General features: G+C 66.5%; 406 protein-coding genes, 2 tRNA genes, 1 pseudogene and 1 riboswitch (1 of these 410 running past the window's edge). Of the genes and pseudogenes, 227 read left to right on the top strand and 182 right to left on the bottom strand.

The genetic code is table 11. The features are described 5' to 3' along the window. Window positions 1–661 carry the 3' portion of a LysR family transcriptional regulator gene (locus tag ACSQ3M_RS09040; protein WP_436149729.1) on the top strand. It extends 278 nt beyond the left edge of the window, so the window shows 661 of its 939 coding nt (coding positions 279–939); its start codon lies beyond the left edge, outside the window; its stop codon occupies window positions 659–661. A 12-nt stretch (window positions 662–673) separates the two neighbouring features. Here the strand turns inward: ACSQ3M_RS09040 and ACSQ3M_RS09035 are convergent, their stop codons facing one another. From ACSQ3M_RS09035 to ACSQ3M_RS09025, 3 genes are all read right to left on the bottom strand, one after another. Further along, window positions 674–1,978: a diguanylate cyclase gene (locus tag ACSQ3M_RS09035; protein ID WP_436149728.1), complete on the bottom strand. Its 1,305-nt coding sequence runs from the start codon at window positions 1,976–1,978 to the stop codon at window positions 674–676. A 178-nt stretch (window positions 1,979–2,156) separates the two neighbouring features. Then, window positions 2,157–3,902: an ABC transporter permease gene (locus ACSQ3M_RS09030; RefSeq protein WP_436149727.1), complete on the bottom strand. Its 1,746-nt coding sequence runs from the start codon at window positions 3,900–3,902 to the stop codon at window positions 2,157–2,159. A 28-nt stretch (window positions 3,903–3,930) separates the two neighbouring features. After that, on the bottom strand, window positions 3,931–4,917 hold the full coding sequence (locus tag ACSQ3M_RS09025; protein WP_436149726.1) for an ABC transporter substrate-binding protein: 987 nt from the start codon (window positions 4,915–4,917) through the stop codon (window positions 3,931–3,933). Window positions 4,918–5,222: 305 nt separating this feature from the next. Between ACSQ3M_RS09025 and ACSQ3M_RS09020 the strand changes: the two genes are divergently transcribed. The 4 genes from ACSQ3M_RS09020 to tal all read left to right on the top strand — a co-directional run bounded on the left by ACSQ3M_RS09020 (window position 5,223) and on the right by tal (window position 9,538). Further along, window positions 5,223–6,605, top strand: a complete 1,383-nt coding sequence (locus ACSQ3M_RS09020; RefSeq protein ID WP_436149725.1) for an ABC transporter substrate-binding protein — start codon at window positions 5,223–5,225, stop codon at window positions 6,603–6,605. A gap of 116 nt (window positions 6,606–6,721) precedes the next feature. Continuing rightward, complete coding sequence (locus tag ACSQ3M_RS09015; RefSeq protein WP_436150291.1) at window positions 6,722–7,594, top strand: carbohydrate ABC transporter permease; 873 nt, start codon at window positions 6,722–6,724, stop codon at window positions 7,592–7,594. Continuing rightward, the gene (locus ACSQ3M_RS09010) at window positions 7,594–8,430 is read left to right on the top strand and encodes a carbohydrate ABC transporter permease (protein ID WP_436149724.1); all 837 of its coding nucleotides are present in this window, start codon (window positions 7,594–7,596) and stop codon (window positions 8,428–8,430) included. The genes ACSQ3M_RS09015 and ACSQ3M_RS09010 overlap by 1 nt, the downstream gene beginning before the upstream one ends. Window positions 8,431–8,557: 127 nt before the next feature. After that, entirely contained in the window at window positions 8,558–9,538 is a 981-nt protein-coding gene (tal, locus tag ACSQ3M_RS09005; protein WP_436149723.1) for a transaldolase, read from the top strand. A 46-nt stretch (window positions 9,539–9,584) separates the two neighbouring features. Here the strand turns inward: tal and ACSQ3M_RS09000 are convergent, their stop codons facing one another. Next, a complete protein-coding gene (locus ACSQ3M_RS09000) occupies window positions 9,585–10,088 on the bottom strand; it encodes a hypothetical protein (protein ID WP_436149722.1) in 504 nt (167 codons plus the stop codon). Between the two features lie 266 nt (window positions 10,089–10,354). On the opposite strand from ACSQ3M_RS09000, the gene ACSQ3M_RS08995 reads away from it, so the two are divergent. Continuing rightward, the gene (locus ACSQ3M_RS08995) at window positions 10,355–10,921 is read left to right on the top strand and encodes a YceI family protein (protein ID WP_436149721.1); all 567 of its coding nucleotides are present in this window, start codon (window positions 10,355–10,357) and stop codon (window positions 10,919–10,921) included. Window positions 10,922–10,938: 17 nt separating this feature from the next. Beyond that, the gene (locus ACSQ3M_RS08990; protein ID WP_436149720.1) at window positions 10,939–11,496 is read left to right on the top strand and encodes a cytochrome b; all 558 of its coding nucleotides are present in this window, start codon (window positions 10,939–10,941) and stop codon (window positions 11,494–11,496) included. Here the strand turns inward: ACSQ3M_RS08990 and ACSQ3M_RS08985 are convergent. The 5 genes from ACSQ3M_RS08985 to amaB form a co-directional block, all read right to left on the bottom strand. Further along, window positions 11,481–13,157: a thiamine pyrophosphate-binding protein gene (locus ACSQ3M_RS08985; RefSeq protein WP_436149719.1), complete on the bottom strand. Its 1,677-nt coding sequence runs from the start codon at window positions 13,155–13,157 to the stop codon at window positions 11,481–11,483. The genes ACSQ3M_RS08990 and ACSQ3M_RS08985 overlap by 16 nt on opposite strands. Next, on the bottom strand, window positions 13,150–14,334 hold the full coding sequence (locus tag ACSQ3M_RS08980) for a CaiB/BaiF CoA transferase family protein (RefSeq protein ID WP_436149718.1): 1,185 nt from the start codon (window positions 14,332–14,334) through the stop codon (window positions 13,150–13,152). The genes ACSQ3M_RS08985 and ACSQ3M_RS08980 overlap by 8 nt, the downstream gene beginning before the upstream one ends. After that, window positions 14,331–14,834, bottom strand: a complete 504-nt coding sequence (locus ACSQ3M_RS08975; protein WP_436149717.1) for a hypothetical protein — start codon at window positions 14,832–14,834, stop codon at window positions 14,331–14,333. Before ACSQ3M_RS08975 ends, ACSQ3M_RS08980 begins: the two co-directional genes overlap by 4 nt. Before the next feature lie 28 nt (window positions 14,835–14,862). After that, complete coding sequence (locus ACSQ3M_RS08970) at window positions 14,863–16,080, bottom strand: acyl-CoA dehydrogenase (protein ID WP_436149716.1); 1,218 nt, start codon at window positions 16,078–16,080, stop codon at window positions 14,863–14,865. A gap of 127 nt (window positions 16,081–16,207) precedes the next feature. Further along, window positions 16,208–17,728: an L-piperidine-6-carboxylate dehydrogenase gene (gene amaB / locus ACSQ3M_RS08965; protein WP_436149715.1), complete on the bottom strand. Its 1,521-nt coding sequence runs from the start codon at window positions 17,726–17,728 to the stop codon at window positions 16,208–16,210. 181 nt (window positions 17,729–17,909) lie between these two features. Between amaB and ACSQ3M_RS08960 the strand changes: the two genes are divergently transcribed. The 3 genes from ACSQ3M_RS08960 (at window position 17,910) to ACSQ3M_RS08950 (ending at window position 20,637) form a co-directional block, all read left to right on the top strand. After that, complete coding sequence (locus ACSQ3M_RS08960) at window positions 17,910–18,824, top strand: LysR family transcriptional regulator (RefSeq protein WP_436149714.1); 915 nt, start codon at window positions 17,910–17,912, stop codon at window positions 18,822–18,824. A 72-nt stretch (window positions 18,825–18,896) separates the two neighbouring features. Continuing rightward, the gene (locus ACSQ3M_RS08955; RefSeq protein ID WP_436149713.1) at window positions 18,897–20,117 is read left to right on the top strand and encodes an NAD(P)/FAD-dependent oxidoreductase; all 1,221 of its coding nucleotides are present in this window, start codon (window positions 18,897–18,899) and stop codon (window positions 20,115–20,117) included. Window positions 20,118–20,130: 13 nt separating this feature from the next. Continuing rightward, entirely contained in the window at window positions 20,131–20,637 is a 507-nt protein-coding gene (locus ACSQ3M_RS08950) for a DinB family protein (protein ID WP_436149712.1), read from the top strand. 126 nt (window positions 20,638–20,763) lie between these two features. Here ACSQ3M_RS08950 and ACSQ3M_RS08945 read toward each other — a convergent pair whose 3' ends face one another. Next, the gene (locus tag ACSQ3M_RS08945) at window positions 20,764–21,276 is read right to left on the bottom strand and encodes a GNAT family acetyltransferase (protein WP_436149711.1); all 513 of its coding nucleotides are present in this window, start codon (window positions 21,274–21,276) and stop codon (window positions 20,764–20,766) included. 306 nt (window positions 21,277–21,582) lie between these two features. On the opposite strand from ACSQ3M_RS08945, the gene ACSQ3M_RS08940 reads away from it, so the two are divergent. Together ACSQ3M_RS08940 and ACSQ3M_RS08935 are read left to right on the top strand one after the other, a co-directional pair. Beyond that, a complete protein-coding gene (locus tag ACSQ3M_RS08940; protein ID WP_126116210.1) occupies window positions 21,583–22,215 on the top strand; it encodes a LysE family translocator in 633 nt (210 codons plus the stop codon). A 107-nt stretch (window positions 22,216–22,322) separates the two neighbouring features. Continuing rightward, window positions 22,323–23,513, top strand: a complete 1,191-nt coding sequence (locus ACSQ3M_RS08935) for a pyridoxal-phosphate-dependent aminotransferase family protein (protein ID WP_436149710.1) — start codon at window positions 22,323–22,325, stop codon at window positions 23,511–23,513. Window positions 23,514–23,549: 36 nt separating this feature from the next. Here ACSQ3M_RS08935 and ACSQ3M_RS08930 read toward each other — a convergent pair whose 3' ends face one another. Then, window positions 23,550–25,016, bottom strand: coding sequence for a methyl-accepting chemotaxis protein (locus ACSQ3M_RS08930; RefSeq protein WP_436149709.1), 1,467 nt, complete (start codon window positions 25,014–25,016; stop codon window positions 23,550–23,552). Between the two features lie 210 nt (window positions 25,017–25,226). On the opposite strand from ACSQ3M_RS08930, the gene ACSQ3M_RS08925 reads away from it, so the two are divergent. Next, a complete protein-coding gene (locus tag ACSQ3M_RS08925) occupies window positions 25,227–26,435 on the top strand; it encodes a M20 family metallopeptidase (protein WP_436149708.1) in 1,209 nt (402 codons plus the stop codon). A 261-nt stretch (window positions 26,436–26,696) separates the two neighbouring features. Here ACSQ3M_RS08925 and clpB read toward each other — a convergent pair whose 3' ends face one another. Then, window positions 26,697–29,318, bottom strand: coding sequence for an ATP-dependent chaperone ClpB (clpB, locus tag ACSQ3M_RS08920; RefSeq protein ID WP_436149707.1), 2,622 nt, complete (start codon window positions 29,316–29,318; stop codon window positions 26,697–26,699). A gap of 181 nt (window positions 29,319–29,499) precedes the next feature. Here clpB and ACSQ3M_RS08915 point away from each other — a divergent pair, with 181 nt between their 5' ends. Further along, window positions 29,500–29,808: a DUF2293 domain-containing protein gene (locus ACSQ3M_RS08915; RefSeq protein ID WP_436150290.1), complete on the top strand. Its 309-nt coding sequence runs from the start codon at window positions 29,500–29,502 to the stop codon at window positions 29,806–29,808. A gap of 228 nt (window positions 29,809–30,036) precedes the next feature. Further along, window positions 30,037–30,825, top strand: a complete 789-nt coding sequence (locus ACSQ3M_RS08910) for an MOSC domain-containing protein (RefSeq protein ID WP_436149706.1) — start codon at window positions 30,037–30,039, stop codon at window positions 30,823–30,825. Window positions 30,826–30,882: 57 nt separating this feature from the next. Here the strand turns inward: ACSQ3M_RS08910 and ACSQ3M_RS08905 are convergent, their stop codons facing one another. From ACSQ3M_RS08905 to ACSQ3M_RS08880, 6 genes are all read right to left on the bottom strand, one after another. After that, a complete protein-coding gene (locus tag ACSQ3M_RS08905) occupies window positions 30,883–31,959 on the bottom strand; it encodes a DUF4167 domain-containing protein (RefSeq protein ID WP_436149705.1) in 1,077 nt (358 codons plus the stop codon). A 391-nt stretch (window positions 31,960–32,350) separates the two neighbouring features. After that, complete coding sequence (prmC, locus tag ACSQ3M_RS08900) at window positions 32,351–33,169, bottom strand: peptide chain release factor N(5)-glutamine methyltransferase (RefSeq protein WP_436149704.1); 819 nt, start codon at window positions 33,167–33,169, stop codon at window positions 32,351–32,353. Between the two features lie 94 nt (window positions 33,170–33,263). Beyond that, complete coding sequence (locus ACSQ3M_RS08895; RefSeq protein ID WP_436149703.1) at window positions 33,264–33,509, bottom strand: hypothetical protein; 246 nt, start codon at window positions 33,507–33,509, stop codon at window positions 33,264–33,266. A 61-nt stretch (window positions 33,510–33,570) separates the two neighbouring features. Beyond that, window positions 33,571–34,656, bottom strand: a complete 1,086-nt coding sequence (prfA, locus tag ACSQ3M_RS08890; RefSeq protein WP_436149702.1) for a peptide chain release factor 1 — start codon at window positions 34,654–34,656, stop codon at window positions 33,571–33,573. A gap of 54 nt (window positions 34,657–34,710) precedes the next feature. After that, window positions 34,711–36,978: a phosphoenolpyruvate--protein phosphotransferase gene (gene ptsP, locus ACSQ3M_RS08885; protein ID WP_436149701.1), complete on the bottom strand. Its 2,268-nt coding sequence runs from the start codon at window positions 36,976–36,978 to the stop codon at window positions 34,711–34,713. A 119-nt stretch (window positions 36,979–37,097) separates the two neighbouring features. Then, window positions 37,098–38,654: an alpha,alpha-trehalose-phosphate synthase (UDP-forming) gene (locus tag ACSQ3M_RS08880; protein ID WP_436150289.1), complete on the bottom strand. Its 1,557-nt coding sequence runs from the start codon at window positions 38,652–38,654 to the stop codon at window positions 37,098–37,100. Between ACSQ3M_RS08880 and otsB the strand changes: the two genes are divergently transcribed. Both otsB and ACSQ3M_RS08870 read left to right on the top strand, forming a co-directional pair. Beyond that, complete coding sequence (gene otsB / locus ACSQ3M_RS08875; protein ID WP_436149700.1) at window positions 38,629–39,669, top strand: trehalose-phosphatase; 1,041 nt, start codon at window positions 38,629–38,631, stop codon at window positions 39,667–39,669. The genes ACSQ3M_RS08880 and otsB overlap by 26 nt on opposite strands. Before the next feature lie 14 nt (window positions 39,670–39,683). Further along, window positions 39,684–41,522 (top strand): glycoside hydrolase family 15 protein, encoded by a 1,839-nt coding sequence (locus ACSQ3M_RS08870; RefSeq protein WP_436149699.1) that lies wholly within the window; start codon window positions 39,684–39,686, stop codon window positions 41,520–41,522. A 219-nt stretch (window positions 41,523–41,741) separates the two neighbouring features. Here ACSQ3M_RS08870 and metW read toward each other — a convergent pair whose 3' ends face one another. Beyond that, window positions 41,742–42,365, bottom strand: a complete 624-nt coding sequence (gene metW / locus ACSQ3M_RS08865) for a methionine biosynthesis protein MetW (protein WP_284168368.1) — start codon at window positions 42,363–42,365, stop codon at window positions 41,742–41,744. 2 nt (window positions 42,366–42,367) lie between these two features. Further along, window positions 42,368–43,546 carry a homoserine O-acetyltransferase MetX gene (metX, locus tag ACSQ3M_RS08860; RefSeq protein ID WP_436149698.1) on the bottom strand — a complete coding sequence of 393 codons (1,179 nt, stop codon included), beginning with the start codon at window positions 43,544–43,546 and terminating at the stop codon, window positions 42,368–42,370. A 155-nt stretch (window positions 43,547–43,701) separates the two neighbouring features. Between metX and ACSQ3M_RS08855 the strand changes: the two genes are divergently transcribed. The 19 genes and pseudogenes from ACSQ3M_RS08855 (at window position 43,702) to ACSQ3M_RS08765 (ending at window position 66,865) form a co-directional block, all read left to right on the top strand. After that, window positions 43,702–44,535: a chorismate mutase gene (locus ACSQ3M_RS08855; protein WP_436149697.1), complete on the top strand. Its 834-nt coding sequence runs from the start codon at window positions 43,702–43,704 to the stop codon at window positions 44,533–44,535. A 31-nt stretch (window positions 44,536–44,566) separates the two neighbouring features. Next, entirely contained in the window at window positions 44,567–45,676 is a 1,110-nt protein-coding gene (locus tag ACSQ3M_RS08850) for a pyridoxal phosphate-dependent aminotransferase (RefSeq protein WP_436149696.1), read from the top strand. After that, window positions 45,673–46,617: a prephenate/arogenate dehydrogenase family protein gene (locus ACSQ3M_RS08845; RefSeq protein ID WP_436149695.1), complete on the top strand. Its 945-nt coding sequence runs from the start codon at window positions 45,673–45,675 to the stop codon at window positions 46,615–46,617. Before ACSQ3M_RS08850 ends, ACSQ3M_RS08845 begins: the two co-directional genes overlap by 4 nt. A gap of 115 nt (window positions 46,618–46,732) precedes the next feature. Next, window positions 46,733–46,808, top strand: a tRNA-Thr gene (locus tag ACSQ3M_RS08840). Between the two features lie 165 nt (window positions 46,809–46,973). Then, window positions 46,974–47,423 (top strand): tyrosine-type recombinase/integrase, encoded by a 450-nt coding sequence (locus ACSQ3M_RS08835; protein ID WP_436149694.1) that lies wholly within the window; start codon window positions 46,974–46,976, stop codon window positions 47,421–47,423. Next, window positions 47,413–48,207 (top strand): tyrosine-type recombinase/integrase, encoded by a 795-nt coding sequence (locus tag ACSQ3M_RS08830; RefSeq protein WP_436149693.1) that lies wholly within the window; start codon window positions 47,413–47,415, stop codon window positions 48,205–48,207. Before ACSQ3M_RS08835 ends, ACSQ3M_RS08830 begins: the two co-directional genes overlap by 11 nt. A gap of 467 nt (window positions 48,208–48,674) precedes the next feature. Beyond that, window positions 48,675–50,342 carry a DNA cytosine methyltransferase gene (locus ACSQ3M_RS08825; protein WP_436149692.1) on the top strand — a complete coding sequence of 556 codons (1,668 nt, stop codon included), beginning with the start codon at window positions 48,675–48,677 and terminating at the stop codon, window positions 50,340–50,342. Next, complete coding sequence (locus ACSQ3M_RS08820) at window positions 50,335–50,778, top strand: very short patch repair endonuclease (protein ID WP_436149691.1); 444 nt, start codon at window positions 50,335–50,337, stop codon at window positions 50,776–50,778. The genes ACSQ3M_RS08825 and ACSQ3M_RS08820 overlap by 8 nt, the downstream gene beginning before the upstream one ends. A gap of 74 nt (window positions 50,779–50,852) precedes the next feature. Beyond that, window positions 50,853–52,814, top strand: coding sequence for a sigma-70 family RNA polymerase sigma factor (locus ACSQ3M_RS08815; protein WP_436149690.1), 1,962 nt, complete (start codon window positions 50,853–50,855; stop codon window positions 52,812–52,814). Window positions 52,815–52,851: 37 nt separating this feature from the next. Continuing rightward, a complete protein-coding gene (locus ACSQ3M_RS08810; protein WP_436149689.1) occupies window positions 52,852–54,306 on the top strand; it encodes an ATP-binding protein in 1,455 nt (484 codons plus the stop codon). Further along, on the top strand, window positions 54,307–57,138 hold the full coding sequence (locus tag ACSQ3M_RS08805; protein WP_436149688.1) for a Z1 domain-containing protein: 2,832 nt from the start codon (window positions 54,307–54,309) through the stop codon (window positions 57,136–57,138). After that, window positions 57,122–58,132 carry a PD-(D/E)XK motif protein gene (locus ACSQ3M_RS08800; protein ID WP_436149687.1) on the top strand — a complete coding sequence of 337 codons (1,011 nt, stop codon included), beginning with the start codon at window positions 57,122–57,124 and terminating at the stop codon, window positions 58,130–58,132. The genes ACSQ3M_RS08805 and ACSQ3M_RS08800 overlap by 17 nt, the downstream gene beginning before the upstream one ends. Continuing rightward, entirely contained in the window at window positions 58,129–59,901 is a 1,773-nt protein-coding gene (locus ACSQ3M_RS08795) for an AIPR family protein (RefSeq protein ID WP_436149686.1), read from the top strand. Before ACSQ3M_RS08800 ends, ACSQ3M_RS08795 begins: the two co-directional genes overlap by 4 nt. 254 nt (window positions 59,902–60,155) lie before the next feature. Further along, window positions 60,156–60,322, top strand: a pseudogene (locus tag ACSQ3M_RS08790) (transposase); the annotation flags it as partial. Window positions 60,323–60,540: 218 nt separating this feature from the next. Continuing rightward, a complete protein-coding gene (locus ACSQ3M_RS08785) occupies window positions 60,541–61,236 on the top strand; it encodes a hypothetical protein (protein ID WP_436149685.1) in 696 nt (231 codons plus the stop codon). 52 nt (window positions 61,237–61,288) lie between these two features. Further along, the gene (locus ACSQ3M_RS08780) at window positions 61,289–62,395 is read left to right on the top strand and encodes a tyrosine-type recombinase/integrase (protein ID WP_436149684.1); all 1,107 of its coding nucleotides are present in this window, start codon (window positions 61,289–61,291) and stop codon (window positions 62,393–62,395) included. Window positions 62,396–62,883: 488 nt separating this feature from the next. Next, window positions 62,884–64,233, top strand: coding sequence for a DNA adenine methylase (locus tag ACSQ3M_RS08775; protein ID WP_436149683.1), 1,350 nt, complete (start codon window positions 62,884–62,886; stop codon window positions 64,231–64,233). Beyond that, on the top strand, window positions 64,230–65,462 hold the full coding sequence (locus ACSQ3M_RS08770; RefSeq protein ID WP_436150288.1) for a DNA adenine methylase: 1,233 nt from the start codon (window positions 64,230–64,232) through the stop codon (window positions 65,460–65,462). Before ACSQ3M_RS08775 ends, ACSQ3M_RS08770 begins: the two co-directional genes overlap by 4 nt. 29 nt (window positions 65,463–65,491) lie before the next feature. After that, the gene (locus ACSQ3M_RS08765) at window positions 65,492–66,865 is read left to right on the top strand and encodes a DUF3883 domain-containing protein (protein WP_436149682.1); all 1,374 of its coding nucleotides are present in this window, start codon (window positions 65,492–65,494) and stop codon (window positions 66,863–66,865) included. 321 nt (window positions 66,866–67,186) lie between these two features. Here ACSQ3M_RS08765 and ACSQ3M_RS08760 read toward each other — a convergent pair whose 3' ends face one another. From ACSQ3M_RS08760 to bcsN, 6 genes are all read right to left on the bottom strand, one after another. Beyond that, complete coding sequence (locus ACSQ3M_RS08760) at window positions 67,187–67,528, bottom strand: hypothetical protein (RefSeq protein ID WP_436149681.1); 342 nt, start codon at window positions 67,526–67,528, stop codon at window positions 67,187–67,189. A gap of 70 nt (window positions 67,529–67,598) precedes the next feature. Continuing rightward, a complete protein-coding gene (locus tag ACSQ3M_RS08755; protein WP_436149680.1) occupies window positions 67,599–69,779 on the bottom strand; it encodes a hypothetical protein in 2,181 nt (726 codons plus the stop codon). After that, window positions 69,770–70,789 (bottom strand): glycosyl hydrolase family 8, encoded by a 1,020-nt coding sequence (locus ACSQ3M_RS08750; protein WP_436149679.1) that lies wholly within the window; start codon window positions 70,787–70,789, stop codon window positions 69,770–69,772. Before ACSQ3M_RS08750 ends, ACSQ3M_RS08755 begins: the two co-directional genes overlap by 10 nt. After that, window positions 70,786–73,230 carry a cellulose biosynthesis cyclic di-GMP-binding regulatory protein BcsB gene (locus ACSQ3M_RS08745; RefSeq protein WP_436149678.1) on the bottom strand — a complete coding sequence of 815 codons (2,445 nt, stop codon included), beginning with the start codon at window positions 73,228–73,230 and terminating at the stop codon, window positions 70,786–70,788. The genes ACSQ3M_RS08750 and ACSQ3M_RS08745 overlap by 4 nt, the downstream gene beginning before the upstream one ends. Beyond that, the gene (bcsA, locus tag ACSQ3M_RS08740; protein ID WP_436149677.1) at window positions 73,227–75,410 is read right to left on the bottom strand and encodes a UDP-forming cellulose synthase catalytic subunit; all 2,184 of its coding nucleotides are present in this window, start codon (window positions 75,408–75,410) and stop codon (window positions 73,227–73,229) included. The genes ACSQ3M_RS08745 and bcsA overlap by 4 nt, the downstream gene beginning before the upstream one ends. Window positions 75,411–75,434: 24 nt before the next feature. Then, window positions 75,435–76,325: a cellulose biosynthesis protein BcsN gene (gene bcsN, locus ACSQ3M_RS08735; RefSeq protein ID WP_436149676.1), complete on the bottom strand. Its 891-nt coding sequence runs from the start codon at window positions 76,323–76,325 to the stop codon at window positions 75,435–75,437. A 1,010-nt stretch (window positions 76,326–77,335) separates the two neighbouring features. On the opposite strand from bcsN, the gene ACSQ3M_RS08730 reads away from it, so the two are divergent. Further along, window positions 77,336–82,171 carry an autotransporter domain-containing protein gene (locus tag ACSQ3M_RS08730; RefSeq protein ID WP_436149675.1) on the top strand — a complete coding sequence of 1,612 codons (4,836 nt, stop codon included), beginning with the start codon at window positions 77,336–77,338 and terminating at the stop codon, window positions 82,169–82,171. A gap of 13 nt (window positions 82,172–82,184) precedes the next feature. Here ACSQ3M_RS08730 and ACSQ3M_RS08725 read toward each other — a convergent pair whose 3' ends face one another. From ACSQ3M_RS08725 to ACSQ3M_RS08715, 3 genes are read right to left on the bottom strand one after another with little or no spacing between them, the layout of a single operon-like run. Continuing rightward, entirely contained in the window at window positions 82,185–83,042 is an 858-nt protein-coding gene (locus tag ACSQ3M_RS08725; RefSeq protein WP_436149674.1) for a PCC domain-containing protein, read from the bottom strand. Beyond that, window positions 83,039–84,679, bottom strand: a complete 1,641-nt coding sequence (locus ACSQ3M_RS08720; RefSeq protein ID WP_436149673.1) for an acyl-CoA synthetase — start codon at window positions 84,677–84,679, stop codon at window positions 83,039–83,041. Before ACSQ3M_RS08720 ends, ACSQ3M_RS08725 begins: the two co-directional genes overlap by 4 nt. Next, entirely contained in the window at window positions 84,676–85,527 is an 852-nt protein-coding gene (locus ACSQ3M_RS08715; protein WP_436149672.1) for an IclR family transcriptional regulator, read from the bottom strand. The genes ACSQ3M_RS08720 and ACSQ3M_RS08715 overlap by 4 nt, the downstream gene beginning before the upstream one ends. Window positions 85,528–85,717: 190 nt before the next feature. Here ACSQ3M_RS08715 and ACSQ3M_RS08710 point away from each other — a divergent pair, with 190 nt between their 5' ends. After that, entirely contained in the window at window positions 85,718–87,616 is a 1,899-nt protein-coding gene (locus ACSQ3M_RS08710) for a TRAP transporter large permease subunit (RefSeq protein WP_436149671.1), read from the top strand. A gap of 145 nt (window positions 87,617–87,761) precedes the next feature. Then, window positions 87,762–88,775: a TRAP transporter substrate-binding protein gene (locus tag ACSQ3M_RS08705; RefSeq protein ID WP_436149670.1), complete on the top strand. Its 1,014-nt coding sequence runs from the start codon at window positions 87,762–87,764 to the stop codon at window positions 88,773–88,775. A 55-nt stretch (window positions 88,776–88,830) separates the two neighbouring features. Here ACSQ3M_RS08705 and ACSQ3M_RS08700 read toward each other — a convergent pair whose 3' ends face one another. After that, window positions 88,831–90,006 carry a hypothetical protein gene (locus ACSQ3M_RS08700; RefSeq protein WP_436149669.1) on the bottom strand — a complete coding sequence of 392 codons (1,176 nt, stop codon included), beginning with the start codon at window positions 90,004–90,006 and terminating at the stop codon, window positions 88,831–88,833. A 256-nt stretch (window positions 90,007–90,262) separates the two neighbouring features. Here ACSQ3M_RS08700 and ACSQ3M_RS08695 point away from each other — a divergent pair, with 256 nt between their 5' ends. The 6 genes from ACSQ3M_RS08695 to ACSQ3M_RS08670 all read left to right on the top strand — a co-directional run bounded on the left by ACSQ3M_RS08695 (window position 90,263) and on the right by ACSQ3M_RS08670 (window position 96,611). Then, window positions 90,263–90,526 (top strand): hypothetical protein, encoded by a 264-nt coding sequence (locus ACSQ3M_RS08695; protein WP_110488287.1) that lies wholly within the window; start codon window positions 90,263–90,265, stop codon window positions 90,524–90,526. 140 nt (window positions 90,527–90,666) lie between these two features. Next, a complete protein-coding gene (locus ACSQ3M_RS08690) occupies window positions 90,667–91,854 on the top strand; it encodes an acyl-CoA dehydrogenase family protein (RefSeq protein ID WP_436149668.1) in 1,188 nt (395 codons plus the stop codon). A gap of 235 nt (window positions 91,855–92,089) precedes the next feature. Continuing rightward, a complete protein-coding gene (locus ACSQ3M_RS08685; protein ID WP_436149667.1) occupies window positions 92,090–92,707 on the top strand; it encodes a TetR/AcrR family transcriptional regulator in 618 nt (205 codons plus the stop codon). A 72-nt stretch (window positions 92,708–92,779) separates the two neighbouring features. Next, window positions 92,780–95,098: a putative bifunctional diguanylate cyclase/phosphodiesterase gene (locus tag ACSQ3M_RS08680; RefSeq protein WP_436149666.1), complete on the top strand. Its 2,319-nt coding sequence runs from the start codon at window positions 92,780–92,782 to the stop codon at window positions 95,096–95,098. A gap of 71 nt (window positions 95,099–95,169) precedes the next feature. After that, window positions 95,170–96,213 (top strand): histone deacetylase family protein, encoded by a 1,044-nt coding sequence (locus tag ACSQ3M_RS08675; RefSeq protein WP_436149665.1) that lies wholly within the window; start codon window positions 95,170–95,172, stop codon window positions 96,211–96,213. Window positions 96,214–96,218: 5 nt separating this feature from the next. Then, entirely contained in the window at window positions 96,219–96,611 is a 393-nt protein-coding gene (locus ACSQ3M_RS08670) for a VOC family protein (protein ID WP_436149664.1), read from the top strand. A 59-nt stretch (window positions 96,612–96,670) separates the two neighbouring features. Here the strand turns inward: ACSQ3M_RS08670 and msrA are convergent, their stop codons facing one another. Then, window positions 96,671–97,177, bottom strand: coding sequence for a peptide-methionine (S)-S-oxide reductase MsrA (msrA, locus tag ACSQ3M_RS08665; RefSeq protein ID WP_436149663.1), 507 nt, complete (start codon window positions 97,175–97,177; stop codon window positions 96,671–96,673). Window positions 97,178–97,644: 467 nt separating this feature from the next. After that, the gene (locus ACSQ3M_RS08660; protein WP_436150287.1) at window positions 97,645–99,201 is read right to left on the bottom strand and encodes an acetolactate synthase large subunit; all 1,557 of its coding nucleotides are present in this window, start codon (window positions 99,199–99,201) and stop codon (window positions 97,645–97,647) included. A 303-nt stretch (window positions 99,202–99,504) separates the two neighbouring features. Here ACSQ3M_RS08660 and ACSQ3M_RS08655 point away from each other — a divergent pair, with 303 nt between their 5' ends. The 10 genes from ACSQ3M_RS08655 to ACSQ3M_RS08610 all read left to right on the top strand — a co-directional run bounded on the left by ACSQ3M_RS08655 (window position 99,505) and on the right by ACSQ3M_RS08610 (window position 109,681). Continuing rightward, window positions 99,505–100,467: an ABC transporter substrate-binding protein gene (locus tag ACSQ3M_RS08655; protein ID WP_436149662.1), complete on the top strand. Its 963-nt coding sequence runs from the start codon at window positions 99,505–99,507 to the stop codon at window positions 100,465–100,467. Next, window positions 100,464–100,976: a mismatch-specific DNA-glycosylase gene (locus ACSQ3M_RS08650; RefSeq protein ID WP_436149661.1), complete on the top strand. Its 513-nt coding sequence runs from the start codon at window positions 100,464–100,466 to the stop codon at window positions 100,974–100,976. Before ACSQ3M_RS08655 ends, ACSQ3M_RS08650 begins: the two co-directional genes overlap by 4 nt. Window positions 100,977–100,978: 2 nt before the next feature. After that, entirely contained in the window at window positions 100,979–101,752 is a 774-nt protein-coding gene (locus ACSQ3M_RS08645; RefSeq protein WP_436149660.1) for an ABC transporter permease, read from the top strand. Next, window positions 101,749–102,534 carry an ABC transporter ATP-binding protein gene (locus ACSQ3M_RS08640; RefSeq protein ID WP_436149659.1) on the top strand — a complete coding sequence of 262 codons (786 nt, stop codon included), beginning with the start codon at window positions 101,749–101,751 and terminating at the stop codon, window positions 102,532–102,534. The genes ACSQ3M_RS08645 and ACSQ3M_RS08640 overlap by 4 nt, the downstream gene beginning before the upstream one ends. 127 nt (window positions 102,535–102,661) lie before the next feature. After that, a complete protein-coding gene (locus tag ACSQ3M_RS08635; protein ID WP_436149658.1) occupies window positions 102,662–103,414 on the top strand; it encodes a FadR/GntR family transcriptional regulator in 753 nt (250 codons plus the stop codon). 41 nt (window positions 103,415–103,455) lie between these two features. Continuing rightward, window positions 103,456–104,427, top strand: a complete 972-nt coding sequence (locus ACSQ3M_RS08630; protein WP_436149657.1) for a sialic acid TRAP transporter substrate-binding protein SiaP — start codon at window positions 103,456–103,458, stop codon at window positions 104,425–104,427. A 192-nt stretch (window positions 104,428–104,619) separates the two neighbouring features. Next, window positions 104,620–105,198, top strand: coding sequence for a TRAP transporter small permease (locus ACSQ3M_RS08625; protein WP_436149656.1), 579 nt, complete (start codon window positions 104,620–104,622; stop codon window positions 105,196–105,198). Between the two features lie 3 nt (window positions 105,199–105,201). After that, window positions 105,202–106,608, top strand: coding sequence for a TRAP transporter large permease (locus ACSQ3M_RS08620; protein ID WP_436149655.1), 1,407 nt, complete (start codon window positions 105,202–105,204; stop codon window positions 106,606–106,608). Window positions 106,609–106,939: 331 nt separating this feature from the next. Beyond that, on the top strand, window positions 106,940–108,106 hold the full coding sequence (locus ACSQ3M_RS08615) for a class I SAM-dependent methyltransferase (protein WP_436149654.1): 1,167 nt from the start codon (window positions 106,940–106,942) through the stop codon (window positions 108,104–108,106). A 111-nt stretch (window positions 108,107–108,217) separates the two neighbouring features. Then, window positions 108,218–109,681, top strand: coding sequence for a lyase family protein (locus tag ACSQ3M_RS08610; protein WP_436149653.1), 1,464 nt, complete (start codon window positions 108,218–108,220; stop codon window positions 109,679–109,681). 7 nt (window positions 109,682–109,688) lie between these two features. On the opposite strand, the gene ACSQ3M_RS08605 is transcribed toward ACSQ3M_RS08610, so the two are convergent. After that, complete coding sequence (locus tag ACSQ3M_RS08605; RefSeq protein WP_436149652.1) at window positions 109,689–110,864, bottom strand: citrate synthase family protein; 1,176 nt, start codon at window positions 110,862–110,864, stop codon at window positions 109,689–109,691. A 60-nt stretch (window positions 110,865–110,924) separates the two neighbouring features. Between ACSQ3M_RS08605 and ACSQ3M_RS08600 the strand changes: the two genes are divergently transcribed. Beyond that, a complete protein-coding gene (locus ACSQ3M_RS08600; protein ID WP_436149651.1) occupies window positions 110,925–112,001 on the top strand; it encodes a citrate synthase/methylcitrate synthase in 1,077 nt (358 codons plus the stop codon). Between the two features lie 165 nt (window positions 112,002–112,166). Here ACSQ3M_RS08600 and ACSQ3M_RS08595 read toward each other — a convergent pair whose 3' ends face one another. The 5 genes from ACSQ3M_RS08595 to hutI form a co-directional block, all read right to left on the bottom strand. Continuing rightward, window positions 112,167–112,727 (bottom strand): HutD/Ves family protein, encoded by a 561-nt coding sequence (locus ACSQ3M_RS08595; RefSeq protein WP_436149650.1) that lies wholly within the window; start codon window positions 112,725–112,727, stop codon window positions 112,167–112,169. An 11-nt stretch (window positions 112,728–112,738) separates the two neighbouring features. Further along, window positions 112,739–114,406: a urocanate hydratase gene (gene hutU, locus ACSQ3M_RS08590; protein WP_436149649.1), complete on the bottom strand. Its 1,668-nt coding sequence runs from the start codon at window positions 114,404–114,406 to the stop codon at window positions 112,739–112,741. Next, window positions 114,403–115,209, bottom strand: a complete 807-nt coding sequence (gene hutG / locus ACSQ3M_RS08585) for an N-formylglutamate deformylase (RefSeq protein WP_436149648.1) — start codon at window positions 115,207–115,209, stop codon at window positions 114,403–114,405. Before hutG ends, hutU begins: the two co-directional genes overlap by 4 nt. A gap of 244 nt (window positions 115,210–115,453) precedes the next feature. After that, the gene (gene hutH, locus ACSQ3M_RS08580; protein WP_436149647.1) at window positions 115,454–116,980 is read right to left on the bottom strand and encodes a histidine ammonia-lyase; all 1,527 of its coding nucleotides are present in this window, start codon (window positions 116,978–116,980) and stop codon (window positions 115,454–115,456) included. Then, entirely contained in the window at window positions 116,977–118,143 is a 1,167-nt protein-coding gene (gene hutI, locus ACSQ3M_RS08575) for an imidazolonepropionase (protein WP_436149646.1), read from the bottom strand. The genes hutH and hutI overlap by 4 nt, the downstream gene beginning before the upstream one ends. Window positions 118,144–118,301: 158 nt before the next feature. Between hutI and ACSQ3M_RS08570 the strand changes: the two genes are divergently transcribed. Next, window positions 118,302–119,669 carry a formimidoylglutamate deiminase gene (locus ACSQ3M_RS08570; RefSeq protein WP_436149645.1) on the top strand — a complete coding sequence of 456 codons (1,368 nt, stop codon included), beginning with the start codon at window positions 118,302–118,304 and terminating at the stop codon, window positions 119,667–119,669. Window positions 119,670–119,682: 13 nt separating this feature from the next. Then, the gene (gene hutC, locus ACSQ3M_RS08565) at window positions 119,683–120,432 is read left to right on the top strand and encodes a histidine utilization repressor (RefSeq protein WP_436149644.1); all 750 of its coding nucleotides are present in this window, start codon (window positions 119,683–119,685) and stop codon (window positions 120,430–120,432) included. Window positions 120,433–120,475: 43 nt separating this feature from the next. Here the strand turns inward: hutC and ACSQ3M_RS08560 are convergent, their stop codons facing one another. Continuing rightward, a complete protein-coding gene (locus ACSQ3M_RS08560; RefSeq protein ID WP_436149643.1) occupies window positions 120,476–120,739 on the bottom strand; it encodes a glycine zipper domain-containing protein in 264 nt (87 codons plus the stop codon). 309 nt (window positions 120,740–121,048) lie between these two features. Between ACSQ3M_RS08560 and ACSQ3M_RS08555 the strand changes: the two genes are divergently transcribed. The 5 genes from ACSQ3M_RS08555 to ACSQ3M_RS08535 all read left to right on the top strand — a co-directional run bounded on the left by ACSQ3M_RS08555 (window position 121,049) and on the right by ACSQ3M_RS08535 (window position 124,472). Further along, entirely contained in the window at window positions 121,049–121,432 is a 384-nt protein-coding gene (locus ACSQ3M_RS08555) for a PRC-barrel domain-containing protein (protein ID WP_436149642.1), read from the top strand. A gap of 229 nt (window positions 121,433–121,661) precedes the next feature. Next, a complete protein-coding gene (locus tag ACSQ3M_RS08550; protein ID WP_436149641.1) occupies window positions 121,662–122,558 on the top strand; it encodes a transglutaminase-like domain-containing protein in 897 nt (298 codons plus the stop codon). Between the two features lies 1 nt (window position 122,559). Next, on the top strand, window positions 122,560–123,543 hold the full coding sequence (locus tag ACSQ3M_RS08545; RefSeq protein WP_436149640.1) for a diacylglycerol/lipid kinase family protein: 984 nt from the start codon (window positions 122,560–122,562) through the stop codon (window positions 123,541–123,543). A gap of 8 nt (window positions 123,544–123,551) precedes the next feature. Next, the gene (locus ACSQ3M_RS08540; RefSeq protein ID WP_436149639.1) at window positions 123,552–124,247 is read left to right on the top strand and encodes a phosphatase PAP2 family protein; all 696 of its coding nucleotides are present in this window, start codon (window positions 123,552–123,554) and stop codon (window positions 124,245–124,247) included. 72 nt (window positions 124,248–124,319) lie between these two features. Continuing rightward, window positions 124,320–124,472: a hypothetical protein gene (locus ACSQ3M_RS08535; RefSeq protein ID WP_436149638.1), complete on the top strand. Its 153-nt coding sequence runs from the start codon at window positions 124,320–124,322 to the stop codon at window positions 124,470–124,472. A gap of 9 nt (window positions 124,473–124,481) precedes the next feature. Here the strand turns inward: ACSQ3M_RS08535 and ACSQ3M_RS08530 are convergent, their stop codons facing one another. Then, on the bottom strand, window positions 124,482–125,696 hold the full coding sequence (locus tag ACSQ3M_RS08530; RefSeq protein WP_436149637.1) for a polyhydroxyalkanoate depolymerase: 1,215 nt from the start codon (window positions 125,694–125,696) through the stop codon (window positions 124,482–124,484). A 141-nt stretch (window positions 125,697–125,837) separates the two neighbouring features. On the opposite strand from ACSQ3M_RS08530, the gene ACSQ3M_RS08525 reads away from it, so the two are divergent. Beyond that, a complete protein-coding gene (locus tag ACSQ3M_RS08525) occupies window positions 125,838–126,494 on the top strand; it encodes a glutathione S-transferase family protein (protein WP_436149636.1) in 657 nt (218 codons plus the stop codon). A gap of 12 nt (window positions 126,495–126,506) precedes the next feature. Here ACSQ3M_RS08525 and ACSQ3M_RS08520 read toward each other — a convergent pair whose 3' ends face one another. Further along, window positions 126,507–127,871, bottom strand: a complete 1,365-nt coding sequence (locus tag ACSQ3M_RS08520; protein ID WP_436149635.1) for a diguanylate cyclase domain-containing protein — start codon at window positions 127,869–127,871, stop codon at window positions 126,507–126,509. A 301-nt stretch (window positions 127,872–128,172) separates the two neighbouring features. Between ACSQ3M_RS08520 and ACSQ3M_RS08515 the strand changes: the two genes are divergently transcribed. Together ACSQ3M_RS08515 and ACSQ3M_RS08510 are read left to right on the top strand one after the other, a co-directional pair. Beyond that, the gene (locus ACSQ3M_RS08515) at window positions 128,173–129,618 is read left to right on the top strand and encodes an aldehyde dehydrogenase family protein (RefSeq protein WP_436149634.1); all 1,446 of its coding nucleotides are present in this window, start codon (window positions 128,173–128,175) and stop codon (window positions 129,616–129,618) included. A gap of 241 nt (window positions 129,619–129,859) precedes the next feature. Next, entirely contained in the window at window positions 129,860–132,265 is a 2,406-nt protein-coding gene (locus ACSQ3M_RS08510) for a glucosaminidase domain-containing protein (RefSeq protein WP_436149633.1), read from the top strand. 9 nt (window positions 132,266–132,274) lie between these two features. On the opposite strand, the gene ACSQ3M_RS08505 is transcribed toward ACSQ3M_RS08510, so the two are convergent. The 4 genes from ACSQ3M_RS08505 to ACSQ3M_RS08490 are packed head-to-tail and all read right to left on the bottom strand — an operon-like array spanning window position 132,275 to window position 139,803. Then, complete coding sequence (locus ACSQ3M_RS08505; protein WP_436149632.1) at window positions 132,275–132,982, bottom strand: HAD family hydrolase; 708 nt, start codon at window positions 132,980–132,982, stop codon at window positions 132,275–132,277. A gap of 14 nt (window positions 132,983–132,996) precedes the next feature. Then, window positions 132,997–133,875 (bottom strand): transglutaminase family protein, encoded by an 879-nt coding sequence (locus tag ACSQ3M_RS08500; protein WP_436149631.1) that lies wholly within the window; start codon window positions 133,873–133,875, stop codon window positions 132,997–132,999. Window positions 133,876–133,885: 10 nt separating this feature from the next. Then, the gene (locus ACSQ3M_RS08495; RefSeq protein WP_436149630.1) at window positions 133,886–136,411 is read right to left on the bottom strand and encodes a circularly permuted type 2 ATP-grasp protein; all 2,526 of its coding nucleotides are present in this window, start codon (window positions 136,409–136,411) and stop codon (window positions 133,886–133,888) included. 8 nt (window positions 136,412–136,419) lie between these two features. Beyond that, on the bottom strand, window positions 136,420–139,803 hold the full coding sequence (locus ACSQ3M_RS08490; RefSeq protein WP_436149629.1) for a DUF2126 domain-containing protein: 3,384 nt from the start codon (window positions 139,801–139,803) through the stop codon (window positions 136,420–136,422). Between the two features lie 279 nt (window positions 139,804–140,082). On the opposite strand from ACSQ3M_RS08490, the gene ACSQ3M_RS08485 reads away from it, so the two are divergent. The 8 genes from ACSQ3M_RS08485 (at window position 140,083) to eda (ending at window position 148,694) form a co-directional block, all read left to right on the top strand. Continuing rightward, window positions 140,083–141,651 (top strand): ABC transporter substrate-binding protein, encoded by a 1,569-nt coding sequence (locus ACSQ3M_RS08485; protein ID WP_436149628.1) that lies wholly within the window; start codon window positions 140,083–140,085, stop codon window positions 141,649–141,651. 116 nt (window positions 141,652–141,767) lie between these two features. Then, complete coding sequence (locus ACSQ3M_RS08480; protein ID WP_436149627.1) at window positions 141,768–142,838, top strand: ABC transporter permease; 1,071 nt, start codon at window positions 141,768–141,770, stop codon at window positions 142,836–142,838. Between the two features lie 11 nt (window positions 142,839–142,849). Then, window positions 142,850–143,761, top strand: a complete 912-nt coding sequence (gene nikC, locus ACSQ3M_RS08475; RefSeq protein ID WP_436149626.1) for a nickel transporter permease — start codon at window positions 142,850–142,852, stop codon at window positions 143,759–143,761. 8 nt (window positions 143,762–143,769) lie between these two features. Beyond that, window positions 143,770–144,618: an ABC transporter ATP-binding protein gene (locus tag ACSQ3M_RS08470; RefSeq protein ID WP_436149625.1), complete on the top strand. Its 849-nt coding sequence runs from the start codon at window positions 143,770–143,772 to the stop codon at window positions 144,616–144,618. A gap of 178 nt (window positions 144,619–144,796) precedes the next feature. Continuing rightward, window positions 144,797–145,552 carry an ABC transporter ATP-binding protein gene (locus ACSQ3M_RS08465; protein WP_436149624.1) on the top strand — a complete coding sequence of 252 codons (756 nt, stop codon included), beginning with the start codon at window positions 144,797–144,799 and terminating at the stop codon, window positions 145,550–145,552. A gap of 274 nt (window positions 145,553–145,826) precedes the next feature. Beyond that, window positions 145,827–147,335, top strand: coding sequence for a glucose-6-phosphate dehydrogenase (gene zwf, locus ACSQ3M_RS08460; RefSeq protein WP_436149623.1), 1,509 nt, complete (start codon window positions 145,827–145,829; stop codon window positions 147,333–147,335). Then, complete coding sequence (gene pgl / locus ACSQ3M_RS08455) at window positions 147,332–148,021, top strand: 6-phosphogluconolactonase (protein WP_436149622.1); 690 nt, start codon at window positions 147,332–147,334, stop codon at window positions 148,019–148,021. The genes zwf and pgl overlap by 4 nt, the downstream gene beginning before the upstream one ends. A gap of 28 nt (window positions 148,022–148,049) precedes the next feature. Beyond that, window positions 148,050–148,694, top strand: a complete 645-nt coding sequence (eda, locus tag ACSQ3M_RS08450) for a bifunctional 4-hydroxy-2-oxoglutarate aldolase/2-dehydro-3-deoxy-phosphogluconate aldolase (RefSeq protein ID WP_436149621.1) — start codon at window positions 148,050–148,052, stop codon at window positions 148,692–148,694. Window positions 148,695–148,877: 183 nt separating this feature from the next. Here the strand turns inward: eda and ACSQ3M_RS08445 are convergent, their stop codons facing one another. Continuing rightward, window positions 148,878–149,441, bottom strand: a complete 564-nt coding sequence (locus ACSQ3M_RS08445; protein ID WP_436149620.1) for a DUF2239 family protein — start codon at window positions 149,439–149,441, stop codon at window positions 148,878–148,880. A gap of 98 nt (window positions 149,442–149,539) precedes the next feature. On the opposite strand from ACSQ3M_RS08445, the gene ACSQ3M_RS08440 reads away from it, so the two are divergent. Continuing rightward, window positions 149,540–149,875, top strand: a complete 336-nt coding sequence (locus tag ACSQ3M_RS08440) for a GIY-YIG nuclease family protein (protein ID WP_436149619.1) — start codon at window positions 149,540–149,542, stop codon at window positions 149,873–149,875. A gap of 54 nt (window positions 149,876–149,929) precedes the next feature. Here ACSQ3M_RS08440 and ACSQ3M_RS08435 read toward each other — a convergent pair whose 3' ends face one another. Beyond that, on the bottom strand, window positions 149,930–151,045 hold the full coding sequence (locus tag ACSQ3M_RS08435; RefSeq protein WP_436149618.1) for an NAD(P)/FAD-dependent oxidoreductase: 1,116 nt from the start codon (window positions 151,043–151,045) through the stop codon (window positions 149,930–149,932). Beyond that, window positions 151,042–152,217, bottom strand: coding sequence for a M20 aminoacylase family protein (locus tag ACSQ3M_RS08430; RefSeq protein WP_436149617.1), 1,176 nt, complete (start codon window positions 152,215–152,217; stop codon window positions 151,042–151,044). Before ACSQ3M_RS08430 ends, ACSQ3M_RS08435 begins: the two co-directional genes overlap by 4 nt. Before the next feature lie 230 nt (window positions 152,218–152,447). Here ACSQ3M_RS08430 and ACSQ3M_RS08425 point away from each other — a divergent pair, with 230 nt between their 5' ends. After that, the gene (locus ACSQ3M_RS08425; RefSeq protein WP_436149616.1) at window positions 152,448–153,398 is read left to right on the top strand and encodes a phosphoribosylaminoimidazolesuccinocarboxamide synthase; all 951 of its coding nucleotides are present in this window, start codon (window positions 152,448–152,450) and stop codon (window positions 153,396–153,398) included. A gap of 68 nt (window positions 153,399–153,466) precedes the next feature. Here ACSQ3M_RS08425 and groL read toward each other — a convergent pair whose 3' ends face one another. Then, window positions 153,467–155,095: a chaperonin GroEL gene (gene groL / locus ACSQ3M_RS08420; RefSeq protein ID WP_436149615.1), complete on the bottom strand. Its 1,629-nt coding sequence runs from the start codon at window positions 155,093–155,095 to the stop codon at window positions 153,467–153,469. Window positions 155,096–155,443: 348 nt separating this feature from the next. Here groL and ACSQ3M_RS08415 point away from each other — a divergent pair, with 348 nt between their 5' ends. Then, window positions 155,444–155,713: an usg protein gene (locus tag ACSQ3M_RS08415; protein WP_436149614.1), complete on the top strand. Its 270-nt coding sequence runs from the start codon at window positions 155,444–155,446 to the stop codon at window positions 155,711–155,713. Window positions 155,714–155,785: 72 nt separating this feature from the next. On the opposite strand, the gene ACSQ3M_RS08410 is transcribed toward ACSQ3M_RS08415, so the two are convergent. The 3 genes from ACSQ3M_RS08410 to ACSQ3M_RS08400 form a co-directional block, all read right to left on the bottom strand. Further along, window positions 155,786–156,754, bottom strand: coding sequence for a Bug family tripartite tricarboxylate transporter substrate binding protein (locus ACSQ3M_RS08410; protein ID WP_436149613.1), 969 nt, complete (start codon window positions 156,752–156,754; stop codon window positions 155,786–155,788). A gap of 66 nt (window positions 156,755–156,820) precedes the next feature. Further along, window positions 156,821–157,129 carry an AtuA-related protein gene (locus ACSQ3M_RS08405; RefSeq protein WP_436149612.1) on the bottom strand — a complete coding sequence of 103 codons (309 nt, stop codon included), beginning with the start codon at window positions 157,127–157,129 and terminating at the stop codon, window positions 156,821–156,823. Window position 157,130: 1 nt separating this feature from the next. Beyond that, window positions 157,131–158,474 (bottom strand): acyclic terpene utilization AtuA family protein, encoded by a 1,344-nt coding sequence (locus tag ACSQ3M_RS08400; RefSeq protein WP_436149611.1) that lies wholly within the window; start codon window positions 158,472–158,474, stop codon window positions 157,131–157,133. 83 nt (window positions 158,475–158,557) lie between these two features. On the opposite strand from ACSQ3M_RS08400, the gene ACSQ3M_RS08395 reads away from it, so the two are divergent. Beyond that, on the top strand, window positions 158,558–159,454 hold the full coding sequence (locus ACSQ3M_RS08395; RefSeq protein WP_436149610.1) for a LysR family transcriptional regulator: 897 nt from the start codon (window positions 158,558–158,560) through the stop codon (window positions 159,452–159,454). A gap of 88 nt (window positions 159,455–159,542) precedes the next feature. Next, a complete protein-coding gene (locus ACSQ3M_RS08390) occupies window positions 159,543–160,133 on the top strand; it encodes a hypothetical protein (RefSeq protein WP_436149609.1) in 591 nt (196 codons plus the stop codon). 54 nt (window positions 160,134–160,187) lie between these two features. On the opposite strand, the gene ACSQ3M_RS08385 is transcribed toward ACSQ3M_RS08390, so the two are convergent. Continuing rightward, entirely contained in the window at window positions 160,188–161,156 is a 969-nt protein-coding gene (locus ACSQ3M_RS08385; protein WP_436149608.1) for a threonine ammonia-lyase, read from the bottom strand. A 152-nt stretch (window positions 161,157–161,308) separates the two neighbouring features. Between ACSQ3M_RS08385 and argE the strand changes: the two genes are divergently transcribed. From argE to ACSQ3M_RS08355, 6 genes are all read left to right on the top strand, one after another. Further along, window positions 161,309–162,457 (top strand): acetylornithine deacetylase, encoded by a 1,149-nt coding sequence (gene argE / locus ACSQ3M_RS08380; protein WP_436149607.1) that lies wholly within the window; start codon window positions 161,309–161,311, stop codon window positions 162,455–162,457. A gap of 237 nt (window positions 162,458–162,694) precedes the next feature. Further along, window positions 162,695–164,284: an ABC transporter substrate-binding protein gene (locus tag ACSQ3M_RS08375; RefSeq protein ID WP_436149606.1), complete on the top strand. Its 1,590-nt coding sequence runs from the start codon at window positions 162,695–162,697 to the stop codon at window positions 164,282–164,284. 104 nt (window positions 164,285–164,388) lie between these two features. Then, the gene (locus ACSQ3M_RS08370; protein WP_126113596.1) at window positions 164,389–165,369 is read left to right on the top strand and encodes an ABC transporter permease; all 981 of its coding nucleotides are present in this window, start codon (window positions 164,389–164,391) and stop codon (window positions 165,367–165,369) included. An 8-nt stretch (window positions 165,370–165,377) separates the two neighbouring features. Then, on the top strand, window positions 165,378–166,325 hold the full coding sequence (locus tag ACSQ3M_RS08365) for an ABC transporter permease (protein ID WP_436149605.1): 948 nt from the start codon (window positions 165,378–165,380) through the stop codon (window positions 166,323–166,325). 4 nt (window positions 166,326–166,329) lie between these two features. After that, window positions 166,330–167,331, top strand: a complete 1,002-nt coding sequence (locus ACSQ3M_RS08360; RefSeq protein ID WP_436149604.1) for an ABC transporter ATP-binding protein — start codon at window positions 166,330–166,332, stop codon at window positions 167,329–167,331. After that, window positions 167,328–168,320: an ABC transporter ATP-binding protein gene (locus ACSQ3M_RS08355; RefSeq protein ID WP_436149603.1), complete on the top strand. Its 993-nt coding sequence runs from the start codon at window positions 167,328–167,330 to the stop codon at window positions 168,318–168,320. The genes ACSQ3M_RS08360 and ACSQ3M_RS08355 overlap by 4 nt, the downstream gene beginning before the upstream one ends. A gap of 9 nt (window positions 168,321–168,329) precedes the next feature. Here the strand turns inward: ACSQ3M_RS08355 and ACSQ3M_RS08350 are convergent, their stop codons facing one another. Both ACSQ3M_RS08350 and ACSQ3M_RS08345 read right to left on the bottom strand, forming a co-directional pair. Then, window positions 168,330–168,554: a hypothetical protein gene (locus ACSQ3M_RS08350; RefSeq protein ID WP_436149602.1), complete on the bottom strand. Its 225-nt coding sequence runs from the start codon at window positions 168,552–168,554 to the stop codon at window positions 168,330–168,332. A gap of 68 nt (window positions 168,555–168,622) precedes the next feature. After that, on the bottom strand, window positions 168,623–169,882 hold the full coding sequence (locus tag ACSQ3M_RS08345) for a peptide ABC transporter permease (protein WP_436149601.1): 1,260 nt from the start codon (window positions 169,880–169,882) through the stop codon (window positions 168,623–168,625). 175 nt (window positions 169,883–170,057) lie between these two features. On the opposite strand from ACSQ3M_RS08345, the gene ACSQ3M_RS08340 reads away from it, so the two are divergent. From ACSQ3M_RS08340 to ACSQ3M_RS08325, 4 genes are all read left to right on the top strand, one after another. Then, window positions 170,058–170,576, top strand: coding sequence for a DUF2478 domain-containing protein (locus ACSQ3M_RS08340; RefSeq protein WP_436149600.1), 519 nt, complete (start codon window positions 170,058–170,060; stop codon window positions 170,574–170,576). 21 nt (window positions 170,577–170,597) lie between these two features. Beyond that, entirely contained in the window at window positions 170,598–171,488 is an 891-nt protein-coding gene (locus ACSQ3M_RS08335; protein WP_436149599.1) for a formate dehydrogenase accessory sulfurtransferase FdhD, read from the top strand. Continuing rightward, a complete protein-coding gene (gene mobA, locus ACSQ3M_RS08330; protein WP_436149598.1) occupies window positions 171,481–172,113 on the top strand; it encodes a molybdenum cofactor guanylyltransferase MobA in 633 nt (210 codons plus the stop codon). Before ACSQ3M_RS08335 ends, mobA begins: the two co-directional genes overlap by 8 nt. A gap of 70 nt (window positions 172,114–172,183) precedes the next feature. Further along, window positions 172,184–172,306 carry a hypothetical protein gene (locus ACSQ3M_RS08325; protein WP_436149597.1) on the top strand — a complete coding sequence of 41 codons (123 nt, stop codon included), beginning with the start codon at window positions 172,184–172,186 and terminating at the stop codon, window positions 172,304–172,306. A gap of 10 nt (window positions 172,307–172,316) precedes the next feature. Here the strand turns inward: ACSQ3M_RS08325 and ACSQ3M_RS08320 are convergent, their stop codons facing one another. After that, window positions 172,317–172,718, bottom strand: coding sequence for an SRPBCC family protein (locus ACSQ3M_RS08320; protein ID WP_436149596.1), 402 nt, complete (start codon window positions 172,716–172,718; stop codon window positions 172,317–172,319). Window positions 172,719–172,878: 160 nt separating this feature from the next. Here ACSQ3M_RS08320 and ACSQ3M_RS08315 point away from each other — a divergent pair, with 160 nt between their 5' ends. Continuing rightward, window positions 172,879–173,367 carry a VOC family protein gene (locus ACSQ3M_RS08315; RefSeq protein ID WP_436149595.1) on the top strand — a complete coding sequence of 163 codons (489 nt, stop codon included), beginning with the start codon at window positions 172,879–172,881 and terminating at the stop codon, window positions 173,365–173,367. Between the two features lie 61 nt (window positions 173,368–173,428). Here ACSQ3M_RS08315 and ACSQ3M_RS08310 read toward each other — a convergent pair whose 3' ends face one another. Together ACSQ3M_RS08310 and ACSQ3M_RS08305 are read right to left on the bottom strand one after the other, a co-directional pair. Continuing rightward, window positions 173,429–174,562: an Mrp/NBP35 family ATP-binding protein gene (locus tag ACSQ3M_RS08310; protein ID WP_436149594.1), complete on the bottom strand. Its 1,134-nt coding sequence runs from the start codon at window positions 174,560–174,562 to the stop codon at window positions 173,429–173,431. A 27-nt stretch (window positions 174,563–174,589) separates the two neighbouring features. Then, complete coding sequence (locus tag ACSQ3M_RS08305) at window positions 174,590–174,820, bottom strand: sulfurtransferase TusA family protein (protein ID WP_436149593.1); 231 nt, start codon at window positions 174,818–174,820, stop codon at window positions 174,590–174,592. A 254-nt stretch (window positions 174,821–175,074) separates the two neighbouring features. Here ACSQ3M_RS08305 and ACSQ3M_RS08300 point away from each other — a divergent pair, with 254 nt between their 5' ends. Further along, the gene (locus tag ACSQ3M_RS08300) at window positions 175,075–176,304 is read left to right on the top strand and encodes a c-type cytochrome (RefSeq protein ID WP_436149592.1); all 1,230 of its coding nucleotides are present in this window, start codon (window positions 175,075–175,077) and stop codon (window positions 176,302–176,304) included. 110 nt (window positions 176,305–176,414) lie between these two features. Here ACSQ3M_RS08300 and ACSQ3M_RS08295 read toward each other — a convergent pair whose 3' ends face one another. After that, complete coding sequence (locus tag ACSQ3M_RS08295) at window positions 176,415–178,454, bottom strand: 4Fe-4S binding protein (RefSeq protein WP_436149591.1); 2,040 nt, start codon at window positions 178,452–178,454, stop codon at window positions 176,415–176,417. 126 nt (window positions 178,455–178,580) lie between these two features. Between ACSQ3M_RS08295 and ACSQ3M_RS08290 the strand changes: the two genes are divergently transcribed. From ACSQ3M_RS08290 to ACSQ3M_RS08235, 12 genes are all read left to right on the top strand, one after another. After that, window positions 178,581–179,324 (top strand): biotin/lipoate--protein ligase family protein, encoded by a 744-nt coding sequence (locus ACSQ3M_RS08290; protein ID WP_436149590.1) that lies wholly within the window; start codon window positions 178,581–178,583, stop codon window positions 179,322–179,324. Continuing rightward, complete coding sequence (locus tag ACSQ3M_RS08285; protein WP_436149589.1) at window positions 179,321–179,872, top strand: DUF6505 family protein; 552 nt, start codon at window positions 179,321–179,323, stop codon at window positions 179,870–179,872. The genes ACSQ3M_RS08290 and ACSQ3M_RS08285 overlap by 4 nt, the downstream gene beginning before the upstream one ends. Further along, window positions 179,869–180,879, top strand: coding sequence for a DUF6352 family protein (locus tag ACSQ3M_RS08280; RefSeq protein ID WP_436149588.1), 1,011 nt, complete (start codon window positions 179,869–179,871; stop codon window positions 180,877–180,879). Before ACSQ3M_RS08285 ends, ACSQ3M_RS08280 begins: the two co-directional genes overlap by 4 nt. A gap of 10 nt (window positions 180,880–180,889) precedes the next feature. After that, complete coding sequence (locus tag ACSQ3M_RS08275) at window positions 180,890–181,396, top strand: DUF3305 domain-containing protein (protein ID WP_436149587.1); 507 nt, start codon at window positions 180,890–180,892, stop codon at window positions 181,394–181,396. Beyond that, window positions 181,396–182,112, top strand: a complete 717-nt coding sequence (locus tag ACSQ3M_RS08270; RefSeq protein WP_436149586.1) for a DUF3306 domain-containing protein — start codon at window positions 181,396–181,398, stop codon at window positions 182,110–182,112. The genes ACSQ3M_RS08275 and ACSQ3M_RS08270 overlap by 1 nt, the downstream gene beginning before the upstream one ends. Window positions 182,113–182,218: 106 nt before the next feature. After that, a complete protein-coding gene (locus ACSQ3M_RS08265; protein WP_436149585.1) occupies window positions 182,219–183,010 on the top strand; it encodes a Cro/CI family transcriptional regulator in 792 nt (263 codons plus the stop codon). Next, window positions 183,007–183,228: a formate dehydrogenase gene (locus tag ACSQ3M_RS08260; RefSeq protein ID WP_436149584.1), complete on the top strand. Its 222-nt coding sequence runs from the start codon at window positions 183,007–183,009 to the stop codon at window positions 183,226–183,228. Before ACSQ3M_RS08265 ends, ACSQ3M_RS08260 begins: the two co-directional genes overlap by 4 nt. 13 nt (window positions 183,229–183,241) lie before the next feature. Continuing rightward, window positions 183,242–186,220: a formate dehydrogenase subunit alpha gene (locus ACSQ3M_RS08255; RefSeq protein ID WP_436149583.1), complete on the top strand. Its 2,979-nt coding sequence runs from the start codon at window positions 183,242–183,244 to the stop codon at window positions 186,218–186,220. Window positions 186,221–186,234: 14 nt separating this feature from the next. Then, window positions 186,235–186,831 carry a formate dehydrogenase FDH3 subunit beta gene (fdh3B, locus tag ACSQ3M_RS08250; protein WP_126113572.1) on the top strand — a complete coding sequence of 199 codons (597 nt, stop codon included), beginning with the start codon at window positions 186,235–186,237 and terminating at the stop codon, window positions 186,829–186,831. 88 nt (window positions 186,832–186,919) lie between these two features. After that, on the top strand, window positions 186,920–187,924 hold the full coding sequence (locus ACSQ3M_RS08245) for a formate dehydrogenase subunit gamma (protein WP_436149582.1): 1,005 nt from the start codon (window positions 186,920–186,922) through the stop codon (window positions 187,922–187,924). 93 nt (window positions 187,925–188,017) lie between these two features. After that, entirely contained in the window at window positions 188,018–188,548 is a 531-nt protein-coding gene (mobB, locus tag ACSQ3M_RS08240; RefSeq protein ID WP_436149581.1) for a molybdopterin-guanine dinucleotide biosynthesis protein B, read from the top strand. Between the two features lie 2 nt (window positions 188,549–188,550). Then, a complete protein-coding gene (locus ACSQ3M_RS08235) occupies window positions 188,551–189,804 on the top strand; it encodes a molybdopterin molybdotransferase MoeA (RefSeq protein WP_436149580.1) in 1,254 nt (417 codons plus the stop codon). Between the two features lie 3 nt (window positions 189,805–189,807). On the opposite strand, the gene ACSQ3M_RS08230 is transcribed toward ACSQ3M_RS08235, so the two are convergent. The 3 genes from ACSQ3M_RS08230 to ACSQ3M_RS08220 form a co-directional block, all read right to left on the bottom strand. After that, window positions 189,808–190,578 (bottom strand): TIGR02186 family protein, encoded by a 771-nt coding sequence (locus ACSQ3M_RS08230; RefSeq protein WP_436149579.1) that lies wholly within the window; start codon window positions 190,576–190,578, stop codon window positions 189,808–189,810. Further along, complete coding sequence (locus ACSQ3M_RS08225) at window positions 190,575–191,507, bottom strand: sulfite exporter TauE/SafE family protein (RefSeq protein ID WP_436149578.1); 933 nt, start codon at window positions 191,505–191,507, stop codon at window positions 190,575–190,577. The genes ACSQ3M_RS08230 and ACSQ3M_RS08225 overlap by 4 nt, the downstream gene beginning before the upstream one ends. A 245-nt stretch (window positions 191,508–191,752) precedes the next feature. Further along, complete coding sequence (locus ACSQ3M_RS08220; protein WP_436149577.1) at window positions 191,753–195,151, bottom strand: hypothetical protein; 3,399 nt, start codon at window positions 195,149–195,151, stop codon at window positions 191,753–191,755. A gap of 367 nt (window positions 195,152–195,518) precedes the next feature. Between ACSQ3M_RS08220 and ACSQ3M_RS08215 the strand changes: the two genes are divergently transcribed. From ACSQ3M_RS08215 to ACSQ3M_RS08200, 4 genes are all read left to right on the top strand, one after another. Then, window positions 195,519–195,980, top strand: a complete 462-nt coding sequence (locus ACSQ3M_RS08215; protein ID WP_436149576.1) for a MerR family transcriptional regulator — start codon at window positions 195,519–195,521, stop codon at window positions 195,978–195,980. A gap of 260 nt (window positions 195,981–196,240) precedes the next feature. Next, window positions 196,241–198,037 (top strand): acyl-CoA dehydrogenase C-terminal domain-containing protein, encoded by a 1,797-nt coding sequence (locus tag ACSQ3M_RS08210; protein ID WP_436149575.1) that lies wholly within the window; start codon window positions 196,241–196,243, stop codon window positions 198,035–198,037. Window positions 198,038–198,167: 130 nt separating this feature from the next. Then, the gene (locus tag ACSQ3M_RS08205; protein WP_436149574.1) at window positions 198,168–199,376 is read left to right on the top strand and encodes an acetyl-CoA C-acetyltransferase; all 1,209 of its coding nucleotides are present in this window, start codon (window positions 198,168–198,170) and stop codon (window positions 199,374–199,376) included. A gap of 170 nt (window positions 199,377–199,546) precedes the next feature. Continuing rightward, window positions 199,547–201,751, top strand: a complete 2,205-nt coding sequence (locus ACSQ3M_RS08200; protein ID WP_436149573.1) for an FAD-dependent oxidoreductase — start codon at window positions 199,547–199,549, stop codon at window positions 201,749–201,751. Here the strand turns inward: ACSQ3M_RS08200 and ACSQ3M_RS08195 are convergent, their stop codons facing one another. Next, window positions 201,752–202,654, bottom strand: a complete 903-nt coding sequence (locus ACSQ3M_RS08195; RefSeq protein ID WP_436149572.1) for a LysR family transcriptional regulator — start codon at window positions 202,652–202,654, stop codon at window positions 201,752–201,754. A 129-nt stretch (window positions 202,655–202,783) separates the two neighbouring features. On the opposite strand from ACSQ3M_RS08195, the gene ACSQ3M_RS08190 reads away from it, so the two are divergent. Together ACSQ3M_RS08190 and ACSQ3M_RS08185 are read left to right on the top strand one after the other, a co-directional pair. After that, window positions 202,784–203,557 carry an SDR family oxidoreductase gene (locus ACSQ3M_RS08190; RefSeq protein WP_436149571.1) on the top strand — a complete coding sequence of 258 codons (774 nt, stop codon included), beginning with the start codon at window positions 202,784–202,786 and terminating at the stop codon, window positions 203,555–203,557. 154 nt (window positions 203,558–203,711) lie between these two features. Continuing rightward, window positions 203,712–204,206 (top strand): peptide deformylase, encoded by a 495-nt coding sequence (locus ACSQ3M_RS08185; RefSeq protein WP_436149570.1) that lies wholly within the window; start codon window positions 203,712–203,714, stop codon window positions 204,204–204,206. A 9-nt stretch (window positions 204,207–204,215) separates the two neighbouring features. On the opposite strand, the gene ACSQ3M_RS08180 is transcribed toward ACSQ3M_RS08185, so the two are convergent. Then, a complete protein-coding gene (locus ACSQ3M_RS08180; RefSeq protein ID WP_436149569.1) occupies window positions 204,216–205,319 on the bottom strand; it encodes a serine hydrolase domain-containing protein in 1,104 nt (367 codons plus the stop codon). 14 nt (window positions 205,320–205,333) lie between these two features. Beyond that, the gene (locus tag ACSQ3M_RS08175) at window positions 205,334–206,674 is read right to left on the bottom strand and encodes an aspartate aminotransferase family protein (protein ID WP_436149568.1); all 1,341 of its coding nucleotides are present in this window, start codon (window positions 206,672–206,674) and stop codon (window positions 205,334–205,336) included. Window positions 206,675–206,856: 182 nt separating this feature from the next. Between ACSQ3M_RS08175 and ACSQ3M_RS08170 the strand changes: the two genes are divergently transcribed. From ACSQ3M_RS08170 to ACSQ3M_RS08160, 3 genes are all read left to right on the top strand, one after another. Beyond that, on the top strand, window positions 206,857–208,638 hold the full coding sequence (locus ACSQ3M_RS08170) for a hypothetical protein (RefSeq protein ID WP_436149567.1): 1,782 nt from the start codon (window positions 206,857–206,859) through the stop codon (window positions 208,636–208,638). A gap of 145 nt (window positions 208,639–208,783) precedes the next feature. After that, window positions 208,784–210,238: an EAL domain-containing protein gene (locus tag ACSQ3M_RS08165; RefSeq protein ID WP_436149566.1), complete on the top strand. Its 1,455-nt coding sequence runs from the start codon at window positions 208,784–208,786 to the stop codon at window positions 210,236–210,238. Between the two features lie 84 nt (window positions 210,239–210,322). Then, window positions 210,323–211,180 carry a TIGR01459 family HAD-type hydrolase gene (locus ACSQ3M_RS08160; RefSeq protein ID WP_436149565.1) on the top strand — a complete coding sequence of 286 codons (858 nt, stop codon included), beginning with the start codon at window positions 210,323–210,325 and terminating at the stop codon, window positions 211,178–211,180. Window positions 211,181–211,241: 61 nt separating this feature from the next. On the opposite strand, the gene ACSQ3M_RS08155 is transcribed toward ACSQ3M_RS08160, so the two are convergent. Beyond that, window positions 211,242–211,625, bottom strand: coding sequence for a response regulator (locus tag ACSQ3M_RS08155; RefSeq protein ID WP_126113555.1), 384 nt, complete (start codon window positions 211,623–211,625; stop codon window positions 211,242–211,244). 278 nt (window positions 211,626–211,903) lie between these two features. Here ACSQ3M_RS08155 and ACSQ3M_RS08150 point away from each other — a divergent pair, with 278 nt between their 5' ends. The 8 genes from ACSQ3M_RS08150 (at window position 211,904) to mutL (ending at window position 222,529) form a co-directional block, all read left to right on the top strand. Next, complete coding sequence (locus ACSQ3M_RS08150) at window positions 211,904–212,350, top strand: MaoC family dehydratase (RefSeq protein ID WP_436149564.1); 447 nt, start codon at window positions 211,904–211,906, stop codon at window positions 212,348–212,350. Window positions 212,351–212,429: 79 nt separating this feature from the next. Then, entirely contained in the window at window positions 212,430–213,413 is a 984-nt protein-coding gene (locus ACSQ3M_RS08145) for a bifunctional riboflavin kinase/FAD synthetase (RefSeq protein WP_436149563.1), read from the top strand. 191 nt (window positions 213,414–213,604) lie between these two features. Next, a complete protein-coding gene (ileS, locus tag ACSQ3M_RS08140; protein ID WP_436149562.1) occupies window positions 213,605–216,598 on the top strand; it encodes an isoleucine--tRNA ligase in 2,994 nt (997 codons plus the stop codon). 8 nt (window positions 216,599–216,606) lie between these two features. Continuing rightward, window positions 216,607–217,095, top strand: a complete 489-nt coding sequence (gene lspA, locus ACSQ3M_RS08135) for a signal peptidase II (RefSeq protein WP_436150286.1) — start codon at window positions 216,607–216,609, stop codon at window positions 217,093–217,095. 149 nt (window positions 217,096–217,244) lie between these two features. Beyond that, a complete protein-coding gene (locus ACSQ3M_RS08130) occupies window positions 217,245–217,901 on the top strand; it encodes a hypothetical protein (protein ID WP_436149561.1) in 657 nt (218 codons plus the stop codon). Between the two features lie 141 nt (window positions 217,902–218,042). After that, complete coding sequence (locus ACSQ3M_RS08125) at window positions 218,043–219,353, top strand: M16 family metallopeptidase (RefSeq protein ID WP_436149560.1); 1,311 nt, start codon at window positions 218,043–218,045, stop codon at window positions 219,351–219,353. 52 nt (window positions 219,354–219,405) lie between these two features. Beyond that, window positions 219,406–220,698, top strand: a complete 1,293-nt coding sequence (locus ACSQ3M_RS08120) for a M16 family metallopeptidase (protein ID WP_436149559.1) — start codon at window positions 219,406–219,408, stop codon at window positions 220,696–220,698. 19 nt (window positions 220,699–220,717) lie between these two features. Next, window positions 220,718–222,529 carry a DNA mismatch repair endonuclease MutL gene (gene mutL, locus ACSQ3M_RS08115; RefSeq protein ID WP_436149558.1) on the top strand — a complete coding sequence of 604 codons (1,812 nt, stop codon included), beginning with the start codon at window positions 220,718–220,720 and terminating at the stop codon, window positions 222,527–222,529. Between the two features lie 12 nt (window positions 222,530–222,541). On the opposite strand, the gene ACSQ3M_RS08110 is transcribed toward mutL, so the two are convergent. Beyond that, window positions 222,542–223,216 (bottom strand): DUF2306 domain-containing protein, encoded by a 675-nt coding sequence (locus tag ACSQ3M_RS08110; RefSeq protein WP_436149557.1) that lies wholly within the window; start codon window positions 223,214–223,216, stop codon window positions 222,542–222,544. Between ACSQ3M_RS08110 and ACSQ3M_RS08105 the strand changes: the two genes are divergently transcribed. Next, window positions 223,209–223,664: a hypothetical protein gene (locus tag ACSQ3M_RS08105; RefSeq protein WP_436149556.1), complete on the top strand. Its 456-nt coding sequence runs from the start codon at window positions 223,209–223,211 to the stop codon at window positions 223,662–223,664. The genes ACSQ3M_RS08110 and ACSQ3M_RS08105 overlap by 8 nt on opposite strands. Before the next feature lie 31 nt (window positions 223,665–223,695). Here ACSQ3M_RS08105 and rsmD read toward each other — a convergent pair whose 3' ends face one another. Both rsmD and ACSQ3M_RS08095 read right to left on the bottom strand, forming a co-directional pair. Next, window positions 223,696–224,256, bottom strand: coding sequence for a 16S rRNA (guanine(966)-N(2))-methyltransferase RsmD (gene rsmD / locus ACSQ3M_RS08100; RefSeq protein WP_436149555.1), 561 nt, complete (start codon window positions 224,254–224,256; stop codon window positions 223,696–223,698). A 10-nt stretch (window positions 224,257–224,266) separates the two neighbouring features. After that, a complete protein-coding gene (locus ACSQ3M_RS08095; protein ID WP_436149554.1) occupies window positions 224,267–226,654 on the bottom strand; it encodes a pseudouridine synthase in 2,388 nt (795 codons plus the stop codon). Window positions 226,655–226,827: 173 nt separating this feature from the next. On the opposite strand from ACSQ3M_RS08095, the gene ACSQ3M_RS08090 reads away from it, so the two are divergent. From ACSQ3M_RS08090 to ACSQ3M_RS08080, 3 genes are all read left to right on the top strand, one after another. After that, window positions 226,828–227,256, top strand: coding sequence for a nucleoside deaminase (locus ACSQ3M_RS08090; RefSeq protein WP_436150285.1), 429 nt, complete (start codon window positions 226,828–226,830; stop codon window positions 227,254–227,256). Further along, window positions 227,256–227,759 carry a GNAT family N-acetyltransferase gene (locus ACSQ3M_RS08085; RefSeq protein ID WP_436149553.1) on the top strand — a complete coding sequence of 168 codons (504 nt, stop codon included), beginning with the start codon at window positions 227,256–227,258 and terminating at the stop codon, window positions 227,757–227,759. Before ACSQ3M_RS08090 ends, ACSQ3M_RS08085 begins: the two co-directional genes overlap by 1 nt. 537 nt (window positions 227,760–228,296) lie before the next feature. Next, window positions 228,297–228,581, top strand: coding sequence for a DUF882 domain-containing protein (locus ACSQ3M_RS08080; protein ID WP_164547524.1), 285 nt, complete (start codon window positions 228,297–228,299; stop codon window positions 228,579–228,581). Window position 228,582: 1 nt separating this feature from the next. On the opposite strand, the gene ACSQ3M_RS08075 is transcribed toward ACSQ3M_RS08080, so the two are convergent. Continuing rightward, complete coding sequence (locus ACSQ3M_RS08075; RefSeq protein ID WP_436149552.1) at window positions 228,583–229,323, bottom strand: sulfite exporter TauE/SafE family protein; 741 nt, start codon at window positions 229,321–229,323, stop codon at window positions 228,583–228,585. A 156-nt stretch (window positions 229,324–229,479) separates the two neighbouring features. Between ACSQ3M_RS08075 and ACSQ3M_RS08070 the strand changes: the two genes are divergently transcribed. Beyond that, a complete protein-coding gene (locus ACSQ3M_RS08070; protein ID WP_436149551.1) occupies window positions 229,480–230,226 on the top strand; it encodes an ArsR/SmtB family transcription factor in 747 nt (248 codons plus the stop codon). Here ACSQ3M_RS08070 and ACSQ3M_RS08065 read toward each other — a convergent pair. From ACSQ3M_RS08065 to purD, 5 genes are read right to left on the bottom strand one after another with little or no spacing between them, the layout of a single operon-like run. After that, entirely contained in the window at window positions 230,186–231,061 is an 876-nt protein-coding gene (locus tag ACSQ3M_RS08065) for a patatin-like phospholipase family protein (RefSeq protein WP_436149550.1), read from the bottom strand. The genes ACSQ3M_RS08070 and ACSQ3M_RS08065 overlap by 41 nt on opposite strands. Window positions 231,062–231,088: 27 nt before the next feature. Next, window positions 231,089–232,003, bottom strand: a complete 915-nt coding sequence (locus tag ACSQ3M_RS08060) for an alpha/beta fold hydrolase (RefSeq protein WP_436149549.1) — start codon at window positions 232,001–232,003, stop codon at window positions 231,089–231,091. Continuing rightward, window positions 232,000–232,422, bottom strand: a complete 423-nt coding sequence (locus tag ACSQ3M_RS08055) for a type II toxin-antitoxin system VapC family toxin (RefSeq protein ID WP_436149548.1) — start codon at window positions 232,420–232,422, stop codon at window positions 232,000–232,002. Before ACSQ3M_RS08055 ends, ACSQ3M_RS08060 begins: the two co-directional genes overlap by 4 nt. Then, complete coding sequence (locus ACSQ3M_RS08050; RefSeq protein ID WP_436149547.1) at window positions 232,419–232,673, bottom strand: type II toxin-antitoxin system VapB family antitoxin; 255 nt, start codon at window positions 232,671–232,673, stop codon at window positions 232,419–232,421. The genes ACSQ3M_RS08055 and ACSQ3M_RS08050 overlap by 4 nt, the downstream gene beginning before the upstream one ends. A 58-nt stretch (window positions 232,674–232,731) precedes the next feature. After that, on the bottom strand, window positions 232,732–234,012 hold the full coding sequence (gene purD, locus ACSQ3M_RS08045) for a phosphoribosylamine--glycine ligase (protein ID WP_436149546.1): 1,281 nt from the start codon (window positions 234,010–234,012) through the stop codon (window positions 232,732–232,734). A 92-nt stretch (window positions 234,013–234,104) separates the two neighbouring features. Here purD and xseA point away from each other — a divergent pair, with 92 nt between their 5' ends. Together xseA and ACSQ3M_RS08035 are read left to right on the top strand one after the other, a co-directional pair. Beyond that, window positions 234,105–235,625: an exodeoxyribonuclease VII large subunit gene (gene xseA, locus ACSQ3M_RS08040; protein ID WP_436149545.1), complete on the top strand. Its 1,521-nt coding sequence runs from the start codon at window positions 234,105–234,107 to the stop codon at window positions 235,623–235,625. Window positions 235,626–235,781: 156 nt separating this feature from the next. Continuing rightward, entirely contained in the window at window positions 235,782–236,510 is a 729-nt protein-coding gene (locus tag ACSQ3M_RS08035; RefSeq protein ID WP_436149544.1) for an SGNH/GDSL hydrolase family protein, read from the top strand. A 31-nt stretch (window positions 236,511–236,541) separates the two neighbouring features. Here the strand turns inward: ACSQ3M_RS08035 and ACSQ3M_RS08030 are convergent, their stop codons facing one another. Next, window positions 236,542–237,387, bottom strand: coding sequence for a dienelactone hydrolase family protein (locus tag ACSQ3M_RS08030; RefSeq protein ID WP_436149543.1), 846 nt, complete (start codon window positions 237,385–237,387; stop codon window positions 236,542–236,544). A gap of 119 nt (window positions 237,388–237,506) precedes the next feature. Between ACSQ3M_RS08030 and ACSQ3M_RS08025 the strand changes: the two genes are divergently transcribed. Beyond that, window positions 237,507–237,728, top strand: a complete 222-nt coding sequence (locus tag ACSQ3M_RS08025) for a DUF2093 domain-containing protein (protein WP_110488173.1) — start codon at window positions 237,507–237,509, stop codon at window positions 237,726–237,728. Here ACSQ3M_RS08025 and lpxK read toward each other — a convergent pair. The 5 genes from lpxK to ACSQ3M_RS08000 form a co-directional block, all read right to left on the bottom strand. After that, a complete protein-coding gene (lpxK, locus tag ACSQ3M_RS08020; RefSeq protein WP_436149542.1) occupies window positions 237,714–238,730 on the bottom strand; it encodes a tetraacyldisaccharide 4'-kinase in 1,017 nt (338 codons plus the stop codon). The two genes, ACSQ3M_RS08025 and lpxK, sit on opposite strands and share 15 nt — an antisense overlap. Further along, complete coding sequence (locus ACSQ3M_RS08015; protein WP_436149541.1) at window positions 238,730–240,031, bottom strand: 3-deoxy-D-manno-octulosonic acid transferase; 1,302 nt, start codon at window positions 240,029–240,031, stop codon at window positions 238,730–238,732. The genes lpxK and ACSQ3M_RS08015 overlap by 1 nt, the downstream gene beginning before the upstream one ends. Next, complete coding sequence (locus ACSQ3M_RS08010) at window positions 240,028–240,777, bottom strand: lysophospholipid acyltransferase family protein (RefSeq protein ID WP_436149540.1); 750 nt, start codon at window positions 240,775–240,777, stop codon at window positions 240,028–240,030. Before ACSQ3M_RS08010 ends, ACSQ3M_RS08015 begins: the two co-directional genes overlap by 4 nt. A 28-nt stretch (window positions 240,778–240,805) precedes the next feature. Further along, a complete protein-coding gene (locus ACSQ3M_RS08005; protein ID WP_436149539.1) occupies window positions 240,806–241,048 on the bottom strand; it encodes a DUF4170 domain-containing protein in 243 nt (80 codons plus the stop codon). 203 nt (window positions 241,049–241,251) lie between these two features. Then, entirely contained in the window at window positions 241,252–242,079 is an 828-nt protein-coding gene (locus ACSQ3M_RS08000; protein WP_436149538.1) for a 3'(2'),5'-bisphosphate nucleotidase CysQ, read from the bottom strand. 246 nt (window positions 242,080–242,325) lie between these two features. On the opposite strand from ACSQ3M_RS08000, the gene ACSQ3M_RS07995 reads away from it, so the two are divergent. Next, window positions 242,326–242,853, top strand: a complete 528-nt coding sequence (locus tag ACSQ3M_RS07995; protein ID WP_436149537.1) for a DUF6101 family protein — start codon at window positions 242,326–242,328, stop codon at window positions 242,851–242,853. Here ACSQ3M_RS07995 and ubiA read toward each other — a convergent pair. Together ubiA and ACSQ3M_RS07985 are read right to left on the bottom strand one after the other, a co-directional pair. After that, window positions 242,850–243,800 carry a 4-hydroxybenzoate octaprenyltransferase gene (gene ubiA / locus ACSQ3M_RS07990; protein WP_436149536.1) on the bottom strand — a complete coding sequence of 317 codons (951 nt, stop codon included), beginning with the start codon at window positions 243,798–243,800 and terminating at the stop codon, window positions 242,850–242,852. The genes ACSQ3M_RS07995 and ubiA overlap by 4 nt on opposite strands. Window positions 243,801–243,809: 9 nt before the next feature. After that, window positions 243,810–244,280: a hypothetical protein gene (locus ACSQ3M_RS07985; protein WP_436149535.1), complete on the bottom strand. Its 471-nt coding sequence runs from the start codon at window positions 244,278–244,280 to the stop codon at window positions 243,810–243,812. Between the two features lie 176 nt (window positions 244,281–244,456). Between ACSQ3M_RS07985 and ACSQ3M_RS07980 the strand changes: the two genes are divergently transcribed. From ACSQ3M_RS07980 to ACSQ3M_RS07950, 7 genes are all read left to right on the top strand, one after another. After that, a complete protein-coding gene (locus ACSQ3M_RS07980; RefSeq protein ID WP_436149534.1) occupies window positions 244,457–245,197 on the top strand; it encodes a 16S rRNA (uracil(1498)-N(3))-methyltransferase in 741 nt (246 codons plus the stop codon). Between the two features lie 165 nt (window positions 245,198–245,362). After that, window positions 245,363–246,538, top strand: coding sequence for a carboxylate-amine ligase (locus ACSQ3M_RS07975; RefSeq protein WP_436149533.1), 1,176 nt, complete (start codon window positions 245,363–245,365; stop codon window positions 246,536–246,538). A gap of 223 nt (window positions 246,539–246,761) precedes the next feature. After that, window positions 246,762–248,147, top strand: a complete 1,386-nt coding sequence (locus ACSQ3M_RS07970; RefSeq protein ID WP_436149532.1) for a glutamate--cysteine ligase — start codon at window positions 246,762–246,764, stop codon at window positions 248,145–248,147. A 192-nt stretch (window positions 248,148–248,339) separates the two neighbouring features. Then, on the top strand, window positions 248,340–248,513 hold the full coding sequence (locus ACSQ3M_RS07965) for a Flp family type IVb pilin (protein ID WP_436149531.1): 174 nt from the start codon (window positions 248,340–248,342) through the stop codon (window positions 248,511–248,513). 268 nt (window positions 248,514–248,781) lie between these two features. Further along, complete coding sequence (locus tag ACSQ3M_RS07960; protein WP_436149530.1) at window positions 248,782–249,888, top strand: TadE/TadG family type IV pilus assembly protein; 1,107 nt, start codon at window positions 248,782–248,784, stop codon at window positions 249,886–249,888. A gap of 11 nt (window positions 249,889–249,899) precedes the next feature. Next, window positions 249,900–250,385 carry a TadE/TadG family type IV pilus assembly protein gene (locus ACSQ3M_RS07955; RefSeq protein ID WP_436149529.1) on the top strand — a complete coding sequence of 162 codons (486 nt, stop codon included), beginning with the start codon at window positions 249,900–249,902 and terminating at the stop codon, window positions 250,383–250,385. Beyond that, complete coding sequence (locus ACSQ3M_RS07950) at window positions 250,385–250,921, top strand: TadE/TadG family type IV pilus assembly protein (protein WP_436149528.1); 537 nt, start codon at window positions 250,385–250,387, stop codon at window positions 250,919–250,921. Before ACSQ3M_RS07955 ends, ACSQ3M_RS07950 begins: the two co-directional genes overlap by 1 nt. A gap of 27 nt (window positions 250,922–250,948) precedes the next feature. Here ACSQ3M_RS07950 and ACSQ3M_RS07945 read toward each other — a convergent pair whose 3' ends face one another. Beyond that, window positions 250,949–251,830, bottom strand: coding sequence for a LysR substrate-binding domain-containing protein (locus ACSQ3M_RS07945; RefSeq protein WP_436149527.1), 882 nt, complete (start codon window positions 251,828–251,830; stop codon window positions 250,949–250,951). Between the two features lie 168 nt (window positions 251,831–251,998). On the opposite strand from ACSQ3M_RS07945, the gene ACSQ3M_RS07940 reads away from it, so the two are divergent. Together ACSQ3M_RS07940 and ACSQ3M_RS07935 are read left to right on the top strand one after the other, a co-directional pair. Next, complete coding sequence (locus ACSQ3M_RS07940) at window positions 251,999–252,364, top strand: DUF1127 domain-containing protein (protein WP_284168511.1); 366 nt, start codon at window positions 251,999–252,001, stop codon at window positions 252,362–252,364. A gap of 188 nt (window positions 252,365–252,552) precedes the next feature. Next, window positions 252,553–254,439, top strand: a complete 1,887-nt coding sequence (locus ACSQ3M_RS07935; RefSeq protein WP_436149526.1) for a methyl-accepting chemotaxis protein — start codon at window positions 252,553–252,555, stop codon at window positions 254,437–254,439. A 60-nt stretch (window positions 254,440–254,499) separates the two neighbouring features. Here ACSQ3M_RS07935 and ACSQ3M_RS07930 read toward each other — a convergent pair whose 3' ends face one another. The 3 genes from ACSQ3M_RS07930 to ACSQ3M_RS07920 form a co-directional block, all read right to left on the bottom strand. Further along, window positions 254,500–255,408: a DUF937 domain-containing protein gene (locus ACSQ3M_RS07930; protein WP_436149525.1), complete on the bottom strand. Its 909-nt coding sequence runs from the start codon at window positions 255,406–255,408 to the stop codon at window positions 254,500–254,502. A 63-nt stretch (window positions 255,409–255,471) separates the two neighbouring features. Next, window positions 255,472–256,845: an MATE family efflux transporter gene (locus tag ACSQ3M_RS07925; RefSeq protein ID WP_436149524.1), complete on the bottom strand. Its 1,374-nt coding sequence runs from the start codon at window positions 256,843–256,845 to the stop codon at window positions 255,472–255,474. Beyond that, window positions 256,842–258,707: a monovalent cation:proton antiporter-2 (CPA2) family protein gene (locus ACSQ3M_RS07920; protein WP_436149523.1), complete on the bottom strand. Its 1,866-nt coding sequence runs from the start codon at window positions 258,705–258,707 to the stop codon at window positions 256,842–256,844. Before ACSQ3M_RS07920 ends, ACSQ3M_RS07925 begins: the two co-directional genes overlap by 4 nt. Window positions 258,708–258,898: 191 nt before the next feature. On the opposite strand from ACSQ3M_RS07920, the gene ispH reads away from it, so the two are divergent. The 5 genes from ispH to ACSQ3M_RS07895 all read left to right on the top strand — a co-directional run bounded on the left by ispH (window position 258,899) and on the right by ACSQ3M_RS07895 (window position 263,479). Beyond that, complete coding sequence (gene ispH, locus ACSQ3M_RS07915) at window positions 258,899–259,870, top strand: 4-hydroxy-3-methylbut-2-enyl diphosphate reductase (RefSeq protein ID WP_436149522.1); 972 nt, start codon at window positions 258,899–258,901, stop codon at window positions 259,868–259,870. A gap of 7 nt (window positions 259,871–259,877) precedes the next feature. Next, a complete protein-coding gene (locus tag ACSQ3M_RS07910) occupies window positions 259,878–260,843 on the top strand; it encodes a homoserine kinase (RefSeq protein ID WP_436149521.1) in 966 nt (321 codons plus the stop codon). Between the two features lie 76 nt (window positions 260,844–260,919). After that, window positions 260,920–261,366: a ribonuclease HI gene (rnhA, locus tag ACSQ3M_RS07905; RefSeq protein ID WP_436149520.1), complete on the top strand. Its 447-nt coding sequence runs from the start codon at window positions 260,920–260,922 to the stop codon at window positions 261,364–261,366. Window positions 261,367–261,723: 357 nt separating this feature from the next. Beyond that, complete coding sequence (gene motA / locus ACSQ3M_RS07900; RefSeq protein ID WP_436149519.1) at window positions 261,724–262,581, top strand: flagellar motor stator protein MotA; 858 nt, start codon at window positions 261,724–261,726, stop codon at window positions 262,579–262,581. A gap of 28 nt (window positions 262,582–262,609) precedes the next feature. Further along, window positions 262,610–263,479: a flagellar motor protein MotB gene (locus ACSQ3M_RS07895; protein ID WP_436149518.1), complete on the top strand. Its 870-nt coding sequence runs from the start codon at window positions 262,610–262,612 to the stop codon at window positions 263,477–263,479. 300 nt (window positions 263,480–263,779) lie between these two features. Here the strand turns inward: ACSQ3M_RS07895 and ACSQ3M_RS07890 are convergent, their stop codons facing one another. Beyond that, window positions 263,780–264,802: an LLM class flavin-dependent oxidoreductase gene (locus ACSQ3M_RS07890; RefSeq protein ID WP_436149517.1), complete on the bottom strand. Its 1,023-nt coding sequence runs from the start codon at window positions 264,800–264,802 to the stop codon at window positions 263,780–263,782. A gap of 187 nt (window positions 264,803–264,989) precedes the next feature. After that, window positions 264,990–265,439 carry an N-acetyltransferase family protein gene (locus ACSQ3M_RS07885; RefSeq protein ID WP_436149516.1) on the bottom strand — a complete coding sequence of 150 codons (450 nt, stop codon included), beginning with the start codon at window positions 265,437–265,439 and terminating at the stop codon, window positions 264,990–264,992. A gap of 706 nt (window positions 265,440–266,145) precedes the next feature. Between ACSQ3M_RS07885 and ACSQ3M_RS07880 the strand changes: the two genes are divergently transcribed. Next, window positions 266,146–266,541: a GFA family protein gene (locus ACSQ3M_RS07880; RefSeq protein WP_436149515.1), complete on the top strand. Its 396-nt coding sequence runs from the start codon at window positions 266,146–266,148 to the stop codon at window positions 266,539–266,541. Window positions 266,542–266,671: 130 nt separating this feature from the next. Here ACSQ3M_RS07880 and ACSQ3M_RS07875 read toward each other — a convergent pair whose 3' ends face one another. Beyond that, window positions 266,672–267,157, bottom strand: a complete 486-nt coding sequence (locus ACSQ3M_RS07875) for a peroxiredoxin (protein ID WP_129158677.1) — start codon at window positions 267,155–267,157, stop codon at window positions 266,672–266,674. A 43-nt stretch (window positions 267,158–267,200) separates the two neighbouring features. Then, window positions 267,201–268,040, bottom strand: coding sequence for a protein-disulfide reductase DsbD domain-containing protein (locus ACSQ3M_RS07870; protein ID WP_436149514.1), 840 nt, complete (start codon window positions 268,038–268,040; stop codon window positions 267,201–267,203). A gap of 215 nt (window positions 268,041–268,255) precedes the next feature. Between ACSQ3M_RS07870 and ACSQ3M_RS07865 the strand changes: the two genes are divergently transcribed. After that, the gene (locus ACSQ3M_RS07865; RefSeq protein WP_436149513.1) at window positions 268,256–268,867 is read left to right on the top strand and encodes a YqgE/AlgH family protein; all 612 of its coding nucleotides are present in this window, start codon (window positions 268,256–268,258) and stop codon (window positions 268,865–268,867) included. 120 nt (window positions 268,868–268,987) lie between these two features. Here the strand turns inward: ACSQ3M_RS07865 and ACSQ3M_RS07860 are convergent, their stop codons facing one another. The 12 genes from ACSQ3M_RS07860 to coxB form a co-directional block, all read right to left on the bottom strand. Beyond that, window positions 268,988–271,840, bottom strand: coding sequence for an EAL domain-containing protein (locus ACSQ3M_RS07860; protein WP_436149512.1), 2,853 nt, complete (start codon window positions 271,838–271,840; stop codon window positions 268,988–268,990). Window positions 271,841–271,977: 137 nt separating this feature from the next. Then, window positions 271,978–272,589, bottom strand: coding sequence for a GNAT family N-acetyltransferase (locus ACSQ3M_RS07855; protein ID WP_436149511.1), 612 nt, complete (start codon window positions 272,587–272,589; stop codon window positions 271,978–271,980). Window positions 272,590–272,594: 5 nt separating this feature from the next. Continuing rightward, window positions 272,595–273,947, bottom strand: a complete 1,353-nt coding sequence (locus ACSQ3M_RS07850; RefSeq protein WP_436149510.1) for a M16 family metallopeptidase — start codon at window positions 273,945–273,947, stop codon at window positions 272,595–272,597. Continuing rightward, a complete protein-coding gene (thrC, locus tag ACSQ3M_RS07845) occupies window positions 273,944–275,359 on the bottom strand; it encodes a threonine synthase (protein ID WP_436149509.1) in 1,416 nt (471 codons plus the stop codon). The genes ACSQ3M_RS07850 and thrC overlap by 4 nt, the downstream gene beginning before the upstream one ends. A 69-nt stretch (window positions 275,360–275,428) precedes the next feature. Continuing rightward, complete coding sequence (locus ACSQ3M_RS07840; protein ID WP_436149508.1) at window positions 275,429–276,193, bottom strand: SURF1 family protein; 765 nt, start codon at window positions 276,191–276,193, stop codon at window positions 275,429–275,431. After that, window positions 276,190–276,564 carry a DUF983 domain-containing protein gene (locus ACSQ3M_RS07835; protein WP_436149507.1) on the bottom strand — a complete coding sequence of 125 codons (375 nt, stop codon included), beginning with the start codon at window positions 276,562–276,564 and terminating at the stop codon, window positions 276,190–276,192. The genes ACSQ3M_RS07840 and ACSQ3M_RS07835 overlap by 4 nt, the downstream gene beginning before the upstream one ends. A 77-nt stretch (window positions 276,565–276,641) precedes the next feature. Then, on the bottom strand, window positions 276,642–277,499 hold the full coding sequence (locus tag ACSQ3M_RS07830) for a cytochrome c oxidase subunit 3 (protein ID WP_436149506.1): 858 nt from the start codon (window positions 277,497–277,499) through the stop codon (window positions 276,642–276,644). Between the two features lie 49 nt (window positions 277,500–277,548). Then, on the bottom strand, window positions 277,549–278,127 hold the full coding sequence (locus ACSQ3M_RS07825) for a cytochrome c oxidase assembly protein (protein WP_436149505.1): 579 nt from the start codon (window positions 278,125–278,127) through the stop codon (window positions 277,549–277,551). 4 nt (window positions 278,128–278,131) lie between these two features. Next, complete coding sequence (locus ACSQ3M_RS07820; RefSeq protein ID WP_436149504.1) at window positions 278,132–278,308, bottom strand: hypothetical protein; 177 nt, start codon at window positions 278,306–278,308, stop codon at window positions 278,132–278,134. Next, the gene (locus tag ACSQ3M_RS07815) at window positions 278,305–279,261 is read right to left on the bottom strand and encodes a heme o synthase (protein WP_436149503.1); all 957 of its coding nucleotides are present in this window, start codon (window positions 279,259–279,261) and stop codon (window positions 278,305–278,307) included. Before ACSQ3M_RS07815 ends, ACSQ3M_RS07820 begins: the two co-directional genes overlap by 4 nt. 132 nt (window positions 279,262–279,393) lie before the next feature. After that, window positions 279,394–281,028 carry a cytochrome c oxidase subunit I gene (gene ctaD, locus ACSQ3M_RS07810; RefSeq protein WP_436149502.1) on the bottom strand — a complete coding sequence of 545 codons (1,635 nt, stop codon included), beginning with the start codon at window positions 281,026–281,028 and terminating at the stop codon, window positions 279,394–279,396. A gap of 57 nt (window positions 281,029–281,085) precedes the next feature. Further along, complete coding sequence (gene coxB / locus ACSQ3M_RS07805) at window positions 281,086–281,967, bottom strand: cytochrome c oxidase subunit II (protein ID WP_436149501.1); 882 nt, start codon at window positions 281,965–281,967, stop codon at window positions 281,086–281,088. Between the two features lie 365 nt (window positions 281,968–282,332). On the opposite strand from coxB, the gene ACSQ3M_RS07800 reads away from it, so the two are divergent. The 7 genes from ACSQ3M_RS07800 (at window position 282,333) to gcvPB (ending at window position 288,752) form a co-directional block, all read left to right on the top strand. Next, window positions 282,333–282,842 carry an invasion associated locus B family protein gene (locus tag ACSQ3M_RS07800; protein ID WP_436149500.1) on the top strand — a complete coding sequence of 170 codons (510 nt, stop codon included), beginning with the start codon at window positions 282,333–282,335 and terminating at the stop codon, window positions 282,840–282,842. Then, a complete protein-coding gene (locus tag ACSQ3M_RS07795) occupies window positions 282,839–283,456 on the top strand; it encodes a hypothetical protein (RefSeq protein ID WP_436149499.1) in 618 nt (205 codons plus the stop codon). The genes ACSQ3M_RS07800 and ACSQ3M_RS07795 overlap by 4 nt, the downstream gene beginning before the upstream one ends. A 75-nt stretch (window positions 283,457–283,531) precedes the next feature. Continuing rightward, window positions 283,532–283,631, top strand: a riboswitch (glycine riboswitch). Between the two features lie 161 nt (window positions 283,632–283,792). Beyond that, window positions 283,793–284,941, top strand: a complete 1,149-nt coding sequence (gcvT, locus tag ACSQ3M_RS07790; protein ID WP_436149498.1) for a glycine cleavage system aminomethyltransferase GcvT — start codon at window positions 283,793–283,795, stop codon at window positions 284,939–284,941. Between the two features lie 29 nt (window positions 284,942–284,970). Further along, complete coding sequence (gene gcvH, locus ACSQ3M_RS07785) at window positions 284,971–285,345, top strand: glycine cleavage system protein GcvH (protein WP_436149497.1); 375 nt, start codon at window positions 284,971–284,973, stop codon at window positions 285,343–285,345. A 113-nt stretch (window positions 285,346–285,458) separates the two neighbouring features. Then, the gene (gene gcvPA, locus ACSQ3M_RS07780) at window positions 285,459–286,799 is read left to right on the top strand and encodes an aminomethyl-transferring glycine dehydrogenase subunit GcvPA (RefSeq protein ID WP_436149496.1); all 1,341 of its coding nucleotides are present in this window, start codon (window positions 285,459–285,461) and stop codon (window positions 286,797–286,799) included. After that, complete coding sequence (locus tag ACSQ3M_RS07775) at window positions 286,799–287,176, top strand: hypothetical protein (protein ID WP_436149495.1); 378 nt, start codon at window positions 286,799–286,801, stop codon at window positions 287,174–287,176. Before gcvPA ends, ACSQ3M_RS07775 begins: the two co-directional genes overlap by 1 nt. 1 nt (window position 287,177) lies before the next feature. Continuing rightward, window positions 287,178–288,752: an aminomethyl-transferring glycine dehydrogenase subunit GcvPB gene (gcvPB, locus tag ACSQ3M_RS07770; RefSeq protein ID WP_436149494.1), complete on the top strand. Its 1,575-nt coding sequence runs from the start codon at window positions 287,178–287,180 to the stop codon at window positions 288,750–288,752. A 4-nt stretch (window positions 288,753–288,756) separates the two neighbouring features. Here the strand turns inward: gcvPB and ACSQ3M_RS07765 are convergent, their stop codons facing one another. After that, window positions 288,757–289,185: a type II toxin-antitoxin system VapC family toxin gene (locus ACSQ3M_RS07765; RefSeq protein WP_436149493.1), complete on the bottom strand. Its 429-nt coding sequence runs from the start codon at window positions 289,183–289,185 to the stop codon at window positions 288,757–288,759. Then, window positions 289,182–289,445, bottom strand: coding sequence for a type II toxin-antitoxin system Phd/YefM family antitoxin (locus tag ACSQ3M_RS07760; protein WP_436149492.1), 264 nt, complete (start codon window positions 289,443–289,445; stop codon window positions 289,182–289,184). Before ACSQ3M_RS07760 ends, ACSQ3M_RS07765 begins: the two co-directional genes overlap by 4 nt. A gap of 167 nt (window positions 289,446–289,612) precedes the next feature. Here ACSQ3M_RS07760 and ACSQ3M_RS07755 point away from each other — a divergent pair, with 167 nt between their 5' ends. Continuing rightward, the gene (locus ACSQ3M_RS07755) at window positions 289,613–290,923 is read left to right on the top strand and encodes a L,D-transpeptidase family protein (RefSeq protein WP_436149491.1); all 1,311 of its coding nucleotides are present in this window, start codon (window positions 289,613–289,615) and stop codon (window positions 290,921–290,923) included. A 97-nt stretch (window positions 290,924–291,020) separates the two neighbouring features. Here ACSQ3M_RS07755 and ACSQ3M_RS07750 read toward each other — a convergent pair whose 3' ends face one another. The 8 genes from ACSQ3M_RS07750 to ACSQ3M_RS07715 all read right to left on the bottom strand — a co-directional run bounded on the left by ACSQ3M_RS07750 (window position 291,021) and on the right by ACSQ3M_RS07715 (window position 298,651). Beyond that, a complete protein-coding gene (locus tag ACSQ3M_RS07750; protein ID WP_436097929.1) occupies window positions 291,021–291,503 on the bottom strand; it encodes a F0F1 ATP synthase subunit B family protein in 483 nt (160 codons plus the stop codon). A gap of 8 nt (window positions 291,504–291,511) precedes the next feature. Then, on the bottom strand, window positions 291,512–292,066 hold the full coding sequence (locus tag ACSQ3M_RS07745; RefSeq protein ID WP_436149490.1) for a F0F1 ATP synthase subunit B: 555 nt from the start codon (window positions 292,064–292,066) through the stop codon (window positions 291,512–291,514). Between the two features lie 124 nt (window positions 292,067–292,190). Next, a complete protein-coding gene (locus ACSQ3M_RS07740) occupies window positions 292,191–292,418 on the bottom strand; it encodes a F0F1 ATP synthase subunit C (RefSeq protein WP_057187825.1) in 228 nt (75 codons plus the stop codon). 61 nt (window positions 292,419–292,479) lie between these two features. Further along, on the bottom strand, window positions 292,480–293,226 hold the full coding sequence (locus ACSQ3M_RS07735) for a F0F1 ATP synthase subunit A (protein ID WP_436149489.1): 747 nt from the start codon (window positions 293,224–293,226) through the stop codon (window positions 292,480–292,482). A 48-nt stretch (window positions 293,227–293,274) separates the two neighbouring features. Next, window positions 293,275–293,649 carry an AtpZ/AtpI family protein gene (locus ACSQ3M_RS07730; protein WP_436149488.1) on the bottom strand — a complete coding sequence of 125 codons (375 nt, stop codon included), beginning with the start codon at window positions 293,647–293,649 and terminating at the stop codon, window positions 293,275–293,277. 317 nt (window positions 293,650–293,966) lie between these two features. Further along, on the bottom strand, window positions 293,967–297,422 hold the full coding sequence (locus ACSQ3M_RS07725) for a chromosome segregation SMC family protein (RefSeq protein WP_436149487.1): 3,456 nt from the start codon (window positions 297,420–297,422) through the stop codon (window positions 293,967–293,969). Window positions 297,423–297,449: 27 nt separating this feature from the next. After that, the gene (locus ACSQ3M_RS07720) at window positions 297,450–298,070 is read right to left on the bottom strand and encodes a DsbA family protein (RefSeq protein ID WP_436149486.1); all 621 of its coding nucleotides are present in this window, start codon (window positions 298,068–298,070) and stop codon (window positions 297,450–297,452) included. An 83-nt stretch (window positions 298,071–298,153) separates the two neighbouring features. Then, on the bottom strand, window positions 298,154–298,651 hold the full coding sequence (locus ACSQ3M_RS07715) for a DUF721 domain-containing protein (protein WP_436149485.1): 498 nt from the start codon (window positions 298,649–298,651) through the stop codon (window positions 298,154–298,156). Between the two features lie 98 nt (window positions 298,652–298,749). Here ACSQ3M_RS07715 and mutY point away from each other — a divergent pair, with 98 nt between their 5' ends. Both mutY and ACSQ3M_RS07705 read left to right on the top strand, forming a co-directional pair. Next, window positions 298,750–299,820 carry an A/G-specific adenine glycosylase gene (gene mutY / locus ACSQ3M_RS07710; RefSeq protein WP_436149484.1) on the top strand — a complete coding sequence of 357 codons (1,071 nt, stop codon included), beginning with the start codon at window positions 298,750–298,752 and terminating at the stop codon, window positions 299,818–299,820. 133 nt (window positions 299,821–299,953) lie between these two features. Beyond that, complete coding sequence (locus tag ACSQ3M_RS07705) at window positions 299,954–300,184, top strand: GDCCVxC domain-containing (seleno)protein (protein ID WP_436150284.1); 231 nt, start codon at window positions 299,954–299,956, stop codon at window positions 300,182–300,184. A 17-nt stretch (window positions 300,185–300,201) separates the two neighbouring features. Here ACSQ3M_RS07705 and ACSQ3M_RS07700 read toward each other — a convergent pair whose 3' ends face one another. The 4 genes from ACSQ3M_RS07700 to ACSQ3M_RS07685 all read right to left on the bottom strand — a co-directional run bounded on the left by ACSQ3M_RS07700 (window position 300,202) and on the right by ACSQ3M_RS07685 (window position 304,436). Next, window positions 300,202–301,404 (bottom strand): site-specific DNA-methyltransferase, encoded by a 1,203-nt coding sequence (locus tag ACSQ3M_RS07700; protein ID WP_436150283.1) that lies wholly within the window; start codon window positions 301,402–301,404, stop codon window positions 300,202–300,204. Between the two features lie 219 nt (window positions 301,405–301,623). Next, a complete protein-coding gene (locus ACSQ3M_RS07695; RefSeq protein WP_436149483.1) occupies window positions 301,624–302,415 on the bottom strand; it encodes a PhzF family phenazine biosynthesis protein in 792 nt (263 codons plus the stop codon). A 16-nt stretch (window positions 302,416–302,431) separates the two neighbouring features. Further along, entirely contained in the window at window positions 302,432–303,052 is a 621-nt protein-coding gene (locus ACSQ3M_RS07690; RefSeq protein WP_436149482.1) for a ribonuclease HII, read from the bottom strand. Between the two features lie 196 nt (window positions 303,053–303,248). Next, complete coding sequence (locus tag ACSQ3M_RS07685) at window positions 303,249–304,436, bottom strand: PA0069 family radical SAM protein (protein WP_436149481.1); 1,188 nt, start codon at window positions 304,434–304,436, stop codon at window positions 303,249–303,251. A gap of 116 nt (window positions 304,437–304,552) precedes the next feature. Between ACSQ3M_RS07685 and ACSQ3M_RS07680 the strand changes: the two genes are divergently transcribed. Next, window positions 304,553–305,053, top strand: coding sequence for a hypothetical protein (locus ACSQ3M_RS07680; protein WP_436149480.1), 501 nt, complete (start codon window positions 304,553–304,555; stop codon window positions 305,051–305,053). A gap of 4 nt (window positions 305,054–305,057) precedes the next feature. Here ACSQ3M_RS07680 and ypfJ read toward each other — a convergent pair whose 3' ends face one another. The 5 genes from ypfJ to ACSQ3M_RS07655 form a co-directional block, all read right to left on the bottom strand. Next, window positions 305,058–305,948: a KPN_02809 family neutral zinc metallopeptidase gene (gene ypfJ, locus ACSQ3M_RS07675; protein WP_436149479.1), complete on the bottom strand. Its 891-nt coding sequence runs from the start codon at window positions 305,946–305,948 to the stop codon at window positions 305,058–305,060. 120 nt (window positions 305,949–306,068) lie between these two features. Continuing rightward, a complete protein-coding gene (locus ACSQ3M_RS07670; RefSeq protein WP_436149478.1) occupies window positions 306,069–307,328 on the bottom strand; it encodes a M20/M25/M40 family metallo-hydrolase in 1,260 nt (419 codons plus the stop codon). 60 nt (window positions 307,329–307,388) lie between these two features. Beyond that, window positions 307,389–308,393 (bottom strand): cytochrome d ubiquinol oxidase subunit II, encoded by a 1,005-nt coding sequence (gene cydB, locus ACSQ3M_RS07665; protein WP_436149477.1) that lies wholly within the window; start codon window positions 308,391–308,393, stop codon window positions 307,389–307,391. Between the two features lie 11 nt (window positions 308,394–308,404). Next, window positions 308,405–309,835, bottom strand: coding sequence for a cytochrome ubiquinol oxidase subunit I (locus ACSQ3M_RS07660; RefSeq protein ID WP_436149476.1), 1,431 nt, complete (start codon window positions 309,833–309,835; stop codon window positions 308,405–308,407). A 140-nt stretch (window positions 309,836–309,975) separates the two neighbouring features. Next, entirely contained in the window at window positions 309,976–310,779 is an 804-nt protein-coding gene (locus ACSQ3M_RS07655; protein WP_436149475.1) for a uracil-DNA glycosylase, read from the bottom strand. 173 nt (window positions 310,780–310,952) lie between these two features. Here ACSQ3M_RS07655 and ACSQ3M_RS07650 point away from each other — a divergent pair, with 173 nt between their 5' ends. The 4 genes from ACSQ3M_RS07650 (at window position 310,953) to ACSQ3M_RS07635 (ending at window position 316,408) form a co-directional block, all read left to right on the top strand. After that, on the top strand, window positions 310,953–312,632 hold the full coding sequence (locus ACSQ3M_RS07650; protein ID WP_436149474.1) for an electron transfer flavoprotein-ubiquinone oxidoreductase: 1,680 nt from the start codon (window positions 310,953–310,955) through the stop codon (window positions 312,630–312,632). A gap of 530 nt (window positions 312,633–313,162) precedes the next feature. Next, window positions 313,163–314,854, top strand: a complete 1,692-nt coding sequence (locus tag ACSQ3M_RS07645) for a tetratricopeptide repeat protein (protein ID WP_436149473.1) — start codon at window positions 313,163–313,165, stop codon at window positions 314,852–314,854. 3 nt (window positions 314,855–314,857) lie between these two features. Beyond that, window positions 314,858–315,742 (top strand): 4-(cytidine 5'-diphospho)-2-C-methyl-D-erythritol kinase, encoded by an 885-nt coding sequence (locus tag ACSQ3M_RS07640; RefSeq protein WP_436149472.1) that lies wholly within the window; start codon window positions 314,858–314,860, stop codon window positions 315,740–315,742. A gap of 30 nt (window positions 315,743–315,772) precedes the next feature. Further along, window positions 315,773–316,408: a LysE family translocator gene (locus ACSQ3M_RS07635; RefSeq protein ID WP_436149471.1), complete on the top strand. Its 636-nt coding sequence runs from the start codon at window positions 315,773–315,775 to the stop codon at window positions 316,406–316,408. Window positions 316,409–316,414: 6 nt separating this feature from the next. On the opposite strand, the gene ACSQ3M_RS07630 is transcribed toward ACSQ3M_RS07635, so the two are convergent. Further along, window positions 316,415–317,431 (bottom strand): polyprenyl synthetase family protein, encoded by a 1,017-nt coding sequence (locus tag ACSQ3M_RS07630; protein WP_436149470.1) that lies wholly within the window; start codon window positions 317,429–317,431, stop codon window positions 316,415–316,417. Between the two features lie 181 nt (window positions 317,432–317,612). Between ACSQ3M_RS07630 and ACSQ3M_RS07625 the strand changes: the two genes are divergently transcribed. Beyond that, window positions 317,613–317,840, top strand: a complete 228-nt coding sequence (locus ACSQ3M_RS07625; RefSeq protein WP_110488439.1) for a putative signal transducing protein — start codon at window positions 317,613–317,615, stop codon at window positions 317,838–317,840. After that, window positions 317,830–318,597: a tRNA1(Val) (adenine(37)-N6)-methyltransferase gene (locus ACSQ3M_RS07620; protein ID WP_436149469.1), complete on the top strand. Its 768-nt coding sequence runs from the start codon at window positions 317,830–317,832 to the stop codon at window positions 318,595–318,597. Before ACSQ3M_RS07625 ends, ACSQ3M_RS07620 begins: the two co-directional genes overlap by 11 nt. A gap of 6 nt (window positions 318,598–318,603) precedes the next feature. Here the strand turns inward: ACSQ3M_RS07620 and ACSQ3M_RS07615 are convergent, their stop codons facing one another. Both ACSQ3M_RS07615 and ACSQ3M_RS07610 read right to left on the bottom strand, forming a co-directional pair. Then, window positions 318,604–318,918, bottom strand: a complete 315-nt coding sequence (locus ACSQ3M_RS07615; protein WP_436149468.1) for a hypothetical protein — start codon at window positions 318,916–318,918, stop codon at window positions 318,604–318,606. Window positions 318,919–319,054: 136 nt separating this feature from the next. Further along, a complete protein-coding gene (locus ACSQ3M_RS07610; protein ID WP_436149467.1) occupies window positions 319,055–319,336 on the bottom strand; it encodes a hypothetical protein in 282 nt (93 codons plus the stop codon). A gap of 231 nt (window positions 319,337–319,567) precedes the next feature. Between ACSQ3M_RS07610 and ACSQ3M_RS07605 the strand changes: the two genes are divergently transcribed. The 6 genes from ACSQ3M_RS07605 (at window position 319,568) to upp (ending at window position 326,911) form a co-directional block, all read left to right on the top strand. Then, window positions 319,568–320,485 (top strand): glycine--tRNA ligase subunit alpha, encoded by a 918-nt coding sequence (locus ACSQ3M_RS07605; RefSeq protein WP_436150282.1) that lies wholly within the window; start codon window positions 319,568–319,570, stop codon window positions 320,483–320,485. Then, window positions 320,485–322,809 carry a glycine--tRNA ligase subunit beta gene (gene glyS, locus ACSQ3M_RS07600; protein WP_436149466.1) on the top strand — a complete coding sequence of 775 codons (2,325 nt, stop codon included), beginning with the start codon at window positions 320,485–320,487 and terminating at the stop codon, window positions 322,807–322,809. The genes ACSQ3M_RS07605 and glyS overlap by 1 nt, the downstream gene beginning before the upstream one ends. Before the next feature lie 372 nt (window positions 322,810–323,181). Continuing rightward, a complete protein-coding gene (locus tag ACSQ3M_RS07595; protein WP_436149465.1) occupies window positions 323,182–323,343 on the top strand; it encodes a Thivi_2564 family membrane protein in 162 nt (53 codons plus the stop codon). 280 nt (window positions 323,344–323,623) lie between these two features. After that, window positions 323,624–324,886: a GTP cyclohydrolase II gene (locus ACSQ3M_RS07590; RefSeq protein WP_436149464.1), complete on the top strand. Its 1,263-nt coding sequence runs from the start codon at window positions 323,624–323,626 to the stop codon at window positions 324,884–324,886. Window positions 324,887–324,893: 7 nt separating this feature from the next. Next, on the top strand, window positions 324,894–326,111 hold the full coding sequence (locus ACSQ3M_RS07585) for a DUF1688 family protein (RefSeq protein ID WP_436149463.1): 1,218 nt from the start codon (window positions 324,894–324,896) through the stop codon (window positions 326,109–326,111). Window positions 326,112–326,269: 158 nt separating this feature from the next. Then, a complete protein-coding gene (gene upp / locus ACSQ3M_RS07580; protein WP_436149462.1) occupies window positions 326,270–326,911 on the top strand; it encodes a uracil phosphoribosyltransferase in 642 nt (213 codons plus the stop codon). A 97-nt stretch (window positions 326,912–327,008) separates the two neighbouring features. Here the strand turns inward: upp and ACSQ3M_RS07575 are convergent, their stop codons facing one another. The 9 genes from ACSQ3M_RS07575 to ACSQ3M_RS07535 all read right to left on the bottom strand — a co-directional run bounded on the left by ACSQ3M_RS07575 (window position 327,009) and on the right by ACSQ3M_RS07535 (window position 335,375). After that, complete coding sequence (locus ACSQ3M_RS07575) at window positions 327,009–327,455, bottom strand: DUF1236 domain-containing protein (RefSeq protein WP_436149461.1); 447 nt, start codon at window positions 327,453–327,455, stop codon at window positions 327,009–327,011. Between the two features lie 102 nt (window positions 327,456–327,557). Next, window positions 327,558–328,103, bottom strand: coding sequence for an ureidoglycolate lyase (locus tag ACSQ3M_RS07570; RefSeq protein ID WP_436149460.1), 546 nt, complete (start codon window positions 328,101–328,103; stop codon window positions 327,558–327,560). Between the two features lie 80 nt (window positions 328,104–328,183). Continuing rightward, complete coding sequence (locus ACSQ3M_RS07565; protein WP_436149459.1) at window positions 328,184–329,155, bottom strand: tripartite tricarboxylate transporter substrate-binding protein; 972 nt, start codon at window positions 329,153–329,155, stop codon at window positions 328,184–328,186. A 61-nt stretch (window positions 329,156–329,216) separates the two neighbouring features. Next, window positions 329,217–330,719 carry a tripartite tricarboxylate transporter permease gene (locus ACSQ3M_RS07560; RefSeq protein WP_436149458.1) on the bottom strand — a complete coding sequence of 501 codons (1,503 nt, stop codon included), beginning with the start codon at window positions 330,717–330,719 and terminating at the stop codon, window positions 329,217–329,219. A gap of 3 nt (window positions 330,720–330,722) precedes the next feature. Continuing rightward, window positions 330,723–331,241 carry a tripartite tricarboxylate transporter TctB family protein gene (locus ACSQ3M_RS07555; protein ID WP_436149457.1) on the bottom strand — a complete coding sequence of 173 codons (519 nt, stop codon included), beginning with the start codon at window positions 331,239–331,241 and terminating at the stop codon, window positions 330,723–330,725. Further along, window positions 331,241–332,230: a LysR family transcriptional regulator gene (locus ACSQ3M_RS07550; RefSeq protein ID WP_436149456.1), complete on the bottom strand. Its 990-nt coding sequence runs from the start codon at window positions 332,228–332,230 to the stop codon at window positions 331,241–331,243. Before ACSQ3M_RS07550 ends, ACSQ3M_RS07555 begins: the two co-directional genes overlap by 1 nt. A 230-nt stretch (window positions 332,231–332,460) precedes the next feature. Then, a complete protein-coding gene (locus ACSQ3M_RS07545) occupies window positions 332,461–333,402 on the bottom strand; it encodes a DMT family transporter (protein WP_436149455.1) in 942 nt (313 codons plus the stop codon). Between the two features lie 84 nt (window positions 333,403–333,486). Beyond that, the gene (locus ACSQ3M_RS07540) at window positions 333,487–334,149 is read right to left on the bottom strand and encodes a glutathione S-transferase family protein (RefSeq protein ID WP_436149454.1); all 663 of its coding nucleotides are present in this window, start codon (window positions 334,147–334,149) and stop codon (window positions 333,487–333,489) included. Between the two features lie 68 nt (window positions 334,150–334,217). Continuing rightward, window positions 334,218–335,375: an acyl-CoA dehydrogenase family protein gene (locus tag ACSQ3M_RS07535; protein WP_436149453.1), complete on the bottom strand. Its 1,158-nt coding sequence runs from the start codon at window positions 335,373–335,375 to the stop codon at window positions 334,218–334,220. A gap of 343 nt (window positions 335,376–335,718) precedes the next feature. Here ACSQ3M_RS07535 and mgtE point away from each other — a divergent pair, with 343 nt between their 5' ends. Then, window positions 335,719–337,101, top strand: a complete 1,383-nt coding sequence (mgtE, locus tag ACSQ3M_RS07530; protein ID WP_436149452.1) for a magnesium transporter — start codon at window positions 335,719–335,721, stop codon at window positions 337,099–337,101. A 27-nt stretch (window positions 337,102–337,128) separates the two neighbouring features. Here mgtE and ACSQ3M_RS07525 read toward each other — a convergent pair whose 3' ends face one another. Beyond that, entirely contained in the window at window positions 337,129–338,841 is a 1,713-nt protein-coding gene (locus tag ACSQ3M_RS07525; RefSeq protein ID WP_436149451.1) for a GGDEF domain-containing protein, read from the bottom strand. Between the two features lie 204 nt (window positions 338,842–339,045). Then, window positions 339,046–342,033 (bottom strand): ATP-binding protein, encoded by a 2,988-nt coding sequence (locus ACSQ3M_RS07520; protein ID WP_436149450.1) that lies wholly within the window; start codon window positions 342,031–342,033, stop codon window positions 339,046–339,048. Window positions 342,034–342,288: 255 nt separating this feature from the next. On the opposite strand from ACSQ3M_RS07520, the gene ACSQ3M_RS07515 reads away from it, so the two are divergent. From ACSQ3M_RS07515 to ACSQ3M_RS07490, 6 genes are all read left to right on the top strand, one after another. Next, entirely contained in the window at window positions 342,289–342,684 is a 396-nt protein-coding gene (locus ACSQ3M_RS07515; protein ID WP_436149449.1) for a phasin, read from the top strand. 156 nt (window positions 342,685–342,840) lie between these two features. Beyond that, window positions 342,841–343,845, top strand: coding sequence for a hypothetical protein (locus tag ACSQ3M_RS07510; protein ID WP_436149448.1), 1,005 nt, complete (start codon window positions 342,841–342,843; stop codon window positions 343,843–343,845). 128 nt (window positions 343,846–343,973) lie between these two features. Then, a tRNA-His gene (locus ACSQ3M_RS07505) sits at window positions 343,974–344,050 on the top strand. A 109-nt stretch (window positions 344,051–344,159) separates the two neighbouring features. Beyond that, window positions 344,160–344,564: a RidA family protein gene (locus ACSQ3M_RS07500; protein ID WP_436149447.1), complete on the top strand. Its 405-nt coding sequence runs from the start codon at window positions 344,160–344,162 to the stop codon at window positions 344,562–344,564. Window positions 344,565–344,701: 137 nt separating this feature from the next. Next, complete coding sequence (locus ACSQ3M_RS07495; protein ID WP_436149446.1) at window positions 344,702–345,130, top strand: Hsp20 family protein; 429 nt, start codon at window positions 344,702–344,704, stop codon at window positions 345,128–345,130. A gap of 114 nt (window positions 345,131–345,244) precedes the next feature. After that, window positions 345,245–345,499, top strand: coding sequence for a DUF1150 family protein (locus tag ACSQ3M_RS07490; RefSeq protein WP_436149445.1), 255 nt, complete (start codon window positions 345,245–345,247; stop codon window positions 345,497–345,499). Between the two features lie 10 nt (window positions 345,500–345,509). Here the strand turns inward: ACSQ3M_RS07490 and ACSQ3M_RS07485 are convergent, their stop codons facing one another. Continuing rightward, window positions 345,510–346,292 carry an alpha/beta hydrolase gene (locus ACSQ3M_RS07485; protein ID WP_436149444.1) on the bottom strand — a complete coding sequence of 261 codons (783 nt, stop codon included), beginning with the start codon at window positions 346,290–346,292 and terminating at the stop codon, window positions 345,510–345,512. Between the two features lie 127 nt (window positions 346,293–346,419). Here ACSQ3M_RS07485 and ACSQ3M_RS07480 point away from each other — a divergent pair, with 127 nt between their 5' ends. Together ACSQ3M_RS07480 and infC are read left to right on the top strand one after the other, a co-directional pair. Further along, window positions 346,420–347,643 (top strand): glycosyltransferase family 4 protein, encoded by a 1,224-nt coding sequence (locus ACSQ3M_RS07480; RefSeq protein WP_436149443.1) that lies wholly within the window; start codon window positions 346,420–346,422, stop codon window positions 347,641–347,643. A gap of 86 nt (window positions 347,644–347,729) precedes the next feature. Beyond that, window positions 347,730–348,272 carry a translation initiation factor IF-3 gene (infC, locus tag ACSQ3M_RS07475; protein ID WP_436150281.1) on the top strand — a complete coding sequence of 181 codons (543 nt, stop codon included), beginning with the start codon at window positions 347,730–347,732 and terminating at the stop codon, window positions 348,270–348,272. A 205-nt stretch (window positions 348,273–348,477) separates the two neighbouring features. On the opposite strand, the gene ACSQ3M_RS07470 is transcribed toward infC, so the two are convergent. The 6 genes from ACSQ3M_RS07470 to ACSQ3M_RS07445 form a co-directional block, all read right to left on the bottom strand. Beyond that, a complete protein-coding gene (locus ACSQ3M_RS07470) occupies window positions 348,478–348,771 on the bottom strand; it encodes a GYD domain-containing protein (protein ID WP_436096271.1) in 294 nt (97 codons plus the stop codon). Between the two features lie 146 nt (window positions 348,772–348,917). Then, entirely contained in the window at window positions 348,918–349,550 is a 633-nt protein-coding gene (locus ACSQ3M_RS07465) for an arylsulfatase (RefSeq protein ID WP_436149442.1), read from the bottom strand. Next, on the bottom strand, window positions 349,550–350,587 hold the full coding sequence (locus ACSQ3M_RS07460; protein ID WP_436149441.1) for an amino acid ABC transporter substrate-binding protein: 1,038 nt from the start codon (window positions 350,585–350,587) through the stop codon (window positions 349,550–349,552). Before ACSQ3M_RS07460 ends, ACSQ3M_RS07465 begins: the two co-directional genes overlap by 1 nt. 57 nt (window positions 350,588–350,644) lie before the next feature. Beyond that, window positions 350,645–351,982 (bottom strand): aspartate aminotransferase family protein, encoded by a 1,338-nt coding sequence (locus tag ACSQ3M_RS07455; protein WP_436149440.1) that lies wholly within the window; start codon window positions 351,980–351,982, stop codon window positions 350,645–350,647. Then, window positions 351,979–352,872 (bottom strand): MurR/RpiR family transcriptional regulator, encoded by an 894-nt coding sequence (locus ACSQ3M_RS07450; protein WP_436149439.1) that lies wholly within the window; start codon window positions 352,870–352,872, stop codon window positions 351,979–351,981. Before ACSQ3M_RS07450 ends, ACSQ3M_RS07455 begins: the two co-directional genes overlap by 4 nt. A gap of 109 nt (window positions 352,873–352,981) precedes the next feature. Beyond that, the gene (locus ACSQ3M_RS07445; protein ID WP_436149438.1) at window positions 352,982–353,575 is read right to left on the bottom strand and encodes a TetR/AcrR family transcriptional regulator; all 594 of its coding nucleotides are present in this window, start codon (window positions 353,573–353,575) and stop codon (window positions 352,982–352,984) included. 113 nt (window positions 353,576–353,688) lie between these two features. On the opposite strand from ACSQ3M_RS07445, the gene ACSQ3M_RS07440 reads away from it, so the two are divergent. After that, entirely contained in the window at window positions 353,689–354,894 is a 1,206-nt protein-coding gene (locus tag ACSQ3M_RS07440) for an MFS transporter (RefSeq protein WP_436149437.1), read from the top strand. Window positions 354,895–354,961: 67 nt separating this feature from the next. On the opposite strand, the gene ACSQ3M_RS07435 is transcribed toward ACSQ3M_RS07440, so the two are convergent. The 3 genes from ACSQ3M_RS07435 to ACSQ3M_RS07425 are packed head-to-tail and all read right to left on the bottom strand — an operon-like array spanning window position 354,962 to window position 356,047. Continuing rightward, a complete protein-coding gene (locus ACSQ3M_RS07435; RefSeq protein WP_436149436.1) occupies window positions 354,962–355,387 on the bottom strand; it encodes a hypothetical protein in 426 nt (141 codons plus the stop codon). Next, window positions 355,380–355,619 carry a GDCCVxC domain-containing (seleno)protein gene (locus ACSQ3M_RS07430; RefSeq protein ID WP_436149435.1) on the bottom strand — a complete coding sequence of 80 codons (240 nt, stop codon included), beginning with the start codon at window positions 355,617–355,619 and terminating at the stop codon, window positions 355,380–355,382. Before ACSQ3M_RS07430 ends, ACSQ3M_RS07435 begins: the two co-directional genes overlap by 8 nt. Further along, window positions 355,616–356,047: a mercuric transporter MerT family protein gene (locus ACSQ3M_RS07425; RefSeq protein ID WP_436149434.1), complete on the bottom strand. Its 432-nt coding sequence runs from the start codon at window positions 356,045–356,047 to the stop codon at window positions 355,616–355,618. Before ACSQ3M_RS07425 ends, ACSQ3M_RS07430 begins: the two co-directional genes overlap by 4 nt. 77 nt (window positions 356,048–356,124) lie before the next feature. On the opposite strand from ACSQ3M_RS07425, the gene ACSQ3M_RS07420 reads away from it, so the two are divergent. The 3 genes from ACSQ3M_RS07420 to rplT all read left to right on the top strand — a co-directional run bounded on the left by ACSQ3M_RS07420 (window position 356,125) and on the right by rplT (window position 357,377). Next, complete coding sequence (locus ACSQ3M_RS07420; RefSeq protein ID WP_436149433.1) at window positions 356,125–356,523, top strand: MerR family transcriptional regulator; 399 nt, start codon at window positions 356,125–356,127, stop codon at window positions 356,521–356,523. A gap of 250 nt (window positions 356,524–356,773) precedes the next feature. After that, window positions 356,774–356,974, top strand: coding sequence for a 50S ribosomal protein L35 (gene rpmI, locus ACSQ3M_RS07415; protein WP_110488066.1), 201 nt, complete (start codon window positions 356,774–356,776; stop codon window positions 356,972–356,974). Window positions 356,975–357,002: 28 nt separating this feature from the next. After that, complete coding sequence (gene rplT / locus ACSQ3M_RS07410; RefSeq protein ID WP_129158601.1) at window positions 357,003–357,377, top strand: 50S ribosomal protein L20; 375 nt, start codon at window positions 357,003–357,005, stop codon at window positions 357,375–357,377. Window positions 357,378–357,552: 175 nt separating this feature from the next. Here the strand turns inward: rplT and ACSQ3M_RS07405 are convergent, their stop codons facing one another. Genes ACSQ3M_RS07405 through ACSQ3M_RS07390 form a run of 4 tightly spaced genes read right to left on the bottom strand, consistent with a single transcriptional unit; the run spans window position 357,553 to window position 360,100 of the window. After that, a complete protein-coding gene (locus ACSQ3M_RS07405; protein WP_436149432.1) occupies window positions 357,553–358,314 on the bottom strand; it encodes a TIGR00730 family Rossman fold protein in 762 nt (253 codons plus the stop codon). Between the two features lie 58 nt (window positions 358,315–358,372). Next, a complete protein-coding gene (locus ACSQ3M_RS07400) occupies window positions 358,373–358,993 on the bottom strand; it encodes an SCO family protein (protein ID WP_436149431.1) in 621 nt (206 codons plus the stop codon). Next, window positions 358,990–359,505 carry a hypothetical protein gene (locus ACSQ3M_RS07395; RefSeq protein WP_436149430.1) on the bottom strand — a complete coding sequence of 172 codons (516 nt, stop codon included), beginning with the start codon at window positions 359,503–359,505 and terminating at the stop codon, window positions 358,990–358,992. Before ACSQ3M_RS07395 ends, ACSQ3M_RS07400 begins: the two co-directional genes overlap by 4 nt. Window positions 359,506–359,509: 4 nt before the next feature. After that, window positions 359,510–360,100, bottom strand: a complete 591-nt coding sequence (locus ACSQ3M_RS07390) for a hypothetical protein (RefSeq protein WP_436149429.1) — start codon at window positions 360,098–360,100, stop codon at window positions 359,510–359,512. Between ACSQ3M_RS07390 and pheS the strand changes: the two genes are divergently transcribed. The 6 genes from pheS to ACSQ3M_RS07360 all read left to right on the top strand — a co-directional run bounded on the left by pheS (window position 360,090) and on the right by ACSQ3M_RS07360 (window position 367,858). Next, the gene (gene pheS, locus ACSQ3M_RS07385) at window positions 360,090–361,172 is read left to right on the top strand and encodes a phenylalanine--tRNA ligase subunit alpha (RefSeq protein ID WP_436149428.1); all 1,083 of its coding nucleotides are present in this window, start codon (window positions 360,090–360,092) and stop codon (window positions 361,170–361,172) included. The two genes, ACSQ3M_RS07390 and pheS, sit on opposite strands and share 11 nt — an antisense overlap. Before the next feature lie 21 nt (window positions 361,173–361,193). Then, the gene (locus ACSQ3M_RS07380) at window positions 361,194–362,378 is read left to right on the top strand and encodes a glycosyltransferase (RefSeq protein WP_436149427.1); all 1,185 of its coding nucleotides are present in this window, start codon (window positions 361,194–361,196) and stop codon (window positions 362,376–362,378) included. Continuing rightward, the gene (gene pheT / locus ACSQ3M_RS07375; protein WP_436149426.1) at window positions 362,375–364,798 is read left to right on the top strand and encodes a phenylalanine--tRNA ligase subunit beta; all 2,424 of its coding nucleotides are present in this window, start codon (window positions 362,375–362,377) and stop codon (window positions 364,796–364,798) included. Before ACSQ3M_RS07380 ends, pheT begins: the two co-directional genes overlap by 4 nt. A gap of 223 nt (window positions 364,799–365,021) precedes the next feature. Then, window positions 365,022–365,924 carry an alpha/beta fold hydrolase gene (locus ACSQ3M_RS07370; RefSeq protein ID WP_436149425.1) on the top strand — a complete coding sequence of 301 codons (903 nt, stop codon included), beginning with the start codon at window positions 365,022–365,024 and terminating at the stop codon, window positions 365,922–365,924. Next, window positions 365,921–367,000, top strand: a complete 1,080-nt coding sequence (locus tag ACSQ3M_RS07365) for a tartrate dehydrogenase (RefSeq protein ID WP_436149424.1) — start codon at window positions 365,921–365,923, stop codon at window positions 366,998–367,000. Before ACSQ3M_RS07370 ends, ACSQ3M_RS07365 begins: the two co-directional genes overlap by 4 nt. Window positions 367,001–367,117: 117 nt before the next feature. Beyond that, window positions 367,118–367,858: a TerC family protein gene (locus ACSQ3M_RS07360; protein ID WP_436150280.1), complete on the top strand. Its 741-nt coding sequence runs from the start codon at window positions 367,118–367,120 to the stop codon at window positions 367,856–367,858. Window positions 367,859–367,978: 120 nt separating this feature from the next. Here the strand turns inward: ACSQ3M_RS07360 and ACSQ3M_RS07355 are convergent, their stop codons facing one another. Next, on the bottom strand, window positions 367,979–368,587 hold the full coding sequence (locus ACSQ3M_RS07355; protein WP_436149423.1) for a 4'-phosphopantetheinyl transferase family protein: 609 nt from the start codon (window positions 368,585–368,587) through the stop codon (window positions 367,979–367,981). A 126-nt stretch (window positions 368,588–368,713) separates the two neighbouring features. On the opposite strand from ACSQ3M_RS07355, the gene ACSQ3M_RS07350 reads away from it, so the two are divergent. The 4 genes from ACSQ3M_RS07350 to ACSQ3M_RS07335 all read left to right on the top strand — a co-directional run bounded on the left by ACSQ3M_RS07350 (window position 368,714) and on the right by ACSQ3M_RS07335 (window position 371,746). Beyond that, window positions 368,714–369,442, top strand: a complete 729-nt coding sequence (locus ACSQ3M_RS07350; RefSeq protein ID WP_436149422.1) for an AzlC family ABC transporter permease — start codon at window positions 368,714–368,716, stop codon at window positions 369,440–369,442. Beyond that, a complete protein-coding gene (locus ACSQ3M_RS07345) occupies window positions 369,429–369,746 on the top strand; it encodes an AzlD family protein (RefSeq protein ID WP_436149421.1) in 318 nt (105 codons plus the stop codon). Before ACSQ3M_RS07350 ends, ACSQ3M_RS07345 begins: the two co-directional genes overlap by 14 nt. Window positions 369,747–369,890: 144 nt before the next feature. Then, window positions 369,891–370,757 carry a branched-chain amino acid aminotransferase gene (locus ACSQ3M_RS07340; protein WP_436149420.1) on the top strand — a complete coding sequence of 289 codons (867 nt, stop codon included), beginning with the start codon at window positions 369,891–369,893 and terminating at the stop codon, window positions 370,755–370,757. Window positions 370,758–370,765: 8 nt separating this feature from the next. Continuing rightward, entirely contained in the window at window positions 370,766–371,746 is a 981-nt protein-coding gene (locus tag ACSQ3M_RS07335) for an NAD(P)H-dependent flavin oxidoreductase (protein ID WP_436149419.1), read from the top strand. 1 nt (window position 371,747) lies between these two features. On the opposite strand, the gene murJ is transcribed toward ACSQ3M_RS07335, so the two are convergent. Then, window positions 371,748–373,274: a murein biosynthesis integral membrane protein MurJ gene (gene murJ, locus ACSQ3M_RS07330; RefSeq protein ID WP_436149418.1), complete on the bottom strand. Its 1,527-nt coding sequence runs from the start codon at window positions 373,272–373,274 to the stop codon at window positions 371,748–371,750. A gap of 97 nt (window positions 373,275–373,371) precedes the next feature. After that, a complete protein-coding gene (locus ACSQ3M_RS07325; protein ID WP_436150279.1) occupies window positions 373,372–374,397 on the bottom strand; it encodes a glycosyltransferase family 2 protein in 1,026 nt (341 codons plus the stop codon). A 106-nt stretch (window positions 374,398–374,503) separates the two neighbouring features. Between ACSQ3M_RS07325 and ACSQ3M_RS07320 the strand changes: the two genes are divergently transcribed. Next, on the top strand, window positions 374,504–375,334 hold the full coding sequence (locus tag ACSQ3M_RS07320) for a ChbG/HpnK family deacetylase (protein WP_436149417.1): 831 nt from the start codon (window positions 374,504–374,506) through the stop codon (window positions 375,332–375,334). 179 nt (window positions 375,335–375,513) lie between these two features. Next, window positions 375,514–377,169, top strand: coding sequence for a methyl-accepting chemotaxis protein (locus tag ACSQ3M_RS07315; protein ID WP_436149416.1), 1,656 nt, complete (start codon window positions 375,514–375,516; stop codon window positions 377,167–377,169). A gap of 71 nt (window positions 377,170–377,240) precedes the next feature. Here the strand turns inward: ACSQ3M_RS07315 and ACSQ3M_RS07310 are convergent, their stop codons facing one another. Further along, window positions 377,241–377,840 carry a superoxide dismutase gene (locus tag ACSQ3M_RS07310; protein WP_091831660.1) on the bottom strand — a complete coding sequence of 200 codons (600 nt, stop codon included), beginning with the start codon at window positions 377,838–377,840 and terminating at the stop codon, window positions 377,241–377,243. Window positions 377,841–378,123: 283 nt separating this feature from the next. On the opposite strand from ACSQ3M_RS07310, the gene ACSQ3M_RS07305 reads away from it, so the two are divergent. Next, entirely contained in the window at window positions 378,124–379,575 is a 1,452-nt protein-coding gene (locus ACSQ3M_RS07305; protein WP_436149415.1) for a hypothetical protein, read from the top strand. Here ACSQ3M_RS07305 and ACSQ3M_RS07300 read toward each other — a convergent pair. Beyond that, entirely contained in the window at window positions 379,562–381,703 is a 2,142-nt protein-coding gene (locus ACSQ3M_RS07300) for a S9 family peptidase (protein ID WP_436149414.1), read from the bottom strand. The genes ACSQ3M_RS07305 and ACSQ3M_RS07300 overlap by 14 nt on opposite strands. A 396-nt stretch (window positions 381,704–382,099) precedes the next feature. On the opposite strand from ACSQ3M_RS07300, the gene ACSQ3M_RS07295 reads away from it, so the two are divergent. From ACSQ3M_RS07295 to ACSQ3M_RS07285, 3 genes are all read left to right on the top strand, one after another. After that, complete coding sequence (locus ACSQ3M_RS07295; RefSeq protein WP_129158578.1) at window positions 382,100–382,516, top strand: MucR family transcriptional regulator; 417 nt, start codon at window positions 382,100–382,102, stop codon at window positions 382,514–382,516. A 270-nt stretch (window positions 382,517–382,786) separates the two neighbouring features. Beyond that, entirely contained in the window at window positions 382,787–383,155 is a 369-nt protein-coding gene (locus ACSQ3M_RS07290; protein WP_436149413.1) for a helix-turn-helix domain-containing protein, read from the top strand. Beyond that, window positions 383,152–383,961 carry a DUF6456 domain-containing protein gene (locus ACSQ3M_RS07285; RefSeq protein WP_436149412.1) on the top strand — a complete coding sequence of 270 codons (810 nt, stop codon included), beginning with the start codon at window positions 383,152–383,154 and terminating at the stop codon, window positions 383,959–383,961. The genes ACSQ3M_RS07290 and ACSQ3M_RS07285 overlap by 4 nt, the downstream gene beginning before the upstream one ends. On the opposite strand, the gene ACSQ3M_RS07280 is transcribed toward ACSQ3M_RS07285, so the two are convergent. Both ACSQ3M_RS07280 and ACSQ3M_RS07275 read right to left on the bottom strand, forming a co-directional pair. After that, window positions 383,958–384,383, bottom strand: coding sequence for a SufE family protein (locus ACSQ3M_RS07280; RefSeq protein ID WP_436149411.1), 426 nt, complete (start codon window positions 384,381–384,383; stop codon window positions 383,958–383,960). The genes ACSQ3M_RS07285 and ACSQ3M_RS07280 overlap by 4 nt on opposite strands. Window positions 384,384–384,575: 192 nt before the next feature. Further along, the gene (locus ACSQ3M_RS07275) at window positions 384,576–384,872 is read right to left on the bottom strand and encodes a hypothetical protein (RefSeq protein WP_436149410.1); all 297 of its coding nucleotides are present in this window, start codon (window positions 384,870–384,872) and stop codon (window positions 384,576–384,578) included. Window positions 384,873–385,221: 349 nt separating this feature from the next. On the opposite strand from ACSQ3M_RS07275, the gene ACSQ3M_RS07270 reads away from it, so the two are divergent. From ACSQ3M_RS07270 to ACSQ3M_RS07260, 3 genes are read left to right on the top strand one after another with little or no spacing between them, the layout of a single operon-like run. Further along, on the top strand, window positions 385,222–387,027 hold the full coding sequence (locus ACSQ3M_RS07270) for a sensor histidine kinase (protein WP_436149409.1): 1,806 nt from the start codon (window positions 385,222–385,224) through the stop codon (window positions 387,025–387,027). 16 nt (window positions 387,028–387,043) lie between these two features. Then, window positions 387,044–387,592 (top strand): hypothetical protein, encoded by a 549-nt coding sequence (locus ACSQ3M_RS07265; protein WP_436149408.1) that lies wholly within the window; start codon window positions 387,044–387,046, stop codon window positions 387,590–387,592. Between the two features lie 34 nt (window positions 387,593–387,626). Next, complete coding sequence (locus tag ACSQ3M_RS07260) at window positions 387,627–387,962, top strand: DUF1491 family protein (RefSeq protein WP_436149407.1); 336 nt, start codon at window positions 387,627–387,629, stop codon at window positions 387,960–387,962. A gap of 2 nt (window positions 387,963–387,964) precedes the next feature. On the opposite strand, the gene ACSQ3M_RS07255 is transcribed toward ACSQ3M_RS07260, so the two are convergent. Next, a complete protein-coding gene (locus ACSQ3M_RS07255; RefSeq protein ID WP_436149406.1) occupies window positions 387,965–389,089 on the bottom strand; it encodes a DUF2336 domain-containing protein in 1,125 nt (374 codons plus the stop codon). A 457-nt stretch (window positions 389,090–389,546) separates the two neighbouring features. On the opposite strand from ACSQ3M_RS07255, the gene ACSQ3M_RS07250 reads away from it, so the two are divergent. Next, window positions 389,547–390,344: a hypothetical protein gene (locus ACSQ3M_RS07250; protein WP_436149405.1), complete on the top strand. Its 798-nt coding sequence runs from the start codon at window positions 389,547–389,549 to the stop codon at window positions 390,342–390,344. A gap of 106 nt (window positions 390,345–390,450) precedes the next feature. Next, entirely contained in the window at window positions 390,451–391,506 is a 1,056-nt protein-coding gene (corA, locus tag ACSQ3M_RS07245; RefSeq protein ID WP_436149404.1) for a magnesium/cobalt transporter CorA, read from the top strand. 6 nt (window positions 391,507–391,512) lie between these two features. On the opposite strand, the gene ACSQ3M_RS07240 is transcribed toward corA, so the two are convergent. The 7 genes from ACSQ3M_RS07240 to ACSQ3M_RS07210 form a co-directional block, all read right to left on the bottom strand. Beyond that, window positions 391,513–392,163, bottom strand: coding sequence for a DUF1254 domain-containing protein (locus tag ACSQ3M_RS07240; protein ID WP_436149403.1), 651 nt, complete (start codon window positions 392,161–392,163; stop codon window positions 391,513–391,515). Next, a complete protein-coding gene (locus tag ACSQ3M_RS07235) occupies window positions 392,160–392,735 on the bottom strand; it encodes a DUF1214 domain-containing protein (RefSeq protein WP_436149402.1) in 576 nt (191 codons plus the stop codon). The genes ACSQ3M_RS07240 and ACSQ3M_RS07235 overlap by 4 nt, the downstream gene beginning before the upstream one ends. A gap of 32 nt (window positions 392,736–392,767) precedes the next feature. After that, a complete protein-coding gene (locus ACSQ3M_RS07230) occupies window positions 392,768–394,975 on the bottom strand; it encodes a transglycosylase domain-containing protein (protein ID WP_436150278.1) in 2,208 nt (735 codons plus the stop codon). Between the two features lie 162 nt (window positions 394,976–395,137). Next, window positions 395,138–395,920, bottom strand: coding sequence for a class I SAM-dependent methyltransferase (locus ACSQ3M_RS07225; protein ID WP_436149401.1), 783 nt, complete (start codon window positions 395,918–395,920; stop codon window positions 395,138–395,140). 42 nt (window positions 395,921–395,962) lie between these two features. Further along, window positions 395,963–396,748, bottom strand: coding sequence for an ABC transporter ATP-binding protein (locus ACSQ3M_RS07220; RefSeq protein ID WP_436150277.1), 786 nt, complete (start codon window positions 396,746–396,748; stop codon window positions 395,963–395,965). Beyond that, window positions 396,745–397,848 (bottom strand): FecCD family ABC transporter permease, encoded by a 1,104-nt coding sequence (locus ACSQ3M_RS07215; protein ID WP_436149400.1) that lies wholly within the window; start codon window positions 397,846–397,848, stop codon window positions 396,745–396,747. The genes ACSQ3M_RS07220 and ACSQ3M_RS07215 overlap by 4 nt, the downstream gene beginning before the upstream one ends. Next, window positions 397,845–398,987, bottom strand: coding sequence for an ABC transporter substrate-binding protein (locus ACSQ3M_RS07210; protein WP_436149399.1), 1,143 nt, complete (start codon window positions 398,985–398,987; stop codon window positions 397,845–397,847). The genes ACSQ3M_RS07215 and ACSQ3M_RS07210 overlap by 4 nt, the downstream gene beginning before the upstream one ends. Window positions 398,988–399,171: 184 nt before the next feature. On the opposite strand from ACSQ3M_RS07210, the gene ACSQ3M_RS07205 reads away from it, so the two are divergent. Beyond that, window positions 399,172–399,669, top strand: a complete 498-nt coding sequence (locus ACSQ3M_RS07205; RefSeq protein ID WP_436149398.1) for a YcgN family cysteine cluster protein — start codon at window positions 399,172–399,174, stop codon at window positions 399,667–399,669. A 27-nt stretch (window positions 399,670–399,696) separates the two neighbouring features. Here ACSQ3M_RS07205 and ACSQ3M_RS07200 read toward each other — a convergent pair whose 3' ends face one another. Then, window positions 399,697–400,842 carry an alpha-hydroxy acid oxidase gene (locus ACSQ3M_RS07200; RefSeq protein WP_436149397.1) on the bottom strand — a complete coding sequence of 382 codons (1,146 nt, stop codon included), beginning with the start codon at window positions 400,840–400,842 and terminating at the stop codon, window positions 399,697–399,699. Between the two features lie 315 nt (window positions 400,843–401,157). Between ACSQ3M_RS07200 and ppdK the strand changes: the two genes are divergently transcribed. The 8 genes from ppdK (at window position 401,158) to ACSQ3M_RS07160 (ending at window position 409,172) form a co-directional block, all read left to right on the top strand. Further along, window positions 401,158–403,842, top strand: a complete 2,685-nt coding sequence (ppdK, locus tag ACSQ3M_RS07195; RefSeq protein WP_436149396.1) for a pyruvate, phosphate dikinase — start codon at window positions 401,158–401,160, stop codon at window positions 403,840–403,842. Between the two features lie 166 nt (window positions 403,843–404,008). Further along, window positions 404,009–404,776, top strand: a complete 768-nt coding sequence (locus ACSQ3M_RS07190; RefSeq protein ID WP_436149395.1) for an alpha/beta fold hydrolase — start codon at window positions 404,009–404,011, stop codon at window positions 404,774–404,776. 4 nt (window positions 404,777–404,780) lie between these two features. Next, window positions 404,781–405,485, top strand: a complete 705-nt coding sequence (locus ACSQ3M_RS07185; RefSeq protein ID WP_436149394.1) for an HAD family hydrolase — start codon at window positions 404,781–404,783, stop codon at window positions 405,483–405,485. Further along, on the top strand, window positions 405,469–406,410 hold the full coding sequence (locus ACSQ3M_RS07180) for an endonuclease/exonuclease/phosphatase family protein (protein WP_436149393.1): 942 nt from the start codon (window positions 405,469–405,471) through the stop codon (window positions 406,408–406,410). Before ACSQ3M_RS07185 ends, ACSQ3M_RS07180 begins: the two co-directional genes overlap by 17 nt. A gap of 222 nt (window positions 406,411–406,632) precedes the next feature. After that, window positions 406,633–406,842 (top strand): cold-shock protein, encoded by a 210-nt coding sequence (locus ACSQ3M_RS07175; protein WP_110488019.1) that lies wholly within the window; start codon window positions 406,633–406,635, stop codon window positions 406,840–406,842. 235 nt (window positions 406,843–407,077) lie between these two features. Further along, window positions 407,078–408,556: a DEAD/DEAH box helicase gene (locus ACSQ3M_RS07170; protein ID WP_436149392.1), complete on the top strand. Its 1,479-nt coding sequence runs from the start codon at window positions 407,078–407,080 to the stop codon at window positions 408,554–408,556. 72 nt (window positions 408,557–408,628) lie between these two features. Further along, complete coding sequence (infA, locus tag ACSQ3M_RS07165; RefSeq protein WP_057187732.1) at window positions 408,629–408,898, top strand: translation initiation factor IF-1; 270 nt, start codon at window positions 408,629–408,631, stop codon at window positions 408,896–408,898. A gap of 4 nt (window positions 408,899–408,902) precedes the next feature. Beyond that, the gene (locus ACSQ3M_RS07160; protein WP_436149391.1) at window positions 408,903–409,172 is read left to right on the top strand and encodes a hypothetical protein; all 270 of its coding nucleotides are present in this window, start codon (window positions 408,903–408,905) and stop codon (window positions 409,170–409,172) included. Window positions 409,173–409,306: 134 nt separating this feature from the next. On the opposite strand, the gene ACSQ3M_RS07155 is transcribed toward ACSQ3M_RS07160, so the two are convergent. The 3 genes from ACSQ3M_RS07155 to pstS all read right to left on the bottom strand — a co-directional run bounded on the left by ACSQ3M_RS07155 (window position 409,307) and on the right by pstS (window position 411,688). Further along, a complete protein-coding gene (locus ACSQ3M_RS07155) occupies window positions 409,307–409,927 on the bottom strand; it encodes a hypothetical protein (protein ID WP_436149390.1) in 621 nt (206 codons plus the stop codon). Between the two features lie 223 nt (window positions 409,928–410,150). After that, entirely contained in the window at window positions 410,151–410,471 is a 321-nt protein-coding gene (locus ACSQ3M_RS07150; RefSeq protein ID WP_436149389.1) for a hypothetical protein, read from the bottom strand. 173 nt (window positions 410,472–410,644) lie between these two features. Continuing rightward, a complete protein-coding gene (gene pstS / locus ACSQ3M_RS07145) occupies window positions 410,645–411,688 on the bottom strand; it encodes a phosphate ABC transporter substrate-binding protein PstS (RefSeq protein WP_436149388.1) in 1,044 nt (347 codons plus the stop codon). A gap of 339 nt (window positions 411,689–412,027) precedes the next feature. Here pstS and ACSQ3M_RS07140 point away from each other — a divergent pair, with 339 nt between their 5' ends. Further along, complete coding sequence (locus ACSQ3M_RS07140) at window positions 412,028–413,059, top strand: MipA/OmpV family protein (protein ID WP_436149387.1); 1,032 nt, start codon at window positions 412,028–412,030, stop codon at window positions 413,057–413,059. Between the two features lie 109 nt (window positions 413,060–413,168). Here ACSQ3M_RS07140 and ACSQ3M_RS07135 read toward each other — a convergent pair whose 3' ends face one another. Continuing rightward, window positions 413,169–414,101, bottom strand: coding sequence for a LysR family transcriptional regulator (locus ACSQ3M_RS07135; protein WP_436149386.1), 933 nt, complete (start codon window positions 414,099–414,101; stop codon window positions 413,169–413,171). Window positions 414,102–414,231: 130 nt separating this feature from the next. Between ACSQ3M_RS07135 and ACSQ3M_RS07130 the strand changes: the two genes are divergently transcribed. Together ACSQ3M_RS07130 and ACSQ3M_RS07125 are read left to right on the top strand one after the other, a co-directional pair. After that, the gene (locus ACSQ3M_RS07130; protein ID WP_436149385.1) at window positions 414,232–415,200 is read left to right on the top strand and encodes an MBL fold metallo-hydrolase; all 969 of its coding nucleotides are present in this window, start codon (window positions 414,232–414,234) and stop codon (window positions 415,198–415,200) included. A 218-nt stretch (window positions 415,201–415,418) separates the two neighbouring features. Further along, window positions 415,419–415,700, top strand: coding sequence for a hypothetical protein (locus tag ACSQ3M_RS07125; RefSeq protein ID WP_436149384.1), 282 nt, complete (start codon window positions 415,419–415,421; stop codon window positions 415,698–415,700). A gap of 268 nt (window positions 415,701–415,968) precedes the next feature. On the opposite strand, the gene ACSQ3M_RS07120 is transcribed toward ACSQ3M_RS07125, so the two are convergent. Then, window positions 415,969–416,244 carry a hypothetical protein gene (locus ACSQ3M_RS07120; RefSeq protein WP_436149383.1) on the bottom strand — a complete coding sequence of 92 codons (276 nt, stop codon included), beginning with the start codon at window positions 416,242–416,244 and terminating at the stop codon, window positions 415,969–415,971. Between the two features lie 213 nt (window positions 416,245–416,457). Between ACSQ3M_RS07120 and ACSQ3M_RS07115 the strand changes: the two genes are divergently transcribed. From ACSQ3M_RS07115 to ACSQ3M_RS07105, 3 genes are read left to right on the top strand one after another with little or no spacing between them, the layout of a single operon-like run. Next, window positions 416,458–416,772: an ArsR/SmtB family transcription factor gene (locus ACSQ3M_RS07115; RefSeq protein ID WP_436149382.1), complete on the top strand. Its 315-nt coding sequence runs from the start codon at window positions 416,458–416,460 to the stop codon at window positions 416,770–416,772. 57 nt (window positions 416,773–416,829) lie between these two features. Continuing rightward, the gene (locus ACSQ3M_RS07110; RefSeq protein WP_436149381.1) at window positions 416,830–418,239 is read left to right on the top strand and encodes an FAD-dependent oxidoreductase; all 1,410 of its coding nucleotides are present in this window, start codon (window positions 416,830–416,832) and stop codon (window positions 418,237–418,239) included. Next, entirely contained in the window at window positions 418,236–419,459 is a 1,224-nt protein-coding gene (locus tag ACSQ3M_RS07105; RefSeq protein ID WP_436149380.1) for an MFS transporter, read from the top strand. The genes ACSQ3M_RS07110 and ACSQ3M_RS07105 overlap by 4 nt, the downstream gene beginning before the upstream one ends. A gap of 245 nt (window positions 419,460–419,704) precedes the next feature. Here the strand turns inward: ACSQ3M_RS07105 and ACSQ3M_RS07100 are convergent, their stop codons facing one another. Both ACSQ3M_RS07100 and ACSQ3M_RS07095 read right to left on the bottom strand, forming a co-directional pair. Beyond that, the gene (locus ACSQ3M_RS07100; protein WP_436149379.1) at window positions 419,705–419,899 is read right to left on the bottom strand and encodes a hypothetical protein; all 195 of its coding nucleotides are present in this window, start codon (window positions 419,897–419,899) and stop codon (window positions 419,705–419,707) included. A gap of 157 nt (window positions 419,900–420,056) precedes the next feature. Beyond that, window positions 420,057–421,325 (bottom strand): cell wall hydrolase, encoded by a 1,269-nt coding sequence (locus tag ACSQ3M_RS07095; RefSeq protein ID WP_436149378.1) that lies wholly within the window; start codon window positions 421,323–421,325, stop codon window positions 420,057–420,059. A 232-nt stretch (window positions 421,326–421,557) separates the two neighbouring features. On the opposite strand from ACSQ3M_RS07095, the gene ACSQ3M_RS07090 reads away from it, so the two are divergent. Next, the gene (locus ACSQ3M_RS07090) at window positions 421,558–423,231 is read left to right on the top strand and encodes an acyl-CoA dehydrogenase family protein (RefSeq protein ID WP_436149377.1); all 1,674 of its coding nucleotides are present in this window, start codon (window positions 421,558–421,560) and stop codon (window positions 423,229–423,231) included. Window positions 423,232–423,245: 14 nt separating this feature from the next. Here the strand turns inward: ACSQ3M_RS07090 and ACSQ3M_RS07085 are convergent, their stop codons facing one another. From ACSQ3M_RS07085 to ACSQ3M_RS07070, 4 genes are all read right to left on the bottom strand, one after another. Beyond that, window positions 423,246–423,764: a winged helix DNA-binding protein gene (locus ACSQ3M_RS07085; protein ID WP_436149376.1), complete on the bottom strand. Its 519-nt coding sequence runs from the start codon at window positions 423,762–423,764 to the stop codon at window positions 423,246–423,248. Window positions 423,765–423,966: 202 nt separating this feature from the next. Beyond that, the gene (locus tag ACSQ3M_RS07080) at window positions 423,967–424,962 is read right to left on the bottom strand and encodes a TRAP transporter substrate-binding protein (protein WP_436149375.1); all 996 of its coding nucleotides are present in this window, start codon (window positions 424,960–424,962) and stop codon (window positions 423,967–423,969) included. Between the two features lie 32 nt (window positions 424,963–424,994). After that, entirely contained in the window at window positions 424,995–426,302 is a 1,308-nt protein-coding gene (locus tag ACSQ3M_RS07075) for a TRAP transporter large permease (protein ID WP_436149374.1), read from the bottom strand. Between the two features lie 4 nt (window positions 426,303–426,306). Further along, window positions 426,307–426,855, bottom strand: coding sequence for a TRAP transporter small permease (locus ACSQ3M_RS07070; protein ID WP_436149373.1), 549 nt, complete (start codon window positions 426,853–426,855; stop codon window positions 426,307–426,309). Between the two features lie 231 nt (window positions 426,856–427,086). Here ACSQ3M_RS07070 and ACSQ3M_RS07065 point away from each other — a divergent pair, with 231 nt between their 5' ends. Together ACSQ3M_RS07065 and ACSQ3M_RS07060 are read left to right on the top strand one after the other, a co-directional pair. Continuing rightward, window positions 427,087–430,686: a hydantoinase B/oxoprolinase family protein gene (locus ACSQ3M_RS07065; RefSeq protein WP_436149372.1), complete on the top strand. Its 3,600-nt coding sequence runs from the start codon at window positions 427,087–427,089 to the stop codon at window positions 430,684–430,686. A gap of 35 nt (window positions 430,687–430,721) precedes the next feature. Next, complete coding sequence (locus tag ACSQ3M_RS07060; RefSeq protein ID WP_436149371.1) at window positions 430,722–431,417, top strand: SDR family oxidoreductase; 696 nt, start codon at window positions 430,722–430,724, stop codon at window positions 431,415–431,417. Window positions 431,418–431,434: 17 nt separating this feature from the next. Here the strand turns inward: ACSQ3M_RS07060 and ACSQ3M_RS07055 are convergent, their stop codons facing one another. Next, window positions 431,435–432,052, bottom strand: coding sequence for a LysE family translocator (locus ACSQ3M_RS07055; protein ID WP_436149370.1), 618 nt, complete (start codon window positions 432,050–432,052; stop codon window positions 431,435–431,437). Between the two features lie 92 nt (window positions 432,053–432,144). Here ACSQ3M_RS07055 and ACSQ3M_RS07050 point away from each other — a divergent pair, with 92 nt between their 5' ends. The 3 genes from ACSQ3M_RS07050 (at window position 432,145) to ACSQ3M_RS07040 (ending at window position 435,706) form a co-directional block, all read left to right on the top strand. Beyond that, the gene (locus tag ACSQ3M_RS07050; protein ID WP_436149369.1) at window positions 432,145–432,729 is read left to right on the top strand and encodes a GNAT family N-acetyltransferase; all 585 of its coding nucleotides are present in this window, start codon (window positions 432,145–432,147) and stop codon (window positions 432,727–432,729) included. Window positions 432,730–432,885: 156 nt separating this feature from the next. Next, the gene (locus tag ACSQ3M_RS07045) at window positions 432,886–434,547 is read left to right on the top strand and encodes a methyl-accepting chemotaxis protein (RefSeq protein ID WP_436149368.1); all 1,662 of its coding nucleotides are present in this window, start codon (window positions 432,886–432,888) and stop codon (window positions 434,545–434,547) included. A 67-nt stretch (window positions 434,548–434,614) separates the two neighbouring features. Beyond that, window positions 434,615–435,706 carry an ATP-dependent DNA helicase gene (locus ACSQ3M_RS07040; protein ID WP_436149367.1) on the top strand — a complete coding sequence of 364 codons (1,092 nt, stop codon included), beginning with the start codon at window positions 434,615–434,617 and terminating at the stop codon, window positions 435,704–435,706. Between the two features lie 35 nt (window positions 435,707–435,741). Here ACSQ3M_RS07040 and ACSQ3M_RS07035 read toward each other — a convergent pair whose 3' ends face one another. Beyond that, window positions 435,742–436,932 (bottom strand): acyl-CoA dehydrogenase family protein, encoded by a 1,191-nt coding sequence (locus tag ACSQ3M_RS07035; RefSeq protein ID WP_436149366.1) that lies wholly within the window; start codon window positions 436,930–436,932, stop codon window positions 435,742–435,744. A gap of 93 nt (window positions 436,933–437,025) precedes the next feature. Further along, entirely contained in the window at window positions 437,026–437,508 is a 483-nt protein-coding gene (locus ACSQ3M_RS07030; RefSeq protein WP_436149365.1) for a hypothetical protein, read from the bottom strand. A gap of 170 nt (window positions 437,509–437,678) precedes the next feature. Here ACSQ3M_RS07030 and ACSQ3M_RS07025 point away from each other — a divergent pair, with 170 nt between their 5' ends. Further along, complete coding sequence (locus tag ACSQ3M_RS07025; RefSeq protein WP_436149364.1) at window positions 437,679–438,863, top strand: MalY/PatB family protein; 1,185 nt, start codon at window positions 437,679–437,681, stop codon at window positions 438,861–438,863. Between the two features lie 42 nt (window positions 438,864–438,905). Here ACSQ3M_RS07025 and ACSQ3M_RS07020 read toward each other — a convergent pair whose 3' ends face one another. Next, a complete protein-coding gene (locus tag ACSQ3M_RS07020; RefSeq protein WP_436149363.1) occupies window positions 438,906–439,658 on the bottom strand; it encodes an anti-sigma factor in 753 nt (250 codons plus the stop codon). Beyond that, on the bottom strand, window positions 439,655–440,218 hold the full coding sequence (locus ACSQ3M_RS07015) for a sigma-70 family RNA polymerase sigma factor (RefSeq protein ID WP_436149362.1): 564 nt from the start codon (window positions 440,216–440,218) through the stop codon (window positions 439,655–439,657). Before ACSQ3M_RS07015 ends, ACSQ3M_RS07020 begins: the two co-directional genes overlap by 4 nt. A gap of 202 nt (window positions 440,219–440,420) precedes the next feature. On the opposite strand from ACSQ3M_RS07015, the gene ACSQ3M_RS07010 reads away from it, so the two are divergent. The 3 genes from ACSQ3M_RS07010 (at window position 440,421) to ACSQ3M_RS07000 (ending at window position 444,053) form a co-directional block, all read left to right on the top strand. Then, on the top strand, window positions 440,421–441,212 hold the full coding sequence (locus tag ACSQ3M_RS07010; protein ID WP_436149361.1) for a DUF4394 domain-containing protein: 792 nt from the start codon (window positions 440,421–440,423) through the stop codon (window positions 441,210–441,212). A gap of 145 nt (window positions 441,213–441,357) precedes the next feature. Beyond that, on the top strand, window positions 441,358–442,806 hold the full coding sequence (locus ACSQ3M_RS07005; RefSeq protein WP_436149360.1) for a DUF1800 domain-containing protein: 1,449 nt from the start codon (window positions 441,358–441,360) through the stop codon (window positions 442,804–442,806). Window positions 442,807–442,808: 2 nt separating this feature from the next. Beyond that, the gene (locus ACSQ3M_RS07000; RefSeq protein WP_436149359.1) at window positions 442,809–444,053 is read left to right on the top strand and encodes a DUF1501 domain-containing protein; all 1,245 of its coding nucleotides are present in this window, start codon (window positions 442,809–442,811) and stop codon (window positions 444,051–444,053) included. The last annotated feature ends 244 nt before the right edge of the window (window positions 444,054–444,297 follow it).

Below are 444,297 nucleotides of genomic sequence, written 5' to 3'. Positions count from 1 at the left end.
CGGCACGGTCCGGATCGGCGCGCCCGACGGTTTCGGCTCGACCTTCCTGGCACCGCGCTTCGCCGGCTTGGGCAAGGCCTATCCGGGACTCGAGCTCCAGCTCATCGCCATGCCGCGCCTGCTCTCGCTGTCGAAGCGCGAGGCCGATGTCGCGATCACGCTGGCTCCACCGAAGGAGGGCAAGGTCGTCGCCCGCAAGCTCTGCGATTACCGTCTCGGGCTCTACGCCTCGCAGGATTATCTCGACGCGATGCCGCAGGTCACGGCGGCGGAGGATCTCTTCGGCCACCGTATCGTCGGCTATATCGACGATCTGATCTTCACGCCCGAGCTCGACTATCTCGACGAGGTCGCTAAGGGCCTGCGAGCGCAGATCCAGAGTTCGAGCGTGCTGGCGCAGATGAATGCGGTCGCGGCCGGCGCGGGCATTGGCGTGATCCACCACTTCATGGCGGTCGACGAGCCCCGGCTCGTTCCCGTCTTGCCGGAGAGCGTCTCGATCACGCGCTCCTTCTGGCTGCTCGTCCACGCCGATCTCAAGGACGTCGCCCGGGTTCGGGCGGTCGTCGATTTCATCGTGCGCGAGTCGAAGGCCAATCGCGCGCTGCTGATGGGTGAGCTGGCGGCTGCAGGCGGCCCGCGTCTGGCTGCAGCTGGCTGAGACTGGCCTGTTCTAGGCTGCGACGCGGACGCAGTTGCGCCCCTCGCGCTTGGCTACGTAGAGCGCGCGGTCGGCGGCGACCAGGTGCTGGTCCAGGCTGCCTTGCCCGTCGATCTCGGCGACGCCGATCGAGACTGTCAGCGTGACCTGCTGATCGTCGACGAGCAGCGTCTCGTGCGAGATGTCGAGGCGGATGTGATCGCTGAGGCGCAGTGCCTCTTTGGCGTTCAGCCCCGGGAACAGGATGGCGAATTCCTCGCCGCCGATCCGGGCGAGCAGATGGCCGTTGCCCTCGACCGATTGGGCGAGATAGCGCGCCACCTTCGCCAGGGCCTGGTCGCCGAAATCATGGCCGTGGCTATCATTCAGGCGCTTGAAGTCGTCGATGTCGAGGATGGCCATGGCGCTGGCGCGGCCTTTTGCCCGCGCCTCCTCGACCAGCCTGTCGGCGTTGGCGAAGAAATGGCGGCGATTGAACAGGCCGGTCAGGGAGTCGCGCGAGGCGAGACTCTGCAATTGCTCGATCTGCTCCAGCGTCTCGACATTGCTCGCGATCCGGCACTGCAGCTCCTCCGGAATGAAGGGCATCGAGATGAAGTCGTTGGCGCCCGCCTTGAGGAAGCCCACGGATACCATGCGATCGCTGGAGGACGAGACGCCGATCACCCGCAGCCGATCGGAGGCGAATTGGCGCCGGATGCGCCGCGTCAGTTCGTAGCCGTCCATGTCCGGCATGTAGTAATCGCTCACGACCAGCCGGATGTCGGGATTGTCCTGGATCAGTGACAGCGCTTCCTCGCCGGACTCCACCTCGACCACCTGGTATTGCTGCACCTTCAGCATATGGCTGAGCAGCTTGCGGGTTGCCGCGGTGTCGTCGACCACAAGGATGCGGGTCTGCCGGTTGCTGAGCGCGCGCCTGGCGGTAGTGACCACGGTCTCAAGCGTGAAAGCGCTGTCCTTCGGGACATAATCGATGACGTCGCGCTCCATGATCCGGTTGCGCGTCTCGATGTCGAAGCTGGCGGTATGGACGATCGTCGGGATACGGCGCTGGACGGTGAAGTCGATGGCCTCGCCGCGCGGGGCGTCGGGCAGGTTCAGATCGACCACCGCCAAGGTGAAGGATGCGCGATCCTCGGTGACGACCTCGTGCAGCTCGTTGAGCGACTGGCAGACGACGATGGGCAGGCGAAGCTCGGCTTCGAGGCGCCGCGACAGCGCCAGCGCATAGGTGCGCGAGTCCTCGACGAGGAGGATCTTGAGCTCTTCGGAAATGGGTTCGCTTTGGCGGCGGCCGGTTGCGCGATAGGCCATTGAGCTCACAGGTCCCCGGTCGGCGCCGCGAGGGTGCGCGGCAGGTTTCGAGCTCTGCTTCGCGATAGAACGGCGAACTCCATGCGGCAGACCTTCCTGCCGTAACGTTAAATTGGGCTTAACTATGTCCGGCCGACTCGCCGCGATAAGATACTCTTATCCGCGCCGAGGCGGTCGCTCAGATCCGCCAGGGCAGGATGTTGTCCGGCAGCTTGCGGCCAAGCGCATCGAGCCCGAGCATCACGGCGAGGATCACCACGCAGGCGCTGATCGCCACCGCCGCAGCTTCGCCGGCGAGGCCGGCTTCCTTCAGGCTGAACAGCACGACGCCGAGCGTCTCGGTTCCGGAGGACCAGAGCAGGGCCGAGACCGTGAGCTCGTTGAAGGCGACGAGGAAGACCATCAGGCCGCTTACCGCTGCAGCCGGCGCCAGGATCGGCGCGACGATGAAGCGCAGCATCTGCCAGAGCGTGACGCCATCGAGCTTGGCGGCTTCCTCGTGATGCGCCTCGATCTGCGCCATTGCCGCCACCGGCGCCTTCAGGGCCAGCGGCAGGAAGCGGGCGATATAGGCGAACAGGATGATGAACGGCGTCGCGTAGATGCTCACCCCGATGAGCGGCAATGGCTTCAGGAACATCAGGATGCAGGCGATGGCGAGGACGACGCCAGGCAGGGCATAGGGTAGCTCGATCACCACCTCGACCACCCGCCGGAGCTTGCCCATGCGCCGCTCCAGCCCATAGGCGAAGGCGATTGAAAGCAGCGCCAGTATCACCGCGGCCGAGCCGGCGAAGAGGAGGGAGTTGCGGAAGGCGCGTACCGTCACGTCCTGCCGTAGCAGGACCTCGGCGAACTTGTCGAAGGTCAGATTCTGCCAGGTGAGTGCGACGCCGAGTGCCGGCGTCAGCGCCTCGCCAATCAGCGCCAGCAGCGGCAGGCCGAGCTTGAGCGCGATCAGGAGCCAGAGCCCGGCGAAGACGATAGGTCGGGCATGGCCGAGATGCCAGAAGGGCTGCAGTGGCCGCTCGATCTCGACCTTGCCGCCGGCGCGCCGCGTCGCGAGCAGACCGGCGGTGATACCCAGGCCGGCGACGAGCGCGACCAGGAGTGAGAGCGCTGCGGCATCAGGCAGGCCCGCCGGGCCGAAGCTCGACAGCCGGCGATAGATCAGCGTCGGCAAAGTGAGATAGTTCACCGGCAGGCCGAGCAGGGCCGGGATGCCGAAATTGCCGATGCCGGCGACGAAGGCGAGCAGGGCGGCGGCGATGATCTGCGGCCGCAGCACCGGCAGCAGGATGCGGCCGACGATGGTCGCAGGCGCCGCGCCTTCCATCTGCGCTGCCTCGACCAGCGCATGCGGCACGCTGCGCAGACCGGTCCAGAGCGTGATCGCCACCAGCGGCGCATGATGCAGCGCCATCACCAGGATGATGCCGCCGCGCCCGAGCAGCGGGTTGGGCGTGCCCGGAGCCGGCGAAAGCCCGAGAATGCCGAGCAGGATCGAGTTCGGCGCGAACAGGCTGAGGAAGGCGAGCGCGGCCACCTGCGGCGCGATCATCATCGAGAAAACGAGGGCGAAGGCGAGGGGCCGCTTGCCGCGGACATCGGTGACCGCGAGCAGGATCGCCGCCGTCCCGCCGATCAAGAGCGCGCCGAGCGCCGAGAGCCCGGCCGTCTCAAAGGTGTGCAGGGTCGCGTTGACCGCGGCGCGGCTGCTGATCTCCGCCAGCGCGCCCTCGGGCGCGAACTGCCAGCCGGGCGCGAAGGCGGCAGCGAGCAGCCGCAGGAAGGGCAGGGCGCCGAACAGTGCCGCGCAGAGCAGCACTAGTGCCGGCAGGCCGAGGCCTGACGGCAAAGCAAGTCTCGGCAGCGCCGGGCGGATGCCGGTCTGCCGGAACTCTGCGGGGGCGGCGAGCGTCATCGCGTCGATGCCGAAACCGGTTTGCCGATCAGCCCTCGAAGATCGCGCTGAAGCGCTTGCGCGCCGCCGGCTCCTCGGCGAGCGCCTTGGCCGCGTCGAACGGCATCAGCTTGATCGCGCCGCGCGCCGGATAGCCGGCCGGCAGGGCAACGTCAGGATGGGCCGAGACATAGCCCTGCTTGAGCGCGAGTTCCTGGCCATCCTTCGAGATCAGGAAGTCGACCAGGGCCTTGGCCGCCTCCGGGTTCTTGCTGCTGTTCAGGATCGCGACCGGCTCGCTCACTGCCGAGACGCCCTCCTTCGGGAAGACGAACTCGACCGGAGCGCCCTTGGCCTTCTCGCGGATCGGCATGAAGTCGACGATCATGCCGTAGAGCTTCTCGCCGGTTGCGACCTGGCGCAGGATGTCGCCATTGGCACCCGCGGCGAGCGTGCCGTTCTTCTTCAATTCCTCGTAGAAGCTCCAGCCGCCCGGCAGGTTGCCGGTCAGCGTGATCGTGTGGATCATCGCAGCGCCGGAGTTCAGCGGGCTCGGCATGGCGAGCTGGTTCTTCACCTCGGGCTTGGCGAGGTCGAGCCAGCTCTCCGGCTTCAGCGCCGCCTTGGTGTTGTAGACGATGCCGGTCGTGATCAGCTTGGTCGCGAACCACATCTTCGCCGGGTCGTGCACGCCGGCCGGGAAGGCCGAGATGTCGGCCTTGTCGTGGGCAAGCAGGCGGCCTTCCTTCTTCAGGCCTTCCATGGTCACGGCGTCGGCGATCAAAAGCACGTCGGCCTGCGGCGCGCCGGCCTCGATCTCGGCCCGGAGTTTGGCCATGACGCGCGGCGTGCCGTCGCGCACGAAGCTGACCTCGACCTTGGGGTACTTGGCCTTGAAGGCGTCGATCGTCTGCTGGGCGTCGGTGTTGGGCTGGCTGGTGTAGAGCACGAGCTTGCCTTCGACCGCGCCGGCGGCGTCGATCGCCGGCAGGGCCAGGCCGAGCGCCAGGGCGGCGGTGGTTGCGAGGGCGCGCATGTGAAACTCCGGTCAGTTTGCCGCGACGCCGATGAGGCCGCGCGAAGGTCTGGATATGGATCGTGCGGCGGGGGGTAAGCCGTATCGATGACACATCCGTGACACTGCCCTCTTTGACGCGGCCGGGCTGCGCCGTCAAAGCCGATTCGCAAGGCTCTGGCGGGGGAGGATGGGGAAGCCTCTTGTCGAGCTTCGCATGAAAATCGTGCAACCCAGCCGCTTGTTTATTGCGGGGCTCTTCGACTAGTGTTTAGGAAGAGGCGGTCAAAAAAACTCAATCTAAACGTTTTAAATGGGAGGTTTTCATGAAAATCGTGCGCTCGTTGGCTGCTGGTGCAGCCTTGGCCGCAATCGCGGCCGGCTGGTCGGAAGCAGCTGTCGCCCAGGAGACGGTGACGGTCTGGTTCACCAAGGGCTTCTACAAGGGCGAGGACGATGCGCTGCTTGCCGTCGTCGACAAATTCCAGAAGGCGACCGGCGTCAAGGTCGACCTCTCCCTCTACTCCACCGAGGATTGCGTCACCAAGTCGGTCGGCGCGGTCCAGGCCGGCACGCCGCCGGACGTCGGCTTCTGCACCACCTATGATTTCCGCACCACCGGGCAATGGGCCTTCGAGGGCAAGCTCGAGGATGTGACCGACGTGCTGGAGCCGCTCAAGGGCGACATCCTGCCCGACTCGCTCGTCACCACCCTGCTGATGAACGACAAGACCAAGAAGAAATCCTACTACGCCTTCCCGATCCAGCAGCAGATGATGCACATCACCTACTGGAAGGACATGCTCGAGGAGGCCGGCTTCAAGGAAAGCGACATCCCGAAGAGCTGGAACGGCTACTGGGATTTCTGGTGTGACAAGGTCCAGGGCGGGCTGCGGGCCAAGGGCAAGCGCATCTATGCCGTCGGCCATCCGATGGGCGTCGCGGCTTCCGACACCTTCTACAGCTTCCTGACCTTCGCCAATGCGCATGACGCCAAGGTCGTCGACGAGAACGGCAAGATCGTCCTCGACGACCCCAAGAACAAGGCGGCGATGGTCGCGGCGGTGAAGGATTACGCCAACATCTCCTCGCGCGGCTGCACGCCGCCCTCTTCGGTCAACTGGCTCGACCCGGACAACAACGTCGCCTTCCACAACAAGACGATCGCGATGACGCACAACGCGACGATCTCGATCGCCTCCAAGCATCTCGACGACAGCAATAACCCGGCCCTGACCCAGGAGCAGCGCGATCAGGCCAAGAAGAACTATTTCGACAACATCCGCACCACCCAGTTCCCCGACAAGCCCGACGGTAAGCCGCTTCCGAACCTGGCTGCGGTGAAGACCGCGGTCGTCTTCGCCGACGGCAAGAACAAGAAGCGCGGCAAGGAGTTCATGGCCTTCATGATGAAGGACGAGAATCTGCGCCCCTTCGTCGAGGGCTCGCTCGGGCGCTGGCTGCCGACGACCAAGTCCGGGCTCGCCAGCCCGTTCTGGACCGACGGCAAGGATCCGCACCGCGCGCTGGTCTACAAGCAGTTCAGCTCGGGCACGATCCCCTTCCAGTTCGTCTACAACTACAAGTTCACCGCCGTGAACGCCGAGAACGTCTGGGCCAAGGCGATCAACCGCGTCCTGGTCGACAAGGTCGCGCCGGAGCAGGCGGTCGACGAGATGATCGCCCGCATCAAGCAGATCGCCGGCTGACGCCGGCCATCGCTGCCTGAACGATACAGCATCCCGCGGCGGCAAGCGTCGCGGGATGCTGACCCGTCTCGACCGGCGGGCGTGGAGAGGAGACAGGAAACATGACCGCCGCAACGATGCCAGCCCCGACGACGCTGCCGAGCGACGCGACCTCCGGGCAGGCGCGCGACCGCGCCCTCTGGGGCACGATCATGCTCGCGCCCTATATCCTCGTCTTCGCCGTGATGGTGGTCTATCCGGTCGCCTACGGCCTTTGGCTCGGCCTCAACTGGCAGTCCTACAAGGCCCTCTTCGCCGACCCGATCTTCTTCCGGACGGTGATCAACACCGTCGTCTTCCTGTTCATCGCGGTGAACCTGAAATTCCTGATCGCGCTGTTCCTTTCGGGCTTCTTCGTCCAGCAGCGCGCCTGGGTGCGCATCGTCCTCGTGCTGTTCATCCTGCCTTGGGCGGTGCCCTCGATTCCGACCATCCTGTCCTTCCGGGTCATGCTCAACCCGGAGAACGGCATGATCAACCAGCAGCTCTTCCAGTGGTTCGGCATCGTCGAAGGGCCGGGCTGGCTGACCGACCCGACGCTCGCCTTCGCCTCCTCGATCCTCGTCCATATCTGGAAGTCTCTGCCGTTCTGGACGCTGATCCTGGTCACCGGCCGGCTCGCCATCGCGCAGGACCTCTATGAAGCCGCGAGCGTCGACGGCGCCAACCGATGGCAGCAGTTCCGCTTCATCACCTGGCCCTCACTGGCGACGCTCTATGTCACCTCGACCCTGCTCTCGATGATCTGGACGCTCGGCGACTTCAACAGCGTCTATCTGCTCACCGGCGGCGGTCCCGGTGATCTCAACCATGTGCTGGCGACGCTCGGTATCCGCTATATGCGCAACAACAATCTCGATCTCGGCATCGCGTCGATCATCGTCGCCATGCCGCTGATCCTGCCCATGGTCTGGTTCATGGTGAAGCGTCTGTCGAAGGGAGCCGAGTGATGAAAAAGGTCCTAGACGAGAGCAAGCTGATCCTCATCGCCATCCCGGTCCTGCTCTGGACCCTGCTGCCGATCTACCATCTCTTCGTGCTGTCGATCTCCAACCAGGAATCGATGCTGGCCGGCAAGCTCTGGCCGGACAAGCCGACGCTGCAGAATTTCCAGATCGTCTTCAACCAGCAGCACTACTACCTCAACAATTTCTGGCTGCAGCTGTTCAACAGCTTCCTGATCGCGATCTCGACCGGGCTGATCACACTGTTCATCGCGACCTGCGCCGCCTTCGCCATCTCGCGGCTGAAGGCGCCGGGCGGGCGCACCATCATGAACTTCGCGCTCGCGACCTATCTGATCCCGGCCGCCTTCCTCGCCATCCCCATGTACAAGGCGATGGGCACTTTCGGCCTGCTCAACACCCGCGCCGCGCTGATCCTCGCCATGGTCGCGCTCGCCTCGCCCTATGCCATCTGGGTGCTGAAGCAGGCCTCCGACAAGCTGCCCAAGGAGCTCGACGAAGCCGCGATCATGGACGGGGCGACCTCGCTGCAGCTCTTCCGGCTGGTCTATCTGCCGCTGATGCGGCCTTCCATGGTGGTGATCGGCATCTATGCGCTGCTGCTCGCCTGGAACGAGTATCTCTACGCCTTCCTGCTGCTCTCCAGCGAGCAGGCGCTGCCGCTCGCGGTCGGCCTTGGCCTCTTCCTCTCGGCCGACGATGCGCCCTGGAACCTGCTGATGGCGGCGGGGCTGGTCTACGCCATCCCGCCGGCGGTGATCTATTACGGCTTCCGCAAGAACATGGTTTCGGGCCTGACCGCGGGCGCAGTGAAGAGCTGACAGGGGCCTGACGAGGCGATCCAGCCGGAGCTGATGCAGGGCTGGATTGCGTCGCTTTCGCTCGCAATGACCGGCGGCAGACCGCATATTGGTGGTGGACGCCGCAACAACCCTTACGGATGACGTGATGACCGCCTCTAAGCTCGACCAGCTCCGCGCTATGACCACCGTCGTCGCCGACACCGGCGACATCGAGGCCGTGCGCCGGCTGAAGCCGGTCGACTGCACCACGAATCCGACGCTGATCCTGAAGGCCGTGGAGACGCCGGCCTATGCCGGCTTCGTCGAGGAGGCGATTGCCTGGGGCAAGCGCCAGGGTGGCTCAGGCGCGGTCGAGGCGGTTTGCGACCGGCTCGCCGTCACCTTCGGCGCCGAGCTGACCAGGATCGTCCCCGGCCGCGTCTCGACCGAGGTCGATGCTGACCTGTCGTTCGACACCCAGGCCAGTATCGACAAGGCGCGTGCCATTATCGCCGCGTATAAAGAGCGCGGCGTCGGGCGCGAGCGCATCCTGATCAAACTCGCCTCGACCTGGGAGGGCGTCCAGGCAGCCCGCGTGCTGCAGGGCGAAGGCATCGACTGCAATCTGACCCTGCTCTTCGCGCTGCCGCAGGCCGTTGCCGCGGCGGATGCCGGGGCCTTCCTGATCTCGCCCTTCGTCGGCCGCATCCTCGACTGGCACGTCAAGGCCGGCGGCGGCCCCTATACGGCTGAGACCGATCCGGGCGTCGTCTCGGTGAAGAGCATCTACGCCTACTACAAGGCGTTCGGGATCAAGACCGTGGTCATGGGAGCCTCCTTCCGCAACACCGGTGAGATCGAGGCGCTCGCCGGCTGCGACCGTTTGACGATCGGCCCTGGTCTGCTCGACGAGCTGGCGGCAGCCACCGGCAATTTGCCGCGCAGGCTCTCGCCGGCATCCTCGCCGCAGTCGGGGTCCGATTTCACCAAGCGGATCGTTCTCGACGAGAAGGCCTTCCGCTTCGCCATGAACGAGGACCCGATGGCGACCGAGAAGCTCGCCGAGGGCATTCGCGGCTTCGTCAAGGATCTGCGCAGCCTGCGCAAGCTCGTCGCCGCCAAGCTCGACGAGGCTAAGGCGGCGTGAGCCTCCCGACCGGCGCCGTCTTCGATCTCTCGGGCGGCCGCGCGACCTATTGAGCTTGTGCGGTTGCGTTGCTTTCCGTCTTCGCGTTCAGAACAGGGACGACCGGAGCGGTGGTGGACGGCGTGAAATAAGCCCGCCCGCGCGCTGCTGCGGCTTCAAGCGTTTGCTGCTGGACCTTCGGTAGCCGCTTGGTGTCTTCCAGCGCGGTGAACGCGCTGCTCGCGTGCTCCGAAGATTTCTGCCCGTCGAAGACGACGATGCCGTTGCGGGTGACGACGATGTCACCCTTCCGCAGCGTCGGATCGCGCAGATACCAGTAGGCGTCGCTGGCAGGATCGAGCTTGACTGCGGGCTCGGCTGCCTTGGTGCTGGCCGGGCGCGGCTTGCTGGGCTTTGGCTTGATGGCCGGCCCGTCCGGGCCGCCGATCGCGGCTGGCGGCGTCGGGTTGCCGAAGATCGCCCGCGTCAGATCGTCGAGGAAGCCCGCAGCCTGCGCTTGCGGAGCCATGGCGAGGCCGAGAGTGCTCGCCATGCCGATCGCCAGGATCATCCGTCGCGTCATTGCCGAACCTCCCGTTCGTCTGCTTGCTGCTCTGCCGGCGCTTGTGGGGTTCAGCGCAGCAATCGAGATGCAAGGTGTCCGCATCGTCTAAACGACGATCGGACGTGAAAGTTCGATCGGCTCGTTGCACACCCATTGCCCGGGCCTTGTTCCGGCGGCCGCGGCCGGACGTACACGATTGCGCGCGTGCTCTGGCGGGCACTGTGGCATGGGCTTAGACGTGGGCTCTCGTCCAACCAGGCCGGGGGGCTGTCATGGCGATCCGTTCATTCCTCGCGCTGCTCCTGTCCGCGGCTCTCGCGCCGGCGGCTTCCGCAGAACCGCCAGGCTCGCTTCGGCAGGGTTCCGGCGAGGTCTCCTTCGTCGCGAAGCGCTTCGGCGTGCCGACGAGCTCGGGCATCTTCGACCATGTCGATGGCGTCATTACCCTCGATTTCGACCATCCCGAGCGCAGCCGCATCAGGGTGACGATCGAAACGGCTTCACTCCACACCGGTGCCGCCCTGGTCGATGGCTTCGTCAAGGGCGAGAGCATGCTCGATGTCGGCCACCACCCGACGGCGACCTTCGTGTCCGAGCAGATCGCCCGCGTCGATGAGCGCAGCCTGGTGATCCGCGGCCGGCTGACGATCCGGGGCACCACGCAGCCGGTTAGTGTCAGCGCGATGGTCGAGCGCGATCCGGCGGCGGTCCGGCCTGGCGAACCATTGCCCTTCCGCGCGACCACGGGGTTCTCACGGACTGCCTTCGGCATTGGCCGCGACGTCAATGTCGTGGACGACCAGGTCGATCTCGCGATCCGGGGCGAGATCCTGCGCTGAACGACATGACTTTCGCGATGCGCTCCAGACGCTGGCATCCCCTGATCATCGTGCTGCACTGGCTGGCGCTGGTGCTGATCGCCGGGCAGTTCTGGCTGGCGCGGCTGATGCGCGACGAGACGCGCGATCTCATCGGCCGTTTCACGCTCTACCAATGGCACAAGTCCCTTGGGTTGAGCATCGCAGCGCTCACGCTGCTGCGCCTTGCGCTACGGCTCGCGCTGCCATCACCGCAAGCCGTCGCCATGCCCGGCTGGCAGAGGCTCGCTGCGGGGGCCGTCCAGGCCGGACTCTATCTCTGCCTGTTGGCGCTGCCGCTGACCGGCTTGCTGATGGTCTCGGCCGCGCCGATCCAGATTCCGACATTGCTATTCGGCTGGATCGCCGTGCCCCATCCGATCGGCCCGAGCAAGGGGGTCTACGAGGCGATGCTGGCCCTCCACGAAGCGCTGTTCGCTACGCTGGCCGTGCTCGCAGCCGTCCATGCCGGCGCAGCCCTGCTGCACCAGTTCGTGATGAAAGACGGGCTGCTGCGCCGGATGTGGTTTGGCCTCGGCCTTCAGCCCTTGCCCTGAGACGCCAGCGCCTCGGCACGGATCGTAGAGAGCGATTTCGCCGGGGTGATCGCCTCGGGATCGAGCAGGCAGTGGATGATCGCCGGTTTGCCGCTGCTCAGCGCTCGCTCGAAGGCCGGCGCGAACTCCTCGGTCGTCTCGACCCGCTCGCCATGGCCGCCAAAGGCCTTGGCATAGGCGGCGAAGTCGGGGTTCTTCAGCATCGTCGCCGAGACGCGGCCAGGATAGTGCTTCTCCTGGTGCATGCGGATCGTGCCGTACATGCCGTTGTCGACGACGATGACGATGACCGGCAGCTCATATTGCACCGCCGTCGCGAAATCCTGGCCGTTCATCAGGAAGCAGCCATCGCCGGCGAAGGCGATCACTGTTCGCTCGGGGAACAACCGCTTGGCGCCGATCGCGGCCGGCACGCCATAGCCCATCGAGCCCGAGGTCGGCGCGAGCTGCGTCGCGAACTTGGTGAAGCGGTGGAAACGATGCACCCAGGTCGCGTAGTTGCCGGCGCCGTTGCACATGATCGCATCGGCCGGGATGTTGCGGCGCAGCCAGGTCACCATCTCGCCGGGATGGAACTTGCCCGGCACCGGCGCCGGCTGCTCGCTCCAGCCGAGATAGCTCTCATGCGCCTCGGCCGCTGCGCCGGCCCACGGAATCACCTGCGGCGGGTGCACCGTCTCGAGCGCGGCGCAGAAGGCTGTCGGCGAGGCGTTGATCGCCAGCTCCGGCCGGTAGACGCGGCCGAGCTCTTCGGCATCGGGATGGACATGCACCAGCGGCCGGCCGGGATTGGGAATGCCGAACAGCGTGTAGGACTGGCTCGGCATTTCCGAAAGGCGCCCGCCGACCAGCAGCACGAGGTCGCTGTCCTGGATGCGCTTCAGCAGTTTCGGGTTCGGCCCGATGCCGAGATCGCCGGCGAAGTTCGGGTGATCCGCCGGGAAGATCATCTGCCGGCGGAACGAGACCGCGACCGGCAAGTCGAAGCGCTCGGCGAAGCGCTGGAAGCGCGCGATCGCCTGCGGATCCCAGCGCGAGCCGCCGAGGATCGCGATCGGCGCCTTCGCCGCCCAGAGCCGCTTCTGCAGGTCGATCGTCTGCAGCAGGGAGGGATGCGTCTCGGTGACCTGATAGGGCAGTGCGTCCGGCACGTCGGCGAGGTCGGTCAGCACGTCCTCGGGCAGTGCGATCACCACCGGGCCGGGCCGGCCGGCGGTCGCGACATGGAAGGCGCGGCTAATGATCTCCGGGATGCGGGCGGCATCGTCGATCTCGGTCGCCCATTTCGTCATCGTGCCGAAGACGGCGCGGTAGTCGAGCTCCTGGAAGGCCTCGCGCTCGCGCATGCCGCGCTCGATCTGGCCGACGAACAGGATCATCGGCGTCGAGTCCTGGTCGGCGATGTGGATGCCCGGCGAGGCGTTGGTGGCGCCGGGGCCGCGCGTCACGAAGCAGATGCCGGGCTTGCCGGTCAGCTTGCCGGCGGCCTCCGCCATCATCGCCGCGCCACCCTCGGCCCGGCAGATGGTGACCTTCATGTCGGCGTCGTGCAGCGCGTCGAGCACGGCAAGATAGCTCTCGCCCGGCACGCAGAAGGCGTCGGTCGCGCCATGGATCAGGAGTTGGTCGACGAGGATCTGTCCGCCGGTGCGCTCAGCCATTATGCGGCCCTCCCCAGGCCGGGTCGTTCAGGATCTCGTCGGCGTGCTCGCCGAGGCGTGGGCTCGGCCGGCTCGCGACCTGTCTGATACCGTCGAGCACGATCGGCGAGGCGATGGTCGGGATCGTGCCGGCCTTGGCCGCCGGGCTCGGCAGATCGACGCGCACGCCGCGCGCCTTGACCTGCGGGTCGGCGAAGACCTCCTCGATCGTGTTGATCGGGCCGGCCGGTACGCCGACCGCTTCCAGCTTCGCCAGCAGGTCGAGCTTGAGAAAGCGGCTGGTCAGCGCATTGAGGCGCGCGGTCAGGGCGGCGCGGTTGGCGACGCGCGAGCGGTTGTCGAGATAATCGGGCTCGCTGGCAAAGCCGGCATCGCCGACGACCTCGCAGAGCTTGCGCCATTGCCCGTCATTGCCGGTGGCGATGATGATGTGCCCGTCCGCTACCGGGAAGACGTCATAGGGCACGATGTTCGGATGGGCGTTGCCGAGGCGCTGCGGCGCCTTGCCAGAGGTCAGGTAGTTCATCGCCTGGTTGCCGAGCACGGCGACCTGGGCATCGAGCAGCGCCATGTCGAGGCTGGCACCTTGGCCGGTCTGATCGCGCTGGCGCAGTGCTGCGAGGATGCCGGTCGTGGCGTAGAGGCCGGTATAGATATCGGCGACGGCATAGCCTGCCTTCATCGGCGCGCCATCGGGCTCGCCGGTGACCGACATCGGCCCACCCATGCCCTGGACGAGGAAGTCATAGCCGGCGCGCGGCGCGTAGGGGCCGTCCTGGCCGAAGCCGGTGACCGAACAATAGATCAGGCGCGGATAGGCCTTGCGCATCGACGCAGCGTCGAGCCCGTATTTGACGAGGCCGCCGACCTTGAAGTTCTCGATCACCACATCGGCATGAGCGGCGAGGCGATGCACCAGCGCCTGGCCTTCCGCCGTGCGGAAATCGGCCATGATCGAGCGCTTGCCGCGATTGGCGGAATGGAAATAGGCGGCCGAGAGATTCTCGTCGCCGACGCCCTCGACGAAGGGCGGCCCCCATTTGCGGGTGTCGTCACCCTCCGGCGCCTCGACCTTGACGACATCGGCGCCGAGATCGGCGAGAAGCTGCCCGATCCACGGGCCTGCGAGGATGCGCGCCAGTTCGAGGACGCGCAGGCCGGCGAGGGGAGGGGTCATGGGGATGTCGAGCCGAGCAGAAGGAAGTCTTTGAACATCTCAGGTCCTGAAGTGACAAAACCGGGCCCATCGAAGCGAACGGAACTGTGCATGCCCGTTTTATGGGGGCGCAAATCGTCGAGACGTTCGCACCCTTGCGAGGTTACCCACTCGCTCAAGAGCACCGATTTGCCGTTCTCCTGCGCAGGCTTGCCGAAGATGCGCACGTCGCAGTGAACCTCGTCGTCCGCTGGGCACACGGATTGATCGCGACGGCAAACAAAATCGAAGGACTGATAAACGGGCCGAGAAAATCGTGGAGTTGCTGCCTGAGCGCTCTGCCAGTCCAACGCCGTTGGCTTGCCGATCATCAATGGTTGCTCGTCGAACGTGTTGAACGGATCGACGACGAATGGCACTGGTGTCCGCTTGGGAAGATCCGCAGCGAAGGCCCCAATTGCCATGCCGGCGACGATGCAGGCAGCCAGGCTCGAAACGTGTCCGGGCCTGGCATCTTTCATCGATCGATCCGCTCCAACTTCCGTAGGATCAGAAGAACGCCTGCAGCCCGGTGACCGCCCGGCCCAAGATCAGCGCGTGGACGTCGTGCGTGCCCTCATAGGTGTTGACCGTCTCGAGGTTCGCGGCATGGCGCATGACATGGTACTCGATCGAGATGCCGTTGCCGCCGTGCATGTCGCGGGCCTGGCGGGCGATGTCGAGCGCCTTGCCGCAATTGTTGCGCTTGACGAGGCTGATCATCTCCGGCGCCATCTGACCAGCGTCGAGCAGGCGGCCGACGCGCAGCGAACCCTGCAGGCCGAGCGTGATCTCGGTCACCATGTCGGCGAGCTTCTTCTGGTAGAGCTGCGTCTGGGCGAGCGGCTTGTTGAACTGCTTGCGGTCGAGCCCGTACTGGCGGGCGCGGTGGAAGCAATCCTCGGCGGCGCCCATCGCGCCCCAGGAGATGCCGTAGCGGGCGCGGTTGAGGCAACCGAACGGGCCCTTCAGGCCGGAGACGTTCGGCAGCAGGTTCTCTTCCGGCACGATCACGCCGTCCATCACCACTTCGCCGGTGATCGAAGCGCGCAACGAGAGCTTGCCGCCGATCTTTGGGGCGGACAGGCCCTTCATGCCCTTTTCGAGGATGAAGCCGCGGATCTGATTGTCATGCGCGGCCGACTTCGCCCAGATGACGAAGACGTCGGCGATCGGCGAGTTCGAGATCCACATCTTCGATCCCGTCAGCTTGTAGCCGTCGGCGACCCTCTCGGCCCGGGTCTTCATGCCGCCCGGGTCGGAGCCGGCATCAGGCTCGGTCAGGCCGAAGCAGCCGACCCATTCGCCCGAAGCGAGCTTGGGCAGGTACTTCTTGCGCTGGTTCTCGTCGCCATAGGCGTAGATCGGGTACATCACCAGCGAGGACTGCACCGACATCATCGAGCGATAGCCGGAGTCGACCCGCTCGACCTCGCGGGCGACCAGCCCGTAGGAGACGTAGTTGGCGCCGGCGCAGCCGTACTCTTCGGGGACGGTGAGGCCGAGCAGGCCGAGCTCGCCCATCTCGTTGAAGATGCCGCGCTCGGTCTTCTCCTCGAGATAGGCGTCGGCCACGCGCGGCATCAGCTTCTCCTGCGCATAGTCGCGCGCGGTGTCGCGGATCAGGCGCTCGTCCTCGTTGAGCTGGTCGTCGAGCAGGAAGGGGTCCTGCCAGTTGAACTCGGCCAGCTTGTGGCTCTGGGCGGTCTTGCGCGCGGCTTCGGCCATGGTCTCAACTCCCCGTTTGGTCTGATCGTCATGGTCGGGCCTGACCCGACCATCTCGGAAACCAGCTGGCTGGTCACGAGATTCTCGGGTCTGCGCTTCGCTTCGCCCGAGAATGACGGCTTATCGATCAAGCATCCACGTCGAAGCTGACGCCCTGCGCCAGCGGCAGCGTGGTGCCGTAATTCAGCGTATTCGTGGCGCGGCGCATATAGGCCTTCCAGGCGTCCGAGCCGGCCTCGCGGCCACCACCGGTCTCCTTCTCACCACCGAAGGCCCCGCCGATCTCGGCGCCGGATGGGCCGATATTGACGTTGGCGATGCCGCAATCCGAGCCCTCGCCTGACACGAAGGTTTCGGCCTCGCGCATGTCGAGGGTGAAGATCGAGGAGGACAGGCCGGCGCCGACCGCGTTCTGCAGCGAGATCGCCTCGGCCAGCGTGTTGTACTTCATGACGTAAAGGATCGGCGCGAAGGTCTCGCGCTCGACCGGGCCGCATTGCCTGGGCATCTCGACCAGGGCCGGACGGACATAGAAGCCGCCGGAGCCGACATCGACTCGTCCGCCGCCATGGACCTTGCCGCCCTCGGCCTTGGCCTCGGACAGCGCCTTCTGCATGCCGTGATAGGCGGCCTCGTCGACCAGCGGGCCGACCAGAACGCCGGCTTCGCGCGGATCGCCGATCTTCACCGAGCCGTAGACCTTGGCGAGCTTCGGCACGAGCTTGTCGTAGACGCTCTCATGCACGATCAGCCGGCGCAGCGTGGTGCAGCGCTGGCCGGCCGTGCCCATTGCCGCAAAGGCGATGCCGCGCAAGGCGAGGTCGAGATCGGCGGAGGGCGCGACGATCGCGGCATTGTTGCCGCCGAGCTCGAGGATGGCGCGGGCGAAGCGGGCGGCGAGCTTCTGGCCGACTTCCTTGCCCATCCGGGTCGAGCCGGTGGCGGAGAGGATGGGAACGCGATGATCCTGCACCAGGATGTCACCGATCTCGCGGCCACCGATCAGGATTTCCGACAGGCCGATCGGCGCCTCGGGGCCGAAGCGCTTCATCGTCTTCAGGGTGATCGCCTGCACGGCGAGCGCGGTCAGCGGGGTCTTCTCCGACGGCTTCCAGACGACGCTGTCGCCGCAGACGAAGGCAAGCGCCGCGTTCCACGACCAGACTGCGACCGGGAAATTGAAGGCCGAGATCACGCCGCAGACGCCGAGCGGGTGCCATGTCTCCATCATACGATGGTTCGGGCGCTCGGTGGCGATGGTGAGACCGTAGAGCTGGCGCGACAGGCCAACGGCGAAGTCGCAGATGTCGATCATCTCCTGGACCTCGCCGAGGCCCTCGGACGTGACCTTGCCGGCTTCCAGCGTCACCAGCAGGCCAAGATCGGCCTTGTGCGTGCGCAATTCCTCGCCGAGCAGGCGAACGAACTCGCCGCGCCGCGGCGCCGGAACCTTGCGCCAGTTCAGGAAGGCGGCCTGCGCCCGGCCGATCGCGGCCTCGGCTTCCGCCGGCGAGGTCTCGCGCAGCGTCGCGACAGTCTCGCCGGTGATCGGGGAGGAGGCCGAGAGACCGGCGCTGGCATAGGCGCTGTCGGAGACGCCGAGGCGCTTCAGCAGGGCAAGAGCGTCTTTCGGAAGGGAGGTCGTCATCGTTCGCTTATGCTCCTGCCGCCATCGGGCCATCGCGCAGCATCAGCAACGCAAATGAACCCGGATGCCGGTCCATCCAGGGATGGCGGCTTGCCGGAAGCCTGCCAGTTCGGCTGCACAATGCCCTCTTCCGGTTGCTCTCCGCAATCGATATGTTCTCACGACTTGATGAGATGAGATCATGAACTTGGAGATCGTTCCCGGACGCCTGTCGGTGCCCTCGCTCTCGGCGCTCGCCGCCTTCGAGGCGGCGGCGCGCCATGGCAGCTTCACCCGCGCTGCCGAGGAACTCAACCTGACGCAAGGCGCGGTCAGCCGCCAGATCGCACTGCTCGAGCAGAATCTCGGCCTGAAGCTGTTCGAGCGGGTGAAGAAGCGCGTCAGCCTGACGCCGGCCGGCGGCGCCTATGCCGTCGAGGTCCGCGACGGGCTCTCGCGATTGGCCGCGGCGACGCTCTCCGCCATGGCCTTCCGCGGCGGCGCCGGCCTGCTCCATCTCGCCATCCTGCCGACTTTCGGCACGCGCTGGCTGATCCCGCGCCTGCCGCGCTTCACCGAGGCGCATCCCGGTGTCACCATCAATTTCTCGACCAAGCTCGTGCCCTTCGACTTCGCCCATGACGAGGCCGATGCCGCCATCCATTTCGGCCATCCGGTCTGGCCGGGCGCGCGCCTGCATCGTTTGATGGGCGAGGAGGTCGTGCCGGTCGCAGCGCCCGCGCTGATCGCCCGTGCTGGCATCCGCGAGGCGGCTGATCTGCTGCGCCAGCCCTTGCTGCAGCAGTCGACCCGACCGCGCGCCTGGGCCAACTGGCTGGAGCAGCAGGGCCTGCCGCCGGAACGGGCACTGATGGGGCCGCGCTTCGAGCAGTTCGCCATGGTGGCGCAGGCGGCGGTGGCGGGGCTCGGCGTTGCGATCGTGCCGCGCTTCCTGATCGAGGAGGAATTGCGCTCCGGCGCGCTGGTCATTCCGGTGGATCGGCCGGTGCGCGGTCCCGAGGGCTATTACCTCGTCTATCCCGAGGCCAAGGCGAGCCTGCCGGCGGTGATCGCCTTCCGCGACTGGCTGCTCGGCGAATGCGGAGAGACGAGCTAGCCTCTCGACAAGCGCGAGCTGAGCCGTCATTCATGCGCTGAGATCACGAACCATCGCTTGCGCAGGTCACTCATGTCTTCCGCTACAGGCTCGGCCGACATCGTCATCGTGGGGGGCGCGGCGATCGGCTCTTCCGTCGCCTATCACCTCGCCAGTGATCCCGGCTTCAAGGGCAAGGTCATCGTCGTCGAGAAGGATCCGACCTATCGGCTCTCGGCCTCGGCACTCTCGGCCGCCTCGATCCGCCAGCAGTTCTCCAGCGCGGTCAACATCCGCGTCTCGCTCTTCGGTATCGCGTTTTTGCGCAGCATCGGCCAGCACCTCACAGTCGATGGCGAGGTGCCCTCGATCGATCTGCATGAGGGTGGCTATCTCTATGTCGCCAGTGACGAGGGGCGTAAGGTTCTCGAGCAGAATCAAAGCCTTCAGCAGCAGGAGGGCGCCGATGTCGCGCTTTATGCTGCAGAAATGTTGCGCAGCAAATTCAGCTGGCTAAATACGTCGGATCTCATTTGCGGCACCTATGGCGTCAGCGGCGAAGGCTGGTTCGACGGCTGGGCTTTGCTGCAGGCCTTCCGCAAGAAAGCGCGCTCGCTCGGCGTCGAATATCGCCAGGGCGAGGTTGTCGGCTATGTCGTCGAGGGCGGCCGCGTCACCGGTGTCGAATTGGCCGATGGCAGCCGCATCGCCTGCGCCGCCGCGGTCAACGCCTCCGGCACGCATGGCGCGAGGCTCGCCGCCACCGCCGGCGTCGACATCCCGGTCAAGTCGATGAAGCGCTATGTCTACAGCTTTACCTGCAAGGGCGAGGTCGACAATTGCCCGCTGCTGATCGACACCTCTGGCGCCTATGTCCGCCCCGAGGGCAAGCGCGGCAATGACGGCCAGATGTTCATCTGCGGCTCCTCGCCGCCGGCCGAGCTCGACCGCGAATGGATCGAGACCGACGCCGATGTCGAGGACGTCGACTGGTCCTTCTTCGAGGAGTATGTCTGGGCGCCGCTCGCTCACCGCGTTCCCGCCTTCGAGGCGATCAAGCCCGGCCGCGCCTGGGCCGGCCCCTATGACATGAACGGCCTAGATGGCAACGCTATCCTGGGGCCGGCTGTCGGCATGCCGAACCTCTATCTCGCCAACGGCTTTTCCGGCCATGGCCTGCAGCAATCCCCGGCGGTCGGCCGTGGGCTTGCCGAGCATATCCTGAATGGCCGTTATCTGACGCTCGACCTTGCCGATCTTGGCCATGAGCGGGTCGTCGCTGGTCGTCCCCTGCGCGAGGCCAACATCATCTGAGGAGCACGGCCCGGTGATCGATCCAGCCTATGTCGCCGTCATGGCGCGCTACAACGCCTGGCAGAACGAGAATCTCTATGGCGCGGCCGCCAGCTTGAGCGATGAGGCGCGGCGGCAGGATCGCGGCGCCTTCTTCGGCTCGATCCACGGCACCTTCTGCCATCTGCTCTGGGCTGACCGGATGTGGCTCTCGCGCTTCGCCGGCACGCCGAAGCCGCTTGGACCGGGCAGCGAATCCCCCCGGATGATCGAGGCCTGGGAGGAGCTCGTCACCGAGCGGCGGGCGACCGATGCACTGATCGGCGACTGGGCTGCCGGGCTCACGCCGGCCTGGCTCGCCGGCGATCTGACCTGGGTCTCCGGCATCTCCCGCCGCGAGCTGACCAAACCCAAGGCCCTGCTCGTCATGCACTTCTTCAACCACCAAACCCACCACCGAGGGCAGGTCCACGCCATGCTGACCGCTGCCGGCGTCAAGCCCGGCGACACCGACCTGATGCTGGTGGAGGTCGGGGGATAAGAAGGGGCGTCGTCATTCTCGGGCGCAGCGAAGCGCAGACCCGAGAATCTCGTGACGCGTAGGCGCCGATTGGAGCCTTTTCCTGCCTGAGATGCTCGGGGCAAGCCCGAGCATGACGGATTTCACTCATCCCGCGGCCTTCGCTCTGCGGCGCCTGGGTTTTTCGTCTTCGTCCTCGCTATCCTCGACATCGTCGGGGATTACCGCTGTCGCATGCTGGCTCAGCTTCTGGAACAGGCCGAGGCCAACGAGTGCCGCTACCGCGACCAGCATCAGCAGGGCCGGGAACAGGATATCGGCCGGCTTGTCGCGCGCCGCCTTGGTGATCAGCACCAGCGATTCCAGGCTGAGCGCGACGATGATGATGGTCATGAACTTGGTCAGCGAGCCGCGCGCCTCGGCCGGGCGGCGTAGCTCCCGATCGGAGATGACCTCCTCCTCGAACAGGAACTTGCCGACATCGGCGACGGCGACGGCGATGATCACCAGGCCGATGCCGTCGAGCATGGTGTCGAGTGCGCCTTCCCCGGTCCAGAAGCCGGTGAAGGTGCGCGCGACCGCGACCGCCATCAGCAGGACCGCGGCGAGCAGCAGGACGCCGGCGATGGCGGAATAGAGCAGGCGACTGAACAAGGTCATGGTGCAACTCCCCCCGGAGACCGTGCGCCATGAAACCCGGCAGGCGGCGACTCGTTCCCGCCAGCTCCTGTCAGGACCCGCCGGGCTTGGGATGGCGGCGATGCGGCGGCTGCATGAGCTGTGTCTTGCGGTCGTTTCGCCGGCAATGCCATGGTCCTGCACCTTGAGCCGGAAGATTTCAGATGGAATCGCTTTGCGCTTCCATCTGAAATCTGAATCCGTCTCTCATCAAAAAGTTAGAGCAGGATTCTTGCGAAAAACCGGTTCCCACTTTTTCGCATCCTGCTCTAGCCGCCGGAGCGCGCCATGATCGACACGACCAACCTGATCGCTTTCATCCTGCTCGCGTTCGGCATGGTGCTGACGCCCGGGCCGAACATGATCTATCTGATCTCGCGTTCGATCTCGCAGGGGCCGGCCTCCGGACTGATCTCGCTCGGCGGCATCGCGCTCGGCTTCGTCTTCTATGTTGTCTGCGCCGCCTTCGGCATCACCGCGCTGCTTTTTGCGGTGCCTTTCGCCTATGACGCGCTGCGGCTCGCCGGCGCCGCCTATCTGCTCTGGCTCGCCTGGCAGGCGGTTCGGCCGGGCGCCAGCTCGCCCTTCCATGTCCGCGAGCTCAAGCATGACGGGCCGCGCAAGCTCTTCGCGATGGGCTTTCTCACCAGCCTGCTCAACCCGAAGATCGCGATGTTCTATCTGGCGCTGCTGCCGCAGTTCATCGACCCCGCTGCCGGCAGTGTGCTGGCGCAGTCGATCATCCTCGGCTTCATCCAGATCATCGTTTCCGTCAGCGTCAACACGCTGATCACCTTCGCCGCGGGTGGCATCGCCATCTTCCTGCGCACGCGTCCGTTCTGGGCGCTGGTGCAGCGCTGGCTGATGGCCACGATGCTCGCGGGTTTTGCCGTGCGTATGGCGGCCGAAGCACGCCGTTGACCGAGCGCCAGCAACGATTTCTGCACGGTTAGCAAGGTTTGTGCATCGCGCCACCGGGCCGCTGGTGGCTCACGCGCTCGCCGCAGCGCATAAGGCAGGAGCTTTCCATGAGTGTCGCCAATGGCCGGGCTCTGCTCGCAATGCCGGGCCCGACCAATGTTCCCGATCGTGTGCTGCAGGCGATGATGCGGCCCGCCGAGGAGCTCTCCTCGACGACGATCGTCAACCTGACCGAAACCCTGCTGGGCGATCTCAAGGCGATCTTCCGCACGACCGGCGAGACCTTCATCTATGCCGCCAACGGCCATGGCGGCTGGGAGGCGGCGCTCACCAATGTCCTGTCGCGCGGCGACAAGATCCTAGTGCTCGCGAGCGGCCGCTTCGCCATCGGCTGGGGCGAGACCGCAAGGTTCATGGGCGCCGAGGTCGAGGTGCTCGCCGGCTCCTGGCGCGCGGCGGTCGATCCGGCTGCCGTCGAGGAGCGCCTGCGCCGGGACACGGGCCATGAGATCAAGGCGGTCCTGACTGTCCAGATCGACACCGCCTCGGGCGTGCTCAACGATATCCCGGCGATCCGCAGCGCGATCGATGCGGCCGGCCATCCGGCGCTCTACATGGTCGATGGTGTCGCCTCGATCGGCTGCATGCCGTTCGAGATGGATGCCTGGGGCGTCGATGTCGCGATGTCGGCCTCGCAGAAGGGCCTGATGACGCCCCCGGGCCTCGCCTTCGTCGCCGCGAACGGGAAGGCCCTGCACGCGCATCAGCGCGCGACGATGCGCACGCCCTATTGGGACTGGACCGCGCGCCTGAACCCGCTGCTCTATATGAAGCACTGCGGCACGCCGCCCGAGCATCTGATGTTCGCTCTGCGCGCCGCCCTCGACATGATCTTCGCTGAAGGCCTCGAGGCCGTCTGGCTGCGCCACGCGCTGCTGGCTTCAGCGACCCATGCCGCCATGTCGAAATGGGCCGAGGGCCAGGTGCTGAGCTACAATGTCGTCGAGCCGTTGCAGCGTGCGCCCTCGGTCACCACGATCCTCGTCGATGGCGATCCGGCTGCGATCACCGATTATGCACAGCAGGTCTGCGGTGTGACGCTCGGCATCGCCATTGGGGATCTTTCCGGCAAGGCTTTCCGCATCGCCCATATGGGCCATGTCAACGCGCCGATGGTGCTGGGCAGCCTGAGCGCGGTCGAGATGGCTCTGCAGGCGAAGGGCATCCCGCATGGCAGCGGTGGTGTTGCGGCTGCGATCGCCTATCTCGGCACCCATGCGCGCGAGGTGGCTGCCTAGGCATAGCGCGCCTAGGCGGATTGCCGGGATACCGCCTCAGGCGGCCGAGACGCGCTCCAGGAACTGATGCACTGCTGTCTCGAGTTCCTCGGCCTGGCCTTCGAGCGCCGTGGTCGAGGCGAGCACTGCGGTCGCGACCTCATGGGTCTGGTTGGCCGAGCCGCGGATGTTGTTGGTGGTCTGCGCCAGATATTCGGTGCCGGTTGCGACCTCGGTGATGCTGCGGCTGATGACATGCGTCATCTGGCCCTGTTCTTCCAGCGCGGCCGCGATCGAGAGCGTCCGCTCGTCCATGTCGGCCATGCCGGCGGTCAGCCTGGCGATGGTCTCGACCACGGCAGCCGTAGCCTGCTTGATCTCGCCGATCTGCCCGGCAATGTCCTGCGTCGCGATCGCGGTCTGGTGCGACAGGCTCTTCACTTCGGCGGCGACGACGGCGAAGCCCTTGCCAGCATCTCCGGCGCGGGCGGCCTCGATCGTCGCGTTGAGCGCCAGGAGATTGGTCTGCTCGGCGATGCCACGGATCAGGGTGACGATGCCGTCGATACGCTGGACTGCCCTGTCGAGCAGGCTGACCGAACCGGCTGTGGTCCGGGCGTTGCCGTTCATGTCGGCGACCAGCGCCTGGGTGGTGGCGAGCTGACGGTCGATCGCCGTGATTGCGGTCGAGAGCTGCTCGGTCGCGGTGGCGACGTCAGAGACGTTGCGCGAGGATTCCTCCGAGGTCGAGGCCACGGCGGTGACCTCGCCATTGGCGATGTTGGCGATCTCGTTCAGGGAAGCGGCGCGCTCCTTCAGGCCACGGATATTGTCCAGCACGGTGTCGAGCGTGGCGAGGAACTGGGTATTGAAGCCGGCGACGATATTCTGCGTCGCCTTGCGGCGGGCCGCCTCGCGCTCCATGTCGCGCAGTTGCGCCTGATGCAGTTCCTCGGCCTGGGCCGTGGCGTCGTCGCGCGCCTGCGCTGCCATGTCGCCTGCCGCGGCGAGCGTCCTGGCCTGTTGCCGCGTGATCCAGAGCAGTAAGCCCAATTGGACGACGATGCAGGCGACGAACAGTGCCTCGTCGCGCAGGGAGAGATTGGCACCGGACAGGAACATCCGGAGCAGCGGAGCATGACCGAGTGCCAGGATCGTGGTGGCGACGAGCGGTTGCCAGGCGCACCAGCCGGCAGAGAGCGTCAGCATGATCAGCAGTACCGCGTCGCTTGCCTCATGCCAGCCCGGGCCCTTGAGCGCGAAGGTGAAGGCGAGGGCGCTGCCGGCGGCGCCCACGGACAGGATGATCTGCGTCGCCACGCCGGTCGGATCGCGCCGCCATGCCAGGGTCGCGAGCGCTGCCAGCCCGACCGTGAGCAGCAAAGGCGGTAGCGGCTCGACGCTGCCGGCTGCGAGCGCGGCCAGCATCGTCGCCGGCGCGAAAAGCCAGAGCAGCAGGATCAAGGCTCCGCCGACGCGCAGCCGCAGCTGCGTCAGGTAGATTTCGGCCGAATCTGTGTGCATGCGGGCGGTAGCCTGTGAGCGCGCGATCCGGGGATGGCTGCTGGCAAGCCTATCCCCCTTGGATAGTCTGCTTTCTTACGCTGAATTTTCGCTTAACCGGCATGCGCGCTGCGGCCGCGTCGGAGGTCTGCCGGGCTTGCGCACTCGTCCTATCGGCGCCGGAAGGGCTTGGCTAAGCTCGCGGCAGTCCTACCAGCCGGAAGTCCGATCATGACCGATACGACACAGGAAGAAGCCCGCATCCTCGCCTGGCTCGGCGAGCGCAAGCAGGGGATGATCGATCTGCTGCGCGAGATGGTCGACACCGATTCAGGCTCCTATGACAAGGCGGGTGTCGACCGGGCCGGACAGGTGCTGGCCCGCTTCCATGAAGCGAACGGGCTCTCCGTTGAGATCGTGCCGGATGCCCGCTATGGCGACGCGGTCAAGGCGCACCTGCCCAACCCGACCGCCAACGACCAGCGGCCGGTCCTGCTGCTCGGCCATCGCGACACTGTCTTCCCCGAGGGCGAGCCGACGCGTCGCCCTTTCACTATCCGCGACGGGCGCGCCTATGGGCCGGGGGTCGCCGACATGAAGGCGGGGCTCGTCATCGAGGCCTTCGTCGCCGCCGCCTTCGCCGCCAATGGCGGCCTGAAGGCGCCGCTGATGATGCTGACCACCAGCGACGAGGAGATTGCCTCGCCGTCCTCGCGCCCGGTGATCGAGGCCGCAGCGCGCGAGTCGCGCTGCGTCTTCAACGCCGAGCCGAGCCGGCTGCCGACGGGCACGGACTACAGCCGCGACCACAAGCAGTCGATCACATCAGGCCGCAAGGGCGGCGTCTTCATGCGCGCCGAGTTTCTAGGCAAGGCGGCCCATTCCGGCGCGAATTACGAGAAGGGCGTCTCGGCGATCGTCGATCTCGGCCACAAGATCCCGAGTTTGCAGGGGCTGACCGATCTTCAGGCCGGCGTCACCGTCAATGTCGGGCTGATCGGCGGCGGCCAGACCGTCAACACGGTGGCTCCATCGGCCTGGTGCGAGATCGACCTGCGCTACAAGACGCCGACGCAGCGCGAAGAACTGGTCGAGGCGATCCGCGCCATCGTCGAGACGCCGGTGGTCGAAGGCACCTCGGCCAAGCTGATCATCAAGGGCGAGTTCTACCCGCTGGAGCAGACGCCGGATTCGCTGCTGCTCTACGACACCTATCGCGAAGCAGCGGCGGGCTTGGGCATCGCAGTGACGGCGGAATACACCGGCGGCTGCGCCGATTCCGGCTTCACCGCGGCGCAGGGCTGCCCGACCCTGTGCAGCGTCGGCCCGATCGGCGGCATGGCCCATACGCCGGACGAGTTCCTCGAGGTCGAGAGCATCGTCCCGGCGGCGCAGACACTGGCCCTGGCCGTGATGCGCACGGCGGCACGGATGGAATGAGGCTGGAACACGACAGTCGCTGAAGCGGAGACCCGAAAGCCACTGGATCAACAAGAGAAGGCGCGGGGAACCCCTCTCCCGTGTGGGAGAGGGGCAGGGGTGAGGGACTGACGGTCCAGGATGGGGCAAGCGATATCCGCTCTTTCGGTCCGAACGCTGGCAGCGCCTTTAAGTTCAAGGGCGGTCCCTCACCCCTACCCCTCTCCCACACGGGAGAGGGGTTCCCGCGCCCTCGTCTTTGCCGTTTGAGCAGTCAGACGTTCAGTTCAGCGCAACCCCGGCCGGCCGACCCTCGCTCGCGGCGGGAAACTCGCCAAGCATCAGCCCGGCCGGGCCCACGGTCAGCGGCACGCTCTCGCCGTCGCGGATCGTGCCGGCGAGCAGCAATTCGGCCAGCGGGTCCTGCACCGACTTCTGGATCACGCGCTTCAGCGGGCGCGCGCCATAGGCCGGGTCGTAGCCCTTCTCCGCCAGCCAGTCGCGCGCCTCTTCCGAGAGATCGAGCGCGATCTTGCGGTCGACCAGCAGCTTGGCGAGCCGCGCCATCTGGATGTCGACGATCGCGCCCATATCCGACCGCTGCAGGCGATGGAACAGGATGATGTCGTCGATCCGGTTCAGGAACTCCGGCCGGAAAGCATGGCGCACCACGCCCATCACCTCGTCCCGCACGGCGTCGCTGTCCTGCCCTTCGGGCTGGTTCACCAGGTACTCCGAACCGAGATTCGAGGTCATGATGATCAGCACGTTGCGGAAGTCGACCGTGCGGCCCTGGCCGTCGGTCAGGCGCCCGTCGTCGAGCACCTGCAGGAGGACGTTGAACACGTCCGGATGCGCCTTCTCGACCTCGTCGAACAGCACGACCTGATAGGGCCGGCGCCGGACTGCTTCCGTCAGCGCGCCGCCTTCCTCGTAGCCGACATAGCCGGGAGGGGCGCCGATCAGCCGGCTGACCGAGTGCTTCTCCATGTATTCCGACATGTCGAGCCGGACCATCGCCGTGTCGTCGTCGAACAGGAACGACGCCAGCGCCTTGGTCAGCTCGGTCTTGCCGACGCCGGTGGGGCCGAGAAACATGAACGAGCCGATCGGCCGGTTCGGGTCCTGCAACCCAGCGCGGGCGCGCCTGACCGCCTTGGATACCGCCTCGACCGCTTCGGCCTGGCCGACGACGCGGTTGGCGAGGCTCTGCTCCATATGCAGGAGCTTTGCCTTCTCGCCCTCCAGCATCCTGTCGACCGGCACGCCCGTCCAGCGGCTGACGACCTGCGCGACATGGTCCGGCGTCACCGCCTCCTCGACCATGCCGGGCGCATCGCCCCTGGCCTCGATCTCGGAGAGCTGCTTCTCGAGCTGCGGGATCTCGCCATAGGCGAGCTCGCCGGCGCGCTGGTACTCGCCCTTGCGTTGCGCCTGGGCGAGCTCGTTGCGGGCGTTGTCGAGCTTGGTCTTGATCTCCGCCGCCTGGCCGAGCTTGTCCTTCTCGGCCTTCCAGGTCGCGGTGATCACGGCCGAGCGCGCCTCGAGCTCGGCAAGCTCGGATTCGAGTCGCTTCAGCCGCTCCTTCGAACCGGCATCGCTTTCCTTCTTCAGCGCCTCCTGCTCGATCTTCAGCCTGACGATCTCGCGGTCGATCGAGTCGAGTTCCTCGGGCTTGGAGTCGACCTGCATGCGCAGGCGTGCCGACGCCTCGTCGATCAGGTCGATTGCCTTGTCGGGCAGGAAGCGATCGGTGATGTAGCGGTTCGACAGTGTCGTCGCCGAAACCAGCGCCGAATCGGAGATGCGGACGCGGTGATGCTGCTCGTACTTCTCCTTGAGGCCGCGCAGGATCGAGATCGTGTCCTCGACCGAGGGCTCGTCGATGAAGACGGGCTGGAAGCGCCGCGCCAGCGCCGCGTCCTTCTCGACATACTTGCGGTACTCGTCGAGCGTGGTCGCGCCGATGCAATGCAGCTCACCGCGGGCAAGCGCAGGCTTCAGCAGGTTCGAGGCATCCATCGCGCCGTCGGTCTTGCCGGCGCCGACGAGCGTGTGCATCTCATCGATGAACAGCACGACGCCGCCCGCCGCGGCCGAGACCTCGGAGAGCACGGCCTTCAGCCGCTCCTCGAATTCGCCGCGATATTTCGCGCCGGCGATCAGCGAGCCCATGTCGAGGGCGAGCAATTCCTTGTCCTTCAGGCTCTCGGGCACATCGCCATTGACGATGCGCAGCGCCAGGCCCTCGGCGATGGCGGTCTTGCCGACACCGGGCTCGCCGATCAGCACGGGATTGTTCTTGGTGCGCCGGCTCAGCACCTGGATGGTGCGGCGGATTTCCTCGTCGCGGCCGATGACCGGATCGAGCTTGCCGTCGCGGGCCGCAGCGGTGAGATCGCGTGCGTACTTCTTCAGCGCGTCATAGCCCTGCTCAGCCGATGCGGAGTCGGCGGTGCGTCCCTTGCGGATCGCCTCGATCGCGGCGTTGAGACCCTGCGGCGTGACGCCGGCCTTGGCCAGGATCTTGCCGGCCTCGTTGTCCTTCTCGATCGCCAGCGCGAGCAGGAGCCGCTCGACCGTGACGAACGAGTCGCCGGCCTTGTCGGCAGCCTTCTCGGCCGTGTCGAAGACGCGCGCCAGCGCAGGGGTCAGGTGCAGGCTGTTGGCGCCCGCGCCGCTCACCTTGGGGAGCTTGGCGAGGCCTGCGTCGACCAGCTGCTTGGCCTGCCGCGACTGTCCGCCGGCCCGGTCAATCAGGCCGGAAGCCATGCCTTCGCTATCGTCGAGCAGTGCCTTCAGCAGATGCTCGGGCGTGAACTGCTGATGGCCCTCGCGCATCGCGATCGTCTGCGCCGCCTGCAGGAAACCCTTCGCCCGGTCGGTATATTTCTCGATGTTCATTCAGTTGCCTCCGCCCGCCGGTCACGCCCCGAAGCGACGGAGCCGGCTGCCTTTCATGGGGATAGGGCCCCCTGATGGGCAGCCCTTCGCCTCAGAAGATAGTGTTGCTTTCGCGCAACGGAAGGGGGCGAGTACAGCTTTGGCGTTGACCTTTGTCGAAAGCCGCGCCCAGCCTGCGGACATGATCGGCACCAAGCGGCAACAGGCGATTCGCAAGGCGCTGCGGGCGCTCGTGCCCGGCATTCCGCTGCTCGACGCCGAAGCGGTGCTGGCGCTCGCCGGCCGGGCCCAGATGAAGTCGCTGCCGCCCCCGACCGCGCTCTGGCTCGCGCTCGGCAGCCATGTTCGGCACAGCCATACCGACTACGACAGCCTGCTCGCCGAAGGCTATGAGCGCGATGCCGCCCGCTTCTTCGTCGTCGACGCCATCGACGACGTGCTGTCGAGCTGGGGCTGCCAGCGCTCGATAGCCGAGGAGGACGTGGAGTAGGGCGCAGAGCAGCCGCATTGATCGGATCGATGCAATCCTTTCATCAACTGTGATGGCTGCGGTGGTGGCGTCGTGATGCCCGGCATGGCAGGTTCCGCCGCCTAGAGCATTTTTCAAGCGAAGTGGGCACCGGTTCGCGTGAAGAAAATGCGACAAATCAAAGCGCTAGAGCATTTCCGCGATTCAGAGAAACGCGGAAATGCTCTCGCAATCGGAAGGGCAGAGCCTATGCGTGTCGCTTCGTTGTATCGCTATCCGGTCAAAGGTCTGTCACCGGAGCGGCTGAGTCGGGCCGAGTTGCCGACCGATGGCTATTTCCCCGGCGACCGGCTCTTCGCCATCGAGAATGGCCCCTCCGGTTTCGATCCGGCCGAGCCGGTGCATCAACCGAAGATCAAATACCTGATGCTGATGCGCAATGAATCGCTGGCATGCCTGCACACCCGTTATGACGATGGCAGCGGCGATCTCGTCATCGGCCATGACGGCGCCGAGACGCGGATCGCGACCGGCGCGGCGGCGGGCCAGGAAAGGCTCGGCAGCTTCTTCAAGACCTTCATGCCGGAGGAATTGCGCGGTGAGCCGCGCCTGCTCGCGGCGCCGGATGGCTATCGTTTCACCGATTCGCGCTCGGGCTTCGTCTCGATCATCAACCTAGCCAGCATCGCCGATCTCGAGGGCCGGCTCGGCGTACCGGTCGATCCGCTGCGCTTCCGCGGCAATATCATGGTCGAGGATCTGCCGGCCTGGGCCGAGCTCGATCTGGTGGGGCGCGAACTCACCGCGCCGTCAGGTCTGCGATTATCGGTGATCAAGCGCATCGAGCGCTGCGCTGCGACCAATGTCGACCCGGTGACAGGGGCTCGCGATCTACAGATCCCGAAGGCGCTGATGAAGGGCTACGGCCACGTCGATTGCGGCATCTACTGCCGGATCATCGCCGGTGGCGCACTGGCCGAGGGCGAGCGCCTGACCTTGGTCGAGGCCAGCGAGCCGGCAGTGCTCGGCGTCGCCTGAAACGAAAAAGGGCCCTTTCGGGCCCTCTTTACACAATCCTGATTTCCCTGGGCGGGATCATTCGGCCGGGGGCTCACCACCATCGCCGCCGAGCGCATCCATCACCTCGCGCGGCGAACGCCGCCGGGGCGCCCGGCGCTTGGGCTTCTCGCCGGCTTCGGACGCACCCTCCGCCGTTTCCACCGGAGCGGCTGCTGCCGGTGACGCGACGACCGGAGCCTCGGGCTCCTCTGCAATCGCGATCGGCACGCGGGTCGGCGTGGTCAGGAAGGCCGGAAGCGCTGCCGCGACGTCCTGCTCCTCGTTGGCGTTGCTGGCGCGGGCCTCCTCACGGTCACGGCGCGAAGGGCGCTCGCTACGCGGCGGACGGTCCTGGCGCTCCGGCCGCTCGACGCGGCGCTCACCCTGGCTCGGGACCGGCGCGATGTCCGGCTGCTCGGCACCGGGCTGAGCCTCGGGGCGCGGAGCGTAGGAACTGTTCTGGCCCTCGGGACGGTCGAAGCGACGCTCGCCCCGGTCCTGCCGCTCGCCGCGATCCGGGCGGTCGTTCCGGTCGAAGCGGCGCTGACCGTTACGGTCGAAATTGCGCTCAGGGCGGTTGTTATTATTAGGCCGGTCGAAGCGCTGGCCGTTGTTCTGGCCGTTTTCACCGTCCTCGCCCTCTTGGCGCTGGCCACCGTTGCCCTGGCCGCCCTGACCCTCCTGGCGCTGGCCGCCCTGGCCGTTCACGCCGTTGCCGTTACCGTTGTACTGGCGCTCGCCCTGCTGCTGGCCGCCCTGGAAGATGACCTCTTCGTCGCCTTCTTCCTCGCCGTCATCAGCATCTTCGACGAAGGCGCGGTTCGGCTGGAAGCTGTGGCCAAACTGCTGGGTCATCTGCTCCTGGGCAGCGAGCAGGATGCGATAATAGTGCTCGGCGTGCTGGAAATAATTTTCCGCCGCGACCGGGTCGCTGGAGGACTGCGCATCGCGAGCGAGCTGGAGATACTTCTCCGCCACGTTCTGTGCCGTGCCCCTGACCTTGACGTCCGGGCCGTTCGACTCGTAGCTGCGCTGCAGCGGGTTGGGAGACTTACGGTTTCCGCTATTATTATTGCTGTTGTTGCTATTGCTGTTGTTGCTACGGCCGCGCATGCGCCGGTTCTGACCTGGTCTCATTCGCGTCTGTCTCGCGTTCCGTTCATTCAAAACAACCTGAGGTCGTCATGCGCGTCGTGACGCGCGGCGGGTTGCGACGCCGTGCGTAAGAAATCCGACCTGAAAGGGCTCTGCGCCGATATGGGTCTTCACGCGCTCTTTCCAATGGAGCCTTACCGGCTCCCCCTCCGAACGGCTGTCTCGCGCATTCGGAGTCTCGGTCTCGCTATGTCAGTAACGTCGATTCTGGCAGTGATCCGAGGGCTTGGTCTGCTCTACAGGGTCCAGCCAACGGTCATATGCTGTCGACACTGTCTTCAAGACCATGCGTGCATAACTGGTTTTGCCGCTGCTTCCAAGCAAATTCGCGCAACTTGCTGTGCACGGTTCAAGGGCTATGCCCGAAGACGAGGGCGCGAATATGGCCGCCGAGATCGCGGTGGGAGTGAAGATGACGCAAGCCGGCCTGCTCCATCAGCGCGATGACCGCGGCCTCCTGTCCGGCGCCGATCTCCAGGATGGCGTGGCCACCGGGATTCAGATGGTCCGGCAATGCGGCGGCGAGTGCACGATAGGCAACAAGCCCGTCCGCGCCGCCGTCGAGGGCAAGGTGCGGATCGTGCTCGCGCACGGTCCTGTCGAGCTCGGCGACCTCGTCGCTCGCAATGTAGGGCGGGTTCGACAGGATGAGGTCGAAGCGTTCCTCTACCCCGTCGGTCCAGTCGCCCAGCTGGAAGGCCACGCGCCCGGCGACGCCATTGCGGGCGGCATTACCCGTAGCGGTCGCGACCGCATCGGCCGAAAGGTCGATGCCGAGCCCGGTCGCCTGCGGAAACTCTCGTAGCGTTGCGATCAGCAGGCAGCCGGTCCCTGTTCCAAGATCGAGCACGCGCAGTGGTTCGAGCCGGCGTGCGCCGAGATGGACGAGGGCAGCCTCGATCAGGGTTTCGCTGTCAGGTCGTGGCTCCAGCGTGCCCTGTGAAAGCGTGAAGTTCAGCCCCCAGAATTCGCGTGCCCCGAGGACGCGCCACAGCGGCTCGCCGGCGAGGCGCCGCGTGAGTGCACCCTTCAGCCGTGCGGCGGCGGCCTCGTCGAGCCGTTCTCCACTGCCAGCAAGATCCTCGATCAGGATGCGGGCCTCAAAGGTGAAATCGGCGATGCCGGCACGCTTTAGGGCTCGCGCAATGGCCTTGCGGACAGCAGACACAGCTTCGCCCGTTACCGGAGATGCAACGGGCGCGATGTCGTGTAGTGCTCTGTCCGTGCCGGTCAAACGCGTCCTTGGCCCGGCGCCTGGCCGGTCATCTGCCCTGCATGCCTTCCTGGACGCAGGCGTTGATCTTGATCCGCAGAGCGGACTTGCTTTCCCTAGCGCCACGATACTGGCGCTGGCAATCGCGCCGTGCCTGCGATTCGGTCTTCGCACCTTGAAGCGTCGCCGGCTGGCCGCTGAGGACCTTCTTCGCGGTCCGTTCCTGTGCGCCAGCAGACGCCGGCGCAAAGGCGACGGCAGCGGCAAGGGCGATCGCGCTGAACAGAACTTTCATCTCTCTATCCTCCCCATGGGAACGGTCAGTGCGTCCAGAACGCGCGAGAGAGATGAAGGTTTCACACGCTCCCTTGCTCGGCGAGCAGCTCGGCCTGGCGCTGGGCCGTCAGCGCGTCGATGACCTCGTCGAGCACGAGCCCCTGCATCATCTCGTCGAGCTTGTAGAGGGTCAGGTTGATGCGGTGATCGGTGATTCGCCCCTGCGGGAAGTTGTAGGTGCGGATGCGTTCGGAGCGGTCGCCGGAGCCGACCTGCGAGCGCCGGTCGGCCGAGCGTTCGGCATCGGCGCGGCTGCGCTCCATGTCGTATAACTTGGCCCGCATCAGCTCATAGGCGCGTGCCTTGTTCTTGTGCTGCGAGCGCTCGTCCTGGACCAGGACGGCGATGCCGGTCGGGATATGGGTGAGGCGCACGGCCGACTCGGTCTTGTTGACGTGCTGGCCACCGGCGCCCTGGGCCCGCATCGTGTCGATGCGCAGGTCCTTCTCGTCGAGCGTGACGTCGACCTCGCCGGCGAGCGGCAGCATGGCGACGGTGGCTGCGGAGGTGTGGATACGCCCACTCGTCTCGGTATCCGGGACGCGCTGCACCCGGTGCACACCGGATTCATATTTCAGCCGGGCGTAGACGCCTTTGCCGGAGATTTCGGCGATGACCTCCTTGAAGCCGCCGACTGTGCCCTCGCTCTCGGTCAGGACATCGACGCTCCAGCTCTTGCTGGCAGCGTAGCGCTGATACATCCGCAACAGGTCGCCGGCGAAGAGCGAGGCTTCGTCGCCGCCGGTGCCGGCGCGGATTTCTAGGATGACGCCGCGCTCGTCGGCAGCGTCTTTCGGTAACAGCGCGATCAGGATCTCGCGGGCGCGCGCCTCGATCTCGGCTCTGGAGGCATCGCGTTCCTCATAGGCGAGGTCGCGCATCTCGCTGTCGGTCTCGGGATCGTCGATCAGCGCGAGCGCCTCTTCGAGCCCACCTTGCGCCTTGCGCCAGGCTGCGATCGCCGCGACGACCGGGTCGAGCTCGGCGAGTTCCTTCGACAGTTCGACGACGCGTACCGCCTCGGTCGCATGGTTGATGGCGTCGCTCGCCGCGGCATGGCGGGCGACGATCGAGTCGAGGCGGTCTTGCGGCAGGGGAAGCGACATGATGCGGGAACAATCTGAACGGAACTGGGGCGGGTGCAGGCGAGAGGTGTCTCGCTAGACCGGCACTTTCATCTCGGTGGCGAGGGCTGAGAGCAAGGGGCGCAGGCTGGCGGCGCCGTCGGAGGAGCCGAGCCAGGCGTCGAGGCGCTGGCGGGCCTTGCCGGCATCGAGCGCGCGCAGCATCGCCTTCACCGGGCCGACCGAGGCTGCGGACATCGAGAACGAGCGATAGCCGAGCGCGATCAGCGCCAGCGTCTCGATCGGCTTGCCGCCCATCTCGCCGCAGACGGTGACAGGGCAATCCGCCTTCCCGGCCTCATCGACGATACTGCGCAGCGCCCGCAAGCCCGCCGCGCTGAGCGGATCAAAGCGTTCGGAGACGCGCTTGTTCTCGCGGTCGGCCGCGAACAGAAACTGCATCAGGTCATTGGTGCCGATCGAAAGGAAATCCGCCTCGCGCGCGATCTCCGGCAGCTCGAACAGCAGCGACGGCACCTCGACCATGACGCCGAGCTTGAGGCTCGTCGGGCCGTGGCGGCCATCGCGCTCCAGCATGGCGACTTCGCGCCGCACCAGGAGGCGCGCCCGCAGAAACTCGTTCACGGTGGCGATCATCGGCAGCATGATCTTCATGTCGCAGCCGGCGCCGGCGCGCAGCAGCGCCCGGACCTGGCCGCGCAGCAGCCGTGGCCGGTCGAGCCCGATGCGGATGGCGCGCCAGCCCAGCGCCGGGTTCTCTTCCTCGAGCCGCTCCATATAGGGCAGCACCTTGTCGCCGCCGATGTCGAGCGTCCGGAAAGTGATCGGGCGGCCGTTCGCCACCTTGAGCACGGCGCCGTAGAGCGCCTGCTGCTCGGCCGTGGTCGGCATGTGCTGCGCCACCATGAACTGCAGCTCGGTGCGGAAGAGACCGACGCCCGAGGCGTTGGTCTCATCGAGATTGGCCATGTCGACCAGAAGGCCGGCATTGATCTGCAGCTGGATCTCAACGCCGTCCTTCGTCACGGCGGCCTGCGTCTTGAGCTTGCGGTACTGCTCCTGCTTGCGGGCGCGCAGGCGCGCCTTGTCCTTGTAGGCGTTCTCGACATCCGGCTGCGGCCGGATCTGCACCTCGCCGGCCTGGCCATCGACGATGACGGCGTCGCCGGCCTGGATCAGCGCCGTCGCATTGGCGATCTCGCCGACGGCCGGAATGCCGAGCGCCCGCGCCACGATGGCGATATGGCTGGTCGGGCCGCCTTCCTCGAGCACGACGCCGCGCAGGTGCCTGCGATCATAGTCGAGCAGTGCCGCCGGCCCCATCGAGCGCGCGATCAGGATCGCGTTCTCGGGCAGGTCCTCGCGGGTGACGCCGTTGGACTTGCCGACCAGCGTGCGCAGCAGCCGATTGGCGAGATCGTCGAGGTCGTGCAGGCGCTCGCGCAGATAAGGATCGGTCTGGCGCAGCATTTTGGCGCGGGTGTCCGACTGCACGCGCTCGACCGCGGCCTCTGCGGTGAGGCCGGTCATCACCACCTCGCGCATGCGCCGGAGCCAGCCCTGGTCGTGCGCGAACATGCGGAAGGTCTCGAGCACGTCGCGGTGCTCGCCGGTGTGGGCGACGTCGCCGCGCTCGATCAGTTCGTCGATGGCGAGCCGCATCGTCGCGATCGCGGCTTCCAGCCGCTGCACCTCGCGGCCCGGATCCTCGGCGATCAGGTTGGTGATCGCGACGCGCGGTTCGTGCAGCACGGCATGGCCGAGGCCGACGCCGTCGGCGAGCGTGGTGCCGATGCTGTGGATCGGCCGGTCGAGGCCGATCGTCGCGCCGGGCTTCGACAGCGCCTTCAGGCCACCGGCGGCGATCATCTCGGCCATGATCATGGCCGTGGTCTGCAGCGACTCGACTTCGTCCTCGCTGTAGAGGCGCGAGGCGCGGTTCTGCACCACGAGCACGCCCATCACCGCGCCGCCGCGCAGGATCGGTACGCCGAGGAAGGACCGATAAATCTCTTCGCCCGTCTCCGGCCGGTAGGAGAAGGCCGGGTGCGCCTGCGCGTCCGAGAGCGCGAGCGGTTCGGCATCGCTGGCGATCAGGCCGACCAGGCCCTCGCCGGCGCGCATGGTGGTGAGGTGGACCGCCTCGCGATTGAGGCCTTCGGTGGCATACAGTTCGAGCGAGGAGTCTTCGCGCAGGACATAGACCGAGCAGACCTCGGCCACGAGGTTGCCGGCGATCACGACGACGAGGCGGTCGAGCCGCTCCTGCGGACTGACCGGCGCCGCCATCACCTCGCGGAGACGGCGCAGCAGCACGCCCGATCCCCCGAGTGCGCCTCGCATCAAGAAAGCCCTCCGCCCGCCTCCTCGGCCATGTCAGCCGAATACCCCCAGCAGACCTGACACCGCAACGGCTGAGTCGCAAGCGCTAGCCGGGTATCGCCGCCCCTGGCGTCGAGCTTCTAGCCAGCCGAGGGAGCGTTCGGCAAGGCCTTTGCGGGCACCGGATCGAACTTGCTGTGCGCGGAACGCGAAGCATGGGGGAGTGTATTGTCACGTGTGGGTTTTGCGTTGCCACTCGATTTGCGTGTGCTGCGCAGCGGTTTCGGCTGGCCCGGCGGCACAATGTCGCCGCTGGGAATGTCGAGGCCGGAGAGCGCGGCGAGGTAGCGCGATGTCCACCACTCGATGTCGGTCGAGGAGATCGTCGCATAGAGGCGCTCGAAGCGGCGCAGCCGCTCGGATTTCGGCATGGCGAGAGCGGTCCTGATCGCTTCGGCCACCTCGTGCGTGTCGAACGGGTTGACGATCAGCGCCTCGCCGAGCTGCTGTGCCGCGCCGGCAAAGCGCGACAGGATCAGCACGCCGGGATCCTCGGGATTCTGCGCGGCGACATATTCCTTGGCGACGAGGTTCATGCCGTCGCGCATCGGCGTCACCAGCCCGACCTGCGCCCGCCGGTAGAGGCCGGCGAGGGCGCTGCGCGAATAGGCCTTCTTCACCACGCGGATCGGCGTCCAGTCGAATTCGCCGAGCGCCGCGTTGAGCCGGCCCGCGACCTCGTCCGACATGCGGTCGAGCTCGGCATATTCAGGCACGTCGCTGCGCGAGGGCGGCGCGATCTGCAGCAGGCCGACGGCGCCGCGGTGCTCCGGGTGATTGCGCAGGAAGGTGCCGAAGGCTTCGAGCCGCTGGACGATGCCCTTGGAATAGTCGAGCCGGTCGACGCCGATCACCAGCTTGCGGCTGCCGAGTGGGCCTGTCGTTGCCCGGATCGGCTGCGTCGCCGCTCGCATCGACGCGACGGCGAGCTTGCGGAAGGCCTCGACGTCGATGCCGATCGGGAAGGCCTGCACCACGGCCTCGCGCTGGCCGGCCCTGACGCGGTTGCCCTCGCGCTGCGCGCCGCAGAGCGCCACCATCCCGCTGATCAGGTTGGCCACGTCGTTCGGTGTCTGCATGCCGATCAGGTCATAGGCCGCCATCGTGCTGATCAGCGTCGAGGAGAAGGGCAGGGCGCCGAACACCTCGGCCGGTGGCCAGGGAATATGATGGAAATACCCGATCCGGTTGGTGACGCCGCGCCGACGTAGCTCGGCCGCTAACGGAATCAGGTGGTAATCGTGGATCCAGATGATGTCGTCAGGCTTGAGCAGCGGGATCAGCAGCCGTGCGAAACGGCGGTTGACGCCGAGATAGCCGGCATAATCGGTACGGGTGAACTCGGTCAGGCCGAGCCGGTAATGCATCAGCGGCCAGAGGGCCCGGTTGGCGAAGCCGAGATAATAGCTTTGGCGCTCGGCTTCGGTCAGGTCGGTCACGGCATAGGTGACCTTGCCGTGTCGTATCGGCTCCACGCTGCTCGCCGGCTCCGCCTTGGTCGCTCCGCTCCAGCCGAACCAGAGGCCCCCGTGCTCTTCGAGTGCGGAACGCAGGGCGACCGCCAAGCCCCCTGCCGCCACCTTTTCGCCTCGCTCGGGCATGGTGACGCGGTTGGACACGACGACAAGACGCATGATGCCTCACTTTTTGCTGACGCTTGCCATAGAGGCGCGGGAACAGAACGCGCGGGCAGGCGTAATGTTTCGTGTGCACACCCGGCCTCCCGGCCGGATTCGCGTCGCCGCCGTGACCGGATCATGGCGGGCAGGCGCCAAACTGAACCGCGAATGTGGCGATGAGGGGACCATCTCGCTCGTCGTCCTTTTGCCCGCTTCGTCCGCTAGTCAGGCCGCCATGTCCCAGATGCTGAGTCCCGAGATCGCCGAGCCCCCCGCGAAAGCCGCTGCCCAGACCGGACAGATCGCGCTCTTCCTGGATTTCGACGGAACCCTGGTCGAGATCGCGCCCTCGCCGGAGGATGTCCGGATCGACCGGCGCCTGCCGGGCGCGCTGGATGCGTTGCGCCAGCGGCTCGGCGGCGCGCTGGCGCTGGTCTCCGGGCGTCCCGTGGCGCTGCTCGACGAGATGATGGCGCCCCATCGCTTCGACGCCGCCGGACTGCACGGCGCCCAGGTTCGCATCGGCGGTGGGGATGCGCCGCTCGCTGCGCCCTCCGAGGTACTGCACACTGCGCTCCGCGCCATGGTCCGCTTCGCCAACGCCCATGTCGGCGTCATCATCGAGGACAAGCGCCAGTCGGTCGCGCTGCACTGGCGGCTTGCGCCCGCACTTGCCGACGAGGCGCTGGCGCTGATGGAAGGCATCGCCGCCGAGATCGGTCCGTCCATGCGCCTCCAGCACGGCAAGGCGGTTGCCGAGCTGGTTCCGGCGGGGGCGAGCAAGGGCGGCGCCATCACCTGGTTGATGCAGCAGGAAGCCTATATCGGCCGCACGCCGGTCTTTATTGGCGACGACATCACCGATGAGGACGGCTTTGCCACGGTGAATGCGGTGGAAGGACTCTCCATCCGGATCGGCGGGGGTGAGACCTGTGCCCGCCATCGTCTGGCTTCGCCAACGGCGCTGCACCATGTTCTTCTGGCGGCCGCAGACGGCGGCGACCTGACACTCGAAACCTTTCTCCAGAACTGACTTCAGGAACAGGCATGACTGTGACGACCACCGCTTCGCCGCGTGTCGCCTCGCTCGATCTCGGCGTCATCGGCAATTGCTCGATCGCGGCGCTGATCGACCGGCGCGCCCGCATCGTCTGGGGCTGCTTTCCGCGCTTCGACCGCGACCCCGTCTTCTGCTCCTTGATCGACAATCAGATCGAAGACGGCGATGCGATGCCCAAGAAGGGCGTCTTCGCCATCGAGATGGTCGGCATGACCCGCTGCGAGCAGAGCTATCTCGACAACACCGCGATCCTCTCCTCGGTGCTCTCCGACGACCAGGGCAATGCGCTCGAGATCCTCGACTTCGCGCCGCGCTTCGTCCGCTTTGAGCGTTTCTTCCGGCCGCCGCAGCTGGTGCGCCGCGTCCGCCGCATCTCCGGTCGCCCGCGCATCCGCGTCGTGGTCAAGCCCTGCCTCGGCCTCGGTGAGGAGCCGGACGAGATCACCCGCGGCTCCAACCATGTCCGCTTCGTCGGCGCCGATCAGACGATCCGGCTGACCACCGACGCACCGATCTCCTATGTGCTGGAGAGCATCCCCTTCGCGGTCGAGAAGCCGTTTTCCTTTTTCATCGGCTCTGACGAGGCGCTGCGCGCCGAGATCGAGACGACTTCGCGCGAATTCCTCGACAAGACCACCGACTACTGGCGCGACTGGGTCCGCTCGCTCTCGATCCCGTTCGAATGGCAGCGCGAGGTCATCCGCGCCGCGATCACGCTGAAGCTCTGTTCCTTCGAGGAGAGCGGCGCCATCGTCGCGGCGCTGACCACCTCGATTCCGGAGGCGCCGGGCACGCAGCGCAACTGGGACTACCGCTTCTGCTGGCTGCGCGACGCTTATTTCGTCGTCCATGCGCTGAACCGTCTCGGCACGACGCGGACGATGGAGGACTATCTCGGCTTCATCACCAACATCGTCGACACCTATTCGGAGAGCGGCGCCGAGCATCTGCCGCCGCTCTATCCGATCACGCGCGGCGGCGAAATGCGCGAGTTCGAGGTGCCGAACCTCGCCGGCTATCGCGGCCATCAACCGGTGCGCGTCGGCAATGGCGCGGCGACGCAAGTCCAGAACGACGGCTATGGCGCGGTCGTGCTCGCCGCGACCCAGTCCTTCTTCGACCGCCGCCTCATCCAGCCGGGCAAGGAGGCACTCTTCGCCCAGCTCGAGCGCATGGGCGAGCGCGCCATTGCGGTCTTCGACAAGCCCGATGCCGGCCCCTGGGAGTTGCGCGAGAAGCAGGTCGTGCACTCCTTCTCAAGCGTGATGTGCTGGGCGGCCTGCGATCGGCTCGCCCGCATCGCCGGCACGCTCGGCCGCGCCGACCGCAAGGAGTTCTGGCGCGGCGAGGCCAAGCGCCTGAAGGGCATCATCTCCGACCGGATCTGGAACGAGGAGAAAGGCCATTTCGTCTCGACCTTCGACGGGGCCGATCTCGACGCGACCCTGCTGCTCATTGCCGAGCTCGGCTTCGTCAAGCCTGAGGATCCGCGCTACATCGCGACGGTGGAGGCGATCGGCCGCGATCTCGGCCGCGGCGATTTCATCCTGCGCTACGGCACCGAAGACGATTTCGGCTTCATGCACACCGGCTTCCTGATCTGCGCCTTCTGGTATGTCGATGCGCTGCACGCGATCGGCCGCAAGGACGAGGCCAAGGAGCTGTTCGGCCGCATCCTGACGCGGCGCAACAGCTTCGGCCTGCTCTCGGAGGATGCCGATTTCGAGACCGGTGAGCTCTGGGGCAACTTCCCGCAGACCTATTCGATGGTCGGGCTGATCAACTCGGCGATGCGGCTCAGCCGGAACTGGGAAGAGGCGTTCTGAGGGGCGCCGTCATTCCGGGGCGGGCACGTACTTTTAGCGAGGCGCGGGGAACCCCTCTCCCGGATGGGAGAGGGGCAGGGGTGAGGGACTGCCGCGAATAATTAAGGCGATGCGGCGCCGCTGCGTCTTCTGCGGATGAGGCAGGCCCTCATCCGGCGCTCCGCGCCACCTTCTCCCATCCGAGAGAAGGTTGGGTCGCGGTTCCGGTAGTGAGCTCTCTCAACCCCGCTTCAGCAAAAACACCGCCTGTGCGCCAAAGAGGTTCCAGAACCACCAGGGCGCGCTGACGCCGACCCTGCCGCCGGCGACGTCGAGTGCGACCGCGCGCTCCTTTTCCGCGCCCACCGTATCGCAGAGCGCAACGAAGTCGCGGATCGTGCAGAAATGGATGTTGGGCGTATCCCACCAGGCATAGGGCAGGGAGTCGGTCACCGGCATGCGGCCGAGGAAGAAGACCTGGGTGCGCATCCGCCAATGCCCGAAATTCGGGAAGGAGACGATGGCGCGCCGGCCGATGCGCAGCATGTGCTCAAGGACGAGCCGCGGATTGCGCGTCGCCTGGATGGTCTGCGAGAGGATGACGTAGTCGAAGCTGTCGTCCGGATAATCGGCGAGATCGGTGTCGGCATCGCCCTGGATCACCGAGAGCCCTCGGGCGACGCAGCCGGCGACGCCCTCACGCGACAATTCGATGCCGCGCCCGTCGACGCCACGCGTTTCGGCGAGCAGCGACAGTAATTCGCCGTCGCCGCAGCCGACATCAAGCACGCGCGAACCCGGCGTCACCATCTCGGCGACGAGGCGCAGGTCGATGCGGTTGGTCTGGGTGTCCGCCAGCGCCATGCTCAGATTCCCCTGGCCCGCGCCGCGGCGCCGATGAAGCCGCGCGTCGTCGCAAACAGGTTGGGCTCCTCCAGCAGGAAGGCGTCGTGGCCCTTGTCGCTTTCGAGCTCGACGAAGGAGACCGAGGCGCCGGCAGCGTTGAGCGCGTGCACGATGGCGCGCGAGTCGGTGGTCGGGAACAGCCAGTCCGAGGTGAAGGACGCCACGCAAAAACGCGTCCGCGTCCCGGCAAAGGCTTTCGCCAGCACACCGTCATGGTCGGCGGCGAGGTCGAAATAATCCATCGCCCGCGTCACATAAAGATAGGAGTTGGCGTCGAAGCGCTCGACGAAGCTGATGCCCTGGTAGCGGAGGTAACTCTCGACCTGGAAGTCGGCGTCGAAGGTGAAGGTCGGCGCGCTGCGCTCCTGCAGCTTGCGGCCGAACTTGCGGTGCAGCGCCGGCTCCGAGAGATAGGTGATGTGCGCACCCATGCGCGCCACCGAAAGCCCTTTCGAAGGCCGCGTGCCCTCGTCGAGATAGCGGCCCTGGCGCCAGTCCGGATCGGCCATCACCGCCTGCCGGCCGACCTCGTGGAACGCGATGTTCTGGGCCGAGTGCTTGGCGGCGGTGGCGAGCGGCAAGGCCGAGAACACCCGCGTCGGATAGGTCGCCGCCCATTGCAGCACCTGCATGCCGCCCATAGAGCCGCCGGCGACGCAGAACAGGCTGTCGATACCGAGTGAGTCCATGAGATGAGCCTGGGCCCGCACCATGTCGCGGATCGTCACCATCGGAAACGAGAGACCCCAGGGCTTGCCGGTCGCAGGATCGGTCGAAGCCGGGCCGGTCGTGCCCATGCAGCCGCCGAGCACATTGGCGCAGATCACGAAGAAGCGGTCGGTATCGATCGGCTTGCCCGGCCCGATCATCGCGGTCCACCAGCCGCCCTTGCCGGTGACGGGGTTACGGCTCGCGACATATTGGTCGCCGGTCAGGGCATGGCAGACCAGCACGGCGTTCGACCGTGCCGCATTGAGTTCGCCATAGGTCTGGTAGGCGATCTGCCAGTGCTCCAGCGTCGCGCCGGAATCAAGCTGCAGCGCCTTGTCCGGCCCGAACCGCGCGAGCAGGCTCGACGGCTGGTTGGCTTCGGCCAGCGGGTCGGCGAGGAGTTCGGGAGCTTGCGTCCGGTTCGGCATTCGGATTTGTCTTGTCGCCCGGTCCGTTCGTAATAGCGGACTTTACCGATGGCGCGGCTCTTCCCGCCTGTCAACGCGGCGATGCGTGGCGAGCGCTTTGCCAAGCCCGGCAACGACCGCTAAGAGACCGGCACGATTAAAGAAGTCTGGCCATCATGACCGAAGCCGCACCGACCACGCTGGCCGATCTGCGCAGCGAGATCGACCGCATCGATTCAGCGATGCACGGCCTCCTGATGGAGCGCTCGCAGATCATCGAGACGCTGATCGCGATCAAGAAGACGCAAGTCTCCGGCTCGGCCTTCCGTCCCGGCCGCGAGGCCGACATGATGAAGCGTCTCGCCCTGCGCCATCAGGGTCTCTTGCCGCTCGACACGGTCGAGAGCATCTGGCGCATCATCATCGCGACCTTCACCTTCGTGCAGGCGAACTACTCGGTCCATGCCGATGTCTCCGGCGGCGATGCGCCGATGCGCGACAGCGCCCGCTTCCATTTCGGCTTCACCGTGCCTTACGTCCCGCATGAGGATGCCCGCGCCGTGATCGCGGCCGTGGCGGAATCGGCCGGCGATCTCGGCATCTTCCGCATGGATCTCGGCGCCAGCGCCGGCGTCTGGTGGCGCGACCTGATCGGCCCCGCCCAGCCCAAGATCATCGCGCGCCTGCCCTTCATCGAGCGGCCCGATCATCCCGCCGGCACGCCGGTCTATTGCATCGCCAAGCCGCTGACCGACGCCGCCGTGCGCGAGATCGTGCTCTATGCCGCCCGCGTCGAGCGCTGGTCGGAGCAGCTTCGCCACGGCCTCGCCCATCATCTCGCCGAGGTCTCGGCCAGCGCCGCCGACGGCTCGCATCTGGCGCTGCTCGTCGCGGCGTCCGGCGAGACCCCGGTCGAAGCCATTCGTGGCGCGCTCGAGCCGGCCGGCCTCAAGGAGCTGACCGAGATCGGCAGCCACGCCGCCCGCTTCGCCTTCAAATCCGTTCGCTGATCAATTCACGCTGCTCTCAAGGTCCAGCCCCATGGCTCTGCCCGCTCCCCGCCCCGTTCCGCGTCCCGGTGTCCTCGACATCGAGGCCTATGTCCCCGGCAAGTCCTCGGCTCCCGCCGGCGTCAAGCTGCACAAGCTCTCCTCGAACGAGACCCCGCTCGGCCCGAGCCCGAAGGCGGTCGCGGCCTATGGCGGCCTCGCCGGCAAGCTCGAGCTCTATCCGGACGGCTCGGCGACCAAGCTGCGCGGGGCGATCGCCGGCCGCTATGGCCTCGATCCGAACCGGATCGTCTGCGGCACCGGCTCGGACGAATTGCTGCAGCTGATCACCAAGGTCTATCTCGGCGACGGCGACGAGGGCGTGTTCACGCAGCACGGCTTCCTCGTCTACAAGATCGCCATCCTCGCCGCCGGCGGCAAGCCGGTGGTCGTGCCCGAGAAGAACCTCACCGCGGATATCGACGCGATCCTCGCGGCGGTGACGCCGCGGACCAAGATCGTCTTCCTCGCCAACCCCAACAACCCGACCGGCACCTATCTGCCCTTCGACGAGGTCAAGCGCCTCCAGGCCGGCCTGCCGCCGCATGTCCTGCTCGTGCTCGACGCGGCCTATGCCGAATATGTCCGGCGCAACGATTACGCTTCCGGCCTCGAACTGGTCGCGACCAGCGAGAACGTCGTGATGACGCGCACCTTCTCGAAGATCTATGGCCTCGCGAACCTGCGCCTCGGCTGGCTCTACGGGCCGGCCGATATCATCGATGCGCTCAACCGCACCCGCGGCCCCTTCAACGTCAACGGAGCGGCGATCGAGGCCGGCGTCGCCGCGATCGCCGACGAGGCCCACATCGCCGCCGCGATCGAGCACAACGACACATGGCTGGCCTGGACCACGGCCGAGCTGGAGAAGCTCGGTCTCACCGTGACGCCCTCGGTCGGCAATTTCATCCTGATCCATTTCCCGGCGGGCACCGGCAAGAGCGCGAAGGAGGCCGACGCTTTCCTCAGCCAGCGCGGTTTGATCCTCCGCTCGGTCGCCTCCTATGGCCTGCCGGACGCACTGCGCATGACCATCGGCAGCGAGGAGGCCAATCGCCTCGTCGTCGCCGCCTTGGCCGAGTTCCTGGGCAAGGCCGCGTGAGCGCTCCCGAGAGCTTCGCGCCGCGCCGCGACGAGCCGCTGTTCGGGCGGCTCGCTATCATCGGCATCGGCCTGATCGGCTCTTCGATCGCGCATGCGGCCAGGGAGCTCAATCTCGCCGGCCATATCGTGCTGAGCGACGCCGACGCCGATGTGCGCCGCCGCGCCCGCGAGCTCGATCTCGGCCATGAGATTGCCGAGAGCGCTGTCGACGCGGCCCGCGACGCCGACCATATCGTGCTCTGCGTACCGGTCGGCGCCTGCGGCGCGGTCGCAGCCGAGATCGCCGGCGTGCTGAAAGTCGGCGCGATCCTGTCGGATGTCGGCTCGGTCAAGCATGCGGTGGTCGAGGCGGTGATGCCGCATCTGCCGGAGGGTGTGCATTTCGTCCCGGCTCATCCGGTCGCCGGCACCGAGAATTCCGGCCCGGATGCCGGCTTTCCCAGCCTCTTCCTCAATCGCTGGTGCATCCTGACGCCGCCGCCCGGCACGAACGAGGCCGCGATCGCCCGCACCCGCCAGTTCTGGGAGGGCATGGCGGCGATCGTCGAGGTGATGGGCTCGCAGCACCATGACCTCGTCCTCGCCATCACCAGCCATCTGCCGCATCTGATCGCCTACAACATCGTCGGCACGGCCGAGGATCTGGCGGCGGTGACGCAGTCGGAGGTGATCAAGTTCTCGGCCGGCGGCTTCCGCGACTTCACCCGCATCGCAGCATCCGACCCGACGATGTGGCGCGACGTCTTCCTCGCCAACAAGGAGGCGGTGCTGGAGATGCTCGGCCGCTTCAACGAGGATCTCGCGCTGCTCACCCGCGCCATCCGCTATGGTGACGGCGAGACCCTGCACAAGCATTTCACCCGCACCCGCACCATCCGCCGCGGCATCGTCGCGCTCGGCCAGGAAAAGGCCGAGACGGAGAAGCTGAAGAAGGGGTGAGGGCAGGGGCTCCCAAGGCCCCGCAGGATTCCTCGGCCGGGTGTGAATTCCGTGTGCCTTGTGACGCCTGCCTGCCTTGTCAAAATGGGGTCGGGCTGATACAGCCCCACCCGTCGCCGCAATAGCTCAGCTGGTAGAGCACCTCATTCGTAATGAGGGGGTCGGGGGTTCGAATCCCTCTTGCGGCACCACTCCGACATTCTGAGACGTTCGCAGCCGCCCCAAAAGGGCGGTTTTTTGTTGGTTTTGGCCCTGTTTCCCGCCGCTCGTGTTCAGCCGCGTTCATTGACAGTCGCACCGATTGTTGGCCTTCCTGTTGGCTTGGGCAACAGGGCCAACACAGGCGAGGCCAACACATGCCGCTGTCCGATGTCGCGATCCGCGCCGCGAAGCCAGCCGCCACGGTGCAGAAGCTGTCCGACGGTGGCGGCCTGCAACTCTGGCTCATGCCCAATGGCGCGAAGCTCTGGCGCTTGGCTTACCGCTTCGCCGGGAAGCAGAAGAAACTAGCCATCGGTCCATATCCCGCCATCGGCCTGTCGGAGGCGCGGGCCAAGCGTCAGGAAGCCAAGGCTCACTTGATTGCCGGCCGCGATCCCTCGATCCAGAAGCAGGCGGACAAGGCGCAGGCGCTGGAGACGCAGGGCCAGACCTTTGCCAAGGTCGCGTCCGAACTTCTGGACAAGAAGCGGCGGGAGGGCAAAGCGGCCAACACGCTCGCCAAGCTCGAATGGCTGTACGGGCTTGCGAGCGCGGCCATTGGCAATCGGCCGGTGACAGAAATCACCGCTGCTGGTGCTGCGTAAGGTGGAAAGCAAGGGGCGGCTCGAAACCGCCAAGCGCCTTCGCGCCGTCATCGGCGAAGTCTTTCGCTACGGCATCGCGACCGCTCGCGCTGTCAACGATCCTACGTTCGCCCTTCGTGGCGCAATATCCGCGCCCGTGGTGAAGCATCGCGCGGCCATAACCGATCCGGTGCAGCTTGGCGGCCTGATGCGTGCCATCGACGGCTTTAAGGGCCAGCCATCGACCAATGCGGCGCTGAAGCTGATGGCGTATCTCTTCCCCCGCCCCGGCGAGCTGCGGCTGGCCGAATGGCGGGAATTCGACCTCGACAAGGCGGTTTGGGCGATCCCTGCCATCCGCGCAAAAATGCGACGTGAGCACTCTGTGCCGTTGCCGCGTCAGGTTCTGGCGATCCTGAAGGAACTTGAGCCGATTACCGGCTGCGGCCGGCTTATTCTTCCCGGTTATGGTGTCAGCGGTGGCGAGGGCCGGAAGGTGGAGCAACGGCCGATATCGGAGAATACGCTGAACGGTGCTCTTCGACGCATGGGCTATGGGCAGGATGAAATGTCGTCACACGGCTTCCGCGCCGCCGCCTCGACGCTCCTGAATGAGAGCGGCAAATTCTCTGCCGACGCCATCGAAAGGGCGTTGGCGCATCAGGACCCCGATGCAGTGCGGCGCGCATACGCGCGTGGAGAGCACTGGAAGGAACGGGTCGCGATGGCGCAATGGTGGGCTGATCAACTCGACGCATGGCGCGATGGAGCGAGGGTCATTTCCTTCGCGCCAAAGGCAGGATGAGCCCATTTCTGTTCGCAAAGTTTCTCAGAAGCCGACCTTCTGAACGTCCGTGACGGGTCGATAGCCGAACTTCGCGACCGGCGCCGCAAACGACCTAATCGCGCCAATAGCTGACGTTGAAGATCTGCCCGACAGCGGACATTCTAAAGCGACCGAACGAGGGTCACCTCGTTGAATGTGGCGGCGATGCCCAGAGCTTGGGGGCAGCTTGTCGCACAGCGGGAGCTCGTTCAGCAAAAACTCGAGTGCAGCCGCCACTGCCGCTAACTCGTTGGTCCGAAGGCGACGAGAATGTCCGCTTGCCTTGATGCCATGGCCATGGCGATGTTGCATGGTAAAGCGCAATGGAGAAAAGTGTAGCTTATGGGCGGGATACGGGAGATTCCCAACAGCGGACAATGTGTTGACCCGCTCTCTGACGTCGGGTCGGCGAATTGAACAGTCATCCCTCGCGCCGTACGGTTCCAATGATAGACATCTTCGCCGGCCCAGGGGGCCTGAGCGAAGGTTTCAGCCGCTACTCCGACTGGTTCGGAGACGAGCGCGTGTGCTTTCAAAGTGTTCTGAGCATCGAGAAGGACGAGACCGCGGTCCGCACCCTGACGCTTCGTGCCTTTTACCGGCAATTCGACGGGGAATTGCCCTCAGAATACTGGTCGGTGCTGAGGGGAGAGGCGTCGATGGACGTCCTCAGCGGCTTCCCCGAATGGAAGGCGGCTGAGCGGCACGTCTGGGAGGCGGAACTGGGTAGAATACCGATAAATGAGCTCCATGGTCGCATCGAGCAGAGACTCAAGGGCGCCGACGACTGGCTGTTGATTGGCGGACCACCCTGTCAGGCCTATTCGCTGATTGGCCGCGCACGCATGACGGGTATCGGTTTCGCCGCCAAGGGCGATGCGGAGGCGGCTGAGCTCGCGCGGCTGGAGCGGCTTCGCATATTCCACGGCGACGTGCGGCATGTGCTCTATCGCGAATACCTCCGTATCATCGCGGTTCACCAGCCAACGGCCTTCGTCATGGAAAACGTGAAGGGCATTCTCTCCGCAAAGCTACCGGACGCGGAGGGTAACCCACAGTTCATGTTCGATCGCATTCGGGCGGACTTGCAGGATCCCTGGCTTGCGCTCGAAGATGACGAGGATATTGAGGAACTCAAGGCAGTCGCCCGGTCAGGCCGACCAAGGTATCGTTTGCAGGCGCTGACGGCCGATGCAGCCGATCTGTGGTCCAGTCAGCCAGCTAATTCCGATTTCCTGATCAAGTCGGAGGAATTCGGCGTTCCGCAGAAGCGGCATCGGGTCATCGTCGTTGGAATTCGGGATGATCATCCCGGGGTTCCGGAAACCCTGAGGCGCGAAAGGCCTGCTTCCGTAAGGGATGCGCTGGGACACTTGCCGCCGGTGAGAAGCGGTTTGTCTCGTGGCAAGGACACCGAGTCAGAATGGCTGCAGGTGCGGCGCGCATCGGCAGAGGCGATCCTCTCGGCAGATGTGCCGGAAACTGCGAAGGACATGGTGCGCTCCTTCACGACGTCAGACGCACCGCCTGGCAGCAGAGGGGCAACTTTTGCCCGATCCTTGCCAGGGTTGCGGCAAAATACGGTGCTGGATGCGTGGCTTTCCAGTCCTGAACTCCAGGGGTACGCTCAGCACGAGAGCCGGTCTCACATGGCCTCTGACCTTCAGCGCTACCTCTATGTCGCAGCAGTTGCTGCGGCGACGGGGAAAAGCCCGAAACTGGAACAATGGCCCGCAGAACTGCTGCCGAAGCACAAAAACGTCGGGGTCAATGAAGATGGTATAGTGGAGGCGTCCGGTTTCGCCGATCGATTCAAGGTGCAGGTGTGGGACGAACCTTCATCGACCGTTACCTCCCATATCGCCAAGGACGGCCACTATTTTATCCACCCCGATCCCGGCCAGAACCGCAGCCTCACGGTGCGGGAGGCTGCAAGACTGCAGACTTTTCCTGACGACTATTACTTCTGCGGCAACAGAACCCAGCAATACCATCAGGTAGGCAACGCCGTTCCGCCGCTTCTTGCTGTGCAGCTTGCGCGTTGCGTAGCAGTGCTGTTCGCCGCCGCCAAAGCCGAAGAGGCGCCTCGCGAGGAGCTGCTCGCCCATGGCTGATGTCCATACGCCTGCGCAACGCAGCTTCAACATGTCCCGCATAAAGGGCAAGGACACACAGCCTGAGATCTGGCTCCGTTCTCTGCTGCATAGCGCCGGGTTCAGGTTTCGCTTGCATCGAAAGGATCTGCCGGGACGACCGGATATAGTTCTGCCAGGCAGCAAGGTGGCCGTATTCGTGCATGGCTGCTACTGGCACAGGCACGAGGGCTGCAAATACACCACGACGCCGTCGTCGAATACGCAGTTCTGGGAGCAGAAGTTCGCAAGGACTATTGAAAGGGACGCAGAGAATATCGTCGCGTTGCAGAATGCCGGCTGGAAAGTGGTCGTCGCCTGGGAGTGCCAGTTGCGCTCGAACGCCACCGAAGTTCTGGCAGCGATTTCAAGTGCAAGCGGAAAAACAGCCGCCAAAGGGGCAGACAGGGGCAGCTAGCAGGTGATTTCTTGGGGGGGTGAATTTGAGGATTGCCTGCCTGGGCAGGCAGGTGGCCGGTGACGTCGCAGGAGATGACATCCCTGTTCCGGCTGGCGATCGCTTCGGGGAGAGTGGAAACCGTGAAATCGCACCTCGAACGAGGTGCAGATGCCAATGCCCGGGACAACACGGGCTCACCCGCTCTGCTCATCGCCGCATCGCGGGGGCGCCAGGAAATTTGCGAAATTCTGCTTGAGCACGGTGCCGATCCCGCAGCCAGCGACGCGAGCGGACGAACTCTGTCAGAATACGCTTTGCAGTGGGGATTTGTTGATCTGATCGGGGTGCGGGACGAACAATCTCCTGAGCCTGAGCCTGAGCCTGAGCCTGTCCCGACGCTGGCGAATTGTGTGCCTACAGGTGCAGCCGCCGACGAAGGCGAAGAGATGTTCGGATGGGAGCCGGAGATCGAATCCGGTGCCCCTGCGGAAGACACAATGCAGGTGGGAGCCGCTCATGCTGCCCACGATGTCTTTTCTCGCGCGAGCCCGCGGGGGGACGCAGCGGATTGGTCCTCCGTTGCCGTCGAACTTCCGCGATCGCTTGGCGGTCCGTCCGACCGCCTCCCGCCAGCAGTGGAGGTTATGGTGTCGCGCGGGCTGAACGTTGGCTGGATATCCGGCGCTAGCCTGCGGTCGTCCCTGCCGACAGCGAAAATTCGTGGCGAACTCGCCGTACCCCTGAAGTTCGTTTTGTCGGATCTGGGCATTGCGATCCGCGACTCGGCCTACGAAGACATGCTCCTCCCCGACAACGACTCGCCAGTCGAAGCCGTCCGAGACGAGGAATTCCTAACTGAGGTCGTGGAGCATGTCAGCGCGCTCGCTGGTCACGACATCGAATCTCGCTATCTGTTGGAGACGCAGGCCCTGCGGGAGGATGCAGCAGGAATTCAATCGATACTGTGGGCCAGGGTGGAGGAGTTGCGGCGACGTGCGGCGGCCGCATTCGCCTCGCTCCCGGGCGGACTACAACACCTTGAGGCTGCTGGAGCGGCGTTTGCTGACTCCGAGGACGATGAACCGGCGGGGGATGATCTCGTCGATGCAGCCGATGGCGATGAACCCAATCGGTCCGTCGACGAAGCCGAGGACGGCCATCCCGCCGATCACCAGTTCTCGAACGCGCTGACCAATCTTTCGGTAGGGGAGCTTGCGGATCATCTGGTCGAACTGCGGCTGCCTTTGGCAGTGATGAAGCGAGCGGTCGAATTCGCAGCTGTGAACCCCGTCGCCGGCGTCGAGATCATTCGTCCGATACTTGACGAACTCGAGGCTCGGTTGGCCAGCATTGTCGAAACGAACCTGTCGTTGGTGACTTGGTTCGCCAACCGCTACCGATCCCGCGGTGTCGAGTATCTCGATGTTGTGCAAGAAGGAAACATCGGTCTGATGACCGCCGTGCAGAGGTTCGATCCCTCCCGCGGCGCAAGTCTTGGTACCTACGCTATCTGGTGGATCCGCCAGGCGATCACGCGCGCCATTGCCGACACGGGTCGGACGATTCGAGTGCCGGTCCACGTCCAGGACAACGCTCGGAAACTTCACCGCGTGCGAGAAACGCTTCGCGCCGAAACAGGTGCACAACCGACGGTGAAGGAAGTGGCGCGAAAGATGGAAATGACCGAAATGTCCGTCGCGACACTGGAGGCGAGAACTGCGCAGTTCGTCCCGACGAACGGCGACAATGTTGAGCGCCTGAAGCGCGACATGACAGAAGGCCTTCCAGATCCTGCACCCGGACCTGACGCCACGACATGGGAGTGGGAGCTCAGGAAGGAACTCGACGATCGTCTCGCGGACCTCGATCCCCGACAGGCACGAGTACTCACGCTGCGCTTTGGCATGGCCGGGAACGACGAGCACACCCTTGAAGAAGTCGGCGCTCTCTACGGCGTGACTCGCGAGCGGATCAGGCAGATCGAGGCCAAAGCGCTGAAAATCATCGCCCATCCCAGCCGATCCAGAGAGCTGAAGGTGTTTCTCGATGATTGACGTTCCGAGCAGGCTTGCTCCTCCCCGCGCCAGTGCCATGGTCGAGGCGCTGCGAGGTCTTGGCTACACGGCAGGCACCGCGATCGCGGATATCATCGACAACAGCATCGCGGCCAAAGCTTCTAAAATCCGCGTTGCCGTGGACTGGCAGGCCGGTGGCGGCGTCGTCACGATACTCGACAATGGGTCCGGAATGGACGACCACGCTCTCGAGCTGGCCATGCGTCTTGGCGGCAGAAGTCCGCTCGACGACAGAACGGAAACTGATCTCGGGCGGTTCGGCCTTGGATTGAAAACGGCATCCTTCTCGCAAGGCAGAAGACTGACGGTCGCCTCGAAGAAGAACGACACGGTCAGTGTTCTTCGCTGGGACCTCGATTACCTACTTAACAGCGCCGATGGCGGGTGGCATCTGCTCGAAGGAGCGGATCCGGAATCAGCGCCCCTAGTGGACATGCTGCACAGTGTCGCTTCCGGCACGCTCGTGATCTGGGAACTATTGGACCGCATGATGCCGGGCTCGGACGGTGCGCAGGACGTGCTTGATCTGCTTGACCGTATCGAGAAGCACCTAGGCATGGTCTTCCACCGGTTCATCGCCGACCGGCGCATATCGATACTGCTGAACGGAAAGGCGGTGACCGGCTGGGATCCCTATCTTGCGGGAAACTCCGCGACATGGTCGTCGCCCCGCACGCCGCTGGGGAAGAGAGCCAAAGGGGCTTGGGTGCAGGCTTTCGTGCTGCCCCACCGGGATCACCTCAAGTCCAAAGAACATAACGCGGCGGCCGGTCCGGAGGGTTGGAACGCGCATCAGGGGTTCTTTGTCTATCGAAACGACCGCCTTCTGCTCTCCGGTGGGTGGCTGGGGCTTGGAAAGGGTCGGCACTGGACGCGAGAGGAGCCGTATCGTCTGGCCCGCATTCAGCTCGACCTGCCCAACTCCCTCGATGGAGACTGGAAGATCGACATTCGCAAGTCGACGGCCCAGCCACCACCATCAGTGCGAATGATGCTCACGCATGTCGCAGAGGACGCAAGAGAACGTGCACGCAGGATTTTCGCTCACCGTGGCACGCCGGTGACGGGACCGCGTCGTGAACCGGTCAGTCAGGTTTGGGAGACGACCAAGGTGCGGGCCGGCGTTCGTTATCGCATAAGTCACGAGCACTCTGCCGTTAGCGCCGTCCTGTCTGCGGCAGGGGCGGCAGGAGGCGGGCTGCGCCAGGATGTGCTCGCCATGCTTCGCGTGATTGAGGAAACGGTTCCTGTTCAACGCATCTGGCTGGACACCGCCGAGAACAGAGATACGCCCCGAACCGGCTTCGGGGGAGAGCCCCCGTCCGAAGCGAAGTCGGTCGCTCAAACCCTGTTCAACTCAATGATAAAACGGAAAGGCATGGCGCCCGAACTGGCACGCGCCGCGCTGCTCCGGACAGAGCCTTTCGATCAATACCCCGAACTCGTCGCAACGCTGACGGAGGAGAAGTGAATGGGAGACGCTGCAATCGAACAGAAGGTGATCAAATTCGCGCAGGAGCTGATCGCCGACGAGGAAAAGACAGCCGTCACTCCCGCGTTCATCAGCGACATCATCGATCAAGTGCTCAAGCTCAGAGCCGGATGGGCGAGCGCGATCGACCGCGAAACCGTGCAGACCGAACTGATCCGTCGCTTCAGCATGTGGATGGGAGAGAATGCTACGCTGAAGAACGACGCTGGTCATGAGACCTGGCTTAATGCGCAGCGCAAGTCGCAATGGCGCTATTGGCAGCGTTACCGCGAGTACCTCGAACGCAAAATGGCGACGAGCGTCGTCGACGGCCTGGATGAAGTTACCGACGATATTCTGGCGCTTCTGGAGGATCCGCTGAGGGGCGGCAGCTGGGACCGCCGCGGAATGGTCGTGGGACACGTCCAGTCCGGCAAGACCGGCAATTATACGGGTCTGATCTGCAAAGCTGCGGATGCGGGATACAAGATCATCATCGTGCTGGCGGGTATACACAACAACCTGCGCTCGCAGACACAGATGCGGCTCGACGAGGGTTTTCTGGGCTACGAGACTCATCCTGATCCAGAGGCGATACGACCTATCGGCGTCGGCGAACTCGACGCCGATCCTGCCATCCGGCCAAACTACGTCACCAACAGGTCCAACAACGGCGATTTCAATGCCGCCGTCGCCAACAAGCTCGGAATCAGCCCGGAAAAGCGGCCTTGGCTGTTCGTCGTCAAGAAAAACAAGAGCGTGCTCGAGAAGCTCAACAAGTGGGTGCGCAACCACGTCGCCGACTCCGAGGACCCGAAGACGGGAAAGCGGACCGTCACCAACCTGCCGTTGTTGCTGATCGATGATGAGGCCGATCACGCTTCCGTCGACACGGGCGCCGACATCGTGGACGAGGAGGGCCGCCCCAACGATGATCATCAGCCCAAGGCGATCAATTCGCTCATCCGCAAGCTGCTGATCAGCTTCTCGAAATCGGCTTATGTCGGCTACACCGCCACTCCGTTCGCGAACATCTTCATCCACGAGAGGGGCGCGACCGCCGAGGAGGGCCCCGACCTTTTCCCCGCCTCCTTCATCATCAACCTTGGCGCACCGAGCAATTACGTCGGACCCGCCCGCCTGTTTGGGCGACCTACGGAGAACGGCCGTGTCGGCAGCCTGCCGGTCGTCCGGCACATCGAAGACTGGTCGACCGATGAGGATACGGCGGGGTGGATGTTCTCAAAGCACAAGAGCGGACACTTCCCCATGTTCGAAGGCCGTGCCGATCTGCCCGACTCCCTGAAACAGGCGATCGACGCCTTCCTCCTTGTCTGCGCGATCAGGCATCTGCGTGGGCAGGGAAGCCAGCACAGCTCGATGCTCGTCCATGTGACCCGCTTCACGGCCGTGCAGGGACATGTCTTCGATCAGGTGGAGACTTACCTCAAAGCGCAGCGCCAACGCCTGGTGCGTGGAATAGACAGCGCAGGAATTCTCGGGCGTCTGCGAGCGCTCTATGAGGATGACTTCGCGCTGACGACCACACAGATCAGGATATCGGACGCCGATCTCGAAGTTCAAGAGGCGCCGTCCTGGGATACCGTGGAAGCAGTTCTCGCCGACGCCGTCGCCGACATAGAGGTCCGGAAGATTAACGGAACCGCGAAGGATGTGCTCGACTACGCGGATACCAAGGGACTTGGTCTCAAGGTGATCGCGGTCGGTGGGGACAAGCTGTCGCGGGGTCTGACGCTGGAAGGCTTGTCCGTGAGCTATTTCCTGCGATCGTCTAAGATGTACGACACGCTCATGCAGATGGGACGCTGGTTCGGATACCGGCCGGGCTACATCGACCTGTGCCGCCTCTACTGCACCAGGGAGCTGTCGGAATGGTTCGGGCACATCGCCGACGCGTCGGAGGAACTCCGCGAGGAGTTCGAGATGATGGCGGCCAGCGGTGGTACGCCGCGCGACTTCGGTCTCAAGGTGCAGTCGCATCCTGTGCTGATGGTCACGTCGCGCATGAAGATGCGCGCCGCCAAAACGTTAATGTTGTCTTTCAGTGGCCAGCTTCTCGAGACCGTGTCGTTCAGCACCGACAAGACGAAGATCGAGCAGAATATACGCGCGGCAACGGAATTACTCGAGCGGTTGGGTAGTCCCCAGAACGCCGATGAGATCCGGCGGAAGCGCGGGGGTACTGAGCAGACCTGGCAGGGCCGGATCTGGCAGGACGTGGGCCATCAGACAGTCCTCGATTTCCTGAGGACGTATACGACCAGTGAAAACGCCCTGAAGGCTCGCAGCAATCTGATCGCGGATTTTGTGGAATCGCTCGCCCGCGAAGGCGAGCTGCAGAGCTGGACCGTCGCGGTGATGGGGGGCACCGGCGCCGATTTCGCGCCGCTGCCAGGCTTTAAACTCGCTACCCGCCAAGTAGACAAGGAGTTCGCGGCCAGCAAGGATTATCGCATCGGCAGGTTGCTCTCACCTCGCGATGAAGCGATCGATCTCGATGAGGCCGAGTGGGCGCGCGCGCTGGCCATCGCCAAAGCCGCATGGCAGAAAGATCCCGGCAGGCGAGCGACTGAGCCAGAGGAGCCGAACGGTCCGGCCGTGAGGTTCGTGCGTGGCACGAGCGGTGGCAGCAGCGGGTTGCTGCTCCTCTACCCGATCGACCCCGCCAAGAGCGTCCACGGCGCAGTGCAGGCCATCGGGCTGCCCATCATCGGTATCGGCGTGAGCTTCCCGACGAGCGAACTGGGGACGAAGATTCCCTACAGCGTCAACAACGTGGCATGGGAGCTTCAGTATGGCTCTGCTGAATGAGCACGAAGAACTGCTGTCCGCATGGAGATCTCTGAGCCCGACTTCCGAAACCTCCGACGGCTGGCGCACCATACCCATAGGTGTCGGCAGGTGTCGGGCGGGTGTCCGTTTCCCCGCCGGAGAAGAGGCATTGCTGGTCGGTTTCAGCATAACAGCCCCGGCTGCGACCGACCTGCCGCAGGGAAGAGGCTTCTCGGTGAGCAGGGTTGGGGACGCGCCCAGTGGCGGATTCGACGTCTGGTTCGGGGTATCGAGGAAGCCTGCCGCAAGCCTTGAAATGTTTACCTTGATGGCGGCGGATATTCTCGCTTCAGTCAGCGCGGCGAAAGGCGAGGAGCAAAGGGCCTATTATCAGTTCCTGTCTCGCATCCGGAGCTGGCAGCAGTTCATGGAACGACCGCGCGACCGACGGCTCTCCGACGAAGAGGAGCTGGGCCTTTTCGGGGAATTGTCCATGGTCAATCGTCTTCTCGATTGTGGCGTTCCGCCATCGGTGATCATGGAGTGCTGGAAAGGCCCCGCGAACGGGCTTCGCGATTTCATGGGAGAGACGCACGACGTAGAGGTGAAGGCGACGATTTCGCCCAACGGATTTCCCGCACGGATCAGTTCACTTGAACAGCTCGACGACGTGGCAGGTCGCTCAGTATTCCTTGCTGCGCTCAGGTTCTCGCTGCAGGACGCGGCGCCGTCGCTGCCGGCCATGGTGGAGGTGATCAGGCAGAAAGCGGGGGATCATGGTCGGATCGGACTGGAGCGCAACCTGCTCCTCGCTGGATACGACGACGCCCACGCCAGTGAGTACGTGCGTGGATTCGAGCCGATGGACGAGCGCGTCTTCCAAATAAAGGAAGCCTTTCCTCGCCTCACGCGGAGCACTGCTCCGCTGGCCGTCCGAGCGGCGAAATACGAACTCGATCTCGATCTCGTCGACATTGCCACGGTCGATCTGGAAGAAGTCTTCGTGGCGTTCGGAGGCGAACTGAAGCCATGACGCTTGAAGAGTTTCTCATTCAGACCCAGGGCGATGTGAAGCGTGAGGCAGCAGACCGCACCGGTCAGCCTGGACCATTCCCCCATCCGGTGTCTCTGTTCTCTGAAATCGTCATGCAACACATGGCGGACGCCGGAATGACCAATGAGCCGCAGGTACTCCATGTCGAGCGCAGGCTCGGTACGGCAATCCTGAAGCTCAGCGGATACGCTATCTCAGAGGATCTCGATCAGCTTGATCTATTCGTCAGCCTCTATCTCGACGCCAATGAACCCACGTCGGTTCCGGAGGCCGACATAACCAAGGCTGCCGAGCAGTGCATCAGGTTCCTGAATGGCACGGTATCCGGAACGCTGGCGGGTAAAATCGATCCCTCGGACGAGGCATATGATCTCATCCTGACCATTCGGGATTGCTATGAGGCGCTGGATCAGGTGCGCATTTACGTGCTTACTGACGGTGTGTCGAAGACCAAGAGCTTCAAGCCGCGCGAGATCGGCGGCAAGTCTGTCCTGCTCGAGGTGATGGACATCGAAAGGCTTCATCGTCATCTGTCGGAAGGAAAGCCGCGGGACGAATTGGTAGTCAATTTCGATGAGGCATTCGGCAGTCCGATCCCCTGCGTTTACGTTCCAGGCACTTCGGGCGAGTATGATTACGCGCTTGCAGCTTTCCCGGGTGCGATGCTGAGGACTTTGTACGAGAAATGGGGATCGAGGCTTCTCGAGGCCAATGTGCGTTCGTTTCTGAGCCAGACCGGCAAGGTGAATAAGGGCATACGCGACACCCTCCGCACGGCACCGGATCGCTTCCTCGCATACAATAACGGCATCGTCGTCGTCGCTGACGAGCTCAGTATCGGAACTTCGAAGGACGGCGGCACGGGCATCGCATGGCTCAGGGGCATGCAAATCGTCAATGGCGGACAGACGACCGCTTCGATCTATTTCACCAAGAGGAAGTTTCCCGAGGTGAACCTGTCCGAAGTACGCGTGCCAGCCAAGATCATCGTTCTACGGTCGACCGACCAGACATCTGAGGAAGCGCTGATCTCAGACATCTCGCGATACGCAAACAGCCAAAACCAAGTGAGGGTCTCCGATCTTTCTGCCAACAAGCCATTCCATGTTGAGATGGAACGCCTGTCGGGCACGACGTACTGCCCGGACGGTGTTTGTCGCTGGTTCTATGAGCGCGCCACCGGCAGCTATAACGTGATGCTGGCTCGGGACGGACAAACCCCTGCCCGTCAGCGGGAGCTGAAGAACGCGATGCCGTCGGCGCGTAAGCTCACAAAGACCGATCTCGCGAAGTTTGTACATGCATGGCGACAGAAGCCGCACTTGGTGGCGCTGGGCTCCCAGAAGAACTTCCAGATATTCAACGAAGAGGTGCTGGCCGGCGGCAAGGTGCCCGACCTTGCCGAGTTCAAGAACCTGATGGCGCAGGCCATAGTTTTCCGGCGGGCGGAGAAAATTATCCGTCCGGCGTTCCAAGGCTTCCAAGCCAATATCTCTGCGTACACTGTCTCTCTGATCGCAGACCGCCTTGGCGGCCGAATATCTCTCGCGACGATCTGGCAGCAGCAGGGAATCTCAGATGAATTCGCGCACCTGGTCTTACAATGGGGTAGTGGTGTCAACGATGTGCTGCGTGCCAGCGCCGGTCAACGAATTGTCTCTGAATGGGCAAAGAAGGAAGAGTGCTGGGACATTGTTCGAAAGCAATCTTATGCCGAGCCAAGGCGCAGCCTGCCGGAGTTCATCTGAGATGATCGCCGCAGGCCGACATATGTAGTTCTCTTGTCCCGCTTACCAAGGTGAGCAAATTGTCACATGTTCTAGGAAATAAACCCGAAAGACCGAGGATATGTCAGGACTATGGGAAATTCGACCGTGGGCTCAAGCGCAGCTAACCTGCCTCCGGTTTCTTGGACCGTTAAAAGCTGGGAAATTCCAGCTTAGCAGCACCGGTTGCAAACGGAGTCTGAGGCACTACGAAGTCGAAGTTCACGGAGGCACAGATCGCCTTCATCCTGCGCCAAGCTGAGGAAGGACGCCGGGATCGGAGGTCTGCCGGAAGGCAGGTATCCGCGATGCGACATTCTACGACTGGCGCAAGAAGTTCGCTGGCCTGATATCCTCGGAGATGAAGCGGCTGCGTCAGCTCGAGGAAGAGAACGCGCGGCTGAATGGGCCTGAGTCCGAAATGTGGTGATAGTTTGGGATTTATTTTGACGTGACCCCTTTCAAAATTCGTGGAAGCGGAATCAGGCGTCGAACGAGCGTCCGCGAAGCATACATTATGAACGTCCGCTAAGGGTCACGAAAAGACATCCCTACGGCTGCAGTCTGGCATGATCGCATGTAGGTTGTTTCCTGGCTCAAAGCGAAAGCTAGGAGAGGCCGTTGACTGCGGGTGGGACGGATGTCTCGGAGGCGCTGGCCCAGATCGCGGCAGCGATACCTGATCGCAGCGACCTGTTTGAGAAATGGCGAACGGAAATTGCTGACGATCAGATCTATGGGCTTCCTACCGGCACGTCGGCCGCGATCCAGAATGCGCTCTTGCACGCAGCCTCGTTAGGCTTGCTTGACGCGGAAACAGCGGAAGGGCTGGCCGCTGACCTAAATTGTAAGCCGCTTGCGAACAGACCCGACATTTCGAAATTCGACCCACGTGACGATGCGTTTTGGTCGCTGCCGATGGCGGTGGCCTGGATAATGTCACGCGATTGGAAAAAGGTTGCGCAGCAAAAATCGGATTACAGGGCGGCTCGCGAAGATTGGTATTGCGAGTCGAATGTTGGACTGCCAAAGGGCGGGCGGCTGAACGGATACATCATTGCTGCGAGCTGGCAGATCAGAAATTTGAGGCCGGCCGCGATCGACCGGTTGTTGCTAGGAGACAGCTTCGATACCGCGCAGTCAGACCACCGCGCCAGCGCGATGACGGCGATAGAGGCGAAGCGCGCATTGTGGGGCGCGCTCCAAGAACAGCGGTTGATCGCATCTGGCCGTCAAGACGACGCGCGCAAGCCGATCCCCGCCTTTCTCTGGCAAGATCTTCTGCCTTTTCAAGATGGCATCGATTCACTGGAGTAACCAAGTGAGCCAACCCCTGTCTGAACGACGCATTCCGAGAGGATCGACCGCCATGAAAAAACATCACCCGAAAAACGAGCGGATTAAGCGCGACTATCTGGCATGGCTCCGCCAAGCCGACGGACAGTCTGACGCGTCCGTCAATCAGGCGGCGGCGGCCCTCGCCGAATTCGAGCGCTCGACGCGGCACAAGGATTTCGCGCTCTTCCACCGCGAGCAGGCGATGGCCTTCAAGCGCCAGCTCCAGGACCATCGCAACGCGGAAACCGACAAGCCGCTGGCGACGGCGACCATCCATGCGCGGCTGATGGCGGTGAAGAAGTTCTTCAAATTCCTGATCGGCCGGAACGGATATCGACGCATGATCGCCAGCGATCTGGAGTATTTTAACCTGACCGCTGGCGACGCGCGCATGGCGAGGGCCCCACGCGCTGCCGCGCGCCCCGTCCCTAGCCTCGCGATGATCCGGCGCATCGTAGAGTTGATGCCGGACGGGACGGACATTGAGAAGCGCGACCGCGCACTGATCGCCTTCGCTATCGTATCCGGCGCGCGCGACAACGCCATCGCCAGCTTCCGCCTGAAGCATGTGGATGCGACTGGCAAGGCAGTCATTCATGAGCCGCGTGAAGGCGTGCGGACCAAGTTCAGCAAGAGCTACCAGACGGCGTTCTTTCCTGTCGGTGACGATCTCAGCGCCATTGTGGCGGACTGGACGGGGCATCTTGCGAAGCATCTGCTGTTTTCGCCGGACGATCCCCTATTTCCGGCGACGGCCATCGGTCTCGACGCCGCCGGTAGCTTCGCGCCGATTGGCCTGGACCGTCGCTTCTGGTCCAATGCCGAACCCATCCGCCGCATCTTTCGCCAAGCCTTCACGGCGGCGGGCCTGCCCTATCACAACCCGCATTCCTTCCGCAGCACGCTTGGCGCGCTTGGCCAGACGCTCTGCCGGACACCGGAGGAAATGAAGGCGTGGTCTCAGAACCTTGGCCACGACGACGTGCTGACAACGCTGACGAGCTATGGTGGGGTTCCTGTTCAACGCCAGGCCGACATCCTGAAGGCTCTCGCGCGAAAGGAAGAAGACATCGATGTGCCGCTGACACAAGCGACGATTCAGCGCGTCCTACAGCATCTCCAGACGACGGCGGCCTAAGCGTTGGCCGCCCTTGCCAAGCCGGTAGCCTTTGCTCTCTATGAGCTAAATGGCGAAGCAGACAGGGCGGTATGCGTGATCGAATTTCAATCCAGGGCAAGAAATTCGTCTGTAATAACAAGCTGTTGCCCCTTTCTGGCTGCCGGAGATGCCGCTCCTCACATGGAATCGGTCCGGCAGCCTCGACAGGAGGAGATCGCGTGGGAGCAGTTTGCCGGTCAGCCGCATATTATGGACTGGGTAAAACAGGCCGCGAGCAACTCGCAATATGCCCCCGGCGGCGAGGAGCCCGGTCGAAGGAGGCGAGGCGTGAGCGCTGAGGCAGGATTTGTCGAGCTGAAACAGGAATACCGGTCGGCGATCGCGTTTCCTCAGGACTCGAGAAAATGCCGGTTGATCGAACCATTAGTCGCGAGAGGTAATCGTATCGGCATATGTCGGTGCAGTGGTGGGCCGAATGAGATTGCACTGAACAAAGGACTATTTCGATGAATCGCTTGATCGGCGGCTTATCTAAATTTGACAGCCCGGCTTTTGTAAAAACTACGCCAGCCTTTCGTCCCGTGCAATATTTGGGCAATAAGCTTCGCGTTCTCAATAATATTGCCGAAGGAGCCATGAACCTAATTGGCAGCCAGGGTTCTGTCGTCGATCTGTTCACGGGCACTTCGGTTGTCGCTCAGACCTTCGCGCATCGCGGGTATTCCGTGATAGCGCTCGACACTCAAAATTATGCTAAAGTGTTTGCTTCAGCTACATTAGGCATCGGCCGTGTCGACGGAATCGAATGTCCGGCGGAGACTCTCCTGGCCCAAGCTAATTCTCTTCTCGATGAGCCCGCGTTTTCCGCATGGGCTTCCATAGCCGCCCGCGAGCGTTCTGCCATCGAGGCCGGCGATCTAACGATCCTGCGTTCACTGTATGAGGAGCTGCCGCTTGCTTGGCGCGATCCCTCGCATCCACATCATCGGCTCGTATTAGAGGGAGATGGACGACCAGCGTTTCAGCGTGTTCCGCTGATTGCTAGTGTTCACGCAGGTTCGTATTTCGGGATCAACCAAGCTCTTATGATTGACGCTTTGCGTCATGTCATAGAGCACAACCGAAAAAACCAAATACTGTCGGACTGGCAGGTCTCTGCTGCTTTAACGGGGCTCATGTCCGCCGCATCAGCAGCGGTACACTCGGCAGGAAAGCATTTTGCGCAGCCCCTTACAGCGGGGAGTGGCGCAAATATGAAGTTCCGCAGCAAGCGAATAATCGACGACAGGCGCGTTTGTATAGGTTCGGTATTCACATTCGCCTGCAAATCGCTAAATCTAAGATCGGTTTATAATGGACAACCACACTGTGCCCTACAAACTAGCGCAGAGGAGTTTTTGTCAAGGCCCGGAGCGTCCGACCTATACTATGCTGACCCACCCTATACCGCGCAGCAGTACTCGAGATTCTATCACATTCTAGAGACGATATGCCATTACAATATTGAGTCCTTGTTGCATGGTGATGAGACAACAACCGGATTGTATACTAACGATCGATATCGATCAGCATTTTCATCAAAAGCAAAAGCTAAAATAGCTTTCAAGGATATGATCGGGTCGATATGCAATAAGGGCGGGTGTCTTATTATAAGTTATTCGGTTTCAAGCATTGGATCGAACGGAAACGCCAGAATGATCGGTCTTGATGATATAATCGATTTAGCGCGATCTTATTACGGAACTAAGCGGGTTGCTATTGAAAAACTAGATCATTCATATCGACAATTTAATAGCGGCGATCTCGCCAATTCAAAGAGGGATGATCCTGAAATCATGATCGCGTGTTCGATATGATGATACAGCGTTACCTGGGTAATAAGTCGGTCATCGCAGATGAAATTGTCAATATAATCCGAGGCCTTGCAAAGCCGGGCGACCTCGTATTTGACGCATTTTCTGGCTCCTTGGCGGTGTCCCGTGCAGTTAAGGCGGCGGGGTTTAGGGTTGCATGCAATGACATAAATCATTTTTCATGGCTTTACGCTCGCGCATATCTCTCCAGTTCCTCGCTTCCCTGGCCCAACGGGCCGCTGAAAAGATTGAGTACAAAAGATCAATGCTGGCGCGCGTTGGTCAACGAGCTGACCGCGCCATATGATTCCGACATTCCTGCGGAGAGCCGTAGGACGGACGTTTTTGATCGTTATACGGAAACGGGGCGCTTCAGCGCATTTGTCAGTTCCAGAGGGTCCGTAGGGAAGCGCCGGTTTTTTAGCGCGGAAAACGGCCATCTGATCGACCGGGCGCTCTCTCGCATAAGGCACTGGCATCGATCGGAAGCGATTGACGAGCAAACTCGCTGCTTGCTTGGCGCCGTTCTTCTCGCAGCGGTAGAGAAAGTGAGTAACACGCAGGGTACATACCATGACTTTCCAAGAGACATTTATGATCCTCGCTCACTAAAAAAAATCATCATTAATCCGCCATCCGATGATAGTTTTGTAGGCCCTTCGTCGGAATTCTTTGGGAAGGCGCAGGATTCTTTGACATACGCGATGAAAGTCCCTGACCATAAAGTTCTCTATCTCGACCCTCCGTATAACTTCAGGCAGTATACTTCATATTATTTTCTCCTGAATGCGTTCTCTATGCATCCAGAGATAGGAGATTTGGACGAATTTTTTGGTAATATTGAATTTGTGCGCGGACAGAACATGTCTACAGATTTCAAGTCGAGTTTTTGCTCGAAAGGGCAGTTTATACCGTCACTCAAAAAAATAATTGAGCGCTCTAAAGCCGAATACGTGATTCTGAGCTATTTTAACGGGAGGAATCATTGGGGCGAATTTAAATCTGACAACGATGTTATTGGAAGGCCCTTGATTGAGGGCTTGTTCAATAGTGCGATGTTCGAAGCTGGTTCGCTAGAGTGCCTTCCGGTCCATCGAATGAATTATCAGAGTTACGGGGGGCACAAGTCAAAATCGGTTGAAGAGTTTCTGTTCGTCGCCAGAAAGCGCAGTGTAGCGCATGTGGCGAATCAGCGGAGGAATTCTCGTTGGATTGGGGAGGTAGCGATCTAAATCCGAAGCTGGCGACCTGGTTGGAGAGTGTGGCCCAGAGCCGCTATACTCCGGAGGTTAGGCTTGATCCTTTCGCGACGTCGATGCGAAATTTTGATGATGTCTCGCCTAACCTGAAGGCTATTCGCGAAGGCGGTGCCCCAGCGGTCAACGACCCTACCCAGCGCGTTGCCGATCTGCGTTCGGCAGGGTTTCTTGGCGATGACGGCAAATCACTGTCGGCGCTGGGCGCAAAAATTCTTCCGGCTTGGGAGCGGTTTGGTGTTGATAATGATGACATTGGGGACGAGATGTCCCGCCTATTGCTTATGGTTTTGGTTGGCCATGACCTCGAAGACTCTCGTATAGGTTCGTATGTTTCATACTGGAGAGCTATAAGAAAATTTTTCTCTCCGTTTGAGCTTATAGACAGCTGGGACAAGCTTTACGTTCTCAACTATCTAGATGCTAGAATTGAAGGTTTCTCTCCCGGTGATGTTCTGCGCTCGAACAAGGCAAGATTGACCGATGTTTCGATCGACATACTGTCTAGCTTCAAAGCCCTTGGGCTTAGCCAAACGGCTATGGATGGCGCGGTCCGGATAGAAGACGCGATTAAGGGCAAGGTGCCTCGAGGAAGGCACCGGGCGACGTTTTGTATGGCGCTGGAAATTGCGGTGGCGGGACCGTCTTCTGCGATAGCGATTATAGAGAAATTCGGCGTCCCGAGGGGGCCGAGGGTATGGGTTCCGTTCTCAAGCGAACAAAAAACCACGCTAATGAGCATATTGGATGAGTATGCTTCAGATGGCGGTAGCGTAGAACTTGCGGCCGATATTGTCGTGGCGCCTGAGGCTGTCGAGGCGGTCGACATTACGGTCGGGGCTGCGGGTCAGGAGCCAGATCTGGTCCCATTCGTCGTGCCGAACATCACGGATTTTTCGGGCGTCTTGGTCGGCATGCCGGAAAGAAAGACTGTTGTGACTCAGGCCGTCGGGGCAAATTCTACAGAAAAGAAAAAGAAAATAGATTATGTGAAACGCGCAAAGGCCAATTCGCTCGTTGGAAGTGCAGGGGAAGAGTTCGCTATAAAATTTGAAAAATGGCGGCTCAAGGATTTTCCAGAGTTGCTGGCGAAAATAGCCCACGTATCTAAGGATGATGATACGCTTGGATATGACATTTCGTCTTTTGAGACCGATGGAACGCCGCGATATCTGGAAGTTAAGTCGACGCTTGGTGGTTTAGATAACGCATTCTATATATCGTCCAATGAATTGGCGGTCGCCGATAGTTTAGGGGGGGCCTATCTCGTTTTGCGAATAGCGCAGCTTGGATCGTCTCCCATATGCTGCGAGGTAAGGCATCCCTTTGAGGATAAATTGACACTCACTCCTTCGGCCTACATGGCCACATTCGCATAGGCGATTTCGAGCGAACCTCGCCTTGTAGGCTTGCGAGTCCAATACCCCCGATCACTCCCAAGAGGAGAAAGCTGGATTTTTTGGACCACAGTTTGAAAGAAACGTGTTCTGCTTTCGATTTCCGCCGGAAATCTAGTAGGCTGCCATCAGCCTCAGATTTTGTTGGCCTTATTGTTGGCCTTGGTCCGAAAACCTATTTCTTAAAGGGAACTGTTTCAACGGATTAGGCAGATTTTACGGTTCCCTCTTGCGCGCCACTTCCCTTTCCGGACATCGCCGTGTCGGCCCGCGTTCCCACAGGGAGCGATCATTCGGCTGGCCCTAGCTGCAGTTCGCGCGGCAGCGGACGGCGTGAACCTTGTTGATCCCTTCGCCGATCGTGGTGATCTCGATCAGCATGTCGCGCCTGGAGCGCCAGGTGAAGTTGCAATAGGCGAGGCCCGTCCCGGAGCAGGACGACATTTCGGGGCGCCCCTGGCAGCGTTCATCCCCGGCATAGCACTTGTCGGCGCCAGGTAGCGTGACCGGGGTGTAGCCGAGGCCGATCAGGCTCTGCCGCGCCTCCTGATAGCTCGTGCCCTTCGGGAAGGACGGCAGCCGCTCCGCTGCGGTCGCGGCCGTGGTCATGACGGCGACGATGGCGGCAAGGACTGCAAGGCGCATTTGCTTCACTCTCGGACAGGATCGATCACACCGGCTTGTGCCGGTTTCCGCCGTCTTCGCCGATCGGGCGCTAATATCGGTTGCGCTGGGTTACATCCCGGATCGCCGTCAGGCCGGACATCGCCTGCGGCGAGCCATTCGCCCGGTAAAGCGCCTGGAAGACCTGCGCGGCGTCGTCGAAGCGGCCGAGATTGAAATAGGACCAGCCGCGCATCAGCATCAGATCGGTGCTTTCGGAGGCATGGCGCGATCGCTCGCCCAGCGTGATCAGCGCGCCATTGAAATCCTTGGCCTCGTACTGGGCGTAGAAGCGCTCGGACAGGAGCAGGGTCTGCAGCTCCTTGCGGCGCGCCGGCGGCAACGCTGCGCTCGCGGCTGCGGCGCTGGCTTCCGCCGTCAGCCCCTGTTGGAGTTTCGCATAGGCCTTGCCGGCAGCGGCATCGGCCGCGATCTGGGCGTTGCCGCCGCGCTGGGCTGCGTCGAACGCCTCCGCCGCGGCGGCCGGCCGCTTGAGGTTCAGCAGGCACCAGCCGCGCTGGAGCGCGGCAGCTCCGCTGGTGCCGGTACCGCAGGAACCGCTGCGCGGGCGCTCGAGCGCTGGACGGCGCGCCACAACCACGGCAGGACTATCGTCTTCGTAGCGGGACGGCGGCGCAGGTTCGGTTCGGACGACACGGCGCGGTGCCCGCTCGACGGGTTCAGGCACCGGAACCGTCCGGGCTGTCGGGCTTGTCTCGGTCAGGGGCCGGGTTCCTCGCGTTGCGACCGGGGCACGACCGCGCGCCGGGTTCAGCAGATCCGCGATGCGCGGCGAACGGCTGCGCCATTCGGCGATGATGGCGCGTAAGGCCCCCTGGTCGCGCAGGCGCTGATGCACGAGCGCCAGGCCGTAAGCGGCCGGCTCATAGTTGCGATCCCAGGACAGGGCTGTTTCGAACCAGGTCTCGGCCGGCGCGATCTGCCCGGAATTATAGGCGTACCAGCCGAGCGCGGCGCCGCCGGGCGCATAGCGGTCGACGCCGACCGTCCTGGCGATGCGCTCGATGACGGCGCGTTCGAGCCGGGGCGCCGGTTCCTGGGCGATCAGTGCGGTCGCGACGTCGAGATAGGCTTTCCGGTTCGCGGGGCCGGCTTCCAGCCATTGTGCGCCGAGGGTTTCCGCTTCCTGGTATTTCTGCAGCGCGCCCAAAGCGAGCACGGCTCCCTCTGCCGCCTTGGCGCCACCATTGCGCGCCAGCGCCATCTGGAACCAGCTCACGGCCTTGGCCGACTCGTTATGGCGGAAGGTGTAGAAGCCGAGCAGGATCGGATCGTCCGGCGTCGTCGCCGCATTGGCGAGTGCCTCGATGCGCCGGATCTCCTCGGGCGTTGCGGTCAGGGTCGGGTCTTCGGCGGCCTTGCCGACATGCCGCCGGGCGATCTCGTCGCGGATGCCGGAGAACTCGTTCTGCCGCTCCTGCGCCAGCAGCGGGACGACCAGCGCCTCGGGCAGGCTGGCGAGCGCCTTCTGCATGGTGCCGACCCGCTCGGCCGGGTTGGTGCAGTTGGTCAGCACATAGGCATAGGCGTCGCGGGCACGCTCCGGCGCGCCGGTCTGGACGAAGGCCTCGGCCACGCGCCAGAGCGCGTCGACATTGGCGCAGGTCAGGAGCGCCGGCGTCTCGGTGCCGATGCGGATGACCTGTTCCCACTGCCTGGCATTGGCCGCGTTGGCCAGGCGCTGGCCGGCCTCGGCCCGGTCGAGCTGGGCGATCAGATCGGCCGGCGCCTGCCAGCTTGGATCGGCGCTGCTGCGCTGCCCGATCGCGGCGCGCGCTTCGCCATATTTGCCTTCGGCGAACAGCCGCCAGATCCGTTCCAACTCGGGATCGCCAGTCGGTTGCGGCGAGGTCAGGTCGGTCGGCGGCTTCCACTCGGGATAGAGGGCGCGCAACCGGGCGAGCTCCGCCTCATAGCGGCGGGTGTCGCCCTGCGCCGCGAAATAGCGCAGGGCCGTCTCGTCGACTTTCTGCCCCTGCGGCGGTGCCGGTGAGGCTGGCCGTCCTGGGGCCTGGGCCAGTTCGGTCTCGGCCGGCCCTGGCACGGCTCCGGTCGATTGAGCGGGATCCGGCTTCGCCTCGGCCTGGGCCAGCGCCTGCTGGACAGCCGGCGACGGCGCGTCCGGCCACGTCAAGTTATGGCCGTAACGGCCGAGCCCATAGAAGGCGGCGCTCGATGCCGCGACCGCGATCAGCACGGATTTCACATGCATTGCGGATACCTCTCGCTCAGCATCGAGAGGGCGAGCAGATGCAGCGTCGACGGGTAATAGGCCGTCGGCTGGAACGCCTTCAGCTCGGCTGGAACCGGAGTGCGGTCGAGCGCGCAGGTCATGGCGGCGGCGAGGATGCGATAGCCGGCATCCGGCAGTGCTTCGACAGGCTTGCCGGTCGGCACGTCGATCACCGCCATGCCGTTGGCCCAGGCCTGGCGGAACGGCTCGAGGCGCTGCTTGTCGACGAGGCCCGCGCGCAGGAGATAGAGCGGGATCCGCATCGCGTTGTAACCGAACTGCGGCGGGAAACCGTCGGCCGGCTTCGGCTCGCCCTTGAGCGAGAGCCAGTCGGCCGACGGGATCCTCCTCTTGGCGAGGTCGTCGAGCAGCTTCAGCCCGCTGGCCTGTACCTGCATCCAGCTCTGGTCGCCGGTGAGCCGGGTGAGGAGAGGGAAGCTCTCGAACACCCAATAGGACGGGTTGATCACCGGGCCGTCCGCCCGCTCCTGCTCGGAAAAACCTTTCGCTGCGGGCATCAGCCAGGTCTCGCCGCCGCGCTTCAGGAGCGCGACCTTGGCCAGCGAACGGGCGATCTGGCGGGCCGCTGTGGTGTAGGCCGGCATCGACCAGCGTGTGCCGGCGCAGGCTAGAGCCTCGACGATCAGGAGGTCGCCGTCGCTGGCATTGTTGATGTCGGTGACGCGCGGGCTGGCCTTCGGGTCCCAGCGCCAGGCTGCCAGGCCGTCATCGCGGATCAGGAGTTCGGTCCGGGTGAAGGAGAGGATGCTGGCGAAGCTGCCGCGATCGCCGGCGAGGCAGGCCAGCAGCAGCCCGTAGCCCTGGCTCTCGCTATGGCTGATGTCGCCATTGGCGTCGTCGACGACACGACCCTCGGTAGTGACGAACTTCTGGCGGTAGAGCTCCCAGGCGCCGGCCGGCAGGGCGGCCTGTGCGCCGGGGGTCAGGCAGAGGAGGGTGGCGGCCAGGGCTGCGCGAAGCCGTCTCATGAACGCCTCCCCAACCGGCCGAGCATCAGGAAGGTCCCGATACCGAGGCCGATGCAGGCCGCGAGCAGTGCCAGCGCGTAGATGCCGATATTGCTCGACATCCAGTTGGCGAAGACCAGGCGCATATTGGCCAGGCTGAACGGCCGGGTCATGACGAACGAAGTGCTGTCCGCCGAGATGACGTGATTGTCCTGGCCGCTGCGGAAGGCCGTGACCTGGCCGGCCATGCCGGCCCAGTTGCCGGGGGTGACGAGCCTGTCCGCCGCCCGCTCCAGCGCCTCCTCCTGGCGCACGACGAAGGCGGTCCAGACCTGCCGCGTATCGGGGTCGGTCGCCTGCGCGGCGATCAATTCGGCTCCTTCGGCCGGCTCGTAGAGCGAAGGCGCGCGCGAGGGCGCGCGCAGCTGGGCGAAGGAGAGGTCGAAGGTCCGCTGCAGCCACTGGTCGAAGCCGATGAAGTAGCGGGCGAGCGGCCCGCCGAGCGAGCCGCGCCAGCGGTCGCGGACCCCTTCCGTCGTCGGCGTGGAGCCGCCCGAATCCTCCGGCGTCGTCTGTCGGCCCTGAAAGCGGTTGATCACCGCGTCGAACACGGCCGTGCCTTCGGTTTCCGGCACGACGACGACCGCGTCCGCGCGCTGTGGCCAGGTGTTGCGGACATTGTCGGCGATGCCGACGCGCGGCAGCAGCCCGGCCGGTAGCTGGCCGGCGGCGCCGACGATCAAGGCGGGGCGGTTGCCGACGGTCGCGGCGCTGCCGAGGACATCCACCGGCAGCGGCCGGTCGGCACGCTGGGCCAGCCGGGCGAGCAGCGTGGCGGCGGCGCTGAGATTGGGCAGGTCTTGCCGGCCGATGACGAGCGCCACATGCGAGGCGATCGAATAGGGGAAGCCGGTGCCCGCCACGGCCGCGAGATTGGGGCTGACCCCGATCTTGGCGAAATCCGGGAACGCCAGCGTCGTGGTGTCGAACAGGGCGAAGCGATTCTTTCCGGGCAGGGTCGCGCCGGGCCCGCAGGCGAGGTCGGACCGCGTCGGCATGACCGTCTCGAACCAGAGCTCGTTGATCCCCGGCCGGAAGTGCCGGAGCGGCACGGTGATCGGGGTCTGCTGGAAGAGCCCGCCATTCGTCGCATTGAGCGGCACCGTCGCCGCGACATTGCCGTTGACGAAGATCTCGATGTGACCGGAGCCGGGAAGGACGTCCTCCGAATAGGCGCCGTCGAGATAGAGCGTCGCCTCGCCATAGGCGTTGGCGTAGAAATCCCCGGGCATGGCGACGACAGCGCGCACGCGCATGCGCCGGCCCGAGGATTCCTGGGTGGGGACGCCGAGCTCGGAGAAGCGCAGCGCCTGCTTGCCCGAGATGAATGGCGCGTCCGGCACATGCCAGCTCGCCGTGTCCATCGTCTTGCGGTTGATGTTGGTCGGCCTGGACACGGGCCCGGTCAGGAGCCTGGCGATGATCGCCTCGAGATCCGGCCAGGTCTCGCCGGTGACGAGGAGGGCAGCGGGCCCCAGTTTGGGATTCGCAACGAAGCCGAGGAAGCTGCCGGCTCCCGCCTCGGCAGGCAACGCGCCGATGAGGTCGCGCAATTCCTTGCTCGTGCCGAGCAGCACGGTCAGCACGCCGGGACGGATGCGCTCCGGCAACCGCTCGGAGACCCGCACCGCGGCCTGGCTATAGCGGCCACGTAAGGCGACTCCCTGCGCGACGGCGAGGATGCTGCTCGCAGCAATGGCGCGCGTGGCACCCGGCGCAACGATATGAATCGTCGTCTGCCCGCTCTCGTCGGCGCCGACGGCCGGGAGGTCGTCGATGCTGCGCAGGCGCGATTGCTGCGTCGCCGGGTTCCTGAAGGACAGCCTGGTACCCGCACCGTCGATCCGCGTCCATAATTCATAGGTGGAGGTGATCGTGCAGTCGGTGCGGTGGCGCTGCACGGCCTCGAAACGGATCGTGTTCTGACCGGGCCTGAGCAGCCCCTTGCGGATCGCGGTGGAGGTTCGCTTCAGGCGATCGGAGGAGGCGATCGGCGCTTCCATGATGCGCTCGCCATTGATGCGGACCGTCAGGCGCGACGCTTCGGGCATCACGACCAGTGCATTCTGGAAGGCGACGTCGAGATTGAGATCGGCGCTCGCCTCGTCCTGGGTCAGGTAGAAGGCCCAGCCGCGCGTATCGCTTTCGCCTTCGAGGGTGACACGCGCCGCCGGCAGCAGCGGCTTGAAGGCGAAGCTGGTGGGGATGGCGGGCGTGACCGGCGTGGGCACGGCAGCTCGCGGCGGCTCCGGCGGGCGAGGCGCGGCCGGCTGCTGGGCCGGCGGCGCGATCATGAACGGCGCCGGCTCCTGCGGAGGCTGGGCCTCCTGCGCGCGCAGTCCGAAGCCCCCGATCGGGAGGATCGCTGCCGCGGCGAGGATGGGCAGGAGGCGCGTTCTCATTCCGCCGCACTCCGCGGCTTGGTCGACCGCGAAAAGCGGTACAGGCCGAAGAGGTAGGACAGGCCGCGGCTGGTCTGGAACACGGCGAGACGCAGGAAGCGAAAGGTGCCGTAGACGACGCCCATGTTCTGGCGCCGCGCCTTCTGGAAGTCGCTCCAGATCCTGGCATCGGAAAAGGCGAGGTCGGCGATGATGCGGCTGTGCAGCGGCTCGCTGGGTTCGTATTGGCAGCCCAGCACCAGCCCTTTCTGGTCCGATGCGAGGCGGGCGATGCGGACCGGCAACCCGCCTGATGGCATCGCGATCGAGGTCTCGAAGGAGATTTCGCCCTTGCTTCCCACCGCCAGTTTGTCGAAGCCTTTGGACAACACCCGGATGGCGACGCCGTCGACGGAGACGTTCTCGGTGACGATCGGCGCCGTCAGGCCGCCGATGCTGATCTCGCCGCGGCGCTTCACCGGAAAACGCCGGGCACCACGCCCTTCCGGCCGCTCCGAGACGACGCCGAGGGCGCAGCCCGCCATCAGCAAATTGAGGATGTTCCACAGCCCGACCACCAGGGTGGTGTCGGCATTGTAGGGCTGGGCGATGGTGCGCCAATAGGTGGCGACGACGCCCAGCGCCAGCACGGCGAAGATGATGAAGAAGGGCAGGCCGAGCTCGGAGACGCGCCGCGTCCCCAGCTCTTCGCTCTTGGCAGTGACCCTGAAGGTCGGCTTGCCGGGATTGAGCAGGACCGAGATCACTGCCGGAAGCAGATAGACCGACTGGATGAACTCGTAGAGCTCGGAGATCCAGGGCCAGCGATAGCGGCCATAGAGATAGTTCTGCATCATCAGGTTCACCGCCATGTAGCTGAACACATAGGCGATGAACTCGGCGCCCGAGGCGGTGAAGATCTCCAATCCGAAGAAGAGATAGCAGAGCGGCGCGACCAGGAAGGTCAGGCGCACGAACGGGAACAGCCAGAACAGGGCGGAGGACGAGTAGCACAGGCGCTGCGGCCAGGAGAGGCCGCGCTTGAGCATCGGGCGGTGGTAGATCAGGATCTGCATCATGCCCTGCGCCCAGCGCGAGCGCTGGCCGATGAAGCTGGTGAAGGTCGCCGGCTGCAGCCCCGCGATCAGCGGCTTGTCGACATAGATGCTGTTCCAGCCGGTTGCGTGCAGCGTGATCGCCGTCTCGGCGTCCTCGGTGATGCTGCGGCCGGAGAAGCCGCTGGTCGTCTGTAGCGCCGTGCGGCGCAGCACCGCCGCTGAGCCGCAGAAGAACGAGGCGTTCCACTTGTCGAGGCCGCGCTGGATGATGCCGTAGAACATCTCGTTCTCGGACGGCATCGCCTTGAAGGTCTTGAGGTTGCGCTCCAGCGGATCGGGATTGATGAAGAAGTGCGGCGTCTGGACCAGGAACAGCTTCGGGTCCTGGGCGAAATAGCCGATCGTCTCGGTCAGGAAGCTGCGCGCCGGCGCGTGGTCGGCGTCGAAGACGACGATCAGCTCGCCGCCGGAGTTGGCAAGGCCGTTGTTGAGGTTGCCGGCCTTGGCGCTGACATTGCGCTCGCGCGTCAGATAGGTGACGCCGAGCCCCTCGCAAAGCGTCTGCAGCGCGGTCCGACGCTCCCGCGCCGCGCTGGCGGCGACGAAATTGTCGGCGTTGCATTTTTCATCGGTACCGCCGTCGTCGAGCAGGTAGACCGTCAGGCGGCCGGTCGGATAGTCCATGGCGAGCGCCGCCGAGAGCGTCGTCGCCAGGAGCTCCGGCTCCTCGTTGTAGGTGGGCACGAAGACATCGACGGCGGGCGCCTCCGCTGGAAGCGGCGGCGGCGTCTTGCGCCGCGGCAGCGGCATCGCCACGACGAACAGGCTGAGGAACAGCATGCCGATATTGTAGAGCTCGGCCAGGTAGAGGATCAGGCCGGGGATGAAGTCCTCGAGCTGATTGACCGGCGGCAGCGTGCTCGTCGTGCGCCAGTAGACATAGCGCAGCACCATCGCCGTTCCGAGCCCGAGCGCGATCAGGCGCCAGACCCCGTAGGGGCGCAGGAATTTGAGCAGGATCATCGCCCCGACGACGATCGTCCCGGCGATCAGATGCGCCTGCAGGCTGATCGGCAGCGTGATGAGCGCCACGACCACGGCGGTCGCGATAGCCCAGAAGATGACGTAGCTCGCGGTTCGCATCGATTCGTCTGACGCTTCGTTGCCTCAGGGCGCAGGTGGTGGCGGAACGGTCGGGTATCCCTCCAGCAGCCTGTCCGGGATTGGCTGAGAATCATGGGACCGGTCGGCTTCGGTTTGCGAAGCTCGCACCGGCCGCGGTCGCGCAACGCGTCGGGGCGCCGGTGGTTCCGGATCTGAAGCCTGCGGCAGCGGATAGATCGGCGCCCCGGCCTTGCCGAGTTCCGGCGCTGGCGCCGGAGCGTCCCCGATCGGGCCCCAGCCGCTCCGTCGCAGCGAGGCGTTCAGGGAATAATCATAGGCGAGGCGGAGCAGCGCGGCCTCGCTCGCCTTGGGATCGCAGATGCGCATGCGGACCGAGACTGCGCCTGATTTCGGCCGGAAGACGCTGTCGCCATCGGCGATGCGCTGCCAGGCGTAGAGGCAGGCCTCACCGCCGGCGCTGCGGCCGAAGGCATAGCCGAACGGGCCGTATTTGTTCTGGACGAAGACGGCCGACGGCGCCATGGCGACGCCCGGCAGGCGCTCCTCCATGTCCTGCGCGACGGCGAAGTCGTCGATCCCCGGCAGCTTGAGCAGGTTGCCCTCGACACCGGCGCTGTCCGGCAGGTCGGCCGCGGTGAAGAAGGCGACCTGGATCATGTTCTCGCCGGGCGTCCGGCCGCGCGTCGCCAGCGAAATCGTCTGCGAAACCGCGTTCTCGTAGCTGCGCTGCGTGACGCCGATCGCGGGCGGGCCACCGGGCGGCAAGGCGATCAGCGCCCGGCTGGGGTCGACTGCGATGGCGCGGGTCGCGAAGGTCAGTTCGGCGTCGGACAGCCGCTGCTCGCCGCAACCCGCCACGAGCAAGGCCGTGGCGGCGACCCACAGGAGTGCTGCCTTCTGCGCTGACGGGATCGCGAGACCCGCGATCGTCATTCGCCGATGAATCGTCATTGTCGCCGGAAGCGGTTGGTGCGCGCCGTCATGCATTGACCATCGATTAACATTGGTTAACGAGTCGTTACTCCCGTGCGCAGGCCGTCCGGGGAGCGCATCGACCGAGTAGCTTGCCGCCAATACAGATGATTCGCGCCGGCCTTCCAACCGATTGTGCGCGGCGATGGCGATTTTTGCAGTGGACTTGGCTGGGCAGGGCTATGTCCGGTCGATCGACAAGCCTCGGATCGAGCCGGCTATTGTCGCGTATCTTTCAAGGATGATTGAATTTGCTCTAAATACCAGACGGTTGCGAAGGCTGGCTGGTCGAGGCGAGAGCCTGAGGCTCGCACCAAAATCCCCGCCGGCTCCTGCCGCGAGGGTCTGAGGGCAAGCGCAAGCCCAAGGGGTGCGCGGGGTCCGGATGCGGCAGCCTTCGCCGCCATGTCGAATGTCGATGTCGAAGTGTCGAAGCGGCTTGAACACGCCGCTCCCGAACCCCGCGCGCGGTTCTCTAAGGTGCCTCGCCGCGCCTTCAGGTCGGGCAAGACCCGGCTTCGCCCGGACGAGGCTCCTCCGCCATTCCAACCCGCAACGGTTGTTCAGACGGACACCGCTCTCCCGCCCGGCCGCACGATGCCTCGCGACAGCCCCCTTGGTCGGACAGGACGGGGGGAGAATACGCCCGGTTTCGGGGGCGGGGATTGATTGGCGGGTTATCCCCGCAACGCTGGCGCCGGCTGGCAGGCGCGCGCTTGACGTTGGGGCAATATGTCTGTGTTGTCGGATGGGGGAATGGTCAAGAAATCATACTGGAATCACTGTCGATTCGGCGCCGGCCCTCATGGACGAAGAGAGGCTTCGCGTGGCCTGCAATCGCATGCCCCGAGGCGGCGGATGCGCACATTGCGACAAGTCTGCAACAGAGCGCCACCGACGATGGATGTGAACGGCGGTTCATGGCTCGCGGAGGCGCCGCACGGTATGTTGTGGTGGGTTGGGGGGACTTCGTGACATCCGTGCTGTTTGCCGAGACTGAAGGGCCGAGCCGCTTGCGGCTGGCGTCGCGTCTGCTCGCGGGCACGGCGTTTGTCCTGCTTGCGCTCGCCGCGCCGGCTCTGGCCAATGGCGGCAGCGGCGGCAATGGTGTCGGCGGCTTGGGCACGGGCGGCGCCGGCGGGAGCGACAATCCGACCGGCGCTGGCGGCGCCGGCAGCAACGGCACGCCTTCTTTCGGCGGCGGCGGCGGCGGCGGCGCAGGCGCCGTCACGGGCGGCGCCGGGGGCCGTCGCCCTAACGGAGCGGCCGGGTCCGGCCAGGGCGGAACAGGCGGCATCCACGGCTCCGTCGACACCGGCGTGCCAGTTGGCGCCAGTTCCGGCACCATTGGCGGCGCGGGGGCCGGTGGCGGCAACCTCAGTGGCGGTGGCGGCGGCGGCGGCGGCGGCTATGGCGCGGTCGTCACCGGCGCCGGGACGACGGGGACGATCACCGGCATCGTCTCCGGCGGCAATGGCGGCGCCGGCGGCGATGGCGGCACTTCCGACTTCGGCGGTTCCGGCGGCACCGGCGGCATCGGCATGGTCTTCACCGATGGCAGCCTGGCGACCACGCTGACTGTCAACGGCACGGTCCGGGGCGGCAATGGCGGAGCAGCGGGCCCGGGAGACGCGGGCGGGGGCGGGGGCCCGGGCGCCCATGGTGCAGGCGGCGAGGGCATTGTCGGAGCGAATCTGTCGATCACCACCAGCGGCGCGATTTCCGGCGGGGTCGGTGGTGGCGGCACACAGTCGGCGGCGATCCATTTCACCGGTGGCAGCAACACGCTGGCCTTCGGCAACGCCACCTCCGGCCTGACCGGCGGCATCATCATCGACAGCGGCACGCTGACCTTCAATCAGTCCAGCGCCGTCACGGTCGGCAACGTCATCAGCGGCGGCGGCAGAGTGGTCAAGGATGGGGCGGGCACGGTGGTCCTCACCGGCGCCAACACCTATGCCGGCGGCACGACGCTCAACGCCGGCACGCTTTCGATTTCGGCCGATGCCAATCTCGGCAATGCGGCGAGCGGGATCACCTTCGGCGGCGCCAGCACCCTGCAGGTGACGGGTAGCTTCACCACGGCCCGGGCGATGGTGCTCAACGCCAACGGCACGGTCGAGGTCACCGCCGGCCAGAATTTCACCATGGGCGGTACGATCACCGGTGCGGGCGGCCTCGCCAAGACCGGCAGCGGGACGCTGACCCTGACCGGCAGCAATTTCTACACCGGTGGTACGGAGATTTCGCAGGGCACGGTCTCGGTCTCGTCTGATGCCAATCTCGGCAGTGCGGGCTCAGCGCTCACCTTCTCCAATGCGACCATCGTCGGCGGGGCGGGGACCGGGGCCGATGCGGTGCTGCGCACGACGGCCACGTTCTCGAGCGCCCGGAATCTCGCCTTCACCAATGGCGGCGGCCGCATCGAGACCGATGCTGGGACGACGCTGACCTTGACCGGCGCGATCACGACAACCGGCAGCGCCAGCTTCATCAAGCAGGGCGCCGGCACGCTGGTTCTGACCGGTGACAGCTCGGCCGGTTACAATGGCCGGACCTGGGTCAACGACGGCACGCTGCGGATCGAGGGCGGCGGCAAGCTCGGCAGCACCGCTGCCGGCGGGCAGGCCTATATCAGCAACGGCGCGACCGCGATCGTCACCGGCGCCGGATCGAGCTGGGAGACCGCCGGCCAGATGCGGGTCGGCGAGCACGGCTCGGGCACGTTGCGGATCGAGGCTGGCGGCACGGTGAAGAGCGGCTCGGGCGCCGGCACGGTCGGCATCGTCGGCGCCGGCGGCGTGAGTTCGGTCACGATCACCGGATCCGGCTCGCAATGGTTCGGCGATGGCGCGAGCCTCTATGTCGGCCATTCCAACGCCGGCACGCTGACAGTCGCGAACGGCGGCAGCCTCCAGCTCGGCAGCGGCAGCGACGGCACGATCATCGCAGGGCTGAGCATCGGCGGAGCTGGTGGCATCATCAATATCGGCGCGGCTGAGGGCAGCAGCGCCGTGGCGGCGGGCAATCTTCTCGTCAGTAAGGTCGATCTGGTCGCGAGCGCGAGCCAGCTGGTCTTCAACCATACCAATGTCGGCTACGGCTTCAGCGCGGCGATCACTGGCGCCGGCTCGGTACGCCAGATCGACGGCATCACAGTCCTGACCGGAATCAATACCTATGAGGGCGCGACGCAGCTCGTGGGCGGGCGGCTGGTCGCCGGAAACTCAGGCGCCTTCTCGGCGAAGTCGGACTATACCGTCGCCGCCAACGCCGTGCTCGAGGTGGCGGGAGGCGCCAACACCGTCGCCACGATCGGTTCGTTGTCGGGCGCCGGCTTCGTCCTGATCGGCTTCGACGAGACGTTGATCATGGGAGGCACCAACCAGACCACCACCTTCTCGGGCTTTTTTCTCGGCGATGGCTCGCTCGAGTTCGGAGGTTCGGGCACGCAGATTGTCACCGGCACCGGCAGCAGCCTCGGGGGCGACCTCACGATCTGTGCCTGCAGCACCGGCGCCTTCATCATCCGCGGCGGCTCGTTGACCTTCGGCGGCGGTGTCCAGGTCAATGGCGGCACGCTGCTTCTCGATCAGGCCGCTTCGCTGACGCTCGGCAGGCATATCGAGGTGAATGCGGGCACACTGGTGGTCAGCCAGGGCAGCACGCTCACCAATCCCGGCTGGGGCCTCGTCGTCTTCTCCAATCTGCGCATCGACGGCGTCGGCTCCTCGGTCACGACTGATATATTCCTGCTGCAGGGTCTGGCGAGCAACGCCTCGCTGATCATCTCGGGCGGCGCGAGGTTGACCGTAAACCTCGGCGCCGCGGTCCAGGCCGATTTCGGCGGCAGTGCCAGCGCGCTGGTGACCGGCGCGGGCTCGCTCTGGACCATCCCCAACACCTTCGCCATCGGTCCCGGCTCGGCAGACCCGACTTCCGTCACCCTCGCCGAGGGCGGCGAACTCCGGATCACCGCGGGCGATCTCCAGATCGACACGTTCGGCACGCTCAACCTCGGCAATGGCGGCACCGCCGGTCTGCTGACCATCACGGCGGGAGCGATCGTCAACGATGGTGCCATCGTTGCCGACTTCACCGATACGGCGACGCTGACCTACGACATTTCCGGCACGGGCACGCTGACCAAGCGCGGTTCCGGCGTGCTGACCCTGGCCGGTGCCAATACCTATACCGGCGCGACGACAGTGTCGGGCGGCAAGCTCGTCGTGAACGGCTCGCTCACCGGGGCAGTGACGATCGATGGCGGCGCGCTGGGTGGCTCGGGCACGGTCGGCGGCATCGCCGCCAATGCCGGCGGCACGGTCGCGCCGGGCAACTCGATCGGAACGCTCAATGTGGCCGGCAACATCTCGTTTGCGGCGGGCTCGACCTATCAGGTCGAGATCAACCCTGCCGGGCAAAGCGACAAGATCCTGGCTTCGGGGCTGGCGACGATCTCGGGTGGGACGGTCGCGGTGCTGGCCGAGAGGGGCAACTACGCCGCATCGACCAGCTACACCATCCTGACCGCCGCGGGTGGGGTCAGCGGCCAGTTCGGCAACGTGACCTCGGACCTCGTCTTCCTGACGCCGTCGCTGGCCTATGACAGCAACAATGTCACCCTGACGATGAGCCGCACCGCCACGACCTTCCCGGAGGTGGCGGGGACCCGCAATCAGGCCTCGATCGGGCACGCAGCCGAGGCGCTCGGCGTCGGCAACCCGATCTACGACACGCTGCTCTCGGGCACGGCGGCCGAGGCGCGCGCCGGCTTCGACCTGCTCTCGGGCGAGGCGCATGCTCAAGGCGTCGCCGTGATGATTGACGAGAGCCGGCTGGTGCGTGAGACGATCCTGTCGCGCCTGCGCGGGCCGTTGCTGACGCAAGCTCCCGGTCAAGTCGCGGCGAGCTTCTCGGCCGATCTGCCTGGCCGCAAGGGCGCGGTGCTGATGAATGCGCCGGTCGCGCAGCCGCGTTACGCCCTCTGGGGTGAGGCTTTCGGTGGCGCCGGCAACACCAATGCCGACGGCAATGCGGCCGGCCTGTCGCGCCGCAGCGGCGGGGCCCTGCTCGGCGCCGACCTGATGCTCTACGACAATCCCGGCTCGTCGCTCAGGCTCGGCGTCGCCGGCGGCTACAGCCAGTCGCGCTTCGACCTCGATGCCAGGCGCTCTTCGGGCAAGCTCGATAGCGGCCATGCCGCGCTCTATGCCGGCGCCCGCTTCGGCAACCTGCGTCTCGATGCAGGTCTCGCCTACTCATGGTCCGAGAGCGACATCCGCCGCCAGATCCAGATCCGCGGCTTTGGCGACAGCCTGCGCTTGCAGCGCCCAGGCGCGGTGGCGCAAGGCTTCGCCGAGCTCGGCTATGGCTTCGCCTTCAGCGGCTTTGCGCTCGAGCCCTTTGCGCAGCTCGCCCTGATCCGGGTTTCGGCCGAGGCCGGCACCGAGCAGGGCGGCGCCGCGGCGCTGCGGGTGCTCTCCTCGGAGCAGCTGCTCGGCTTCACCACGCTCGGCCTGCGCGCCGAGGCGCAGCTCGGCTCGGCGCCGCTCTTCGCCCGCGCCATGCTCGGCTGGCGCCACGGCTTTGGCGAACTCACCCCGCAGGCGAGCACGGCCTTCGCGCTCGGCACTACCCCGGCGCGCGTGTTCGCGGCTCAAATCGATCGCGAGGCGCTCGTCGCCGAGGCCGGGCTCGACTGGCGCATCTCGTCTGCCACCGCGCTCGGCCTGACCTACTCCGCCGCCATCGGCGAACGCTCAAGAGACCACGCCCTCAAGGGCAGGGTCGAAGTCAGGTTCTGAAAGGGGAGGCGCGCTAGTGCGCCTCCAGCACCAGCTCCAGCGTCATCAGCACCGGGTTCTCGCCGCGCTTGAGCGCGCCTTGCGCCATACCGCCGGTATAGTCGACCAGCGCGATGGCGAGCGCCGCTTCCGGCTTGCCGCCTTCGCCCGGCGCGACATGGCCGGCCGTGATCGCGATCTCTGTGGCGAAGGGCTCGATGACGCGATCATCGGCAAAGCGGGCGCCGATGGTCGAGCCGACGCCGCCATGGATGACGGCGTGGACGATGCCGCGTTCGGCGCAGAACGCTTCCAGGGCGGTAAAGACGTCGCGGTTCGGTCGCAGCCGCAGCACGAAGAAGCGGCCGCCGGCTTCTGCGCCGGCGCTCGGCTGTACCGCCGGCATGAACAGCTTGAAATTGGTCTCGGGATCATGGCCGGCGACGAAGCCGGCGCCATCCAGCCCGACCGCATCGACGGTGATCGGTTCCGCCAGGAAGCTCTGGTCCGGCAGGATATGGCCGCCATTATGGGTGCCATCGGCCTCGCGCCAGAGCGCATGGCCATGGAAGAACGGGACGTCGTCGCGCTCGCCGAAGGTCAGGGCTCCAGCCTCGATCCGAGTCACGCCATCAGGCCGGAAGGTCTCGCTGTAGAAGGCGGCATGCTCCGGCGTCGCCGACAGCGCCGGCATGACATAGGCGAAGGGCGCGAGCGCCAGCCCGGCCGGCAGGCGTAGCACGCCGCTGGAAAAGCCGTGCGCGGCGAAGGCCTCGGCGATCGCGTCGAGCAGCAGGCCGGGCTTCAGCTCAAGCATGAGCTTGCGGCCGTGCCCCTCGGCCCACTGGATGCGCTCGGGCTCGGCCGGCCCCGGCTGCTCGATCCTTCTCACGCTGAGGCTCCCGGCGCCCTGACGAAGTCGAGCAGGCCGCGCTTCTCCAGCTCGTCGCGCACCAGCCGCTTGGGCACCTTGCCATAGCCGGATTTCGGCAGCTCCTCGAAGAAGAAGAAGCGCTTCGGCATCTTGTAGCGCGGGATCTTTTCGGCGAGGTAGTTTGCCAGCTCATTTTCATCGATATGACTGCGCGCAACGCAGACCGCGACGCCGATCTCGCCCCAGACTGCATCGGGAACGCCGAGCACTGCGGCCTCGGCGATCGCCGGATGGGTCAGGATCTTCTCCTCGATCTCGCGCGGATAGATGTTCGAGCCGCCGGAGATGTACATGTCCGAGGCGCGGCCGGTGATGTAGACGAAGCCCTGCTCGTCCATATGGCCGAGGTCGCCGGTGCGGAACCAGCCGTCGCGGAAGGATTTCGCATTGGCTTCGGGGTTCTCGTAGTAGCCGGCGAAGACGGCCGGGCCGATCACGCAGATCTCGCCGGTCTCGAAGGGCTTGAGCTCCTCGCCCGCGTCGTTCTGAATCGCAACCTGGATGCCGGTGCGCTCGACGCCGCAGGAGCCGATGCGCGCCGCCGGCCCGTCCTCTTCCTCGTGCAGATAGGTCGGCAGCACGGTGATGTTGCCGGTGACCTCGCCGAGGCCGAAATACTGCACCAGCACCTTGCCGAGCTTGCGCAGAGCCGTCTTCTGGTCCTCGCGATACATCGGCGCGCCGGCATAGATGACATGGCGCAGCGAGGAGTGGTCGTGCTGGTCGACGGCCGGATGCTCGACCAGCATCTTCAGGATGGTCGGCACGGTGAAGATGTTGGTGACCCGATACTTCGCGATCAGCCGGAAGGCCTCGTCGATATCGAAGCGCTCGGTCGGCAGCAGGATCGTTGGGGCGCCGCGGGCTGACAGGACCAGCTGATGCACACCGGCGCCATGCGAGAGCGGCGCGACCACGAGCGAGGCGTCCTGTTCGGTCGAGCCCGGCACGAGGTCGGCGAGGTGATTGGTCACCACGAAGCCCATCTGGCCATGGGTCAGCACTGCCGCCTTGGAGCGGCCGGTCGTGCCCGAGGTGAAGAAGAACCAGCAGGGATCGTCGCGGTCGACGATCGCGTCGGGCACGTGGCTGCCCTGATGCGCGGCGATCGCCTCGGTCAGCGTCGTCTCGCCGAAGGCGCCGGCGCCGATCCGCCAGGTGAACTGCAGCGCCTTGCTTTCCTTGGCGACGGCCTCAGCATGATCAGGGAAATCGCCATGGCAGAGGAAGCCCTTGGCGCCCGAGGACGTCGCGAGATAGGCGACCTCGTCCGGCATCAGCCTAAAATTGGTCGGCACCCAGACGGCGCCAAGCCGGAAGGCGGCGAACATCGAGACGAACATCTCGTCGCAATTCTTGGAGTGGACAAGGATACGGTCGCCCTTGCCGATGCCGCGGGCGGACAGTGCGGCGCAGAGCGCGTGCGCTGCCGCATCGAGCTCGCCCCAGCTCCATTGCCGCTCGCCCCAAATCAGCCCGGGCCGGTCGCCGAAGCGGCGGGCATTGCGTGTCAGGAAATGCGCGAGGTTCATTACCCGCGTGGTCACGGGCTTTTGCCCACCCGCCGGGCCGGCGCCCGCTGCGCTCGTCGTCATGGCGTCGTCTCCGCTGTCCTGATCTCGTCTTGCGCCGGCTTGCCCTGCCGCCGGTCGAGCATGGCGGCGATCCTATGCTCGACCTGCCGCGCCTCCTGGCGCAGCAGGGTAGCGAGCTCCTGCTGCCGCTGCGGCTGCATGCGTGAATCGATCGCGGCGATGCTGAGCGCGCCGGCGACCCGCCCGTCGGGATAACGCACGGACACGCCGACGCCCCAGGAACTGGCGACGATGTGGCCGGGATTGAGGGCGAAGCCCTGGCGCCGGGTGAGGGCGATCTCGGCCCTGAGCTGCGCAGGCGAATAGGCCGGATAGCGCGCGTCGAGGATGGCGCGATTGGCTTCGATCATCTCCGCGATCTCGTCGTCGGCTAGCGCCGCCAGCATGGCGAGCGAGCCGGCGCCGACGCCGAGTGGGTGCTGGTCGCCAGCTTGCAAGGCATGGGTGCGTACCGGCCAAGTACCTTCCTCGCGATGCAGGCAGATGACGAAGCGGTCGCGCCGGATCGAGAAGAAGCTGGTGTCCTGCGTCGTGTCGGAGAGCACCCGGAGGCTCGGCATGGCGAGGTCGAGCAGCCCGTGGCGCTGGCCCGAGAGCAGGCCGAGCACGAAGGCCTCTTCGCCGAGATGGTAGCGCCGCGTGCGGGTCTCCTGTTCGACCAGCCCGGCCCGCATCAGCGCCAGCAGCAGGCGCCGGACCGTGGGCTTGTTCAGCCCGCTGTTCTCGACGATCTCGCTGAGCGGCAGGCCGGATGCCGTCTCGCGGCCGACGAGCGAGAGCAGTCGCAAAGCGCGGTCGACGCTCTGCGAGCCTGACAGATCGGGCGTCGGCACGGACTCGGGCTGCATTTCCTCTGCCGTATTGGGTCCATGATGCGGACCTCTCTTCTGCTTTAAAGGTGTAGATGGCTGCGCTGGCGATTGCAACAATGGTCGATCCGTGTATGTTCCAGACGGAACGAGCGAGCTAAATCGCCATAATGTGGACCCTTGCGATCGGCGCTGCCGACGCGGCGGGTGGATGGGAGGAGCGGCCCTTATGGCCGAAACAAGCACGAGCGCAGCCGCCGGCGCGCATGCCAGCGATGGCGTCGCCGCGGTTCTGGAGAGTCTCGACCACACCCCTAAGCGTGTCGGCTCGGCGCTGGTGCGCCCGCTCGAAGTCATCGCCGCGACCCTGCTCGTCGCCATCGTCACGTTGCTGCTCGCCGGCGTGACCTCGCGCTATGTGCTGTCGATCCCGGTGGTCTGGATCGACGAAGCCGCCTCGATCTGCTTCCTCTGGCTCGCCATGCTCGGCGCCGCCATCGCGATCGACCGCAACGAGCATCTGCGCCTGACCTTGTTCGTCGGCATGCTGCCGGAGCGTTTGCGCGGTCTCGTCCACGCCTTCGGCCTGCTCGCAGTCGCGACCTTCCTCGCCGTGATGACCTGGCCGGCGATCGACTACGTCATTGAGGAATCCTACGTCACCTCGGCGGCGCTCAACATCCCGTCGAGCTACCGGGTCTCGGCGATCGCCTTCGGCATCATCGCCATGCTGGCGCTGGTGCTGACCTATGCGGTCAAGACCTGCACGCTGCGCGACCTCCTGATCTCGGCCGTAGTGATCGGCATTGTCGCGGCGGCCTTCTTCCTGCTGACGCCGGTGTTCAAGACGCTCGGCTACGTCAACATCGCCATCTTCCTGCTCGGCGTCGTCGGCCTCTGCCTCGTTGCCGGTATCCCGATCGCCTTCTGCTTCGGGCTGGGCGCCCTCTGCTTCCTGTCGTTCAGCACCACCGTGCCGATCTTCGTGATGATCGGGCGCATGGACGAGGGCATGTCGAGCCTGATCCTGCTCTCGGTGCCGATCTTCGTGCTGCTCGGCTGCGTGCTCGATGCCACCGGCATGGGCAAGGCGATTGTCGACTTCCTCGCCTCCATGCTCGGCCATGTCCGCGCCGGCATGTCCTATGTGCTGCTCGGCTCGCTGTTCCTGGTTTCGGGCATCTCCGGCTCCAAGGTCTCCGACATGGCGACAGTGGCGCCGGCGCTTTTCCCCGAGATGAAGCGGCGCGGCTATCAGCCCAAGGAACTGATCGCGCTGCTTTCGACCGGCGCGGCCATGGCCGAGACCGTGCCGCCCTCGATCGTGCTGATCGTGCTCGGCTCGGTCGCCGGCGTCTCGATCGCCGGGCTCTTCACCAACGGTCTCGTCGTCGCGACCGTGCTCCTGCTCGTGCTCGCGATCCTGGCGCGCTGGAAGGCGCGCGGCGAGATGCTGAAGGGGGTGCGCCGTGCCCCGTTCGCGACGATCTGGAAGACGGCGCTGATCGCGGCGCCCGCCCTCGTCCTGCCCTTCCTGATCCGCAGCGCCGTCGGCGGCGGCGTCGCCACTGCGACCGAGGTCTCGACCATCGCCGTGCTCTACGCGCTGATCGTCGGCATCGTCCTCTATGGCGGCATCAGCTGGCGCACCTTCTACGGCATGCTGGTCGAGACCGCGGCGCTTTCCGGCGCGATCCTGCTGATTCTCGGCACCGCCTCGGCCATGGCCTGGGCGCTGACCCAGACCGGCTTCGCCCGCGATCTCGCGACCGCGATGTCGCATCTGCCCGGCGGCTGGATCAGCTTCATGGCCGTGACGATCGTCGTCTTCATGATCCTCGGCTGCGTGCTCGAGGGCCTGCCGGCGATCGTGCTGATGGCGCCGCTGATGTTCCCGATCGCCAAGAGTCTCGGCATCAACGACATCCACTATTCGATGGTCGTCGTCACCGCGATGAACATCGGCCTGATGACGCCGCCGATCGGCATCGGCTTCTACATCGCCTGCAAGATCGGCAATGTCGAACCGGACGAGGCGATGGGCGCGATCTGGCCCTATCTGCTGGCCCTGCTCGCCGGCCTCGCCATCATCGCCTATGTGCCGTCCTTCTCGACGATGTTCCTGTGAGGCGCGCCATGTCGCTCCATCATGGCCGCCCGTCGTGCCCGTCGATTGCCGGATGGCGAAAACCCGCGCCAGCATAAGCAAAACACCTTGGCGCGTCCGAACGAGGCCGCGCTGACCAATGAAGAACCTTGAGGGAGGAAAGACCATGTCGATCTCACGCCGCACGATCCTGCAGGGCGCCACCGCCGCCGCCACGATCGGGACCTTCTCGATCGCCCGCGCCCAGACGCCGGAATTCACCTACAAATACGCCAACAACCTGCCGCTGGCGCATCCGATGAACGTGCGCGCCGCCGAGGCGATGGAGAAGATCAAGGCCGAGACCAATGGCCGGGTCGTCATCCAGATTTTCCCGAACAACCAGCTCGGTTCCGACACCGACATGCTGAACCAGGTCCGCTCCGGCGGCGTCGAGTTCTTCACGCTGTCGCCGCTGATCCTGTCGACCCTGGTGCCGAACGCCTCGGTCAGCGGCATCGGCTTCGCCTTCCCGGACTATGATTCCGTCTGGAAGGCGATGGATGGCGAGCTCGGCGCTTACGTCCGCGGCCAGATCGCCAAGGCGAACCTGCACGTCCTCGACAAGATCTGGGACAACGGCTTCCGCCAGATGACCTCGTCCAAGGGCCCGATCGCCAGCCCGGCCGATCTCAAGGGCTTCAAGATCCGCGTGCCGGTCTCGCCGCTCTGGACCTCGATGTTCAAGGCTTTCGACTCGGCCCCGGCCAGCATCAACTTCGCCGAGGTCTACACCGCGCTGCAGACCAAGATCGTCGACGGACAGGAGAACCCGCTGGCGATCATCGCGACCGCCAAGCTGTTCGAGGTGCAGAAGTACCTCTCGCTCACCAACCATATGTGGGACGGCTTCTGGTTCCTGGCCAATCGCCGCGCCTGGGATCGGCTGCCGCAGGACCTGCGCACCATCGTCGCCAAGAACATCGACGCGGCCGCTTTGCTCGAGCGCGCCGACGTCGCCAAGCTCAATGCCGGCCTGCAGGCTGAGCTGACCTCGAAGGGCATGGTCATCAACCCGACCAAGGCCGACGAATTCCGCGCCGCGCTGCAGAAGGCCGGCTTCTACGGCGAGTGGAAGGGCAAATTCGGCGACGAGGCCTGGGCGATCCTGGAGAAGGCGGTCGGCGGCAAGCTGGCCTGATCCAAGTCAGTCTCGATTGATCGTCGCGGCGCGCCTCGGGCGCGCCGCAAGCGTTTCACACGCCCTTCTTCGCCGCCTTGCCCGGCTCGCTGAAATCGAGCTGCTTTTGCAGCCCGAGCTGGACCACGAAGGCCGGCACCGCTTCCAGCCCGGTATCCTTGGTCTTGCGCCAGGCGGCCGAGGCGGTTGCGGTCATGCCGCTGCCGAGACCGCGCGCATAGTCGAGGCCGATGCTGGATGTGCGCGTCGTCGAGTCGAGCCCGAGATAGTCCTCCAGCTTCTGCCTGATGGTGAGGGAGAGCGCGTTGGTGTCGTTGAAACGCGCGGTAAGCTTGCCCTCGTGCTGGGTCACGAGATTGACCACGGCGAAGGGCAGGGTGGTATCCTCGACGGTGCGGCCCGAGGAGAGGTCGAGCGTCAGCCACTCATAGGGAACGCGCAGCTTGGCGGTGTAGAGCAGCTTCTTCTCGTTCTCGAACTCCTTGTCCGGGAAGATGATTTGCAGCGGCGAGAGCGAGGCCTCGAAGCTCGCCCCCGCCAGCGCCGTCGAGACGAACAGGTTGGGCTGCAGCCGGTAATTGTCGCGGCGCATGCCGAGATAATCGGTGCCGTTGGTGAAGCGCGTGCGTGACGCCGTGAACGATACGCCGATCTCGGTCTCGCTTTGGCGCCAGGCGATCCCCGGCGTGATGCCGAGCGTGGCGAGGTTCTCGTCCTGCGGCAGGAAATCGCCGCTGGCGAAGACATTGCGCTCGTTCAGCGCGGCGAGCCGGGCTTCGGCATTGGCGAAGAGTCGAAAGGAGCCGAGGCTGAGATTGAGCCGCTCGCGCCAGGTCAGGCTGCTGCGGCGGCGCGACCAGGTCTGCTCGTTGTCGATCGCGAGCGAGGATTGCAGGGTAAGGTTCTCGCCGATCCCGGTGGCGTGCTTCAGCGTCAGCGTATGCAGCCGGCTGGCCGCCAACTGGCGTGGATCATACTGGGTGTCGACCAGGAGAAGATCGAGCCCATAGCCGTCCTGAACCGTACCGCGCAGATAGTTCCAGCTCGCAAAGCCCGTCAGCGTCGGGCTACCCTTCTCGCCCTTGCTGTTGGTCGGGCTGGAATCGAAACCGCCGCGCAGGCCGACCACCGCCGTGGAGACCAGAGTCTCCGCCGCCTTCTCTTCGGCCGCAGCCGGAAGGGTGCAGAGCAAGGCGCAGACAAGCACGAATACCCTACGGACAGGACGCATGACATCACCCCTCTCAGACAAAGATAGGTGGTCATGCCTAACGGTCAGTTAATATAGCCAAGATGTTGACTGTGATTTCAAGAATAGATTTCATCTAATACATAATACGCGAGGTAATAGTTTACTCTGTATTCAGGCGCTCTCCGGTTAAGGCTAGCAAGTATGGTTAACAATGCGTTCAGATTGTGTTCAAAGTGAAACGCAACCATAACGTGTATATCGCTTCGACACCCGGAGCGAGAGCAGGGAGAGAAAGATGAAATACGCAATTGTTCTTGCCTCGATCGCTGCCTTTTCCGTCACCCCCGCTTTCGCCGGCAGCAAGGGTGGTCGTGGCGGCGGCCTTCTCGGTGGACTGGTCACCTCGGTGGCGTCCGTCACGACTGCCGTCTCGAACGTCAAGGTGCTCAACAACGTCTCGGTGCTGAGCGGCAACGGCATCCTGAACGGCAACAAGGTCAGCGTCGGCCGCGGCGGTATCGGCATCGGCAATGGCGGCCACGGCTGCGGCTGCAACTGAGCCCTGAGGAGAGCCAGGCCGGTCGCTGACGCCGGCCCGGAGGAAGAGAGGAGAGAGCGCCGCTCCTCTCTTCTTCGCGGCATTCGGGAGTTGTCTACCTGCCGACCGGTAGGGTAAGCTATCGCGGAGACATGAGGGACATGCTGGCGGCGATGGACAATTTCGATGCGGCTGGCGGCGGGACACTCCGCTCGCCCTATTTCAGCGAGGAACACGAGGCGCTGCGCGACCAGTTGCGCCGCTTCGTCGCGACCGAGGTCAAGCCGCACGGGCTCGCCTGGGAAGAGGCCGGCATGGTGCCGCGCGAGGTGCTGCGCCGCATGGGCGAGCTCGGCTTCCTCGGCATCCGCTACCCGGCCGAATATGGCGGCTCCGAACTCGACACGCTCGCGACCGTGGTGCTGGCCGAGGAACTCGGCCGCTCGACCTTCTCGGGCTTTGCCATCACCGCGCTCGTCCACACCGACATGGCCTCGGTCCATGTCTTCAATGCCGGCAGCAAGGAGCAGCGCGACCGCTGGCTGCCCGATGTCATCGCCGGCAAGGTGATCTGCGCCATCGCCGTCACCGAGCCCGATGCCGGCTCCGACGTGAAGGGCATTCGCACCTCGGCAAGGCGCGAGGGCGATTCCTACGTGCTGAACGGCGCCAAGATGTTCATCACCAACGGCGTCCACGCCGATCTCTACTGCGTCGCCGCCAAGACCGATCCGTCGGCGAAGCCCTCGCAGGCGGTCTCGATGTTCCTGGTCGAGAAGGGCACGCCGGGCTTCCGCGTCGGCCGCGCCCTCGACAAGCATGGCTGGCGTTCCTCCGACACCGCCGAGCTGATCTTCGAGGATTGCCGGATTCCCGCCGAGAACCTGCTCGGCGGCGAAGGGCGTGGCTTCTACGCGATCATGCGCAATTTCCAGAACGAGCGCACGGTGATCGGCGCCATGGCAATGGGCGAGGCGCAGGCCGCGATCGAGCTGACGCTCGACTATGTCCGCACGCGCATGGCCTTCGGCGCGCCGCTCTGGGAAAAGCAGGCGATCCGCCAGAAGCTCGCCATGCTCTCCGCCAAGGTCGAGGCCGGGCGCCAGCTCGTCCATCATGCCGCCTGGCTCGACGCCAAGGGCTTCGACGCGACGCGCGAGGTCTCGATGGTCAAGGCTTATTGCGGCGAGCTGGTCAACGAAGTCATGTATGCCTGCGTCCAGTTCCATGGTGGCATGGGCTTCATGCGCGAGAGCGCGATCGAGCGCATGGCCCGCGACGCACGCGTCCAGGCGATCGGCGGCGGCGCCACCGAAGTCATGCTCGAAGAGGTGGCGAAGCGGCTGTGACGATGCGCTCCCGTCTTTCCGGGGCGCTGCGCAGCAGCGAGCCCGGAACCCATGAACACGACCTTTCCCCGTCATGGTCGGGCTTGTCCCGACCATCCACGTCTTCCTTCGTCGACTGCGGTGTTCAAGACGTGGATGCTCGCCACAAGGGCGAGCATGACGGATTGGATTGGCGTCGTGGTCATGGGTTCCGGGCTCGCTGCTGCGCAGCGCCCCGGAAAGACGGGAGTGGTTCATGAGCCCGGCGGCGGCAAGCTCTGTAGCTCGGCAAGAAGGCGGTTCCCGCCGCCTGATCCTCGACCATGCTGCGCGTCTGCTGCGCAGCAATGGCTATCACCAGACCAGCCTGCGCGAGATCGCCGAAGCCGTCGGCATCCGCAAGGCCAGCCTCTATCACCACTTCGCCTCGAAGGAGGAGATCGTCGAGGCGGTCGTCAATGACGGTGTCCGTCGCGTCCACGAGGCCGTGGCGGCAGCATTGGCCGCCGCCGGCGAAGCCGACCCGCGCCGCCGCCTCGCAGCGGCGATCGCCGCGCATCTGTCGGCGCTGCACGGGCATTCCGACTACACCTGCGCCAGCATCAAGGTCTTCAGCTTCGGCGACAACCCGACGCCAGAGAGCGTCCGGCGCATCCGCCGCGACTATGAGGATGTCTGGCGCTCGCTGATCGAGGAGCTCGCCGGCACGGGCGCGCTGGCGGCAGGGGCAGCGCCGGAGCGGCTGCGCCTTTTCCTGCTCGGGGCGATGAACGGCTCGGTCGACTGGTATCGCGAGGGGCGCTTCGACATCGCCCAGCTTGCGGATGAGCTCGCGGCGCTGGTCGCGCCGGTCAAGGCTGGCCGAGAGAGCTAGCCAACTATTGGCCAAGACAGCTGGCCGTTTCACCTTAACCTCGCTTTGACCAGCGCCGGGTGACGGTAGGCCATGACGCGCGACGGCCTGTTTCGATTCGGTGGTGAATTCCGCGATTCCCTCCGGGAGGCGGCGTTCCGCGATGCGCGCTTTGCCGAGATGCTCCGGCAGTGCCGCCTGATCTTCCTGATCTCCGCGATCCTCAACACGCTCTTCCTCGCCAGCGACTGGCGCTTCCACGGCACGCCGCATTTCTTCGTCGCCGTGCCGGCGCGGCTCATGGTCGTCTTCGCCTCGCTGCTCTGCTTTGCGCTGGTGCGCCGGGCGACACGGTTCTCGCAAGCTCAGGCCGTGCTGATCGGCTGGGAGGTCACGACGGGGCTCGCGGTCGCGCTGCTGGTGTCCTCGCGCAGCGATCTTGCGCTCTTCGTCGTGCTGATGCTGCCTTCGATCTTCTATCTGGTGGCGCCGACGGCCTTTCGCTGGAGCATGGTTCTGGGTGTCGGTTGCAGCGCCCTGATGCTCGCCGGCTATCTCGGCGGCGGACCGCTGCCATCGACCTTGCCGGGCCTGATCCTCGTCCTCGTCATGCTCAATTTCGCGCTTGGACTGGTCGTCGTCCACGGCAACCGCCTGCGCCGGCTCGAATGGGCGGCGACGCAGGCCGAGCGCCAGGCCAAGGACGAACTCGTCGCCAGCCAGGCGATGATCGAGCGCATCTTCATGGCGGTGCCGATCCCTCTCATCGTGACCTCGCGCGACGAGGGCCGCTTCCTGCGCGGCAACGATGCCGCCAAGCGCTATTTCGGCGAGGAGGTCACGCAGGCGCAGGTCCAGGATATCCTGCTCGATGGCGGCAATCGGCGCATGATCGCCCGCTTGCTGCACGAGCAGGAGCAGATCAAGAGCCATGAGGCGAAGATCCGCGACGGCAGCGGCGCCGTGCGCGACGTCCTGATCACCGCGACGACGCTGCCGATCGGCGAGGCGCCGGCGGTGGTCGCGGGGATCGTCGACATCACCGACCGCAAGGCGGCCGAGGCGCGGACCCGCCTGCAGGCGACACATGATGCGCTGACCGGCTTGCCGAACCGGCTGCTCTTTGGCGAGCGGCTGCAGCAGGGGCTGGCGCGCATGGCGCGCAAAGGCGGTGTGGTCGGGCTCTTCCTGATCGACCTCGACGACTTCAAGTCGATCAACGACACGCTCGGTCACGATGCCGGTGATGCGCTGCTGATCCAGGCGGCGGCGCGGCTTGCCGCTGCGATCGGCCCGGAGGATTTTGTCGCCCGTCTCGGCGGTGACGAGTTCATCGTTTTGTCCGCCGAGCGGCTGACGACGATGCAGGCGCTGGCGAAGGGTGAGCGGCTGATCGAGGTCCTGCGCCAGCCCTGCGAACATGCCGGGCAGACGATTGCGACGCGTGCGAGCCTGGGCATCGCGTTCGCGCCCGAGCATGATCGGGATGCTGTCGAGCTGATGAAGGACGCCGATCTCGCGCTCTATCGGGCCAAGGCGAACGGCCGCAACATGGCGATCGTCTACGAGCCGGCGATGCGGGCCGCGATGGCACGCCGGGTTGCCGTCTGCCAGGGGCTGGCCGGCGCGCTGAAGGAGGAGCGCATCCTGCCCTTCTACCAGCCGCAGGTCGCGCTCGACACCGGCCGGATCATCGGTTTCGAGGCACTGGCGCGCTGGCGCCATGCCGAGCGCGGCATCATCCCGGCCGCCGCCTTCCAGGAAGGTTTCCAGGACGCCGAGATCGCCAACGGGATCAGCGATGCGATCATCGCCGCGGCGGTGAGCGACCTGCGGCGATGGCTCGACGCCGGCCTCGATGTCGGGCACGTCCACGTCAATCTCGCGGCGAGCGTCTTCCGCGACCCGGCGCTGCCGGAGCGCCTCCTCAGTCAGCTGGCGGCCGCCGGCGTGCCGGCCGATCGCTTCGGCGTCGAGGTCACCGAGACGGTGCTGCTCACCCGCGATGCCGACGAGGCCGAGCGCACGCTGAAGACCCTGCGCGCGGCGGGCCTGCGTGTCGCGCTCGACGATTTCGGCACCGGTTACGCCTCGCTGACCCATCTCAAGCGCTTCCCGGTCGATGCCCTCAAGATCGATCGCGGCTTCGTCAGCCATGTCGCCGAGCGCAGTGACGACGCAGCGATCGTGCGGGCGCTGATCCGGCTCGCGGCCGATCTCGGTCTCGACGTCATCGCCGAAGGGGTCGAGACCGCCGAGCAGGAGGCCTTCCTGCGCGAGCATGGCTGCCGCTTTGCTCAGGGCTATCGCTATGCCAAGCCTGCGCCCGCCGGCCGCGTGCCCTGGCTGTTGCAGCTTCCGGACCTGTTGCCGAAGAACGGCGCCATGCATGGGGATAGTGCCGCCGCCTGAGCCGGCGCACTGGTCGCGGCGCGGTTTTCATGGCGCTATGCGCGCTTCCGGATCAAAGCCACGAGCCTTGCATGCGCGCCTTCTACCATCCCGACCAGTCCAAGCACGATCCGCAGCAATATATGCGCTTCGGCCAGATCGTGGCGCCGAAGGATCTGCCGGAGCGGACCGAGCGGCTGCTCGGCGCGCTGGCAAAGCATGGCGTGACGCCCGAGCGTCCGGCCGAGCACGGCACCGGCCCGATCCTCGCGGTTCATGACGAAGGCTTCGTTCGCTTCCTGGAAGGGCTTTGGGCGCGCTGGCTCGCCTTGCCCGAGCGCGGGCCGGAGGCCTGGCCCAACACCTTCCCCTATTGGAGCGGCCGCACCGACGAGGATGTTCGTCCGCCCTGCCGGCCAACCGGGATCATGGGCCAGCTCGGCTGGTATCTTGGCGATCTCTCCGTGCCGGTCGGCGAGCATTGCTGGCTCTCGACCCTGCGCTCGGCTGAGACCGCGGTTTCGGGCGCCGAGGCGATCCTCGCCGGCGAACGCGCGGTCTATTCGCTCTGCCGCCCTTCGGGGCATCACGCCCGCGCCGACCGCGCCACCGGCTTCTGCTATCTCAACAACACGGCGATCGCGGCGCAGCGCCTGCGCAGCAAATTCGGCAAGGTCGCGATCCTCGATGTCGACGCCCATCATGGCGACGGCACCCAGCAGATCTTCTATCGCCGCGACGATGTGCTCACCATCTCGGTCCATGCCGATCCGGTGAACTACTATCCCTTCTTCACCGGCTATGAGGACGAGCGCGGCAATGGGGCAGGGGAGGGCTTCAACCTCAATCTGCCGCTTGCCCCCGGCGCCGCCGGTGCCGAGATGGAAGCGGCGGTCGACCGCGCCGGCCGCGCCATTCGCGAATTCGGGGCCGAGGTCCTCGTCATCGCGCTCGGCTATGACGCCCACAAGGATGATCCGATCGGCGTGCTCAAGCTCGAAGCTGCCGATTTCGGCACGATCGGCGAGCGTGTGAAGGCGCTCGGCCTGCCGACGCTGGTGGTGCAGGAAGGCGGCTACGCGATCGAGGCGATCGGCGATTGCCTCGACGCGTTCCTCGGCGGGTTCAAGGGGTAGGGCCTGTGCCGCAGGCGGTCGCCTGCCTCGCCTTGCTGGTGAGGGATTATGACGAGGCGATCGCCTTCTTCGTCGACGCCCTCGGCTTCGAACTCCTCGAGGACACGCCGCTCGGCGCAGAGAAGCGCTGGGTCAGGGTGGCGCCTACGGGAGGCAAGGGGGCGGCGCTGCTGCTGGCTCGCGCCGCGTCGGCCGAGCAGCGGGCGCAGATCGGGAGCCAGGCAGGCGGCCGCGTTTTCCTGTTCCTCGAGACCGATGATTTTGCGCGCGACCATGCCCGCATGCTGGCGCGCGGCGTTCGTTTCCTGGAGGTGCCGCGCCGCGAAAGCTACGGCACCGTCGCCGTCTTCGAGGACCTCTATGGCAATCGCTGGGATCTGATCGAGCCGGCGCGCTGACGTTGGCGCCTCGTCCGAGAGAGGGGGCGCCGGCCCCCCTCTTCCTTTGGTTCGCTCTGCTATTCCGCGGCCTCGCGGCGCGGCAGCACCCAATCCGGGCGGACCCAGTGGCAGGTGTAGCCGGCCGGATAGCGCTCCAGATAATCCTGGTGCTCCGGCTCCGCCTCCCAGAAATCGCCTTCGGGCTTCACTTCCGTGGTCACGCGGCCGGGCCAACGTCCCGACGCGTTCACCTCGGCGATCACCTCTTCGGCGGTCTTCTTCTGCGCCTCGTCGACATAATAGATTCCCGATCGATAGCTGGTGCCGAGGTCGTTGCCCTGGCGGTTCAGCGTCGTCGGATCATGGATCTGGAAGAAGAACTCCACCAGCTGCCGGTAGCCGATCTTGCTGGGATCGAAGCTGATCTCGATGCCCTCGGCATGGGTCCCGTGATTGCGATAGGTCGCATTCTTCACGTCGCCGCCGGTGTAGCCGACCCGGGTCTTCTCGACACCGGGAAGCTTGCGGATCAGCTCCTGCATGCCCCAGAAGCAACCGCCTGCGAGTACAGCACGTTCCGTCATGTCAAACCTCCTTGATCCCGCCGAGATAAGCATCGACACCTGAGTTCGCCATGTCGTCGCATCAGGTTACGGCTGGCAAGGCTGATCGCTGCAAACGGCCGCTCGTGACGGCCCCTCATTCTCGGCTTGGCCACGCCCCCTCCGGTCAACCAAGCCTGCCCCACACTTTCTCGGATCGGCTTAATCGATCCTTCGCCGATGAGCTGTATCGAGAGGCATGCTCAGCCTTTGGGATTCCATCAGCGCTTGGTTCTGGGACATCCCCAGTCTCTGGACCGCCTTTTGGCGAGCCGTGGTCACAGCCCTTGCGACGATCGTATTCAGCATGGTGCTGGGCCTGCCCGCAGGGATACCCTTCGTGGCTCAATGGTTGTGCCTGTTTTGGTTCTTCGGTCGCTATCAGCATCAAAAGCGGCAGAGGTCTTGAAAGCACGGAAGGCCCGCGCTCCAGCAAACGCCGCTCTCGCTCAGATCACCGCCTCGATCAGGAACGGCCCTTTCCGATCGAGCGCGCCCTTGAACAGCCGGGTGAACTCCTCGGCCGTCGTGGCACGTCCGGCCTCGACGCCCATGCCCTTCGCCATCGCGACCCAGTCCAGCGCCGGCTCGTCGAGGTTGAGCATCAGCTTGGCGTTGCGGCCGAAATCGTTGACGCCGACTGCGCGCATCTCGCCGTGCAGGATCGCATAGGTCCGGTTGGCGAAGATCACGGTGATGACGTCGAGGTTCTCGCGCGCCTGCGTCCACAGGCCCTGCACCGTGTACATGCCGGAGCCGTCGGCCTGCATGCCGATGACCTTGCGGTCCGGGCAGGCGACGGCCGCACCGACGCAGAGCGGGATGCCCTCGCCGATCGCGCCGCCGGTGAGCTGGATGTAATCGTGCTGCGGTGCGCTGTGGCAGTCGTAGTAGAAGTTGCGGCCCGACGAGACAGATTCATCGCAGATGATGCAGTTCTCCGGCAGCAGCGCCGAGACGATGGCGCAGGCCTTGTCGGCGTCGAGCGTGCCGGTCGGCAGTGCGGGCTGCTCCGTGCGCGAGGGGGCAATGTAGGCGGGAGCGATCCTGGTCGCGCCCATCTCCTCGGCGAGTGCCGTGACCGCCGCGGGCAGGTCGTCGCCCGGCCGCGCCAGCGTCGCGACCTCGCAGCCATCATGGACCAGCCGGCCGGGCTTGCCGGGATAGGCGAAGAAGCCCACCGGCACCTGCGCGCCGATGAGCACGAGGTAGTCGATGTCCTTGAGCTGATCGAGCGCCTTGTCGATCGGGTAGAACACCTTGGGCATGGCGACGCGGCCGGCGCCGCGCTGGATCCGCCCGTTCGACATCTGGCTGAAGATCATGGCGCCGGTCGCCGCGCAGGCGCGGGCCGCCATCTCCATCGGCTTCTCGCGCAGCGCCAGACCGGTCAGCATGATCGCGGCGCGCGCGCCGTGCTTGCGCAGGCCGGCCGCGACCTCGCGGACCGTGGCGGCATCGACGCTCTTCAGCGCCGGCAGCGGCGTCGGCTTCAGCTCCGCCGGCTCGACGCTGCCCCAGGCGCAATCGGCCGGCAGGATCACGGTGGTGACGCCGGGCAAAGTGAGCGAAGCGGCATAGGCTTCGCCGATCGCCGGGCCGACATCTTCCGGCGAGGCGATGCGGCGCACGAACTGCGACATCGGCCGGGCCAGGCTTTCAATGTCGCTGGTCAGCGGCGCGTCATGCTGCAGGTGATAGGTCGCGTGGTCGCCGACCACGTTGATCATCGGGGTCCAGGCGCGCCTGGCGTTGTGCATGTTGGCAAGGGCGTTGGCCATGCCGGGACCGCAATGCAGCAGCGTCGCCGCCGGCTTGTCGGCCATCCGGGCATAGCCATCGGCCGCGCCGGTGACCACGCCCTCGAACAGGCCGAGCACGCAGCGCATCTGCGGCTTGCGGTCGAGCGCCGCGACGAAGTGCATTTCCGAGGTGCCGGGATTGGCGAAGCAGACATCGACATCGTTGACCAGCAGCGTGTCGCACAGGCGGTCGGCGCCATTCATCCGGAAGAACCTCTCGATAGCCATGGCGTTTCGCGCCGATGGTCCGAGGGGAAGGGATCGCTCCTGCGGTGTCAAACAAGAGAATGTCATTGCTTTCCCAAGCGGCGTTGATCAGCGCGCGCTCCGCCCGGCCGGGATCGGCCGGGCGAGCGGAGTTCGCGCAAAGCCAATAAGCGCAGCGCCTTGACGGAATTGCATATGCATTTAACGTGAATTGGAACGAAGCTTGCTTATCGGGCACGATCGGGCTGCGATGGCCGGGGTGTCCGCTGCGAGCGGAATCAAGAGGGGAAGAGGTTCGTCATGACAGGTGTGAAGCGTATCGGGACGGCGGCCGGGATCGGCCTGGCAGCCCTCATGGCCGCAAGCGGCGCGCAGGCGCAGACCAAGGTCAATGTCGGCATCTCCGGCTGGACCGGCTTCGCCCCGCTGGTGCTCGCCAAGGAGGCCGGCATCTTCGCCAAGAACGGCCTCGACGTCTCGATCAAGAAGATCCCGCAGAAGGACCGCCACCTCGCCATCGCCTCGGGCGACATCCAGTGCGCCGCGACCACGGTCGAGACCTGGATCGTCTGGGACGCCGCCGGGATCAAGACCAAGCAGATCTTCCAGCTCGACAAGAGCTATGGCGCCGACGGCATGGCGGTGCGCAGCGCGACCGGCTCGATCAAGGACCTGAAGGGCAAGACGGTCGCAGCCTCCGCCCCCGGTACCTCGCCCTATTTCGCCCTGGCCTGGATCCTCAAGGAGAACGGCATGTCGGTGAAGGACGTCACCGTGGTCAACATGGAGCCCGGCCCGGCGGCGCAGGCTTTTATCGCCGGCCAGAACGACGCGGCCATGACCTATGAGCCCTATCTCTCGGCAGTGCGCGAGAAGCCCGATGCGGGCAAGATCATCGCCACCACGCTCGACTATCCGATGGTGATGGACACCTTCGGCTGCACGCCGAAATTCCTCGGCGAGAACGATGCGGCCGCCGCGGCGCTGACCAAGAGCTATTTCGAGGCGCTCGCGCTGATCAAGGCCGACAAGGACAAGGCCTATGGCATCATGGGCGCCGATGTGAAGCAGACCGGCGAGCAGTTCGGCAAGTCGGCGAACTACCTGCGCTGGTCGGACGCCGAGGGCAACAAGGCCTTCTTCGCCGGCGAGTGGCAGGCCTTCACCAACAAGGCGGCGGACCTCCTGCTCGAGATCGGGCTGATCAAGGCCAAGCCCGACCTCAATTCGCTGATCGAGACCAAGTACGTCGCCGGCAAGTGACGGATCACGTCCTGCCGGACGTGTTGGGGCCGGGCTTGCGCGTCGTCTTCTGCGGCACGCAGGCCGGTTCCGTCTCGGCCCGGCGGGGCGCCTATTATGCCGGCCCGGGCAACAGGTTCTGGCGAACGCTGTTCGAGACTGGCCTGATCCCTCTGCCACTCGGTCCGGCGGATTTCCGCGAGCTCCCGCGCTACGGCATCGGTTGCACCGATGTCGCAAAGCGGACCTTCGGACCGGATACGGTGCTGGCGCGCGATCACTTCGACGTCGCGGGCTTCCTCGGCAAGATGCGGGCGCAGCGGCCTGCCATCATCGCCTTCAACGGCAAGCGCGCCGCTCAGGCTGTTCTGGCCCAGGCCGGTCGCGCGCTCGCTTACGGCCTTCAGCCTGCAGCCATCGACGACATCCGCGTCGTCGTCCTGCCGTCCACATCCGGTGCCGCCTCGGGCTACTGGTCGATCGAACCCTGGCGTGAACTCGCCGCTCTCGCCAAGGAAGCGAGCCTCTGACGATGAAACCACTCCAGCCCGTCTCAGCCGGCGCCCGCGTCGGCTACGGCATCGCCTTCTTCGCGCTCTTCGTCGTCGTCTGGTCGATCGCGACCTTCGGCGGCTATGTGCAGAAGCTCTTCCTCGCCGATCCCCTGACCATGGTCGCCGAGGGCTGGAACCTGCTCGTCAACCACGGCTTCCTGTTCGACATCGGCATGACGATCTGGCGGGTGCTGGGCGGCTTCGTCCTGGCTGTGGTCCTGGCGCTGCCGTTCGGCATCTTGATGGGCGCCTACAAGCCGGTCGAGGCTTTCCTCGAGCCCTTCGTCTCCTTCGCGCGCTATCTGCCGGCCTCGGCCTTCATTCCGCTGCTGATCCTCTGGGCCGGCATCGGCGAGACCCAGAAGCTGCTCGTCATCTTCATCGGCTCGTTCTTCCAGCTCGTGCTGATGATCGCCGTCGCGGTCGGCGGCATCCGGCGCGATCTGGTCGACGCCGCCTATACGCTGGGCGCGAGCGATTCCTCCGTGGTACGCCGCGTGCTCCTGCCCAATGCCGCGCCGGAGATCGCCGAGATCTTCCGCCTCGTCCTCGGCTGGGCCTGGACCTATGTCATCGTCGCGGAGTTGATCGGCTCGTCCTCCGGCATCGGCCACATGATCACCGACAGCCAGGCGCTCTTGAACACCGGGCAGATCATCTTCGGCATCATCATCATCGGCCTGATCGGGCTGGTCTCCGATTTCCTCTTCAAGGCGGTCAACCAGCGCCTGTTTCCGTGGGCGCAGGCATGAGCAAGCTCCTGATCGACCAGGTCGGCAAGGTCTTCCCGGCGCGCGGCAAGGGCCAGCCGACGCGCGCGCTGATGCCGACCTCGCTCAGCGTCGCCGACAACGATTTCATCACCATCCTCGGTCCCTCGGGCTGCGGGAAGTCGACGCTGCTGCGCATCATCGGCGGGCTGGAGACCGCGAGCGAAGGCAAGATCCTGCTCGACGGCGCGCCGGTCACCGGGCCGGGTGCCGATCGCGGCTTCGTCTTCCAGAGCTATACGCTCTTTCCCTGGCTGAACGTGGCCCAGAACATCGCCTTCGGCCTGCGCGAGAAGGGCGTGCCGGAACGCGAGCGGCTCGATATCGCTCGCAAATGGGCCGAGCGCGTGGGGCTCGCCGGCTTCGTCGAGCATTTTCCGAAGCAGCTCTCGGGCGGCATGCAGCAGCGCACCGCGATCGCCCGCGCGCTCGCCAACGACCCCAAGATCCTGCTGCTCGACGAGCCTTTCGGCGCGCTCGACAACCAGACCCGCGCCTTGATGCAGGAGATGCTGCTCGGCATCTGGGAGCGCGAGCAGAAGACCGTGCTCTTCGTCACCCATGACATCGAGGAGGCGATCTTCGTCGGCTCGCGCGTCGTGGTGATGAGCGCCAGGCCCGGCCGGATCAAGGCCGACATCGCGGTCGAGCTGCCGCATCCCAGGCCCTACACGATCAAGACCTCGCCGGAGTTCGTCGCCCTGAAGGAGCGGCTGGTCGAGGAGATCCGCGTCGAGGCCGTGCTGGCGGCCGAGGGGCACTGAGCGCCATCCACCATACCGGTTGACTCCACTCCGGTATGGTGGTTCCTTCCCTAGCGAAATTGGCCTGACCACATGGCCAAATCGATGCCGCTCAAACGGGCGGCGCAGGGAAGGGTCCGGGGAGCTGATGCCGCTCGCAGTCGTCGAGTCGCCGCGTCTTTATCGGCAGATCGCCGATCAATTGCGCCATCTCATCGACCAGCATGAATTTCCGGTCGGCAGCCGTCTGCCGCCCGAACGCGAGCTCGCGGAAAAGCTCGGCGTCTCCCGTCCCTCGGTACGCGAGGCCCTGATCGCACTCGAGGTCGAGGGGCGCGTGCGCATTCGCATGGGCTCGGGCGTCTATGTCGTCGATCCCGCGCAGGCTGCGGCGCAGCTCGCCGGGGCCGGCTTTCCCATGGAGGGGCCGTTCGAGGTTCTCGCGGCCCGCAGGCTGATCGAGGGCGGGGTCGCGGCCGAAGCCGCAGCGCAGGCGACGCCTGAGCGGTTGGCAGGGCTAGCCGGCATCCTCGTCCAGATGGAAGAGCCGGGCCTGCCGGCCGAGCGGCTGATCGCGCTCGACCGCGCCTTCCATGTCGAGATCGCGGCGATGCTCGGCAACACCGTGCTGGTGCGCTGCGTCGGCGAGCTCTTCGACCAACGCATGAGCCCGTATTTCCGCCAGCTCGCGCAATATTTCGAGAACGAGCAGTCATGGCGCACCGCCGCAATCGAGCACCGCGCCATCCATGCAGCGCTTGCGCGCGGCGACAGCGAGGCGGCGCGCGCGGCGATGTACGCCCATCTCCAGGCTTCGCAGGAGCGCTTTTCACAGAGCTTCGGCGATGTCGACCTCAAGCGGGCAGGCGAGCGTCAACGCCGACCCGGCCCGATCAAATGACGCAAGGCCAATCGCATCCGTAAGTCCAGGGAGGACATGAGATGAAGTTGCACTACGCCCTCGCCGCGCTCGCCGCCGGCGCTCTTTTCGCCGGCACGCCGGCGCAGGCCCAGACCAAGCTGAAATGGGCCCATGTCTACGAGACCTCAGAGCCGTTCCATACCGAGTCGGTCTGGGCCGCCGAGGAGATCAAGAAGCGCAGCAACGGAAAGTACGAGATCACGGTCTATCCGGCCTCGCAGCTCGGCAAGGAGACCGACATCAACCAGGGCCTGACACTGGGGACGGTCGACATGATCATCTCCGGCTCGAGCTTCGCCGCCCGCGCCTATCCGCCGATCGGCGTGACCTACTATCCCTTCATCTTCCGCGGCCCCGACCATCTGCTCGCCTATGTGAAGAGCGACGTCTTCAAGGAGATGGCCAAGGGCTATGAGGAGAAGAGCGGCCACCAGATCCTGGCCGTGACCTATTACGGCACGCGCCACACCACCTCGAACAAGCCGATCAAGACCTGCGCCGACATGAAGGGCCTGAAGATCCGCGTGCCCGACGTGCCGGCTTATCTCGCCATGCCGCGCGCCTGCGGCGCCAACACCACGCCGATCGCCTTCGCCGAGGTCTATCTCGCGCTGCAGAACGGTACCGTCGAGGCGCAGGAGAACCCGCTCAACACCATCGACGCCAAGAAGTTCTACGAGGTCCAGAAGCACATCGTGCTCACCGGGCACATCGTCGACCATCTCAACACGGTGGTCTCGAAGCAGCTCTGGGCCAAGCTCTCGCCCGAGGACCGCAAGCTCTTCACCGACGTCGCCCAGGAGGCGGCGACGCGCGCCACCAAGAAGATCCAGGACGACGAGGTGAAGCTCGTCCAGGTCTTCAAGGACAAGGGGATCTCGGTCACCGAGGTCGACAAGGCCGACTTCCTCGCCGCCGTGCAGAAGAACGTGAATTTCGAGCAGTACGGCTACCGCAAGGCCGACTGGGAGAGGATCCAGGCGATCAAGTGAGCTGATCTGTCCTTCGGGAGCTGGCCGTAGGGCCCGCTCCGGAACCGATGAACGTCGCCCTCTCCGTCATTGTCGGGCTTGTCCCGACCATCCACGTCTTTGCTTCGCTGATCGAGCGCAGTGTTCAAGACGCGGTGCTCGCCACAAGGGCGAGCATGACGGCTGGAGCGATGCCGAAGCGAAGAGCGAGCCATGACCACGACGCCGGAAGTCCATACCCAAGTCACCAGCGAGGAAATCGCCCACGTCTTCGACGAGGCGCCGCCGCCGGCCGATCTTTCCGGCTACGGCCTCGAGGACTGGGTGACGCTTGCCGCCTTCTGGCTGATGGTCGCCTGCGTCGTGGCGCAGTTCTTCACCCGCTATGTCCTCAATGACAGCTTCGCCTGGACCGAGGAGATCGCGATCTACGCGCTGATCGTCGTTGTCTTCCTCGGCTCCTCGCTCTGCGTGCGCGCCTCGCGCCACATCCAGGTCGACTTCCTCTACCGCTATTTGTCGCATGGCGGGGGACGGGCGCTCTCGACCGTCGTCGACCTGATCCGCATCGGCTTCTTCGCCTATGGCACGGTGCTGACGCATCGCTATGCCGAGCTCATCCCAGACGAAATGATGACGACGATCCAGTTCCCGAAATCGATCGTGTTCTATGCGGTCGTGATCGCTTTCGCCCTGATGACGCTGCGTTCGATCCAGGTTGCGTGGCAGAACTGGCGGCGCGGCTACTCCGTGCTGGAGCGTCCCGCAGCCTTCGACGGCTCGGAGGCCTGACCCATGCTGATCCTGCTTGGAAGCTTCCTCGGCCTGATGATCCTCGGCGTTCCCGTCGCCATCTCGATGGCCGTCGCCTCGCTCGCCTTCATCGTCATCACCGGCACCGTGCCGGACGTGATCCTGGCCCAGCGCATGATCGCCGGTGTCGAGAGCTTCCCGTTGCTGGCGGTGCCCTTCTTCATCCTCGCCGGCAACCTGATGAACATCGCCGGCGTCACCGGCCGGATCTACGCCTTTGCCGTCTCCCTCGTCGGCTGGATGCGCGGCGGTCTCGCCCAGGTCAACATCATCGGCTCGGTGATCTTCTCGGGCATGTCGGGCACCGCGATCGCCGACGCCGCCGGCATCGGCACCATCGAGATCAAGGCGATGAAGGACCACGGCTATTCGGCCGAGGTCGCGGTCGGCGTCACCGCGGCTTCCGCCACGCTCGGGCCGATCATCCCGCCATCCCTACCCTTCGTCATCTACGGCATGATGTCGAATACCTCGATCGGCGCGCTCTTCCTCGGCGGCGTCATCCCCGGCGTGGTGATGACGCTGTTCATGATGCTTACGGTCGCAATCTTCGCCCGCATCTACAAATGGGGGGCGGACACCAAGTTCTCGCTGCGCGAGCTCGGCTCTGCCGGCATCGAGGTGCTGGTCGTCATGGGCTTCCCGGTGCTGGCCTATCTACTGGTCTTCGCCGGGCTCGATCCCAACCTCGCCATCGGCATCGCGCTCGCCGTGCTGCTGGCCATGGATTACTACTTCAACTTCTCGGCCGTGATGGCGCTGATGACGCCGGTCATCCTGATCGGCGGCATGACCATGGGCTGGTTCACGCCGACGGAGGCCGCAGCCGCAGCGGTGATCTGGTCGCTCTTCCTCGGCCTCGTGCGCTACCGCTCGATGACCATGCGCAGCCTGACCAAGGCGACCTTCGACACGATCGAGACCACGGCCTCGGTTCTGTTCATCGTCACCGCCGCCTCGATCTTCGCCTGGCTGCTCACGGTGTCGCAGACGGCCCAGCTGCTCTCCGACCTGATCCTTGGCTTCACCCAGAACAAATGGGTGTTCCTGATCCTGGTCAACCTGCTGCTGCTCTTCATCGGCTGCTTCCTCGACACCATCGCGGCGATCACCATCGTCGTGCCGATCCTCTTGCCGATCGCGCTCAAGCTCGGCATCGATCCGATCCATTTCGGCCTGATCCTGACGCTCAATCTGATGATCGGGTTGCTGCACCCGCCGCTCGGCATGGTGCTGTTCGTGCTCTCGCGCGTCGCCAAGCTTTCGGTCGAGCGTACCACCATGGCGATCCTGCCCTGGCTGATCCCGCTCTTCGCAGCCCTGATCGCGATCACCTTCATCCCCGAGCTGACGCTCTGGCTGCCGCGCACCATGGGCATGATCAGGTAGGCGCGCTGGAGCATCGGACCGAAAAGTGGAATCCACTTTTCGGGGAAATCCGATGCTGAAACGAAGAGCAAGATCGCCACTTTGCGTCTGGTAGGACGCATGGTGATCTTGCGGCGGACTGGCGAGAACGGCTCGCCGCCCCCATTTTCTGTCAGGAGACTGACGGCTGCGGCATGCGGCGGGCGTAGATCAGCCTTGCGCCGAACCCTCTGTTACGCTGCCGCGGGTGATTGCCATCTTTGATGGCGAAGGGGCACTGCCGCGAGGTGGAGCCATGCGGGCGCTGATTGCGAAGATGTTGTCCCGGTTGGTCCGGGAACCAAGGATTGACGTGATATTCGCCGATGGATCGCTCCATTCGGCCGGTCAAGGTGCTGTGCCGGCGATCAAGCTGCGTATCGCTGATCGCGAAACCGAGTTCAAACTGGCGCTCGATCCCGAGCTGGCGCTCGGCGAGGCCGTGATGGATGGCCGCGTCATCGTCGAGCGCGGCACGATCTACCAATTGCTGGAGACTTTAGTCTGCGGCCTGTCGCGCCAACCGCCCTCGGCCTGGGCCGGGACACTGGGCCGTCTGCGCACGGCGGTCAGGCGCCTGAAGCAGCACAACACGCCGGACTGGGCGAAGCGCAACGTCCATCATCACTACGATCTGAAGAGCGAGTTCTTCCGGCTCTTCCTCGATGCCGACCAGCAGTATTCCTGCGCCTTCTTCGAGCATCCGGGCGCGACCCTGGAAGAGGCGCAGGCCGCCAAGAAGCGCAGGATCGCGGCGAAGCTGGCGTTGAAGCCGGGCCAGCGCGTGCTCGACATCGGCTCTGGCTGGGGCGGCCTCGGGCTTTCGATCGCGCGCGAGACCGGCGCAAAGGTGACCGGGATCACGCTGTCCGAGGAGCAGCTCGCCGCTGCGAGCAAGCGGGCTGAGGAATCGGGCCTGCCGGTCGAGTTCCGCCTGCAGGACTACCGCGCCGTGAGCGAGCGCTTCGACCGCATCGTCTCGGTCGGCATGTTCGAGCATGTCGGCGTCGGCTACTACCGCGACTACTTCCGCAAGATCAGGGAACTGCTCGAGGATGACGGCGTCGCCCTGATCCATACAATCGGCCGCAGCACGCCGCCCGGCGCGACCAACCCGTTCATCGCCAAGTACATCTTCCCCGGCGGCTATATCCCGGCGCTGTCGGAGATTGCTGCGGCGGTCGAGCAGGAAGGGTTGATCATCACCGATGTCGAGGTGCTGCGCCTGCACTATGCCGAGACGCTGAAGGCCTGGCGCGAGCGTTTCCTCGCCCATCGGCCGGAGGCCGTCGCGATGTATGACGAGCGCTTCGCCAGGATGTGGGAGTTCTATCTCGCCGCCTCCGAAGCGAGCTTCCGTTATGACGGCCTCGTCGTCTTCCAGCTCCAGCTCGCCAAGCGGCTCGGCACGCTGCCGATGACGCGGGACTATATGAGCGAGAAGGGCAGGTCTGCCGAGCCGGTAGAACGGGCAGCCTGACCGGCGCGATTGAGCTACCGCGATGCCCCCGCTAGGCTCCGGCCCGGCGGGGAGCATTAGCGGAGGTTGATCGTGCGATCATCGATGATTGCGCTTGCGGTGGCAGCGCAGATGTCAGCTCTTCCAGCCCTTGCCCAGGAGCGCCAGCCGCGCGACGAGTTCTTCTGGCTCGGCGAGATCAACAAGGCCACGGCCGTGATCAACACGGATGAAGGCCTGCTCGACAAGGCGCTGGCGCCGCGCATCGCCGCCGGTCTCGGCAAGGTGCTGCAGGACGGCGCCAAGCCCTCGGCGAAGCGGCCCTCGACCGTGATCAGCTTCGAGCCGCTGCTGATCGCGGCGGGCGGGCAGGAAGTGACGCTGCTGCATGCCGGCCGCTCGAGCCAGGATATGCATGCGACCTATCGCGCCGCGATCCTGCGCGACGACATGCTGGCGCTCGCCGACCAGCTCAATCGCACCACGGCGACGCTGGTCGGGCTGGCGGAGAAACACGCTGCGACCATCGTGCCGAACTACACCAACGGCGTCGCGGCCCAGCCGAACAGTCTTGGCCACACCCTGCTCGGCCATGCCGCCGGCCTCGAGCGCGATGCCCAGCGCATCCGCGAGGCCTATTTCCGGATCGACCGCTCGGCGATGGGCACGACCGTGCTCAACGGCACGAGCTGGCCGCTCAACCGCAAGCGCATGGCCGATTATCTCGGCTTCGCGGCGATCGTCGACAACGCCTATGACGCCGGCCAGATCTCCTCGGCCGAGCACCCGGTCGAGGCGGGTGCGATCGTCACCAGCATCGCCCTCCATGCCGGCGCCTTCGTCGAGGACGTTATGATGCAATACGCCTTCGCACGGCCCTGGATGCTGCTGCAGGAAGGCGACGGCAACACCTATGTCTCCAGCGCCATGCCGCAGAAGCGCAATCCCGGCCTGCTCAACACCACGCGCCAGCAGGCCTCGACCGCGATCTCGCTGGCAATGGGCGCCGCGATCCAGGCCCACAACATCACGCCTGGCATGAGCGACCCCAAGGACGTCAGGCCCAACAGCGCGATGGTGAAGAGCGCGGTCACCGTGCTCGCCAATTGGGATCGCATCCTGAAAGGGCTGGTGATCAGCCCCGAGCGGGCGCTGGAGGAATTGAACAGCGACTGGACCGCCTCGCAGGAGCTGGCCGATCTCCTGATGCGCAAATACAGGCTGCCCTTCCGCGTCGGCCATCACTTCGCCTCCGAGGTCGTCTCCCACGCCAAGGATCACGACATCAGGCCGCTGGATTTCCCCTATGCCGAGGCGATCCGCATCTATGCCGCGGCGGTCAAGGGCACGGACTATCCGGCTGAGTTTCCGATCAGCGAAGCCGAATTCCGCGCCACGCTCGACCCTGTCGCGATCGTGCGCAATCGCGCGACTGTCGGCGGTCCGCAGCCGGCCGAGATGGAGCGGATGCTAGCCGCCGCCAAGGCCCGGATCGCGGAGCAGGGTGCCTGGATCAAGGAACGGCGCGAGCGGATTGCCACCTCGCTTGGAAGGCTCGACAAGGATTTCGAAGCGCTGCGGGCACAGGCGCAGTAGCGTCGTCTCAGGCCGGCGCCGGCCCGACATAGCGGGCGCGCGGGCGGATCAGCTGGCCGGTCTCATTCTGCTCCAGCGCATGGGCGAGCCAGCCGGTGCAGCGCGCCGCCGCGAAGATCTGGAACGGCGTGGTTTCCGGCAGCTCAAGCCTCGCCGCCAGCGCGCTGAGGGCGAAATCGATATTCGGCTCCTCGCCGGTCAGCGTTCCGATTGCGGCCTGCGCCTGCGCATAGGCCGGCGGCGGCTGGAAGGCTGCGAACAGGGCTCGCGCCCTGGGATCGCCGTCGGGATAGAGCGGGTGACCGAAGCCGGGCAGCTTGGCGCCGGTCTCCAGCCTCGCCGCTATCGCTGTCTCCAGTCCGTCGCGCTCGATCTCTCGCATCAGCGCGAGCACGCGCGGCGCGACACCGCCATGCAAGGGGCCGGATAGTGCCGCGAGTCCGGCCATGGCGCAGGCGGCGAGCGAGGCGCCGGTCGAGGCGGTGACGCGCGCGGCGAAGGTCGAGGCGTTGAGCTCATGGTCGGCGAGCAGCACCAATGCGCGCCGGATCGGTTCGGCACCCTCAGCCTCGCAGCCCCAGGCGCGCGCCAGCCGCGCATGGATCGGCCCTTCGCCCGGCCCGCCGGCGATGGCGTCGACCAGCGCGTCCAGCACGGCGGCAGCTTCAAGATAGAGCGCCTTCCTGACCCGCCCCGCCATCGGCCGGTCGGTCGCGGCCCGTGCCGCGATCACCGCGAAGATGCGGGCGAGCGGCTCGCCCGACGGGACGATCATCGCCAAAGGCGGGAAGCGCTGCGTCCCGCAATTCCAGAGCAGACGGGCGATGTCCTCGAGCTTGGCAGTCTCGGACAGGCGCGCAGCATCCTGCCCGCGATACCAGAGGCCGCCGCGCTCGATCGTGGTGATGGCGGAGGCGAGGACCGGCTCGCCATAGGCGATTGCGTCCTCGGCGATCGCCGCCGGACGGCGGCCGCGCGCCTTGCGATGCTCCAGCCGGGCGACATCCTCGGCCCGGTACAGGCTGCGGCGCGAATCCCCTTCGTCGCCCCGCGCCTCGATCAGCCTGCGGCTGACATAGGCATAGAGCGTCTGCGGCTTCAGCCCGAGCCGCGCCATCGCCTCTTGCGCCGTCAGCCAGTCCTGCATCGCCCCCTTGTCCAGTATATTGATTATATTGTTCAAGATTGATTCTAGCAGTGCGGAGGCCGATCCTCAAGGCGAATGCTTTGAGGAGTTCAGCTCATGTCCGATGGTCTCGATGACGTCGTCGCCGCCCATACCGTGCTCTCGGAAGTCGACGGCGCCGCCGGTCGCCTGGTGATCCGCGGCCACAGCCTCGCCGAGCTCGCCGGCCGAACCAGCTTCGAGGAGATGGCGGCGCTGATGCTCGACGGTTTGCTGCCCGGCCTGCCGCAGGGCCGCGAGCTCCCGGTGGCGCTCGGCAAGGCTCGTGCCGATCTCTTCGGCATCGTCGAGCGCACCGCGCTTTCGGACGGTCTCGGCCCGGTCGAGGCGGTCCGCGCCTGGACCGCGCAGATCGCTGATGGCGAGCGACCCGAAACCGCACTGAAACTGCTCGCGGCGCCAGCCGTCTTCACCGCGGCTGCTGTCCGCAAGCGGCGCGGCCTTGCTCCGATCGCGCCCGATCCGACGCTGTCGCAGGCGGCCGACACGCTGCGCATGCTGCGTGGCGATACCCCAACCGCGGCCCAGGCGGCGGCGCTCGACACCTACCTCGTCACCGTCGCCGATCACGGCCTCAATGCCTCGACCTTCGCCGCCCGCGTCGTCGCCTCGACGCGGGCCGGGCTGGTCTCGGCCGTGCTGGCCGGGATCAGCGCGCTGAAGGGGCCGCTGCATGGCGGCGCGCCGGGGCCGGTGATCGAGATGCTCGACGCGATCGGCGAGCCGTCCAATGCCCGGCCCTGGCTCGAGGGCGCGCTGGATCGCGGCGAACGCTTGATGGGCTTCGGCCATCGCATCTATCGCGTGCGCGATCCGCGCGCCGATGCGCTGAAACAGGCGATCGCGAAGCTCGGCGCCGATGCCGGGCGCCTGCGCCTTGCCGAGGCGGTCGAGCAGGCGGCGCTCGCCATCCTGCGCGAGCGCAAGCCCGGCCGTTCGCTGGAAACGAATGTCGAGTTCTATACCGCGCTGCTGCTGGAAGCGCTCGGCTTCCCGCCCGAGGCCTTCACCTGCGTCTTCGCGCTCGGCCGTACCACCGGCTGGCTCGCCCATGCCCGCGAGCAGATCGAGACCGGCCGGCTCATCCGGCCGCAATCGGTCTATGTCGGCCCGCAGCCGCGTCAGGCGGCGTAGGCTTCTGCAGAGCGCGGGGAACCCTTCTCCCGTGTGGGAGAAGGGCAGGGATGAGGGCCTGCCCTTACCGATTGAGGTCACGGCGGTGCCGCTGCGCCTCCTTAATTCGCGGCGGTCCCTCACCCCTACCCCTCTCCCATCCGGGAGAGGGGATCCCGCGCTTGCCTATATTGCCGTCAGCCAGACCGCGTAGAGTTCAGCCTCACCACCACTGGCGACCAGCTCGACGCGCTCCGGCGCGTCGAGGATTGCGCTGTCGCCGGCGGGAAGCGCCGCGCCATTCACCTGCCAATCACCCTTGCGGGCGACCAGCACCAGCAGGCCCTCGCTCGCGTTGAGCGAGCCTGCGCCGGAGAGGCGCTCGACCCGGTGCCGCCAGCGGCCGCGCCGGCTCATGACGTTAAGGTCGTCGATCGGCCCCTCGACCAGCAGTCCGTCGACCGCCCGGTCGGCGGCGAACGGGTAGGGCGCGCTGGTCCGATCCAGCCTGACGTGCTCGCCATCGCCGAAGGCCAGCGTGATCCCGGCCCCGGTCAGCACCGAAAGCGTCCGGTCGATGCCGGGGAAGGACGAGAACGGCCCGTCCTGCCCGACATGGGCCATGCTGATGCGCCAGTCGAAATCGCTCAGCGAGGCGCCTTCAGGTGCAACCGCGATCTCGGTCGTCGTCCCGCCGCCGTTCTTCCACGGCATGACCAGGCAGTCGGCGGCGCGGATGATGCGCATGGCGTTCGCCCTCAGCCCAGGATGCCGGGCAGCTTCAGGCCCTTCTCTCGGGCGCAGTCGAGCGCGATGTCGTAGCCGGCATCAGCATGGCGCATCACGCCGGTCGCCGGGTCGTTCCAGAGCACGCGTTCCAGCCGCTTGGCTGCTTCCGGCGTGCCATCGGCGACGATGACCACGCCCGAATGCTGCGAATAGCCCATGCCGACGCCGCCGCCATGGTGCAGCGAGACCCAGGTCGCGCCGCCGGCGGTGTTGAGCAGGGCGTTGAGCAGTGGCCAGTCGGAGACTGCGTCCGAGCCGTCCTTCATCGCTTCGGTCTCGCGGTTAGGCGAGGCGACCGAGCCGGAATCGAGATGGTCGCGGCCGATCACGATCGGGGCCTTGACCTCGCCCTTCGCCACCATCTCGTTGAAGGCGAGGCCGAGCCGATGTCTGTCCCCGAGGCCGACCCAGCAGATCCGCGCCGGCAGGCCCTGGAACTGGATGCGCTCGCGCGCCATGTCGAGCCAGTTGTGCAGGTGCTTGTCGTCCGGCAGCAGCTCCTTGACGCGCTGGTCGGTGCGGTAAATGTCCTCCGGATCGCCCGAGAGCGCGGCCCAGCGGAACGGGCCGATGCCGCGGCAGAACAGCGGGCGGATATAGGCCGGGACGAAGCCGGGGAAATCGAAGGCGTTGTCGACGCCCATATCCTTGGCCATCTGGCGGATGTTGTTGCCGTAGTCGAGCGTCGGCACGCCCATCTTCTGGAAGTCGAGCATTGCCTTCACATGCTCGGCCATCGACTTCTTCGCAGCTAGAATCGTCCCTGCCGGGTCGCGCTCCTTGCGCTCCTCCCACTCTTCCAGTGTCCAGCCGGCCGGCAGGTAGCCGTTGAGCGGGTCATGGGCCGAGGTCTGGTCGGTGACGACGTCCGGGCGGATGCCGCGGCGAACCATGTCGGGAAAGATCTCGGCGGCATTGCCGAGCACGCCGACCGAGACGGCCTTGCCCCTGGCATGGGCGGCTTCGATAATCTTCAGGGCCTCGTCGACGCTATCGGCCTTCTCGTCGAGATAGCGGGTGCGCAGCCGGAAATCGATCGAGGACGGCCTGCACTCGACGGCGATCATCGAGGCGCCGGCCATGGTCGCGGCCAGCGGCTGGGCGCCACCCATGCCGCCGAGGCCGCCGGTCAGGACCCATTTGCCCTTGAGGCTGCCATTATAGTGCTGGCGGCCTACCTCGACGAAGGTCTCGTAGGTGCCCTGAACGATGCCCTGCGTGCCGATGTAGATCCAGGAGCCGGCCGTCATCTGGCCGTACATCATCAGCCCGAGCTTATCGAGATGATGGAAATGCTCCCAATTGGCATAGGCCGGGACGAGGTTCGAATTCGCGATCAGGACGCGTGGCGCGTCCGGATGGGTCTTGAAGATGCCGACCGGCTTGCCGGACTGGACCAGCAGGGTCTCGTCGGCCTCGAGCGAGCGGAGCGAGGCACAGATCCGGTCGAAATCCTCCCAGGTGCGGGCGGCGCGGCCAATGCCGCCATAGACCACAAGCTCGCCCGGCTTCTCGGCGACATCGGGGTCGAGATTGTTCATCAGCATGCGCAGCGCAGCTTCGGTCAGCCAGGACTTGGCGCTGCGCTCGTTGCCGTGGGGCGCGCGGATGACGCGGCTGTTGTCGATGCGGGTCATGGCTTGCTCCGTTCGAGCTGGGTGGCGGCGGCGAGCGCGGCCTCGATCATGGCGGAAAGGGTGGCTTGCAGGCTGGCGGCCCGGGCCGCGTCGAAGCGCCAGGGCGGCGCCTCCTCGGCGAGATAGGCCGAGAGCGCGATCTCCATCTGCAGCGCGTGGACATGCTCGGCCGGCTGGCCGTAATGCCGCGTGATCCAGCCGCCCTTGAAGCGGCCATTGACGACCTGCGTGAAGGCGCCGCCGGCCATCGCCGCGGCTGCGGCGGCCTCGACGGAAGGCGCGGCACTGGCGCCGGAGTTGGTGCCGAGATTGAGCGTCGGCAGGGTATCCGGGAAGAGGCGGGGGATCACCGACTTGATCGAATGGCAGTCCCAGAGCAGGCAGAAGCCGTGCTGCGCCTTGGCGTGTTCGATCTCGGCGGCAAGCGCCGCATGATAGGGTCGGAAATAGGCCTCGCGTCGGCGGGCGATCTCGGCCTCGTCGGGCGCCGTCTCCCAGATCGGCGCGCCGTCGAAGGTCGTGGTCGGCACGAGCTCGGTCGTCGCCTGGCCGGGATAGAGCGAGACGCCAGCCGGATCGCGATTGAGGTCGATGACGAAGCGCGACAATTGCGCTTCTACGATCGTCGGCTGGAAGCGCTCGGCGAAGGCGTAGAGCTGGCGCATATGCCAGTCGGTGTCCTCGACCAGCTTTCCGCGCGCATTGAGCTGCGCCGCGACCTCGGCCGGCAGGCCGGTGCCGGGATGCGGCATCGACAGGACGAGCGGCGAGGCGCCACGTGTGACGGAGACGATGTTGGTCATGGGCGCGCTCCCTTCTCCCCTTGCGGGAGAAGGTGGCAGCGCGAAGCGCTGACGGATGAGGGGTCGCGCGAGCTTTCCGTCGTGCTCGGCCTTGTGCCGAGCATCCACGTCTTGAACACCGCACGCGACGAAGGAAGGCGTGGATGGTCGGGACAAGCCCGACCATGACGGGGAAGGGCGGCGCGCCCCCTCACCCCAGCCCTCTCCCGCAAGGGGAGAGGGGGCGCGTTGCGGTTCGTGCGCCTCACGCCGAAAGCTCCGCAAAGCTGTCGATGCCGGCGGCCTTGCCGAGGGCGCCCGAGAGCACGAGCTCCGTCGCAGCCGCGAGGTCGGGCGCGAGATAGCGGTCTTCGGTCAGCGGCGCGATCCTCTCGCGGATCAGGGCCAGCACCGGCTCGAGCCGCGGCGAGGTCTTCATCGGCCTGTGATGCTCGATCGCCTCGGCGGCGGCCATGAGTTCCACGGCGATGATGCTCGCGGCGTTCTTCGCCATCTCGATCAGGCGGAAGGCGCCATGCGTCGCCATCGAGACATGGTCTTCCTGGTTGGCCGAGGTCGGGATGGTGTCGACGGATGCAGGATAGGCTCGCTGCTTGTTCTCGGAGGCCAGCGCTGCGGCTGTCACCTGCGCGATCATGAAGCCGGAGTTGAGGCCGGCATCGCGGGCGAGGAAGGGCGGCAGGCCGCTCATGACGGGATCGACCAACAGCGCGATGCGGCGCTCGGCGAGGTTGCCGATCTCGCAGACGCCCATCGCCAGCATGTCGGCGGCGAAGGCGACCGGCTCGGCATGGAAATTGCCGCCCGAGACGATCTCGCCCGGCCCCAGCACCAGCGGATTGTCGGTGACGGCATTGGCCTCGATCGCGAGCGTCGCCGCGACGTTGGCGAGCAGGTCGCGCACCGCGCCCATCACCTGCGGTTGGCAGCGCAGGGAATAGGGGTCCTGCACCTTGGAATCACCGAAGCGATGGCTCTCGCGGATCTCGCTGCCGGCGATCAGCTGCAGCAGCAATGCTGCGACCTTGATCTGGCCGGGCTGGCCGCGCAGCTGCTGGATGCGCGGATCGAACGGCGTGTCGGAGCCCTTCAGCGCATCGACCGAGAGCGCGCCGGCGATCAGCGCCGCGTCGAAGACGCGGGCGATGCTGGTAAGCCCGGTCAGCGCCAGCGAGGCCGAGACCTGCGTGCCGTTGATCAGCGCGAGGCCTTCCTTGGCGCCGAGCGCCAGCGGCGCCTGGCCGATCCGCTTCAGCGCCTCGGCCGCCGGCAGTACCTCGCCCTTCAGCCTGATCTCGCCGACACCCATCAGCGCCGCGGTCAGATGCGCGAGCGGGGCGAGGTCGCCGGAGGCGCCGACCGAGCCCTTGGCCGGCACCACCGGCAGGGCGCCGGCCTTGAGCGCGCCGATCAGCGCCTCGACCACGACGGGGCGCACGCCCGAGGCGCCGCGCGCCAGGCTCGCCGCCTTCATGGCGAGGATCAGGGAAACGACCTCGTCCGGCAAAGCAGGGCCGGTGCCGACCGCATGCGAGAGGATGAGATTGCGCTGCAGCTTGGCGAGATCGTTGTCGGCGATCCGGACGCTGGCGAGCTTGCCGAAGCCGGTGTTGACGCCATAGGTCACGGTGCCGGCGGCGACGATGTCGTCGACGATCGCCTGCGCGGCGGCGATGGCGCCGGTCTCGGTCAGGGTGACGGTGGCGCCGTCGAGGACATGGCGCCAATCAGCGAGGCGAGCCTCGCCGGGAGTGAGAGAGAGCGTGGTCATTGTCCGTTCCGGATGCGGGCGTGAAGCGGGTTGAAGCCGATGCGATAGGCGAGCTCGGCCGGGCGCTCGATCTCCCAGATCGCGAGATCGCAGGCCTTGCCGGCCTCAAGCGTGCCGATCTCGTCCTGGAGGCCGAGGGCACGGGCGGCGTTGCGGGTCATGCCCGCCAGCGCCTCCTCGGGCGTCAGCCGGAACAGGGTGCAGCCCATGTTCATGGTTAGCAGCGGCGAGGTCAGCGGCGAGGTGCCGGGATTGGCGTCGGTGGCGAGCGCGATCGGCACGCGATGCTGGCGCAGGAGCTCGATCGGCGGCTGCACCGTCTCGCGCAGGAAATAGAAGGCGCCCGGCAGCACCACCGCAACGGTGCCGGCCTTGGCCATCGCGATGACGCCGGCCTCGTCGAGATGTTCGAGATGATCGGCCGAAAGCGCCCCCATGCCGGCGGCGAGCGCCGCGCCGCCGAGATTGGAGAGCTGCTCGGCGTGGATCTTGATCGCAAGGCCCTTCGCCTTGGCCGCGGCGAAGACGCGGGCGGTCTCGTCGGCTGAGAAGGCGATGCCCTCGCAGAACACGTCGACGGCGTCGGCGAGCTTCTGCGCCACGATCGCGTCCAACATCGGTCCACAGACGAGGTCGATATAGTCGCCGGAACGACCCTTGAACTCGACCGGCACCGCATGGGCGCCGAGGAAGGTCGTCAGAACCCTGACCGGGCGCTCGAGCCCGAGCCGGCGGGCGACGGCGAGGACCTTGACCTCGCTCTCGGTGTCGAGCCCGTAGCCCGACTTGATCTCGACCGTGGTGACGCCCTCGGCGATCAGCGCGGCCAAGCGCTTGTCGGCGCTGGCGAAGAGCTGGTCTTCAGTGGCCGCGCGCGTCGCCTTGACGCTGGAGACGATGCCGCCACCGGCGCGGGCGATCTCCTCATAGCTTGCACCCTTGAGGCGCAATTCGAACTCATGGGCGCGGTCGCCGCCATAGACGAGATGGGTATGGCAATCGATCAGCCCGGGGGTGATCCAGCGCCCAGCGCAATCGATCACCTCGGCCTTGCCGAAGGCGGGCGCCTCCGACCGTGGGCCGGCAAAAGCGATGCGGCCTTCGCGGGCGATGACGATGCCGTCCTCGATCGCGCCATAGGGCATGCCGGCATCGGCCGCCATGGTCGCGAGCCGTGCGTTGGTCCACACTCGTTCGCTGGGGGAAGGGGTCGCCGCCACGTCGCCTCCTCTCGACTTAATCTGCCTTGCGGCTATGCTAGACAATTGCATATGCAAATAGCAAGCTTCATTTGCATATGCAATTAAACGAGGACGCCAGCGTGACCGGATTGACGACACTGCATCTCGCCCAGGCGCTGCTCCCCGAGGGCTTCGCCGAGAACGTCACGCTGACGCTCGATCATGGAACCATCATGTCGGTCGCGGCGGGGCAGGCTGCATCTGCGGGGGGCACGAAGCTGGCAGGCCTAGCGCTGCCCGGCCTGCCGAATCTGCACAGCCACACCTTCCAGCGCGGCATGGCGGGCCTGGCCGAGCGACGCGGCGCCTCCGAGGATTCGTTCTGGACCTGGCGTGAGGTGATGTACCGCTTCCTCGATCGGCTGAACCCGGACGATGTCCAGGCGATCGCGGCGCAGGCCATGGTCGAGATGCTGGAAGGCGGCTTCACCGCGCTCGCCGAATTCCATTATCTGCATCACGACAAGGACGGCCGCGCCTATGGCGACATTGCCGCGATGGGCGCGGCGATCGCGGCGGCGTCCGAAGAGACGGGCATCGGCCTGACTCTGCTGCCGGTGCTCTATCGTTACGGCAATTTCGGCAGCGCGCCGGCCGCGCCCGGCCAGCGCCGCTTCCTCAACGATCGCGACGCCTATGCGCGCCTGATCGAGGGCAGCGAGAAGGCGGTCGCAAGCCTGCCGGATGCCCGCGTCGGCCTCGCCCCGCATTCGTTGCGGGCGGTCGCGCTCGAAGACCTGACCTGGATTGCGCAGCTGCGCCAGGGCGTGCCGCTGCACATCCATGTTGCCGAGCAGACCCGCGAGGTCGAGGACAGCCTCGCCATCACCGGCCGGCGCCCGGTCGAGCTGCTCATGCAGAACGTTGCGATCGACGAGCGCTGGTGCCTGATCCATGCGACGCATCTCAGCGATGCCGAGCGTGATGCGATGGCGCTGTCCGGCGCCGTCGCGGGCCTGTGCCCGATCACCGAGGCCAATCTCGGCGACGGCATCTTCGACGGCGTGCGTTACCGCGAGAAGGGCGGGCGCATCGGCGTCGGCAGCGATTCCAATGTCGAGATCGGCGCGGGTGGCGAATTGCGCCTGCTCGAATATTCGCAGCGCTTGCGGGATCGGCGGCGTGCGCTCTGGGCTGAAGCTGGCGTATCGGCCGGCCTCAGGCTCTGGCAGGACGCTTGCGCCGGCGGGGCCCAGGCCTGCGGGCGCAGTGTCGGCGCGATCGCCGTCGGCCATCGCGCCGACCTCGTCACGCTCGATGCCGAGCATCCCGCCATCGTCGGCAAGGCCGGCGACTTCGCCCTCGACAGCGCGATCTTCGCCGCACCCGCCTTGCCGGTCGCGGAGGTCATCGTCGGTGGAAAGCCTGTGGTCAGCGCCGGCCGGCACATTGACCGCGCCCGGATCGCTGCCCGCTATGGCCAGGTGATCCGCAATCTCCTCGCCTGAGAGTCAGGGAGCCATGTCAGCCACTCAGATCGATGCCGTGGCGCTGGATGGAGCCGGTCCGCTCTATGACCAGATCCGTCGCGCCGTCCGCGATCTGATCCTGGCCGGGACCTGGCCGCCGGGGACGGCGGTGCCGCCAGAACACGCGCTGATGGAGCGGCTGGGCGCTTCGCGCATGACCGTGCACCGCGCGCTGGCGCAGCTTGCCCGCGAGGGCCTGATCACGCGCCGGCGCCGTTCGGGTACGATCGTCGCGAGCCCGCCGGCAAGCCACGCCATGCTCGACATTCTCTCGATCCCGCAGGAGGTTCGCGAGCTCGGGCAGGCCTACAGCTATCTCATCCTGCAACGGCGTGACGGCAAGGCGCAGCGCGAAGTTGCCGCGCGTTTCGAACTTGGCCGCTCCGTCGAGATCACGCACCTGACTTTGCTACACTTCGCCGATGGCAGGTCGCATGTGCTGGAGGACCGGGTGATCCATCTTGCCACGCTGCCGCAGGTCTTGGAGGAGAGTTTCACCGAGACGCCGCCGGGCGATTGGCTCCTCCAGAACTCTCTGTGGTCGCAGGCGGAGCATGCAATCAGCGCTATCGCGGCGGAACCGGAGGAAGCGGAGCTGCTGAAGATCGATGCAGGCGATCCTTGCCTGCTGGTCGAGCGCCGGACCTGGAACCAGGCCGAGCCGATCACGGCTGTGAGATTGCTCTATCCCGGCGGTCGCCACCGCTTCGTTGGCCGCTTCGGACCTTACGGAGCGGTTTGAGGCGAATGGCGGGTGGTTCCCGCCATTCGCGATATGCTGCCTATCAGCAAGCGTACCGGACGCGCCGGCCCCACTCGTCGCGGCCGTAGCAGATCTGATCCGGCGAGGTCGCATTGCCGATGATGGCGCCGCCGGCGCCGCCGATCGCGGCTCCCGCCAGGGCACCACCAGCACGCCCGGTCGCGGCGCCGCCGATGAGGGCACCCGCTCCGGCGCCGATCAGCGCACCGGTTGCTGTTCTCTCTTCGCGGGGCGTGCAGGCACCGAGCGCGGCCACCGCGGCGGTCACGAGAAGAAGCTTCTTCATCATCGGACGTTTCCTTTGCTTGTGTCTGCTGCGAAGGCGCACAGCGCGCATCGCGGCGAGGCATCGCCTGTTCGCCGCCTGGTTTCGCGCCGACGCAAATCCGCGCAGCCGATCGTTCGCTGCCCTGTCAAACAGCAGGCGCCGAATTTTGTTCCGCGGCTCGCTCAGTCGCTCCTTCGCCCGGCCGGCTCCAGGGGTTTCTGGGGCACGCAATTTTGTCTGCTGGGGCGGGAACCTAGGCGCTGACGCCGGGTTGATGTGACGAGCCGGCCCGAACGTCGGCCCGGTAAGCTATTCATGGAGGGATCGATGAGCGCTACGATGACCGCAGCCTCTCACGCCGCCAACCCGCTGATCGCCGGCGCTCGCGTTGCCGGTACCGAAGTCTACAACTCCGCCAGCGAGCATCTCGGTTCGATCTACGACGTCATGCTCGACAAGGCGACCGGCAAGGTCGCCTACGCGATCATGTCCTTCGGTGGGTTCCTTGGTCTCGGCGAGAAGTACCACCCGATCCCGTGGAGCATGCTCGACTACGACGTCGAGAAGGGTGGTTATGTCGTCCCGCTGACCCGCGAGAAGCTCGAAGCCGCCCCGATGTACGGCGCCGATGGCGAGCCTGACTGGCACGACAAGGAGTACGGCAAGCGGGTGCACGATTACTACGGCACCATGCCGTATTGGATGATGTGAGAGCGCGCCGCAGGGCCGGCGTTCCACACAAAGGCGCAACTCGCGGCGGTCGCTATCCCCCCAGCCGGATCGTCGTGATTGCGTGGTGCGGGCCGAAAGGCCCGCACCTTTTTTGGGGCTTCATCACGGAATCGGCGGGGAACCTCGGCTGCAGCTGCGCGTAATTGAGCCGGCTGGGCACCGCTCCCACCGTGGTGGGTAACTCCCTTCGTGCATCATCGAGGTCATCATGCACATTCGTTACGGCTACCGGATCGAGGTCGTCTGCGAGCAGCCGACCACCCTGCTCACATTGCTCGATATTCACCCCTCGCGCCGGCACGATCTGATCCGTCCGGACGAGATGCGCGTGGCGCCCGTCTTGGGCCGGCCTGCGCCGATCGAGATCAGCCAGCATCTCGACCCGTTCGGCAACATCTGTCGCCGTTTCACCGCGCCGGCAGGCGGTGTCGTGCTCGCATGCGAAGGCCTCATCCATGATAGCGGCGAGCCCGATGCGGCCGATCTTACTGCCCGCGAGGCTGTGCCGGCGGAACTGCCGGAGGCGGTCCTGCCCTATCTGCTCGGCAGCCGCTATTGCGAGACCGACCGGCTGGCTGACACCGCCTGGAGCCTGTTCGGCCAGGTCGAGCCGGGCTGGGCCCGCGTTCAGGCCGTGACCCAGTTCGTCCATAACCATGTCAGCTTCGGCTACGCCTTCGCGCGCAACACCCGGACTGCGGCCGAGGCCTTCGATGAGCGTATCGGGGTCTGCCGGGACTTCGCCCACCTCGCCATCGCACTTTGCCGCTGCCTCAATATCCCGGCGCGGTATTGCAACGGCTATCTCGGCGATATCGGCGTCGTGCCCAACCCGGCGCCGATGGACTTCAACGCCTGGTTCGAGGTCTGGCTCGGCGGGCGTTGGCATACCTTCGACGCCCGGCACAACCAGCGCCGCATTGGCCGCATCGTCCTCGCGCGCGGTCGCGACGCGACCGACGTACCGATGATCACCTCCTTTGGCCCGCACTGGCTGCGGCGCTTCGAGGTGATCACCGAAGAGGTCGAGGAGGAGCCGCTGCGGCTTGCGCCGACGGCGACCCGCCTTGTTCCCGCCAAGAGAGACGCCCATATCGCCGCCTGACATGGCGAAACTGTCGGAACCGTCGCCCGAGCTCGAAACGCCGGCGCCAACGCGCTGCTTCCGCGTCATCGCCAACGCGCGTGCGGGTACGGTGCTGGAAGCGGGGGCGGCGCACTTCTCGCGGCGCATCACGGCAGGGTTCGAAGCTGCCGGTTGCCGCGCCGAGGTCGAGCTGGTGCAACCGCGCCAATTGCAGGCACGCTTGCGGGCTGCGGTTGCCGACAGGGCGGTGACCCCCGTCATCGCCGGCGGCGACGGCAGCATCAACGGCGCCCTTCCGATCCTGGTCGGCTGCAAGCGGCCCGTGGGCGTGCTGCCGCTTGGCACCGTCAACGTGCTCGGCCGCGATCTCGGCCTCATCGGCACAGTGGAGCAGCAGATTGCCGCGCTCTGCCAGGGCGAGCCGATCTCGATGGATCTCGGCAGCGTCGACGGCCACTTGTTCCATTCGGTCTCAGGCATGGGTTTCTTCAGCCTGATGGCCCGCCAGCGTGAATATGCGCGGCGCCGGTTCCCATTCAGCCGCCTCATCGCCTTCCTCTTCGCCGCGACGCGCTCGATCCTGTTCACCCGGCCGATCCGTATCGAGATGGAGATCGCCGGCGAGCGTCGTCTGGTCGAAGCCGATGCGGTTCTGGTCACCGTCAACCAGTTCGACGGCGCCGAATGGCGTCGCAGCTGTCTCGACGGTGGCGAATTCGAGATCCATATCCTCGATACCGGTGGCCCGCTGTCGCGCGCCAAGGCGGCGTTCTCGATGCTGACCGGTGGCTGGCGCAACTCCCGGCACCTGGTCTCGCTGACGGGCACTGCCGTCACCCTGACCCGTCGCGACAAGCGCCGCGGCCATGTCACCTTCGACGGCGAGGTCGAGCGCCGCGCCAGCCCGTTCACCTATCGCCTGCTGCCGGGTGCGCTGCGGGTGATCGCTGCCCGGCCGGCCGAGCTTCCGTCCTATCCAGCCGAGTACCAGTTCCCTTCATGAGGCGTTCGATGTTCCTCCTCCAGCCGCGCTTCCTCCTGCCTGTCGCGGCTACCTTCGGTTTCGTCGGGCTGGCGATCTTTGTCGTCTCGGGTCGTGATTTCGCCTTCGACACCACGTTGGTGATGCTGTTCCGCGATGCCGCCGACCCCTCGCTACCGATCGGCCCGGCCTGGGTGCGCGAGATGATGCGCGACCTGACCGCACTCGGCAGCTTCGTCGGATTGGGCATCGCGACGGTGATCGCAGCGCTGACGCTGCGGCTCTGCGGTTACCGGGCGCTGGCGATCGGCCTGGTGGTCAATGTCCTGGCGGCGACAGCGGCGAGTACGCTGCTGAAGCTGGCCTTCGGCCGCGAGCGGCCGGATATCGTCGAGCATGCGGCGCTGACCTTCACCGCGAGCTTCCCGAGCGGCCATGCCTTCCTCTCGGCGGTGGTGCTGCTCGGCATCGCCGGCTTCGTCGGCATCGCCTCGCGCCGCGCTGACATTGCCCGGCTCTGCCTCTGGATAGCCTGGGCCCTGATCATCGCGATCGGAGTGAGTCGGATCTATCTCGGCGTGCACTGGCCGAGCGACGTGCTCGGCGGCTGGTGCCTCGGAGTTGCCTGGTCAGGTCTCGCCATCTTCCTGATCGGACGTTACGCGGCCCGGACGGAAGCGGAGATGGTGCAGGCCACCACGGCACGCGGCGAGCCCGCAATATGAGGCGGGCTGGAACCAGGCGACTGCGCCGGCGTTGATGGGCGCGCCGTTCTGGCGCCTGCAACGGAGTTCTTGATGACGCTGTCCCGCAATACGCTTGTCCTCCTGGTCGGCTTGCTCGTCATCGGCCTCGCGGCCGTCAGCTATGCGCTCTACCAGGAGAAGAGGCAGCCCGAGGGCGTCGAGATCTCGGTCGGCAAGAACGGCCTGTCGATCAAGGAGAAATAGGCTGGCCGCTCAGCTGTTCGCCAGGATCATGTTGCGGACGATCGGGTAGATCTGGCTCTCCCATTTGCGGCCCGAGAACACGCCGTAATGGCCGACGCCGGCCTGCATGTGGTGGCGCTTGCGGAAGGGCTTGAGCCCGCGGCAGAGGTCGTGCGCCGCCGCGGTCTGGCCAAGCGAGCAGATATCGTCGCGCTCGCCCTCGACTGTGAGCAGCGCCGTCTTGCGGATCGCGCTGCAATCGACGCGCTCGCCGCGATAGGTCAGCGTGCCCGCCGCCAGCCGCGCCTCCTGGAAGATCCATTGCACGGTCTCGAGATAGAACTCGGCCGGCAGGTCGAGCACCGCGAAATACTCGTCGTAGAAAGCCTTGATCGTCTGCGCCTTCTCGGTCTCGCCGGTCGCGAGGTGGGTGAAGAGATCGATATGCGCGTTGACGTGCCGGCTCATGTTCATCGCCAGGAAGGCGCCGAGCTGGACGAAGCCGGGATAGACCCGGCGGCCGGCGCCGCCATAGCGTCGCGGCACGGTCGAGATCAGGTTGTTGCGGAACCACTCGATCGGCTTATCGTTGGCGAGCCGGTTGACCGCGGTCGGATTGATGCGGGTGTCGACCGGCCCCGCCATCAGCGTCATGCTGCGGGGCTGGGCGCGATGGCCGGCCTGCGCCATCACTGCCGCCGCGGTGAGCACCTGCACACAGGGTTGGCAGACCGCGACGAGATGTGCCTGCGGACCGAGCACATCGAGGAAGTGGATCAGATAGTCGACATAGTCGTCATAGCCGAAGGGGCCGGCCTCGAGCGGCACGTCGCGGGCATTGTGCCAGTCGGTGATGTAGACGTCGTGATCCTGCAGCAGCGTCGCGACGGTGTTGCGCAGCAAGGTGGCGAAATGGCCCGACATCGGCGCAACCACCAGCACCTTCGACTGGGCGAGATCGCTGTCCTTGCGGAAATGCAGCAAGGTGCCGAAGGGCAGGGTCAGCGCCGCCTCTTCGATGACCGGCACGTCGCGATTGCCGACGCGGACGCTGGCGATGCCATAGGGTGGGCGCTCATGCGTGAGCCCGGCTCGCGTCACCATCTCGTAGCCGGCGGCCGCGGCACGCAGGCTCAGCGGCTCGCCGAGCAAGGCGCGGCTGCCGAGCGTCACGATCGCCGCCTGGGCAAGCGCGCGAGCCGGATCGAACAGGTCGGACTGGGCCTGATAGGCGAAATAGAGCATCCGTCTGGCGATCCCGATCGTGCCGCGCCTGCATGAGGCCGTTTGCCCGTGCAATCGCCGTGCCCGCGCCGCCACGCTCGTGCCGGCGTCGCTGGAACGTCTCTTGCTACGCTGGTTCTCCGCGCGCCGAGGATACCGAGCATGCCTGTCACCACGCTGACCATCAGCAGCAAGAACTACTCGTCCTGGTCGCTGCGCGGCTGGCTGCTCTGCCAGCTCGCGGGTCTCGAGGTCGAGGAGATCATGCTCTCGGTCGACGATCCCTCGGCGCGGGCCGAGCTGCTGCTGCTCTCGCCCTCCTTCCTGGTGCCCTGCCTGCGCCATGACGGCACGAAAATCTGGGACACGCTCGCCATCGCCGGCTATCTCGACGAGCTGAAGCCCGAGGCCGGGCTGCTGCCGGCCGAGGTCGGCGCGCGCGCCCATTGCCGCGCCATCTCCGGCGAAATGCATTCGGGCTTCGCCAATCTGCGCTCGGCCCTGCCGATGAACCTCAAGGCGCATTATCCCGGCTTCAAGCTCTGGGCCGGCGCCCAGGCCGATATCGACCGCGTCACCGAGATCTGGCGCGACTGCATCTCCAGCTATGGCGGGCCCCATCTCTTCGGCGAGCGGCTCACCATGGCGGACGCGATGTATGCGCCGGTCTGCCTGCGCTTCCTGACCTACGACGTCGGGCTCGACCCGCTCAGCCAGGCTTATTGCCAGACGATCCTGGGTTGGCCGGCTCTGCAGCGCTGGATCGCGGCGGCGAAGACCGAGCCCGACGAGCTCGAGGAGCTCGACGCCGAGTTCTGAGGACGTCGGAGATCAGGCTGCGAGGCGCGCTGCGAAGACGCGGTCGCGGCCGGCCTGCTTCGCCCGGTAGAGCGCGGCATCGGCCTCCTGCAGCAAGTGCTGCAGGGATTCCCCCGCCGCGCCCGAGACCAGGCCGATGCTGATGGTCAGTGCGAGCGGCGCGCGCTTATCGACCGGAATGCGCAGCCGGGCGCAGCCGTCACGCACTCGCTCGGCCAGAGCGAGGGCGGCGGGCTGGGACAGATCCGGCAGCAGGATCGCGAACTCCTCGCCTCCCAGCCGCCCGAACAGGTCGCTCGGCCGCAGCAGTGTCGCGATGTGCCCGGCGAGCGCGACGAGGGCCTCGTCCCCTGCCGCATGGCCGTGATCGTCATTGATCCGCTTGAAGCGGTCGACATCCAGCATCAGCAGCGCCACCGGCCGGGGCACGGCCGGCGTCCCTGTCAGGATCGCCTCGCTGCGCAGGAGGAAGGCGCGGCGCGAGAGCACCCCGGTGAGCGCGTCCTGGTTGGCGGCAAGATCGAGCTCGCGCAGCAGGCGAGAGCGGGCGGCATTGATCGCCGCCACCATGATTGGCCCAAGCGAGAACAGGGCGACGCCGAAGCGGTGGGAGGTGAGCGCGACGGCATATTCGGGGGTGCCGGGCGTCAATGCTGACAGCAGCACGGTACTTTGCCAGAGGCCGAGCCCGAAGGTCAGCAACGCGGTTGGGAAGATGCCGTAGCTCAGGGCGCACCAGAGGATCGCCGGAACCGGGATTGCGATTGCGCTCGAGCCGCCGATCGCGGTGGCGACGAGGATCGAAGCGAGCAGGATGATGCCCGGAAGGATCGCCTTCGGCCGCCATCTGCTCGGTGATGCGTGCGCACTCAGCTGTCTTGCCAGTTCGGCCAGTGGCGGCGCCGTCAGAACCATCGGCAGGACGACGAGATTGCCGGAGAACTCGCTGATCAGGAAGAACTCGAAGGCCTGCATCGGCGGCTGGCCGAAATAGACGACGAGGCAGCCGCTGCCGACGGCCGAGGCCGAAGCTGCGGCAGCGAAGGCGACTAGAAGCAGGAACAGCAGCGATTGCGGCCGCTCGAGCCGGCGATCCGTACCGGCGACGCGCTGGAACAGCAGATATCCGACGCTGGCGGTGGTCAGGTTGCCCGCCGTCAGCCAGAGCGTGATGCCGAGGCCGCCGCCCATGGCGAAGTCGGCGGCGAGGTAGCCAACCGCCGCGCTCGCCCAGCCGAGTGGTCCAGCCCAGCCGGGATTGCGCACCATCACGCCCATCAACAGGGCATTGGCGGGCCAGAAGGTGGAGAGGAAACCGAGCGGCCGGGTGAGATGGCCGAACAGGGCGGCAGCGATGACGATGCCCGCGATCAGCATCGCCGCACGCCAGGGAAGCAGGCGGGACGACGCTGCTTGCTCCTGGTTGTGAGCGGGCCGGGAGGGAAAGGCGCGAGCAAGCTTCATTGCCGTCGGAGCAAAGCAGACAAAGGTGAAAGCAAGCTGAAATGGCGGCGATAAACTGCGGCCAACGACCAGCTTTCGGCCCTGCTGCATGCGCTCACGGCGGGGCCCGCATCGCCATTCATCGGGCCATCCTGCATGGCCTTGCCGACATAAAACGGTTAAGACCGGCTCCTCAATTCGGTTTGGCAAGTTTGGTTAGGCAAGAGGCTTTGCGATGAATGCTCCCTTCAAGAACCTGATCGCCGGCGAGTGGGCCGCGTCGCAGAACGCCTCGCGCAACATCAACCCGTCCAACACCAACGACGTCGTCGGCGAGTACGCACAGGGCTCGGTCGAGGACCTGAATAATGCGGTCGCCGCCGCCAAGGCTGCCTTCCCGGCCTGGAGCCGCACGACGCCGCAGGAGCGCTACGAGGTCCTGAAGAAGGCCTCCGACGAGATTCTCGCCCGCAAGGACGAGCTTGGCCGCCTGCTCTCGCGTGAGGAGGGCAAGACGCTGGCAGAGGGCATCGGCGAGGCCGGCCGCGCCGGCCAGATCTTCGCCTTCTTCGCCGGCGAATGCCTGCGCCTGGGCGGCGAGAGCATTCCCTCCGTGCGTCCAGGCGTCGGCGTCGAGGTCACCCGCGAGCCGGTCGGCATCATCGGCATGATCACGCCCTGGAACTTCCCGATCGCGATCCCGGCCTGGAAGATCGCTCCGGCCCTGGCCTACGGCAATTGCGTCGTGATCAAGCCGGCCGACCTCGTGCCGGGCTCGGCCTGGGCACTGGTCGACATCATCCAGCGTGCCGGCCTGCCCAAGGGCGTGCTCAACCTGGTGATGGGCCGCGGCTCGGTCGTCGGCCAGGCGCTGCTCGAGCACAAGGACGTGCACGCGATCTCCTTCACCGGCTCGGTCTCGACCGGCCGCAAGGTCGCGACGGCCTGCATCGCCGGCAATCCGATGAAGAAGGTCCAGCTCGAGATGGGCGGCAAGAACCCGCTCGTCGTGCTCGATGACGCCGACCTCAAGACCGCGGTCGAGGCTGCAGTGCAGGGCGCCTTCTTCTCGACCGGCCAGCGCTGCACGGCCTCCTCGCGCCTGATCGTCCAGGCCGGCATCCATGACCGCTTCGTCGAGGCGGCGATCGAGCGGCTGAAGGGCGTCACCGTCGACGACGCGCTGAAGGCCGGCACCACCATCGGCCCGGTCGTCGACCAGAGCCAGCTCGACCAGAACCTGAAATACATCCAGATCGCCCGTGACGAGGGCGGCAAGCTCGCCTGGGGCGGCGAACTGCTCAACCGTGAGACGCCCGGCTTCTATCTGCAGCCGGCGCTGTTCACCGAGACGACCAACGCCATGCGCATCTCGCGCGAGGAGGTCTTCGGCCCGGTCGCCAATGTCGTCCGCGTCAAGGATTACGAGGAGGCGCTCGCCGTCGCCAACGACACCGAGTTCGGCCTGTCCTCGGGCATCTGCACGACCTCGCTGAAGCATGCGACGCACTTCAAGCGCAATGCCGAGGCCGGCATGGTGATGGTCAACCTCGCCACGGCGGGCGTCGACTACCACGTGCCGTTCGGCGGCCGGAAGGGTTCGAGCTACGGCCCGCGCGAGCAGGGCGCCTATGCCCGCGAGTTCTACACCACGGTGAAGACCTCCTACACGCTCGCCTGAGCCGGATCGTCATCCAGGAAGGGAGGGCCGCGCCGCAAGCGCGGCCCTTTTGCATTGGAGCGTGGCTAAGAATTAGACTTGGTCTGACTGAAGGAAAGGATTGAATTCCAACGGTATCGGTCGCGCCTAGTTAAGGCAGTCGAGAGCGTTGATGGCTCAGGCGGTGGCCGATTACGTAAAGAAGCTTGCAATCTCTTCCGGGGCCACGCCAGTATGCAACCATGGCGAGCGGGAGGGGGCAATGGCGACTATCGATCTGACGCCCGATTTGTTGCGGCGGCTCGCGCGGCGTAACAATTTCCCTGTACCCGACTCCGGCATGGTCTTCGTCTGCATCCGCGGCGCGACGCCGGCCGATCTCGCCGACAATGGTTTCGCGCCCAGCAAAGCGATCCGCGAGATCAGTCTCGACTACGAGCACATGCGTTGCACCTTCGTGCAATGGAAGCTCGACGACGGCGTGCTTGCCCTCTTTGCTGGTTCGACCGTACCGAGCCGCAAATCGATCGACGCGGCCCTGGCTGGCAAGACCAAGGCCAACCAGGTCATCCCCGGCTGCTTCCGCTATGTCCGCGGTCGCCACAAGGGCAGTTCGCCCAGCGGGCATGACGCTTTCCGCCAGAACATCTTCCTGCCGGTGCAGCGAACCCGCGACGACGGCGACTTCGACCTGGCCGACGCGATCGATTTCGCTCGCAGCGCCAAGGCGGAGGAATTCGTCTGGGACAATATCCATGCCGCCTACAACGACGATGCGGCGAAGCCGGGTTATTCGAGTGAGGGCTGCCTCGTAGTCTGCGGCTTCCCATCGACGACCAGCGGCAAATTCGTCGAGCGAGGGCCGTGGAAGGCCTTCCGCCGTAATGCCTACGATCAAACGGGCGGCCAGCAGGAATTCACCTGCATGCTGTTCGAGGCGGATGAGGTCGCTCGGGTCGCCGGCGGCAAGGATGGCGACCTGATCCAGCTCGTTCGATATGGCTCGCGCGGGGTCCTCGTCGGCCAGGTCCAGGCGGCTCTGGTCAGGGCCGGTTTCGAGATCGGCACGCCTGACGACAAGTTCGGCCGGACGACGTTGATCGCGCTCTACGAATTCCAGAAGCGGCTGTTCGAGCAGCAGGGCGCCGATTGCGTTGTCGGCCCGGAGACGGCAAAGGCGCTCGGCATCGAGATGCCGACATTGGCGGGCGGACCCGCCCTCGGCATCACCATCCGGCCCCAACCGTTGATGGACGACGTCATCGTCATCAAGCCGGCGGGTCTCGACCTTGCCGATATCCCCGATCGTTTTACCATCGAGGTCGTCAGGGCGGCGCAGGCGTCACAGCGAAAGTGGGGCGTGCCTGCCTCGATCACCATGGCGCAATGGGCGCTGGAGAGTGCCTATGGCAAGCGCATGCCGGCAGGCTCGAACAATCCGTTCGGGATCAAGGCCCGGCCGGGCCAGAAGAGCGTCGCGGCGATGACCAAGGAGGAGATCGGCGGCAAGCTGGTCTCGAAACAGGAGCCATTTCGCGTATTCGACAGTCTTGATGAAGCCTTCATCAAGCACGCCGAGCTGCTCGGCACGAGTAAGCACTACGTCAAGGCGCGGATGTTCCGCGATGATCCCGACGCCTTTGCGGATGCGCTGACCGGCATCTATGCGACCGACTCGCAATACGGCCAGAAGCTCAAATCGATCATGCGCAAGAACGATCTGTACCGGTTCGATCTGGGCGAGACCGGTCCGGTGGTCATGGACGAGCCGATCATCGTCTTCCGGGAGAGCATCGCCAGCGAATTTCTCCAGATCGGGATGAGTGGCAAGCGCGTCACCGAATTGCAGCTGGAGCTGGTGCGCCTCGGCTACGGCGTCGGCGACGTCGACGGCAAATTCGGCACCCTGACCCGCGGTGCGCTGCTGGAATTCCAGGCTGACAACGAGGTGCCCGCGACCGGCGTCCTGGATCTGGCGACGCAGCGCGCTTTCGAAATGCCGATCGAGCGCCCGCTCGCACCGGCCCGCACCGAGGCGACGGAACAGGACCTGATCGATCGTGGCTCGCGCATCATCAAGGATGCCGGCATGGGCCGGATTGCGAGCTGGATCACGGCGGCTTTCGGCGCGCTCGGCATCGGCAACAGCGCGGTGGTCAATGCGGTTGGCACGGCCGGCCCCGGCGGCCAAGCCGGCAATGCGCTGTTGCCCTTCCTGGTCGACGTGCAACGTCTGAGCGAGGCCGGCCGGGCGACGACGGCTGAACTCGCAAGGCTGGCCGGAGAGGCCAAGACACTGCGGGAGGGCCTCGGCAGCGGGCTCTCGCCAGAAGCGGTACAAACGGTGCAGCAGATCCGCGGCTTGCTCCCGCAGGAGTTCGTAGCGCGGTTTCCGGAGTTGCGGCAGTTCCTGGACGCGGTCAACAGCGCGGCGGTGGCCAAGCCCGCCGCCTCGAACGTGTTCGAGTTGCTGGCCGGCAATCTGCCGGTCGGCGGCGCGCTGCATAGCGTGGTCCAGGTGCTCGGCACGGTCGGCACCAGCATGATCCCTGGTTTCGGCGGCTCGGCGGCGGTGCTGGGCCTCGGGCTGCTGGGCCGGCACCTCGCCAACCGTATCGCGGCGGCAAGGCTCGAGGACCATCGGACCGGGATGAATATCGCGCGCTGACGGGCGAGCTCAGCCGAACAGGGCCTGTTCCAGCGTGGCGATGCTCGGCAGCAGCAGATGGCTGAGCGGGCGCAAGGTCTCGGCGCTGCCGGCGCCGGTCAGAACGGCAATGCGCAGGCCAGCGCCGGCCGCTGCCGCCATGTGCATGTCGTGGCTGGAATCGCCGATGACGGCGACGGCTTCCGCGGGCAGTTCCGTCGCGCGGCAGAAGCCGTCGACCATGCCGCGCTCCGGCTTGGCGCCATGGCCGGAATCGTAGCCGCAGAGAAATGCGAGATGCGGTTCGAGGCCGAAGCGCACGGCGGTGGCGACAACCGCGGCCTCGCTGTCGCTGGAGGCGATGCCGAGGGCAAGCCCGCGCCCGGTGAGGCTGGCGAACAAGGCGGCGAGGTCGCAGACCGGCACCGCTGCGACGACCACTGAGCAGAACAGGGTATCGAGCCGTTCGGTCAACTCGGCCGCGCCAAAGGGCGACCCAGCCTCAGTCCAGGCCTGAGCGACGTCTTCGGTGTTGCCCGAGGCGAGCAGCCCGTCGGATATCGCGTAGCCGGTCGCGGGATCGACGCCTGCTACGGTCAGCAATCGCGCTGCCAGGTCGGGATCGCCCCGCGCGGCCAGCCGTCCGGCCTTCAGATTGGTCGGCGCCCAGCTCGCCTGGTAGTCGATCAGCGTGCCGTCCTTGTCGAACAGGATGCCGCGAATGGCGGGCAGAGCCATCAGGTCACCGGCAATCATATGACGGGGATGACGTCGACCTTGACGTCGAGCTTCTGGCTGCCCGGGCCGACGAGCACGCCGTCGAGCGGGGAGACATCGGCATAGTCGCGTCCTGTTGCGGTGACGATATGGTCGTCGGCGACGATCAGGTCGTTGGTCGGGTCGAGCCCGATCCAGCCGGTCCCCGGCCCGGTCCAGGCCATCACCCAGGCATGGGTCGCGTCTGCGCCTTCGAGGCGCGCCTGGCCGGGCGGCGGGATGGTGCGCAGATAGCCGCTGACATAGGCGGCCGGCAGGCCAAGGCCGCGCAGGCCCGCGATCATGATGTGGGCGAAGTCCTGGCAGACGCCGTGACGGGCAGCAAAAGCCTCGCGGATCGGGGTCGCGACCTCGGTTGCTTCGGGATCGTAGCGGAACTCCTTACGGATGCGGGCCATCAGCTCGCAGGCCGCCTCGAAGACCGGCCGCCTAGCCGGGAAGCTCGCGCGGGCATAGTCGGTGATCTCCGGCACGGTCGGCGCCAGCCGGCTGGGATAGAGGTACTGCGCCGGGGAATCCGCTGCGAGGCTCTGTGCCTTCAGCGCGAGTTCGACGACTTCCTCCCAATGCCGCGTCAGGGCCGGAAAGGGGGCGGCCGGCCGCGTCACCTCGACCCGCGAAGTCATCTCGATCCGCAGTTCGCGATGCGGTTTGGCGATGGTCAGCGTCGTCGTGCGGTTACCGAAGAAGCAGATGCCATCGTTCCGTTCGGCGCCGCGGGGTGTCACGGCGAGCTTGCTGGTCAGCACGCGCTGGCCGGCCCCATCGCGCGGCAGCACACGCAACATGCAGCGCGCGAACGGCACTGGCCGGCTATAGGCGTAAGCGGTGAGATGGCGGATGTCGTAGATCACGCGGACCCTCTTACGCGAGTCGCGTCATCCGCGAACCTTCCGGCCTGGAGTTCTGCAGGAAATAACGCTCGGCCACCGCGTTGGAGAGGCCCATCAGCAATTGCTCGAAGAGCAGAATGCCGGTCCGGTCGAGCCGGCTCGCCTCGGCCGTGCGGCATTCGGCAGCGAGCTTGAGCGCGAGACGGCGCGGTTCCTCCAGCATGCCGTCGTCATGGAGCGAGGGCAGGGCGGCGATTTCGGCATCGAGCCGCTCGATCTGGAAGGCGACGGAGCGCGGGTTATAGGGATCGAGCATGACGAGATCGAGAACCGGCTGCAACGAGGCGCCGAGCATGTAGCGCGAGCGGTAGGTGATCTGCGAGTCGGTCAGGTCGAGTAGCGCGTCGAGGCAGTTGCCCGGCGCGTCGTTCTCGATGAAATGGCGGGCGAAGCGACAGGTGGTGACACCGCGCTCGATCCGCCGGCCGATGTCGAGGAAGCGCCAGCCGGCGCCGCGCACCATGTTCTCCTGGGAGAGGCCCGAGAAGGCGGCGAGCGATTTCAGTCCGGTATCGGCGATCTCGAAGGCCTCGCCTTCGCTGGTCGGCTTGCCCGGCGGCGCGGCGAGCTGGCGCTGCAGGTCGCCGAACAGGCGCCAGGCATCGACCGAAAGCCGCTCGCGGATGACCGAGGCGGTGCGCCTGGCCTCGCGCACCGAGGCCGCGGCCGAGCCGTACTGCTCGATATCGTGCAGCGCAGAACGCGCCTGCGCCGCGACCGGCCGGCCCTTGGGTGTCGCCGGTGCCGCTCCCCAGGCGACGAGCAGGTTGGCGAGGCGCTTGATCGTCTCGCCATGGCCCGGGGCCTGGTCGTCGGCATTGATCAGCCGCCCGAGCAAAGCGCGCACCAGGCGCAGCGTCGCCTCGCTCCGCTCCAGATAGCGCCCGAGCCAGAACAGATTGTCGGCCGCCCGACTCGGCAGGATGCCGACGATGCGACGAATGGGGATCCGGTCCGGGCTCGGCAGCAGCGTCACCTGCTCGACGGGCTCATCGGAGGTGACCCAGACATCGCTGGAGCGCACACCGGAGCGCATCGTCACGGCGCGTGCATCGGATTCGTCCGAGACGCGGCAGAAGCCGCCCGGCATCACCTGCCAGCCATCGGGCGTTGCCGCGGCGAAGACGCGCAGCGTCATCGGCCGAGGCTCGAGCCGCCCGCCCTGCATCACCGGCATGGTCGAGAGCCGGACCACTTCCTGTCCGACATGGTCGAGCCCGCGCTCCGTGATGCGGGTACGCAGCGCCTCGCGCTCGGCGCTGCTGAGGTCCGCGACCAGTACGGTGCCCCCGTCGAGCCCGTCGCCGGGTGCACGGAAGGCCGGCGCGACATTCATCTCACCCAGCCGGTCGAGCACGATCTGGCGCTCGCGCGGCTGGCCGCACCACCAGGTCGCGATGTTCGGCAGGATCAGGTCCTCGCCGAGGACCTCGCGCGCCAGCCGCGGCATGAAGCCCATCAGCGCCCGGGCCTCGATCACGCCGGAGCCGAGGCCGTTGGCGACGATGACGTTCTCGCCACGCACTGCCTCGACCAGGCCGGGCACGCCGAGCGCGGAACGGGCGTTGAGCTCGAGTGGGTCGGCGAAATCGCCGTCGATGCGCCGCCAGATCACGTCGGCGCGCTTGAAGCCGGCGATGGTGCGGACGTGCACCAGCCCGTCGCGCATCACGAGGTCGCCGCCCTCGACCAGGAGGAAGCCGAGATAGCGGGCGAGATAGGCCTGTTCGAAATAGCTCTCGTTGAGCTGGCCTGGCGTCAGCAGGCAGATCCGCGGCTCGACCCGCTTCGCGCGGGCGACGAGGCCGGCGCGGAAACCCTGGAAGAAGGCGGCGAGCCGTTCGACATTCATCGTCCGGAACAGGTCCGGGAAGGCGCGTCCGATGGCGAGCCGGTTCTCAAGCGCATAGCCCGCGCCCGAGGGCGCCTGCGTGCGGTCGTTCAGCACCCACCAGCGCCCATCCGGGCCGCGACCGAGGTCGGCGGCATAGATCTGAAGCTGCCCGGCGCCGGCCACCCCTTGTACGGGCCGCAGATAATCGGGGCTGCCGGTGACGGCGGCGGCGGGCAGCGCCCCGCCGGCCACGAGCTTGCCGGGGCCATAGATGTCGCCGAGCACGGCATCGAGCAATTGCGCGCGCTGGGCGACGCCGGCGGCGATAACCTGCCATTCCTGCCCGGTGAGCACCAGCGGTGCGTGGTTCAGCGGCCAGGCCCGCTCGCTGGCGAGCGGATCGTTCTCGTCGAGATCGCCATGGACGCGATAGGAGACGCCGGTGTCGCGGACATGCCGGTCGGCGAGGCCGAAGCGGCGCTGCAGCTCATCGCTCGACAGCGCCGACCATTCGGCGAGGAACGGCTCCCATTGCGGCCGGATCGTGCCGTCCGCCGCCATCAGCTCGTCATAGGCGCCGGGCAGCGGCCGATAGCCCGAAAGCAGGGCATTGCGACGCTCGTTGCGCACCCGTGTCGAGCTTGATCGGCCCTGCAGAGCCATCCTTGACCTCAAACCCCGATCGGCCGGCGCAGGTCGAGGGTCATCGGGAACTCCGGATTGCGCTCTTCTGCGGGAATCGCCAGCGGCCCCGGACTATGGCCGATCGCCTCGAACCGAGCCAGCCTTCTGGCTTCCGCCTCGTAGGAATTCACAGGAGGTGTCTCGTAATTGCGACCGCCGGGATGGGCGACATGATAAACGCAACCACCGAGCGAGCGGCCCACCCAGCTGTCGACGATGTCGAAGGTCAGCGGCGCATGCACCGGAATCGTCGGGTGCAGGCCCGAGGCCGGCTGCCAGGCCTTGAAGCGCAGGCCGGCGATGCTGACCCCGGCGGCGATTTCGGTCATCGGCAGCGCTCGCCCGTTGCAGGTGATGACGTGCCGGCCCGGGGTGAGGCCGCTCGCCTTGAGCTGCAGGCGTTCGACCGAGGAATCGACATAGCGCACCGTGCCGCCGACCGCGCCCTCTTCGCCCATCACATGCCAGGGCTCGAGCGCCTGGCGGAGTTCGAGCTCGACGCCGCCTTGGTTGACCTTGCCGAAGAAGGGGAAGCGGAACTCATGCTGCGCCGCGAACCAGGCCGGGTCGACGCGGTAGCCGACCCGCTCCAGATCGGCGAGCACGTCACGGAAATCCTGCCAGACGAGCTCAGGCAGCATGAAGCGATCGTGCAGGCTCGTGCCCCAGCGGGTGAGCTTGCCGATCTGCGGCTCGCGCCAGAACCAGGCGATCAGCGCCCGGATCAGGAGTTGCTGCGCCAGCGACATGCGCGCATCTGGCGGCATCTCGAAGGAGCGGAACTCGATCAGCCCGAGCCGGCCGGTCGGGCCATCGGGCGAATAGAGCTTGTCGATGCAGATCTCGGTGCGATGGGTGTTGCCGGAGACGTCGACCAAGAGGTTCCGATAGAGCCGGTCGACCAGCCAGAGCGGGATCGTCGGGGCGTTCGGGCCGGGCGTCTGCGCCAGGGCAATCTCGAGCTCGTAGAGCTGGTCGTGCCGGGCCTCGTCGATGCGCGGCGCCTGGCTGGTCGGGCCGATGAACAGGCCGGAGAACAGGTAGGACAGCGAGGGGTGGCGCTGCCAATAGAGCACGATGCTCTTGAGCAGGTCCGGCCGGCGCAGGAACGGGCTGTCGGCCGGGGTCATGCCGCCGAGCACGACATGGTTGCCGCCGCCGGTGCCGGTATGGCGACCGTCGACCATGAACTTCTCGGCGCAGAGCCGCGACTGGCGCGCTTCCTCATAGACGCCGCGTGTGATCGAGACCGCCTGCGCCCAGCTCTTCGCCGGGTGGACGTTGACCTCGATCACACCGGGATCGGGCGTGACCTTGATGACGTTGAGGCGCGGGTCATGCGGCGGGGAATAGCCCTCGATATGGACCGGCTGGCCCTTCTCTTCGGCTGCTGCCTCGATGCTGGCGATCAGGTCGAGATAGTCCTCCAGCCGCTCGACCGGCGGCAGGAAGACGCAAAGCACGCCGTCGCGTACCTCAATGCTGAGCGCCGTGCGCACCGACTCGGCGCCGAGCTCCTGCTCGACGATGTCCTGGCGCTGGGCCTGCGGCTCGCTGCTTCCGGCCGGACGTGTCGGCTGGACCAGGCCGGCGAAGGCGAGTGGCGGATCGGCTGCGAGCTGTGCTCCGGGGGCGCTCGCTTGTGCCGGCGGCAGCGGCCCGCGCGGTTCCAGCGGGTCCTGCGGGTGGATATGCGGATAGGCCTTCTCCGGGACATGCGGCAGCGATCCGAGCGGCAGCCGGAAGCCGACAGGGGAATCGCCCGGCACCAGGAAGAGCTTGCCGCGCCGGAGCTTCCATTTCTCCGAGCGCCAGCGCCGGTCGTCCGCCGCCGCCTGCCAGCGCTGCACCGGGATGACATAGCCGCTCGGCTTGCCGAGCCCGCGCTCGAAGACGCGGACCATGCGGGCGCGCTCTTCCGGATCCGACAGCTTCGGGTCGAGCGGGTCGACATTGGCGGGGAGCTGGCCTTCCTTCACCAGCCAGTGCCCGGTGTCCTCATAGGCGGGCAGCACATAGTCGGCGCCGAGGCCGAGCCGCTCGGACAGGTTTGCGGCAAGCGTCTCGACCGCCGCCGAGGTCGGCACGACCTCGTGTTCGCGGTCGCCGCCGGTCTTGGCGCCCGGCTCGCGCGCGATCAGCGCGGCATTGCGCCAGATCGGCTCGCCATCCTCGCGCCAGTAGAGCGCAAAGGCCCAGCGCGGCAGGCTCTCGCCCGGATACCATTTGCCCTGGCCGTAATGCAGCATGCCGCCCGGCGCGAAGCGCTCGCGTAGCCGCCGGATCAGCACGTCGGCGCGCTCGCGCTTGGTCGGGCCGACAGCGGCGGTGTTCCATTCCTCGCCGATCTGGTCGTCGATCGAGACGAAGGTCGGCTCGCCGCCCATGGTGAGCCGGACATCCTGCGCCTGGAGGTCGGCCTCGACCTTTTCGCCGAGCGCATCGAGCTCGAGCCAGGATTCATCCGAGAAGGGCAGGGTGATGCGCGGCACTTCGTGAACGCGCGCGACGCTCATCTCGAAACCGAACTGCGTCTCGGCATAGCTCGCGACACCGCTGACCGGCGCGGCCGAGCGGTAATGCGGCGTCGCCGCCAGCGGCAGATGGCCCTCGCCGGTGAGCAGGCCGGAGGTCGGGTCCATGCCGATCCAGCCGGCGCCGGGAAGATAGACCTCGGCCCAGGCATGCAGGTCGGTGAAGTCCTTGTCGGTGCCGCGCGGCCCTTCGAGCGGATCGACGTCCGCCTTCATCTGGATCAGGTAGCCGGAGACGAAGCGGGCGGCGAGGCCGAGATGGCGCAGGATCTGGACCAGCAGCCAGGATGTGTCGCGGCAGGAGCCGGACCTGATCGCCAGCGTCTGCTCCGGTTCCTGGACGCCGGCCTCCATGCGGATGCCATAGGCGATCATCCGCTGCAGGCGGGCATTGAGATCGACGACGAAGTTGACGGTGTTGGTCTTCGCGCGCGGAACCGTCGCCATGAACTCGCTCAGCAGCGGCCCGGCCGGCTCCGTGACGAGATAGGGCGCGAGCTCGTCGCGCAGCTCCTCGGGATAGGCGAAGGGAAACTCCTCGGCCTCGGCCGCGACGAAGAAGTCGAACGGGTTGATGATCGAGAGTTCGGTGACGAGGTCGACCTCGATGCGGAACTCGGTCACCGGTTCGGGGAAGACGTAGCGCGCCAGCCAGTTGCCGTTGGGGTCCTGCTGCCAGTTCACGAAATGCTGCGCCGGCGTGACCTTGAGCGAATAGCTCTTCACCGCCGAGCGGCAATGCGGCGCCGGTCTCAAGCGGATGATCTGCGGCCCGAGCGTGACCGGCCGGTCGTAGCGGTAATGGGTAACGTGATGCAGTGCAGCGATGATGGCCAAGAGCTGGGCCCCTGCTAGCTAAAGTGCGGACCGGGAGCGGCCACGATCCGTCACGATAGCTGCAGAAGACGCCGGAGCAAGCAGGTTCGTGCGCAGGAATGCGCCGGCAATTCAGGCTGTTGCGCAAGAAGCGTGCATGCTGCGCGCCATCGGCCGAACTCTGCTTTGGCCCTGCTGGACATCGGACACGATCTGGCCACAGAGTGCGCGCCAACGGGCGCCCGGGAGCGCTCGCAGACAGCACAATGGGGATTTTCCATGCGTCATGTTGCGAAATTGATGGCGGCTTCCGCTTTCGCTGCCCTGCTGGCGACGACCGCCCAGGCCCAGACGCCCAAAGACACCATCGTCATGGCCAAGCAGATCGACGACATCATCACGCTCGATCCGGCCGAGGCCTTCGAATTCTCCGGTGTCGAGGTCGGCGCCAATGTCTATGACAAGCTGATCGGCGTCGATCTCAAGAACAACAACGCCCTGATCGGCGAGCTCGCCCAGAGCTGGACCGTCAGCCCGGACAACCTGACCTACACCTTCAAGCTCCGTCCGGGCGTCAAGTTCCACTCCGGCAATCCGCTCACCGCGGCCGATGTGGTCTATTCCTTCCAGCGCGCGGTCACGCTGAACAAGTCGCCGGGCTTCATCCTCACCCAGTTCGGCTTGAACAAGGATACTGTGCTGGAGAAGGTCAAGGCGACCGACGATCTGACCGTCACCGTCACCGTCTCCAAGCCGTTCGCGCCGACCTTCTTCCTGAACTGCCTGACCTCGGGCGTCGCCTCGGTCGTCGACTCCAAGCTGGTCAAGGCGAATGAGAAGGACGGCGACTGGGGCAATGGCTGGCTCAAGCTCGCCTCGGCCGGCTCCGGCGCCTACAAGGTCCGCGTCTATCGCCCGAACGAGCAATATGCGCTCGATGCCAATGAGGGCTGGTACAAGGGCGCGCCCAAGACCAAGCGCGTCATCGTCCGCCATGTCGCCGAGCCGGCCTCGCAGCGCCTGCTGCTCGAGAAGGGCGATATCGACATCGCCCGCAATCTCTCCAAGGACCAACTGGCGGCGGTCAAGAGCAACGCCAATGTCGAGATCGTCCAGGGCGACAAGGGCTACATTCTCTATCTCGGCCTGAACCAGAAGAACCCGAACCTCGCCAAGCCCGAGGTCCGCGAGGCCCTGAAGTGGCTGGTCGACTACGACTCGATCGAGCGCAACATCGTCGAGGGCACCTATAAGGGCCATGAGAGCTTCCTGCCCAAGGGCTTCCTCGGCGCGATCACCGACAGGCCCTACAAGCTCGACGTCGCCAAGGCCAAGGAACTGCTCGCCAAGGCCGGCCTGCCGAACGGCTTCACCGTCACCATGGACACCCGTTCGGTCAATCCGATCACCGACATCGCCCAGGCGGTCCAGTCGACCTGGGCCCAGGCCGGGATCAAGCTCGAGATTCTTCCGGGCGACGGCAAGCAGACGCTGACCAAGTACCGCGCCCGCACCCACGACATCTATATCGGCCAGTGGGGCCCGGACTATCTCGACCCGCACACCAATGCCGAGACCTTCGCCATCAACGAGGACAATGGCGAGGAAGCCAAGTCGAAGACGCTGGCCTGGCGCAATGCCTGGGACATCCCGGATATGACCAAGCTCACCCAGGCCAATGTCCTGGAGAGCGACGCGACCAAGCGCGCCGGCGTCTATGGCGAGCTGCAGCGCGACCACCAGAAGGTCTCGCCCTTCGTCATCATGTTCCAGCAGGTCGAGGTTTCGGCCGACCGCAAGGGCATTGCCGGCTGGGTGATCGGACCGACCTCCGACACCAATTTCTACGCTCCGATCACGAAGAACTGAGGCGTTTCGCCAGCAGAGCCCGCCGTAGCCCATCATCAGGCTGCGGCGGGTTCTTGCCATTGGCCCCGGCCTAGTCTGGCCGACGCCCTCCAAGAACAAGAAGAACGGAGCCGACGATGGTTTCCATCACTGCACCGACCCCGCCCGCACCGCCGCCACGCGCCAAGAATGGTGTCGTTCGCTGGGCGAAAATCCTCGGCCGCGAGCTGACCACGGTCGCGATCACGATCTTCGGCCTGCTGCTGGTCACCTTCCTGATCGCGCGCGTCATGCCGATCGACCCCGTTCTCGCTGTGGTCGGCGATCGCGCTCCCGCCGACGTCTACGACAAGGCAAGGCTCGCGCTCGGGCTCGACAAGCCGTACTGGCAGCAATTCGCCGTCTATATCGGCAAGGTCTTCACCGGCGATCTCGGCACCTCGGTGCTGACTGCGCAGAAGGTCACCGACGACATCAAGACCGTGTTTCCGGCGACGCTGGAGCTCGCGACGCTCGGCACCCTGATCGGCGTTGCGCTCGGCGTGCCGCTCGGCATCCTCGCCGCCGTCAACCAGGGCCGCTGGATCGACCAGATCGCCCGCGTGATCGGGCTGATCGGCTATTCGATCCCAGTGTTCTGGCTCGGCCTGATGGGGCTCCTGCTGTTCTACGCCAAGCTCGGCTGGGTCGCCGGGCCCGGGCGGCTCTCCGTCGCCTTCGAGGATTTCGTCACCCCGATGACCGGCATCGTCATGCTCGATGCTGCGATGCAGGGCGAATGGGAGGCGGTCCTGGACGCATTCTGGCATCTGATCCTGCCGGCCTCCGTGCTCGGCCTGCTCTCGGTCGCCTATATCAGCCGCATGACCCGCAGTTTCATGATCACCGAGCTGCAGCAGCAATATGTCGTGGCCGCGCGGGTGAAGGGGCTGTCGGAATGGCGTGTCGTCTGCGGCCATGCGCTGGGCAATGCCCTCGTGCCGCTCGTCACCGTGATCGCGCTTTCCTACATGCATCTGCTTGAGGGCGCGGTGCTGACAGAGACGATCTTCGCCTGGCCCGGCCTCGGCCGCTATCTTACCAACGCGCTGCTCAATGCCGACATGAACGCGGTGCTCGGCGCCACGCTGGTGGTTGGCACCGTCTTCATCGCCATCAACCTGTTCTCCGACATTCTCGGCCGGCTGGCCGACCCGCGGGCGCGCTGAAGGAGATGGCCATGACCGACCACACCGCCCCTCCCGTCACCTGGCATGCCTGGCTGACCACGACCTCGCCGGAATCGCGCCGGCAGGCCAAGCTTGGCCAGCTCTACCGGCAATGGCTCGCGTTCCAGAAGAACCCGGCCGCCGTGGTCGGCCTCGTGATCGTGCTGGCACTGCTGCTGCTCGCGGCCTTCGCGCCGCTGATCGCCCAATACGATCCGCTCGCCCAGACGCTCGACCAGCGCCTACTGGCGCCCTCGGCCAAGCACTGGTTCGGCACCGACGCGCTCGGCCGCGACATCTTCAGCCGCATCGTCTACGGCACCCGCGTCACGCTGGTGATCGTCATGCTCGTGGTCATCACGGTCGGGCCGCTCGGCCTCTTGATCGGCTGCGCCGCCGGCTATTTCGGCGGCTGGATCGACACCGTGCTGATGCGCATCACCGACGTCTTCCTCGCCTTTCCCCGCCTTGTGCTGGCGCTGGCCTTCGTCGCGGCGCTCGGGCCCGGACTGGAAAATGCAGTCATCGCCATCGCCTTCACGGCCTGGCCGCCCTATGCCCGCGTCGCCCGTGCCGAGACGATGATTATCCGCAATGCCGACTACATCTCGGCGATGCGCCTGCAGGGCGCCAGCCAGATGCGGATCGTGCTGAAGCATATCGTGCCGATGTGCGTGCCCTCGCTGATCGTGCGTACCACCTACGACATGGCCGGCATCATCATCATCGCCGCCGGCCTCGGCTTCCTCGGCCTCGGTGCCCAGCCGCCGATCCCGGAATGGGGCGCGATGATCTCGACTGGCCGCGAGCAGATCTTCGACCAGTGGTGGGTCGCGACCTTCCCGGGCGTCGCCATCTGCGTTGTCGCGCTCGGCTTCAACCTGCTCGGCGATGGCCTGCGCGACGTGCTGGATGCGAGGTGAGCACCGAGATGACTGCGACGTCTGAAGCACCTCTGCTCACGCTCGACGATCTTCGCGTCGACTTCCACACCCCGACCGGCATCGTCAACGCGGTGCGCGGGCTCTCCTTCACGCTCGGCCGCGAACGGCTCGGCATCGTCGGGGAATCCGGCTCCGGCAAGTCGATGACCGGCCGCGCCATCCTCGACCTGATCCCGCATCCCGGCGTGGTCAGCGCCAGGCGCATGGAGTTCCGCGGCAAGGACCTGACGGCGATGGACAAGGCGAGCCGCCGCAAGCTGCGCGGCCGCCACATCTCGATGGTGATGCAGGATCCGAAATTCTCGCTGAACCCTGTCCAGACCGTCGGCGACCAGATCGCCGAGGCCTACCGCGTCCACCACAAGGCGAGCGCCCGCGAGGCCAAGGAACGCAGCCTCTCGATGCTCGAAGCCGTGCAGATCCGCGAGCCGGGGCGCGTATACGGGCTCTACCCGCACGAGGTCTCGGGCGGCATGGGCCAGCGCGTGATGATCGCGATGATGCTGATCGCCGAGCCGGAGATCCTGATCGCCGACGAGCCGACCTCGGCGCTCGACGTCACCGTGCAGTTGCAGGTGCTGAAGATCCTCGACGACCTCGTCACCAGCCGCGGCATGGGACTGATCTTCATCAGCCATGACCTGCACCTGGTGAGGTCGTTCTGCGACCGCGTCATCGTCATGTATGGCGGCAAGGCGCTGGAGACGCTGCCGGCGGGCGAGCTCGACCGGGCGCAGCATCCCTACACACGCGGCCTGCTCGGCTGCCTGCCCGATCTTGACCATCCGCGCGAGAAGCTCGCCACCCTCACCCGCGACCCGGCATGGCTGGCATGATTGCGCGCTCGAACCTTTGCCGTCATTCCGGGGCGTCGCGCAGCGACGAGCCCGGAACCCATAACCGCTGGTTTGTCAGGATGATCTGCAAGGCCGGCAGCCTCTTTTTGAGCCCTCGTGTTCATGGATTCCGGGCTCGGCCCTTCGGGCCGCCCCGGAAAGACGGTGAGGTGCTGGCATGAGCACACAACCCGCCATCTCCGTCGACAAGCTCAACGTCTCGTTCGGCGATTCGCATGTCGTGAAGGACCTTTCCTTCGCGGTCGCGCCGGGCGAGAGCTACGGCATCGTCGGCGAATCCGGCTCCGGCAAGTCGACCGTGCTGCGCGTGCTCGCCGGCCTCAACCGCGACTGGAGCGGCGAGGTCGACATCCTTGGCAAGCGCCAGCCCAAGCTCCGCGACAAGGCCTTCTACCGCGCCGCCCAGATGGTCTTCCAGGACCCGTACGGCTCGCTGCACCCGAAGAAGACCGTCGATGACACGCTGGCCGAGCCGCTCGCCATTCACGGTGTCCGCGACGCCGAGGCGAAGATCAGCCGTGCCATGCAGGATGTCGGTCTGCCGACCTCCTTCCGCTTCCGCTATCCGCATCAGCTCTCCGGCGGCCAGCGCCAGCGCGTCGCCATCGCCCGCGCACTCGTGCTGGAACCGACCATCCTGCTGCTCGACGAGCCGACCTCTGCGCTCGACGTCTCGATCCAGGCCGAGGTGCTGAACCTGCTCCAGGCGCTGCGCCACGAGCGCAAGCTCACCTATATTCTGGTCAGCCACGACCTCGCCGTGGTCGGTCATATGTGCGAGCGGCTGCTCGTCATGCAGTTCGGCCGCGGCGTCGAGGAGATGACGGCGGCAACGCTTGCCGCACGCGCCCCGCAGACGGCCTATGCCCAGCAATTGCTGACGGCGAGCGAGGGGTTTAGGCGGGCGGGGTAGGGAAGAGGCGTCATGCTCGGGCTTGACCCGAGCATCTCAGGCCGGAGGAGGCTCCGGTTGCCTTTTCGTCTTGAGATTCTCGGGTCTGCGCTTCGCTTCGCCCGAGAATGACGGCATAGCAGCCCTGTTGCCCAAAGCGTTTGGCAAGCTGCGCCCTTGGTCGCATTGTCGTCGCAGGATTCGGTTCGACTGGCGCGCTTTCCGATCGACCGGAACGGATCGATCGACGAGAATTCGCGCCGACCTCGTGTCGGCCGATCAGGAGTATGCCGCCATGGACGCCATCGCCGAACGCCTGCTGAAGCCGGAGGCTGCGCCGGAGCGCACGCCGGTTCCGCCCTTCGATCTGGTGATCTTCGGCGCCGGCGGCGATCTTGCGCTGCGCAAGCTCTTCCCGGCGCTGGCCCAGCGCAACGAGGAAGGCGTTCTGCCGGAGGAGAGCCGCATTCTCGGCATCGTCCGCAAGCAGGAGGATGTCGAGGGCATCCCCAACGAGATCGCCGCCAAGCTCGCCGCCGCCGGCCTGTCGCAGGAGCGCATCGCCGCCTTCCGCCGCCGCCTCACCATGGTGCTGCTCGATGCGGTCAAGCCCGAGACCTATGGCGCGCTGAAGGAGGCGCTTGGCGACTCCCAGCGTGTGCGTTCCTTCTACCTCTCGACGCCGCCGGATCTCTTCATCCCGATCTGCGAGAACCTGGCGAACTCCGGCATCCTGACGCCGACCTCGCGCGTCATCCTCGAGAAGCCGCTCGGCCGCGACCTCGCCTCGGCCCGCGAGATCAACGACGCCGTCGCTCGCATCCTGCCGGAGAGCCGGACCTACCGGATCGACCATTATCTCGGCAAGGAGACGGTGCAGAACCTGCTGGTGCTGCGCTTCGCCAACACGCTGTTCGAGCGCTCCTGGTCGAGCCGCGACATCGACAATGTCCAGATCACGGTGGCCGAGACGGTCGGACTGGAATCCCGCGCCGGCTATTACGACAAGGCCGGCCACCTGCGCGACATGGTCCAGAACCATGTGCTGCAGCTGCTCTGCCTGTTCGCGATCGAGCCGCCGAACCAGCTCGAGGCCGACGCCGTCCGCGACGAGAAGGTGAGGGTGCTGAAAGCGCTCCGGCCGATCGTCGGCCCGGACGTGCAGCGCATGACCGTGCGCGGCCAGTATGGGCCGGGTGCGATCGATGGCCAGCGCGTCAAGGGCTACTCCGAGGAGCTCGGCCATCTCAGCGGCACCGAGACCTTCGTCGCGATCCGCTGCGAGCTCGACACCTGGCGCTGGGCTGGCGTGCCGATCTATCTGCGCACCGGCAAGCGCATGGCGCAGCGCTATTCCGAGATCGCCGTCACCTTCAAGCCGGTGCCGCATTCGATCTTCGGCCGCGCGCCGGGCTGCGAGGAGCTCTATGCCAACCGCCTGGTCATCCGGCTTCAGCCCAATGACGGTGTCCAGTTGCAGCTGATGATGAAGGTGCCGGGCTCCGGCAAGCTCAAGGTCGTGCCGCGCCAGCTCGACTTGCGTTACGAGACCGCCTTCGACGTGCGCACGCCCGATGCCTATGAGCGGTTGCTGACCGACGTGATCCGCGGCGACCAGACCCTGTTCATGCGCCGCGACGAGGTCGAGCAGGCCTGGAGCTGGATCGACCCGATCCTGACAGGTTGGCAGGAATACTACCCGCAGCCGCACCGCTATGCCGCCGGCTCCTGGGGCCCGTCGCAGGCGATCGGGTTGATCGAGCGCGACAGCCGCTCCTGGGCCGACCCGGAGTTCACGGAATGAGCACGGCCGGCCCGCTGGTTCGCCACCGCTTCGAGACGCTGGCCGACGCCTCCGAGGCCCTGGCCGAGGCGGTCGCGGTCAGGCTGCGCGCGCTCGTCAAGGCGCAGGGCAGGGCGCTTATCGCCGTCCCTGGCGGGACGACGCCGGCGCGCTTCCTCGCGGCGCTCGGCGCGCATGACCTGCCTTGGGAGAGCATCACGCTGATGCCGACCGATGAGCGCTTCGTCGCTCCCGGCGACCAGGCCTCGAACGAGCGCATGATCCGCGCCGCCTTCGCCCCCTTGCGCGACGGGCGGAGCCCGTTCGTCTCCTTCCACAACGCCGGCGATGACCTCGCCGTCGCGGCCGCCAGCCTCGACCGCGTGCTGAAGGACCTGCCGCCGCTCGACATCGTCGTCAGCGGCATGGGAGCGGACGGGCATGTCGCCTCGCTCTTTCCCGGCGAGACGGCGGCGCTCGCCTCGCCGGCTTCCGTGCATGCGGTCGCCGCGAGCCCACCCGATTTGCCGCCACGGCTTTCGCTGTCGCCGGCCCGATTGCAGGGCGCCGGCCATGTCGCCCTGCTGATCTCGGGGCAGGAGAAGGAGCGCGTGCTGGCTTCGGCGGTCGAGATGCCGGCGGCGTTTCCGGTCGGCCTGCTACTCTCCCGCCCGCAGGGGCTCGACGTCTACTGGGCCAAGGCGTAAGCGGAAGGCGCGAAAGGAAGTTCTGCCGATGTCGATTGCCCCCGAGATTGCCCGCCTCAAGGCCTGCGGTGTCGTCCCTGTCGTCGTCATCGACGAGGCCGAGATCGCCGTGCCGCTGGCGGAGGCCCTGCTCGCCGGCGGCATCGACGTGATCGAGATCACGCTGCGTCGCCCGGCCGCGATGGCGGCGCTCGAAGTCGTGGCGAAGAAGGTGCCGGGCATCCTGCCCGTCGCTGGCACGGTGGTGACCCCGGCGCAGGCGGCCGAGGTCCATAATGCCGGCGCGCTTGCCGTGGTCAGCCCCGGCTTCACCGAAAGCGTCGATGAGGCCATGCGCAAGACCGGCCTGCCCTGGCTGCCGGGCGTTGCTACGGCGTCCGACTGCATGCGCGCCGTCTCGGCCGGCCGCCTGACCTGCAAGTTCTTCCCGGCCGAGCAGGCCGGCGGCGTCGCCGGGCTGAAAGCACTCTCCGGTCCGTTCCCGCAGATGCAGTTCTGCCCGACCGGCGGCGTCTCGCTCGCCAATCTCGGCAGTTACCTCGCCCTGCCGCAGGTGATCTGCGTCGGCGGCTCCTGGCTCGTCCCGGCCGATGCGGTGAAGAACCGCGACTGGGCAGAGGTCACCAGGCTGTCGAAGGAAGCGCGCGAGAAGGTCGCGGAGCTGCGCGGCTGACACATACCGTCTTTCCGGGGCAGGCCGAAGGCCTGAGCCCGGAATCCAGAACCGATACCGGTTCCGGGAGACCGCTTCGGTCGGTGCGCCTTGGCGATCGGGCGCATCGGTTCTGGGTTCCGGGCTCTTCGCTAACGCGAAGCCCCGGAATGACGGCGCGGGTCCGTGCAAGCCCGCAAATCTTCAATCCGCGTCGCGCACTGCGCTCCAGGCCAGCTCCTGCGTATAGGTGCGGATGTCGGCTGGCCAGCCCGCCGCCTGCCGGAAGAAGCCGATCTCGTCATTGGCGAAGAGCGCGCGCGTCGCCTCTTCGAAGCCGGACAGATTGCCGGCGAGCGCGCTCATGAAGCGATAGGCCGTCTCGCGGGCGATGCGCCCCTGCGTTTCGCCGCGATCGCCGCGCCGCGCCTCGTCGATCAGGCGCCGCAGCGCCTGCGAGGCGCCGCCGGGCTGCGCCGACAGCCATTCCCAGTGCCGCGGCAGCAACGTCACCTCGCGCGCGACGACGCCGAGCTTCGGCCGGCCGCGCCCACGAGCCTCACCGCTCAGGCGCGCCACGATCTCGGCCGGCGTGCCGCGCAGGTCGAGGTCGATCACCCGGCCGGTCGCGTCGTCGAAGGTCAGGACAGCCGCTTCCGGGCGCTCGGCCAAACGCTGCTGCACGGCGACTGCCACGTCGGCCAGTCGGCCACGGGCGAGGATGGTGCTGCCGTCGAAGGCGGTTGAGAGGTGGTCGGCGTCGGGCATGATCGTTTCCTGAGTGAGGTAATAAAATACCCGGATAAAAATACTTGAGTCAATATTGCCCGGGTGATATTTGCCACGCCTCACACAAGGAGGGCGCGATGCGTCACGAGGACAGGAAGGCCGTCGTCGCGGCCTATAAGGAGCGCAAGGTCGCGGCTGGCATCTATCTGGTGCGCTGCCTTGCCACCGATCAGAGCTGGGCCGGGCAGGCGCCGGATCTCTCGACCATCCAGAACCGCGTCTGGTTCACGCTGCGCCATGGCAGTCACCGTCAGCGCAGCCTGCAGGCGGCCTGGACTGCGCATGGCGAGAGCGCTTTCGCCTTCGAGGAGATCGAGCGGCTCGACGAGAAGGCGCTGGAGGCCGGCCGCGAGCGCGTCATGAAGGCGCGGCTGGCACATTGGTGTGCGGAGCTGGAGGCGGAGGCGGTGTGAAGTAGGGCGCGGGGAACCCTCTGCTTCCAGGAGAGGGGATCCCGCGTTTCTCCGTCAGAGCCGGGTTTCCGCCAGCCGCTCCACCACCAGATCCGCGATCGCGAGCGAGCTCGTCAGCCCTGGGCTCTCGATGCCGAGCAGGTTGACCAGCCCCGGGACGCCATGGACCGCCGGCCCGTCGATGCGGAAATCCACGATCGGCTCGGTCGGCCCATGCAGCTTCGGGCGGATGCCGGCATAGTCGGCGACGAGCGCGTCGTCGGGCAGGCCCGGCCAATAGGTCCGGATCGCCGCATAGAATTTTTCGGCACGGGCGGGGTTTACGACCAGATCCTGATCGTCCTCGACCCATTCGACATCGGGGCCGAACTTGACCCGGCCGGCCATGTCGATGGTGGCGTGGATGCCGAGGCCGGCCGCTTCCGGCACGGGATAGACCAGATGGCTGAAGGGTTGCTTGCCGAGCAGCGAGAAGTAATTGCCCTTGGCGAAATACTGCTTCGGCACCTGCACGGCCGGAAAACCGTCGAGCTTGCCGAGCAGGCGCGGCGCGCTGTGACCGGCAGCGTTCACGACGGTGGTCACAGTGTAGCTTGCAGGGTCATCGCCGCCGAAATCGACGCTGAAGCCATCCACCTCGCGTCGCCAGGCCAGGATCGGTGTGTTGAGTGCGAGCGAGCCACCGGCCGCCTCGCACTCGCCGAGCAGCGACAGCATCAGTGCATGGCTGTCGACCGTGCCGGTCTCGGGCGAGAGCAGGGCGATCTCGCAGGCCACCTCCGGCTCCAGCGCCTTCGCTTCAGCGCCATTGAGCCAGCGCACCGAGGACACGCCCGAGGCCTCGGCGCGTGCAGCGATCGTCTCCAGTGCCGGGCGCTGGCCGGCATGGGTGCCGACGATCAGCTTGCCGCAGGCCCTGTGTGGCAGGCCGCGCTCGCGGAGATAGGCGTAGAGGCGCTTGCGCCCCTCGACGCAGACCCGCGCCTTCAGCGAGCCCGGCGGATAGTAGATGCCGGCATGGATGACCTCGCTGTTGCGGGCCGAGGTCTGGGTGCCGATGCCGTCCGCGGCCTCGGCGATCACGACCTCGCGGCCGCCGAGCGCAAGCGCGCGCGCCGCCGCGAGGCCGACGACGCCGGCCCCGATCACCAGGCAGTCGATATCGCTCATGCAGCGCGCTGCGGCATCGCCATTTCGACCAGGCTCGCCCAGTAGGTCATGCCCACCGGGATCGCCTTGTCGTTGAACTCATAGGCGGGGTGGTGCAGCCCGGCGGAATCGCCATTGCCCATGAAGATATAGGCACCCGGGCGCTCCTCGAGCATGAAGGAGAAGTCCTCCGAGCCCATGGTCGGCGGCACGGTGGTGTCGATCGCCTCCTTGCCAAAGGTGCTCTTCGTTGCGCTGGTGACGAAGTCGGTCTGGCCGGCATGGTTGAAGGTGACCGGATAGCCGCGATCGTACTCCAGCGCGAAGGTCAGGCCGAAGGCCTGGCAGGTGCCGGCGACGATCTCGCGCAGGCGCTTCTCGGCGAGGTCGCGCATCTCGGTCGAGAGCGTGCGAACCGTGCCCTTGATCTCGACATGCTGCGGGATGACGTTGAAAGCTGTGCCCGCCTGCAGCGCCGTCACCGAGACGACGAGGGAATCGAGCGGGTCGGCATTGCGCGAGGCGATGGTCTGCAGCGCGGTGACGAGCTGGCAGGCGGCGACCAGTGGGTCGATCGTCTCGTTCGGCTTGGCGGCATGGCCACCGCGGCCTTCGAGCTTGAGCAGGAACTTGTCGGCAGCCGCCATCATCGGGCCCTTGCGGATGGCGAACTGGCCGATCGGCAGACCCGGCATGTTGTGCAGGCCATAGACCTCTTGCACGCCGAAGCGCTCCATCATGCCATCAGCGCACATCTCGCGGCCGCCGCCACCACCTTCTTCGGCCGGCTGGAAGATGACGATCGCGGTGCCGTCGAAGTCGCGGGTGTCGGCGAGATACTTTGCGGCGCCGAGCAGCATGGCGGTGTGGCCGTCATGGCCGCAGGCGTGCATCTTGCCCGCTACGGTCGAGCGGTGCTCGAGATTGGTCTCCTCATGGATCGGCAGCGCGTCCATGTCGGCGCGCAGGCCGATGACCTTGCCCGAGCCCTGGCCCTTGCCCTTGATCACGCCGACGACGCCGGTGCGCCCGATCCCGGTGACGACCTCGTCGATGCCCCATTCCTTCAGCTTGTCGGCGACGATGCCGGCGGTGCGCTCAACGTCGAAGAGCAGCTCGGGATGGCGATGGAAGTCGCGGCGGATCGCGCTGATCTCGGGTTCGATCGCGGCGATGAGATCGGAGTTGGGCATCTTGTCCTCGACAGGTCGCGGCTTTGCAGGAAATGGGGTTGGCAGGAAACGGGTTGCCAGCTGCGCAAGCTAGCGCGGAGCCGTGCGTCCTGTCCAAGCCGATTGCGGCATGACGGGTGGGAGGCTGGCGAATGCGTCGCGCCGCCTGTCCACATCGCTGCGAAAGGGTTAAGAGCTGCCGGCCCGGAGAGTGTCGCTCCGGACGCGATCCCGACCTGACGAGTATTGCGATGTCCGAGGCGAACACCATCCGCGATGTCACGATCCCGGAGCTGCCGAACCATTATCGCGGCAAGGTCCGTGAGAACTACGACCTGCCGGACGGGCGCCGGATCATCATCGCGACCGACCGGCTCAGCGCCTTCGACCGCGCCATCGCCTGCATCCCGTTCAAGGGGCAGGTGCTGACGCAGACGGCGCGCTTCTGCTTCGAGCAGACGGCGGACATCTGCCCGAACCACGTGCTCGAATACCCCGATCCCAATGTCGTGGTGGGCCAGCGGCTCGATATCCTGCCGGTCGAGATCGTGGTGCGCGGCTATCTCGCCGGCACGACCGGCACCTCGATCCTGACCATGTACAAGCAGGGCCGGCGCGAGATGTACGGCGCTCGCTTCCCCGAGGGCTTGCGCGACAACGAGGCGCTGCCGCAGGCGATCATCACCCCGACCAGCAAGGCCTTCGATGGCGGCCATGACGAGCCGCTCTCGCCCGCCGAGATCCTCGAGCAGGGCCTCGTGACCAAGGCGCAGTGGGAGACGCTGTCGGGCTATGCGCTGGCGCTGTTCGCCCGCGGCCAGAAGCTCGCCGCCGAGCGCGGGCTGATCCTCGCCGACACCAAGTACGAGTTCGGCACCGATCCCAACGGCAGGATCATCCTGGCCGACGAGATCCATACCCCCGATTCGAGCCGCTACTGGTTTGCCGGGAGCTATCCCGAGCGCTTCGCCCAAGGCGAAAAGCCCGAGAGCTTCGACAAGGACTTCGTCCGCAACTGGGTCGCGGCGCGCTGCGATCCCTATAACGAGCCGATCCCACCAATCCCGGACGAGCTGATCGAGCAGACCTCGCAGGTCTATATCCGGGCCTTCGAGACGATCACCGGCCAGACCTTCGTACCGCCGGCGACCGGTGTGGCGCCGCTGGAGCGGATCAGGCGGAACCTGGCGCGCTATTTCTGACCTGACGACGGCTCGGTCCAGGGGCCGCCGAAGCGGCACCGCCGGGCCGGGCCCGTCGCGGGAAAACGTCAGAAATCCATGCCGCCGCCACCCATCGGGGGCATCGGGGCGTCCTTCTTCGGTGCCTCGACGATCAGGGCCTCGGTGGTGATCAGCAGGCCGGCGATCGAAGCCGCGTCCTGGAGTGCGGTGCGCACCACCTTGGCGGGATCGATCACGCCGTTCGCGACGAGATCCTGATATTTGCCGGTCTGGGCGTTGTAGCCATAGGCGTAGTCCTTCGACTCGAGCAGCTTGCCGACCACGACCGAACCGTCCTCGCCGGCGTTCTCGACGATCTGCTTGGCCGGGGCCAGGAGCGCGCGCCGCACGATCTCGACGCCGGTCCGCTGGTCGGCATTGGCCGGCTTGACGTCGGCGAGCGCCTTCAGCGCCCTGAGCAGGGCGACGCCGCCGCCCGGCAGGATGCCTTCCTCCACCGCAGCGCGGGTGGCATGCATGGCATCGTCAACGCGGTCCTTCTTTTCCTTGACCTCGACTTCGGTCGCGCCGCCGACCCGGATGACCGCGACGCCGCCGGCGAGCTTGGCCAGTCGCTCCTGCAGCTTCTCGCGGTCGTAGTCCGAGGTGGTGTCCTCGATCTGCGCCTTGATCTGCGCCACGCGAGCCTGGATCTGCTTCTTTGATCCGGCGCCGTCGATGATGGTGGTGTGCTCCTTGTCGATCGTCACCTTCTTGGCGCGGCCGAGCATGGCGAGCGTGACGTTCTCCAGCTTGATGCCGAGGTCCTCCGAGATCACCTGGCCACCGGTCAGGATCGCGAGGTCCTCGAGCATGGCCTTGCGGCGGTCACCGAAGCCCGGAGCCTTGACGGCCGCGACCTTGAGGCCGCTACGGAGCTTGTTGACGACGAGCGTGGCCAGCACCTCGCCCTCGACGTCCTCGGCGATAATCAGCAGCGGATTGCCGGTCTGCACAACGGCCTCGAGGATCGGCAGTATCGCCTGCAGCGACGACAGTTTCTTCTCGTGAACCAGGACATAGGCGTCTTCCAGCTCGGCCCGCATTTTTTCCGCGTCGGTGATGAAGTAGGGCGAGAGATAGCCGCGGTCGAACTGCATGCCCTCGACGACGTCGAGCTCGATGGCGAGCGATTTCGCCTCCTCGACGGTGATGACGCCCTCGTTGCCGACTTTCTTCATCGCAGCAGCGATCATTCGCCCGATCTCGGTGTCACCATTGGCCGAGATCGTGCCGACCTGCGCGACTTCCGCGTTCGAGGTGACCTTCCTCGAGTTCTTCTTGAGGTCCGCTACCGCGGCTTCCACCGCCATGTCGATGCCGCGCTTCAGATCCATCGGGTTCATGCCGGCAGCGACGGCCTTGGCGCCCTCGCGGACGATCGCATGGGCGAGCACGGTCGCGGTGGTGGTACCGTCACCGGCGGCATCATGCTGTTTCGCGGCAACTTCGCGCACCATCTGGGCGCCCAGGTTCTCGAACTTGTCGGAAAGCTCGATTTCCCTGGCGACGGCGACGCCGTCCTTGGTGATGCGGGGCGCGCCGAACGACTTCTCGATCACGACGTTGCGGCCCTTCGGACCGAGCGTGACCTTGACGGCGTTGGCGAGAATCTCGACGCCGCGCAGCATCTTGTCGCGGGCTTCCGACGAAAATCGCAGTTCCTTGGCAGCCATGATCCGATCCTCCTGGTCGGGGATGAAATGGCGCGGCAGTCGGTCAGGATGCCGATGCGGCGATCTTCGTGCCTGGTGATGTCGGGATGATGGTGACGCCCCTGGCTTTCCCGGTTCCTTGCCGTTCGCATGTCCGATGGGCGCCGCTCCGCCCGCGGTGAAATGGGCACCCCCCCGGACGCTGTACCCTCGAAGATACAGCCTGTCCCGCCCTTGCGCCCGAGCGATTGGTGGCGCCCGTCTCGATTAAATGCTAAGATACTGGAAATATTGTGAAACGGCAATTTTTTCGTTGCCGGCCCGTCGACTTGGCGCTGCGATCTTTCGCCAGCAGTCACGGAGCAGAAAATGGCCTCGTCCGACTTCGCGCGCCAGCTTGCCGGCTATGGTCTGACCACCGCCGACATCCTCTACCGCCTGCCGGACCATCCCTCGATCCTGCAGGAATATATCTGGCAGGAATACGATCTGGCGCCATCGTTCCCGGAATTGAAGCGCTTCCTCACCTTCTGGCAGAGGTCGCTCGAAGGCAAGCTCTTCCGCGTCATCGTGAGTCATCACGGCCTGATCGGCCCGGCAGACCTGCGGGCGATCTCCTGCGAATTCAGGCTGCAGTGACGAGGCGGCGATCCACCTCGCGCAGCCGGAGCCGGCGGGGGCCGGCGCCGGCTTCGGCGTTCGCTCGGCGATTCACTCCGGCTGGATGCCGGCCGCCTTGACGATATCGGCCCATTTCTTGATCTCGACCGGCACGAAGGCCTTGAGCTCGTCAGCTGTGCTGGTCTCGGGCTCGATGCCGGCAGCGAGCAGCCGCTCCTGCGTCGTCTTGTCGTTGAGTGCGGCGACGAAGGCCTGATTGAGCTTGTCGACAATTGGCCGCGGCGTCTTCGCCGGGGCGAAGGCGGCGAACCAGGCAGCAAGATCGTAGCCGGCGACGCCGGCCTCCGCCATCGTCGGCAGGTCGGGCGCGAGCGGGCTGCGCTTCGCAGTCGAGACGGCGAGCCCGTTGACCTTGCCCGCCTTGATCTGCGGCAGCGTCGTCGAGATGTCGGCGAAGACGATCGAGATCTGGCCACCGAGCAGATCGGTGATCGCCTGCGGATTGCTGCGATAGGGCACATAGGTGAGATCGAGGCCGGCAAGCGATTTCAGCATCTCGCCGGCGATGCGCGACGAGCTCGAGCCGGCGCCGAAGGTGAGTTTGCCAGGATTGGCCTTGGCATAGGCGACGAGCTCCTGCACCGACTTCGCCGGCACCGACTGGTGGATCGCGAGCGCCAGCGTGATCGTGCCGAGCTTGCCGACCGGCTCGAAATCCTTGACCGCGTCATAGGGCACGCTCTTGAGCAGGCTCTGATTGGCGCCATGGGTGGTGTTGGTGGTGATCAGCAGGGTATGGCCGTCGGCATCGGCCCGGACGACGTTCTGCGCCGCGATGATGCCGCTGGCGCCGGGGAGGTTCTCGATCACGACGGGCTTGCCGAGGCTTCTCGAGAGATGCTCGCCGAGGATGCGCGCCAGCGCGTCGGTCGCGCTGCCGGCGGCGAACGGCACGACGAACTTGATGTTCTTGGCTGGGAAGTCTTGCGCCGCGGCCGGCAGCGCCAGTCCGGTCGCGATCATGGCCGCAGTTGAGAGCAGCCAACGCCTCGTCTTCATCATCGTCTCCTCCATTGTCGTGGATCATCGCCCGCTTCACGCGGAGTTCTTCAGTCGCCGGGCAGATCAGTCGTCGGGCAGGTCGAGGTCGAGCAGGGCCGAGCTCAGGCTCTTGCCGTGGGTATCCAGGACAAGGGAGCGGGTGACGCCGCCGCCGAGCGCCTGGCGCATGACGAAGTTGAGCGCGCCCAGGCTCGGCACCTCGTAGCGGGTGATCTCGCCAGCGACGAGCGCGCCGAAATGCGCGCCGACGCGCTCGGCCGTGACCTCGCGCGCAAGCCGCGGGTAGTCGGCGGGATCGAAGGCGATCAGCGCAATGCTGGAAGTGTTTCCCTTGTCCCCGGTACGGGCATGGGCGATCTGGCGCAGCTTCATCTCAGCTCTCCAGAATATGCACGGCGGGAACGACCTGCTCGCGCGGCAGATAGGTCGAGAGCACGCCGAGCACCTCGCGCACCGAGGTCGTGACGCCGCCGCCACCGGCCGGGCCATTGGTGTAGAGCGTCTCGACCTCGCGGCCGATGCGCCCGGCCTCGGCTCGGTCTGCGGTGCGGCCGGCGACGCGGGCCCGGACCTCATAGGGCTCCTGGCCGCCGCGGGCCGAGAGCGCCTCGCCATGTAGGGCATTCACGCCAATCAGGTCGAAGCGCAGCTCGCTGGTTGCGACGCCGGTCAGCGCCAGCCGCTCGCGCACGATCGCCAGGGCGAGTTCGCCGCGTGCCGTCGCGCCCGGGCCGGCATAGGAGATCTGGCCTTCCCCGGTGAAGCCTTCCGCGACGCCGAGCGAGACCTTGAGCGTGTCCGGCCGCTGCCGGCCGCTCGCGCCCTCGATGCGCACCCGGTCCGGCCCGATCTGCGCGACGCGAACCTGCGAGAAATCGGCGGTGACGTCGGGCGTGAGATAGCGCGCGGGATCGTGCAGTTCGTAGAGGATCTGCTCCTTGCAGGTCGCCGGCGTGACCTGGCCGCCGGAACCTTCGACCTTGGTGACGACGACGCTGCCATCCTCCGAGGCCTCGCCGATTGGGAAGCCGAGGCGGGCGAGGCCGGCGACATCCTTGAAGCCGGGATCGGCGAAATAGCCGCCGGTGACCTGTCCCGCGCATTCGAGCAGATGGCCGATCAGCGTCGCCTGGCCGAGCCGGTGCCAGTCGTCGAAGGACCAGCCGAACTCATGGACGAGCGGTCCGACGAAGAGCGATGGATCGGCGGCTCGGCCGGTGATGACGATATCGGCGCCCTCGGCCAAGGCCGCGGCGATCGGCTCTGCGCCGATATAGGCGTTGGCGGAGACCAGGCTATCGCCGAATGCGGACACCGGTCGCGCGCACTCCTCGATGGCGAGCCCGCTGCCGGCAATGACCGCAAGCACGTCGTCGCCGGTCACCGCGGCGATTCTGAGGCCGGGAAAGCCGAGTTCGCGGGCGATGCTGGCAGCCTGTTCGGCGGCGGCTAGCGGATTGGCCGCGCCCATATTGGTGACGATGCGCGTGCCGGCGCGCCGGCAGGGTGCGAGCACGGCCCGCAGCCGCTCACCGAGCAAGGGGTCGAAGCCGGTTGCCGGGTTCTTGCGGCGCGCCTGCTGGGCCAGGGCGATCGTGCGCTCGGCCAGGCATTCGAAGACGAGATAATCGAGTGCGCCCTTCTGGGCGAGTTCGAGCGCCGGCTCGATCCTGTCGCCGGCATATCCCGCGCCTGCTCCGATCCGCACCGTTTTCATGCGTCCTCCCGTCCGGATATCAGACGCAGGCTCCTATTGATTAAACAATTGAAATTATTGGATATCAGTAATAGAGAAAAATTATGAATCTCGATGTCGGGCAGCTGCGAGCCTTCGTGACGATCGCCCATAGCGGCAGCTTCACCCGCGCGGCGGCGAGCCTGAACCTGTCGCAGCCGGCACTCACCGTTCAGATCCGGAAACTCGAAGAGGCGCTTGGCGTCCGCCTGTTCGATCGCAACACCCGCGTGGTTGCGCTGACCCGCAACGGCGCCGAGCTCTTGCCGACGTTCGGCCGCATCCTGCGCGATCTCGATGGCGTGCTCGCCGAGACACGCCAGCTCTCGACCATGCAGCGCGGCATCGTCAGGCTCGCCGTGCTGCCGTCCTTCGCCTCCGGCATGCTGCCGGAGATCATCGCTGATTTTCGCGCGAGCCATCCGGGCATCGGCTTCATGGTCCGCGACGTGATCGCGAGCGGCGTCGCCGAGCTGGTTGCCAGCGGCGAGGCCGATCTCGGCCTGACCGGCGGCGCGGTCCCGAATGCCGACCTCGAAATCCTGCTGCGCGGTAGCGACCGGATGCACGCGGTCTATCCGAAAGACCACCCGCTCGCCCGCCTGGCCAAGATCGGGATCGCCGATCTGGCAAGGCATCCGCTCGTGCTGATGGATGCTGCGACCAGCGTCCGGCAGGTGGTCGATCGGGCCTTCGCCGAAGCCGGCACGGTGCCGCTCGTCGGCGCCGAGGTCACCTACATGTCGAGTGCCGTCGGCATGGTACGCGCCGGCTTGGGCGTCGCCATTCTGCCGGGGGCGGCCATGGAGGTCCGGGCCGAGCGCAGCCTGCGTTCGCAGCGGATCGAGGGCGATGGTTTCGTCCGTCCGATTGCGGTGGTGAAGCGTCGCGGGCGGACCCTGCCGCCGGCGAGCGAGCGCTTCTTGACTGAGCTCAAGCGAATGCTCGCGGCCGAGAGATGATCTCTAACGTCGAGCGGCTCTCGCCTTGGAACAGCCAAAGTGTCCGCGCGTTGATGCTTGACGATCCTTTCTCGAATGGGAGGCAGCCATGCGCCGCCTGATCGTTCTCGCCACTTCGCTCGTTCCCCTGCTGGCTTTCGCCGCCAATGACGCCTCGGCGCAGATCAGCGGCAGTACCTTCCGGGGAGGCGGTGTCCGTGCGGGCGGCGCTCTCAGCGGCGGAGGCTTCGGAGGCGGCAATCGCGTCGGGCTTGGAGGAGGTTTCGGCGGCTCTCGCGCTGGCCTCGGAGGAGGCTATGGCTATCGCGGCGGCTTCAATCGCGGCGGCGTTGGCTGGGGCTATCGGCCCAATCGCTGGTATGGCGGCGGCTATTATGGGCGGCGCGGCTATTATGGCGGTGGCTGGGGATGGGGTGCCGGAGGCCTGGCCGCCGGCGCGATCCTCGGGGGTGCGGCGGCTTATCCCTATTATTACGGCACGCCCTCTTATGAAGAGCCGCCGCCATATTATCCCCGGCGATACTATGCCGAGACCTATCGGGGCCCGGCCTCTTCAGGCATCGGCAACTATTGCCAGACGCCTGTCCGCACCTGCCAGCTGATCAATCCGGCCGATCTCGGCGCCGGCTGTTCCTGCCGCGTCGCGGGTGGACGGGCTCGCGGCAGCGTCATCCCGTAGCTGAAGCGTGAGGCCGGAGGGGGCGCCTCGGTCGGCGCTCCCGCGCAGGTCGGCTCAGACCCCGAATTCCTGGCGCCAGCGCTCGATATCGTCGAGCGCGACGTTCGAGCCGCACAGCACCAGCGCGACGCGCTCGCCCGGCTTGAACTGGTCTTTGCGCGTCATGGCGGCGGCGACGGTGCAGGATGCGGCAGGCTCGAGCAGGACGCGCCCGTTCTGCAGCACCCAGACCAGTTCGCGCACCGCTTCGGCATCGGGCACGACGATGATCTCCTCGAGGAACTGGCGCGCGGCCGCCATCGTCCGCTCGGTCGCGAACGGCGCGCCGAGCGTGCGGGCAATCGAGGTCGGGCGGATCGGCACCGGCTTTCCGGCTGCGAGCGCCTGCGTCATCGTCGTCGCGCCCTCGGTCTCGACGCCGTGGATGCGTACCGCCGGGTCGAGCCCCTTCAGCGCCGCGCCGACGCCGGCCGAGAAGCCGCCGCCGCCGATCGAGATGAAGACATGGTCGACCCGTCCGCCGGCATCGGCTGCAAGTTCTAAGCCGACCGTGCCATGGCCGGCGATGATCGCGGGGTCGTCATAGGAGTGGACATGGGTCATGCCCTTGCCCTCGTACTCCTCCGCCTTGGAAAAGGCGGCGAGCGCATCCTCGCAAAGCTCGACCTCGCCGCCCGCTTCCTCCGTCAGCCGGATGTTGAGCGGGGCGACGTTCTTCGGCATCAGCACCAGCGCCTTAATGCCGAGCATGCTGGCGACCAGCGAGACAGCGATGGCGTGGTTGCCGCCCGAGACGGTGACGACGCCACGCGCCCTTTCGGCTTCAGAAAGGCCGAGCAGCTTGTTGTAGCAGCCGCGGACCTTGAACGAGCCGGCGAGCTGCAGGCTCTCGACCTTGACCACGGTCTCGACGCCGAGCCTGGCCGTGAGGCCGGCGCTCAGGAAGGTCGGGGTCCGCCTGACCTTGCCGGCGATGCGGGCGGCGGCGGCCTGGATGTCGGCGAGGGTGACGTCGAAGGACATGGCGGACTCACGGGAATGCGTTGCTTGGCCGGCACAACAGCGCGTCGGGCGCAGCCCGGTCAAGCGCCCGATGCCGATTGACGGCAGACGGCGCGTGCGTAGCCTGCCGGCACGGTTCCTGCCTATCGGCCAGCTCATCGGAGATTTTACCCGTGCGTTATTCCCCCAAGGAGATGCTGGCCAAGCTGGTGTCGTTCAACACCGAGTCCTGGCGCAGCAATCTCGAGCTGATCCATTTCTGCCGCGACTATCTTGCCGCGCACGGGGTCGAGAGCACGATCGTGCCGAGCCCCGATGGCGAGAAGGCCAATCTCTATGCGACCGTCGGGCCGCAAGCCGCCGGCGGCATCGTCCTCTCCGGCCATACCGACGTCGTGCCGGTCGAAGGGCAGGACTGGAGTTCCGATCCGTGGACGCTGACCGAGCGCGACGGCAAGCTCTATGGCCGCGGCAGCTGCGACATGAAGGGTTTCGACGCCATCGCGCTGGCTCTGGTGCCGGAGATGCTCGAGGCCGGGCTGAAGCGGCCCTTCCACATCGCGCTCTCCTACGACGAGGAGGTCGGCTGCATCGGCGCCGCGATCATGATCGACGCCATGGCGGCGGCTGGATTGAAGCCCTCGGCGGTGATCGTCGGCGAGCCCTCGATGATGCAGGTCGTCACCGGCCACAAGGGCGGCACCCGCATGAAGACGACGGTGCGCGGCCACGCCGTGCATTCGAGCCGCGTCGATATCGGCGTTCCCGCCGTGATGGTCGCCGGCAAGCTGATCGCCTGGCACGATGACGTCATGCAGGAGAACAAGGCGAAGGTGCAGCCCGGCATCGCGTTCGAGCCGCCTTATTCGACGCTGCATGTCGGCGTCGTCGAGGGCGGCACGGCGGTCAACATCACCGCCGAGCATTGCACCTTTAGCCACGAGGTCCGCGTCATGCCCGGCGACGATGCCGACTATGTCGCGCGCTACCGCGCCAAGATCGCTGAGCTGGAGGCGCCGATGAAGGCGATCGCGCCCGAAACCGGCATCACCATGGAGATCACCTCCCAGACTCCGCCGCTCGCGCCGGAAAAGGAGGGGGCGGCCGAGACGCTGTCCCGCCGTGTCACCGGCGACAATGCCAGCCATGTCGTCGCCTACGGCACCGAGGGCGGTCTGTTCCAGGCGGCAGGCTGGTCGACCGTGGTCTGCGGGCCCGGCGATATCGCCCAGGCGCACCAGCCGGACGAGTTCCTCACCGTGGCCCAGCTCGACGCCGGGACGGCCTTTGTCCGCGCGCTGATTGCGGAGCTGGCCCGCTGAGCACGCAAAGCGGGGGCGCTTCATTGCGAGGCTTTGGCGCGCCCTTCGCAGCTTCGTGCGTTGGATTAGTAAGATTCGCAACAAAGTTCGATCTGGAACGAAGTCGATCGGACGCACTGGACGCGGGCTTCGAACCGTCATTAATCTGCCGCCTTCGTCGGCGTGCCGCCAAAATAAGCAGGCAGCCGGCACCGCTCCTGGGGAGGAGTGGTTTCAACCAATCGGGAGCAGTCTCACATGTCGTTCAAGACCCATTGCCTGGCAGCTGTAGCGGCCCTGGCCTTGATGTGCGGGGCTGCGCAAGCCCAGACCTTGCGATACGCCAACCAGGGCGAGCTGAAGTCCCTCGATCCCTACACCGTCAACGAAACCACCACGAACGCCCATCTCGGCCATCCCTATGAAGGCCTGACGGCGCGCGGCAAGGACCTCAAGATCGAGCCGGCGCTCGCCGAGAAGTGGGAAGTTTCCGACGACGGCCTGAAGTGGCGCTTCTTCCTGCGCAAGGGCGTCAAGTTCCATGACGGCTCGGACTTCACCGCCGATGACGTGCTCTTCTCGGCCGAACGCGTCCGCGCCACGGGCTCGAACTTCACCACCCGCATCCCGACCAGCGCCAAGTTCGTCAAGGTCGACGACCATACGATCGACGTCGTCCTGACCGCGCCGAATCCGATCCTGAACGCGCAGTGGGACACCTGGTACATCATGTCGAAGAAGTGGGCGGAGGCGAACAACGCCGTCGCCCCGACCCCGGCGGCTGCGACCACCCCGAGCCATGCCTCGCTCAACGCCAACGGCACCGGCCCCTACAAGATCGAGAGCCATCAGCCGGGCGTGAAGACCGTCTTCAAGTTCAACGAGAATTACTGGAAGAAGATCGAGGGCAACATCAAGGAGATCGTCTTCACGCCGATCTCCTCGGACGCCACCCGCGTCGCCGCGCTGCTCTCCGGCGAAGTCGACGTGATCGAGCCGGTTCCGATCCAGGACATCCAGCGCGTCAACGCCGCGGGCAACGCCCAGGTGCTGACCGGGCCGGAACTGCGCACCATCTTCCTTGGCTTCGACCAGACCCGCGACGAGCTGCTGGAATCGAGCGTCAAGGGCAAGAACCCCTTCAAGGACGTCAAGGTCCGCCAAGCCTTCTACCAGGCGATCGACATCGAGACGATCAAGAGCCGCGTCATGCGCGGGCTCTCGACGCCGTCGCCGCTGATGATCGCACCGGAGCTGTTCTCGACCGCCGGCTTCACCCGCGCCAAGTTCGACGCCGAGGCCTCCAAGAAGCTGCTCGCCGAGGCCGGCTATCCGAACGGCTTCGAGCTCGGCATGGACTGCCCGAACGATCGCTACGTCAATGACGGCCAGATCTGCCAGGCCGTGGTCGGCATGCTCGCCCGCATCGGCGTCAAGGTCAGCCTCAACGCCCAGCCCAAGGCGCAGTACTTCGCCAAGGTGCTGAAGCCCGGCGGTTACAAGACCTCGTTCTACCTGCTCGGCTGGACCCCCGGCACCTTCGACAGCCACAATGTCCTCTATGACATCCTCGGCTGCCGCGATGTCGCCGGCTCCTCGCGCGGTGAGTCGAACCTCGGCAATTACTGCAACAAGAAGGTCGACGAGCTGACCGACAAGATCCTGGTCGAGTCGGACACCGCCAAGCGCAATGCGATGATCGGCGAAGCCTACAAGATGACCGTCGATGAGGTCTCCTACATTCCGCTCCACCAGCAGGCTCTGGCCTGGGGCGTCTCGAAGAAGGTGAAGCTCGCTCAGCGCGCCGACAATTCGGTGCTGCTCTACTACGCCACCAAGGAGCAGTAAGGGCCTGAAGGGCGCGCGGGCGAAGAGCCCACGCGCCCTTTCTCTATCTGCAGCATAGACGTCGTCCCGCGTGGGGCGGCCTCAGATTCCTTGTAAGGGCGAACATGCTCGCATTTGTTCTGCGCCGGCTGTTCCAGTCGCTAATGGTGATGCTCGCGGTCGCGCTCATCGCCTTCACCATGTTCCGCTTCGTCGGCGACCCGGTGAACCAGATGGTCGGCGTCGACACGCCGCAGGAGCAGGTCGCGCAGCTGCGCCAGACGCTCGGCCTCGACGAGCCGGTGGTCGTCCAGTTCGCGCGCTACATCTACAATGCCGCGCGGCTCGAATTCGGTGTCTCCTACCAGTTCCGCCTGCCGGTGATCTCGCTGCTCGGCGAGCGCGCACCGGCGACGCTGGAGCTCGCCTTCATGTCGGCGCTGTTCTCGCTGCTGGTCGGGATACCCATGGGCGTCTACACGGCGCTGCGCCGCGACAGCTGGCTGGCGAAGATTTTCCAGACGGTCTCGCTCGTCGGCATCAGCCTGCCGACCTTCCTGATCGGCATTCTCCTGATCTACCTGTTCTCGGTGACGCTGGGCTGGCTGCCCTCCTTTGGGCGCGGCGAGGTCGTCAAGATAGGCAACTGGTGGACCACCGGCCTCCTGACCGGTTCCGGCTGGAAGGCGCTGATCCTGCCCTCGATCACGCTCGGGCTGTTCCAGATGACGCTGATCATGCGCCTCGTCCGGGCCGAGATGCTCGAGGTGCTGCGCACCGACTACATCAAGTTCGCCCGCGCCCGCGGCCTCAAGACGAGAGCCATCCACTTCGGCCATGCGCTCAAGAACACGCTGGTGCCGGTGATCACCATCGCCGGCCTGCAGCTCGGCTCGATCATCGCTTTCGCCATCATCACCGAGACGGTGTTCCAGTGGCCGGGCATGGGCCTGCTCTTCCTCAAGGCGGTGCAGCAGGTCGATATCCCGATCATGGCGGCCTATCTCATGTTGATCTCCTTCCTGTTCGTCAGCATCAACCTGATCGTCGACCTGCTCTACGCATTGGTCGATCCGCGCCTGCGCGCGACGATCGGGGCGCATTGAGGTCGGTCATGAGCGCACAACCCGCTTCCCCCTCGAAAAAGCCGCCCTCCCTCTGGGCCCGCATCCTCGACAGCGACATCCTTGCGAGCTTCCTGCGCTCGAAGGTGACGATGGTCGCGGCCGTCATCGTGCTGGTGCTGTTCATCGGCGCCGCCTTCTCGCCCTGGATCGCCCCGACCAATCCGTTCGACCCGGCGACCGTCTTCCTCGCCGACGCCAACATCCCGCCGGCCTGGCAGGATGGCGGCGACCCGAAATTCATCCTCGGCACGGACGACCAGGGCCGCGATCTCTATTCGGCGATCCTCTACGGCCTGCGCGTCTCGCTGATCGTCGGCATGCTTGGCGTCGCGCTGGCGGCGACGATCGGCATCACGCTCGGCCTGCTCGCAGGCTATCTCGGCGGCCGCGTCGATTCGCTGATCATGCGCATTGCCGATGTGCAATTGACCTTCCCGGCGATCCTGATCGCGCTTCTGATCGACGGCGTCGTGCGCGGCATCTTCAAGGGCGCGAACCGCGAGGATACCGCGCTCTACGTGCTGGTGATCTCGATCGGGCTTTCCTTCTGGGTGCAATATGCCCGCACCATCCGCGGCTCGACCCTGGTCGAGCGCAACAAGGACTATGTCCAGGCTGCCAGACTCGTCGGCCTGCCGGCGCCGCTGATCATGCTGCGCCATGTCCTGCCGAACGTGATCGGCCCGGTGCTGGTCATCCTGACCATCAACCTTGCGCTCGCCGTCATCACCGAGGCGACGCTCTCCTTCCTCGGCGTCGGCCTGCCGCCGACCCAGCCCTCGCTCGGTACGCTGATCTCGATCGGCAACCGCTATTTGTTCTCGGGTGACTGGTGGATCGTCACCTTCCCGGGCGTGACGCTGGCGATCCTGGTGCTGGCGGTGAACCTGCTCGGCGACTGGCTGCGCGACGCCCTGAACCCGCGGTTGAGGTGAGCCGATGAGCGAGACTGTCCTCTCCGTCCAGGATCTCACCGTCGAGTTCGTCACCCGCCGCGGCACGTTGCGCGCGCTCGACAAGATTTCCTTCGACATCGCCCGCGGCGAGGTGCTCGGCGTCGTCGGCGAATCCGGCGCCGGCAAGTCGGTCACCGGCTCCGCCATCATCGGCCTGATCGATCCGCCCGGCCGCATCGCCGGCGGTAAGGTCGTGCTCTCCGGCGAGCGGGTCGACAATCTCCCGCTGGAACAGATGCGTCGCCTCCGCGGCAAGCGCATCGGCATGATCTTCCAGGACCCGCTGACCAGCCTCAATCCGCTCTACCGGGTCGGCGAGCAACTGATCGAGACGATCCAGACCCACACCGATCTCAATGCGGCGGATGCGCGCAAGCGTGCCATCGCTCTGCTCGATGAGGTCGGCATCCCGGCGCCCGACAGGCGCATCGACGGCTATCCGCACGAGTTCTCTGGCGGCATGCGCCAGCGCGTCGTCATTGCGCTCGCGCTCTGTGCCGAGCCGGAATTCATCATCGCCGACGAGCCGACCACCGCGCTCGACGTCTCCGTGCAGGCGCAGATCATCACGCTCATCAAGCGGCTCTGCAAGGAACGCGGCACCTCGGTGATGCTGGTCACCCACGACATGGGCGTGATCGCCGAGACGGCCGACCGCGTCGCGGTGATGTATGCCGGCCGCGTCGCCGAGATCGGCCCGGTCCGCGACGTCATCAAGGAACCGCTCCACCCCTACACGCAGGGGCTGATGGGCGCGATTCCCTCGATCACTGGCGATGCCGAGCGGCTCGTGCAGATCCCGGGCTCGATGCCGCGCCTCTCCAGCATCCCCAGGGGCTGCGCTTTCAATCCGCGCTGCGCCAAGGTGTTCGAGCGCTGCCGCATCGACCGGCCGGAGCTCATCGATGTCGGTGGCCACCAGGTCGCCTGCCATCTCTACGACCAGGCCAAGGCGCCGGCGGGCAAGACGGAGATCGCGGCGTGAGCGAAAAAGCCTTCGTCCAGGTCCGTGACCTCAAGCGCGTCTTCGACGTCTCCAGGCCCTGGCTCAACCGGGTGCTGGAGAATGCGCCGAAGCAGTATCTCAAGGCCGTCGACGGCGTCTCCTTCGACATCCGCAAGGGCGAGACCTTCGCGCTCGTCGGCGAGTCCGGCTCGGGCAAGTCGACCGTGGCGCGCATGGTCGTCGGCCTCCTGAACCCGTCCGGCGGCACGGTCTCGATCGATGGCGTCTCGATGTCCGATGCGAAGGCGAGTCAGGAGCGCCAGCGCCTGCGCAAACGCATCCAGATGATCTTCCAGGACCCTTACGCCTCGCTCAATCCGCGCTGGCGCGTCGGGCGGATCATTGCCGAGCCGATTCACGCCTTCGGCATCATCCAGGGCGATGCGGCGATCGCAGAGCGCGTCGGCGAACTACTCTCGCTGGTCGGCCTGCACCCGGACGACAGCAAGAAATTTCCGCACGAATTCTCCGGTGGTCAGCGCCAGCGCATCGCGATCGCCCGCGCGCTCGCCTCCAATGCCGAGTTCATCGTCTGCGACGAGCCGACCTCGGCGCTCGACGTCTCCGTGCAGGCGCAAATCCTCAATTTGATGCGCGACCTGCAGCAGAAGTTCGGGCTGACCTATCTCTTCATCAGCCACAACCTCGCGGTCGTCCGGCACATGGCGACGCGCATCGGCGTGATGTATCTCGGCCGCCTGGTCGAGGTCTCCGACGGCAAGCAGCTCTTCGCCGCCCCGCGCCATCCCTATACCAGGATGCTGCTCGACGCGGTGCCCGACCTCGCCATGGTCGGCAAGCGGCACGAGGGCGTGAAGGGCGAGATCCCGAACCCGATCAATCCGCCCCCGGGCTGTACCTTCCATCCGCGCTGCCCGCTGGTCTTCGATCGCTGCCGCGTCGAGAACCCGCCGGTGATCGACGGCGTCGCCTGCCATGCGGTGAATGCGGGCCGAGAGGCGGCCTAGGCGCTTTGCTCAGGCGGCGCGCCGGCCATGTGAGCTGAGCAGCTCCTGGCCCTTGCGCGTCACCGTGACCCGCCTGTCCTGACGCGTGAGATAGCCGCGATCGACCGCGTCCTCCCAGACCGTCAGGCGCGGGCAGGAGGTGCGCCAAATCTCCAGGAGTTCGGCATGGCTGCGCTCGTCGCGTGCGACCCATTCGACGAGATCGAGGATGAGCGGATCGTCTTCGGCAAGCATGGCGGCCTCGCCTTCCCGGGACGGCGCGATGATAGCGCTCAGCAGCCGGCGGGAAAAGCCGCCTCCGGTCACGCTCCGGACGGTGGGCTCGGCGCCTTTGGACGGCGGCTCAGCGGCGCTACCGGCCGCTCGGTGCGGTACTGGCCGCGCGCGATCGCGGTGAACAGCAGCGCGACGGCGGTCAGCGTCATCAGCCACCAGGTCTGGAACGAGGCGAAGCCGAGCGCCGCGAGCGCGAAGGCCGTGACATAGGCCGCGACGCCGCCGGCGGCGAGCGCGCCGGGCATGCGGCCGGCGGCGCTGACCGCGAAATAGAGGCAGAGCGCGCTCGTCGCAGCGCCGACCAGGCCGAGCTCGTACCAGGTCTCGAACAGGATCGTGGTCGGCACCTCGAGCGGCAGCGCCCCGGTGGTGCGCCCGCGCAGCACGGTGTCGAGCCCATGCCCGGTGATGAGCTGCACCGGGCGGCTCGAGATGATGTCGGCCCAGATGTCGAGACCGATGCCGACCGTGCTGAACACCGCGGGCGAGAGCCGGAAGAACGGCAGCAGCAGGAAGGGCAGGAGCGGGGCGAGCAGCATCAGCCCGGCCATGATCCCGCCCATCAGCCTGGCGCCGACGACGCGGTTGGCGCTGACCGCGCCGAAGGCGATCGCGCCGCACAGCATCGCCAACGCCTCGCCATCCTCGATGCGCGAGAGCGCGAGCAGGCCGACGACCAGCGCCAGCCCCAGCGCGGTCAGGCCGCGTTCGCGCGAGAGCAGCCAGGCGAGCGCCGGCCAGGCCATGATCAGCACGACGCTGACGCCGCGCTCGACGCTGCCGGCCGCATTTGCGGCGCGCGAGTCGATCGGGCTCAGCGCTTCAGTCAGGAGCAGGCCGAGCGCGAAGATCGCGGCGGTGCCGGCGCCGAGCGCCGCGAGGTTGAGGTTCGAGGCCCGCATGCGCTCGGGCAGTGCCGCTGCGCCGGCAAAGCCGAGCGCCACGGCGAGGAAGAGATTGGCCGCCTTCTCGGTGGCCGAGCCGGTATAGGGGCTCCAGACCAGCGAGAGCACAGCCCAGCCGACCAGCGCCCAAATCGTCACGCCGGCGCGGCTGAACAGAGACGCCCTGATGTTGCCGGCGAACCAGCGCGGCGCCTCGATCAGCGCGGCGATCGCCAGCAAGATGACGCCGATCGGCACCAGCACGACGGCGGCGCGGCGCGACACCAGCGAGGCCAGCGGCAAGGCAAGCGCCAGGGTCGCAAAGCCGATGCGGCGCAGGAGCAATGCGGCGTCGGTCGCAGGATCGAGGGGCGTCTGGGCGTTCGGGCGGATCATGGGCAAGCGGGTACTCGGCGAGCCGCCTCCGGCCAGGATGCCAGGAACAGCCCGTTCCACCCTAGCGCCTGCCTCGGGCTTCGACTGTAGGTGCGTTGCAACACTGGCAAAGCATCTCACGCAGTTTGGAACACCTAAAGTTCACTGGCTGCGCGGGCCGTTCCGTGGGATGAAGGGAGCGATGACTGCTCCGCTTGCCGCGATCGTTTATTCCACGGGCTTCCCCATCGACGAACTGATGGCGGAGGTGGCCGATACCCTGAAGCGCGAGGCCGTCCGGCTCGGCGGCGTCGTCCAGCACAACAACGGTGACTGCGCGAGCGGCTGCGCCAGCATGGCGCTTGAGGATCTCGCCTCCGGCCAGCTCTTTCCGATCAGCGAGGATCGCGGCGCGGGCTCTAGCGGTTGCCGGCTCGACGCGGCCGGGCTGGCCGCCGCCGGCGCTGCCGTTTCCGGTGCGCTCTCCGGTCCGGTCGACTTCGTGATCGTCAACAAGTTCGGCAAGCAGGAGGTTCTCGGCCAGGGGCTCCGCGCCGAGATTGCCGCCGGCGTCGTTGCCGGACTGCCGCTGCTGACCGCCGTGCGCGATGACATGCTCGCTGCCTGGTCGGAATTCGCCGGCGAAGACTGGCAGCGCCTGCCGCCCGAATCTGCTGCCGTGACTAATTGGGCGATGGCGGCGTTGCGCCAGCCGGCCTGACGGCTCGCAAGGAGCTACCCCGTGCCGCTCGGCAGCGACTTCCTCGATGACTACCTGATCCGGCCCGATCCGGCCGCTCCTCGCCTTGGCGCGACGGTCGCCGGCATCGACCATAGCGGCGCCCGCGTCGAGACCCGCGTCGTCACCGAGCGGGCGCTGACGCTCTACCTGAATAGCCAGGAGATCGTCACGATGATGACGATCGGCGACCATCCCGAGTATCTGGCGCTCGGCTATCTCCTCAACCAGAACATGCTCAGGCGCGGCGACCCGGTCGAGGCGGTCGATTATGACGAGGAGCTCGAGGTCGTGGTCGTCCGCACGTCGGAGCGTACCGATTTCGAACAGAAGCTGAAGAAGAAGACGCTGACCTCGGGCTGTGCCCAAGGCACCGCCTTCGGCGACCTGATGGAGGCGATCGACGAGATCGTCCTGCCGAAAACCGAGCTGCGCACGAGCTGGCTCTATGGGCTGACCCGCAAGATCAACACCACGCCCTCGCTCTATCTGGAGGCCGGTGCGATCCATGGTTGCGTGCTCTGCGAGCGCGACAAGCCGCTGGTCTACATGGAGGATGTCGGCCGCCACAACGCCGTCGACAAGGTCGCCGGCTGGCTCTTTCGCCACGACGTCGATCCCGGCAGGATGATCTTCTACACCACCGGCCGGCTGACCTCGGAGATGGTGATCAAGACCGTGCGCATGGGCATCCCGATCCTGGTCTCGCGCTCGGGCTTCACCGAATGGGGCGTCGAGCTCGCCCGCAAGGCCGGTCTGACCCTGATCGGCCGCGCCCGTGGCAAGCGCTTCCTGGCGCTCGCCGGCGAAGACCGCATCGTCTTCGACCAGGACCCGGACAGCGTCGAGGAGGAAGGCGGCAAGCATCGCCGCAAGGGATCCGGCGATGACTGATACCAGTCCGGCAACCCTCGGCCTTCTCCTCGCCGGCGGGCTTGCCCGCCGGATGGGCGGCGGTGACAAGCCGCTGCGCACCATCGCCGGCCGCACCATCCTCGCCCATGTGATCGAGCGGCTCGGCCCGCAATGCGACGGGCTGCTGCTCAACGCCAATGGCGACCCCACCCGCTTCGCCGACTATGGCCTGCCGGTCGTCGCCGACAGCGTGCCGGATTTCGCCGGGCCGCTCGCCGGGATTCTTGCCGGGCTCGACTGGCTGGCTGTGAACCGGCCGGGCGCGGAATGGCTGGTCAGCGTCGCCGCCGACACCCCCTTCATCCCGCGCGACCTGGTGGCGCGGCTGCATGCGGCGCGTGCGGCGGCAAATGTCCTGCTCGCCTGCGCCGCCTCGGGCGGCTGGACGCATCCGGTGATCGGGCTCTGGCCGGTCGCGCTGCGCGAGGAACTGCGCCATGCGCTCACCGTCGAGGACGAGCGCAAGATCGACCGCTGGACGGCGCGCCATGGCGTGGTTTCGGTCGAATGGCCGGTGGCGCCGGTCGACCCCTTCTTCAACGCCAACCGGCCGGATGATCTCGCCGAGGCCGAGCGGCTGCATGCCGCGCTGGGTGACGCTTGATCGGGGAAGGCGCCGCCCCTAGATTCAACTGATAAGCGAAGCTTATTCGCCTGCCTCTGGGGGAAGTCGCATGAAGTCTTTTGTCATCGCCGTCGCCTTCGCCGCGATCGCCGCCTATAGCGCGAGCCTGGTGCTGGCGACCTATCAGCGCCCGGTCGACGTCGCCTACGCCACCAGCAGCGTCCGGCTCTGAAGCGTCCGGCTTAGCCTTCCAGCAGGGCTTTCAGACGCGCGAGATCGGCCGCCACCCATTCGGCGTCGCGCGCGAATGCGTCCTCCGTCATCTCCGGGCGCCTGAACAGCGTGAACACCACCTCGCTGCCGCTGCCATTGGCGAGCGCGCGCATCGGGTTGTGCATGGCGGCGCCGTTGTCGGGTACGACCGCGTGGTCGAGGATGCCGTAGGGATTAGGCTCGCTGAAGATCACCCGCATCGGCCCCATCGGGGTATGGGCGTGATAGGTCATGCCCTCGGCATGCTGGAACTCGCCGCCGAGCCCTTCCGCCCATTTCGGGAAGTTCATGGGCTCGGCGAGGAAGCCATAGACCTCCTCGACCGGCCGCTTGATCGAGATGCTGATATGGCGCGCTGGCAAGACGGGCATCACCGCTTCTCCTCAATTTTGCGACTAGAACATAACATGAACAAAATCGAATGTCATCGCGTATCGGTGATGGGCTGTGTCCTAGCCTGCCGTGGGTCGATCAAGATTCCGCCGGCTTCGCCAGCCCTTTTGCCAGCGGCGACGGATGAGGAGATTCGCGATGGAGCAGAGTATCGGCGTCGGCCTGACGATTTTCGTGCAGCATGGACGCGAGCAGCAGGCAGCGGACTTCTACAGCGAGGCGTTCGAAGCACGGCAGCTCAAGACTTACAGGGTCGACGGCGAGCTCGCCGGGGTGGAGATGCTGATGGGTGGAACGCGGATTTCCGTCGCCGGCTCCAATCCGCGCCGCGAGGAGGAGCCGTCCTATGGTGGCCCGTTCTTCCCCAAGGCAGCCGGCGCGGTCAGCACGATCGTCCAGCTGACGGTGCCGGATATCGAGGCCTGCTTCGCACAGGCGATCGTGGCCGGGGCCGCGCTGCGTGACCGGGTCCAGACCGATGTCGAGGGTCGGCGGGTCGCCTCGCTGTTCGACCCGTTCGGACACATCTGGGTGCTGATCGAGCGGCAGGAGGGGCCGACGAGAGTGACCCCCGATCAGCTCGCAGTGCAGGCTGAGCGCTCAAGCAGCCTCAACCTGCAGAACTAGAGCATCGGACCGAAAAGTGGGGACCACTTTTCGGGCAAATCCGATGCGGCGATCCAAAGCCCTATTCGATCACGATCCGTGGCGCTGCCCGGGCCGGCCCGGCGAGGCCGGCCTTCACCTGCCGCGCCAGGGCGACATAGGCCTTGGCATGAGGGCTGTCGGGGTCGCTCGCCACGATCGGGCGGCCGCCATCGGAGGTCTCGCGGATCGGCATGGCGAGCGGGATCTCGCCGAGGAAAGGCACACCTTGCCGCTCCGCCTCGTGCCTTGCCCCACCATGGGCGAAGATGTCGGAGCGGTGGCCGCATTCCGGGCAGATGAAATAGCTCATGTTCTCGACGATGCCGAGGATCGGCACCTCGACTTTCCTGAACATGGCGACGCCGCGGCGGGCATCGAGCAGAGCAAGGTCCTGCGGCGTCGAGACGATCACCGCGCCAGCGAGCGGGGTCTGCTGCGCCATGGTCAGCTGGGCGTCGCCGGTGCCGGGCGGCATGTCGACGACGAGCACGTCGAGCTCGCCCCAGGCGACCTCGCGCAGCATCTGGGTGATCGCCGAGATCACCATCGGCCCGCGCCAGATCATCGGCGTCTCCTCGTCGATCAGGAATCCGATCGACATGATCTTCAGGCCATAGGCCTCCATCGGCGCGAGCGTGCGGCCCGAGACCAGCCGCGGCTTGCCGGTGATGCCGAAGATCTTCGGCACGGACGGGCCGTAGATGTCGGCATCGAGCACGCCGACCTTGAGACCGAGCGTCGCGAGGGCCACGGCGAGATTGGCCGTGGTCGTCGACTTGCCGACGCCGCCCTTGCCGCTCGCCACCGCGATGATCTGCTTGACGCCGGGAATGCCCGCCGCCTTCGGCACCGGCCCGCCTGGGCCGGGCTGGCCATGCGCCTGCCGGCGCGCCTCAGCCGCTTGCGATGGAGCCGGGCGCCCCGGCGCCTTGTCGGCGGTGAGGCCGACCAGCACCTGGGTCACGCCGGGAATGCCGCCGACCGCGCTTTCGGCCGCCTTGCGCACCGGCTCCATCGCGTTGGCTTCAGTGGCATCGATGCCGATTGCGAAGATCACCTTGCCGTCGTTGATCAGGATGTCGCCGATGCGGCCGGACGCCGCCAGCGATTGCCCGCTCGCCGGCAGCTTCACCAGTTCGAGCGCGCGCAGGATGTCGTTTTGCGAAAGGGCCACGATCTGGGTTCCAGTGTTTGCGCGACGCTAGGCCGCGGCCTTGCGGATGTGGAAGACCAGCAGCTCGCCCTCGCTGCTGCTGAGTTCGATCGCATCGCCGGTCTCGCGCATCAGATTGGGGATGTCGATCGCCGCCATCGGATCTGTGCATTCAACCAGGAACAGAGCGCCGGGCGCTGCGCCTTTCAACGCCTTGCGCACGCGCAAAGCGGGGAGGGGGCATTTCAGGCCGCGCAGATTGAGCGGAATGGAAGACATGGGCGAAGGCCGATCGAACGAGGCAGCGCTTCATATGATGGCTTTTCACGTGGGAGCAACAGGGGGCCTTTACCCTTCTCCCCTCGGGGGAGAAGGTGTCTGCGAAGCAGACGGATGAGGGAAGGATGGCTCAGGGCAATGAGGGAAGGTGGGCGCGGCGGCGCGGCCCTCATCCGTCAGCGCTTCGCGCTGCCACCTTCTCCCCCGAGGGGAGAAGGATAGGCGCGGTTCTTTTCGCGCTGGCGCTTTCGATCGTGTCCGGCAATGCCCAGGAACTGCGCGGCCATGGCGGGCCGGTGCGTGCCGCGGCGGTCTCGGCCGATGGCACGACGGCGCTGACCGGCTCCTTCGACCAGTCGGCGATCCTCTGGGACCTCGCCCGCGGCAGCGCGATCAAGGTGCTGCGCTTCCATCAGGGTGCCGTGAATGCCGCCGTCGCGGTCAACGGCCTCGGCTTCGCCACCGGCGGCGAGGACGGCAAGATCGCGCTCTGGCGCAGCGATGCGCCCGAGCCGGCCAGGGTCATCGAGGGGCACAAGGGGCCGGTCGCAGCGCTGGCAATCTCACCGGAAGGGCAGCATCTCGCTTCCGCCTCCTGGGACGGGACGGTCCGGGTCACAGCGCTCGCCGATGGTTCTGCGCGCGTGCTCGAAGGCCATCAGGGGCCGATCAATGGCATCGCCTTCGCACCGGGCGGTATGGTCGTCTCCTCCGGCTATGACGCGACATTGCGCCTCTGGCCTGCCGATGGCGGCTCGCCGCTGATCGTCACAACGCCCGCGCCGCTCAACGGCGTGGTGGTTGCGTCCGATGGTGAGATCGCGGTTGCCGCTGCCGACGGCCGCCTGCGCCTGTTCGGACCGGAAGGAGCCCAGCGCGCCGAGATCGCGGTCGGCGAGACGCCGTTGATCGCGCTCGCCATCTCGCCTGACGGTGCGACCATCGCAGCCGGTGGCCTGCGCGGCCAGGTCGCGCTGATCGATCGCAAGGCGCGCACCATCCGCGCCACGCTGGTCGGACCGGGCCTGCCGGTCTGGTCGCTCGCCTTCCTGCCGGATGGCCGGCAGCTGCTCTCCGGCGGCGCCGACCGGCTGGTCCGGCGCTGGAACGCCGTCACCGGCGAGCATGTCGGGGCGGTGGTGCCGCGTGCCGGCGAGGATGCGCTCGCTGCCTTCCGGGGCGAGCGCGGCGCTGAGGTCTTCCGCGCCTGCGCGGCTTGTCACACGCTGACGCCGGCGGATGGCAATAGGGCCGGCCCGACCCTGCACGGCATCTTCGGCCGTCGCATCGCAACCGCGCCAGCTTACGCCTATTCCGAGGCGCTCAAGGCCATGGACATCGTTTGGAGCAAGGACAGCGTGGCGAAGCTGTTCGAGGTCGGCCCGAACGCCTATACGCCCGGCACCAAGATGCCGGAGCAGACCATCGGCTCGGCGCAGGATCGGCAGGCGCTGGTCGACTGGCTGGAGAAGGTGACGCGGTGAAAAAGCTCGTCATTCCCGGGCGAAGCGAAGCGCAGACCCGGGAATCTCAGGCAGGATAAGGCGCTCCTCCGGCCTGAGATGCTGGGGTCAAGCCCGAGCATGACGGCAGATCACCCCAGCGGGTCCTCACCGCGCTCCGCTCGCTCGCGCAGATAGTCGTCGGTGGTGCGCACCGGCGGGCGCTGCGGCGAGAGGTGCGGGTCGAAGCTCTCGTTGACCACGGCCTCGACCCGGCAATCCTCGCACATGCGCAGGATAGAGGCTCGCTTCGCCCCTTCGCCGGCAAACATCCAGTGCTTGTTCTCGAGCTTTGCCGCGATCTTCTCGATCGTGCTCCTGACGCCGAAGGGCTTGGCGCAGGCGATGCAGTGGAACGGCTCCTCCTGCTTGACGATCCGGCGGCCACCGTTCCAGGCGTCGAAATCGATGCGCGGCTCCAGCGTGATCACCTTCTCCGGGCAGGTCGCGGCGCAGAGCCCGCACTGCACGCAGAGGTCCTCCTGGAAGGTGAGCGTCGGGCGTTCCGGATTGTCGCCGAGCGCGCTGACCGGGCAGGCCGAGACGCAGGCGAGGCAGAGCGTGCAGCCATCGGTGTCGACATGCACCGTGCCGAAGGGCGCGAGCGGCGGCATCGGGATCGCCGCGACCGGAGCCGGCGCGATGGCATGCAGCTCGCCGATCGTCTGGCGCAGCAGCGGCCGTCCGGTGCCCATCGGCCGGAAGCGCGCGGGCTGCGCGGCGCTCGTCCCGGGCGCGATCCTCGCGAGGGCGGCGGCCAGCTGATCGGGGTCGTCGGTCTCGATCAGCGCGGCACGGGCCTCGCCATAGCCGAGCGCGCCGGCCAGCGCGTTGGCATAATCGAGATTGCGCGTCAGGCCGGATATGTCGTGCTTGGGCTTGGCCCGTCCGAGCACGCGGATGGCGGAGGCGCCGAAGGCGAGCGCGGCGGCGAAGGTCTCCAGCCCGAGCTGCGTGATCTCGTTGACGCGCAGGGGCAGTACGCGCGCCGGCAGGCCGGAGCCGTGGCGGGCGAGCGCCTCGATCAAGGGCTCACCATGGTCGCCGTCATGCAGCAGCACGACCGGCTCGCGACCGCCGGCCTCGGCATAGGTGACGAGCAAGGTGCGCAGTTTTCGCAGCAGCGCGTCGGCCGGCGGCAGCGCATAGGTTACCGCGCCGGTTGGGCAGACGGCGGCGCAGGCGCCGCAGCCGGCGCAGATCTCGGCCGAGATCGCGACATGATCGCCAGCCGGGGTGATCGCGCCGGTCGGGCAGAGCTCGAGGCAGCGCGTGCAGCCGGTCTTCCTGGAGCGCGAATGGGCGCAGAGCCCTTCGTTCAGCGCGACATAGGCCGGTTTGTCGAACTCGCCGACGAGCCCGCTCGCCTGGAAGGCTAGCCGCTCGACCGCGGTAGGATCGCGCGGGTCGGCACGCAAATAGCCGGCACGCAAATCGCCGGCCGGAAACAGCGGCGTCCCGCCGGAGATGTCGATCACGACATCGCATTGCGAGACCGCGCCATTGCGCGGGGCATCGAAGACGAGCTTGCCGCGCGAGGACGGGCTAGGCGCGGCGTAATCGTTGACGGTCAGCTCGAAGGCGCCGAGCCAGCCGCTCGCCTGCGCGATCGTACCCTTTAGCACCGGGAATTCGTCGGTGCGCGGCGGTGCGATTTCGCCCGGCCGCGACAGCAGCACGGTGACATCGAGATGCTCGGCGAGGCGATGCGCCAGGGCGATCGCGACCTCGTCGCGGCCATAGATCAGCGCGACGCCCTTGCTGGTCAGCGTGGTGAAGGTGGCCGGCGGCAAGGGCTCGCTCGCGGCAGCGAGCAGGGCGGCCATCTTGGGGCCGGCGGCCTTGGCCTCAGTGGACCAGCCGGCCGCCTCGCGAATATTGGTGAAGAGGAGATCGCCGGCATAATCGAGGTCGGCGGCGACCTCCTCGAACAGCGGTGCCTCCTGCGTGCAGGCAACGGTGATCGCATCGCTCTGGGCCAGCATGTCGCGGAAGCGCTCGATCTGGCTGCGGCAGAGATGGCGGTGCTCGCTGATCTCTGCTCCGCCGCAGCCGCGCCGGAGCGCCGCGCCATCGAGCGGCATCGTGTCCTCGCACGAGCAGACCATCAGCGTGCGGGCGACATCGGTCATTGCAGGCGTCCTCATGGTCGCAGCCGCGTCTTTGGTCGCGCTTGCGATAATCTCATCTTATATGGAATTGGAATGGCTCCAAAGAAGCAAGCCTCTCCCTTGGGATGAGACGTCAGGCGGCGAACGATGACGGCAGGGCCGGTCAGGCAGGATAATCTCAGGCGCGAGCCGGTGCTGCCGCCGGGGTTTTCGCTCGTCACCCTGCGCGAATCGGGCGACGCCTTCGCCCATGCGCGGGCAATCGCGGCCGAGGCCGGCGCCGCGACGCTCGTCTGGGTGCGACGTTTCGACATCGTCGAGTTCGCGGTGGTACTGGAGCCCGATGCCATCCTCGCCGAGGCGAGGCTCGCGCATTACCTCGCCATGAACGCGCTGGCGGATGCGCTTAGCGTGCACTCGCCACCGGAGCGGCCGGTACTGTTTCGCTGGCCCGACGCGCTGACCTATGATCTCGGCCTGATCGGCGGCGGGCGTCTCGCCTGGCCGGCGGAGTGTCCGGAAAACCAGGTGCCGGAGTGGCTCGTCTTCGGCGCGATGGTCCGGGCGACGACGATGTCGCCCTTCCAGCTCGGCCAGACCGGCGTCGGCATGGCCGAGGAGGGTTTCGAGGAGGTCGATGCCGTTGATCTGATCGAGGCCTTCTGCCGCCATCTCATGCTCGGCGTCAGCCACTGGCAGGAGGAGGGCGCCAAGGCGGCAGCGCGACGCTGGCTCGACCGACTGGAGAAGGTCGTCGGCGTTCGCCATGGCATCGAGCCGAATGGCGACGTGATCGCGACCTCGCAGCACGGCGTCGAGCGCAGGAGCATGGTCGAGGCTCTGGCCAAGACCGACTGGCTCGATCGGGAGAGCGGAGCGCCGAAGCTGTGAGCGCCCTCAAGCTCCCGCGCGCCATTCGGCTCGATCCATCCGACGGTTTCGTCTTCCGCAAGGCGGCGGAGCCCGGCGAATGGCTCGTCACCGGCTCCTTCCTGTTCACGCCCGAGAGCGTCGCCGGGCTCGACACCAAGGGCCGCGTCGCTTTCCGCTCCGGCTTCCTTGGTATCGGCAGCTTCGGCTGGAGCACGCTCGCCATCGTCAGCGAGGCGACGGCGGAGGAGCGCGAGCAGGCGGTGGCGCAGCTTGCGGCACAGTTCGTCGACAAGCTCGGTGCGCCCGATCTTGCGGCCGCGCGCGCTGCCGCCGAGGAAGAGATCGCGTTTGCCGCCTCGCTCTGCGATCATCCGGCGCAGACCTTGCTCGCCTTGCACCGCACGCTCGAGGATGGCGAGATCCGCGAACGCTTCCGGACCTTGATGCCGCGGGGCGACATGCCGAAGGATGCCTTCCGGGCTTTCGAGTTCGTCGAGGTCGATGGCGAAGACGAGCCGCAGGAGCATGTCGATCTGATGCAACTGATGAGGGACGCGCCGCGATGACCCATTTCTGGGCGAGCTCCGGCCATCTCCTGCTCGACCGCGAGGACGGTGGCGGCCTCCTCGTCACCGACGATTTCCTGAAGGCCTATCTGGCGCGGCCGGAGGTGCTGCCGCCGGAAGAGGCCTGCGCGGCCGAGCGGGCGCTGCATGCCAGGCTGATGGCGGAACCGCAGGCTGAGGTCACCGATCGCGAGATCGCCGCCATCGCCGATGCCGATGCGCGCGAGAACTGGCGCTTCCTGCTCGGCTGGCGCGAGCGGCTGCTGGCAGCGCCGACCTTGCAGGCGGCCTATGCCGGCATCATCCGCGGCGGCGTCTCCGGCATTCCGCCGGTATTCCTCGACCAACTCGTCCACGTCATCCTGCGTGCCGGGCTCGACGAGGAGAGTGACCCCTTCGTGGTGCGCGCCGCCGAATGCCTGTTCCGGCCGCAGCGTGCCACCCTCCACGAGAACACGATCCTGCTCGCCGATGCCGAGATGATCGAGGGCCACGAGACCGATCGGCACGCCTCGCCCCTGCTCGCCATGCTAGGCGGCCCGGCCGTGACCTCGCTCGATATCCTCAAACAGGCCGAGGCCGACCGCTACTGGCAGCGCTCGGATGCCTTCGACATGGTACTCGATCTCGGCGGCAAGCCCTCCGGCCGCGCGGCGCTTGGCAAGGCGATCGCGCACTGGATCGCGCAGGTCCACGGCTTTTCGGTCGAGATCGAAGCCGTCGAGAACATCCGCGACGCCAATTGGCGCTGGTTCGTCGGCCTCGATGCAGAGGCGACTGCGATCGGCAATGCGCTCTGGAAGGGCGAGACGCTCGACGAGGACAAGGCCTCGCGCCTGATCGCGCTCTACCGTTTGACGCTGCCGCCGGAGGTGCGGGTGCTGCCGGCTGCCAAGGAAGCGCCTATCTATCTGATGCTGGCGATGGACGGCGACAGGATCGTCCGGATGAAGCCACAGAACCTGGTGACCGGCCTGCCGCTTGCCGTCCACGAGATGGCGAACTGAGGACGAGGCCATGCAGCAGCATCACGAAGTCGGTGTCGTGGTCGAGCGGCGCAAGCTCGACTCGCCCTGGGCCGATCACGCCTGGGCGCCGATCGCGGTCCTGCCCGAGCCGCCGCCGCTCGCGCCCTGGAGCAGGCTCGCGGGCGATGACAAGCGTGAGCAGTTCTATCTCGGCTCGGCCGTGCTGACGCTGCACTCGGTCGACACCGCCCATTTTCGCGAGAACTTCGCGACGGGCCAGGCCAGGCTCTGGGTTGCGGTCAGGCCGACCGGAATCGAGCCGGCGCTGGAGCTGATCGGCGTCACTGCCGATCCCTCCGAGGGCGAGGTCTTCCTGGAGAATGTCGGCGATATCGTCGAGGCCGTGCCGATGCCGGCCGCAATTGCTGAGGCCGTGCTCGCCTTCTTCGAGACGCACCATGTCGAGCGCGAATTCATCAAGCGCAAGCGCACCGAGCATGATCCGCGCAAGGGCGGGCTGCGGCCGCGTCCGGGTCTCGAGCGCGGAGAGGACTGATGTCGCGCCCTGACGACGAGGATCGTGAAGAGGGCTTCTTGGGGCGCTGGGCGCGCCGCAAGCGCGAGACGCAGCAGCTGCCATCGCCGGTCGTCGCGGAGCCGCCAGCTCTTCCTGCCGTCACCTCCGATCCTGCCGCACCTGAACCCGAGCCTGAGATCGTCGAGCCGCCCTCGCTTGACCTGATCGACAAGGATTTCGACCTCGCTCATTGGCTGAAGCAGAACGTGCCGGAGGAGTGGAAGCTCAAGGCGCTGCGGCGCGCCTGGGAGAGCGATCCGATGATCTCCAGCTATCTCGACCCCGCCCGCGACTACGCCCTCGACTGGAACACGCCGGGCGGTGCGCCGGGCTATGGCCCGCTCAGCGAGTCGGACAATGTCGAGGAAATGCTGGCCAATATCTTCGGCAAGCCGCCTGAACCCGCCGCCGAGCAAGACGAGGCGGTGCGTAACGACGTCGCAGATGTTCGACCTTCGTCTAATGAAGGGGGCGAGGCCGATTCTGCTGCGCCGCAGCAGGTTTTGGCAAAGGCGGTTGATGATCCCCGGTCGGTGCGGCTGAGTGATGAGGGTGTTTCCAGAAAATCTGCTGAAAAAGCCGCTGAATCGGCCACTTTCCTTGGTGGTGGTTCTGCTGCAGTGCAAAAGGCGCCCGAAATTCCGCCGTCCCAACAACGCTCAAGGCGACGCGGCGGCGGTGCGACACCGCTCTGAGTTTCAGTTGAGAACAATTGCAATCTAGAGCGATAAGGTCTCATTATCACCGCGTGTATCGGCACGTCCGAACGTGCGGGTGCGGGATTTGGAGACGCCTTCGTTTATGCGAGACCAGGCTCTGGAACGGGCGATCGGAGCGGCCGGCGGCGTACGTGCGCTGGCGCGGGCGGTCGGCGTCTCGCAGCCGGCGATCTCGAGCTGGAAGCGCGTCCCCGCCGACCGCGTGCTTTCGGTCGAAGCTTTGACCGGTATCTCGCGCAGCGAGCTCAGGCCCGACCTTTATCCACACGAACCGGTTGTTTCACCTGCCGCCGCCAGCGAGATCGACGAGATCGATGCCGCTCGCGCTGATGAATTCGAATTGATCGGCGCGCTGCTCTGGCGCGCGCCGACCGCCGAGACCCTGTCTGCCCTGCAAGGCCTGCGCGGCGATGCCTCGCCGCTCGGCATGGCCCATCTGGCGCTGGCCGAGGCTGCGGCCGAGGCGAGCCCCGACCAAGTCCGCGACGAGTTCTTCCAGCTCTTCATCGGCGTCGGCCGCGGCGAACTCCTGCCCTACGCCTCCTATTATCTCACCGGCTTCCTGCACGAGCGTCCACTCGCTCTGGTGCGCGAGGACATGGGCAAGCTGGGTCTCGCCCGGGCCGAGCGTGTCGGCGAGCCCGAGGACCATGTCGCCGTGCTGATGGACATCCAGGCCAAGCTGATCCGCGGCGAGGTCTCGGGTGAGGGCGTCGATGAACGCTCCTTCTTCGCGCGCCATATCCGGCCCTGGGCCGACCGCTTCTTCGCCGATCTCGAAACCACTCCGGCAGCGCGCTTCTACCGCGCTGTCGGCCGGGTCGGCAGCCTCTACCTTTCGATCGAGACGCAGGCCGCGAGCCTGCCCGCATGACGTACGGCACGGAGGAGACGACGATGTCGCAAAAGAGCAAGGATGCGGGGCTCGACCGCCGCAACTTCTTCAAGGCGCTCGGCGCCGGCGCGACCGCAGCCGTCGCCCCCGTCGCAGTCACGCCTGCCGCCGCTGTTGATCCCGGCAAGGACGAGACCAAGGCGCGCTATCGCGAGAGCGAGCACGTCAAAGATTTCTACCGCGTCAACCGTTACTGAGGAGGCCGGCGTCATGCTGATCAAGCGCAAATCCGCCGACGTCCAGCGCGGCCGCCTGCAGAGCGCCCTCGGGGGCCTCGCTTCCGGTGTGATGGACCGCCGCTCCTTCCTGCGTCGCTCTGGTCTCGTCGCCGGTGGTGTCGCGGCTGCCGGCGCCCTGCAGATCGGTTCCGTCCGCAAGGCCGAGGCCGCCGGCTACGGCCCGGCCACCGGTACCAAGATCGTCAAGAACATCTGCACGCACTGTTCGGTGGGTTGCACCGTCCGTGCCGAGGTCGCCAACGGCGTCTGGGTTGGTCAGGAACCGGCCTGGGAAAGCCCGATCAACCGCGGCAGCCACTGCGCCAAGGGCGCGTCGGTGCGCGAACTCGTCCATGGCGACCGGCGCATCAAATACCCGATGAAGCTGGTCGACGGGCAGTGGCAGCGCCTGTCCTGGGACCAGGCGGTTAGCGAGATCGGCGACAAGATGATGGAAATCCGCGCCAAGTCGGGCGCCGATTCCGTCTATCTGCTCGGCTCCGCCAAGTTCTCCAATGAAGGCTCCTATCTCTTCCGCAAGTTCGCGGCCTTCTGGGGCACCAATAACGTCGATCACCAGGCGCGCATCTGCCACTCGACCACGGTCGCAGGTGTCGCGAACACCTGGGGCTACGGCGCCATGACCAATTCCTACAACGACATCCGCAATTCGAAGACCGTGATCTTCATGGGCTCGAACGCGGCCGAGGCGCACCCGGTCTCGATGCAGCACATCCTGATCGGCAAGGAGCAGCAGCGCGCCAACGTCATCGTCTTCGACCCGCGCCTGACCCGCACCGCGGCGCATGCGACCGACTATGTCCGCTTCCGCTCCGGCACCGACATCGCGGTGATCTGGGGCCTGATGTGGCACATCTTCCAGAATGGCTGGGAGGACAAGGCCTTCATCGCCGCGCGCGTCCACGGCATGGACGACGTCCGCAAGGAGGTCGAGAAATACGATCCCAAGACGGTCGAGGACATCACCGGAATTCCGGGCGAGCAGCTGAAGCGCGTCGCCCAGACCTTCGCCACGGTGAAGCCGGCGACCTTCATCTGGTGCATGGGCGTGACCCAGCATTCGGTCGGCACGGCCAATGTCCGCGCCATCTGCACCCTCCTGCTGGCGACCGGCAATGTCGGCTCGACCGGCACCGGAGCCAACATCTTCCGCGGCCACTGCAACGTCCAGGGCGCGACCGATTTCGGCCTCGATATCTCGAATCTGCCTTGCTATTACGGCCTGGTCGAAGGCGCCTGGCGCCATTGGTCCCGTGTCTGGGGCGTCGATTACGACTACTTCGTCTCGCGCTTCGATGAGGTGCCGGCCAAGGGCGGCCGCGCCGCCCGTACCCGCAAGCAGAACATGGAGACTTCGGGCCACACCTCGACCCGCTGGTTCGACGCTGCGAACCTGCCGGCCGAGCAGGTCGACCAGAAAGACAACCTCAAGGCCATGGTCGTCATGGGCCATGGCGGCAACACCATCCCGCGCATGCCAGACGCGGTGAAGGGTCTCGAGAAGATCGAGCTGCTTGTCGTCTGCGACCCGCACCCGACCAATTTCGTTTCGCTCGGCGGCCGCAAGAACGGCACCTATATCCTGCCGGTCTGCACCCAGTTCGAGACCTCGGGTTCGCGCACCTGCTCGAACCGCTCGGTGCAATGGGGCGAGAAGGTCGTCGAGCCGATCTTCGAATCCGCCAGCGACTACGCCGTCATCTACAAGCTCTCGCAGAAGCTCGGCTTCGCCACCGAGATGTTCCGGCCCTATGAGATGGTCCAGGGCAAGATCGGGCTGGAGCCGACAGCTGAATCGATCCTCAGGGAGATCAACCGCGGCGGCTGGTCGACCGGCTATACCGGCCAGTCGCCCGAGCGCCTGAAGCTGCACATGGCGAACCAGGACAAGTTCGACATCGTGACGCTGCGCGGCGCCAAGGGCTCTCCGGTCGAGAACGATTTCTACGGCCTGCCCTGGCCATGCTGGGGCACGCCCGAATACAAGCATCCCGGCACGCACATCCTCTACAACACCTCGCTCGCCGCGAAGGATGGCGGCGGCACCTTCCGCCCGCGTTTCGGCCTGACCCGCGAGCGCACGCTGCCCGATGGCAGCAAGGTCGAGGACACCTTGCTCGCCGAGGGCGGCTCCTACTCCCTCAACTCGGATATCAAGGACGGCTATCCCGAATTCACCATGGGCGTGTTGAAGAAGCTCGGCTGGGACAAGGACCTGACGCCGGCGGAACTGGCGACCATCTCCTGGATCGGCGGCAATAATCTCGACACCGTCTCCTGGTCGACCGACCTGTCGGGCGGCATCCAGCGCGTCGCGATGGAGCATGGCTGCGTGCCCTATGGCAACGGCAAGGCGCGGGCCAATGCCTGGAACTTGCCCGATCCGGTACCGGTCCATCGCGAGCCGATCTATTCGCCGCGCGTCGATCTCGTGGCGAAATGGCCGGCCCGGCCGGACGAGCGCACGCTGCGCATCCCGAACCTGCACACCTCGGTGCAGAAGGCGGCGGTCGAGAAGGGCATCGCCAAGTCCTTCCCGATCGTCCTGACCTCCGGCCGCCTCGTCGAATACGAGGGCGGCGGCGAGGAGACTCGCTCGAACAAGTGGCTGGCCGAATTGCAGCAGGACATGTTCGTCGAGATCAACCCGGCGGACGCCGCGGCGCGTGGCATCAGGGATGGTTCCCTCGTCTGGGTGACTGGTCCGGAGAACAATTCGAAGGCCAGGGTCAAGGCGCTGGTGACCGAACGCGTCGGCAAGGGCGCCGCCTTCATGCCCTTCCACTTCGGCGGCGTCTTCCAGGGTGTCGACCAGCGCGGCAACTACCCCAAGGGGCTGGACCCGATCGTGCTTGGCGAGTCCGTCAACACCATCACCACCTATGGCTACGACCCCGTGACCGCCATGCATGAAGGCAAGGTCACGCTGTGCCAGATCGCGGCGGCGTGAGGAGGAACTGAACCATGGCCCGGATGAAATTCCTCTGCGACGCCGACCGCTGCATCGAATGCAACGCCTGCGTCACCGCCTGCAAGAACGAGAACGACGTGCCCTGGGGCATCAATCGCCGGCGCGTCGTCACCATCAATGACGGCAAGCCCGGCGAGCGCTCGGTCTCGATGGCCTGCATGCACTGCACGGACGCGCCCTGCGCGGCGGTTTGCCCGGTCGATTGCTTCTACACCACGGCGGATGCGGTGGTGTTGCACAACAAGGATCTGTGCATCGGCTGCGGCTATTGCTTCTACGCCTGCCCGTTCGGCGCGCCGCAATATCCGAAGGTCAGTAACTTCGGCTCGCGCGGCAAGATGGACAAGTGCACCTATTGCTCGGGCGGCCCGGAGGTCGACCTCTCGCCGGCCGAGTTCCAGAAATACGGCTCGAACCGCCTCGCTGAGGGCAAGCTGCCGCTTTGTGCCGAGATGTGCTCGACCAAGTCGCTGCTCGCCGGCGACGGCGAGGTGATCGCACAGATCTACAAGGAACGGGTGGTCAAGCGCGGCTACGGCTCGGGAGCCTGGGGCTGGCAGACCGCCTACCGGGAAACCATCACGATCTGAGCTGGGGGAGGGGGGCGCATCACGGCCCGAAAAGGGTCGGGTGCGTTCCTCCCCGGATCGACCTCGTCTTCGCGAAAAGGATGCCGCAATGTCGCTCCGCGCTCATCTCCGCTTCCTCGTCACGGCGCTGCTGCTGGCCGTCGCGGTCGGCTTTGCCCAGCCCGGTGCCGCCCAGCAGGTCAATCCGACCGCGGATTCGGTCAAGGAGAAGCAGTTCCTCGACGCGCTGAAGGGCAACCCCTCGGCCGAGCTGCAAGGCCGTATCACCATTCCCGACACCAAGGCGGCGACACTGGAACGCCCGGCCGGGCGTGAATGGCGTGCCTTCCACCAGAACACGATGACCAAGATCGGCGCGGTCGCCGTGCTCGGCATGCTGATCCTGCTCGTCGCCTTCTATCTCTTCCGTGGACGCATCCGGATCGAGGGCGGCCCGTCCGGGCAGACGCTGACGCGCTTCAACGGCTTTGAGCGCTTCGTCCACTGGCTGACCGCTGCCTGCTTCATCGTGCTGGCGCTGTCCGGGCTCAACGTCACCTTCGGCAAATCGCTGCTGCTGCCGTTCATCGGCCCGGAGGCATTCACCAACATCTCGATCGTGGCGAAATGGGCGCATAACTACCTCGCCTGGCCGTTCATGCTCGGCATCGCCCTGATGTTCCTGATCTGGATCAAGGACAACATACCCTCGATGATCGACGTCCGCTGGTTCGCGACCGGTGGCGGCATCGTCGGCAACGCCCACCCGCCGGCGAAGCGCTTCAATGGCGGCCAGAAGATCGTGTTCTGGACGGTTGTGCTTGGCGGCGCGGCGCTCGGGGTCTCCGGCATCTACCTGCTCTTCCCGGCGGTTGCCGGCGGCGTGCTCAACCTGCAGTTCTGGAACGTAGTCCACGGTATCGTCGGCGTGCTGATGGTCGCGGCGATCCTCGCCCACATCTATATCGGCACGATCGGCATGGAGGGCGCCTTCGACGCGATGGGCTCCGGCGAGGTCGATCTCAACTGGGCCAAGGAGCACCATTCGCTCTGGGTCGCCGATGAGGTGCGCAAGGGGCACGTCCACGGCGGCAAGCTGCAGCCGGCGGAGTGAGCCTTCGCCGCGCTTGACCGGCTGAACCCATTTGCACGATGACAGCCGGGCGCCTCGCGCGCCCGGCTTTGTCTTTTTAGGATGTCCCTGTCGATGCGTGTGATCGGACTGGCAGGCTGGAGCGGGGCCGGCAAGACGACCCTGCTCACCAGGCTGATCCCGGAGTTCAACCGCCGGGGCGTCACGGTTTCGACGATCAAGCACGCCCATCACGCCTTCGATCTCGACACGCCCGGCAAGGATTCTTTCGCGCACCGGCAGGCCGGCGCGTCCGAGGTACTGATCTCCTCGGCGAAGCGCTGGGCGCTGCTGCATGAATTGCGCGACGAGCCCGAGGCCACGCTGCCCGAATTGCTGGCGCGGCTCTCTCCTGTCGATCTCGTCATCGTCGAAGGCTTCAAGCGCGACCCGCATGCCAAGCTCGAGGTCTACCGCGCCGCCAACGGCAAGCCGCCCTTGCATCCGGATGACTCGAGCATTGTCGCGATCGCCAGCGACACTGCCTTCCCGGATGCTGGCCGACCGGTGATCGGGCTCGACGATGTGCCGGCCATCGCCGATTGTCTCTTCGCTGAGGCGCAGCCGCTCGACGCGGTGCTGGCGCGGGCAAAGAAGGGTCTCTGACGATGGCGCAGCTCAGCGCGGATGCCGACGCCTTCGGGCCGATGCTGACCATCGAGCAGGCGGCCGAGCGCGCCGCCGAGCACATTGTGCCCGTAGCCGGCATCGAGACGATATCGCTTTCCGCGGCCGATGGCCGTGTGCTGGCGCAGGGCGTGATTGCGCCGGTCGACCTGCCACCCTTCGCCAATTCGGCGGTCGATGGCTATGCGGTCCGTTTCACTGACCTGGCGACGTCAGGACAAACACATCTGCCGCTCGCCGGTCGCGTTACTGCCGGCGCAGATGCTGCCGGCGTCGTGACGGCGGGGACAGCGGTGCGCGTCTTCACCGGCGCGCCGCTGCCGGCCGGCGCCGAAACCGTTTTCATGCAGGAGGATGTCGCGCTGAAGGGCGACGCAGTCGTTCTCCCGGCTGGGCTGAAGCGCGGCGCCAATGCGAGGCCCGCCGGCGAGGATATCGGATGCGGCAGTCTCGCGCTCGCCGCCGGCCGGAGGCTGCGCCCGCAGGATTTGGCTCTGCTCGCTGCGCTCGGCCTGACCGAGGTCGCGGTGCGCCGCCGTGTCCGTGTGGCGATCTTCTCGACCGGCGACGAACTCAACGAGCCCGGCAAGGCTTTGCCGCCGGCCGGCATCTACGACGCCAATCGCAGCCTGCTGCGTTCGATGGTGGCTCGCGCTGGAGCGGAGGTGGTCGACCTCGGCATCCTGCGCGACGAACCGGAGAGCCTCGCCACGCGACTGGTCGAGGCGGCGGAAAGCTGCGACCTGATCCTGACCTCGGGCGGCGTTTCGACCGGCGAGGAGGATCATGTCAAGGCGGCGGTGGAGCGCGCCGGCGAGCTTGCCTTCTGGCGCGTGGCGATCAAGCCCGGCCGGCCGGTCGCGATGGGCCTCGTTGCCGGCACGCCCTTCATCGGCCTGCCCGGCAACCCGGTCGCGGTCTTCGTCACCTTCGCCTTCGTCGCGCGCACGGTGATCGCGCTTTTGTCCGGGACGAAGCCGATGCGCCTGCACGGCCTGCCGGTCAGGCTCGGCTTTCCCTACAAGAAGAAGGCCGGCCGGCGCGAATATGTCCGGGTCACGCTCGCTCCAGGAGCCGACGGCATCGCGGTGGCGCAGAAGCATCCGCGGGACGGGGCTGGCGTGCTGACCTCGCTGACCGAGACCGACGGGCTGGTCGAGCTCGCCGACGAGCTGACAAGCGTCACTGAGGGCACGATCGCGCCTTTCCTTGCTTACGAGGTGCTGACGGGCTGACCGTCAGTCGCGCCGGAAGATCACCGTCGCCAGCCAGCCGAACAGCAGCGCGAGGACGGCGGTCGCCAGGCCATAGAGGAACGGCCGCTCATGCGCCGCCGACGCCATGCTCTGTTCCGCGCCGGTCTTCACCACTTCGAAATTGGTGGTCTGGCGGGCCAGCACCGAGCCGCCGGCATAGAGCAGCACCTCGACCTCATAAGGTCCGGTCGGCGCGGTCGCCGGAATCTTGATCTGCGAGCTGAACAGGGCCGGCGACAGGAAGGTGATGCCGCGCTCGTCGAGCGAGTAGAGCTGCTTGCCTTGGAGGGTTCGGATCAGCGCGTCGCGATAGCGGCCGATATCGAAGTCGAAATCGAAGCCGGCTTGCGAGCGCTGCGCATTGGCAAGACCGATCCGGTCGCGCCGCGCTGCGTCCTCCGACAGGATCTCCTTGATCGGCCGGTTGGTCGCGACGGAGAGATAGATCGAGCGATCCGGGAAGCGCCGCTGGGTGCGGTTGATCCAGATCGGACCGACACGCTCCTTCTCGCGCACGATCAGCATGCGCTGCGGTCCGCGCACGGTGACGACGATGTCGAAGGGGTCGGCGCGCGCCACCGAGCGGCCATCGCGCTCGACCAGGCCAAATATGGCGAGCTGGTCTCCGGTGAAGTTGGAGGCGATCGCGATCCGGTGGGTCGACAGCGCCGCGATCAACGTCTCGGCCTTCGCCGGGATGGTGGCGAGCGCAGCGAGGCAGGTTGCGACCAGGGCGAGCGCCGCGTGTCTCATCGCTGCGCTCCTTCCGGCACGACCACCGAATAAGGTTCGTTAGGCGGCAGGAAGAGATCGACGGCGAAGCGCAGGCCGACAGAGAGGATCAGCAGCGCCAGCAGCAGCCGGAACGACGAGACGTTGAGATTGCGCGCTGCGCGGCCGCCGAACTGCGCGCCGATGACGCCGCCGACCAGCAGCAGCATGGCGAGGATGATGTCGACCGATTGGTTGGTGACCGCATGCAGCACCGTCGCGCCTGACATGGTGACCAGGATCTGGAACAGCGAGGTGCCGACCACCACGGCCGGCGGAATCCGGAAGAAATAGATCAGCGCCGGGACGAGCATGAAGCCGCCGCCGACACCGAGCACGGCGCCGATGAAGCCGATGATGACGGCGAGGCCCGCGATCGGGATCACGCTGGCATAGAGCTGCGAGCGTGGGAAACGCATCCGCAGCGGCAGGCCCATCCAGGGCGGGTGCGAGCCGGCCTCACGGCGCAGGCGCGCCGGCTTGCCGGCCCGGTCGCGCATCGCGGCGCGGACCGCGTCGAACAGCATCAACCCGCCGATCAAGGTGAAGAGCGTGACATAGGACAGGGTGATGACCAGCTCGAGCTGGCCGAGGCGCCGCATCGAGTTGAAGAACAGCACGCCCATGATCGTGCCGAACAGGCCGCCCGCGACCAGGATGCCGCCGAGCTTGAAGTCGAGCGCATTGCGCCGCCAATAGGTCAGAACGCCGGTCATCGACGAGCCGGCGACCTGGGCCGCCACGGTCGCGACCGCGACGGCCGGGGGGATGTCGAGGAAAATCAGCAATGGCGTCAAAAGGAAGCCGCCGCCGACGCCGAACAGACCCGAGATGAAGCCGACCGCGCCGCTCAGACCAAGGACGAGGAAAACGCTGATCGGCAGTTCCGCGATCGGGAGATAGATCTGCACTCTTCCAAACCCCGTCCGCCGTCGACGCCTTCACGCCGGGCATGGTCCGCAGAAGTGGACACCACTTTTGCGACGAGAACGTGCCCGATCTGCCGGACCGGCGCGAATTCCCGTCGCCCGGCCGGTTCCGGCCGAACGGAACACGCTGCAGCGTCGAGATCACGACGCTACAGCTGAAACCTTTTCAATTTGTGCAGTTCTGAGCTGCTCTTGGACGCCCGTTACGCGGGCTGCACTACGAGGGCTCAGCCGCGGCCGGGCTTCGCCGGCTTCTTGGCGGCGACCGGCTGCTCGTCCCAGCCCTTTGCCGGCGGGGTGACCTCGTTGGCGTTCGCCTCGAGCGGCTTGGCTTTCCAGCTCTCCGTGGCGGCCTTGGCCGCGGCAAGATCGCTCGCAGACAGCCGGCCGGCCACCTCGTCGCGCTTGCGCCCCGCGTCCTCGTCTCCCTGGGCGGCGGCGATCGCGAACCAGCGATAGGACTGGCCGAGATCGGCTGGCGCGCCGAGGCCCCGGCCGAGCAGGATGGCGAGGTTGTACTGGCTGTCGCGTACGCCATGCTCGGCCGCGCGGCGGAACCATTCGGTCGCCGTGGCATAGTCCGGCTTGCCGCCGGCGCCTTCGGCGTAGAGCACCGCGAGATTGTGCATCGCCTTGGCATTGCCGCGCTCGGCGGCGCGGCCATACCAGACCTTGGCGAGAGCCGGGTCGCGATTGGTGCCGATACCCTTCTCGAACATGTTGCCGAGCCGGAACTGGGCGGGCGTGAGGCCGGCGACGGCCGCGCGCTCGAACAGGCGCAGCGCCAGCTTCGGGTCGCGATTGGCCGGTGCGTCGGCCGCCTGGGCGGCGAGCTGGTAGACGGCGCGCGCATCGCCTGCGAGCGCCGCCTTGCGCAGGCCGGCGCTGCCGAGCGCTGCCGGCAGATCGCCGATGCCGGTGACGGTCTCGGTCGCCTCGGACGGGCTCTGCAGAGGCAGTGCGGCGACCAGGGAGGGCACCGTGGCAGCCGGTGCCTCGGCGCTCGCTGCCGGCAAGGTCGGTACAGGCGCGAACGCGGCCGCCTGCGCCGGTGTCGTGCCGATCTGCAGCGGGGGCAGGGCGGAATTCTGATCCTTTACCGGCGGAGCCACCGGCTCAATCGGGGCGGACTGCGGCGTCGGCTTGATCGCCGGCATCTCGGCAGGCGCGGCCTTGGAGGGGGCGGTCTGGATGCTTTCGTTCGCCACTTGCTTCTTGGCGGCCTGCTGAGACAGGTAGGTCCCGGCAGCACCGACCGCCAGGATAAGCGCGGCGAAGCTGAGCAGCAGGGGCCGCCGGCGCTTCTCCATGATCTCCTTGAGACGCCCGCGGGATGCAGGCTTGCCGGGCTTGGTCGCCTCGGCCATGGCGGCCGGATTGGCGGAGGCCGCCTCGCTGGCGGCCTTGGCGGAGCGCCGTGCCGCGGCGATCAGGCTCTGGCGCACGGCCTGGGGATCATTGCCCTGCGGGGCGGGCGCATCGGGGCGCGGCCGGCCGGAGCCGGGTTCCAGCGGCAAGTCGAGCCCGCTTGTGCGCGGCAGCCGCGGCTCGGCGGCGAAGCGCTCGGCCATCATCGGTGCGGTGAGGGCGGGTGCCCTGGCGTCTTCGGCCTCAGTAGGAACTTGAGCCCGGGATACCGGCGCGCTGCCGCGGCGGCTGCGGTCGACGCCGAGCTCGGATTCGAGATCGCCGAGGCGGCCGATAATGGTCTCCAGCGTCCGGTGCACCGCGCCGATCGCATCCTGCGTCTCGCGCCCGGCCGAGACATTGGTCTCGCGCAGGCCGGTCATCAGATCGCTGAGCTCGGACAGGCTCGCGCCGCGCGAAGGCGCCAGATCGGCCATGGCAGCCCGTGCAGCGCGCTCGGCGGTGACCGCGGTGTCCTCGCGCATGCTCTGCAGGTGAACGACGAGATCCTGCAGCGTCCGCTCGATGCCGTTTTCGGCCGTACGTGTCGCCGCCTGCTCGTCGAGCCGCCGCGTCAGGCCGGCGATCTGCTGTTCCAGCGCGTCGAAGGAATCCGAGCCGGCGCCCGGCCGGCCGGCCTCGTCGAGCTTGGTCGCAAGGCCGCGCAGCATCTCCTCGACCGGCCGCATGTCGACACGCGCCAGCGGGGTGCCGCCATCGTCGACCATATGGGCGAGGGTGCTCGAGGCGGCGAGCTGCTCGACGCGGCTGGTCAGCGCCTCGATCCGGTCATCGAGCCGGCTCGGGGGCTTGTCGGCCAGGTGTTCGAGCTTGATCACCAGGGCTTCGATGCGCTCGGCCAGTTTGTTGGAGACCGGGCGTCCGCTGGCGTCGAGCTCGCCGAGGCGGGCAATCAGCTGATCGACCTGGCCATCGATGACGGAGGTCTGCATCGCCGGCAGGGAATCGATTTTCTGGGCGAGCGTTTCGACCTGGCGTGACAGGGCCAGCATTGGCCCGCTGTCACCGGCCCGCTCGCGCAGGCGGTCGGCATGCAAGGTCTCGCGGACATCTTCGATCGCCAGAGACAGGCCGTGCAGATCGCGGGTGTCCTCGCGCATGCGGCCGACATCCGAGGTCAGCGCATTGAGCTGCAGCGAGAGGTCGTCGAGCCGCCGCCCGTCGGTCGCCGAGACGACGTCGCGCAGCTCGGCGATCTCGCGCAGGATCGGCGCCACCGTCTGGTGGTCGCCACCGCGCGTGGCGAGCGCATCGACCTTGGCGGCGAGATGGGCGATCTCCAGCTCGAAGCGGTTGTAGCTCTCGTTCGAACGGGACTCGGCGAGGCGGCTGATCTCGGCTTCGATCCGCGCCAAAGGCTTGAGGACCGGATCGAGCCGGTCGCGCCCGTCGAAGCGATCGAGCCGGGTGCCGAGCTCACCGATTGCGCGCTCCAGCGGCCGATAGGTGCTGCGCTGATCTTCGGCGCGTGGCGCGGGTTGCGGGGCCGGGGCGATCCGGTCGCTGAATTGCCTGAGATCGTCGCGCAGGCTCGCGAGCGACGGCGCAGGGCTCGGGCGGTCGAAGACGGCAGCGCGCGCATCGCCGTCGAGTGTGCGCTGGCGCGAGCGGATATCGGAAACGGCGGCAGCAAGACCATCGCGGCTCAGCACCGGACGCGGCGGCTGCGCGACCGGCCGGCGGCTCGCCTCCTCGGCCCGGCGTTCCATCTCGACGAGGCGCTCGCTCATCGCCTTGATGGAATCGGCGATCACGGAGGTGGTGCGTTCCTGCCGCTCCACCGTGGCGCGCTCGCCGTGCGACAGGCGGCTTTCGGTGCGCTCCATCCACTTGGCGATCGAGTCGAGGGCGCTTGCCGTCCTGGCATTGCTGTCGCGCGTCAGGCGCTCTGTCATCGCCGCCTGGGTGATGAACGCGTCCATGCGGTCACGCGCGATGTCTGGCCTGGCATTGGCAGCCTGGGGCGCCGCTGCCGTCTGCATTCCCCCCTGGGAGAGGCGGGCGAGGCGCTCCGACAGCGCGGCAATATCCTGCTCTTCCGCATCGCCTGCAGCGTCGACCGGTTCGCCGGCCTCTTCGCGAATCTTGCTGTCGAGCCATTCGCCGAGCGTCATCCCGGCCCGGCGAGCAGCAGTCTTCGCCGCATCGCGTGTGCGCGGGTCGACGCCCTTGACGCTCCAGGGCAGGCTGGTCGCCATGTCACGTTCGCCTCGAGGGGCAGGTCTTTGCTAAGCGAGCGCGCTGCCCCCTCATACGGCGGCGCCCCTGCGAACTCGGTATTCATGAACATCGGGTTGATGCGGCCGATACCGGAGTTCGCGGGAACGACTTTTCGCAGTCACGGTAAACAGAGCGTTAAGATCGGTGGGACGGACGTTAATTTTGTCCAAACTTGCGCCGGGACAGCCTCGCTGGTGCACGCTAATGGGGGGCATAACTGTAACTTACCCCCAAACGGAGGCGGATAACGTGACGTAAGGGAGCCGCGCCCCTACATTGCCGGCAACGCAGGAGTGCCTTCCGATGGGTCAGGCAGCTCCGCCCCGCAACCCGCAAGGATCAGATATGCCGCGCCAAGGCTCAGCTCTGGCGGCCACACCGAGTCACGACGGCCGCTCCGCCTCCCCTCAGACGACGAACGACACCGACGCTGGTGGCTTCGCCATCAGCGACCTCGCCCGCGAATTCGGCGTGACCCTGCGCACATTGCGCTTCTATGAATCGCGCGGCCTGCTCGCGCCGGCTCGCTCGGGCCTGACCCGGATCTATTCCGGCCGCGATCGCGCCCGTCTTTCGCTCATCCTCAAGGGCAAGCAGCTCGGCTTCACCCTGGTCGAAATCCGCGCCATGCTCGCCAACGAGGAAGGCAAGGAGATCAAGGGCAAGGAGCCGTCCGCCTCGGTCGGCGGCCTGTTGCTCAGCCGCGGCCAGATCGCCGAGCAGCTCGAATTGCTGCGCAGCCAGCGCGTCGAGATCGAGGCCGCCATCGCCGAGCTCGAGACGACCCTCGCGCGCCTCGACGCCTGAAGCGATCCGGTCGCCTGACCGGCCCTCCGCTGAGATCACGATGCCCCGAACCTCGCTGGTTCGGGGCATTTTTCGTTTGCAAGCCTATCGCTGCTGGCGCCAATCTCTCCTGGCAGCGCTGTCCGGGCGAAAAAGTTGAGGTGGCCCCTTGGCAAGTTGCGACCAGATAGTTTATATATGAACTATTCCGAGGCGCCGCTGTCATATAAAGCCGGCAAGCTTCGTCCAAGATCGTTGTCAAAACGCCAGGGAGGGATGCGATGCCGGTTTACAAGGCACCCGTCGAAGACACGCTGTTCCTGCTCAACGACGTCTTCCAGTTCGAGCGCTACAACAACCTGCCGGGCTTCGCCGAGGCGACGCCGGACCTGGTCGAGGCCGTGCTCGGCGAGGGCGCCAAGCTCTGCGAGGAGGTGCTGCAGCCGCTCAACCATTCCGGCGACAAGGAAGGCTGCAAGCGCAACGACGACGGCTCGGTGACGACGCCGAAGGGCTTCAAGCAGGCCTATGAGGCCTACGCCGCCGGCGGCTGGGTCGGACTCGCCATGGACCCCGAATATGGCGGCCAGGGCCTGCCCTATACGCTCGGCGCGATCATGAACGAGTTCTCCTCCTCGGCGAACATGGCCTTCTCGATGTATCCCGGCCTGACCATGGGCGCGATGGCCGCGCTCTATGTCCACGGCTCCGACGAGGTGAAGCGCACCTATCTGCCGAAGATGGCCGAAGGCACCTGGTCGGGCACGATGAACCTGACCGAGCCGCATTGCGGCACCGATCTCGGCCTGATCAAGACCAAGGCCGTCCCGAACGGCGACGGCACCTATGCGATCACCGGCACCAAGATCTTCATCTCGGCCGGCGAGCAGGACATCACCGAAAACATCGTCCACCTCGTGCTCGCCCGCATCGAGGGCGCCCCCCAGGGCGTCAAGGGCATCTCGCTCTTCGTCGTGCCGCGCAACGAGGTTGGCGCCGACGGTTCGGTTGGCGCGAACAACCATGTCTCCTGCGGCTCGATCGAGCACAAGATGGGGATCCACGGCAATTCGACCTGCGTCATGAACTATGACGGGGCCAAGGGCTGGCTGGTCGGGACCGAGAACAAGGGTCTCAACGCCATGTTCGTGATGATGAACGAGGCTCGCCTCGGCGTCGCGATCCAGGGCCTGGCCCAGTCCGAAGTCGCCTACCAGAACGCCGTCGTCTACGCCAAGGACCGCCTGCAGGGCCGCTCCCTGACCGGCGCCAAGAGCCCCGACAAGGCCGCCGACCCGATCATCGTCCACCCGGACGTGCGCCGCACGCTGATGTCGATCAAGGCCTTCAACGAGGCGGCGCGCGCCTTCGTGCTCTGGAACGCGATCAAGTCGGACGTCGCCCACCGCTCGACCGACGCCGCCGAGCGCCAGGCCGCCGACGATCAGCTCGGCCTGATGACGCCGGTGCTCAAGGGCGTGCTCACCGATGTCGGCTTCGATAATGCGGTGAAGGCCCAGCAGATGTATGGCGGCCATGGCTACATTGCCGAATGGGGCATGGAGCAGTTCGTCCGCGATGCCCGCATCGCCATGATCTACGAGGGCGCCAACGGCGTGCAGGCGATGGACCTGGTCGGCCGCAAGCTCGGCCGCGACGGTGGCCGCGCCATCATGGCTTTCTTCAACGAGGTCGGCGCCTTCGTGAAGGAGAACGAGGCCGACGAGGCGCTGAAGCCGCTGCTGGTTTCGCTCGCCGTCTCGCTCGGCCATCTCCAGCAGGCGACGATGTGGTTCATGCAGAACGCCCTCGCCAAGCCGGACAATGCCGGCGCCGGCGCGCATGATTACATGCACCTGCTCGGCCTGGTCTCGCTCGGCTATATGTGGGCGAAGATGGCCAAGGTCGCGCAGGACAAGCTCAAGGCCGGCGCCAATGGCGCGACCGAGCGCATGAACGCCAAGCTCGTCACCGCCCGCTTCTTCATGGAGCGCTCGCTGCCCGAGACCGCCGCCCATCTGGCGCGGATCACCACGGGGGCGGATTCGACCATGGCGCTCGCGCCGGAACTGTTCTGACCGACCGTCATTGCGAGAAGGCCGCAAGGCCGACGACGCAATCCAGAAGCCTCACGCAGACCGCTGGATTGCTTCGCTTCGCTCGCAATGACGGCTAGGCTGCACGCAAAAGTCCACATGGGAGGCCTTGATGGCTGACGCCTTCATCTACGATCACGTCCGGACGCCGCGCGGCAAGGGCAAGGCCGACGGTTCGCTCCACGAAGTCACCGCGATCGAACTGGGCACGCAGACCCTGCGCGCCATCAAGGAGCGCAACAATCTCGACACCAAGCTGGTCGAGGACGTCGTCTTTGGCTGCGTCGATCCGGTCGGCGAGGCCGGTGCCGATATCGCCCGCACCGCCGCGCTCAAGGCCGGGTACGGCAAGGAGGTGCCGGGCGTGCAGATCAACCGCTTCTGCGCTTCGGGCCTCGATGCAGTGAACCTTGCAGCGGCGCAGGTCATGTCCGGCCAGAAGGAGATGGCGATCGGCGGCGGCGTTGAGAGCATGTCCCGCATCGGCATGGGCGCCTCGGGCTTCGGCATCGCGGTCGACCCGTCGGTCGCGATCGACACCTATTTCATGCCGCAGGGCGTCTCGGCCGACCTGATCGCGACCAAATACGGCTTCTCGCGCGACGATGTCGACGCCTATGCCGTGCGCTCGCACAAGCGCGCCGCGGCCGCCTGGCAGGCCGGCCACTTCAACAACTCGGTGATCCCGGTCACCGACGTCAACGGGTTGATCCTGCTCGACCGCGACGAGACCATCCGCCCGAACACCGACATGCAGGCGCTCGCCTCGCTCAAGGCCTCCTTCGTCCAGATGGGCGAGATGGGTGGCTTCGATGCGGTCGCCACCGCGGCGCATCCCGATGTCGAGTTCGTCAACCACGTCCACCATGCCGGCAATTCCTCCGGCATCGTCGATGGCGCTGCGGCCGTGCTGGTCGGCTCGAAGAAGGCCGGCAAGGCATCGGGCCTCAAGCCCCGCGCCCGCATCCGCGCCTTCGCCACCACCGGCTCCGATCTCGCTCTGATGCTGACCGGCCCGGTCGACGTCACCGAACTCGTCCTCAAGAAGGCCGGGATGAGCGTCAAGGACATCGACCTGTTCGAGCTGAACGAGGCCTTTTCCTCGGTCGTGCTGCGCTACCAGCAGGCCTTCGACATCGACGACGCCGTGCTCAACGTCAATGGCGGCGCCATCGCCATGGGCCACCCGCTCGGCGCCACCGGCGCGATGATCCTGGGCACCGTGCTCGACGAGCTGGAGCGTACCAACAAGCAGGTCGCGCTGGTGACGCTCTGCGTCGCCGTCGGCATGGGCGTCGCTACGATTATCGAACGGGTTTGAACCTCCCTCCCTTCCCCCTGGTGGGGAAGGGCCGGGGATGGGGGGCGAACGACCGGGTGAGCGATCACCGAGCGGAACGCCCCCCACCCCTATCCCCTTCCCACAAGGGGGAGGGGAAGCGCCTTACCTGACAACGCCTCCGGCACGGAGGCTCCCCGGAGGGATCGTCCATGAACCTCGTCAATTTCCGCTTCGAGACCGACGCCGACGGCATCGCCACCCTGACCTGGGACATGCCCGGCCGCTCGATGAACGTCATCACCCCCGAGGTGATGGCCGAGCTCGACAGCGTCGTCGACAAGGTCGCCTCGGATGAGGCGATCAAGGGCTGCGTCATCGTCTCCGGCAAGGACTCGTTCTCCGGCGGCGCCGACCTCACCATGCTGCAAGGCCTGCGCGACCTCTATGTCAAGCTCGCCAAGGAGCAGGGCGAGCAGGTTGCGATGCAGCGCTTCTTCGACGAGAGCCGCAAGCTCTCGTTGCTCTACCGCAAGCTCGAAACCTGCGGGAAGCCGTTCGCGGCGGCGATCCATGGCGTCTGCCTCGGCGGCGCCTTCGAGCTCGCGCTTTCCTGCCAGCTCCGGGTCGTCTCGGACGATGCCTCGACCCGCGTCGGCCTGCCCGAGATCAAGGTCGGGCTGTTTCCGGGCGCCGGCGGCACCCAGCGCGTCTCACGCCTGATGCAGACCGGCGACGCGCTGCAGATGATGTTCAAGGGCGAGCAGATCAAAGCGCTGCCGGCCCGCAATTCCGGCCTCGTCCACGCGGTCGTGCCGCGTGACCAGATCGTCGCCGCCGCCAAGGAATGGCTCAAGGCCAATCCGCAGGCCAAGGCGCTCTGGGACGATCCGAAGTTCAAGCTGCCGTCCAACAAGGTCCATTCGCCGGCTGGCATGCAGATCTGGCCGCCGGCCAGCGCGATCTACCGCCGCGAGACCAACGACAACTACCCGGCCGCCCGCGCCATCCTGAGCGCCGTCTATGAGGGCCTGCAGTTGCCGATCGACCTCGCCCTCAGGGTCGAGAGCCGCTACTTCGCCAAGATCCTGCGGACGAAGGAGGCGGCATCGATGATCCGCTCGCTCTTCGTCTCGATGCAGGAGCTGAACAAGGGCGCCCGCCGTCCGGCCGACGTCCCGGCTTCGAAGCTGAAGAAGGTCGGTGTCATCGGCGCCGGTTTCATGGGCGCCGGCATCGCCTATGTCACCGCCAATGCCGGCATCGAGGTCGTCCTCGTCGACAAGGACCTCGAGGCGGCCGAGAAGGGCAAGGCCTATTCGCACAAGCTGATCACCGACCAGATCACCAAGGGCCGCGCCAAGACCGCCGACCGCGACGCGCTGCTCGGCCGGATCAAGGCCTCGGCCGACTATGCCGACCTCAAGGGCTGCGACCTGATCGTCGAGGCGGTGTTCGAGGATCCCAAGGTCAAGGCCGAGGTCATCGCCAAGGTCGAGGCCGTGGTCGGTCCGAAGACGATCTTCGGCTCCAACACCTCGACGCTGCCGATCACCGGCCTCGCCGAGCACAGCGAGCGGCCGAAGAACTTCATCGGCATCCACTTCTTCTCGCCGGTCGAGAAGATGCTGCTGGTCGAGATCATCATGGCCAAGAAGACCGGCAAGAAGGCGCTCGCCATGGCGCTCGACTTCGTCCGCGCCATCAAGAAGACGCCGATCGTCGTCAACGACACCCGCGGCTTCTACGCCAATCGCTGCGTCGGCAACTACATCCGCGAGGGCCACCTCATGCTGATGGAAGGCGTGCCGCCGGCGATGATCGAGGCCGCCGGCAAGCAGGCCGGCATGCCGGTCGGCCCGCTCTCGCTCAATGACGAGGTCGCGGTCGATCTCGCCTACAAGGTGCTGAAGGCGACCAAGGCCCAGCTCGGCGAAGCCGCTGTCGATCCGGCGCAGGAAAAACTCCTCGCCGAGATGGTCGAGAAGCACGGCCGCCTCGGCCGCAAGAACAAGAAGGGCTTCTACGATTATCCGGAAGCGGGCCCGAAGCGGCTCTGGCCTGGCCTCGCCGAGCTCACCAAGAACAAGCTCGAGCCCGAGCTGGTCGACATGGAAGAGCTGAAGCACCGGCTCCTGGTCACCCAGGCGCTCGAAGCGGCCAGGACCTATGAGGAAGGCGTCGTCACCGATCCGCGCGAGGCCGATGTCGGCTCGATCATCGGCTTCGGCTTCGCGCCCTATAGCGGCGGCACGCTCTCCTATATCGACAATATGGGCGCAGCCGCCTTCGTGAAGCTCTGCGAGGGCCTCGCGAAGAAGCATGGCGAGCGCTTCAAGCCGAACCGGCTGCTGAAGCGCATGGCCAAGACCGGCGAGAGCTTCTACGGCAGCGCCGAGAAGAAGGCGGCGGCCTGATCAGGCGAAGAGCCGCTCCTTCAGGAGCGGCTCCAGCCAGTCGGCGAAGACCTTGAGGCGGCGCGACAGATGCTGCCGGTGCGGATAGAGCAGGGCGACCGGCATCGGCTCGGCCCTGTGCTCCGGCATCACCTCGATGAGGTCGCCCGCCTTGAGATGCGTGGCGACGTCATAGGCCGGGATCTGGATCAGACCCAGCCCGGCGAGGCAGCAGGCGATATAGGCCTCGGCGCTGTTGACGGTGACGCGGCCGGCCATGGCCCGGCTGTGCAACCGCTCGCCCTCCAGCCATTGCCAGTCCTCGACCGCGCCGGTCGACGGCGAGGCATAGTGCACCGCCTCGTGCCGTGAGAGGTCGTCTGGGCGCTCCGGTACCCCATGCCGGGCGAGATAGGCCGGGCTCGCGACATTGATCAGCCGGAGTTCGCCGAGATTGCGCGCGATCAGGCTGGAATCGCTGAGTGGCCCGACGCGCAGCACGCAATCGACGCTGTCCTCAATCAGATTGACCGCGCGGTCGGTGACACCGAGCTCGATGGCGACGTCCGGATAGTGCGCCAGGAAATCGGGCAAAGCAGGGGCGATGATCAGCCGGCCGATCCGGCCCGGCACATCGATCCGGAGCTTGCCGGCCGGCCCATCGGTGGCGCTGCGGAACAAGGCTTCCGCGTCTTCAACATCGGCGATCAGCCTGAGGCAGCGCTCATAGAAGGCGAGCCCGTCCTGCGTCGGCGCGACATGGCGGGTGGTGCGGTGGAGCAGGCGCGTCCCGAGCCTGTCCTCCAGCAACCGGATCGCCGCCGAGACCGAGGAACGCGGCTGGCCGAGCGTCGCCGCGGCGCGGGTGAAGCTGGCGCATTCGACGACGCGGGCGAAGGTGGCGAAGAGGTCGATCCGGTCCATTGCTGGACGATGCGATTGTTTGTTCTGGCTGACAAGTTATGTCAGCTTATCCAGCTTTATCGAGACAATCGGCCAACTACCTTGTTGCCAGGGCGAGAGACGCTCGCAGCGACAGCAGGAGGCAAGGCCATGGCCGACCACGCAATCAAGGGCAAGACCGTCATCATCGCCGGCGGCGCCAAGAATCTCGGCGGGCTGCTGGCCCGCGATCTTGCCGACCATGGCGCCAGGGCGGTGGCTGTTCACTACAATAGTGCCGCGACCAGAGCGGATGCCGACGCGACCGTTGCCGCCGTGAAAGCTGCTGGTGCTGAGGCTGTCGCCCTTCAGGCCGACCTCACCACTGCCGGCGCGGTCGAAAAGCTCTTCGCCGATGCGGTCGCCGCGCTCGGTCGGCCGGATATCGCGATCAACACCGTCGGCAAGGTGCTGAAGAAGCCGATGGCCGAGATCAGCGAGGCTGAATACGACGAGATGGCCGCGGTGAATTCGAAATCGGCCTTCTTCTTCCTCAAGGAGGCCGGCAAGGCGCTGAACGACAACGGCAAGATCACCACGGTGGTGACCTCGCTGCTCGGCGCCTTCACACCCTTCTATGCCGCCTATGCCGGCATGAAGGCCCCGGTCGAGCACTTCACCCGCGCCGCCTCCAAGGAGTTCGGCGAGCGCGGCATCTCGGTCACCGCGATCGGCCCGGGCCCGATGGACACGCCCTTCTTCTACCCGGCGGAAGGGGCGGACGCGGTCGCCTATCACAGAACCGCGGCGGCGCTATCGAAGTTCTCGAAAACTGGTCTCACCGATATCGAGGACATCGTCCCCTTCATCCGCTTCCTCGTCTCGGATGGCTGGTGGATGACCGGCCAGACCATTCTGGTCAACGGCGGCTACACGACGAAGTGAGCGCAGTGGGCCGGGCAGACTTCTGATCCGATCGCGATATCATTCTTGTGAGGAGTAAGGCGTAGCAACCTAGGGAGCGTAGAGTGCGCCCACCTGGATTGTTACGCTGCACTTGCAATGACGCTTCAGTCGCGGAAAGCGTTACGATCTCGCCATGCCTGTTCGTCCGATCCTGAGCTTTCCCGATCCGCGTCTGCGGCTGCCAGCGACGCCGGTCACGCGCTTCGACGCGGATCTGCGTGCGCTCGCCGAGGATCTGCTCGAGACGATGCGGGCGGCGCCGGGCATCGGCATCACGGCGCCGCATGTCGGCGTGCTCTCGCGACTCGTCGTGCTGGAGCTGACGCCCGGGGAGGCCCGCACCTATGTCAATCCGGAGCTGGACCAGGTCTCGCGCGAAACCATCCGCCATACCGAGGGCAGCGTCTCGATGCCGGGCGTCACCGACGAGCTCGAACGCCACGCCCGCATCCGCGTGCGCTATCAGGATCTTGGCGGCATGGAGCAGAGCGAGGACGCGGACGGCCTGCTCGCCATCTGCCATCAGCACGAGATCGACCAGCTCGACGGCACCTTCTGGATCGACCGCCTGTCCCGGCTCAAGCGCGACAGGCTGATCGCCCGCTACAACAAGCTGCGGCGGGGCTGAGCCTGCCGGCTATTTCGCCAGCCCGCCGAAGACGAACTCGTCGGCCAGCTTCACCGAGGTCTGCCAGCCATCCGGACGGTTGTAGTTGCCGGCGGTGATCGCGATGACAAGGTCGAGGTCCGGTGCGACCAGCAGGCGCTGGCCGCCATTGCCGAAGGCGCCGTAGCGCACCGACGGCGTGCCGTAGCGCGGCAGGTACCATTGATAGCCGTAGTGGAGCCCGCCGCCGGTCTTGGTCCGCGAGGTCAGGCTCTGCGTCAGCCAATCGGCGGGCACGACCTGCCGGCCCTCATGGACGCCCTTGTCGAGCAGGAGCTGGCCGATGGCGGCGAGGTCGCGCGGACGCAGGCGCAGGCCCGAAGCCGCCGCCTCCTGTCCGTCGAAGCCGTTGGTCCAGGCGAAATTGTGGATGCCGAGCGGCGCGAACAGGCGGCTCGATGCGAACAAGCCGAGCCGCTGGCCGGCGCCTTTGGCGATGAGGTGGCCGAGCAAGGCCGTTGCCCCGCCGCTATAGGTCCAAGTCTCGCCGGGCGGACGGATGATCGGTCGGTCGAGGACGAAGCGGTAGCGGTCGGGCGCCTGCTCCATCGCGATCTCGCTGTTGCGCGGGTCGCTATAGGGCAGGGATTCGTCCCATTCCAGGCCCATCGTCATCGTCAGCACGTGCTCGATCCACAGCCGCTGGCGGGCGGGGTCGGAAGCGAGGTCGGGATAGTCCGGAAAGCTCGCCAGCAACGATGCCTCGGGCTTCGGCACCAGCCCCTCTGCCAGAGCGATGCCGTAGAGGAGGCCGACGATGCTCTTCGACACCGAGCGCAGGTCGTGCATCTCGTCGGCGTTGAAGGCGATGACGCCGCGGTCCGTCCCCCAAATCTCGTCGGCGCCGGGGAAATAGCGCTCCAGCGCGATCTTGCCGTGCCGGAGCACGACAAGGCCATGCAGGCCCTTCAGTTCGCCCGCGGCGAACGCCTTCTCGATGCGTTCGCCAGCGTCTGGCCTGAAGCCAGCCTCGCCCAGCGACAACTGCGCCCACTGGCGGATCGGGACCTGTGCCGCGGCGGGGCGCGCCAGCAGCGCGGCGCCGGTCGCAGCGAGAAAAACGCGCCGGTCCATGGCGCCGGAACGCCTTAGTTCGCCACAGCCCGGATCACCCGGCGCAGCTTCTCGACCAGTTCCTCGACCTGGGCTTCCGTGATGATCAGCGGCGGCGAGAAGGCGATGGTGTCGCCGGCGGTGCGGACCATCAGGCCCTCATCGCGGAAGAGGCGGTCCATCGCCTCATAGGCGCGCTTGCCGACACCCTCCGCCCGTGGCGCGAGGTCGATGGCGCCGACCAGGCCGAGCGTGCGGATATCGACGACGTTCGGCTCGCCCTTCAGGCTCATCACCGCATCGGCCCAGCTCTCCTCCATCGCTCGGGCGCGCTCGAACAGGCCCTCTTCGCGATAGATGTCGAGCGTTGCCAGGCAGGCCGCAGCCGCCAGCGGGTGGCCGGAATAGGTGTAGCCGTGGAACAGCTCGATGACGTTGTCCGGTCCGCCCATGAAGGCATCGTAGACGTGCTTGCGCACGATCACGCCGCCCATCGGCACCGTGCCCGAGGTCACGCCCTTGGCGAAGGTGATCATGTCGGGGATGACGCCGTAGCGCTCGGCGGCGAAGGCGAAGCCGAGACGGCCGAAGCCGGTGATGACCTCGTCGAAGATCAGGAGGATGCCGTGCTTGTCGCAGATCTCGCGCAGCCGCTTGAGATAGCCCTTCGGCGGCGGCAGCGCCCCGGTCGAGCCCGCCATCGGCTCGACGATCACGGCGGCGATGGTCGAGGCGTCGTGCAGGGCGACGACGCGCTCGAGATCATCGGCGAAATGCGCGCCATAGTCCGGCTCGCCCTTGCTGAAGGCCTGCTTCTCGCGATCATAGGTATGCGAGATATGGTCGGTGCCGGTCAAAAGCCCGCCGAAGAATTTGCGGTTGTTGACCATGCCGCCGACCGAGATGCCGCCGAAGCCGACGCCGTGATAGCCGCGCTCGCGGCCGATCAGCCGGGTCTTTGAGCCCTTGCCCGAGACGTTCCAGTAGGCGAGCGCGATCTTCAGCGCCGAATCCGCCGCTTCCGAGCCGGACCCGGCGAAGAAGACGTGGTCGAGATCGCCCGGCGCCAGCGCCGCGATCCGCGCCGCAGCGGCGAAGACCTTGGGGTGGCCGTACTGGAATGAGGGGGCGTAGTCGAGCTCGCGCGCCTGCGCCTGGATCGCCTCGATGATCGGCTCGCGGGCGTGGCCGGCATTGCAGCACCAGAGGCCGGCCGTGCCGTCCATCACAGGTTTGCCCTCGGGCGTGTAGTAGAACATGCCCTCGGCCCGGGCGACCATGCGCGGGTTCTGCTTGAACGACCGGTTCGCCGTAAATGGCATCCAATAGGCTTCGAGATCGTTCGGCGAGCTGATGGCGCGCGGCGCAGAGGTCATGATCCGGTCCTATTTAGTTTTTTAAAGCTTCCTCAACCTAGCAGCGCGGTCGGGGCTGTAAATCCGCATCGGCTCGGGGCATGCCTGCGTCCGGCGGGCGGCGGCCTGTCTGCTGGTGTAAGGTGACGTAACGTCGTTTGTGGCGTAGGCTCAATAAGGGGTTAACACTGGACTACGCCCCGATGGCCGAGGATGTCGCTGGTCCGGACGGCAACGAGCCCATCGCGGCGGAGCAGATCCGTGCGCAGCTCGATCGCGTCCTCGCGTCGGATATCTTCCGCAGCGCGCCGCAGCTGACCGCCTTCCTGAGCTATGTCGTCGAGCAGGCGCTGGCTGGCCGCGCCGGCGAGCTGAAAGGCTATACCATCGCCGTCGAGGCGTTCGGCCGCTCCGCCGATTTCGATCCGCAATCCGATCCGATCGTCCGGGTCGAGGCGGGGCGGCTGCGCAAGGCGCTCAACCTCTATTTCGCGGCTGACGGCGTGCGCGATCCGGTCCGGATCGCGATTCCCGTGGGAGCCTATGTGCCGAGCTTCTCGTGGCTCGCGGCGTCCGGGCCGGAGTCGGTCGCGGTGCTGACGAATGCGGAGCGGGCCGCCATGCCGGTTGCAGCACCGGTACGGCTCCGGTTCTATGCAGGCGCCGCAGCGCTGCTGGCGGCCCTGATCGGGCTTGCGACCTGGCATTTCTCCGAGATCGAGCCGAAGGCCGGAGCGGCGTTGTCGAGGGGCGAAGCGCTCGCACCGCGGCCAGCCTTGTCCGTCGCGCGGGAGCAGGCGGCCTCGGAACCGGCCGCCGAGCCGGTCACGGTGGCGGCGAGCCTGCCAGTGGTCGCCGTCGTCGTCGCCGGCGACATCGCCGACCCTGCGATCGAGGATGCGACGCGGCTGTTCATGCGCCATCTCGTCGACACCATGGCTCGTTTCGACGACCTGCTCGTGGTCAAGACGCCAGGCACGGCGCTGCGACCGGAGGAAGGGGCCGATTATGTCCTGACCCTCAACACCGCGCGGGCCGGCGACAAGGTCGAGGGCTTCGTGCGGTTGAGCACTGCGAAGGATGGGCGCATCGTCTGGACGACATCCGGCGAGCGCAGCCTTGCCGCGCTCGGGGACGGTGCGGAGCTGCGCGAAATGGCGCAGCGGCTGGCCATCCGCCTCGCCCAGCCTTACGGCATCCTGCATGCCGACCTCAGGCTGGCCACGCTGCCGCCCGCGACCAGCTGTATCTATCAGGCGCTCAATGTCCGCCGGCACATGCGGGCGGAAGACCACCTCGCTGCCCGCAGCTGCCTCGATGCGCTTATCGCGCGTGATCCCGAGTTCCATCCGGCCTGGTCGCATCTGGCGCTGCTCACCACGGACGAATACGCCTCCGGCCTGAACGTCCGCTCCGGCTCGCCGCTCGATCGCCTTCTTGCCGCTGCGGTCAATGCCGTGCGACTGGCGCCGGTGAGTGCGCGGGCGCACCAGGCGATGATGGAGGCGCAGTTCCTGCGCGGCATGACGGAAGAGGCGCTCAAATCGGGCCGGGAAGCGCTGGCGCGCAACCCTTACGATCCCGACATCATGGCCGATCTTGGCGCACGCTATGTCCAACTCGATCGCGCGGCAGAGGGGCTGCCACTGCTCGAGCGCGCCGCCGCCCTGAGCAATGGACGCCCCTCCTGGTACGACGTCTATTTGTTCCTGGCGGCCCACCTGACCGGCGCCAGCAAGCTTGCCGAAACCCAGGGCGCCTTGATCAAGTCGGACGAGACCCCGCTCGGCTTGATCGGGCGCGCCGTCGCGAGTGCTGCCACCGACGATCGTGTCGATCTGGCCGAGGTCCTGCGGGTGCTCGGGCAGGCCGAGCCGCTATTTGCCCTCGATTCGCGCCTCTATCTGAACCGCAAGGGGTTCTCCCCGGCTGCCAGCGACCGCATTCTCGCCGCCATCGGGCAGGTCGGATTGCAACCGCGTTAGCACGGGTTTCTGTGTACTTCTCCGGACGCGCCTACAAGATTTGTCGAAGGGCCTCGCAGGCGATGAATCCGGCCGCTACTCTGTGCTGGTCGCAGCTGATTCGTAGCGTCGCGTTTCCCCTCAACCCCTTGCGCGATTTCAGCCCTTGGCTCGCATCCGCCTCAGCGCTCTCTCTCCGGCCGCCAGCGGCGTCGCCGGCTTTTCGTTGGGCGCCGCCGCCATTTTGCTGCTGCCGGGGAATCTCGCCAACGCGATCGGCCTCCTGAGTGCAGGGCTCGGTCTTGCCGGGGCTGCGGCTCTCGCGCGTCGGGGCCGGGTACAAGAGCGTGAGCAGCTGCTCGCTGCGATCGGCGAGGTCAAGGTCCGCCTCGCCACCAACGCGATCCGCGTGGATACGATGGCCAAGCGCTTCGACCAGCTGCCGATGGCCGAGGCTGATGCTGCGCCCGCCAAGGCGATGCTCCACGAACTGACAGCAGAGGTCGGCCTGCTTGGCGATCTCCTGCAACAGGTCGCGACCACGTTGGGCGAGCACGACGACCAGCTCAGCCGGATCGAAGGGCGGCTCGCCAATCCGCAGCCGCAGCCGGCGCGTCTCGTGGCGTTCACGCCCGAGCGGGCCGAGCCCCGCATTCCGGAGCCCCTGACTGCGAGCCGCCAGGATCCAACCGAGGCCGCGCGGCTTCGTGCCGCCGAGGAGCGCGCCGCTCTGATCAGCGAGGCGCTGGCCAAGGGGCAGGTCGAGGTCCATCTCCAGCCGATCGTCAGCCTGCCGCAGCGCCGGACCCGCGGCTACGAGGCGCTGGTCAGGCTGCGGCTCGACGAGAAGACGTTGCTGCTGCCCTCCGAGTTCCTGACCACGGTCGAGGAGCGCGGCTTCGGGCCGACGCTGGATGCGCTCGTCCTGACGCGCGCCCTCGCCATCGCGCGTCATCTCGGCAGCAAGCCGGGCGAGCTCTTCGTTTCCTGCAATTTCAGCGCGGCGACCTGGGGTTCATCCCGGGCTTTGGCGGCGTTGTCGCGCATCCTGGAAAAATACCACGACCATATCGGCAATCTCGTCATCGAGATGCCGCAGCGCGTCTTCAGGACGCTGGAGCCGGCGAGCCTCGGCCTGCTCGGCGCCATGTCGGCAGGTGGCGTGCGCTTCGCGCTCGATCATGTCTCGGACCTGCGCTTCGATCCCGTCTCGCTGCACGATCGTGGCGTGCGCTTCGTCAAGGCCTCGGCGGCGTTGCTGCTGGCGGAGGCGCGTGGCGGCAAGCTTGCCGACATCGCCATTGGCGATCTCGCGACTCAACTTGCGCGCGGCTCGATTCAGCTCGTGGCCGAGGAGGTCGAGGACGATCCGATGGTCGCCGACATGCTCGATCTCGGCATTGCTTACGGCCAGGGCGTCGTCTTTTCGCCGCCACGTCCGGTCCGTCCCGAAGTCTTCGCCGAGCCGCAACCGGAGGCGGCTCCTGCCGCAGCCTCCACGCTTGCGGTCACTCTAGCACCGGCCGCTTCCGCCGAAGTGGTGGAGCATCCCGCCCTGGCGCAGCCGCCTGCCGTGAAGCGCGTGCCCTTCCGCGATATCCTGCGCCGCGCCACCGCTTGAACCCTCGCTGAGGACGGAAGCGCTGGCTCGATCCGGCGAAGCCGCGTAAACAGGCCGCGCCTGTTTGCTAGGAGTTCTTCGCCCGTGCCGTCATCGACCCGCCTTCTGTCCGGAATTGCGCCCGTCATCGGCCAGTACGAGCTCTGCCTCTGCGATATCTGGGGCGTGGTCCATAACGGCGTTGCGCCCTTCGCTGCGGCTTGTGATGCCCTCGCGAAGATGCGGGCGGCCGGCGTCACGGTCGTGCTGGTCTCGAACGCCCCGCGCCCGCGTTCGGAGATCGCCGTCCAGCTCGGCAAGCTCGGTGTCCCCGGCGATACCTTCGACGCGATCGTCACCTCCGGCGACGTCGCGCGCGATCTGATCGCCCATCGCGCCGGCGAGCCGCTCTATCATCTCGGCCCGCCGCGTGACCTACCGCTCATGGCCGGGCTCGATGCGCCGCGCGTCGGGCCGGACGAGGGGCATTATATCGTCTGCACCGGCCTGTTCGACGACGAGACCGAGACGGCCGAGACCTATGCCGATCAACTCGCCGATTTCGCGCGCCGCGACCTGACGCTGATCTGTGCCAATCCGGATCTCGTGGTCGATCGCGGCGGGCGCATCGTGCCCTGCGCCGGTTCACTGGCTGTCGCTTACGAGAAGCTCGGCGGCAAGGCGATCTATGCCGGCAAGCCGCATGCGCCGATCTACGAACTCGCCATTCGCCTCGGCCAGGAATTGCGCGGCGAGACGGTCGAGAAGGCACGCATCCTCGCGATCGGCGATGCGATCCGCACCGACATCGCCGGCGCGGTCGGGTATGGGCTTGCTTCGCTGATGTGCGTGGCCGGCATCCATGCCGGCGAGATGGCAGGCTTGGAGGAAGAGGCGCTGCGGGGCTGGTTCGGGCGGCAGAGCCACCGGCCCGACTACGCCATGCCGCATCTGGCCTGGTGAGCGAGCATACTCTGGCGCGAATTCTGATCGTTCGACCGTTCCGGTTGAACGGAAAGCGCGCTCAGGCGGCGCAAGCCGCCTCGATCTTCGATTTCAGCGTCTGCGCGTTGAACGGCTTGACGATGTAGTTGTTCACGCCGGCCTTCTTGGCGGCGATGACGTTCTCGGTCTTCGATTCCGCCGTCACCATGATGAACGGCGTCTCGGAGATGGCGTCCTCGTTACGGACCTGGCGCAGTAGCTCGTAGCCGGTCATCGGCTCCATGTTCCAGTCCGAGATCACCAGCCCGTACTTCTTGTCGCGCATCTTGGCGATCGCGGCGGTGCCGTCGGAGGCGTCGTCGACATTCTCGAATCCGAGCTGCTTCAGGAGGTTACGGATGATCCGCACCATCGTCTGATAGTCGTCCACTACCAGGATGGGCATTGACGGATCGACAGCCATGACGGCGCTCCAAGCAAGTAGTCTGCGGCGCCGACGATGCCGACGCGGGCCGCTCTCGCAGAGAGGCGACCTTTGGTCAACTGTGATAGGCGGGCGACGTTTCAAAGCCGTTAACCCGGTCGCGGAGTGACCTTGCGACATGCTACCTTTGGGTGAGGGCGGAACCACCCAACAAGCACCAAAGTTCAATGGTGCGGTGCAGCGAGGTGTGAGACGCTTCCTGCTCAAATCCGGATGCAGGCGGTCCTCCGCCGTGCTGCAGTTGCGAGAGCTGACCGATGATGGCGAGCACGCTCTATCAAGTTCACGCCTTCGAGGATCTGGTCGTTGGGCAGCGCGAGAGCCTGATGCGCACCGTCATGGAGCGCGATATCTCGCTGTTCGCCGATCTCTCGGGCGACGCCAATCCGATCCACCTCTGCGACCGCTATGCCGCCAATACCAAGTTCGGCCAGCGCATCGCCCATGGCATGCTGACGGCGAGCCTGGTCTCGGCCCTGCTCGGCACGCGCCTACCCGGGCCGGGCGCGGTCTATCTCTCGCAGACGCTCAATTTCCTCGCGCCGGTGAAGATCGGCGATGTCGTCACCGCTCAGGTCGAGGTGGTGGAGCTCGTAGCGGAGCGCCGCCGCGCCCGGCTGTTCTGCGAATGCCTGGTCGACGGCAAGGCCGTGCTCGAAGGCGAGGCCTGGGTGGCGTTGCCGCGTACCGCGGCAAAGGGCTGAAGCTCGGTCTTGACGCTCCCCGCCGCTTGGGGCCAAACACGGCGCTAGCCGGGGCTTCCCGGCGCCGACCCTGCGTTCCATGACCTCATCTTCTGACGCGCCGCGATCCGATACGCAGCCCGTCTTCCTCCTCGATCCCGGCAAGCCAGTGCCAGCCGAACTGCGCGGCCGGGTGCTGGCGCTCGGCAATTTCGATGGCGTCCATCGCGGCCATGCCGAGCTCGCGCGCGTCGCCGGCGAGATGGCGGCCGGGCAGGGGACCACCGCCGCGGCGCTGACCTTCGAGCCGCATCCGCGCACCGTGTTTCGGCCGGAGCAGCCTGTCTTCCGGCTGACTCCGGAGCCGATCAAGGTCGCGCTGCTCGCCGGCCTCGGGCTTTCACCCAGCTTCATCATAGCCTTCGATCGCGCGATCGCCGGCATTCCGGCCGAGGCCTTCGTCGACGAGTTGCTGCTCGGCCAGCTCGGCGCTGCCGGTCTCGTCTGCGGCTACGACTTCCATTTCGGCAAGGGTCGCACCGGTTCGCCTGAGATGCTGCAAGCGCGGGCCGGCCATGTCGGCGTGCCCGTCGCCGTCGTGCCGCCCTTTGCCTTCCAGGGTGAGGCCGTTTCCTCGACCCTGGTGCGCGCCGCGCTCGAAGCCGGCGATGTCGGCCATGCTGCCGCGCTGCTCGGCCGGCCCTGGTTCGTGCGTGGCGAGGTTGCTCATGGCGACAAGCGTGGCCGCGATCTCGGCTACCCCACCGCCAACATGCATCTGGCCCGCGATTGCCGCCTGCGCTTCGGCATCTATGCGGTTCGGATGAAGATCGATGGTGCCTGGCACGATGGCGTCGCCAGCTTCGGCAGTCGCCCGACCTTCGATGATGGCGCGCCCCGGCTCGAAACCTTCGTCTTCGACTTTTCCGGCGATCTCTACGGCAAGACCGTCGATGTCGCCTTTGTCGCCTGGCTGCGCGGCGAGGCGAAATTCGACTCTCTTGAAGCACTGATCATCCAGATGGATGCCGACAGTGCCAGCGCGCGCGACATCCTGGCGAAGACGCCGGCCTTTCTTCCCTGACGAGGCTTTGCTAGAAGCCGCTGATGTCCGCTCCGCTCCTCGTTCCGCCCCAGCGAATTACCGGCCCGGCTGCCGCCCTGCGCTGATGCGCGGGCGTTTGCGCAGGCCGGGACGACGATCGCTTCCCCGTGACATTCCAGGATGGGCGCCGCCTCGAGCCTCGAAGGCCGCCATCCGCACCGAGCCGGATCATGACCGACAAGACCGCCGAGAAGCCTGAGACCACAGACTATTCGCAGACGCTGTTCCTGCCGCAGACGGAATTCCCGATGCGCGCCGGTCTGCCGCAGCGCGAACCCGAGCTGCTCGCCCGCTGGGCCAAGATGGACCTCTACCGCAAGCTGCGCGAAGCCGGCCAAGGCCGCGACCGCTTCGTGCTGCATGACGGCCCGCCCTATGCCAATGGCAACATCCATATCGGCCATGCCCTCAACAAGGTGCTGAAGGATCTGGTGACGCGCTCGCAGCAGATGCTCGGCTACGACTCGAACTACGTGCCGGGCTGGGACTGCCACGGCCTGCCGATCGAGTGGAAGATCGAGGAGCAGTACCGCGCCAAGGGCCTGAACAAGGACGATGTGCCGGTCGTCGAGTTCCGCAAGGAATGCCGGGTCTTCGCCGAGAAATGGGTCGATATCCAGCGCAACGAGTTCAAGCGCCTCGGTGTCGAGGGCGACTGGGACGATCCCTATCTGACCATGGCCTATGGCGCCGAGGCGCAGATCGCCCGCGAGATCATGAAGTTCGCCGAGAATGGCCAGCTCTATCGCGGTTCCAAACCGGTGATGTGGTCGGTGGTCGAGAAGACCGCTCTGGCCGAGGCCGAGGTCGAGTATGAGGAGCACACCAGCGACACGATCTTCGCGGCGTTTCCGGTACTCGGTTCCGGCCCACTCGCTGGCGCGGCGGTGCTGATCTGGACGACGACGCCCTGGACGATCCCGGGCAACCGCGCGATCTCGTTCCATAACAAGATCACCTACGGCCTCTACCGGATCACTGCCGCGCCGGAGGGCAACTGGGCCAAGGCCGGGGCGAGCTATGTGCTGGCCAAGAACCTCGCCGAGTCAGTGTTCAAGACCGCCAAGATCGAGGCCTACGAGCTGGTGCGCGACGTCGCTGCGAGCGATCTCGCCGGCCTCGCCAGCGCCCACCCGCTGCGCGGCCAGGGCTACGAATTCGACGTGCCCCTGCTCGACGGCGACCATGTCACCGACGATGCCGGCACCGGCTTCGTCCACACCGCGCCGGGCCATGGCCGCGAGGACTTCGACGTCTGGACGGCCAATGGCCGCATGCTGGCCGAGCGCGGTATCGAGACGCGCATCCCCTACACCGTCGATGCCGATGGCCGCTTCACCAAGGAAGCTCCGGGCTTCGAGGGCGCGCAGGTCATCACCGACAAGGGCGAGAAGGGCAACGCCAACGAGGTCGTGATCAAGGCGCTCGCCGCCACCGGCAACCTCGTCGCGCGCGGGCGCCTCAAGCACCAGTATCCGCATTCATGGCGCTCGAAGAAGCCGGTGATCTTCCGCAATACGCCGCAATGGTTCATCGCCATGGACAAGCCCTTTGGCGAGGCTGGCGCGCCCGATCTCGAGGCTCCGGCGCCGACCGCCGGCGGCAATGCCGACACGCTGCGCAATCGCGCGCTGAGCGCGATCAAGCAGACGCAGTGGGTCCCCGCCGCCGGCGAGAACCGCATCAACGGCATGATCGCCAACCGGCCGGACTGGGTGGTCTCGCGCCAGCGCGCCTGGGGCGTGCCGATCACGGTCTTCGTCGAGAAGGAAAGCAAGGAGATCCTCCTCGACCCGAAGGTCAACGCTGCGATCGCCGAGGCCTTCGAGCAGGAGGGCGCCGACGCCTGGTTCACTGACACCGATGGTGCCCGCTTCCTCAAGCCCCATGGCTATGATCCGGCGAAGTACGAGCGCGTCACCGACGTGCTCGACGTCTGGTTCGATTCGGGCTCGACCCATGCCTTCACGCTGGAAAAGCGCGCCGATCTCAAGACGCATCGCGTCGTCGATGGCGGCCGCGACAAGGTGATGTATCTCGAAGGCTCGGACCAGCATCGCGGCTGGTTCCATTCGAGCCTGCTCGAAAGCTGCGGCACGCGTGGCCGCGCGCCCTTCGACGTGGTGCTGACCCATGGCTTCTGCCTCGACGAGAAGGGCGAGAAGATGTCGAAGTCGAAGGGCAACGTCACCGCCCCACAGGACATCATCAAGGACAGCGGCGCCGACATTCTGCGCCTCTGGGTCGCGGCTGCCGACTATTCCGATGATCTGCGCATCGGCAAGGAGATCCTCAAGACCTTCGTCGAGACCTATCGCAAGCTGCGCAACACCATGCGCTGGATGCTCGGCACGCTCGCCCATTTCGACGAGGCGATCCGCATCTCCGAGCCGGCCTCGATGCCGGAATTGGAGCAGCTGATGCTGCACCGTCTCGCCGAGCTCGGCCCCCAGGTCGAGGAGGCCTACCGCACCTATGACTACAAGAAGGTTGTGACCCTGCTCTCGCAGTTCATGAACACCGAGCTCTCGGCCTTCTATTTCGACGTCCGCAAGGATGCGCTCTATTGCGACCCGCGCTCCAGCCATATCCGCAAGAGCGCGCTGACTGTCGTCGACCATCTCTTCCGCTGCCTGACGACCTGGCTCGCGCCGATCCTGGTCTTCACCGCGGAGGAGGCCTGGCTCGAACGCTATCCGGATGCCAAGGCCGGCGAAGCGTCCGTCCATATCGAGCTCTTCGCCAAGGTGGACGATGCTTGGCTCGCCCCCGAGCTGGCCGAGCGCTGGGCCAAGGTCCGCCGCGTGCGCCGCGTCGTCACCGGCGCGCTCGAACTGGAGCGCGCCGCCAAGCGCATAGGCTCCTCGCTCGAGGCTGCGCCGATCGTCCATATCGCCGATCCCGATCTGCGCGCGGCGCTGAGCGGCCTCGATCTCGCCGAGATCTGCATCACCTCCGGTGCGAAGATCGTGGACGGGGAGGGGCCGGCCGATGCCTTCCGCTTGCCGGACGTGCCCGGTGTCGCGGTCGTGCCGGCGCGGGCCTCGGGCATCAAATGCGCCCGCTCGTGGAAGTATTTCGATCCGGCCACGGCCGAACCCGGCTTCCCCGAGGTGACGCCGCGCGACGCCAAGGCGCTGCGCGAGCTCGGGCGCGCGGCATGAAGGCCGGGATGACGCCGGCGCGCCGCCTCGGCGTCTGGATCGTCGCGCTCACCTTCGTGCTCGATCAGGCGCTGAAGCTCTGGCTGCTCTTCGGCGCGCGCCTCGCCGAAGAGGGGCCGTTCCAGCTCGCCTCCTTCCTGGAGATCGTGCTCGCCTGGAACCGCGGCATCTCCTACGGCCTGTTCCAGCAATCGACCGATATCGGCCGCTGGGCGCTGGTCGTGCTCTCCATCGTCGCGGCGATCTGGCTCTGGCGCTGGATGTGGCGCACCGGCGACAAGCTCACCGTGGTGAGCCTGGCGCTCATCATCGGCGGTGCGCTCGGCAACGGGCTCGACCGCATCGTCTACGGCGCGGTGGTCGACTTCGTGCATTTTCACGTCGGCAGCTTCAGCTGGTACATCTTCAACATCGCCGACGCGGCGATCGTCTTCGGCGTGCTCGGCCTGCTCTACGAGTCGCTGCGGCCGGGCGCGGACCGTTCCAAGGCGGCCTGACAAAGCCGCTTGAGCCGGCTGGCCACAGCCATTTACGTTGATCCGGCAAAAGTGCTCCCGATTTTGCCGGATATGGGTTAAAAGGCCCGCCATGCTTTTGCCGCGCCGCTGCTCCATGACAGTGGCCGACATTCCTACGGAGAGGTGAGATGGCTTATCGGATCCGCGCTTCGCGCATGCTGCTCGCGGGCGGCCTGTTGCTGGCGACGACCCCTGCTTTCGCCCAGGAAGGCATGCTCTTCAAGAACCTGGTGAGCGGGCTCGGCCTGTTCGGCACCGACAAGGCGGACATCGAGTACAAGCAGCGCGCGCCGCTGGTCGTGCCGCCGGGCTCGACCCTGCCGAAGCCGCAGGAGGCTGGCGCCAGCCGCAGCGCTGCCTGGCCCGATGATCCGGACGTCGCCCGCCGCAGGGCCGAGCGCGACAGTTCCAACGTTCTGTTCTCGAACACCGAGGCCTATCGCGCCAATACCAAGCCGCTGTTGACGCAGGAAGAGCTGCGTCGCGGCCGCGTGACCGGCCGCACCAACGGGCCGGATGGCATCGTCGAAGATCATAACACCGGCAACAATCAGATCGCACCGATCCGCATCGGCCGCGAGATGGCGGCGCGCCAAGTCACGACCGATACCTCCAACCTCGAATATGGCAAGGAGCCCTCACGCCGCTATCTGCACGAGCCGCCCTCCGGCTATCGCCGCCCGGCCGGCACGGCAGCCCTTGGTCCGGGCGCCTCTGGGCCGCGCGAGGACAAGCAGGCGGTCGGCCAGCGCGAATTCCTCACCGGCCAGAAGGTCTACGAGTAGGCGCAAGCCATCGTTTCGCGCCGCGTTGGTTTTCCGGCGCAGCCGACCTATCTATGAACGAGCCTTTTCCCGGCTCGGGTCCTTGCGGGCCCGGGCCGGATTGCTATCAAGCCGCCATTCGCGCAGGAGCCTCATCCGATCATGACGGTCCATACCCCGCCCGGCCAGGTTCCGTCCGGCAACGCGGCCAGCCCGGTCGAATCCTTCCGCCTCGCCAACGGGCTCGAGATCGTCGTCGCCGCCGACCATCGCGCGCCTGTCGTCACTCACATGGTCTGGTACCGCAACGGCTCCGGTGACGATCCGGCCGGCAAGTCGGGCATCGCCCATTTCCTCGAGCACCTGATGTTCAAGGGCACGGCGAAATGGCCAGCGGGCGAGTTCTCCAAGATCGTCGCGGGCTATGGCGGCCAGGAGAACGCCTTCACCTCCTATGACTACACCGCCTATTTCCAGCGCGTGCCCAAGGAACATTTGCGCGCGATGATGGACTACGAGGCCGACAGGATGACCGGGCTCGCCTTCGACGAGAGCGTGGTCGCGCCCGAGCGCGATGTCGTGCTGGAAGAGCGGCGCATGCGCGTCGACGCCGATCCCGCCGCGCAGCTCGGCGAGGAGTTCTCCAGCGCACTCTATGTCCACCACCCCTATGGCACGCCGGTCATCGGCTGGGAGCACGAGATCGAGGAACTCTCCCGCGACGACGCCTTCGCCTATTACCAGCGCTTCTACACACCGGAGAACGCCATTCTGGTCGTGGCTGGCGACGTCGAGCCGGCACAGGTTCTGCGCTTAGCGCAGGAGACTTACGGGACGATCCCGGGCCGCGGCGATGCCCCGCGCCGCAAGCGCCCGGCTGAGCCCGAGCCGCGTGCCGCGCGCCGCGTCGTGCTCAACGACCCACGCGTGCAGCAGCCCTCGCTGCGCCGTGCCTGGCTGGCACCGACCTATGTTTCGCCGGAGCGCGACGAGGCCTTTGCGCTCGAGCTCGCGGCCGAGATCCTCGGTGGCGGCACGACCTCGCGGCTTTATCGCAAGCTTTGCGTCGAGCAGGAGCTTGCCGCCGGCGCTGGCGCCTATTTCATGGGCTCGATGGTCGATCGCTCGACCTTCCAGCTCTCGGTCAGCCCGCGCCCGGGTGTCGAGATGGTGGCGCTCGAAGCCGGACTCGACGTCGCGCTCGCGGCCTTCATCGCGGAAGGGCCAACTGAGCTCGAACTCACCCGTGCTCGCACCCGGTTGGTCGCCGAGACGGTCTTCGCTCGCGACAGCCAGTCCTCGCTCGCCCGCATTTTCGGGGCTTCGCTCGCCGTCGGCGAGACGGTCGAGGACGTGCTGCTTTGGCCGCAACGGATCGAGGCGGTAACGCGCGAACAGGTCACCGAGGCGGTCAGGCGCTATCTCAAGCCCGACCGCTCGGTCACCGGCCTGCTCCTGCCGGCTGCGGCCTGACGCTTCGACCAAGCCATTACGGGCAGCGCAGAGCTGCCATCGAGGATTGCTGATGACCGTTTCGCTCGCCCCCGCCATCGCCTCTCCCGGCCCCTCGCTCGCCGTTCAGCGCGTCACTGCTGCCTGCGGCGTCGAGGCCTGGCTGGTCGAGGAGCACAGCCTGCCGCTGCTCGCGCTCGACTTCGCCTTCGATGGTGGCGCCAATCGCGACCCGGCCGATGCTGCCGGCAGTGCCAATCTGGTCTCCGGCCTGCTCGACGAAGGTGCCGGCGATCTCGACGCCGAGGCCTTCCAGGGCCGTCTTGCCGATCACGCCATCAACCTCTCCTTCGACGCCAGGCGCGACGATTTCCACGGCCAGCTCCAGACCCTGTCGCAGCATCGCGAGGTCGCCTTCGAGCTGCTTGGCCTCGCGCTCAACGCGCCGCGCTTCGACGCCGACGCGGTGGCGCGCGTCAAGGCGCAGGTGATCGCCGGGCTGCAGCGCCAGGCGCAGAATCCCGATGTGATCTGCCGCAACGCGCTCTTCGCCGCGGCTTTCCCCGGCCACGCCTACGGCCGGCCCGAGCGCGGCGATGTCGCCAGCGTCGGCTCCTTGCAGCCGGCGGGGCTGAAGGCGTTGACGCGCGATTTGTTCACGCGCGGCGGGCTGAAGGTCGTCGCGGTCGGCGACATCACCGCGGCCGAGCTGGCCACGCGGCTCGACGCCCTGTTCGGCGTGCTGCCGGCCGGCGCGCCGCGCGCCCAGCCAGCCGCTCCGTTGCCGATCGGCGATCTCGGGCAGACGCATGTGCTCGATCTCGATGTGCCGCAGACCGTGCTGCGCTTCATCGGTCCCGGGGTGATGTGGAACGACCCGGACTTCATCGCCGCGACCGTGCTGAACCATATCCTCGGCGGCTCGGCCTTCACCTCGCGCCTGTTCATGGAAGTGCGCGAGAAGCGCGGCCTCGCCTATGGCGTCTCCTCCAGCCTGATGCCGTTGCGCCAGACCGGCTTCCTCGTCGGCGGCACTTCGACCCGCAATGACCGCGTCGCTGAATCCATGAGCGTGATCCGCGAGGAGATTGCCAAGCTCGTGACCGAAGGGCCGAGCGAGCATGAGGTCGAGGAGGCCAAGCGCTATCTGATCGGCTCCTATTCGCTGCGCTTCGACACCTCGCCGAAGATCGCCGGCGAACTGCTCGGCCTGGCGATCCGCGGCGAGCAGCCGGACTTCGTCGAGACGCGCAACCAGCGCTTCGCCGCGGTGACGCTGGCCGATGTCCGGCGCGTCGCCCAGCGCCTGTTCGGCGACGGCAAGCTGCTCGTCCAGGCCGTCGGCCGGCCGGTCGGGCTGGTCTGAGGCGGCCGTCGCCACCGCCATGACCGTCCGCTGTCTCGATCCCGTCCTGGTCGACCGCATCGCCGCCGGCGAGGTGATCGAGCGGCCGGCTGCGGCGGTGAAGGAGCTGGTCGAGAACGCGATCGATGCCGGTGCCACCAGCATTGCCGTCACCATCCGGGCCGGCGGGCGCGAGCTGATCCGCGTCGTCGACGACGGCTCCGGCATGAGCCCGGATGACCTTGCCCTCTGCGTCGAGCGCCACGCCACCTCGAAACTGCCCGATGGCGACCTCTTCGCCATTCGCTCGCTCGGTTTCCGTGGCGAGGCCTTGCCCTCGATCGGTTCGGTGGCGCGGCTCTCGATCACCACCCGCCAGCGCGAGGCGGCGCAGGGCTCTGCCCTCGTGGTCGAAGCCGGCACGAAGGGGGCGGTCAGACCGGCGGCCGCCGCATCCGGGACGCGCATCGAGGTCAGCGATCTCTTCATCTTCACGCCGGCCCGCCTCAAATTCCTGAAGAGCGACCGGGCCGAGGCGCAGGCCGTCTCCGACATGCTGCGGCGGCTCGCCATTGCCCATCCCGAAATCCGCTTCTCGCTCGAGGGCGAGCATGTCTCAGCCTTCGACTGGCCGGCCGAACCATTCAGCGAGGAGGGCCGTTTGCGCCGTCTCGGCCGCGCGCTCGGCCGCGATTTTCCAGAGAATGCGCTATCGGTCGAAACCGAGCGCGAGGGCGTCAGGCTCTCGGGCTTCGCCGGCCTGCCGACCTTCCATCGCGGCACCTCGGCCGGCGTCCACATGGCGGTGAATGGCCGCCCGGTGCGCGACAAGCTGCTGCTTTCGGCGGTGCGCGGCGCCTATGCCGACGTCGTGCCCTCGGACCGGCATCCCGTGCTCTATCTCGACGTGCTCTGCGATCCCGCCGTCGTCGACGTCAACGTCCACCCGGCCAAGAGCGAGGTCCGCTTCCGCGATCCGGCTTTGGTGCGCGGGCTCGTGGTTTCGAGTCTCAAGGCCGCGCTCGCCGGCGCCGGCCATCGCGCCACCACCACCGGCGGCGCCCGCACGCTCGATGCCTTCCGCGCGGTCTTTTCAGGCGGCGGCCTCGGTGGCGGCCCGCAGACGATCCAGCACCCGAACTTCGGCAGCGTGGCCGACTGGCGCATGCCCGAGCCGGGCGCGCAGCCGATGCAGGCCGGCTTTTCCGATCTCGCCATGCCCTCGGCCGATGCCCGCGCCCATCTCGCCGAGCCGGCCCAGGACGCGCTCGACCGGCCGCTGGGCGCTGCCCGCGCCCAGGTCCACGGCACCTACATCGTCGCCCAGACCCGCGACGGCATGGTCATCGTCGACCAGCATGCCGCCCATGAGCGCTTGGTCTATGAGCGCCTAAAGGCCGAGCGGGCCAAGGCTGGCATCGCCCGTCAGCCGCTGCTGCTGCCCGAGGTGGTCGAGCTCGATCCGGTCGATGCCGACCGGCTGAACGCAGCCGCTCCCGATCTTGCCTCGCTCGGCCTCGTCATCGAGAGCTTCGGCCCCGGCGCCGTGCTGGTGCGCGAGGCGCCGTCCGCCATCGCTGGCGGCAACCTGCAGGGCATCGTCCGCGACGTCGCCGATGCGCTCGCCGAGCATGGCGACGCCGGCTCGCTGGAGCGTCGGCTCGACCATGTGCTGGCGACCATGGCCTGCCACAACTCGGTCCGCGCCGGCCGCCGCCTGCGCCCCGAGGAGATGGACGCGCTGCTGCGCGAGATGGAAGCAACGCCGAATTCCGGCCAGTGCAATCACGGCCGGCCGACCTATGTCGAACTGAAGCTCAGCGATATCGAGAAGCTGTTCGGGCGGCGCTAGGGCGCCTGTCGGTCAGGTCCGCAGGAGCGGCATCTGCGTCCTGCGATGCTGAGGTCGATGGTCGGCAAGGCGTGCGCCGGCACCGGACCTGCCGAGAAGCAGGGCGAGACCCAACGGCAGGAGCCAGGCGGCCCACGCAGCAATCGCATAGCTCGCTTCGAACGGGAGCTGCAGCGCGACCGCAAACCAGACCGCCACCCGCAGCCAGATTGCGCCGGATGCGACTGCCGCCATCGCCATCATCAGGCGCGCATGCCGCTTCGCATGGCCGATCCTGATCGCGATCAGTGCCGCGACCAGCAAGCTTAGCCAGACGATACCCTGCACGAAGAAGCCGGCCTGCGCGACGAGACCGGCTTCGCTCGCCAGCGCCACGGGCAGGGCCGTCAATCCCCCGATCAAGACACAGAGCGCTGCGATGCGCCCCGCAGCCCGATGAACGCCACGCCGATGCCTCGTCGCCGCCGCGATCGCTATGAAGATCAGCGCCAGCCCCGATGCGATCATATGGAGCGGAAACGCCAATGGCAGCTTCTGGCGGACCAGCAGCAGGACGTCGGGCAGGGGCAGCAGATTGCTCCCGATCGCAATGGCGAACCCAGTCGTAGGAGCGACAAGGATGGCGATGATCAGTGCAGCGACAACGGCGCCCGGGCGCACGCGTCGGACCGTGCTGAGATTGCGCATCCATGCCTTCTCCCGTCGAGCCGGGACGCTGGGCGCGCTTTTTGTCGCCAGCGTGGCGCTGGGCCAGGCGCATGCCGCGGATGCGCCCGATCTGACCGGACGCTGGTCGGCGCAACGCCCTAGGCTGATCCTCGATATCGTCCGCTGCGGCGAAGGCTGGTGCGGCATCGAGGTGACCGAGGGCGCAAGATGCGGGCGTACCGCACTGCGTCTCGAAGCTGCCCGCGATGCCTCCGGCCCGATGCCGAGCTTCGCCGGCCGACTCGAAGTAATACCCGAGGCCCAGCCCTATGCGGTCAGCGTGACGCTCAAAGATCAGGGCAGCGCTGCCGTCCTGTGGATGCTCGGGCACACCGGCACAGCACTTCAGCCGCGACGCGTGTATCCGCTGAATGCGAACTTCGTCCGGCTCGGCGATCCCGCCTGCGTCGAACCGAAGCTATCCTGAGGCGTAGCTGGGAGCGTGACGATCCTTTGCTTCAGCCCGCCTTCAGAAACCGCACCTGCGTCTCACCATAATCCCGTCGGTCTAGCTCCTCGAAACCCTCCGGCAGCGCGATCTCAACGTCCGCAGCTTCCTCCAGCAGCACCAGCGCATCCTTCGCCAGCCAGCCGCCCTCGCGGGCCGAGGCGAGGGCCTTCTCGCCCAGTCCCTTGCGATAGGGTGGGTCGCAGAAGACGAGGTCGAAGGGCGCCATGCCGGTGATCGGGCCGAGCTTCGTCGCGTCGCGGCGGAAGATGCGGCTATAGCCCGCGAGCCCCAGCGCCATCTGGTTCTCGCGGATCAGCCCGCGCGCCTCGGCCCCGTCATCGACCAGCAGCGCGAAGGCGGCGCCCCGCGAGAGCGCCTCGAACGCCATCGCGCCGGTGCCGGCGAAGAGATCGAGCACCCGCGCACCGGCCGCCGCCTCGCCATGGCCATGCGCCAGCACGTTGAACAGCGATTCCCGCAGGCGATCCGAGGTCGGCCTGATCGCGCCGATCCCCGGTTTCGGGCTGACGAGTGGCCGGCCGCCGAAGCGCCCCCCGACGATGCGCATCGGTTAAGCCTTAGCCGCGGCGGTCACGCCCGCCACCTGAGCGCGGCGGGCCGGACCGTGGCGGACCGGAGCGCGGTGGGCGCTTGTCGCCGCCGGGGCGCGGGCCGCCGCGTCCGCCGGGCCGATCGCCGCCCGGGCGGTCACCTGCGGGCCTGTCGCGGAACGGACGCTCGGGCCGGGCCTCGCCAGCGCCGCCGCTGGGCGGACGCTTGCCGCGTGGCGGCTTGTCGGCCCAGTCGCCGGCGCCACGCCAAGGCGACTCGCCGCTGCGATCGTGCCCGAAGCTCTCCTCGCGTGGTGCCCGCTCCGGGCGTTCGCTGCGTGGCGCGCGCGCCGGGCGCTCCTCGCGTGGCTCGTCCTTCGGTTTGGCGCTGATGCGTTCGACCTTGACGCGCCGCCCCTTCGGATCGGCGATCGCCTTGTCGCGCATGCGCTTGACGGTGCCGGCCGCCTCGCGTGCCTGCCGCTCCTCTTTGGGATCGAGGCCGCGTCGCGGTGCCGCCTTGCGATCGCGCTGCGGCTCGGCTTCGGCATCGCGCCAGACGCCGCGCGTCCACGGCTTGTCGCCGCGCATCAGGCTCCCATCCTCGCCCCGTTCGTCCTGCTCGGCGCGAGGACGGCGGCGTGGCCGGTCGTCGCCGGCAGGTGCGGGCCTGCCGCGCGCGGGTCGTTCCGCCGCTGGGCCCTCGTCGCGCCGCGGCGAGTCGAAATCGACCCCTGCCTTGGCCATCAATTCGGTGCCGAGCTGGTCCTTGAGCACCTTGGAGCGCACCTCCTCGGCCTCGCCCTCGGGCAGGTCGCCGAGCTGGAACGGGCCGAAGGAGACCCGGATCAGGCGGTTCACCTGCAGGCCGAGATGCTCCAGCACCGTCTTGACCTCGCGGTTCTTGCCCTCGCGCAGGTCGACGGTGAGCCAGGTGTTCGAACCCTGCTCGCGCTCGAACTGGGCGATGACCGGTCCGTATTGGACGCCGTCGATGGTGACGCCGCCCCTCAGCGTATCGAGCTGGCCCTGGTTCACCTGCCCGAAGGCGCGGACGCGGTAGCGCCGCAGCCAGCCGGTCTCGGGGAGCTCCAGCATCCGCGCCAGCCCGCCATCATTGGTGAGCAGCAGCAGGCCTTCGGTGTTGATGTCGAGCCGGCCGACCGAGAGCACCCGCGGCAGATCCTCCGGCAGCGCGTCGAACACGGTCGGGCGCCCTTCCGGATCATGGTTGGTCGTCACCAGGCCGCGCGGCTTGTGGTAGAACCAGAGCCGCGTGCGCTCGCGTGCCGGCAACGCCTCGCCGTCGACCAGAACGACATCGTTCGGGCCGATATCGAGCGCCGGGCTCTCGATGATCTTGCCGTTCACACTGACGCGGCCTTCCGCGATGATCGCCTCGGAATCGCGGCGCGAGGCGACGCCGGCGCGCGCCATCACCTTGGCGATGCGCTCGGGCTCCTGCGGCGCGGCCGGAACCGAGACCGCCTCGGCGATCTCGGCGGCGTTGCGATGCGCCCGATCGGGGCGGGTGCGGGTCGGATTGCTGCCGCGCGGCGCGTCGAAGCGCTTGGCGCCGAAGCTGCGGCCTTCACCGCCTCTGGCGCCGCCGAAGCTCTTGCCCGCCGGCCTGTCGCCGCGGGGACGCTCGCCCTCACGCGGCGGCCGGCTCGGACGCTGCTCGTCATTGCTGCGCTGGCGGAAGGGACGCTCGCCGCCTTCGCGCGGCGGGCGTGACGGCGCGCTATCGCGGGACGGGCGCCCGAAGCCACCGGGCCTGTCGCCGCCGGGTCTGTCGCCACGTGGCCGCTCACCATCGCGGGGCGGCCGGCTGGCATGGCGCTCGTCGCCGCCGCGGAATGGCCGCTCGCCTCCCTCGCGCGGTGGGCGTGACGGTGCGCCGTCGCGGGAAGGACGCCCGAACCCGCCGGGCCTGTCGCCGCCAGTCCTGTCACGACTTGGCCGTTCGCCGTCGCGCGGGGGATGGCTGGTACGGCGTTCGTCACCGCCGCGGTCGCGGAATGGCCGCTCGCTTCCCTCGCGCGGCGGGCGCGACGGTGCGCCATCGCGGGAAGGGCGCCCGAACCCACCGGGCCGGTCGCCGCGTGGCCGCTCGCCACCTTCGCGTGGCGGGCGCTCGCCGCTCGGGCGCTCGCGGAACGGCTTCTTCTCGAAGCGCGGCGCCGCCGGGCGCTCGCCCTCGCTGCGGCGACGCTCGGCCCCTTCAGCGGGTGCGCGCCGGGGCCGGTCCTCGCCATCGCGCGAGCGGGAGGGCGGCTTGCCGGAGCCGCCGCGCGCGGGCGGCCTGCCACCAGGCCCGCCACGTCCGGGACCGCCATCGCGTCCGCCGCCACGGCCGCCGGTTCCGCCGCCCTTGCGCGGGCCTCGGCTTTTCTGGTTGTTGTCGTCGCTCATGGTGGCTCCTGAAGCCGGATCATCACGGACCGGGTTGCGAAGCGATCCGGGACGGCAGCGGCTTTTGAATCTGGTATTAGCCGGCGCTTGTAGCAGGCGCTTTCGTGCGCTGCGACGGCAAAGATGAAGGTTTTATGGGATCGATCGACGCAAGCAAGGCCGAAGTGATGCCGATGGCGCTGGCGCTGGGCGAGGCGCGCGCCGCGGCGGAGCGTGGCGAGGTGCCGGTCGGCGCCGTGGTCGTTCGCGACGGACAGGTGCTGGCGAGCGCCGGCAACCGCACGCTCGAGCTGAAGGACCCGACGGCCCATGCCGAGACATTGGCGATCCGGCTGGCCTGCGAAGCGATCCAATCGGAACGGCTGATCGACTGCGATCTCTATGTTACGCTCGAGCCTTGCCCGATGTGCGCGGCGGCGATCTCCTTCGCCCGGATCAGGCGGCTCTATTTCGGGGCGCCCGACCCGAAGGGCGGGGCTGTCGAGAACGGCGTCAGGCTCTATCGCAGCCCGAGCTGCCACCACGCGCCGGAGGTCTATGGCGGCCTGAGCGAGCGCGAGGCGGCGGAGCTGCTGCGCGATTTCTTCCGGGAGCGGCGCTGATGGCTGGCGCCATTCGCGCGGCGCAACCGGCTGATGCAGAAGCCATTGCGGCGCTCAACCGCGCAGCTTTCGGTGGCGAGGACGAGGTCGGCATCGTCGAGCGCCTGCGCCGGGATGGCCTTACCGCCGTCGAGCTCGTCGCCGAGCGGGACAATGCGATTGTCGGCCATATCCTGTTGAGCTGGCTGCCGACCACAATGGACGGCCGCACGGTGAAGGCCTTGGCGCTGGCGCCGATGGCCGTTCAGCCGGGATCTCAGAAGCAGGGCATCGGCGGCCGGCTGATCGTGGCGGCGCTCCATGAGGCGAAGGCGGCCGGAGCCGAGGCCGTGATCGTGCTCGGCCATCCCGACTATTACCCGCGCTTCGGCTTCTCGGCGGCGCTGGCGCGGAATCTCGCCTCTCCTTTCACCAGCGAGGCCTTCATGGCGCTGGAACTGGTGCCGGGAGCCCTGGCCGGCGAGCGGGGATCGGTCAGCTATCCGGCCGCGTTCGGGCTGTAGCCGTCCGTTTCAAAGCCGCTTCGCCGATCGGAAGTCGACTTCGTCAGCGCATCGAGGGCCACGGTGGCACAGCCTAAAGCGCGGCGGCAGAGCTGGTGTGCGAATTCTTCCAGGGACCGGCTTAGCACTTGGGTTTTAGGTAATTATCTTGATTTCGACGTATATGCTGGTTCTGACTGAAATATAAATTAGGTATATATGTTCTATCGAAGGCCTAGTTCGATGGGCCTACCCCTGATGGGGTAAGGAAGCGCAGAGTTGATCGGTTTTGGCGTTGCTGGCGTATATCGCCATGTTTTGGCCTTGTATCGTTTGTAGGTCGCCGATGCACTGCTCAGCCAGACCAAGGAATGGTGGCTTGAGCCTTCCATTCCCCAAAATCGGTTCATCTCCATTATGCGTAAAGTTGCGTTGGCTGCGCTGTTCGCGGCCTGTTGGCCTCTGTCCTCCTCCCTTGCCGCGGATACCGCGCTCGCGAAGATCTCGTTTCAGCCGCAGGTGAAAGGGCTCGGCTGCCTCAAGCCGGAGACCCTTGGCATGATCAAGGAACTCACCGCCAAGATAGGCCCGATCCAGATCACCTCGACCTGTGGCGGTCGCCATGCCCGCAACTCCCAGCATTATCGCGGCAACGCCATCGATTTCCGCCCGCTCGCCACCTCGCCCAGGAACGCTGCGGCCGCCGCCAAGGCGATCGAGAGCGTCGGCGGCGTCGGCTCCTATTCGAACGGCCTCGTCCATGTCGATGTCGGCGATCGCGAAATCGCCTGGTACGGCAAGAAGCGCAGCCGCCGCCTGGCCTATGCGGGGCGTGGGCGCTAGCTCAGAGCCAGGCCCGGGCGACCAGATAGCCGCCCAGCGCGAGTAGGCCTGCGAAGAAGCAGAGCTTGAAGGTCGCCGCCGAGATGCGTTGGCGGATCGCCTGGCCGAACCACATGCCGGCCAGCGCCGGCAGCAGCGCCAGCAGCGAGGCGCCGGCGACCTTCATATCGAGCGCGCCGGCACCGACCAGTCCGAAGGATAGCGCGATCGTCGAGACGATGAAGGAGAGGCCGAGCGCCTGCACCAGCTCGTCCTTGTCGAAGCCGAGCGCCTGCAGATAGGGCACCGCCGGCAGCACGAAGACGCCGGTCGCGGCGGTGGCGGCGCCGGTGATGATCCCGACCAGCGGGCCGAGCCAGATCTCGGCCTTCTCGGGCACCCGCAGCTTGGCGGCCTTCAGGCCGACCAGCGCATAGAGCACCAGCGCGATGCCGAGCCAGAGCGTGGCCGAACCGTCCTTGGCCTTTTCCAGGAGCCCGGCGCCGGCCCAGGTGCCGACGCAGGTCCCGGCCAGCATCGGCCAGAGCCTGATGGCGATGGCCTTCAGCTTCGGCCCGGTGATCTGCCAGCTATTGGTGACGAGGTTGGGGATGACCAGCAGCGCGGCGGCCTGGGCCGGCGCCATCACCACGCCGAGCACGCCGACGGCGATCGTCGGCAGGCCGAGCCCGATCACGCCCTTGACGAAGCCGGCGAGCACGAAGGTCGCGGCGATGAAGGTAAGGAGCGTCGTCTGGTCCATGATCCTGCGGCCCTGTCGGTCGATTGCGTCGGGTCGCTTGTCGCAGTCCTGCCCGTTCCTGTCGCGAGTGGATACTACGGTCCCGGCCGTAGCGTCCTTGCTTGCCTCAGCGGGCGCGGACGTCATCATGGCAGCCACAATGGAGGGCGTTGAGCCATGGCCATGCACGGACCTTATCTCGCCGAGATCGCCCATCTGATGGGCGATCCGGCCCGCGCCAACATGCTGCACGCGTTGATGGATGGGCGCGCGCTCACGGCGAAGGAGCTCGCCTTCCTCGCCGGCGTCGCGCCGCAGACGGCGAGCGGCCATCTCGCCAAGCTGATGCAGGGCGGTCTGCTCGGCGTCGCCGTGCAGGGCCGCCATCGCTATTACCGGCTGGCCGGGCCGGAGGTTGCCGCCGCGCTCGAAGGGCTGATGGTGCTCTCCGGCGGCCAGGCGAACGGGCGGCGCTTGCCGTCGCGCGTTGGAGCGGACCTCGCCCGGGCGCGTACCTGCTACGATCATTTCGCTGGCCGCTTGGGCATCGCGATCCATGATGCGCTCGTTGCTGGCGGGCATCTCTCCGTCGCCGATGGCGGCTATGGGCTGACCCGTTCTGGTGTCGGGCTGTTCGCCGGACTCGGGGTCGATCCTGCCACCGCGAGCAGAGGCAAGCGCGCGGCGCTGCGTCCCTGTCTCGACTGGAGCGAGCGCCGCCCGCATCTCGCCGGCTCGCTGGCGGCGGCGCTGGCCTGCCGCTGTTTCGAAACAGGCTGGGTGACGCGGATCAGGGACAGTCGCGCCGTCATCCTGACGGAGGAGGGGCGCGCGGCGCTGGAGGCTGGCCTGCCGGGCTTCCGCTGCGACGAACCTGACGCTGTTACGCCGCCCGTTCGAGCGCCTCTGACAGCCTCCGCTTGACCTCTTCCTTGGCCGGCTGCGCAGCGTCGAAGATCGCCTGCCAGCGGAAGAAGTCTAGTCCGCCGAAGCCCTCGCCGCCGGCGCGGATCAGGATACCCGGCGGCTGGCGCTCGATCATGCGCTGGACCAGCGCCCGCGTCAGGATCTGCGAGACGCCGACCATCGCCTCGAGAGGCTCCGGCACGCGGCTGTCGCTGACGGTCGCCGGCGCGCTGGTGTCGACCGCGAGCACGAGCCGTCCCGGGGCGAGCAGGCGATCATAGGGCAGGGGGTTGATGGCGCCGCCATCGATCAGCACCCGCCCGCCGATCGTCACCGGCCGGATCAGGCCCGGGATCGCCAGCGAGGCGGCGACAGCCGGCGTCAGCGGGCCGCTGCCGATGATGACCTCGTCATGCAGGTGGTAGTCGGTCGCGACGCAGAGGAAGGGGATGCCCAGTTCCTCGAATCGGTCCGGCACGACTTGCGGCCAGAACAGGTCGAGCAGGCGCTCGCCATCGATCAGCACCGGATTGCCGAGCCCGCCGCGCCAGAGATCGGCGATCTTGCCGACACGCGCTTCGAGCAAACGGGCGATCACCCGGGCGCGGTCGCGGAAGCTGACCTCGACATGGGCGCGCAAATCGCGACCGGAGAGGCCGGCGGCATAGGCCGCGCCGACGATCGCGCCCATCGACGAGCCGGCGATCAGCGCCGGCTTCAGCCCGAGCTCGTCGAGCGCCTCGAGCACCGGGATGTGGCTGAGGCCGCGCGCGCCGCCCGAGCCGAGCACGAGGACGAGCTCGGGTCCGGATGGGCCGGGCAGGCGGGCGAGGGGGCTGGAGACGCTGGTCATGACCGGATGTTGCGGCGCGGAAGCCGCTCAGGCAACCGGTCTGGCGAGGAAAGGTTTCACCGCCGCGAGCGTGTCCTGCGGATTCTCCTCCGGCAGGAAATGACCGCTGGCAATCGCCTGACCTTCCGCCTGCGGCGCGAAGGTTTCGTGCCAGATTTCGAGCGGGCTTGCGCCCTTGGCCGGTATGCCGGCCTCGCCCCAGAGCACGAGGACCGGGCAGAGGATCTTTTTCCCCGCTCCGAGATCGGCCTTGTCATGGTCGAGATCGGTCGTCGCGCCGGCACGATAATCCTCGCAGGCGGCATGGATGCGCGACGGGTCGTTGAAGGAGTCGGCATAGGCGGCCAGCGCCAGCGGGTGGAAGGCCTTCAGCTCCTTCGCCCGCGTCCAACTCGCGATCGTATGATCGAGCCAGCCGGCGGGGTCGGCCTGGATCAGCTTTTCCGGGACCGGCTCGGGCTGGGCCAGGAAGGTCCAGTGATAGACCTGCATGGCGCGCGCCGCGTTCATGCCTTCCCACATCGACACAGTCGGCAGGATGTCGAGCAGGACGAGCCGCTCGACCCGGCCGGGATGATCGAGCGCGAGGCGATAGGCAACGCGGGCGCCGCGGTCATGGCCGATCACCGCGAAGCGGTTGAAGCCGAGCGCACTCATCGCGGCGACGATATCCTCGCCCATGCCGCGTTTGCTGTAGAGCGCCTTGCCGCCGTCGCCATGCGGAGCGGCCGACCAGCCATAGCCGCGCAGATCCGGGCAGACGACCGTATGCGTCTTGGCGAGCTCGCCCGCCATCTCATGCCATTCAGCATGGGTCTGCGGGAAGCCGTGGATCAGCACGAGCGGCGGTCCCTCGCCGCCGACACGGGCGAAGATCTTGCCGACCGGTCCGTCGATCCAATGCGGTTTGAAGCCGGGGAAGAGGCTGTCGATGTTGGTCATGGGCGTGCTCCCATCGCGGCCGCTGAAACGATGTCAGTCCGGCCGAAGTCGTCGCCCTTGTAGAGCAGGGGAGCGTTCAAGGATTTGGCAAGAGCGTAGGAGAAGCAGTCGCCGAGATTGAGCCTGGCGGGGTGGCGACCTTTGCCGAAGCGGGCGAAGGCCTCGGCGGCGAGAACGGCTTGTTTCTGATCCAAAGGCACGGTCTCGATGCCAAGATCGTCGAACAACCTCAGATGCAGGGCAACTGGAGCATCGGCGTTGCGATTCGTCGAGACCATGAAGCTTTCGACGAAAGTGACCATGGAACAGAAATTGGCGCCGCTATTGTTGAGGACGCCAAGCATCTCGGCCCGCTCGGGCTCGCTGCGGATAATGGCAATGATGGCAGAACTATCGACGACAACCGGCAAGGTTGTCACGAGGGAAGGCCGTTCTCATCGTAGCCAATGATCTCGTCATCCGTCAGATGCTCATTGATCTTCGGATAGGAGCGGATTTCAGCGAGCGTCCGCTCCAGCTTCGCCATGTCGATCCGGCCTTTGCGCGGCGGCAATTCAGCGAGCTCCCGCTCGGCCGCTGTCTTGACTGCGTCCGTGATTGTTCTGCCGGTGCGCATCGCCAGTTCGCGGACGATGCGATCGGTTTCCGGGTCCTTGATCAGGATGGCCATGGCATCCTCGCGTATATATCGATTACCGCGCGATATATACGTCACATTGCCCGCTTTGTCAGCCTTCGCGCTCGCGCTTCACCGCCTGCCAGCCGATATCGCGCCGGCAGAAGCCGCCCGGCCAGTCGATCAGGTCGACGGCCTTGTAGGCCTTGGCCTGCGCTTCAGAGACAGTCTTCCCGAGCGCGACGATGTTGAGCACGCGCCCGCCATTGGCGACGAGGTCGTCGCCTTTCGCCTGCGTACCGGCATGGAAGACCAGAACGTCCTTTTCGGCGGCGGCCTTCTCGATGCCCTTGATGACGCTGCCTTTCTCGGGCGTGGCGGGGTAACCGTTCGCAGCCATCACCACCGTCAGCGCCGCCTGGTCCGACCAGCGCAGATCGACGGCGTTCAGCACGCCGTCGCGCGCGGCGAGCAGCGCCGGCACGATGTCGCTCTTCAGGCGCGGCATCAGCACCTCGCATTCGGGATCGCCGAAGCGGACATTGTATTCGATCAGCTTCGGGCCATCAGCCGTGATCATCAGTCCGGCGAAGAGCACGCCCTTGAACGGCGTGCCACGCTTGGCCATGCCGGCGAGCGTCGGCGCGATGATCTCGGCCATGACACGCTCTTCCAGCGCCTTGGTCATCACCGGCGCCGGCGAGTAGGCGCCCATGCCACCGGTGTTCGGGCCGGTATCGCCGTCACCCACGCGCTTATGGTCCTGGGCCGAGGCGAGCGCGAGCGCATGGGCGCCGTCGCAGAGCGCGAAGAAGCTCGCTTCCTCGCCGATCATCCATTCCTCGATCACGACCTCGGCGCCGGCCGCGCCGAGCCCGCCGGAGAACATCATCGCCAGCGCGTCGTCCGCCTGCTCGACCGTCTCGGCCATGACCACGCCCTTGCCCGCGGCGAGTCCGTCGGCCTTGATCACCAGCGGCGCACCGGTCTTCGCGACATAAGCCCGGGCCGCGGCCTCGTCGGTGAAGCGGGCGAAGGCTGCGGTCGGGATATCGAACTCGGCGCAGAGTTCCTTGGTGAAGGCCTTCGAGCCTTCGAGCTGCGCCGCCGCCTTGGACGGGCCGAAGGTCTTGATCCCGGCGGCTTCGAGATCGTCGGCAATGCCGTCGACCAGCGGGCCCTCCGGCCCGACCACGACGAGGCCGACGCTCATCAGCTTGCAGAAATCGGCGACGGCGCGGTGATCTGCGATGTCGAGCACGACATTCGTGCCGCATTCCGCGGTGCCGGGATTGCCGGGCGCGATGAAGAGCCTGTCGCAAAGCGGCGACGCCGAGATCGCCCAGGCCAGGGCGTGCTCACGCCCGCCGGACCCGATCAGAAGAATGTTCATCGCACCTCTCCGCTTGCTCAAAGGCGCAATAGCTGCCGCAGGCTGACGGAGCAACGCTTCTGCTTGCGGCCTTGCGCCGCTAAGTTCGCGCCATGGACAGCGAATCGCCCCCGCCGGCTGGCAACGCCCCCGAATGGTCGGTCTCCGATCTCTCCGGTGCGCTCAAGCGCACGCTGGAGGATGCCTTCGGCTTCGTGCGCGTGCGCGGTGAAATCTCCGGCTACCGCGGCCCGGTCGGTTCTGGTCATGTCTATTTTTCGCTGAAGGACGCCAACGCCAAGATCGACGCGGTGATCTGGAAGGGTGTCTTCGGCCGGCTGAAGACCAAGCCCCAGGAAGGGCTCGAGGTCATCGCGACCGGCAAGATCACCACCTTCGCCGGCAAGTCGAGCTACCAGATCATCATCGATTCGCTCGAGCCGGCCGGCATCGGCGCGCTGATGGCGCTGCTGGAAGAGCGGCGCAAGAAGCTCGCTGCCGAAGGCCTGTTCGATGCGGGCCGCAAGCAGCTCATCCCCTTCCTGCCGCGCGTCGTCGGCGTCATCACCTCGCCGACAGGTGCTGTCATCCGTGACATCCTGCACCGGCTCGAGGAACGCTTTCCGCGCCATGTCCTGGTCTGGCCGGTGCGCGTCCAGGGCGAGAGCAGTGCAGCCGAGGTCGCCAATGCGATCGCAGGCTTCAATGCATTGCCCGAAGGCGGCCGCATCCCGCGCCCCGACGTGATCATCGTCGCGCGCGGCGGCGGCTCGCTCGAAGACCTGATGGGCTTCAACGAGGAGGCGGTGGTGCGTGCTGCCGCGGCCTCGCTGATCCCGCTGGTCTCGGCCGTCGGCCACGAGACCGACGTGACCCTGATCGACCACGCCGCCGATCTGCGCGCCCCGACGCCAACCGGCGCGGCGGAGAAGGTCGTGCCGGTGCGTGCCGAGCTGCTGGCGCAAGTCACCGACCTGTCGCGCCGGCTGTCCGGCGCGACGCTGCGCCTGTCCGAGCGTCGGCGCAGCGATCTGCGCGCGCTCGCCCGGGCCCTGCCGACGGCGGAAGGACTGCTGGCAGCGCCGCGCCAGCGGCTCGATCTTGCGGCTGCCAAGCTCGGCCCGGCGCTGGCGCGCAATGCCCGCGTGCACGAGCAGAAGCTTGCCCAGCTCGACCGGCGCCTGCACGGCCAGTCGCCGGCGGCAAAGCTCAAGACGCATGCCGCGAAGCTCGATGGCCTCGCCAAGCTTCTCGCCGCGGCTCGCGGCAAGATCTTTCTGGTCGAACGCAACAGGATCGCCAGAGCCCGAGATAATCTCTATTCGGTCTCCACACGGGCGCTGCCGGCCTTCACCCGCCAGCTCCAGCGCCGCCGCGACCGGCTGGAGAGCGTCTGGGCGCTCGCCGCCTCGCTCGGGCCCCAAGCGGTGCTGGCGCGTGGCTATGCGCTGGTGCGCGACGAGGACGGCAATCTGCTGCGCAGCGCAGCAGCGGCAAGGCCTGGTTTGGCCCTTCAGGTCACGCTTGCCGATGGCAGCTTCGGAGCCGTCGTGCCGGGCGGAACCTCGGCGCCGGCGCCGCGGCCATCGGGACGCAAGCCAGCCGGAGGTGGCGGGCAGGGCGATCTGTTCTGACAACCCCGAAAACCTGCGATTCACCACGGTTCTGGATGAGCCCCGCCTTGTTCAGATAGCGTTCAGCTAGCTCCGGATAATCGCTGGTTGATCGCGGTTGGGGGATGCTCCTTGATGCTCGCCGGTTTCCGGACAGGCTTTGCTTGCGCCTTTGCCATGCTTGCGTTTGCGGGCCTGCTGCCCCAGCAGGCGAACGCCTCCGAGTTCATCTGCAAGCCGTCGACACTCACGCGCGACGCCATCGATCTCGCCTCGGCCTGGAACAGAGGCGGCACGCCTCTGCGCATTCTCGCCATCGGCTCGTCCTCGACGGAGGGCATCGGCGCCAGCGGCAAGGACAAGACCTATCCAGCCCGGCTCGGCACGCTGCTGCGCGAGGGCCTTTCGGGCCGCTCCATCGAAATGGTCAATGCCGGCATCGGCGGCGAAACCGCGCCGCAGACGCTGTCGCGCCTCAAGGCCGCGCTGGCGGAAGGCCGCTATGATCTGGTGATCTGGCAGGTCGGCACCAATGATGCGGTGACCGGCGGCGATCTCGGCACTTTCCGCCAACTCGTCGCCGACGGCATCGCTGCCGCCAGGCAGGCGCGCACCCGGCTCGTCATCCTCGATCCGCAGTTCTACCCCGGCATCAAGGAGACGGCGCGCTATCGCGCCTATGTCGATGCGATCTCCGAGATCGCCAGGGCGCAGGCCGTCCCGGTCCTGTCGCGCTATCAGGCGATGCTGGGCTGGTATCAGCAGGACGAGGCCGGCTTCATGGCTGCGCTCGCCGGCGACCGCTTCCATATGAGCGATGCCGGCTATGCCTGCCTGGCGCAGGACATCGCCCGCTCGCTTCTGGGCGACAAGCCCACGGTGACGCTCGCAGCCTCGGCGCGGTAGCGGCCGGGCAGAACCGCCCTCGGCCGCCGGGTCACTTGCCCATCAGGAAAGCCTTGACCCGCCGGATCGCGTCGTCACGTGCCGCCGGGTCGGTGCCCACCGTGACCTTGCCGGTTCCGGAGGCGGAAAAGGCGACGCCTTCCTTCTCCCTCCGGTCCAGGCGTGGATGGTCGAAATCGTGCACGGCACCGGGATAGAGCACGAGCTCGACCGGCTCGCCGCGGGCGCGGGCGGCCTTGACGAGGAAATCGCAAGGGGCGGGCGGGGTCCAGTCGTCGGCATCGCCCATCAGGATCAGTGTCGGCAGGCGGGCCTCGAAGCTGCCCGATTCCGATTGCGTCCGGCAGCCGGGATAGAACGCTACGGCACGCGCGAAATCGGGCTGGCGGTCGGCCGGCCTGCGATCCTTCCGGATCGCCGCGAGGATGGTGGAACCACCACCCGACCAGCCGAGCAGCGCGATCGTGTCGCGGCGCACATCGGCACGATCCTGCAACCAGCGCCGTGCCGCCATCGCGTCGCCGACGCGCTCGCGGCTGGCGCGGATGGTCACGTCCTTGACGCCGCATTGCGACCCGAGCCCGCGCGAGCCGTAGCTGTCCGGCATCAGCACGATCAGGCCCGTTGCGGCCAGGCGCTCGCCCCAGTCGCTATGTCGCAGCGAGAGCTTGTCGGGCTCGCGCCAGAGGCCGCCGCAGCCATGCAGCGCGACGACGGCCGGGAAGGGACCGGGGCCCGGCGGGCGGAACAGCACCGCATCGAGCTGGTAATCATCGTGGGGAATTCGGACGCGCTCATAGCCACCCGCCATCGCGGGCACCGCGAGCAGGGTAACAAGACCAATCGCCAAGGCCAGGGCGCGGGTCAGGCTGGACATCATCGTAACTGACGCTATCACAGAAAGACCATGTTGGAACAATGCGTTGATTCAGAAGTGGTTGCGCCCTATCGCAACCTTTACGCTAGCTCTTCGCCGCTCTATCGTCCGGCTCCGTGATGAACATCAACGAACGCTTGCCCCCCTCCGGATCGGAAGCACTGGTCGATTACGGCCACGGCGAGTTCCGCGTCGTGCGTCCCGGCGCCTTTGTCCGCTGTGCCATCACCGGCGCCGTGATCCGGCTCGAGGATCTGCGCTACTGGTCGGTGGAATGGCAGGAAGCCTATGCCTCGCCGGAGGCCGTGCTGCTGCGGGTCCGCCGCTCAGGCCGCAGCTGAACGAGCCTGTGCGAGCATCGCACGCAGCAGCGCATCAAGTGCTGGCTCGTCCTCGAAGGCCAGCGTGACCGGCACGCAGAGCAGCAGCGAACGCTCGGCAACCGGCCAGAGCGGCGCGAGCTTGACCATGTCCTTTTCGGTGACGGCGATGCAGCAGGCTTTCGCCTTCGCCTCGGCGATCAGCGCTGTGACGTCGCCCGCCGTATAGGCGTGGTGGTCGCCATAGGCACGTTCGCCGACGAGCCGCGCTCCTGCGGCGCGCAGGGTTGCTGCGAATTTCTCCGGCCGGCCGATCCCCGAGACCGCCAGAACCGGCAGATCGGCGAGCTCCGCCCGGATCTCGGCCGGCGGTGCGAGCTTGGCGCGCAGCACCGGCTTTCCGGCAGCGAGCACCTGCGTGGCGACATGGTCTCCCGCCAGGCCGTCTCCGATCAGGACGATCGCGTCGACCTGCTCCATCTGACCACCGAGCGGCGCGCGTAGCGGCCCCGCCGGCAGGCACAGGCGGTTGCCGACGCCGACTGCGCCGTCGACGACAGCCAGCCGCAGATCCTTGTACAGCGAGGGGTTCTGCAGCCCGTCATCCATCAGGACGAGGCTTGCGCCGGAACCGCGCGCGAGCGCCGCGCCCGCTGGCCGCTTGCGTGCGACGACAGTCGGCAGGCGGGTTGCGAGCAGCAGCGGCTCGTCGCCGACATCTGCGGGGATATGCTGGGCTGGGTCGACACGCAGGGGGCCCGGCAGCTTGCCGCCATAGCCGCGCGTCAGGGCGAAGGGTGTCTCCCCCATCGCAATCAGCCGTGCCGCCAGCGCCAGTGTGGTCGGTGTCTTGCCGGCGCCGCCGGCGACGAAGTTACCGACGCAGATGACCGGGATGCCGGCTCGCGCGCCCGGTTGCTGCATCCGGTTGAGCGTTATCGCGCCGTAGAGCGCCCCGAACGGTTGCAGCAGCCGGGCGAGGGCGGTTGGGGACGAGCGCCACCAGAAGCCCGGGGCGCGCATCAGTCCGTAGTCTCGCGCTGGCCGATGGTGGCACGCAGCAGCAAGGGCTCGATCGCCTGGACCGTACGGTCGAGCGCGCCGCTGAGTTCTGCGCTGGTCCGGGCCGCGGCGCGCGCAGCCTGGCGTGCAGCCGCCGGGTCGCTGAGCCAGCGATGCACCGCCTGGGCGAGTTCCTGTCGGTCCGCAACCTGGATCGCGCCACCGCCCGCATCGAAGGCGGCGAAGAGCTCGGCCGATTTGTGGACGAGCGGGCCGTGCAGCAGGGCGCAGCCGAGCTTGGCCGGCTCGATCGGGTTGTGGCCGCCGATCGGCGCGAGCGAACCGCCTATAAAGGCGACGGGCGCCAGCCGATAATACAGCCCGAGATCGCCGAGCGTGTCGGCGATGTAGAAATCGATGTCGCGCTCGGGTAGCTGCCCGAGCGAGCGGCGAGCGCTCACGACGCCGTTGGCCTTTGCAAGCGCCTCGACCTCGCCGCCCCGATCGGGGTGGCGCGGCACGACGATGGTGAGGAGCTTGGGCAGATGCGCCTGGACGCCGAGATGGGCGGCGAGCACGTCCTCCTCCTCGCCCGGATGGGTCGAGGCCGCGACCCAGACCGGCCGTCCCGCCGCCAGGCCGTCGAGTAGAGCCAGTGTGTTGGGATCGGCCGGCGGGGCCGGGACGTCGAATTTCAAATTGCCGGCGATGCTGACGCGCGGCGCGCCGAGCTGGGCGAGGCGCTGCCCGTCCTCCTGCGATTGCGCCAGGCAGCGGTCGAAGCCGGAGAGCAGATAGCGCGAGGTCTTGGGGAATTTGTACCAGCGCTGGAAGGAGCGCTCGGACATGCGGCCATTGACCATGACCAAAGGCACGCTGCGCTTGCCGGCTTCGATCATCAGGTTCGGCCAGATCTCGGATTCGCAGATCAGGCCGAGATCGGGGCGCCAATAGTCGAGGAAGCGGCGCATGTAGCGCGGCACGTCGAGCGGCAGGAACTGATGGATCGCCCCTGCTGGCAGGCGCTGCGCCAAGAGCCGCGCCGAGGTCACGGTGCCCGAGGTGACCAGCACGGCGAGCCCACGCCGCTGCAGACGCTCGATCAGCGGCAGCAGCGTCACCGTCTCGCCGACGCTGGCGCCGTGCAGCCAGACCAGCGTTTTGGCCGGCCGCTCGACGCTCGGATAGCCGCGTCGCTCCGACAGCCTTGCCGGGTCTTCCTTGCCGCGCCGACGCCGCCAGAGGAGCAGCCCGGCGGCTGCCGGCTCGAGCAAGGCCGAGAGCGTCCGGTAGGCGCTGATGACGAAGCTGCGGCCGATCATGCGGCGTTGGCCTTGGCAGCGGCCTTGGCGGCCGCGGCCTCGCGCAGCCCGGCGCCAGGATCGCGCGCGCCGATCAGCGCATAGGCGCGCTCGTGCACGGCGTCGAGCCCGGCCTGGACGGCGAGGCGCGCGGCCTCGCAGGTCGCTTCATCGGCATCGCGGGCGATCCTGACGGGATCGCCGACGACGATGGCGCCGCGCCCGAAGGGCAGGCCGATCGAGGCGCGGTCCCAGTTGTTGAAATCGATCCGTCGGCTGGTCACCACCGCGATCGGGTGGATCGGCCGGCCCGAGGCGCGCGCCAGCTGGACGATGCCGGGCCCGCAGACGCGCGCACGCTTGGGAATGTCGGCGGTCAGCACCATGGTGTCCCCGGCGGCGAGCCGCCGGATCATGGCGAGGAAGGCCGGCGCGCCACCCTTCTCGCGGACCTTCTTGCCCGAGGCGCCAGAACCGCGGATCGCGCCGATGCCGAGCTCGCGCAGCGCCACTGCATTGAAGCCGCCGTCGCCATGGCGCGAGACCAGCGAATAGGAGGGCATCCAGTCCGGCCGGGCGAACGGGATCATGATGTGCTGGCCGTGCCACATCGCAATGATCAGCGGCAGCTCGCCGCGGACCTGATCATAGATCTCGGCCGGCTCGACGACGAAGCGGTTCGTGCGTCGCACCAGGCGCAGATAGAAGGCAAGGCTGCGGCCGAGCGCCTCCTGTGCGAACTTCGTCTTGAGCAGGGAAAATCCCATCGAACCGGTCTGGCAGCGTCCTTTATCGTCAGTGCTGGCCCGTCGAGGGATCGAGCAGGCGGTGCAGGTGCACGACGAAATAGCGGGTCTGGGCCTGGTCCACCGTGGCCTGCGCCTTCGCCTTCCAGGCGGCGTGAGCGGCAGCGTAGTTGGGGTAGACGCCGACGATGTCGACCTTGGAGAGGTCCTTGAATTCGACTCCCTCGAGCGAGCTCAACTCGCCGCCGATCACGAGGTGCAGCAGCTGCTTGTTGTCCTGGCTCGCGCTCATCATCCGTCTCCGGCCTGTGTCTCGAATTGTCTGTCGAAAGCACGCTGAGGCGCCGCCGGACCGCTCCAGCTTACCCCAATCGCATTTTTACCGTGCGATCAGATAAGCCATCCGCCGTTCGCGCGCGAGGCCCGTTCAGCAAGAAAATGCGGTTATTTCCGGCAGTTTCGTCCTGACGTGGCGGCAGCAGCGCTGCGTCGCACTCAGCTGCGCTGCGGCTGGCTTTCGCGCAGGCGGCGCAGCGCCTGCGCAAGCGGGGCGACGAGGTTGCGGCCCGACGCCACCAGCATGCCGTGGACCGGCACCTCGCGGTTATAGCGCATCGCCTCGCCCTCGGCCGTGGTGACCTGCCCACCGGCTTCGCTGAGGACGAGATCGGCGGCGGCGAGATCCCAGTCGCGCGCATCCGGTGAAACCAGCCCGGCATCGATCGTGCCATCGGCGATGCGGGTGAGGCGCAGCGCCAGCGACGGGATCTTGTCGGCCGGGATGAAGCTGTCCTGTCGTGCCAGCGCGTCGAGCATCGGTTTCGGGCCGGCAATGCGCGCGCCGGCGAGCGTGTCGACCGCGCGCGTCCGGATCGGCTTGCCGTTGCTCATGGCGCCGCCGCCGCTGATCGCCGTATAGGTCGTAGCGCTTGCAGGAGCGTGCACCACACCGAGGATGGGTCTGCCCTCGTCGAGCAGGGCAACGCAGACCGCCCAATCGGGCGAGCCGGACATGAAGGCGCGGGTGCCGTCGATCGGGTCGACGACCCAGACGAAGCGGCGCGACAGGCGCAGCGCGTCGTCGACCGTTTCCTCGGAAAGCCAGGCTGCGTCCGGCAGCAGCGCCGACAGGCGCACATGCAGGAAGGTGTCGACGCCGATATCTGCTTCCGTCACCGGGGAGCCGCCGGCTTTCGACCAGGTTTTGGCAGCGGTCTGCGCGCCGGGGCGGAACAGGTCGAGCGCAAGCTGGCCGGCCTCGCGGCAAGAGGCCTCGACCGCGGGCAGCATATCCTCGGCGATTGGCAGCAGAGTCTTTTCCATCATGACCCGTTATGGCCGCAGAGTGCGACGGAACAAGGAAAAAACCGGGGCGACCTGAAAGATTTCGTCAAGCATCATCCGGGAAACCGACCGGTAGCGGGCTGAAAACCGCTTCATCACCTTTGTTTAACCCAAGCTCTTAAGCGCTCGGACAATCCTTCCGGCCACTCTCCTTCCTGCAAGCACGAGAACCCCGCCTCGACAGAGGGTTCCGGCAGCAGGGATTGAAGAGAGGCGTTAAAACCGATGGCCAGCGTCACGCCGGCCGCCGGGGAGGTTGGCTGCGTGCCTACCTTCTCCGGTGGTGCACAGAATCAGAATGGACAGCCCCCGCAGCCCGCGAATGCGCCGCTGCAACAAGATGGGCCCCGTATCGAGCGTATCGGCCCGGTGCGCATCCTGCGCGGCGGTGCTGGTTGGCGCGGCATTGCGCTGCGCCTGGCTGGTGGCGCGATCGAAGATGACGATCGTTTTCAACTCGCCTTGACCGCGGGTGACGGCCGCTCTGTCATCGTCGCCGTGCTCGATCAGGACGACGCCATCGCCGTCTGGCGAGACGCCGGCCGCGCCAGCGGCCTGCCGCTCCTGCTCGAAACCAGCGATGGCGCGATCACCGAACCCTACCCGCAAATCGGCCGGCTCGCTCTGGGGCCGACCCGCATCCGCCGCCGTCATGCCCTGCTGGCCGGGCGCCGCCCGCGCTTCCTGACGAGGCGCAAGACTGGCCGTCTGCCGGAGCGCCCGGTGGTAATCCGGGGCGAGATCCTGTCCTAAAAGACGAAGGCGACCAGCGCGTCGAGTGCGAAGCCGGCCGCCAGGATCAGGCCGGCATGCCAATTGGACCGGAACAGCATCAGCGCGTTACGCCCATCGGCGCCGGCGATGCTGTGGACCTGCCAGCCCAGGTGCAGCGCGAAGATCCCGAGCCCGATGAAGGCGACGAGGCCGGCCCCTGCGAACCAGGCGGCGACGCCGGCGAGCGCGATCGTCGCACCGTAGCAGATTCCGACGGCCTGCTGGGTGAAGGCACCGAAATAGCGCGCGCTCGACTTGATCCCGGCGATCACGTCGTCCTCGATGTCCTGCATCGCGTAGATCGTGTCGTAGCCGATCGTCCAGAACACGGCGGCGGCGTAGATCAGATAGGCCGGCGCATCGAGCCGGCCGAACACCGCGCTCCAGCCGACGAGCCCGCCCCAGGAGAAGGCGAGGCCGAGCACGAACTGCGGCATGTTGGTGATCCGTTTCATGAACGGATAGATCGCGACGATCGCCAGCGAGGCGATGCCAGCGATCACCGTGAAGCGGTTGAACTGCAGCAGCACGATAAAGCCGGCCAGCGACAGTCCGACCATGAAGAGCGCGGCTGCCTTCGCGCTGACCTGACCGGAGGGCAGCGGGCGGCCCCGCGTGCGCGCCACCTGCGCGTCGAGCTTGCGGTCGACGATGTCGTTGAAGGTCGAGCCTGCGGCGCGCATCACGATGGCGCCGATCAGGAAGAGCAGGCAGTGCCAGAGATTGGGAAAGGGCAGCCCGGCTGCGATCGCGGCGAGCCCGGCCGACCACCAGCATGGCAGCAACAGCAACTGCCAGCCGATCGGGCGCTCGATCCGGGCAAGCTTGAGATAGGGCCGCAAGCGCTTCGGCGCTCTGGTGTCGACCCAGTGCCCGGTCAGCGCGTCGGGAAGTGGCGCGTCAGCGACTGGGGGAGAGGGCGCCATCGGGCGCCGTCAGAGCGCGCCCTGCGGCACGCGCATCGCGCCGCCGGTGACCGAGTCGGAGCCGCCGAACGGGTTGGCGCCCTGCCGCTGTTGCGCCTGCTGCTGCGCACGCCGCTGCATCGTCGCCTGCTGCTTCACCGCATTGCAGGCCTGGCCGCGGAACGTGTCGGCCTTCTCGTTGTCGGCCTTCATGCCATCGACGAAGGTCGCCGGAATCTGGCACCAGTCCTGGTTGGCGGTCGCGAACTTGATCAGCGCATTGCCGTTGCCGACCAGTCGGCCGAAGGTGCCGCAGGCCTGCTGCGGCGTCATCTTGCGTTTCGCCTTGGTGGAGGCGTTGAGCTGCTGGACGATGGATTGGCGCTCCTGGACGAGCTTCTGCAGATTCTCGCAGCCCGAGGGCGCCTGCGCCAAGGCAGGCGCGGCCAGACCGAGGCCGGCCAGCGCCGTAGCCAGCTTCAGGGTCGCGTATCGCCGCATCATCCGCTCCGCTCTTGTCCCGTTACCCACGCCCGTCCCGGCGCTGCGGGCTTTCCCATAACAGCCAGTGCCGTGCGCCAACAAGCGCCGGCTTGCATTTGACTAGGATCGACTTGCCGATAGCGCAGGATTGTGGCGACTTTCGCGCCATTCTTGCAAGTATGGGATTGGGTCGCATGCGGGATTTCACCAAGCACCGGCTGTTCAGCGAGGCGCCGTTGGCGGCGGGAGCCGTGCTGGAGCTCGCGCGCGACCAGGCGAATTACCTGCTCAACGTGCTGAGATTGCGCGGCGGTGACACCATCCTGGTCTTCAACGGCCGTGACGGCGAATGGCTCTGTGCGATTCGGGCGGAGGGACGCAAGCAGGCGAGCCTCGAAGCGGTGAAGCAGCTTCGTCCACAGCCGCCGGCGCCTGATCTTACCTATCTCTTCGCGCCGCTGAAGCATGCGCGTCTCGATTATATGGCGCAGAAGGCCGTCGAGATGGGAGCAGGCGTGCTCCAGCCGGTGCTGACGCGCTTCACTCAGGTCTCCCGGCTCAATCTCGACCGGCTCGCCGCCAATGCGGTGGAGGCGGCGGAACAATGCGGCATCCTGGCCCTGCCGCAGATCAGGCCCGAGCAACCGCTCGCCGCGGCACTTGCTGCCCTCGAACCGGAGCGGCTGCTGATCTTCTGCGACGAGGCGCTCGACACCCAAAGCCCGCTGGCTGCCCTGCAGGGAGCGCCGCGCGGGCCGCTCGCCGTGCTGATTGGACCGGAGGGCGGCTTCGACGAATCGGAACGCGCTTTAATTCTCCAGCGCGAGCGGACGCTGCGCCTGTCGCTGGGACCGCGCATCCTGCGGGCCGACACCGCGGCAGTCGCGGCGCTCGCCGTCGTCCAGGCGACGCTCGGCGACTGGTCCGCCAACTAACTCCGTGGCTTGCCGAAGATCGGCTTCTTCGCCGCCGGTCGGAACGCGGCAGCCAGTGCCGCGTTGAGGCGTCGAAACTGCGCCGCTGGTCGCAGTTCCGACTCATTGACGGGCAGTCTGGCGCCGCCGCTCCGCTTCGGGGCGCGCCGCCAGGGGAGAGATATCATGGTGAGCAACGCCTACCGCTTTGGTGTCGAGGAAGAGTATTTCCTGTCCGATGCCGAAAGCCGCGGCGTCGTGCGCAGGATCGCACCGCACTTCATCGAGGCAGCCCAGGCCGCTTTCCCCAAAGAGTTGCAGCGCGAGATGCTGCAGTCGCAGATCGAGGTCGCGACGCCGGTCTGCGAGAACATGACCCAGGCGCGCCAGTCGTTGAGGCAGTTACGCTCCGGTCTGGCGGCGCTCGCCCGCGAGCACGAGATGCTTCTGCTGGCCTGCGGCACGCATCCGAGCGCGGTCTGGGCCCGCCAGCGCGCGACCGAGGCCAAGCGCTATGACGGCATCATGCGCGATCTGCAGATGCTCGGCAGCCGCAACCAGCTCTGCGGCCTGCACATCCATGTCGAGGTGCCGGATGAAGAGCAGCGCATCTCGATCATGGTCAGGATGCTCCCTTTCCTGCCGCTGCTGCTTGCGCTTTCGACCTCTTCGCCCTTCTGGCAGGGGCGGCGGACCGGCCTGATGGGTTACCGGCTCTGCGCCTATGGGGAGTTGCCGCGCACCGGCCTGCCGGAGCTCTTCACCAGCGCCGCCGACTACCGGACCTATGTCGACACCATGGTGGTGTCGGGCGCCATGCGCGATTCCAGCTTCATCTGGTGGGCGATCCGATCGTCCAAAAAGCATCCGACGCTGGAATTGCGCGTCGCCGACAGCTGTACGCGGCTCGACGACACGCTCGCCATCGCCGCGCTCTATCGTTGCCTCGTGCGTCATCTCGCTCGCAAGCCCGGACTCAACGCCGATTTGACGGCCGCCTCGCGCGCCCTCGCAGGCGAGAATATCTGGCGCGCCCAGCGCTACGGCCTGCATGGTGGCTTCGTCTGCGAGAAGCGCCGCGCCATGCTCCCGGTCGGGCAGTTTCTGGACGAGGTGCTGGCGCTGCTCGACGAGGACGCCGCCGCACTCGGTTGCGGCCTCGATCTCGCCCATTGCCGCAACATCGCCGTCGGCGGCACCAGCGCCGACATGCAGCTCGCGGTCTATGAGGAGGCGCGCACCGGCGCCGGCGGACAGGCCGCAGGCCTCGTCGCTGTGACCGACTGGATCGCGGCGCAGACACGTGCAGACGATGACGGGCTCCTGCCGCAAGGGGCAAATCTGTTGCAGGGCGCCGCTTGAGGCGGGCTTGGCCGTGCATGCATCCATGCAAGGTCGAAGCGCGCCTGCACGCGCTGGCGGTCGTTGTCGGATTGTCGCGGCTCGCCTATGTCTGGCGCTCCTTAGCGCATGGCGCGGCGGGGCATCCGCTCCCGCTGGCCATGTCGCCCCGTTCGATCCGGAGCGTTCTCCAGCTGCCTGAAAAAGGCAGGTGGCGCGCCGGTGCACGCATGCCGGAGCGCCCATGGCCCGCGACGTATCCGATACCACCCCGATCAGCTCGAAGGCCGAACTCATCGGCTGGATCGCGCAGGGCGAGAAACCGGCCTCCGAATTCAGGCTCGGCACCGAGCACGAGAAGTTCCCGTTCTACACCGACGATCTCAGCCCGGTTCCCTATGAGGGCGCTGCCGCGGGCCGCAGCGGCGGCATCAGGCAATTGCTCGAGGGCATGCAGGAGCGCCTCGGCTGGGAGCCGATCCTCGACGCCGGTCACATCATCGGCCTCGCCGGTCCCGATGGCGGCGGCGCGATCTCGCTCGAGCCGGGCGGCCAGTTCGAGCTCTCGGGGGCGCCGCTTGCAAGCGTGCATGAGGAGGCGCGTGAGCTCGACCAGCATCTCGCCGATCTGAAGGCGGTGGCCGAGCCGCACGGCATCGGCTTCCTCGCGCTCGGGCACTCGCCGCTCTGGACGCGCGAGGAGACGCCGATGATGCCGAAGCGGCGCTATGAGATCATGAAGAACTACATGCCCAAGGTCGGCACGCGCGGCCTCGACATGATGTTCCGCACCTGCACGGTCCAGGTGAATCTCGACTTCGCCAGCGAGGCCGACATGGTCCGCAAACTACGCGTCTCGCTCGCGCTGCAGCCGCTGGCGGCGGCGCTCTTCGCCGCTTCGCCTTTCAGCGAGGGCAAGCTCAACGGCTTCCAGTCGATGCGTTCCGAGATCTGGCGCGATACCGACAATGCCCGCTCGGGCATGCTGCCCTTCGCCTTCGACGAAGGCATGTCCTACGAGGCTTATGTCGATTGGGCACTCGACGTTCCCCTGTATTTCGTCAAGCGCGGCGATACCTATCACGACGTCGCCGGCGCCTCCTTCCGCGATCTGCTCTCCGGCAAGCTGCCGCAACTGCCCGGCGAGCGCGCTACGATATCGGACTGGGTCAACCATCTCGGAACTCTGTTCCCGGAGGCGCGGCTCAAGCGCTACATCGAGATGCGCGGCGCCGATGCCGGCCCGGTCGAGATGCTGAACGCATTGCCGGCCTTCTGGGTCGGCCTACTCTATGATGACGCCGCACTCTCGGCCGCCTGGGACCTGGTCAAGGGCTGGAGCGCCGACGAGCGGCAGCAACTGCGCGATACGGCGCCGAAGGCCGGGCTGAATGCGCGGATCGGCGGGCGACCGCTGCGGGAACTGGCCCGCGAGGTCGTAGAATTGTCGCGCGCGGGCCTCTCCCGCCGGGCGCTGCTCGACGCGCAGGGCCGCGACGAGACACAGTATCTCGATCCGGTCGTCGCGATCGCCGAAAGCGGCCGTACGCTCGCCGAGCGCCTGGCGGTCCGTGAGCAGGGCGCCTGGAGCGGCAAGGTCGAGCCGGTCTTCCCGGAGCTCGCCTTCTAGAGCATTTTCGAGCGAAGTGGACACCGGTTCGCGTGAAGAAAGTGCGATAAAACAATGACCTAGAGCATTTCTGCGATTCGGAGAAACGCGGAAATGCTCTAGCCGGCGAGCTCAAGATCAGGCGAGGACGAACCGACGCGTTTCGCGCTTCGGATTAACCAATCGTCCGGAATTTTGCGCCATTATTGGGCTATGGAACGCTTTTCCGCCCTGGTCTTAGACTTCCTGCGCGATCGTCGTGGCGCGACCGCGCTGGAATACGGCTTCATCGCATTCTTTGTCTCGATTGCGGCGATCGCCACCATCCGGCAGATCGGGCCGCTGCTCGATGCGAAATACGCGAGCATCCTGCCGGGCCTGCAATAATCGACCGTCGAGCAGCACGTTTGAAACTTGGCTCGCGGCTCCGCCCCCCGGGCATCCTGCCCAGTCGTCCTTCCCGCGATCCTGGCCCTTCATTCTGCACTTAGTTTTAACTGCATTTTACCATATTGCTGGAGAAACCCGCTGCCGGGCGCCTTTTTTGCAACAATGCCAGTGACTTTCACTGGCCCTTGAAAGGTTTTCTCAATCCGGCTTGGCCTAGCGTCACGTCATGATGCTTCCCGATCGCGTAGTTCTGCGAGGCTCCCGGATGTCGGCCCTGTTTCGCTCTTTCCTCAAGGATGCTCGCGGCGTCAGCGCGCTGATGTTCGGCCTCGCTGCGCCGGCGATCGCGCTCGCGGTCGGCGGCGGCATTGATCTCAGTCAGGCGGCAGCGCGACGGCAACGCATCGCCAGTGAGGTCGAGATCGGCTGCCGTGAGGCAGCGCTGGAGATCAACTACCAGTCGTCTCAGACAGGGGCCGATCCGAAAAAGGACTATACTTCGGTCGCAAACACCAAGATCAGGGACAGGATCAACAGCCTCTCCCAATCTGGCGTTAGCGGCGTCACAATGACGAGTTCGCTTGCCAACAACGTCATCACTGCCGTTGCGTCCGCCACCAGCACGAACGCCTTCGGCGGTATACTGGGCTACAACACGATCGCGCTGCGCATCGAACGGCAATGCAATTATACGTTAGGAACGCCTGGGACACCGCCCGGCACTGGAACCGGCACGGTTCTCTTCGTCGAATCCTGGGAGACCGGCCATAACGTCGCCTCGAACAGCTGGTCCGTGTTGAAGAACTGGAACGGCTGGACGACGCAAAGCAGCCAGGGCGGCATCGAGATCAACGGAATTCCCGAGCTCGCGGCCAACACGATCCGCTTCGGCAACTTTTTCGCCGAGCTTGACTCGCATTGCTACACCTCGGGCTGCAAGACCAATTCAAGCATGTGGCGCGAGTTTGGGACCAACCCACAGCTCGAGGTTGGCGACTACGAGCTGAGTTACTGGTACATCTCACGCGAGCGCAACCCAGCTTACGGCAGCCAGACATTGTGCGCCTATAAGACCGACGCGCAAGCGGTATGGGACAAGGTCAAGGCGGCGGACTGGAGAGAGAAGACCAACCGCATCGAAGTCTTCTTCCAGAAGAAGTCGAGCAGCTATGCTACGCCTTCCAAGGATGTGGACAAGGCCACCGATCAGGTCGATGTCTGCGTGCACACCGACAAGTGGACCGAGCGTAAGATCCCGTTGAAAGTCACGACGAAGGGGACTTATCGCATCTTCTTCCAGGCTGCTGGTCGAGAGGATACCTATGGTGGTCTGATCGATTACATCCGGTTCTGCAGCATCAAATGCCCGTAATGGAGCGCTGCATGGCCAAGAGCGGTATTCCACTGATCAATGCGAGGCGTCTGGTAGCGCGATTGGGGAAGTTCCGACGCGACGTTGCAGGGTCGACGGCGGTCGAGTTCGCCTTCATCGGCATGAGCTTCATTGTCTTGATGCTCGGCATTCTCCAGTTCGCGCTCGCCTTCCTGGCACAGATGTACATTCATGATGCCGTTGCCGACGCGGCCACCGGTCGGACCGCCGGCACCTATGCCGGCAATCGCAGTGCGGTGGTAACGCAAATCTGTGCGCGGATGATCGCGCTCGATAACTGCGCGACCAATCTGCGAGTGGAAACCCAGCCGCTGGCGAGCTATCCGGCAGCCGCCCAGCCAGTCACGGGGGCGACCTTTGTCGCGGGCACTTCAGGCACCATGATGCTCATTCGGGCCCGGGCCCCGGTGGTCACCTTCGTGCCCGGGCTGCCGACGTTGAACGTCAACGCAGCCGCGCTTTATACGAGGCCGTGATGAAGCTGATCACCAGATTATTCCCGCGCGCAAAGCAGCGCGATCTGGTCAGCGACCAGAGCGGCGTCGCAGCCATCGAGTTCGCCCTGATCAGCACGGGCATGTTCGCGCTGCTCTCGGGGGCCGTTGACGTCACTCAGGCTATCACCATCCAGCGCGACCTGAATCGGTTCACGGTGGAGGTGGCCCAGGCCATCGCCGCCTCCTGCAAGGGAACCTCGGGCTGCGCGATCTCCGCGATGGAAGCGGTCAGGCTGCGGCAAGCAACCATCGCGCCGAAACTCGCGACAATGCAGGTCGGCATGGCCAATTTCGAGAAGAGAAACAACCGCGTCGAGGACATTGTAGGCACAATGACCTACTTGCCGACCGATATGAACACCACCGCCATGGCGACGATGGCGAATGGAGACAGAGGGGTAGCGGTGCTCGCGACTTATACCCACCAGCCGATTATCCTCGGTCTCGCCGATGACTGGGGCTTCATGACCAAGAATTTCCGCGCTGCCCGCGTCGTTCTCGCCTCTCGTTCCTGATCGCCGGTTCGGGCTCGCAGCAGTCGGTTACTCCGCCGCGACCTTGAAGCTCTGCAGATTGTCCAGGCTCTGGATGATGTGCTCGGCGAGCGCGTTCGACAGGATCGACGGGTCGTGCCTGGTGCGTAGCAGGCCGATCTTGCAGGAGGGCAGGGTGGAGAAGCCTTCCGAGGGTCCCAGAATGCGCATGCCGGGCCTGACCGCGCTCTCCGGCAGCACCGAGACCGCGAGCCCCGCCACCACAGCCGCGCCGACCGCGGTCGAATTCCAGCTCGCATAGAGCACGCGGAAGCGCCGGCCCTTGCTCTCGAGCGCCTCGACCGCCGCCTGGCGCCAGTTGCAGGTCGGCCGTCCCAGCGCCAGCGGCAACGGGTCTTCCTCGTGCACGCAGTGGCGGGCCGAGGTCACCCAGAGCAGGGGCTCGATCCGGATGATCTCGCCCTGACCGCGGCCCTCGACATGGGTGATGATCGCAAGGTCGATGTCGCCGGTGCCGATCCGCTCCGCCAGCATCGGGGTCGGCTCGCAGACCACCGTGACCTCGGTACGGGGATTCGAGCGGGCGAAGCGCGCCAGGATCTCCGGCAGGTAGCGGTCGGCGTAGTCGTCGGGCACGCCGAGCCGGATGCGGCCCTTGAGATCGGCCTCGGTGAAGCTCGCGACGCATTCGAGGTTGAGCCGGACGATGCGGCGGGCATAGTCGAGCAGGCGCTCGCCGTCCTCGGTCAGCTTGGCATGGCGCCCGTCGCGGCCGAAGAGCGGCCGGCCGACACGCTCTTCGAGCCGCTTCATCTGCATCGAAACGGCCGATTGCGTCTTGAAGACGATCTCGGCGGCGCGGGTGAAAGAGCCGGTGTCGGAGATGGCGACGAAGGTCTTGAGCTGATCGGCGTCGAGCACATGGGCCATGACCGGCCTCCTCCCAGAGGTTCATCAAGATCGGTTGTGTCAACCATCATAACCATTCGTTTGGCTGATGACCAGAGCAGAGTTATCCTTTGGTCACTGTCCCGCTCCTGCCCGCCGATGTCGCGGTTGAGTGGGAAGATGAACCGTTCAACTCCCGAGGAGGCTGTCATGCTGGTCATGACCTTCGTCACGAAGTCCCTGTCTGCCGTTTCTGGTGGCGCGACGCGTGCTGCCACCCAGACGGTCATCGGCGTCAAAAATCTGGTGCGAGCCTTGGTGCACCGCCGCGAGGTGATGCATCTCAGCGAGCTCGACGAGCGCGGGCTGAAGGATATCGGCCTCGTGCGTTCCGATATCGCCGGCGCGCTCGCCACCTCCTGGCTGGAAGATCCGTCCAGCGTGCTGCAGGCACGCTCCGACCAGCAGCAGTCGGCTGCCGCGAGCCGGCGAGAGGCCGGGGTTCGACGGCCGGTGGTGATTCAGACTGCGCTGCGGCCGAGCGCGAAAGACATCAAGATCGCGTGCAACGCCTGACCCCTTGGCGTGACGCGTCCCTGCGGGCGGTGGCTTCGGCTGCCGCCCTTTTTTTTGCTCGGCGTGCAACCTGGCCGCGGTCGTTAACCGGATCGCGCGCATCGTAACGCTTCATTCAGCAAGTTCGACCACATTTGCGCCGCATTGCGCCGAGCCCGGCGCCCCGATCCCTCGCCCCGGGGTTTTCCATGCGTCGCCTTCGCTTTCAGGATCTGCGGATCCGGATCAAGATCGCCATCCCGATGCTGGTCATGGGAGCGATCGGCATCGGTTCGGCCGCCTATGGCGCACTTGAATTCCGCCGGATCGAGAAGACCTATTCCGATCTGATCTCGCAGCGTGCGGCTGCCATCCTCGACTCGGCCCGCGCCGCCAGCGCCATGGGCGAGATCGTCGGCAACCTCTACCAGGCGATCGCCTATCCCGAGTTCATGAAGCAGAATACGACCAGCATCGAGGAGGTGAAGACCGCCTATGCGGCTTCGCTGCAGGCGCTGGTCGAGGCGAAGATCAGCTTCCCGCAGCGGGCCGAGGGCTTCGACGAACTCAGCCGCCGTCTGCAGGCGACCAAGTCCGACATCGACCAGATCGTCGCGCAGGCCGCCCGCGACGAAGACCTGCCGGCGCTCTCGATCATGTCGCAGCTCGACAAGACGATCAGCGATATCGCCGGCGCTGCCGCCAAGATCAACGACGATATCAAGAAGGATACCGAGGCGACCTCGGAGGTGCTTGCAACGGATGCGCACCGCATCACCATGATCGCGATCGGTCTCAGCCTCGCTGGCACGTTGCTCGGCCTGCTCGGCGGTGTGTTGCTGACCGGCGTCGCGATCACCCGGCCGCTCAATCGGCTGAAGCAGAGCATGGGACAAATCGCCAATGGCGACTATGCCAGTGAGATCGAGGGCCAGGGCCGCCGCGACGAGGTCGGCGAGATGGCCCGCGCCGTGCAGGTGTTCAGGGAGAACGGCCTCGCCGTTCAGCGCCTCGAGAGCGAGACGGAAGCTGGCCGCACCGAAGCCGAGCGGCAGCGCCTAGCGACCGATGCCGAGCGCGCCAGTGCAGCAGCGATGCAGCAGCGCCTCGCGGCGGAGCAGGCGGTCGTGGTCAGGGCTTTGGCCGAAGGTCTGACCCGGCTCTCCCAAGGCGATCTCAGCGTCCGCGTCGAGGACGAGGTTGCTGCCGACTACGTCTCACTCAAGCAGGATTTCAACAGCGCCGTCAGCCATTTGGCGCAGACGATCGCGACTATCCAGGCGACCTCGGCCGATGTCGGGGCCGCCGCGCGCGAGATCAATTCCGGCGCTGACGACCTCTCGAAACGCACCGAGGAGCAGGCCTCTTCGCTCGAGCAGACGGCCGCCACCACCGAGCAGCTCGCGGCCTCGGTCAAGGCCTCGGCGCAGGCTTCGCGGCAGGCGGTTCAGCTCGCTAATGAGGCGACTGGTGTCGCAGTCAATGGCGGCGCCGTCGCCAGCCAGGCGGTCGACGCCATGGCGCGGATCGAGCAGGCCTCGAAGAAGATTTCCGACATCACCTCGGTGATCGACGAGATCGCCTTCCAGACCAATTTGCTCGCTCTGAATGCAGCGGTCGAGGCGGCCCGCGCCGGCGACGCCGGCAAGGGCTTCGCCGTGGTCGCCAGCGAGGTTCGCACGCTGGCTCAGCGTTCGGCCGAAGCCGCCAAGGATATCACTGCCCTGATCGCGCAATCGGGCGTCGAGGTCGAGCAGGGTGTCGGGCTGGTGCGTGCCGCCGGCGAGGCGCTGAACCAGATCGTCGAAGCCTCGAAAAAGGTCTCGGCGACGGTCTCCGACATCTCAGCGGCATCCGCCGAGCAGGCCAACGGCATCGACGAGATGAGCCAGACCGTCGCCCATATGGACGAGATGACCCAGCAGAACGCAGCGTTGGCCGAAGAAAGCGCGGCCTCCGCAGGTTCGCTCAGCGGCCAGATCCGCCGTCTCAACGAGCTGGTCGCGAGCTTCCGCACGGGTGACGATGCCGCGATACTGACCGGCACGCCGGTCGCGGACGAGGCCTATGAATGGGATAAACGCCGCCGGGCCTGAGCATAAGCGGCATCACTGGAATTGATCGACGGCCGCCTCCGGGCGGCCGCTTGTCATGGCTCAGGCCTTGCGCTGGCCGCCGCCGAGCATCGTCTCGAAGATCGAGCGCAGCGCGTCCTGCTGGCCCGCCTGGACCTGGCGGCCGTGCTCGAACATCTGGTTCAGCGCATCGAGCCCGATCGAGCCCGGCCCGGTCTCTCCGGAGGACGGCGGCGGCTCGTCCGGCTCGGGCGCAGGCGCCGGCCGGCGCGACTGTGGCGCTGGGCTGGGGCCGCTCTCCGGGGCCTGCCCCTGCGCACCGCCGAACATGCCGCCGAGGATCTGGCCGAAGATATTGCCCATGTCGGCAGGCATGCCGGGCATGGTGCCGCCGCCGAAGGGGCCACCGCTCTGTGCCTGACCGGCTGGCGGCTTCTGTCCACCGAAGAGCCCGCCGAGGATCGCTTCCAGCGGATTGGCGGGGTTCGCCTGCGGGGCCTGGGGCTGCTGCCCGGGCATCTGGCCGCGCATCATCTCGGCGAACTGGCCGAGAATGCCGCCGAGGCCCTGGTTGTTCACCGATTTGAACAGCCCGCCCATCAGGATCGAGGCGATCACCGGCAGCATCTGCTTCAGGACCGCCTGGCCGACACCGCTGGTCGCTGCTGCCTGGGCGGCGACGGCGTTGGCGACTTCCTTCGAGCCGAAGAGCTGGCTCATCACGTCCTGGCCCATCGGCATCGCCCGGTCGGGAATGCCATCGCCGTCGCTGTCGTACATCTGGCCGAAGGGCGTCGCCGTCATCATCTGGGCGAGATTGCCGAAGGCGTAGGGGTTCTGGGTCTGGCGCTGCAGCCCCATCGAGAAGGCCGGGAGCAGAGCGTCGAGCGCGGATTGGGTCTGCTGCATCGAGAGCCCGTATTGCCGGGCCAGGTTCTGCATGGCCTGGCCGTTCTGGGCCGATTGCATCATCTCGAAGAGGTTCATCATGGCGCGCTCCCTCGCGGGACGAGCCCGCCAACTCACGGAATCGACGATAGCAGCCGGTCGCCGTCAGGCAAGCGACGGTCTCGCCGCCATCTGAGCCGAGCGTTCGAGCCGGGCGATGCCGCGATAGGCGGTGACCAGCGCTGCGATGCCGAACAGGACCGCGCCCAGCGCAGCGCCCGCGAGCGCGCCCTTGGGGCCGGCATATTGCGCGCCCAGCCAGGCGAGCGGGACGGTGCCGAGCGTCGCGCGCCCCCAGCTGAACAGGGTCGAGTAGAACGGCATGCCGAGATTGTTGAAGGCCGAGTTGGCGACGAAGAGCGCGCCGACGAAGAGCCACATCGGCCCGGCGATCAGGCCGAAGAAGGCGACCAGCTCGGCGGTCTCGCCACTGGTGCCGAACAGCGCGCTGATCTGGTGACGCAGCAGCGCCAGCAGCAATCCGGCGACAGCAACATAGGCGCCGGCGAAGACGACGGAGTCGGTCAGCGCGCGGCGCATGCGGTCATAGCGCTGCGCACCCCAGTTCTGCGCCAGGATCGGCCCGACCGCGCCGGACAGCGCAAACAGCACGCCGAAGGCGACCGGGACCAGCCGGTCGATGATCGCGCTCGCCGCGATGACCTGATCACCGAAGCGGGCGATGATGCCGAAGAAGCAGGCATTGGCGATCGGATTAGCGAGATTGGTCATAATCGCCGGGGCGGCGATCGCGAAGGTCGGCCTCGCGTCGCGGCGCAGCGCCGCCAGGGTCGGGCGGGCGATCATCCGGTGGACGCGAAGCGCGCCGTGGAAGCCGACGGCGAGGAAGACGACGCGCGAGAGCACGGTCGCCCAGGCGGCGCCGTCCGGGCCGAGCCCGAGGCCGAAGATCAGGAGCGGATCGAGCGCCGCCGTGACGATGCCGCCGGCCAGGGTGACGTACATCGCCCGCTTGGCGTCGCCGACGGCGCGCAGGACACCGGACAGACCCATGCCGAGCGCCATCAGCGCATTCGAGGGCAGGGTGATCCACAGGAACGAGGTCGCGACGGCGAGCGACTCGCCATGCGCGCCGAGTTTGGGCAGCAGCCAGGGCAGCAGCGGCAGCATGACGAAGCTCAGCGCCAGCCCGGCGATCGCTTGTACCGTGAGTGTCGAGCCGGCCATCCGCCGCGCGCCCTCGCGGTCGCCGGCCCCGAGCGCGCGCGCCGTCAGCGCGGTCACTGCGATCATCAGGCCAACATTGAAGGAGATCATCAGGTAGAGCACGATCGTCGCGTAGCCGACGCCCGCCGTCGCCTCCGGTCGGCCGAGGCGCGAGACATAGAGCAGCGACAGGAAGTCGACGACGAAGATCGCGATCAGCCCGACCGAGGCGGTCGACGTCATCACCGCGACATGGCGCAGCGTCGAGCCGCTGACGAAGACCGCCTGCGAGGGTAGCGTGGGCGCGTTCACTCGGCCGGTTCCCCGACCCCGCCGACCGCAATCTCGGCGCCGCCATCCTCGATCACGTCCTGCGTCTCCTTGGTGAGCGCCTTCGACTTGCCCTTGGGCGCGATGATGGGCTCGGGCGTGACGCGCGGCACCTTCTCGAGGCCGGCGGCGACGCCCTCGCTGAACTGGATCTCCATGCGCTGCGCGTCGCGGTCGCGCACATGCTCGATCACGAAGCTGGCTTCCTCATAGCTCAGGCCGAGCGCTTCCAGCGTCACCCGGCCGAAGCCGAGGGCCGATTCGAAGGTCTCGCGCATCTGGTAGTCGACATCGAGGCGCATCAGATCCATCGCATGGACACGGTCATAGGCGCGGGCATGGATGCGCACTGAGGGGAATTCGACCTTGGCCATCTCGACGATGCGCAGTGCCGCCTGCCGGTCGTCGATGCAGATGCACACCACCTTCGCCTTGCCGGCGCCGGCGGCGCGCAGCACGTCGAGCCTGGTGCCATCGCCATAATAGATCTTGAAGCCGAACTTGGCGGCCGAGCGGATTCGCTCAATGTCGGAATCGATGATGGTGACATCGAGGTGCTGCAGCAGCAGCGCCTGCGTCACCACCTGGCCGAAGCGGCCGAAACCGATGACCAGCACCGAGGGCGTCACGCCGTCGAAGGTCTCCTCGATCTCCTCGGGTGGCGGTGCGTTGGCGGCGAGCCAGAGGTCGATCAGCTTGGCGGCGATCGGGCCGATCAGCATGCTGAGCGCGGCGATCGCCATCGCCAGCGCGCCCTGTTTCTCGTCAAGCAGGCCGAGTGAGGCGGCGAGCGGCAGCAGCACAAAGGCGAACTCGCCGGCGGGAGAGAGCAGGGCGCCGGCGCGGATCGCCTCGCTCGTCGAAGAGCAGGAGGCGCGCAGGATCGCCGCCGCTGCCGCGATCTTGAACAGCACCAAGAGCGGCGCCGCCAGCGCCAGCAGCAGCGCGTTCTCGGCGACGAGCTTCAGGTCGATCGACATGCCGACCGCCATGAAGAACAGGCCGAGCAGCACGCCGCGGAAGGGCTCGATATCGGCTTCGAGCTCGTGCCGGAAATGCGAATCCGCCAGCAGCACGCCGGCGAGGAAGGCGCCCATCGCCATGGAGAGCCCGACCTGCTCCATCAGCAGGGCGGCGCCGAGCACGACGAGGAGCGCGGCGGCGGTCATCACCTCCTTGGCACCGGACTTGGCGAGCAGGCGGAAGAACGGGTTCAACGCATAGCGGCCGGCCAGCACCACCACGGCGATGGCGAGCAGGGCGAGGCCAAGCCCTGTAAGCGCCTTGGTCGAGCCACCGCCATGGGCAGCGCCGGTCGTCGCCAGCAGCGGCAGAAGCGCCAGCGCCGGAGCGATCGAGATGTCCTGGAACAGCAGGATCGAGAAGGTTCGCCGGCCATAGGGCTCGGCCCCGTCGCCGCGTTCCTCCAGCAATTGCAGGGCGATCGAGGTCGCCGACAAGGCGAGCGCGAGTCCGATCGCGATCGCGCCGCCCATCGCGACGCCGAACTGCCAGGCGGCCGCACCGATCGCCAGCGCGCTCAGCGCCATCTGGGTCAGGCCGGCGCCCAGGATGTCCTTGCGCATCGAATAGAGCCGCGCCGGCTGCAATTCGAGCCCGACCAGGAAGAGCAGCAGCACAACGCCGATCTCAGCGGTGCCGCGGACGGTCTCCGGATCCTTGATCACCGCCAGGGCCGACGGCCCGATCACGATGCCGGCGGCAAGATAGCCCAGCACTGCCGACAGCCCGAAGCGGCGGAATAGCGGCACAGCCACCACCGCCCCCGCACAGAAGGTCAGGATCGGCGGCAGATAGCTGGCATGCGAAACGGCATCGGCCATGAAGGAACTCGTGCTGAAGCGAAGGCTGGCCGCGTAAAGGCAATGGCCGGTTGTGCGCAATGTAGGGCCTGCCGTGGCATCCTGCGAGAGGCGGCGTTGCATGAGCGGCGATGCGCTGCGGCACCGCGCTTTCTTGACATCGAAGCCGCCAGACCGAAAGAAGGCGCGATCTCCTTGGAACCCGCGCTCCTGTGACCGCCAAGCCGCCGCTCGACATTCTGCTCTGCGCTCCGCGCGGCTTCTGTGCCGGCGTGGTCAGGGCGATCGACGCCGTCGAGAAGGCGCTGGCTCTGCATGGCGCCCCCGTCTTCGTCCGCCACGAGATCGTGCACAACAAATACGTGGTCGAATCGCTGAAGCGGAAGGGCGCGGTCTTCGTCGCCGAGCTTTCCGAGGTGCCGGATGCGACGCGGCCGGTGATCTTCTCAGCCCATGGCGTGCCGAAATCCGTGCCGGCCGAGGCGCAGGCGCGCCAGTTGTTCGCCATCGACGCGACCTGCCCGCTGGTCACCAAGGTGCATCGCGAGGCCGAGGTCCACCGCAAGCGCGGCCGGCACATCCTGCTGGTCGGCCATGCCGGCCATCCCGAGGTGATCGGCACGATGGGGCAGTTGCCGGAGGGCGCGATCACGCTGATCGAGACGCTCGACGATGTCGCGACGCTCGCGCCGCCCGAGGGCAGGGAGCTGGCCTATGTCACGCAGACGACGCTCTCGGTCGACGACACCCGCGAGATCGTGCAGGCACTGCAGGCGCGTTTCCCGGCGCTGATCGCTCCGCACAAGGAAGACATCTGCTACGCCACCACCAATCGCCAGGAGGCGGTGAAGCGTGTAGCGCCGCTGGTCGACGGGTTGATTGTGGTCGGCTCGCCCAATTCCTCGAACTCGCAGCGCCTGCGCGAGGTCGCCGAGCGGGCCGGCTGCCCGATATCGCGTCTCGTCCTGCGCACCGACGAGATCGATTGGTCGCTTTTCGGTGACATCCGCCGCCTCGGCATCACCGCCGGCGCCAGCGCGCCCGAGGTGCTGGTCGAGGAGATCATCGACGCCTTCGCCGAGCGCTACGAGGTCACGGTCGAGACGGTCTCGACCGCCGATGAGAGCGTCTTCTTCCCGCTGCCGCGCGAGCTGCGCGAGCCGACCCCGACCGCAGCCGAGTAAAGATCGCGTGGCCGTCTATACTGAAGTACCCGATGACGAGATGGCTGCCTTCGTGGCGAGCTATGGCATTGGCGATCTGCTCGCGGTGAAGGGCATCGCCGAGGGCGTCTCCAACTCCAATTTCCTGCTCCATACCAGCAAGGCCTTTTACATCCTGACGCTGTACGAGGAGCGGGTCGACATCGCCGATCTGCCCTTCTTCATCGGCCTCATGGAGCATCTGGCGGCGCGCGGACTGATCTGCCCGCAGCCCGTCAAGGCGCTGAACGGCTCAGCGGTTGGTCGCCTCGCCGGTCGCCCGGCCGCGATCGTGACCTTCCTGGACGGGCTCTCGGTGCGGCGCCCGAACGCGACGCATTGCGCCGAACTCGGCCGCGGTCTGGCGCTGCTGCATCAGGCCGGCGCCGATTTCCCGATGGAACGGGCCAACTCCCTCTCGGTCCCCGATTGGCGGCCGCTGGCCGAGCGTGCCGGCGCCGCCGCCGACACCGTCTCGCCTGGCCTCGCCAAGCGCATCATGACCGAGGTCGACATCCATGAACGATCATGGCCGCAGGATCTGCCGCGCGGCGTGATCCATGCAGATCTCTTCCCGAACAATGTCTTCTTCATCAAGGACAGGCTCTCGGGGCTGATCGACTTCTATTTCGCCTGCACCGACGCCTTCGCCTACGACCTCGCCATCTGCCTGAACTCCTGGTGCTTCGAGGCCGATGCCTCGTTCAACCTGACCAAGGGCCAGGCGATGCTCGCCGGCTATGAAAGCGTGCGCCGGCTCGAGGATGCGGAGGTCGCGGCGCTGCCGGCGCTCTGCCGCGGCTCGGCCCTGCGCTTCCTGCTGACGCGGCTGGTCGACTGGCTGAATGTGCCGCCGGGCGCGTTCGTCAAGCCGCTCGATCCGCTCGAATACGACCGCAAGCTCGCCTTCCACCAGCGGGTCTCGGACGCGCGCGAATATGGGCTGCGTCGATGACTGATCCAGTTGAAGTTTGGACGGGCGCGCTTGGGGCTTGCCCCATTCGCGCAACTAAAAGCGGCCGGAGACTGCCATGAGCGACCCGGTCGAGGTTTGGACGGACGGCGCCTGCTCGGGCAATCCGGGCCCCGGCGGCTGGGGTGCGATCCTCAGCTACAAGGGCAAGGAGCGCGAGCTTTCCGGCGGCGAGGCGCAGACCACCAACAACCGCATGGAGCTGATGGGCGCGATCGCGGCGCTGGAGACGCTGACCCGGCCTTGCACGGTCGCGCTCCACACCGACAGCCAGTATCTGCGCCAGGGCATCACCAGCTGGATCCATGGCTGGAAGAAGAACGGCTGGAAGACTGCCGATCGCAAGCCGGTCAAGAACGAGGAGCTCTGGAAGCGCCTCGACGCGGCGCTGAAGCAGCACAAGATCGATTGGAAATGGGTCAAGGGCCATGCCGGTGACGAGATGAACGAGCGCGCCGACGCGCTGGCGCGAGCCGGCATGGCGCCGTTCAAGCCGGGGCGGTGAGCGGTCGCGGACTGCTATCTCAACGGCAGCTGTGGGTGGGTTGCTGAAATTCGTAGAGCGCCTCTTGGGTGTCGCGATCGCGCCAGCAGCCGACGTTCGACTACTGCCGGAAAGCAGACATAACCAGGCGACCGTTGCTTACTAACCGCTATCGGCCCTCAGCGGGCATTCGCAAGAGTCGCTGCTCACTGAGCAAGCCGCGGGCTAGTCATTGCACTCCGGTTTCCTCCCCTGGGCCAATTTGCCGCCCCAAGCCTGCCATGTCCCTAACTCTCCCTTAACCATGACTGGTCAATTGGTCGGGCCAGTAGTGGCTTCGGGCGGGCTGTAGCTGCTGCGGTGCGAGGGTAGCAAACCATGCGGCTGATCGTCGGCGCAATCATCGTCTTCGCCTGCGTATTCGGCGGCTACGCGGCCATGGGTGGTCACCTCTTCGTCCTTTGGCAGCCGTTCGAGTTCGTTATCATCCTCGGTGCAGCGGTCGGTGCCTTCATCATCGGCAACACCGCGCCGGTACTCAAGGCCGTGCCTTCCATGCTCGGCACGATCTTGAAGGGCCCCAAGTACACGCAGGAGTGCTATGTCGAACTGCTGGGGATGCAGTATTCATTGTACAAGCTCGTGAAGCAGAAGGGCATGCTCGCGGTCGAGGAGCACATCGAAAATCCAAGTGAGTCGACGCTGTTCAACGCCTTCCCGACGTTTGCGGCGAACCATCACGCGGTCGAGTTCGTCTGCGACTACATGCGCATGTTGACGATGGGCGCCGACAACGCCCACGAGATCGATTCTCTCATGGACGAGGAACTGGAGACGCACCACCAGGAGCAGGAGCGTCTCGTTTCGGCCATGCAGTCGATCGCCGACGGAACACCGGCGCTCGGCATCGTCGCCGCCGTGCTCGGCGTGATCAAGACGATGGGGGCGATCAAAGAGCCGCCAGAGGTGCTGGGACATCTGATCGGCGGCGCGCTCGTCGGCACCTTCTTCGGCGTCTTCGTCGCCTACGGCTTCTTCGCGCCCATGGCGGCGTCGCTCAAGAGCACCTTCGAGGCGGAAGCCAAATACTTCCTGTCGCTCAAGGCGGGTCTCCTCGCCCATATCAGCGGTCAGCCGCCGGTGATGGCGGTCGAATTTGCCCGCAAGGCTCTGATGAGCGAAGTCCGCCCGACCTTCAGCGAAGTGGAAGCGGCAACCGCCAAGCTGGCCGCCTAGATCCGGCCCAATCTCCAGCAGGGACTCGATGACCAAGCCCGCCCAGCAGATTATCGTCAAGAAGGTCAGGAAGGCCGCGCATGCGCACCATGGCGGCGCCTGGAAGATCGCCTATGCGGACTTCGTGACCGCCATGATGGCGTTCTTTCTGCTGATGTGGCTGATCAGCATGACGACGCCGGAGCAGAAGGAAGGCCTGGCGGAGTATTTCGCGCCTGGGGCTGTGAGCCCCAGCACCAGTGGCGCTGGCGGCATGCTGTGGGGTACCGCCCTCGACAAATCGGGCAGCAAGCCGGCGCCGCCACGCGAGGTGGCGACGGGGACCAAGCCGGAGGACAGAGCGCGCCGGACCAACTCTGGCGGCACCGGCGACCGAGAGGTCAACCGCTCGGCTGCCGGCCAGCAGGCCAGCCACAGCGCGATAGCCAGCCTCCGGCAGGCGCTCCAGAGCATGCCCGAAATTGCCGATCTGTCGCGCAACATTGTGATCGAGCCGACCAGGGAGGGGTTGGATGTTGCCCTCATGGACGAGTCCGGCCGCTCCATGTTCCCCGAGGGCTCTGTCCAACCCTACCCGAGCACCCGTCGCGTGCTGGAGACGCTCGCGCCCACTCTGCGCCGCCTGCCCAACCGCTTGGCTGTCACCGGCCACACGGCCGCCGCGCGCCCGGGCTCGGTGGCGGGCGTCGATCCCTGGAGCCTTACCACCGGGCGCGCGCTCGCCGTGCGCGAGATTCTGTCGAGTGCAGGGCTCCCCAACGACCGCTTCGCTTCCGTGGTGGGGCGCGCTGACACCGAGCCGGTCTTCCCCGACAATCCCTACATCGCGCCAAACCGGCGGGTGAGGATCACTCTGCTCAGTGAAGAGCCGCCATTGCCCCCGAACCTCTTTCGCTGAACCCATCGCCTCGGCCGCCTCACGGTCCGTTTGAGATTGAGCTCAAGGCTGACAAAACGTGAGAGGCTGATCATTGCAACGCGGAGCATGTGCGTCCCGGCATCAGCGCCAGTCGATCGCGAAACGCCATCCATCACGTCAGGCTGTTAGCCAGCCAGGCCCCCGAATCCGGACACTGCAAATGCCCACAATTGGGCTAACTCCGGTCGCTAGACATCGATCGTCTGACGTCTCAGATGGGTCGGAAGCAGGACGATCAGACCGGTACCCGTTCTCTCCGGTGCCATAGCTACGCGCCCCTCAGCGCCAGCCGAGCCCCGGCGCGACATACTTCAGGATCGCCTCGATGACATGGGCGTTGTAGTCGACGCCCAGCTGGTTCGGCACCGTCAGCAGCAGCGTATCCGCTTCGGCGATCGCCTCGTCCTTGCCCAGCTCGTCGATGAGCTTGTCGGGTTCGGCCGCATAGCTGCGCCCGAAGATCGCGCGCGTGGTGTCGTCGATATAGCCGATCGAATCGTCGCCCTGGTTGCCCTGGCCGAAATAGGCGCGGTCGCGGTCGTCGACCAAAGCGAAGATGCTGCGGCTGACCGAGACGCGCGGCTCGCGCCTGTGGCCGGCCTCCTTCCAGGCCTGCCTGTAGAGGCGGATCTGCTTGGCCTGCTGGATGTGGAAAGGCTCGCCGCTCTCGTCCGTCTTCAGCGTCGAGCTCTGCAGGTTCATGCCGTGCTGCGCGGCCCAGATGGCTGTCGCGTCGGAGGAGGCGCCCCACCAGATGCGTTCGCGCAGGCCTTCCGAATGTGGCTCCAGCCGCAGCAGGCCGGGCGGGTTGGGAAACATCGGGCGCGGATTGGGGCGCGCGAAGCCCTCGCCGCGCAGCACGTCGAGGAAGACCTCGGTGTGGCGGCGCGCCATGTCGGCATCGCTCTGTCCCTCGGCCGGCTGGTAGCCGAAATGACGCCAGCCATCGATGACCTGCTCGGGCGAGCCGCGGCTGATGCCGAGTTGCAGGCGCCCGCGGGCGATAAGATCGGCCGAGCCCGCGTCTTCTGCCATATAGAGCGGGTTCTCATAGCGCATGTCGATCACGGCGGTGCCGATCTCGATGCGGCTGGTCCTGGCGCCGACCGCGGCCAGAAGCGGGAAAGGGGATGCAAGCTGGCGGGCGAAGTGGTGCACCCTGAAATAGGCGCCGTCGGCACCCAGTTCCTCGGCTGCAACGGCAAGCTCGATCGACTGCAGCAGCGTATCGCCCGCCGAGCGCGTCTGCGACTGCGGCGAGGGCGACCAGTGCCCGAAGGACAAGAAACCGATCTTCTTCATGATGCTGCGCCTGTGAACGACCGCGAGCGCGGAGCTGTTCCGCGACAAGAAAACGCCCGGGCGGCCGGTGCCGTCGGGCGTAAGTCTCCCTCATATAGGCGGCATTTACAGCCTCGCCCGGGCGTTCATGCACGGATGCCAATGTCGCGATGCAAGCTCGGCGATAGCAGCGTTGTGGCCCGCCGGCTCAGCCCAGTGGCTGGCGGTAGACGATGAAGCCCGATTTCTGGGCGACCTTGTCGTAGAGTTCCTGCGCCTGCAGGTTGCTCTCATGCGTCTGCCAATAGACGCGGAAGAGGCCCTTCGCCTCGGCCATCTGCCGGACAGCCTCGATCAGCTTGCGCCCGACACCGTGGCCGCGCGCCTCCTCGCTGGTAAACAGGTCCTGCAGGTAGCAGATCTCGTTCTGGCTCCAGGTCGTGCGGTGGAGCACGTAGTTGACGATGCCAAGCGCCTTGCCGTCGCGCTCGGCGATGAAGCCGCCCATCGGCTCCTGGCCATTCGTCAATCGCGTGAAGGTGGTGTCCGTCGTCTCCGGCGTCAGCGACGATTTGTAGAAGGTGATGTAGCCCAGCCAGAGCGGCTCCCAGGCGGCGCGGTCGCTCGCCACGAGCGGACGGATGCTGATCTCTGACATGGGCTTGGCGTCTCCTCGAATTTGATCGGGAGGCTAGCGGCGGCCTTCGGCGCTGTCTCATGACAAGCGCAGATCGGATCGATCGGATTCGGTGCGGGATACTAAAAAGAGCGGTGAGATCGAGGGCGGATTGGGGGCCGCAAGGTCACCCCGCGAAAAGCGTGATCCACCACTCGTCGGACCCAACCATGAAGTGGCCAAAGCGCCGACTTCGGAGAGAAGCCAGAGACCTGGCGGGGCTGTCAGCTCACGACCCGTTGCGGACGCGGAGGCTCATGGTCTTCGGGCCGCGATTTGGCGTATCGAAAGGTAGCAGCCACGGGCGAATACGCCCGCGCCAACTGTTAGAACAAGGAAAGCCGCGGCCGCGATATAGATCAGAGCCGGGATGTCATTTGCGCCATCAACCGCGAGTTTGGGATCATGCACAAAGTAACGACCGACATATAGAAGCGCCGCCAAGCTAGCTGCTGCCAAGCATGTGCCGACCACTGACAGGACGGCCAGGACAAGGAGCCAAGTCCTGCTCATTCCGTCGAAAATATCTCTCATGGCGCGCCCGAACCGCAGCGGAAACACGGAAGATAGTATAGGCAACGGCGCTGCACTATCGACTTCCGTTTGCGGCCCATAGCGGACGCTCTTGCGAACGTCGCAACCCCGATGCCATGCTTCCCGACTAGACGCCTGCGGGAGTGAATCGAGGATGCACAGCGGCTCATGCCTTTGTGGTGCGGTCAGCTTAACAGTGGCTGACAGTCTGCCAAATCCTAACTTCTGCCATTGTCGTATGTGCCGCAAGCACTCGGGCCACCACTTCGCGTCCACTGATGTGCCTAGGACTGCCTTGAAGATTGTCGGCGAGGAGAAGCTGACGTGGTTTCAATCGTCGGAGAACATCCGACGCGGCTTCTGCTCGACATGCGGATCGTCTCTATTCTGGGATCGGTCGGATCGGGGTTGGATCGCCGTGGCAATGGGTGCTTTCGACGGACCGACAGAGACCACTGCAAATTTGCATATCTACGTCGCTGACAAGGGGGACTACTACGAGATCGCAGACGGCCTGCCGCAATACGATACCGTTCCACCGCGCGACTGAGGTGTTGAGAGCGAACGTCCGTTATCGGCCCAACTGCGACATTCGCGCGTTGGGCGGCTTGACTCGCAACGGCCCAATAGAAAAGCCCGCGCCGGAGGCGCGGGCTCAAAAAACTGTCTGACGTTGCAGCTTAGAGCTGGTTCAGCAGCGCCTCGGCGCCGGAGAGGTCGGCCTTGCCCGGCGCCTCCTCGACATTGAGCGTGGTGACGACGCCGTCCTCGACGACCATCGAATAGCGCTGCGAGCGGGTGCCCAGGCCGAAGCCCGAGCCATCCATAGACAGGCCGATCTCCTTGGCGAAATCGGCATTGCCGTCGGAGAGGAAGGTGATGACGCCGACGCCGCCGGTCGCCTTCGACCAGGCATCCATCACGAAGACGTCGTTGACGCCGGTGACGAAGATTTCCTCGACGCCCTTGGCCTTGATCTCGGCCGCCTTGTTCACAAAGCCGGGCAGATGGTTCTTGTGGCAGGTCGGCGTGAAGGCGCCCGGCACGGCGAAGAGCACGATCTTGCGGCCCTTGAACAGGTCGTCCGTGGTCTTGGCGGCCGGCCCATCGGCCGTCATCACGCGAAACGTCGCCTGCGGAAGCTTGTCACCGACCTTGATCGCCATCGCCATGTCTCCTGCTGCGGCTGGTTACCGCCCGGCGGCAGGGTTACGGCTTCGCGTTGCCGATGTCGAGTTCGAGCCGCGTCTCCACTGCCTGCGGTTTTCCGCGCACGGTGATGATGAGGGGTGTCGGGCCGGTTGCTCCCTTGGGGCGCTCGACGATCTTGAGCTTTGCGGCGACCGTGCCATCGGGCTGCGGCATCAGCATCGGCCGGCCGAAGGACCACATCCCGGCGCCCTCGACGAAGACGTCTTCCACCGAACCGCCCTCGGGCGCCTTCAGCAGCAGCTTCACGGCGGCGTCGCTATGCGTGACCTCCAGGATAGAAAGGCGGTCGCTGGCCTCGCCGACCTTGATCGGGTGCGGGATCTGCGCTTCGAACTGCTCGAGCCGTGGCGAGGCCACCGAGGTGACGCCCGGCTCGAGCCACAGGCGCGCCTCGCCCTTGGCGGGCACGCAGATCTTGTCGCAGACCGCATAGTCGAGCTTCAGTACCACGGTGACCGGACGCGCCGGGTCGATCGGCTGGACCGAGACCGGCACCACCACCTGGCCGACATAGCCGATGCCGGAGCCGGCACCGTCCTCGAAGCGCTCGGGTGTCGGCCAGCGGACATCGAGCCCGCCGACATTCTCCGATCCGCTCCAGTCGAAGACCGGTGGTACGCCGGCGTCGCCGGGGCTGCGCCAATAGGTCTTGAAGCCAGGCGACATCGTGATCTCGACGCCGATGCGCTGCTTGCCCGACGGAGCGGTCGCGCCGGCGATCAGGCGCACCGAGGAATATGCGGCCTTCGACCATGGCGAAACCGCGGCTTCCTGGGCGGAAGCCGGCGTGCCGAGCGCCAGCGCGGCGAGGAGAGTGAGGGCTGTGACCGTTTTCACGCGTTTGATTTAGGCGATCCAGTCCAACTTTGCGAGGACGATACCGATGCTGTGATCCCGTATCGGGACATGTTCAAGCATCGCCAGTTTTGCGCCAGCATTGCGGCGAGCATAGAGCGGGCGGTTCGGGCACGTTCGCGCTACGCCGGAAGGCCGGGATCACTACCGAGCCAAAGTGGTTCCCACATCAGCCCAACATGCTTTAGCATGGCGACATGAATCTCGGCTCGAACCAGCGCGTCAGCGGACGCAGCTATCTCGACGGGCAATGCCTGATCGCCATGCCGGGCATGAGCGATCAGCGCTTCGCCCGCAGCGTCGTCTATCTCTGCGCCCATTCCGAGGATGGCGCGATGGGCATCATCGTCAACAAGCCCGCTGCCGATACGCGCTTCCCGGAGTTGCTCGTCCAGCTCGACGTGATCCCGCCCGATCAGGCGATTCGCCTGCCGAGCCAGGCCGAGAGGGTGAAGGTCCTGCGCGGCGGGCCGGTCGAGACCAAGCGCGGCTTCGTCCTGCACAGCGCCGACTTCTTCCTGGAATCGGCAACGCTGCCGATCGATGACGGCATCTGCCTGACCGCGACGCTCGACATCCTGCGTGCCATCGCCGTCGGCACCGGGCCGGAGAGTGCGGTGCTGGCGCTCGGCTATGCCGGCTGGGGGGCGGGCCAGCTCGAATCCGAAATCCAGTCCAATGGCTGGCTGCATTGCCCGGCCGATCCCGAGCTGCTCTTCGATGATGCGCTTGATACCAAATACACGCGGGCGCTCGGCAAGCTCGGCATCGATCCGGCCTTCCTGTCGAAGGACGCCGGGCACGCCTGAAGAGCGTCATGCTCGGGCTTGACCCGAGCATCTCAGGCCGAATGAGGCTCCAACCTGAGCCTTCGCGTCACGAGATTCTCGGGTCTGCGCTTCGCTTCGCCCGAGAATGACACTTCCCGCTTACGCCGCCTCGAACGTCGAGCTCGACGCGCCCACCAGCCGCCGCGCTTCCGCCGCCGTCATCGGCTGACCGAAAGTGTAGCCCTGCGCGTACTGGCAGCCGAGCTGGTAGAGCTCGATCGCATCCGATTCGGTTTCGGCGCCTTCGGCGACGACGTCCATCTGCAGGTCGCCGGCGAGCTGGACGATCGAGCGCAGGATCACCGGCGGCTTACCGTTGCCCATCTGGCGCACGAAGCTCTGGTCGATCTTGATGGTGTCGAACGGGAAGCGCTGCAGATAGGACAGCGAGGAATAGCCGGTGCCGAAATCGTCGAGCGAGAGCCCTGCGCCGAGATCGCGGATGCGCGAGAGCATCTGCGCGGCATATTCCGGGTTCTCCATCACCAGGCTCTCGGTGATCTCGAGCTTGAGCGTGCCGGGCAGCACGCGCCGGCGCGCCAGCACGGCTTTGACGTCCCGCAGCAGGTCGTGGCGCAGCAGCTGGCGGCTGGAGACGTTGACGCTGGCGAAGATCGGCGGGTCGACTTCGAGCGCGGCCTGCCAGGCGGCGAGTTCGCGCGCGGTGCGGTCCATCACATAGACGCCGAGATCGACGATCAGCCCGCTCTCCTCGGCGATCGCGAGGAAGTCCTGCGGCAGCAGCCGACCTTCGCGCGGATGGTCCCACCGCATCAACGCCTCGAAGCCGGCGATGGTCCGGTCCTCCAGCCTGACAATCGGCTGGTACATCACCTGGATCTCGCCACGCTCGATCGCCCGGCGCAGGTCGCTTTCGAGCGCGAGGCGGTCGTTGCGATCGCTGCGCATCGCCGGGACGAAGACCTCGACCAGGTTGCCGCCCTGGTTCTTGGCATGCGCCATGGCGAGCTCGGCGTTCTTGAGCGCGTCGTCCTTGCGGGCCGTCGGCGTTCCGTCGAAGAGCGCGAGCCCGATCGACGGAGTCAGCACGATCTCGCGCTCGGCGAAGGTGATTGGCGTCGAGACGGCGCGGCGGATCAGTTCGGCGAGCGCCAGTACGCGCTCCGGATCGTTCTCCGAGACCAGGATCATCGCGAAGATGTCGCCGCCGATCCGTGCCAGCGTGTCCTGCGTCCTGAGCAGGCGGCCGAGGCGGCGCGCCAGCGTCAGCAGGATCGAATCGCCGGCCGAGAAGCCGACTGATTCATTGACCTGCTTGAAGCGGTCGATGTCGATCACGATCACGGTCGGGCGGATGGCGTCGTCGGCGCGGCTGAAGCCGAAGACCGCGGTAAGCCGGTCCTGGAACAGTTCGCGGTTGGGCAGACCGGTCAGGTTGTCGTGCACGGCGTCGTGCAGCATGCGCTCCTGCGCCGTGCGCTGCTCGGTCACATCCGAGAGCGTGCCGATAACGCGGATGACCTCGCCATCCGAGCCGACGACCGGCCGGGCCTTCAGGCTGAACCAGTGATAGGCGCCGCTCGCGGCGCGCAGGCGGAAATCGAGATTCAGCTTGCCGCGGCGCTGCTCGATCACCGCATCGAGCGAGACCCGGTAGCGGTCGCGATCGGCGACGTGCATGTGTTCGAGCCAGCGTGCGGCCGAGCCCTCGAGCGCACCCTTGGACAGGCCGAGCAATATCTCGGTCTGCGGTGAGACGAAGATCTTGTCGGCGGAGACGTCCCAGTCGAAGACGAGATCGCCGGAGCCTGCGAGCGCAAGAGCCTGCCGCTCGGTGTCGGAGACCAGCCCCTGACCCAGCGTGCCGCCGGCGAAGGCGTGCTGCACCACGGTGAAGCCGATCAGCAGCACGATCAGGATCAGGCCGCCGATCAGCGCCGGCGGCACGAGATCGCGGGTGACGTGGCCGACCACAGTGAAGCCGGCCGCCGTGACCCAGACCAGCAGCAGGAACCAGGTCGGGATCAACATCACCGCCCGCTCATAGCCATGGGTGGCGAGGTGCAGGATCAGCACGAAGCCGATGGCGGCGACGGCCGCGATCGAGATGCGGGCGATGCCCGACGCCATCGGCGCGTCAAAGACCGCAAGCCCGACCAATCCGGCGAGGCCGAGAATCCAGACGATGGTGATGTGGCTGTAGCGCACATGCCAGCGCGACAGGTTGAGATAGGCGAAGAGGAAGACGAGCAGCGTCGCGGCCAGAACCACCTCGGCGCCGGCGCGATAGATTCGCTCGATCGCGGGGGTCAGTGGGAAGATGCGCTGGAAGAAGCCGAAATCGAGCCCCGCATAGGCCAGCACCGCCCAGGCCAACGCTGCCGCGGCCGGGAAGATCACCGCGCCCTTGACCACGAAGATGATGGTCAGGAACAGCGCGAGCAGTCCGGCGATGCCGATGATGATGCCCTTGTAGAGCGTCAGCCCGTTGGTTTTCTGGCGATAGGCTTCCGGCTCGAACAGATAGAGCTGCGGCAGGTTCGGCGATTTCAGCTCCGCCACGAAGGTGACGGTGGTGCCGGGATCGAGCGTGATCTGGAAGATGTCGGCGTCGGGTGCCTCTTCGCGCTCGGGTCTGAGGCCCTGGCTCGCGGTGATCGCTTCGATCCGGCGGTCGCCCAGATCGGGCCAGACGACGCCCGAACCGATCAGGCGGTGGAACGGGGCGACCAGCAGGCGGTCGATCTGCTCGTCGGAATCATTGGTCAGCGCGAAGACGATCCAGTCCGGCCGCGCCCCGGATTCGCGCGCCCTGACGGCGATGCGCCGGACGATGCCGTCGGCGCCAGGCGCAGTCGAGATCTGGATGACGTCGCCGTCGGATTTGTTGCGCTCGACGACATCGGTCAGGTCGAGCACCGGTACGTCGAGCGGCACGCGCTGGGCCTCGACCGCCAGCGCCGGGCGCAGCAGCGCCAGCAGCACCAGCATGAGAAGGCCGCAAACGGCGATGCCGGACCGGAAAAAGCGATATGGCGATGACAAGGTGGACTCTGCGGGGAACTCTTCAGGCGTGACGGTCAGTGGTATCGGCGCGGCGTGGCGAGGGCAAGGCAATGCCGGCCTGTTCACAACTTGCGGCCAGTTGCGGACGGGAGGCGCGGCTCCGAGGAGAGCAGGCCATAGAGCAGGTGGTCGGCCCAGACCCCGTTGATCCTGAGATAGCCGCGGGCCTCGCCTTCGCGTGTGAAGCCGACACGCTCCAGAAGCCGGCGCGACGGCTCGTTGTTCGGCAGGCAGGCCGCTTCGACCCGGTGCAAAGCCAGCTCGGAAAAGGCGAAGTCGAGCGCGCCGCGCACTGCCTCGGTCATATGGCCCTTGCCGGCATGGCGCTGGCCCATCCAGTAGCCGAGCGTGCAGGCCTGCGCGACGCCGCGCCGGACCAGGCCGATCGTCAGCCCGCCCAGCAGGGTTTCCGAATGAGAATCGAGAATGAACAGCGAATAGGCTTCGTCGGACGCGATCTCGCGGGCGGCACGCTTGACGCGCAGGCGAAAGGAGGTGCGGGTCAGGTCGTCCTCGCTCCAGACCGGCTCCCACGGGGTCAGGAAGTCGCGGCTCTGCATCCGCAGGCTCGCCCAGGCCGAATAATCGCCGGCGAGCGGGGCGCGCATGATCAGGTTCTGCGTCCTGATCAGCGGCCGCGCCGGTGGGTCGGTGGCGAAGCGGAAGAGCGCCATCGTCGTCAGGCAGCCCGCGCCAGCATGGCCCGCAAAGTGGCCACTGGGGCAAGATTGTCGAGAGGGCCGACGGCCGCGACGGTGACCACGCCGTCGAGCAGGGCCTGACCGGCGGCACGCACATCGGCGAGGCTGACCGCATCGAGCCGGCGCGCCAATTCCTCGCGTGGGATCGCCCGGCCGAAGACGAGCACCTGCCGCGCCATCTGTTCGAGCTTGCCGCCGGGGCTTTCGAGCGAAGCGAGAAGCCCGACCTTCATCTGGGCCCGGGCCCGGGCGACCTCGACCTCGCTGACGTCGCGGGCCGCTTGGCTCAGGCAGTCGAGCGCGACTTCGACCAGCTCGCCGACATCCTCCGGCGCGGTGCCGGCGCTGATGCCGAAGACGCCGCAATCGGAGAAGGGCCAGTGGAAGGCGTCGATCGCATAGGCCAGGCCACGGCGCTCGCGCACCTCCTGGAACAGGCGCGAGGACAGCCCCCCGCCGAGCACGGCCGAGAAGATCTGCAGCGGATAATGCGCGCCGTTGGTGAACGGCTTGCCGGGGAAGCCGAGGACGATATGGACCTGTTCCTCGTCGCCGTCGATGCGAGCTTCGCCGCCGTGATAGCTGGCCTGCGCGCGCGGGCTGGGTGCCGCGGCAGGCTTCGGCGGCAGGGCGGCTAGCGAGGCTTCAGCCAGCGCGACGAGTTCGTCATGGTCGACGGCGCCGGCCGCCGCCAGCACCATGTTGCCGGCATGGTAGTGCCGGCCGAGATAGGCGCGGATCGCGTCGGGCGTGAAGCTCTGCACAGTTTCCGCCGTGCCGAGGATCGGCCGGCCGAGCGGCTGCTCCGGGAAGGCGGCCTGCAGGAAGCGGTCATAGACGAGATCGTCCGGCGTATCCTGGACGGCGCCGATCTCCTGCAGGATCACGCCCTTCTCACGCGCCAGCTCCTCCTCGCTGAGGGCGGGCGCGGTCAGGATGTCGGCGAGGATGTCGACCGCCAGCGGCAGGTCCTGGCCGAGCACGCGGGCGGTGTAGCAGGTGTATTCGACTGACGTTGCGGCATTGAGGTCGCCGCCGACGCTCTCGATCTCCTCGGCGATCTGGAGAGCCGAGCGCCGGGCCGTGCCCTTGAACGCCATATGCTCGAGCAGATGGGCGAGGCCGTGTTCATGCGGCAGCTCATCGCGCGCGCCGGCGCCGATCCAGATGCCGAGCGAGACGGTCGAGGCATGGGCCATGCGCTCTGAGACGATGCGCAGGCCGGACGGCAGCGTCGTCAGGCTGACGGCCGGGTCATGGCCGGCTGCCTCGCCCTGTTTCACAGTCTTCGGCTTGTCGGTCTTCGCCTTCAACGTCTTGATCACCTTCATGCTGCGGCGCTCCGCACGGCGCGGGCGCGCTCGGCGACGAAGCGCTCGAGCTTGCTTTGGTCGTTCGGCAGCACGCTGAACCGCTCCTTGCGCTCCATCAGGTCGGACAGATGCTCAGGAAGAGCGGGCATGACGCCGCTCGCCGCCGCCACTGCCGCCGGGAACTTGGCGGGGTGGGCGGTGCCGAGCGCGACCACCGGCGTCGCCGGGTCGGCCTGCAGCAGCTTGCGCGCGGCGGCGACGCCGATGGCGCTGTGCGGGTCGAGCAGATAGCCGGCCTCGCGCCAGGTCGTGCCGATCTCGTTGGCGATCGAGGCCTCGTCCTGCGAGACCGCGTCGAAATCGGCGCGGATGCGGGCGAGCGGCTCGGGCGCGATCTCGAAGCGGCCCGATTGCGCCAGCGATTGCATCAGCCGGCGCACGGCAGCGCCGTCGCGGCCATGCGCCTCGAACAGCAGTCGCTCGAAATTCGAGGAAATCTGGATGTCCATCGAGGGCGAGGTCGTCGCCGCGACGCCGCGCATCTCGTAGACGCCGGTCTGGAGCGTGCGCGCCAGGATGTCGTTGCTGTTGGTGGCGATCATCAGCCGGCCGACCGGCAAGCCCATCTGCTTGGCGATCCAGCCGGCGAGGATGTCGCCGAAATTGCCGCTCGGCACCGAAAAAGAGACCGGGCGGTGAGGCGAGCCGAGTGCGCTCGCCGCTGTGAAATAGTAGACGACCTGCGCCGCGATCCGCGCCCAGTTGATCGAGTTGACGCCGGAGAGCCGGATCTCGTCGCGGAAGGCGTGATGGTTGAACAGCGCCTTCACCAGATTCTGGCAATCGTCGAAGGTGCCTTCGATCGCGATGGCGTGGACGTTGCCGGCTTCGACCGTAGTCATCTGTCGGCGCTGCACGTCGGAGACGCGGCCTTCCGGATAGAGGATGAAGACGTCGACCCGTTCCAAACCCTTGAAGGCGTCGATCGCGGCGCTGCCGGTGTCGCCCGAGGTCGCGCCGACGATGGTGGCGCGCTCGCCGCGCTGCGCCAGCACATGGTCCATCAGCCGCCCGAGCAGCTGCATCGCCACGTCCTTGAAGGCGAGTGTCGGGCCATGGAAGAGCTCGAGCGAAAACAGGTTATCGCCGAGCTGGACGAGCGGGCAGACGGCCGGATGACGGAAGCTGGCATAGGCCTCGCCGATCATCGTCTTGAGCGCATCGGCCGCGACGTCGCCATCGGCAAGCGCACCGACGACGCGCTCCGCGACTTCAGCATAGGGTTTGCCGGCGAAGCCCGCGATTTCGGGCGCACTGAAGCGCGGCAAAGTCTGCGGCAGATAGAGGCCGCCGTCACGGGCGAGTCCGGCGAGCAGCGCGTCAGCGAAGGAGAGCGACGGCGCTTCGCCACGGGTCGAAATATGCAGCACGATGATGGTCTCTGATGTCGTGCTGATCCTATAGGCCCGTTGGCGGGGGAGGGCAAAAGCAAAGGCTGATTAGCCGCTCTGCGTCGGCTTCCGCGCCTGCCAGGCATAGGCCCCGAACACCCCGATCAGCGTCAGTGCCAGCCCCCACCAGGTCAGCGCATATTGCAGATGGTTGTCCGGGATGCGGGCGATCAGTTCCTTGACGTCGACGCCGGCCGGCGGCGTCAGCCCGTCGCCCTGGCGTTCCGCTTCGAGATAGAACGGGGCGGCTGCGGACAGGCCGAGCGCTGCGGCGATACCGGCGGGATCGCGTGTGTAGAACTCGCGCTGCTGCGGCAGATCGGCCGGCGTGAAGCTGTTGCGGGTTTCCGGCGCGCGCAGATAGCCGGTGATGGTCGCAGCGCCGGTTGCCGGGGTGACCGTCGCAAAGCGGCTTTCCGGCACGAAGCCGCGGTTGACGAGAATCGTCGCGCCGTCTTCCAGCCGGAAGCCCTGGAAGACCCAGCGGCCGAAGCCGGAAAGCTGGCGCGAGCCCGGCGGGCCAGCAGCGATCGTGGTGCGCACGCCGGCGATTCCGTCGAGATAGCTGCCCTTGGCGACAGCCCTTGTGAGATCGACCGCTGCGAGGTCGAGCCGCGGCCAGTCACTCGCTGGCGGCAGCGCGGCGGTGGAGCCTGCGGCTTGCGTCTCCAGCCGCGTGATGAAGGCGCGCTTCTCGTCCATGCGCTGCCACTGCCAGGCGCCGAGCCAAAGGAGGACGCCGACACCGACGATCGTCAGCATGGTCGGCAGCAGCAGCTTCGGCTGGCCCGCGGGAGCAATCTGTTCGCTCACTTCTTCAACCTGCCTTCTTCGGCCTTGTTGGCGTATTGCAGGGCGACTGCGAGCCCTTTCATCGGCCGCAGCAATCCGAGGCAGGTGACGAGCGCCAGCGGCAGCCAGAGCAGAAGGTGCAGCCAGATCGGCGGGGTGTAGGTGATCTCGACATAGAGCGCGAGGCCGAGCACGAAGAAGCCGGCGATCAGCATGATGAACACGGCCGGCCCGTCGGCTGAGTCGGCAAAGGCGAAATCGAGGCCGCAGGCGGCGCAGCGCGGTTTCAGCTTGAGATAGCCGTCGAACAGCTTGCCTTCGCCGCAGCGCGGGCAGCGGCCGGTGAGGCCTGTCGAGAAGGGTGAAGGCGGGGTGATCTGCGGCTGTACCATCGCTGCCTCCTGTAAACGGAAAGGGCGGCCTTGCGGCCGCCCCTTATTCAGGTTCGCGGCCGCTTCCGGCCTGGGGCCTAGTGCGCCGCCGGCACGCCGGAGCCCCAGACATAGATCGAGGCGAACAGGAACAGCCAGACCACGTCGACGAAGTGCCAGTACCAGGCGGCGAACTCGAAGCCGAGATGCTGGTCCGGCTTGAAGTGGCCGAGATAGACGCGCCACAGGCAGATCGCCAGGAAGATCGTGCCGATGATGACGTGGAAGCCGTGGAAGCCGGTCGCCATGAAGAAGGTCGCGCCGTAGATGTTGCCCTTGAAGGCGAAAGCGGCGTGCGCGTACTCGTAAGCTTGGCAGGCCGTGAACAGGATGCCGAGGATTACGGTCAGCCACAGGGCCTGCTTCAGGCCCTTCCGGTCGCCTTGGATCAAGGCGTAGTGCGCCCAGGTCACGGTCGTGCCGGAGGTCAGCAGGATCAGGGTGTTGAGCAGCGGCAGGTGCCAGGGGTCGAAGGTCTCGATGCCCTTCGGCGGCCAATGCCCGCCGGTGAACTCGGCGCGGGCGTACTGGATGTGCTCACCGGTGAACAGGCTGGCGTCGAAATAGGCCCAGAACCAGGCGACGAAGAACATCACCTCCGAGGCGATGAACATCATCATGCCATAGCGGTGGTGCAGCTGCACCACGCGGGTGTGATGGCCCTCGCGCTCGGCTTCGCGGATCACGTCCATCCACCAGGCGAGCATGGTGTAGAGCACGCCGAGCAGGCCGACGCCGAAGACGAGCGGGCCGATATTCATCCCGGCGACCGGCATCGACTTCATCCACATCACCGCGCCGATCGCCATCGTGGTCGCGCTGGCGGCGCCGACGATCGGCCACGGGCTCGGATCGACGAGGTGGTAGTCGTGGTTCTTGGTATGGGCCCCGGCCATCGTGTTCAACTCTCCACGTCCGATAGAAGCGCAGCGCGTCAGCGCAGCTTTATAGTTTCGGTTGGTTGCCGTCACCCTTGCTTTCCGCCACCGGCTGCCCGTTCTTCGACGGGAAATAGGTGTAGGACAGGGTGATCGATTTCAGACTGGCGAGCTCGCGGTTCAGCTCGATCTCGGGATCGATGTAGAACACCACGGGCGCTTCCATGGTCTCACCGGGCTGCAGCGTCGTCTCGGTGAAGCAGAAGCACTGGATCTTGACGAAATAGGCGCCCGACTGGTTGGGCTGGACATTATAGGTCGCGATCCCGGTCATCGGCCGCGAGGACGTGTTGGTGATCTTGTAGAACACCGTCTGCGTCACGCCGACCTGCGCCTTGATCTCCGTCCTCTCCGCCTCGAAGCGCCAGCCCAGCGCGGGCGCGACATTGGCGTCGAAGGCGACCGAGACGATCCGCTCGCTGGTCTTGCCAGTGGCGGCCGTGCCCACCATCGGCGTGCCGGCAAAGCCGGTGACCTTGCAGAACAGGTTGTAGAGCGGCACCGCGGCGAAGGAGAGCCCGGTCATGGTCAGCACGGCGGCGCTGCAGGCAAGGACGGTGCGGCGGTTTCGGGAGGCGGCCGTCATCGCGTCACAGCGGCCGGTTGAGGATCGCCGGCCCGGTCTTGGCCAGCGTCACGATGAAGAAGAACAGCACGAGCCCGCCGAGCACGAGCGCGAGCGCGATCGAGCGGCGATTGCGCCGCGCCATGTCCTCTGGCGAGAATGGCGCCGGCGGTTGCTTCTTGTCCTGCGGGGCTTGGCTCATCCCAGCACCTTGGGCAGGGCCCACATCAGGCCGAGGCCGTTCTCGGCCAGCAGCACGGCAAAGAGCAGGAAGAGATAGAGGATCGAGAAGCCGAACAGGGCATAGGCCGCCTTGTTGGCCGCTTCGCCCTGCGTGATCCGCAGCACCCGCAGCGACAGGCCGATCATGGCGAGCCCGGTCACGACCGAGACGATGAGATAGATCAGCCCGCCGAAGCCCATCAGCGCCGGCAGCACTGCGACCGGGGCCAACACCAGCGTATAGGCGACGATCTGGCGACGCGTGGCAGCGGGGCCGGCGACGTTCGGCAGCATCGGGATGCCGGCGCGGGCATAGTCATCGGACTTCACCAGGGCCAGCGCCCAGAAATGCGGCGGCGTCCACAGGAAGATGATCGCGAACAGCACGATCGAGGTCATGCCGAAATCGCCGGTGACCACGGCTTCGCCGATCATCGGCGGGAAGGCGCCGGCGGCGCCGCCGATGACGATGTTCTGCGGCGTCGCCCGCTTCAGCCACATCGAGTAGACGACGACATAGAAGAAGATCGTGAAGGCCAGCATCGCCGCCGAGAGCAGATTGGCGACGAGGCCGAGCACCAGCACGGAGCCGATCGAGAGGGTCAGCCCGAAGGCGAGCGCCTCGGACGGCAGGATACGGCCGGCGGGAATCGGCCGGTTGGCCGTGCGGGTCATCACCGCGTCGATGTCGGCATCCCACCACATGTTGAGGCAGCCCGAGGCGCCAGCGCCGACCGAGATCGCCAGCAGGGCGGCAAAGCCGATCACCGGATTGACCGCACCCGGCGCCGCGACCATGCCGCCGAGCGCCGTCACGATCACGAGGAACATCACGCGCGGCTTGAGCAGCGCAAAGAAGTCGCGCGCCTCGCCGGTGGAACTCAGCGAGACTCCGTCGTCAGCCTGGGTGATCTGATCGAAGGCAGCAGACATCGAAATTCGTTCGCTTCAACATTCGTGATGCCCGAGGGCATCGTTTACGGGATCCGCCCGTCTCCGGAGCGCCTCGAACCAGGCGCTCGGGGGAGGGGCGGCGGCGGGCCATGAGGCCCGCCGCCAGTTGGTTCAGTGATCCGAGCCGGTGATGCGCGGCAGCGTCTCGAACTGGTGGAAGGGCGGCGGCGAGGGCAGGGTCCACTCCAGCGTGGTCGCGCCTTCGCCCCACGGATTGTTGCCGGCGATCTCCTTCTTCGTGAAGGCGACGACGATGCCGTAGAGCCAGATCAGGAGGCCGGCGGCGAAGATGTAGGAACCGATCGACGACCAGAAATGCCAGCCGGCGAAGGCGTCGGGATAGTCGACATAGTGCCGCGGCATGCCCGAGAGCCCGAGGAAGTGCTGCGGGAAGAACAGCAGGTTCGCACCGATGAACGCGACCCAGAAGTGCAGGCGGCCAACCCAGTCCGGGATGATGTAGCCGCTCATCTTCGGGAACCAGTAGTAGAAGCCGGCAAAGATGCCGAACACGGCGCCGAGCGACAGCACGTAGTGGAAATGCGCCACCACGTAGTAGGTCGCATGCAGCGAGCGGTCGAGACCGGCATTGGCCAGCACGACGCCGGTGACGCCGCCGACGGTGAACAGGAAGATGAAGCCGATCGCCCAGAGCATCGGCGCGGTGAAGCGCAGGGACCCGCCCCACATCGTCGCGATCCACGAGAAGATCTTCACGCCTGTCGGCACCGCGATCACCATCGTCGCGAAGACGAAGTAGCGCTGCGTGTTGAGCGACAGGCCGACCGTATACATGTGGTGGGCCCAGACGATGAAGCCGACGACGCCGATCGCAACCATGGCGTAGGCCATGCCGAGATAGCCGAAGATCGGCTTCTTCGAGAAGGTCGAGATGATGTGGCTGATGATGCCGAAGGCCGGCAGGATCATGATGTAGACTTCGGGGTGGCCGAAGAACCAGAACAGGTGCTGGTAAAGCACCGGGTCGCCGCCGCCGGACGGATCATAGAAGGTCGTGCCGAAATTGCGGTCGGTCAGCAGCATGGTGATCGCGCCGGCGAGAACCGGCAGCGCCAGCAGCAGCAGGAAAGCGGTGACCAGCACGCCCCAGGCGAACAGCGGCATCTTGTGCATGGTCATGCCGGGCGCGCGCATGTTCAGGATCGTGGTGATGAAGTTGATCGCGCCCAGGATCGAGGCTGCGCCGGCAAGGTGCAGCGCCAGGATGCCGAAATCGACCGACGGGCCGGGGTGGCCTGTCGACGAGAACGGCGGATAGATCGTCCACCCGGTGCCGACGCCCTTCGCCCCCGGGGCGCCTTCGACGAACATCGAGATCAGCAGCAGGATGAGCCCGGCGACGGTGAGCCAGAACGAAATGTTGTTCATGCGCGGGAAGGCCATGTCCGGCGCGCCGATCATCAGCGGCACGAACCAGTTGCCGAAGCCGCCGATCAAGGCCGGCATGACCATGAAGAAGATCATGATCAGACCGTGGCCGGTGACGAAGACGTTGTAGCTCTGGCCGTTGGCGAAGATCTGCAGGCCCGGCTGCTGCAATTCGATCCGCATCATGATCGACAGGAAGCCGCCGATCAGGCCCGCGATGATCGAGAAGATCAGATAGAGCGTGCCGATGTCCTTGTGGTTGGTCGAGAGCAGCCAGCGGCGCCAACCCGTGGGGGTGTGGTGCTCGTGGGCGTGGGCGTCGTCATGCCCGTGGGCGTGGGGAGCCGCGGTAGCCATGAAATTCGTCTCCTCCTGCGAATACGGTTCGCGTGAGTTCTTTCAAGAGTGTCGGGTTCAGCGGGCCGCTTCGGCGACCTTGCTGGTGGCGTCGGCGGCATTGGCGAATTTCTGCTTCGCTTCCGCGAGCCAGGCTGTGTAGCGCTCCTGGCTGACGACGCGGATGGCGATCGGCATGTAGGCATGGTTCTGGCCGCAGATGAACGAGCACTGGCCGTAGAAGATGCCTTCGCGATCGGCCTTGAACCAGGTTTCGTTCAGTCGGCCGGGGATGGCGTCGATCTTCAGGCCGAAGGCCGGCAGCGCGAACTTGTGGATGACATCGGCGCCGGTGACCTGCACGCGCACGATCTTGCCGACCGGAACGACCGCCTCGTTGTCGACGGCGAGCAGGCGCGGCGCCTCGGATTCGGCGATCTTCTTGGTCTGGATCGCCTCGGCGCGCTGCTTCTCGTCGAGCATCAGCGAATCGAAGCCGAAGCTGCCGCCGTCCTGCGGGTACTCGTAGGACCAGTACCACTGCTTGCCGGTGACCTTCACGGTCATGTCGGCTTGCGGAATCTCCAGCTGCAGCTTGAGCAGGCGGAAGGAGGGGATGGCGATCACGACCAGGATCAGCACCGGAATGATCGTCCAGGCCACTTCGAGCAGCGCGTGGTGCGTCGTCTTCGAGGGAACCGGGTTCGCCTTCTCGTTGAAGCGCCAGGCGACATAGACCAGCAGGCCCAGCACAAAGAGCGTGATGATGAAGATGAGTACGTTCACCCAGTCATGGAACCAGTGAATGAACGTCATCACTTCGGAATTGGCCGGCTGGAGATTCAGCTCCCAAGGCTGCGGCATGCCGTTCTGGGCCGATGCGACGGCCGGCGAAAACGCTACCAGAGCTGCAGCGAAGGCAGCCAGCGCGTTCTTGAGAGGAGTGGTCACAAATCGCATCGGTCCGACATAGCTCCTTTGATGCCGCGCGATCTGCCTCGGTCAGCTTCAAGGCAGGCGCGCCGGGACGGCCACGTCTGGCCACCCCGGTTGTTCGGCATTGCGATAAATCAAAGATCACGCTTGCGCCAGTGGGACAATGACAGGCCGTGACCCAGTCCGTGCGGCATAAGTACGCGACATGCGCATGGGCGCCGGCCTGCCGGTCGACGTCGCCAGTGTCGAGTCCGCCACGCGGGCGCTTATGATGCTTCGCCTTGACAGGAATCGGGACGCATGGTCGGAACGCATTCTCGCATGGCGGGGGTGCCGTTCGGCGTGGGTCTGCTTGCATTCCCAGCGCCCGCAAGGAGAGGAGGACAGCGATGCGCTTATTGATCGGTCCCGTGGCCGCGGCGCTCGCCGTCCTGGGCTGCGGCTGGCTTTCGGCTGCGCCGGCCCATGCGCAGGGTGCGGTGCGCTCCACTCATGGCGATTGGCAGATGCGCTGCGAGACCCCGCCCGGCGCCAAGGCTGAGCAATGCGCGCTCGTGCAGAATGTCGCGGCCGAGGATCGGCCGAACCTTACCTTGCTGGTGATCGTGCTGAAGACGGCTGACCAGAAGAGCCGTCTGCTGCGCGTGGTCGCCCCGCTCGGCGTGCTGCTGCCTTCCGGCCTCGGTCTCAAGATCGACGACAAGGATATCGGTCGCGCCGGCTTCGTGCGCTGCCTGACGACCGGTTGTGTCGCCGAGGTCGTGATGGACGATACCCTGCTCGGTCAGCTCAAGACTGGTAAGAGCGCCACATTCATCGTGTTTCAGACACCGGAGGAAGGGGTCGGTATTCCGGTTTCGCTCAACGGATTCGGCCCCGGCGTGGAGGCTTTGCCGTGATTGATCGCTTTGCTGGCCGCTTCGGCCGGTTCATTCTGCCCGCCGGCCTGGCCCTCGCGCTCGCCGGCTGCGGTTCCTCCGGTTCGTCGAGCACGGGCGAGCCCAGCACCACGCAGAAGCTCGGCAATATCCTGATGTTCCAGTCGACCACGCCGCCGCAGCCCAATCAGCTGCCGACGGACGATGAGGTCTATTTCATCTGCCCCTCGGTGATCATCGCCGATGGCGGAGCGGCGATCCGGGCCCAGTCGGGACCGGACAGCGGCAGTCTGCGCAGCCAGGTCTCGATCACCACCACCGCGCGCGAGTGTACCCAGGCGAACAAGGATGGCGGCTTCACCCTCAAGGTCGGCGTCGAGGGGCGTATCCTGATTGGCCCGGCCGGCAGCGCCGGCAGCTATGGCGCGACATTGATCACCCAGGTGATGCGCAACAACCAGGTCATTGCGCGCCGCAGCTCCCGTGTCGGCGGGGCGATCCCCTCCGGCCAGACTGGCGCGGACTTCTCGCATGTCGAGGGCAACATTGTCGTCCCACCGGGCTCCGGCGAGGTCGAGATCATCGTCGGGTTGAACACCGGTGGTGCCGAACCGACGCGGCGCCGGCGCCGATAAGCGGCACGCTGCCGTGAACTGAGGCAGGGAGCCGATTGACTCGGCCCCTCGCTCGTCTATTGCTGGCTCAGCCGCATCATCCCCGCGGGAGAGACCGGAGCCGGACTTGTCCGGCGTCGGCGCCGAAGGCGCAACCGCCCCGGAAACGCTCAGGCAAACGGACCGCGTGGGAGTTGGCGCTCTGGAAAGTGGCGGGCCTTTGAGGCTCGCCCACCGACGGGGGTAACTCGCCCTAGGCTTTAAGCCTGGCGGGGAAATCTCTCAGGTCCCGAGACAGAGGGGGCGCGCTCCGGACGAATCCGTCCGGGGCTCGCGCTCGACTCTGGAAGGGATGCCATGGCTGCCGAAGCCGAGACTGCAAGCACCGAGCCGTTGCTCAAGACACCGTTCCATGCCCGCCATGTCGCGGCGGGTGCGCGTATGGTGCCGTTCGCCGGCTACGACATGCCGGTGCAGTACCCTGCCGGCATCATGGCCGAGCACAACTGGACCCGCGAGAGCGCCGGCCTGTTCGACGTCTCGCATATGGGCCAGGCCTTCCTCGTCGGCCCCGATCATGAGACCACGGCCCGTGCGCTCGAGGCGTTGATTCCGGCCGATATCGTCAACTTGCCGCCCGGCAAGCAGCGCTATTCGCAGCTGCTGAACGAGGACGGCGGCATTCTCGACGATCTGATGGTGACGCGCTCGGCCGATCCAGACGAGGACGGTGCGCTGCTGCTCATCGTCAACGCCGCCTGCAAGATCGCCGACTACGCTCATATCGAGGCACGGCTGCCGGCCAATGTGAAGCTGGTCAAGGCCGAGCATCGCGGCCTGATCGCACTGCAGGGACCGAAGGCGGAAGAGGCGCTGGCGGCGCTCAATCCCGAAGCTGCCGAAATGGGTTTCATGACCCTGCGCACGCTGAAGCTCGGCGGGGTCAAGGCCAATGTCAGCCGCTCCGGCTATACCGGCGAGGACGGCTACGAGATCTCCGCTGCGGCGGACCGCATCGGCGAGATCTGGGATGCGCTCCTGCTCGACGCTCGCGTCAAGCCGATCGGCCTCGGTGCCCGCGATTCGCTGCGGCTCGAAGCCGGCTTGTGCCTTTACGGCCATGACATCGACACCACGACCTCACCGGTCGAGGCGGCGCTCAACTGGTCGATCCAGAAGCGCCGGCGCGAGGAGGGCGGCTTTCCCGGAGCGCAGCGCATTCAGCGCGAGTTCGCGGAGAAGCCGGCCCGCATCCGCATCGGCCTCGTGCCCGAAGGCCGGGCTCCGGCGCGCGAAGGCGCCGAGATCGCGCTCGCCGACGGCACCATCGTCGGCAAGGTCACTTCGGGCGGCTTCGGCCCGACACTGAACGGCCCCTGCGCCATGGGCTACGTCGCCAGGGAGCATGCCGCTCCCGGCACGAAGCTCGATCTGATCGTGCGCGGCAAGCCGCTGGCGGCGACCGTCGCCGCCATGCCCTTCGTCCCCAACCGCTACAAGCGCTGAGCTTCACCCCTTTTCGCCGGAGGAAACCCATGGCCGAGACCCGCTACACCAAGGACCACGAATACATCCGCATCGAAGGCGATACCGGCACGGTCGGCATCACCGATTACGCCCAGGGCCAGCTCGGCGACGTCGTCTTCGTCGAGCTGCCTTCGCTCGGCAAGGCGCTCTCCAAGGGCGGTGAAGCCGCCGTCGTCGAGAGCGTCAAGGCGGCGTCCGAGGTCTATGCGCCGGTCTCCGGCGAGGTCGTCGCCGTCAACAGCGAGCTCGAAGCCGCGCCCGGAACGGTCAACGAGGACCCGGCCGGCAAGGGCTGGTTCGTCAAGCTCAAGCTCACGGATGCTGCCGAGCTGGAGGGCCTGCTGAGCGAGACCGAGTACCAGGACTACTTGAAGACGCTCTGAGGCGTCGGGACACGTCATTCTCGTCCGGAGATCCGAGAACCTCCGGACGAGAAGGCACTGGTTGAAGAGATGCTCGGGTCAGGCCCGAGCATGACGCCATTCAAGGAACCTCCATGCGCTATCTCCCCCTGACCGAGACCGACCGCGAGGACATGCTCGCGCGCATCGGCGTGCCCGATGTCGACGCGCTCTTCTCCGATGTGCCGGCTGGCAAGCTGCTGAAAGAACCGCTCGACCTGCCGCGCGCCAAGGGCGAACTCGAAGTCGAGCGCATCCTCGGGCGGCTGTCGGCGAAGAATACGGCGGCCGGCGCGGTGCCGTTCTTCGTCGGGGCGGGCGCCTACAAGCACCATGTCCCGGCGACGGTCGACCATCTGATCCAGCGCTCGGAGTTCCTGACCAGCTATACGCCCTACCAGCCCGAGATCGCCCAGGGCACGCTGCAATACCTCTTCGAGTTCCAGACCCAGGTCGCAGCGCTGACCGGCATGGAGGTCGCCAACGCTTCGATGTATGACGGCTCGACCGGCACCGCCGAGGCGGTGCTGATGGCGCATCGCGTCACCAGGCGGCGCAAGGCGGTGCTCTCCGGCGGGCTGCACCCGCATTATACCCAGGTCGTCGAGACGCTGTCCGAGATGGCGAGCGACGAGGTCGTGGCTTTGAAGCCCGACGTTCGCGCCACCGAAGACATCCTCAGCCAGATCGACGACAGCGTCTCCTGTGTCGTTGTGCAGTCGCCTGACGTCTTCGGCAACCTGCGCGATCTCAAGCCGATTGCCGACAAGGCGCACGCTCATGGCGCGCTGCTGATCGCGGTCTTCACCGAGGTCGTCTCGCTCGGCGCGGTGACGCCGCCCGGCGCCCAGGACGCCGACATTGTCGTCGGCGAGGGCCAGTCGATCGGCAATGCCCTGAACTTCGGCGGGCCCTATGTCGGCCTCTTTGCCGCCAAGTCGAAATATATCCGCCAGATGCCGGGCCGGCTCTGCGGCGAGACCGTCGACGCCGATGGCCGCCGCGGCTTCGTGCTGACGCTCTCGACCCGCGAGCAGCATATCCGCCGCGACAAGGCGACCTCGAACATCTGCACCAATTCCGGCCTCTGCGTGCTGGCCTTCACCATCCATATGACGCTGCTCGGCCAGGCCGGGCTGTCGCGCCTCGCCGAGGTCAACCACGCCAATGCGGTCAAGCTCGCCGACGCGCTCGCCGGAGTGAAGGGCGTCGAGGTCGTCAACGAGAGCTTCTTCAACGAGTTCACGCTGAAGCTGTCGAAGCCGGCGGCAGAGGTGGTCGAGGCGATGGCCGCAAAGGGCATTCTCGCCGGCGTGCCGGCCTCGCGCCTGAAGCCCGGCGTCGGGCTCGACGATCTTCTGATCGTCGCCAATACCGAAGTGAACACGGATGAAGATCGAGCGGCCTTCGTGGCGGCGCTCGCGGAGGTGCTGTGATGGCGATGCTCATCCCGGCAGAGCACGCGGAAATCCATTTCAACCGTGCAGCCGACTTCCAACCGTCAGATGATGTTTTTGTCTGCGACAGGCGAGATCGAAAGCTGGGTACCGATCAACCCGTAATTATCGCCTCCAGATTCCAGGCGTCCTATGGGGCGATGAATAGCGGCTGGATGAAGGGAAGTGATCGTACAGATACGCCGGAAGGTGTGTTCGCTTCCGAGTGGCTAAATTCCCCGGTTCGAGTGTCCTTGCCTGGTCTCAAAGCTGTGCTTCGGGAGCTCGGGAAAATTGATCGATGTGAGTGGGCAAGGACCATGTTCGCGGCGATCGAATGGGATCCGGAATTCGGCACCCACGGAGAGGAAGAATAATATGCTGAACCGTCAGGGACGTCCCAGCCAGGCTGGCGAGGGCGCGGCCGAGCGCCACGAGACCTTCACCGGCAATCGCGCGCTGCAGCAGATCGAGCCGCTGATCTTCGAGATCGGCCATCACGAGTCGACCGGCGTCGACATCGACAGGCCGGCGCCGTTCAAAAGCCGTCTTGGCAAGCATGCCCGCCAAAGCGAGATCGGCCTGCCGGGCCTCTCCGAGCCCGAGACGATGCGCCACTACGTGCGCCTCAGCCAGAAGAACTACGGCATCGACACCGGGCTGTTCCCGCTCGGCTCCTGCACGATGAAGCACAATGCCCGCCTCAACGAGAAGGTGGCGCGGCTGCCGGGCTTCTCCGATGTGCATCCGCTCCAGCCGGTCTCGACCGTGCCGGGCGCGCTCGACGTGATGCTTGAGCTCGCGCACTATCTGATGACCCTGACCGGCATGCCGGCCGTGGCGCTCTCGCCCAAGGCCGGCGCCCATGGCGAGGCCTGCGGCATGATGGCGATCAAGGCCGCCATCGCCGCCAAGGGCGAGGGCGCGACCCGCAATGTCGTGCTGGTGCCCGAATCCGCCCATGGCACCAACCCGGCGACCGCGGCGCTGATCGGCTTTTCCGTGAAGTCGGTGCCGGCCCGCGCCGACGGCACGGTCGCGGTCGAGGACGTCAAGGCGCTGCTCGGCCCCGATGTCGCGGCGATCATGCTGACCAACCCCAATACCTGCGGCATCTTCGAGCCGCAGATCGTCGAGATCGCCGCGGCGATGCACGAGGCCGGCGCCTATTTCTACTGCGACGGTGCCAACTTCAACGCGATCGTCGGCAAGGCGCGTCCGGGCGATCTCGGCGTCGACGCCATGCACATCAACCTGCACAAGACCTTCTCGACCCCGCATGGCGGCGGCGGCCCAGGCGCCGGCCCGGTCGTGCTCTCGGAGCGGCTGGCGCCCTTCGCGCCGGTGCCGTTCATCCATGTCGAGGGCGGCAAGTCGCGCTTGGTCGAGCACAAGGCCGATGCGCCTGAGGGTAACGATCCCTTCGGCCGCATGACCGCCTTCCACGGCCAGATGGGCATGTATGTCCGCGCGCTCGCCTATATGCTCAGCCATGGCGCCGACGGCATGAAGCAGGCCTCGGAAGACGCCGTGCTCAACGCCAACTACATCCGCGCCGGCCTTGTCGACCTGATGTCGCTGCCCTTCCCTGATCACCCTTCCATGCACGAGGCGCTGTTCGACGATGACTGGCTGAAGGGTACCGGCGTCTCGACGCTCGATTTCGCCAAGGCGATGATCGACGAGGGCTACCACCCGATGACGGTATATTTCCCGCTCGTCGTCCACGGCGCCATGCTGATCGAGCCGACGGAGTCGGAATCGAAGGCCTCGCTCGACCTGTTCGTCGCGACGCTGCGTGATCTCGCCATCGCGGCGAAAGGCAACGACAAGACCCGCTTCACCGCAGCCCCGCACCATGCCCCGATCCGCCGTCTCGACGAGACGAGGGCGGCGCGCCAGCCGGTGCTGAAATGGGAGAAGCCTGCGCCGGTGAAGGAAGCCGCGGAGTAGGGGCTCAACGCTGCTCGATCCAGGGATCGAGCAGCCGCAGGCCGAGGCGGTCGAAATCCCGGATGTTGCGCGTGACGAGCGTCAGGTCGCGCATCCGGCTCGTCGCTGCGATCAGCCCGTCCATTGGCTCGAGATTCGCGCCGTTCCGGCGCGACCACGCGATCAGATCTCCCCAAGCTAATGCGATGTCGTGTGCGACATCGATGATTCGGCCGTCGAAGCGCTGTGGCAGGTCGGTGCCCAGCCAGGCCCCTAGCGCATCGCGTCGCTTACCAGTTGGCAGCAGTGCGACACCGCAGCGTATCTCTGCGATGGTGATCACGCTGATGAAGAACTCGCTCTGGGGCTTTGTCCGAATGAATTGAGCTACGTTCGGCGACAGATCCCGCTTGGCGAGCTCGGATACCACATTGGTGTCGAGCAGAAAGCTCAAAGATCGACCTTCCGAAAACCGCCCTTGAAGCGTTCAATCTCGATCCCGCTATCGTAGAGCGGTGAGTTCTGGAAGAACTCGACGAGCGTTCCCTTTGGCGTCGTCTTTTTCTCCCATTCTTCCACCGACACCAGTACCGCCGCTGGCTTGCCGTTGCGCGTCACCGTTTGTGGGCCTTCGGATTTCGCCTTGTCGATCAGCTCCGAGAAGCGTGCCTTGGCGTTGGCCACAGTCCATGTTTCCTTGGGCAGTGCGGTCATGTTGGCCTCCGCGAGAAATGACTATCATGACCATATAGGTCAAAGATTGGCGCCGGCAAGGCGGCCGCTGCCCTTTCGTTACCTGGGCAGCCTGCCTTAAGGCTTCCTTGACCATATGCGAGGGAAGCTTCCGACGGCGTGTATTCTCGCGCCTTGGAAGCTCGCCCATGTATCGCGTTCGCCTTCGCCATGTGCTCGCCGCCGCGGTCTCGTTCGCGGCGATGTTCTCGGCCGCCCGCGCCGAGGAGCCGGGCTATGGCCCCAAGACCTATGACCGTACGCTCGAGGCGCTGATCACGCATGAGGATATCGCTGGCCGTGGCGGTTGGCCGAAGGTGCCGGGCGCAGCGGCTGCGCTGAAGCCCGATTCGCAGGGGCCGGACGTCGCGCTGCTGAAGCAGCGCCTGATGCTGAGCGGCGATCTGCCACCCGATGCCTTACCCGGCGACACCTACGACGCAACCGTCATCGCGGCGGTGAAGCGTTTCCAGCGCCGCCATGGCCTGTCCGAGCTCGGCACCGTCGGCCGCCTGACCTTGAAATCCCTCAACGTGCCGGTCGAGGTCCGCCTCAACCAGCTCACCGCGACGTTGGAGCGGCTGAAGGGCAACGGCTTCAGCTTCACCGAGCGCTATGTCGTGGTGAACATCCCCGGTGCCAGCGTCGAGGCGGTGGAGAAGGGCGTGGTCCAGCGCCGCCATCTCGCCATTGTCGGCCGGCCCGACCGGGCCTCGCCGGTGCTGCAGGCCAGCATCACCTCGGTCAACCTCAATCCCTATTGGACGGTACCGATGTCGATCGTGAAGGCCGACATCATCCCGAAGATGCGCAAGGAACCGGACTTCATCGCCAAGTCCAACATGAAGCTGCTCGGCGCCGAGAACCGCGAGATCGATCCTGCGAGTGTCAACTGGGCGAGCCTGACCAACCCGTATTTCTACGTCCGGCAGGAGCCTGGACCGACCAACTCGCTCGGCCAGCTCAAGATCGATATGCCGAACAGCGAGGCGGTCTACATGCATGACACGCCGAAGAAGTCGCTCTTCCGCAACGATGTCCGTTTCAACTCCTCAGGTTGCGCCCGTATCGAGGGCGTGCGGGACCTCGCAGCCTGGTTGCTCGAGGGCACCGAGTGGACCCAACCGGCGATCGAGGCCGAGATCGCCAAGGGCGAGCGCAAGAACATCACGCTGAAGAAGGCGGTGCCGGTCGCCTGGGTCTACATGACCGGCTGGCAGGACGCTGACGGCCTGGTGCAGTTCCGCGACGACATCTACGGGCTCGATACGCCGCAGGGCATCGTCACCTCGACGATTCAGCCGCGCCGGCCGAAGCCCAAGCCTGTCATTGCGCCGGCGGCGGCACCTGCCACGGCGAAGCTGCCTCAGCCTGTCGTCCGACCAGCCGTGCCGAAGTCTGCGGCCGCTCCGATCCCGATGCCGCTCCCGCCGCCTGGGACGGCTGTCGCGATCCAGTAGGAACGAGGGCTTTCGCCCGGTTCCAGGAGGTCAAACGAAGAACGCCGCGGTCCGAAGACCGCGGCGTTCTTGTTTTCTTGCCTGAAGCTCGGGCGGCTCAGTTGAGCTTGGCGCGAACGTCCTTCAGCCCGGCGGTGACCAGATCGGCACCGGCCTTACCGGCGACCTGGCCGCGCAGGATGACCTCGGCGGCGCGCGTCGCGGCCTCGGCAGCGGCGGCGCGGACCTCGGCGGTCGCCTGGGTCTCGGCCTGGGTGATCTTGTCCTCGGCCGACTTGGTGCGGCGGGTGACGAACTCCGCGAGCTTCTCCTCGGCGTCCTTGGCGAGGCGCTGGGCCTCGTCGCGGGCGTTGGCGACGATCGCCTCGGCCTCGGCCTCGGCCGCCTTGCGCTTGCTCTCGTACTCGGCGAGCAGCAGCTCGGCCTCGTGGCGCAGGCGCCTGGCTTCCGCGAGCTCGCGGGCGACAAGTTCACCGCGGCCGTCGAGTGCGCCGATGATGCTCTTGAGAGCACCCATCTTCACCGCCATGGCGAGGAAGATGACGGTCGAGACCAGGACCCAGAAGGTTGGGTTGCTCAGCATGGCGATCAGCCTCCCAGCGCGGTCTTGACCGCCTTGGCGGCGTCGGCCGGAGCCGGAGCGGCGCCGGTCAGGCGGTTGACGATGGCGCTGGCCGCGTCGGCGGCGATCGCCCCGACATGGCTCATCGCTTCCGTCTTGGTGGCGACGATCATGGCCTCGGCGTCAGCGAGCTTGGCGGCAAGATCGGCCTCGACCGTCTTGCGCCGCGCGGCGCTGTCGGCGTTGACCTTCTCGCGTGTCTCCTGCGCGATCGCCTGCGACTTGGCGCGGGCTTCGGCAAGGGACTTCTCATAGGCCTGGCCGGCCTCTTCGGCCTTGGCCTTCATCGCGGCCGCCTCGTCGAGATCGTTGCCGATCTTGTTGGCGCGGTCCTCGAGAATGCCGCCGAGACGCGGCACGATCACCTTGGCGGCGAGCCAGTACAGGACGCCGAAGGTGATCGCGAGCCAGAGCAGCTGCGAGGCGAAGGTGTCACCCTGGAAAGGCGGGAAGCTGCCGCCATGGGCGGGAGCCGCGCCGCCATGGGCGGTCGTTCCGGTGGTCGTGGCTGGCGCTGCCATCACTGAACCTCATCCGGCCGCACGAGCCCGAAGGGTTCGCACGGCATATGGGAAGGGAGGCGGGAGCCCGCCGCGTGACGCCCCGGAGGGCGTCGCCTGCGGCAGGCCCGGGTAGCGTTCGCGATCAGACCGCGAAGAGCAGCAGCAGCGCGATCAGCAGCGAGAAGATGCCGAGCGCTTCGGTCAGCGCGAAGCCGAGCAGCAGGGTGCCGCGCTGGCCATCGGCCGCCGACGGGTTGCGCAGGGCGCCCGAGAGGAACTGGCCGAACAGGTTGCCGAGACCGATGCCCGCGCCGGCCATGCCGAGGCAAGCGAGACCAGCGCCGATGTACTTGGCAGCTTGGGGATCCATGGAAATGCTCCTTAGGGGGATGGTTGTGGCAGTCGAGGGGTGAACTTGGAGACCGGGCCGCTCAGTGGCCCGGATGCAGGGCGTCGTGCAGGTAGATGCAGGTCAGCACCGCGAAGACATAGGCCTGGAGCACCGCGACCAGGAATTCGAGCGCGATCAGCGCGATCGTCAGCACGAGCGGCAGTGGCGAGAGGATCGCCCAGCCGCCGGCGAAGAGCAGCGTCGCCACGAAGCCGGCGAAGATCTTCAACGCGATGTGGCCGGCGAGCAGGTTGGCGAAGAGACGAACCGACAGGCTGATCGGGCGCGAGACGAACGAGATCACCTCGATCGGCACCAGGATGATCAGCATCAGCGGATGCACGCCCTTGGGCACGAACAGGCCGAAGAAATGCGCGCCATGCTTGGCGATGCCGTAGATGATGACGGTGAGGATCACGATCGCGGCGAGCGCGGCGGTAACGACAAGGTGGCTGGTGACGGTGAAGGAGCCGGGAATCATGCCGAGCAGGTTGCAGACCAGCACGAACATGAAGAGCGAGAACACCAGCGGCACGAACTTCATGCCGTCATGGCCGGCCGAGTCTCTTACCGTGTTGGCGACGAACTCGTAGCCCATCTCTGCCAGCGCCTGCAGCCGGCCCGGGACCAGCGAGCGATTGCGCGTGCCGTAGACGAAAAGCAGCGCGATGATGGCGACGGCGGCGACCATGAACAGAGCGGAATTGGTGAAAGCGATCTCGCTTCCGCCGATCTTGCCGAGAGACACGATCGGCTTGATCTCGAATTGTTCGATCGGACTAGCCATCTGTCGCCCTTGTTCCTGCCATAAGACGGCCCCTTTCGGAGCCGCGCCTCAGTTCTGCGCGCTCGACTTATCGTCAGTGCGCGATTTCATCAAGCCCGCTGCGCGCACGACGTTCATCACGCCAGCGCCGAAGCCGAGCATCAGCAGGACGATCATCCCGAAGGGCGCCGTCCCGAACCACTTGTCGACGGCCCAGCCGAGCCCGCTGCCGACGATGATGCCGGCGATGAATTCGGTGGAAAGCCGCATCGCCTGACCGATTCCAGCGGAATCGGTCCGACCGCTTTCGCTGCGGCTTTCGGCCTCCGCCTGACTGGTCACACGCTTCAGGCCCGCGTCGAGGGATTTGAGCCGGCTCTCCAGGCTCGCATCCGTTTCCGCAGGCCGCTGCGGGTCCAGACCTTTTTCGTCCCGGCCCGTCATCGCAGATAGGCAGCCATCATGACACGACCTTTCCGTGCTCGGTTCGCGAGAGAACCGGACAATACCGGAATTGTCGCTGATTTGCGCTGCCTGAACCGGTTGATCCGTTGCCGGATCGCCAATGGCGGGCGCTCGTCGGATTGCCGATCGTTCCCTGCGATGAAAAAGCCCCGCCGCCCGGAAAAATCGGCCGCACCATATTGGCGGCTCCAAGTGGTGTCAAGCTGAGTGGGCGGCGATTAATACCTTGAAAAATAAAATGATTTTAGAGTGGGGCGAAGCGTTCGGGTCGATTCTTGTGCGCTGCCGCAGGCGTCTCAGACCGCCTCGCGGATGCGCTCGGCGGTATCAAGGTCGACCGAGACCATCTGGCTCACCCCACGCTCGGCCATGGTGACGCCGAAGAGCCGGTCCATCCGCGCCATGGTGATCGGGTTGTGAGTGATCAGGATGAAGCGCGTCGCGGTGTTGCGCGCCATCTCCTCGAGCAGGTCGCAGTAGCGCTCGACATTGGCGTCGTCGAGCGGCGCGTCGACCTCGTCGAGCACGCAGATCGGCGAGGGGTTGGTGAGGAACACCGCGAAGATCAGCGCGGTCGCGGTCAACGCCTGCTCTCCGCCGGAGAGCAGCGTCATCACCTGCGGCTTTTTGCCCGGGGGCCGCGCGATGATCTCGAGGCCGGCTTCGAGCGGGTCTTCCGAATCGACCAGTGTCAGCTCGGCCGTGCCGCCGCCGAACAGCACTCCAAACAGGTGCTGGAAATGGCCGTTGACGATCTCGAATGCGGCAAGAAGCCGCTCCCTGCCTTCGCGATTGAGCGCCCCGATCGCCTGGCGCAGCCGCCGAATCGCCTCGGTCAGGTCATCGCGCTCGGTCGCGAGGCCGGTGCGCTTGCCCTGGACCTCCGAGAGTTCGTCGTCGGCGCGCAGGTTGACCGCGCCGAGGCGCTCGCGCTCGGCCTTGAGCCCGCCGAGCCGGCGCTCGACATCCTCGGCCTCGGGTGGGGTGTCTCCAACTTTCAATCCTGCGATCTGATGCAGGTTGGCGACCTCGGTCTCCAGCCCGTCGACGATCTGACGGACGACATCGGCGAGGCGTTGCCGCCCCGCTTCGAGCCGCGCTTCCGCGCTCGCCCGGCCTTCGCGCGCAGCCGCCAGACCCTCCAGCGCTGCGCGCGCCTGCCGGTCGGCCTCGGCCTGTGCGACCTCGCCGGCGGCGAGCTTGTCGGCGGCGCCACGCCGGTTGCCCTCGGCGGTCTCGATCTCGGCAAGGAGGCGGCGACGCTCGACCAGGAAGGTGTCGGGCGCTTCCAGCAGCGACTTGTGCTCGGCCGCGGTCGTCTCGATTCGCTGGCGCGTATCGGCGGCGCTCTGCTCGCTCGCCGCCGCCCGCTCGCGCCAGGCGCGCAGATCCCCTGCGATCGCTTCGCGCCGGCGGCTGCGCAATTCAGCCTCGCGCCCCTGCGTCTGTACCCGCGCTCGTGCTTCGGACGCCGCGGCACGCCGCTCGCCCAATTCGGCGCGGGCGGCAAGCAGGGCATTCTCCAGTTCGGGCGCCGGCGCGAGGCCGGCGAGATCCTGATTCGCGGCCTCGGCCTGCGCCTGAGCATCGGCGATGTTCTGGCCGAGCCGGCCGATCGCCTCGGTCAGGGCCGAGCGGCGGGCCGCCGTCTCGCCAGCCCTGCGCTCCGCCTGCGCCAACCGCTCGCGGGCCTGATCGAGGGCGCGCCGCGCCTCGCGGGCCGCCTCCAGCGCCTTCGCCTCGGTCAGCGCCGCCGCCTTGGTGCGCTCGCTCGCCTGGTCGAGCCCGTCGCGCGACGCTTCCGCCGCCTCACGCGCGGCCTGCGCTTCGCGTTCGAGATCGCCGAGCCGGTTCTTCTCCACAAGCCTACGGGCGGCAGGCGAGGGCGCATCGGCAGCGCTGGTGAAGCCGTCCCAGCGCCAGATGTCGCCCTCACGCGAGACCAGCCGCTGCCCCGGCAGCAGCTTTGGCCGCAATCCAGCGCCATCGGCCCGGGCAACGACGCCGATCTGGCGCAGCCGCCGGCCGAGCGCCGCCGGGCCACGGACATGTTTGGCGAGCGGCTCGACGCCATCGGGAAGGGCAGGATCGTCTTCGCCGCCGCTTCCGTCCGACCAGTGTGCCGGCGCCGCCGGATCGGCCGAGGCGTCGAGGTCGTCGCCGAGCGCGGCACCCAGCGCAGTTTCATAGCCCTTGGCGGCTGCGATCGAATCGAGGATCGCCGGCCAGCGCCCGCCGGCTGCCGGTGCGAGCAGCTTCTGCAAGGTACGGACTTCGGTTTCGAGGCGCTGTGCCTTGCGGTCCGCTTCCGCGAGCGGGCCACGCAGCCGCGTTTCGTCCTCGCGGGCAGCGGCGAGGGCGCCGCGTGCTGCACTGGCGGCCGCGTCCGCGCTTTGCATTGAGGTCTCTGCGGTCGCGACCGTGGCGCGCAGCCCGTCGAGCGAGGCGGCAGTGCCGTCGGCGTCGAGCGCCGCCTGGTCGCGTTGCAGCCGCTCGCGCTCGCCGGCGTGGCGGGTCTCGCGTTCCCTCGCCTCGCGCACTGCGCGTTCGAGCGCGCCGCGCCGGGCCGCCAGTTCGGACAGCCGTGCCTGGACCGCGGCATGCTCGGCCTCCGCCGCCGCCAGCGCTTTTTCGGCCTCAGTGAGCTCGGTAGCAGCGGCCTTGCTGCCCCCAGCGGCAGCCTCGGCCTCCAGCCGCAGGCTCTCATCCTCGGCCGTCAGCCGCGATAGGCTGTCGGTGGCATCTTTGCTGAGATTCTCCTGCCGGCCGAGATCGCCTTGCAGTTCGGCAAGGCGCTTGGCCAGTTCCTCGGTGCGCTGCTTCGTGCGTCGGTTCTCGGCCTCGATCTCGTCGAGACCGCGCTTCAACCGGACGAGTGCGGCCGCCGCAGCCGCCTCGTTCTCGCGCAGCTCGGGCAGGGCATGCGCCGCGATCGCCTGCAACCGCGCCGCCTCCGCCTGCACGCCGGTCTTGTCCGCGACCTCGCGCACGGCCGCTTCGAGGGCACGCTCGGCCACTGCCTCCTGCGCCCGAGCTTCGTGATGGGCGATCAGCGCCAGCACCGCCTCGGCCTTGCGGATGTCGGAGGCGAGGTTGCGATAGCGCGTTGCCTGGCGCGCCTGGCGCTGCAGCGCCTCGACCTGCCCGTCGATCTCGGCGAGCACGTCCTCGAGCCGGTTGAGATTGTCCTCGGCGCCCTTGAGCCGCAGCTCGGCCTCGTGCCGGCGGCTGTGCAGACCGGCGATACCGGCAGCGTCCTCGAGGATGCGGCGGCGCGATTGCGGCTTGGCGGAGATGATCTCGCTGATCTGGCCCTGGCGCACCAGCGCCGGCGAGCGCGCCCCGGTCGCGGCGTCGGCGAAGAGGAGCTGCACGTCGCGGGCGCGCACCTCCTTGCCGTTGATGCGGTAGGTCGAGCCTTCCTCGCGCTCGATCCGGCGCGTGACCTCGAGCACCTCGGCGTCGTTGAAGGCGGCGGGCGCCTTGCGGTCGCTATTGTCGAGCGTGAGCGCGACCTCGGCCATGTTGCGGGCCGGGCGCTCCGACGAGCCGCCGAAGATGACGTCGTCCATGCCCGAACCGCGCATGTTCTTGAACGAGCTTTCGCCCATCACCCAGCGCAGGGCTTCGACGAGATTGGACTTGCCGCAGCCATTGGGGCCGACGATGCCGGTCAGCCCCGGCTCGATCTGGAACTCGGCCGGTTCGACGAAGGTCTTGAAGCCGGCGAGCTTGAGGCGCGTCAGCTGCATTGACACGCCATAGGGCTATCGGCCGGCTCAGCTGCCGAGCAGCGGCTCGATGATCTTGTCGAATTCGGCGAGGCTGAGTGCACCGGAGCGCTTCTGCCCATTGATGAAGAAGGTCGGGGTGGAGTCCACGCCAGCCTTGGCCCCACCTTCCTTAACCTGCGTGACAGCGTCGTAAATGTCCTGTCGTTTCAGGCAGGCTTCGAAAGATTCCTGTGTGAAACCGGCCTGCTTGACCAGGTTCGAGAGCGCATCGACCGGCTTTTCGGTGAAGGCCCAGTTGCGCTGCTGCGCGAACAGCAGGTCGGTCAGCGGGTAGTATTTGTCGGTGCCGTTGCAGCGCGCCAGCATGAAGCCCGCCGTGGCGAGCGGATCCAGCGGGAATTCGCGCAGCACGAAGCGCACCTTGCCAGTGTCGATGTACTTGGCCTTCAGCGCCGGCCAGGTGTCCTTGTGGAAGGTGGCGCAGTGGCTGCAGGTCAGCGAGGCGTACTCGATGATCGAGACCTTCGCGTCGGGGCTGCCGAGCCAGACGTCGCCGAGCGGATTGGCGACACCGGGAGCGGTCTGGGCCGAAGCGCCCTGGCTGGCGAGAAGCGGCGAGAGGGCCAAGGCGGCGGAGCCGATCAACACCTGGCGGCGGCTGGTCATGAGAAAATCCCTGGTGGCAAAGTAATTGCTGCGGACCATAGTCGCCATCAGGATTGTGGCAAGATCGGTTCGCGGCTTCCCGCTCACGAAGCCGTGTCGTCGCCCGCGGCCTGGCGCCGCTGCGCGATGCCGCGCCCGAGCCGTGCCAGCGCCTCGCGCAATTCGATGCTCTCGACGCCTGCGACCTGCGCCTCGATCCGCGCTAATACGGCCGGGTCCGGCGGCGGAGCGGGCTTTGGCGCAGGCGGCGGCGCAACGGGCCCCTGCTTCAGCACCAGCTTGCCGACGGCGCGCCAGCCGAGATGGCTGTTGACCCGCTCCAGCACCAGCGGGCCGAGGTGCTGCATCTCCAGGGCGAAGGCGCCTTCGACGCGCACCACCAGCGTCGCCGGGTCCGACAGCTCTCCCGGCGCGCTACGCCGCCGCGGCCAGTCGATCTTGAGCGGCCGCGTGCGCTGCGCCAGCCGCTCGCCGACGATCTCCGGCCAGAAGGCGACGACGGAGCGCCCGGCGAAGCCCTGCGCGGCGAGCGCAGGCGCGAGGCAGTCGTCGATCAGTTCGGCGAGGGGTTTTGCGACCATGCAGCCACCCTACAGCTGCAGCTGTTCTCGACAAACAGCCGTTTGCGGGACCGAGGGCAGCGCTTGCTTACCTCAGCTGCCGCGCTACACCCGAGGTCATGGACGCTCCCGTTTCTCAGCCCCGCGCCGCCGATCTCCTGACTTGGTATAACCGGCATCGCCGCGTCCTGCCCTGGCGCGCGCTGCCCGGCGAGAGGGCCGATCCCTACCGGGTCTGGGTCTCCGAGATCATGCTGCAGCAGACCACGATCGCGGCGGTGAAACCCTATTTCGAGCGCTTCATGGCGCGGTTTCCGACCGTCGAGGCTCTGGCTGCCGCGCCCTCGGAAAATGTCATGCAGGCCTGGGCTGGGCTCGGCTATTATTCCCGCGCCCGCAATCTGCACGCCTGCGCCAAGGCGGTTGCAAGCGAGCATGGCGGCCGATTCCCCGATACGGAGGAGGGCCTGCGCGCTTTGCCGGGCATCGGCGCCTATACGGCCGGGGCCGTCGCGGCGATCGCCTTCGATCGGCCGGCGGTCGCGGTCGACGGCAATGTCGAGCGCGTGATCACCCGGCTCTTTGCGATCGAGGACGAGATGCCGGGCGCCAAGCCGCTGATCCGCGAGCGGGTGCTGGTATTGCTGTCGCACGACCGGCCCGGCGATTTCGCGCAGGCGCTGATGGATCTCGGCGCGACGATCTGTACGCCGCGCTCGCCGGCCTGCGGGCTCTGCCCCTGGCGCGAGCCCTGCCGGGCCCGCATCGCCGGCACGCAGGAGAGTTTCCCGCGCAAGGCGGCGAAGAAGACCGGCAAGACGCGTTATGGCGCCGCCTTCGTCGCCATGCGCGAGGACGGCGCCGTGCTGGTGCGCACCCGGCCGGCCAAGGGGTTGCTTGGGGGCATGGTCGAGGTGCCGGGTGGCGAGTGGCGGGCGGACTATGAACTAGGCGATGCGGTGCGCGATGCGCCGGTATCGGCGAAATGGCGCCGGCTGATGCTGCCGGTCCGCCACGTCTTCACGCATTTCCCGCTGGAGCTGACGGTCTTCGTCGGGCGCGTCCCGCTGGAGACACAGGCGCCGGACGGTATGCGCTTCACGCCGTTCAACCGGCTGAAGGAGGAAGCGTTTCCTAACGTCTTCCTGAAGGCGCTCGAAGCCGGGCTGGAGGAGTTACAGCGCCCCTGATGAGTGCGAGCGTCGGAAGGAGACGAGCGCGTGAGCGAGACCATTTGACTGAGAGTGCCGTGTAGCTCTCAGTTACCCGGCGGGATGTCTCACGGTGACGGAGGGCCGCTTGACCAACTCCACGACGTCGATGATGCAGCCAGAGCTTCGCAGCGAGATCACCTGCCCGGATTGCGGCTACCGCAAAACCGAGGACATGCCGACTGACGCCTGCCAGTTCTTCTACCAATGTGAGGGATGCGGCCGCTTGCTGCGGCCGAAGGCAGGCGATTGCTGTGTGTTCTGCTCTTACGGCTCGGTGCCGTGCCCACCGATCCAGCTCGAGCGCCGCACCGGAGAGGGCGGCTGCTGCCGAGCCGAATGATCTTTGGAAAGGCGGCCTTAGGCCGCCGCCATCTGCGTTCTGATCTCGCCGCGCAGGACATCGAGCAGCAGGGCTTTGCCCTCGCGCTCGACATGCCAGAAGGTCCAGCCATTGCAGGCCGGCAGACCTTGCGCCAGCGCGCCGACCTTGTGGATCGAGCCGACGGCCGGGCCGAGCACCAGCGTGCCATCGGCGCGGATGGTGGCACTGTGGCGGCGCTTCTCGTCGAAGACGCGCTCGCCCGCCTTTACCAATCCGGCCTCGACCAGGCTGAGGAAGGGCACGCGCGGTTCGCTGCGTTTCGAGGGAGCGGTGGCGAAGGCTTCCGGCGGTAGCGGCTGAACTGCAGCGATGCGTTCGCGCGCCGCGTCGGCGTAGACCTGCTCGCGCTCGATGCCGATGAAATGGCGGCCGAGCGCCTTGGCAACGGCGCCGGTCGTGCCGGTGCCGAAGAAGGGATCGAGCACGACGTCGCCGGGATTGCTGGCCGAGAGCAGCACGCGGGCGAGCAGAGATGCGGGCTTCTGGGTCGGATGGACCTTGACGCCCTTGTCATCCTTCAGGCGCTCATCGCCGGTGCAGAGCGGCAGATACCAGTCCGAGCGCATCTGCAGGTCGTCATTCCCGCCCTTCAGCGCCTCGTAGTGGAAGGTGTATTTTGAAGACTCGCCGCGCGCCGCCCAGATCAGCGTCTCATGCGCATTGGTGAAGCGCCGGCCGCGGAAGTTCGGCATCGGGTTGGCTTTGCGCCAGACGATGTCGTTCAGCATCCAGAAGCCGAGATCCTGCAGGATCGAACCGACCCGGAAGATGTTGTGATAGGAGCCGATCACCCAGAGCGCGCCGTCGGGCTTCAGCGCGCGGCGGCAGGCGGTGAGCCAGGCGCGGGTGAAGGCGTCGTACTCGGCAAAGGAAGCGAACTTGTCCCAGTCGTCGTCGACGGCATCGACGAGGCTGTCGTCGGGCCGGCGCAGGTCGCCGCCAAGCTGGAGATTATAGGGCGGATCGGCGAAGACGAGGTCGACGCTGCCCGGGGGCAGCGCCTCGATCGCGGCGACGCAATCGCCGACGATCACCTGATCGAGCGGCAGCTCCCGAGGGAGAACCTGAGTGGGAAGAAGGCTCGTGGCCTTCATCCGGGCCCCCAGCGCGGGCCGTCCGGTACGCGAAACTTGAATCCGGACGGGAGCGCTGGCGGTCCCGGTACGCGAGGTACTCATGACGCCAAGACCGTTACGCAACTTCAACAGTCGCGATCCTCGCCGGTCAGGGTAAAGGTCGGGTTTCCGGGGTGAAAAAAATGCGTCCCATTCTGGGGCTGCAGATTTTGCCTAGCCCATTGAATGTGTTGATAAATTCGTAACGGAAGTTAAGGAAAGGTAATCGGCTTCCAACTGCCGTTGCGGCAGTTCTGGGCCGTTCCGCGGGTCTCCCGGCGGTCAGTCGGGCAGGTAGATTTCGGCCTTCATGAAGGTTGCAGCCTGCCCGGTTATGAGCACGCGCTCTCCCGCCATTTCGCAGCTGAGATGTCCGCCGCGCCCCGAAGCCTGGAAGGCCTCGAGACGGTTCCTGCCGAGTTCGCCGGCCCAGTACGGGACCAGGGTCGCATGGATCGAGCCGGTGACCGGATCTTCCGGGATGCCGGCGCTGGGAGCGAAATAGCGTGAGACGAAATCATGGTTCTCGCCGCGCGCGGTAATGCCGAAGCAGAGCGGAGCGAGGGTCGCGATCGCCGCGGAATCGGGCACGAAGGCGCGCACCGCCTGCTCGTCCGCCAGAACGGCGAAGACGTTCTCGAAATTGCGGAAGAGCGCCCGCGGCGGCACCGGAAAGAGCGCGGCGATAACCGGAGGCAGTGCCTCGACCGGCTCCGGAGCGAAGGCCGGCAGATCGAGCTGGTAGCTATTGTCCTGCTGCGAGACCCGGATTGGACCGACGCGGGTGGCGAACTCCATCTCGCCCGAGATGCCATGGGCACTGGCGAGGACATGTGCGGTCGCGAGCGTGGCATGGCCGCAGAAATTGACCTCGTGGACCGGGGTGAACCAGCGCAGATCCCAGCCGCTACCGCTCGGGCGGGCGAAGGCGGTCTCGGCGAGATTATTCTCGCTGGCGATCGCCTGCAGCACCGCCTCGGGCAGCCAGTCCTCCAGGATGAGGACGGCGGCCGGATTGCCGGCGAAGACCCGGTCTGTGAACGCGTCGACCTGATGCATGGTCAAGGTGGGCATGACGCCTCCGGGTGGCTCAGACGGGCGAGCGCGACCAGACGCCTTTCACCGGCGCAAAGGAATAGCGGTGCGCGGGGCAGGGGCCATGCGTCTTCAACGCAGCGCGATGCGCGGCCGTCGCGTAGCCGACATGGCTGGCGAAGCCATAGGCCGGATATGCCAGCGAAAGCCGCGCCATCATGCGATCGCGCGTCACCTTGGCGACGATCGAAGCCGCGGCGATCGAGGCGATCAGCCCGTCGCCGCCGATGATCGCCTCGCAGCCGCAGGCCAGCGCCGGTGGATCGTTGCCGTCGACGAGCACGAGGTCGGGCGACAGCGGCAGCGCCGTCACCGCGCGCCGCATCGCGAGCAGTGTCGCCTGCCGGATGTTGATCGTATCGATTTCCGCGGCGGAGGAACTGCCGACCCCCACCGCCAATGCACTGCCGAGGATCAGAACACAGAGTTCTTCGCGGCGCTGGGCGCTGAGTTCCTTAGAATCGGCAAGCCCGTCCGGGATTGCCGAGGGATCGAGGATGACGGCTGCCGCGACAACCGGACCGGCGAGCGGGCCACGTCCGACCTCGTCCACGCCGGCGACGCGGGCGCGGCCGGCAATCATCGCGGCCTGCTCGCGGCTGAAATCGGCGGTCATGGCTTCGCTATGCCAGATCGCGACGAGAGGGTCTGCCCAAATCGAATCTTGTCCACTTGGCAGCATTCATACCCTGGCCGGTCGCCCCGGGCGGAGCGCAGCGCAGACCCGGGATCCATGCCGGAACGGTTCAGGCATGGGTCCCGGATCGGCGCCGCTTCGCGGCTTGTCCGGGACGACCGCAGCTTATGTTTCCTCAGAACAGGCTGAGTTGGGCCTTATCCTTCTCAGGCTTGACGAAGAGGTCGGTGCGCAGGCGCAGCCGCGCGCTGTTGAAGCCGAGCCGCTCCGCCGCCATCTCGAAACGCCGGCCGATCATCCAGGCATAGGGGCCGGAGCCGACCTGGCGCTGGCCCCAGGCGGCGTCGTAATCCTTGCCGCCGCGGGTCGAGCGGATTAGCGAGACGACATGGCGCATCTTGTCGGGGTGATGCGTCACCAGCCAGTCCTGGACGATGTCCTTGACCTCGAGCGGCAGGCGCAGCAGCACATAGCCGGCCTCGCGTGCTCCCGCTGCTTTTGCTGCATCGAGGATGCGCTCGATCTCATGCTCGTTGATCGCCGGCACGATCGGCGCGACCAGAACCGTCACCGGAATACCGGCTTCAGAGAGCCTGCGGATCGTCTCGATCCGCTTGGCGGGCGAAGCGGCGCGCGGCTCCATATTGCGGGCGAGCTTTGGATCGAGCGTCGTCACCGAGAGCGCGACCTTGACCAGCCCCTTTGCCGCCATCGGTGCGAGGATATCGATGTCGCGCTGCACCAGTGCCGATTTGGTGACGATGCCGACCGGATGGTTGAACTTCGCCAGCACCTCCAGAATCCCGCGCATGATCCGCAGTTTCTTCTCGATCGGCTGGTAGGCGTCGGTGTTGGTGCCGATCGCGATGGTGCGCGGCTGGTAGCTCGCCGCCGAGAGCTCCTTCTCCAGAAGCAGCGCTGCATCGGGCTTGGCTGTCAGCCTGCTTTCGAAGTCGAGCCCGGGCGACAGCCCGAGATAGGCATGGCTCGGCCGCGCGAAGCAGTAGACGCAGCCATGTTCGCAGCCGCGATAGGGGTTGATCGAGCGGTCGAACGAGATATCCGGGGAGTCGTTACGTGTAATGATCGTCCGCGGCTTCTCGACCGAGACCTCGGTCTTGAACGGCGGCAGCTCGCCGAGCGAGCCCCAGCCGTCATCCTCGCTGATGCGTGTCTCGGCTTCGTAGCGGCCGCCGGGGTTGATCGTCGCGCCGCGTCCGCGTCGCCGCTCCGGGTCGATCTGGCTGCCGACATGGGCGAGCGGATCGACCGGCGCGAGACGCGCCGGCGCCGAGATGCTTCCCGGCTCGGTGTCGCGGCGCTTGAGCGGTTGCGTCCTGGCTGAGGGTCTGGCCTGCAGCATGGCTTCGTCTCCCGGCGGAATCGGTTGATCCGAGACCAAGGAATGTGAACATAACAGGAACAGAATGCAAGTGACAGGATTGCGACATGTTGCACTGCGTCATAAGCTGATCGCCCATGATCACCGCCGTCATCCGGGCCAATCGTGACGTCGAAGCGCTCGCAGCGACCTTGTCCGTGCTGATTCCCGCGGTCGCGCAGGGCGTGATCGGCCATGCCGTGGTGATCGACGAGGCGGATGACGCTGCGATCGAGCGTCTCGCCGACGAGACCGGTGCCAGCTATGTCCGGGCGAAGAATCTGGCCAAGAATGGCGAGGCTTGGTCCAGCGGGGTCGCACAGGCTCGCGGCGATTGGGTCATCCTGCTCGAAGCCGGCGATCTGCCCGAGCCGCAATGGACGCCGAGCATAGAGCGGCATTTGCTGACCATGGCGATGCGGCCGGCCTTGATGCCGCTGCGCGGCATGGCCGCGGGGTTGCGCGAATGGGGCGCGGTCTCGCTACGCTCGCGCCACGTCAGGGCAGGGCTGATCGCGCCCAAGACGCAGATCCTGTCCGGCCGGCTGGCGCGTGCGCCGCGCCGGCTCACCGTGCGTCGCGAGCGCGCCGAACTCTGAGCCGTCAGAGCTGGTTGGTGCGGAAGGTGTCGCAGCTCTGCATCGAGCCGGATTTGAAGCCGGTGTTGAACCACCGCGTGCGCTGCGCCGACGAGCCGTGCGTGAAGGAATCCGGCACGACGACGCCGCGGCCCTGTTGCTGCAGCTTGTCGTCGCCGATCGCAGAGGCGGAGCGCATCGCTTCGTCGATATCGCCGGGCTGGATGCGGTCCATCGCCTGGATGTTGTAGGCCCAGACGCCGGCGAAACAGTCGGCCTGCAACTCGACCCGCACCGAAAGCTGGTTCGATTCGCGCTCGGAGATCCGTTGGCGCATCTCGTTCACCTTGGGCAGGATGCCGAGCAGGTTCTGGATGTGATGGCCGATCTCGTGGCCGACGACATAGGCATAGGCGAAGTCGCCGCCGCCGCCGAGCTTGCGCTGCATCTCCTGGAAGAAGGAGAGGTCGAGATAGACCCGCTGGTCGTTGGGGCAGTAGAACGGCCCCATCGCCGCCTGCGCCGTGCCGCAGCCGGAGCGGTCGACGCCGCTGAACAGCACCAGCTTCGGCGGCACGTATTTGCGGTTGGCCTGCTGCGGAAGGACCTTGCTCCAGACATCCTCGTTCTGCGCCAGCACGGCCGAGACGAAGCGGCCCATCTCGTCCTGCGGCGGACCGGCCGATTTGCGCTGCTCCTGCGTTGGCGCACTGCGCCCGCCGATACCACCGATCAACTCGGCCCCGCCGATCAGCAGGCGTGGATCGATGCCAAGCGCCCAGCCGAGCAGGCCGAGCACGACCATGGTGCCGATACCGATGCCGCCGCGTCCGCCGGGCAGGCCGGCGAATTCGCCGCCACCGCCGCCACGCCGGTCCTCGAGATTGTCGGACTGGCGATAATCTTCCCAACGCATGCGCGAACCCTTGTTGCAGCAGCGCCAATGTCGGCGAGGACGCGGTGGAACTCAAGCACCGCTGCTTGCCCGGTCGCGGCGATGCGCAAGGTGCGATGGCGTTTGACGACGACCCGCGGACTATTTGGCCCTGTCGCGTGACACGTCGGTGATCAGGCGTGCCAGCAGATAGAGCCGGGGGACGATCGAATCGAGTGCGACATACTCGTTCTGGTTCGAATGGGCGCCGAAGCCTCTGAGGCCGAAGCCTTCGATCACGGGTCCCTTGGCCTCGAGCGCGGCATAGGCGGCGTCCGTGCCTCCGCCGGTCGCTCTCTCGACGACGCTCAAAGGCCGGCCGATCTCGTCGAAGACGCGCTTGGCGTGCGCGCCGAGCTTCTTCGCCGCCTCTGTCGGGGCCAGAGGCGGGCGGCCGCGCGTCAGTGTCGCTTCGACGACGGTGTCGGGGATGAGCTTGTTCTGGATACGCTCCTTCACCGCGGTCTCGATCAGGTCGAAATCGGCCATGCGCAGCGCTCTCACATCCGCCTGCGCCTTCGCTTCGGCCGGAATTGCGTTGCTGACGGAGCCGGCGGAGGCGATTGTCCAGTTCAGCTTGAGGCCCATTTCGGGCTTCGAGAGATCGCGCATCTGCAAGATCTGGTGGGCTAGCTCGTAGAGGGCGTTCCGGCCCTGCTCCGGTGAGCTGCCGGCATGGGAGGCGCGGCCGGTGACCTTGAGCTGCACCGAGGCGATGCCGCTGGTGGCGAGCCGGAGCGCGTCCTGGCCGACCGGGGAGCCCTCGCAGGAGAACACCGCGTCCTGGTCGGCAGCGGTTCGGGTGATCAGCGCCCTGGAGCCGGGCGAGCCGATCTCCTCGTCGCCGTTGATGAGCACAGTGAGCGTGCCGTAGTCCTTGGCGGCGATCTTGTTGAGGAGCGCGACGGTGTGGAGGATGAGGGCGACGCCATGCTTGTCGTCGGCGATGCCGAGACCGTAGGCCTTGTCGCCTTCGATCCGGAAGGGCTGCTGGGCGAGCATGCCCTTGCTGTAGACCGTGTCCATATGCGCCAGCAGCAGGACCTTCCTGGTGCCGGTGCCCTTGAAGCGCGCGAGCACGGTCTTGCCGGGGGATCTGGACGCGTCTGCCGACTCCAGCAGCTCGACCTCGCCGCCCAAGGCCTTCAGGCGCTGGGCGATGAGGGCGGCGATCGTCGCAAGTCCTTCGGAATCGCGCGAGCCGGATTCGATCGAGACCAGGGCCTTGAGCGTGTCGAGATAGGCGGGCTTCTCGGCCTCTGCGGCATCGAGCACCGGCTTTTGCGGTGCCGCCAGCGCCGGAGCCGCAACCAGCATCAAGAAGCCCACCGCCGCGCGGCGCAATGTCCCGATCCCGCTCATCGCTTCCTCCCGTTCAGGCTTCTTCGCTCCTGCCCATCCTAGGTGCGGGCGCAGGCCGCCTCAATGATAGCCGGCATCGGCCTTCACCTTGCCGCGGAAGGTCCAGTACACGAAGGCCGTGTAGAACAGGATCATCGGCAGGAGGAAGGTCACGCCGATCAGCACGAAGATGTGCGAGCTCGGTGCGGCTGCCGTGTCCCAGATCGTCAGGCTCGGCGGCACCAGATAGGGGTAGTTCGAGATCGCGAGCCCGAGGAAACAGAGCAGGAAGATCGCGATGGTGAAGGCGAAGGGCGTGAATTCATGCGCGCCATGCAGGCGCTTCCAGGCCATGTAGCCGCAGAAGGCGGTCAGCACCGGGAACGGCCAGAGCAGCATCAGGTTCGACGGCGTGAACCAGCGCTCGGCGATGCGCGGATGCGCATAAGGCGTCCACAACGAGACCAGCACGGCGAAGGCGAGCAGACCGATGAGGAGCGTCTTGGCCTGACGGCGCGCCCGCTCCGCCACGGCCCCTTCCGTCTTGTAGACCAGCCAGGTCGCGCCGAGCGTGGCGTAGCCGATGACGACGCCGGCGCCGCACATCAGCGTGAACGGGGTCAGCCAGTCGAGCGGGCCGCCGGCGAACTGCTTGTCGACCACCGTCACGCCCTGCAGCAGCCCGCCGAGGATCAACCCCTGCGCGAAGGCGGCCACCGTCGAGCCGGCCCAGAAGGCGAAGTCCCAGATTTTGTGATGCGGTTTCGCCACCCAGCGGAATTCGAAGGCGACGCCGCGGAAGATCAGCGCCAGCAGCATCAGGATCACCGGGATATAGAAGGCCGGCATGATGATGGCGTAGGCATAGGGGAAGGCGACCCACAAGCCGCCGCCGCCGAGCACTAGCCAGGTCTCGTTGCCGTCCCAGAACGGTGCGACCGAGTTCATCATCTGGTCGCGCTCGCCCTCGTCCTTCGTCGTTGGGAACAGGATTGCGATGCCGAGGTCGAAGCCGTCGAGCACGACATAGAGCATCACGGCGGTGCCGATCAGCCCGGCCCAGATCACGGGGAGATACCATTCCATAGTAGCTCTCCTCAGCTCGCCGGCTGGATCTTGTCGTCGCCGGGATGGCCGTCGCCGAAGATGGCCGAGGCCGGTGCCTGCGCCGCCTTGAGCGGCCGCTTTGACGGTTGCTCGGGCGGGTCCTCCTGGCTGATCTCGTCCGGCCCTTTGTCGATCAGGCGGTTGATCAGCAGGATGCCGGCGGTGAACACGACGCAGTAGACGAAGACGAACAGCGCCAGCGAGATCGCGACCTCGAGCGTCGTCACCGGCGAGACCGCGTCCTTGGAGCGCAGGATGCCGGTGGCGAGCCAGGGCTGGCGGCCGACCTCGGTGACGAACCAGCCGGAGAGGATGGCGACGAAGCCGGCCGGCCAGCTGTACTGGGCGAGCCAGAGCCAGCTGCGCGCCTCGAACACGGTGCCGCGCTTCCACAGCCAGGCGCCGACCCAGCCGAAGATGATCATCAGCGTGCCGATGCCGACCATGATCCGGAAGGCGAAGAACGGGATGAGCACCGGCGGGCGGTCCTCGACCTTGAAGTCTTTCAGGCTCGGGAAGAGCGCATCCATGCTGCCATGGGTGAGCAGGCTGGCGACGCCGGGGATCGCGACCTCGAAGCGGTTGAGCTCGGCCTTCTCGTCGGGCCAGGCGAAGAGCACGAGCGCGCCGGGCTTCGACGAATCCCAATGCGCCTCGATCGCGGCGAGCTTGGCTGGCTGGTAGATCGCGGTCTGCTTGCCATGGAAGTCGCCGATCACCGCCTGCAGGGGCGCGGTCAGCGCGATCATCAGGATCGCCATCCGCACCATCGTCCTGGCCGATTCGGTCCGGTGTCCGGCGAGCAGATGGCGCGCGCCCGTCGCCAGCACGACGAAGGCGGTGGTGAGATAGGCCGCCGTCATCATATGCGCGAAGCGCAAGGGGAAGGTCGGGTTGAAGACGATCTTCAGCCAGTCGACCGGATAGGCGATGCCGTCGCGGACCTCGTGCCCGGCCGGGTACTGCATCCAGCTGTTGGCGGAGAGAATCCAGAAGCCGGAGAGGGCGGTGCCGCCGGCGACGATCACGGCCGAGAGGAAGTGCAGCCAGGGCGGCACCCGCTTCCAGCCGAACAGCATGACGCCGAGGAAGGAGGCCTCGAGGAAGAAGGCGGTCAGGACCTCGTAGCCGATCAGCGGGCCGATGACGTTGCCGACCGCGACCGAGAAGCGGCTCCAGTTCGTGCCGAACTGGTAGGAGAGCACGATGCCGGAAACCACGCCCATGGCGAAGGAGACCGCGAAGATCTTGGTCCAGAAGCGAGCGAGGAGATGGAACTTCTGGTCGCCGGTCTTCAGCCACAGGCCCAGCAGCGTCGCGATATAGGCCGAGAGCCCGATCGTGAAGGCCGGGAAGACGATGTGGAAGGAGATCGTGAAGGCGAACTGGATGCGGGACAGCAGAAAGGCGTCGATTTCCATCGCATCGCTCCGGCGTACCGGCCACGAATGTCATGGCCGCGAGACCCTGCTGGTTGCAGGTTCTACTTTGCACACGGAATAATCAAGCCGTAGCGGGAGGGCAGCAGTCGGTGGTGACGCAGTGGCATCGCGCCGCTGCGTCAAAGCGTGTCGAGTGCCGCTTTGAGCGCCCGCAGATCGCGCCAGGCCAGGCGCTTCTGCAAGGGCTGGCGCAACAGATAGGCCGGGTGCAGCGTCGCGATCGCCCGGATCACGCGGGTGCCGGTATCGTATTCCCGCCAGCGGCCGCGCGAGGCCAGGATGCCGGAAACGCCGAGCAGACCCTGCGCAGACGGACCACCGATGCAGACCAGGATTTCGGGATCGGCGAGTTCGATCTGGCGCTGGATGAAGGGCAGGCAGATCGCGACCTCCTGCGGCGTCGGCGTGCGGTTGCCCGGCGGGCGCCAGGGCAGAAGGTTGGCGATATAGACATGCTCCTGCCGGTTGAGGCCGATCGCGGCCAGCATCCGGTCGAGCAGTTGGCCCGAGCGGCCGACGAAGGGCAGGCCGGCGCGATCCTCGTCCGCGCCCGGCGCCTCGCCGACGACCATCACCTTTCCGGCCGGATTGCCGTCGGCGAAGACGAGGCTCTTCGCCGAGGCCTTGAGCGGGCAGCCTTCGAAGCTGGCGAGTGCCGCCTTGAGCTCATCCAGCGTCGTCGCCTCGCGCGCCAGCGCCCGGGCCGACAACGCCGCTTCGTCCGGTGGCGCCGGGGCGGCTGCCGCGGGGCGCGCGGTTGCCTGTTGGGAGGACGCCACGAGGCGTGCGACAGGCTGTCGCGCCGGGGCGAGCTCCGCTGCAGCTGCGAAATGGTCGTGCGGCGTCTCGTCGAGCGCCTCCGTCACGCCCATCTCGGCGTACCAGGCAATCAGTTCTGCTGCGGAGATGGCGTCGAAGGACATGGGCGACAGAATACCGCGCCGCACGGAACGAAGCGAGCCCGTTCGCTGTTGCAAAATAACCGGGAGCCCCGGATAGAGGAATTCCAATCAGCCCCGCGGCTTGGCGAGGCGATCGAGATAGTTCATATATAAACTATCTAACGAGATATAAGCGGCGCGGGGTGGAGGGCAGCATGGATCTGAAGGAAGCACAGAGCACGCCGCGCGAGAGCATGGACTATGACGTCGTCATCGTCGGCGCCGGCCCGGCCGGGCTCGCCGCCGCGATCCGGCTGAAGCAGCTCGACGAGGCCATCTCGGTCGTCGTGGTCGAGAAGGGCTCCGAAGTCGGCGCGCATATCCTCTCCGGCGCTGTCATCGATCCGATCGGCCTCGACAAGCTCCTGCCCGACTGGCGCCAGGACGAGACGCGTCCGCTGCACACAGAGGTCAGCGAGGACGTCTTCTATTTCCTCGGCCCGGCCGGCGGGGCACGCCTGCCGAATTTCGCCATGCCGAAGCTGATGAACAATCACGGCAACTTCGTCGGCTCGCTCGGCCTGGTCGCGCGCTATCTCGCCGGCCGCGCCGAGGCGCTCGGCGTCGAGATCTATCCCGGCTTTGCCGCCGCTGAATTGCTGTTCAATGAAGATGGCTCGGTCGCCGGCATCGCCACCGGCGATATGGGCATCGCCAAGGACGGCTCGGTCTCGGAGCGCTTCACCCGCGGCATGGAATTGCGTGGCCGCTACACCCTGCTCGGTGAGGGCGCACGCGGCTCGCTCTCCAAGATCGCGATCAAGCGCTTTGCTCTGGATGAAGGCCGCGAGCCGCAGAAATACGGCATCGGCCTCAAAGAGATCTGGCAAGTCAAGCCGGAGAAGTTCAAGAAGGGGCTGGTTCAGCACTCCTTCGGCTGGCCGCTCGACATGTCGACCGGCGGCGGCTCGTTCCTCTACCATTTCGACGACAACCTGGTCTCGGTCGGCTTCGTCGTCCATCTCAACTATACGAACCCGACGCTCTCGCCCTTCGACGAGTTCCAGCGCTTCAAGACCCACCCGATGATCCGCGATGTCTTCGAGGGCGCCAAGCGCCTCTCCTATGGCTCGCGCGCCATCACCGAGGGCGGCTGGCAATCGGTGCCGAAGCTGACTTTCCCGGGCGGGGCGCTGATCGGCTGCTCGGCCGGCTTCGTCAATGTGCCGCGCATCAAGGGCAGCCACAACGCCATCCTGTCGGGCATGCTGGCGGCCGAGCATCTCGTGCCGGCGCTGGCGGCAGGCCGTTCCCATGACGTCGTCGACGGCATCGAGGACAGCTGGCGCTCCTCCGAGATCGGGCGCGACCTCAAGCTGGTGCGCAACGTCAAGCCGCTCTGGTCGAAGCTCGGCACGCTCGGCGGCGTCGCGCTCGGCGGCATCGACATGTGGCTGAACCAGCTCTTCGGCTGGTCGCCCTTCGGCACGCTGAAGCACGGCAAGCCCGACCATGCCACGCTGAAGCCGATCGGGATGGTCACGCCGATCGTCTATCCGAAGCCGGACGGCAAGATCTCCTTCGACAAGCTCTCCTCGGTCTTCCTCTCGGCGACGAATCACGAGGAAGACCAGCCAGCGCATCTGAAGCTGACCGATCCCAACGTGCCGGTGCTGCAGAACCTGCCGATCTATGGCGAACCGGCTCGGCTCTACTGCCCGGCAGGCGTCTACGAAGTGGTCTATGCCGATCCGGAAAAGCAGACGCTGCCGCGCTTCGTGATCAACGCGCAGAACTGCGTGCACTGCAAGACCTGCGACATCAAGGACCCGGCCCAGAACATCACCTGGACGGTGCCGGAAGGCGCGGGCGGCCCGAACTACTCGAATATGTGACAGTATTCGATACTGTCTTAAAAGATTAAGGCCGCGGCGGACGTGTCCGGCGCGGCCTTTTTATTGACGCCGGAACAGCCGGTGAATCAGCCCTTGCGGACGACGGGAGCGGGCTTCTCCGGCTCCTTGGTGGCGCAGCCGCCGGCGATGCCGGCAAGCGTCAGGACAGCAGCGAGCGCGAGCGAGACCTTCTTCATTTGAAGTGTCCTAAACGAATCGTCGCGAATATCCGCGACGGCGCAATTCTATGCCGATTTGCTTTACGGAAATCTATGGTTTCGACGCCACTACAGCAGCAGATCGCGCTTTTCACGTGAGCGTGACGGCGGTGCTGCAACTGCCACGCCGGACTTGTCGCGCAGCCCGGAAACGGCCATGTTGGCGGCCTAATCGTTCAGGTCACGGTCCCGTCTACGGACCAGTTCCCGGCAGCCGGGGCGGACCGAGGGAGAATGGTGGACGTGACGTTTCAGATCGACGGCCGTAGCGCCGCTCTTATGCTTGCGTTTATTGCGGGGCTGCACGTCGGCATGCCGGCGTTCGCGCAGGCGCGCCCGGTCGACAAGTTCGAGCCGGCCGAAAGTCTCGAAGGCAATTATCTGGCGGCGGTGGTCGCGGGCTCCGCCCGCGATCTCGGCGCGGCCTCGATCTATCTGCGCGAGGCGATCAAGAATGATCCCCAGAACAGCGAGTTGCTCGAGCGCGGCTTCGTCGCCTTCCTCGCCGACGGCGCGATGAACGAGACCTTCCGCGCCGCCGAGAAGCTGATCCAGCGTGACGCCACCAACGGCCTCGCCCAGCTCGCGCTCGGCGTCCGCGCCTTGAAGCAGAAGAACTATACGGCTGCCCGCACCCAGCTGCAGCGCGGTGGCCGTGGCCGCTCCGCCGACATCACCGCGACCCTGCTCGCCGCCTGGGCCTATTCCGGCTCCGGCGAGACCAATCGCGCGCTCGAGACGCTCGACCGTCTCAAGGGCGAGGCGACCTTCGACCGCTTCCGCGACTTCCATGCCGGGCTGATCCTCGACATCGCCGGCCGCCGCAACGATGCCAATCGCCGGCTCAAGGCGGCCTATGACGCCGAGAAGACCAATCTGCGCCTCGTCGACCTCTGGGCCCGCCAGCAGGCGCGTGCAGGCGACAGCGACGCGGCGTTGGCGACGCTGAACGATTTCGAGCAGCGCGTGCGCCCGAACCATCCGGTGGTGCGCGACGCCATCGCCAAGATCAGCAGCAAGGAGCCGTTGCAGCGCATCGTCGGCAACACCCAGCAGGGTGCGGCCGAGGTGCTCTATGGCCTCGCCAGTGCCGGTATTCTGCAGGGCGATGAGGCTACAGCGCTGCTTTACCTGCGCTTTGCAGCCTATCTCGACCCCGGCCACGATCTTGCCGTGCTGACGCTGGCCGACATTCTCGAACGCGCCAAGCAGACCGAGGATGCGGTCCAGGTCTACAAGCGCATGCCCGAGAACTCGCCGCTGCGGCCCGTCGCCGACATCCAGATCGGGCTTGGCCTCGAGCAGCTCGGCAAGACCGAGGAAGCGGTCAAACATCTCGAGACGATCATCGCGGCGCGGCCGGAGGACGTCGACGCCATCTCCGCGCTCGGCAACATCTACCGCTCGCGCAAGCGCTTCGAGGAGGCGGCGACGACCTATGACAAGGCGGTCGCCAAGCTCGGCACGCCCGGCCGCTCCAATTGGGACCTGCTCTATTCGCGTGGTATCGCCTATGAGCGCACCAAGAAATGGCCCCAGGCCGAGGCTGATCTGCGTAAGGCGCTGGAGCTGATGCCGGAGGCGCTCAGCCGCGAGCGTGCGCTGGTGCTTAACTATCTCGGCTATTCGCTGGTCGACCAGAACCTCAAGCTCGAGGAGGCGCTCGGCATGCTGCGCCGCGCCGTCGAGCTCAGGCCGCGCGACGGCTACATCATCGACTCGCTCGGCTGGGCCCATTACCGCCTCGGCCGCTATGACGAGGCGGTGACGGAGCTCGAGAAGGCGATGGAGCTGCGCCCCTCCGATCCGGTGATCAACGACCATCTCGGCGACGTCTACTGGAAGACCGGGCGCTATCTCGAGGCGCGCTACCAGTGGAACTATGCCCGCGATCTCGGGCCGGAGCCGGATGACCTCACCCGGATCCAGCGCAAGATCGAGAAGGGGCTCGACGATCAGGCGCCCTCGGCCAATGCGGCCGAGCCGAAGAAGGATGGCGGCTGATCCTTGCCTGCCAAGCTGGCGACCCGTGCCCCGGCCAAGGTCAATCTCTCCTTGCGCGTCGTCGGCCGGCGCGCCGACGGTTATCATGAGCTCGACAGCCTCGTCGCCTTCGCCGGCGTCGGCGACGAACTGAGCCTGTCGCCAGGCGAGTCCTCCGGGGTACAGATCTCTGGTCCCTTCGCCGCAGGCCTCTCGACCGGACCCGACAATCTCGTCCTCAAGGCCGAGCGCGCCCTGCGCGAGGACATCGCCGGACTGCGCTCCGGCCGCTTCCATCTGATCAAGCGGCTCCCAGTCGCCTCGGGCATCGGCGGCGGCTCGGCCGATGCGGCTGCGGCGCTGCGCCTGCTGGCGCGGCTCAACGACCTGCCGCTGTCGCATCCGGCGCTGCTCGCCGCTGCCGGCCGGATCGGCGCCGACGTTCCGGTCTGCCTGGAAGCGCGCGCCCGCATGATGTGGGGCATCGGCGAGAGGCTCGGCCCGCCATTGCGTCCGCCGCGCCTGTTCGCCCTCCTGGTCAATCCCGGCGTTGCGGTCGAGACGGTGGCAGTGTTCCGCGCGCTCGGCCTTCAACCGGGGCAGGGGCATCCGGGCGGCAGCCAGACGCTCAGCGCGCAAGAGCCTTCACCGGCAACGTCGGCCGCTTTGATCGCCGCGCTCGCTGCTTCCGGCAACGATCTCGAAGCGCCGGCCCGAAGCGTCGCGCCGATCATCGGCGAGGTGCTGTCCACGCTCTCGGCTTTGCCCGACTGCCGGCTGGCGCGCATGTCCGGCTCGGGCGCAACCTGCTTTGCGCTGTTCGACGATTGCCGCGCCAGCGCCGCGGCGGGGAAGCGTCTGGCGCATGGCTGTTCGGATTGGTGGGTGAAGCCGACTGTGCTGAGATAGGCGCCTCGGCTTTAAGCCGGAGGGCACATCATGACGCTTGCCTCTTTCCTTGCCTTTGTCGGCGTCGCGGCGCTGGTGATCTGCACGCCGGGGCCCGATACGGCGCTGACCATTCGCAACACGCTGTTCGGCGGGCGCAGTGGCGGCGTGCTGACCGCGCTCGGTGTCGCGACGGGCCTCTCGCTCTGGGCTCTGGCGACCAGTCTCGGTCTCGTCGCCCTTCTGGTGGCGAGCGAGCCGATCTTCCGCGCGATCCAGTATGCCGGCGCCGCCTATCTGATCTATCTCGGTATCATGGCGCTCCGGGAGGCTTTCCGCCGCCAGGGGGCCGCGTCACCGGCAGCTGCCGCGATCTCGCCGCGGCGGCTCGCGCCAGCCATCGCCTATCGACAGGGGCTGGTCAGCAATCTCGGCAACCCGAAGATCGCGGTCTTCTTCGCCAGCCTCCTGCCGCAGTTCGCCGCCGGCGGCAGCAGCTTCACCACGCTGTTCCTGCTCGGACTGGTCTTCGCTGCGATGACCCTGCTCTGGCTCTCAGCCTATGCGCTCGTTGTCGCCAAGGCCGGCGACGTGCTGCGGCGATCGCGAGTCAGGCGCGTCATCGAAGCGCTGACCGGCGGGCTCCTGCTGGCGCTGGGCCTCAGGATTGCGGCCGAGCAGCGCTGACCGGCGCTAATGCGCCCGCGCCACGCAGAAGTCGACGGCCTCGTTGAGCGCCTGCTTCATCGGCGATGACGGGAACAGGCCGAGAGCGTCCTTGGCCATCTTGGCGTAGTGGCGGGCGCGCTCGATCGTGTCGGCCAGGGCGCCGTGCTTGCGCATCAGGGCCTGCGCCTCGTCGAGATCGCCATCGCGGACCTCGCCTTCCTGCAGGGTGCGGCGCCAGAAGGCGCGATCGCTCTCACTGCCGCGGCGGAAGGAGAGCACGACGGGCAGGGTGATCTTGCCCTCGCGGAAGTCGTCGCCGACATTCTTGCCGAGCTGGCCCGAGGAGCCGCCATAGTCGAGCGCATCGTCGATGAGCTGGAAGGCGATGCCGAGATTGAGGCCATAGCTGCGGCAGGCGGCGGCCTCGCCCTTCGACGACTGGGCGATCACCGGCCCGACCTCGCAGGCGGCGGCGAAGAGTTCCGCCGTCTTGCCGCGGATCACGGCGAGGTACTCGTCCTCGGTGGTCTCGGTGTTCTTGGCGGCGGCGAGCTGCATCACCTCGCCCTCGGCGATCACCGCAGCAGCGGTCGAGAGAATGTCGAGCGCGCGCAGCGAACCGACCTCGACCATCATCCTGAAGGCCTGGCCGAGCAGGAAATCGCCGACCAGAACGCTCGCCTCGTTGCCCCAGAGCATCCGGGCAGCGAGCTTGCCGCGGCGCATGTCGCTCTGGTCGACGACATCGTCGTGCAGCAGCGTTGCCGTGTGCATGAACTCGACCGAGGCCGCGAGCTTGACGTGGCCGTCGCCCTGGTAGCCGCAGAGCGCTGCCGTTGCGAGCGTCAGCATCGGCCGCAAGCGCTTGCCACCCGAGGAGATCAGGTGGTTCGCGACTTCCGGGATCATCGTGACCTCGGAGCCGGTGCGCGACAGGATCATCGCGTTGACGCGCTCCATGTCGGCGCGCGTCAACCCGACCAGCGGCGCGATCCCGCTTTGGCCGGTGTCCTTGTCTTCGAAAGCTACGACGACGCCCACTCGCAAACTCCGGCCGTTTTTCGCGCGCTTGCGCGGGTTGGCTTTGCCATAAACGTCGCATGCGTGACCAGCCCCGGCAATCCTTTCGCGACGCAGCAGATTGACGCTGCACCGCGGCACTGTTCCGGGTTATCCGATCTTTCCTGTTGCGCCGGGCCGGTGCGAAAGGCTCCATGGCGGCATGCATGAACTCGTCCGCTCGAACGATATCGTCCTGCTCGGGGCCATCGAGGCGCTCCTGGCTTCGGCCGATCTGGGTTGCCTGATCGCCGATCAGCACATCAGTGCACTCGAGGGCATGATCGGTGCCTTTCCACGGCGCCTCCTGGTTCGCGAGCAGGACAGCAAGCGCGCTCGCGCCTTGTTGATCGAGGCGGGCTATGGCGACGAACTGCGCCATGAACGCTGAGGCTCCGGGTCTCAGCGAGATCGCCGAGGATCGGCTGCTGGGAGGCCGCCTTCGCTTGCTCCAACCGGTGAAGGGCCATCGCGCCGGCTCGGATGCGGTGCTGCTTGCCGCGGCGATCCCGGAGCTGGGGGAAGGGCCGCTCGCCGATTTCGGCGCCGGCGTCGGCACGGTCGGGCTCGCCGTCGCCTTGCGGCAACCCGCACTTGCCGTCGTCTCGATCGAGCGCGACCCCGAGCTCGCAGCGCTCGCGGCCCGCAATGCCGAGCTTAATGGTCTTGCTGGACGGGTGCGAGTCGCCGTCGGAACGATCGGCGAGAAAAACGCAGGGCTTGCCCAATCCGGTCTGCCCACCGCGTCAGTCGCCTGGGTCGCGATGAACCCGCCCTTCTTCGAATCGGGCGAGGTGCGCGAATCGCCGGTCGCCAACCGGCGTGCGGCCCATGTTGCCGGGCAATCGCTCGCCGACTGGCTGAAGACGGCCCGCCATGTGCTGAAGCCGGGCGGTGGCGTCAGTATCATCCATCGCGCCGAAGCGCTGGGGACGATTCTCGCAGGTCTGGAGACGGGCTTCGGCGCGATCGAGATTCGCCCGATCCACGGCCAGGCCGAGCGGGCGGCGATCCGGGTGATCGTCTCCGCGCGTCTCGGCAGCAGAAAGCCGGCAGCGTTGCTGCCGGCTCTCATTCTCAACGGGGCCGATGGGCGCTTCACCTCTTTCAGCGAGGCGCTCCATCGCGGCGAGGCCGTGCTTGCCTAGACTGGCTCAGCGGCAGATGCGGCGCTCGCGCACCACCCAGCCCCAGCCGTCCCAGTAGCGGACCGGTCGGCTAAAGCAGCGCGGGCCGTAGTACCCGCCGCCGTAGCCGTAAGCCGGACGGCCATAGCCATAAGCAGGGCGGCCATAGCCGTAATGGGGACGGCCATAGTAACCGCCGCCGCCCCAGCCGGGCCGGCCATAATAGCCACCACCGCCCCAACCCTGTGCGTCGGCCGGAGTTGCCGTGACCGCTCCGATGCCGAGTGCGGCCACCCCGAGGGAGGCTGCGGCTGAAAGTCCAAGAACGAGTTTGCGAAGCATGGTTACCTCCTTCGCGAGTGCCCTCCGGCCTGTGCCGGGGTCATCGGGTGTCATGGTTGCGGCGAGCTTGCAGCATCGAGGCTGAACGGCGCGTGGCCGGGCCGTTCAGCCGTTCTTCATCCGGACTGGCGTCCCGTCAGCGGCAGACGCGCACCGGGCGGATCACCCAGCGCCAGCCGTTCCAGACGCGCCGGTCGACGAAATAGCAGCGCGGGCGATAGACCGGGCGGCCGTAATAGCGGCGCGGACCATAATGGGGACGTCCGTAGTACTGGGCCTGCTCGACCAGCCCGATATCCGTCGAAGCGGTGGGAGTGCCGGCTGCGATCGGTGCAGCGCTGGCCGGGACGACGGAAAGGCCGGTGAAAAGGAGCGCGCCGGCACCGAACAGGGCGGCAGCGATACGGTTCGACAGCATGGTAACTCTCCTACTCATCGCATCGGCCCGTCTCAAGCACTCGCCCCGAACACCGCGGACCGTTCGATGCTGCGCATCATGGGTCGCCCATCCTGAACGCGATCCCTGCGGCGAGGTTCAGGCAGCGTTCATCCCGCCGCGCTTGACCATGAGCGCCGCCAGCCCCTAATCACGCCGCAAGTTTCTCGACAGTTTAAAAGGCTGATGCCCTTGGCCGCGTCCTCCGATCCGCTGAACCCGACCCGCTCCTTCCAGGGGCTGCTGCTGACCTTGCAGCGCTTCTGGGCCGAGCGCGGCTGCGTCATCCTCCAGCCCTACGACATGGAGGTCGGCGCCGGCACCTTCCATCCGGCGACGACGCTGCGCGCGCTTGGTCCGAAGCCCTGGAAGGCGGCCTATGTCCAGCCTTCGCGCCGGCCCAAGGATGGCCGCTACGGCGAGAACCCCAACCGGTTGCAGCATTATTACCAGTTCCAGGTGATCCTGAAGCCGTCGCCGCCCGATTTGCAGCAGCTCTATCTCGACTCGCTCAAGGCGATCGGCGTCGATCTCGCTTTGCACGATGTCCGCTTCGTCGAGGACGACTGGGAAAGCCCGACGCTGGGCGCCTGGGGCCTCGGCTGGGAGTGCTGGTGCGACGGCATGGAAGTCAGCCAGTTCACCTATTTCCAGCAGGTCGCCGGCGTCGAATGCGCACCGGTCGCTGGCGAGCTCACCTATGGGCTCGAGCGCCTCGCCATGTATGTCCAGGGCGTCGAGAACGTCTACGACCTCAACTTCAACGGTCTCGAAGGCGAGGACCGCATCAGCTATGGCGATGTCTTCCTGCAGGCCGAGCAGGAGTTCTCGCGGCATAATTTCGAGCATGCCAATACCGAGGTGCTGTTTCGGCACTTCAGCGATGCCGAGGCCGAGTGCAAGGCGCTGCTCGCTGCCGGCGAGGCAGATGCCGGCAGCAATGATCCCAGCCACAAGCTCGCTTTGCCGGCCTATGACCAGTGCATCAAGGCGAGCCATGTCTTCAACCTGCTCGATGCGCGCGGCGTGATCTCGGTCACCGAGCGCCAGAGCTACATCCTGCGCGTGCGCGAGCTCGCCAAGGCCTGCGGTGCGGCCTGGCTCAAGACCGCCGGCGGGGGAGCAAACTGATGCCCGATCTGCTGCTCGAACTCTTCTCCGAGGAAATCCCGGCGCGCATGCAGCGCAAGGCCGCCGAGGACCTGAAGAAGCTCGTCACCGATGCGCTGGTCGAGCGCGGCCTCACCTATGAGGGCGCCAAGGCCTTCGCGACGCCGCGCCGGCTCGCCCTCACCATCGCCGGCCTGCCGGTGCGTGGCCGGGATGTCCGCGAGGAGCGCAAGGGCCCGCGCGTCGGCGCGCCCGATGCGGCCGTGCAGGGCTTCCTCAAGGCGGCGGGGCTTGCCTCGCTCGATCAGGCGACCGTCGTCAGCGATCCGAAGAAGGGCGACTCTTATGTCGCCGTGATCGAGAAGCCGGGGCAGGAGACGGTCGCGGCGATCGCCGAGATCGTGCCGGCAGTGATCCGCGCCTTCCCCTGGCCGAAATCGATGCGCTGGGGCAAGGCCTCGGCCGGGAGCGGCTCGCTGCGCTGGGTTCGCCCACTGCATTCGATCCTTTGCACCTTCGGCGCTGAGACCGAGGAGCCGGAGGTGGTGCCCTTCGAGGTCGAAGGCATCAAATCCGGCAACGTCACCTATGGCCATCGCTTCCATGCGCCAGGGCCGATCACGGTCAAGCGCTTCGACGATTATGTCCCGAGCCTGGAGCGGGCCAAGGTCGTGCTCGACGCCGACCGCCGCAAGCAGATCATCTTAACCGACGCCAAGAACCTCGCCTTCGCCGCGGGGCTCGAACTGGTCGAGGATGAGGGCCTGCTGGAGGAGGTCGCGGGTCTCGTCGAATGGCCGGTCGTGCTGCTGGGTGATTTCGAGGAGCGCTTCCTTGAGATTCCGGGCGAGGCGATCCGCGCCACCATCCGCGCCAACCAAAAATGCTTCGTGCTGCGCGATCCCAATTCCGGCGAGCTGGCCAATCGCTTCATCCCTGTCTCCAACCTGATGGCCAGCGATGGCGGCCTGGCGATCACCGCCGGCAATGGCCGCGTCGTGCGCGCCCGCCTCTCCGACGCCGCCTATTTCTGGCAGACCGATCGCGGCCCGCTGCCCGATCTGGAGACGCTCAAGGACAGCGCGGAGAAGCTCGGGCTCGACCTGTCGAAGCCGCTCGACCAGCGCATGGCCAAGCTCGACAGGCTCGGCGTCGTCTTCCACGCCAAACTCGGCACGCAAGGCGAGCGCGTCCAGCGCATCGCCGCGCTGGCGAAGGAGTTGGCCCCGATCGTCGGCGCCGATCCGGCTTTGGCCGAGCGCGCGGCGAAGCTGGCCAAGGCCGACCTGCCGACCGAGATGGTCGGCGAGTTCCCCGAACTGCAGGGGCTGATGGGCCGGAAATACGCCGAGCTGCAGGGCGAGAACGCCTCGGTCGCGGCGGCGATCGAGGAGCACTACAAGCCGCTCGGCCCGTCCGACCGCGTCCCGACCGATCCGGTTTCGGTCGCCGTTGCGCTTGCCGACAAGCTCGACACGCTGGTCGGCTTCTGGGCGATCGACGAGAAGCCGACCGGGAGCAAGGACCCCTATGCGCTGCGCCGCGCGGCGCTGGGCGTGATCCGGCTGGTGGTTGAGAATGGGGTGCGGCTGCCGGTCCTAAAGCTGGCAATCCCCTTGCAGATCGGAATTATCCGACAGCTCGTTAACTCACAGCGCCGAAGCGACCTCGCGCCGCTTATGCAGCATGAGGAGATCGCTCAGCTGCCCATCAGTGCGCTTCAAAATGGACCGCTTAGCTTCGTCTTCGCACGCATCGAAGATATCAAGCTGTCCGTTGCTGAGGCCGTTTACCGCGGTCTCCTTGATCTTCTCTCCTTCTTCCACGACCGCCTGAAGGTCATGCTCCGCGACCAGGGCGCGCGGCATGATCTGGTCGATGCGGTGCTGGGCGAGGGCGCGTCGGCCAATGACGACCTCCTGCTCATCACTCGCCGCGTCGCCGCGCTCGGCCGCTTCCTCGAGACCGAGGACGGCAAGAGCCTGCTGGCCGGTTACAAGCGCGCCGCCAATATCCTCAAGGCCGAGGAGAAGAAGGACGGCGAGGGCGCCTTTGCGGGTTCGGCCGATCTCCAGCTCATCGCGGCTGCCGGGCTGATCGAGGAGAAGGCGCTCGCGGTCGCACTGGCGCAGGCGACGCCGAAGGCGGAAGCGGCGGTCGCTGCTGAGGACTATGAAGGTGCCATGACGGCGCTCGCCGAGCTCAGGCCGGCAGTCGACGCCTTCTTCGACAAGGTCACGGTCAACGATCCCGATCCGGCTCTGCGCGCCAACCGCCTCAAGCTGCTGAACCAGCTGCGCGAAGCGACGCGCGCCGTGGCGGATTTTTCACGGATTGCGGGTTAGGCGCGGGAAGCTCGACGCAGAACCCCTCTCCCGGATGGGAGAGGGGCAGGGGTGAGGGACCGCCGCTGATTATTTGAGTGCAGCAACGCCGCTGCGATCTCAATCGGCGAGGGCAGGCCCTCATCCCTGCCCTTCTCCCACACGGGAGAAGGGTTCCCCGTGCCCTTCATTGCCGTTGGCTCCCGATCCCGCAGTCTTCTACGGGGGCCTAACGATGACGGGAAAGCTCCGTCCCAACACCTCAGCCAGCTACTCTTTTCGGAACTTTTTCCCATGTCTTGACGTTCTCTTCTCTGAGGTCGCTGCCTGCGAATGCGTCGCAGCTAGCGCCTCGGGGGGCCGGCTTTCGGCCGCGATAAGAGGATTTGAGCCATGAGCCTTCTGATCTCGCTGCTGATCACCGTTCTGGTGATCGTTTTGGTGCTTTATCTGGTGCGGATGCTGCCGGTCGACGGCAACGTCAAGAACATCATCCAGATCATCGTCATCATCATCGGCATCATCTCGCTCCTGCGCTATCTCGCGGTCTTCTAGCCAAAGGGGCCGCCGTCATGCTCGCCCCCTTTGGCGAGCGTCCATGTGAACATCGCCTTCGTGGCGAGCGCTGGATGGCCGGGACAAGGCCCGGCCGTGACGGAGGTGACGTTTCGGCAGCTGGATTGACGAAAATCCCGCACTGATCCAGAATCTCATTGGTCCAGAGGGCCCCGGACGCGACCCGTCCCGGGGCCCTTTCCCGTTTGGGCATGTTCACGCAGGAGCGGCGAGCGCTTTTGCGACCAGACCATGCCCGACAGATCGAGCGATCGCCGCGATGAATTCGCAGAACCGCACCACCCATATCCGCCTGACCTCGCATCCCGAGCCCGGCAACGCCTCGACCCGCTTCCCGATCCAGTGGGGCGCCGGCACGCCGGAGGAACGCGGCCCGGTCATCGCCTCGACCACGGCGCCGGGGGACCGCAACTGCATCGGCGCCCATGGCGGCTCCTATTCGGTCTATCGCGCGCTCGCCATCTCCGCCCGCGCCATGAACCCGGCGCAGCGGCCGGACCTGACCAACACCTACCCGACCTCCGACATCCTGCCGCAGCCGCAATGGTTCGATCCGGGCAGGATCGTCTCGCTCGATCCGTTTGGCCATCGCGTCGCGCAGGACTTCGGCAAGCTGATCGGCGAGGGCATCGACATCCGCCCGACCATCGCGGTCACCAAGGCGCGGCTCAACCTGCCCGAGATCCTCGCCGCCATGGCCGGCCACCGGCTGGCGGCTGATGGCGCCATCCTGCACGGCTCCGGCGACATCAGCGTCACCAAGATCGCGGTCGATCCGGTCTGGCACCTGCCGGGGATCGCCGAGCGCTTCGCCACCAGCGAAAACGAATTGCGCCGCACGCTGTTCGAGCAGACCGGCGGCATGTATCCGGAGCTGGTGACGCGGCCCGACCTCAAGGTCTTCCTGCCACCGATCGGCTCGATCACCGCCTATGTCATCGGCGAGGTCTCGGCGATTTGCGATCCCAGGAAGACGCTCGCCTGCCGCGTCCATGACGAGTGCAACGGCTCGGACGTGTTCGGCTCCGACATCTGCACCTGCCGACCCTATCTCGTGCACGGCATCGAGGAAGCGGTGAAGGAAGCGCAGGCAGGCGGCGTCGGCCTGATCGTCTACAATCGCAAGGAGGGCAGGGCGCTCGGCGAGGTCACCAAGTTCCTCGTCTACAACGCCCGCAAGCGCCAGGAGGGCGGCGACTCCGCTGCGACCTATTTCGAGCGCACCGAATGCGTCGCCGGCGTGCAGGATGCCCGCTTCCAGCAGTTGATGCCGGACGTGCTGCATTGGCTCGGTGTGAAGAAGATCGACCGGCTGATGTCGATGTCGAACATGAAATACGACGCCATAGTCGAGAGCGGTATCGAGATCGGCGAACGCGTCGCGATCCCGCCTGAACTAGTCCCGCCGGATGCCTCGGTCGAAATCGAGGCGAAGAAGGCGGCGGGCTATTACTCGCCCGATGGCGCGCCTGGCGATAACGCACTCAAGGCCACTGTCGGCCGCGACCTCGAGAAGTTCTGATCCGCCTATGCCTGACTCCAATCCCGAAGCCGTTCGCCTGCTGCTCAAGCCGGCTGCTGTCCGTGAGCGCGCGCATGAGATGCTGCAGCTCGGCCTTGCCGGCAGGTTGACGCATTTCGACGTCCATCCAGAGCGCCTGCCGGCCTGCACGGCCTATGTGCTGGAGACGATCCGCCAGAACTACCCCGCGCTCGACATCCCCTTCCATGCCCGCTGGCGCCATTTCGTCATCGCCGGCATGGATCGCTGGAAGGTGTTGGATGCCGGCGCCCAGTTCGCCGATGCGCGGGCCAGGGGCCGTGCCGCCTATGATCTCGCTGTCGTCAGCGTCCTGCTCGATGCCGGCGCCGGCGCCGACTGGCATTATCGCGATGCGGTGACCGGCCAGAGCATCGCGCGCTCGGAAGGACTGGCGCTGGCCTCGCTCGACATGTTCGCCGCCGGCGCCTTCTCCGGCGATCCGGCGCAGCCATTGCGCGTCGACAGCGAGGTGCTCAGGCATCTCGACGCTGCGGCGTTGGCTGCTGGCTTCCAGGTCTCGGAAGGCAATCCGCTCGTAGGGCTGGGGGGCCGCGCCGCGCTGCTCAACCGGCTCGGCGAGGAGCTGGAGAAACACGGGCTGACGCGGCCCGGCGACCTGTTTGACCGACTGATGGAGGCGGCCGAGGGGCGCTCGATCCGTGCCGCCTTTATCCTCTCGCAGGTACTGGAGGTGCTCGGTGGCATCTGGCCCTCGCGCTTGAGCTATGCCGGCATCGCGCTCGGCGACAGCTGGAAGCATCCGTTGATCGCGCCGGGAGAGGTGACGGCCGGCATCGTGCCCTTCCACAAGCTCTCGCAATGGCTGAGCTATTCGCTGATCGAGCCGCTGCAATGGGCTGGTATCCACGTCGTCGGCATCGACGATCTCACTGGCTTGCCGGAATACCGCAATGGCGGGCTCCTGCTCGATCTCGGCGTGCTCGCGCTCAAGGACCCGGCCGATGCCGTGCGCGGCCACGAGGTCGGCTCGCAGCTCGTCGTCGAATGGCGGGCGCTGACGGTTGCGCTGCTCGACAAGCTCGGCGAACTGGTGCGCGCTGAGCTCGGTATGAGCGCCGAGCAGTTGCCGCTCGCCAAGGTGCTGGAGGGTGGCACCTGGGCAGCCGGCCGCCGGATCGCGCGCGAGAAGCGTGAGGGCGGCGGTCCGCCCTTGACCATCGTCAGCGACGGCACGGTATTCTAGAGCAGGATGCGAAAAAGTGGGAACCGGTTTTTCGCATGAATCCTGCTCTAACATATTGATGAGAGACGGATTCAGACTTCAGATGGGGCCGCAGGGCGGCTCCATCTGAAGTCATCCGGCTCTAGCAACCAAAAGAACACGAAGGGGATCAGGGCTACATGACCACGAGCGCGAACGGCGTCACCGTCGTCGATCACCCGCTGGTGCAGCACAAGCTGACGCTGATGCGCGAGAAGGACCGCTCGACCAAGAGCTTCCGCCAGCTCCTCAACGAGATCGGCATGCTGCTCTGCTACGAGGTTACGCGCGACCTGCCGACCGAGCTGATCGAGATCGAGACGCCGCTGCAGAAGTCGATGCAGCCGATCATTTCCGGCAAGAAGCTGGTCTTCGCGCCGATCCTGCGCGCCGGCGTCGGCTTCCTCGACGGCATGCTGGAACTCGTCCCGGCCGCCCGCGTCGCCCATATCGGCCTCTATCGCGACCCGCAGACGCTGCAGGCGGTCGAGTACTACTTCAAGGCGCCTTCCGACATCGCCGACCGCATGATCGTGGTGATGGACCCGATGCTGGCGACGGCGAACTCGGCGGTGGCGGCGGTCGACCGGCTGAAGGAGCGCGGCGCCAAGGATCTGCGCTTCGTCTGCTTGCTCGCGGCGCCTGAAGGAATCGCCCGCTTGCGCGATTCCCATCCCGATGTGCGCATCTGGACGGCGGCGATCGATGAGCGCCTCAATGACCACGGCTACATCGTGCCCGGCCTCGGCGACGCCGGCGATCGCATGTTCGGCACGCGCTGACACGCAAAAAAGCCCGCCCCGTTGCCGGGGCAGGCCTTGCGATCCGGATGGTCACTCAGGCCGTGATGGCGCGAGTGGCAAGCGGATCGACCTGCGATCACTCGATGATCTGGACGATGCGGCGGCTCTGTGGCTCGACCAGCACGGCGCGGTTGTTCACCACGGTGTAGCGATAGCCGCTGGCGCGCTCGCCGAACTCAGACGGCACCTCGCGATAGACCACGCCCTGCTGTGGCAGCACGGTGCCGACGGCTACAGGCTCGGCATAGGTGTAGGACGGGACGCGCTGCTCGACCACATAGGTGCGGAAGCGCGGGGTGTTGTCGCCGATGATCCCGCCGGTCACGCCGCCGACCACCGCGCCGCCGACACCGCCGACCACTGCACCGACCGGGCCGCCGACGATGGCGCCACCGACAGCACCAGCCGTCGCGCCGCCAACGATGCCGCTCGCGGCACCGCCCTGGGCGCCGTCGGGATTCTGGGCGAAGGCCGCAGCCGGAACGATGGCGAGGGCCGTAACCAGAGCAAGTTTCTTGAACATGTCGTTCTCCTTCCAGAGTGGAAACCTCGGCAGGAAGAACGGGAAGCGCGGCTCATGGTTCCGCCAGCGTGGTCACGAGCTGTGAACGATCGTGAACGTCCGCTAGAGGTTCGTGTGTCTCGTCAGAGGGTTGGTCTCGATCACGAGCTCGATGCCGGCGGCTCGAAAATCATGAACCTGCGTACGCTCGGGCGTTCGTTCGGGGTGGTCGAACAACTCGCTTACGGTCGCTTCCTCCGACAGGAACAGGAAATCGGCGTGACTTCCGGTCTCCGGATAGGCGTCGATCGCGTGCCATGTGCCGCGGTGGAACAGCACGCCCTCGCCATCGAGCCGAAACGCCCGGAGCGCCTCCGGTGCCGGTGATATCTCGGACGGCTCGGCGACCACGATGATCGCCGGAGGACCGCCGAGCGGCTGGCGCGCCTCGGTGACGTGCAGGTGCCGCTCGATCAGGGCGACGGCGAAGGGCCGCGCATGATAGCGCACGATCTGCAGCCGCGGCCGGCTCTCGGCGGCGAAGGGCTGGATCCAGATGTCGTAGCCCTCGCGGCCGGTGTCGCGTCCTCCCGCGGGGGTCAGGACATGGCCATAAGGAGCGAAGGCTTCGGCGGTGAGTGGCGAGACGGGCAGGACGATGCGGCGCATACCGGCATCGTAGAGCGTGCCGCGCAAAAGAAAACGGCGGGCTTGGGGCCCGCCGTCCACAGATGGCTACCGTCCGGCGCTTACTGCTTCGGCGCGGCGGCGAGCACCGGCGAGAGCTTGTCGGCGTCGCGCTTGATCAGGGCGGCGAAGCCGGCGGGCGTGCGCTCTTCGGCCGTAGGCAGCACGGTGCCGAGATCGAGCAGGCGCTTCTTGACGCCCTCGTCATTGAGAGCCTTGCCGAGCGCGTCGACGAGCTTGTCGACGGCTTCCTTCGGCATGCCCTTCGGCGCGGCAATGCCGTTCCAGGCCTCGATCTGGTATTCCGGCAGCCCGGCTTCCTTGGTGGTCGGCACGTCGGGCAGGGCCGGCGAGCGCTGCGCCGAGGCGACGGCATAGGCCTTGATCGTGCCGGCCTTGACCTGCTCGGCGACGCTGACGATCTGGTCGCACATGAAGTCGATCTGGCCGGAGACGAGATCGTTCAGTGCCGGGCCGGTGCCGCGATAGGCGACCGAGTTCAGCTTCGGCACGCCGAGCTGGCCCTTGAGCAGGGTGCAGGTCGTCCACGACACCGAGCCGACGCCGGCATGGGCCTCGTTCACCTTGTCGGTGTTCGTCTTCACATAGGCGACGAACTCCTTCAGGTCCTTCGGCTCGAAGTTCTTCTTCGCGACGATCAGAATCGGCGTTCCGCCGGCGAGCCCGATCGTCTGCATGCCGTTGATCGGGTCGTATTTCAGACCGGGATAGGTGGCTGGCGCCGCCGAGAAGGTGCCGAGATGGCCCATCGCGATGGTGTAGCCGTCCGGCGTCGCCGTCAGCGCGCGGGTGATGCCGGTGGTGCCGCCGGCGCCGGCGACGTTTTCGACCACGACCTGCTGGCCGAGGGTCTTCGACATGTTCTCGCCGACGATGCGGGCGATGATGTCGGTCGGGCCGCCGGCAGCGAAGGGCACGATCATGGTGATCGGCCGCTCGGGGTACTTGGACTGGGCCTGAGCCGGCAGCGCCAAGGCGAGCGCTGCGGTGAGACTGAGGGCGAGCTTTTTCATAGGTAATCCTCCCTGACGCGATATCCTGAAGATGGTGCAACGGGGTTGGGCGACAACCCCCTCATTCGGTGAAGACCTCTTCGCGTTTCTTCGACATCGCCGGCAGCAGCGCGATGACGAGGATCGCGACGGCGACCAGCAGCAGGCCGGCCGAGATCGGCCGCTCGAGGAAGGTCATGAACGAGCCGCGCGAGATGATCAGCGCCTGGCGCAGCTTCTCTTCCATCAGCTTGCCGAGCACGAAGCCAAGCAGCATCGGGGCGGGCTCGAAGCCGAGCTTGATCAGAATGTAGCCGAACAGGCCGAACAGCGCGGTGAAGGCGACGTCGACCGGCTGGTTGTTCACCGAGTAGATGCCGATCGAGCAGAAGATCAGGATCGCCGGGAACATCAGGCGGTAGGGCACCTGCAGCAGCTTCACCCAGAGCCCGACCAGCGGCAGGTTGATCACCAGCAGCATCAGGTTGCCGATCCACATCGAGGCGATCATGCCCCAGAACAGGTCGGGGTTCTTGGTCATCACCTGCGGGCCGGGGATGATGCCATGGATGGTCATGGCGCCGACCATCAGCGCCATCACCGCATTCGGCGGGATGCCGAGCGTGAGCAGCGGGATGAAGGCGGTCTGGGCCCCGGCGTTGTTGGCCGCCTCCGGTCCGGCGACACCCTCGATCGCGCCCTTGCCGAAGCGCGACGGGTCCTTGGCAATCTTCTTCTCCACAGTATAGCTGGCGAAGGGGCCGAGCACGGCGCCATTGCCGGGCAGGATGCCGAGGATCGCGCCGATGCCGGTGCCGCGAACGACCGGCATGGCCGCCTGCTTGATGTCGCTCCAGCCCGGCAGGAGCCGGCCGATCTTGGCGCGGACGACGTCGCGCGCCTCCGGGTTCTCCAGGTTGCGCAGCACCTCGGCGAAGCCGAACACGCCCATCGCCAGCACGGCGAAGTCGATGCCGTCGGAGAGCGGCGGGAAGCCGAAGGTCATGCGTTCCTGGCCGGTCTCGAGATCGGTGCCGACGGTCGAGAGCAGCAGGCCGAGCATGATCATGCAGAAGGCCTTGAGGATCGAGCCGCGCGCCAGCACGACGGCAAAGCACAGGCCCATCACCATCAGCGAGAAATACTCGGCCGGCCCGAAGAGCAGCGCCAGCTTGGTCAGCGGCGCGCCCAGCGCCGCGATGACGACGGTGGCGACGCAGCCGGCGAAGAAAGAGGCGAGCGCGGCGGTGCCGAGCGCGACGCCGGCGCGGCCCTGCCTGGCCATCTGGTGCCCGTCGAGCGTCGTCACCACGGAGGTGGCCTCGCCGGGAATGTTGACCAGGATCGCCGTGGTCGAGCCGCCGTACTGGGCGCCGTAGTAGATGCCGGCCAGCATGATCAGCGCGCCGACCGGATCGAGCCCGAAGGTGATCGGCAGCAGCATGGCGATCGTGGCGATCGGCCCGACGCCGGGCAGGACGCCGACCAGCGTGCCGACGAGGCAGCCGACGAAGCAGAGCGCGATGTTCTGGAGGGTGAGCGCGACACCGAAGCCGAGCCCGAGATGGGCGAACATTTCAGACATCGGTCAGATTCCCAGCAGCCAGGGCGCGAGCGGGATAGGCAGGCTCAGCGCGTATTTGAACAGGAGGGCGCAGGCAGTCGTCATCGCCACGGCGAAGATGAGAAGCTCCTTGATCCTCACGTCATCGGCGGCGAGCCCGGCGATGAACACGACCAATGGCCCGGACACCAGCATGCCGAGCTGCGGCACCTTGAGCGGGCCGATCTCGAAGCCGCGGATCGTCAGGCCGAAGACCACGGCCGCGCCCAGCACGAAGAAGACGCCGCGCCAGGACCAGCCACTGAGCTTTTCGCCCTTGTAGCGCATCGCGTTCAGGCTCAGCAGCGCACCGAGCGCGGCGCAGATCACCGCGATCGACTTGGGCAGCATGCCCGGGCCGATCTGGCGCAACGTACCGAGCGGCAGGTCGCGCGCCAGGAACAGCGCCAGCGCCGCCAGCGCGATCATGAACAGGCCGCCCGCGAAATCCTGCGTCGAGCGGATGCGCCAACCCTGCGCGGCCTCGATCTTGTTCAGACTCATCAATGTCCTCCGGCTCGGGTGGTTGCAGTGCGCGGAGCAGACTTCCTGCCGCGCCCGGTTACGCTGAACGGCAGAACGTTGCCGTCGTCGATCAGGGTCACGCTCTCGCGCAGGATGGCGAGGAAATCGTCGCGCGCGGCCAGCTTCTGATGCGGTCGCCAGGCGACGCCGACCAGCGCGCCGGGCGGCGGCGGGTCGAGCAGCGCGCCGCGCAGGCGCCGCATGGTGACGCCGGGAAAGCTCAGCCGCGAGACCCAGTCCGGCGCCAGCGCCATGCCGAGCCCGGCCGCGACCGCCGACATCATCGCCGGCTTCTCAGTCGCCTCGATGGTGACGTTGGGGACCGCGCCAACGCTCTCGAAATAGGCCATGACGAGGTCATAGGCGAAGGGGCGGATGCGCTTCGACGGCACGACGAAGGGCTCACCGACCAGATCCTGCATGGTCAGATGCTCGCGGGCGGCGAGCGGATGGCTCTCGCTGAGCACCACGATGGGCCGCTCGACGCGCAGGATCTCGAAGGCGCAGTCGGTCGGCTTGCGCGGCGGGCGCAGCAGAGCGAGGTCGAGCTTGCCGGCCTCCAGCATTTGCACCAGCGGCGCCGTCATCGCCTCGACGAACTTGATCTCGATGCCGGGATGGCGCGAGCGGAACGTCACCAGCGCTTCCGGCACGAAGCTCGACGATGCGGCGTCGATCGCGCCGACCCGCAGCACCTTGCTGGAAGCCAACGAGGCCTCGCGCACCGAGCGGGAGGCCCGCTCCATCCGGACCAGGATGGCCTTGGCCTCTTCCAGCATGATGAGCCCGGCACGGGTGAGCGCGACCTGGCGCGTGGTTCGGGTCAGGAGGCTAACGCCAAGCTCGTCCTCGAGCGCGCTGATCTGACGTGAAAGTGCTGGTGGTGCGAGGCCGAGCCGCTCGGCAGCCCTGCCGAAGTGCAGCTCTTCCGCCACCGCGATGAAGCATCGCAGCTGCCGCAGATCCATGGTTGTTGCGCTCCCCTCTGGCGTATCGTTTTTTGTGATATCGTCCAGTTGTTTCAGTTATGCCCTTTAGCGCCTATCGCCAGTTTTGCGACCCTAGAGCAATTCATAATTTTTTGGCAACAAAGCTCGCCGCAGTGTGCCTGCGTTCCACAGGAACGAAAGCCGCCACACGCTTCGGAAGCACAGAACCGATTGATTTATTGAGACTTAAGGCGCCCGGCCGCGCCCGGTCAAGGCGCCGGTGCGCTGGCTCGCCTGCCGCTCCACAGCCCGGCCACGCGCCCGTCGATCAGCGCCAATCCGAGGAAGATCGCCGCCATGCCGGCAAAATGGCGCGGCAGCAGCTCCTCGCCGAGGAGGCCGGAGCCGAGCAGGATGGCGCTGACCGGGATCAGGAAGGTCACCAGCATGACATTGCTTGGTCCCGCGGTGCGCATGATGCGGAAGAAGATGATGTAGGCCAGCGCCGTCGAAATCAGCGCGAGACCGATCGCCGCGAGGACGGCCTGCTGCGACGGGACCGGCAGCGTCCAGGGCGGATGCAGGAAGAAGACGATCGGAACGATCATCACCGTCGAGGCGCTGAGCTGGCCGGTCGCGGCGACGAGTGGCGGCAGGCCGCGGAAGCGGCGTCCGAACAGGCCGGAGAAGGCATAGGAGACTGCCGCGAGGACGCAGGCGAGCTGGGCAGTCAGATTGGAGCCGAGCCCTCCGAGCACGTCGGGCCCCATCAGGATACCGACGCCGACAAGGCCGGCCAGCACGCCGCCGAGCTTCAGCCCGGTCGCCCTCTCATTGCCGAAGCAGTGCATCACCAGCACGGCGAAGATCGGCGTGGTCGCGTTCAGGATAGAGGCGAGGCCGCTCGCGATCTGCTGCTGGCCCCACAGGAACAGGCTGAACGGGATCAGATTGTTGAGGATGCCCATGCCGAAGAAGGCAAGCCAGATGCTGCGCCCCACCGCCATGGACTGCCCGGTGATCCGCACCAAGAGGAGCAGCGACAGCGCCGCCAGCCCGACGCGCACCTGCACGACGGCGAAGGGCGGCCACTCCGCCACGGTGAGCTTGTTGAAGAAGAACGAGCCGCCCCACAGGATCGAGAGGGCAACGAGCAGGAGCCATTCTGTCGGGCCCATGCGCAGCGAGGGAGCGGAGGTCTGTTGTGTCATGACGGAAGCTGTCCTCGCAGGGCGGGTCATCCTGCGTCAGTAGGCAGCCGGGCGGGGCCCGGCCACCCGATTTCAGCAATCGTCTTACGCCGGTTCCGCCTCGCGCGCCGCCCACATCGCCTTGAAGGCGGGCCGGGCATGGCAGGCGTCGAGCCAGGCCTTGACGTTCGGCGCCGCGTCGAAGAGCTGCGTCGCCGGCTTGGCATAACGGATGACCTCGGCGACATTGATATCGGCGACGGTGAAGCGTCCGCCCATCACAAAGCCCCCGCCCTCGGCCAGCGCCTTATCGAGCACCGCAAAGGGAGCGGGAAGGGCGGCGAGAGCGGTGGCGACGATGGCGGGATCGCGCTTCTCCGGCGGATAGGCGGCGAGGTGATAGGTCAGGTTCAGCGCCTGCGTCTCGCATTCGGTCGCGGCCCAGAGCGACCACATCGCCGCGAGCCCTTCTTCCTTTACGTCCTTCGGCGCGACCGGGCCGCCATGCTTGCGGGCGAGGTAGAGATTGATCGCCAGCGATTCGTGCAGGACGAAGCCGTCATCGTCGATCGACGGAACATGGCCGTTCGGATTGACCGCCATGAACTCGGCGCTGCGCGTGTGGATCGGTGCGTCCGGCGCGGTGGGATCTGCAACGCGATAGACCTGGATCACCGGCACATGCTTGAAGGTGATGCCGAGCTCGTTGGCGAGCCAGACATTGCGCGTCGCACGCGAGCGATAGCAGCCATAGATGGTCAGGGACATGGGCAGGATTCCGGCAGGCGGGAGGGACTCCGAATCCAGTAGATGCGGAGAAGAATATTCTACGAAGCTCAACCGAGCTGACGCAAGGTCTCGCGGGCGATGATCAGGCGCTGGATCTCGGAGGTGCCCTCGTAGATCCGGGTGATGCGGGCATCGCGGGCATAGCGCTCCACCGGGAAGTCGCTGCAATAGCCGGCGCCGCCATGGATCTGGATCGCCGCGTCTGTGCAGCGATGTGCTGCTTCCGAGGCAAAAAGCTTTGCCATCGAGGCTTCCCTCGCGAAGGGTTCGCCACGATCCTTCTTCGCGGCTGCATCGAGGATCAGCAGGCGCGACGCATGCAGGTCGACCTCGCGATCGGCGATCAGCCATTGCAGGCCCTGGAACTCGGTGAGGGCCTGGCCGAACTGCTTGCGCTCGCGGGCATAGGACTTGGCGGCGTCCATTGCGGCGCGGGCGATGCCGAGCGAAACGGCGGCGACGCCGATGCGCCCACCGGCGAGTTCGCCGACCGCGACCCGGAAGCCATCATTCTCCTTGCCCATCAGATTGGCAGCCGGGATGCGTGCGCCGTCGAAATGGATGGTGTTCGTCGCCGAGCCGGTCTGGCCCATCTTCTTTTCGGCCTTGCCGACGCTGACGCCGGGCGTGTCGGCCGGCACCAAAAAGACCGAGATGCCCTTGCCTTTGGGCACATCGGGATTGGTCACGCCCCAGACCACGAAGAGCCCGGCGTACTCGCCTGAGGTAATGAAGATCTTCTCGCCGTCGAGAACGTAAGCATCGCCGTCGCGCCGGGCGCGCAGCTTCATGCCGGCGGGGTCGGAGCCCGCTCCGGCCTCGGTCAGGCAGAAGGCGCCGGCCGGATAGCGGCCGTCGGCGAGCTTGGGCAGATGGTCGGCCTGCTGCCGGGAGGTGCCGACCGCCTGGATGACCTCGCCGACCATGTTGGTGACCGAGGTGGTGACGGCCGTCGAGGCGCAGGCCGCCGCCAGTTCCTCGAGCGTAAGCGCAAAGGCGACGGTGCCGGCTTCCGTGCCGCCGAACCCGGCCTGGATGTTGAGCGCCATGAAGCCGTTCTCGGCGAGCAGCTTCAGATTGGCGAGGAACTCGGTGCGGCCCTCGCCGCGGTCGAGCCGCTCGGCCAAAGGAGCCAGCCGTTCGGTGGCGAGCTTGCGCGCGCTCTCGCGGATGAGCTCTTCCTCCTCGGTCAGGGAAAACTGCATGGCGGCTGGCTCGCTCGGTTGAGGCTCTTGGGCGTCAGCTTAGAAGCTGGTGCGAGGCGAGCCAATGCGCGGCTTCGCCAGCCCGGTCGTGCGCTCGCTGGCGCTCGTTCTCCTTATGGAATTTTGACTTGACGGCGCCAGCCGCGAGGCGCATCTGCCCGTTCGTTCGCTGGCCCGCGCTCTGACCCGAGCCGGCGACTCCACAGGAACCCAAGAACCCCATGCCAAGCGACAGTCCCAGTCGACAGTCCTTGCCGTCCTCGGTCCGCCCGGGCGCCTGATCCTTAACCGGCAGGCTCGCCCCGGTTTGGCCGTTCGACGGCCAAACCGAAGGAAGCGAGCCATGAACGCCGCTATCACCGAAGTCCTGCCCACCATCGATCTCCCGGCCGGAATCCTGGCCGCAACGCTGGCGCGCACTCACGTCGCCGACATCGTCGAGACGCTCAACGAGCACGCGCCAACCTATGCCGCAGAAGTCCTGCTCAATCTCCCCAACGGACGGGCGGTCGACGTGCTCGACCAGCCCGAACTCAACGAGCCTGGCGCCATCCTGAAGGCGCTGCCGCTCGATCGCGCCATCGCCCTGATCCAGGGCATGTCGTCCGACCGGATCGCCGGCATCTTCCGCAACGACCTCTCCGAGCCGGAGCGGCATCGCTTCGTCGCGCGGCTCGACCGTGAAACCAAGGCCGCGCTCGCCTCGCTGCTCGCCTATCCCGAGCACAGCGCTGGCGCTATCATGACCACCGAGTTCGTCAGCGTTCCCGCCCATTGGACGGTTGCGCGGACGCTCGAGCATGTGCGCACCGTCGAGCGCACCCGCGAGACCGTCTACGCGATCTATGTCCTCGACCCCGAGGCCGATACGCTGCAGCAGGCCGTCGCGCTGCGTCGCCTGATCTCCGGCGAGCCCGAGGCCCTGGTCGGCTCGGCGGCAGCCCGGCGCGATCCGATCAGCGTCTCGCCTCTGACCGACCGCGAGGATGTGGCGCGGCTGATCGCCAAGTATAACCTGCTGGCCGTGCCGGTGGTCGACGATAACAGGCATATCCTCGGCATCGTCACCGTCGACGACGTCATCGACGCGATGGTCGACGAGACCACCGAGGACGTCCAGAAGCTCGGCGGCATGGAAGCGCTCGGCGAGCCCTACAGCCAGATCGGTTTCTTCAAGATGATCAGGAAGCGGGCCGGCTGGCTCAGCATCCTGCTCGTCGGCGAGATGCTGACCGCGTCCGTTCTGCAGCACTATGAGGGTGCGCTCGAGAAGGCGATCGTGCTCACCCTGTTCATCCCGCTGATCATGAGCTCGGGCGGCAATTCCGGTTCGCAAGCGACCTCGCTGATCATCCGGGCTCTTGCGCTGCGCGAGCTCACCCTGGGCGACTGGTGGCGCGTGGCATTGCGCGAAGTGCCGACCGGGCTGACGCTCGGCGCCATCCTCGGCGCGATCGGCTTCGTCCGGGTGGTGGCCTGGCAGAAGCTCGGCTTCTACGACTACGGGGAGCATTGGCCGCTGGTCGCGGCGACGGTCGGCGCGGCCCTGCTCGGCATCGTCACCTTCGGCTCGCTGACCGGCTCGATGCTGCCCTTCATCATGACGCGGCTCGGCTTCGACCCGGCCAGCGCCTCGGCGCCCTTCGTCGCGACGCTGGTCGACGTCTCCGGCCTGGCGATCTATTTCAGCATCGCCCTGATGATCCTGAGCGGCACGCTGCTATAGCGCGCCCCGCCGGGCTGCAGGCGCTGCTCAGGCGGCCGTGCGCGCGACCACCCGGTTGCGGCCGGCTGCCTTGGCTTCGTAAAGCGCCTGATCCGCCGCCTCGACGAGATCGGGCCAACTGCCGCCGGCAGGCGCCATCGCGGCGACGCCGAAGCTGGCGGTGACGTTCAGGGTCGCGCCGGTATCGAGCGTGAAGGGCGCGGCGAGGAAGGCGCTGCGCAGACGCTCGGCGATCTGGTCCGGCCGAGCTGTGGGATCGGCCAGCAGGATGGCGAACTCCTCGCCGCCGAAACGGGCGATGACATCTGCCGGCCGCAGGGCCGCCTGCAGCCGGCGGGCGGTTTCCTTCAGCACCTCGTCGCCGGCGATATGGCCGTAATTGTCGTTGATCCGCTTGAAATGGTCGATGTCGAGCAGGATCAATGGCAGCGGTTGCTGCTCGGATCGCGCAGCCAGCATGCTCGCGGCGCGCTGTTCCAGGGCGCCGCGGTTGAGAATCCCGGTCAATCCGTCCGTTTCCGCCAACTGCCGCAGCTGGGCCGTCAGCTTGAGCTTTTCCCGGTCGAGGGCGTCACGCTCGATCAGCTTGCCGCGCAATCTGTCGAGCGCCTTGAAGAGGCTGCCGATTTCACCGCGTGCGCTGCCCGTCGCAAAGGATCCGCCGGTCTTGCCGGCGGCCAGGGCCATGACGGCGTCGCGCGCCGACAGCAGCGGGCGGAACAGCAATGTCTGGCTGGCGATCACGAGAACGAGTTCGAGAAGCAGAGCGACCAGAGCGATGGCGCTGATGATGATCAGGAGCCGGCGCGCATGCTCGCCATCGGCCTTTACCTTCGCCATGGCGAAATCGAGATACATGTCGCGCAGCCGTTCCAGCGAGGCGAAGGTCGGCACGATCTGGTTGGTGAAGGTGATCGTGTCGAAGCCGTAATTGCCGTCCTGGCCCGCGGCGAGGATATCGCGATAGATCGCCATGCCCTTGCCGAAGAAGTCCTCGACCACGGCGCGTCGCGTCGCCGCGATCTGCGGGTCGGTGTTCGTGCCGGTCTGCTGTTCGACCAGCTGCCAGAAGCCGAGCACGCGACCATAGGCGATATCATGTGCCGAGCGGTGCTCGGGGCCGATCGGCGTGCGCGCCGCGATCGAGGCGACGAAGTTGGAGCCCATGCGCCCGACCTGCTCGCGGATGTCGCTCAGCATCCGGGCGACCAGCGCGGTGCCGATCAGATGATCCGATTCGGCGGTGTTGAAATCGCTGATCGCGGCATCGACCAGCGCCTGCGCCGTGTCGACGACGCCGAACATCGTCAGGACGATTTTGTGGAAGTCCTGCGGCCTGCGCGCCCGCAAGGGCTGCCTGTCGAGGGCGTCGATCAGTTGGCGGGCCTCGGTCAGCGAGCGCCTTGTCTCGGCCAGCTGCTGCGAAAAGCCGGCAATCGGCGATAGCCGGTCCAGTGCCGCGTCGGTGTTCGCCCTGAACGTGGTCAGGCGCCTGCGCGAGGGGCTGTCGGCCTTCGGTTCCTCGCCGAGCACGCTGTTGACCGGGCCGCGCTCGGCCGAGAGATGGTTCACGGCGCGCATGACCAGCTGGAACCGCTCGAGCCGTGTCTCGCTGAGCCGTGTCGCCTGGAGTTCCCGGTAATAGGTCGAGATCAGGATCGCGCCGAGAACCACGGAGCAGCCGAGGATCACCGCGAGGGCCGCCCAGAACCGGTAGCTGAGACTGCGATGCTTCGACATGGGCGTTACCGGAAGGGGCTTCGGCGCTCGCCGGCCGCCAAAAAGCGCGTCTGCGTCGCGGTGCCGTACAGACAGAGCATCTGGTCATCGGAGTTGCGCAGCTGCGCACGGCACTCCGGAAGATGTGCAGCGCTTTCCTTAAGATTCCGCTGCGGCAGCGCCGGTACCGGCGATACGGCGCATGCCTTGCTTGGCCGAGTCTGCTCAGCTCGCCAGCACCCGCTGCGGCGGGAAGGTGACTTCGACCAGCGTGCCTTCCTTCTTGACGCTGGTGATGGTCAGCGCCGCCCGGTTGGCTTCGACCAGCGCTTTGGTCAATGGCAGGCCGAGGCCGGTGCCGCCGGATTTGCGGGTCGTCGGCACCTGCCGGAACGGCTCCAGAGCCAGCTTGATCTCGTCATCGTCCATGCCGATGCCGGTGTCGCGCACCCGCAGGATCGCCTCGCCCTGGTCGCCGAGCGCGGTCGAGACGATCACCTGCCCGCCGGCATCGGTGAACTTCACCGCATTGGAGAGCAGGTTGATCACGATCTGGCGCAGCGAGCGCTCGTCGGCGACGACCGGTGGCAGCTTCGGCGCCAGCCCCGAGCGCAGCACGACGCGTCCGCGCTGGGCTTCCGGCTGCAGCAGGTTGACCGCCGAGAGCGCGATCTCGTTGAGGTTGACGCTGCCGAAGTCGAGGTCGAGCTTGCCGGCCTCGATCTTGGCGAGATCGAGCAGGTCGTTGACCAGGCTGATGACGTAGCCGCCCGACAGGTGGATATCGCGCAGGTATTCCTTGTAGCGCTCGTTCGCGATCGGCCCGAAGCGCTCCTCCGCCATGACCTCGGCGAACCCGATGATCGCGTTGAGCGGCGTCCGGATCTCGTGGCTGATCTTGGCGAGCACGTCGGATTTCTGCGCGCTCGCCTTCTCGGCCGTCTTGCGCGCCTCGACCAGCTCGCCCTCGGTCTTCTTCCAGGCGGTAATGTCGCGCAGGACCGCACAGAACTTGCTGTCCGGCTTCTCGGCAATCCGGCCCATGGTCATGAACAGCGGGATGCGCCCGCCCTGGCGCACGCGGCCGATGACCTCGCGGCCATCGTTCATCAGCGAGGCAACGCCGCCGCCGATCAGCCCGTCGAGATAGTCAAGCGCTGGCGAATGGCTCTCCGGCGCGAACAGCAGGGTGAAGAGCTCGCCGGCGACCTCGCGCTGATCGTAGCCGAACAGCGCTTCGGCGCTCTTGTTGAGCGAGAGGATGCGGCCGCGCCCATCGACGGTGACGACCCCGTCGGTCGCCGTGTCGAGCATCGCTGAAAGCTCGGCGACGCGGGCGTCGCTTGCCTGACCTTCCAGCCTGAGCTGAGCCACCCGCGAGGCGGCCTCTTCCTCCTCGGCCTCGAACTCGGCCGCGAGCTCCTGCTCCTCGGCCTCCTCGGGCGACAGCATCTTGAGATCGCCACCCGGCACGCTGTTGCGGAACGCCATCAGCGTTGCGGGTTCGCCCTGCCAGCTCACGCTGGAGAGCCGGCCGTCGACGCTGATCAGCCCGCCCTTGCGGTCGACCAGGATCATCGCGCCGTCGCTGCTGTGGCTCGCGCCCTTGATCAGCTGGCTGACGCCACCAGCTGCAGTGAGATCATCGAGATCGGCGTAATCGAGCAGATCGAGCAAGGTGCGATTGGCATAGAGCGCGGCCTCGTCCCGGTTGACCAGCACCGCGATCGGCAGGCGGTCGAGGATCTCGGCATGGGCATTCGCGACGCGCGGCCGCTGTTCGGGTGCGGCGGCTGGCGGCGGAGCGGTCGTCGCAGGAGCGTCCGTCTGCGGCTCATCGGCGTCCTTGGCACGAATGCGCAACGGGGCGGCGACTGGCAGGCGCGGTTCGCCGGGCACGTCTTCTTCGCCCGCGATGCGGGCGCCGAGCGCCTTGGCGATCTCGCGGAAGGCGTTTCTCTCGGCCGAGGACAACAAGGTCTTGGACGGTTCGAGGACCGGGCGCACGGCCGCCAGATGGCCATTGCGCAGCGGCACGACATTGGCCCGCGGCGCCGGAGGGGGCGATTGCGGCGGCTCGTCGGCTTCCGGCGCGGCGTCGCCATCGTCGGCTCGCGCCGTCGGAGCTTCGGTATTCGCCTCCGCCGATTCGGCTGTCGCGTCCTGGATCTCTGCCTCTGCAGGCGCGTCGACTGGCGCGGCCTCTTCAGTCTTGTCCTCGCTGGAAACGGTTTGGGCCGCCTCAGCTGGGGCTGCCTCGATAACCTCGTCCGAAACCTGTTCAGGCGCGGGGTCTTCCGCGACTGCCGTCTCCGGGAGGTCCGTCTCCGGGGCATCGGCTTCCGGCGCGACCGGGACGAGCGCCACTATCGGAGCCTCCCGCTCAGGGAAAGCCTCGTTGGCCGTCGTGCGAATCAGGCCGAAGCCGCGGAAGCCGGCGGGATTGCGCTCACTGTCGAACAGCGGAAAGCCAGAGAGCTCGACGCGGGCGCCTTCGCTTGGACCAACACGCCACAGCACGGCGCGGCCGCTCCAGGTCGACGAGGTCGCAAGGCGCGCCGCCAGATCACCCTCGACGTCGTGAACATCGGTGGCGAGCAAAGCAGGCCAGTCGCGCCCTTGAGTCGTGCTCGCGATCTGTTGACCGACGAGCTCGGCGAAGTCCCCGGACAGGCTGACCAGCGTCCCATCGAGGTCGCTTTCCCACAGGAAGCGCAGGTTGGCACGTCGCGGCTGCCCGGGTGATTCGGCTTGGGGATCGGCTATCGCGGCGATCGTCTCCGGGGAGGGCGAGGCTGTGGGCGCCGCCAGAGCGCGCTGCTCCTCCTGCGGCACGGTGATGCCCAGACGGCGCAGGTCGGAGGCGCTGACGCCGAGCGCGAGCGCCGGGCCCGCGCCGGTTTCGACGAGCTTGCAGGCGCAGGTCACGAGTCCGGTCAGCGCAGCGCCGAGCCGCAGTCGTTCGAGCCTGAGCCCGTTGCGTGAGGCGAGCCCGCCGGCAAGCAGGCGCAGGCGCTCGCGTGTTGCCGCCGGCAGCTTCGCAGCTCCGCCGAAAGCGTCGAGGAGCGCCCGGCCGCCCGCATTGGTGAAAGCCGGCGCATCACCATCGGCCGGCCAGAGCAGCAGCGCGCCCTTGCTGGCGAATTCAGCAAGTGCGGGATCCTGCGCCAGCACGTCGGCAAGGCCGTTCCAATCCTGCACGGATTCGCTCATCCCGTTCCGTTCAACCTGCTGGTGACCCAGCCCGCGCGAATATGCCTAACAAATCTTTAATAACCGCGCGAGGACGGTGAATCCATGCGGGAACACTGCCTCTCCCCCGACGTTTCCAAACAGCGTTAATATGGCGCCGCTGCCCTGGCCGGTGGCGGCGTTGTCATTGCACTGCAATAATGATATTGCAGTGCACAATTAAGGCTCGACGCCGGAGGCGGCGCAGAAGCCTGGCTCGGTCACAGGAGGACCACCATGGACGGCAAGAACCCCTACGAAGTCCCCACCGAAATGCGCGAATTCGCCGAGAAGAGCGTCGACCAGGCCCGCAAGGCTTTCGACGGCTTCATTGGCGCTGCCCAGAAGGCGGTCGACGGCGCTCATGGTTCGGCCGAGTCGGCCCGCGTCAACGTCCAGGACATGACCAAGAAGGCCATGACCTATGCCGAGAGCAACATCGCGGCCGCCTTCGACCTCGCTGACAAGCTGGTCAAGTCTCGCGACATGAACGAGGTGCTCCAGCACCAGTCCGAGTTCCTGAAGGCCCAGGTGGCCGCGCTGCAGACGCAGCTCAAGGAAGTCGGCGCGACGGTGCAGGATGTCGCCAAGAAGACCGCCGAGACCGCCGCCAAGGCGACCAAACTGAAGTGAAGCCGGGCGCGCCACGGGCGCGGAGCGGGCTTTCACGATGAGGCGGCCGGACCAGCGCACGACCCTGTGAGGGGGAAACTCCTCGCGGGGACCTGACTGGGCCGGTTTCGTCAAACGCGCAGGCTCGTCCTGCAGGATCTGTGAAGGAGACATCCGATGGCGAAGCAGACTATTCCCGGCAAGCCCCCGATCAGCCTCGCGCCGGTCAAGGCGTTGAGCGAGTCGAAGCCGGTGGCACCGGCCGTTCCTGCCAAGGCTTCCGAGGCCAAGCCTGCGGCAGAGGTGAAGCCCGTCATCGCTCCGGTTGCGGCAACGCCCGCGCCCCAAGCCGCGCAGCCAGCCACGTTGCAGGCTGCGCCCCAGCCGGTCGTGAAGGCTGCGGCTGTGTCGCCCGTCGTCAAAGCCCCCGAGGTCAAGCCCGTGGTGGACGTGAAGCCGGTCGCCGTTCCGGCTGCAGTGACGTCCGCCCCCAAGGTCGAGGCCAAGCCTGTCGCTTCCAAGCCTGCCGCTCCGCAGCCCGTAGCTCAGCCAGTCGTGAAGGCTGCGCCAGCCGCTGTGGCCAAGTCTGCGCCGCAGCCCGCCGCCAAGGTTGTCGCGGAGCCCGCCAAGCGCATCGTCCTGCAGAAGAAGGTCGCGAAGCCGGCGGCTAAGGCTGCGACTGTGAAAGCATCGCCTGCCAAGCCGGTCTCCGCGCCGCCCAAGCCCGTGGCCGAGCCGGTCAAGGCGCAACCCGCTCCCGCCAAGGTCGAGCCCGTTGCGGTGAAGCCGGTCGCTCCGGTTGTGGCAAAGCCCGCTCCCGCCCCGCTCAAGCTCGTCGAGGTTGCTCAGGCGGCTAAGCCGGAGCCTGCCGCCACGCCGGCCGTTGCCAAAGCGGTCGAGGCTCCGAAGCCGGTTGCGGTTGCGCCCTTCTCGGCAACCACCTGGTTCGAGCCGACGCTGGTTCTGACGCGTGCCTTCGCAGCCGTTCAGGCCAAAGTGCTCGATCATGCCTGCGCCGAGCTCAAGGCGACGCTGGGCGAGATCGAGACCCTGGCGCGCACGCAGAGCGCTGCAGACGCGGTGGCGCTGCAGGCCAAGGCTTTCCGCCGCAGCTATGAATCGCTTGCTGCCCATCTCGGCGATCTCGCCGCGACGACCCGCCAGCAACCGCCGCGTTCCTGATTTTCAAAGCCGGCGCGGTTTTCCCCGCGCCGGCGTGCATTTCGCCGTTGCATTCGGCGAAATGCGGCACTAGGTTCCGCGCCGTCGCCGGACAGCTTCCGGGCGCCGCGACATCAGGCGCAAGCCGTGCAGCCATAGCTCAGTTGGTTAGAGCGCTAGATTGTGGATCTAGAGGTCCCCCGTTCAAGCCGGGGTGGCTGTACCATCTCTCCTTATCCAGTTCCGTTGGTTCTTGAGATTGCGCGCGCAGCCTGCGCCGGCCTAGCTTGCCGCCCTGACCGCGCGGCACGGGCCGCCAGCTTCGGGAGCACGCCATGCCCAGCAAGATCGATCTTATCAACCCCGCCTCGCTCTCGCCGCCGACCGGCTATTCGCACCTCGCGATCGTCAAGGCGGAGCGGCAGGTTCATGTCTCCGGTCAGGTCGCCTACGACCCGATGGGGAAAGTGGTGGGGGAGGGCGATATCGCCGCCCAGGCCGAACAGGTCTACGCCAACCTCGCCGCGGCGCTGGCTGCTGCCGGAACAGACTTCACCAAGGTGTTCAAGCTGGTGACCTACGTCGTCGATCTCAGCACCGAGAAGGCGGTCGCAGTGCGCAAGGTGCGCATGAAATACCTCGGTGACGGCCCTTATCCGGCGAGCACCATGGTCGGCGTCACCGCCCTGGTCGACCCGCGACTCCTGATCGAAATCGAGGCGATCGCCGCGCTGGATTGAGCGCCAGCCGGCGGGACTTGCGACCGGGCTTGCCGCTCGCCATATCCGGTTCACGCGGTTGGGTTCGCCTTTCGCGTTCGGGGTGCTGCGCAAGCGGGCTCCGGTTGTTCCAGAGGCGCCTTTCAAAGGGCTTCGTGATGACGCGTCCGCCTAGCCTGTCGCATCCCTTCCTGCTCGGGTTCGACGATATCGAGCGGGCTCTCGACCGGGTCGCCAAAGGCGCCGGCGATGGCTATCCGCCCTATAATATCGAGCGCCTGCCGCGCACGGAGGATGAGCCCGACAAGCTCAGGATCACGCTCGCGGTGGCTGGATTCTCGCGCGAACAGCTCGAGATCACGCTGGAGGAAAACCAGCTGACCATCCGCGGCCGGCAGGTCGATGACAAGACGCGGCATTTCCTGCATCGCGGCATCGCCGCGCGGCAGTTCCAGCGCTCCTTCCTGCTTGCCGATGGCATGCATGTCCTGGGCGCCGATCTCTCGAACGGGCTGCTCGCCATCGACCTTGCCCGTCCGGAACCGGAACGGCTCGTCCGGCGTATCGATATCATGAGCCGCGACTAGGGGCCTGGAGAAGGCGCTTTGTAGACGTCAGTCCGAGGAGGCATGCGGTTTGCCTTCTGTTCATGATCAGGATGCACAATCAAACCGCCTCGCACTGCTCTGAAGGAGGGCGCGATGACTGAGACCAGAACCAACCCCCTGACCACGGCCGAATTCGCCGCCCTCGGCAACGGCCAGGTCGCTTATCTCAAGCCGATCATGTCGGATGAGTTGGCCCGCATCTTCCCGCAGGCGCCGGAGATCGAGCCAGGGCTGCAGCTCTTCGCGCTGCTTTCGGCCGATGGCGCACCGATCCTGGTGACCGATTCCCGCGAGGCCGCCACGGCCAACGCCTGGGAGCACGATCTCAGGATGGTCAGCCTGCACTAACGCGCCGCGTTTACGCCGCCGCGGGGGCGATGCCCTCGACGGCGGCGATCAGGCGCGCGATGTCCTCGGGCGTCGACAGGCGGTGATCGCCATCCTTGATCAGCGTCAGCACGACCGGATCATGCGGCAGGTGCTCGACCAGCTTCAACGCCTGGCCATAGGGCACGTCGGGATCCTTCATTCCCTGCAGGATATGGATGGGGCAGCCGGTCTCCAGCGGGTGCCCGAAGAGGAGATGGCGCCGCCCGTCCTCGATCAGTGCCCGCGTGATCGGCATTGGCTCGGGAGAATATTCGGACGGCCGCTGCCAGAGGCCGTCCCGCGCTATGGTTTCGCGGATCGCTTCCGGCATCTGCGCCCACATCAACTCTTCGGTGAAGTCGACGGCCGGCGCGATCAGCACGAGGCCTGCCGGGCGCAAGTGCGGCGCGGCTAGGCGCAGGCGCAGCGTCGCCAGCAGCGCGACCCAGCCGCCCATCGACGAGCCGACAAGGATGGCGGGACCCTTGGTATGGGCGGTCAGAATCGCCTGCGCATCCTCGAGCCAATGCGACATGGTCCACTGAGCAAAGTCGCCGCTCGATTCGCCATGGCCGGCATAGTCGAAGCGGATGAAGGCGCGTCCCGCGCGCTCAGCCCAGGCGGCGAGCGCCTCGGCCTTGGTCGCGCGCATGTCCGAGCGCAGACCGCCGAGCCAGACCACCGGCGGGCCCTTGCCCGCCTGCGCCAGCACCGCGATCTCGCGGTGCTCGTCGCCGGCGCCGACGCTCAGAAATTGCAGCTCAGGCTTCATCACCCTATGCTCTCCTGTGGTGAACCGGGGGAAAGCAGGCATGTCCCTGCTGCAATACCGCCCGATTTGGTCATCATCTGAACCCGATAGCATCGGCGAGTCGCCAAGCAGAAGGCCCTTTCGAATAGTGAGCACCTCCCTGCGTTCCGGCGCGCAATTATCCCTGCCGTCGACCGAGACGCATCCGCTCGCCGGGCGCACCGTGCTGCAGATCATCCCGGATCTGGAAGCGGGAGGCGCCGAGCGCACCGCCGTCGACATCGCCGCGGGACTGACCGAAGTCGGCGCCCGTGCGCTGGTCGCGACGGAAGGCGGGCGGCTCGTTGCCGAGCTGCAGGCCAAGGGCGGCATCTGGCTGCCGTTTCCGGCCGCGGCCAAGAACCCCGTCTCGATGCTGCTGAACGTGCGCACCTTCGCTTTGCTCTGCAAGCGCGAGCGGGTCGACCTCGTCCATGCACGCTCGCGGGCGCCGGCCTGGGTCGCACTCGCGGCGACGCGGGCGCTGAAGCTGCCCTTCGTCACCACCTATCACGGCTCCTACAACGCCCGCTCGGCCGTGAAGAACCTGTACAATTCGGTGATGGCGCGCAGCGACGTCGTCATCGCCAACTCCGCCTACACCGCCGATCTGATCCGGGCCCGGCACAACTTCGCCCGTGATCGCATTCGCGTCGTCCATCGCGGCACGGACTTTTCCGCCTTCGCGCCGGCGGCGGTGAATCCGGAACGGATCAGCGCGCTGCGTAGCGCCTGGGGCGTCGAGCCGCATCAGCGCATCGTTCTGCTGCCCGGCCGGCTCACCGGCTGGAAAGGTCAGAAGGTGCTGATCGAGGCGGCGCGCCAGTTGCGCGACGCCGGCGACGAGGACACGGCCTTCATCCTCGCGGGCGATGCGCAGGGCCGCGACGGTTATGTGCGTGAGCTCGACGATGCCATCGCCAAAGCCAAGCTCGAAGGCCGCGTTCGCCGCGTCGGCCATTGCAGCGATATGCCCGCGGCGTTCCTGGCTGCGGCTGTCGTCGCCGTGCCCTCGACCGAGCCGGAAGCCTTCGGCCGCGTCGCCGTCGAGGCGCAGGCCATGGGCACGCCGGTCGTCGTCTCCAATCTCGGCGCCGTACCGGAGACGGTGCTGGCGCCGCCGCAGGTCTCGCCTCAGGAGCGCAGCGGCTGGCATATTCCGCCCGGCGATGCCACGGCGCTCGCCGAAGCCCTGCGTGAGGCATTGGCACTCAGGCCCTCCGCCCGCGATGCGCTGGCGCGACGGGCCAGACTGCATGTCGAGCGCCATTTCTCGCTGGCCTCGATGGTCAACGACACACTCGACGTCTATTGCGCCCTGCTGGGGCGCTGAACCCCACCTGATCCATTGACAACGCTTCGCGTTGTGCAATGTGTCTCACCAACGGCGCGATACGCCAATCACAGGAGAATACCGCCATTCGTCGTCCCTTCCGAGCCGCACCAACCCCCACCAAGGACGGTCCCCGCGCCAACCGCGACATTCGTGGCGTCCGCGACGTCCAGCTCATCGACGATACCGGCGCCAACCGTGGCGTGGTTTCGTTTTTCGACGCGCTCAAGATTGCCGAGGACGCCGGTCTCGATCTGGTCGAGATCGCCCCCAATTCTGAGCCGCCGGTCTGCAAGATTCTCGACTATGGCCGCTTCCGCTTTCTCGAGCAGAAGAAGGCGGCCGAGGCGCGCAAGAAGCAGCGCACCATCGAGATCAAGGAAATCAAGCTCCGCCCCGGCATCGACAAGCACGACTACGACGTGAAGATGAAGGCGATGCACGGCTTCTTCGACGAAGGCGACAAGGTAAAGGTCACCCTGCGCTTCCGCGGCCGCGAGATGGCGCACCAGGATCTCGGCGTGAAGGTGTTGGAGCGCGTCAAGGCCGATCTCGTCGAGATCGCCAAGGTCGAAAGCGACTGGCAGCTCGAAGGCCGCCAGATGGTGATGGTGCTCGCACCGAAGTGATGCCGAACCGCGCGCCCGAATGAGGCTCGCATTCGCATCGTTTTTACGAAGCCCGGCCGTTTCGGCCGGGCTTCGTTGCATTCGGCCCGACCCGGCCATCAGTCGACCAAGTCAAGGCATTCCCTTGAGCCCGTTCCGATCAGCTTGCACGGCAAGCTGATCAAAAAAGCGGTCTCTAAACTCAAAGTGAGAGACGGATCCGGCTCTAGCTGACGGAGCGGATGATCTCGCGATAAGCCGCCTCGGGAAAAGCCTTGAGCGTTTCCGTGCGGACATTGCCGAGCATGGCCAGTTGCAGGCAGAAGCGCGCCTGCACGGCATCGTCCGGCGCCTCGCAGATGACGACCATGTCGTATTTGCCCATCGTCATGAAGAAGGCTTTGAAATCGCCGCCCATATCCCTCAATGCCTGCTTGGCGGTGTCGAGACGGGCGGGCGAATCCTTCAGCTTGCGTGCGCCTTGGTCGGTCCAGTTGAGCAGCATGATGTAGGTGGTCATCGCGCCTCTCCCCGAAAAGGCCCGGCCTTTCCTCGGAAGCAGCATACGGCGCCGGCTTGTCGCCGCGCGGGTTCCGGATGGGCCGTTGAACCATCCGCCGGGCCTGCCGCGCCACTCTAGCATGATGGGCCGGTATCAGGCAGGGCCTATCGGCTGAGCAGCCGTTTCAGCTTCCGCACCGCGCTGTCCGGGGTCGTCAGCACCGGCTTGCCTGTCGTGGCTGCGACCGCCGATGCCGCTCGCGCCAGGCTGAACTGCGCCAGCGCGATCGCATCGCAATCCGCCAGATCGCGTGCTGCCAGCGCCGCCAGCCGGTCATGCTCCGGCCCGTCACCGCGGTCGAGCGCGGCGAGCGCGCCTTCGGCGAGCTTCGGCACCACGGTCAGCGATCCTGGAAACTCTGGCGGCATCGACTGCAATGTCGGCCCGAAGCTGGCGAGGAGGCCGATCCGGCCGCCGACCGTCTCCGCTTCCTCGATCATCGCCTCGTTCGGCTTGAGTACTGGCAGCGGCGAGAGTGCGCGTTGGACCGTCTCGATGCAGGACCCAAAGGCCGAGCAGGTGAAGAGGATGCCATCGGCGCCGGTCGCACGGGCATAGCTGGCAAGGCTCAGGAAGCGCCCGGTCATCGCCTCGGTGATCCGCCCGTCACGCGCGAGGTCGGCCGAGAGACTGTCGTCGAGCAGGTTCATCAGCGTGGCCTCAGGCCACAGCCGCGCGAACGCCGCCTCGATCGGAGGCGGCGAATGGCGCAGCGCATGGATCAGGGCGATCCGCATCAGCGAATAGGATGCGGATATTGCAGCCCGCCCTTCGAGGCGAGGTCGTTCAAGCCGCGCTTCAATTGAAGCTTGGAGCCCGCGCCGACATTGCGCTCGAAGCTCTCGCCGTAATTGCCGACATGCTTGATGATGCGCAGGGCCCAGTCATTGCTCAGGCCAAGGCCCTCGCCGAACTTGCCCTCGACGCCGAGCAGGCGCTTGACCTCGGGATTGCCGGATTTGAGCTGTTCTTCGAGATTGGCCTTGCTCACGCCGAGCTCCTCGGCGTTGAGCATGGCGTAGTGCACCCATTTCACCAGCGCGACCCAGCTCTCGTCGCCGCGCTTCACCGCCGGGCCGAGCGGCTCGCGCGAGATCAGCGTCGGCAGGATGACGAAATCGTCCGGCTTGGAGAATTTCAGCCGCTCGGCGGCGAGGCCCGAGGTGTCGGTGGTGAAGGCGTCGCAGCGTCCGGCTTCCAGCGCCTTGACGCCCTCTTCATTGGTGGAGAAGCCGATGATCTCGTATTTGAGTTTGTTGGCGCGGAAGAAGTCAGCGAGGTTGAGCTCGGTCGTCGTCCCCTGCGTCACGCAGATCGAGGCACCGTTTAAGCCTTTCGCCTCGGTAACGCCGAGCGACTTGCGCACCATGAAGCCCTGGCCATCGAAATAGTTGATGATCGGCCAGGACATGCCCGCCGTGGTGTCACGCGACATGGTGTAGGTCGCATTACGGGCGAGCATGTCGACCTCGCCCGACTGCACCACGACGAAGCGCATCTGCGGCGTCGTCGGAATGAAGCGGACCTTGTTCGGGTCGTTGAAGATCGCCGCGGCGACGGCGCGGCAGAGATCGATGTCGAGCCCGTCCCAGCGCCCGTCCGACCCCTGGATGCCGAAGCCGGGCAAGGCGATATGGTTGCCGCAGATCAGTTCGCCGCGCGCCTTGACGCGCTCAAGCGTGCCGGTCTGGGCGGCGGCGACACCGGCAAAACCGAGCGTGGCGAGTCCGGCGAAGAGCAGATGTTTCAATTGTTTGGTCTTCAGTCGTTTCATGGCAGTTCCCCTGTGGTGGTCGCTACGGGCTCTTGATGGCCCGGATCGGGTAGAGCCTCAGGCCGGTCGGGCCGAGGCCAGGCTCGCGTCGATGGCGTCGCCGAGACGGTCGACGATCGTATCGACGGTCGCGGCGTCGATGATGAAGGGCGGGGCGAGCAGGATGTGGTCGCCGGCGGTGCCGTCGGCCGTGCCGCCCATCGGGTAGATCAGCAGCCCGCGCTCCTGCGCCGCCTGCTTGATCCTGGCGTTGAGCTTCAGCGCGGGATCGAAAGGCGCCTTGGTCGAGCGGTCAGCAACGATCTCGACGCCCCAGAAATGGCCGCGCCCGCGAATGTCGCCGACATGGTGATGGTTGCCGAAGCGCTCGCGCAGGCGCTGCTCCAGCCTGGCGCCCTGCTTGCGGACATTGGCGAGGAGGTCGTCGCGCTCGATCACCTTCTGCACCGCGAGCGCGGTGGCGCAGGCGAGGGGATGGCCGACATAGGTCTGGCTGTGCGGGAAGATGCCCGAGCCCTGCCGGACCGCCTCGACGACCCGCTTTGAAGCCAGCATCGCGCCGATCGGCGCATAGCCGCCGCCCAGCCCCTTGGCTATCGCCATCAGATCGGGCGCGATGCCTTCCTGCTCGCAGGCGTGCAGCGTGCCGGTGCGGCCCATGCCGCTCATCACCTCGTCGAGGATCAGCAGCACGCCGTAGCGGTCGCAGATCTCGCGGATGCGCTTGAAGTAGCCCGGTGCGGCCGGCACCGCGCCGAGCGTCGCCCCAACCACGGTCTCGGCGACGAAGGCGCAGACCGTCTCCGGCCCGAGTTCGAGGATCTTCGCCTCGAGCTCGTCAGCGACGCGTAAGGCGTATTCTTCGCTGGTCTCGTCGGCGCGGCGGTCGCGATATTCGTAGCAGGGTGAGATGTGGTGGCCCTGCATCAGCATCTGCTCGAAGGGCGCGCGATCCTTCATCCGCCCGCCGACCGAGAGCGCCCCCAGCGTGATGCCGTGATAGCTCTGCCGGCGCGAGATGAAGTTGACGCGGCGCAGTTCGCCTTTCTCGACGAAGTAATGCCGGGCCAGCTTCAGACAGGCCTCGATCGCCTCCGAGCCCGAGCTGCAGAAATAGACGCTTTCCATTCCGGCTGGCGCTCGCGCGATCAGATGGTCGGCCAACTCCTCGGCCGCGTCGGTGGTGAAGAAGCTGGTATGGGCATAGGCGAGCTTGTCGATCTGCGCATGCATCGCCGCCAGCACATCGGGATGGGCATGGCCGAGGCAGGAGACTGCGGCGCCGCCCGAGGCGTCGATATGCTCGCGCCCGTTCTGGTCGCGCAGCAGCATGCCCTCGCCACCGGTCGCGGTCGGGTAGATCTTGCTCAGCATGCGATGCAGGATGTGGCTCATCGGTGGCCTCGCTTGGCGGGTCTCTGATTGAGGAAGGTACCGGCCGCGTCGAGTGCGGCCTCGTGGCGGGCGATTGCGGCGAGCGCGGCCTCGCCCTTGCGTGCCGTCATCAGCGCCGCCAGGCATTCGACCGCGGCGAAGGCCGGCGTCATCGTGTGGAAGAAGGACGGCGTCTCGGTCCTGACCAGCAGCGTCGCATCGGCGAGGGCGGCGAGGGGCGAGAGCGCGCTGTCTGTCAGCGCCACGACCGTTGCACCGCGCCCCCTGGCGATCTCGGCAGCCTGCACGGTCAGGCGCGTATAGGGTGCGACCGAGACGGCAAAGAGCGCATCGCCCGGGCCGATCCGGCGCAGTGCGTCGATGCCGCGCCCGCCGGCGCCGTCGGCGAGCACCGAGTCCGCCCCGATCAGGTCGCGGATGTAGTCGAGCATGAAGGCGGCTGGGAAGGCCGAGCGCAGGCCGAAGCAGAACACGATTTGTGCTTCGCTGAGCAGGTCGGCGGCCTGCTCGAAGCGGGCGAGCGCCTGCGGCTCGCGCAGCGCCTTGAGATGTTCGGCCAGCGCCGCGAACATGTCCTGCGCGATCGCGCCCGGACCCTCTTCGCCATGGCGCTGCATCAGCTCGCCGGCGCGCCCAGCGAATCCCTCCGGCCGCCGCCGCAGCGCCGCCGCATGGACGGCGCGGAGCTCGTCATAGCCCTTGAGGCCGAAGCGCTGCGCCAGCCGGGTGAGGGTGGCCGGCGACAGGCCGGCCCGCTTGGCCTGCTCGCGCGTCGTCAGCAATGCGACATCGGCCGGATGGTCGAGCACCCAGCGAGCCGCCACCTGCAATTGCTGCGGCAATTGCTCGAAGCTCTCGGTGAGGCTCGCCGTCAGGCCGGGCTTGTCCATGCAGGGATGCTAGCAAGGAGTCGGCGCGCATGAAACGAAAATGTCGATATGGAAATTAAGAAACATTTGTTTCATGCTGAAATAGGCGCCATTGCGCTTTGCCACCGGCTCAGTTGCGCACGAGCAGCCCATCGAGCATCAGGTTGAAGGCCTCGATCGCCTTGCGCGAGGTCGCCTCCGGATCGGGCGCGTGCGCGATCCATTGCGCCGCATACTGCGTCGCGCCGGCGATCAGCCGCGACGCCGCTTCGGCATCGATCGGTGCGATGACGCCAGTCTCGGCCAGCTTCGTCAGGCTTTCCGTCATCGAGCGGATGCATTCGCTCAGCGTCGGCCAGTCCCAGGGATCGCCGAGGACGGCCGGGCCCTCGCGCAGCATGATGCGCTGAATTTCGGGATCGAGCGCCAGCTCGATATAGGCGGTGCATTCGTTGCGGAAACCGGTCCAGGGGTCGGTCGCCTTGGCCGTGGCGGCCCGCATATGCGCGTTCATCTCGCCGTCGATCTCGACGATCACCGCCGCCAGCAGGCCCTTCTTGTCGCCGAAATGATGGTAGAGTGCGCCTCGTGTCAGCCCGGCCGAGGCGGTGAGCTCGTCCATCGAGGTCTCGGCATAGCCGACTGTGCCGAAGGCGGCCCGCGCCGCCGCGATCAGCTTGGCCCGTGTCTCGGCGATCATCTGCGTGCGCGGCTTGCGCGTCATCCATGTCCCTTTCGCATACGGCTCGTATGTTAATTGACATACGGTGCGTATGCAAATACTTGTGTCACATACGCACCGTATGTCAATTAAGCGCCGATGCGACGGAGACGTCCATGCCTAACCCCTATCGCGAGATTTTCCGGGCTCCCGGCGCGGTCGCCTTCTCGGCCGCCGGCTTCATCGCCCGCCTGCCGCTGTCGATGGTCACCATCGGCATCGTCACCATGCTCTCCCAGGCGCGCGGCCAGTACTGGCTCGCCGGCAGTGTCGCCGCGACCTTCGCGCTCGCCAACGCGCTGATCGCGCCGCAGATCTCGCGGCTGGTCGACCGCCACGGCCAGAGCAAGGTGCTGATCCCGGCCACGCTGGCGACCATCGTCGCGCTGACCGGCCTGATGCTGGCGACGCGCTTCGAAGCCCCGATCTGGGTGCTCTTTGTGTTCGCCGCTCTCGCCGGGCTGGAGCCGAGCATGATGGCGATGGTGCGCGCCCGCTGGAGCGAGATCTATCGCGACACGCCGCAGCTGCGCACCGCTTTTGCCTTTGAGTCGGTGGTCGACGAGATGGTCTTCATGGTCGGCCCGGTGATCGCGATCGGCCTCAGCGTCGTCTGGTTCCCCGAGGCGGGGCCGCTCGCGGCGACGATCCTGCTCGCCATCGGCATGGCCCTGTTCGTGGCCCAGCGCGCGACCGAGCCGCCGGTGCATGCGCATGGTGCGAGCGGCGGTTCCGCCATCCGGCTGGTGCCGGTGCAGATCATCGCGCTGCTGATGGTCGCGCTCGGTGCGGTCTTCGGCACTGCCGAGGTCACCGCGGTGGCTTTTGCCGAAGCGCAGGGCAACAAGGCGGCGGCGAGCCTGGCGCTTGCCGCCTATGCCGCCGGCTCCTTCATCACCGGCCTCATCTTCGGCGCGCTGCGCCTGCGTCTGCCGCTGGCGACGCAATTGCTGCTCTCGATCGGGCTTGCCGCAGCGACGACGCTGCCGCTGCTGATCGTGTCGTCGCTCTGGATGTTGGGCATCGTGCTCTTCATCGCCGGCGCCTCGATCTCGCCGACCGTCATCGTCGCCATGGCGCTGGTCGAGCGGCATGTGCCGGCCTCGAAGCTGACCGAGGGCATCACCTGGGTGATGACCGGCATGGGGGTCGGCATGGCGGCGGGCTCGGCCGCCTCAGGCTGGCTGATCGACGTCTATGGCGCCCGCAGCGGCTTCTACGTCTCGGTCGCCGGCGGGTTCTCGGCTCTGGCGATCGTCCTACTCGGCTTCCGCGCGCTCGGCGAAGCCGCGCCGGGCCAGCGGCAGCCGGCTCTGGCCTGACCGTTGCAGGACAAGTGCCCGTATTGGCGTTTGAGTTTCGGCGCTGGGTCGAAAACGCCTTGATCCGTCATAAGAGCTTCAAATTTCGTGATGAGGCGGCATTTCTGGAAGTTGAGAACCTGCCCCAGGCATATTCACTGCCCCACCACAGAATCACGAAGCCTGCGAAGGTGAGGCCTCCAAGAATGGCCCAGCCATGTCGGCCGATGGGCAGTATTCCGGATGCGTAGCCGGTCACAAGCGCTGCCATCACGAAGAAGAACGGGCCCGTAATGCGACAATGGGTCCGGCTGCAGCGGCGAGCGTTTAGGAAGCAAGCCGCCCCCATCCAGGTGAGCATGGCGGTCCAGACGATCGCGCGGGAAACCGGTTCCAACAGGCCGGCGGCAAGCATGGCCGTGCCCGGAAGACCCCAGAGCCCTGCAAGGGTGCGCCAATCGCTGGCCCAATCCTTTGCGGCGACCTCAGAACAGGTGTCGCATTTGTCAACCATGGCAGCTCTCGCCGCAACAGGGTCCGGCTTCTCCGCCAGCTTGAGCCTGTTGGATCGGTGGGCACGGTACGTCGCCGTAGGAACAGAACACACAGCAATCGCCCGGCTTCGGCTTGATGAGGGTCCCGCAGCCCTTGCACTCGTAGAAGAACTGGCAGGCATCGGTAGGCATGCGCTCACAGGCTTGGTGCTCGCAATGGGGGCAAGAGATGATCGATGTGAGCTGCGTCATGCGGATCGCACCAGTTTGAGCAGGGAAGGTTCAAGGTAGTCCCAGCTAATCGCCGTCACGACGATCAGAGTCGCAAAAAGGAGGAGCGCGAAGGCAGCCCGAGAATAAGGCCGCGCGGCGCACGCCGATCCAGATCCGCAGGCCATGCGAGTCTTCCGCCACGATGCGAACCAGCCGGCAGCCACCCCGAGTGTGCTCGCCATGAGGAGTGGTATTCGCCAGGGGGCAAGGGCCTCGAATGTCCCGGAGATGCCTGTTCCAGCACCGAACAAGGCAAGCGTCAGCGGCACGGCACAGCAAGACGATGCTGCGATGGCCCCGAGACCCGTGACGACGCTGATGACAGCCAGCCCGCCGCCGCTCGCCGGTCCGGTAGATGGTGGATCGTCGGTGGCCGTTGGCGCCACAAGAGGTTCGTAACGGGCCATGGATGCTTTCCTCGCGCGATAGGCGTATCGTGAACCCCGTAGTCACTACGGGCTCAAGCGGAAAAAGCGACACGGCCATGCGAGGCATGACGATCGGCAAAATGGCGAACGCAGCGGGTGTTCATCTGGAGACGGTTCGCTACTACGAGCGCATCGGCCTGATGCCAGAGCCCGGGCGCACCGCCAGCGGCTATCGGAGTTATGGTGTCGAACATGCGCGCCGCCTGTCATTTATCCGGCGGGCGCGGGAACTCGGCTTCGGCACTGAGGAGATCAGGGCGCTTCTGAACTTGGCGAAGCCGGGTCGTGCGTCTTGCGCGGAGGTCCGGGCGCTGACGGTGACCCATCTCGATGACGTCCGCGCCAAAATCTCGGACCTACGCAGACTTGAACGCATCCTCGCCGGGACGGTTGATCAATGTTGCGGAGCTGAGACGCCGGCCTGCCCCGTCCTCGATATGCTCAGCGACAGCTGAGCTCGTCGTTTCCGTACCCCCTCTCTGCTCAAGTCAACCTGCATGAAGGCCTGCGACGGGACGCGAGCCGAATTTCAAACTAAGAAACGACCTAATGCGGAGGCCGCGCTTGCAAGGGCGTGGCTTTTCTGTCATAGGCGCCACCTTCGATCGCCCGGCTGATAAGGGCTGCCGTGGCGGTCGTTCTTTGCTTCCCAAAGCAAAACTCAAGCGGCGCAATTCGCGCGCTCGCGACCTATGAGGAGCTGAAATGCCCAAGATGAAGACCAAATCGGCCGCTAAGAAGCGGTTCAAGCTCACCGGAACCGGCAAGGTGCTCTATGCCCAGGCCGGCAAGCGTCACGGCATGATCAAGCGGACGAACAAGCAGCTCCGCAATCACCGTGGGACGAACGTTCTTTTCGAGGGCGATGCTGCCAACGTGAAGAAGTATTTCCTCCCCAACGGCTAACGCCTGACAACCTTTCCGGAGATCAAACATGGCTCGCGTGAAACGGGGCGTTACGTCCCATGCCAAGCACAAGAAGACTTTCGAGGCCGCCAAGGGTTTCTATGGCCGCCGCAAGAACACGATCCGCGCCGCCAAGGCGGCTGTCGATCGGTCGATGCAATATGCCTATCGTGACCGCAAGAACCGGAAGCGCACGTTCCGCGCGCTCTGGATCCAGCGCCTGAACGCTGCGGTGCGCGAGCACGGCCTGACCTATTCGGTCTTCATGGGCGGCCTCATCAAGGCGGGCCTCGAGCTCGACCGCAAGACCCTGTCGGCCCTCGCCATCGACGACACCGCTGCCTTCACCGCGGTGGTCGAGACGGTCAAGGGCGTACTCGCCGCCGAAGCCAAGGCCGCCTGAGCGGACTGACCTGATTGGATTGCAAAAGGCCGGCGGAAACGCCGGCCTTTTTCGTTTGTGCTCGCTGTCATGCTCGCCCTTGTGGCGAGCATCCACGTCTTGAACACCGCCTTCGACAGGTGAAGACGTGGATGGTCGGGACAAGCCCGACCATGACGGGAAGACCGGCCAACGGTTACGTCTGTACCTTCTCCACCGCCTTCGGCGTCCAATTCTCGCCGGCACCGTCGAGGATGCGCTGGTAGGCTTCCTCCGGATTGTCGGCATAGCAGAACAGCTTGAGGTCCTCGGGCCGGATGAAGCCGGCCTCGGCCATCCGCTCCAGATTGATCAGCCCCTGCCAGTAGGCGCTGTCGTAGAGCACGATCGGCACGGGCGGCATCTTGCCGGTCTGCACCAGCGTCATGATCTCGAAGAGTTCGTCGAGCGTGCCGAACCCGCCGGGGAAGACCACCAGCGCCGCCGCCCGCATGGCGAGGTGCATCTTGCGCATCGCGAAATAGTGGAAGCGGAAGGTCAGGTCCGGCGTCGAATACGCATTTGGCTCCTGCTCGTGCGGCAGGGTGATGTTGAAGCCGATCGAGACCGCGCCCGCTTCGGACGCGCCGCGATTGGCCGCCTCCATGATGCCCGGCCCGCCGCCGGTGGCGATGACATGGTTCCGGCCACGATCCTTGCCATCGAGGGCGCCGCCGCGCTCCGAGGCGATCCGGGCGAAGCTGCGCGCCGCCTCGTACCAGGGATTGCCCTCGCGCACCCGCGCCGAGCCGAAGACGACGATGGTCGAGAGGATGCCGCGGGCTCGCAGATTGTCCTCGGCCTTCTGGTATTCGAGCATGAATCGCGCGCCACGCATCGAGTCGCCGAGGAGAAAGTCCTGGTCGAGGGCGGCGATCCGGTAGGAGGGCGAGTTCTTCTGGGCGCTGCTGTCGGGCATAGGCGGGCTTCTCTGCGGGCGGCGGGTTGCGCTGAAACGATGCGCCACGCCTATCACGTCACGAGATGTATTTCCGCAATACGCCCGCCATGCGTTCGGCGCCGGAATTATGCGGCAGCAGGGTCAGGAAGCGGCCGTCCGGTCCCATCAGATAGGTCAGCGAGCCGTGGTCGATGGTATATTCGCCATGGCCGTGATGCGCCTGCATCAGCTTGCGGCGATGCACCTTGTAGGCCCTGGCAACCGCTGCGAGCTCGGTCTCATTGCCGGATAGCCCGATCAGCCGGGGGTGGAAGTTCGCGACGTAGGTAGCCATCGTGGCTGGACTGTCGTTGACCGGATCGACGCTGATGAACAGCGGCGCGACCTTCGCGGCCAGCGGCCCGAGCGCGTCGAGCGCCTGCGCGATGATCGGCAGGTCGACCGGGCAGGTGTCGGTGCAGCGGGTGAAGCCGAAATAGATCAGCATGAAGCGGCCGCGGAAATCGGCCTCGGTGACGCGCTTGCCGCTATGGTCGGTCAGGCTGAACGGGCCACCGAATTGCGTCGCCAGCGGGTCTTGTGGTGGCCTGGCGGCCGGGGAGGGGCTGTGGCCGCCATGATCCTGCGCGTGTGCGGCAACCACCGAGCCGGCAGCAAGGCCGGCGAGAAGGAGACGGCGGCTGATCCGTCCGGTCATGGCATCGGCTTGCGAGCGAGGCCTTTGATGCCGAACGGTCCATCTTCGGCGATGATCCGGTTGGCCTGCGGATCGCCGCGCCACCATTCCTCGGCCTTGCCGTTCCTGGCCTCCCAATCGGCCTTGAAGCGTTCGGCGGCGATCCAGTCCTGATCCGGCCGCTCGCGCAGGCGCTGCACGAAGAACAGGGTCACCGCCGGGTTCTCGATCAGCAGGCCGTCGGCCTCGATCTCGCGCCCGCAGTAGGGCGAGATATCCGCGGTCGCGCCGGCGAAGTCGATGTTGGACTTCGCCACCAGCCTGAAGGTTCCATCGGCGAGCGCGAGCCCAAGCTGCCGCTTGCCGCCGCCGCAATCCGGGGCGCAGCGCCCCTTGAGCTGGCAGAGCGCGTCGACGACGCGGCCCTTCAACACCACCTGCTTTTCGTGCGGGATGTTCCAGGGCTCTGCGGCGAGGGCGGTTCCCGCGATCAGCAGAGCCGCGACGCCAAGTGCTGCTGCGATGACCCGCATTGCCTCAATTCCCGAACGGCTGGATGCCGTGTTCTTCATGCGTCATCGTGATGACGCCCTTGTCGTCAGCGATGCGGTCGACCAACAGGTACTTGACGCCGTCGCGCTCCAGCAGCTCGCCATCGACCGTGACCTCGTGCGTCGCCAGTTTCGCCACGCGCGGATTGCCGGCGCTGTCCTCGTCGTCGCCGATCTTCAGGATCAGGTAGAGATTGCCGCCGGCGTCGCGGATCGCGACCGGAATGCCGCCGAGGGCGCACCAGATCGCGCATTGATGATGCGCCGTGCCCTTGGCGAACATCAGCCCGCTGATTGTGCACCAGCTGTCGCTGATCTCGCCGGTGACGGTGACACGCTGGCCACTCTGCTGGGCGGGTGCGGGCGCCGCAAAGGCGAATAGCGCTGCAAAAGCTGCGGATAGGAACGCGGGGCGCCGGGCTTGAGACAAGATTGTCATCTTTGCACGCGATCCCGGAATCCGACTGGCATTTGCGCGCTTGCGCGATGCTTTGCCAGCACGATTGCCCCTAGCCTCACCGCCGCCGACACCATAGAAGATGCCTCGCAAACGGACCAGAGCAGGCATGAACGACATCGACACCCTTCGCGATTCACTTGTCGGTGAGATCGAGGCGGCCGGCGACGAGGCGGCGCTCGAGCAGCTGCGCATCGCGGCGCTCGGCAAGTCCGGCTCGGTCTCGGGCCTGCTGAAGACGCTCGGCACGATGACGCCGGACGAGCGCAAGGAGCAGGGCCCCCGCATCAACGGCCTGCGCGACACCGTCCAGCAGGCGATCGCCGCCCGCAAGGACGGGCTCGGTGAAGCGGCGCTGGAAGCCAGGCTCGCGGCCGAGCGGCTCGACATCTCGCTGCCGGTGCGCGAGGGCCCGGAGGCGCGCGGGCGCATCCACCCGATCAGCCAGGTCATCGACGAGATCACCGCGATCTTCGGCGACATGGGCTTCTCGGTCGCCGAAGGGCCGGATGTCGAGACCGACGATCTCAACTTCACCAAGCTGAACTTCCCGGTCGGCCATCCGGCCCGGGAGATGCACGACACCTTCTTCTTCGCGCCGGATGCCAATGGCGAGCGCAAGCTGCTGCGCACCCATACCTCACCGGTCCAGGTGCGCACCATGCTGTCGCAGGAGCCGCCGATCCGGGTGATCTGCCCCGGCCGGACCTACCGGATGGATTCCGACCAGACCCACACGCCGATGTTCCATCAGGTCGAGGGCCTCGTCATCGACAAGAAGACCCATTTCGGCCACATGAAATGGGTGCTGGAGGAGTTCTGCAAGGCGTTCTTCGAGGTCGAAGGCGTCAAGATGCGCTTTCGGCCGTCCTTCTTCCCCTTCACCGAGCCGTCGGCCGAAGTCGACATCCAGTGCTCGCGCAAGGACGGCGAGATCCGCTTCGGCGAGGGCGAAGACTGGCTCGAGATCCTCGGCTGCGGCATGGTCCATCCCAACGTGCTGAAGAATTGCGGGCTCGATCCCGACGTCTATCAGGGCTTTGCCTGGGGCATGGGCATCGACCGCATCGCCATGCTGAAATACGGCATGGCGGACCTGCGGCCGTTCTTCGAGGCCGATATCCGCTGGCTGTCGCATTACGGCTTCCGCCCGCTCGACCTGCCGACACTGACCGGTGGGCTGTCCTCGTAACCGCACTGAGAGGGGAGACGCATGAACGCGGCGCAATGGGCTGGCCTGATCGCGGCAACGATGGTTGCCGCCAATCTGCTCTGCCTGGCGATCGCCTTCGTGCGTCTGCGTCGCCGGTCGGCGCCGTCGCGCCTGCAGAAGCTCGCACCGCCGGTGACGGTCGTGCGCCCGGTGCGCGGCATCGAGACCTTCAGCCGGGAGACGCTGACCTCCGGCCTCGAGCTCGACTACCCGCTCTGTGAGACGATCTTCTGCGTCGCCGACGGCCATGACCCGATCGTGCCGCTGATCGAGGAGTTGATCGGGACCTACGGCCCGGACCGCGTGCGCCTGATCGTCGGCGACGTCGCGGTCAGCGCCAATCCCAAGCTCAACAATTGCGTCAAGGGCTGGGAAGCGGCGCGCCACGATTGGGTCGTCCTCGCCGATTCCAACGTGCTGATGCCCAAGGACTATATCCAGCGGCTGATGGCCTCCTGGCGCGAGGACACCGGCCTCGTCTGCTCGACGCCGGCCGGCTCGCGGCCGGGCTGCTTCGGCGCCGAGGTCGAGTGCGCCTTCCTCAATACCTTCCAGGCGCGCTGGCAATATGCCGGCGAAGCGCTCGGTTTCGGCTTCGCCCAGGGCAAGTCGATGCTCTGGAACAAGCCCTTCCTCGACGCCAATGGCGGCATCGCCGCGCTCGCCGCCGAGATCGCCGAGGATGCGGCGGCGACCAAGCTGGTGCGCAAGGCCGGCAAGCATGTCCATCTCGTCGGCCAGCCCTTCGAGCAGCCGCTCGGGGCGCGCAGCCTGCGCGACGTCGTCCAGCGCCAGTTCCGCTGGGCGCGCCTGCGCCGCGTCACCTTCCTGCCCTTCTTCGCGCCGGAGATCCTGGTCGGACCGCTGGTGCCGGCATTGCTCGCCGCCTACGCCGCGCCGGCTTTCGGGCTGGCGATCTGGCAGGCCGTGCTTGCCGTGCTCGCTATTTGGTATGCCGGCGAGATCGTGCTGGCGAAGGGCGTCGGCTGGTTCGTCAATTGGCGCACGCCGGCGGCTTATCTGGTGCGCGACCTCGTCTTCCCCGGCATCTGGGCCTATGCCTTCGTCGCCCGCGAGGTGAGCTGGCGCGGCAACGATATGAAGATCAAGACGGACGGCGAGGACGAGCTGAATACGGCGTCTGCGCTCTCCACCGCCAACATGCGTAGCGACGGAAGATCATGAAGTTCACCCTCTCCTGGCTCAAAGAGCATCTCGACACCACGGATTCGCTCGACACCATCACCGAGGCGCTGACCCGCATCGGGCTCGAGGTCGAGGGCGTCGAGGACAAGGCCAAGGCGCTCTCCGCCTTCACCATCGCCTATGTCATCGAGGCAAAGCAGCACCCGAACGCCGATCGCCTGCGCGTCTGCATGGTCGATACCGGTTCGGGCGAGCCGGTCCAGGTCGTTTGCGGCGCGCCTAATGCCCGCACCGGCATGAAGGGCGTGTTCTCGCCGCCCGGCACCTACATTCCCGGCAAGGACATCACGCTCGGCAAGGGCGTGATCCGCGGCGTCGAGTCGAACGGCATGCTGGTGTCCGAGGCCGAGCTGCAGCTCTCCGACGACCATGACGGCATCATCGACCTGCCTGAGGACGCGCCGGTCGGCCAGCCCTACGCGACCTATGCCGGGCTCGACGATGCTGTGATCGAGATCGCGGTGACGCCGAACCGGGCCGATGCGCTCGGCGTTTCCGGCATTGCGCGCGACCTCGCCGCGGCCGGCCTCGGCACGGTCAAGACGCCGCCGGTCCAGCCGGTGCGCGGCAACTTCCCGTGCCCGGTCGACCTCAAGCTCGATTTCGCCGAGGAAGACCGCAATCTCTGCCAGGTCTTCGCCCTGCGGCTGGTGCGCGGCGTCAAGAACGGCCCGTCGCCGGAGTGGCTGCAGGCGCGGCTCCGCGCCATCGGCCTTCGCCCGATCAACGCGCTGGTCGACATCACCAATTTCATGACCTTCGACCGCAACCGGCCGCTGCACGTCTTCGACGCGGCGAAGGTCAAGGGCAATCTCGTCATCCGCCGCGCCAAGGCGGGCGAGGAGGTGCTGGCGCTGGATGGCAAGACCTATGCGCTCACCGACGAGATGGTCGCGATCGCCGACGACAACGGCGTCGAGTCGATCGCTGGCGTGATGGGCGGCGAGCATTCCGGCTGCGACGAGACCACCACCGACGTGCTGGTCGAGAGCGCGCTCTGGAACACGCTCAACATCGCCCGCACCGGCCGCGCCCTCGGCATCAACTCCGATGCGCGCTACCGCAATGAGCGCGGCATCGACCCGGACTTCACCCGGCCCGGCCTCGACATGGCGACGCAGATGATCATGACGCTCTGCGGCGGCGAGCCGTCCGAGGTCGTCTTCGCCGGCGACTTGCCGGAGAGCCCGGGCGCCATCGATTTCCCCTGGTCCGAGGTCAAGCGCCTGACCGGGCTCGACCTGCCTGTGGTCGAGATGAAGCTGGCATTGACCTCGCTCGGCTTCCACGTCTCGGGCGCCGGTGAGCGCGTCAAGGTCGCGCCGCCATCCTGGCGCGCCGATGTCGAGGGCAAGGCCGATCTCGTCGAGGAGATCCTGCGCATCGCCGGTCTCGACCGCGTCGCTCCGGCGCCGCTGCCGCGCATCAAGGGCGAGGTGATCAAGCCGGTTCTGACCGTGCTGCAGAAGCGCACGCGCCTGGCCAAGCGGCTGCTAGCCAGCCGCGGCCTGGTCGAAGCCGTGACCTGGTCGTTCATCTCGCATGCGGCGGCCAAGCTCTTCGGCGGCGGCTCGCGCAAGCTCGTGCTCGCCAACCCGATCGCGGCCGATCTCTCCGATATGCGGCCCTCGCTGCTGCCGGGATTGATCCGCTCGGCGCAGGCCAATGCCGATCGCGGCTTCGGTGACGTCGCCCTGTTCGAGGTCGGTCAGATCTTCCAGAGCGACGAGCCGGAAGGTCAGCTCATCGCCGCTGCGGGCCTACGCCGCGGCACGGCCAGGCTCGAGGGCACTGGCCGCCATTGGGATGGTGTCGCCAAGCCGGTCGATGCTTTCGACGCCAAGGCTGACGTGTTCGGCCTGCTCTCGGGGCTCGGTGTACCGGTCGGCGGTCTGCAGATTGTCGCCGGCGGTCCGGCCTGGGCCCATCCTGGTCGCTCGGCCACGCTGCAGTTCGGTCCCAAGGGCGTGATCGGCGCCTTCGGCGAGGTCCATCCGCGCGTGCTCAAGGCGCTCGACGTCAAGGGGCCGCTGGTCGCCTTCGAGATCCATCTCGATGCGCTGCCGCTGCCCAAGTACAAGCCGACCAAGGTCAAGCCGAAGCTCGCGCTCTCCGACTTCCAGCCGGTGACGCGCGACTTCGCCTTCATCGTCGACAAGGCGGTCGCGGCCGGCGAGATGGCCAAGAGTGCCCAGAACGCCGACCGCGCGCTGGTCTCCGAGACGAGCGTCTTCGATCTCTACGAGGGCGTGGGCGTCGAAGCCGGCAAGAAGTCGGTCGCGCTGGCGGTGACGCTGCAGCCGACGCAGAAGACGCTGACCGACACCGAGATCGAGGCCGTTGCGGCCAAGATCGTCGCCGAAATGGCAAAGCGCTATGGCGCCGTGCTGCGCGGGTAGAGGACGTCATGCTCCGGCTCGACCCGAGCATCTCGGCCCGGAGGAGGCTCCAATCTGAGCCTTCTCGTCACGAGATTCTCGGGTCTGCGCTTCGCTCCGCCCGAGAATGACGGCTGGGTGGCTTCTCCCCCACCGTTATTGACCAGGATTATGAAATAATCGGCGCACGAAATCGTTTGAAAATCCGGGTATCGGCTCTGATTGTTGCAATCTGAGAGGTGCGATGTCGCTGACCGAGCTCCCTGTCGCTGACGATCTGTTCCCGGGCTTCCGGCTGCTCGACGTCGCGACGACGGGAGCGCGCATTCGCGTTCGCACCGGCGGGGAGGGGCCGCCGCTGCTCCTGCTCCACGGCTATCCGCAGACCCATATCATGTGGCGGCGCATCGCTCCGCTGCTGGCTCAGCGCTTCACCCTGGTCTGCCCGGACCTGCGCGGCTACGGCGATTCCGAGAAGCCGCCGAGCGTGGCCGATCACGCATCCTATGCGAAGCGCACCATGGCGCGGGATATGGCCGAGGTCATGACCGCGCTGGGCCATGATCACTTCTGCGTCGGATCGCATGATCGCGGCGCCCGTGTCGCGCATCGGCTGGCGCTGGACCATGGCGAGCGGGTGCTGAAACTGGCGACCCTCGACATCGCGCCGACGCGCGAGATGTATCGCGACACCACCGATGCCTTCGCCCGCGCCTATTGGCACTGGTTCTTCCTGATCCAGCCGGCGCCGATGCCGGAGCGCATGATCGGCGCCGATCCGGAGTTCTACTGGACGAGCCGGCGCGCCTCGGACATGCGGCTGTTCGAGCCAGCGGCGCTGGGCGAGTATCTCCGCTGCTTCCGCGATCCGGCGATGATCCATGCGAGCTGCGAGGACTATCGCGCTGCGGCCACGATCGATATCGCGCATGACGATGCCGACGGCGGCAGGAAGGTCGAATGCCCGATGCTCGCTTTATGGGGCGAGCGCGGCGCCGTCGGAAAATGCTTCGATGTGCTGGCGCTCTGGCGTGAGCGCGCATGGAACGTCCAAGGCAAAGCCCTGCCCGGCGGCCATTATCTGGCGGAGGAGATTCCTGATCTCGTCGCCGCCGAATTCTCGGCTTTCTTCGGAGAGAACACATGACCGGAACCAATCGCGTCTATCGCATCGCCGTCATCGCCGGCGACGGCATCGGCAAGGAGGTCATGCCCGAGGGGCTGCGCGTACTCGAGGCGGCGTCGAAGAAATACGGCTTCGAGATTCGGTTCGACGAGTTCGATTTCTCCTCCTGCGACTACTACGCCAGGCACGGCAAGATGCTGCCGGACGATTGGAAGGAGAAGATCGGCGGCCATGACGCGATCTATTTCGGCGCCGTCGGCATGCCCGCGCAGGTGCCGGACCATATCTCGCTGTGGGGCTCGCTCCTGCTGTTCCGGCGCGAGTTCGACCAGTACGTCAATCTCCGCCCCGTGCGGCTGATGCCCGGCGTGCCCGGCCCGCTCGTCGGCCGCAAGCCGGGCGACATAGACTTCTTCGTCGTGCGTGAGAACACCGAGGGCGAGTACTCCTCGGTCGGCGGGCGCATGTATGCCGGCACCGAGCGTGAGATCGTCATCCAGGAGACGATCATGAGCCGCGTCGGCGTCGACCGCGTGCTCAAATATGCCTTCGAGCTGGCCCAGCGCCGGCCGCGCAAGAAGCTGACCTCGGCAACCAAGTCGAACGGCATCTCGATCACCATGCCGTACTGGGACGAGCGCGTGAAGGAGATGGCGAAGAGCTATCCCGACGTCGCCGTCGACCAGTATCATATCGACATCCTGACCGCGCATTTCGTGCTCAATCCCGACCGTTTCGACGTCGTCGTCGCCTCGAACCTGTTCGGTGACATCCTGTCGGATCTCGGGCCGGCCTGCACCGGCACAATCGGCATAGCGCCCTCAGGCAACATCAACCCGACCGGTGATCATCCCTCGCTGTTCGAGCCGGTGCACGGTTCGGCGCCGGATATCGCCGGGCAGGGCATCGCCAATCCCGTCGGCCAGATCTGGTCGGGCGCGATGATGCTCGACCATCTCGGCGAGCACGAGGCGGCCAAGGCGATCGAGGCGGCGATCGAGCGCGCGCTCGGCGACGCCCGCACCCGCACCCGCGATCTCGGCGGTAGCCTAAAGACCGAAGCCGCCGGCAAGGCGATCGAGCAGGCGCTGGGTTGAGCCGCGGACGTCTTTGTGGCGCCGGGCGCGATTTCTCAGCGCCCGGCGCTTGCCTAAACCGCCCGATCGGGCCAAACGGGGTCGCACGGCCCGGATCATGAGGGAATGACCGAGATCATGGACTTCTCATCGTCGACATTCTGGGTGTCGTTGCTCCAGATCATCTGGATCGACCTCCTGCTCTCCGGCGACAATGCGGTCGTCATCGCGCTCGCCTGCCGCTCGCTGCCCGAAAACCGGCGCAAGCTCGGCATCTGGCTTGGCGCCGGCGCTGCCGTGGGCCTGCGCATCATCTTCGCGATGGTCGTCAGCTATCTGCTGGCGGTGCCTTTTCTCAAGGTCGTCGGTGGCGTCCTGCTGTTCTGGATCGCGATCAAGCTCGCCATGGGCGAGGAGGAAGCTCATAGCGAGATCGAGGCCAGCGACAATCTTTGGCGCGCCGTCCGCACCATCGCCATCGCCGATGCGGTGATGAGTCTCGACAACGTCGTCGCCATCGCAGCCGCCTCGCGCGGCCACGCCGAGCTCTTCATCTTCGGCCTGCTGCTGACGATCCCGCTGATCATCATGGGCGCCCAGCTCCTGACCAGGATCATCGAACGCTACCCGATTATCGTCTGGCTCGGCGCGGCCCTGCTCGGCTGGATCGCGGCGGAAATGATCCTCGGCGATGCGGCCGTGCTGCGCTGGCTGATGACGGTGGTTCCGAGTTGGGTCGTCACCGTGCCGCTTGACGCCAACCCGGTCGGGCTTGCGCCTGCGAATCTGCCGCATTACGGGGCGGCCGCACTCGGCGCGATCGTCGTCGTCGTCGTCGCCTATGCCCTGAAGAAGAAGCCGGTCGATCAGCCGGGCTAGAGCCCGTTCCGATCAGCTTGCATGGCAAGCTGATCGGTAAAACGGCCTCTAAACTCAAAGTGAGAGACGGATTCACCGATCAGGTTGTCCCAACCTGATCGGTTCCGGCTCTGAGCCCGCTCAATCGAGCATGACGAACGCGGCGGCCATGGTTTCATGGCCGCCGTTTTTCGTGAGCCGGATGAAGCCGCTGGCGTGGCGGCCGTCCTGATCGTCGCGGACAGTGAAGCGCTCGGAGCCGTCGAGCTGCACGGTGAAGCTCTCGGGCGCCCGTGCGAAGCCGGTGCCGAGCGCCTTCACATAGGCCTCCTTGGCGCTCCAGAGCTGGGCAAAGGCGAGGGGACGGGCAGGGGCGGGCAGGCTCTCGAACCAGCTCCGTTCGTCAGGGTGCAGAACGGCGAGCGGCGGTTCGCTCGCGAGCGCAACCTGCTCGACATCGACGCCGACCGGCAGATGCGCCAGCGCGATCGCGACGAGGCCCGCGCGCGTTGCCAGCGACAAGTGCAGCCCGGAGCCGTGTGGGGCGACGATCAGCGGCCGGCCCGCCGGCTCATGCCCGATCTCGACAGCATCCTCCGCTAGACCGAACTGGCGGGCCAGCACCTTGCGCGCCAGCGAGCGGCGCAAGGTCGAGCGCTCCGGCAGGTTTGCGGGCTGCGCCTGCGTTGCGATCAGCCAGGCGGCTGGCAGGGCAGGGGCAGTGTTGTCGGCGGAGGAGAGCCAGAGCATGCCGCGTTCTAGTGCACCGCGCCCTGTCGCGGAAGCAGACGGCCTCGGCCCGCCCTGCGCCGCGTTCATGGAGGCCCGGAGCTTGCAAGGCGTTGACGTAAGCGGATGAAACCGGTTCGAGGAACCATGCCTTCTGAAACCAAATCCGAGCCGCCGACCGCGGCGCAACTCACCCTCGCCGGCATGTGGCTCGGAATCCGCCGCGTTTCCGTGTTGATGCCCGGCGTCATCATTTTCGCCGTGGCCTTCGGCGCCGCCGCCTCGGCCAAGGGCCTCAGCCTGTTCGAGGCCGTGCTGATGAGCGCGCTGGTCTATGCTGGCGTTTCCCAGCTCGTTGCGATGGAGCTCTGGCGGCCGGAATGGAGCTGGGGTGCGATCGTCGCACTCGCTTTCGTCACCGCGACCGTCAATGCCCGCACCGTTCTGCAGGGTGCTTCGCTCCAGCCCTGGTTCTCCCGTTATCCCTGGTTTGTGAACGCCTTCCAGCTGTCGTTCTTCACCGATGCGAACTGGCTGGTGGGCACGCGTTATCACAATGAAGGCGGCCGCGATCTTGGCGCCGTGCTTGGCGCAGGGCTGGCGCTCTGGGTCGTCTGGGTCGTCATGACGATCCCGGGCCACTTGCTCGGGGCCCTCATCGCCGACCCCCGTAAATACGGCATCGATCTCGTCATGCCGATCTTCTTCGCGGCGATGATCGTGCCGCTCTGGCGCGGCAAGCGCGGGGCGCTGCCCTGGATCATCGCCGGCATCGTCGCGCTGGTCACCGTGCGCCTCGTCGACGGCTACGCCTTCATCATCGTGGGTGCGCTCTCGGGCGCCGTCGCAGGAGCTTTCCTCGATGACCCTGCCTGAGCCCGGAAGCTGGGGGCCTTACCTCGCCATCCTCGGCATGGCGCTGGCGACCTATCTTTGTCGCATCTCCGGCGTCGTGCTGATGAGCTTCGTCCCGCTGACACCGCGGGTGCGACGCGGGCTCGCGGCCCTGCCGGGTTCGATCGTGGTCGCGACCGTGCTGCCGCTGATCGAACGGCTCGGCCTCGCCGCCGGACTCGCTTTGCTGGCTGCGGTCGCCAGCATGGTCATCCGGCGCAGCGAATTGCTGGCGCTGCTTGTCGGCATGGGCGTGGTTTCGCTGATGCGCGCTGCTGGCTTCTGACGCTAGGGCGCGATGGCGCCTGCTGCGGCGATCCATCACCGGCTACGATCGCATCCATCACATCAAACGTTCGCCGGCATGTTGACGCCGCCTTGCCTGCGGCGGACGGTGCCCGCCAGAAACCCTGACCGATCGGAGCGCATGATGGCCTGGTATTCGCAGACATGGACCTGGTTCGACGGTGAGTGGCGCGAGGGCAACCCCGGCATCATGGGCCCGCGCACCCACGCCGCCTGGCAGGCCTCCCAAGTCTTCGACGGCGCCCGCTATTTCGACGGCGTCTCGCCGGATCTCGACCGGCATGCCGCCCGCGTGAACCGCTCGGCCACGGCGATGGGTTTGAAGCCGACCGTATCGGCCGAGGAGATCATCGCCAAGGCTGCAGAAGGCGTGAAGAAATTCAGCAGCGGCACCGCGCTCTACATCAAGCCGATGTATTGGGCCGAGGCCGACGGCCCCTCCACCATTATCGGCGATCCCGAGTCGACCCAGTTCGCGCTCTGCCTGTTCGAGGCGCCAATGGGCGATCCCGGTACGGGCTTCTCGGTGACCAAGGGCGCCTATCGCCGCCCGACCTTCGAGACCATGCCGACCGATGCCAAGGCCGGCTGCCTCTATCCCAACAATGCCCGCATCCTGCGCGAGGCCAAGGGCAGGGGCTTCGACAATGCGCTCGTGCTCGACATGCTCGGCAATGTCGCCGAGACCGGCACCTCCAACGTCTTCCTCGCCAAGGAGGGCGTGGTGAAGACGCCGGCCGTCAACGGCACCTTCCTCAATGGCATCACCCGCCAGCGCACCATCGGCCTGCTGCGTGGTGCCGGCGTGCCGGTCGAGGAGACGACGCTCGGCTACGCCGATTTCGAGCAGGCAGACGAGATCTTCTCCTCCGGCAACTACTCGAAGGTGATGCCGATCTCGCGCATCGACGACCGGCAGCTCCAGCCCGGCCCGCTGTTCCGTAAGGCGCGCGAGCTCTACATGGACTTCGCCCACAGCAAGGGCGCCTGAGGCCAGCAATGGCCCGCCTCGCCACCCGCCTCACCGAGCGCCTCGGGATCGAGCATCCGATCCTGTCGGCGCCGATGGCTCTGGCGGGCGGCGGGGCACTTGCCGCCGCTGTGACCCGGGCCGGTGGCCTCGGACTGATCGGTGGCGGCTATGGCGATGGCGACTGGCTGCGCACGCAATATGCCGCAGCCGGTAATACCCGGACTGGCTGCGGCTTCATCACCTGGTCGCTCGCAAAGCAGCCGCATCTGCTGGGCGAAGTGCTGGCGCACCGGCCGGCGGCGCTGATGCTTTCCTTCGGCGATCCCGTGCCCTTCGCCGCCGAGATCGCCGCGGCGGATGTGCCGCTCATCTGCCAATGCCAGAACCTCGACCATGTCCGGGTAGCGCTGGAGGCCGGCGCTGCGATTATCGTGGCGCAGGGCGCCGAGGCGGGTGGTCATGGCCATGCTCGCGGTACCTTGCCCTTGGTACCCGAGATCGCCGACCTGCTGGCGCGCGAGAGTCCGGAGACGCTGCTGCTCGCTGCCGGTGGCATCGCCGATGGACGCGGACTTGCCGCAGCGCTGATGCTCGGTGCCGACGGCGTCCTGGTCGGCACCCGTTTCTGGGCGAGTCGCGAGGCGCTGGTCCATCCGAACCACCATGCCGCAGCCGTCGCGGCGACCGGCGATCAGACGGTGCGTTCCCCGCTTCCCGATATCGCCCGCCGGCTCGACTGGCCGCGGCCCTTCGACATCCGCGTCAGCGACAATGCCTTCATCGCCAGATGGCGCGGCCGTGATGCCGATTTGCGCGCCGCGATCGAGGAGGAGGCGCCAGCCTATCGCGAGGCCTTCATGGCAGGCGATCCCGACAAGGCGGCGGTGGTCTTCGGCGAGGCCGCAGGCCTGATCTCGGACATCCCCTCGGCCGGCGAGATCGTTGCGCGCATGGTCGAGGAGGCGGTTGGCCAGCTGAAGGCTGGCGCCAGGCTCATCTCGGGCTGAACTAGCGCAGCAGCCGCCAGAGTCCGGCCGATCTGAGTCCTCCGAGCGCGACCGCACCGTAGATGCAGGCCGCGGCGAAGCTCAGTATCGCGAGTGCGATCAGCCGTGGTTCGTAAGGAAACATGATGAGCGCGCCGTAGAGCGGCTCAGCCAGCAGCCGGGCGACCAGGGCGGCGAAACCGGCGGCGACGCCGACGATCAGGATCAGCAAGGACAGGCCGCGATCGGGATTGGTCCAGCCGCGTTTCAGCGCCAGCACATAGAGCGCGCCGAGATTGATCCAGGCGCCGACGGCGGTGGCGAAGGCGAGCCCGGGTGCGCCATGGCTGCGCCAGAGCAAGAGCTTCAATCCGACATTGGCGGCGATGGCGGCGAGCGAGACCAGCATCGGCGTGGTCGTGTCACCGCGCGCCTGAAAGCTCGAGACCTGTGCACGGATCAAGACGATCGCCGGCAAACCGATCGCATAGGCGAAGAGCACAGCGCCCGCGGCCTGCGTCGCCGCTTCGTCGAAGCGGCCGCGTTCGAACAGCGCCCCGACGATCAGTTCCGGGAAGGCGAGGAAGGCGGCCGCGAAAGGCGCGGCTGCGACCAGCGTTAGCGCGATCGCGCGGTTCTGCGCGGCTTCCGCCCTGGCCTCATTGCCGGTGGCGATAGCGCGGCTCATCGTTGGAAGCAGCACCGTGCCGACGCCGATCGCGATCACGCCGAGCGGCAATTGGTAAAGGCGCTCGGCATAATACAGCGCCGAATAGGCCCCCGCCGGCAGGAGCGAGGCGATGATCGTGTCGGCGAAGAGCGCGATCTGCACGCCGGCCGAGCCGATCACGGCCGGACCGAAGGCTTTGAGGAAACCTTTGACCTCGCCATCGAGACGCGGCCGCGTCAGCGCGGCCGAGACGCCCACCCGCCGCGCCGAGACCCAGAGCAGCAGCCATTCGAGCACACCGGCGACGGCGACGCCCCAGGCGGCGGCATGGGCTGCGCTCGGGAACAGGAAGGCGGTGAAGAGCGCCCCGATCAGGCAGATGTTCAGCAGGATCGGCGCTCCGGCTGCCGCCGCAAAGCGGTCGACAGCGTTGAGATTGGCCGAGAGCAGCGTCACCAGCGTGACGAAGAGCAGATAGGGGAAGGTGATTCGCGTCAGCGTGACGGCAAGGTCGAAGCGGGCGGGATCGTTGACGAAGCCGGGCGCAAGCAGGCGCACCAGCTCCGGCATGAAGGGCAAAGCGAGCCCCAGCAGCACGAGCTGGACGATGAGGTTGAGCGAAAAGACACGGTCGGAGAACTGCGCCGCGGCAGCCTCGCCCGACTGCTCACGGATGCGGCTATAGGCCGGGATATAGGCCTGGTTGAAGGCGCCCTCGCCGAAGACCGCGCGGAAATGGTTGGGCAGGCGCAAGGCGACCGAAAAGGCGTCCATCAGCCCGCTGGCGCCGAGCGCAGCCGCGAGCACGATGTCGCGGAGGAAGCCGGACAGTCGCGAGAGCAGCGTGAAGCCGCTGACGGAGAGGATCTTTCTCAGCATCGCGCCACTCGGGGCCGCCGGGGTCGGCAGGCCGGACTGAGCTTAGCCGCATAGCTGCGTCGCGGGAGATGGTCCAGCACCGCGATCGCTGCTGCCCTTACCGCATCGACGGCGGCAGGCCGTCGCCGTGCGGAGGGGCGCTGTCGTGCTTGGTGAAGCCGATGCGCTCTCCGACAAGATAGAGCGGCCGGCGCTTCACCTCGGCGAAGATGCGCCCGACATATTCACCGATCATTCCCAGCGAGATCAGCTGGATGCCGGAGAAGAACATGATGGAGACAATCAGCGAGGGGAAGCCGGGCAGGTCGGTACCGAAGAGCAGCGTCCGGACCATGAAATACAGGCCGGTCAGGGTCGCTACGATCGCGATCAGCACGCCGAGCCAGGTCGCGATCTTGAGCGGTACGGTCGAGAATGAGGAAATCCCATCGAAGGCGAAGCTGAACAGCTTGCTGAAGCGGAATTTGCTCTCGCCATGGGCGCGGTCGGCGACCTCGAACGGCACTCCCGTCGCCGGAAAACCAACCCAGGCATAGAGGCCCTTCGAGAAGCGCGCCCGTTCGGGCAGGGCGCGCAGCGCCTCGACCACGCGCCGGTCGAGCAGGCGGAAATCGCCGGCGCCCTCCGGCAGCTCGGTCTCGCCGAAGCTGGCGAAGAGCTTGTAGAACGCCTTGGCGAAATTGCGCTTCAGCCGGCCCTCGCCGGCCCGGTCGGTGCGCTGGCCATAGACGTTGAGGAAGCCCTCGCGCCATTTTGCCAGGAAGGTAGGGATCATCTCCGGCGGGTGCTGCAGATCGGCGTCCATGATCACCACGGCATCGCCATTGGCATGGTCGAGCCCAGCGGCGATCGCGACCTCCTTGCCGAAATTGCGGCTGAAGGAGATGGCGTTGATCCGGGTATCCTGTGCGTGCAGGGCGCGCAGTGCGGCCAAAGTGCCGTCGCGGCTGCCGTCATCGACGCAGACGATCTCCCAAGACGAGACATGGGCATCGAGAATCGGCTTCAGCCGTGCGATCAGTGGCTCGAGATTGGTAGCCTCGTTGTAGACCGGCACGATGATCGTGAGCTCCGGCCGCGGGGCGGGCGATGCTGTTCCGGCGGAGACAGAAGTGGGCGCAATCGCGGACGACACTTTCGGGGCCTTCGTTGCTCGGCTAGGGCTGACATCATGGGGCCAGCCACAGACTCCATACACCGACGCTGATGAATAGGGGGTAACAGCCGGCATGACTCGCAGCTTCGTGCTCTGCGCCGACGATTTCGCCATGACCGACGGCGTCAGCCGCTCGATCCTGGAATTGCTCGCTGCCGGCAAGCTCTCGGCCACGGGGGCGATGACCAATCGGCCGCACTGGCCGCGACTGGCAGGTGAGCTTTCGGCATTCTCCGGGCAAGCCGATCTCGGGCTGCACCTCAACCTGACCTGTGCGGTGCCGCTTGCGGTAATGCCGACCGTGGCGCCATCGGGCCATCTGCCGAGGCTCGGTGAACTCGCTCCCCTTGCGCTGCGCTCAGGCGCCGCGCGCAACGAGATTGCCAGTGAGATCGGCCGCCAGCTCGACGCCTTCGAGCAGCATCTCGGCCGGCCGCCGGATTTCGTCGATGGCCACCAGCATGTCCATGTCCTTCCGGGCATCCGCGGGGCAGTGCTCGATGCGCTCGTTCGACGCTATCCCGCCGGCTCGGTCTACCTGCGCGATCCATCCGATTCGATCGCGGCGATCCGTGCGCGCGGTGTTTCCGTCGGCAAGGCGCTGACCGTCGCCGGACTTGCCACCGGCTTGCGCCGGGCCGCGGCCCGGCGTGGCATTCCGACCAATCGCGGCTTCTCGGGCTTCTCCCCCTTCGATGCCGGGCGCGATTTTGCCGCGGATCTGGCGGCCTTCCTCGTCAACCCCGGTCCGGCGCATCTGGTGATGTGCCATCCCGGCCATGTCGATGATGAGCTCGTCGCGCTCGATCCGGTCGTTGCGACGCGGCCTTTGGAGCACGAGGTGCTCATGACCTTCGAGCCGCCTCAGGGGCTGCGGATCGGCCGCTTCGGAGCGGTCGCGTAGATCCGGCCGCCCTGTCGACCTGCGTGCAGGCTGCGCCCGTACGCAATCGAAAATTTACCCTGATCGAGCATCGTGTCCCTGCCGACCCCGACCTGTCCGGGAAGCGTCGGGTCTGGAGTTCGCAGGATATGAGCGTGATGACCTGGTTACAGCCGCGGTCGCGGCGATCGCAGGCGGCTATGCCGCAGATCGGCCATGTCGAGACGGTGATGCGTTCGCTCAGCAGCCAGATCGCCGGAGCGGCGGTCGCCATCGTCGCTGTCGCCATCGTCTTCGTCGTCATCGCGGCCGCCCGCTACAACGAATCCAAGACACGCGGTGACCTCGAGCAGAAGATGATGTCGCTGACGGCGATGATCGCGCATGCCTCGCCGCCGATGATCCTGGCGCGCGACACCATCACCTTGAGCTATATTCTCGAGTCGCTGAAGCGCGATCCCGACTTCGACGCCGGCTTCGTCGCCGATGACCTCGTCGCCCTTGCCTCGGCTGGCCGCAACGATGACGCACGGCTGTCGTTCACGCCGAACAGGCTCGCCAAGTCGATGGGGCGCGAAGCCTGGGACGTCCTTGGCGAGCAGAATACGTTGCGGCTCGAGGACAAGACCTATGTGACGCAGCTGCTCACGGTGAAGGTCGGCGGCTTCCAGAAGCAGATCGGCTATGTCGCTCTGCGCTTCGACAAGACCCGGCTGATCGCGCGTTCGGCCTGGGAGCAGTTCCTGACGATCGGGATCGGCATCGCCCTGCTCGTCGTCCTCGGACCCCTGCTCTGGATTTCGCTGTCCCGGACCATGCGTCCGCTGAAGAGCATGACCCGCGCCATCGTCAACATTTCAGACGGTAAGCTCGACACACCGATCGATGCGGTCGGCCGGCAGGACGAGATCGGCGCGATCGCCCGCGCACTCGGCGTGCTCAAATTACGCCTGGCCGAGCGGGCGAGCCTGCAGGAACAGCAATTGACGACGGAGGCGCAACGCAGCCGTGAGCAGAAGCACACCGAGGAGGCGATCGCGCTGTTCCGCGGTGAGGTCGGCGTCGCCCTCGAAGCCTTCAAGAGCAATGCCGACCGGATGGGCGAGGCCTCCGACGGTCTGGCACGCGTCGCGGCCGAGTCGTCGGAGCGCGCCGCCCGTGCCGCCCATAACTCGCAAGGCGCCTCGGCCAATGTCGAGAACGCCGCCCAGGCTGCCGAGGAGATGGGCGCTGCGATCCGCGAGGTCGAATTCCAGATCCGCCGCGTCCGTACCGAGATCGTCGAAGCTGCCTCGGCTTCGCGCGACACGGCAGGTTCTGTCCAGGCGCTGGACGAGACGGCGCGCGCCATTGGCGAGGTCGTCAACCTCATTCGCGATATCGCGGCGCAGACCAACCTGCTGGCGCTCAACGCCACGATCGAGGCGGCACGCGCCGGCGAAGCCGGGCGCGGTTTCGCCGTCGTCGCGGCCGAGGTGAAGAGCCTCGCCTCGCAGACGGCCGATGCGACCGACCGGATCGTCAGCCAGGTTGGCGCCATCCAGGGAGCGACGACCGAGGTTGTCGACGCGATCCAGAACATTGCCAGCCGCATGGGGGCGATCGAGAACTTCGCCAATTCGGTTGCGACCTCGATCGAGCAGCAGGCGATCGCCACCGGAGAGATTGCGAGCGGCGTCGCCATGGCGAGCACTTCGGCGCTCTCGGTCTCCAGCGACCTCAGCGTGCTGGCTGACAGCGTCGAGGAGACCGGGCGTTCGGCCGAGCAGGTTCGTGACGCCGCAGGCGAGGTCTCGGCCCAGGCGATGCGGCTCGATTCGACCGTCGACCAGTTCCTCAAACGCGTCGCCGCCTAAGGGTCGACGCAAACGAAACGGGGCCCTTCTGGGCCCCGTCCGTATTCATCTCATCGATTGATCCGTGCGGATCAGGCCTTGGCGCCGTCATAGAGCTCGGCGACGTAATCCCAGTTCACCAGGCTCTCGAGGAAGGCCTTGAGATAGTCCGGGCGGCGATTGCGGTAGTCGATGTAGTAGGAGTGCTCCCAGACGTCGACGCCGAGGATCGGCGTGCCGCCATGGACCAGCGGGCTCTCGCCGTTCGGGGTCTTGCTGACGGCGAGCTTGCCGCCCTTGACCTCGAGCCAGGCCCAGCCGGAGCCGAACTGGCCGACGCCAGCGGCGACGAAATCTTCTTTGAACTTGTCGACCGAGCCGAACGAATCGGTGATCGCCTTCTCCAGCGCGCCCGGCAGCTTGCCGCCGCCATTCGGCTTCATCCACTTCCAGAAGTGGAGATGGTTGTAGTGCTGGCCGGCATTGTTGAACACGGCCGGGTTCTTGCCATAGGAGCCCTTGACGATCTCTTCGAGCGACTTGCCCTCGAATTCGGTGCCCTTGATCGCGTTGTTGCCGTTGTTGACATAGGCCAAGTGGTGCTTGTCGTGGTGGTACTCCAGCGTCTCCTTCGACATAAAGGGCTGGAGGGCGTCATGCGCATACGGAAGATCGGGCAGGGTAAAGGACATGGGGCCTCTCCTTGGGCTGTCGAAATCGCGACGTGAGAATGGCTGCAATGACGCAACGCATGGGCAATCTATGCCCGGCGGAACACCCCGCCATTCGCCTGTTAGTTAAGCCGCCCGGTTCGCAGCGGCAACCGCCGCGGCCCGAGAATTCCGGCACGGCCGGCCTGCGTCGTACGGGGAAGTGGCCCCGAGGCCGTTCGGTTGGCAATAAGGCATGGTATCGATAGGTTAACCGCCGGGGCGGCAAGCTGTTGCAGCTCGCCCAGCCTCAAAGGAGCAAGCGTTGGTCAAGCTTTTCGTGGTTCTCGGGCTCGCTCTGCTGGCGGGCGGCGCCTATGCCATCGTCGATGGCTGGGCTTATCTCGTCCTGGAGCGGGGCTTCACTGAGGTCATCCTGGGGGCGCTGGCGGTGACGGCCGGTTTGATCCTGCTCGCGCTCGCGGCCGTGCTCGCGGAAGTCCGCCGGCTCAAGGGATTGGTCAGCGGTGCCATGGCAGTGGTCGCGCTGTCCGAGAAGCGCTTCGACGAGCGGCCGGCACCGAATGAGGCGCCTGCGCGCCCGGAACCCGTGCTCGAAAAGGAGCGGACACCCGAGGCGGGACATATCGGTATTGCGACCACGCTGGCTGCGGGAGCAGGAACTGCTGTGTTGGCTGGGGCGCTGACCAGCCTGGCGAAGACCGAGGGGGCGACGGACGGAAAAGCGTCCGACAAGCCGGAAGAAGCCGACAAGACGGATGACGATGACGGAGGCGAGGGCAAGCACTCCGACCATGCCGAGACGGTGACCGCCGAGCCGCAGCTTCCGGCCGGGACCGGCGAAATCGACGACTGGCTACTGCCGCCGCTGCCCACGACGCTCGATGCGGCACCCTCCGATGTCAGGCCGGACGAGCGCGATGAGAGTAGCGAGGCCGAGGGGAAGGCCGAGGCCTCGCAGGACGAAGAGACTCCCCCGATCTCCGCGAGCATCGACGAGCCATCGCGGCCGGATGACAAGGAAAGCGTCGAAGCGGAGCCTGCCCAGTTTCCTGTGGAGGAGCCCGAAGCAGAGCAGGTGAAGACCGAGGCGGACGCGGGCAAGCCGGAGGCTACGCCCGAGCCGGATGAGGACCGGCTTTGGTGGCCGCGCATCGACCGCCCGTCGACCGAAGCGACTGCCTCGGTCGCCGACGAGTTCACCGCGCTGCGCGATCAACTCTCGGGAGTCATCAACGCGCCGGAGGTCGAGTTGCCGCGACGCGATCGCATGGGCGTAAGCGATGGCTTGGGTACGGCGGAGACCTGGATGGCGCCGCGGGCCTGGCCTCCGGTGACGCAGCCGCGCGATCCTGGCGCTCTGGGCGATGTCGAGGCCGAGACCGCCGACAAGGCTTCACCGGAGGACGCCGAGGCCGAGACGGTTGCCATTAGCGAGCCTGCGGCCCCCGAACCGGAGCCGCAGGAAGAGACGAGGCAGGTGCCGGATCCGGCCGAGGCGGAGGTGACCCCTACGGAGAAGGCGGAAACCGTCGTCGAAGCCAAGTCGGGCAAGGAGTCGTCGGACGAGGAGCCTGCCGCCTCGGAAGAGGGCGTGATCGGAGCCTATCAGGTCGGCGAGACGCAGTTCACCATGTTCGCCGACGGTTCAATCCACGCCCGCACCCCGGACGGCGACTACACCTTCGCCTCGATGGACGAGCTGAAAACCTATCTCGCCAGCGAGAAGGACAAGCTGGAGCCTAGCTCGAACTGACCGGCTCGCCGGCCTCGTCCCAGCCGCCGGCAGCAGCTGTGATCGCGAAGGCGTAGGCGAGGGCGGTTTCCTTCAGCGAATCGAAGCGTCCGGCGGCGCCGGCGTGCCCGGCATCCATGTTGGTATGCAGCATGACCGGGCCGCCGCCGGTCATGGTCGCGCGCAGGCGTGCCACCCATTTCGCCGGCTCCCAATAGGTCACGCGCGGATCGGCCAGACCGCCCGTCGCCAGGATCGGCGGATAGGCCTGCGCCTTGACATTGTCATAGGGCGAATAGCTCAAGATCGTCCGGAAAGCGGCCTCGTCCCGGATCGGGTCGCCCCATTCCGGCCATTCCATCGGGGTCAGCGGCAAGCTCTCGTCGAGGATGGTGTTGAGCACATCGACGAAGGGTACCTCGGCGATGATGCCGGCAAAGAGCTCGGGCGCGAGATTGGCGACGGCGCCCATCAGCATGCCGCCGGCGCTGCCGCCCTCGGCGACGATGCGGCCGCGACTGGTGAAGCCATCCGCCGCCAGCATCTCGCCGGCTGCGATGAAATCGGAAAAGCTGTTGGGCTTGTTCTGGCGCTTGCCGTCGAGATACCAGCCCCAGCCCTTGTCGGTGCCGCCGCGGATATGGGCGATGGCGTAGACGAAGCCGCGATCGACCAGGCTGAGTGGCCTGGTCCGGAAGGAAGCGGACATCGCCGCGCCGTAGGAGCCGTAGCCGTAAAGCAGGCAGGGCGCCGAGCCGTCCAGCACGAGGTCGCGCCGGTGCAGCAGCGATACCGGCACCTTGGCACCGTCCTTCGCCGTCGCGAAGATGCGGCGCACGACATAGGCGTCGGGGTCGTGACCGGACGGGATCTCCTGGCGTTTGACGAAGGTGCGCTCACCGGTCGCCAGATCGTAGTCAAAGGTTTCGGCCGGCCGCGCCATCGAGGCGTAGATGAAGCGCAGTCTATCGGTGTCGAATTCGTAGCCGGCATCGATGCCGAGCCCATAGGCCTCTTCGTCGAAGGCGATACTGTTCTCGGCTCCGCTCTTGAGATCGCGGATGACGATGCGCGGCAGGCCCTCTTCGCGTTCCAGGCGGATCAGCCGGTCGGCGAGGCAAAGATGGCTGAGCACGAGCCGGCCGCGCTTATGCGGCACGAGGTCGACCCAATTGGACGGCGACGGATCGGCCAGCGGCGCGCGCACGATCTTGAAGTCTTCGGCGCCATCAGCATTGGTCAGGATCAGCAACTCGTCGCCATGATGCTCGACGCTGTATTGCCGCCCTGCCTGCCGGGCCGCGATCAGCTTCGGCGTGCCGGCTTTGTCGGCGAGATCGACCAGCCTGACCTCCGATGTCTCGTGATCGCTGCTGGAGATCAGCAGAAACCGGCGCGACTGGGTCTGGTCGATATCGGCGAACAGGCCGGGGTCGGTTTCCTCGTAGAGCAGTTCGTCCTCGCTCTGTGGCGTGCCGAGCCGGTGGCGCAGAACGCGCGTCGGACGGTGGCCATCATCGAGCGCGACATAGGCGAAGGCGCTGGAATCGGCCGCCCAGATCATCTCGCCGGAGGTGTCGGCGATCCTGTCCGGCAGGTCCTTGCCGGTTGAAAGGTCGCGGATTCGGATCAGATAGAGCTCCGAGCCGGCCTCGTCGGCGCTCCAGGCGAGCAGACGATGGTCCGGGCTGTGCTCGGCGTCGCCGAGGTCGAAGAACTCCTTACCTTCGGACAGTGCATCGGTATCGAGCATCACCTGCTCGCGCCCGGGCTTGCCGCCCTTGCCTGACCGCGACTTGCGGCAGATCAGCGGGTGCTCGCCGCCGCGTCGGTAGCGGCTATAGTAGAGGAACGGTCCGTCCGGCTGCGGCGGCTCGCTGTCGTCTTCCTTGATCCGCCCGCGCATTTCCTTGACGAGATCACGCTGAAGCGTGCGCGTCGGGCCCATCAGTTTGTCGCACCAGGCGTTCTCGGCCTCGATATGCGCGCGGATCTCGGCCGGCAGGACGTCTGGATCGCGCAGAACGTCGCGCCAGTTCTCGGCTCGGAGCCAAGCATAGTCGTCGGTCAGGACGACGCCATGGACCGTATTGCTTTGGGGGCGGATGGCGGGAACCGGTTGGGCGGAGACCCTGCGTTGGCTAGTCATGCTTGGTCTCCAGACTCGGTTCAACCATCTCTAAAGTCTCGATCGATGGTGGGATCGCTTCATCTTTGCCGAGAGGACAGGTAGAGGTCGGTGACGGCACTGACAAGGACAACCTTTTCGCGCAAATGCTGCGGTGCAAGGCGCCATGGTTACGATGCGCGCTCACAATTTCAGCAATAATATGTCTCGACGAATGTATTCGAATCCTTGTCAAGCCACTTGCGATATTGAACTGCATGGCTTAGACGGTTGCCCGCTGGTCCGTTTTGCATGATTCTATTCCGGTAGGAATTCGACCGTCTGCCGGCGGAGGTCAGGGAAGGCGCTTGCGCCTGGAAACAGAGCTGGGCGCAGTCACGCTACGACTGGTCAAAAAAACAATGGAGCAACGCCATCATGGCTGACCAAGACGGTTCCGAATTCATCGAGCTCACGGCAGATATCGTTTCCGCCTATGTTTCGAACAATTCTGTCCCGGCGTCGGACTTGCCTTCACTGATCAGCGACGTTCACGCTGCGCTCAATCGTGTCGTCGGTGGCGCTGCCCCGATTGTTCCGGTCGAGGCTCCGAAGCCTGCGATTGCAGTGAAGAAGTCGATCACGGCCGACTATCTGATCTGCCTCGAGGACGGGAAGAAGTTCAAGTCGCTGAAGCGTCATCTGCGTACGCAGTACAACATGTCGCCCGAGCAATATCGCGAGAAGTGGGGCCTGCCGCCGGATTATCCGATGGTCGCGCCGAACTATGCCGAGGCGCGCTCGCAGCTCGCCAAGAAGATGGGTCTCGGCCAGCAGCGCCGCAAGCGCCGCTGATTGATCGCCGGCAAGCCGGCCTGGTCACCCATGTCATGAAGCCGCCGGCCTGACCGGCGGCTTTTTTGTGCTTAGCGCTGTGGCAGGTTGGCCCAGCACGGAGCGGCGCGCCGATTGACCGAGCCGCGCCCCGAGGGCGGTGCAAGCCGAAAACTGTCAGGAGCCTGTCGGGACGACCGGTTACGCGCTTGCCTCAAGCGGTTATAGGAATATATACCTGATAGCGTCGCAGTTGAATTCAGGGAGGCGATACCCGCAATGGAACATATCATGAACATAGCGATTGCCAAGCGGCCCAATTCGACTCCATTGAGCGCCTCGGCCCGGCTGGCGGAAGCGGCTGTTAGCGGCGCAATGCGCCTGCCGGCCGGCGCATTGCGCACCAGACGCGGAACCCGCAGGACCGCCTTCGCCCGCCAGCTCGCAATGTATCTCACCCATGTTGGCTTCGGGCTGACCCTGACGGAGGTCGGTGCCTGCTTCCAGCGCGACCGCACGACCGTGCGTCATGCTTGCGCCCTGATTGAGGATCGGCGCGACCAGCCGACATTCGATTTCGCCGTCTCGGCGCTTGAGATCGGCCTGGCGCATCTGGCTTTCGGATTACAGCTGGGAGTCGGCCCGGAGGTTTCCCGATGAGTGCGGTTGGCGATCGAACCTCCGCGCCGTCGCGCCTCTTGCGGCACCTGAGCGAGCCAGGCGCCTATGCCGTCGACTCGCCGCTCGGCTGTGGGCGGCTCGCGCTCTACCGCCGCGCTGCCGATGGAACCACGCTCGGGGCCGGTTATGTCCCTGTGGCCGAGGCTGATGTCCTCGTCGCCGCCGGTTTTGCCGCCTGGTTCACCGAAGAGGGCAGGCGGCGACTACAGCTCGCCGGCTCAGGGGCACAAAAACCGCGTGCGACGGTGACGATGATGGTCGATGGGCAGGCGCAGGAGGTCGTGCTGGATGAGCGCGAAAGCCCATTGCTCTGGCTCCATCGCCGTCTCGGCAAGGACGGAGCGCCGCAGATATCGGCGGCCGAATTTGCTGCGGGCGAGCGCTTCCGTGCCGAGCTGACACTGGCGCAGATGCTGCCTCGGATCACGGTCAACTGGGACGCAGCTCTCGCTGCCGGGACTCATACGTCGGGGCGTGGTCCGGCCGAGGCCTCCGATTCCAGCCTGGCAGCGCGTCAGCGTGTGCGCCTCGCCTGCAAGCGCCTCGGCCCCGAGCTCTCGGGCCTGGCGATCGATGTCTGCGGCTTCCTCAAGGGGCTCGACCAGGTCGAGCGCGAGCGCAAATGGCCGGCGCGCTCAGCCAAGGTCGTGCTCCGGCTGGCGCTGTCGGCGCTCGTCGAGCACTACGGGTTGGGCGAGAGGCTGGACCAGCCTCCTTTCTCAGCGGCCTGGCGAGCGCCCGATGCACGTCCGTCGATTCCGCCTGCGCCGAGGCGCGGCGACTAGGCGAGTGCTGCGCGGGCGTCGCTCTTGATCCGCTCCATCATGGCGCGCACGCCGTTCGAGCGCTGCGGCGTCAGATGGGCCGCCAATCCGAGGCGCTCATAGATCGCGAAGGCGTTGGTCGTCAGGATTTCCTGCGCCGTGTGGCCGGAATGGATGGCGATGGCGAGCGCGACGAGCCCGCGCACGATGTGCGCGTCGCTGTCGCCGCGGAACATGAGGCGCGTCGTTTCGCCAGGCCCGCCTTCGGCACGGGTCTCCAGCCAGACCTGGCTGGCGCAGCCGCGCACCTTGTTGGCGTCGCTATGCGCGTCCTCGGACAGGGGAGCGAGCGTGCGCCCGAGCTCGATCAGATAGCGATAGCGATCATCCCAGTCGTCGAGCAGCTCGAAATTGGCGACGATCTCGTCGAGGCTTTCGCTCATGATCTCCGCAGTCGGCCTCCGCCTCGTCCAGCCGCCGATAAGTACGGCGATGACGAGCGTCTTCGGCCTCTCGCACGGCGAGGTCAAGCGTCAGCGTGGTCGCGGCTGGGGTTCGCTCGAGACGGATTCACCGATCAGATTGTCTCAATCTGATCGGTGAATCCGTCTCGCACTTTTAGTCAGGAGACCGTTTTACCGGTCTGCTTGCGATGCAAGCTGACCGGAACGGGCTCCGGCGCGCGTCGCGGCACTCGCCGCCATCGCAAGGACCCGGGCGCGGGTCTCCGGTTCCAGCCCGGCCAGGACCTCGGCCGCTTCGCGCAGGCTGACCGCGCCTTGCAGCGCCGCCTTGGGGTCGATCTTGGCGAGAATCGCAATGGCGGCCTTGGCATCGACCACGGTCGCCTCAGGCTCGCTCTTCGTGCCGTGCACGGGCGAGTTCAGCGCGATCACGCCGACGATCGCCAGGCTGCGGAGAAGATAGGCCATGTCGGTCCCCGTTCGGTTCCAGGCTCCCCAGCCCGCGAATGTAAGAACCTTAGCGCGTGGACCGAAAGATCAGGTGTCCCCGAAAGCGTCGATTTGAATCAAAGACGGCCTAATGTCTTCAGCATCCGTTCACCTTGCCGCCAACAACCGCTGGCTTTGGATATCGCGTTACGATCCGCGCAATTTATTGAAAAACATAAGCTATTTTGCCGTCTGCCTCGGAAACGCCCAGTTTGGGAGCCGGTCTCTTTAAGCCCCGCTTAAACGGCAACCGTGAGGATCACAGCAACAAGGCGGGGCGAAAGCGCCGCCGGCCGGCAGAGGTGCGCGTTTGCGATTTTCCAGTTTGATGACGGCGGTGAGGGCGCAGGTCGCGGCGATGGTCCATCCATCGGCGCTGGCCGATTCGCTCGAGCGCATGCGTCATGAGCGCTTCATGCTGACGAGACTTATCGCCTCGACCGCGGCGCTCAGCCTGATGCCGGCCTATGTCGCCTGGCGCGGCCGGATGGGCGCGTTCGAACTGCTCGTGCTCGTCGCGATGGCGCTGCCGCTGCTGGCGGTCTTCCTGCTCTCGCGCACGGGGCGGCTCGACCTCGCGCACTGCATCTCCGGCGCCGCCCTGACATTGCTGATCACCACGCTCGCCTGCCTGACCGGTGGGGCTGCCTCGCCGTTGCTGCTCTGGCTTGCGGCAGTTCCGGCCGAAGCAATGTTCTTCGGCTCCCGCTCCTATGTGGCGCGGGCCGGTGCTCTCGCGGTCATCGGCCTCGGTGCTGTCGTCGCTCTGCAGGGGGTGGGGGGGCTCGTCGAGCCGGCGTCCTGGACCTGGCAGGCGATGCCTGCTTTCGCCGCGCTCGCGATCCTGCTCACAGCATTGATCACGGTCGGCTTCCTCTATCGTCGCGACGACGAACTGCGCGAGCACCGCGCGTCCGATGCGCGGGCGCAACTGATGCTCGAGCATGTCGGTGACCTCGTCACCTGGCACGATGCGGCTGGCTCCGTCGTCTTCGCCAACGAGGCCGCTCGTGGCCTGACCGGGGCCGAGCCGGCCCAGCTCTTCGGTCGCGGCCTGTTCGAGCGTGTCCACATTGCCGACAGGCCGCTCTTCTTGAAGGCGCTGAGCGATGCCGCGCATGGCAGTGGCCGCGCCAGCGCCTGCTTCCGTGTCCTGTTCGTCCCGGCAGGCAGTGATAGAGATGCCTCGGCGAGCCCGGTCGTGCGCTGGCTCGATCTCAATGCCCGGCGTATCGAGCAGGTCGGCCCGCATGGCGTCGCGACCGTTGTCGGCGTCAGCCGTGACGTCACCGACCGGCATGCGATTGACGAGGAGCGTGAGCGCAACCGCGCCGAGGCGGTCAAGGCGAGCGACGTCAAGGGCCAGTTCCTGGCGACCGTCAGCCACGAGCTGCGCACCCCGCTCAACGCCATCATCGGCTTCTCGGAGATGCTGGGCGGCGACCTAGGCGTTTCGTTCAGCCCGGCGCAGCGTCAGGAATATGCCAGGATCATCCATGATTCAGGCCAGCATCTGCTCGAGGTGGTCAACACGCTGCTCGACGTCTCGAAGATCGAGAGCGGGGCGATGACGATCGAGCAGGACACGCTCGATCTGACCGAGCTTGCCGAAGACTGCTGCACTGTTGTCGCGCTCAAGGCCAAGACCGGATCGGTCGCGCTCGAACGCATCATCGGTCCCGATTTGCCGCAACTGCTCGGCGACCGGCGCGCCTTGAAGCAGGTGATGCTCAACCTTCTGTCGAACGCGATCAAGTTCACGCCTGCGGGCGGACGCGTGACGCTCGCTCTGGTGCGCGATGGCGGGATGATCGACCTGTCGGTATCCGATAGCGGCATCGGCATTGCCGCGGCCGATCTGCCGCGGCTGGGCGATCCGTTCTTCCAGGCCAAGTCATCTTACGATCGGGCTCATGACGGCACCGGCCTCGGCTTGTCGGTGGTACGCGGCCTGGTCGGCCTGCATGGCGGTACGCTCACCATCGAGAGCGCGCCCGGCGTCGGTACCCGTGTCGGCGTCCGCCTGCCGATCGGCGGTGTTTCGGCCGCGCGCGAGCCGGCGCGTATCGCGACCTTCGCCCGCGCGCCGCGCCGCGGCCTTGAGACCAAGCAACCTGTTCGCCTGACCGCCTGACCGAGAGCATAAGACCATGTCAGCCACGCTCGCCGCCCGCGCCCGTTCCGATGCGACGCTGTCGATGCCCGCCCGCCGCTCCGCCGGTCGCCGCGCGCCCTCGGCGCCGGCTCGGCTCCTGCGCTGGTTCGCCCGGCGCCCGGGTCGCGGGCTGGTCGTGCTCCTCTTCGCAGCCGCGTCGGTGCTGATCGTCCTGAACGCGATCCTGTTCCAGAAGGGCCGCCATCCGGCGCCGATGCTCTCGCCGCCGTCGCAATCGGCGGCTCGCCCGGCCGAGCGGCGGGCCGAGACGCCGACGCTCGCGGAGCCGGCAGGCCCGGCCGCGTCTGCCCAGCAGGCGGTGATGCCGCCGTCTCGCCCTGGCGCCCTGGCGCCGGCTGCTCGCGACGCAGCGCCGCGCCCGCCGGCACCGGTCGCGGCTGTCCAGCCCCGGCAGGTGCAGTCGGCGCAGGCCCCGGCTCGTTCGGCTCCGGCTGCCCAACCAGCAGCGCGCGATCCGATCGCCGATCTGATCAACGGCGCCGATATCCGGCCACCGGCGGATATCCGGGGACAACGGCGCTGACGATCGAGCCCCGCGAACCACAGCGGCACCCGCCTTGCCCCGCCTGACCAGCGACTTCTGGGTTTCAGCCTATCTGCGCCAGGCGGCCCGCGATGGGCTCGTCGCGGTGCTGCGTCGGCGCGGTGCGCGCGAGGCTGGCGCCGTTTTCGTCAAGCTCGACCGCCTCGACGGCACGGCCGCTCTCTATGGCCCGGCGCCGCAGGCGCTGGCCGACGAGACCGGCGAACGACGTTTTCAGCTCGTGCTCGACGCCGATCCGCTCGCGGTCGAGGACCGGGTCGCGCGCGAAGTGCGCTTCGACAGCGATCTCTGGCTGGTCGAGATCGAGAACCGCGCCGGCGATGCGCGGCTCGAGCTCGTAGAGGGGTAGCGTCAGCCGTTACCGCCGCCGAGTCTGCGCCGTACTTCCTGAACGATGCCACGCGCCGGTGTCCGCTCGGCGCCGGATCGCGCCGGGGTGCCACTCGGATCCATGGCGGGCTGCAGGGTTCCAGGGCGGGCGTGGCGTGGTGTAACCCCACCGATCTGCTGTGCGAGCCGGCGCGCCACTGTCGGCTGCAGTGAGCGCATCAGCTCGACCAGGGCAAAAATGCGCTCGACCGAACGCGCTGCGTCGTCGCCGAGCCCGATCAGGAAGCGCGTCGCATCCTCGGGACTTGCCCCGCAGCCGATCAGCGCCAGTGCCGCGAGCCGACGCGATTGATCGTTCGCCATGGCTGCTGCGAAGCGCGCATCGCTGCCGAAGGCATCCGCCAGTGCCGCGAAGGCGCTGGGCCGATCGGAGAGCGCCGTCGCGATCAGTCCGGAGATCTGTTCGGCAGGAAGCGTTGCCGGTCGCGGCGAGGGGGCCAGCGCCTCATGGGCCGCGACGGCGTCGATCATGGCGAGGCGCTTTTCGAGGCTCGCCTGCAGGAAGAGCGGCGTCAGTTCCGTCACCGGCAGATCGGCGCGCGCCAGCAGGCTCGCACCGAGCGAGGGCGTCACGACTGCGCGCGGCAGCAACAGGTCGAGTGCTGCGTGCGGCAGCGATATCGCCGCATTGGCGACCAGCGCCGCGTCGACCTCGGCATTGTCGCAGCCGGAGAGCGTGATGCTGGCGTTGCCGGTGAGGTCTCGCCGGCCGGCAAGAGCCACTCTCGCCTCGCTGTCTCCTTCGGCTGCGATCTCTTCGATCTCCGTCGCGGAGAGCGGCATGCCATGGCCGATCAGCGCGGCCAGCACCTCGCCTCCGCGGGCACGGAGGCCGGCGAGCACTTCATGCGGCGCATGCGGCCAGCTCGCGAGCTTGCGGGCGAGGATCGTTGCGGTGGCGTCATCGATCACCGGGATCGAGGCCTCCGCCATGGCGCGGAAGGCCTCCATGTCCTCGGCCGACGGGCTCGGCGTCGCCAGCAGCAAATCGGTCTTCACCCGTAGCGCGACCTGGCGCAGATCGAGCCCGCCGTCGCTGGCCAGCCTGGCGAGCTCGGCGAGATCTGTGGCGATGCGGGACGGCATGGGTTGCTTCTCGTCAACGAATTTCACGTTGCGGCAACTTATCCCCGATGCGTTAGCACAGCGTTAACCATGATGCGTGCTGATGGTGCGGAGGATGGCGGCGTAGCTCGCGCGTGAGTCCGATCTTACGTGTCATCCGCGAATTGGGCACAGGCGCCAGCAAGGGAGGCGCATCATGGCAGACGTCATTCCTTTTGCGCCGCGCAGGCGCTCAGCCAGCCAGAGCCCCGCAGCGGAGGGCCCTTCCGGGCAAATCCTGTTCTTCACCGGCGTCCGTTACGAGCGCCAGCCCGAGCCCGCCGCGAGTAAGCCGCCGCGACGGCCGCGCCCCGCCGGCCGCGGCGAGCGCGAGACACGGCGCAGGCGCCCTGGCTGAAGGTGCTGGATCACGATGGCCCTGGGTCGAAGCGACCCGAACCATGATGTGGCCGATTTTCGATCATTTTGAGCAGGGTTGATGCGAAAAGCCGGTTCCCACTGTTTCGTATCCCGCTCCATCGCAGCCGCGGCGCTGTCCGGTCTCGTGCTCGCGGGCTGCTCGACCACCGGCGATCTCGGCCGTCCCCGTCCAAACATCTTCGCCGACCAGATCGCGCCTGCCGTTGGTGAATGGAGCGCGCGCTTCCGCGGCGAGGCCTCGTCCTGGTTTCATATGACCGACGACGAGGAGCAGTTGCGGGCCCGCGCCTGGCGGATCGTCCTGCCTGCCCATGAGCGCAGTCATTTCGAACGGGAGGTCTCCAAGCTCGCCCATGCCCGCATCCTGCCGGTCGAGGCCCAGTCGAACGATGTCGCCGCCTATCACGGCGCCCTGACCTCCGGCTCCTTCGTCTCGCAGGCGTCGCGCTATAATCGGCTGGCCGAAGACGCCAATGGCGACAGGCTGCTGCTCGGCCAGTTCCGCGCCAACGCCTTGCGCGTCATCAATGCCGATCGCGCCCGCCTGCGTGCGCTCGACGCCTCGCAGCAGGTGCCGCCCGAACAGCGCGATCCGGCCACTCAGCGCGTCGCCGAGAATGAAGGGCTGATGCTCTGGGTCTGCGAGCGGGCCCGTTTCAGGCTGAAGAGCTACCGCTTCTCGCTCGACAATCTCGTCGTCGAGATGCCCTCGCGCGAGGCCGTCCGGGCCGAGCGCGCCATCATGGGGCTGGAGAGCGAGCTGGGCGGCGCCTGCAATCTGCCGCTGATCGGCATGTTCGGCGGAAAGGGCGAGGGCGCGCCGGCGGGGCGGGGACCGGTCGTCTACAAGGGCTAGCCGGCCTGCGTCCGATCTCCGATTTCAGGCGCAAAACAGGATTCCCATTCCTGTGGAATTGGGTCTAGCCTGCCGACCATGAGCTGGCGAACGGTGGAGTGACCCCATGTCAGTCGCGCACGTCAGGTTCACCCCCTCGGTTGCGGCGGAAACCCCCAGCGATCCGCCTGTCGACCAGGGCCATCGCCACGAGGCCGGCGTCGTCGCCTCGAGCGTCTATGCCCATGGCGTCCGCATCGCCGACGTCCCGATCGATGAGGCCGGCGAATGGGCCCGCAAGGACGGCCATGTCGTCTGGATCGGACTGCTCGAGCCCGAGGCGGCCTTGCTGAAATGCGTGCAGGAGCAGTTCGGCCTGCATCCGCTTGCGGTCGAGGACGCGACCAACGCCCATCAGCGCCCGAAACTCGAGCAATATGGCGACGCGCTGTTCGTCGTCGCCCGCACCGCCCAGATGGTCGATAAGCGTATCGCTTTTGGCGAGACGCATATCTTCATCGGCCGTGGCTACATCGTCAGTGTCCGCCACGGCGCCTCGACCTCGTACACATCGGTCCGGCAGCATTGGGAGACCTGCCCGACTTCGCTGGCCAAGGGCGAAGATTTCATCCTCTACGCGATCCTCGATTTCATCGTCGATAATTACATGCCGGTGCTCGAGTCGATCCATGACGAGGTCGAGGAGATCGAGGACAAGATCCTCGCCCGGCCGATGACGCGCACCGACATCGAGCGGCTCTACATGCTCAGGCGCGACCTGCTGCGCCTGCGCAACGCGGTCGGGCCGCTGGTCGATGTCTGCCAGAGGCTGAGCAATGGCAGCGTGCCGCAGGTGCGCCCGACGCTCGCACCGATGTTCCGCGACGTGACCGACCATGTCCGCACTGTCCAGGAGAAGATCGACAGCTTGCGGGAGGTGCTCGCCTTCGCTTTCGAGGCGAGCCTGCTCGTCGGTCAGAGCCAGGAGAATTCGATCACCAAGCGGCTCGCCTCCTGGGCGGCCATTCTCGCGGTGCCGACGGCGGTCGCCGGCATCTACGGCATGAACTTCAAGAATATGCCGGAACTGGAGATGCACTACGGCTATTACGGCGTCCTGGCGGTGATCGTCACCACCTGCCTGACGCTGTTCTGGCGTTTCAAGCGCAATGGCTGGCTCTAGGCGCGGCTAGTCCGCGAGACCGCATGCCACGCCCGTCGCCAGCGCTTCCGCCTCGCTGCGGTCGAAGGCGCGGCGGACTATAACGCGCGCGACGACGAGCCCTTGCTGCGAGGGCGAGATCACACGTAGTTCGCGCGAGGTTTCGCCCTCCTCGTCATTGGCCAACCGCTCGTCGAGCTGCTCCTGAGTCATCACCACGAATTCGAGGATGCCGCGGATCGCGGCCCGGTCGGTGATCGCATAGGCGACGCCGCCGCCGCGCCGGTGAACGGTGAGGCCGAGCGGCAACGAGCCGGTGCGAGCGACGACGCGTAGCGGCCCCGCCGCGAGGTCGTAGCTGCACACGGCCGCGACGCTGTTCGGATCGGTGTCGAGCATGGCAGGTAGTCCGGCCGGCGGCGGCGTCACCAGCTCGGCTCGGCCTTTCATGCCCAGCGCCGCGTAGACGGTGGCGGCGTCGCCCGAAGCCAAGACGGGAACCCTCAGCACGGTGACGATGTGGACGATGCCGGCGAGCACCAGCCCGGCCAGCGTCAGCAGCACGAGCCGCAGCAGCCCGCTCCCGAGCCGCGACAGCCAGCGGCGCGGCCGCGATTGGCCTGCGATCGTGGGCCGGCTCGCCGCAGGCAATGCTCCGGTGTTGTCCGCAGCACTCATCGGCAGTCGATCCGTGCGATGCGGGGCAGGGCGCTTGGTCTGAGTTCGCCGGCATGGCTCGAGATCGGCGTATCGTAGAGCCGCAGGCGAAGCTGGAAACGTCCTCCGGCCGGCAAGGGCAGCCAGTTGCCGGCCTCGGGCGCCGTCGCCAGCACGATACGCATGCCGCCGCGCTCGCCGCGGACGATCTCGGCGTCGGTGAAGCTCACGCGCCCGGCGGTGGACTGCAGGGACCGGCCGGCGGGGTCGGCGATGTCGAGCGACCAGCCGCGCGCCGGTGGCGTTGTTCCGTTGACGAGATAGCGGCAACGGGCGTCGAGCGTCTGCCCGGCATCGTCTTCCTTGGCGATGAGCTCGAGGCCTTCGCCGGCTCCGAGCGGCAGGTGGACGCCGCGCGCCAGATAGGCGCGCATGTAGGGATCGATGTCGCGCGCACCGCTGTTCGGCCAGGTCGTCCAGGCACCGATCTGAACGCGGCCAACCCAGGGCCGCTCCGCCACCGCATAGCGTGCCGAGACGAGGCCGAGGCCGGCGCCGAGCGCGATCACATAAGCGAGGGGGAGTACGCGCATGGGACGATCTTGGTTCGCATCGGCGTCTGAGCCTAGCGAATGACGGAGAGGCCGGTGGGAGCGCCCCGGATCCCGGCCTGGACGGAGGCGCGGGCGGCTCGCGGGGCCTCAACCGACTTGAACATCGTGCCGACGGCGGAGAGCACCTCGAAGGATTTGCGCGACATATGGCCGGCGCTGGCGCCGGCTGCGGGATCGCTGGCTTTCGCCACCACGGTCTTGGCATCGCCCGGCTGCGGCGTCACACCCGGGATCGGCTTCAGCTCGATGCCCTGATGCGCGAAGCCCATGATCTCCTTCCAGGTCATAGCCGGCAGCGAGCCGCCGGTCATGTTGTTGGTCTCGGAGGAATCGTCGTTGCCGAACCAGATCGCGCCGACGAGATTGCCGGTATAGCCGACATACCAGGCATCCTTGTAGCCATTGGTCGTGCCGGTCTTGCCGGCGCTGACGACGCCGTCGAGCGCGGCACGCCGGCCGGTGCCGGCAGTCGGCACGGTCGACAGCATCTGGTTCATCTCGAAGGCGACCTGCGTACTCAGCACCTGCGCCGGTGCCGGCTCGTCGCGGTCATGGCGGTAGATCTCCTCGCCGGCCGAATTGCGGATATCGAAGGCGGCGTAGGGCTTGGCCCGCTTGCCGCCATTGGCAAAAACGGCATAGCCGGCAGCCTGGTCTATGACCGTCACTTCCGCTGCGCCGATCGGCAGCGAGACAGTGTCGATCAGCGGCGTGGTCAGGCCCATGGCCCGGCAGGTCTCGACGATCTTCGTCCGGCCGATGCGCGCGGCGCGGGCCTCATGCGTCTCGCCGGTGGCCTTGCCGATCGCGATCGACATCTGCACCGGGATCGTATTGATCGACTTTGCCAGCGCCACCGTCAGCGGCATCGAGCCGGCATAGGAGCGCCCGTAATTGTTCGGGCACCAGTTGCCGATGCAGACGGGCCGGTCGGTGACAACAGTCGTCGGCTTGTATAGCCCGGCGCTCATCGCCGCGGCATAGACATAGGGTTTGAACGAAGACCCGGGCTGGCGCAGGCTCGATGTGGCGCGATTGAACTGGCTCGCGCCATAGTCGCGCCCGCCGACGATGGCGCGCACCGCCCCGTCAGGGTCCATGATCACCGCCGCCGCCTGCTTGGCCCGATAGGCCGGGCCGTGCTGGCGCAGGATCGTCTCGACCGCTTCGTCGGCGCGCTTCTGGATCGCCGGATCGTACGGTGTCTTGATCGTCAGCACTCTCTCAGGGCCGAGCTTGCCGTCCTCAGCGAGCTTGCGGGCCTCGTCGAAGGCCCAGTCGAGATAGTAGTCCGGGCTGGAGTCGCGCTTGCGGTCGATTGGCGTCGCGGGATTGCGCTTGGCCGAATCGACCTGGCCGGCCGTCATGAAACCGGCATCGACCATGGCGTTGAGCACGTCGTTGGCCCGCGCCCGCGCCGCCGGCAGGTTGACATGCGGAGCGAACTTGCTCGGAGCCTTGAACAGGCCGGCGAGCATCGCCGCCTCCGCCAGGCTGACATCCTTCACCGACTTGCCGAAATAGTAGTCGGCTGCGGCCGCGACCCCGAACGTGCCACCGCCCATATAGGCGCGGTCGAGATAGAGCTTGAGAATCTCGTTCTTGGTCAGCCGGTATTCCAGCCAGAGCGACAGGAAGGCTTCCTTGATCTTGCGATCGAGCGAGCGCTCGTTGTTGAGGAAGAGATTCTTCGCCAATTGCTGCGTGAGCGACGAGCCGCCCTGAACCACGCCCGAGGCGCGAGCGTTGACGGTGAGCGCCCGGAAGGTGCCGAAGATGTCGATGCCGAAATGGTCGTAGAAGCGCCGATCCTCGGTCGCCAGCACCGCCTTGAGCAGGTGGTCCGGGAACTCCTCGAGCTTCAGCGAATCGTCATGGCGGGCGCCGCGATGGCCGATCTCCGAGCCGTAGCGGTCGAGGAAGGTGACGGCGAAAACCTGGTTCTTGAGCGCCTCTTCGCGCCCCTCCTGGAAGGAGGGGATCGCCAGCATCAGCATGACGATCGCGCCAGCGATGCCGACGTTCAGCCCCTCGCTGGCGAATTCGGCTGCGAGCCGTTTCGGCCCGCTGACGGTCAGCCGATCGGTCGCGCTGCGGATGCGTTCATAGATATCGCCGGCGCGATGGCCGGCCGCATAGAGCGAGGCGCCGATCCATGCGTCGACGCTCAGCGCGAGGCGCTTCAGGCGGGTCGTCCAGCGGGCCTTCCTGAACTCCATCACGGCTTTGGGCTACCCTGAGCATGCCCGCGGCTCGCGCACGCGGCGTCCGGACCGGCCAGCGAACGCCCGGCCCGATCCCAGAAGGTAAGTGCTCGGCGCCTGCAACGGAAGAGGGCAGCGGTGCAGTTGCACGGCAAAAACGGATGCTCTGCAGTACGCTCAGGTCTTCGTCGCGAGCAGCGCGAAACGGGTCGACGACGCCAGCCGGAGCGCATCGTGCAGGGCGGCATGGCGCTGCTGCGCCTTCACCACCTGTGCATAGTCGGCAGGCTCGATATGGGCGAAGCCGGCTTGGCGCAGCATGCCGGAGAGACGCTCCACGCTCAGGCCATCGCGGAAGAAGAAGCGGCTGGTGATCGAGTCGAAGGCCTGGCGGTCGGCGGCGTGCGGGGCTGCGCCGGCGCGCTCGCGCAGGAAGGTCGCCGCCCGGTTGAGCAGGCCCTGCAGCCAGGAGCGGTTGATCCAGTCGCCGTCGATGACGAGCAGCTTGCCGCCGGGCTTCAGGACCCGAAACCATTCGGCGAAGGCTGCCTCAGGATCGGTCAGCGTCCAGACCAGATGGCGCGTCACCAGCGCGTCGTAGCTCTCGTTGTCGTCGAGCAGCCGCTCGGCATCGCCTGCTAGGATGCGGGCCCTGTCGCCATGCTTGGCGCGGGCGCGGACCAGCATCTCCTCGGAGAAGTCGATCGCCGTGACCTCATGCCCGAGCGAGAGCAAAGCGCGAGTGATCTCGCCGGTGCCGCAGGCGAGGTCGAGCACCTCGCGTGGTTCAGCGCCGAAGGACTGGCGCAGCAGCGACTGGAAGGCGGCGAGCTCGGCGTCGGACTTGATGGCGTGGCCGACCTGCTGGTCGAAGGTGGCAGCCCGGCCGGACCAATAGGACCGGATTTCCTCCTTGAGGGAGAAATTGGCGCCGGGAGTGGGGAGGCTGCTGTCGGACATTGGCATTCGCCACGCGGAACTAGAGGGGAATTAAGCCGCCGGTCAGGCCGACGCCAGCTGCGTTACGCTATGCGTCCGCCTGCGAGCGGAGCCATGGACGACGACGAAGGGCGTCTCGCCTTCAGCCGCCTCGACCCTTGCGACGACGCCGTAGATCTCTTCGAGCAGGGCCGGCGTGATGATCTCGCGCGGGTCGCCGAAGGCGGCAAGCCGGCCCTTGGCCAGCACCATCACCTTGTCGGCGATGCGCAGCGCCTGGTTGAGGTCGTGGATCGCGATCAGCACGCAGACCTGCCGCTCGCGCGCCAGCCGCGAGACAAGGCTCAGCACCTCGAACTGGCGGTGCAGGTCAAGCGCGCTGGTCGGCTCGTCGAGCAGCATGATCTCGGGCCGGCGCACCAGCGTCTGGGCGATCGAGACGAGCTGGCGCTGGCCGCCCGAGAGCTCACCGAGACCGCGGAAGGCGAGGTCGGCGATGTCGAGTGCGTGCAGCGCCTCGTCGATGGCCGACAACTCGTCGTCGCCGACACTCCAGGAGCCGCCCTGCTTGCGGGCGAGCAGGATCGATTCGTAGACGGTCAGCACCGCGTTCACCGCCGTATCCTGCGGCAGGTAGCAGGGCGTCTTGCCGTGGGCGCTGACGACCTCGACCGAGCCTGCTCCCGGGATCAGTCCGGCGATGCGGCGGAACAGGCTCGACTTGCCGGCGGCATTGGGGCCGATCACGGCGACAATCTCGCCGCCCTTCATCTCTGGCGTGCTGATCCCGCTGAGGATCTGGCGTTTGCCATAGGCGACGCCGACATCGTTGAGCGTCAGGCGCTTCACCATGAGCGCCTCCGGCTGGTCAGGATCAGGCTGAAGAAGAAGGGCACGCCGACCAGCGCCGTGACGATGCTGATCGGGAAGATCAGACCGGGGATCAGCGACTTGCTGACCACGGAGGAGGCCGACAGGATCGCGGCGCCGGCCAGTGCCGAAGCCGGCAGGAAGAAGCGCTGGTCCTCGCCGATCACCATCCGAGCGATATGGGGTCCGACCAGGCCGATAAAGCCGATCGTGCCGACGAAGGCGACCGGCACCGCCGCGAGCAGGGCGACGAGCAGCATGGTTTCCAGCCGCAAATACCTGACGTCGATGCCGAAGCTTGCCGCCTTCTCGTCGCCGAGTCGCAGGGTCGTCAGTGCCCAGGCCCGGCGCGCGAACAGCGGGATGCAGAGGATAAGCACGGTCGAGGTGATCGCCAGCTTGTGCCAGTTCGCCTTGGTCAGCGAGCCCATCATCCAGAAGACGACGGCGCCTAACGCCTGCTCGGAGGCGAAGAACTGCAGCAGCGACAAAAGGGCGTTGAAGGTGAAGACCAGCGCGATGCCGAGCAGCACCACCGTCTCGGTCGTGACGCCGCGGCGCTGGCTCAGCACATGGATCAGCATGGAGGCGCCCATCGCCATGATGAAGGCGTTGAGCGGCACGATGTAGTCGATCGCGAGCGGCACGATGGCGACGCCGAAGACCAGCGCCAGCGCCGCCCCGAAGCTCGCTGCCGCCGAGATGCCGAGCGTGAACGGGCTGGCGAGCGGGTTGTTCAGCACGGTCTGCATCTGCGCACCGGCAATCGCCAGCGACGCGCCCGTCACGACCGCCATCAGCGCGACCGGCAGGCGGATATCCCAGATCACGACCCTCACTGCCGCCGGCGCCGTCGAGGGCGAGATCAGCGCGTTGACGACCTCGGTTACGCTGTAGCGAGCCGGACCGAGCATCAGGTCGACGATCAGGCAGGCCAGCAACACGGCAGCGAAGCCGACGAGGATCAGCTTGCGGCGCAGCGACAGCGCCCGGTAGGCGTCGCGGCCCTGGGCTATGGCCCGCGACGCCTCAGCCGGCTCAGTCTCGATCTCGTCGGCGCTGGCCGGAGCAAGGCTCATTTGCCGGCCTCGAGCGAGACCCACAGGCCGGGCTCATAAGGCAGGGGTAGGAAGCGCTCGTGCAGCGCCTTCATGGTGGCGCCCGGATCCACATCCTTGAACAGATCGGGGTGCAGCCACTTCGCGATCTCCTGGATCGCCACAAACTGGTAGGGGCTGTTGTAGAACTGGTGCCAGATGCCGTGGACGCGGCCGTTCTTGACGGCCGCGGTCTGCGTGAAGGCCGGGCGCTTCATCAGATTGGTCAGCTTGCGGCGCGCCTCGGTCATGTTGGCGCCGTAGCCGAGGCCGACCCAGTTCCCGCCCGGGACATAGCCGTCCCAGTTGCTGCCGGTGACGATCACGACATCGGGGTTGGACGCGACGATCTGCTCGGCGTTGACGGTACCGAAGGTGCCGGGGATCAGCGGCGTCGCCAGGTTCCGGCCGCCGGCGAACTCGACCATCTTGCCAAAGTTCTCATTGCCGAAGGACATGCAGCAATCGTCGGAATAGCCGCCGGCGCGCTCGACCATGACTAGCGGGCGCTTGAGATCGGTCGCCTTGGCAAGGCGATCGGTCACGACCTTGATCTGCTCGGCGCGGAACGTGATGAAGTCCTCGGCGACCTGCTCCTTGCCGAAGAGCTTGCCGATCAGCCGCATCGACGGCTCGGTATGCTCGAACGGCTTCTCACGGAAGTCGACATAGACGACCGGGATGCCGACCGAGGCGAGCTTCTCGACCAGCTTGGCCTCGTCGCTGGCGATCTTGGCCTCGATGTTGAGGAAGAGCACGTCGGGCTTGAGCGCGATCGCCTGCTCGATGTCGAAGGCGCCTTCCTTCATGCCGCCGAAGGTCGGCAGCTTGGCGATCTGCGGATAGCGCTTCTCATAGCCGCGATAGGTCTCGGGATCGGCCTTGCCGAGATCGTCGCGCCAGCCGACGACACGCTTGAACGGCTCGTCCTTGTCGAGCGCGCCGACGAAATACATCTGCCGGCCTTCGCCGAGGATGATCCGCTTGACCGGAGCCTCGACCTCGACCTTGCGTCCGACGATGTCGGTGACCGTGACCTTGTCGGCCAAGGCGGAAAGGGACGCGACGGTGAGGCCGGCGGTAACGGTAAAGGCGCGCAGCAGATGTCGGCGGGTCAGCATCGGGAAGGCTCGCGAGCAGGGGAATTCTTCCTCCCGTTAGGCCGATCCGAGTATTCGGTCAATTTCCATAGATTATAATCTCTCTAAACAAAGATTAGAATGAATGTAAATTTCTGAGAGGAGGCGCGCCCTGCTGCGACGCTCGCGCGCTTCCCTCGGCAGCCGCGGCAGGGCATAAGCGATCATGGCCGACCCGATGACCGAAAGCGCGCCTTTCTGGCGCACCAAGACGCTCGAGGAGATGACCGAGGCGGAGTGGGAATCGCTCTGCGACGGCTGCGGTCGCTGCTGCCTGGTCAAGCTCGAGGACGATGACACCGGCCGCATCCATGCCACCGATATCGGCTGCCGCCTGTTCGACGCGGGCACCTGCCGCTGCCATGACTACGCCAACCGCTCGAAGACCGTCCCCGATTGCGTCACGCTCACGCCCGAGGCGGTGCGCACGCTGCCTTGGCTGCCACCCACTTGCGCCTACAGGTTGGTAGGGGAGGGCAGGGACCTGCCGTGGTGGCATCCGCTCGTCTCGGGCGATCCGCAGACGGTCGTCGCTGCAGGGGTGTCCGTCCGCGACCGCGTCTACGCCAATGAAGACGAGGTCGCCGAGGAGGAGATCGTCGAGCGCATCGTCAACTGGCCATTGCGCTGGCCGAAGGCGGCCCGCGCCAAGAGAACTGGCTGAGCGCAAGACGGCAGTCGCTTCGCTCGACTACCTGAAGCGCAAATTCTCGCGCGACAGCTGATCCAGCCTGGTCACGCCCATCAACTTCATGCCGCGCTCGACCTCGGTCTTGAGCTGGCCGAGCGCGCGTTCGACGCCTGGCTGCCCGGCGGCCGCGAGCGGATAGAGGTAGTAGCGCCCGACGCCGACGGCCTTGGCGCCGAGCGACAGGGCTTTCAGCACATGCGAGCCACGCTGGATGCCGCCATCCATGATCACGTCGATGCGATCACCGACGGCGTCGACGATCTCGGCAAGCTGATCGAAGGCTGCGCGCGAGCCATCGAGCTGCCGGCCGCCATGATTGGACAGGATGATGCCGCTGCAGCCGATCTCGACCGCGCGCCTGGCGTCCGCCACCGACATGATGCCCTTCAGGCAGAATTGCCCGGACCAGAGCCTGACCATCTCGGCGACGTCGTCCCAGGTCATCGCCGGGTCGAGCATTTCGGTGAAGTAGCGGCTGATCGACATCGCGCCGCCGCCCATGTCGACGTGCTTGTCGAGCTGCGGCAGGCTGAATTTCTCATGGGTGAGGTAGTTCAGCGCCCATTGCGGCTTGATCGCGAACTGCGTCACGCCGGCGAGGTTGAGCCTGAACGGAATCGAGAAGCCGGTGCGCAGGTCGCGCTCGCGATTGCCGCCGGTGATGCTGTCGACGGTCAGCATCATCACATTCACGCCGGCCTCCTTGGCGCGCTCCATCATCGCCCGGTTCAGGCCGCGATCCTTGTGGAAATAGAACTGGTAGACCTGCGGGCCGCTATGGGTCTTGCGCAGCTCCTCGATACTGACGGTTCCCAGCGACGACACGCCGAACATGGTGCCGTAGCGGGCCGCCGCCGCAGCGACCGCGCGCTCGCCCTGGTGATGGAAGAGCCGCTGCAGGGCGGTCGGCGAGCAGTAGAACGGCACGGCGAGCTTCTGCCCCATCACGGTGACCGTGGTGTCGACGCTGCTCACGCCGCGCAGAACGTTGGGAACGAGGTCGCAGCGCTCGAAGCTCTCGGAGTTTCGCCTAAGGGTGACCTCGTCATCGGCGCCGCCGTCGATGTAGTTGAAGATCGGCCCTGGCAGCCGCTTCCTGGCGAGGGTGCGGAAGTCGTGGAAATTGTGGCAGTCGTTCAGGCGCATCGTTCGCTTCGACGTCGTTCGGGACATGTGAGGGCGGCGCGGGCAACCGCTAAGTCGGCGCCGGCCGCCGCTCCTCAAGGCGGGGGCGGCACCCTATCGCGCAGCGTCGGCCTTGGCCATATTGCGCCGCCTGTCGCTGCGCGGTCTGTGATTGCCGGGCAGCGAGTTGGCACTGCGCATGCTCATTGATTGTTCATGCGCTTTTCGGCATGACCACGCCGCATCGGTGCGCTGCAGCAAGCGGGCACCGCAGATGCGAACCATGCGGGCGCGCCGGCGTTCATTGCCGGTCACCAACGTTGGGAAAGGCAGGCTATGGCAGGCGAGAAGTGGGTCTACACCTTCGGCGACGGCAAGGCCGAAGGCGAGGCGGGCATGAAGAACCTGCTCGGCGGCAAGGGCGCGAACCTGGCCGAGATGAGCAATCTCGGGCTTCCGGTGCCTCCGGGCTTCACCATCACCACCGAGGTCTGCACCTGGTACTACGACAACGGCAAGAAATTCCCGGCTGCGCTCGACGCTGAGACCAAGGCGGCGCTCGCCGGCATGGCCAAGCTGACCAGTAAGACCTTCGGCGATCCGGCCAATCCGCTGCTCGTCTCTGTCCGCTCCGGCGCGCGCGCCTCGATGCCGGGCATGATGGACACCGTCCTCAATCTCGGCCTCAACGACGTCACCGTCGAAGCCGTCGCCAAGGCCTCGGGCGATGCCCGCTTCGCTTTCGACAGCTATCGCCGCTTCATCACCATGTACTCGAACGTCGTGCTCGACATCGACCACGGCCATTTCGAGGAGGCGCTTGAGGACTACAAGGAGCGCAAAGGCCTCAATCTCGATACCGACCTCTCGGCCGATGACTGGAAGGTGCTGGTCGGCAAGTACAAGGAGATCGTGAAGAAGGAGCTCGGCTCCGACTTCCCGCAGGATCCGCAAGAGCAGCTCTGGGGCGCGGTCGGCGCCGTGTTCTCCTCCTGGATGAATGCCCGCGCCATCAAATACCGCGAGCTCAACAGCATCCCGGCGTCCTGGGGCACGGCGGTGAACGTCCAGTCGATGGTGTTCGGCAATATGGGCGAGACCTCCGCGACCGGCGTCGCCTTCACCCGCAATCCCTCGACTGGCGAGAACGCGCTCTATGGCGAGTTCTTGATCAACGCCCAGGGTGAGGACGTCGTTGCCGGCATCCGCACGCCGCAGGACATCACCGAGGTGGCCAAGGCCGCCGCCAAATCCGACAAGCCTTCGATGGAGAAGGCGATGCCGGAGGCCTATGCCGAGCTCTGCCGCATCTACGGCATCCTCGAGAAGCACTACCGCGACATGCAGGACATGGAGTTCACCATCCAGGAGGGCAAGCTCTGGATGCTGCAGACCCGTTCCGGCAAGCGCACCGCCAAGGCGGCGCTCAGGATCGCGGTCGAGCTCGCTCGCGAGGGCCTGATCAGCGAGCAGGAAGCGGTTGGCCGCGTCGAGCCCGGCGCGCTCGACCAGCTGCTGCATCCGACCATCGACACCAAGGCCGAACGCCGTGTGCTGACCGCCGGCCTGCCGGCGTCGCCCGGCGCCGCCGCCGGCGTGATCGTCTTCACCTCCGAGGCGGCCGAGGCTGCCAAGAAGGGCGGCAAGAAGGTCATCCTCGTGCGCGTCGAGACCTCGCCCGAGGATATTCACGGCATGCACGCCGCCGAAGGCATCCTGACAACGCGCGGTGGCATGACCTCGCATGCGGCGGTCGTGGCGCGCGGCATGGGCAAGCCCTGCGTCTCCGGGGCCGGCCAGATTCGCGTCGACTATGCCAAGGGCACGATGACCGTCGGGTCGACCACGCTGAAGGCTGGCGATTTCATCACCGTTGACGGTAGCAGCGGCCAGGTGCTGCTCGGTGAGGTCAAGATGCAGCAGCCGGAGCTCTCCGGCGACTTCAGGACGCTGATGGGCTGGGCCGACAAGGTGCGGCGCCTCAAGGTCCGCGCCAATGCCGAGACCCCGCGTGACGCCAAGGCGGCGCGCGAGTTCGGCGCCGAAGGCATTGGGCTTTGCCGCACCGAGCACATGTTCTTCGACGCCGGCCGCATCCTGGCCGTGCGTGAGATGATCCTGGCCGAGGACGAGAAGGGTCGGCGCGCCGCGCTCGCCAAGCTCCTGCCGATGCAGCGCCAGGACTTCGTCGAGCTCTTCGCCATCATGCAGGGCTTGCCGGTGACGATCCGCCTGCTCGATCCGCCGCTGCACGAGTTCCTGCCGCACACCGATGACGAGATCGCCGAGGTTGCCTCGGCGATGGGCACGACCGCCGAAAAGCTGAAGCGCCGCGCCGCAGAACTCCACGAGTTCAACCCGATGCTCGGCTTCCGCGGCGTGCGCCTCGCCGTCGCCTATCCCGAGATCGCCGAGATGCAGGCCAGGGCCATCTTCGAGGCGGCGGTGATCGCAGCCAAGGAGACCGGGCATCCGGTCATTCCCGAGGTGATGGTGCCGCTCGTCATGGGGGCGCCCGAGCTCGACCTGGTCAAGGGCCGGATCGACGCGATGGCGGCTGCGGTGAAGCAGGAGAGCGGTGCCGAGTTCACCTATCAGGTCGGCACCATGATCGAATTGCCGCGCGCTGCGCTGCGGGCGGAGGAGATCGCCAAGAGCGCCGAGTTCTTCTCCTTCGGCACCAACGATCTGACGCAGACCACCCTCGGCATCAGCCGCGACGATGCCAGCTCCTTCCTCGGTACCTATACGGCGCGTGGCCTGCTGGAATCCGATCCGTTCGTGACGATCGATCAGGACGGCGTCGGCGAGCTGGTCAGGCTCGCCGCCGAGCGCGGCCGCAAGGCGCGCCCCGATATCAAGCTCGGCATCTGCGGCGAGCATGGCGGCGACCCGGCCTCGATCGGCTTCTGCGAGAGCATCGGCCTCGATTACGTCTCCTGCTCGCCCTTCCGCGTGCCGATCGCACGGCTTGCCGCCGCGCAGGCGGCGCTGGGAGCGATCAAGGCGAAGGACGCCTGAAAGACCCGACTGGCGACACTCTCACTGGACGCTTCGAGGCCTGCGCCTCGCAGCGTTTGAGCGTGATGTTTCGGCATTGGCGGGGCCCAAAGAGCTGTACTAGCCTTTCACGATGAAAACGACGCCCGGTCATCTCGCACGCCCCTTCGGCAGGCTCTATTACGAGGTGACCGGCTCCGGCCCGCCGATCGTCTTTGCGCATGGACTCGGCGGAAACCATCTCTCCTGGTGGCAGCAGGTGGCGCATTTCGGCCGGACGCATCGGTGCATCACCTTCTCTCACCGTGGGTTTGCGCCGTCTGATTCCATCGTGGGCGGTCCTGATCCAGAGGATTATGCTGACGATTTGGCGGCGTTGATCGCGCATCTTGAGGTGGATCGGCCGGTTCTCGTCGCGCAGTCGATGGGCGGTTGGAGCTGCCTGCGACATGCGCTCTCCAACCCCGATGCAGTGCAGGGGCTGATGATGGCCTGCACGACCGGGATGCTCGATTTTCGCAAGGCGGCGCGCGACGTTTCGGGCGAGCTTGCGAACTGGCAGGCGCGAGCCGACAAGGCGATTCCGCACTGGATCGCCGCCGATATCCATCCTGCCTGCGGCGCCGCGTTCGCGGCGCGCGAACCGGCCCGGCACGAGCTCTATAAGGCGATCGATCGGCTGAATGCAGGGCTCGACAAGGGTGCGCTGCGCCAGCGTCTCGAGCGGGCGCGCCATCGCTCGCCGGCTGAGCTTGCGAAGTTGAAATGCCCGGTGCTGTTTCTGGCCGGTGCTGATGATCTGGTCGTGCCAGCCTGCGGGCTAGAGGCCGTTGCGGCGGAGACGTCGCAGGGGCATTTCGTCTGCGTGCCGGATGCCGGTCACTCCGTCTATTTCGAGCATCCGGCCCTATTCAACGCCGAGCTTGAAAGTTTCATCGCCGGATTGCCGACCTGAGCCGATGCCACGCACCCTTACCACCATCGGCTTCGACGCGGACGACACGCTCTGGCAGAACGAGCAGTTCTTCCGGCTGACGGAGGACCGTTTCGTCGCTCTGCTTGGCGAGCATGGCGAAGCGGCCGAGATCTCCGGCAAGCTGCTCGAGGCGGAGAAGCGCAACCTCGCCTTCTACGGGTTCGGCATCAAGGGCTTCACGCTCTCGATGATCGAGACTGCGCTCGAGGTCACGCGTGGTCAGGTCCCGCAGTCGGTCATTGGCGAGATTCTCGCCGCCGGCCGCGAGATGCTGACCCATCCGGTCGAAACCCTGCCGCATGCGCAGGACACGCTCGCGGCGCTCGCCGGCCGCTACCGGCTGGTGCTGATCACTAAGGGCGACCTCTTCGACCAGGAGCGCAAGCTGGCACAATCAGGGCTCGGTGATTTCTTCGACGCGATCGAGATCGTCAGCGACAAGAGTGCCGCGACCTATGAGAAGCTGTTCGCGCGCCATGGCGATGGGCCGGAGCGGGCGCTGATGGTCGGCAACTCGCTGAAATCAGACATCGTCCCGGCGCTGGCCGCCGGCGCCTGGGCCGTCCATGTGCCGCACGATCTGACCTGGGCACTGGAGCATGCCGATGAACCGACCGGCCATGCGCGTTACCGCAAGCTGGCTGACCTCGGCGGATTGACGTCGGTGCTGCATGACATCGAGTCCTGAGGCCACTCGCCTCCGTCGCGTCGCGCGATACCTGATCGGGGTTGCCGCCGCGGCCACCGCGCTCGTCACTTTGATTGGCCTCCTGGCCGGGGTGTTCCCCTATCTGGAGCTCATCAATCACTTCCGCTGGCTGCTGTTGGCCGGTTCGAGCCTGGTGGTTGCTGCGGCCTGGTGGGCGGGTGGTCGTGTGCTTCTTCGTATCAGCGCTTCCGTCCTGATCGCGAACCTCCTGCTGGCGTCGCTGCCGCTCATGGCCCAGGCCTCGTCGGCCGCTCGGCCCACCCTGCGTGTGACGACGTTCAATCTCTGGATTGGCAACCGCGAGCCGCAGGCGGTGGTCGGCTTCCTGCGCGAGACCGATGCGGATGTCGTCGTGCTTCAGGAAATCGGCAGCCGGCTGGAACAGGAGATCATCCCACAGCTCAGGGACAAATATCCGCACGTGGTTTCTTGTGCCCGGCGGAACTGTGGTCTCGTCCTGCTGTCGAAGCTCGGCTGGCTCGACGCCGGATTCGTCGATCGTACGCGCCTGGCTCCGCCGCTCGTCTGGGCGCGCTTTGCCGGCGCGGGCAAGCCCTATGTGATCACCGGCCTGCATCTCGCCTATCCGTTTCAACCGGCGATGCAGGTTGATCAGATCGATTGGCTCGCCGAGCGCTTGCGGCAGGCAAGCGATACCCAGATCCTGGTTGGCGACTTTAACCTCACCCCCTTTTCGCTCAAGCTCAACACTCTGGCATTCCGGGCGAATTTGCGCCGCCACGCGACATTGGGCGCATCATGGCCCGCAGACCGTTTCGTGCCTGTCGTCTTGCTCGATAATCTGCTGGCCAGCCCTGAGGTCAGGGCGGTCAATGTGCGCTATGGCGCCGGCAGTTACGGCTCGGACCATTACCCGGTGACGTTCGATATCGCGCTCGACTGAAGGCACGGCCGGCGCAAACTGGACCAGCCTTGCAATTTGTGGTAGGTCGACCGATGTAAGACGAGATGCGGCCGGTTCTGGCCAATCCTCCGCGCGGGTATTCCAGCCGGCGGGCCACTTCAGATCCACCACACGTCGCTACAAGACCATGGCAAGGCGTCCGCGCGTCCGGTCCTGGGTTTCACGAATACGCGGATCTGAAGTGCAAGGATTAGTCCCGTTATGAACAAGGGCACCGTCAAGTGGTTCAACGCCACCAAGGGCTATGGCTTCATCACCCCTGAGAACGGCGGTCAGGACATTTTCGTCCACATCTCCGCCGTCGAGCGTGCCGGCCTGCGCGAGCTGCGCGAGGGCCAGGTCGTCTCGTACGAGCTGATCGCCGATCGCAAGACCGGCAAGTCCTCCGCCGGCAATCTCGCCGTCGCCTGACGATACGATCCGGGCGGACTGTTACGGTCCGTCCGTTCCAAGATCGGGCTGGCACGCCTGTCCTCGGCCGTAATGGCCGGACGATGGGGCGTGCCATGCCCGTTACACCATATCCCCCGGCGTAGTGGCTAGCGGTTCGCCGGGCGGAAAGAGACCATGCGTAGACCGAGATGGCATGCCGAGGCGCTTCCGTTCACCACGTGCGCCCCTGTCATCCGGCTCAGAAAGACCTGATTTGACAAAGTTCACCGACCTCGGCCTGGCCGAGCCGCTTCTCAAAGCGCTCGCCGCCGAAGGTTACGAGACGCCAACGCCGATCCAGGCGCAGGCGATCCCTTCCATTCGCGACGGTCGTGACCTGCTCGGCGCCGCTCAGACCGGCACCGGCAAGACGGCTGCCTTCACGCTGCCCATGCTGCATCGGCTGATGAACCAGCCGCGGCGCATGCAGCCGCGTTCCGTGCGTGCCCTCATCCTGTCGCCGACGCGCGAGCTCGCAGCCCAGATCGAGGCGAGCATCCGCACCTACGCTCAATTCACCCCGCTGAAGTCGACGGTGATCTTCGGTGGCGTGCCGGTCGGCAAGCAGATCCGCGCGCTCGGCCAGCACATCGACATCCTCGTCGCGACCCCCGGCCGCCTGCTCGACCTCGTCGACCAGCGCGCCGTCTCGCTGCGTGAGATCGAGTTCCTGGTGCTCGACGAAGCCGACCAGATGCTCGACCTCGGCTTCATCCACGCTTTGCGCAAGATCGCTACATTGATCCCTGCGAAGCGCCAGACGCTGCTGTTCTCGGCGACGATGCCGAAGGCGATCCGCGAGATTGCCTCCGCCTATCTGACCGATCCGGTCGAGGTTGCGGTTGCGCCCGTCGCGACAACTGCCGAGAAGGTCGACCAGCGCGTCATCTTCACCGAGGCCGGCCAGAAGCCGGCGCTGCTGGCGAAGACCTTGAGCGTTCCCGAGATGGAGCGCGCCATCGTCTTCACCCGCACCAAGCATGGCGCCGACAAGGTCGTGCGCCAGCTCGAGCTGGCCGGTATCGCGTCCGCCGCGATCCATGGCAACAAGAGCCAGGGCCAGCGCGAGCGCGCGCTTGGTTCTTTCCGTGACGGCGAGCTGCGCATCCTGGTTGCGACCGATATCGCTGCGCGCGGCATCGATGTCGACGGCATCAGCCATGTCGTCAATTTCGACCTGCCGAACGTGGCCGAGACCTATGTCCACCGTATCGGCCGCACCGCGCGTGCCGGAGCGTCGGGCGTGGCCATCGCCTTCTGCACGCCGGAAGAGCGTGGCGATCTCGCCGCGATCGAGAAGCTGACTACGATTGCGCTCACCCCGATCGGCGAAGTGCCGCATTGGGACGGCCGCACCCCGAAGAAGCCGCCGCAGAACCGCGGTCGCAGCCAGGGCCAGGGCCGGCCGCAAGCGCAGAACGGCCAGCGCCGCGACGGCGGCAGGGGCGGGCAGGGCCGCAACGGCCAGCGTCCGGAGCAGGGCGGTGAGCGTCAGGAGCCGCGTCGCGAGCAGTCGCGACCGCATCAGGCCCGTCAGGAGCAGCCGCGCCAGGAGCGTCCCGCTCCGCGCCATGAGGCCGGTGGAGCGCGGAAAGACGCGGTTTCCGGCAAGGAAGGGCTTGGCGGCGTCGCGTTCTTGCAGCAAAGAACGGAACAACGACGCACCGGCGGCGGTCGGCGGCGCCCGAACTGATACGCGCTAGAGCCAAGGGCCGAGCCGATATGGCTTGGCCCTCCTGCCGCAGACAAGACGAAGGATCAGCGAATGGCGAAAGAAGAACTGCTCGAATTCGACGGCACCGTGGTCGAAGTGCTTCCCGACGGCAATTATCGGGTGAAGCTCGACAATGATCACGTCATCCTGGCCTATGCGGCCGGCAAGATGAAGAAGAACCGCATCCGCACCATCGCCGGCGACCGCGTCGTCGTCGAGATGTCGCCCTACGATCTCGATCGCGGCCGCATCAATTTCCGTCAGAAGACCGCGAGCCCCGGCCCGATGCCGCCTCGCCCGCAGAACTTCCGCCGGCGCTGACGCCGTGCGCTTCAGCCGGCCCGAGCAAATCTTCGTTGCTGCCGGCATCGGGCTCGGCGCGTTCGCCTCGCTGGCCGTCAACAATGGCTGGATCGCCAAGGGCGGCAGCTTCCCGCCCTTCGTCTATGTGCTGCTGGCGCTGGCACTGGTCGAGGTCGTCGCCGGCTTCGTCACCAAGCAGGCGCCGGGCACGCTTTTCTCCATGCCCGCCCGCATCCTCGCCTTCGCGCTCGGCATCGGTGTGCTGATCCTGCTGACCGGCGGGCTCGCCTGAACGAGCACCGTCATTCTCGGTCGCAGCGAAGCGAAGCTCCATTCGCACCCGCAGACAAAAAAGCCCCGGCCGAAGCCGGGGCGTGAGGTGTTTGTTACGTGGTGACAGGTACTACGTAGAAAAACTCGAAAAACTCAGTAGCCGGACCGGGCCCAGTATTGCGAGCCGGGGCTGACCATGACCTGGCGCTGACGGGTCGCGTATTCCGCGGGCACGGTCTCGTGCACCACCCGGGTCGCGCTGATCATCACGCGCCGGCTGCGCTCGCCATAGACGGCGGGAACGACGTCGTAATCCATTGAGGCCGGGGCCACTTCGACGGTACGCTGCTGATAGCCGTACTGCGCAGGGACATACACCCAGCAGCCGGTGGTCTGGCCGTAAGCGTCACGGCTGACTTCCCAGCGCTTGGTCGCCGGCGAGATCAGGACCTTCTCGGAGACAGTCCGGTACTGGGCCGGGATGTGGCGGGCGATGCGCCTCTCGGGCTGCAGCACCACCTGCTCGTTGACGGTGTCATATTCGGCGGGAATGACCCGGGAATAGGTGCGCTCGGGGCGCACGACATAGCTTTCGTCGACCGCGCCGTAGACCGGCGGCTTCGAGACCAGCTTGTAGCAGGAGCCGCCACCGCAATTGCTGACCGGCGCGCTGTAGCAGGAGGAGCCGCCGCAGCCGCCCGCCATGGCCGGGGCGGCAAGGCCGACGAGGGCCGTGGTGGCGAGCGCCGAAAGCGAAAGAAGCTTGAACGTCATAGCTGACTCAACCCTGCATTGCGCCGCGATGCCGCTGCGTCGTTGGGGAGAGAAAGCCTGATATGATCTATGAAGACAAGGTTAACTGCGAAACAAGGTAAAATTAACCAGTCTGGGTCGGCTGCGGGCGGCCCATCCCGCAGCTGGAACGCTCGGTGAAACCAGTACTGGGCGACACCGAACTGGTCGGAAGCGCGGCCGAGCGGCTCCGCCGAAGCTTGCCTCACTCGATCGCGCCCCGCTTCATGCCGAAGCCCTCGATATAGCAGCCGCAGGACGAGTTTCTCGGCGCGGGCTCGGCTGCGCAAGAGCCGCGCGAGGTCAGGCAGACATCTCCGAAGCGGCGGCGCTGGGGCCTATCATAGCCATAGCGCGGACCGTCATCGCGATAGCGCGGGCGGTCGTAGCCATAGGGTGGCGGCGGCCTGTCGTAATCGTAGCGCGGCGCCGGCCGATAATAGGGATCGTAGTACTGGGCGTTCGCGCTCGACACGGACGAGATGGCGGTGCCGATAAGGGCTGCGATGGCAAGGGTCCGGATCATGCCTTTTCTCCTGGTCTCCCCACGGCCGTGGCCGGGTACGGATCATTGGAGAGCAGGATAAGGGCCGATCGATGAACAGGGTCTGAGCGTGGAACGCGGCGCCTTGATCGGTTGCGAAACGAGAGGCGACAAGGCAGCGCGAAGGGCAGAATCGGCTGGCGGGCCGCGCTAGGTCAGCTGCCAGCCTTCATGCTGGCGGCCCAGTAATCCTTGACCTGCTTGACCAGTGTCCCGGGCAGCGGCACGTAGCCGAGCGCTGTGGCATCGGCCGCGCCGCTCTCGAAGGAGAGCCGGAAGAAGTCGAGCACCTCCTGCGTACGGCGCGTCCGCGGCTTGGGCACCAGCGCGAAGGTCGTGGCGACGATCGGGTAGGCATCGGCGCCGGGCGCGTCGGTCAGCATCAGCGAAAAATCCTTGGCCTTGGCCCATTCGGCGCTGGCGGCCGCCGCAGTGAAGCTCGCCGGATCCGGCTTCACGAAGGCGCCGGCCTTGTTCTGCACCTGGGCGTAGGCGAGGCCGGCGCGCAGGACCTGGCCGAACTCGACATAGCCAATGGCATTCTTCGTCCGCTTCACCGCGTCCGTCATGCCCTGGCTACGCTCGGCGCCGGCGCCGACGGGCCAGGCAACCTGCGTGTTGACGCCGATCTTCTCGCGCCATTCCGGGCTCGCCTTGGCGAGATAGTCGGTCCAGTTGAAGCTCGTGCCCGAGCCGTCGGCGCGATAGATCACGCTGATCGGGGCCTCGGGCAGCTTCAGATCGGGATTGGCCGCCTTGATCGCCGGGTCGGACCAGAGCTTGATCTTGCCGAGATAGATCTCGGCGAGGAGGGCGCCGGTGAACCTGATCTGGCCAGGCCCGACGCCGTCGATGTTCACAACCGGCACGATGCCGCCCATGACGATCGGGAACTGGATCAGGGCCGAGCGCTGCAATTCCTCGGAGGAGAGCGGCCGGTCGGAGGCGCCGAAATCGGCGGCGCGCTGCGTGACGCGGACCTCGCCGCCGAGCGAGCCGATCGGCTCGTAATCGACGCCGATGTCGAGCGGGGTCATCTCGGCGCCATCTGACTTGGCGATGCGATAGCTCTGCGCCCATTTGCCGATGACCGGGAAGGCGAAGCTCGAACCGGCGCCGGTGATGGGCTCGGCGTAGGCAGGCGCCACGGACGAGGCGAGAAGGGCGCCGGCGACAGCCAGCCTGGCCAGGAGCTTCATAGCGTCTCTCACCGTCTCGGGCCCTGTGGAGGCCATTGTGAACGGGTTGACGCTAGGGCGGGGCGGTGACGCTGCGATGACGGCTTCTGCCGGCAAAACGAAAGGCCCCGCCGGCGCGGGCCGGCGGGGCCTCACCATCGGTCATGCCTGCTGGGCGTCTGCGGTGGCCGGCTCACTTGATCGACGCCTGATCATCCGCAGTAGCCAGCCGTGGCAATCCTGGCGCAATCAACGATCTTTACAGTGCGCAGATGAACTGGGCGGAGCGTCTGCATTTGCACGCAGTCGCGGCTGCATGGCTTCGCCTCAAGCTGAAATGCGATCGATCGGAGCTTTGGAATGCTTTACTGCGGCCGGCCGGAAACAATAGCTCTAGCATCCCGCGAAAACAGGCGGGGGTTTCTCCCGGTTCATGCCTCCCCGATCGAGGTGCCCGATCAAATGCCGGCCGGATTCGCCGCCAGCGCCAGGCCGAGGCGGCAGCGGTTTGGCGGCCGGGTTCGGATGGCAAGTTTCGCCATCGTGTTTCCGATGTCGGCCGCCTCCGCTGCGGAGCTTGCCAGGCCTGCCGCTCAGGCCATCCCGGACGCCGCGGTGAAAAAGCCTGACTGGACGGTCGAGCTCGGCGCCTTCGGCCTGTTCTCGCCAAAATTCTTCGGCGCCAAGGACTCCAAATTCTCTGCGCTTCCCTATGTCTCGATCAAATACAAGGACATCGCCTTTGCCTCCTTCGACAAGGGCATCGGTGTAAACCTCTTCTCGGCGAGCGGCTTCACGGCGGGAGCATTCGTGAATCTCCGGTCCGGGCGTGAGGAGAAGGACAGCAGGCGCTATCTGACCGGCCTCGGCGACATCGATCCTGCTCTCGCTGCAGGTGCCTTCGTCAAATACGACTACGGGCGGTTCTTCTCCACGCAGATCACCCTCAGCAAAGGCATCGTTTCGTTCGGCGACGACAAGAACAAGGTCAATGCCTTGGGATTTCTGGAGAAGACCAAGGGCAACCTCGGCACGCGCATCGACTGGAGCGCCGACGTGCGGATGCCGCTGCTCGACAATCGGCTGCATCTGTCCGTCGGGCCGCGCGTCAGCTTCTTCGACAAGGAATACGCGGAATCCGCCTATGGGATCACGGTCAACCAGGCGCTCGCATCCGGCTATCGGTCCTACAAGCCGAAAGGCGGTGTCGGCGAAGTCGGCGTCGGAGGCAGCGCCCGCTACCGCATCACGGATAACCTCTCCGCGACTGCTTTCGGCAGCTATACCCGGCTTGTCGGCGACGCCGCCAAGTCGCCGCTGGTGACGGGCCCCGGCGGCTCGAAGGACCAGTTCAAGGCAGGCCTCGGACTGACCTACCAGTTTGGTTTGTAAAACCGGCTGATGGGGCGGCGGAGCTTGAGGAGCGTGGCGTCGAGGGCGTGCGGCGAGACCAAATACGGTGGGAAACGCCGGGTTCGGCGCTGGCCCGCCGGTCGCGCTATCATGGATCGGTCGATGTCAGCGGCCGGCTCGCGCTGCGGGCCGCCAATCGCGAGCGCAATCGCGGTGCTACCCAGTCGAGGAAGGCGCGAACCTTCAGGCTGCGCAGGCCTCCCTCCGCATGAGCGAGGCTGACCGGCAGAGGCGCCGGTGCAAACGCCTCCAGCACCGCTTCGAGCCTGCCCTCCCGGAGGTGCTCGTCCACCTGATAGGAGAGAACTCGCACAAGGCCGAATCCGGCCAGGGCTGCGTCGATGGCCGCGATGGTTGAATTCACCGAAAGCCGTGCCCTCGGCTCCTCGCCGAGGGCCGGATTGTCACCGCGATAGCGCCATTCCGGCGTGACCGAGAAGCCGCGGAACGAGATGCCGTCGTGATCCTCGAGATCCTCGGGTGTCCGCGGCCTGCCGCGCCGAGCCAGGTAGGCCGGGCTGGCGCAAATCACTCGGCGCACATCTCCGACCTTCGTCGCGATGAGCCCGCCGGCATCGAGATGGCCGATCCGCACCGCGACATCGATATGCTCGTCGCTCAGATTGACCTGCCTGTCTTCCAGATGGAGCTTGAGCGCGATCTCCGGGCTCTGCTCGAGGAATCCGAGCGCGATCGGCAGGACGTAACGCTGGCCGAACAGCGTGGGGGCGGTGACGCGTAGTTCGCCGCGGGGCGCGCTGTACTCTCCCGCTGCGATGCGCTCGGCCTCTTCAACCTGCTCGAGGATGCGCCTGCTGGCCTCGAAATAGACCTGGCCCGCCTCAGTCAATTCGGTTCCGCGTCGCGTGCGCACCATCAGCTTCGCCCGCAGATGGATTTCGAGATCGGCGATCCTGCGGCTGATCGTTGCGAGCGGCATGCGTAGTTTTCGGGCGGCTCCCGACAGGCTCCCAGCCTTCACGACCGCGAGTAGTACCGCCATGGCGTCCAGACGATCCATGATGCTCCCATTATTCGAGAGGATAGCTCTACGAACAGTCAATACTATCCATCGACCGGGAGGACTATGTCGACCCCATCGAGGCGCTGCTTTTGGCGCTTCGCGCTCACGACGAGCCCAGGAGTTCACGATGACAGGTCTTTCACGCAGGGGATTTTCGTTGGCCGTTCCGGCCCTGGCCGCGGCCGGTGCCGGCCTGCCCTCCGTTACCTCGGCGCAGGCGCCTGCGGGGGACGAGCGCCCGGCGGCGCCGGTGCCGTTGGCGCAGATCAGGGTCGGCCGCTTCAAGGTGACTGCGCTGACCGACGGCTATGTCGATATGCCCTACGAATACTTCCCCGGCCGTTCCGCCGCCGAGGTCGAAGCGGCGGCGAAGGCCCAGTTCTCGGCGCGGACCGGGGGCGTGCGGCTGATGTTCAACCAGTACCTGATCGAGGATGGCCGCAGTCGCATCCTGATCGATGCCGGGCCAGGTGGCACGATCGGCCAGTCGGGACGGCTGCCGGCGGGACTAGGCGCGCTCGGCCTCGATCGCGGCAAGGTCGATGCCGTGATCGTCACTCACATGCACCAGGACCATATCGGGGGCCTCGTCGCCGGCGAGCAGGCCAATTTCTCCAGGGCCGAGATCTATGTCGACCGGCGCGAGCTCGCGCACTGGACCAATCCGGCGACCCGCTCGGCCTCGCCTTCCTATCTCCAGAACGGCATCAAGCTCGCCGGCGAAGTGGCGCGCCTCTATCCGAAGCTGCAGGCCATCGACGGCCAGCGCGAGATCGTCCCCGGCGTCTCGATCGTCGACCTCGCCGGCCACACCCCCGGCCATATCGGCGTGCGCATCGCCGATGCCGGCCAGAGCCTGGTCATGGCCGGCGACATGCTCTTCCCGGTGGTCCACCCGGCGGGGCTGGACGTGAACTTCCTGTTCGAGCAGGACCGCCCGGCGGCGCAGGCGATGCGCACCCGCTTCTTCCAGCGCGCGGCTGCGGAAGGTTCGCTGATCGCCGCGACCCATATGCCTTTCCCGGGGCTCGGCCGCGTCGTCGCCGATCAGGGCCAATATCGCTGGCTGCCGGCCGCCTGGGCCTTCCAGGATTAGGGGCGAGCGACAGGGCGTCACCCCAAGATGATCGACGAGGCCGGGATCGGTCCGGCCTCGTGCTCTCATGTGGTGCCGGGCCGCAGCGCGATCCCGGCTCCGGCGCAGGCCTGCCTCAGGCACAAAAATCGGCGAACCGTTAAAATGCGAGCTAAATCCGTATCGGTCGGCAAATCGCCCGTGAGCTAGAGGAGCGCCATCAACGCCCAGAACAGGCCATGACATATTCATCGCAAGACATCTCGAACGCCCTTCTCCGGATCAAGGAAGACGGGTTCGTCCTCGACAATGACGCCTTCGGCTATGCCGCGATCAGATGGGACATGCGCAGGCTCAGGCGTGACCTGCGCGAGGCAGGTTATGCCGGCGCCGAGCTCGCCCAGGGCCGGATGACGAACGAGGGCGAGGATATCTGCTGGCTCTACGATCCCGAAACGATCGGGAAGGACAAGGTCGACCGCCTCGCAGCAGCGCGGCACTCGGCGCTCTACGGCGAATAGCCGCCTGGAGTTGGCGTTCGAACAACGCAGCCTCAAAGCAGCCTTGCCATGGCCGAACCCTGCCAACGCAACCGGCGACGGTACCTCCGGATCGGCTGAAGCCTGGCGTAAGCTCGCGCCTATCGTCCCTGCTGTGCCCGGCAGGGCGGAGCAACGTCCTGTTCGAGGGCTTCCGCTTGCGCCTCGTACGCGCTCGCCATGGCCATCAGGCGGGCTGCGGCCTCATGATCGCAGGCCGTGTCGGCCCAACGGCGGCACTTGAACGCTTTCACACGCAAGTCCTGAGCCTGTCGAATTCTGTCGTGGTCCATGAGGGCGCTCCAGCACAGCAGATCGCCATGCACCTTGTGGCCGTCAGGGCGAGAAACGCTTCGGGCTGTGTGGGGGGCGAGAGCCTGGACAATTTTAGTGCATCTGCTTTGATCAGCATGGGGGTGCGCGGCGTCTCGTCGAGCAGCAGATCGCCGTCCTTACCCAGCTCGGCGTCAGCTGTGCGAGTTTCCGGATCGAAGGTCAGCGCAACGTCGATGAAGTCGGCGGTCATAGCGCGGACAATGTCGCCCGCGCGCAAGCCGCGACACGCCCCCGCTAGCCGCCCGAACCACCATCCACCAACAATTAAATCGGACCTCTCGGTGGGGGGCGGATCACTGGTACGAGCGCGGAAGCAGCGTTCGCAAGGCGCAGGCCGCCGAATATTTCGACAATTGTCGAAATATGGCTTGACGGCTTTTCGCGAGCGGCGCAGTTTACTTCCATGAAAGTCGAAGAAGCAGCAAAGCAGCTTGAGGCGCTCGGCAATCCGACTCGCCTTGAGCTCTACCGGGTGCTCGTCCGTGCTGGCCATGGCGGGTTGCCGGTCAACCAGGTGCAGGAGCGTCTTGGCATCCCGGCCTCTACCCTCTCGCACCACCTTCAGCGCCTCGTGCAGAACGGGTTGGTCTCGCAGGAACGTCAGGCCACGACCCTGATCTGCCGAGCCCAATACCCTGCGATGGCTGCCCTGCTGGGCTTTCTTGCGGATGAATGCTGCGCCGACGAAGCCTGCTCTGCATCCGATCGGGCCGCGTGAACTGATTTTTTATTTGCCCAATAATTCGATCATTCTAGAAGAATAGGATAACCTGTGATGAGGGAACTTCCCGTAGCCGTCATCGGTGCCGGGCCAGTCGGCCTCGCCGCCGCCGCCAACCTCGTCTCGCGCGGCCTTGCCGTAAAGGTTTACGAAGCTGGCGCCGCGGCCGGCGCGAATATCAGCGATTGGGGCCATGTTCGGCTGTTCTCGCCGTGGACCTATAACGTCGACCCGGCCGCCCGCTCGCTGCTGGAAAAGGCGGGATGGCAGGCACCAGGTGAAGCGGTTTATCCCACTGGCGCCGAGCTTGTCCGGGAGTACCTTGCACCCCTTGCGAAATCCCCTGCGCTGACGCCGGTCATCGAGTACGGAGCGCGCGTCAAGGCGATCGGCCGGCGCGGTATCGACAAGGTCGTCAGTCGCGAACGCGGCTTGCACCCCTTCCAGCTTACCATCGTCGACAACGACGGGCGCGTCCGCCGCGAGCTTGCGCGGGCGGTCATCGACGCCTCGGGAACCTGGACGTCACCAAATCCGCTCGGAGCGGGCGGCGTGGCCGCGGAAGGCGAGGAGACGTTCCGCGATCGGATCGCCTACAGCATTCCGGATGTGCTCGGCGGTGATCGGGATAGCTATGCAGGTCGCACGACGGTGGTCGTCGGCGCCGGCCACTCGGCTGCAAATGTGCTGCTCGATCTCGCCGAACTTGCCGCAGTGGAGCCCACCACCAAGGCGATCTGGCTGACACGCAGCAGCAATCTTGCTCGCGTGTATGGCGGCGGCGCCAACGATCAACTCGCAGCACGCGGCGACTTGGGCCAGAAGCTGCGGCAGCTCATCGAAACCGGCCGCATCGAGCTCGTCACGAGCTTCGCGATCACAGCCGTGCGCCAGGCGAACGGCCAACTCGCACTTGACGGCGAAACGCCGGAAGGCGCTCGCACAGTCGGGGCCGTCGACCGGATCGTGGTTTGCACAGGCCAGCGCCCCGATCTGGCCTTGACCCGCGAACTGCGCATCGAGCTTGACCCGTGGCTGGAAAGCGCCAAGGCGCTCGGGCCGATGATCGACCCCAACCTGCACTCCTGCGGTTCGGTGCCGCCGCACGGCCACCGCGAGCTGTCTCATCCGGAACCGGGCTTTTACACCGTGGGAATCAAGAGCTATGGCCGCGCGCCGACGTTCCTGATGCTGACAGGTTATGAGCAGGTCCGTTCGGTGGTCGCGGCAATCGCCGGCGACATGGCGGCGGCCGACAATGTCCAGCTCGTGCTGCCTGAAACCGGCGTATGCACGAGCGCGCCTGAGAGTGCCGGCGGTTGCTGCGGCGGCCCGGCCCCGCGCGACGCAGACGCAGACGCAGACGCCTGCTGCGTCGACGACGCTTCCGCCAAGGCACAAGGCAAGTCAGGTTGCGGCTGCAGTAGCTCCGCAAAAACGAGTGAAGCCGCCCAGGCCCAATGACGACGCTTGCTACCTTCGAAACGAGCCCGGCTCCGGCCGCCGGAAGCGGGCTCATCATCGCTCTGGGCATCACTCAGGTCGCCGGTTACGGCGCGCTCTATTACGCGTTCGCCGTACTCGCGCCTGGCATGACCAGGAGCATGGGCTGGGCGCCCGAATGGACCTATGGCGGCTTCGCTCTCGGACTGCTGGCAGGCGGCCTCGCTGCGCCGTTTGCAGGGCGCTTGATCGACAGATGCGGCACGCGTCGGATGATGAGCATCGGCAGCGTGCTGGCGAGCCTATCTCTCTTTGCCTTGTCCAAGGCCGAGGGATTGGTCAGCTACTATGCGGCGATGGTCGCCCTCGAGGTCGTATCGACGCTGGTTTTGTATGACGCCGCATTCACGGCTCTCACCCAGGCGCATGGCGCGGGAGCCAGGCGAGCAATCAGCAAGCTGACGTTGATCGGCGGCTTCGCCTCGACATTGTTCTGGCCGCTCACCACCGCCCTTGTGGCGCAGGCTGACTGGCGCACGATCTACCAGATCTACGCGGTCGGCTATCTCGCCCTGGCGCTGCCATTGCACGCGTTTCTGTTGCCCCGCGGCCGGGCGACGTTGGCCGCAAACCCCGCTCAGCCAATCGAGATGCCGGATGGCGCTGGCTATCTCGCCGGGGCGGCTCGCCGACGCGCTTTTGTCCTGCTGGCGATCGCGTTCTCGCTGCAAGGCTTCGTCGTCTCGGCCATGTCGGTTCACATGCTGACGTTGCTGCAGGGCTTCGGCTTCAGTGCAGCGCTGGCGGTCACCCTGGGTGCCATGGTCGGCCCATCGCAGGTGACCGGCCGGCTGATCGAGATGCTGTTCGGCACCAATGTGCCTCCGGTGACGACTGCATGGGTCTCTGGCGCGCTCATGCCGCTCGGATTCATGCTGCTGGTTTTCGGCGGCGGCATGGCCGTCATCGCTGGGCTATTCGCAATCGCCTACGGCGTTAGCATGGGACTGAGTTCGATCGTCCGCGGCACGGTGCCGCTCCAGCTCTTCGGTCCCGCTGGCTATGGCGCCATGCTCGGCAAACTGTCCGCGCCAGGCCTCGTCATCCGCGCCGCTGCCCCGTTGGGATTTGCCGTGCTGATGGAGCGCGCAGGACTTTCAGCAAGCACGGCGGTCCTTGTTACCCTTTCCGGTGCGGCGGCATTGGCACTGCTTCTGCTCGCACGCGGCGTGCCTCGCTAAAGCGCAGCAGCGCCGGCAGCACGCCGTTCACCGTCGCCGGCCTGCCGATCGCCAGGAACGCTGCCCTGGTCGAGGCCGGTCTCGACATCGCCCTCAGTGCCAACGCGACGCTGGGCGCCTCCTGCACCGCCCAGCTCGCAGAAGACACACAGGATCACGCCTTCAAGGCAAACCTGGCAGTGAGGTTCTGAAAGAGGGCTTGCGAAGAGCTTCTGCGCGCCCTGTGACGTTCGAAAACTTTGAGCCTAGGACGCGATCGCCAGAGCGATGGCGATGGCCAGTAGCAAGGGCCCCATCCATTTGAAGTGGCCGGCCACCGTCGTTACCCAAGCGGGCTGGTTGGCAGCATTTCCGGGCAATGGCAGATAACCGAGGCCTACGGCCGTCATCCATAGGCCTGCGCAGAACATGATGAATTCGTCGATATAGGCTGCGATCATCACTGTTGCCTTGATATGAGGGCGTGTCCCTTCACCCGTCGGAAACGTCTGAAGTCTGACTTATGGCACCAGATGCCAGGTCCGCAAAATCCCAGTTAACCCCGGCTAGTCCCGCACAATCCCTGCCATTGCCATGTGATTGTTCGTTTCACACCACTCACGTCTGCCCGGGCCGCAGCTTGTAAAAAACGTGCCGGCCGATCGTGTCCATCTTCTTCAGCTTGCGCGCCCAGTACGGCCGGACATAGTCGGCGTGGTAGTGCGTCGAGGCGCCGACTTCGGCCAGATAGGTCGTGCCGTCATAGACCTCGCGGGCGATGCGGGTGGCGTCGCGCCAGGGGCCGGGCTCGGTGATGCGCAGCGACTTGCCCTCGCAGGCGAAGGTGAACTGGCAGGCGAGGTGGCGGCTGGCGTTCTGGTAGACCGCGCCGCAGACCGTATTCGGATAGAGCCCGCTCTTGACCCGGTTGAGCACGACCTGCGCCACCGCGGCGCGGCCCTGCTCGCCCTCCGAGCGCGCCTCGAAATAGATAGCTTCGGCCAGGCAGCGCTGCTCCTTGGCCATGTTCTCGGGCGCGATCAGGCTGGTGTAGATCTGCTTCTCGGCGGGATCGACGGTGCGCAGATCAGTGGTTGTCCCGCGCTCCGATTTGGCGACGCGGCTGCGCGATTTCGGCTCGCTGGCGACCGGCGCCATCTGCATCGGCGTGGCCGAGGTAGCGGCCGCCATGCCTGTGGCCGCCGGCGTACCGGAGGACTGGCCGAGCGTCGCGGAGACCGTTGGTGTCGCGCCGTCGAGGTTTTCCGGGTTCAGTTCGCCATGGCGCGGTGAGCCGATGCTCTTGGGCACCGCTGTCGGCGACGAATCGGACAAAGCCGGGTCGGTGACCCCTTCGTCGCGCAGGAAGGGCTCGAAGCCGAGTGGCGGCTCATCCGGGCTTTCCAGCGCGTCGAGCGAGAAGCCGCCCGAGATCAGTCCCGGCTGGGTGTCGCCGAAGACGACGCTTTCGAGCTCGCCGGGCGGGCCGTTGCGGGTCAGCGTCGGGCGAAGGCCGATAAGCGGGTCGCCCTTGCTGCTGCGGTCGACTTGCGGGAAGGCGCTGGCGGTGCGCTTCATGTCCTCGCGCGGCCGGCGCGGATCGATCGCGAAGATGGTCTCGGGCTGCTCGAAGGAATGGCGCGCCGGCTGGATCAGGCGGGAATAGGCGCGCTGCGGCAGATGGAAGGCGCTGCTCGCGACGAGCAGAGACGGGCCCTCAGTGAGATCAGAGAGCGGGCCGGGCGCAGTGCGCGCGATCAGCGAGCCCGGCGGGCCGGAGGCGTCGGGATTCTGTCCGGCCGAGGCGGTGAAGGAGACCAGCATGCCGGCCGAGAGCGCCCAGGGCGCCACCGTCGCCAGCGCCCAGCGCAGGCGCTGCCAGCCCATTCGCTTCGATCGCCGACGCAGACGCAACTGACCCAGGCCCTCGTATCCGAAAGACAACAGATGAGCTGCCGCGAATATGGATGATGCAAATTCGCGACAGTTCGATAATCCCTTGTCAGGGTTGAAGCCGGGTTAACGCGGAGGCACTTGCCACGGCTGCTCTCCGCCAAAAGACGGCTTTCGCGATCGGCGAGATTTCCCTTATGCTGCGCCGCAACAAAGGGAGAGAGACATGACCGCCACCGCCTTCAAGGCTGATTCCGAAGCCAATGCCGTTGCGTTGATCGCTGCCGCCTTGCCCGGTTTCGAGGCCTTGCTGGAAGAGGCAGTCGCCGCGGTCAGGCAGAAGGTACTGGTCGAGGGCCGCATCTCCTCGGCGAAGCTGGAGCAGGAGCAGCACGCCGCCCATGGCCTGTCCTGGCTCGCGACCTATGTGATGGCGCTGCGCGAACTCAAGGCCTATGGCGAGCGCCTGCAGAGCGAAGATCGCTACGGCGCGATCGAGGACTACGCCATCAGGATCGGCGCCGGCGAGTATGCGGCGCAGATCTTCGGCGGCATCCCGATGAGCCAAGGCGAGATCGTCCGCCTACCGGTGCTCGGCCTCTCCGCCAAGGCCGTCGCCGCTGCCTGCTCGGACGCGGCCGAGGCACTGATCGCCGAAGGCAATACGCCGGAGAACCGCGCCCGCTTCGTCGCCCTGTTCAGCCAGAGCCAGGGTCTCGCCAGCGTCGGCGATCCCGGCCTCGACGAGACGCTGGAAGCGATCCGCTCGGAGATGCGTCGCTTCTGCGAGCAGCAGGTGACGCCGCATGCGCATGAATGGCACTTGCAGAACGAATACATCCCGATGCCGGTGGTCGAGCAGATGGCTGAGCTCGGCGTCTTCGGCCTGACCATCCCCGAGGAGTTCGGCGGCATGGGCCTGTCGAAGGTCTCGATGTGCGTCGTCTCCGAGGAGCTCTCGCGCGGCTATATCGGCGTCGGCTCGCTCGGCACCCGCTCGGAGATCGCCGCCGAACTGATCCTGAACGGCGGCACGGACGAGCAGAAGGCCTATTGGCTGCCGAAGATCGCCTCGGGCGAGATCCTGCCGACCGCCGTCTTCACAGAGCCCAATACCGGCTCGGATCTCGCTTCACTGCGCACCAAGGCGGTGAAGGATGGCGACACCTGGAAGGTCTCCGGCAACAAGACCTGGATCACCCATCCGGTCCGCGCCGACATCATGACGCTCTTGGTGCGCACCGATCCGGAGGCGCCGGGCTATCGCGGCCTCTCGATGCTGATCGCCGAAAAGCCGCGTGGCACCGACGCCGAGCCGTTCCCGGTGGCGGGGTTGACCGGCGGCGAGATCGAGGTGCTCGGCTATCGCGGCATGAAGGAATACGAGCTCGCCTTCGACGGTTTCGAGGTCAAGGGCGAGAACCTGCTCGGCGGCGTCGAGGGGCAGGGCTTCAAGCAGTTGATGCAGACCTTCGAGGCGGCCCGCATCCAGACCGCGGCGCGCGCGCTCGGTGTCGCGCAATGCGCCTTCGATCTCGGCCTGCGCTATGCCCAGGAGCGCATCCAGTTCGGCAAGCCGCTGATCGCCTTCCCGCGCGTCGCCGACAAGCTCGCCATGATGGCGGCCGAGCTCGTCATCGCTCGCCAGCTCACCTATTTCGCCGCCCGCGAGAAGGATGCCGGCCGGCGCTGCGATCTCGAGGCCGGCATGGCCAAGCTCTTGGGCGCCCGCGTCGCCTGGGCTGCGGCCGACAACGCGCTGCAGATCCATGGCGGCAACGGCTTTGCGTTGGAGTACCCGGTCAGCCGCGTGCTCTGCGACGCCCGCATCCTCAACATCTTCGAGGGCGCCGCCGAGATCCAGGCCCAGGTGATCGCGCGCCGGCTGGTCGAGGGGTGAGGCGGGCGTCTAGCTCAAAGGCTCGCCGCCGCCCGCGCCGCCTGGTCGTACTGGCCGGAGAGCGAGCGCATCGCCGCGGCGATCTCGGACAAGCGGACAGGGTCGATGCCGGTCGCGAGCACCGATTTGACCAGCAATTGCTCGCGGATCTGGGCGTAGCGCTTGCAGGCTTCTTCGCCGGCCGGGGTTACGGCGACCGTCTTTTCCTTGCCCTTGCGCCCGCTTTTCAGGAGCTTCAGGCGCTCGAGCTTCTTCAGCGAATAGTTCACCAGATGCGTGTCCTCGATATTGAGGACGAGGCAGATGTCGGCGAGGCGCTTGGGCTTGCCGCGGTGGTTGACGTTGTGCAGGACGAGCACGTCCATCGGCGTCAGCTCCGGCACGCCGGCTGCCGTCATGGCGCGCAGCATCCAGCGGTGGAAGGCGTTGACGGTCATCGTCAGCGCGAACTCGAACTCCGACAGCGCCGGCATCGCGCCCGAAGCGAGATGGCCGGAGGAGACGATCGGGCCGAGGTCGTCGGAAGATTGCATCATGCGGTGCCGGATAGAGCGCGGGATCCCCTCTCCCGAATGGGAGAGGGGTAGGGGTGAAGGACTGCCCTCTCAAGTTTGGATGACAGCGTTGCCGCGGCGCCATTTACGGAAACGGCAGGCCCTCATCCGGCGCTCCGCGCCACCTTCTCCCATCCGGGAGAAGGGGAAGAGGCGGTTCGTCCGTCTTGGCCGTAATGCCTCACATCTTCTTGTAGGCGTCGACGATGGCCTGGCCGTCGGCGCCGGCCTTCTTCAGCCAGTCGGCGGTCAGGGTCTCGCCGGCCTTCTTGAAGCCGTCCTTGAGGGCGGGCGAGGGGGCGTTGACCTTCATGCCCTTGGCCTTGAGCTGGTCGAGATACCAGTTGGTCTTCTCTTCCCAGGTCTTCCAGCCGCGGGCTTCGGCATCGGCCGAGGCCTTGAGGATCGCGTCCTGCGCCGGCTTGTCGAGCGCGGCGAAGGCGGCCTTGTTGACGAAGGTGGCGTTCTTCGGGATCCAGGCCTGGACGTCGTAGAAATGCGTCAGCGTCTCCCAGGCCTTCGAGTCATAGCCGGTGCCGCCCGACGACATGAAGGAGTTGACCACGCCGGTCGCCAGCGCCTGCGGCAGTTCCGCCGCCTGGATCGTCACCGACTGCATGCCGAGGATTTCGCCGAGGCGGGTCGTGCCGACATTGTAGGCCCGCCATTTCAGGCCCTTCATGTCCTCGATCGTATTGATCTCCTTCTTGGCGTAGACGCCCTGCGGCGCCCAGGGAACCATGAACAGGAGCTTGATGCCCTGGCTGTCGAGCTTCTTCTCGACCGCCGCCTTCGAGGCCGCATAGAGCTTCTTCGACTCGACGAAGGAGGTCGCCAGGAACGGCACGACGTCGATGCCGAAGATCGGGTCCTCGTTCTCGTGCAGCGACATCAGCACCTCGCCCATCTGGGCCTGGCCGGTCTGGACGGCGCGCTTGATCTCCGGCGCCTTGAACAGCGCCGCGTTGGCGTGGACGGTGATCGAGAGCTTGCCGCCGGTTGCCGTCTCGACGTCCTTGGCGAAGGTGGCGAGGTTCTCGCTGTGCGGATTGTCCGACGGGTAGGCCGCCGGCAGGTTCCACTTCGCTTGGGCGAATGCCGCCGGGGCGGCGAGTGAAAGGCTCGCGGCGGCGACGCCGGCGACGAGCATGCCCTTGATGAAATCGCTGCGCTTCATGGTGTTCTCCGTTCCCTCTTGGCGATTATGTATCATTGCGGAAAGGCGAGCTGGGGCAAGACCATCACGATCTGCGGGAAGACCGTGATGATCGCGACCGCAGCGACGAGCAGGAAGAAGAACGGCAGCGCGGCGAGCGCGACCGTGTTCGAATCCTTGCCCGACATCGTCTGCAGCACGAACAGGTTGAAGCCGACCGGCGGCGAGACCTCCGCCATCTCGACGATCAGCACCAGGAAGATGCCGAACCAGACCAGGTCGAAGCCGGCGGCCTTGATCATCGGCAGCACGATCGCGGTGGTCAGCACGATCATCGAGATGCCGTCGAGCGCGGCGCCGAGCACGATGTACATCACCGTGAGCGCCGCGATCAGCGCGTAGGGCGAGAGGTGCAGCGAGTCGACCCAGGCGGCGAGCGCGGCCGGGATGCCGGTATAGGCCATCGAGGTCGACATGAAGGAGGCGCCGGCGAGGATCAGCATGATCATGCAGGTGATCCGCGTCGTGCCCATTACGCTCAGCCAGAAGGCTTCCTTGGTCAGCGAGCCAGACCACCAGGCGATGCCGAAGGAGCCGAGCACGCCCCAGGCGGCGCATTCCGTCGCCGTCGCCCAGCCGAGCAGCAGCGACAGGAAGACCAGCGCGATCAGCAGCATGCAGGGGATGAGATTGGCCGATTCCCTGAGCTTCTCGCGCAGCGCCATCTTCGGCTCGGCCGGCGGCGCCTTGTCGGGGTTCATGAGATGCCAGACGACGATGTAGCCGGAATAGAGCGCCATCACGAGCAGGCCGGGCAGGAAACCGGCAAGGAAGATCTGGATGATCGAGACATTCGCCGCCACCGCATAGACCACCATGGTGATCGAAGGTGGGATCAGGATGCCGAGCGTGCCGGCACCGGCGAGCGAGCCGAGCGCGAGCTTCTCGTCATAGCCGCGACGCTTCAGCTCCGGCAGGGCGATCTTGGCGACGGTGGCGCAGGTCGCGGCCGAGGAGCCGGAGACCGAGCCGAAGATGCCGCAAGCCAGCACGTTGACGTGCATCAGCCGGCCCGGCAGCCAGTTCAGCCAGGGTGCGAGGCCGCGGAACATCTCCTCGGACAGCCTTGTGCGGTACAGGATCTCGCCCATCCAGATGAAGAGCGGCAGCGCGGCGAGCGTCCAGGAGGCGCTGTTGCCCCAGATGGTGGTCGCGAGCACCGCGCCGGCCGGGATGCCACCAGCGACGAACTGCATCGCGACCCAGCCGCAGGCCATCAGAGAGATCGCGATCCAGACGCCGCCGGCGAGCAGGACGACGAGCAGGACGAGCAGCAGTGCGGAGATTTCGATCATCGCCATCGTGTCAGACCCCGCTCGCCATGGCGCGCTCGACGATCTCGTCGTCGGATTGCGGCGGCGGCTTCTCGTAGCGCGGCGTCTGCCCGCGCAGTACGACATGAACGAACTCGTCGAACATGGCGACGAACAGGATGACGAGGCCGCCGGAATAGCCGAGCTGCGGGATCCACATCGGCATGGCGACGACACCGCCGGCGACGTCGTTGAACTCGTAGGACTGCCAGGTCATCACCACGGCGTGCCAGGCGAAGAAGCCGGCGAAGCCGAGGCCGAGGATCAGCGAAAAGCACTCGAAGAGCCAGCGCGTGCGGCCCTGGAAACGGTCGATCAGCAGGCCGACCCGGATCATCTCGCCGGATTTGAAAGTGTGGGCGAGGCCGAGGAAGGCCATCGCCGCCATGCACCAGGAGGCGAAATCGTCGCCGGCGGGGATGTTGAAGCCGACCTCGCGGCCGATCGACAGCCCCATCATCAGGACGAGGATCGCGATCAGGAAGAGGCCGGCAGCATAGCCGGAGAAGAGGTAGAGCGCGTCGAGGAAGCGGCGGATCATGCGCGCGCCTCCGGACGGCGTGCCGCCACGCCAGCCGATTGCGCCATGCGCAAAGCAGCGGTTGCCAGGACCGGTCCCGTCATGAAAGCCTCCCCTAGATCGGCCCGGCCCCTCAGCCATGTCCCGATCGCAAAGCCGATCCTAATCGGCGAAATGAGCTTGTCAACGTTTCATCGACGATTTATCGATGAAACGTCAAAGAGCCGTTATGGCCAATAAGCGGGGGATCAGATGACGAGCGGCCGTTGGGACTTCTGGATCGACCGTGGCGGCACCTTCACTGACGTGATCGGCCGCGATCCTGCAGGCAAATTGCATGCCCGCAAGCTGCTCTCCGAGAATCCCGGCGCCTATCGCGACGCCGCCGTCCAGGGCATCCGCGATCATCTCGGCCTCAAGGCCGGCGAGCCGATCCCGGCTGGTACGGTCGGCGAAGTCCGCATGGGCACGACGGTCGCGACCAATGCCCTGCTCGAGCGCAAGGGCGATCGCACGCTGCTCGTCACCACCAAGGGCTTCCGCGACGCACTGCGCATCGGCTACCAGGCCCGGCCCGACATCTTCGCCAAGGAGATCATCAAGCCTGAGCAGCTCTATGACGCCGTGGTCGAGGTCGAGGAGCGCGTGCTCGCCGATGGCTCGGTCGAGAAGGCCGCTGACGAGGCCGCGATCCGCTCTGCATTGCAGGCGCAATACGATGCCGGATTCCGCGCCATCGCGATCGCCTTCATGCATGGCTATCGCTATCCGGCGCATGAGCAGCTCGCTGCCAAGGTGGCTAGGGATATCGGCTTCCCGCAGGTCTCGGTCAGCCATGAGGTCTCGCCGCTGATCAAGCTGGTCGGGCGCGGCGACACCGCCGTGGTCGACGCCTATCTCTCGCCGATCCTCGCCCGCTATGTCGCACAGGTCTCGGAAGAGCTCGACATCGCCCGCACCGGCGCCCGGCTGATGTTCATGATGTCCTCGGGCGGTCTCACCGCTGCCGAACTGTTCCAGGGCAAGGATGCGATCCTGTCCGGCCCCGCAGGCGGCGTCGTCGGCTTGGCCGAGACCGGCCGTTCGGCCGGCTTCGACAAGGTCATAGGCTTCGACATGGGCGGCACCTCGACCGACGTCGCCCATTTCGACGGCGAATATGAGCGCGCCTTCGAGACCGAGGTCGCCGGCGTGCGCATGCGCGCCCCGATGATGCTGATCCACACCGTTGCTGCGGGTGGCGGGTCCATTTTGCATTATGACGGCTCGCGCTTCCGCGTCGGCCCCGATTCCGCTGGCGCCAATCCCGGCCCGGCCGCCTATCGCCGCGGCGGGCCGCTCGCCGTGACCGACGCCAATGTCATGGTCGGCAAGCTGATCCCGTCCTATTTCCCGGCGATCTTCGGGCCCGGCCAGGACCAGACGCTCGATGTCGCGGCAGTGCGCGGGAAGTTCGCGACGGTCGCGGCCGAGGTTGGCGATGGTCGCTCGCCCGAGGAGGTCGCCGACGGCTTCGTCCAGATCGCCGTCGCGAACATGGCCGAGGCGATCAAGAAAATCTCAGTGCAGCGTGGCTATGACATCACCCGTTATGCGCTGAACTCCTTCGGCGGCGCCGGCGGCCAGCATGCCTGCCTCGTCGCCGACGCGCTCGGCATCAAGACCGTGCTGCTGCACCCCTTCTCAGGTCTGCTCTCGGCCTATGGCATGGGCCTCGCCGAGATCCGCGCCACCCGCACCGCGGCGCTCGACGTGCCGCTCGACGCCGAGGCCAAGGCTGCGATTGCCGCTGTCGGCGAACGGCTGGGCGCTGAGACCCGGAGCGAGGTCGCCGGCCAGGGCGTGCCCGATGGCGATATCGCCATCCATGTCCGCGCCCATGTTCGCTATGCCGGCACTGATACGGCGATTGCCGTCGCCTTCGGCAGCCGTGCCGAGATGCAGGACGCCTTCCAGGCAGCCCACAAGGCCCGCTTCGGCTTCATGGACGAGACCAAGGCGCTGGTGGTCGAGGCCGTCGAGGTCGAGGCCGTTGGTGGCGGCGCTCGCTTCGAGGAGGCTGCGGCCGCCGAGAGTGCCGGCGAGCCCGGAATCGCTGAGCGCACCCGCTTCTTCTCGAAGGGGCAATGGCACGAGGCGGCGATCGTCCGGCGCGAGGCGATGGCCCGGGGGCAGGGCATTGCCGGCCCGGCGATCGTGATCGAGCCGAACCAGACCGTCGTGGTCGAGGATGGCTGGACCGCCAAGCTCACCGCCAAGGACCATCTCGTCCTGACCCGCAGCAAGGCGCTGGTCCAGAACGCCGCGATCGGCACCAAAGCCGACCCGGTCATGCTCGAGATCTTCAACAACCTGTTCATGTCGATCGCCGAGCAGATGGGCGTGACACTGCAGAACACCGCCTATTCGGTGAACATCAAGGAGCGGCTCGACTTCTCCTGCGCAGTCTTCGCGTCGGATGCCTCGCTTGTCGCCAACGCCCCGCATATGCCGGTCCATCTCGGCTCGATGGACAAGTCGGTCGAGACTGTCATCAAGAACAACCCGGTGATCAAGCCGGGCGACGTCTACTGCCTGAACGCCCCCTATAATGGCGGCACGCATCTGCCTGACATCACGGTCTGCACGCCGGTCTTCGACAATGAGGACAGGGACATCCTGTTCTGGGTGGCGAGCCGCGGCCACCATGCCGATGTCGGCGGCACCGCGCCGGGCTCGATGTCGCCGCTCGCGACGAATATCGAGGAGGAAGGGGTCTATATCGATAATTTCAAGATCGTCGATCAGGGTCGCTTCTGCGAGGAGGATCTGGTCAAGCTCCTGACCGGCGCGCGCTATCCGGTGCGCAACGTCGTCCAGAACGTCAACGACCTGAAGGCCCAGATCGCCGCCAACGAGAAGGGCGTGGCCGAGCTGAAGAAGATGATCCGCTCCTTCGGCCTCGACGTCGTCCAGGCCTATATGGGCCACGTCCAGGACAATGCCGCCGAAAGCGTCGCGCGCCTGCTGACGAAGCTGCACGACGCCGAATTCACCTATCCGATGGACCAGGGCTGCGCGATCAAGGTGAAGATCACCATCGATCGCGACAAGCGTGAGGCCACCGTCGACTTCACCGGCACCTCGCCGCAGCGCGAGGACAATTTCAATGCGCCGGCGCCCGTCACCCGCGCCGCCGTGCTCTACGTCTTCCGCGTCATGGTCGACGACGCGATCCCGATGAACGCCGGCTGCCTGCGGCCGATCAAGGTGATCGTGCCGGAGGGTTCGATGCTGGCGCCGCGTTATCCGGCCGCCGTCGTCGCCGGCAATGTCGAGGTCAGCCAGGCCGTGACCAACACGCTGTTCGGCGCGCTCGAGGCGATGTCGTCCTCGCAGGGCACGATGAACAACCTGACCTTCGGCAACGACCAGTATCAGTATTACGAGACGATCTGCTCGGGCTCGCCGGCCGGTCCGGGCTTCAACGGAACCTCGGGCGTGCATGTCCACATGACCAATTCGCGCCTAACCGATCCGGAGATCCTGGAGACGCGCTTCCCGGTCGTGCTGGAGGATTTCCACATCCGCGCCGGTTCGGGTGGCAAGGGCGAATGGAATGCTGGCGACGGCACCAGCCGCACCATCCGTTTCCTCAAGACGATGGACTGCGCCATCCTCGCCTCGCATCGCAAGGTCAGGCCCTTCGGCATGAAGGGCGGCGAGCCTGGCGAGCTTGGCAAGACGCTGGTCAGGCGGCTTTCGGGCGCGGTCGAGGAGCTCAAGCCCAGCGATCAGACGCTGCTCCAGGCCGGCGAGGCGGTGACCGTGATCACGCCGACCGCCGGCGGCTATGGAAAGCGCAAGGGTTGAGGCTTAGGTCTGGTCTTCGAGACGGAGACCAGACCATGCCCCAGACCTGGATGATCACCGGTGCCAATCGCGGCATCGGCCTGGCGCTGACGATGGAATTGCTGCGGCGAGGCGACCATGTCGTCGCCGCAGCGCGCGATCCCTGGGGCGGGGCACTGGCGGAGGTCGCAGGCGGGCAGGCCGGGACGCTGACCCCGCTTGAGCTCGACGTCACCTCGGATCGTAGCATCGCCGCGGCAAAGCAGGCGCTCGATGGCCGGCCGATCGACGTGCTCGTCAACAATGCCGGCGTCTACGGCCCGCGCGACCGGCAATCGGCGCTCGACATGGACTTCAAGGCCTGGCGTGAGGTCTTCGAGGTCAATGTTTACGCCCCGCTACGTGTAGCGCAGGCCTTCCTGCCCAATGTCGAGGCGGGCTCGGGCCGCAAGATCGTGACGATCTCCAGCCAGATGGGCTCGCTTGGGCGCAATCCGTCGGGCGCCGTCGCCTATCGCTCCTCGAAGGCGGCAGTGAACATGGTGATGGTCACCTTCGGCAATGCGGTGCGCGACAGTGAGGTCGCAGTGCTGCTCTTCCATCCCGGCTGGGTCCGCACCGATATGGGTGGCGGCGGCGCTGATATCCCGCCGACCGAGAGCGCCGCCGGGCTGATCGCGACGATCGACGCCTCGGGCATGGCTCAGACCAACAGCTTCCGTAACTGGAAGGGCGAGGCGATTCCGTGGTGATCGCCTCGCGCTGAAGATCAGTTCCCGCGGGTCGAGGCCAGCCAGATCCCGCCGCCGATCAGGAAGCCGCCGCTGAACTTCGACATCAGCCGGACGCGCCTCTGCGATAGGAAGCGGCCGGCCCGGCCGGAGAGGATCGCATAGGCGCTGTCGCTGACTGCGGCGAAGAGCATGGCGGTCGCACCCATGATCGCGATCTGGGTGGCGTAGTCGCGCGCCGGATCGAGGAACTGCGGGAAGAAGGCGCCGAAGAAGACCAGCGTCTTCGGGTTGCTGAGCGCGACCAGCAGCCCTTGCAGGAAGAAGCCCCCGCGTGGCGGGCGCGCCTCGGCGGCGCCATCCGTGATCTCGCCGGCGCTGCGGTACATCTTCCAGCCGAGCCAGATCAGATAGGCGGCACCGGCGAGCCTGACCCAGTCGAACCAGTGGCCCATCGCGGCGATGACCGAGCTCAGGCCGATGCCGACGATGGCAATCATGATCACCAGCCCGGCCTGGGTTCCTGCCATGTTGAGAAGGCCGGCGCGGCTACCATGCTTCAGGCTGTTGGCGATGATCAGCGTCACCGTCGGGCCGGGCACGATCACGATGACGAAGCAGGCGACGAGATAGGCGGCGAACAGCTCGAATGACATGGGGGAGCCTCCGGACGGCTTGGCGGCCGCCTTTAAGGCGGCTCTCCATTCCTCTCCTGTTTGCGAAGGCCTGTCGAGAGAGGGGGGGGCGCGTGGCGAGCATCGAGTTTCAGGTCGCCCCGCTGACGCCGGCGCACTGGCCGGCGCTGGAGGATCTCTTCGGGCCGCAAGGGCCCTGCTATGGCTGCTGGTGCAACCATTTCCGCATGCCGCCAAAGCTGCGCAAGCCGCTGCTCGGCGATGGCGCGCGGCAGCTCTTCGAGGAACGGGTGAGGACAGGCCCGCCACCCGGCGTGCTCGCTTTCGCCGGTGACGTTGCCGTCGGCTGGCTGCAGATCGGGCCCCGGGTGCATGTGCCCGAGTGGAACAACCCGCGCCGTGCTTCGACGCCTCTGCCCGACGCGTCTTCAGAGGACGAGCGCAACTGGGCGGCATCGTGCTTCTTCGTCCGCAAGGGCTTTCGCGGCAAGGGCGTCACGGCCGCGCTGCTGTCGGGCGGGGTGGTTTTCGCGCGGGCTAGCGGCGCGCACCTGGTCGAGGGGGCGCCGATGGACAATGAGGGCAAGCGCAGCGCCGATGGGCTCTATGTCGGCCCAGAGAGCGTGTTTCAGCGTGCCGGTTTCGTCGAAGTTGCGCGGCAGAAGCCCGGCCGGCCGCTGATGAGATTCATGCTCTGACGGCAGGATGCCGAAGGCTGATGCATAAAAGGCTGTCAAGCTAAAAGTTTCAAATATTTGAGTTGGTTAGCTGGCTCCGTTAAGCATCTGTTTGCTTCGCAGCTGCGAGAAGTCGGCCGCTCGGCTTTGGCGGTGGATGTGATGCGGCGGTTCGGGTTGACGGCGAAGATCACGGTGCTTTTCGCGATCTTCGGCATCGCGGCGGCGCTCGGTCTTGCCAGTGCCGTGCGCGGGCTTGATTCCGTCCATGAGATCGACCGCGAAGCCTTTGGCGGGCAGCAGCTCGCCAACAAGGCTGCATTGCTTTCCAGCCGCGTCGCGCAGGCGTCGCTGCTCAGCCGTTTCGACGACGCGACCGAGCCGCGAGCCGTCGAGCAGGCGCTCGATCAGCTCGATGCCGCAGTAGAGCTCGTCGATGCGGCACGCGCCAACTTAGCGTCTTCGTTGCCGGCAAACATATTGCAGGCCAATGCCACCTTGGATGCGCGCATCCGGACCTTCATCGATTTCCAGCGCGACATCGTCGATATCGGCCGCAGGGTCTCGCCGAAGGCGGCATTGATCGAGGCCTCGGCCGAAGCCGCCAAGGAGAATGTCCGCCAGATCATGCTGGTGACCTCGCTGATGCGCGACGAGCTCGACCGGCAGGCCGGGATCGCTGCGGCCCGCGCACAGGACCTCGCCTCGCAAGTGAGGTTGCGCGTCATCATGATTGCCGCCGGCCTGCCACTCGCCGGTGGGCTGCTGGCGATCTTGATGTTGCGGGCGCATCTGACCCGGCCCCTGCGGGAGTTGATGGATACGATCAAGCTGGCGACATCGTCGGATCGGGTCGTCGACGTACCGCATCGCAAGCGCCGCGATGAGATCGGCGAGCTCGCCCGCACGGTGCGGACGCTGAGCGAGGTCCGCGCTACCCTCGTCACCCGCGATGCCGAAGCCGACCTGTCGCAGCTGCATCAGCAGCGGCGCACCGAGGAGTTGCACAGGATCGCCCAGGAGTTCGAGGCGCGGATCGGCCGCCTGCTCGCCGATATCGGCCGGCTGAGCGAGGGGCTGCGCGGGGCGCTTGCCGCATCCGCCGCCCGCTCAGCGCAGATCTCGCATAGCGGCAGTGCTGCGGCCCAGGCGGTCGCCGGGGCAGGCGAGGAGGCGCAGCGCATCGCCGATGCCGCGGTGCGGCTGGAAGAGGTGGTCGAGCAGATCAATCGCGAGGTCAGGCGCGTCTCGGAGACCGCGAGCCTGGCGACCCGCGACGCGGCCGGCACGGTCGGTCTGGTTGGCCGGCTGACCGAGAACGCCGGCAAGATCCGCGACGTCGTCCAGCTGATCGAGGCGATCGCCCGGCAGACCAACCTGCTCGCGCTCAACGCCACGATCGAGGCGGCGCGGGCCGGCGCACAGGGCCGCGGCTTTGCCGTCGTCGCCAGCGAGGTGAAGGCGTTGGCGACGCAGACCGCGGACGCGACGGCGCAGATCTCGGCCCGTATCGCGACCGTGGACGCGGCATTGTCGCAAGCCGCTCAGGCGATCATCGGCATCGCTAGCCGCGCCGGCGCGGTCGAGCAGGCGAGCACCGAGATCTCGACCATGGTCGCTTCGCATACCGGCCTGCTGCAGGGGCTCGGCGAGACCATCGCGCGGATCTCGGTGGTCACCGGGCAGGCCGCCGCCGCGGTCACGACGATCGCGGGAGCCGGTGTCCAGACCACCGCCCATGCCGAGCAGGGCGCGAGTGGCGCCCGGCAGCTCGACGAGCGGATCTCGGCTTTGCAGGCGGAGGCCGACGAGTTCGCCCGGCGCCTGCGCGCCGCCTGAACCGACTTGCCTTGGCCGGCCGACTCGCGGCCATGTGCGCCATGCCAAAAAGCATGTGCATCCCCTCATGAGCTGGTCACCGCAGCAGGACGCGGCGCTCGCCGCCGTGGCCGATTGGCTCAAGGCCGGCTCGCCGCAGCTCTTTCGCCTGTTCGGCTATGCCGGTACGGGCAAGACCACGCTCGCCCGCCATCTCGCCGAAGGCGTCGACGGCACGGTCGTCTTCGCCGCCTTCACTGGCAAGGCCGCGCTCGTCCTGCGCAACAAGGGCTGCGAGGGCGCGCAGACCATCCATTCGCTGATCTACCGCTCGCGCGGCGTCGACGAGGAGAGCCCGACCTTCGTGCTCAACCGCGAGAGCACTGCCGCCAAGGCCAAGCTGATCATCATCGACGAATGCTCGATGGTCGATGAGGAGCTCGGCCGCGATCTGCTTTCCTTCGGCACGCCGGTGCTGGTGCTCGGCGATCCCGCCCAGCTGCCTCCGGTCAAGGGCGGTGGCTTCTTCACCGAGGCCGAGCCCGACGTGATGCTGACCGAGGTCCATCGCCAGGCGGCCGACAATCCGATCGTGCGCATGTCGATGATCGTGCGCGAGGGCGGGCGGCTCGAGATCGGCGACTACGGCGCGAGCCGGATCATCCGGCGTGACCAGATCACGCCGGAGATCGTGCTGTCGGCCGACCAGGTCCTGGTCGGCATGAACAAGACGCGCCGGCTCTACAATGCCCGCATGCGCCAGCTCATGGGCCATGTCGCCAACGTGCCGGCGGTCGGCGAGAAGCTGGTCTGCCTGCGCAACGACAAGAGCAAGGGCCTGCTCAATGGCGGCGCCTGGATCGTGCAGGAGCTCAAGACCTCGAAGAAGGGTCTCATCACCATGCGGGTGACGCCGGAGGACGACACCGGGGGTAAGCCGGTGAAGGTCTCGGTCATGCCGAACTTCTTCGATGGCACCGAGGATGAAGTGCCCTGGGAGCTGCGCCGCCACACCGACGAGTTCACCTTTGGATACGCGCTCACCGTCCACAAGGCGCAGGGCTCGCAATGGGACAACGTCGTCATGTTCGACGAGGCCTTCGCCTTCCGCGAGCACCGGGCGCGCTGGCTCTATACCGGCCTGACGCGCGCGGCCGAGACGATCACCGTGGTGATGTAGGCTCGGTCGGGAAGGCAGGCCGCGTTGCGTGGCCGCTACGGCGAATGTCCCAGCCCTGAGAATTCACGCTCCGAGCCGTAATTCTTGAGCACATCCTTGGCTATGATCAGCCTTTGAATCTCGCTGGTCCCGTCAAAGATCCGAAAAGCGCGCGTATGACGGAACAGCCGCTCGACCGTGCCACGAGCGACGCCGAGACCGCCAAAGATCTGCACCGCCTGATCGACGATCTGAAAACAGGCCTCGGTCGAGAAAAGCTTTGCGATGGAGGCTGATCTCGCGAGCGGGTGGCCGAGATCGTATTGCCAGGCAGCCTTGTAGACCAGCAACGCAGAGGCATCGACGGCGACCGCCATATCGGCGAGCTTGCCCTGGATCATCTGATGGTCTGCGATGGGCTTCTTGAAGGCGGTCCGAGACAAGCTGCGGCCGGTCGCCTCATGCATCGCGCGTTTCGCGAAGCCCAGTGTCGCCGCGCCAACTGTTGGGCGAAACACTTCGAGAGCGTGCATGGCGATGTCGAAGCCTTGCCCTTCCTCCCCGAGCATTGCATCCGCCGGCACGCGACATTCATCGAGAGTCCAGGTCCCGACAGTATGCGGAGACATGACCTCGACGCGCTCTTCCAGGCGCAATCCGGGATTTTTCCCATCGACCAGGAATGCCGAAATCCCGCCCGCTCGCTCCGTTCTCGCGAACACGACGTAGAGATCGGCCAGGCCGGCGTTGGACGTCCAGGTCTTTCGACCATTGAGGATGAATTGGTCGCCGCCGCGCCGAGCGCTCGTCGTGATCGCGCGTGCATCCGAGCCGGCCTCCGGCTCCGACAGCGCGAATGCGGGCAGCAATCGCCCCGCCAGATAGTCGTCAAGATAGCGCTCCAGCTGTGATCGGCTCCCGGCGAGCATGATCGGCAACATGCCCAGCCACGGCTCGGAGATCGAAACATCGGCGATGCCCGAGCAGTACGCCGAGATTTCGCGCAACAGGCAGATGCTGCGCAGATCGAAGCGCCTGAAGCCGGGTGTCTGCACATCAGACGGCGCCGTGGGGGCGAGCCATCGACTGGCGCCCAGCATCTCGAAAATTTCCCGGGCGGCTGTCCCATCGCCGCCTTCGTCCGCTTGAAATCGGTGGAGGTCGCGAACGGCCCAGTCCGTGAAACCCTGTGCGAGATCTCGGTGTGGCGCTTCGAAAAAGGGCAAATCCAGGTGCGATAGGTCCAAGCAAGCCTCGCTTACGAGCATGTTCCGAACGTGCTGGGCGTGAAACTTTGGGCCGCGCGCCGTAATCCGATCTGTCCACCTTCGACTACGCGCTCACGGTCCACAAGACGCAGGCCGGTGCAATGCTGCAAGCAGGCACGCACGCTCGAGGTCCTTGGGCCGGCCGAAGCCTTCGATCATGCGCCTGAGCTCGTCCCGCTCGGGGACATAGACCGTTGCTGCGCCGACTGTGATTGCCTGGCGCGTCATCGGCTGGACCGGATGCCAGATATCGCCGACGCGGTGCTCGAAACCGGCCATGAGATCCACGGGCACGGGCGGCGCTGACCACTTTGCCAGGATCTCTGACCTGAATAGCGAGTTGGGTGGCCCTTGATAGGGCTCGATGCCGAGAGCCGGCAGGATGCGGCTGATATCCTCGACGCTCAGCAGGACGTCGACATCGGCGACGGTGATCGGGCTGGCACCGTGGAGGGCCGCCGCGGCACTGGCGATGATCCACCAGGGATCACGTGTCGGCCCCATGATTGCAGCGACGGAACCGAGGGTTTCGATCAGGGGCGCTGGCAGGTTCATGGCGGGCCTATAGCAGCCTTGAGGGCGGCTCCGCCATGCTTGACGCTGACGAGACAAGGTCGAGCCAGACCGCCACGGTAGATTGGAATTGCGCAGAGCGATGCTGGCGGAGAAGAATTTTCTTGGTATGCGATGGTGTCGGGCCGCCCGGCGACGCATCGAGAGCCATCATGAACATCGCCCAGAACTTCGACCTGTGGATCGACCGCCGCGGCAGCAACTGCGCCAAATGGGACAAGATGGAGGCCATCTATGGCGTCCCGGTTTCCGACGGCATCGCCATGTGGGTCGCCGATATGGACTTTCGCCCGCCGGCTTGCGTCCAGGCCGCGATCGAGGCAATGGCCGCTCACGGCGTCTATGGCTATTTCGGCGATGAGCGGACGAATAGCGACGCCATCCGCTGGTGGATGAAGGAGCGCCATGGCTGGGTGGTCGAGCCACAGGCGATCTTCACCACGCACGGGCTGGTGAACGGCACGGCGCTCTGCGTCGACGCCTATACCAAGCCGGGCGACGGCGTCGTCCTGATGACGCCGGTCTACCACGCCTTCGCCCGTGTCATTAAGGCGGCCGGCCGCGAGGTCGTCGAATGCAAGCTCGCGCAGCAGGACGGCCGCTACGTCCTCGACATCCCCGCCTGGGATGCGCAGATGACCGGCAAGGAGCGGATGCTGATCCTGTGCTCGCCGCACAATCCGGGCGGCCGGGTCTGGAGCCGTGATGAGCTCAGGCAGATCGCCGATTTCTGCGTCCGCCACGACCTGATCCTGGTCTCCGACGAGATCCACCACGACCTGGTCATGCCGGGATACAAGCACACGGTCATGGCCAATGCCGCGCCGGAGATCCTGGATCGCCTGGTGATGATGACCGCGACGACCAAGACCTTCAACATCGCCGGCGCCCATGTCGGCAACGTCATCATTCCCGATGAGGCGCTGCGCGCTCCGTTCCGCGCCCGGATGAATGCACTCGGCATCTCGCCGAACTCCTTCGGCATGGAGATGTCGACGGCTGCCTACAGCCCGCAGGGCGCAGCCTGGGTCGACTCCTTGGTCGCCTATCTCGACGGCAACCGCCGGCTCTTCGACGACGCCGTCGGCAGCATTCCCGGCATCCGCTCGATGCCGCTGGAATCGACCTACCTCGCCTGGGTCGATTTCGCCGGCACCGGGATGGATGCCAAGGAGTTCATCGCCCGCGTCGAGAAGCAGGCGAAGATCGCGGTGAACCACGGGACGAGCTTCGGCGCCGGCGGCGACAGCTTCCTGCGCTTCAATCTTGCGACCCAGCGCTCCGTCGTGATCGAGGCCGCCGAGCGCCTGAAGAAGGCGTTCGCCGATATGCAATAGGCGGCGCTGGCGAGGTCGAACTTGCCAGCCGTGCCTTCTGCCTCACAACCTCTGCGAGGTCGTGCCCTTGGCGATGATCGGACCGGTCGGTCGGCCGGTCGGCGAGCCGGTCGCAGGTTCCAGCGTGATCTCGAAGAGCTGGTCCTTGCCGAGCGGCAGATTGTCGAGCCGCAGCGGTGTCGAACGCGCGCGATCGATCAGGCCGACCGAGCGCGGCCCGACGGCGCGATCCCACAGCGTCCAGATCTCCAGCGCCTTGCCGGCCGGCACGTCGATGCTCTGCAGAGGCAGCATCTCGACGCGCCCATCGGCGAAGGTATGCACCACGGCGGCGGCGGCGTTGCTGTCGGTCAGCAGCACCGCCACCATGAGCGGCTGGCGGCTGGCGCGGTCGAGCGCACTGATGAGGCCGACCGCCAGCAGCACGGTCGCCAGCGCGCCGGCAAAGGCCGCACCGCGCCAGACAAACAGGCTGTTCCACCACTCCGTAAGGCGGCCGGGGCTGGCCGTGACCGGGCGTAGCGTCGCTGCCGCCGCGGAGGCGGCCGGCTGGATGAGGCCGGCTATTCCGGCCTCGATCCGGGACCAGAGATCAGCGGGGGGCTTGATCGAGGTCGCTGTGGCGTCGAGCGCTGCGAAATGGCGGCGCCAGCGTTCGACCGCGGTGGCGAAAGCGGTGTCCTGCTCCAGGCGATGCTCAGCGGCGTCGCGTTCCTGGCCTTCGAGCAGGCCAAGGACGTATTCGCCCGCGAGCGCATTGTATTCTGGCGAGGCTGCGTCGACGACGGGGCTCATCCGAGGCACTCCTTCAGCGAGAGCAGCGAGCGGCGGATCCACGACTTGACGGTCCCGAGCGGCAGCTTGAGGCGCCCGGCGATCTCGCCATGCGTCAGCCCCTGGACGAAGGCGAGCAGCACGAGGCCACGCCGCTGCGGCGGCAGCATTTCGAGGCAGGCACGCAGCGCGGTGGCGTCGGAGAGCTTCGACATCACGGTCTCCGGATCATCCTCCTCGCTCGCCGTCTCCTCGGCGATCGGGGTGTCGCTGGTCTCGGTGCGCTTCTCGTCGCGCAGGATCGAGAGCGAGCGGTTGCGCAGGATCGCGTAGATCCAGGTCAGGCCGGCTCCGCGTTCCGGATCGAAGCGGGCGGCATGTCTCCAGACCAGCACGAACGCGTCCTGCACCGCTTCCTCCGCCAGGGCTCGGCGCTTCAGCAGACGTTGCGCCACACCGAGCATACGCGGCGACTCCGCCTCGTAGATGCGCTTGAGCGCTGATTTATCGCCGGTGGCGCAGGCGAGCAGCGCGGTTTCGATCTCGCCGGCCTGCCGCGGCTGCGTTGCGTCCGTCGCCATTCCTCTCCCCGGTATCCGGCCGTCCTCACCGATGCGGCGAGCCCATTGTTACGCGATAGCTGCGGCCTTGGATGCGTCCGAGGCTTTTATTTTTTCGCCCGCATCCGGTCCGGGAGCCCATCGCTATCCGCCATGGGTGCCGCGCCAAAGCAGGCGCAGGCCGACCCTTTTTGAGATCGCGACACGAACCGGAGGACATCCAATGACCAAGGCTCGCAACCTGCTTCTCGCATCCCCCATTCTCGCTGCGACCTTCGCTGCTGCGACCGCAGCCCAGGCCGGCATGCTCGCCGCGCTGACCGGCGACGACACGCTCACCATGGTCGACACCGCGACCCAGAAGGCCGGCAAGTCGATGAAGGTCACCGGCATCAACGGCAAGATCGCCGGCATCGACGTCCGCCCCGCCGATGGCATGCTCTACGCGCTTGGCGTCGACGGCACGATCTACACAATCGACCAGGCCGGCAAGGCGACGATGAAGTCGAAGATGGACACGGTGCTTGCCGCCGGCACGATGGCGACGGTCGACTTCAACCCGGCTGCCGACCGGCTGCGCGTCATCGGCGCGGACGGCACCAATCTCCGCGTCAACGTCGACGACGGCAAGACCACCGTCGACGGCAAGCTGAAGTTTGCCGAGACCGATATGCACAAGGGCGAGACGCCGATGGTCATCGCCGGCGCCTACAGCAACTCGGTCAAGGGCACCAAGGAGACGGCGCTCTACGACATCGACGGCAAGATCGGTGGACTGCTGAAGCAGGCGCCGCCGAATGACGGCGTGCTCGGAGCCATCGGCAAGCTCGGCATCACCGCGAAGGCGATCGCCTTTGACATCGAGACGGCCGCTGACGGCACGAACACCGGCTGGCTCGTCGCCGATGGCGGCCTCTACAAGCTCGACATCGCCACTGGCAAGGCCGCGATGATCGGCAAGATCAACGGGCTCAACGCGCCGGTACGTGACGTCGCGGCATTGCCGGCGATGTGAGCCGAACGCATCTTCCGACCTGCGGGAGGCCGTCGTTCCATCAGGGACGGCGGCCTTTCCGTCTGAGGAACAGTTGGCGAGGCGGCCGGGCTTTCGCCATAGTTGCAGTGGACCTTGCGGCGACGCAGACGGCGGAGGCAAGAGCATGGCGGATCGCTCCGAGCCAAGTCAGAAGGTGCTGGCGCTGCAGCGCTTCGGGCTAGGCCTGAAGCCCGGGCAGGCCGCTGGCGTCGCGGATGCGCGCGAACGTCTGCTCACGGATATCCGCGGTGAAGGCGCGCCGCAGCCGAACGTCAGCTTTTCCGGCGCCGCCCCGATCGGCCGGGCGCTCTATGCCTTCGAGGATGAGGAGCGCGCGGCGCGTGAATCGCGCCGCGTCGCCGCACTGCCGGGCATGGGGCAGGGCGTGCAGGTCGCTGCCGCGCCACCGGCCCCTGGCCAGCCGCAAGGCCAGATGACGGCGCCGGCGCAGCCGGTTCCTCAGTTTCCGCAGACGATCTATCGCGAGGAGGCGGTCGCGCGGGTTCAGCTCGCGCTCGAGGCCGAGACGGGCTTCGCCGAGCGGCTCGTCCAGTTCTGGTCGAACCATTTCTGCGTCTCGGTCGCCAAGGGCAATTTCGTGCGCGCCATGGCCGGCGCCTTCGAGCGCGAGGCGATCCGCCCCAACATCTTCGGCCGCTTCGAGGATTTGCTGATCGCCGTCGAGAGCCATCCGGCGATGCTCAACTTCCTCGACAACCAGCTCTCGATCGGCCCGGATTCGCGCGCCGGCAAGCGCCGTGGCCGCGGCCTCAACGAGAATCTCGCCCGCGAGATCATGGAGCTGCACACGCTCGGCGTTTCCGGCGGCTATACGCAGGCGGATGTCACCAGCCTGGCGCGGATCATCACCGGCTGGACGGTGGTGGGGCGCGATGCCCGCCTCGGCTTCCCCGGATCCTTCGCCTTCAATCCCGGTCTGCATGATCCTGGCGGCCAGAGATTGCTCGGCAAGGTCTACCGGCAGGACGGCAAGGAAAAGGGCATGGCGGCGCTCGCCGACCTCGCCCGCCATCCGAGCACCGCAACCTTCATCGCCCGCAAGCTCGCCCGGCATTTCGTCGCCGACGATCCGCCGCAGGTGCTGGTCGCCGATCTCGCCCGTGTCTTCCGCGAGACGGGCGGCGACCTCGCCGCGCTCTCGCGGGCACTGGTCACGTCGGAACTCGCCTGGACCGCGCCGGCGACCAAGCTGCGCACGCCGCAGGAATTCCTCGTCGCGGCGTTCCGGGCGCTCGGCCGCAAACCGGATTTCGGCCAGATCGCGGGGCCGCTCGGGGTGATGGGCCAGCCGCTCTGGCAGCCCTCAGGGCCCGACGGCTATCCGGATACGAACGCGGCCTGGGCGACGCCGGAAGGGATCAAGACCCGCATCGACGTCGCCGCCCAGCTCGGCCGGCAGGCGGCGGGCTCGATCGCCGATCCGCGCACGCTGGTCGAGGAGGTGCTCGGCCCGCTCGCCTCGGCCCAGACCAGGCAGGCGGTGGCGCGCGCCGAAAGCAAGCAGCAGGCGATCGCGCTGCTCTTGATGTCGCCCGAATTCCAGCGGAGGTGAGCATGGCCGCCGACGATGATGATTGCGAACGGATGACGCCCTCGCGCCGCGCCGTGCTCGGTGCGGCGAGCGCGCTCTTCGCCTGGTCCTACATGCCGAAATTCGCCCATGCGGCGGCCGGCTCGCGCGATTCTCGCTTCCTGCTGGTGGTGCTGCGCGGCGCGCTCGACGGGCTCTCGGCCGTGCCGCCGCTCGGCGATCCCGGTTATGCGGAGCTGCGCGAAGGCATCGCGCTGGCCAAGGACGGGCCGGAGGCGGCGCTGCCGCTAGACGGCTTCTTCTATCTGCATCCGGCGATGCCGAACCTGGCGCGGCTCTATGCTGGCGGGCAGGCGGCGATCGTCCATGCCAGCGCCACCGGCTATCGCGAGCGCTCGCATTTCGACGGGCAGGATGTGCTCGAAAGCGGGCAGGGCGGCCCGGGCAAGACCGATTCAGGCTGGCTCAACCGGCTGATCGCCAGCCTGCCGCCGGGCGAGGCTGTGTCGCGCCATGGCGCGCTCGGCGTCGGCGTGGTGCCACCTCTCGTCGTGCGTGGCGAGGCGCCGGTGCTGGGCTGGGCGCCGCCGCGCATGGCACGGGCCGGCGCCGATCTCGTCCAGCGCCTCGGCGATCTCTATGGCGAGCGCGATCCCGGTCTGGCGCTGGTGCTGAAGCGGGCGATCGAAACCGAGTTGATCGCGACCAGGCAAGGCGCCGAGCAGCCGCGTGGCGGCGGCGGGCCTGACAGTGCCGACGGCATGAAGCGCATCGCCGAGGGAGCCGCCCGGCTGGTCGGCGCCGAGGACGGCCCGCGCATCGCCGCGCTGGCGTTCGAGGGCTGGGATACGCATGCGAACGAAGGCGGCGCCAAGGGAAGACTCGCCAATCTGCTCGGCGGGCTCGACGGCGCGCTTGCGACCTTCGAGAGCGGCCTCAAGCCGGTCTGGAAGGACACGGTGGTGATGGTCGTCACCGAATTTGGCCGCACCGCTCGCGTCAACGGCACGGTCGGCACCGATCACGGCACTGGCACGGTCGCCTTCCTGGTCGGCGGTGCGGTCCGCGGCAAGCGGATGATCGCCGACTGGCCCGGCCTCAAGCCGGAGCAACTGCACGAGCAGCGCGACCTCAGGCCGACGACCGACATTCGCGCCGTCGCCAAGGGCGTTGTGGCGGACCTATTCGGGCTATCCGGGCCGGTGCTGGCCGAGAAGGTGTTCCCCGGTACTGGTGGGCTCTTGCCGATGCAGGGGCTGGTGGTGTGACCCTTCTCCCCTCGGGAGTCCCTCTGCGAAACCAAAGCTGAAGCGCGGGAACCCCTCCCCCTTGTGGGGAGGGGCAGGGGCGGGGGGCGAAAAGTCGAGGCGATTCACGCCGAGGCTGCCCTATCCGCTGCTACAGGCAGCCTTGCACCCGGTCGTTCGCCCCCCATCCCCATACCCTTCCCCACAAGGGGGAAGGGAGGAGCCTCGCCCTGCCTCTGGCAGAGGGATCCCCGAGAGGAGAAGG

It is taken from the genome of Allobosea sp. LjRoot90, from assembly GCF_964254315.1.
Classification (GTDB): domain Bacteria; phylum Pseudomonadota; class Alphaproteobacteria; order Rhizobiales; family Beijerinckiaceae; genus Allobosea.
The sequence above is the reverse complement of the archived record's forward strand: the minus strand, read 5'-3'. Positions and strand labels throughout refer to the sequence as shown.

What these genes read in the sequence shown, in the direction of transcription:
- ACSQ3M_RS07945 (WP_436149527.1), bottom strand. Translation starts at nt 251,830, where the DNA reads ATGGCCCATGTGCTCGACGCCGATCAGCTCAAGACCTTCGTCGCCATC.
- ACSQ3M_RS08685 (WP_436149667.1), top strand. Translation starts at nt 92,090, where the DNA reads ATGAGCCCGGCGGCGGCAAGCTCTGTAGCTCGGCAAGAAGGCGGTTCC.
- ACSQ3M_RS07635 (WP_436149471.1), top strand. Translation starts at nt 315,773, where the DNA reads ATGACGCTTGCCTCTTTCCTTGCCTTTGTCGGCGTCGCGGCGCTGGTG.
- clpB (WP_436149707.1), bottom strand. Translation starts at nt 29,318, where the DNA reads ATGAACATCGAGAAATATACCGACCGGGCGAAGGGTTTCCTGCAGGCG.
- ACSQ3M_RS07265 (WP_436149408.1), top strand. Translation starts at nt 387,044, where the DNA reads ATGTCAGCCACGCTCGCCGCCCGCGCCCGTTCCGATGCGACGCTGTCG.
- ACSQ3M_RS08245 (WP_436149582.1), top strand. Translation starts at nt 186,920, where the DNA reads ATGTCGCTCCGCGCTCATCTCCGCTTCCTCGTCACGGCGCTGCTGCTG.
- ACSQ3M_RS08185 (WP_436149570.1), top strand. Translation starts at nt 203,712, where the DNA reads ATGCCTGTTCGTCCGATCCTGAGCTTTCCCGATCCGCGTCTGCGGCTG.
- ACSQ3M_RS08170 (WP_436149567.1), top strand. Translation starts at nt 206,857, where the DNA reads ATGGCCGAGGATGTCGCTGGTCCGGACGGCAACGAGCCCATCGCGGCG.
- ACSQ3M_RS07300 (WP_436149414.1), bottom strand. Translation starts at nt 381,703, where the DNA reads ATGACTAGCCAACGCAGGGTCTCCGCCCAACCGGTTCCCGCCATCCGC.
- ACSQ3M_RS07865 (WP_436149513.1), top strand. Translation starts at nt 268,256, where the DNA reads ATGAATCTCGGCTCGAACCAGCGCGTCAGCGGACGCAGCTATCTCGAC.
- ACSQ3M_RS08975 (WP_436149717.1), bottom strand. Translation starts at nt 14,834, where the DNA reads ATGAAAGATGCCAGGCCCGGACACGTTTCGAGCCTGGCTGCCTGCATC.
- ACSQ3M_RS07470 (WP_436096271.1), bottom strand. Translation starts at nt 348,771, where the DNA reads ATGACCACCTACATCATGCTGCTCAACTGGACCGACCAAGGCGCACGC.
- ACSQ3M_RS07155 (WP_436149390.1), bottom strand. Translation starts at nt 409,927, where the DNA reads ATGACGTTCAAGCTTCTTTCGCTTTCGGCGCTCGCCACCACGGCCCTC.
- ACSQ3M_RS08435 (WP_436149618.1), bottom strand. Translation starts at nt 151,045, where the DNA reads ATGAGCGATATCGACTGCCTGGTGATCGGGGCCGGCGTCGTCGGCCTC.
- ACSQ3M_RS07275 (WP_436149410.1), bottom strand. Translation starts at nt 384,872, where the DNA reads ATGGCCTATCTTCTCCGCAGCCTGGCGATCGTCGGCGTGATCGCGCTG.
- ACSQ3M_RS07625 (WP_110488439.1), top strand. Translation starts at nt 317,613, where the DNA reads ATGCATGAACTCGTCCGCTCGAACGATATCGTCCTGCTCGGGGCCATC.
- ACSQ3M_RS07700 (WP_436150283.1), bottom strand. Translation starts at nt 301,404, where the DNA reads ATGAGTACCTCGCGTACCGGGACCGCCAGCGCTCCCGTCCGGATTCAA.
- ACSQ3M_RS08005 (WP_436149539.1), bottom strand. Translation starts at nt 241,048, where the DNA reads ATGAGCGCGAGCCAGGACAACAAGCAGCTGCTGCACCTCGTGATCGGC.
- ACSQ3M_RS08525 (WP_436149636.1), top strand. Translation starts at nt 125,838, where the DNA reads ATGCCTGTCACCACGCTGACCATCAGCAGCAAGAACTACTCGTCCTGG.
- ACSQ3M_RS08775 (WP_436149683.1), top strand. Translation starts at nt 62,884, where the DNA reads ATGAATCGCTTGATCGGCGGCTTATCTAAATTTGACAGCCCGGCTTTT.
- ACSQ3M_RS07510 (WP_436149448.1), top strand. Translation starts at nt 342,841, where the DNA reads ATGGCGAAGCAGACTATTCCCGGCAAGCCCCCGATCAGCCTCGCGCCG.
- ACSQ3M_RS08205 (WP_436149574.1), top strand. Translation starts at nt 198,168, where the DNA reads ATGGCTGACGCCTTCATCTACGATCACGTCCGGACGCCGCGCGGCAAG.
- ACSQ3M_RS08755 (WP_436149680.1), bottom strand. Translation starts at nt 69,779, where the DNA reads ATGCATGTGAAATCCGTGCTGATCGCGGTCGCGGCATCGAGCGCCGCC.
- ACSQ3M_RS07490 (WP_436149445.1), top strand. Translation starts at nt 345,245, where the DNA reads ATGACTGAGACCAGAACCAACCCCCTGACCACGGCCGAATTCGCCGCC.
- ACSQ3M_RS08550 (WP_436149641.1), top strand. Translation starts at nt 121,662, where the DNA reads ATGCACATTCGTTACGGCTACCGGATCGAGGTCGTCTGCGAGCAGCCG.
- ACSQ3M_RS07745 (WP_436149490.1), bottom strand. Translation starts at nt 292,066, where the DNA reads ATGGCAGCGCCAGCCACGACCACCGGAACGACCGCCCATGGCGGCGCG.
- ACSQ3M_RS08745 (WP_436149678.1), bottom strand. Translation starts at nt 73,230, where the DNA reads ATGAGAACGCGCCTCCTGCCCATCCTCGCCGCGGCAGCGATCCTCCCG.
- ACSQ3M_RS07010 (WP_436149361.1), top strand. Translation starts at nt 440,421, where the DNA reads ATGACCAAGGCTCGCAACCTGCTTCTCGCATCCCCCATTCTCGCTGCG.
- msrA (WP_436149663.1), bottom strand. Translation starts at nt 97,177, where the DNA reads ATGACGGAACGTGCTGTACTCGCAGGCGGTTGCTTCTGGGGCATGCAG.
- ACSQ3M_RS08905 (WP_436149705.1), bottom strand. Translation starts at nt 31,959, where the DNA reads ATGCGCGGCCGTAGCAACAACAGCAATAGCAACAACAGCAATAATAAT.
- ACSQ3M_RS08230 (WP_436149579.1), bottom strand. Translation starts at nt 190,578, where the DNA reads ATGAGACACGCGGCGCTCGCCCTGGTCGCAACCTGCCTCGCTGCGCTC.
- ACSQ3M_RS08480 (WP_436149627.1), top strand. Translation starts at nt 141,768, where the DNA reads ATGGTTTCCATCACTGCACCGACCCCGCCCGCACCGCCGCCACGCGCC.
- ACSQ3M_RS08280 (WP_436149588.1), top strand. Translation starts at nt 179,869, where the DNA reads ATGACCCATTTCTGGGCGAGCTCCGGCCATCTCCTGCTCGACCGCGAG.
- rnhA (WP_436149520.1), top strand. Translation starts at nt 260,920, where the DNA reads ATGAGCGACCCGGTCGAGGTTTGGACGGACGGCGCCTGCTCGGGCAAT.
- ACSQ3M_RS08805 (WP_436149688.1), top strand. Translation starts at nt 54,307, where the DNA reads ATGGGAGACGCTGCAATCGAACAGAAGGTGATCAAATTCGCGCAGGAG.
- ACSQ3M_RS07015 (WP_436149362.1), bottom strand. Translation starts at nt 440,218, where the DNA reads ATGGCGACGGACGCAACGCAGCCGCGGCAGGCCGGCGAGATCGAAACC.
- ACSQ3M_RS07550 (WP_436149456.1), bottom strand. Translation starts at nt 332,230, where the DNA reads ATGGATCTGCGGCAGCTGCGATGCTTCATCGCGGTGGCGGAAGAGCTG.
- ACSQ3M_RS07525 (WP_436149451.1), bottom strand. Translation starts at nt 338,841, where the DNA reads ATGTCGAAGCATCGCAGTCTCAGCTACCGGTTCTGGGCGGCCCTCGCG.
- ACSQ3M_RS07570 (WP_436149460.1), bottom strand. Translation starts at nt 328,103, where the DNA reads ATGCGCCGCATCGTCCTGCCCGTCTCGCCACTCACCGCCGAAGCCTTC.
- nikC (WP_436149626.1), top strand. Translation starts at nt 142,850, where the DNA reads ATGACCGACCACACCGCCCCTCCCGTCACCTGGCATGCCTGGCTGACC.
- ACSQ3M_RS08700 (WP_436149669.1), bottom strand. Translation starts at nt 90,006, where the DNA reads ATGCGTCCTGTCCGTAGGGTATTCGTGCTTGTCTGCGCCTTGCTCTGC.
- hutC (WP_436149644.1), top strand. Translation starts at nt 119,683, where the DNA reads ATGTCAGCCACTCAGATCGATGCCGTGGCGCTGGATGGAGCCGGTCCG.
- ACSQ3M_RS07285 (WP_436149412.1), top strand. Translation starts at nt 383,152, where the DNA reads ATGAGTGCGGTTGGCGATCGAACCTCCGCGCCGTCGCGCCTCTTGCGG.
- ACSQ3M_RS08340 (WP_436149600.1), top strand. Translation starts at nt 170,058, where the DNA reads ATGACTGCTCCGCTTGCCGCGATCGTTTATTCCACGGGCTTCCCCATC.
- ACSQ3M_RS07335 (WP_436149419.1), top strand. Translation starts at nt 370,766, where the DNA reads ATGGCCCGCCTCGCCACCCGCCTCACCGAGCGCCTCGGGATCGAGCAT.
- rpmI (WP_110488066.1), top strand. Translation starts at nt 356,774, where the DNA reads ATGCCCAAGATGAAGACCAAATCGGCCGCTAAGAAGCGGTTCAAGCTC.
- ACSQ3M_RS07090 (WP_436149377.1), top strand. Translation starts at nt 421,558, where the DNA reads ATGACCGCCACCGCCTTCAAGGCTGATTCCGAAGCCAATGCCGTTGCG.
- ACSQ3M_RS07575 (WP_436149461.1), bottom strand. Translation starts at nt 327,455, where the DNA reads ATGTTCAAGAAACTTGCTCTGGTTACGGCCCTCGCCATCGTTCCGGCT.
- ACSQ3M_RS07210 (WP_436149399.1), bottom strand. Translation starts at nt 398,987, where the DNA reads ATGCTGACCCGCCGACATCTGCTGCGCGCCTTTACCGTTACCGCCGGC.
- mobB (WP_436149581.1), top strand. Translation starts at nt 188,018, where the DNA reads ATGCGTGTGATCGGACTGGCAGGCTGGAGCGGGGCCGGCAAGACGACC.
- ACSQ3M_RS07545 (WP_436149455.1), bottom strand. Translation starts at nt 333,402, where the DNA reads ATGACACAACAGACCTCCGCTCCCTCGCTGCGCATGGGCCCGACAGAA.
- ACSQ3M_RS07725 (WP_436149487.1), bottom strand. Translation starts at nt 297,422, where the DNA reads ATGCAGCTGACGCGCCTCAAGCTCGCCGGCTTCAAGACCTTCGTCGAA.
- fdh3B (WP_126113572.1), top strand. Translation starts at nt 186,235, where the DNA reads ATGGCCCGGATGAAATTCCTCTGCGACGCCGACCGCTGCATCGAATGC.
- murJ (WP_436149418.1), bottom strand. Translation starts at nt 373,274, where the DNA reads ATGCTGAGAAAGATCCTCTCCGTCAGCGGCTTCACGCTGCTCTCGCGA.
- ACSQ3M_RS08060 (WP_436149549.1), bottom strand. Translation starts at nt 232,003, where the DNA reads ATGACCAACATCGACAGCCTCTTCCCCGGCTTCAAACCGCATTGGATC.
- ACSQ3M_RS08015 (WP_436149541.1), bottom strand. Translation starts at nt 240,031, where the DNA reads ATGATCGGCCGCAGCTTCGTCATCAGCGCCTACCGGACGCTCTCGGCC.
- ACSQ3M_RS08260 (WP_436149584.1), top strand. Translation starts at nt 183,007, where the DNA reads ATGACGTACGGCACGGAGGAGACGACGATGTCGCAAAAGAGCAAGGAT.
- ACSQ3M_RS07365 (WP_436149424.1), top strand. Translation starts at nt 365,921, where the DNA reads ATGACCGGAACCAATCGCGTCTATCGCATCGCCGTCATCGCCGGCGAC.
- ACSQ3M_RS07485 (WP_436149444.1), bottom strand. Translation starts at nt 346,292, where the DNA reads ATGAAGCCTGAGCTGCAATTTCTGAGCGTCGGCGCCGGCGACGAGCAC.
- ACSQ3M_RS08655 (WP_436149662.1), top strand. Translation starts at nt 99,505, where the DNA reads ATGACAGGTGTGAAGCGTATCGGGACGGCGGCCGGGATCGGCCTGGCA.
- eda (WP_436149621.1), top strand. Translation starts at nt 148,050, where the DNA reads ATGTCGATTGCCCCCGAGATTGCCCGCCTCAAGGCCTGCGGTGTCGTC.
- ACSQ3M_RS08145 (WP_436149563.1), top strand. Translation starts at nt 212,430, where the DNA reads ATGACCTCATCTTCTGACGCGCCGCGATCCGATACGCAGCCCGTCTTC.
- ACSQ3M_RS07225 (WP_436149401.1), bottom strand. Translation starts at nt 395,920, where the DNA reads ATGTCCGACAGCAGCCTCCCCACTCCCGGCGCCAATTTCTCCCTCAAG.
- pheS (WP_436149428.1), top strand. Translation starts at nt 360,090, where the DNA reads ATGAACGACATCGACACCCTTCGCGATTCACTTGTCGGTGAGATCGAG.
- mobA (WP_436149598.1), top strand. Translation starts at nt 171,481, where the DNA reads ATGACTGATACCAGTCCGGCAACCCTCGGCCTTCTCCTCGCCGGCGGG.
- ACSQ3M_RS07615 (WP_436149468.1), bottom strand. Translation starts at nt 318,918, where the DNA reads ATGCTTCGCAAACTCGTTCTTGGACTTTCAGCCGCAGCCTCCCTCGGG.
- ACSQ3M_RS07735 (WP_436149489.1), bottom strand. Translation starts at nt 293,226, where the DNA reads ATGGCTAGTCCGATCGAACAATTCGAGATCAAGCCGATCGTGTCTCTC.
- ACSQ3M_RS08255 (WP_436149583.1), top strand. Translation starts at nt 183,242, where the DNA reads ATGCTGATCAAGCGCAAATCCGCCGACGTCCAGCGCGGCCGCCTGCAG.
- ACSQ3M_RS07935 (WP_436149526.1), top strand. Translation starts at nt 252,553, where the DNA reads ATGCGTCGCCTTCGCTTTCAGGATCTGCGGATCCGGATCAAGATCGCC.
- ACSQ3M_RS08870 (WP_436149699.1), top strand. Translation starts at nt 39,684, where the DNA reads ATGACTGTGACGACCACCGCTTCGCCGCGTGTCGCCTCGCTCGATCTC.
- ACSQ3M_RS08390 (WP_436149609.1), top strand. Translation starts at nt 159,543, where the DNA reads ATGCGCCGCCTGATCGTTCTCGCCACTTCGCTCGTTCCCCTGCTGGCT.
- ACSQ3M_RS08780 (WP_436149684.1), top strand. Translation starts at nt 61,289, where the DNA reads ATGAAAAAACATCACCCGAAAAACGAGCGGATTAAGCGCGACTATCTG.
- ACSQ3M_RS07930 (WP_436149525.1), bottom strand. Translation starts at nt 255,408, where the DNA reads ATGATGAACCTCTTCGAGATGATGCAATCGGCCCAGAACGGCCAGGCC.
- ACSQ3M_RS07645 (WP_436149473.1), top strand. Translation starts at nt 313,163, where the DNA reads ATGCCGGCGTTCGCGCAGGCGCGCCCGGTCGACAAGTTCGAGCCGGCC.
- amaB (WP_436149715.1), bottom strand. Translation starts at nt 17,728, where the DNA reads ATGACGACCTCCCTTCCGAAAGACGCTCTTGCCCTGCTGAAGCGCCTC.
- ACSQ3M_RS08000 (WP_436149538.1), bottom strand. Translation starts at nt 242,079, where the DNA reads ATGGAAAAGACTCTGCTGCCAATCGCCGAGGATATGCTGCCCGCGGTC.
- ACSQ3M_RS08810 (WP_436149689.1), top strand. Translation starts at nt 52,852, where the DNA reads ATGGTCGAGGCGCTGCGAGGTCTTGGCTACACGGCAGGCACCGCGATC.
- ACSQ3M_RS08695 (WP_110488287.1), top strand. Translation starts at nt 90,263, where the DNA reads ATGAAATACGCAATTGTTCTTGCCTCGATCGCTGCCTTTTCCGTCACC.
- ACSQ3M_RS07970 (WP_436149532.1), top strand. Translation starts at nt 246,762, where the DNA reads ATGGCCCGCGACGTATCCGATACCACCCCGATCAGCTCGAAGGCCGAA.
- ACSQ3M_RS08555 (WP_436149642.1), top strand. Translation starts at nt 121,049, where the DNA reads ATGAGCGCTACGATGACCGCAGCCTCTCACGCCGCCAACCCGCTGATC.
- ACSQ3M_RS08320 (WP_436149596.1), bottom strand. Translation starts at nt 172,718, where the DNA reads ATGCCCGTCTTGCCAGCGCGCCATATCAGCATCTCGATCAAGCGGCCG.
- purD (WP_436149546.1), bottom strand. Translation starts at nt 234,012, where the DNA reads ATGAACATTCTTCTGATCGGGTCCGGCGGGCGTGAGCACGCCCTGGCC.
- ACSQ3M_RS07350 (WP_436149422.1), top strand. Translation starts at nt 368,714, where the DNA reads ATGCCTTCTGAAACCAAATCCGAGCCGCCGACCGCGGCGCAACTCACC.
- ACSQ3M_RS07590 (WP_436149464.1), top strand. Translation starts at nt 323,624, where the DNA reads ATGAATTCGCAGAACCGCACCACCCATATCCGCCTGACCTCGCATCCC.
- ACSQ3M_RS07395 (WP_436149430.1), bottom strand. Translation starts at nt 359,505, where the DNA reads ATGCGGGTCATCGCAGCAGCACTTGGCGTCGCGGCTCTGCTGATCGCG.
- ACSQ3M_RS08270 (WP_436149586.1), top strand. Translation starts at nt 181,396, where the DNA reads ATGTCGCGCCCTGACGACGAGGATCGTGAAGAGGGCTTCTTGGGGCGC.
- ACSQ3M_RS08630 (WP_436149657.1), top strand. Translation starts at nt 103,456, where the DNA reads ATGAAGTTGCACTACGCCCTCGCCGCGCTCGCCGCCGGCGCTCTTTTC.
- ptsP (WP_436149701.1), bottom strand. Translation starts at nt 36,978, where the DNA reads ATGCGAGGCGCACTCGGGGGATCGGGCGTGCTGCTGCGCCGTCTCCGC.
- ACSQ3M_RS07680 (WP_436149480.1), top strand. Translation starts at nt 304,553, where the DNA reads ATGATCACCGCCGTCATCCGGGCCAATCGTGACGTCGAAGCGCTCGCA.
- ACSQ3M_RS08210 (WP_436149575.1), top strand. Translation starts at nt 196,241, where the DNA reads ATGCCGGTTTACAAGGCACCCGTCGAAGACACGCTGTTCCTGCTCAAC.
- ACSQ3M_RS07065 (WP_436149372.1), top strand. Translation starts at nt 427,087, where the DNA reads ATGACGAGCGGCCGTTGGGACTTCTGGATCGACCGTGGCGGCACCTTC.
- ACSQ3M_RS07885 (WP_436149516.1), bottom strand. Translation starts at nt 265,439, where the DNA reads ATGTCAGAGATCAGCATCCGTCCGCTCGTGGCGAGCGACCGCGCCGCC.
- ACSQ3M_RS08505 (WP_436149632.1), bottom strand. Translation starts at nt 132,982, where the DNA reads ATGGCTCTGCCCGCCATTCGCGGCATCCTGTTCGACAAGGACGGCACG.
- ACSQ3M_RS07405 (WP_436149432.1), bottom strand. Translation starts at nt 358,314, where the DNA reads ATGCCCGACAGCAGCGCCCAGAAGAACTCGCCCTCCTACCGGATCGCC.
- ACSQ3M_RS08825 (WP_436149692.1), top strand. Translation starts at nt 48,675, where the DNA reads ATGATAGACATCTTCGCCGGCCCAGGGGGCCTGAGCGAAGGTTTCAGC.
- ubiA (WP_436149536.1), bottom strand. Translation starts at nt 243,800, where the DNA reads ATGGCGCCCTCTCCCCCAGTCGCTGACGCGCCACTTCCCGACGCGCTG.
- ACSQ3M_RS07320 (WP_436149417.1), top strand. Translation starts at nt 374,504, where the DNA reads ATGACTCGCAGCTTCGTGCTCTGCGCCGACGATTTCGCCATGACCGAC.
- ACSQ3M_RS08545 (WP_436149640.1), top strand. Translation starts at nt 122,560, where the DNA reads ATGGCGAAACTGTCGGAACCGTCGCCCGAGCTCGAAACGCCGGCGCCA.
- pgl (WP_436149622.1), top strand. Translation starts at nt 147,332, where the DNA reads ATGAGCACGGCCGGCCCGCTGGTTCGCCACCGCTTCGAGACGCTGGCC.
- ACSQ3M_RS07025 (WP_436149364.1), top strand. Translation starts at nt 437,679, where the DNA reads ATGAACATCGCCCAGAACTTCGACCTGTGGATCGACCGCCGCGGCAGC.
- ACSQ3M_RS09015 (WP_436150291.1), top strand. Translation starts at nt 6,722, where the DNA reads ATGCCAGCCCCGACGACGCTGCCGAGCGACGCGACCTCCGGGCAGGCG.
- prfA (WP_436149702.1), bottom strand. Translation starts at nt 34,656, where the DNA reads ATGTCGCTTCCCCTGCCGCAAGACCGCCTCGACTCGATCGTCGCCCGC.
- ACSQ3M_RS07730 (WP_436149488.1), bottom strand. Translation starts at nt 293,649, where the DNA reads ATGACGGGCCGGGACGAAAAAGGTCTGGACCCGCAGCGGCCTGCGGAA.
- ACSQ3M_RS07215 (WP_436149400.1), bottom strand. Translation starts at nt 397,848, where the DNA reads ATGAGCCTTGCTCCGGCCAGCGCCGACGAGATCGAGACTGAGCCGGCT.
- ACSQ3M_RS08495 (WP_436149630.1), bottom strand. Translation starts at nt 136,411, where the DNA reads ATGGCTCTGCAGGGCCGATCAAGCTCGACACGGGTGCGCAACGAGCGT.
- ACSQ3M_RS08305 (WP_436149593.1), bottom strand. Translation starts at nt 174,820, where the DNA reads ATGTCTTCCATTCCGCTCAATCTGCGCGGCCTGAAATGCCCCCTCCCC.
- ACSQ3M_RS07150 (WP_436149389.1), bottom strand. Translation starts at nt 410,471, where the DNA reads ATGATCCGGACCCTTGCCATCGCAGCCCTTATCGGCACCGCCATCTCG.
- ACSQ3M_RS07455 (WP_436149440.1), bottom strand. Translation starts at nt 351,982, where the DNA reads ATGAGCCACATCCTGCATCGCATGCTGAGCAAGATCTACCCGACCGCG.
- ACSQ3M_RS08980 (WP_436149718.1), bottom strand. Translation starts at nt 14,334, where the DNA reads ATGACCCCTCCCCTCGCCGGCCTGCGCGTCCTCGAACTGGCGCGCATC.
- ACSQ3M_RS07310 (WP_091831660.1), bottom strand. Translation starts at nt 377,840, where the DNA reads ATGTCCTTTACCCTGCCCGATCTTCCGTATGCGCATGACGCCCTCCAG.
- ACSQ3M_RS07345 (WP_436149421.1), top strand. Translation starts at nt 369,429, where the DNA reads ATGACCCTGCCTGAGCCCGGAAGCTGGGGGCCTTACCTCGCCATCCTC.
- ACSQ3M_RS08405 (WP_436149612.1), bottom strand. Translation starts at nt 157,129, where the DNA reads ATGAAGCTGCGCCAGATCGCCCATGCCCGTACCGGGGACAAGGGAAAC.
- ACSQ3M_RS08635 (WP_436149658.1), top strand. Translation starts at nt 102,662, where the DNA reads ATGCCGCTCGCAGTCGTCGAGTCGCCGCGTCTTTATCGGCAGATCGCC.
- ACSQ3M_RS07140 (WP_436149387.1), top strand. Translation starts at nt 412,028, where the DNA reads ATGCTTTACTGCGGCCGGCCGGAAACAATAGCTCTAGCATCCCGCGAA.
- ACSQ3M_RS07880 (WP_436149515.1), top strand. Translation starts at nt 266,146, where the DNA reads ATGCACAGCGGCTCATGCCTTTGTGGTGCGGTCAGCTTAACAGTGGCT.
- ACSQ3M_RS07380 (WP_436149427.1), top strand. Translation starts at nt 361,194, where the DNA reads ATGAACGCGGCGCAATGGGCTGGCCTGATCGCGGCAACGATGGTTGCC.
- ACSQ3M_RS07255 (WP_436149406.1), bottom strand. Translation starts at nt 389,089, where the DNA reads ATGCCGTCCCGCATCGCCACAGATCTCGCCGAGCTCGCCAGGCTGGCC.
- ACSQ3M_RS07955 (WP_436149529.1), top strand. Translation starts at nt 249,900, where the DNA reads ATGGCCAAGAGCGGTATTCCACTGATCAATGCGAGGCGTCTGGTAGCG.
- mutY (WP_436149484.1), top strand. Translation starts at nt 298,750, where the DNA reads ATGGACGCTCCCGTTTCTCAGCCCCGCGCCGCCGATCTCCTGACTTGG.
- ACSQ3M_RS08675 (WP_436149665.1), top strand. Translation starts at nt 95,170, where the DNA reads ATGCGCGCCTTCTACCATCCCGACCAGTCCAAGCACGATCCGCAGCAA.
- ACSQ3M_RS08945 (WP_436149711.1), bottom strand. Translation starts at nt 21,276, where the DNA reads ATGACCTTGTTCAGTCGCCTGCTCTATTCCGCCATCGCCGGCGTCCTG.
- ACSQ3M_RS08660 (WP_436150287.1), bottom strand. Translation starts at nt 99,201, where the DNA reads ATGAATGGCGCCGACCGCCTGTGCGACACGCTGCTGGTCAACGATGTC.
- ACSQ3M_RS07775 (WP_436149495.1), top strand. Translation starts at nt 286,799, where the DNA reads ATGGCGATGCTCATCCCGGCAGAGCACGCGGAAATCCATTTCAACCGT.
- ACSQ3M_RS08710 (WP_436149671.1), top strand. Translation starts at nt 85,718, where the DNA reads ATGGCCGAAACAAGCACGAGCGCAGCCGCCGGCGCGCATGCCAGCGAT.
- ACSQ3M_RS07105 (WP_436149380.1), top strand. Translation starts at nt 418,236, where the DNA reads ATGACGACGCTTGCTACCTTCGAAACGAGCCCGGCTCCGGCCGCCGGA.
- ACSQ3M_RS07445 (WP_436149438.1), bottom strand. Translation starts at nt 353,575, where the DNA reads ATGACGCGCAAGCCGCGCACGCAGATGATCGCCGAGACACGGGCCAAG.
- hutU (WP_436149649.1), bottom strand. Translation starts at nt 114,406, where the DNA reads ATGACCCGCATCGACAACAGCCGCGTCATCCGCGCGCCCCACGGCAAC.
- ACSQ3M_RS07965 (WP_436149531.1), top strand. Translation starts at nt 248,340, where the DNA reads ATGGAACGCTTTTCCGCCCTGGTCTTAGACTTCCTGCGCGATCGTCGT.
- ACSQ3M_RS07890 (WP_436149517.1), bottom strand. Translation starts at nt 264,802, where the DNA reads ATGAAGAAGATCGGTTTCTTGTCCTTCGGGCACTGGTCGCCCTCGCCG.
- ACSQ3M_RS08760 (WP_436149681.1), bottom strand. Translation starts at nt 67,528, where the DNA reads ATGCGCCTTGCAGTCCTTGCCGCCATCGTCGCCGTCATGACCACGGCC.
- ACSQ3M_RS08910 (WP_436149706.1), top strand. Translation starts at nt 30,037, where the DNA reads ATGCGTGTCGCTTCGTTGTATCGCTATCCGGTCAAAGGTCTGTCACCG.
- ACSQ3M_RS08440 (WP_436149619.1), top strand. Translation starts at nt 149,540, where the DNA reads ATGCGTCACGAGGACAGGAAGGCCGTCGTCGCGGCCTATAAGGAGCGC.
- ACSQ3M_RS08540 (WP_436149639.1), top strand. Translation starts at nt 123,552, where the DNA reads ATGTTCCTCCTCCAGCCGCGCTTCCTCCTGCCTGTCGCGGCTACCTTC.
- ACSQ3M_RS08915 (WP_436150290.1), top strand. Translation starts at nt 29,500, where the DNA reads ATGATCGGCACCAAGCGGCAACAGGCGATTCGCAAGGCGCTGCGGGCG.
- ACSQ3M_RS08430 (WP_436149617.1), bottom strand. Translation starts at nt 152,217, where the DNA reads ATGCCCAACTCCGATCTCATCGCCGCGATCGAACCCGAGATCAGCGCG.
- ACSQ3M_RS07555 (WP_436149457.1), bottom strand. Translation starts at nt 331,241, where the DNA reads ATGAGTCTGAACAAGATCGAGGCCGCGCAGGGTTGGCGCATCCGCTCG.
- gcvPA (WP_436149496.1), top strand. Translation starts at nt 285,459, where the DNA reads ATGCGCTATCTCCCCCTGACCGAGACCGACCGCGAGGACATGCTCGCG.
- ACSQ3M_RS07110 (WP_436149381.1), top strand. Translation starts at nt 416,830, where the DNA reads ATGAGGGAACTTCCCGTAGCCGTCATCGGTGCCGGGCCAGTCGGCCTC.
- ACSQ3M_RS07595 (WP_436149465.1), top strand. Translation starts at nt 323,182, where the DNA reads ATGAGCCTTCTGATCTCGCTGCTGATCACCGTTCTGGTGATCGTTTTG.
- bcsA (WP_436149677.1), bottom strand. Translation starts at nt 75,410, where the DNA reads ATGCGAACCGCGAGCTACGTCATCTTCTGGGCTATCGCGACCGCCGTG.
- metW (WP_284168368.1), bottom strand. Translation starts at nt 42,365, where the DNA reads ATGGCGCTGGCGGACACCCAGACCAACCGCATCGACCTGCGCCTCGTC.
- hutG (WP_436149648.1), bottom strand. Translation starts at nt 115,209, where the DNA reads ATGACCAACATCGTCTCCGTCACACGTGGCGCCTCGCCGCTCGTCCTG.
- ACSQ3M_RS07520 (WP_436149450.1), bottom strand. Translation starts at nt 342,033, where the DNA reads ATGAGCGAATCCGTGCAGGATTGGAACGGCCTTGCCGACGTGCTGGCG.
- ACSQ3M_RS08125 (WP_436149560.1), top strand. Translation starts at nt 218,043, where the DNA reads ATGACGGTCCATACCCCGCCCGGCCAGGTTCCGTCCGGCAACGCGGCC.
- ACSQ3M_RS07450 (WP_436149439.1), bottom strand. Translation starts at nt 352,872, where the DNA reads ATGGACAAGCCCGGCCTGACGGCGAGCCTCACCGAGAGCTTCGAGCAA.
- ACSQ3M_RS09010 (WP_436149724.1), top strand. Translation starts at nt 7,594, where the DNA reads ATGAAAAAGGTCCTAGACGAGAGCAAGCTGATCCTCATCGCCATCCCG.
- ACSQ3M_RS07120 (WP_436149383.1), bottom strand. Translation starts at nt 416,244, where the DNA reads ATGACCGCCGACTTCATCGACGTTGCGCTGACCTTCGATCCGGAAACT.
- ACSQ3M_RS07610 (WP_436149467.1), bottom strand. Translation starts at nt 319,336, where the DNA reads ATGCTGTCGAACCGTATCGCTGCCGCCCTGTTCGGTGCCGGCGCGCTC.
- ACSQ3M_RS08050 (WP_436149547.1), bottom strand. Translation starts at nt 232,673, where the DNA reads ATGGCCATCCTGATCAAGGACCCGGAAACCGATCGCATCGTCCGCGAA.
- ACSQ3M_RS08070 (WP_436149551.1), top strand. Translation starts at nt 229,480, where the DNA reads ATGGCCATGCACGGACCTTATCTCGCCGAGATCGCCCATCTGATGGGC.
- ACSQ3M_RS08720 (WP_436149673.1), bottom strand. Translation starts at nt 84,679, where the DNA reads ATGACGACGAGCGCAGCGGGCGCCGGCCCGGCGGGTGGGCAAAAGCCC.
- ACSQ3M_RS07055 (WP_436149370.1), bottom strand. Translation starts at nt 432,052, where the DNA reads ATGTCATTCGAGCTGTTCGCCGCCTATCTCGTCGCCTGCTTCGTCATC.
- ACSQ3M_RS07515 (WP_436149449.1), top strand. Translation starts at nt 342,289, where the DNA reads ATGGACGGCAAGAACCCCTACGAAGTCCCCACCGAAATGCGCGAATTC.
- motA (WP_436149519.1), top strand. Translation starts at nt 261,724, where the DNA reads ATGCGGCTGATCGTCGGCGCAATCATCGTCTTCGCCTGCGTATTCGGC.
- ACSQ3M_RS07835 (WP_436149507.1), bottom strand. Translation starts at nt 276,564, where the DNA reads ATGGTACAGCCGCAGATCACCCCGCCTTCACCCTTCTCGACAGGCCTC.
- ACSQ3M_RS07850 (WP_436149510.1), bottom strand. Translation starts at nt 273,947, where the DNA reads ATGAAGGTGATCAAGACGTTGAAGGCGAAGACCGACAAGCCGAAGACT.
- gcvH (WP_436149497.1), top strand. Translation starts at nt 284,971, where the DNA reads ATGGCCGAGACCCGCTACACCAAGGACCACGAATACATCCGCATCGAA.
- ACSQ3M_RS07295 (WP_129158578.1), top strand. Translation starts at nt 382,100, where the DNA reads ATGGCTGACCAAGACGGTTCCGAATTCATCGAGCTCACGGCAGATATC.
- ACSQ3M_RS07430 (WP_436149435.1), bottom strand. Translation starts at nt 355,619, where the DNA reads ATGACGCAGCTCACATCGATCATCTCTTGCCCCCATTGCGAGCACCAA.
- ACSQ3M_RS08960 (WP_436149714.1), top strand. Translation starts at nt 17,910, where the DNA reads ATGAACTTGGAGATCGTTCCCGGACGCCTGTCGGTGCCCTCGCTCTCG.
- ACSQ3M_RS07715 (WP_436149485.1), bottom strand. Translation starts at nt 298,651, where the DNA reads ATGGTCGCAAAACCCCTCGCCGAACTGATCGACGACTGCCTCGCGCCT.
- ACSQ3M_RS07005 (WP_436149360.1), top strand. Translation starts at nt 441,358, where the DNA reads ATGGCGGATCGCTCCGAGCCAAGTCAGAAGGTGCTGGCGCTGCAGCGC.
- ACSQ3M_RS08395 (WP_436149610.1), top strand. Translation starts at nt 158,558, where the DNA reads ATGAATCTCGATGTCGGGCAGCTGCGAGCCTTCGTGACGATCGCCCAT.
- corA (WP_436149404.1), top strand. Translation starts at nt 390,451, where the DNA reads ATGTCAGTCGCGCACGTCAGGTTCACCCCCTCGGTTGCGGCGGAAACC.
- ACSQ3M_RS08940 (WP_126116210.1), top strand. Translation starts at nt 21,583, where the DNA reads ATGATCGACACGACCAACCTGATCGCTTTCATCCTGCTCGCGTTCGGC.
- metX (WP_436149698.1), bottom strand. Translation starts at nt 43,546, where the DNA reads ATGCCGAACCGGACGCAAGCTCCCGAACTCCTCGCCGACCCGCTGGCC.
- ACSQ3M_RS08560 (WP_436149643.1), bottom strand. Translation starts at nt 120,739, where the DNA reads ATGAAGAAGCTTCTTCTCGTGACCGCCGCGGTGGCCGCGCTCGGTGCC.
- ACSQ3M_RS07705 (WP_436150284.1), top strand. Translation starts at nt 299,954, where the DNA reads ATGCAGCCAGAGCTTCGCAGCGAGATCACCTGCCCGGATTGCGGCTAC.
- xseA (WP_436149545.1), top strand. Translation starts at nt 234,105, where the DNA reads ATGGACAGCGAATCGCCCCCGCCGGCTGGCAACGCCCCCGAATGGTCG.
- glyS (WP_436149466.1), top strand. Translation starts at nt 320,485, where the DNA reads ATGCCCGATCTGCTGCTCGAACTCTTCTCCGAGGAAATCCCGGCGCGC.
- ACSQ3M_RS08510 (WP_436149633.1), top strand. Translation starts at nt 129,860, where the DNA reads ATGGCGACTATCGATCTGACGCCCGATTTGTTGCGGCGGCTCGCGCGG.
- ileS (WP_436149562.1), top strand. Translation starts at nt 213,605, where the DNA reads ATGACCGACAAGACCGCCGAGAAGCCTGAGACCACAGACTATTCGCAG.
- ACSQ3M_RS08315 (WP_436149595.1), top strand. Translation starts at nt 172,879, where the DNA reads ATGGAGCAGAGTATCGGCGTCGGCCTGACGATTTTCGTGCAGCATGGA.
- ACSQ3M_RS08645 (WP_436149660.1), top strand. Translation starts at nt 100,979, where the DNA reads ATGAAACCACTCCAGCCCGTCTCAGCCGGCGCCCGCGTCGGCTACGGC.
- ACSQ3M_RS07875 (WP_129158677.1), bottom strand. Translation starts at nt 267,157, where the DNA reads ATGGCGATCAAGGTCGGTGACAAGCTTCCGCAGGCGACGTTTCGCGTG.
- ACSQ3M_RS07125 (WP_436149384.1), top strand. Translation starts at nt 415,419, where the DNA reads ATGACATATTCATCGCAAGACATCTCGAACGCCCTTCTCCGGATCAAG.
- ACSQ3M_RS07755 (WP_436149491.1), top strand. Translation starts at nt 289,613, where the DNA reads ATGTATCGCGTTCGCCTTCGCCATGTGCTCGCCGCCGCGGTCTCGTTC.
- mutL (WP_436149558.1), top strand. Translation starts at nt 220,718, where the DNA reads ATGACCGTCCGCTGTCTCGATCCCGTCCTGGTCGACCGCATCGCCGCC.
- ACSQ3M_RS07620 (WP_436149469.1), top strand. Translation starts at nt 317,830, where the DNA reads ATGAACGCTGAGGCTCCGGGTCTCAGCGAGATCGCCGAGGATCGGCTG.
- ACSQ3M_RS07465 (WP_436149442.1), bottom strand. Translation starts at nt 349,550, where the DNA reads ATGCGGATCGCCCTGATCCATGCGCTGCGCCATTCGCCGCCTCCGATC.
- ACSQ3M_RS07535 (WP_436149453.1), bottom strand. Translation starts at nt 335,375, where the DNA reads ATGCAGTTTTCCCTGACCGAGGAGGAAGAGCTCATCCGCGAGAGCGCG.
- ACSQ3M_RS07270 (WP_436149409.1), top strand. Translation starts at nt 385,222, where the DNA reads ATGACGGCGGTGAGGGCGCAGGTCGCGGCGATGGTCCATCCATCGGCG.
- ACSQ3M_RS07360 (WP_436150280.1), top strand. Translation starts at nt 367,118, where the DNA reads ATGGACTTCTCATCGTCGACATTCTGGGTGTCGTTGCTCCAGATCATC.
- ACSQ3M_RS08600 (WP_436149651.1), top strand. Translation starts at nt 110,925, where the DNA reads ATGTCCGATGGTCTCGATGACGTCGTCGCCGCCCATACCGTGCTCTCG.
- ppdK (WP_436149396.1), top strand. Translation starts at nt 401,158, where the DNA reads ATGGCAGGCGAGAAGTGGGTCTACACCTTCGGCGACGGCAAGGCCGAA.
- cydB (WP_436149477.1), bottom strand. Translation starts at nt 308,393, where the DNA reads ATGGAATGGTATCTCCCCGTGATCTGGGCCGGGCTGATCGGCACCGCC.
- gcvPB (WP_436149494.1), top strand. Translation starts at nt 287,178, where the DNA reads ATGCTGAACCGTCAGGGACGTCCCAGCCAGGCTGGCGAGGGCGCGGCC.
- ACSQ3M_RS07690 (WP_436149482.1), bottom strand. Translation starts at nt 303,052, where the DNA reads ATGACCGCCGATTTCAGCCGCGAGCAGGCCGCGATGATTGCCGGCCGC.
- groL (WP_436149615.1), bottom strand. Translation starts at nt 155,095, where the DNA reads ATGGCTGCCAAGGAACTGCGATTTTCGTCGGAAGCCCGCGACAAGATG.
- ACSQ3M_RS07855 (WP_436149511.1), bottom strand. Translation starts at nt 272,589, where the DNA reads ATGGCGCTCTTCCGCTTCGCCACCGACCCACCGGCGCGGCCGCTGATC.
- pstS (WP_436149388.1), bottom strand. Translation starts at nt 411,688, where the DNA reads ATGAAGCTCCTGGCCAGGCTGGCTGTCGCCGGCGCCCTTCTCGCCTCG.
- ACSQ3M_RS08985 (WP_436149719.1), bottom strand. Translation starts at nt 13,157, where the DNA reads ATGGCTGAGCGCACCGGCGGACAGATCCTCGTCGACCAACTCCTGATC.
- ACSQ3M_RS07695 (WP_436149483.1), bottom strand. Translation starts at nt 302,415, where the DNA reads ATGCCCACCTTGACCATGCATCAGGTCGACGCGTTCACAGACCGGGTC.
- ACSQ3M_RS08795 (WP_436149686.1), top strand. Translation starts at nt 58,129, where the DNA reads ATGACGCTTGAAGAGTTTCTCATTCAGACCCAGGGCGATGTGAAGCGT.
- ACSQ3M_RS09025 (WP_436149726.1), bottom strand. Translation starts at nt 4,917, where the DNA reads ATGCGCGCCCTCGCAACCACCGCCGCCCTGGCGCTCGGCCTGGCCCTG.
- ACSQ3M_RS07235 (WP_436149402.1), bottom strand. Translation starts at nt 392,735, where the DNA reads ATGCGCGTACTCCCCCTCGCTTATGTGATCGCGCTCGGCGCCGGCCTC.
- ACSQ3M_RS09000 (WP_436149722.1), bottom strand. Translation starts at nt 10,088, where the DNA reads ATGATCCTGGCGATCGGCATGGCGAGCACTCTCGGCCTCGCCATGGCT.
- ACSQ3M_RS07585 (WP_436149463.1), top strand. Translation starts at nt 324,894, where the DNA reads ATGCCTGACTCCAATCCCGAAGCCGTTCGCCTGCTGCTCAAGCCGGCT.
- ACSQ3M_RS07800 (WP_436149500.1), top strand. Translation starts at nt 282,333, where the DNA reads ATGCGCTTATTGATCGGTCCCGTGGCCGCGGCGCTCGCCGTCCTGGGC.
- ACSQ3M_RS08030 (WP_436149543.1), bottom strand. Translation starts at nt 237,387, where the DNA reads ATGTCCAGCCTGACCCGCGCCCTGGCCTTGGCGATTGGTCTTGTTACC.
- ACSQ3M_RS07960 (WP_436149530.1), top strand. Translation starts at nt 248,782, where the DNA reads ATGTCGGCCCTGTTTCGCTCTTTCCTCAAGGATGCTCGCGGCGTCAGC.
- ACSQ3M_RS08075 (WP_436149552.1), bottom strand. Translation starts at nt 229,323, where the DNA reads ATGGACCAGACGACGCTCCTTACCTTCATCGCCGCGACCTTCGTGCTC.
- coxB (WP_436149501.1), bottom strand. Translation starts at nt 281,967, where the DNA reads ATGCGATTTGTGACCACTCCTCTCAAGAACGCGCTGGCTGCCTTCGCT.
- ACSQ3M_RS07280 (WP_436149411.1), bottom strand. Translation starts at nt 384,383, where the DNA reads ATGAGCGAAAGCCTCGACGAGATCGTCGCCAATTTCGAGCTGCTCGAC.
- ACSQ3M_RS08215 (WP_436149576.1), top strand. Translation starts at nt 195,519, where the DNA reads ATGCCGCGCCAAGGCTCAGCTCTGGCGGCCACACCGAGTCACGACGGC.
- ACSQ3M_RS08690 (WP_436149668.1), top strand. Translation starts at nt 90,667, where the DNA reads ATGCTGGCGGCGATGGACAATTTCGATGCGGCTGGCGGCGGGACACTC.
- ACSQ3M_RS08130 (WP_436149561.1), top strand. Translation starts at nt 217,245, where the DNA reads ATGGCTTATCGGATCCGCGCTTCGCGCATGCTGCTCGCGGGCGGCCTG.
- ACSQ3M_RS08235 (WP_436149580.1), top strand. Translation starts at nt 188,551, where the DNA reads ATGGCGCAGCTCAGCGCGGATGCCGACGCCTTCGGGCCGATGCTGACC.
- ACSQ3M_RS07995 (WP_436149537.1), top strand. Translation starts at nt 242,326, where the DNA reads ATGGCCAGCGTCACGCCGGCCGCCGGGGAGGTTGGCTGCGTGCCTACC.
- ACSQ3M_RS07950 (WP_436149528.1), top strand. Translation starts at nt 250,385, where the DNA reads ATGAAGCTGATCACCAGATTATTCCCGCGCGCAAAGCAGCGCGATCTG.
- pheT (WP_436149426.1), top strand. Translation starts at nt 362,375, where the DNA reads ATGAAGTTCACCCTCTCCTGGCTCAAAGAGCATCTCGACACCACGGAT.
- ACSQ3M_RS08265 (WP_436149585.1), top strand. Translation starts at nt 182,219, where the DNA reads ATGCGAGACCAGGCTCTGGAACGGGCGATCGGAGCGGCCGGCGGCGTA.
- ACSQ3M_RS07670 (WP_436149478.1), bottom strand. Translation starts at nt 307,328, where the DNA reads ATGAGCGGGATCGGGACATTGCGCCGCGCGGCGGTGGGCTTCTTGATG.
- ACSQ3M_RS08485 (WP_436149628.1), top strand. Translation starts at nt 140,083, where the DNA reads ATGGCGGCTTCCGCTTTCGCTGCCCTGCTGGCGACGACCGCCCAGGCC.
- ACSQ3M_RS07815 (WP_436149503.1), bottom strand. Translation starts at nt 279,261, where the DNA reads ATGTCTGCTGCCTTCGATCAGATCACCCAGGCTGACGACGGAGTCTCG.
- ACSQ3M_RS08610 (WP_436149653.1), top strand. Translation starts at nt 108,218, where the DNA reads ATGTCAGCTCTTCCAGCCCTTGCCCAGGAGCGCCAGCCGCGCGACGAG.
- zwf (WP_436149623.1), top strand. Translation starts at nt 145,827, where the DNA reads ATGGACGCCATCGCCGAACGCCTGCTGAAGCCGGAGGCTGCGCCGGAG.
- ACSQ3M_RS08220 (WP_436149577.1), bottom strand. Translation starts at nt 195,151, where the DNA reads ATGGCGACCAGCCTGCCCTGGAGCGTCAAGGGCGTCGACCCGCGCACA.
- ACSQ3M_RS08120 (WP_436149559.1), top strand. Translation starts at nt 219,406, where the DNA reads ATGACCGTTTCGCTCGCCCCCGCCATCGCCTCTCCCGGCCCCTCGCTC.
- ACSQ3M_RS07240 (WP_436149403.1), bottom strand. Translation starts at nt 392,163, where the DNA reads ATGAGTGCTGCGGACAACACCGGAGCATTGCCTGCGGCGAGCCGGCCC.
- ACSQ3M_RS07030 (WP_436149365.1), bottom strand. Translation starts at nt 437,508, where the DNA reads ATGAACCTGCCAGCGCCCCTGATCGAAACCCTCGGTTCCGTCGCTGCA.
- ACSQ3M_RS08400 (WP_436149611.1), bottom strand. Translation starts at nt 158,474, where the DNA reads ATGAAAACGGTGCGGATCGGAGCAGGCGCGGGATATGCCGGCGACAGG.
- ACSQ3M_RS08680 (WP_436149666.1), top strand. Translation starts at nt 92,780, where the DNA reads ATGACGCGCGACGGCCTGTTTCGATTCGGTGGTGAATTCCGCGATTCC.
- ACSQ3M_RS07205 (WP_436149398.1), top strand. Translation starts at nt 399,172, where the DNA reads ATGGCCGACCCGATGACCGAAAGCGCGCCTTTCTGGCGCACCAAGACG.
- ACSQ3M_RS08640 (WP_436149659.1), top strand. Translation starts at nt 101,749, where the DNA reads ATGAGCAAGCTCCTGATCGACCAGGTCGGCAAGGTCTTCCCGGCGCGC.
- ACSQ3M_RS07495 (WP_436149446.1), top strand. Translation starts at nt 344,702, where the DNA reads ATGACGCGTCCGCCTAGCCTGTCGCATCCCTTCCTGCTCGGGTTCGAC.
- ACSQ3M_RS08620 (WP_436149655.1), top strand. Translation starts at nt 105,202, where the DNA reads ATGCTGATCCTGCTTGGAAGCTTCCTCGGCCTGATGATCCTCGGCGTT.
- ACSQ3M_RS08990 (WP_436149720.1), top strand. Translation starts at nt 10,939, where the DNA reads ATGCGCTCCAGACGCTGGCATCCCCTGATCATCGTGCTGCACTGGCTG.
- gcvT (WP_436149498.1), top strand. Translation starts at nt 283,793, where the DNA reads ATGGCTGCCGAAGCCGAGACTGCAAGCACCGAGCCGTTGCTCAAGACA.
- ACSQ3M_RS08465 (WP_436149624.1), top strand. Translation starts at nt 144,797, where the DNA reads ATGAGCACACAACCCGCCATCTCCGTCGACAAGCTCAACGTCTCGTTC.
- ACSQ3M_RS07655 (WP_436149475.1), bottom strand. Translation starts at nt 310,779, where the DNA reads ATGTCCTTCGACGCCATCTCCGCAGCAGAACTGATTGCCTGGTACGCC.
- rsmD (WP_436149555.1), bottom strand. Translation starts at nt 224,256, where the DNA reads ATGCGCATCGTCGGGGGGCGCTTCGGCGGCCGGCCACTCGTCAGCCCG.
- ACSQ3M_RS08970 (WP_436149716.1), bottom strand. Translation starts at nt 16,080, where the DNA reads ATGGCCGAAGCCGCGCGCAAGACCGCCCAGAGCCACAAGCTGGCCGAG.
- ACSQ3M_RS08595 (WP_436149650.1), bottom strand. Translation starts at nt 112,727, where the DNA reads ATGCGCATCATCCGCGCCGCCGACTGCCTGGTCATGCCGTGGAAGAAC.
- ACSQ3M_RS07080 (WP_436149375.1), bottom strand. Translation starts at nt 424,962, where the DNA reads ATGAAGCGCAGCGATTTCATCAAGGGCATGCTCGTCGCCGGCGTCGCC.
- ACSQ3M_RS08025 (WP_110488173.1), top strand. Translation starts at nt 237,507, where the DNA reads ATGAACATCAACGAACGCTTGCCCCCCTCCGGATCGGAAGCACTGGTC.
- ACSQ3M_RS07500 (WP_436149447.1), top strand. Translation starts at nt 344,160, where the DNA reads ATGCCCAGCAAGATCGATCTTATCAACCCCGCCTCGCTCTCGCCGCCG.
- ACSQ3M_RS07250 (WP_436149405.1), top strand. Translation starts at nt 389,547, where the DNA reads ATGCGAAAAGCCGGTTCCCACTGTTTCGTATCCCGCTCCATCGCAGCC.
- ACSQ3M_RS08195 (WP_436149572.1), bottom strand. Translation starts at nt 202,654, where the DNA reads ATGGACCGGATCGACCTCTTCGCCACCTTCGCCCGCGTCGTCGAATGC.
- ACSQ3M_RS07920 (WP_436149523.1), bottom strand. Translation starts at nt 258,707, where the DNA reads ATGGCCGATGCCGTTTCGCATGCCAGCTATCTGCCGCCGATCCTGACC.
- ACSQ3M_RS07340 (WP_436149420.1), top strand. Translation starts at nt 369,891, where the DNA reads ATGGCCTGGTATTCGCAGACATGGACCTGGTTCGACGGTGAGTGGCGC.
- ACSQ3M_RS08295 (WP_436149591.1), bottom strand. Translation starts at nt 178,454, where the DNA reads ATGACCGATGTCGCCCGCACGCTGATGGTCTGCTCGTGCGAGGACACG.
- ACSQ3M_RS08955 (WP_436149713.1), top strand. Translation starts at nt 18,897, where the DNA reads ATGTCTTCCGCTACAGGCTCGGCCGACATCGTCATCGTGGGGGGCGCG.
- ACSQ3M_RS08200 (WP_436149573.1), top strand. Translation starts at nt 199,547, where the DNA reads ATGAACCTCGTCAATTTCCGCTTCGAGACCGACGCCGACGGCATCGCC.
- ACSQ3M_RS08085 (WP_436149553.1), top strand. Translation starts at nt 227,256, where the DNA reads ATGGCTGGCGCCATTCGCGCGGCGCAACCGGCTGATGCAGAAGCCATT.
- ACSQ3M_RS07070 (WP_436149373.1), bottom strand. Translation starts at nt 426,855, where the DNA reads ATGATCCGCCGCTTCCTCGACGCGCTCTACCTCTTCTCCGGCTATGCT.
- hutI (WP_436149646.1), bottom strand. Translation starts at nt 118,143, where the DNA reads ATGGCGGCCGATGCCGGCATGCCCTATGGCGCGATCGAGGACGGCATC.
- ACSQ3M_RS07095 (WP_436149378.1), bottom strand. Translation starts at nt 421,325, where the DNA reads ATGGGCTGGCAGCGCCTGCGCTGGGCGCTGGCGACGGTGGCGCCCTGG.
- ACSQ3M_RS08535 (WP_436149638.1), top strand. Translation starts at nt 124,320, where the DNA reads ATGACGCTGTCCCGCAATACGCTTGTCCTCCTGGTCGGCTTGCTCGTC.
- ACSQ3M_RS09020 (WP_436149725.1), top strand. Translation starts at nt 5,223, where the DNA reads ATGAAAATCGTGCGCTCGTTGGCTGCTGGTGCAGCCTTGGCCGCAATC.
- ACSQ3M_RS08770 (WP_436150288.1), top strand. Translation starts at nt 64,230, where the DNA reads ATGATGATACAGCGTTACCTGGGTAATAAGTCGGTCATCGCAGATGAA.
- ACSQ3M_RS07175 (WP_110488019.1), top strand. Translation starts at nt 406,633, where the DNA reads ATGAACAAGGGCACCGTCAAGTGGTTCAACGCCACCAAGGGCTATGGC.
- ACSQ3M_RS08895 (WP_436149703.1), bottom strand. Translation starts at nt 33,509, where the DNA reads ATGAAAGTTCTGTTCAGCGCGATCGCCCTTGCCGCTGCCGTCGCCTTT.
- ACSQ3M_RS08415 (WP_436149614.1), top strand. Translation starts at nt 155,444, where the DNA reads ATGGCCTCGTCCGACTTCGCGCGCCAGCTTGCCGGCTATGGTCTGACC.
- ACSQ3M_RS07565 (WP_436149459.1), bottom strand. Translation starts at nt 329,155, where the DNA reads ATGAAAAAGCTCGCCCTCAGTCTCACCGCAGCGCTCGCCTTGGCGCTG.
- ACSQ3M_RS08010 (WP_436149540.1), bottom strand. Translation starts at nt 240,777, where the DNA reads ATGGGATTTTCCCTGCTCAAGACGAAGTTCGCACAGGAGGCGCTCGGC.
- ACSQ3M_RS07760 (WP_436149492.1), bottom strand. Translation starts at nt 289,445, where the DNA reads ATGACCGCACTGCCCAAGGAAACATGGACTGTGGCCAACGCCAAGGCA.
- ACSQ3M_RS08370 (WP_126113596.1), top strand. Translation starts at nt 164,389, where the DNA reads ATGCTCGCATTTGTTCTGCGCCGGCTGTTCCAGTCGCTAATGGTGATG.
- ACSQ3M_RS07200 (WP_436149397.1), bottom strand. Translation starts at nt 400,842, where the DNA reads ATGCGCCTGAACGACTGCCACAATTTCCACGACTTCCGCACCCTCGCC.
- ACSQ3M_RS08715 (WP_436149672.1), bottom strand. Translation starts at nt 85,527, where the DNA reads ATGCAGCCCGAGTCCGTGCCGACGCCCGATCTGTCAGGCTCGCAGAGC.
- ACSQ3M_RS08190 (WP_436149571.1), top strand. Translation starts at nt 202,784, where the DNA reads ATGGCCGACCACGCAATCAAGGGCAAGACCGTCATCATCGCCGGCGGC.
- ACSQ3M_RS07420 (WP_436149433.1), top strand. Translation starts at nt 356,125, where the DNA reads ATGCGAGGCATGACGATCGGCAAAATGGCGAACGCAGCGGGTGTTCAT.
- ACSQ3M_RS07130 (WP_436149385.1), top strand. Translation starts at nt 414,232, where the DNA reads ATGACAGGTCTTTCACGCAGGGGATTTTCGTTGGCCGTTCCGGCCCTG.
- ACSQ3M_RS08750 (WP_436149679.1), bottom strand. Translation starts at nt 70,789, where the DNA reads ATGAGACGGCTTCGCGCAGCCCTGGCCGCCACCCTCCTCTGCCTGACC.
- ACSQ3M_RS07660 (WP_436149476.1), bottom strand. Translation starts at nt 309,835, where the DNA reads ATGGAAATCGACGCCTTTCTGCTGTCCCGCATCCAGTTCGCCTTCACG.
- ACSQ3M_RS08385 (WP_436149608.1), bottom strand. Translation starts at nt 161,156, where the DNA reads ATGTCCTTCGACGTCACCCTCGCCGACATCCAGGCCGCCGCCGCCCGC.
- ACSQ3M_RS07740 (WP_057187825.1), bottom strand. Translation starts at nt 292,418, where the DNA reads ATGGATCCCCAAGCTGCCAAGTACATCGGCGCTGGTCTCGCTTGCCTC.
- ACSQ3M_RS07895 (WP_436149518.1), top strand. Translation starts at nt 262,610, where the DNA reads ATGACCAAGCCCGCCCAGCAGATTATCGTCAAGAAGGTCAGGAAGGCC.
- ACSQ3M_RS08180 (WP_436149569.1), bottom strand. Translation starts at nt 205,319, where the DNA reads ATGGACCGGCGCGTTTTTCTCGCTGCGACCGGCGCCGCGCTGCTGGCG.
- ACSQ3M_RS07400 (WP_436149431.1), bottom strand. Translation starts at nt 358,993, where the DNA reads ATGACCGGACGGATCAGCCGCCGTCTCCTTCTCGCCGGCCTTGCTGCC.
- ACSQ3M_RS08625 (WP_436149656.1), top strand. Translation starts at nt 104,620, where the DNA reads ATGACCACGACGCCGGAAGTCCATACCCAAGTCACCAGCGAGGAAATC.
- ACSQ3M_RS07315 (WP_436149416.1), top strand. Translation starts at nt 375,514, where the DNA reads ATGCCGCAGATCGGCCATGTCGAGACGGTGATGCGTTCGCTCAGCAGC.
- ACSQ3M_RS07425 (WP_436149434.1), bottom strand. Translation starts at nt 356,047, where the DNA reads ATGGCCCGTTACGAACCTCTTGTGGCGCCAACGGCCACCGACGATCCA.
- ACSQ3M_RS08375 (WP_436149606.1), top strand. Translation starts at nt 162,695, where the DNA reads ATGTCGTTCAAGACCCATTGCCTGGCAGCTGTAGCGGCCCTGGCCTTG.
- upp (WP_436149462.1), top strand. Translation starts at nt 326,270, where the DNA reads ATGACCACGAGCGCGAACGGCGTCACCGTCGTCGATCACCCGCTGGTG.
- ACSQ3M_RS08065 (WP_436149550.1), bottom strand. Translation starts at nt 231,061, where the DNA reads ATGACCAGCGTCTCCAGCCCCCTCGCCCGCCTGCCCGGCCCATCCGGA.
- ACSQ3M_RS08365 (WP_436149605.1), top strand. Translation starts at nt 165,378, where the DNA reads ATGAGCGCACAACCCGCTTCCCCCTCGAAAAAGCCGCCCTCCCTCTGG.
- ACSQ3M_RS07560 (WP_436149458.1), bottom strand. Translation starts at nt 330,719, where the DNA reads ATGTCTGAAATGTTCGCCCATCTCGGGCTCGGCTTCGGTGTCGCGCTC.
- ACSQ3M_RS07000 (WP_436149359.1), top strand. Translation starts at nt 442,809, where the DNA reads ATGGCCGCCGACGATGATGATTGCGAACGGATGACGCCCTCGCGCCGC.
- ACSQ3M_RS08150 (WP_436149564.1), top strand. Translation starts at nt 211,904, where the DNA reads ATGATGGCGAGCACGCTCTATCAAGTTCACGCCTTCGAGGATCTGGTC.
- ACSQ3M_RS07040 (WP_436149367.1), top strand. Translation starts at nt 434,615, where the DNA reads ATGAGCTGGTCACCGCAGCAGGACGCGGCGCTCGCCGCCGTGGCCGAT.
- ACSQ3M_RS07135 (WP_436149386.1), bottom strand. Translation starts at nt 414,101, where the DNA reads ATGGATCGTCTGGACGCCATGGCGGTACTACTCGCGGTCGTGAAGGCT.
- ACSQ3M_RS07975 (WP_436149533.1), top strand. Translation starts at nt 245,363, where the DNA reads ATGGTGAGCAACGCCTACCGCTTTGGTGTCGAGGAAGAGTATTTCCTG.
- ACSQ3M_RS08110 (WP_436149557.1), bottom strand. Translation starts at nt 223,216, where the DNA reads ATGCGCAATCTCAGCACGGTCCGACGCGTGCGCCCGGGCGCCGTTGTC.
- ACSQ3M_RS08360 (WP_436149604.1), top strand. Translation starts at nt 166,330, where the DNA reads ATGAGCGAGACTGTCCTCTCCGTCCAGGATCTCACCGTCGAGTTCGTC.
- ACSQ3M_RS08350 (WP_436149602.1), bottom strand. Translation starts at nt 168,554, where the DNA reads ATGCTTGCCGAAGACGATCCGCTCATCCTCGATCTCGTCGAATGGGTC.
- ACSQ3M_RS07180 (WP_436149393.1), top strand. Translation starts at nt 405,469, where the DNA reads ATGACATCGAGTCCTGAGGCCACTCGCCTCCGTCGCGTCGCGCGATAC.
- ACSQ3M_RS08815 (WP_436149690.1), top strand. Translation starts at nt 50,853, where the DNA reads ATGACATCCCTGTTCCGGCTGGCGATCGCTTCGGGGAGAGTGGAAACC.
- ACSQ3M_RS07980 (WP_436149534.1), top strand. Translation starts at nt 244,457, where the DNA reads ATGCGGGATTTCACCAAGCACCGGCTGTTCAGCGAGGCGCCGTTGGCG.
- ACSQ3M_RS07825 (WP_436149505.1), bottom strand. Translation starts at nt 278,127, where the DNA reads ATGACGGCCGCCTCCCGAAACCGCCGCACCGTCCTTGCCTGCAGCGCC.
- ACSQ3M_RS08515 (WP_436149634.1), top strand. Translation starts at nt 128,173, where the DNA reads ATGAATGCTCCCTTCAAGAACCTGATCGCCGGCGAGTGGGCCGCGTCG.
- ACSQ3M_RS09030 (WP_436149727.1), bottom strand. Translation starts at nt 3,902, where the DNA reads ATGACGCTCGCCGCCCCCGCAGAGTTCCGGCAGACCGGCATCCGCCCG.
- lpxK (WP_436149542.1), bottom strand. Translation starts at nt 238,730, where the DNA reads ATGCGCGCCCCGGGCTTCTGGTGGCGCTCGTCCCCAACCGCCCTCGCC.
- ACSQ3M_RS07355 (WP_436149423.1), bottom strand. Translation starts at nt 368,587, where the DNA reads ATGCTCTGGCTCTCCTCCGCCGACAACACTGCCCCTGCCCTGCCAGCC.
- ACSQ3M_RS07115 (WP_436149382.1), top strand. Translation starts at nt 416,458, where the DNA reads ATGAAAGTCGAAGAAGCAGCAAAGCAGCTTGAGGCGCTCGGCAATCCG.
- ypfJ (WP_436149479.1), bottom strand. Translation starts at nt 305,948, where the DNA reads ATGCGTTGGGAAGATTATCGCCAGTCCGACAATCTCGAGGACCGGCGT.
- ACSQ3M_RS07685 (WP_436149481.1), bottom strand. Translation starts at nt 304,436, where the DNA reads ATGCTGCAGGCCAGACCCTCAGCCAGGACGCAACCGCTCAAGCGCCGC.
- lspA (WP_436150286.1), top strand. Translation starts at nt 216,607, where the DNA reads ATGACGCCGGCGCGCCGCCTCGGCGTCTGGATCGTCGCGCTCACCTTC.
- tal (WP_436149723.1), top strand. Translation starts at nt 8,558, where the DNA reads ATGACCGCCTCTAAGCTCGACCAGCTCCGCGCTATGACCACCGTCGTC.
- ACSQ3M_RS08855 (WP_436149697.1), top strand. Translation starts at nt 43,702, where the DNA reads ATGACCGAAGCCGCACCGACCACGCTGGCCGATCTGCGCAGCGAGATC.
- ACSQ3M_RS08080 (WP_164547524.1), top strand. Translation starts at nt 228,297, where the DNA reads ATGATCAAGGAACTCACCGCCAAGATAGGCCCGATCCAGATCACCTCG.
- ACSQ3M_RS07100 (WP_436149379.1), bottom strand. Translation starts at nt 419,899, where the DNA reads ATGATCGCAGCCTATATCGACGAATTCATCATGTTCTGCGCAGGCCTA.
- ACSQ3M_RS08275 (WP_436149587.1), top strand. Translation starts at nt 180,890, where the DNA reads ATGCAGCAGCATCACGAAGTCGGTGTCGTGGTCGAGCGGCGCAAGCTC.
- ACSQ3M_RS07650 (WP_436149474.1), top strand. Translation starts at nt 310,953, where the DNA reads ATGGATCTGAAGGAAGCACAGAGCACGCCGCGCGAGAGCATGGACTAT.
- ACSQ3M_RS08995 (WP_436149721.1), top strand. Translation starts at nt 10,355, where the DNA reads ATGGCGATCCGTTCATTCCTCGCGCTGCTCCTGTCCGCGGCTCTCGCG.
- ACSQ3M_RS07085 (WP_436149376.1), bottom strand. Translation starts at nt 423,764, where the DNA reads ATGCAATCTTCCGACGACCTCGGCCCGATCGTCTCCTCCGGCCATCTC.
- ACSQ3M_RS08035 (WP_436149544.1), top strand. Translation starts at nt 235,782, where the DNA reads ATGCTTGCGTTTGCGGGCCTGCTGCCCCAGCAGGCGAACGCCTCCGAG.
- ACSQ3M_RS08090 (WP_436150285.1), top strand. Translation starts at nt 226,828, where the DNA reads ATGGCGCTGGCGCTGGGCGAGGCGCGCGCCGCGGCGGAGCGTGGCGAG.
- ACSQ3M_RS07985 (WP_436149535.1), bottom strand. Translation starts at nt 244,280, where the DNA reads ATGCGGCGATACGCGACCCTGAAGCTGGCTACGGCGCTGGCCGGCCTC.
- ACSQ3M_RS07820 (WP_436149504.1), bottom strand. Translation starts at nt 278,308, where the DNA reads ATGAGCCAAGCCCCGCAGGACAAGAAGCAACCGCCGGCGCCATTCTCG.
- hutH (WP_436149647.1), bottom strand. Translation starts at nt 116,980, where the DNA reads ATGACCACGCTCTCTCTCACTCCCGGCGAGGCTCGCCTCGCTGATTGG.
- ACSQ3M_RS07860 (WP_436149512.1), bottom strand. Translation starts at nt 271,840, where the DNA reads ATGCTGGTGCTGCTGGCGCTGCTGCGCCCGGCGCTGGCGGTCGAGGCC.
- ACSQ3M_RS07060 (WP_436149371.1), top strand. Translation starts at nt 430,722, where the DNA reads ATGCCCCAGACCTGGATGATCACCGGTGCCAATCGCGGCATCGGCCTG.
- ACSQ3M_RS08290 (WP_436149590.1), top strand. Translation starts at nt 178,581, where the DNA reads ATGACGGCAGGGCCGGTCAGGCAGGATAATCTCAGGCGCGAGCCGGTG.
- ACSQ3M_RS07440 (WP_436149437.1), top strand. Translation starts at nt 353,689, where the DNA reads ATGCCTAACCCCTATCGCGAGATTTTCCGGGCTCCCGGCGCGGTCGCC.
- ACSQ3M_RS08835 (WP_436149694.1), top strand. Translation starts at nt 46,974, where the DNA reads ATGCCGCTGTCCGATGTCGCGATCCGCGCCGCGAAGCCAGCCGCCACG.
- ACSQ3M_RS08095 (WP_436149554.1), bottom strand. Translation starts at nt 226,654, where the DNA reads ATGAGCGACGACAACAACCAGAAAAGCCGAGGCCCGCGCAAGGGCGGC.
- ACSQ3M_RS08925 (WP_436149708.1), top strand. Translation starts at nt 25,227, where the DNA reads ATGACCGATACGACACAGGAAGAAGCCCGCATCCTCGCCTGGCTCGGC.
- ACSQ3M_RS08820 (WP_436149691.1), top strand. Translation starts at nt 50,335, where the DNA reads ATGGCTGATGTCCATACGCCTGCGCAACGCAGCTTCAACATGTCCCGC.
- ACSQ3M_RS08470 (WP_436149625.1), top strand. Translation starts at nt 143,770, where the DNA reads ATGACTGCGACGTCTGAAGCACCTCTGCTCACGCTCGACGATCTTCGC.
- ACSQ3M_RS07540 (WP_436149454.1), bottom strand. Translation starts at nt 334,149, where the DNA reads ATGTCCCTGACCATCTATGGCTGCTATCGCTCGCGTGCGACGCGCAAT.
- ACSQ3M_RS08530 (WP_436149637.1), bottom strand. Translation starts at nt 125,696, where the DNA reads ATGCTCTATTTCGCCTATCAGGCCCAGTCCGACCTGTTCGATCCGGCT.
- ACSQ3M_RS08800 (WP_436149687.1), top strand. Translation starts at nt 57,122, where the DNA reads ATGGCTCTGCTGAATGAGCACGAAGAACTGCTGTCCGCATGGAGATCT.
- ACSQ3M_RS07230 (WP_436150278.1), bottom strand. Translation starts at nt 394,975, where the DNA reads ATGGAGTTCAGGAAGGCCCGCTGGACGACCCGCCTGAAGCGCCTCGCG.
- ACSQ3M_RS08445 (WP_436149620.1), bottom strand. Translation starts at nt 149,441, where the DNA reads ATGCCCGACGCCGACCACCTCTCAACCGCCTTCGACGGCAGCACCATC.
- ACSQ3M_RS08935 (WP_436149710.1), top strand. Translation starts at nt 22,323, where the DNA reads ATGAGTGTCGCCAATGGCCGGGCTCTGCTCGCAATGCCGGGCCCGACC.
- bcsN (WP_436149676.1), bottom strand. Translation starts at nt 76,325, where the DNA reads ATGACGATCGCGGGTCTCGCGATCCCGTCAGCGCAGAAGGCAGCACTC.
- ACSQ3M_RS07460 (WP_436149441.1), bottom strand. Translation starts at nt 350,587, where the DNA reads ATGAAACGACTGAAGACCAAACAATTGAAACATCTGCTCTTCGCCGGA.
- ACSQ3M_RS07435 (WP_436149436.1), bottom strand. Translation starts at nt 355,387, where the DNA reads ATGGTTGACAAATGCGACACCTGTTCTGAGGTCGCCGCAAAGGATTGG.
- ACSQ3M_RS09035 (WP_436149728.1), bottom strand. Translation starts at nt 1,978, where the DNA reads ATGGCCTATCGCGCAACCGGCCGCCGCCAAAGCGAACCCATTTCCGAA.
- ACSQ3M_RS07290 (WP_436149413.1), top strand. Translation starts at nt 382,787, where the DNA reads ATGAACATAGCGATTGCCAAGCGGCCCAATTCGACTCCATTGAGCGCC.
- ACSQ3M_RS07390 (WP_436149429.1), bottom strand. Translation starts at nt 360,100, where the DNA reads ATGTCGTTCATGCCTGCTCTGGTCCGTTTGCGAGGCATCTTCTATGGT.
- ACSQ3M_RS07020 (WP_436149363.1), bottom strand. Translation starts at nt 439,658, where the DNA reads ATGAGCCCCGTCGTCGACGCAGCCTCGCCAGAATACAATGCGCTCGCG.
- ACSQ3M_RS08410 (WP_436149613.1), bottom strand. Translation starts at nt 156,754, where the DNA reads ATGAAGACGAGGCGTTGGCTGCTCTCAACTGCGGCCATGATCGCGACC.
- ACSQ3M_RS08155 (WP_126113555.1), bottom strand. Translation starts at nt 211,625, where the DNA reads ATGGCTGTCGATCCGTCAATGCCCATCCTGGTAGTGGACGACTATCAG.
- ACSQ3M_RS08850 (WP_436149696.1), top strand. Translation starts at nt 44,567, where the DNA reads ATGGCTCTGCCCGCTCCCCGCCCCGTTCCGCGTCCCGGTGTCCTCGAC.
- ACSQ3M_RS07940 (WP_284168511.1), top strand. Translation starts at nt 251,999, where the DNA reads ATGCTGGTCATGACCTTCGTCACGAAGTCCCTGTCTGCCGTTTCTGGT.
- ACSQ3M_RS08520 (WP_436149635.1), bottom strand. Translation starts at nt 127,871, where the DNA reads ATGCTGATCGCGGGCATCGTCATCGCTGCCGCCCTGTTCGGCCATCTC.
- ctaD (WP_436149502.1), bottom strand. Translation starts at nt 281,028, where the DNA reads ATGGCTACCGCGGCTCCCCACGCCCACGGGCATGACGACGCCCACGCC.
- ACSQ3M_RS07720 (WP_436149486.1), bottom strand. Translation starts at nt 298,070, where the DNA reads ATGACCAGCCGCCGCCAGGTGTTGATCGGCTCCGCCGCCTTGGCCCTC.
- ACSQ3M_RS08175 (WP_436149568.1), bottom strand. Translation starts at nt 206,674, where the DNA reads ATGACCTCTGCGCCGCGCGCCATCAGCTCGCCGAACGATCTCGAAGCC.
- ACSQ3M_RS07370 (WP_436149425.1), top strand. Translation starts at nt 365,022, where the DNA reads ATGTCGCTGACCGAGCTCCCTGTCGCTGACGATCTGTTCCCGGGCTTC.
- mgtE (WP_436149452.1), top strand. Translation starts at nt 335,719, where the DNA reads ATGAACGCCGCTATCACCGAAGTCCTGCCCACCATCGATCTCCCGGCC.
- ACSQ3M_RS08930 (WP_436149709.1), bottom strand. Translation starts at nt 25,016, where the DNA reads ATGCACACAGATTCGGCCGAAATCTACCTGACGCAGCTGCGGCTGCGC.
- ACSQ3M_RS07830 (WP_436149506.1), bottom strand. Translation starts at nt 277,499, where the DNA reads ATGGCCGGGGCCCATACCAAGAACCACGACTACCACCTCGTCGATCCG.
- ACSQ3M_RS08425 (WP_436149616.1), top strand. Translation starts at nt 152,448, where the DNA reads ATGTCCGAGGCGAACACCATCCGCGATGTCACGATCCCGGAGCTGCCG.
- ACSQ3M_RS08705 (WP_436149670.1), top strand. Translation starts at nt 87,762, where the DNA reads ATGTCGATCTCACGCCGCACGATCCTGCAGGGCGCCACCGCCGCCGCC.
- ACSQ3M_RS07185 (WP_436149394.1), top strand. Translation starts at nt 404,781, where the DNA reads ATGCCACGCACCCTTACCACCATCGGCTTCGACGCGGACGACACGCTC.
- ACSQ3M_RS08325 (WP_436149597.1), top strand. Translation starts at nt 172,184, where the DNA reads ATGAAGTCTTTTGTCATCGCCGTCGCCTTCGCCGCGATCGCCGCCTAT.
- ACSQ3M_RS07075 (WP_436149374.1), bottom strand. Translation starts at nt 426,302, where the DNA reads ATGGCGATGATCGAAATCTCCGCACTGCTGCTCGTCCTGCTCGTCGTC.
- rplT (WP_129158601.1), top strand. Translation starts at nt 357,003, where the DNA reads ATGGCTCGCGTGAAACGGGGCGTTACGTCCCATGCCAAGCACAAGAAG.
- infA (WP_057187732.1), top strand. Translation starts at nt 408,629, where the DNA reads ATGGCGAAAGAAGAACTGCTCGAATTCGACGGCACCGTGGTCGAAGTG.